At 55.2% G+C, this 461373-nt stretch carries 392 protein-coding genes, 11 tRNA genes, 1 other RNA gene and 3 pseudogenes (2 of these 407 cut by a window edge); 172 read left to right on the top strand and 235 right to left on the bottom strand.

Annotation, left to right across the window (positions count from 1 at the left end; translation table 11 throughout):
- The 3 genes from secD to EYR88_RS03160 form a co-directional block, all read left to right on the top strand.
- Nucleotides 1–240, top strand: the 3' portion of a protein-coding gene (secD, locus tag EYR88_RS03170; protein ID WP_131088281.1) for a protein translocase subunit SecD. 1494 nt of this gene lie to the left of the window's left edge; the window shows 240 of its 1734 coding nt (coding positions 1495–1734); its start codon lies beyond the left edge, outside the window; its stop codon occupies nt 238–240.
- Entirely contained in the window at nt 233–1201 is a 969-nt protein-coding gene (gene secF, locus EYR88_RS03165) for a protein translocase subunit SecF (protein WP_131088280.1), read from the top strand. The genes secD and secF overlap by 8 nt, the downstream gene beginning before the upstream one ends.
- 235 nt (nt 1202–1436) lie before the next feature.
- Entirely contained in the window at nt 1437–3704 is a 2268-nt protein-coding gene (locus tag EYR88_RS03160) for a bifunctional (p)ppGpp synthetase/guanosine-3',5'-bis(diphosphate) 3'-pyrophosphohydrolase (RefSeq protein WP_131088279.1), read from the top strand.
- Here the strand turns inward: EYR88_RS03160 and EYR88_RS03155 are convergent.
- Nucleotides 3701–4324 (bottom strand): hypothetical protein, encoded by a 624-nt coding sequence (locus tag EYR88_RS03155; RefSeq protein ID WP_131088278.1) that lies wholly within the window; start codon nt 4322–4324, stop codon nt 3701–3703. The genes EYR88_RS03160 and EYR88_RS03155 overlap by 4 nt on opposite strands.
- 60 nt (nt 4325–4384) lie before the next feature.
- Complete coding sequence (locus EYR88_RS03150) at nt 4385–5743, bottom strand: DUF349 domain-containing protein (protein WP_131088277.1); 1359 nt, start codon at nt 5741–5743, stop codon at nt 4385–4387.
- Between the two features lie 142 nt (nt 5744–5885).
- On the opposite strand from EYR88_RS03150, the gene hisS reads away from it, so the two are divergent.
- From hisS to EYR88_RS03130, 4 genes are all read left to right on the top strand, one after another.
- Nucleotides 5886–7208 carry a histidine--tRNA ligase gene (hisS, locus tag EYR88_RS03145; RefSeq protein ID WP_131088276.1) on the top strand — a complete coding sequence of 441 codons (1323 nt, stop codon included), beginning with the start codon at nt 5886–5888 and terminating at the stop codon, nt 7206–7208.
- Between the two features lie 91 nt (nt 7209–7299).
- A complete protein-coding gene (gene aspS, locus EYR88_RS03140; RefSeq protein ID WP_131088275.1) occupies nt 7300–9087 on the top strand; it encodes an aspartate--tRNA ligase in 1788 nt (595 codons plus the stop codon).
- Nucleotides 9088–9235: 148 nt separating this feature from the next.
- Nucleotides 9236–10354: a hypothetical protein gene (locus tag EYR88_RS03135; RefSeq protein WP_131088274.1), complete on the top strand. Its 1119-nt coding sequence runs from the start codon at nt 9236–9238 to the stop codon at nt 10352–10354.
- On the top strand, nt 10347–10676 hold the full coding sequence (locus EYR88_RS03130) for a PadR family transcriptional regulator (RefSeq protein WP_131088273.1): 330 nt from the start codon (nt 10347–10349) through the stop codon (nt 10674–10676). The genes EYR88_RS03135 and EYR88_RS03130 overlap by 8 nt, the downstream gene beginning before the upstream one ends.
- On the opposite strand, the gene dtd is transcribed toward EYR88_RS03130, so the two are convergent.
- Complete coding sequence (gene dtd, locus EYR88_RS03125) at nt 10673–11110, bottom strand: D-aminoacyl-tRNA deacylase (RefSeq protein ID WP_131089768.1); 438 nt, start codon at nt 11108–11110, stop codon at nt 10673–10675. The two genes, EYR88_RS03130 and dtd, sit on opposite strands and share 4 nt — an antisense overlap.
- A 110-nt stretch (nt 11111–11220) precedes the next feature.
- On the opposite strand from dtd, the gene EYR88_RS03120 reads away from it, so the two are divergent.
- The 27 genes from EYR88_RS03120 to EYR88_RS02990 all read left to right on the top strand — a co-directional run bounded on the left by EYR88_RS03120 (nt 11221) and on the right by EYR88_RS02990 (nt 39189).
- Nucleotides 11221–12606 carry a replication-associated recombination protein A gene (locus tag EYR88_RS03120; protein ID WP_242632533.1) on the top strand — a complete coding sequence of 462 codons (1386 nt, stop codon included), beginning with the start codon at nt 11221–11223 and terminating at the stop codon, nt 12604–12606.
- Nucleotides 12607–12794: 188 nt separating this feature from the next.
- Nucleotides 12795–13418 (top strand): 30S ribosomal protein S4, encoded by a 624-nt coding sequence (gene rpsD / locus EYR88_RS03115; RefSeq protein WP_131088271.1) that lies wholly within the window; start codon nt 12795–12797, stop codon nt 13416–13418.
- A gap of 124 nt (nt 13419–13542) precedes the next feature.
- Complete coding sequence (locus tag EYR88_RS03110; protein WP_131088270.1) at nt 13543–13914, top strand: DUF948 domain-containing protein; 372 nt, start codon at nt 13543–13545, stop codon at nt 13912–13914.
- Between the two features lie 78 nt (nt 13915–13992).
- On the top strand, nt 13993–14202 hold the full coding sequence (locus tag EYR88_RS03105; RefSeq protein ID WP_131088269.1) for a hypothetical protein: 210 nt from the start codon (nt 13993–13995) through the stop codon (nt 14200–14202).
- A 19-nt stretch (nt 14203–14221) separates the two neighbouring features.
- Nucleotides 14222–16912 (top strand): alanine--tRNA ligase, encoded by a 2691-nt coding sequence (gene alaS / locus EYR88_RS03100; protein ID WP_131088268.1) that lies wholly within the window; start codon nt 14222–14224, stop codon nt 16910–16912.
- The gene (ruvX, locus tag EYR88_RS03095; protein WP_131088267.1) at nt 16905–17378 is read left to right on the top strand and encodes a Holliday junction resolvase RuvX; all 474 of its coding nucleotides are present in this window, start codon (nt 16905–16907) and stop codon (nt 17376–17378) included. Before alaS ends, ruvX begins: the two co-directional genes overlap by 8 nt.
- Before the next feature lie 49 nt (nt 17379–17427).
- Nucleotides 17428–18825: an endolytic transglycosylase MltG gene (gene mltG, locus EYR88_RS03090; protein WP_131088266.1), complete on the top strand. Its 1398-nt coding sequence runs from the start codon at nt 17428–17430 to the stop codon at nt 18823–18825.
- A 42-nt stretch (nt 18826–18867) separates the two neighbouring features.
- Nucleotides 18868–19707, top strand: coding sequence for a shikimate dehydrogenase (locus EYR88_RS03085; RefSeq protein WP_131088265.1), 840 nt, complete (start codon nt 18868–18870; stop codon nt 19705–19707).
- A gap of 29 nt (nt 19708–19736) precedes the next feature.
- Complete coding sequence (aroC, locus tag EYR88_RS03080) at nt 19737–20936, top strand: chorismate synthase (RefSeq protein ID WP_131088264.1); 1200 nt, start codon at nt 19737–19739, stop codon at nt 20934–20936.
- A 13-nt stretch (nt 20937–20949) separates the two neighbouring features.
- Nucleotides 20950–21438 carry a shikimate kinase gene (locus EYR88_RS03075; RefSeq protein WP_131088263.1) on the top strand — a complete coding sequence of 163 codons (489 nt, stop codon included), beginning with the start codon at nt 20950–20952 and terminating at the stop codon, nt 21436–21438.
- Between the two features lie 78 nt (nt 21439–21516).
- Nucleotides 21517–22608 carry a 3-dehydroquinate synthase gene (gene aroB / locus EYR88_RS03070; protein WP_131088262.1) on the top strand — a complete coding sequence of 364 codons (1092 nt, stop codon included), beginning with the start codon at nt 21517–21519 and terminating at the stop codon, nt 22606–22608.
- A gap of 2 nt (nt 22609–22610) precedes the next feature.
- Entirely contained in the window at nt 22611–23141 is a 531-nt protein-coding gene (locus EYR88_RS03065; protein ID WP_131088261.1) for a tetratricopeptide repeat protein, read from the top strand.
- Between the two features lie 122 nt (nt 23142–23263).
- Nucleotides 23264–23824, top strand: a complete 561-nt coding sequence (efp, locus tag EYR88_RS03060) for an elongation factor P (protein ID WP_131088260.1) — start codon at nt 23264–23266, stop codon at nt 23822–23824.
- Nucleotides 23824–24234, top strand: a complete 411-nt coding sequence (gene nusB / locus EYR88_RS03055) for a transcription antitermination factor NusB (protein ID WP_131088259.1) — start codon at nt 23824–23826, stop codon at nt 24232–24234. The genes efp and nusB overlap by 1 nt, the downstream gene beginning before the upstream one ends.
- Nucleotides 24235–24626: 392 nt before the next feature.
- Nucleotides 24627–25196, top strand: a complete 570-nt coding sequence (gene pyrR, locus EYR88_RS03050) for a bifunctional pyr operon transcriptional regulator/uracil phosphoribosyltransferase PyrR (protein ID WP_131088258.1) — start codon at nt 24627–24629, stop codon at nt 25194–25196.
- A complete protein-coding gene (locus EYR88_RS03045; protein WP_131088257.1) occupies nt 25193–26155 on the top strand; it encodes an aspartate carbamoyltransferase catalytic subunit in 963 nt (320 codons plus the stop codon). The genes pyrR and EYR88_RS03045 overlap by 4 nt, the downstream gene beginning before the upstream one ends.
- 11 nt (nt 26156–26166) lie before the next feature.
- Complete coding sequence (locus EYR88_RS03040; protein ID WP_131088256.1) at nt 26167–27471, top strand: dihydroorotase; 1305 nt, start codon at nt 26167–26169, stop codon at nt 27469–27471.
- A complete protein-coding gene (locus EYR88_RS03035; RefSeq protein ID WP_242632439.1) occupies nt 27464–27970 on the top strand; it encodes a hypothetical protein in 507 nt (168 codons plus the stop codon). Before EYR88_RS03040 ends, EYR88_RS03035 begins: the two co-directional genes overlap by 8 nt.
- The gene (gene carA, locus EYR88_RS03030) at nt 27971–29140 is read left to right on the top strand and encodes a glutamine-hydrolyzing carbamoyl-phosphate synthase small subunit (protein WP_131088255.1); all 1170 of its coding nucleotides are present in this window, start codon (nt 27971–27973) and stop codon (nt 29138–29140) included.
- A complete protein-coding gene (carB, locus tag EYR88_RS03025; RefSeq protein ID WP_131088254.1) occupies nt 29140–32418 on the top strand; it encodes a carbamoyl-phosphate synthase large subunit in 3279 nt (1092 codons plus the stop codon). The genes carA and carB overlap by 1 nt, the downstream gene beginning before the upstream one ends.
- Nucleotides 32411–33253, top strand: coding sequence for an orotidine-5'-phosphate decarboxylase (gene pyrF / locus EYR88_RS03020; RefSeq protein WP_131088253.1), 843 nt, complete (start codon nt 32411–32413; stop codon nt 33251–33253). The genes carB and pyrF overlap by 8 nt, the downstream gene beginning before the upstream one ends.
- 145 nt (nt 33254–33398) lie before the next feature.
- Nucleotides 33399–33734 (top strand): integration host factor, actinobacterial type, encoded by a 336-nt coding sequence (gene mihF, locus EYR88_RS03015; RefSeq protein ID WP_131088252.1) that lies wholly within the window; start codon nt 33399–33401, stop codon nt 33732–33734.
- Between the two features lie 3 nt (nt 33735–33737).
- Nucleotides 33738–34301: a guanylate kinase gene (gmk, locus tag EYR88_RS03010; protein ID WP_131088251.1), complete on the top strand. Its 564-nt coding sequence runs from the start codon at nt 33738–33740 to the stop codon at nt 34299–34301.
- 11 nt (nt 34302–34312) lie between these two features.
- Nucleotides 34313–34573 carry a DNA-directed RNA polymerase subunit omega gene (gene rpoZ, locus EYR88_RS03005; protein ID WP_131088250.1) on the top strand — a complete coding sequence of 87 codons (261 nt, stop codon included), beginning with the start codon at nt 34313–34315 and terminating at the stop codon, nt 34571–34573.
- Between the two features lie 134 nt (nt 34574–34707).
- The gene (gene coaBC / locus EYR88_RS03000) at nt 34708–35931 is read left to right on the top strand and encodes a bifunctional phosphopantothenoylcysteine decarboxylase/phosphopantothenate--cysteine ligase CoaBC (protein ID WP_131088249.1); all 1224 of its coding nucleotides are present in this window, start codon (nt 34708–34710) and stop codon (nt 35929–35931) included.
- A gap of 80 nt (nt 35932–36011) precedes the next feature.
- On the top strand, nt 36012–37217 hold the full coding sequence (gene metK, locus EYR88_RS02995; protein ID WP_131088248.1) for a methionine adenosyltransferase: 1206 nt from the start codon (nt 36012–36014) through the stop codon (nt 37215–37217).
- Between the two features lie 10 nt (nt 37218–37227).
- Nucleotides 37228–39189 carry a primosomal protein PriA gene (locus EYR88_RS02990; protein WP_131088247.1) on the top strand — a complete coding sequence of 654 codons (1962 nt, stop codon included), beginning with the start codon at nt 37228–37230 and terminating at the stop codon, nt 39187–39189.
- On the opposite strand, the gene EYR88_RS02985 is transcribed toward EYR88_RS02990, so the two are convergent.
- Nucleotides 39186–40085, bottom strand: a complete 900-nt coding sequence (locus EYR88_RS02985; RefSeq protein WP_165477265.1) for an alpha/beta hydrolase — start codon at nt 40083–40085, stop codon at nt 39186–39188. The genes EYR88_RS02990 and EYR88_RS02985 overlap by 4 nt on opposite strands.
- Before the next feature lie 10 nt (nt 40086–40095).
- Nucleotides 40096–41049 carry a sugar-binding transcriptional regulator gene (locus EYR88_RS02980; protein WP_315973677.1) on the bottom strand — a complete coding sequence of 318 codons (954 nt, stop codon included), beginning with the start codon at nt 41047–41049 and terminating at the stop codon, nt 40096–40098.
- 159 nt (nt 41050–41208) lie between these two features.
- Between EYR88_RS02980 and EYR88_RS02975 the strand changes: the two genes are divergently transcribed.
- The 3 genes from EYR88_RS02975 to glpK are packed head-to-tail and all read left to right on the top strand — an operon-like array spanning nt 41209 to nt 45214.
- Nucleotides 41209–42888 carry a glycerol-3-phosphate dehydrogenase/oxidase gene (locus EYR88_RS02975; RefSeq protein WP_131088244.1) on the top strand — a complete coding sequence of 560 codons (1680 nt, stop codon included), beginning with the start codon at nt 41209–41211 and terminating at the stop codon, nt 42886–42888.
- Nucleotides 42889–42947: 59 nt separating this feature from the next.
- Nucleotides 42948–43676 carry an MIP/aquaporin family protein gene (locus EYR88_RS02970; RefSeq protein WP_131088243.1) on the top strand — a complete coding sequence of 243 codons (729 nt, stop codon included), beginning with the start codon at nt 42948–42950 and terminating at the stop codon, nt 43674–43676.
- Between the two features lie 17 nt (nt 43677–43693).
- Nucleotides 43694–45214, top strand: a complete 1521-nt coding sequence (gene glpK, locus EYR88_RS02965; protein ID WP_131088242.1) for a glycerol kinase GlpK — start codon at nt 43694–43696, stop codon at nt 45212–45214.
- A gap of 118 nt (nt 45215–45332) precedes the next feature.
- Here glpK and EYR88_RS02960 read toward each other — a convergent pair whose 3' ends face one another.
- Complete coding sequence (locus EYR88_RS02960) at nt 45333–47162, bottom strand: HNH endonuclease (RefSeq protein WP_131088241.1); 1830 nt, start codon at nt 47160–47162, stop codon at nt 45333–45335.
- A 289-nt stretch (nt 47163–47451) separates the two neighbouring features.
- Between EYR88_RS02960 and leuS the strand changes: the two genes are divergently transcribed.
- From leuS to holA, 5 genes are read left to right on the top strand one after another with little or no spacing between them, the layout of a single operon-like run.
- Entirely contained in the window at nt 47452–49941 is a 2490-nt protein-coding gene (gene leuS, locus EYR88_RS02955) for a leucine--tRNA ligase (RefSeq protein ID WP_207306457.1), read from the top strand.
- A 9-nt stretch (nt 49942–49950) separates the two neighbouring features.
- On the top strand, nt 49951–50889 hold the full coding sequence (locus EYR88_RS02950; RefSeq protein ID WP_131088240.1) for a DegV family protein: 939 nt from the start codon (nt 49951–49953) through the stop codon (nt 50887–50889).
- Nucleotides 50890–50904: 15 nt separating this feature from the next.
- Nucleotides 50905–51555: a ComEA family DNA-binding protein gene (locus EYR88_RS02945; RefSeq protein ID WP_131088239.1), complete on the top strand. Its 651-nt coding sequence runs from the start codon at nt 50905–50907 to the stop codon at nt 51553–51555.
- Nucleotides 51552–53819: a ComEC/Rec2 family competence protein gene (locus EYR88_RS02940; protein ID WP_131088238.1), complete on the top strand. Its 2268-nt coding sequence runs from the start codon at nt 51552–51554 to the stop codon at nt 53817–53819. Before EYR88_RS02945 ends, EYR88_RS02940 begins: the two co-directional genes overlap by 4 nt.
- 34 nt (nt 53820–53853) lie before the next feature.
- Entirely contained in the window at nt 53854–54846 is a 993-nt protein-coding gene (gene holA / locus EYR88_RS02935) for a DNA polymerase III subunit delta (RefSeq protein ID WP_131088237.1), read from the top strand.
- Between the two features lie 179 nt (nt 54847–55025).
- On the opposite strand, the gene rpsT is transcribed toward holA, so the two are convergent.
- Both rpsT and EYR88_RS02925 read right to left on the bottom strand, forming a co-directional pair.
- Nucleotides 55026–55286 carry a 30S ribosomal protein S20 gene (rpsT, locus tag EYR88_RS02930; protein WP_131088236.1) on the bottom strand — a complete coding sequence of 87 codons (261 nt, stop codon included), beginning with the start codon at nt 55284–55286 and terminating at the stop codon, nt 55026–55028.
- Between the two features lie 170 nt (nt 55287–55456).
- On the bottom strand, nt 55457–56017 hold the full coding sequence (locus EYR88_RS02925) for a type II toxin-antitoxin system PemK/MazF family toxin (protein WP_131088235.1): 561 nt from the start codon (nt 56015–56017) through the stop codon (nt 55457–55459).
- A 112-nt stretch (nt 56018–56129) separates the two neighbouring features.
- Here EYR88_RS02925 and lepA point away from each other — a divergent pair, with 112 nt between their 5' ends.
- Nucleotides 56130–57977 carry a translation elongation factor 4 gene (gene lepA / locus EYR88_RS02920; RefSeq protein WP_131088234.1) on the top strand — a complete coding sequence of 616 codons (1848 nt, stop codon included), beginning with the start codon at nt 56130–56132 and terminating at the stop codon, nt 57975–57977.
- Nucleotides 57978–59207, top strand: a complete 1230-nt coding sequence (hemW, locus tag EYR88_RS02915; RefSeq protein WP_131088233.1) for a radical SAM family heme chaperone HemW — start codon at nt 57978–57980, stop codon at nt 59205–59207. It abuts the gene before it with no gap.
- Nucleotides 59208–59219: 12 nt separating this feature from the next.
- On the opposite strand, the gene EYR88_RS02910 is transcribed toward hemW, so the two are convergent.
- Both EYR88_RS02910 and EYR88_RS02905 read right to left on the bottom strand, forming a co-directional pair.
- Nucleotides 59220–59621, bottom strand: a complete 402-nt coding sequence (locus tag EYR88_RS02910; RefSeq protein ID WP_131088232.1) for a DUF4870 domain-containing protein — start codon at nt 59619–59621, stop codon at nt 59220–59222.
- 90 nt (nt 59622–59711) lie between these two features.
- A complete protein-coding gene (locus EYR88_RS02905; RefSeq protein WP_131088231.1) occupies nt 59712–60581 on the bottom strand; it encodes a DUF3097 domain-containing protein in 870 nt (289 codons plus the stop codon).
- Between the two features lie 128 nt (nt 60582–60709).
- Between EYR88_RS02905 and hrcA the strand changes: the two genes are divergently transcribed.
- The 3 genes from hrcA to EYR88_RS02890 all read left to right on the top strand — a co-directional run bounded on the left by hrcA (nt 60710) and on the right by EYR88_RS02890 (nt 63693).
- Nucleotides 60710–61723 (top strand): heat-inducible transcriptional repressor HrcA, encoded by a 1014-nt coding sequence (hrcA, locus tag EYR88_RS02900; protein ID WP_131088230.1) that lies wholly within the window; start codon nt 60710–60712, stop codon nt 61721–61723.
- A 66-nt stretch (nt 61724–61789) separates the two neighbouring features.
- Complete coding sequence (dnaJ, locus tag EYR88_RS02895) at nt 61790–62917, top strand: molecular chaperone DnaJ (RefSeq protein ID WP_131088229.1); 1128 nt, start codon at nt 61790–61792, stop codon at nt 62915–62917.
- 2 nt (nt 62918–62919) lie between these two features.
- Complete coding sequence (locus EYR88_RS02890; RefSeq protein WP_131088228.1) at nt 62920–63693, top strand: 16S rRNA (uracil(1498)-N(3))-methyltransferase; 774 nt, start codon at nt 62920–62922, stop codon at nt 63691–63693.
- Nucleotides 63694–63779: 86 nt separating this feature from the next.
- Here EYR88_RS02890 and EYR88_RS02885 read toward each other — a convergent pair whose 3' ends face one another.
- Complete coding sequence (locus EYR88_RS02885; protein WP_131088227.1) at nt 63780–64745, bottom strand: GerMN domain-containing protein; 966 nt, start codon at nt 64743–64745, stop codon at nt 63780–63782.
- 257 nt (nt 64746–65002) lie between these two features.
- On the opposite strand from EYR88_RS02885, the gene EYR88_RS02880 reads away from it, so the two are divergent.
- From EYR88_RS02880 to EYR88_RS02850, 7 genes are all read left to right on the top strand, one after another.
- Nucleotides 65003–66031 carry a PhoH family protein gene (locus EYR88_RS02880; protein ID WP_131088226.1) on the top strand — a complete coding sequence of 343 codons (1029 nt, stop codon included), beginning with the start codon at nt 65003–65005 and terminating at the stop codon, nt 66029–66031.
- Nucleotides 66028–66501 (top strand): rRNA maturation RNase YbeY, encoded by a 474-nt coding sequence (gene ybeY / locus EYR88_RS02875; RefSeq protein ID WP_131088225.1) that lies wholly within the window; start codon nt 66028–66030, stop codon nt 66499–66501. Before EYR88_RS02880 ends, ybeY begins: the two co-directional genes overlap by 4 nt.
- A 4-nt stretch (nt 66502–66505) precedes the next feature.
- Nucleotides 66506–67801 (top strand): hemolysin family protein, encoded by a 1296-nt coding sequence (locus EYR88_RS02870; RefSeq protein WP_131088224.1) that lies wholly within the window; start codon nt 66506–66508, stop codon nt 67799–67801.
- Nucleotides 67785–68747 carry a GTPase Era gene (gene era, locus EYR88_RS02865; protein WP_131088223.1) on the top strand — a complete coding sequence of 321 codons (963 nt, stop codon included), beginning with the start codon at nt 67785–67787 and terminating at the stop codon, nt 68745–68747. Before EYR88_RS02870 ends, era begins: the two co-directional genes overlap by 17 nt.
- Nucleotides 68748–69052: 305 nt before the next feature.
- Nucleotides 69053–70792: a 2-isopropylmalate synthase gene (gene leuA, locus EYR88_RS02860; protein ID WP_131088222.1), complete on the top strand. Its 1740-nt coding sequence runs from the start codon at nt 69053–69055 to the stop codon at nt 70790–70792.
- A 135-nt stretch (nt 70793–70927) separates the two neighbouring features.
- Entirely contained in the window at nt 70928–71677 is a 750-nt protein-coding gene (gene recO, locus EYR88_RS02855) for a DNA repair protein RecO (RefSeq protein ID WP_131088221.1), read from the top strand.
- Nucleotides 71674–72480, top strand: a complete 807-nt coding sequence (locus EYR88_RS02850; protein WP_242632438.1) for an isoprenyl transferase — start codon at nt 71674–71676, stop codon at nt 72478–72480. The genes recO and EYR88_RS02850 overlap by 4 nt, the downstream gene beginning before the upstream one ends.
- 3 nt (nt 72481–72483) lie before the next feature.
- Here the strand turns inward: EYR88_RS02850 and EYR88_RS02845 are convergent, their stop codons facing one another.
- A complete protein-coding gene (locus tag EYR88_RS02845; protein WP_165477264.1) occupies nt 72484–73524 on the bottom strand; it encodes an alpha/beta hydrolase in 1041 nt (346 codons plus the stop codon).
- Between the two features lie 60 nt (nt 73525–73584).
- Here EYR88_RS02845 and EYR88_RS02840 point away from each other — a divergent pair, with 60 nt between their 5' ends.
- A complete protein-coding gene (locus tag EYR88_RS02840; protein WP_131088219.1) occupies nt 73585–74649 on the top strand; it encodes a quinone-dependent dihydroorotate dehydrogenase in 1065 nt (354 codons plus the stop codon).
- A 270-nt stretch (nt 74650–74919) separates the two neighbouring features.
- Here the strand turns inward: EYR88_RS02840 and EYR88_RS02835 are convergent, their stop codons facing one another.
- A complete protein-coding gene (locus tag EYR88_RS02835) occupies nt 74920–75513 on the bottom strand; it encodes a DUF3043 domain-containing protein (RefSeq protein ID WP_131088218.1) in 594 nt (197 codons plus the stop codon).
- 69 nt (nt 75514–75582) lie between these two features.
- Between EYR88_RS02835 and EYR88_RS02830 the strand changes: the two genes are divergently transcribed.
- The 6 genes from EYR88_RS02830 (at nt 75583) to EYR88_RS02805 (ending at nt 81616) form a co-directional block, all read left to right on the top strand.
- Complete coding sequence (locus tag EYR88_RS02830; RefSeq protein WP_131088217.1) at nt 75583–76992, top strand: dipeptidase; 1410 nt, start codon at nt 75583–75585, stop codon at nt 76990–76992.
- Nucleotides 76993–77125: 133 nt separating this feature from the next.
- Nucleotides 77126–77500 (top strand): iron-sulfur cluster assembly accessory protein, encoded by a 375-nt coding sequence (locus EYR88_RS02825; RefSeq protein WP_131088216.1) that lies wholly within the window; start codon nt 77126–77128, stop codon nt 77498–77500.
- A 214-nt stretch (nt 77501–77714) separates the two neighbouring features.
- A complete protein-coding gene (coxB, locus tag EYR88_RS02820; protein WP_131088215.1) occupies nt 77715–78596 on the top strand; it encodes a cytochrome c oxidase subunit II in 882 nt (293 codons plus the stop codon).
- Between the two features lie 5 nt (nt 78597–78601).
- Entirely contained in the window at nt 78602–80320 is a 1719-nt protein-coding gene (gene ctaD / locus EYR88_RS02815) for a cytochrome c oxidase subunit I (RefSeq protein WP_131088214.1), read from the top strand.
- Nucleotides 80321–80322: 2 nt separating this feature from the next.
- Nucleotides 80323–80724: a cytochrome c oxidase subunit 4 gene (locus tag EYR88_RS02810; RefSeq protein ID WP_131088213.1), complete on the top strand. Its 402-nt coding sequence runs from the start codon at nt 80323–80325 to the stop codon at nt 80722–80724.
- A 109-nt stretch (nt 80725–80833) separates the two neighbouring features.
- Nucleotides 80834–81616: a GntR family transcriptional regulator gene (locus EYR88_RS02805; protein ID WP_131088212.1), complete on the top strand. Its 783-nt coding sequence runs from the start codon at nt 80834–80836 to the stop codon at nt 81614–81616.
- 419 nt (nt 81617–82035) lie between these two features.
- Here EYR88_RS02805 and EYR88_RS02800 read toward each other — a convergent pair whose 3' ends face one another.
- The 4 genes from EYR88_RS02800 to EYR88_RS02785 all read right to left on the bottom strand — a co-directional run bounded on the left by EYR88_RS02800 (nt 82036) and on the right by EYR88_RS02785 (nt 86332).
- Nucleotides 82036–83706 (bottom strand): cytochrome b, encoded by a 1671-nt coding sequence (locus EYR88_RS02800; RefSeq protein WP_131088211.1) that lies wholly within the window; start codon nt 83704–83706, stop codon nt 82036–82038.
- Between the two features lie 2 nt (nt 83707–83708).
- Nucleotides 83709–84758 (bottom strand): Rieske 2Fe-2S domain-containing protein, encoded by a 1050-nt coding sequence (locus tag EYR88_RS02795; protein WP_131088210.1) that lies wholly within the window; start codon nt 84756–84758, stop codon nt 83709–83711.
- Nucleotides 84759–84822: 64 nt separating this feature from the next.
- Nucleotides 84823–85617, bottom strand: a complete 795-nt coding sequence (locus tag EYR88_RS02790) for a c-type cytochrome (protein WP_131088209.1) — start codon at nt 85615–85617, stop codon at nt 84823–84825.
- A 76-nt stretch (nt 85618–85693) separates the two neighbouring features.
- Nucleotides 85694–86332: a heme-copper oxidase subunit III gene (locus tag EYR88_RS02785; RefSeq protein ID WP_131088208.1), complete on the bottom strand. Its 639-nt coding sequence runs from the start codon at nt 86330–86332 to the stop codon at nt 85694–85696.
- Nucleotides 86333–86618: 286 nt separating this feature from the next.
- Between EYR88_RS02785 and trpD the strand changes: the two genes are divergently transcribed.
- Complete coding sequence (trpD, locus tag EYR88_RS02780) at nt 86619–87686, top strand: anthranilate phosphoribosyltransferase (protein WP_131088207.1); 1068 nt, start codon at nt 86619–86621, stop codon at nt 87684–87686.
- Nucleotides 87687–87764: 78 nt separating this feature from the next.
- Here trpD and EYR88_RS02775 read toward each other — a convergent pair whose 3' ends face one another.
- On the bottom strand, nt 87765–88046 hold the full coding sequence (locus tag EYR88_RS02775) for an Lrp/AsnC ligand binding domain-containing protein (RefSeq protein WP_131089764.1): 282 nt from the start codon (nt 88044–88046) through the stop codon (nt 87765–87767).
- Nucleotides 88047–88207: 161 nt separating this feature from the next.
- On the opposite strand from EYR88_RS02775, the gene EYR88_RS02770 reads away from it, so the two are divergent.
- Together EYR88_RS02770 and EYR88_RS02765 are read left to right on the top strand one after the other, a co-directional pair.
- Complete coding sequence (locus EYR88_RS02770; RefSeq protein ID WP_131088206.1) at nt 88208–88804, top strand: sigma factor-like helix-turn-helix DNA-binding protein; 597 nt, start codon at nt 88208–88210, stop codon at nt 88802–88804.
- A complete protein-coding gene (locus tag EYR88_RS02765; protein WP_131088205.1) occupies nt 88805–89347 on the top strand; it encodes a hypothetical protein in 543 nt (180 codons plus the stop codon).
- Here EYR88_RS02765 and EYR88_RS02760 read toward each other — a convergent pair.
- Nucleotides 89327–89710, bottom strand: a complete 384-nt coding sequence (locus EYR88_RS02760) for a DUF3054 domain-containing protein (RefSeq protein WP_131088204.1) — start codon at nt 89708–89710, stop codon at nt 89327–89329. The genes EYR88_RS02765 and EYR88_RS02760 overlap by 21 nt on opposite strands.
- Nucleotides 89711–89851: 141 nt before the next feature.
- On the opposite strand from EYR88_RS02760, the gene EYR88_RS02755 reads away from it, so the two are divergent.
- Nucleotides 89852–90811 carry a bile acid:sodium symporter gene (locus EYR88_RS02755; RefSeq protein ID WP_131088203.1) on the top strand — a complete coding sequence of 320 codons (960 nt, stop codon included), beginning with the start codon at nt 89852–89854 and terminating at the stop codon, nt 90809–90811.
- A 148-nt stretch (nt 90812–90959) separates the two neighbouring features.
- Here EYR88_RS02755 and EYR88_RS02750 read toward each other — a convergent pair whose 3' ends face one another.
- Together EYR88_RS02750 and EYR88_RS02745 are read right to left on the bottom strand one after the other, a co-directional pair.
- The gene (locus EYR88_RS02750; protein ID WP_131088202.1) at nt 90960–91421 is read right to left on the bottom strand and encodes a DUF3817 domain-containing protein; all 462 of its coding nucleotides are present in this window, start codon (nt 91419–91421) and stop codon (nt 90960–90962) included.
- Nucleotides 91422–92086: 665 nt separating this feature from the next.
- Nucleotides 92087–92437, bottom strand: coding sequence for a metalloregulator ArsR/SmtB family transcription factor (locus tag EYR88_RS02745; RefSeq protein ID WP_131088201.1), 351 nt, complete (start codon nt 92435–92437; stop codon nt 92087–92089).
- A 318-nt stretch (nt 92438–92755) separates the two neighbouring features.
- Here EYR88_RS02745 and zapE point away from each other — a divergent pair, with 318 nt between their 5' ends.
- The 6 genes from zapE to EYR88_RS02715 all read left to right on the top strand — a co-directional run bounded on the left by zapE (nt 92756) and on the right by EYR88_RS02715 (nt 97398).
- Nucleotides 92756–93808, top strand: a complete 1053-nt coding sequence (gene zapE, locus EYR88_RS02740) for a cell division protein ZapE (protein ID WP_131088200.1) — start codon at nt 92756–92758, stop codon at nt 93806–93808.
- Entirely contained in the window at nt 93805–94446 is a 642-nt protein-coding gene (gene def, locus EYR88_RS02735; RefSeq protein ID WP_131088199.1) for a peptide deformylase, read from the top strand. Before zapE ends, def (EYR88_RS02735) begins: the two co-directional genes overlap by 4 nt.
- The gene (locus tag EYR88_RS02730; protein WP_131088198.1) at nt 94446–95297 is read left to right on the top strand and encodes a putative RNA methyltransferase; all 852 of its coding nucleotides are present in this window, start codon (nt 94446–94448) and stop codon (nt 95295–95297) included. Before def (EYR88_RS02735) ends, EYR88_RS02730 begins: the two co-directional genes overlap by 1 nt.
- Nucleotides 95298–95400: 103 nt before the next feature.
- Nucleotides 95401–95877: an NfeD family protein gene (locus EYR88_RS02725; RefSeq protein WP_131088197.1), complete on the top strand. Its 477-nt coding sequence runs from the start codon at nt 95401–95403 to the stop codon at nt 95875–95877.
- Between the two features lie 58 nt (nt 95878–95935).
- Nucleotides 95936–96865, top strand: a complete 930-nt coding sequence (locus EYR88_RS02720; RefSeq protein WP_131089763.1) for an SPFH domain-containing protein — start codon at nt 95936–95938, stop codon at nt 96863–96865.
- 185 nt (nt 96866–97050) lie between these two features.
- Entirely contained in the window at nt 97051–97398 is a 348-nt protein-coding gene (locus EYR88_RS02715) for an RNA polymerase-binding protein RbpA (RefSeq protein ID WP_131088196.1), read from the top strand.
- A gap of 182 nt (nt 97399–97580) precedes the next feature.
- Here EYR88_RS02715 and EYR88_RS02710 read toward each other — a convergent pair whose 3' ends face one another.
- From EYR88_RS02710 to EYR88_RS02635, 16 genes are all read right to left on the bottom strand, one after another.
- On the bottom strand, nt 97581–98309 hold the full coding sequence (locus EYR88_RS02710; protein WP_131088195.1) for a polyprenol monophosphomannose synthase: 729 nt from the start codon (nt 98307–98309) through the stop codon (nt 97581–97583).
- Nucleotides 98310–98720: 411 nt separating this feature from the next.
- Complete coding sequence (locus EYR88_RS02705; RefSeq protein WP_131088194.1) at nt 98721–100319, bottom strand: amidohydrolase family protein; 1599 nt, start codon at nt 100317–100319, stop codon at nt 98721–98723.
- 63 nt (nt 100320–100382) lie between these two features.
- Entirely contained in the window at nt 100383–103166 is a 2784-nt protein-coding gene (locus EYR88_RS02700; RefSeq protein WP_131088193.1) for a DEAD/DEAH box helicase, read from the bottom strand.
- A 29-nt stretch (nt 103167–103195) separates the two neighbouring features.
- On the bottom strand, nt 103196–104062 hold the full coding sequence (tatC, locus tag EYR88_RS02695; RefSeq protein ID WP_131088192.1) for a twin-arginine translocase subunit TatC: 867 nt from the start codon (nt 104060–104062) through the stop codon (nt 103196–103198).
- A 9-nt stretch (nt 104063–104071) separates the two neighbouring features.
- Nucleotides 104072–104287, bottom strand: a complete 216-nt coding sequence (gene tatA, locus EYR88_RS02690; protein ID WP_131088191.1) for a Sec-independent protein translocase subunit TatA — start codon at nt 104285–104287, stop codon at nt 104072–104074.
- A 32-nt stretch (nt 104288–104319) separates the two neighbouring features.
- A complete protein-coding gene (locus EYR88_RS02685; protein WP_131088190.1) occupies nt 104320–104679 on the bottom strand; it encodes a hypothetical protein in 360 nt (119 codons plus the stop codon).
- Nucleotides 104680–104682: 3 nt separating this feature from the next.
- Nucleotides 104683–106680 carry a WYL domain-containing protein gene (locus EYR88_RS02680; RefSeq protein WP_131088189.1) on the bottom strand — a complete coding sequence of 666 codons (1998 nt, stop codon included), beginning with the start codon at nt 106678–106680 and terminating at the stop codon, nt 104683–104685.
- Between the two features lie 93 nt (nt 106681–106773).
- Nucleotides 106774–107169, bottom strand: a complete 396-nt coding sequence (locus EYR88_RS02675; protein ID WP_131088188.1) for an FKBP-type peptidyl-prolyl cis-trans isomerase — start codon at nt 107167–107169, stop codon at nt 106774–106776.
- 33 nt (nt 107170–107202) lie between these two features.
- Nucleotides 107203–108138 (bottom strand): FKBP-type peptidyl-prolyl cis-trans isomerase, encoded by a 936-nt coding sequence (locus tag EYR88_RS02670; RefSeq protein WP_131088187.1) that lies wholly within the window; start codon nt 108136–108138, stop codon nt 107203–107205.
- Between the two features lie 120 nt (nt 108139–108258).
- Complete coding sequence (pafA, locus tag EYR88_RS02665; RefSeq protein ID WP_131088186.1) at nt 108259–109632, bottom strand: Pup--protein ligase; 1374 nt, start codon at nt 109630–109632, stop codon at nt 108259–108261.
- A 77-nt stretch (nt 109633–109709) separates the two neighbouring features.
- On the bottom strand, nt 109710–109895 hold the full coding sequence (locus EYR88_RS02660) for a ubiquitin-like protein Pup (protein WP_131088185.1): 186 nt from the start codon (nt 109893–109895) through the stop codon (nt 109710–109712).
- A gap of 62 nt (nt 109896–109957) precedes the next feature.
- Entirely contained in the window at nt 109958–111574 is a 1617-nt protein-coding gene (gene dop, locus EYR88_RS02655) for a depupylase/deamidase Dop (protein WP_131088184.1), read from the bottom strand.
- Nucleotides 111571–113226, bottom strand: a complete 1656-nt coding sequence (gene arc, locus EYR88_RS02650; protein ID WP_131089762.1) for a proteasome ATPase — start codon at nt 113224–113226, stop codon at nt 111571–111573. The genes dop and arc overlap by 4 nt, the downstream gene beginning before the upstream one ends.
- 201 nt (nt 113227–113427) lie before the next feature.
- The gene (locus EYR88_RS02645; RefSeq protein ID WP_131088183.1) at nt 113428–114483 is read right to left on the bottom strand and encodes a tRNA (adenine-N1)-methyltransferase; all 1056 of its coding nucleotides are present in this window, start codon (nt 114481–114483) and stop codon (nt 113428–113430) included.
- Nucleotides 114484–114526: 43 nt separating this feature from the next.
- Entirely contained in the window at nt 114527–115654 is a 1128-nt protein-coding gene (locus tag EYR88_RS02640) for a site-2 protease family protein (RefSeq protein WP_131088182.1), read from the bottom strand.
- Nucleotides 115651–116364: an HAD family phosphatase gene (locus EYR88_RS02635; RefSeq protein WP_131088181.1), complete on the bottom strand. Its 714-nt coding sequence runs from the start codon at nt 116362–116364 to the stop codon at nt 115651–115653. Before EYR88_RS02635 ends, EYR88_RS02640 begins: the two co-directional genes overlap by 4 nt.
- Before the next feature lie 82 nt (nt 116365–116446).
- On the opposite strand from EYR88_RS02635, the gene EYR88_RS02630 reads away from it, so the two are divergent.
- Nucleotides 116447–117355 carry a PAC2 family protein gene (locus tag EYR88_RS02630; protein WP_131088180.1) on the top strand — a complete coding sequence of 303 codons (909 nt, stop codon included), beginning with the start codon at nt 116447–116449 and terminating at the stop codon, nt 117353–117355.
- A 49-nt stretch (nt 117356–117404) separates the two neighbouring features.
- On the opposite strand, the gene mshC is transcribed toward EYR88_RS02630, so the two are convergent.
- From mshC to EYR88_RS02615, 3 genes are all read right to left on the bottom strand, one after another.
- Nucleotides 117405–118667, bottom strand: a complete 1263-nt coding sequence (gene mshC / locus EYR88_RS02625) for a cysteine--1-D-myo-inosityl 2-amino-2-deoxy-alpha-D-glucopyranoside ligase (protein WP_131088179.1) — start codon at nt 118665–118667, stop codon at nt 117405–117407.
- 127 nt (nt 118668–118794) lie between these two features.
- Nucleotides 118795–119619, bottom strand: a complete 825-nt coding sequence (locus tag EYR88_RS02620) for an undecaprenyl-diphosphate phosphatase (RefSeq protein WP_131088178.1) — start codon at nt 119617–119619, stop codon at nt 118795–118797.
- A 78-nt stretch (nt 119620–119697) separates the two neighbouring features.
- Nucleotides 119698–119907: a hypothetical protein gene (locus EYR88_RS02615; RefSeq protein WP_131088177.1), complete on the bottom strand. Its 210-nt coding sequence runs from the start codon at nt 119905–119907 to the stop codon at nt 119698–119700.
- 44 nt (nt 119908–119951) lie between these two features.
- Between EYR88_RS02615 and EYR88_RS02610 the strand changes: the two genes are divergently transcribed.
- Nucleotides 119952–120191, top strand: a complete 240-nt coding sequence (locus EYR88_RS02610) for a DUF5703 family protein (RefSeq protein WP_131088176.1) — start codon at nt 119952–119954, stop codon at nt 120189–120191.
- Here EYR88_RS02610 and EYR88_RS02605 read toward each other — a convergent pair.
- From EYR88_RS02605 to EYR88_RS02585, 5 genes are all read right to left on the bottom strand, one after another.
- Complete coding sequence (locus EYR88_RS02605; protein ID WP_131088175.1) at nt 120188–121327, bottom strand: acyl-CoA dehydrogenase family protein; 1140 nt, start codon at nt 121325–121327, stop codon at nt 120188–120190. The two genes, EYR88_RS02610 and EYR88_RS02605, sit on opposite strands and share 4 nt — an antisense overlap.
- Nucleotides 121328–121370: 43 nt before the next feature.
- Entirely contained in the window at nt 121371–122687 is a 1317-nt protein-coding gene (locus EYR88_RS02600; RefSeq protein ID WP_131088174.1) for a M20/M25/M40 family metallo-hydrolase, read from the bottom strand.
- An 86-nt stretch (nt 122688–122773) separates the two neighbouring features.
- Entirely contained in the window at nt 122774–123748 is a 975-nt protein-coding gene (locus EYR88_RS02595) for a TAXI family TRAP transporter solute-binding subunit (RefSeq protein WP_131088173.1), read from the bottom strand.
- Nucleotides 123741–124991: a HAMP domain-containing sensor histidine kinase gene (locus tag EYR88_RS02590; protein WP_131088172.1), complete on the bottom strand. Its 1251-nt coding sequence runs from the start codon at nt 124989–124991 to the stop codon at nt 123741–123743. Before EYR88_RS02590 ends, EYR88_RS02595 begins: the two co-directional genes overlap by 8 nt.
- A 179-nt stretch (nt 124992–125170) precedes the next feature.
- Nucleotides 125171–125839 (bottom strand): response regulator transcription factor, encoded by a 669-nt coding sequence (locus tag EYR88_RS02585; RefSeq protein ID WP_131088171.1) that lies wholly within the window; start codon nt 125837–125839, stop codon nt 125171–125173.
- A gap of 242 nt (nt 125840–126081) precedes the next feature.
- Here EYR88_RS02585 and EYR88_RS02580 point away from each other — a divergent pair, with 242 nt between their 5' ends.
- The 5 genes from EYR88_RS02580 to EYR88_RS02560 all read left to right on the top strand — a co-directional run bounded on the left by EYR88_RS02580 (nt 126082) and on the right by EYR88_RS02560 (nt 130752).
- Nucleotides 126082–127365 carry an Nramp family divalent metal transporter gene (locus tag EYR88_RS02580; RefSeq protein ID WP_131088170.1) on the top strand — a complete coding sequence of 428 codons (1284 nt, stop codon included), beginning with the start codon at nt 126082–126084 and terminating at the stop codon, nt 127363–127365.
- Nucleotides 127366–127446: 81 nt separating this feature from the next.
- Nucleotides 127447–128094 (top strand): NAD(P)-binding domain-containing protein, encoded by a 648-nt coding sequence (locus EYR88_RS02575; protein WP_131088169.1) that lies wholly within the window; start codon nt 127447–127449, stop codon nt 128092–128094.
- Nucleotides 128095–128322: 228 nt separating this feature from the next.
- Nucleotides 128323–128406: transfer RNA gene (locus EYR88_RS02570), tRNA-Leu, on the top strand.
- Nucleotides 128407–128517: 111 nt separating this feature from the next.
- Nucleotides 128518–129495 (top strand): alpha/beta fold hydrolase, encoded by a 978-nt coding sequence (locus EYR88_RS02565; RefSeq protein ID WP_131088168.1) that lies wholly within the window; start codon nt 128518–128520, stop codon nt 129493–129495.
- Nucleotides 129496–129597: 102 nt separating this feature from the next.
- On the top strand, nt 129598–130752 hold the full coding sequence (locus tag EYR88_RS02560) for a glycosyltransferase (RefSeq protein WP_165477263.1): 1155 nt from the start codon (nt 129598–129600) through the stop codon (nt 130750–130752).
- 62 nt (nt 130753–130814) lie between these two features.
- On the opposite strand, the gene EYR88_RS02555 is transcribed toward EYR88_RS02560, so the two are convergent.
- From EYR88_RS02555 to EYR88_RS02545, 3 genes are read right to left on the bottom strand one after another with little or no spacing between them, the layout of a single operon-like run.
- Nucleotides 130815–131675: a MaoC/PaaZ C-terminal domain-containing protein gene (locus EYR88_RS02555; protein ID WP_131088166.1), complete on the bottom strand. Its 861-nt coding sequence runs from the start codon at nt 131673–131675 to the stop codon at nt 130815–130817.
- Between the two features lies 1 nt (nt 131676).
- A complete protein-coding gene (locus EYR88_RS02550; RefSeq protein WP_131088165.1) occupies nt 131677–133014 on the bottom strand; it encodes a 3-oxoacyl-ACP reductase in 1338 nt (445 codons plus the stop codon).
- On the bottom strand, nt 133014–134309 hold the full coding sequence (locus EYR88_RS02545; protein ID WP_131088164.1) for an acetyl-CoA C-acetyltransferase: 1296 nt from the start codon (nt 134307–134309) through the stop codon (nt 133014–133016). Before EYR88_RS02545 ends, EYR88_RS02550 begins: the two co-directional genes overlap by 1 nt.
- A gap of 73 nt (nt 134310–134382) precedes the next feature.
- On the opposite strand from EYR88_RS02545, the gene EYR88_RS02540 reads away from it, so the two are divergent.
- Both EYR88_RS02540 and EYR88_RS02535 read left to right on the top strand, forming a co-directional pair.
- Entirely contained in the window at nt 134383–135042 is a 660-nt protein-coding gene (locus EYR88_RS02540; protein ID WP_131088163.1) for a TetR/AcrR family transcriptional regulator, read from the top strand.
- A 49-nt stretch (nt 135043–135091) separates the two neighbouring features.
- Nucleotides 135092–137107, top strand: coding sequence for an acyl-CoA dehydrogenase (locus EYR88_RS02535; RefSeq protein WP_131088162.1), 2016 nt, complete (start codon nt 135092–135094; stop codon nt 137105–137107).
- 69 nt (nt 137108–137176) lie between these two features.
- On the opposite strand, the gene EYR88_RS02530 is transcribed toward EYR88_RS02535, so the two are convergent.
- The 3 genes from EYR88_RS02530 to EYR88_RS02520 form a co-directional block, all read right to left on the bottom strand.
- A complete protein-coding gene (locus tag EYR88_RS02530) occupies nt 137177–137620 on the bottom strand; it encodes a VOC family protein (RefSeq protein WP_131088161.1) in 444 nt (147 codons plus the stop codon).
- A 67-nt stretch (nt 137621–137687) separates the two neighbouring features.
- On the bottom strand, nt 137688–138581 hold the full coding sequence (locus EYR88_RS02525; protein ID WP_207306500.1) for a dihydrodipicolinate synthase family protein: 894 nt from the start codon (nt 138579–138581) through the stop codon (nt 137688–137690).
- Nucleotides 138582–138654: 73 nt separating this feature from the next.
- Complete coding sequence (locus EYR88_RS02520; RefSeq protein WP_131088159.1) at nt 138655–139602, bottom strand: DMT family transporter; 948 nt, start codon at nt 139600–139602, stop codon at nt 138655–138657.
- Here EYR88_RS02520 and EYR88_RS02515 point away from each other — a divergent pair.
- On the top strand, nt 139601–141013 hold the full coding sequence (locus EYR88_RS02515; RefSeq protein WP_131088158.1) for a PLP-dependent aminotransferase family protein: 1413 nt from the start codon (nt 139601–139603) through the stop codon (nt 141011–141013). The genes EYR88_RS02520 and EYR88_RS02515 overlap by 2 nt on opposite strands.
- On the opposite strand, the gene EYR88_RS02510 is transcribed toward EYR88_RS02515, so the two are convergent.
- The 9 genes and pseudogenes from EYR88_RS02510 to EYR88_RS16185 form a co-directional block, all read right to left on the bottom strand.
- Nucleotides 141010–141573 (bottom strand): hypothetical protein, encoded by a 564-nt coding sequence (locus tag EYR88_RS02510; RefSeq protein WP_131088157.1) that lies wholly within the window; start codon nt 141571–141573, stop codon nt 141010–141012. The two genes, EYR88_RS02515 and EYR88_RS02510, sit on opposite strands and share 4 nt — an antisense overlap.
- 90 nt (nt 141574–141663) lie before the next feature.
- A complete protein-coding gene (locus EYR88_RS02505) occupies nt 141664–142350 on the bottom strand; it encodes an N-acetylmannosamine-6-phosphate 2-epimerase (RefSeq protein WP_131088156.1) in 687 nt (228 codons plus the stop codon).
- A gap of 11 nt (nt 142351–142361) precedes the next feature.
- Nucleotides 142362–143297: an ROK family protein gene (locus EYR88_RS02500; protein WP_131088155.1), complete on the bottom strand. Its 936-nt coding sequence runs from the start codon at nt 143295–143297 to the stop codon at nt 142362–142364.
- Nucleotides 143298–143308: 11 nt separating this feature from the next.
- Nucleotides 143309–144256: a dihydrodipicolinate synthase family protein gene (locus tag EYR88_RS02495; RefSeq protein ID WP_131088154.1), complete on the bottom strand. Its 948-nt coding sequence runs from the start codon at nt 144254–144256 to the stop codon at nt 143309–143311.
- Between the two features lie 49 nt (nt 144257–144305).
- Nucleotides 144306–145100: pseudogene (locus EYR88_RS16130) on the bottom strand (dipeptide/oligopeptide/nickel ABC transporter ATP-binding protein); the annotation flags it as partial.
- A gap of 27 nt (nt 145101–145127) precedes the next feature.
- Nucleotides 145128–147077: pseudogene (locus tag EYR88_RS02490) on the bottom strand (dipeptide/oligopeptide/nickel ABC transporter permease/ATP-binding protein); the annotation flags it as partial.
- Between the two features lie 30 nt (nt 147078–147107).
- Complete coding sequence (locus tag EYR88_RS02485) at nt 147108–148064, bottom strand: ABC transporter permease (RefSeq protein ID WP_131088153.1); 957 nt, start codon at nt 148062–148064, stop codon at nt 147108–147110.
- Between the two features lie 100 nt (nt 148065–148164).
- Complete coding sequence (locus EYR88_RS02480) at nt 148165–149601, bottom strand: ABC transporter substrate-binding protein (protein WP_131088152.1); 1437 nt, start codon at nt 149599–149601, stop codon at nt 148165–148167.
- Between the two features lie 69 nt (nt 149602–149670).
- Nucleotides 149671–149772 (bottom strand): twin-arginine translocation signal domain-containing protein, encoded by a 102-nt coding sequence (locus tag EYR88_RS16185; protein ID WP_131088151.1) that lies wholly within the window; start codon nt 149770–149772, stop codon nt 149671–149673.
- Between the two features lie 141 nt (nt 149773–149913).
- Between EYR88_RS16185 and EYR88_RS02470 the strand changes: the two genes are divergently transcribed.
- A complete protein-coding gene (locus tag EYR88_RS02470) occupies nt 149914–150639 on the top strand; it encodes a FadR/GntR family transcriptional regulator (protein WP_131088150.1) in 726 nt (241 codons plus the stop codon).
- Between the two features lie 66 nt (nt 150640–150705).
- Nucleotides 150706–153351, top strand: a complete 2646-nt coding sequence (gene pepN / locus EYR88_RS02465; protein WP_131088149.1) for an aminopeptidase N — start codon at nt 150706–150708, stop codon at nt 153349–153351.
- A gap of 81 nt (nt 153352–153432) precedes the next feature.
- Here pepN and EYR88_RS02460 read toward each other — a convergent pair whose 3' ends face one another.
- The 5 genes from EYR88_RS02460 to EYR88_RS02440 all read right to left on the bottom strand — a co-directional run bounded on the left by EYR88_RS02460 (nt 153433) and on the right by EYR88_RS02440 (nt 157506).
- On the bottom strand, nt 153433–154488 hold the full coding sequence (locus EYR88_RS02460) for a biotin/lipoate A/B protein ligase family protein (protein WP_131088148.1): 1056 nt from the start codon (nt 154486–154488) through the stop codon (nt 153433–153435).
- 162 nt (nt 154489–154650) lie between these two features.
- A complete protein-coding gene (locus tag EYR88_RS02455) occupies nt 154651–154908 on the bottom strand; it encodes a type B 50S ribosomal protein L31 (protein ID WP_131088147.1) in 258 nt (85 codons plus the stop codon).
- A gap of 148 nt (nt 154909–155056) precedes the next feature.
- Nucleotides 155057–155890: an RNA methyltransferase gene (locus EYR88_RS02450; protein WP_131088146.1), complete on the bottom strand. Its 834-nt coding sequence runs from the start codon at nt 155888–155890 to the stop codon at nt 155057–155059.
- Nucleotides 155891–155894: 4 nt separating this feature from the next.
- Complete coding sequence (locus EYR88_RS02445; protein WP_131088145.1) at nt 155895–156692, bottom strand: sulfite exporter TauE/SafE family protein; 798 nt, start codon at nt 156690–156692, stop codon at nt 155895–155897.
- A gap of 28 nt (nt 156693–156720) precedes the next feature.
- On the bottom strand, nt 156721–157506 hold the full coding sequence (locus tag EYR88_RS02440; protein ID WP_131088144.1) for an ABC transporter ATP-binding protein: 786 nt from the start codon (nt 157504–157506) through the stop codon (nt 156721–156723).
- Between the two features lie 123 nt (nt 157507–157629).
- Between EYR88_RS02440 and serB the strand changes: the two genes are divergently transcribed.
- Both serB and EYR88_RS02430 read left to right on the top strand, forming a co-directional pair.
- A complete protein-coding gene (gene serB, locus EYR88_RS02435; protein ID WP_131088143.1) occupies nt 157630–158550 on the top strand; it encodes a phosphoserine phosphatase SerB in 921 nt (306 codons plus the stop codon).
- A gap of 162 nt (nt 158551–158712) precedes the next feature.
- On the top strand, nt 158713–160443 hold the full coding sequence (locus tag EYR88_RS02430) for a VanW family protein (RefSeq protein WP_131088142.1): 1731 nt from the start codon (nt 158713–158715) through the stop codon (nt 160441–160443).
- 162 nt (nt 160444–160605) lie between these two features.
- Here the strand turns inward: EYR88_RS02430 and EYR88_RS02425 are convergent, their stop codons facing one another.
- The gene (locus EYR88_RS02425) at nt 160606–161355 is read right to left on the bottom strand and encodes an SDR family oxidoreductase (RefSeq protein ID WP_131088141.1); all 750 of its coding nucleotides are present in this window, start codon (nt 161353–161355) and stop codon (nt 160606–160608) included.
- A gap of 65 nt (nt 161356–161420) precedes the next feature.
- Nucleotides 161421–162143, bottom strand: a complete 723-nt coding sequence (locus tag EYR88_RS02420) for a beta-ketoacyl-ACP reductase (RefSeq protein ID WP_131088140.1) — start codon at nt 162141–162143, stop codon at nt 161421–161423.
- Between the two features lie 215 nt (nt 162144–162358).
- Between EYR88_RS02420 and EYR88_RS02415 the strand changes: the two genes are divergently transcribed.
- From EYR88_RS02415 to EYR88_RS02405, 3 genes are read left to right on the top strand one after another with little or no spacing between them, the layout of a single operon-like run.
- On the top strand, nt 162359–162757 hold the full coding sequence (locus tag EYR88_RS02415) for a DUF3099 domain-containing protein (RefSeq protein ID WP_165477262.1): 399 nt from the start codon (nt 162359–162361) through the stop codon (nt 162755–162757).
- Nucleotides 162757–163002, top strand: a complete 246-nt coding sequence (locus EYR88_RS02410; RefSeq protein WP_131088138.1) for an acetone carboxylase — start codon at nt 162757–162759, stop codon at nt 163000–163002. Before EYR88_RS02415 ends, EYR88_RS02410 begins: the two co-directional genes overlap by 1 nt.
- Complete coding sequence (locus EYR88_RS02405) at nt 163003–163908, top strand: SURF1 family protein (RefSeq protein WP_131088137.1); 906 nt, start codon at nt 163003–163005, stop codon at nt 163906–163908.
- A 525-nt stretch (nt 163909–164433) separates the two neighbouring features.
- Here the strand turns inward: EYR88_RS02405 and EYR88_RS02400 are convergent.
- From EYR88_RS02400 to mptB (EYR88_RS02375), 6 genes are all read right to left on the bottom strand, one after another.
- Nucleotides 164434–166035 (bottom strand): ABC-F family ATP-binding cassette domain-containing protein, encoded by a 1602-nt coding sequence (locus EYR88_RS02400; protein WP_131088136.1) that lies wholly within the window; start codon nt 166033–166035, stop codon nt 164434–164436.
- Nucleotides 166036–166167: 132 nt separating this feature from the next.
- A complete protein-coding gene (locus tag EYR88_RS02395; protein WP_131088135.1) occupies nt 166168–167265 on the bottom strand; it encodes a (p)ppGpp synthetase in 1098 nt (365 codons plus the stop codon).
- Nucleotides 167266–167344: 79 nt separating this feature from the next.
- Nucleotides 167345–168160, bottom strand: coding sequence for a DUF2637 domain-containing protein (locus EYR88_RS02390; protein ID WP_131088134.1), 816 nt, complete (start codon nt 168158–168160; stop codon nt 167345–167347).
- Nucleotides 168161–168277: 117 nt separating this feature from the next.
- Complete coding sequence (locus tag EYR88_RS02385) at nt 168278–169396, bottom strand: VanZ family protein (RefSeq protein WP_131088133.1); 1119 nt, start codon at nt 169394–169396, stop codon at nt 168278–168280.
- Between the two features lie 61 nt (nt 169397–169457).
- Entirely contained in the window at nt 169458–170975 is a 1518-nt protein-coding gene (mptB, locus tag EYR88_RS02380) for a polyprenol phosphomannose-dependent alpha 1,6 mannosyltransferase MptB (protein ID WP_131088132.1), read from the bottom strand.
- The gene (gene mptB, locus EYR88_RS02375; protein ID WP_242632436.1) at nt 170975–172501 is read right to left on the bottom strand and encodes a polyprenol phosphomannose-dependent alpha 1,6 mannosyltransferase MptB; all 1527 of its coding nucleotides are present in this window, start codon (nt 172499–172501) and stop codon (nt 170975–170977) included. Before mptB (EYR88_RS02375) ends, mptB (EYR88_RS02380) begins: the two co-directional genes overlap by 1 nt.
- A gap of 212 nt (nt 172502–172713) precedes the next feature.
- Between mptB (EYR88_RS02375) and orn the strand changes: the two genes are divergently transcribed.
- From orn to def (EYR88_RS02350), 5 genes are all read left to right on the top strand, one after another.
- Nucleotides 172714–173268, top strand: coding sequence for an oligoribonuclease (orn, locus tag EYR88_RS02370; protein WP_131088131.1), 555 nt, complete (start codon nt 172714–172716; stop codon nt 173266–173268).
- Between the two features lie 216 nt (nt 173269–173484).
- A tRNA-His gene (locus EYR88_RS02365) sits at nt 173485–173560 on the top strand.
- Between the two features lie 334 nt (nt 173561–173894).
- Nucleotides 173895–173970, top strand: a tRNA-His gene (locus EYR88_RS02360).
- An 871-nt stretch (nt 173971–174841) separates the two neighbouring features.
- Nucleotides 174842–175990: an acyl-CoA dehydrogenase family protein gene (locus tag EYR88_RS02355; RefSeq protein WP_242632435.1), complete on the top strand. Its 1149-nt coding sequence runs from the start codon at nt 174842–174844 to the stop codon at nt 175988–175990.
- Between the two features lie 24 nt (nt 175991–176014).
- Nucleotides 176015–176587: a peptide deformylase gene (gene def / locus EYR88_RS02350; RefSeq protein WP_131088129.1), complete on the top strand. Its 573-nt coding sequence runs from the start codon at nt 176015–176017 to the stop codon at nt 176585–176587.
- 12 nt (nt 176588–176599) lie between these two features.
- On the opposite strand, the gene EYR88_RS02345 is transcribed toward def (EYR88_RS02350), so the two are convergent.
- The 3 genes from EYR88_RS02345 to rnpB form a co-directional block, all read right to left on the bottom strand.
- Nucleotides 176600–177646, bottom strand: coding sequence for a winged helix DNA-binding domain-containing protein (locus tag EYR88_RS02345; protein WP_131088128.1), 1047 nt, complete (start codon nt 177644–177646; stop codon nt 176600–176602).
- A gap of 129 nt (nt 177647–177775) precedes the next feature.
- Nucleotides 177776–179233, bottom strand: a complete 1458-nt coding sequence (locus EYR88_RS02340; protein WP_131088127.1) for a glyceraldehyde-3-phosphate dehydrogenase — start codon at nt 179231–179233, stop codon at nt 177776–177778.
- A gap of 203 nt (nt 179234–179436) precedes the next feature.
- An RNA gene (rnpB, locus tag EYR88_RS02335) (RNase P RNA component class A) lies at nt 179437–179791 on the bottom strand.
- Between the two features lie 188 nt (nt 179792–179979).
- Here rnpB and EYR88_RS02330 point away from each other — a divergent pair.
- The 3 genes from EYR88_RS02330 (at nt 179980) to EYR88_RS02320 (ending at nt 183160) form a co-directional block, all read left to right on the top strand.
- Nucleotides 179980–180759, top strand: a complete 780-nt coding sequence (locus tag EYR88_RS02330; protein ID WP_131088126.1) for a peroxide stress protein YaaA — start codon at nt 179980–179982, stop codon at nt 180757–180759.
- A 152-nt stretch (nt 180760–180911) separates the two neighbouring features.
- Nucleotides 180912–182048 (top strand): sialidase family protein, encoded by a 1137-nt coding sequence (locus tag EYR88_RS02325; RefSeq protein ID WP_131088125.1) that lies wholly within the window; start codon nt 180912–180914, stop codon nt 182046–182048.
- On the top strand, nt 182009–183160 hold the full coding sequence (locus tag EYR88_RS02320) for a hypothetical protein (RefSeq protein WP_131088124.1): 1152 nt from the start codon (nt 182009–182011) through the stop codon (nt 183158–183160). Before EYR88_RS02325 ends, EYR88_RS02320 begins: the two co-directional genes overlap by 40 nt.
- A gap of 128 nt (nt 183161–183288) precedes the next feature.
- Here the strand turns inward: EYR88_RS02320 and EYR88_RS02315 are convergent, their stop codons facing one another.
- A complete protein-coding gene (locus EYR88_RS02315; RefSeq protein WP_131088123.1) occupies nt 183289–183687 on the bottom strand; it encodes a VOC family protein in 399 nt (132 codons plus the stop codon).
- Nucleotides 183688–183699: 12 nt separating this feature from the next.
- A complete protein-coding gene (locus EYR88_RS02310; RefSeq protein ID WP_131088122.1) occupies nt 183700–184650 on the bottom strand; it encodes a Nif3-like dinuclear metal center hexameric protein in 951 nt (316 codons plus the stop codon).
- A gap of 132 nt (nt 184651–184782) precedes the next feature.
- On the opposite strand from EYR88_RS02310, the gene msrA reads away from it, so the two are divergent.
- From msrA to epsC, 3 genes are all read left to right on the top strand, one after another.
- Complete coding sequence (gene msrA, locus EYR88_RS02305) at nt 184783–185310, top strand: peptide-methionine (S)-S-oxide reductase MsrA (protein ID WP_131089760.1); 528 nt, start codon at nt 184783–184785, stop codon at nt 185308–185310.
- A 127-nt stretch (nt 185311–185437) separates the two neighbouring features.
- Nucleotides 185438–186373, top strand: a complete 936-nt coding sequence (gene cysK / locus EYR88_RS02300) for a cysteine synthase A (RefSeq protein WP_131088121.1) — start codon at nt 185438–185440, stop codon at nt 186371–186373.
- Between the two features lie 141 nt (nt 186374–186514).
- Complete coding sequence (gene epsC / locus EYR88_RS02295) at nt 186515–187099, top strand: serine O-acetyltransferase EpsC (RefSeq protein ID WP_131088120.1); 585 nt, start codon at nt 186515–186517, stop codon at nt 187097–187099.
- 71 nt (nt 187100–187170) lie between these two features.
- Here epsC and EYR88_RS02290 read toward each other — a convergent pair whose 3' ends face one another.
- A complete protein-coding gene (locus tag EYR88_RS02290) occupies nt 187171–188454 on the bottom strand; it encodes a dicarboxylate/amino acid:cation symporter (protein WP_131088119.1) in 1284 nt (427 codons plus the stop codon).
- A 431-nt stretch (nt 188455–188885) separates the two neighbouring features.
- Here EYR88_RS02290 and EYR88_RS02285 point away from each other — a divergent pair, with 431 nt between their 5' ends.
- The gene (locus tag EYR88_RS02285; RefSeq protein WP_131088118.1) at nt 188886–191153 is read left to right on the top strand and encodes an excinuclease ABC subunit UvrA; all 2268 of its coding nucleotides are present in this window, start codon (nt 188886–188888) and stop codon (nt 191151–191153) included.
- A complete protein-coding gene (locus EYR88_RS02280; RefSeq protein WP_131088117.1) occupies nt 191150–191659 on the top strand; it encodes a GNAT family N-acetyltransferase in 510 nt (169 codons plus the stop codon). The genes EYR88_RS02285 and EYR88_RS02280 overlap by 4 nt, the downstream gene beginning before the upstream one ends.
- 109 nt (nt 191660–191768) lie before the next feature.
- Here EYR88_RS02280 and EYR88_RS02275 read toward each other — a convergent pair whose 3' ends face one another.
- Complete coding sequence (locus EYR88_RS02275) at nt 191769–192779, bottom strand: NADP-dependent oxidoreductase (protein ID WP_131088116.1); 1011 nt, start codon at nt 192777–192779, stop codon at nt 191769–191771.
- A 46-nt stretch (nt 192780–192825) separates the two neighbouring features.
- Nucleotides 192826–193212 carry a DUF1304 domain-containing protein gene (locus EYR88_RS02270; protein ID WP_131088115.1) on the bottom strand — a complete coding sequence of 129 codons (387 nt, stop codon included), beginning with the start codon at nt 193210–193212 and terminating at the stop codon, nt 192826–192828.
- Nucleotides 193213–193310: 98 nt separating this feature from the next.
- Between EYR88_RS02270 and EYR88_RS02265 the strand changes: the two genes are divergently transcribed.
- Nucleotides 193311–193895 carry a TetR/AcrR family transcriptional regulator gene (locus EYR88_RS02265; RefSeq protein ID WP_131088114.1) on the top strand — a complete coding sequence of 195 codons (585 nt, stop codon included), beginning with the start codon at nt 193311–193313 and terminating at the stop codon, nt 193893–193895.
- Between the two features lie 102 nt (nt 193896–193997).
- Here EYR88_RS02265 and EYR88_RS02260 read toward each other — a convergent pair whose 3' ends face one another.
- From EYR88_RS02260 to gndA, 4 genes are all read right to left on the bottom strand, one after another.
- Nucleotides 193998–195620 carry a carbohydrate-binding domain-containing protein gene (locus tag EYR88_RS02260; protein ID WP_131088113.1) on the bottom strand — a complete coding sequence of 541 codons (1623 nt, stop codon included), beginning with the start codon at nt 195618–195620 and terminating at the stop codon, nt 193998–194000.
- A gap of 67 nt (nt 195621–195687) precedes the next feature.
- Nucleotides 195688–196785 (bottom strand): bifunctional glycosyltransferase family 2/GtrA family protein, encoded by a 1098-nt coding sequence (locus EYR88_RS02255; RefSeq protein ID WP_131088112.1) that lies wholly within the window; start codon nt 196783–196785, stop codon nt 195688–195690.
- Nucleotides 196786–196789: 4 nt separating this feature from the next.
- Nucleotides 196790–197785, bottom strand: a complete 996-nt coding sequence (locus EYR88_RS02250; protein ID WP_131088111.1) for a phosphodiester glycosidase family protein — start codon at nt 197783–197785, stop codon at nt 196790–196792.
- Between the two features lie 197 nt (nt 197786–197982).
- Nucleotides 197983–199422, bottom strand: a complete 1440-nt coding sequence (gene gndA, locus EYR88_RS02245) for an NADP-dependent phosphogluconate dehydrogenase (protein WP_131088110.1) — start codon at nt 199420–199422, stop codon at nt 197983–197985.
- Between the two features lie 206 nt (nt 199423–199628).
- Here gndA and EYR88_RS02240 point away from each other — a divergent pair, with 206 nt between their 5' ends.
- On the top strand, nt 199629–200363 hold the full coding sequence (locus EYR88_RS02240) for an FCD domain-containing protein (protein WP_131088109.1): 735 nt from the start codon (nt 199629–199631) through the stop codon (nt 200361–200363).
- Between the two features lie 97 nt (nt 200364–200460).
- Here the strand turns inward: EYR88_RS02240 and EYR88_RS02235 are convergent, their stop codons facing one another.
- Complete coding sequence (locus EYR88_RS02235) at nt 200461–201876, bottom strand: GntP family permease (protein ID WP_131088108.1); 1416 nt, start codon at nt 201874–201876, stop codon at nt 200461–200463.
- 47 nt (nt 201877–201923) lie between these two features.
- Nucleotides 201924–202445: a gluconokinase gene (locus EYR88_RS02230; protein WP_131088107.1), complete on the bottom strand. Its 522-nt coding sequence runs from the start codon at nt 202443–202445 to the stop codon at nt 201924–201926.
- Between the two features lie 319 nt (nt 202446–202764).
- Here EYR88_RS02230 and EYR88_RS02225 point away from each other — a divergent pair, with 319 nt between their 5' ends.
- Both EYR88_RS02225 and EYR88_RS02220 read left to right on the top strand, forming a co-directional pair.
- The gene (locus tag EYR88_RS02225; protein ID WP_131088106.1) at nt 202765–203025 is read left to right on the top strand and encodes a GlsB/YeaQ/YmgE family stress response membrane protein; all 261 of its coding nucleotides are present in this window, start codon (nt 202765–202767) and stop codon (nt 203023–203025) included.
- Between the two features lie 187 nt (nt 203026–203212).
- Nucleotides 203213–203902 (top strand): hemolysin III family protein, encoded by a 690-nt coding sequence (locus tag EYR88_RS02220; protein ID WP_131088105.1) that lies wholly within the window; start codon nt 203213–203215, stop codon nt 203900–203902.
- A gap of 80 nt (nt 203903–203982) precedes the next feature.
- On the opposite strand, the gene EYR88_RS02215 is transcribed toward EYR88_RS02220, so the two are convergent.
- The 3 genes from EYR88_RS02215 to EYR88_RS02205 all read right to left on the bottom strand — a co-directional run bounded on the left by EYR88_RS02215 (nt 203983) and on the right by EYR88_RS02205 (nt 207171).
- Entirely contained in the window at nt 203983–205257 is a 1275-nt protein-coding gene (locus EYR88_RS02215) for an MFS transporter (RefSeq protein WP_131088104.1), read from the bottom strand.
- Nucleotides 205254–206423, bottom strand: coding sequence for an acetylornithine deacetylase (gene argE, locus EYR88_RS02210; protein ID WP_242632434.1), 1170 nt, complete (start codon nt 206421–206423; stop codon nt 205254–205256). Before argE ends, EYR88_RS02215 begins: the two co-directional genes overlap by 4 nt.
- A gap of 94 nt (nt 206424–206517) precedes the next feature.
- Complete coding sequence (locus tag EYR88_RS02205) at nt 206518–207171, bottom strand: TetR/AcrR family transcriptional regulator C-terminal domain-containing protein (RefSeq protein ID WP_131088103.1); 654 nt, start codon at nt 207169–207171, stop codon at nt 206518–206520.
- A gap of 67 nt (nt 207172–207238) precedes the next feature.
- Here EYR88_RS02205 and EYR88_RS02200 point away from each other — a divergent pair, with 67 nt between their 5' ends.
- Nucleotides 207239–208450, top strand: coding sequence for a glycosyltransferase (locus EYR88_RS02200; RefSeq protein ID WP_131088102.1), 1212 nt, complete (start codon nt 207239–207241; stop codon nt 208448–208450).
- Nucleotides 208451–208545: 95 nt separating this feature from the next.
- Here the strand turns inward: EYR88_RS02200 and EYR88_RS02195 are convergent, their stop codons facing one another.
- Entirely contained in the window at nt 208546–208740 is a 195-nt protein-coding gene (locus tag EYR88_RS02195) for a CsbD family protein (RefSeq protein ID WP_061952239.1), read from the bottom strand.
- 202 nt (nt 208741–208942) lie between these two features.
- Here EYR88_RS02195 and EYR88_RS02190 point away from each other — a divergent pair, with 202 nt between their 5' ends.
- Nucleotides 208943–210178 carry a class I SAM-dependent methyltransferase gene (locus EYR88_RS02190; protein WP_131088101.1) on the top strand — a complete coding sequence of 412 codons (1236 nt, stop codon included), beginning with the start codon at nt 208943–208945 and terminating at the stop codon, nt 210176–210178.
- 49 nt (nt 210179–210227) lie between these two features.
- Here the strand turns inward: EYR88_RS02190 and EYR88_RS02185 are convergent, their stop codons facing one another.
- Together EYR88_RS02185 and EYR88_RS02180 are read right to left on the bottom strand one after the other, a co-directional pair.
- Nucleotides 210228–210836, bottom strand: a complete 609-nt coding sequence (locus EYR88_RS02185; protein WP_131088100.1) for a class I SAM-dependent methyltransferase — start codon at nt 210834–210836, stop codon at nt 210228–210230.
- Between the two features lie 91 nt (nt 210837–210927).
- Nucleotides 210928–211003, bottom strand: a tRNA-Val gene (locus tag EYR88_RS02180).
- Nucleotides 211004–211201: 198 nt separating this feature from the next.
- Between EYR88_RS02180 and EYR88_RS02175 the strand changes: the two genes are divergently transcribed.
- Nucleotides 211202–211672 carry a hypothetical protein gene (locus EYR88_RS02175; protein ID WP_131088099.1) on the top strand — a complete coding sequence of 157 codons (471 nt, stop codon included), beginning with the start codon at nt 211202–211204 and terminating at the stop codon, nt 211670–211672.
- Nucleotides 211673–211738: 66 nt separating this feature from the next.
- Here EYR88_RS02175 and EYR88_RS02170 read toward each other — a convergent pair.
- The 3 genes from EYR88_RS02170 to EYR88_RS02160 form a co-directional block, all read right to left on the bottom strand.
- Nucleotides 211739–211814, bottom strand: a tRNA-Val gene (locus EYR88_RS02170).
- Between the two features lie 119 nt (nt 211815–211933).
- Nucleotides 211934–212383, bottom strand: a complete 450-nt coding sequence (locus EYR88_RS02165) for a redoxin domain-containing protein (protein ID WP_131088098.1) — start codon at nt 212381–212383, stop codon at nt 211934–211936.
- Nucleotides 212383–212757, bottom strand: coding sequence for a DUF3052 domain-containing protein (locus EYR88_RS02160; RefSeq protein WP_131089758.1), 375 nt, complete (start codon nt 212755–212757; stop codon nt 212383–212385). The genes EYR88_RS02165 and EYR88_RS02160 overlap by 1 nt, the downstream gene beginning before the upstream one ends.
- A gap of 404 nt (nt 212758–213161) precedes the next feature.
- Between EYR88_RS02160 and aceE the strand changes: the two genes are divergently transcribed.
- The 6 genes from aceE (at nt 213162) to EYR88_RS02130 (ending at nt 220983) form a co-directional block, all read left to right on the top strand.
- Nucleotides 213162–215906, top strand: a complete 2745-nt coding sequence (gene aceE, locus EYR88_RS02155; RefSeq protein ID WP_131088097.1) for a pyruvate dehydrogenase (acetyl-transferring), homodimeric type — start codon at nt 213162–213164, stop codon at nt 215904–215906.
- A 159-nt stretch (nt 215907–216065) separates the two neighbouring features.
- On the top strand, nt 216066–217274 hold the full coding sequence (locus tag EYR88_RS02150; RefSeq protein ID WP_131088096.1) for a helix-turn-helix domain-containing protein: 1209 nt from the start codon (nt 216066–216068) through the stop codon (nt 217272–217274).
- Nucleotides 217275–217464: 190 nt separating this feature from the next.
- The gene (locus EYR88_RS02145) at nt 217465–218388 is read left to right on the top strand and encodes an ACP S-malonyltransferase (protein ID WP_131088095.1); all 924 of its coding nucleotides are present in this window, start codon (nt 217465–217467) and stop codon (nt 218386–218388) included.
- A gap of 208 nt (nt 218389–218596) precedes the next feature.
- Nucleotides 218597–218842, top strand: coding sequence for an acyl carrier protein (locus EYR88_RS02140; protein ID WP_131088094.1), 246 nt, complete (start codon nt 218597–218599; stop codon nt 218840–218842).
- Nucleotides 218843–218950: 108 nt separating this feature from the next.
- Nucleotides 218951–220198, top strand: a complete 1248-nt coding sequence (gene fabF, locus EYR88_RS02135) for a beta-ketoacyl-ACP synthase II (RefSeq protein WP_131088093.1) — start codon at nt 218951–218953, stop codon at nt 220196–220198.
- 209 nt (nt 220199–220407) lie between these two features.
- Nucleotides 220408–220983 (top strand): dihydrofolate reductase family protein, encoded by a 576-nt coding sequence (locus EYR88_RS02130; RefSeq protein WP_131088092.1) that lies wholly within the window; start codon nt 220408–220410, stop codon nt 220981–220983.
- Between the two features lie 154 nt (nt 220984–221137).
- On the opposite strand, the gene EYR88_RS02125 is transcribed toward EYR88_RS02130, so the two are convergent.
- From EYR88_RS02125 to EYR88_RS02045, 17 genes are all read right to left on the bottom strand, one after another.
- Nucleotides 221138–221641, bottom strand: a complete 504-nt coding sequence (locus EYR88_RS02125) for a DUF3145 domain-containing protein (protein ID WP_131088091.1) — start codon at nt 221639–221641, stop codon at nt 221138–221140.
- Nucleotides 221642–221783: 142 nt separating this feature from the next.
- The gene (locus tag EYR88_RS02120; protein WP_165477261.1) at nt 221784–222818 is read right to left on the bottom strand and encodes a tyrosine recombinase XerC; all 1035 of its coding nucleotides are present in this window, start codon (nt 222816–222818) and stop codon (nt 221784–221786) included.
- 25 nt (nt 222819–222843) lie between these two features.
- A complete protein-coding gene (gene dprA, locus EYR88_RS02115) occupies nt 222844–224088 on the bottom strand; it encodes a DNA-processing protein DprA (RefSeq protein ID WP_131088090.1) in 1245 nt (414 codons plus the stop codon).
- 10 nt (nt 224089–224098) lie between these two features.
- Nucleotides 224099–225658 (bottom strand): YifB family Mg chelatase-like AAA ATPase, encoded by a 1560-nt coding sequence (locus tag EYR88_RS02110; RefSeq protein ID WP_131088089.1) that lies wholly within the window; start codon nt 225656–225658, stop codon nt 224099–224101.
- Nucleotides 225655–226017: a YraN family protein gene (locus EYR88_RS02105; protein WP_131088088.1), complete on the bottom strand. Its 363-nt coding sequence runs from the start codon at nt 226015–226017 to the stop codon at nt 225655–225657. Before EYR88_RS02105 ends, EYR88_RS02110 begins: the two co-directional genes overlap by 4 nt.
- A gap of 120 nt (nt 226018–226137) precedes the next feature.
- Nucleotides 226138–226458 (bottom strand): DUF2469 domain-containing protein, encoded by a 321-nt coding sequence (locus EYR88_RS02100; RefSeq protein ID WP_131088087.1) that lies wholly within the window; start codon nt 226456–226458, stop codon nt 226138–226140.
- Nucleotides 226458–227195 carry a ribonuclease HII gene (locus EYR88_RS02095; RefSeq protein WP_242632433.1) on the bottom strand — a complete coding sequence of 246 codons (738 nt, stop codon included), beginning with the start codon at nt 227193–227195 and terminating at the stop codon, nt 226458–226460. Before EYR88_RS02095 ends, EYR88_RS02100 begins: the two co-directional genes overlap by 1 nt.
- Before the next feature lies 1 nt (nt 227196).
- Nucleotides 227197–227901, bottom strand: coding sequence for a signal peptidase I (gene lepB, locus EYR88_RS02090; RefSeq protein WP_242632432.1), 705 nt, complete (start codon nt 227899–227901; stop codon nt 227197–227199).
- Nucleotides 227902–228108: 207 nt separating this feature from the next.
- Nucleotides 228109–228684, bottom strand: coding sequence for a hypothetical protein (locus EYR88_RS02085; protein WP_131088084.1), 576 nt, complete (start codon nt 228682–228684; stop codon nt 228109–228111).
- A gap of 189 nt (nt 228685–228873) precedes the next feature.
- Nucleotides 228874–231186, bottom strand: a complete 2313-nt coding sequence (locus EYR88_RS16125) for a S1 family peptidase (protein ID WP_131088083.1) — start codon at nt 231184–231186, stop codon at nt 228874–228876.
- A 428-nt stretch (nt 231187–231614) separates the two neighbouring features.
- Complete coding sequence (lepB, locus tag EYR88_RS02075; protein ID WP_131088082.1) at nt 231615–232262, bottom strand: signal peptidase I; 648 nt, start codon at nt 232260–232262, stop codon at nt 231615–231617.
- A gap of 13 nt (nt 232263–232275) precedes the next feature.
- Nucleotides 232276–232635, bottom strand: a complete 360-nt coding sequence (gene rplS, locus EYR88_RS02070) for a 50S ribosomal protein L19 (RefSeq protein WP_131088081.1) — start codon at nt 232633–232635, stop codon at nt 232276–232278.
- Nucleotides 232636–232886: 251 nt separating this feature from the next.
- Nucleotides 232887–233744, bottom strand: a complete 858-nt coding sequence (gene trmD, locus EYR88_RS02065; RefSeq protein WP_131088080.1) for a tRNA (guanosine(37)-N1)-methyltransferase TrmD — start codon at nt 233742–233744, stop codon at nt 232887–232889.
- A 3-nt stretch (nt 233745–233747) separates the two neighbouring features.
- A complete protein-coding gene (gene rimM / locus EYR88_RS02060; protein WP_131088079.1) occupies nt 233748–234317 on the bottom strand; it encodes a ribosome maturation factor RimM in 570 nt (189 codons plus the stop codon).
- 147 nt (nt 234318–234464) lie between these two features.
- A complete protein-coding gene (locus EYR88_RS02055) occupies nt 234465–234707 on the bottom strand; it encodes an RNA-binding protein (RefSeq protein ID WP_022876627.1) in 243 nt (80 codons plus the stop codon).
- A 2-nt stretch (nt 234708–234709) separates the two neighbouring features.
- Nucleotides 234710–235120, bottom strand: coding sequence for a 30S ribosomal protein S16 (gene rpsP, locus EYR88_RS02050; RefSeq protein WP_131088078.1), 411 nt, complete (start codon nt 235118–235120; stop codon nt 234710–234712).
- Nucleotides 235121–235397: 277 nt separating this feature from the next.
- Nucleotides 235398–237107, bottom strand: coding sequence for an HNH endonuclease signature motif containing protein (locus EYR88_RS02045; protein WP_131088077.1), 1710 nt, complete (start codon nt 237105–237107; stop codon nt 235398–235400).
- Between the two features lie 216 nt (nt 237108–237323).
- Here EYR88_RS02045 and EYR88_RS02040 point away from each other — a divergent pair, with 216 nt between their 5' ends.
- Both EYR88_RS02040 and EYR88_RS02035 read left to right on the top strand, forming a co-directional pair.
- A complete protein-coding gene (locus EYR88_RS02040) occupies nt 237324–239156 on the top strand; it encodes a glycosyltransferase (protein ID WP_131088076.1) in 1833 nt (610 codons plus the stop codon).
- A gap of 64 nt (nt 239157–239220) precedes the next feature.
- Nucleotides 239221–240000 (top strand): CatB-related O-acetyltransferase, encoded by a 780-nt coding sequence (locus EYR88_RS02035; RefSeq protein ID WP_131088075.1) that lies wholly within the window; start codon nt 239221–239223, stop codon nt 239998–240000.
- Between the two features lie 14 nt (nt 240001–240014).
- Here the strand turns inward: EYR88_RS02035 and EYR88_RS02030 are convergent, their stop codons facing one another.
- Together EYR88_RS02030 and EYR88_RS02025 are read right to left on the bottom strand one after the other, a co-directional pair.
- Nucleotides 240015–240884: a VOC family protein gene (locus tag EYR88_RS02030; protein ID WP_131088074.1), complete on the bottom strand. Its 870-nt coding sequence runs from the start codon at nt 240882–240884 to the stop codon at nt 240015–240017.
- A 538-nt stretch (nt 240885–241422) separates the two neighbouring features.
- Complete coding sequence (locus tag EYR88_RS02025; protein WP_131088073.1) at nt 241423–242133, bottom strand: hypothetical protein; 711 nt, start codon at nt 242131–242133, stop codon at nt 241423–241425.
- Nucleotides 242134–242514: 381 nt separating this feature from the next.
- Here EYR88_RS02025 and EYR88_RS02020 point away from each other — a divergent pair, with 381 nt between their 5' ends.
- The 6 genes from EYR88_RS02020 (at nt 242515) to EYR88_RS01995 (ending at nt 249453) form a co-directional block, all read left to right on the top strand.
- Entirely contained in the window at nt 242515–243222 is a 708-nt protein-coding gene (locus EYR88_RS02020; RefSeq protein WP_131088072.1) for a thermonuclease family protein, read from the top strand.
- 5 nt (nt 243223–243227) lie between these two features.
- Complete coding sequence (locus EYR88_RS02015) at nt 243228–243662, top strand: hypothetical protein (RefSeq protein ID WP_165477260.1); 435 nt, start codon at nt 243228–243230, stop codon at nt 243660–243662.
- Nucleotides 243663–243915: 253 nt separating this feature from the next.
- Nucleotides 243916–245622 carry an AMP-binding protein gene (locus EYR88_RS02010; protein ID WP_131088070.1) on the top strand — a complete coding sequence of 569 codons (1707 nt, stop codon included), beginning with the start codon at nt 243916–243918 and terminating at the stop codon, nt 245620–245622.
- Nucleotides 245623–245814: 192 nt separating this feature from the next.
- Nucleotides 245815–247236: an SLC13 family permease gene (locus tag EYR88_RS02005; protein WP_131088069.1), complete on the top strand. Its 1422-nt coding sequence runs from the start codon at nt 245815–245817 to the stop codon at nt 247234–247236.
- A gap of 31 nt (nt 247237–247267) precedes the next feature.
- On the top strand, nt 247268–248515 hold the full coding sequence (locus EYR88_RS02000; protein ID WP_131088068.1) for a CaiB/BaiF CoA-transferase family protein: 1248 nt from the start codon (nt 247268–247270) through the stop codon (nt 248513–248515).
- A complete protein-coding gene (locus EYR88_RS01995) occupies nt 248512–249453 on the top strand; it encodes a hydroxymethylglutaryl-CoA lyase (RefSeq protein ID WP_131088067.1) in 942 nt (313 codons plus the stop codon). The genes EYR88_RS02000 and EYR88_RS01995 overlap by 4 nt, the downstream gene beginning before the upstream one ends.
- 16 nt (nt 249454–249469) lie before the next feature.
- Here EYR88_RS01995 and EYR88_RS01990 read toward each other — a convergent pair whose 3' ends face one another.
- Nucleotides 249470–250273, bottom strand: a complete 804-nt coding sequence (locus EYR88_RS01990; protein ID WP_131088066.1) for an IclR family transcriptional regulator — start codon at nt 250271–250273, stop codon at nt 249470–249472.
- A gap of 230 nt (nt 250274–250503) precedes the next feature.
- On the opposite strand from EYR88_RS01990, the gene EYR88_RS01985 reads away from it, so the two are divergent.
- Entirely contained in the window at nt 250504–252222 is a 1719-nt protein-coding gene (locus EYR88_RS01985; protein WP_131088065.1) for an AMP-binding protein, read from the top strand.
- A gap of 92 nt (nt 252223–252314) precedes the next feature.
- On the opposite strand, the gene EYR88_RS01980 is transcribed toward EYR88_RS01985, so the two are convergent.
- The 10 genes from EYR88_RS01980 to ftsY form a co-directional block, all read right to left on the bottom strand.
- The gene (locus EYR88_RS01980; RefSeq protein WP_131088064.1) at nt 252315–253508 is read right to left on the bottom strand and encodes a hypothetical protein; all 1194 of its coding nucleotides are present in this window, start codon (nt 253506–253508) and stop codon (nt 252315–252317) included.
- 285 nt (nt 253509–253793) lie between these two features.
- Nucleotides 253794–253922 (bottom strand): hypothetical protein, encoded by a 129-nt coding sequence (locus EYR88_RS16330; protein ID WP_262197871.1) that lies wholly within the window; start codon nt 253920–253922, stop codon nt 253794–253796.
- Between the two features lie 190 nt (nt 253923–254112).
- A complete protein-coding gene (ffh, locus tag EYR88_RS01975; protein ID WP_131088063.1) occupies nt 254113–255675 on the bottom strand; it encodes a signal recognition particle protein in 1563 nt (520 codons plus the stop codon).
- Between the two features lie 251 nt (nt 255676–255926).
- Entirely contained in the window at nt 255927–257147 is a 1221-nt protein-coding gene (locus EYR88_RS01970) for an ammonium transporter (RefSeq protein ID WP_131088062.1), read from the bottom strand.
- Nucleotides 257148–257443: 296 nt separating this feature from the next.
- Nucleotides 257444–258103: a hypothetical protein gene (locus EYR88_RS01965; RefSeq protein WP_131088061.1), complete on the bottom strand. Its 660-nt coding sequence runs from the start codon at nt 258101–258103 to the stop codon at nt 257444–257446.
- A 179-nt stretch (nt 258104–258282) separates the two neighbouring features.
- Complete coding sequence (locus EYR88_RS01960; RefSeq protein WP_131088060.1) at nt 258283–260391, bottom strand: acyltransferase family protein; 2109 nt, start codon at nt 260389–260391, stop codon at nt 258283–258285.
- A gap of 388 nt (nt 260392–260779) precedes the next feature.
- A complete protein-coding gene (locus EYR88_RS01955) occupies nt 260780–261460 on the bottom strand; it encodes a hypothetical protein (RefSeq protein ID WP_131088059.1) in 681 nt (226 codons plus the stop codon).
- Between the two features lie 16 nt (nt 261461–261476).
- Complete coding sequence (locus EYR88_RS01950; protein WP_131088058.1) at nt 261477–262076, bottom strand: gamma-glutamylcyclotransferase family protein; 600 nt, start codon at nt 262074–262076, stop codon at nt 261477–261479.
- Between the two features lie 48 nt (nt 262077–262124).
- Nucleotides 262125–263048, bottom strand: a complete 924-nt coding sequence (locus tag EYR88_RS01945) for an SH3 domain-containing protein (protein ID WP_165477259.1) — start codon at nt 263046–263048, stop codon at nt 262125–262127.
- Between the two features lie 454 nt (nt 263049–263502).
- Nucleotides 263503–264675, bottom strand: a complete 1173-nt coding sequence (ftsY, locus tag EYR88_RS01940) for a signal recognition particle-docking protein FtsY (RefSeq protein ID WP_131088056.1) — start codon at nt 264673–264675, stop codon at nt 263503–263505.
- Between the two features lie 172 nt (nt 264676–264847).
- On the opposite strand from ftsY, the gene EYR88_RS01935 reads away from it, so the two are divergent.
- Nucleotides 264848–266131, top strand: coding sequence for an MFS transporter (locus tag EYR88_RS01935; protein ID WP_131088055.1), 1284 nt, complete (start codon nt 264848–264850; stop codon nt 266129–266131).
- Between the two features lie 92 nt (nt 266132–266223).
- On the opposite strand, the gene EYR88_RS01930 is transcribed toward EYR88_RS01935, so the two are convergent.
- Nucleotides 266224–267732 carry a glycosyltransferase gene (locus tag EYR88_RS01930; RefSeq protein ID WP_131088054.1) on the bottom strand — a complete coding sequence of 503 codons (1509 nt, stop codon included), beginning with the start codon at nt 267730–267732 and terminating at the stop codon, nt 266224–266226.
- A gap of 491 nt (nt 267733–268223) precedes the next feature.
- Between EYR88_RS01930 and EYR88_RS01925 the strand changes: the two genes are divergently transcribed.
- The gene (locus EYR88_RS01925; protein WP_131088053.1) at nt 268224–269627 is read left to right on the top strand and encodes a tetratricopeptide repeat protein; all 1404 of its coding nucleotides are present in this window, start codon (nt 268224–268226) and stop codon (nt 269625–269627) included.
- Between the two features lie 51 nt (nt 269628–269678).
- On the opposite strand, the gene smc is transcribed toward EYR88_RS01925, so the two are convergent.
- On the bottom strand, nt 269679–273251 hold the full coding sequence (gene smc, locus EYR88_RS01920; protein ID WP_131088052.1) for a chromosome segregation protein SMC: 3573 nt from the start codon (nt 273249–273251) through the stop codon (nt 269679–269681).
- A gap of 149 nt (nt 273252–273400) precedes the next feature.
- Between smc and EYR88_RS01915 the strand changes: the two genes are divergently transcribed.
- Nucleotides 273401–274216 carry a serine hydrolase domain-containing protein gene (locus EYR88_RS01915; RefSeq protein ID WP_131088051.1) on the top strand — a complete coding sequence of 272 codons (816 nt, stop codon included), beginning with the start codon at nt 273401–273403 and terminating at the stop codon, nt 274214–274216.
- Between the two features lie 143 nt (nt 274217–274359).
- Here EYR88_RS01915 and EYR88_RS01910 read toward each other — a convergent pair whose 3' ends face one another.
- The 6 genes from EYR88_RS01910 to EYR88_RS01885 all read right to left on the bottom strand — a co-directional run bounded on the left by EYR88_RS01910 (nt 274360) and on the right by EYR88_RS01885 (nt 279308).
- Entirely contained in the window at nt 274360–275310 is a 951-nt protein-coding gene (locus EYR88_RS01910) for an aldo/keto reductase (protein ID WP_131088050.1), read from the bottom strand.
- Between the two features lie 47 nt (nt 275311–275357).
- Nucleotides 275358–276464, bottom strand: coding sequence for a PQQ-dependent sugar dehydrogenase (locus EYR88_RS01905; RefSeq protein WP_131088049.1), 1107 nt, complete (start codon nt 276462–276464; stop codon nt 275358–275360).
- 472 nt (nt 276465–276936) lie between these two features.
- Nucleotides 276937–277869: a bifunctional DNA-formamidopyrimidine glycosylase/DNA-(apurinic or apyrimidinic site) lyase gene (gene mutM, locus EYR88_RS01900; protein ID WP_131088048.1), complete on the bottom strand. Its 933-nt coding sequence runs from the start codon at nt 277867–277869 to the stop codon at nt 276937–276939.
- Between the two features lie 9 nt (nt 277870–277878).
- A complete protein-coding gene (gene rnc, locus EYR88_RS01895; RefSeq protein WP_242632431.1) occupies nt 277879–278556 on the bottom strand; it encodes a ribonuclease III in 678 nt (225 codons plus the stop codon).
- A 24-nt stretch (nt 278557–278580) separates the two neighbouring features.
- Nucleotides 278581–278784: a 50S ribosomal protein L32 gene (gene rpmF / locus EYR88_RS01890; protein ID WP_060701450.1), complete on the bottom strand. Its 204-nt coding sequence runs from the start codon at nt 278782–278784 to the stop codon at nt 278581–278583.
- 17 nt (nt 278785–278801) lie between these two features.
- Complete coding sequence (locus EYR88_RS01885; RefSeq protein ID WP_207306456.1) at nt 278802–279308, bottom strand: DUF177 domain-containing protein; 507 nt, start codon at nt 279306–279308, stop codon at nt 278802–278804.
- Nucleotides 279309–279746: 438 nt separating this feature from the next.
- On the opposite strand from EYR88_RS01885, the gene EYR88_RS01880 reads away from it, so the two are divergent.
- A complete protein-coding gene (locus EYR88_RS01880; RefSeq protein WP_131088046.1) occupies nt 279747–280982 on the top strand; it encodes a CDP-glycerol glycerophosphotransferase family protein in 1236 nt (411 codons plus the stop codon).
- Nucleotides 280983–281057: 75 nt separating this feature from the next.
- Here EYR88_RS01880 and EYR88_RS01875 read toward each other — a convergent pair whose 3' ends face one another.
- The 10 genes from EYR88_RS01875 to EYR88_RS01830 form a co-directional block, all read right to left on the bottom strand.
- A complete protein-coding gene (locus tag EYR88_RS01875; protein ID WP_131088045.1) occupies nt 281058–284930 on the bottom strand; it encodes a CDP-glycerol glycerophosphotransferase family protein in 3873 nt (1290 codons plus the stop codon).
- Nucleotides 284931–285080: 150 nt separating this feature from the next.
- Nucleotides 285081–286355 (bottom strand): CDP-glycerol glycerophosphotransferase family protein, encoded by a 1275-nt coding sequence (locus tag EYR88_RS01870; RefSeq protein WP_131088044.1) that lies wholly within the window; start codon nt 286353–286355, stop codon nt 285081–285083.
- Nucleotides 286356–286403: 48 nt separating this feature from the next.
- On the bottom strand, nt 286404–286865 hold the full coding sequence (locus EYR88_RS01865; RefSeq protein ID WP_131088043.1) for an adenylyltransferase/cytidyltransferase family protein: 462 nt from the start codon (nt 286863–286865) through the stop codon (nt 286404–286406).
- Between the two features lie 162 nt (nt 286866–287027).
- Nucleotides 287028–288398 (bottom strand): stealth conserved region 3 domain-containing protein, encoded by a 1371-nt coding sequence (locus tag EYR88_RS01860; RefSeq protein WP_131088042.1) that lies wholly within the window; start codon nt 288396–288398, stop codon nt 287028–287030.
- 209 nt (nt 288399–288607) lie between these two features.
- The gene (locus tag EYR88_RS01855; protein WP_131088041.1) at nt 288608–289498 is read right to left on the bottom strand and encodes a glycosyltransferase; all 891 of its coding nucleotides are present in this window, start codon (nt 289496–289498) and stop codon (nt 288608–288610) included.
- A gap of 44 nt (nt 289499–289542) precedes the next feature.
- Nucleotides 289543–290364 (bottom strand): CDP-alcohol phosphatidyltransferase family protein, encoded by an 822-nt coding sequence (locus EYR88_RS01850; RefSeq protein WP_131088040.1) that lies wholly within the window; start codon nt 290362–290364, stop codon nt 289543–289545.
- A complete protein-coding gene (locus tag EYR88_RS01845) occupies nt 290361–291398 on the bottom strand; it encodes a glycosyltransferase family 2 protein (protein WP_131088039.1) in 1038 nt (345 codons plus the stop codon). Before EYR88_RS01845 ends, EYR88_RS01850 begins: the two co-directional genes overlap by 4 nt.
- Nucleotides 291399–291405: 7 nt before the next feature.
- Complete coding sequence (locus tag EYR88_RS01840; RefSeq protein ID WP_131089755.1) at nt 291406–292125, bottom strand: ABC transporter ATP-binding protein; 720 nt, start codon at nt 292123–292125, stop codon at nt 291406–291408.
- Between the two features lie 148 nt (nt 292126–292273).
- Nucleotides 292274–293122: an ABC transporter permease gene (locus EYR88_RS01835; protein WP_131088038.1), complete on the bottom strand. Its 849-nt coding sequence runs from the start codon at nt 293120–293122 to the stop codon at nt 292274–292276.
- A gap of 134 nt (nt 293123–293256) precedes the next feature.
- Nucleotides 293257–294327, bottom strand: a complete 1071-nt coding sequence (locus EYR88_RS01830; protein ID WP_131088037.1) for an LCP family protein — start codon at nt 294325–294327, stop codon at nt 293257–293259.
- A gap of 461 nt (nt 294328–294788) precedes the next feature.
- On the opposite strand from EYR88_RS01830, the gene EYR88_RS01825 reads away from it, so the two are divergent.
- On the top strand, nt 294789–295502 hold the full coding sequence (locus EYR88_RS01825; protein WP_165477258.1) for an SGNH/GDSL hydrolase family protein: 714 nt from the start codon (nt 294789–294791) through the stop codon (nt 295500–295502).
- Between the two features lie 203 nt (nt 295503–295705).
- Here the strand turns inward: EYR88_RS01825 and galU are convergent, their stop codons facing one another.
- A complete protein-coding gene (galU, locus tag EYR88_RS01820) occupies nt 295706–296605 on the bottom strand; it encodes a UTP--glucose-1-phosphate uridylyltransferase GalU (protein WP_131088035.1) in 900 nt (299 codons plus the stop codon).
- A 92-nt stretch (nt 296606–296697) separates the two neighbouring features.
- The gene (gene coaD / locus EYR88_RS01815; RefSeq protein ID WP_131088034.1) at nt 296698–297165 is read right to left on the bottom strand and encodes a pantetheine-phosphate adenylyltransferase; all 468 of its coding nucleotides are present in this window, start codon (nt 297163–297165) and stop codon (nt 296698–296700) included.
- Between the two features lie 112 nt (nt 297166–297277).
- Here coaD and EYR88_RS01810 point away from each other — a divergent pair, with 112 nt between their 5' ends.
- Both EYR88_RS01810 and EYR88_RS01805 read left to right on the top strand, forming a co-directional pair.
- Entirely contained in the window at nt 297278–298489 is a 1212-nt protein-coding gene (locus EYR88_RS01810; RefSeq protein WP_131088033.1) for an aminotransferase class I/II-fold pyridoxal phosphate-dependent enzyme, read from the top strand.
- Nucleotides 298486–299265, top strand: a complete 780-nt coding sequence (locus tag EYR88_RS01805) for a fused MFS/spermidine synthase (protein ID WP_131088032.1) — start codon at nt 298486–298488, stop codon at nt 299263–299265. Before EYR88_RS01810 ends, EYR88_RS01805 begins: the two co-directional genes overlap by 4 nt.
- Here EYR88_RS01805 and rsmD read toward each other — a convergent pair.
- From rsmD to EYR88_RS01785, 4 genes are read right to left on the bottom strand one after another with little or no spacing between them, the layout of a single operon-like run.
- Nucleotides 299242–299826 (bottom strand): 16S rRNA (guanine(966)-N(2))-methyltransferase RsmD, encoded by a 585-nt coding sequence (gene rsmD, locus EYR88_RS01800; RefSeq protein WP_131088031.1) that lies wholly within the window; start codon nt 299824–299826, stop codon nt 299242–299244. The genes EYR88_RS01805 and rsmD overlap by 24 nt on opposite strands.
- Before the next feature lie 18 nt (nt 299827–299844).
- A complete protein-coding gene (locus tag EYR88_RS01795) occupies nt 299845–302031 on the bottom strand; it encodes an ATP-dependent DNA helicase RecG (protein ID WP_131088030.1) in 2187 nt (728 codons plus the stop codon).
- The gene (locus EYR88_RS01790) at nt 302024–302992 is read right to left on the bottom strand and encodes a DAK2 domain-containing protein (protein WP_131088029.1); all 969 of its coding nucleotides are present in this window, start codon (nt 302990–302992) and stop codon (nt 302024–302026) included. The genes EYR88_RS01795 and EYR88_RS01790 overlap by 8 nt, the downstream gene beginning before the upstream one ends.
- 22 nt (nt 302993–303014) lie before the next feature.
- Nucleotides 303015–304058: an LCP family protein gene (locus EYR88_RS01785; protein ID WP_131088028.1), complete on the bottom strand. Its 1044-nt coding sequence runs from the start codon at nt 304056–304058 to the stop codon at nt 303015–303017.
- A gap of 135 nt (nt 304059–304193) precedes the next feature.
- Between EYR88_RS01785 and EYR88_RS01780 the strand changes: the two genes are divergently transcribed.
- The gene (locus EYR88_RS01780) at nt 304194–304646 is read left to right on the top strand and encodes a DUF3515 family protein (RefSeq protein WP_131088027.1); all 453 of its coding nucleotides are present in this window, start codon (nt 304194–304196) and stop codon (nt 304644–304646) included.
- A 78-nt stretch (nt 304647–304724) separates the two neighbouring features.
- On the opposite strand, the gene EYR88_RS01775 is transcribed toward EYR88_RS01780, so the two are convergent.
- From EYR88_RS01775 to leuC, 6 genes are all read right to left on the bottom strand, one after another.
- The gene (locus EYR88_RS01775) at nt 304725–305837 is read right to left on the bottom strand and encodes a D-alanine--D-alanine ligase family protein (RefSeq protein ID WP_131088026.1); all 1113 of its coding nucleotides are present in this window, start codon (nt 305835–305837) and stop codon (nt 304725–304727) included.
- On the bottom strand, nt 305837–306871 hold the full coding sequence (locus tag EYR88_RS01770; protein WP_131088025.1) for an NAD(P)H-dependent glycerol-3-phosphate dehydrogenase: 1035 nt from the start codon (nt 306869–306871) through the stop codon (nt 305837–305839). Before EYR88_RS01770 ends, EYR88_RS01775 begins: the two co-directional genes overlap by 1 nt.
- Before the next feature lie 33 nt (nt 306872–306904).
- Complete coding sequence (locus EYR88_RS01765; protein WP_131088024.1) at nt 306905–307588, bottom strand: lysophospholipid acyltransferase family protein; 684 nt, start codon at nt 307586–307588, stop codon at nt 306905–306907.
- Between the two features lie 98 nt (nt 307589–307686).
- On the bottom strand, nt 307687–309006 hold the full coding sequence (murA, locus tag EYR88_RS01760; protein ID WP_131088023.1) for a UDP-N-acetylglucosamine 1-carboxyvinyltransferase: 1320 nt from the start codon (nt 309004–309006) through the stop codon (nt 307687–307689).
- A gap of 257 nt (nt 309007–309263) precedes the next feature.
- The gene (gene leuD / locus EYR88_RS01755) at nt 309264–309869 is read right to left on the bottom strand and encodes a 3-isopropylmalate dehydratase small subunit (RefSeq protein ID WP_131088022.1); all 606 of its coding nucleotides are present in this window, start codon (nt 309867–309869) and stop codon (nt 309264–309266) included.
- Between the two features lie 14 nt (nt 309870–309883).
- Nucleotides 309884–311323, bottom strand: a complete 1440-nt coding sequence (gene leuC, locus EYR88_RS01750) for a 3-isopropylmalate dehydratase large subunit (protein ID WP_131089754.1) — start codon at nt 311321–311323, stop codon at nt 309884–309886.
- Between the two features lie 122 nt (nt 311324–311445).
- Here leuC and EYR88_RS01745 point away from each other — a divergent pair, with 122 nt between their 5' ends.
- The gene (locus tag EYR88_RS01745) at nt 311446–312171 is read left to right on the top strand and encodes an IclR family transcriptional regulator (protein ID WP_131088021.1); all 726 of its coding nucleotides are present in this window, start codon (nt 311446–311448) and stop codon (nt 312169–312171) included.
- Nucleotides 312172–312208: 37 nt separating this feature from the next.
- On the opposite strand, the gene thiL is transcribed toward EYR88_RS01745, so the two are convergent.
- The 10 genes from thiL to EYR88_RS01695 form a co-directional block, all read right to left on the bottom strand.
- Nucleotides 312209–313219: a thiamine-phosphate kinase gene (thiL, locus tag EYR88_RS01740; protein WP_131088020.1), complete on the bottom strand. Its 1011-nt coding sequence runs from the start codon at nt 313217–313219 to the stop codon at nt 312209–312211.
- 6 nt (nt 313220–313225) lie between these two features.
- Nucleotides 313226–314869, bottom strand: coding sequence for a GTPase (locus EYR88_RS01735; protein ID WP_131088019.1), 1644 nt, complete (start codon nt 314867–314869; stop codon nt 313226–313228).
- Nucleotides 314866–316635 (bottom strand): dynamin family protein, encoded by a 1770-nt coding sequence (locus tag EYR88_RS01730; RefSeq protein ID WP_131088018.1) that lies wholly within the window; start codon nt 316633–316635, stop codon nt 314866–314868. The genes EYR88_RS01735 and EYR88_RS01730 overlap by 4 nt, the downstream gene beginning before the upstream one ends.
- A 97-nt stretch (nt 316636–316732) precedes the next feature.
- A tRNA-Glu gene (locus EYR88_RS01725) sits at nt 316733–316808 on the bottom strand.
- Between the two features lie 48 nt (nt 316809–316856).
- A tRNA-Gln gene (locus EYR88_RS01720) sits at nt 316857–316928 on the bottom strand.
- Nucleotides 316929–317296: 368 nt separating this feature from the next.
- Nucleotides 317297–318802 (bottom strand): glutamate--tRNA ligase, encoded by a 1506-nt coding sequence (gene gltX, locus EYR88_RS01715; protein WP_131088017.1) that lies wholly within the window; start codon nt 318800–318802, stop codon nt 317297–317299.
- Between the two features lie 158 nt (nt 318803–318960).
- A complete protein-coding gene (locus tag EYR88_RS01710; protein WP_131088016.1) occupies nt 318961–319725 on the bottom strand; it encodes a fumarylacetoacetate hydrolase family protein in 765 nt (254 codons plus the stop codon).
- Between the two features lie 17 nt (nt 319726–319742).
- Nucleotides 319743–320834 (bottom strand): UDP-glucose 4-epimerase GalE, encoded by a 1092-nt coding sequence (galE, locus tag EYR88_RS01705; protein WP_131088015.1) that lies wholly within the window; start codon nt 320832–320834, stop codon nt 319743–319745.
- A 74-nt stretch (nt 320835–320908) separates the two neighbouring features.
- Entirely contained in the window at nt 320909–322003 is a 1095-nt protein-coding gene (locus EYR88_RS01700) for a branched-chain amino acid aminotransferase (protein ID WP_131088014.1), read from the bottom strand.
- Nucleotides 322004–322120: 117 nt separating this feature from the next.
- A complete protein-coding gene (locus EYR88_RS01695) occupies nt 322121–323179 on the bottom strand; it encodes a 3-isopropylmalate dehydrogenase (protein ID WP_131088013.1) in 1059 nt (352 codons plus the stop codon).
- Nucleotides 323180–323472: 293 nt separating this feature from the next.
- Between EYR88_RS01695 and EYR88_RS01690 the strand changes: the two genes are divergently transcribed.
- The gene (locus tag EYR88_RS01690) at nt 323473–324594 is read left to right on the top strand and encodes a histidine kinase (protein WP_242632430.1); all 1122 of its coding nucleotides are present in this window, start codon (nt 323473–323475) and stop codon (nt 324592–324594) included.
- A 6-nt stretch (nt 324595–324600) separates the two neighbouring features.
- Nucleotides 324601–325293 carry a response regulator transcription factor gene (locus tag EYR88_RS01685; RefSeq protein WP_131088011.1) on the top strand — a complete coding sequence of 231 codons (693 nt, stop codon included), beginning with the start codon at nt 324601–324603 and terminating at the stop codon, nt 325291–325293.
- A gap of 79 nt (nt 325294–325372) precedes the next feature.
- Here the strand turns inward: EYR88_RS01685 and metG are convergent, their stop codons facing one another.
- The 7 genes from metG to EYR88_RS01650 form a co-directional block, all read right to left on the bottom strand.
- Entirely contained in the window at nt 325373–326923 is a 1551-nt protein-coding gene (metG, locus tag EYR88_RS01680) for a methionine--tRNA ligase (RefSeq protein WP_207306455.1), read from the bottom strand.
- Nucleotides 326924–326980: 57 nt separating this feature from the next.
- Nucleotides 326981–327988, bottom strand: coding sequence for an NYN domain-containing protein (locus EYR88_RS01675; RefSeq protein ID WP_131088009.1), 1008 nt, complete (start codon nt 327986–327988; stop codon nt 326981–326983).
- 727 nt (nt 327989–328715) lie between these two features.
- Complete coding sequence (locus tag EYR88_RS01670) at nt 328716–330533, bottom strand: glycosyltransferase (RefSeq protein WP_165477257.1); 1818 nt, start codon at nt 330531–330533, stop codon at nt 328716–328718.
- Between the two features lie 81 nt (nt 330534–330614).
- Nucleotides 330615–334040 (bottom strand): CDP-glycerol glycerophosphotransferase family protein, encoded by a 3426-nt coding sequence (locus EYR88_RS01665; protein ID WP_242632429.1) that lies wholly within the window; start codon nt 334038–334040, stop codon nt 330615–330617.
- Between the two features lie 209 nt (nt 334041–334249).
- The gene (locus EYR88_RS01660; protein ID WP_165477256.1) at nt 334250–334993 is read right to left on the bottom strand and encodes an acyltransferase; all 744 of its coding nucleotides are present in this window, start codon (nt 334991–334993) and stop codon (nt 334250–334252) included.
- Nucleotides 334994–336314: 1321 nt separating this feature from the next.
- Nucleotides 336315–338105, bottom strand: a complete 1791-nt coding sequence (locus tag EYR88_RS01655; RefSeq protein WP_131088006.1) for a hypothetical protein — start codon at nt 338103–338105, stop codon at nt 336315–336317.
- Between the two features lie 82 nt (nt 338106–338187).
- Entirely contained in the window at nt 338188–340791 is a 2604-nt protein-coding gene (locus tag EYR88_RS01650; RefSeq protein ID WP_207306454.1) for a polysaccharide pyruvyl transferase family protein, read from the bottom strand.
- 278 nt (nt 340792–341069) lie between these two features.
- On the opposite strand from EYR88_RS01650, the gene glf reads away from it, so the two are divergent.
- Entirely contained in the window at nt 341070–342242 is a 1173-nt protein-coding gene (glf, locus tag EYR88_RS01645) for a UDP-galactopyranose mutase (RefSeq protein ID WP_131088004.1), read from the top strand.
- Nucleotides 342243–342628: 386 nt separating this feature from the next.
- Here the strand turns inward: glf and EYR88_RS01640 are convergent, their stop codons facing one another.
- Both EYR88_RS01640 and serA read right to left on the bottom strand, forming a co-directional pair.
- Entirely contained in the window at nt 342629–343645 is a 1017-nt protein-coding gene (locus EYR88_RS01640; RefSeq protein WP_131088003.1) for a glycosyltransferase, read from the bottom strand.
- A 308-nt stretch (nt 343646–343953) separates the two neighbouring features.
- Nucleotides 343954–345549: a phosphoglycerate dehydrogenase gene (serA, locus tag EYR88_RS01635; protein ID WP_131088002.1), complete on the bottom strand. Its 1596-nt coding sequence runs from the start codon at nt 345547–345549 to the stop codon at nt 343954–343956.
- 341 nt (nt 345550–345890) lie between these two features.
- Here serA and lhgO point away from each other — a divergent pair, with 341 nt between their 5' ends.
- Both lhgO and EYR88_RS01625 read left to right on the top strand, forming a co-directional pair.
- A complete protein-coding gene (gene lhgO / locus EYR88_RS01630) occupies nt 345891–347093 on the top strand; it encodes an L-2-hydroxyglutarate oxidase (protein WP_131088001.1) in 1203 nt (400 codons plus the stop codon).
- Nucleotides 347094–347391: 298 nt separating this feature from the next.
- Complete coding sequence (locus EYR88_RS01625) at nt 347392–353208, top strand: DUF4082 domain-containing protein (RefSeq protein WP_165477255.1); 5817 nt, start codon at nt 347392–347394, stop codon at nt 353206–353208.
- Nucleotides 353209–353268: 60 nt separating this feature from the next.
- Here EYR88_RS01625 and EYR88_RS01620 read toward each other — a convergent pair whose 3' ends face one another.
- From EYR88_RS01620 to EYR88_RS01610, 3 genes are read right to left on the bottom strand one after another with little or no spacing between them, the layout of a single operon-like run.
- Nucleotides 353269–354300 carry a hypothetical protein gene (locus EYR88_RS01620; RefSeq protein ID WP_131087999.1) on the bottom strand — a complete coding sequence of 344 codons (1032 nt, stop codon included), beginning with the start codon at nt 354298–354300 and terminating at the stop codon, nt 353269–353271.
- Nucleotides 354297–355583, bottom strand: coding sequence for an MFS transporter (locus EYR88_RS01615; RefSeq protein WP_242632428.1), 1287 nt, complete (start codon nt 355581–355583; stop codon nt 354297–354299). Before EYR88_RS01615 ends, EYR88_RS01620 begins: the two co-directional genes overlap by 4 nt.
- 3 nt (nt 355584–355586) lie before the next feature.
- On the bottom strand, nt 355587–356324 hold the full coding sequence (locus tag EYR88_RS01610; protein ID WP_131087998.1) for a hypothetical protein: 738 nt from the start codon (nt 356322–356324) through the stop codon (nt 355587–355589).
- 273 nt (nt 356325–356597) lie between these two features.
- Here EYR88_RS01610 and EYR88_RS01605 point away from each other — a divergent pair, with 273 nt between their 5' ends.
- Nucleotides 356598–357185: an acyltransferase gene (locus tag EYR88_RS01605; RefSeq protein WP_131087997.1), complete on the top strand. Its 588-nt coding sequence runs from the start codon at nt 356598–356600 to the stop codon at nt 357183–357185.
- A gap of 96 nt (nt 357186–357281) precedes the next feature.
- On the top strand, nt 357282–359981 hold the full coding sequence (locus tag EYR88_RS01600) for a WecB/TagA/CpsF family glycosyltransferase (protein WP_131087996.1): 2700 nt from the start codon (nt 357282–357284) through the stop codon (nt 359979–359981).
- A 274-nt stretch (nt 359982–360255) separates the two neighbouring features.
- Here the strand turns inward: EYR88_RS01600 and EYR88_RS01595 are convergent, their stop codons facing one another.
- The 15 genes from EYR88_RS01595 to rfbB form a co-directional block, all read right to left on the bottom strand.
- Nucleotides 360256–361563, bottom strand: a complete 1308-nt coding sequence (locus EYR88_RS01595) for a hypothetical protein (protein ID WP_131087995.1) — start codon at nt 361561–361563, stop codon at nt 360256–360258.
- A complete protein-coding gene (locus EYR88_RS01590) occupies nt 361560–363503 on the bottom strand; it encodes an O-antigen ligase family protein (protein WP_131087994.1) in 1944 nt (647 codons plus the stop codon). Before EYR88_RS01590 ends, EYR88_RS01595 begins: the two co-directional genes overlap by 4 nt.
- Before the next feature lie 3 nt (nt 363504–363506).
- Entirely contained in the window at nt 363507–364238 is a 732-nt protein-coding gene (locus EYR88_RS01585) for a hypothetical protein (RefSeq protein ID WP_131087993.1), read from the bottom strand.
- A gap of 117 nt (nt 364239–364355) precedes the next feature.
- Nucleotides 364356–366740, bottom strand: coding sequence for a glycosyltransferase (locus EYR88_RS01580; protein ID WP_131087992.1), 2385 nt, complete (start codon nt 366738–366740; stop codon nt 364356–364358).
- Nucleotides 366737–368212 carry a lipopolysaccharide biosynthesis protein gene (locus tag EYR88_RS01575; RefSeq protein WP_131087991.1) on the bottom strand — a complete coding sequence of 492 codons (1476 nt, stop codon included), beginning with the start codon at nt 368210–368212 and terminating at the stop codon, nt 366737–366739. The genes EYR88_RS01580 and EYR88_RS01575 overlap by 4 nt, the downstream gene beginning before the upstream one ends.
- A gap of 4 nt (nt 368213–368216) precedes the next feature.
- Entirely contained in the window at nt 368217–369344 is a 1128-nt protein-coding gene (locus tag EYR88_RS01570) for a DegT/DnrJ/EryC1/StrS family aminotransferase (RefSeq protein WP_131087990.1), read from the bottom strand.
- Nucleotides 369341–369994, bottom strand: a complete 654-nt coding sequence (locus EYR88_RS01565) for a NeuD/PglB/VioB family sugar acetyltransferase (protein WP_131087989.1) — start codon at nt 369992–369994, stop codon at nt 369341–369343. Before EYR88_RS01565 ends, EYR88_RS01570 begins: the two co-directional genes overlap by 4 nt.
- Nucleotide 369995: 1 nt before the next feature.
- Entirely contained in the window at nt 369996–371150 is a 1155-nt protein-coding gene (locus EYR88_RS01560; protein ID WP_131087988.1) for a DegT/DnrJ/EryC1/StrS family aminotransferase, read from the bottom strand.
- 33 nt (nt 371151–371183) lie between these two features.
- Entirely contained in the window at nt 371184–372206 is a 1023-nt protein-coding gene (locus EYR88_RS01555) for an SDR family NAD(P)-dependent oxidoreductase (RefSeq protein ID WP_207306453.1), read from the bottom strand.
- A complete protein-coding gene (locus EYR88_RS01550) occupies nt 372203–373300 on the bottom strand; it encodes a Gfo/Idh/MocA family oxidoreductase (RefSeq protein ID WP_131087987.1) in 1098 nt (365 codons plus the stop codon). Before EYR88_RS01550 ends, EYR88_RS01555 begins: the two co-directional genes overlap by 4 nt.
- Nucleotides 373300–374829, bottom strand: coding sequence for a sugar transferase (locus EYR88_RS01545; RefSeq protein WP_165477254.1), 1530 nt, complete (start codon nt 374827–374829; stop codon nt 373300–373302). The genes EYR88_RS01550 and EYR88_RS01545 overlap by 1 nt, the downstream gene beginning before the upstream one ends.
- 568 nt (nt 374830–375397) lie before the next feature.
- Nucleotides 375398–378085 (bottom strand): LuxR C-terminal-related transcriptional regulator, encoded by a 2688-nt coding sequence (locus tag EYR88_RS01540; RefSeq protein ID WP_131087985.1) that lies wholly within the window; start codon nt 378083–378085, stop codon nt 375398–375400.
- Nucleotides 378082–380511: a helix-turn-helix transcriptional regulator gene (locus EYR88_RS01535; RefSeq protein WP_242632530.1), complete on the bottom strand. Its 2430-nt coding sequence runs from the start codon at nt 380509–380511 to the stop codon at nt 378082–378084. Before EYR88_RS01535 ends, EYR88_RS01540 begins: the two co-directional genes overlap by 4 nt.
- 542 nt (nt 380512–381053) lie before the next feature.
- A complete protein-coding gene (locus EYR88_RS01530) occupies nt 381054–382475 on the bottom strand; it encodes a bifunctional dTDP-4-dehydrorhamnose 3,5-epimerase family protein/NAD(P)-dependent oxidoreductase (protein WP_131087983.1) in 1422 nt (473 codons plus the stop codon).
- The gene (gene rfbB / locus EYR88_RS01525; RefSeq protein WP_131087982.1) at nt 382475–383491 is read right to left on the bottom strand and encodes a dTDP-glucose 4,6-dehydratase; all 1017 of its coding nucleotides are present in this window, start codon (nt 383489–383491) and stop codon (nt 382475–382477) included. The genes EYR88_RS01530 and rfbB overlap by 1 nt, the downstream gene beginning before the upstream one ends.
- Before the next feature lie 105 nt (nt 383492–383596).
- Between rfbB and rfbA the strand changes: the two genes are divergently transcribed.
- Nucleotides 383597–384514, top strand: coding sequence for a glucose-1-phosphate thymidylyltransferase RfbA (rfbA, locus tag EYR88_RS01520; protein ID WP_131087981.1), 918 nt, complete (start codon nt 383597–383599; stop codon nt 384512–384514).
- A gap of 56 nt (nt 384515–384570) precedes the next feature.
- On the opposite strand, the gene EYR88_RS01515 is transcribed toward rfbA, so the two are convergent.
- Nucleotides 384571–385275 (bottom strand): class I SAM-dependent methyltransferase, encoded by a 705-nt coding sequence (locus tag EYR88_RS01515; protein ID WP_131087980.1) that lies wholly within the window; start codon nt 385273–385275, stop codon nt 384571–384573.
- A gap of 164 nt (nt 385276–385439) precedes the next feature.
- On the opposite strand from EYR88_RS01515, the gene EYR88_RS01510 reads away from it, so the two are divergent.
- Nucleotides 385440–386096, top strand: a complete 657-nt coding sequence (locus EYR88_RS01510; RefSeq protein WP_131087979.1) for a hypothetical protein — start codon at nt 385440–385442, stop codon at nt 386094–386096.
- A gap of 136 nt (nt 386097–386232) precedes the next feature.
- Here the strand turns inward: EYR88_RS01510 and EYR88_RS01505 are convergent, their stop codons facing one another.
- The 6 genes from EYR88_RS01505 to ilvD (EYR88_RS01480) form a co-directional block, all read right to left on the bottom strand.
- Nucleotides 386233–387087, bottom strand: a complete 855-nt coding sequence (locus tag EYR88_RS01505) for a hypothetical protein (protein ID WP_131087978.1) — start codon at nt 387085–387087, stop codon at nt 386233–386235.
- Nucleotides 387088–387090: 3 nt separating this feature from the next.
- On the bottom strand, nt 387091–387498 hold the full coding sequence (locus EYR88_RS01500) for a hypothetical protein (protein ID WP_131087977.1): 408 nt from the start codon (nt 387496–387498) through the stop codon (nt 387091–387093).
- 273 nt (nt 387499–387771) lie between these two features.
- Nucleotides 387772–388803: a ketol-acid reductoisomerase gene (gene ilvC, locus EYR88_RS01495; RefSeq protein ID WP_131087976.1), complete on the bottom strand. Its 1032-nt coding sequence runs from the start codon at nt 388801–388803 to the stop codon at nt 387772–387774.
- Between the two features lie 102 nt (nt 388804–388905).
- Nucleotides 388906–389424 carry an acetolactate synthase small subunit gene (gene ilvN, locus EYR88_RS01490; protein ID WP_131087975.1) on the bottom strand — a complete coding sequence of 173 codons (519 nt, stop codon included), beginning with the start codon at nt 389422–389424 and terminating at the stop codon, nt 388906–388908.
- Nucleotides 389425–389427: 3 nt separating this feature from the next.
- A complete protein-coding gene (locus EYR88_RS01485; RefSeq protein ID WP_131087974.1) occupies nt 389428–391311 on the bottom strand; it encodes an acetolactate synthase large subunit in 1884 nt (627 codons plus the stop codon).
- 288 nt (nt 391312–391599) lie between these two features.
- Nucleotides 391600–393303: a dihydroxy-acid dehydratase gene (gene ilvD / locus EYR88_RS01480; protein ID WP_131087973.1), complete on the bottom strand. Its 1704-nt coding sequence runs from the start codon at nt 393301–393303 to the stop codon at nt 391600–391602.
- A 117-nt stretch (nt 393304–393420) separates the two neighbouring features.
- Here ilvD (EYR88_RS01480) and EYR88_RS01475 point away from each other — a divergent pair, with 117 nt between their 5' ends.
- Nucleotides 393421–393882: a hypothetical protein gene (locus EYR88_RS01475; protein WP_131087972.1), complete on the top strand. Its 462-nt coding sequence runs from the start codon at nt 393421–393423 to the stop codon at nt 393880–393882.
- A gap of 93 nt (nt 393883–393975) precedes the next feature.
- On the opposite strand, the gene idi (EYR88_RS01470) is transcribed toward EYR88_RS01475, so the two are convergent.
- The gene (gene idi / locus EYR88_RS01470; protein WP_131087971.1) at nt 393976–394494 is read right to left on the bottom strand and encodes an isopentenyl-diphosphate Delta-isomerase; all 519 of its coding nucleotides are present in this window, start codon (nt 394492–394494) and stop codon (nt 393976–393978) included.
- 110 nt (nt 394495–394604) lie between these two features.
- A complete protein-coding gene (locus EYR88_RS01465) occupies nt 394605–395759 on the bottom strand; it encodes a N(5)-(carboxyethyl)ornithine synthase (protein ID WP_131087970.1) in 1155 nt (384 codons plus the stop codon).
- A 244-nt stretch (nt 395760–396003) separates the two neighbouring features.
- Between EYR88_RS01465 and EYR88_RS01460 the strand changes: the two are divergent.
- A pseudogene (locus EYR88_RS01460) lies at nt 396004–397245 on the top strand (ISL3 family transposase).
- Between the two features lie 50 nt (nt 397246–397295).
- Here EYR88_RS01460 and idi (EYR88_RS01455) read toward each other — a convergent pair.
- Genes idi (EYR88_RS01455) through EYR88_RS01420 form a run of 8 tightly spaced genes read right to left on the bottom strand, consistent with a single transcriptional unit; the run spans nt 397296 to nt 403534 of the window.
- A complete protein-coding gene (idi, locus tag EYR88_RS01455) occupies nt 397296–397814 on the bottom strand; it encodes an isopentenyl-diphosphate Delta-isomerase (protein WP_131087969.1) in 519 nt (172 codons plus the stop codon).
- A gap of 25 nt (nt 397815–397839) precedes the next feature.
- Entirely contained in the window at nt 397840–398661 is an 822-nt protein-coding gene (locus EYR88_RS01450) for a prenyltransferase (RefSeq protein ID WP_347559251.1), read from the bottom strand.
- 44 nt (nt 398662–398705) lie between these two features.
- Entirely contained in the window at nt 398706–399062 is a 357-nt protein-coding gene (locus tag EYR88_RS01445; RefSeq protein WP_242632427.1) for a lycopene cyclase domain-containing protein, read from the bottom strand.
- Nucleotides 399059–399409, bottom strand: coding sequence for a lycopene cyclase domain-containing protein (locus EYR88_RS01440; RefSeq protein ID WP_131087967.1), 351 nt, complete (start codon nt 399407–399409; stop codon nt 399059–399061). The genes EYR88_RS01445 and EYR88_RS01440 overlap by 4 nt, the downstream gene beginning before the upstream one ends.
- Entirely contained in the window at nt 399406–400998 is a 1593-nt protein-coding gene (gene crtI, locus EYR88_RS01435; protein WP_131087966.1) for a phytoene desaturase family protein, read from the bottom strand. Before crtI ends, EYR88_RS01440 begins: the two co-directional genes overlap by 4 nt.
- Nucleotides 400999–401940, bottom strand: a complete 942-nt coding sequence (locus EYR88_RS01430) for a squalene/phytoene synthase family protein (protein ID WP_131087965.1) — start codon at nt 401938–401940, stop codon at nt 400999–401001. It lies immediately after the preceding gene.
- The gene (locus EYR88_RS01425) at nt 401937–403046 is read right to left on the bottom strand and encodes a polyprenyl synthetase family protein (RefSeq protein ID WP_131087964.1); all 1110 of its coding nucleotides are present in this window, start codon (nt 403044–403046) and stop codon (nt 401937–401939) included. The genes EYR88_RS01430 and EYR88_RS01425 overlap by 4 nt, the downstream gene beginning before the upstream one ends.
- On the bottom strand, nt 403043–403534 hold the full coding sequence (locus EYR88_RS01420; protein ID WP_131087963.1) for a MarR family transcriptional regulator: 492 nt from the start codon (nt 403532–403534) through the stop codon (nt 403043–403045). The genes EYR88_RS01425 and EYR88_RS01420 overlap by 4 nt, the downstream gene beginning before the upstream one ends.
- A gap of 127 nt (nt 403535–403661) precedes the next feature.
- Here EYR88_RS01420 and EYR88_RS01415 point away from each other — a divergent pair, with 127 nt between their 5' ends.
- Nucleotides 403662–404501 carry a tryptophan-rich sensory protein gene (locus EYR88_RS01415; protein ID WP_131087962.1) on the top strand — a complete coding sequence of 280 codons (840 nt, stop codon included), beginning with the start codon at nt 403662–403664 and terminating at the stop codon, nt 404499–404501.
- Nucleotides 404498–405970 (top strand): SDR family oxidoreductase, encoded by a 1473-nt coding sequence (locus EYR88_RS01410; RefSeq protein WP_131087961.1) that lies wholly within the window; start codon nt 404498–404500, stop codon nt 405968–405970. Before EYR88_RS01415 ends, EYR88_RS01410 begins: the two co-directional genes overlap by 4 nt.
- Nucleotides 405971–405976: 6 nt before the next feature.
- Here EYR88_RS01410 and EYR88_RS01405 read toward each other — a convergent pair whose 3' ends face one another.
- From EYR88_RS01405 to EYR88_RS01380, 6 genes are all read right to left on the bottom strand, one after another.
- A complete protein-coding gene (locus EYR88_RS01405; protein WP_131087960.1) occupies nt 405977–406534 on the bottom strand; it encodes a MarR family transcriptional regulator in 558 nt (185 codons plus the stop codon).
- A 142-nt stretch (nt 406535–406676) separates the two neighbouring features.
- Nucleotides 406677–406758, bottom strand: a tRNA-Leu gene (locus EYR88_RS01400).
- 91 nt (nt 406759–406849) lie between these two features.
- A complete protein-coding gene (gene bcp, locus EYR88_RS01395; protein WP_131087959.1) occupies nt 406850–407341 on the bottom strand; it encodes a thioredoxin-dependent thiol peroxidase in 492 nt (163 codons plus the stop codon).
- 65 nt (nt 407342–407406) lie between these two features.
- Nucleotides 407407–407479, bottom strand: a tRNA-Lys gene (locus EYR88_RS01390).
- Nucleotides 407480–407805: 326 nt separating this feature from the next.
- A tRNA-Lys gene (locus EYR88_RS01385) sits at nt 407806–407881 on the bottom strand.
- A gap of 47 nt (nt 407882–407928) precedes the next feature.
- Nucleotides 407929–408004: transfer RNA gene (locus tag EYR88_RS01380), tRNA-Lys, on the bottom strand.
- Between the two features lie 172 nt (nt 408005–408176).
- Between EYR88_RS01380 and EYR88_RS01375 the strand changes: the two genes are divergently transcribed.
- The 3 genes from EYR88_RS01375 to EYR88_RS01365 all read left to right on the top strand — a co-directional run bounded on the left by EYR88_RS01375 (nt 408177) and on the right by EYR88_RS01365 (nt 412671).
- Nucleotides 408177–409109, top strand: coding sequence for a 2-hydroxyacid dehydrogenase (locus tag EYR88_RS01375; RefSeq protein WP_131087958.1), 933 nt, complete (start codon nt 408177–408179; stop codon nt 409107–409109).
- 148 nt (nt 409110–409257) lie between these two features.
- Nucleotides 409258–411102: an ABC transporter substrate-binding protein gene (locus tag EYR88_RS01370; protein ID WP_131087957.1), complete on the top strand. Its 1845-nt coding sequence runs from the start codon at nt 409258–409260 to the stop codon at nt 411100–411102.
- Between the two features lie 78 nt (nt 411103–411180).
- Complete coding sequence (locus EYR88_RS01365) at nt 411181–412671, top strand: malate:quinone oxidoreductase (protein WP_207306452.1); 1491 nt, start codon at nt 411181–411183, stop codon at nt 412669–412671.
- Nucleotides 412672–412811: 140 nt separating this feature from the next.
- Here the strand turns inward: EYR88_RS01365 and EYR88_RS01360 are convergent, their stop codons facing one another.
- A complete protein-coding gene (locus EYR88_RS01360) occupies nt 412812–413648 on the bottom strand; it encodes an Ltp family lipoprotein (RefSeq protein WP_131087956.1) in 837 nt (278 codons plus the stop codon).
- A gap of 688 nt (nt 413649–414336) precedes the next feature.
- Here EYR88_RS01360 and mgrA point away from each other — a divergent pair.
- The 5 genes from mgrA to EYR88_RS01335 all read left to right on the top strand — a co-directional run bounded on the left by mgrA (nt 414337) and on the right by EYR88_RS01335 (nt 420406).
- A complete protein-coding gene (gene mgrA, locus EYR88_RS01355) occupies nt 414337–415368 on the top strand; it encodes an L-glyceraldehyde 3-phosphate reductase (RefSeq protein ID WP_131087955.1) in 1032 nt (343 codons plus the stop codon).
- A gap of 188 nt (nt 415369–415556) precedes the next feature.
- Complete coding sequence (locus EYR88_RS01350; RefSeq protein ID WP_131087954.1) at nt 415557–418913, top strand: efflux RND transporter permease subunit; 3357 nt, start codon at nt 415557–415559, stop codon at nt 418911–418913.
- Nucleotides 418914–419083: 170 nt separating this feature from the next.
- On the top strand, nt 419084–419527 hold the full coding sequence (locus EYR88_RS01345) for a MarR family transcriptional regulator (RefSeq protein ID WP_242632426.1): 444 nt from the start codon (nt 419084–419086) through the stop codon (nt 419525–419527).
- Nucleotides 419528–419571: 44 nt separating this feature from the next.
- Nucleotides 419572–419991 (top strand): organic hydroperoxide resistance protein, encoded by a 420-nt coding sequence (locus tag EYR88_RS01340; RefSeq protein WP_131087953.1) that lies wholly within the window; start codon nt 419572–419574, stop codon nt 419989–419991.
- A complete protein-coding gene (locus EYR88_RS01335; protein ID WP_131087952.1) occupies nt 419984–420406 on the top strand; it encodes a DoxX family membrane protein in 423 nt (140 codons plus the stop codon). Before EYR88_RS01340 ends, EYR88_RS01335 begins: the two co-directional genes overlap by 8 nt.
- Before the next feature lie 101 nt (nt 420407–420507).
- On the opposite strand, the gene EYR88_RS01330 is transcribed toward EYR88_RS01335, so the two are convergent.
- A complete protein-coding gene (locus tag EYR88_RS01330) occupies nt 420508–421122 on the bottom strand; it encodes a DUF305 domain-containing protein (protein ID WP_131087951.1) in 615 nt (204 codons plus the stop codon).
- 95 nt (nt 421123–421217) lie between these two features.
- A complete protein-coding gene (locus EYR88_RS01325; RefSeq protein WP_131087950.1) occupies nt 421218–421604 on the bottom strand; it encodes a DUF6153 family protein in 387 nt (128 codons plus the stop codon).
- A gap of 318 nt (nt 421605–421922) precedes the next feature.
- Between EYR88_RS01325 and EYR88_RS01320 the strand changes: the two genes are divergently transcribed.
- From EYR88_RS01320 to EYR88_RS01305, 4 genes are all read left to right on the top strand, one after another.
- Nucleotides 421923–423056 (top strand): CE1758 family FMN-dependent luciferase-like monooxygenase, encoded by a 1134-nt coding sequence (locus EYR88_RS01320; protein WP_131087949.1) that lies wholly within the window; start codon nt 421923–421925, stop codon nt 423054–423056.
- Nucleotides 423040–423498 (top strand): MarR family transcriptional regulator, encoded by a 459-nt coding sequence (locus EYR88_RS01315; RefSeq protein WP_131087948.1) that lies wholly within the window; start codon nt 423040–423042, stop codon nt 423496–423498. Before EYR88_RS01320 ends, EYR88_RS01315 begins: the two co-directional genes overlap by 17 nt.
- 113 nt (nt 423499–423611) lie before the next feature.
- On the top strand, nt 423612–424298 hold the full coding sequence (locus tag EYR88_RS01310) for a hypothetical protein (protein ID WP_242632425.1): 687 nt from the start codon (nt 423612–423614) through the stop codon (nt 424296–424298).
- Between the two features lie 108 nt (nt 424299–424406).
- Nucleotides 424407–425000, top strand: coding sequence for a dihydrofolate reductase family protein (locus EYR88_RS01305; protein WP_131087947.1), 594 nt, complete (start codon nt 424407–424409; stop codon nt 424998–425000).
- A gap of 11 nt (nt 425001–425011) precedes the next feature.
- On the opposite strand, the gene EYR88_RS01300 is transcribed toward EYR88_RS01305, so the two are convergent.
- Nucleotides 425012–425488, bottom strand: a complete 477-nt coding sequence (locus EYR88_RS01300; RefSeq protein ID WP_131087946.1) for an SRPBCC domain-containing protein — start codon at nt 425486–425488, stop codon at nt 425012–425014.
- Between the two features lie 67 nt (nt 425489–425555).
- Nucleotides 425556–426089: an N-acetyltransferase gene (locus EYR88_RS01295; RefSeq protein ID WP_131087945.1), complete on the bottom strand. Its 534-nt coding sequence runs from the start codon at nt 426087–426089 to the stop codon at nt 425556–425558.
- A 416-nt stretch (nt 426090–426505) separates the two neighbouring features.
- On the opposite strand from EYR88_RS01295, the gene EYR88_RS01290 reads away from it, so the two are divergent.
- Nucleotides 426506–427642 (top strand): D-alanyl-D-alanine carboxypeptidase family protein, encoded by a 1137-nt coding sequence (locus EYR88_RS01290; protein ID WP_207306451.1) that lies wholly within the window; start codon nt 426506–426508, stop codon nt 427640–427642.
- A gap of 47 nt (nt 427643–427689) precedes the next feature.
- Here the strand turns inward: EYR88_RS01290 and EYR88_RS01285 are convergent, their stop codons facing one another.
- From EYR88_RS01285 to EYR88_RS01265, 5 genes are all read right to left on the bottom strand, one after another.
- Nucleotides 427690–428556, bottom strand: a complete 867-nt coding sequence (locus EYR88_RS01285) for a carbohydrate kinase family protein (protein WP_131087943.1) — start codon at nt 428554–428556, stop codon at nt 427690–427692.
- Between the two features lie 308 nt (nt 428557–428864).
- Complete coding sequence (locus tag EYR88_RS01280; RefSeq protein ID WP_131087942.1) at nt 428865–430292, bottom strand: SH3 domain-containing protein; 1428 nt, start codon at nt 430290–430292, stop codon at nt 428865–428867.
- A 407-nt stretch (nt 430293–430699) separates the two neighbouring features.
- Entirely contained in the window at nt 430700–432178 is a 1479-nt protein-coding gene (locus EYR88_RS01275) for an MFS transporter (RefSeq protein WP_131087941.1), read from the bottom strand.
- Nucleotides 432179–432375: 197 nt separating this feature from the next.
- On the bottom strand, nt 432376–433194 hold the full coding sequence (locus EYR88_RS01270) for an IclR family transcriptional regulator (RefSeq protein ID WP_131087940.1): 819 nt from the start codon (nt 433192–433194) through the stop codon (nt 432376–432378).
- Nucleotides 433194–434255 (bottom strand): D-2-hydroxyacid dehydrogenase, encoded by a 1062-nt coding sequence (locus EYR88_RS01265; RefSeq protein WP_131087939.1) that lies wholly within the window; start codon nt 434253–434255, stop codon nt 433194–433196. The genes EYR88_RS01270 and EYR88_RS01265 overlap by 1 nt, the downstream gene beginning before the upstream one ends.
- A gap of 118 nt (nt 434256–434373) precedes the next feature.
- Between EYR88_RS01265 and EYR88_RS01260 the strand changes: the two genes are divergently transcribed.
- The gene (locus tag EYR88_RS01260) at nt 434374–435318 is read left to right on the top strand and encodes an NAD(P)-dependent oxidoreductase (RefSeq protein ID WP_131087938.1); all 945 of its coding nucleotides are present in this window, start codon (nt 434374–434376) and stop codon (nt 435316–435318) included.
- A gap of 27 nt (nt 435319–435345) precedes the next feature.
- Here EYR88_RS01260 and EYR88_RS01255 read toward each other — a convergent pair whose 3' ends face one another.
- From EYR88_RS01255 to EYR88_RS01235, 5 genes are read right to left on the bottom strand one after another with little or no spacing between them, the layout of a single operon-like run.
- Entirely contained in the window at nt 435346–436488 is a 1143-nt protein-coding gene (locus tag EYR88_RS01255) for a cysteine desulfurase family protein (RefSeq protein ID WP_131087937.1), read from the bottom strand.
- On the bottom strand, nt 436485–437351 hold the full coding sequence (gene nadC, locus EYR88_RS01250) for a carboxylating nicotinate-nucleotide diphosphorylase (protein WP_131087936.1): 867 nt from the start codon (nt 437349–437351) through the stop codon (nt 436485–436487). The genes EYR88_RS01255 and nadC overlap by 4 nt, the downstream gene beginning before the upstream one ends.
- The gene (locus EYR88_RS01245; protein ID WP_131087935.1) at nt 437348–438967 is read right to left on the bottom strand and encodes an FAD-binding protein; all 1620 of its coding nucleotides are present in this window, start codon (nt 438965–438967) and stop codon (nt 437348–437350) included. The genes nadC and EYR88_RS01245 overlap by 4 nt, the downstream gene beginning before the upstream one ends.
- On the bottom strand, nt 438964–440244 hold the full coding sequence (nadA, locus tag EYR88_RS01240; RefSeq protein ID WP_207306450.1) for a quinolinate synthase NadA: 1281 nt from the start codon (nt 440242–440244) through the stop codon (nt 438964–438966). Before nadA ends, EYR88_RS01245 begins: the two co-directional genes overlap by 4 nt.
- A 50-nt stretch (nt 440245–440294) precedes the next feature.
- On the bottom strand, nt 440295–441020 hold the full coding sequence (locus tag EYR88_RS01235; protein ID WP_131087933.1) for an NUDIX domain-containing protein: 726 nt from the start codon (nt 441018–441020) through the stop codon (nt 440295–440297).
- 113 nt (nt 441021–441133) lie between these two features.
- On the opposite strand from EYR88_RS01235, the gene EYR88_RS01230 reads away from it, so the two are divergent.
- Nucleotides 441134–441883 (top strand): alpha/beta hydrolase, encoded by a 750-nt coding sequence (locus EYR88_RS01230; RefSeq protein ID WP_165477252.1) that lies wholly within the window; start codon nt 441134–441136, stop codon nt 441881–441883.
- Nucleotides 441884–442201: 318 nt separating this feature from the next.
- Nucleotides 442202–442918 carry a hypothetical protein gene (locus tag EYR88_RS01225; RefSeq protein WP_131087931.1) on the top strand — a complete coding sequence of 239 codons (717 nt, stop codon included), beginning with the start codon at nt 442202–442204 and terminating at the stop codon, nt 442916–442918.
- A 55-nt stretch (nt 442919–442973) separates the two neighbouring features.
- Here EYR88_RS01225 and EYR88_RS01220 read toward each other — a convergent pair whose 3' ends face one another.
- On the bottom strand, nt 442974–444557 hold the full coding sequence (locus tag EYR88_RS01220; protein ID WP_131087930.1) for a Na+/H+ antiporter: 1584 nt from the start codon (nt 444555–444557) through the stop codon (nt 442974–442976).
- A gap of 203 nt (nt 444558–444760) precedes the next feature.
- The gene (locus EYR88_RS01215) at nt 444761–445540 is read right to left on the bottom strand and encodes a helix-turn-helix transcriptional regulator (protein ID WP_131087929.1); all 780 of its coding nucleotides are present in this window, start codon (nt 445538–445540) and stop codon (nt 444761–444763) included.
- A gap of 84 nt (nt 445541–445624) precedes the next feature.
- Between EYR88_RS01215 and ilvD (EYR88_RS01210) the strand changes: the two genes are divergently transcribed.
- Nucleotides 445625–447547 (top strand): dihydroxy-acid dehydratase, encoded by a 1923-nt coding sequence (ilvD, locus tag EYR88_RS01210; RefSeq protein WP_131087928.1) that lies wholly within the window; start codon nt 445625–445627, stop codon nt 447545–447547.
- A 136-nt stretch (nt 447548–447683) separates the two neighbouring features.
- On the opposite strand, the gene EYR88_RS01205 is transcribed toward ilvD (EYR88_RS01210), so the two are convergent.
- A complete protein-coding gene (locus tag EYR88_RS01205) occupies nt 447684–448349 on the bottom strand; it encodes a histidine phosphatase family protein (protein WP_131087927.1) in 666 nt (221 codons plus the stop codon).
- Nucleotides 448350–448525: 176 nt separating this feature from the next.
- On the opposite strand from EYR88_RS01205, the gene EYR88_RS01200 reads away from it, so the two are divergent.
- The 8 genes from EYR88_RS01200 to hpaD all read left to right on the top strand — a co-directional run bounded on the left by EYR88_RS01200 (nt 448526) and on the right by hpaD (nt 457740).
- A complete protein-coding gene (locus tag EYR88_RS01200; protein WP_131087926.1) occupies nt 448526–449296 on the top strand; it encodes a hypothetical protein in 771 nt (256 codons plus the stop codon).
- Between the two features lie 317 nt (nt 449297–449613).
- The gene (locus tag EYR88_RS01195; protein WP_131087925.1) at nt 449614–450693 is read left to right on the top strand and encodes a hypothetical protein; all 1080 of its coding nucleotides are present in this window, start codon (nt 449614–449616) and stop codon (nt 450691–450693) included.
- Complete coding sequence (locus EYR88_RS01190; protein WP_131087924.1) at nt 450693–451400, top strand: ABC transporter ATP-binding protein; 708 nt, start codon at nt 450693–450695, stop codon at nt 451398–451400. Before EYR88_RS01195 ends, EYR88_RS01190 begins: the two co-directional genes overlap by 1 nt.
- The gene (locus tag EYR88_RS01185; RefSeq protein WP_131087923.1) at nt 451397–452632 is read left to right on the top strand and encodes an ABC transporter permease; all 1236 of its coding nucleotides are present in this window, start codon (nt 451397–451399) and stop codon (nt 452630–452632) included. Before EYR88_RS01190 ends, EYR88_RS01185 begins: the two co-directional genes overlap by 4 nt.
- A 231-nt stretch (nt 452633–452863) precedes the next feature.
- Nucleotides 452864–454366, top strand: coding sequence for a fumarylacetoacetate hydrolase family protein (locus EYR88_RS01180; RefSeq protein WP_131087922.1), 1503 nt, complete (start codon nt 452864–452866; stop codon nt 454364–454366).
- The gene (locus EYR88_RS01175; protein ID WP_131087921.1) at nt 454366–455025 is read left to right on the top strand and encodes a GntR family transcriptional regulator; all 660 of its coding nucleotides are present in this window, start codon (nt 454366–454368) and stop codon (nt 455023–455025) included. Before EYR88_RS01180 ends, EYR88_RS01175 begins: the two co-directional genes overlap by 1 nt.
- A gap of 77 nt (nt 455026–455102) precedes the next feature.
- Entirely contained in the window at nt 455103–456596 is a 1494-nt protein-coding gene (gene hpaE / locus EYR88_RS01170) for a 5-carboxymethyl-2-hydroxymuconate semialdehyde dehydrogenase (RefSeq protein WP_131087920.1), read from the top strand.
- A gap of 34 nt (nt 456597–456630) precedes the next feature.
- A complete protein-coding gene (hpaD, locus tag EYR88_RS01165) occupies nt 456631–457740 on the top strand; it encodes a 3,4-dihydroxyphenylacetate 2,3-dioxygenase (protein WP_242632424.1) in 1110 nt (369 codons plus the stop codon).
- Nucleotides 457741–457898: 158 nt separating this feature from the next.
- Here hpaD and EYR88_RS01160 read toward each other — a convergent pair whose 3' ends face one another.
- Nucleotides 457899–458609: a FadR/GntR family transcriptional regulator gene (locus EYR88_RS01160; RefSeq protein ID WP_131087919.1), complete on the bottom strand. Its 711-nt coding sequence runs from the start codon at nt 458607–458609 to the stop codon at nt 457899–457901.
- Between the two features lie 153 nt (nt 458610–458762).
- Between EYR88_RS01160 and EYR88_RS01155 the strand changes: the two genes are divergently transcribed.
- Nucleotides 458763–460124, top strand: a complete 1362-nt coding sequence (locus tag EYR88_RS01155; protein ID WP_131087918.1) for an SLC13 family permease — start codon at nt 458763–458765, stop codon at nt 460122–460124.
- 44 nt (nt 460125–460168) lie between these two features.
- A protein-coding gene (locus EYR88_RS01150) for a CoA transferase (protein WP_131087917.1) crosses the window boundary here: on the top strand, nt 460169–461373 show its 5' portion. It continues 22 nt past the right edge of the window; only the first 1205 of its 1227 coding nucleotides appear in the window; it begins with the start codon at nt 460169–460171; its stop codon lies beyond the right edge, outside the window.

Genomic DNA, 461373 nt, shown 5'->3' with positions numbered 1-461373 from the left:
GGACACCGACTATCCGGTCTGGACCCTTCGTTGTTGGGCGTTGAGCCACTGTACAAGGGCGCCGGGCAGATCCGTCGATTCGGCGAAAATGCTGAGGCTAACCGTGGTAAGAAGAACGCGAAGGCCTCAGGCGAAGCAGCAAAGCGCATGACCATTGCCGAGCGTCGTCGCGCCGAGGCGCTACAGTCTTCACAGCCGGGCAAGCAGGAGTCCAAGGCGCAGGAGGAGAACAATGAATAAGCTAGTGACGTGGGGCAACGAGCTCTACACCGGCAAGCGTTCCTACCCGTTCACCTCCAAGCATCGCCTCTGGTTCGCCATTGCTGGCGCGTTGGTGATCCTTTCCATTCTGATTCCAGTGGTTAAGGGCGGCTTCAACCTCGGTATCGATTTCCGTGGCGGTTCAGAATTTACCGTTTCGGGCGTGCAGAACACTGACATCAAAATCGGTGAAGAAGCTGTTACCTCTGTGGCTTCGGGTTCTGAAGCGACAGTTACTAACATTGCGCAGAACACTATGCGTGTTCAGACCGAACGCCTAAGCGATGACGAGACCTTGGAAATTGCACGGGCCTTGGCTGACGGATACCAAGTCCAAGCTAAGGAAGTAACCAGTAACTTCATCGGTCCAACCTGGGGCCAAGACGTATCGCGTCAAGCCTTGGTAGGACTAGTTGCCTTCGTGGTGCTTGTCGGGTTGCTCATGGCTGTCTACTTCCGCACCTGGAAGATGTCGTTGGCTGCAATCGTTGGTTTGTTCGTTGTCATCATCGTGACCGCCGGAATCTACTCGATTTCCGGTTTTGAGATTACTCCAAGCGCGATCATCGGCTTCCTAACGATTCTGAGCTATTCACTGTATGACACGGTGGTGGTGTTCGATAAGGTTCGAGAGAACACCAAGGACTTCACCAAACAGTCACGCAGAAGCTTTGAACAGTTGGTGAACCTCGCGGTAAACCAGACGCTGGTTCGTTCCATCAACACCTCGGTTGTTGCTGTTCTTCCAGTTGCGTCGATTCTGTTCATCGGTTCCTACATGCTTGGTGCAGGTACGCTCAAGGATCTTTCGTTGGCCTTGTTCGTCGGCATTATCATTTCGGCACTGTCCACTCTGTTCGTTCAAGCGCCGTTGTACCAATGGCTGCGACGCAATGATGCAGATGTTGCTGAACATACAAAGTCGATCGCTCAGGCATAGTCCGCAGTAGCTTAAAAGAGGCACTTCCAGCACTCGCTGGAGGTGCCTCTTTGCAACTGCGTGAAGCGGTGTAATTAGTTGTCACCGGCCGAACGTGCTATAACAAATGAACCAAACAAGGTGTTTTTAAGTGCAAGGTCGTAGAGGTGTCTACGACCGAAAACTACCAGCACGCGACGCGCGGCAAGATCACAGCTGCCAGCGAAGTGTGGTGGCAATGGGGAAGGAGCGGGGCATGGCTAATACGCCTAACCTGAACAATTCGAAACGACGCTCAATCTCCCGTTTAGTGCGCTTTGCTGGACGCGGTAGTACTCCTGGCACCTCGCCGACGCTTGAGCCGTTGCTTCGCACGGTCAAATCCAAGCATCCACGGGCAGATCTGGACCTGCTGGTCCATGCTTACGAGGTAGCCGAAAAATACCACGAGGGGCAAAAACGTAAGAGTGGGGATCCCTACATCACCCATCCGGTGGCCGTAGCAACAATCCTTGCTGAGATGGGTATGACCGGAGCGATTCTCGCCGCCGCCCTATTGCACGACACCGTTGAAGATACCGAGTACTCACTCGAATCGGTCAAAAAAGAATTCTCTGAAGAGATCGCCATGCTTGTTGATGGCGTGACCAAGCTGGACAAGGTCACTTACGGTGAAGCTGCTCCAGCCGAAACCGTTCGCAAGATGGTTGTTGCCATGTCGCGCGACATCCGAGTATTGCTCATCAAATTGGCGGACCGCCTGCACAACGCCCGCACCTGGCGTTACGTTTCAGCAGAGTCTTCCTCACGTAAAGCCAAAGAAACTTTGGAGATCTTCGCTCCACTGGCTCACCGCCTAGGCATGAATACCGTTAAGTGGGAGTTGGAAGATCTTTCCTTCGCCGCTCTGCATCCTAAGGTGTATCAAGAAATCGTGCGCATGGTGGGGGACCGAACACCAGAACGCGAAAAGTATCTGACCGCTATCCGACAGACCTTGAACGGCGACTTGGGCAATGTAGAAATTCATGCCTCAGTTTCGGGCCGTCCGAAGCATTACTACTCGATCTATCAGAAGATGATTGTTCGAGGAAAAGACTTTGACGACATCCATGACTTGATGGGCGTTCGTATTCTGGTCGATACGGTCAAAGATTGTTATGGCGCACTCGGCGTGGTCCACTCTGAGTGGAACCCCCTGCCAAACCGCTTCAAAGACTACATCGCTATCCCTAAGCTGAACCTTTACCAGTCATTACACACCACGGTCATGGGTCCAGAAGGCAAGCCGGTTGAAATCCAGATCCGCACACACGACATGCATGTGCGTGCCGAATACGGTGTTGCCGCGCACTTCCAGTACAAGCACGGACAATCCGCTAACTCCATGCTCTCGCCTGAGCAGAACATGGACTGGCTGCGTTCCCTGATGGAGTGGCAGGCCGACACCACTGATTCAGAAGAGTTCCTTGACGGACTGCGCTACACCATCAGTTCGGCCGAGGTTTACGTTTATACGCCCAAGGGCGACATCATGTCTCTGCCTGTGGGTGCGACTCCCGTGGACTTTGCATACTCCATTCACACTGATGTTGGTCACCGCACGATTGGTAGCCGAGTCAACGGCAAGCTTGTACCGCTGCACACTGAACTTAAACAGGGCGATGTTGTTGAGGTCTTTACCTCGAAGGCTGAAAGCGCTGGCCCATCCCAGGACTGGCAAAACTTCGTTAAGTCGCCACGAGCCAAGGCTAAGATCCGTGGCTACTTCTCCAAGGAACGTCGAGAAGAAGCGATTGAAAAGGGCAAGGAGCTTCTGACCAAGGAGCTTCGTCGCAACCATCTGCCACTGCAGAAGTTGATGACCCATGACTTGCTCACCACCGTTGCCAACGAACTTCACCACACCGACATTTCTGCCCTGTACCAGTCGGTAGGCGACGGTCATACGAGTGCACAGAACGTTATTGAGCACCTGACGGCCCTCATTGGCCCTCCAGAGGCCGAACAGGTTGATGAGGAAGTCGTAGTTCGCCCGAACGCTCCAAGCGCGACTACGGGCAACGACGCAGGTGTGATTGTTGAAGGTGTCGGAGATGTGCTGGTTAAACTGGCACGTTGCTGCACGCCTGTGCCACCGGATGAGATCCAAGGCTTCGTAACTCGCGGGGCAGGTGTCTCGGTGCACCGCACAGACTGCCTGAACCTGGTACAGCTTTCGACCCAGCCTGACCGTCTGGTCAATGTCACGTGGGCCGCCAAGCACCACGGCGTGTTCCTCGTCGAGATTCAGGTTGAGGCGCTGGATAGAAAATCGTTGCTTTCTGATGTCACTCGAATCCTGTCCGAGAGCCATCTGAACATTTTGTCCGCCTCAGTGCAGACCAGCAAGGACCGTGTGGCACTGTCCCGCTTCTCCTTTGAAATGGGCGACCCTAAGTTCTTGAGCCACGTACTGAATCAGGTGCGTCGCATCGACGGTGTCTACGACGTGTACCGCACGACCGCAGGTTCACGACGTTAGGCCGCTTGCGCGACGTCATCGAAGGAATCAACCAGACGCAGGGCGCGTGAGCGTTCTGGGGATGGTTCGTAGCGTTGTAATGAATCCCTGATCGTTTCTAAGTTCAGGTACGGGTCGTGCAAGCTTATCGCGTTGCTCAGTACCCGACTTGCCACGGGTAGTGGGTCAAACTGCGCGCAGTCACAAACGCTTCTGAGCGCCGATGTCACTTTGACTCGACTGCGAAAAACCATCTGAGTATCGGGCACTCTGGTTTGCATAAATTGAACGTTGAGCCCGAAGCCCGGTTGAAACGGGCGATGATAACTGCGTGTATAGATACACAGCGTATAAACCTCGGGCAGTAAGCCGTGGATCCACGCGGCCGTTTGTCTGGCCAGCACAGTGCTGGAATTCAACTCTCGTCCGCAGACAAACGCGGCGATACGTGCTCTGAGTGAAGCCGTGATCCGAATATTGCTGGGCAGGAAGCAATCGCCCAATACTTCACGTAGTAGCCCATTAGAGGCCATAGCTTGTAGTTCATTGCGACTAAACATTTGGCCGGCGATCCAAAGATCCTCCGGAATGCGCAACGCGACGGCGCCTGATTCGGTAGCCTGGCAATTTCTAGATTCCATGTAGCTACTGAACCAGTAAGCGCCGTCGCGTTGACGGTGTACTGACGATCTGTGGATTACTTACTCAAAGTCGGCAGCCGACTTCTCCAAAGTGTTCAGCCACATACGACGAGCATCAAGAGCTTCTTGAGCCTTTTCGATCTGCTTTGCGTTGCCCTTAGCCTGAGCTGCAGCCAAGTCATCTTCCAATGCAGAGATGGTGTCCTGGAGCTGGGAAAGCATCGAGTTTGAACGAGCCTTGGTCTCTGGGTTGGACCGACGCCACTGCTCATCTTCGGCACCCTTGACGGCATCTTCAACCTGACGCAGAGCTGATTCAACGCGCTGTAGGTCGTTGCGTGGAACCTTGCCAGCAGCTTCCCAACGATCGCGAATCTTCTCAAGCTTGGTCTTGGTGGTAGCCAAATCCTTGATTGGCAAAAGCGCACGCGCTTCTTCCAACAGGGCTTCCTTCACTACCAGATTCTCTGAGTACTCAGCATCAATCTTGGCATTGGCCTCGGTACGAGCCTGGAAGAAAACATCCTGAGCGGCACGGAAGCGTCCCCAGAGCTGATCGTCGTCCTTGCGCGAAGCACGGCGCGACTTCTTCCACTCATCCATGAGCTTGCGGTACTCAGCTGCCGTAGCAGCCCAGTCCGTTGAGGTCTGCAAAGCTTCGGCGCGAGCAATTAACTCTTCCTTAACAGCCTTCGCAGAGGCGTTAGTGGAATCAAGCTGCGAGAAGTAGGCGCGGCGGTGACGATCAAATATCGTGCGAGCAGCGCGGAACCGCTTCCACAAAGCATCTTCGGTAGTCCGAGGCAAACGAACGGAAGAACGCTGGGAGGCTTTCCACGCTTCGAACAATTCGTTCATGGACGCCGAAGCGGTCTTCCACTGAATCTGCTCTGGACGCTTTTCAGCCATCGCTTCAGCCTGCTCAACAATGGCTTCACGAGCAGCCTGCTGTTCAGCACGAGCCTCATCGTGAGCCTTGCGCTGTTCGCCATTAAGACTCTCGACTGCAACACGAACGTTTTCAAGACGCGTTTCCAGCGCTGGGATATCGCCAACCATGTGGCGCTCAGCGACGGTGGCCGAGAGGGTGGAGACAGCCTTGCTCAGCTCACCGGCCGGAGCCTTAGCTACAACACGCTGCTCTAGGAGCATGAGCTGGGAAATCGCGTCGTCATATTTGCGCACGAAGTAGCTCAAAGCTTCCTCCTGCGTGGCGTCGGGATACTGACCCACTGGGAACTCGGCACCATCGATGATCACGAAGACGTGTCCATCTTCGGTAACGCGGGCAAACTTAGCCGCTTCGTCGAGGGGAGTGGTATGTGCGACGCTAGGCGCTACGACCGGCTTTGCTACAGGCTTCTGCGCCTGCGGCAATGGGGTCTTCTGGCTGTCGTCGGATTGCTGACTGGTGGTCACCGCTGAAACTCTTTCACTGTACGAGCACTTGCTGTAGCCAACTCTACCTGTGACCTCCGTTTCTTAGTAAGCCGACGTGCACAGGTTTCTTGCAAATCAGGCTTAAGATGTATTGGTAGCCCAATTTGCACTAAGGAGTTTCATGGCACGCAAGGCCTCACTATCAGGTTTCCCAGAATGGCTTCCAGCTGAACGGGCTGTTGAACAGCACGTGCTGGACACCTTGCGTCATGTTTTTGAACTGCATGGTTTCGCAAATATTGAAACCCGCGCCGTGGAAACCCGTGCGCAGCTGCTTCGCAAGGGCGAAATCGACAAGGAAGTTTACGGGCTGTCCCGTTTGGCTGCCGAAGACGATAAAAACGATCCCAACGCTTTGGCCCTGCACTTTGACCTCACCGTGCCTTTTGCACGCTATGTCGTGGAGAACGCCGGATACTTGGCTTTCCCATTCCGTCGTTACCAAATGCAGAAGGTCTGGCGTGGCGAGCGTCCACAGGACGGTCGCTTCCGCGAGTTCACCCAGGCTGATATCGACGTGGTTGGCGATGGCACCTTGCCATTTAGCTACGACGTGGAGCTCGCGCTGACCATCGCCGATGCGCTTTCTGCCCTGCCTATTGGCGACTTCCGCCTGCGAGTGAATAACCGCAAGCTAGCTGAAGGCTTCTACCGTGGACTGGGTCTTCAAGATCCGGATGCGGTATTGCGCGCCATCGACAAGCTGGAAAAGATCGGCGATGAAGCTGTCGCCAAGATTCTGGTTGAGGAAGTCGGCGCAACACGCGAGCAGGCTGATGCGGCACTGGCACTGGCAAAAATTCGCACCCTTGACACCTCATTCGTGGAACAAGTCCGAGCACTCGGGGTAAGCCACGAGTTGCTGGACACCGGTCTTGATGAGCTCTCCCAGGTGATCGATGCTGCTTCAAAGCGTGCGCCAGGCAAGGTGATGGCTGACCTTTCCATCGCCCGCGGCCTGGACTACTACACCGGCACCGTCTACGAAACCGTGTTGGTAGGCCACGAATCCTTGGGTTCGATCTGCTCCGGCGGACGCTACGAATCGCTGGCATCCAAGGGCAAGAAGAACTACCCAGGTGTGGGCCTGTCCATCGGCGTCACCCGGCTGATTTCACGCATCTTGGCCGAAGAAGTGGTCACCGCCAGCCGCAGCGTTCCATCAGTGGTATATGTCACCTTGGCCAACGATGACACCTGGCACGAAGCTCAGGATGTGGCCTCGAAGCTGCGTTCACGCGGAATCGCCTGCGAGGTAGCAGCCAGTGCCGAGAAATTTGGCAAGCAGATCAAATTTGCTGATCGACGCGGGATTCCGTTTGTCTGGTTCACCCAGAATGACGGCACCCACGAGGTTAAGGACATTCGCTCCGGTGAGCAGGTAACTGCCGATCCGCTCACCTGGATGCCGGCCGAGTCTGACCTAAAGATCGCCATCAGCTAATACTTGCGGCCAACTGGCCCGCACACGCACCTTGGCAAGGTGCACTAAACTTCATGGGGAGAAACTTTCCCAACCGACCGAAAGGATCGTAGTGCTACGCACTCATCAGCTGGGCGTCTTGAACGCTGAGCACATTGGACAGCAGGTTACCCTCACCGGTTGGGTCGCGCGTCGCCGTGACCACGGTGGTGTTGCCTTCTTGGATTTGCGTGATGCTTCGGGCGTAGCCCAGGTTGTTGTACGCGACGAAGAGGACTTCCACCCGCTGCGCAATGAGTTCGTGCTGCAGATCGTCGGCAACGTCGAGCGCCGCCCGGAGGGCAACGAAAACCCGAACCTGCCAACCGGCCAGATCGAGGTTATCGCTGATACCGTCACCGTGCTGAACACCGCAGCACCCCTGCCTTTCCAGGTTGACGAGCACGTTGAGGTTGGCGAAGAGGCGCGTCTGCGTCACCGCTACCTTGACCTGCGCCGCCCAACCCCGGCACGCAACATCCGTTTGCGCTCCGAGGCTAACCGTGTAGCACGTAACCTGTTGCACGATCAGGGCTACATCGAAATCGAAACCCCAACGCTGACCCGTTCCACCCCGGAAGGCGCTCGCGACTTTGTTGTTCCTGCACGCCTGACCCCGGGTGCCTGGTACGCGCTGCCTCAGTCCCCACAGCTGTTCAAGCAGTTGCTGCAGGTTGGTGGCTTTGAAAAGTACTACCAGATCGCTCGCTGCTACCGCGATGAGGACTTCCGTGCGGACCGTCAGCCAGAGTTCACCCAGCTGGATATCGAAGCTTCATTTGTTGAAGAAGACGACATCATCGAGCTCGGCGAAAAGCTGGTCTCGGAACTGTGGAGCCTGATCGACGTACAGGTCCCAACCCCGATCCGCCGTATGGCGTACTCGGAGGCTATGGCCAAGTACGGTTCAGACAAGCCAGATCTGCGCTTCGGCCTAGAGCTGACTGAAATGACCGAGTACTTCGAGAACACCTCGTTTAAGGTCTTCCAGTCCGAGTACGTTGGCGCAGTGGTTATGCCTGGTGGCGCATCCCAGCCACGTCGCACCCTGGATGCTTGGCAGGAATTTGCTAAGCAGCGCGGTGCCAAGGGCTTGGCATACGTTTTGATCAAGGAAGATGGCGAGCTAGCTGGCCCAGTGGCCAAGAACCTTTCGGACGAAGAGAAGGCCGGCCTGGCCGCTGTCACCGGCGCGACCGCCGGTGACTGCATCTTCTTCTCCGCTGGCAAGAAGAACGAAGCGCGCGCACTGCTCGGTTCGGTCCGTGTTGAAATCGGTCACCGCACCGGTTTGATCAAGGAAGGCGACTGGGCGTTTGTCTGGATCGTCGACGCACCAATGTTTGAAGCTGCCTCCGACGCTGTTGCCTCGGGCGACGTGGCTGTGGGCGCTGGCGCTTGGACCGCTGTGCACCACGCATTCACCAGCCCTAAGCCAGAGTTCATGGACACCTTCGACGCCGATCCTGCCTCGGCGCTGTCCTACGCTTACGACATCGTCTGCAACGGCAACGAAATTGGTGGCGGTTCGATCCGTATCCACCAGCGTGACGTTCAGGAACGTGTCTTTAAGCTCATGGGCGTGACCCAAGAGCAGGCCGACACCCAGTTCGGCTTCCTGCTTGAAGGCTTCAAGTACGGCGCCCCACCACATGGCGGCATCGCACTGGGTTGGGACCGCGTATTGCAGTTGCTGACCCACTCGGAGTCCATCCGCGACGTCATCGCCTTCCCGAAGACCGGTGGCGGATTCGATCCACTGACCCAGGCACCTGCGCCAATTACCCCGCAGCAGCGCAAGGAAGCTGGCATCGACTTCAAGCCTGAGAAGAAGAAGGCCGAAGAGGCCGAAGCCAAGTAGGCTTTCGCAGCTTCAAGTAGCCGAATTGAACGTATTCATGCGTTCGATCCGGCTACTTTTTTGCATGAAATAGGCTAAAAAGTAGATTAAAGCTGGTTTTAATACTAGGTTGGTTTTCAACCTAGACTTTTAGATCCCAGGAGAGCACTTGGCCTCGGCAGAACCCAATGACATCATCGAGCTCTACCCTGAAAGCGACCGACAATGGGCGCAGGACTTCAACATCGCGATGTGGTGGAAGGAGCTGAACGATTCCCAGTGCGCAGCGGAACTGGGCAAAGTGCTGGATGCGCTCCGCGACAGCGGTCAAAGCGCAGAAGAACTCTTTGGTGATCCCGCTGAATTCGGCGAAGCCCGGGCTTTCGCGCGCCTGGATCCGCAGCAGCTTGCGGATTCGGAGATGCCGATCAACAGCAGTTTGCTGCTCCTGGCTGGCATCGGGCTCGTTGTTGGCCTGCTGTGCACCGGTTTTGGCACGTGGGTCGGATTCCGCGACGGATGGACGTCGAACTCGTGGCACTTCTGGCAACTGGCGGCCCTGACTGCAGGCACGGGAATCGCCTTATCCGGGCACCTGTGGTGGTTCTACCGTTTGAAAGGCAAATTCGCGCGATCATGGGTGCTGGGGTTGTCCGGAATTGCGGTTTCCATCGCAGCAGCCGTACTGATCGCGGTATTCGGCGGTGGAGAGGTCATGCCGCTGCCCAATTGGCTGGCGCCGATTCTCGGCATCGCCCTGGCTGTCGGTGTGTTCTGGCTGCCATGGAATGATGAGTCTGAACCAGTACGCGGTGGCGCCTGCGCTTTCACGGATCCAGAAGCGTGGTTTGCCGAAACCACTCGTTTGCTGCGCGGGCGCTACGGAATGCGAAGCAGGGAAGCGGCGTCCGCTCTGGAACCTGCCCGCGAGCACTGGTCGAATATGAGCATGGAGGGCGGCGGGGCCAGCATTGCGCAAGAGTTCGGCACGCCGGGCGAATTCGCTATCGGCCTGTCAGTGAACACCGGCACAGCGCTGAAGCGACGCTGGTTACTACGCCGCCTGCTACCGCTAGCCGTAGTGGGCCTCTACAGCTTCAGCCTCGTGCCGGAGGCGATCGCCCCAGACCGCAGTGGATGGGATATCTTCTTCGCGGCGTGCCTTCTGATTTTTGTTGCGGTGACCCTCTACGAGTTGCGCCCGGCGAATCGCGCAGAATACGTAGAATCCAAGCTTGCTGAAAGGCGCGCCCAAGTCCGCGGTATGGAAGAAGGCCGCGATGAGTAAGGACTCGCCATTTCCTGGCAGCTGGCAACGCGCCATGCTCCCGATGCTCCTGCTGGCTGAGCTCTCCAACGGCCACGCTCACGGCTATGCCCTGTCCAAGTCCCTGCAAGAACGCGGTTTCGGCCCGCTCAAAGGCGCAACGCTGTACCCCGCATTGGCGAAGCTGGAAGCCGCGGGTCTCGTGGAAACCCGGTGGCAAGAAGGCCAAGGCGGGCCGGGGCGCAAGGTCTACGAACTAGCCGCCGCCGGTCGGGTAGAACTAGCCGAGCAACGAGCCAGCTTCGAGCAACTGACCAAACTGGTACAGAGCACCAGCCGCTAGGGGAGGTCTGCCGAGTCGACGATCATCGTGAACGGACCGGTATTGGTCAGCGAGACATTCATCATCGCGCCAAATGCGCCGGTCTGAACGCTCGCGCCCAGTTCCCGCAAGTAAGCCACGAAGTATTCGTACAACGGCTCGCTCACCGGCCCTGGTGCCGCATTGGACCACGAAGGCCGGCGCCCCTTGCGCACCGAGCCGTAGAGGGTGAACTGGCTGATCACCAAGAGCGGGGCATTTTTGCTGGCAGCGGAGGTTTCATCCTCCAAAATGCGCAGCTGCCAGATCTTCTGGGCGACCTTGCGCGCGGTGGCCTGATCGTCATCGTGAGTCACGCCCAGCAGGATCACCAGCCCGGGGGAGTCCAACCGGCCTGTGATCTCCCCGTCAACTTCGACGTGGGCGGTGCTGGCGACCTGGACGACGGCGCGCATGGAGCAAGTCCTTTCAAGAGGCAATAGGTGTCGGCGGTGGCGTGTTGGCATGCACCGCGCGACTCCCAGAATATCGGTAGGCTTAGCAGGTGAGCGATTTGTTCGATTCCCTGTCCGATGATCCGCGCGAAGCACGCGAGCCCCAAGTCAACCGGCCGCGTCCGCCTCTTGCGGTGCGCATGCGCCCCAAGTCGCTGGATGAACTGGTAGGCCAGCAGCACCTGCTCGGTCCCGGCTCGCCTTTGCGCCAGCTTGCCGAAAACCCGGAGACCGGCTTGGCCGGTCCGGCCAGCGTGATCCTCTACGGGCCTCCGGGCATCGGCAAAACGACCATCGCCCATGTGATCGCCCGCGCTACCGACCGCAAATTCGTCGAACTCTCGGCGATCACCGCCGGGGTGAAGGACGTACGCCGGGTCATCGAGCAGGCCAAGGACGACCGCGACCTGCGCGGGGTCACCACCGTTTTGTTCCTCGATGAGATCCACCGCTTCAACAAGGCCCAGCAAGATGCCTTGCTGCCCGGGGTGGAAAACCGCGTGGTGGTGCTGGTGGCTGCGACAACGGAAAATCCGTCCTTCTCGGTGATCTCCCCGCTGCTCTCGCGTTCGCTGCTACTGACCTTGCGTCCGCTGACCGACGGTGACCTGTCGACCCTGCTTGAACGCGCCGTATCTGACGAACGCGGCTTCAACGACCAGGTGATCCTCGAAGAGGAGCAGCGCGATGCCATCGTCCGGCTGGCCCAGGGCGATGCCCGCCGCTCGCTGACCGTGCTGGAAGCTGCCGGGGCAGTGGCCTGGAACGCCGCCGGAGCTGGCGTGGCCCCGCCGGTGCAGATCACCGCGGATCACGTCCAGCTGGCCATGGACCAAGCGGTCCAGCGCTACGACAGGGACGGCGACCAGCACTACGACATCATTTCCGCATTCATCAAGTCCATCCGCGGCTCCGACGTGGATGCCGCCCTGCACTATCTTGCACGTATGCTCTCCGCGGGGGAGGACCCCCGCTTCATTGCCCGGCGACTGATGATTTCAGCCAGTGAAGATATTGGCATGGCCGATCCCACCGCCCTTCCCCTGGCCGTCGCCGCGGCCCAATCGGTGCAACTGACCGGCATGCCCGAAGCGCGGATCATGCTGGGCCAAGCGACCGTGCATTTGGCGACCGCACCAAAATCCAATGCCTCCTACAACGCCACCAACGCCGCCTTAGCGGATGTAGCCGAAGGCAAGGGATCCTTGGTTCCAGATCATTTGCGCGACGCACACTATCCCGGTGCCAAACAACTGGGCCACGGCGTGGGCTACATCTACGCCCATGACGCGCCACATTCCATCGCCACCCAGCAGTATTTGCCCGATGATCTAGTCGGCACCAACTACTACACGCCGACAGTTAATGGGGCCGAAAAAACCATTGGCGCCAGGCTCACCCGGCTGCGTGAAATCATTCGCGGCAAGGACCCGGTACGAGGTAAAAAGCAGCGTTAATTGTGCGCTAGAACTCAGCGCCAGGCGTACTGGTTTCGTGTAGACTTGATCTTTGGCTGGCAAGCCATGCCCAGAATGCGAGCGATCGCGTACTGGAGCAGGGTTGCAGTGTAGCAGGGCCGCGACGCCCACACACTCTCCATCCTGGAGGCCAGTAGATACCGTCGCTGATCGAAAGGGACACATTAATGGCTAACGCCCGTGCCCGCCGCACCGTACGCCTTTCGCGTGCGCTCGGCCTTGCATTGACCCCTAAAGCTGAAAAGTACATGGAGCGCCGTCCATACGGTCCAGGCCAGCATGGCCGCGCCCGTAAGAAGCAGGACAGCGACTACGCAGTACGTCTGCGCGAAAAGCAGCGTTTGCGTGCCCAGTACGGCATCCGCGAAGTTCAGATGCTGAACGCATTCAAGGAAGCTAAGCGCCTCGGCGGCCAGACCGGTGACAACCTGTTGGCACTGCTCGAGTCCCGCTTGGATGCTTTGGTTCTGCGTGCAGGCTTCGCTCGCACCATCCAGCAGGCTCGCCAGCTGGTTGTGCACCGTCACATCCTGGTCAACGGCCAGCGTGTTGACCGTCCGTCCTTCAAGGTACAGCCGGGTCAGCTGATCCACGTACACGAGAAGAGCGAGAAGATGGTTCCTTTCCAGATGGCTGCAGCAGGTGAGCACGCAAAGGTGCTTCCAGCTGTTCCTAGCTACCTGGACGTAAAGCTGGAAGCCCTTCAGGCTACCTACCTGCGCGCTCCTGAGCGTGCAGAGATCCCAGTGACCTGCGAAGAGAACCTCGTGGTCGAGTACTACGCACGCTAAATCCGTGCGCTAGTTCCAAGCCCGCAACCGATTTCGGTTGCGGGCTTGTCGCTTAACTACCTGTTGGAGCTCAGACTTCGATAAGGTGGACTGGCACCAAAAACCAAAGCAGAAGAGGAAGCACATGTCGGGTTCGGATATTGCAGGGCTTATCGCCGCCGGCGCGTTTGTAGTACTGGTCGTACTGCTGGCAGTGCCGATCATTAAATTGGGCAAGGTGTTTGATGAGCTTCGCACCACGATCAAAGACGTGGCAGACGGAACCACCCCATTGCTAGGGGAGGTCGCCAACACGGTCGCCACCACCAATGACCAGCTCAAAAAGGTCGACACGATCACCAGTAACGTTTCTGATACCAGTGCCAATGTTTCCGCGCTGTCCTCGCTAGTTGCTGCCACCGTAGGCAAGCCGCTGATCAAGGTCGCCGCGTTCACCGAAGGCGTGAAGGTTGCAATGAACACCAAGCCAAGTGGCAAGGCACGTCGCAGCCGCTAAGTCAGAGCCTGTTCGATCGAACACGTATCGATGCTTGATCAGACCGTCGGCCAGCTGATGGCCGCCAAGGAGACTAGAATGAAAAAGCTCTTGTGGGTTTCTATTGGTGTGGGCGTAGGAATGCTCGCCACCAAGAAATACGCTGAAGTAAAGTCCGGGGCAGCGCTTAATCGCCAGGTCAGCAAATACACTGACCGCGTCGCGGAATATTTGGAAGCCTTCCATCAAGGAATGAGCTCCCGCGAAGAAGAATTACGTTCCGCCTTGGGCGTGGACGCCGCTAAGTGAAGGGATCATCCGTAACACGATGAAAACGCAGGAAATTGCCCGTCGGTGGGTCGACTTTTTCGTCTCGAAGGGCCACACCGCGGTGCCCAGCGCCTCGCTGGTATCAGCCGACCCTTCACTCTTGTTCACTGTGGCCGGTATGGTTCCTTTCATTCCGTACCTCACCGCCCGTGAAGAGGCTCCGTACAACCGTGCGACTTCGGTGCAGAAGTGCATCCGTACCGGCGACATCGAAGAAGTAGGTAAGACCGTACGTCACGGCACCTTCTTCCAGATGTGCGGTAACTTCTCCTTCGGTGACTACTTCAAGAATGAAGCCATTCACTACGCCTGGGAACTGCTGACCAACTCGCTCGAGGATGGTGGCTACGGTCTGGACAAGGAACGCCTTTGGGTCACCGTCTATGAAGACGGCGATGAGAAGGACGTTGAAGCACGACGGATCTGGGAAGAAGAGATCGGCATCCCGACCGAGCGCGTTGTAGGCACCGGTAAGGAAGATAACTACTGGAACACCGGCCAGCCCGGTCCCGGCGGTCCTTGCTCGGAGATCTACTACGATCGCGGTGCACAGTACGGTCAAGAAGGCGGCCCAGCTGTCGACGAGACCCGCTACATCGAAATCTGGAACCTCGTGTTCATGCAGTACCGCCTTTCGGCCGTACGCTCAAAGACCGATTTTGATGTTGCCGGCGAACTGCCAAAGCGCAATATCGACACCGGTCTAGGCCTTGAGCGCCTTGCGATGATCTTGCAGGGTGTGGAGAACATGTACGAGACCGATCAGGTCCGTCCGGTGCTCGACAAGGCTGCAGAACTCGCTGGCGTCACCTACACCTCCACCGAGGATCCAACTGACCCTAACCACGCCACCGACGTGCGCCTGCGCATGATCGCCGATCACATCCGCTCCTCGCTGATGCTGATCTCCGACCAGGTCACTCCGGGCAATGAAGGCCGCGGCTACGTGCTGCGCCGCCTGATTCGTCGTGCCGTGCGTGCCATGCGCCTGATGGGCGTGGATACCGAAGTACTCCCAGAGCTACTTCCAGTCTCGCGCGATGCCATGAAGGGTGTTTACCCAGAGGTAGCCAACGACTTCGAGCGTATTGCGCGCATTGCTTACGCTGAAGAGCGCGCATTCCGTCGCACCATCGCTTCGGGCACCACCCGTCTTGATGAAGCGCTGGGTCACGCTAAGGACGAGGGCAAGAACCTTTCAGGTGACGACGCTTTCACCCTGCACGACACCTTCGGTTTCCCGATCGACCTCACCCTAGAGATCGCAGCAGAAGCTGGTCTGTCCGTTGACGAGCCGCGCTTCCGCGAACTGATGAACGAACAGCGCACCCGCGCGCAGAAGGATGCTAAGGCCAAGAAGGCCGGCCACGCTGACCTTTCTGTCTACAGCCAGCTGGCTGAGGCCGGCAATGTGCACTTCACCGGTTATGACACCCTTCAGGGCGAGTCGTCGATCCGTGGCATTATCCGCGACGGCCAGGTTGTTCCTTACGCTGAGCAGGGTCAGGAAATTGACCTGGTGCTCAACGAGACCCCGTTCTACGCTGAGTCCGGCGGACAGGCTGGCGACAGCGGTCTGATCACCGGTGATGGCTTTGTTCTCGAGGTCACCGATGTGCAGGCTCCGGTTAAGGGTCTGAACGTACACAAGGTGATCGTGCGTGAGGGCGAGCTTCCAGCCGAGGCTTTGGTCCGCACCGAAGTTGACGCGGTACGCCGTCGCTCCGGCGAGCAGGCACACTCCGCCACTCACTTGGTGCACGCTGCACTGCGCGAGCTGCTTGGCCCAACGGCCACCCAGGCTGGTTCCTTCAACAAGGCAGGCTACCTGCGCTTCGACTTCTCGTGGGCAGAGGCGCTTTCGCCAGCAGCTCGCAGCGAAGTTGAAGAGGTTGTGAACCTCGCAATTGCTTCGAACTACCAGGTTGTCACCAACGAAATGGCTCTGGCAGAGGCGAAGAAGCTGGGCGCTATGAGCCTGTTCGGCGAAAAGTACTCCAACGACGTTCGCGTGGTTGAAATGAACGGTGCTTGGTCGCGCGAACTGTGTGGTGGTACCCACGTGGATAACACCGCCCGCATTGGTCAGCTGACCTTGCTCTCCGAAGCTTCGGTGGGCTCGGGCAACCGCCGTGTTGAGGCGCTGGTCGGTATGGAAGCATTCCGTCACGGCGCAGCTGAGCGTGCTTTGGTTTCTGAGCTTTCGGGCTTGTTCCGTGTGCCTTCTAACCAGGTCTCCGAGCGTGTTAACGACACCGTTGCCAAGCTCAAGGCGGCTGAAAAGCAGATCGCTGAACTCAAGAGCCGGGCAATGCTTGCACAGTCCGCATCGCTGTTGGAGAAGGTCGTCACCATCGGTTCGACCCGTCTGCTGGCACACAACGCCGGCCAGATCGATTCGGCTGATGCGCTACGCACCATGGCTTTGGATCTGCGCGGCAAGCTAGGCAGTGAAGCGGCGGTGATCGTCTTGATCGGCGAATCCAACGGCCGTCCACTGGTGCTAGCAGTGACCAACGATGACGCACGTGCCAATGGATTTAAGGCTGGGGCCTTGGTCCGTACCGCGACCGGTGTACTCGGCGGCGGTGGCGGCGGCAAGGACGATATGGCTCAGGGCGGCGGCCAGGATGCTTCGAAGATTGACGAAGCACTGGATGCTATCCGGGCGGCCCTAGCTAATGGCTAATGTTGCACTCGGCGTCGACGTGGGCCTAGCCCGCGTCGGCGTTGCCGCGTCTGACCCATCGGGCATTCTGGCGACCCCTGTGATGACCCTTCGACGCGATGTGAAGAAAAATTCGGACCGTCGAATGCTTTTGCGCATCATCACCGATCGAAATGCCACCGAGGTGTTCATCGGGGAGCCAAAATCGCTGGCCGGAAACACCACAGAATCCACCAAAATGGCTCGTGACTACGCTATTGCTTTGGCAGAAGAAGCTTCAGAGGCTAATATCGAGCTGTCGGTTTTTCTGGTTGACGAACGCTTGAGCACGGTTAATGCGCACCGCGCGTTGCATGCTTCGGGACGTAAGATGGAGGATCATCGCAAGGTTGTCGACCAAGTCGCAGCCACAGAAATCCTGCAGCAGGTGCTGGAAATGCGCCGGAACAACGTCCGCGTGCAGGCCAGCCGGATCGTACTGAAGTAAACCTAGCGATCCTAGGTTTAGTACGAACCGCCCCGAGAAACGAGAGTCAATGCGAGAAGAAGCCCGTCATGAGCGCCAACGCGATACACATCGCGCGCTATACGAAAGCTTCTCGGCGGGCCAACGTCCGCCGATCGCAGAACCTTCGGCTCCGGAACTAACCGGCCTGAATCACTACAGCGGTGGCGCTGCACAGCAAACCGCCGCTGCCTCGGCAAGCACGAGCGCACCAGAAAGCCAGGACGGGGAGAATACCAACACCCGGTTCCTCCCCGCCCTGGCCCCTGCGCAGGGCACCCAAACCACGGGAGAGCAAGCATCAGAAACGATGTTTGCCAGCTCTTTGACCGGCGAAATCCCTTCCGTGTCTAAGCGCGAACGACGCAAAAAAACCCGGCGCAAGCGCAACGTCGTCATGCTGGCCACCGTCATTATTTTTGCCCTGATCGTCGCAGGGTCGCTGTTCTTCGTTAAGGCTCTGGTTAAGCAATTTAATCCCGACGACTATCCGGGCCCAGGCGGATCCGCCGTGGAATTCACCGTCGAAGATGGCTGGGGCGTGGGAGTGATCTCGCGCAAGCTTGAAGAGATGGACGTGATTTCCAACGACAAGCTGCTCATTAAAGCAATTGAGGATTCCGAATCCACAAACAAGTTCATTCACCCCGGCACCTACCTGCTTAAGTCGCAGATGCCGGCAGCGGACGCGGCCAAGGTTTTGGTTAATAACAAGCCGGGCAAGGTCTTCTACATTGGGCTGAAAGCTAACCTCCGCCTTGACGCAGCACTGAGCGAGGTCGCTAAGAGCTCTGGGTTGAAACTAGCGGACCTGAAAAAGCTGGCCAATCAGCCAGAAAAGTTCGGGCTTCCCTCATCTGTGCCCAACCTTGAAGGTTGGCTGCACCCAGGGGAGTACCGCTTTGAGCTGGGCACCAACGCCAAAACCGTTCTCGCCAAGATGGTTAAGGGCACCAAAACAACGTTGAAAAACGCTGGAATCACCGATCTGAAACAGGGTTACCGGACCTTAACCGTTGCCTCCATCCTCCAAGCCGAGGCGCGCGAGAAGGACTACGCCACCGTAGCCGGAGCGATCGAAAATCGTTTGGACCCAGGCAATAAGGAAACCCACGGCTTATTGCAGGTGGACTCGGCGGTCATCTACGGTCTCAAGCGCTACAGCCTGCAGTTCAGTCCGTCGGAGAAAAAGGACAAGGCCAACAAGTACAACACCTATGTACATACCGGCCTAACTCCGACGCCGATCGGCTCTCCCGCAGATGCTGCGATCAAGGCGGCAGCTAATCCGGAAGATAACGGTTACTACTACTGGGTGACGGTCAATATCAGTACCGGCGAAACCAAATTTGCCTCCACCTATGCAGAACACCAGCAGAACCAGGCACAGTTCCGAACCTGGTGCTCAGAAAATCCCGGCGTCTGCTAGACACCACCCGCAGTAACTCCACAGCAGAAAGTGCAGGAAAAGATGAAGCAGGCTGCGGTTCTGGGCCACCCGGTGAGCCACTCGAAGTCACCAGTATTGCATCAGCGTGCCTACCAGCTTCTCGGGGCCGATCTGAGCTACGAGGCGATCGATCTGGAGCCTGGCCAAAGCGCTGCGCACATAGCTCGACTGCGTACTGAAGATTGGGCCGGCTGCTCGGTGACCATGCCGCTCAAGGACGTATTCCTGCCCTTCATGGACGAAGTTTCCACCCGAGTCCAACGCCTCGGTGCGCTGAACACCATTGTGGTGCGTGACGACGGAACACTGTTTGGGGAAAATACCGATGTTGACGGGCTTATCCGCGCGGTTCAGGATTTTTCCCAGGCTCCTTGCGGCCGAGCCATGATCCTCGGATCGGGCAATACCGCGTTGGCAGCCCTGCAGGCCTGCGCTGAGCTGAGCGTACAGCAAGTCTTTTTGGTGGTTCGCTCTCTTCGCAGCGCCTCCCGGGCCCTGAACCTAGCTAATGAACTGTCGCTCAACCCGGTCATCCACGAAATCTCAGGCATCACCGAAGAAGTTGGAGCTCAGCTCCGAGAACTGCCGCTGGTCTTTAGTACCCTGCCGCCACGCGCGGCCGATACTTGGGTCTCAACCCTTGGTCCGGGAACCGGCATCTTGCTAGACGTCGCCTACGATCCGTGGCCCTCGCAGTTGGCGAAAAACTGGGCTGGACCGGTGATTTCCGGGTTGCACATGTTGGTGCATCAAGCAGTGGAACAAGTCCGCCTCTTTGCGCACGAGGCATGGGATGAGCAGCGTCGTGTTGACGTCACAAATGCGATGTTTGACTCTCTGGGCCTGACTCGACACCAGTAAATACGTCATGTCATGGCAAAATAGAGGACATGTTGCGTTGGTTGACCGCGGGCGAATCGCATGGCCCGGCACTTGTTGGAATTCTCGAAGGACTACCTGCCGGAGTATCGGTAGATAGCGAAGTAGTACGCGAAGCGTTGGCGCGTCGCCGTCTAGGCTATGGCCGCGGTGCGCGTATGAAGTTTGAAAAGGACCAGGTTACTTTCCTTGGCGGAGTCCGCCACGGTAAGAGCCAGGGTGGCCCGGTGGCCATCGAAATCGGGAACACCGAATGGCCTAAGTGGGAACGCGTGATGAACGCTGACCCCGTTGATCTGGACGAGCTGGCATCCATGGCGCGCAACGCGCCACTGACTCGCCCCCGTCCAGGCCACGCCGACTTCACCGGCATGCAGAAGTACGGTTTTGAGGACGCTCGTCCGATTCTAGAACGTGCTAGCGCCCGTGAAACCGCGGCCCGTGTGGCCCTGGGTGCGGTCGCCTCACGATTCTTGAACGATCTTGGCATCGAACTGGTCTCGCACACCACCGCTGTTGGTGCTGTGTCGTCCCCAGAAGGTGCTCCGTTGCCTACCGCCGCCGATGTTGCCGCACTGGACGCCGATCCATTGCGTTGCTTTGACGCCGCGACCAGCGAAGCTATGGTTGCCGAAGTTGACGACGCGCACAAGGCAGGGGAGACCCTGGGTGGTGTGGTTGAGGTTTTGGCCTACAACCTGCCTCCGGGTATCGGCTCCTACGTACATTGGGATCGCCGACTAGATTCCCGTTTGGCCGCAGCCCTGATGGGCATCCAGGCCATCAAGGGTGTTGAAGTGGGCGACGGCTTTGCTACCGCAGCCCGACGTGGCAGCGCTGCCCATGACGAAATTGTTTACGCCGAAGATGGCAGCATCAAGCGCAACTCCAACCGCGCAGGCGGCATCGAAGGTGGCATGAGCATCGGTGAAGTACTGCGTGTACGCGCTGGTATGAAACCAATTGCGACCGTTCCACGTGCGTTGCGCACCATCGATACGGCCACCGGAGAAGAGACCACCGCCCACCACCAGCGTTCGGATGTCTGTGCGGTTCCAGCCGCCGGTGTTGTTGCCGAAGCTATGGTCGCGCTGGTTCTTGCACAGAGCCTGCTGGAGAAATTTGGCGGCGACTCGGTGACCGAAACCAAGCGCAATATCGACTCCTACCTAGCTAACATCCCGGATAATCTGGGATCGACCGGCGTCTAGGAAGCATTCGGTAATGATTTACCTCATTGGTCCGATGGCCAGTGGCAAGTCCACCGTGGGCAGGTCGCTGGCCACGGCCTTATCCACTAGTTTTGCCGACTCCGATGCTGCGGTGGTGTCTCATCACGGGACCATTCCGCAAATTTTTGCCGAACACGGTGAGCAGCACTTCCGCGACTTAGAGGTTCAGGCCCTGGCCCGATTACTCACCGGAGTGGTCGCTACCGGCGGCGGCGCGGTGTTGCGTGAAGAAAACCAGCAGCTACTTTCCCGAGGCACCGTGGTTTATCTCGAGCTTGGCCAAGAGGCCGCTTCGGAACGGATTCGCCAAGACTCCAACCGGCCTTTGCTGGCAGGTGACGAAGCACTCACCGTCTGGGCACAGGTCTACGAAAAGCGTCGCCCCATTTACGAAATGCTAGCTGACGTGCATGTTGTGGTGGACGGCAAGTCCGTTCTACAAATTGTCGAAGAGATTTTGCCGCAACTTGAGCAACTGTGATTAGGACCACGAGATGCAAGTTCTGCTCATTTGCACGCGTACGCTAGAAAAATCATCACCATCAGGAGGAATAGACTGATGCCATTGGCACCGACCACTCTTAAGGTCTCGGGAAACACCCCCGCCGAATCGTATCCAGTACTTGTTGGCAACGGACTTTTGTCTCACTTGCCAGAGCTACTTGGATCTTCGGTTAAAAAGGTTTTGGTTATTCACCCCCGCGCCTTGCGCACCACCGGCGACGTAGTTCGTGACGAATTGGCCAATGCTGGCCTTGAGGCACTAACCGCTGAAATCCCGGATGCCGAAGAGGGCAAGCACATCCAGGTTGCATCATTCTGCTGGGAGGTGCTGGGCAAGAACGATTTCACCCGCACCGACGCAGTGATCTCCGTAGGCGGTGGCGCGGTGACCGACCTCGCTGGCTTTGTTGCAGCCACCTGGCTTCGCGGCGTGAAGGTCATCCACATTCCTACCTCGCTGTTGGCGATGGTTGACGCAGCCGTGGGTGGCAAGACCGGAATCAATACAGCAGAAGGCAAAAACCTGGTTGGCGCCTTCCACCCACCTGCCGCCGTATTGGCTGACCTTGATGCTTTGGCGACGTTGCCTAAGAACGAACTGGTTACGGGCATGGCCGAAATCGTCAAAACCGGCTTCATCGCAGATGAACGCATTCTGGAATTGATCGAAGAAGACCCAGCCGAGGCTATCGAGCCAAGCAGCGCACGCCTTCGTGAACTGATCGAGCGCACCATCGCGGTCAAGGTTGACGTGGTCAGCCGGGATCTGAAGGAAGCTGGCGATCGTGAGTTCTTGAACTACGGTCACACCTTGGCCCACGCTATCGAACTTGCCGAGCGCTACCAGATGCGTCACGGCGCAGCCGTATCCATCGGTCTGTGCTTCGCTGCTGAACTGGGACGTTCGGTGGGGCACACCTCCGATGAGGTTGCCGATCGCCACGTGAACATCTTGAAGTCACTGGGGTTGCCAACGACCTACCGCAACGACCGTTGGGCAGCACTGCTTGATGGAATGAAGCGCGATAAGAAGGCCCGTGGCGACCAGCTGCGCTTTGTTGTTCTTGAAGCCATTGGCAAGCCACGGATTTACGAAGTACCGGATAATTCGCTGCTCTTTGCGGCCTACCAGGAAATCGGGGAATGAAAATGGGTGACTACACCGCATACGCCATTGACGTCGCATCGGTAAACCGTCAGGGCGTCGGAACTTCGGTCGAAGGCGTTTTGGTCGATCCTGAAACCCTCAAGCCCTATGTCGCCGACGAGCAGGCCGCCGAGCACCAGATGCAGGTTGGTTCGCCGACCGATCAGGTCATGATCCTGCTGGCCCGAGGCCACCTGGCTGAAGCCGGCGAGCTGATCGCCGAATCCCGCTTGATTGACCCAACCAACGCACACCTTCGTGTATTGGACACCGAGCTAACCCGCATGCAGGGTGATTTTGATCGTGCGATCAACCGCCTGCGCAAGCTGGCCGAAGAATTTGCTGGCACCGATTACGAGCCACTGATGCATCACCACTTGGGACTTTCGTTCTACGCCAAGGGCGACTACAAGGCTGCGGCGACTCGTTTCCGTAAGGCTATGGACCTTCGCCTCGAGCTCGGCGACGACGCCTACTTGGTGAATGCATCGAGCATTTGTTTGAACATTGCCGAAGAGCGCGTCGAGCAGTAAGCCAGGCAGTAACGAGCGCCACCGGGTCAAACCCTAACGCAGAAGCGGTCGGTAGGGTAAAGTTATAGATGGTTTTTTGATAATGCCAGTGCATGCTGGTGTAAATAGAGGATTGAGGAAACGTGGCGGATACAACTGACATCAAAAATGGTGTGGTGCTGAAGATTGAGGGCCAGCTTTGGACCATCATTGACTTCCAGCACGTCAAGCCAGGTAAGGGTGGCGCTTTCGTCCGTACCAAGATGCGTAACGTGATGACCGGCAAGGTAGTCGACAAGACTTACAACGCTGGTACCAAGATCGAGACCGCAACTGTTGACCGTCGCGACTACCAGTACCTCTACCAAGATGGCGATGACTACGTCTTCATGAACTTGGAAGACTACGACCAGATCACCGTTCCAGGCGAGACCGTAGGCGAGACCGCCGGTTTCATGCTGGAAAACCAGGAACTGACCATCGCCATGCACGACGGCAGCCCACTGTACCTGGAACTGCCAGCTTCGGTTGTTTTGGAAATCACCTACACCGAGCCAGGCCTGCAGGGCGACCGCTCCTCGGCTGGCACTAAGCCAGCTACCTTGGAAACCGGTAAGGAAATTCAGGTTCCACTGTTCGTAGAGCAGAACACCAAGGTCAAGGTTGATACCCGCACCGGCGATTACCTGGGTCGTGTCAACTAGTGAGAGCCCGCGCCAAAGCCCGTCGCCGAGCCCTGGAATTCCTGTTTGAAGCTGAAGCCCGTGACGTTGATCCAATGGGTGTCGCTATCTCTCGCCGGGAAAACTCGGACATCGTACTCAACGAGTACTCGCTGACGATCCTCGAAGGCGTCATGGCCCATCTGGACCGTATTGACGAAGTTCTAGAGAGCTACGTCAAGGACTGGACCATTGAGCGTATGCCTGCCGTTGACCGTTGCGCCCTGCGCATCGGTGTGTGGGAATTGCTCTACAACGACGATGTTCCCGACGCCGTAGCCGTGGCAGAAGCCGTGGTTAACGTTCGCGAGCTATCCACCGACGAGTCACCTGAATTCGTCAACGGCGTTTTGGGTCGAATCCAAAGCGTCAAGGACACCTTGGTTGACTAATACTTTGGTCAACTAACCGCGTTCCTCAGTTTTCTAGCCTGGGCCCGATCTCCATTGTGAGATCGGGCCCAGGCTTTTTTGCGCCCATTTCACGCTGCGATGGAGGAGCATCACACCGCTGCTTTATTACCCGCATGGAGCTTCTATTAATCTCTCGATCACGGTGTGCCAAGGCCAATACTGGCAGCCTCACTTAGCTGCTGCGGGGGCTAAGGTGCCTAATTCTCAGGGTGCGTGGGCGCAGAGCTATACATCGAGTGATGCATTTCACTGGCCATTCAGTGTCATGCATAGCTTTCCGCTAGGGAATCGGCCCCGGATCGTGATAATTTGAATTAGCAATATTCCTTTAAATGCCGTCCCGTGAGGCGGAGAAGGGAGAGGTGCACAGCATGAATGAAAATTCAGTGCCAGATGTGTCGCGCACGGTTCTGACCGGCGACGATATTGATCGTGTACTCACTCGTGTGGCTTTCGAAATTATCGAAGCCAACAAGGGCACAGATGACCTTGTGCTCCTGGGCATTCCCAGCCGTGGTTTCCCGCTGGCGCAGCGCTTAGCGCAACGCATCGCAGCTTCCGCGCCTGAACATTTGGACCCAGCAACTCTTGTAGGTCAGCTCGACATCACCATGTACCGTGACGATCTGCGCCACTCCACCACACGCACCCCGGCCCCAACCCGCCTTCCGACCGGTGGGATCGACGGAAAAGTTGTGGTCCTGGTCGACGACGTACTCTATTCAGGGCGCACCATTCGTGCAGCGCTGGATGCCCTCTCCGACTGGGGACGGCCGCGCATCGTGCGCCTTGCAGTCCTCGTTGATCGAGGCCACCGTGAACTACCCATCCGCGCTGACCATGTAGGCAAGAATCTGCCCACGGCCAAGAGCGAAAAGGTGCGTGTGCACCTTGCAGAAATTGATGGCAAGAACGAAGTGATTATCGAGGGCGCCGCATGAAACACCTGCTATCCACCGCGGATCTAACCCGCGAAGAAGCCATCTCAATCTTGGATATCGCCGAAGAAATGCGCGAATCCGGCACCCGAGCCATCAAAAAACTTCCCGCGCTACGCGGACGCACCGTGGTCAACCTCTTCTTTGAGGACTCCACCCGAACCCGCATCTCCTTTGAAGCTGCCGCCAAGCGATTGAGCGCTGACGTCATCAACTTCTCTGCGAAGGGTTCGAGCGTTTCCAAGGGCGAATCACTGAAGGATACCGCCCAAACCCTGCTGGCTATCGGTGCCGACGCAGTAGTCATCCGCCACCCAGATTCCGGTGCCCCGGCCAGACTTGCTGCCACCGACTGGATCGGCCTGCCGATCGTCAACGCTGGCGACGGAACCCACGAACACCCCACCCAGGCGCTGCTGGACGCATTCACCCTGCGCCGCCAGGTGGCACTACGCGAAGGTGTTAACCCGCTGGGCAAAGGCCTTGATGGTCTGAAGGTCGCGATCGTCGGGGATATTCTGCATTCCCGCGTGGCTCGATCCAACCTGTGGCTGCTGAACACCCTCGGCGCTGAGGTCACCATGGTGGCCCCGCCAACCCTGCTTCCAGTGGGCGCCCACGCTTGGCCGTGCACCATCAGCTACGGCCTCGACGCAGTGATCGCGTCCGGGATCGATGCACTGATGATGCTGCGCGTCCAAGGTGAGCGCATGAACGCTGCCTACTTCCCGAACCCACGCGAATATTCACGCTACTGGGGACTGGACGATGCCCGCCTGGCCACCCTTGACGCTTCGGGCGCCGAAACGTTGATCATGCACCCGGGCCCGATGAACCGTGGCCTGGAAATCTCCTCGGCTGCCGCCGATTCACCGCGCTCCACGGTGCTCGACCAAGTCACCAATGGTGTGGCCGTGCGCATGGCCAGCCTCTATATGCTCCTCTCCGGCGACCTGATCTGAAAGAAGACCCCATGAACTATTTGATCCAACAGGCCGCCGTACTCGGTGACACCGTGCAAGATGTGCTCATCGTTGACGGGAAGATCGCGCAGATCGGCAGCATCGAAGCCACCGAGAACGTACAGGTCATCAACGCGAAGAACCTGGTGCTCCTGCCAGGTCTGGTTGACACCCACACCCACCTGCGCGAACCAGGCCGCGAAGACGCTGAAACCGTGGAAACCGGTTCTCAAGCTGCTGCCCTTGGTGGTTACACCGCCGTGCACGCAATGGCCAACTCCACCCCGGTGGCGGACAACGCCGGCGTGGTTGAGCAAGTGTACGAACTGGGCCGTCAGGCCGGCTGGGTGGATGTCCGTCCGGTAGGTGCGGTCACCGTAGGCCTTGCCGGCAAGCAGCTGAGCGAAATCGGCGCCATGGCCGATTCGCGCGCTGCCGTGAAGATGTTCTCCGACGACGGGATCTGCGTCTGGGACCCACTGTTGATGCGCCGTGCACTGGAATATGTGAAGGCCTTCGACGGAGTGATCGCCCAGCACGCCCAGGAACCACGTCTGACCGAGGGTGCCCAGATGAACGAGGGCGAAGTTTCCTCCATCTTGGGCATGCCAGGCTGGCCAGCGGTCGCCGAAGAGTCGATCATCGCACGCGACGTACTACTTGCCGAGCATGTGGGTGCGCGCCTGCACATCTGCCACGTCTCCACCGCCGGCTCGGTAGAAATTATCCGCTGGGCCAAGGCTCGCGGAATTAACGTCACCGCCGAAGCCACCCCGCACCACCTGTTGCTGACCGACGAAAAGGTTCGCACCTACGATCCGGTGTACAAGGTCAACCCGCCATTGCGCCGCGAAGCCGACGTGCAGGCACTCCGTGCGGGCCTCGCCGATGGCACCATCGACGTGATCGGCACCGACCACGCCCCGCACCCTTCCGAATCCAAGGATTGTGAATGGGGAGCTGCGGCCATGGGCATGACCGGTCTGGAGACCGCGCTGTCCATCGTCCAGCACACGCTGGTGGATACCGGGTTGCTCTCCTGGGCCGATGTGGCCCGGATTACCTCCACCGTGCCTGCGCAGATCGGCCGTGTTGCCGATCAGGGCCGACCAATCGCGGTAGGGGAGCCAGCCAACCTGACTCTGGTTGATCCGGCTGCTACCTGGACGGTTGACCCGAGCGTTATGGCCACCAAGGGCCGGAACTCACCGTTTGCCGGAATGCAGCTACCGGGTTCGGTACGCGCCACCTTCCTGCACGGTCACGCCACGGTGCTCGACTCCAAGCTCGCTACCCCAAGGCCGGTCCATGCCTGAGGGAGCACTAGGCCCGATCATCATTACGGTGCTGATCATCGCAGCCGGCATCACCATGATTTTGCTGGGCTGGCGGAACCTCAAAGCCCGCCAATCGGACATCCCGGAGCCCTACGCTGAGTTTGCCGATACGCTCGAACACAGCTTCACCGGAATGTATGTGGCCACCACCAAGTTTGATGACTGGCTGGACCGCATTGCCGTGCATGATCTTGGCGTGCGAACCAATGCCACCTTGGAATTGGGAAGCCACGGCATTCACCTGATCCGATCCGGCAGCCGCGATCTGCACATCGGGTGGGAGCACTTCGAAAACGTTAAGCGGTCCAGCGGGATGATCGGCAAATTTGTCGAGAAGAACGGGCTGATCGTGATCACCTGGAATCGCGAAGGATTCACCTTCGACACCGGATTCCGTCCCCGCTATGCCGAGGACACCCCAAAGATTTATCAGTTGCTGGCGTCGCACACCGACGTAAGCCGAGCAGGAGACAAATAAGTGAATTCTCTGAGCAACCTACCAGCCGTGTTGGTACTCGAAGATGGCCGCATCTTCCGCGGGCGCAGCTATGGCGCCGTGGGCACAACCCTGGGTGAAGCAGTGTTCACCACCGGCATGACCGGCTACCAGGAAACCCTGACTGACCCTTCCTACGCACACCAGATCATCGTGCAGACCTTCCCACACGTGGGTAACACCGGCGTGAACTCGCAGGATCCGGAGTCCACCCGCATGTGGGCTGCCGGTTATGTAGTGCGCGATGCTGCTCGTCGACCAAGCAACTGGCGAAGCGAGCGCACCTTGGACGATGACCTAAAAGAATATGGCATCGTGGGCATCCGCGGTGTGGATACCCGTGCACTGACTCGCCACTTGCGTGAAGTTGGCGCGCTGAAGTCCGGCGTGTTCTCCGGCGATGCTGCGGCCAAGTCCGACGCCGAGCTTATCGAGATCGTCAAGGCACAGCCACCGATGGCCGGCCGAAACATCTCCGCTGAGGTCTCCGTCGCGCAGGCCTACATCGTTGAGCCAGCCGATCACGGCTACACCGGTGCCATCAAGCACACCGTGGCCGCGATCGACCTGGGCATGAAGTCGATGACCCCGCACCGCCTGGCCGAGCGTGGTTTGCGTGTGCACGTCTTGCCGCACGATGCCACCCTGGAAGATATCAAGGCCACCGGCGCCAACGGCGTGTTCTTCTCCAACGGACCTGGTGACCCAGCCACCGCCACCAAGCAGGTGGAGCTAGTTCGTTCGGTGCTCGACGCCGGACTGCCATACTTCGGAATCTGCTTCGGCAACCAGATGCTGGGCCGCGCGCTCGGCTTTGATACCTACAAGTTGCGCTTCGGCCACCGAGGCATCAACCAGCCGGTCATGGACAAGTCCACCGGTCGGGTAGAAATCACCAGCCAGAACCACGGCTTCGCCGTTGACGCGCCGATCGAGGGCTCACAGCTGGCCCCGGTTGAGCGTTTTGGCAAGGTCGAAGTTTCGCACTACTCCCTGAACGACCACGTGGTGGAAGGCCTGAACTGCTTGGACATTCCAGCCTTCTCAGTGCAGTACCACCCAGAAGCCGCATCTGGCCCCCACGATGCCGCCTACCTCTTTGACCGCTTCATCACCGCGTTGGATTCCGCCGCAGAAAAGGACAGCAAGTAATGCCTAAGCGCACCGATCTGAAATCAGTTCTCGTCATCGGTTCGGGCCCGATCGTTATCGGACAGGCCGCTGAATTCGACTACTCCGGCACCCAGGCACTTCGTGTGCTCAAGGAAGAGGGGCTGCGAGTTGTTCTGGTGAACTCCAACCCGGCCACCATCATGACCGACCCGGAATTCGCCGACGCCACCTACGTTGAGCCGATCACCCCAGAGGTCGTCGAAAAGATCATCGCCAAGGAACGCCCGGATGCGATCCTGCCAACCCTGGGCGGCCAGACCGCACTGAACACCGCCATCGCACTGGATAAGTCCGGCGCCCTGGAAAAGTACAACGTGGAGCTGATCGGCGCGAACATCGAAGCCATCGAGCTCGGTGAAGACCGCGAGAAGTTTAAGGGCGTGGTGGAGCGTTGCGGCGCCGAATCGGCCAAGTCGGTCATCGTACACACCCTGGACGAGGCTTTTGCTGCCGTCGAGGAACTGAACTACCCAGTTGTTGTCCGCCCATCGTTCACCATGGGTGGCTTGGGTTCGGGCATGGCCTACAACCCAGAAGACCTGCGCCGCATCTGCGGTGCCGGCCTGCAGTATTCGCCAACCACCGAGGTGCTCCTGGAGGAGTCCATCCTGGGTTGGAAGGAATACGAACTGGAGATGATGCGCGACAAGAACGACAACGTTGTAGTCGTCTGCTCCATCGAAAACTTCGATCCGGTCGGTGTACACACCGGCGACTCGATCACCGTCGCCCCAGCGATGACCCTGACCGACCGCGAATACCAGAACCTGCGCGACATTTCGATCGCCGTCATCCGCGAAGTTGGCGTGGACACCGGTGGCTGTAACATCCAGTTTGCTATTGAACCGGACACCGGCCGCGTAGTGGTTATCGAGATGAACCCCCGCGTTTCACGCTCCAGCGCACTAGCTTCCAAGGCCACCGGCTTTGCGATCGCCAAGATCGCCACCAAGCTGGCCGTGGGTTACACCTTGGATGAGATCCCGAACGACATCACCCAGAAGACCCCGGCCTCCTTCGAACCGGCTCTGGACTACGTTGTGGTCAAGGTCCCACGCTTTGCCTTCGAGAAGTTCCCGGCAGCGGATAAGACCCTGACGACCACCATGAAGTCGGTCGGCGAAGCGATGGCCCTGGGCCGTAACTTCACCGAGGCACTGCAAAAGGCCCTGCGCTCACTAGAGCAGAAGGGCTCGGAGCTGAGCTTCGAGACCATTGACGAATCCGAGCACGAAGCCGTACTGGCCTCCATCGTCAAGGGCTCCACCGAGCGCCTGTCGCTGGTCCAGCGCCTGCTCTACTCGGGTCTTTCGATCGAGCGCCTGTACGAAGTGACGTCGATCGACCCTTGGTACCTGGATCAGCTGGCGCTGATCAACGAGACCGCACAGCTGGTTGCCGCCAATAAGCACCTGCCTGAAGACATTTTGCGCGAAGCCAAGCACCACGGCTTCTCCGATGCTCAGCTGGCACAGCTGACCGGCAAGTCCGAGGCCGTGGTTCGCGGTATTCGCCACGCACTAGGTGTCCGCCCGGTGTTCAAGACCGTTGATACCTGCGCGGCCGAGTTTGAAGCCTTCACCCCGTACATGTACTCCACCTACGATCAAGAGACCGAGGTGGTGGCGCACGAGAAGAAGTCGGTCATCATCCTCGGCTCGGGTCCAAACCGCATCGGCCAGGGCATCGAGTTTGACTACTCCTGCGTGCACGCGGTGATGGCCTTGCGCGCCGAAGGCTACGAGACCGTGATGGTCAACTGCAACCCGGAAACCGTGTCCACCGACTACGACATTTCCGATCGCCTCTACTTCGAGCCATTGACCCTAGAGGACGTGCTGGAAGTAATTCACGCCGAAGAGCAGACCGGCGGTGTATTGGGCGTGTTTGTACAGCTGGGCGGCCAGACCCCACTGAAGCTTGCTGCTGAGCTGAAGGCTGCCGGAATTCCGATTCTTGGCACCTCGCCTGAGGCTATTGACTTGGCCGAACACCGTGGCGCTTTCCAGCGTGTACTGGATAACGCCGGGCTGATCGCACCAAAGAACGGCACCGCAGTATCCTTCTCCGATGCCAAGGCCATCGCCGACTCCATCGGTTACCCGGTCTTGGTTCGCCCTTCCTACGTGTTGGGCGGGCGCGGCATGGAGATTGTGTACGACGAGGCCAACCTCTCGCGCTACATCACCAACGCCACCGAAATCACCGTCGACCACCCGGTATTGGTTGACCGCTTCCTCGAAGACGCCATCGAGATCGACGTTGACGCACTTTACGACGGAACCGATCTGTACGTCGGCGGCATTATGGAGCACATCGAGGAAGCCGGTATTCACTCCGGCGACTCGGCCTGCACCTTGCCTCCGATCACCCTCGGCCCAGATGTGCGCGACCGCGTGAAGGCCGCCACCTTGGCTATCGCCCAGGGTGTTGGTGTGCGCGGACTGATCAACATCCAGTTTGCGCTCGCATCGGACATCTTGTACGTGATCGAAGCGAACCCACGTGCCTCGCGCACCGTGCCGTTCACCTCGAAGGCTACCGGCGTGCAGCTGGCCAAGATTGCAGCGTTGATCGGCGTGGGTAAGACCCTGGCCGAACTGCGTGGCAACTACTTGCCAGCGGTGGGCGACGGCGCACACCTGCCAGATTCGGCGCCGATCGCGGTCAAGGAAGCGGTTATGCCATTCGCTCGCTTCCGCACCCCAGAGGGCAAGGTAGTTGACTCCTTGCTCGGCCCAGAGATGCGCTCCACCGGTGAAGTGATGGGCATCGATAAGTACTTCGACACGGCCTTCGCCAAGAGCCAGGCCGCCGCGAACAACCCACTGCCAACCTCCGGCAAGGTCTTCGTTTCGGTGACCAACCGCGACAAGCGTTCGATCGTCCTTCCGGTCAAGCACCTGTCGGACAACGGATTTGAGATCATCTCCACCGGTGGCACCGCCGAGGTTCTGCGTCGCAACGGCATCCCAACCAAGGTTGTGGGCAAGTTGCATGAAGGTGGCGACTCGATCGTCGATCTGATCAACGCTGGCGAAATCGGACTCATCCTGAACACCCCTTCGGGTTCCGACGCCCGTGGCGACGGTTACGAGATCCGCGCTGCAGCTACCTCAGTGGGCACCCCGGTGATCACCACGGTGGCCGAATTTGGCGCCTCGGTTCAGGCGATTGACGCCCTGCGCGAATACGCGTGGGATGTCACCAGCTTGCAGGAGCACGAGGCTCACCTGAATGCGGCGCGCAATGCCTAGCCCGATCCTATTTGGTGACCGCCTGCGTTCTGCCATGCAGGCTTACGGCCCGCTGTGTGTGGGAATCGACCCGCATCCGGCGTTGCTGGAAGCCTGGGGGCTGGAAAATACGGCCGAAGGTGTGCGATCTTTCTCACTGACCGTGGTGGAAGCCATGGCCGGTGCCGCCGCGATCCTCAAGCCGCAGGTTGCCCTTTACGAGCGTTTCGGTTCGGCCGGTTTTGCTGCCCTCGAGGAAACTTTGGCTGCGGCCAAGGCTGCCGGGCTGCTCACCTTGGCCGATGCGAAACGTGGGGATATTGGTTCGACCATGGCCGCCTATGCGACCGCTTGGCTCGATGATGAATCTCCGCTGGCTTCCGATGCGGTAACTCTGAGCCCATACTTGGGTTACGAGTCCCTGCGTCCGGCGCTCGATCTGGCTGCCGCCACCGGCAGGGGAGTGTTTGTCCTCGGGCTGACCTCCAACCCAGAAGGCCCCTCGGTGCAGCACGTTGGTGGTGAAAACTCGGTTGCTAAATCAATTATCGACCAAGTCACCCGGGAAAATGCTGCTGCAGTAGATTTGGGTCACGTCGGTTTGGTAGTTGGCGCCACCATCGGGGACGCACCACAAAAACTGGGCATCGACCTGAGCGCCAGCAAAGCTCCGCTGCTCACTCCGGGCCTCGGGGCTCAGGGTGCGACCGCGAAAGATATCGCCAAGTCATTCGCCTCGAGCTACTCGCAGGTGCTGGGCACCAGCAGTCGAGACATTCTCAAAGTCGGGCCGAATGTAGCGGCCCTTCGCGAGAAAGCACGCAGCGTACGCGATGAATTGATCGCCGCGGGGTAGTTGAAAAATAGGTTCGTGACACAAACGCGTCGTGGCTACTAGAGTTTCTGGTAGCCACGACGCGTTTAGTCTTGCAAAAGCAGCGTTTGAAAGCTATGTTTCTCAACATAGCCTTAGTCAACTACACATTAAGGATGGCTGAACGATGGTACTGCGAGAACTCTCTGACGAAGATCGTATCCGGGCCCGCGCCAAAGCCCTTGCTGCCCGCACACGTCGTGCGGAAATCAAGGCTGAGTTCAGCGCCGGCAAAATTTCCATCACCGACGTACTAGACTTGGTATACGAAGATGAAGCCGTGGGACGCATGCGTGTCATGGACCTTCTGGAATCGGTGCCGGGCGTCGGCGAAGTACGCGCGGCAAACTTGTTGGAACGCCTTGGCATTTCCCCATCCCGCCGACTGCGTGGACTGGGGCGCAAGCAGCGCACCGCAATCACCGAGCACTTCAAGCAAAGCCCGCCAAAAACGAAAGTGTAGTCAATGACCGCTGCGTCGGTAACTGTTCTAGCCGGCCCCACGGCCGTAGGTAAGGGAACTGTCTCCACCTACATCCGTGACAACTACCCAGATGTCTGGCTCTCGGTGTCCGCAACGACACGAAACGCTCGACCAGGGGAACAGGACGGAGTTCACTACTTCTTTGTGGGCCCTGATCGTTTCCATGAGCTCGTCGAAGATGGGCAGATGCTGGAGTGGGCTGTAGTCCACGGCCAGAATAGCTACGGCACCATCCGATCGACGGTTGAAGATGCAGTGGCTGACGGCAAAAAAGTCCTGTTAGAGATTGATCTGCAGGGTGCACGTCAGGTGAAGGAGTCGATGCCGGAGGCAAAATTTGTCTTCCTGGCCCCGCCTTCGTGGGATGAATTGGTACGTCGCCTTGTGGGGCGTGGCACTGAATCGCCCGAAGAACAGCAACGTCGCCTAGAAACCGCTAAACTAGAACTTGCGGCGGAATCTGAATTCGACGTGACCATCGTTAATGACGATGTGGCACGTGCCGCCGAAGAGCTTGTAGCCCTCATGGGGCTTAAGAACGACTAATAGGGAGTCCTGTGTCCAACCTAGAGGGAATCATTAACCCATCGATCGACTCGTTGCTTGAGACCAACGACTCGAAGTACGCCATCGTGCTCAACTCGGCTAAGCGAGCACGCCAGATCAACGCTTACTACGCACAGCTGAATGAAGGCCTGTTCGAGTATGTTGGTCCATTGGTCGAGACCAAGCTGAACGAGAAGCCGCTGACCATCGCCTTGCGCGAACTGGATGAAACCTTACTCAAGGTCACTCCGGCAGAGGTCGTCGAGGACTAATTCAAAAGTTGGCGCCCTGATTAGGGCGCCTTCTTTTTGGTTAAGCACCTTTAAGCACAAGCCGTTGAGTCCCGTGGCAGTTTCTGCCAGCCGGCGGCTCGTCAATTAGCACCGACACTTCAAGGAAGTCCCTAGTGAAGCGAATCGTTCTAGGCGTCTCGGCAGGAATCGCTGCCTATAAGTCGGTCCTGCTCCTGCGTCTACTGCGCGAAGCCGGACACCACGTTGACGTGATCCCCACCAGCAACGTCGAAAACTTCGTCGGCGACGCCACCTGGGAAGCACTGTCGGGCAACCGCGTGACCTCCAACGTTTTTGACGGGGTTCAGGACGTGAACCATGTGCGACTAGGTCAGCTGGCCGATCTGGTCCTTGTTGTCCCAGCCACCGCAGACCTTATGGCTAAGGCCGCCGCCGGTTTGGCCAACGATCTGCTCACCGGCACTTTGCTGGCTACCCGCGCTCCGGTAGTGATGGCTCCGGCCATGCACACCGAGATGTGGCAGCACCCAGCCACGGTCGCCAACGTACAAACCCTGCGCGACAGGGGAGTGCGGATTATTAATCCGGCCACCGGGCGCCTCACGGGCAAGGATTCTGGCCCCGGACGCCTGCCTGAGCCCGAAGAAATTTTCGCTTCCGTTCAGGACCTACTCGGCGATGCGAGACTCGCCGGGACCAAGGTGCTGATTACCGCCGGCGGTACTCGTGAACCACTTGACCCGGTGCGGTTCTTGGGCAACCGTTCTTCGGGACGCCAAGGTGTGGCTCTGGCAGAAGCTGCAAGGGCAGCTGGCGCCGAAGTCACACTGATCGCCTGCCATTTGGAGGTGCCCGCCCCGCACGGGGTGACGCTGATCGAAGCCTCCAGCGCACAGGACTTGCATGAGGCGGTCTTCACCCATGCACCTGGTCAGGACGTGCTGATCATGAACGCCGCGGTCGCTGACTTCCGACCGGCAACGATCGAAAATTCGAAAATCAAGAAGCGCGATGAGTATTCCGCCCCCGTCGTCGAACTGGTGCGGAACCCAGATATTTTGGCCGAAGTGGTGGCGCAACGTGCCACCAACGCCCAGCTTCCGCCCTTCATCGTGGGATTCGCCGCTGAAACGGGCGATGAGCAGGGCACGGTTCTTGACTATGGACGCGCCAAACTCGCCCGTAAGGGATGCGAGATGCTGGTCGTGAATGAAGTTGGTGCCACGCTGACCTTTGGCCAGGACACCAACAGCATTCACGTGCTTTTTGCCGGCTCGAGCGACTCGGTCCATGCTGCCGGAAGCAAATTAGAGGTGGCCCGGGTCGTCATCGAACAGATTTCCCACGCAACAAAAGGACATGCTGCGCAAGAATAGTGAGCTGAGCCATGTGCGGCTTGGTCACGTATTGTCGCAACAACTGCTTAACGGTCCACCAGACCAGATAGAGTAACAAGGTGACTTCAACAACCCCTGAACTTCGTCTTTTCACCTCGGAATCCGTGACCGAGGGACACCCGGACAAGATTTGCGATCAGATTTCGGATGCGATCCTCGACGCCATGCTGGCGCAGGACCCCGATTCCAAGGTCGCCGTCGAGACCCTGACCACCACCGGACTGGTGCACGTGGCCGGTGAGGTGACCACCAACGGTTATGTCGAGATCCCTGAGATCGTCCGCAAAACCATTCTGGACATCGGCTACGACTCGTCGGCCAACGGTTTTGACGGCGCGCGTTGCGGTGTCTCCGTGTCGATCGGCCAGCAATCCCAAGAGATTCACGACGGCGTCTTCAACTCGCTGGAGTCGCGCGAAGGTACCGCTAAGGACCCGCGCGACCTGCAGGGCGCCGGGGACCAAGGCCTGATGTTTGGCTACGCTTCGGATGAAACCGACTCGCTGATGCCGACCCCGATCTTCCTCGCGCACCGTCTGTCCGAGCGTCTTACCCAGGTGCGAAAAAACGGTCGCATGCCGTTGCTGCGCCCGGACGGCAAGACCCAGGTGACCATCGGCTACGACGGTGATAAGCCGGTTTCGGTAGACACCGTGGTTGTCTCCAGCCAGCATGCCTCTGAGTACGAACTGGCCACCCTCAAGGCTGACCTGTATGAAGAGGTGGTCACCCCGATTCTGGAACGCTCAGGCCTGGACATGTCCAAGACCAATGTCATCTTGAACCCATCGGGTCCATTCATTATTGGTGGTCCGGTAGGAGACGCCGGTTTGACCGGGCGCAAGATCATCGTTGACACCTATGGCGGCTTCGCTCGCCACGGTGGTGGCGCCTTCTCCGGTAAGGACCCATCGAAGGTTGACCGCTCGGCCGCTTACGCCATGCGCTGGGTAGCTAAGAACGTGGTCGCTGCCGGCCTGGCACGTCGTGCCGAGGTCCAAGTTGCCTACGCTATCGGTGTGGCTCGCCCTGTCGGACTCTACGTCGAGACTTTCGGCACCGAAACCGTTGACCCAGCGAAGATCACCAAGGCCATCAACGAGGTCTTCGACCTGCGCCCACTGGGAATCATCGAAGATCTTGATCTGAAGCGCCCGATCTACCGCAAAACCGCTGCCCACGGCCACTTTGGCCGGGACGACAACGATTTTACCTGGGAGAAGCTGGACCGAGTGGACGCGTTGCGCAACTGGTTCAACGCCTAGGATCTACGCAGTGCAGCAAGACGCTCTGATCGCAGCACCCGAGCTGACCCGCCGTACGCGGGTTGCTCGGGTGCTGATTGATTCATCGGTTCCACATTTGGACCGGCTCTTCGACTACGAAATTCCCGACTCCATGGCCACCCAGGCCGTTGCGGGTATCCGGGTCAAGGTCCCTTTTGGGCACCAACAGCCCGCCGGGTTCATCGTCGAAATTCTCGAGGACCATGCAACGGCGATGAAGCTTAAGCCGCTGAGCAAAATCGTCAGCGAACAAGTCACGCTGTTCCCTGAAGTACTCCACGCAGCCGGCGAGGTGGCCACCCGCTATGCTGGAACTTTGTGGGATGTGGTGCGCTCGGCGGTTCCCGCGCGCGCCGCAAAGGTAGAAAAAGAGGAACTGGCCACCGTTAACCCGGAACTGCAGGAGACGCAGAACCAGATCGAGCGCTACGAAAATGGGCCTAGGGCGATCGAGGCGTGGTCAAGTGGGCAGCTGCTGCGAGCTGTGGCAACTTGGGTACCCAACATGCACGGTTTTTGGCCCGGGTTCTTGATGGACGCGGCCCGGCCTGTGCTTCAACGCGGCAAGCGGGTGTTGCTCATTGTGCCCGATGCGCGCGATGTAAAAATCCTCAGCCAGTACCTCGACGATCATTTTGGCCCGGAGTCCTATGCCCGGTTGCAAGCCGACGACGGGCCAACCCCGCGTTACCGGAACTTCCTGCGTGCCATCGGCGGACACGTGCAGATCGTCATCGGCACCCGTTCGGCGGCGCTCTGCCACGTGCCAGAGCTCGAATTGATGATTCTGTGGCAGGATGCGGACCAGTCGCACCGCGAACAGCGCGCCCCGTATCAGCACAGCCGCGAGGTGTTGCTACTGCGCAGCACCCAAGCCGGCATTTCTCTGCTGATCGCTAGTGCCTCCCGATCGGTTGAGGCACAGCGATTGGTCAGCACGGGCTGGGCGACCGAGCTGAAAATGCCGCGAGCAGCGCTGCGGGAACTCACCGCACGGGTCACGGCAACAACCAACGATTTTGAACTCGAGCGCGATCCGACCCTAGCCCGCGCCAGAATTCCGTCACTGGCCTGGCGGGAAGCAAGCAAGGCGCTAGAAACCGGTCCGGTTTTGGTGCAGGTAGCACGCACCGGCTTTGTCCCGGCCGTGGCCTGCCAGGACTGCCGCACACTAGCGCGCTGCACTCGGTGTCAGGGTCCGCTACACATCGCCGGCAAGGATTCTCATGTGGCCTGCCGCTGGTGTGGCGAGCAGTTCCACGACTACCGGTGCCAGAATTGTTCATCACCACGCATCCGAGCAGCCAGCATCGGGGCCGAGCGCACCGCCGACGAACTCGGGTTGGCCTTCCCGAAGGTCAGCGTTATTTCCTCCACCGGAGCAAAACCGGTCGAAAAAATACCTGATAAACCGGCGCTGGTGGTGGCCACACCAGGAGTAGAACCGTTGGTTGAAGGCGGCTACGCAGCGGTGTTATTGCTCGACGCCGACAAGATGCTCGCCCATGACTCCTTGCGAAACTCCGAAGAAGTTCTCGCCCGCTGGTTTACCGCCGCCTCCATGGCCCGAAGCGACGGCGTTGTAGTCCTCACCGGGCACCCCAGCCCTGCCGGGGCCTCGCTGGTACGTTATGACCCGGCCGGATTTGCCGATCGCGAATTGGCTGAACGCCGGGAGGTTGGTTTACCGCCAGCGGTGCGCAGTGCGATCATTTCCGGTCCTGGCGCGCAACGCCTGATCGCGGCCCTCGACGTTGAAACCCGTGCCCGGGTGCAAATTCATGGCCCGACGGTGATCGACGGTCCGCCAATTCAGCACCGCTACGTACTGTTCTTCTCCTACGCCGATGGACACGAGGTCACTGGCGCCCTGCGCCATCTGCGCTCGAGCATGTCTGCAGCGAAGGACCCGATCGTGACTATAACGATCGACCCCTACGACGTGCTCTAGGCGAGCGGTTCGCCGCTGGGCACGGAATCCGCTGTGGCCAACGCCGCTAGGAAACGCGCGATTTCGCTGGCGGTTTCTGGCGCCTTCTCGTAGTGGATCAGGTGCCCGACATTTTCCAGCATCACCAACGACGCGTTGGCAAAACTACGCCGCAGCTGTTCTTGAGTTGCCGGGGTACCCAGTTCGTCCTGCATCCCGCCCACCATAAGGGTCGGCAGTTTAAGCTCGGGGGAGTAGTCCCCAACAGTGGCGGTGATCGACGCACGATAGGACTGCGCCAGGATGCTGCGCGTTTGGAATCCACCAAAGTAGGCGCGGTGTTGATCGCGAACATAGGCGCGGATCGCCGGATCCTTGCTTTTGGTCATCACCAGGCTCATGGCGTCGCTGAAAAGCTTCGATCGTAGCGCAGGTTCTGCCACGGCGGCGGGCAGTTTGGCGCACACCTCGTAGTAAGCGCTGGTGAGCTTGGCCAGCAGCGCCTGCGAAGAATCCAGTGCGAGTTCGGAGATGGGATTAAGCAAAACCAGCGATGCAAATTCTCGCTGCGTAGCCAATTTTGCGGCGACGATCGAGCCAAAGGAATGCCCAAGTAAGTGCACCCGGCCATCAAGGTGCAATTGCGAAGCCAGCTCATTGAGTATCTGCGCATAGCCAGAAACATCGTGCTCAATGTCGCGCATTGAGGTGGACGCACCAAAACCGGGCAGATCGGGCACAATCACCGTGTAGTGCTCAAGGTGGGAGACGATGCGGGCCAGACCGTGGTGGTCCCCGCGGAAGCCATGTACCGCAAAAATTACGCCCTGTGCCGGTTTGCGCGCCGTGGTGATGAAGACCTTGAGCGTCGAACCATTAATCTGGTGCGTGGATATTAGCTGTTGTCGTTGGTGCATAAGTGAAATCCTACCCGTCGAGCAACGCCAACGCGGTGCCCTCATCGATGACCAAGTCAGTCATCAGCCCACCCTTTAGCGCTCCGCGCACCGCCTCGAGCTTGCCGCGACCGGCGACAACGCAGAAGCGTGTAGGGACTTTGCGTAGCGAGTCCAGGGTCGGGCCGGTGGAGCGGGAATTAAGCGAAATGTTCGAGCTGTTGCCGTCCTTGTCAAAAAACACCGTGGCCACGTCCCCCACGACACCCATGACGCGTAGCTCCTGAGTCTCATTTTTGGTCAGGTATCCGCCGCGATAAACCTGCGAGATCACCGCGGAGCCAGCCGAACCGAGTGAAAACACGGCCACGTTCATTTCCTGCTGCACTTTCAGCACGCGCTTGATGGAGGTTTCCTGCCACATCGCCTCGCGTGTCGAAGCGCGATCAAAAAAGGCCGGAACTGGGAACTGTTCGGTTCGGGCGGTAAACGCATGGCCGAAGCGGGTGAGAATATCGCTGGCGTAGCTCACGCCACTGGTCACCGGGTTTGCCGCCCCATTAAGTTGGACGATCTTGGTGTCATGTGTCGGGTGGGGAGCGAGCGCTGTGGACACTGCCTGCATTGTTGAACCCCAGGCCACCCCGACGGTCATCGACGAGGAAATGATGTCAGCCAAAAGGTATGCGGCATGAGCAGACACACGAGAGAGCAGCTCGGAGTCATCCATTGAGCCATCAGTTGGCACCACGTTGAAGTTGATGCCGTAATGCTCGCTGAGCTGATTGCCCAAAAGTGCGGACATATTTGCGCTGGGGGTGATGCTGATCGAAACCATGCCGGTTCGCTTGGCGTGGGTCAGCAATCTGGACACCGTCGAACGTGAGGTGCCCAGCTCCTTGGCGATGACCTCCATTTTCATATCCTGCAGGTAATACAGCTGGGCTGCTCGCAGCGCGTCCTTGGCTCGGGGAGTCGTGTGCACGGATGTGCCAGGCGCACCCCGTTTATAGGTTCCTCCGGACGGTGTTTTCATCATCAATCTGACCGTTTCTGCACATTTGTGCAATTTGTTTGACCGAATGGCCGTTCTGTTACAAGACTAGCCTCAGACTTATTCAATTGTTACTAAGGGGCACAAATCGTGATTCGTGAACAGCTATCCAAACTGCGCGAACGCCCGCAGGCGCGGGTATTGGTTGTTGGCGGTGGCATCAACGGCGTAGCGACCTTCCGCTACCTCGCGATGCAGGGCATCGATGTGGCGCTGATCGAGCGTGGTGACTACAGCCAAGGTGCTTCTGGGGCCAGCTCGCACATGATTCACGGCGGCATTCGCTACCTTGAAAACGGCGAATTCCGCCTGGTCCACGAATCCGTTCAGGAACGCAACTCGCTGCTGGAAATCGCACCACACTACGTGAAGCCGCTACAGACGACGATCCCGATCTTCTCCACCTTCTCCGGAATCCTCAGCGCGCCGACGCGCTTCCTCACCCACAAGTCCGGCAAGCCAACCGAGCGCGGCGCCGCACTCATCAAAGCCGGCTTGATCATGTACGACGTGTTCGCCGGCATTGGTGGACGCAACACCCCATGGCACACATTCAAGTCGGGCAAGGCCGCCCGCGCGGACCTGCCAAAGCTTCGCAACGACGTGAAGTACACCGCCACCTACTTCGACGCTTCGGTACACAACCCTGAGCGCCTGACCTTGGACGTCCTGCGTGAAGGTCTGGATGCTCACCAGAGCGCCCGTGCCAGCAACTACATCGAACTTACTGGTGTGGATGGTGGTACCGCGAAGTTGCGCGACGTACTCACGGGCGAAGAATTCGACTTCGACGCCGAGGTCATCATCAACGCCACCGGCGCCTGGGTCGACTTGACCAACAAGGAGCTGGGCCGAGAGACCAAGTGGACTGGTGGCACCAAGGGTTCGCACATCGTGCTCGATCACCCTGAGCTGCTTGAGGCTACCGGCGGGCGTGAGATCTTCTTCGAACACGAAGATGGCCGCGTTGTCTTGATCTACCCAATGCTCGGCCGTGTATTGGTTGGTACCACCGACCTCGAGCACGACATGAACGAGCCAGCGGTGTGCACCGACGAAGAAGTCCAGTACTTCTTCGACTTGATTCGCCACGTCTTCCCGACCATCAAGGTCAACGAGCAGGACATCGTCTACAAGTTCTCCGGAGTCCGCCCGCTGCCGAACCACGATGACACGGCGCCAGGATTTGTCTCCCGCGACTACCAGGTCAAGGAAACTCGCCTGACAGACCAGACCACGATGCTCTCGTTGATCGGCGGCAAGTGGACTACCTTCCGCGCGCTGAGCGAGAACCTTGGTAGCAAGGCGCTAGAGTTCTTGGGTGAACGCCAGGTGCAGTCCACCGCTGGAGTTGCCATCGGCGGCGGTAAGAACTTCCCGATGAACGATGGGGCTCTGTCGGCATGGTACGCAGCTCGCGAGTCAAAGGCTTCGCATGACCGCCTGCGCATTTTGTTTGAACGCTACGGTACCCGTGCTGATCAGGTGATGGCACAATTGGGTGACAATGAGCAACTGCTGGAAAACACCAACGAGCTCTCAGTTCAAGAAATCGCATACTTGGCTGAAAACGAGCAGGTCGGACGCCTGATTGACGTATTTATTCGCCGCACCAACCTGGCCTTCCGTGGCCTGGTGACAAAGGATTTGGTCAACGAGGTAGCACATTACCTAGCTGACCCAATGGGTTGGGATCAATCTCAACTACAAGCCGAAATCGACCATTCGCTCTCGGTTCTCGCAGAACGCCATGGAGTCATCCTGAGCTAATCTGCCACGTGGTCGGCGGCAAGGAGCCGCCGGCAGTCGAAATCACTAAGAGGTCAAAGATGTCCACTCACGTGTTTCTTGCCGAGCTTGTCGGCACATTTATTCTCCTGTTGATGGGTGGCGGCGTCTGCGCGAACGTTGCCCTCAAAGGAACCCTCGGTAGTGCCGCAGGCTGGGTCGCTATCAGCTTCGGCTGGGGCCTTGGCGTTTACTGTGGTGTCTGGATCGCGGGGATCTCCGGAGCCCACCTGAACCCGGCTGTTACCTTGGGTCTGTTGGTCAACCCCGATGTTGCAGAATACGCACCCGGCGTTGCCAAAACCTTGGCCAACACCTTGCTGTACTTCTTGGCGCAGTTCATCGGTGCCTTCCTTGGCGCCGTAGGCACTTGGCTTACCTACAAGAAGCACCTGGATGATCCACAGAACGCGGGCACCCAGCTGGGTGTCTTCGCTACCGGTCCAGCAATTCGTTCCTATGGCTGGAACATGGTCACCGAGATCTTTGGTACCTTCGTCTTGGTCTTTGTGATCGCCGGTCTGGGACACACTCCGCATGAGCTTGGCCCACTGGCAGTTGCGTTGTTGGTTGTAGCCATCGGCCTGTCTTTGGGTGGTGCCACCGGTTACGCCATCAACCCGTTCCGCGACCTTGGTCCACGCGTTGCCCACGCCATCTTGCCAATTCAGGGCAAGGGCTCCTCGGACTGGGCCTACTCGTGGGTTCCATTGGCCGGGCCAGCTGTCGGCGGTATTCTTGGCGGTCTTGTTGCCGCTCTAATGTTCTAGAAAGTGAGCAGTAAATCATGAGCGAAAAATTTGTGATCGCCATTGACCAGGGCACAACCAGCTCCCGCGCGATTGTCTTCAATCATGCAGGTGATGTGCACTCGGTTGGCCAGCTAGAGCACGAACAGATCTTCCCGGCAGCAGGTTGGGTTGAGCACGATCCCGCTGAAATCTGGAACAACGTGCGCGAAGTGATCGGCCAGGCACTGTCCAAGGCCAATCTGACCCGTCACGACATCGAGGTCGTCGGTATCACCAACCAGCGTGAGACCACCGTTGTGTGGGACAAGAACACCGGCGAAGCGGTTTACAACGCGATCGTTTGGCAGGATACGCGCACCCAGGACATCGTCGACGAGCTAGCTGCTGACGGTGGGCTGGACCGCTACAAGCAGACCGTGGGCCTGCCGCTGGCAACCTACTTCGCTGGCACCAAGATCAAGTGGATTCTTGATAATGTCGACGGTGCTCGTCAGCGGGCTGAAGCCGGCGACCTATTGTTCGGCACCACTGATAGCTGGGTTTTGTGGAACCTGACCGGTGGCACCGATGGCGGTGTGCACGTCACGGACGTGACCAACGCTTCGCGCACCCTGTTCATGGACCTGAAGACCCTGCAATGGGACGAGAAGATCCTCGCTGATTTTGGTGTTCCGGCCTCCATGATGCCCGAGATTCGTTCCTCCTCCGAGGTGTACGGCACCGTGCACACCAAGCAGTTGCTTCGTGAAGTGCCAGTTGCCGGCATTCTCGGTGACCAGCAGGCAGCAACCTTTGGGCAGGCAGCCTTTACCGCCGGTACCGCGAAGAACACCTACGGCACCGGTTGCTTCCTGATCTTCAACACCGGCACCGAAATCGTGAACTCAACCAATGGTCTACTGACCACCATGGCCTACAAGCTGGGTGATGAAGCTCCGGTGTACGCACTGGAAGGCTCGATTGCGGTGGCCGGCTCGTTGGTTCAGTGGTTGCGCGACAACATCGGCATGATCTCTTCGGCACCAGAAATTGAAGAGCTCGCAGCCAAGGTTGATGACAACGGTGGCGTGTACGTTGTCCCTGCCTTCTCGGGTTTGTTCGCCCCTTACTGGCGTTCGGACGCACGCGGTGCGATTGTGGGCCTAACTCGTTACGCCAACAAAAACCACATCGCTCGTGCAGCTTTGGAGTCCACCGCGTTCCAGACTCGCGAAGTACTCGATGCGGTGAACGCCGATGCCGAGGTGCCATTGACCGAACTCAAGGTTGATGGTGGGATGGTTGCCAACGAAGCGCTAATGCAGTTCCAGGCAGACATCTTGGGCGTGCCAGTGGTTCGCCCGAAGGTCACTGAAACCACGGCGCTGGGTGCAGCTTACGCAGCAGGTCTCGCAGTTGGGTTCTGGAAGGACCTCGGCGAGCTGGAGTCCAACTGGGCTGAGGACAAGCGCTGGGAGCCTGAAATGGATGAAAAAACCCGTGAACGTAATCTGCGCCTCTGGAAGAAAGCGGTAACCCGCACCTTCGATTGGGTAGACGAAGACACGAAGGCGTAATTCGCCAACGGTTGACCTTTACCGGAGCAGAACGACGACGCTCGAACCACATTTGCTGGTTCGAGCGTCGTACTTTTTATGCGCATTGCGCGCCCGAGCCAGGGTTCTGTGTCTGGCTTCAGGCATGGTGGTCGGGATGGTCTAGCTGGTCGGCAGGATCCGCTTGACGGCGCGGGGGAGACTCACCTGCTTGGCGGGCGCCCCAATAGGTGTTGCGACGTGGCTTCTGCTCGGGATCCTCATGCTCGGGCAGGATCACATGGGGAAGCCCCTCCACGTTGATGACTTTGATCTGCCCAGCGTGGCGCTTGTGGTGATCCCCGGTGCACATTCCGGCTCCGGACCAGACACTGGTTTCGCCGCCCTCGGACCATGGAATCTCGTAATGATCGGTCTCCACTTGATCAGGGGGCGCGGTGCAGTCGGGCACAATGCAGCCGCGATCGCGAGCCATGATCGCTTCACGAATCGGGCCCTTGTGGTAACGCATCTTGCGCCCCATATCTAAAGGTTGGCTATTGCCGCCGAGCACCAGCGGGATGATGTCCGCTTTGGCCAGCAACTGCCGCAGCTCGCCGGGCGGAATGTCCACCCCGTTGGCGGTCATGCCATGAGCATCGGCCAAATTCTGCAAATCTGCCAGCCAGAGGTAAACGACAAACTTAGGAACCACGACTTTTCGTTTTCCGCCCACGTAGGGTGCAGCGAGTAGGGACATGAGCGCGTTGAGTCGTCGCACATGAACGTCGGGACCGGTGGTTGCTGATTCCTGAGTCTCGGTGGAACCGGTTGAATCGGTATCAGCGGTATCAGCGGTGTCGGCCTCGGGGTCGGAACCGGCCCACGGTGGCATGGGTTCCTCGCTGCGCAGCCAATCTGGTGTGCCAAGGTCGTCGGCTGCGGGGTCTGGAACGTCGTGATTGGCATCAGACCCGTTTGCGCCGTCCTGGTTTTTCCCCGTCCGGTCCTGATCGGACTGGCGATCGGCTCGTCCAGCCTGGGTCCGCGGGTTGCCAGCGCGGGCTGCAATGGAACGGATCAGCTGTGCGTCACTCGCGTTGGTGCGTAGCGAAAAACAATGCACCCCATTGACGACCGAGCCAATAAACAGCCCAAGCTTTGGTGGTAGCTTCTTGCCATTGAGGTCTTTGTAGATCTTGATTTCGGCGTTGATCTGCTTGCGAGCTTCCAGCGGCGAAAGCCCGCTCAAGTGCTTGGCAGCGCACGCATCAAGCGTGTTGCCATCGGTACCTCGCGCCACGATTTCGCATTCGGTCCCTTCGAAGGTGGTGTCCGGTGGCTCCAAGCTGTTAAGTTGGCGAGCCACAGACACCACTGCTCGTCGGTTCGTTCTCCCTTGGCTGTAAAGCTGTGCTAGTTCAGGCAGGCGAGGAGCGCAAATAGTGCCCTCGGCGGTTCGTCGACCGATCAGCAGGTGGGCGTCGTCGATCCGTTGCTGCGCTTCAAAGTAACTAATACCCGTCCACGCCGCCAGAAGTTCGCCCGCGTTTTTGTAACAGGGACGGCCGGCAATAAAGTGCGGCTCGCCAGCAAAAATCTCGTCGTCGAAACATCCCTCGAAGTCACCCTCAAACACCCCATCCGGCGCGGTAGCCATCGGTGAAGTCGCCGGTGAATTAGGCGGCGCGGCGCGTCTTAGCGCAGCATAAGTTTCCAGGCTCAACGCATGGGCGCCGCTGACCTCGGCGTCCAGGGCGAACGTGAGCTGAGACAGGTGAATTTGCTGGGCGAAGCGCTCCACCAATTCGCCGTGGGCCAGGATCAAGCGCGGATCGCCGGTGCGATGCACCAGCGACCCTAACGCCGTGAACAACGCAAGCAGTAGGTAACCCACACGTAGCAACATCCCCGCGGTGAGCCCCGGCCCGAAAATGAGGCAGGAGCGACACGCGGTGCGTAGTGCGGCGATGAGTGCTGAGCTGTTCATGGGTCCATGATCGAACTCAGAAAACAGCGCGGCTGCGATCGGGCACCGGTTGTGGACAAGCAGTGCGGCCCAGAAAATTCAGCTGTGTTCAATCTTGCCCTTCACCGATGCACCCGGGACAGGGCCCAATGCGATAGAATCGCGGTATGAATTGCCAGCACAACCTAGCCTAAGCACGGCCAACAGGCCGTACCCCCGAGTGGAAATTTGGGGGCTTTTGTTATGTCTGGAACCAAAAACAAGTTTTTTCCTATCGGAAATTTTCTGCAAGGCGTGTGAGAAGAGCAGCGTGACATCATCGACGAACGAACCTAGGACCTACGACTTCAAGGACATCGAGTCCAAGTGGCTGCCGGTATGGGACGAGCTAGAAGTGTTCAAGCCCGCCGATGATGGCAGTCGGGAACGTCGCTACGTTTTGGACATGTTCCCTTACCCATCGGGGGACCTGCACATGGGCCACGCGGAAGCGTTTGCCATGGGCGATGTGGTCTCGCGCTACTGGCGCCTGCGCGGTTACGACGTGATGCACCCGATCGGCTGGGACTCCTTCGGCCTGCCAGCAGAAAATGCTGCGATCAAGCGCAACACCCACCCGGCAGAGTGGACCTACAAAAACATCGACACCCAGGCCGCTAGCTTTAAGCGCTATGCCATCTCGGCCGACTGGGATCGTCGAGTACATACTTCCGATCCTGAGTACTACCGCTGGACCCAGTGGCTGTTTAACAAGTTCTACGAAAAGGGCCTAGCCTACCGCAAGGATCACCCGGTGAACTGGTGCCCTAAGGACCAGACGGTGCTCGCCAACGAGCAGGTTGTTAATGGCGCCTGTGAGCGTTGTGGCACCGCGGTGACCAAAAAGAGCCTGAACCAGTGGTACTTCAAGATCACCGACTACGCCGATCGGCTGCTCAACGACATGGAACAGCTCAAAGGCCACTGGCCTGAGCGTGTGCTGTTGATGCAGAAGAACTGGATCGGCCGCTCTGAAGGCGCAGAAGTGACCTTCGAGATCGAAGCCACCGAAGCCAAGGCCGCGGTGAAGATTCCGGTATTCACCACCCGCCCGGACACCCTCTACGGTGCAACCTTCATGGTGGTCGCTGCGGATGCCGATCTGGCCAGTGAGCTGGTCACCGATGAGCACCGTGGCGCCCTGGAGGAATACCAGGAGCAGGTTAAGGCGCTGAGCGAAATTGAGCGCCAGTCCACCGAGCGTGAGAAGACCGGTGTGTTCACCGGCCGTTACGGCATCAACCCGCTCTCGGGCGAAAAGCTGCCAATCTGGGCTGCCGACTACGTGCTGGCCGACTACGGCACCGGAGCCATCATGGCGGTTCCTGCGCACGATCAGCGCGACCTGGACTTCGCTCGCACCTTCAACTTGCCAGTGCGTGTAGTTGTTGAAACCGGTTTGGACGATCCGAATGAAACCGGCATCGCCGCCACTGGCGAAGGCCAACTGATCAACTCGGGCGAGCTGTCCGGGCTGGGCAAGACCGAAGCCATCAGCAAGGCGATCGACATCGTGGAAGCTGCCGGTACCGGTAAGCACACGATCAACTTCCGCCTGCGTGACTGGCTGTTGAGCCGCCAGCGTTTCTGGGGTACGCCGATCCCGATCATCCACTGTGCTGATTGTGGCGAGGTTCCGGTTCCCGATGACCAGCTGCCGGTTCGCCTGCCAGATAATCTGCGCGGCGAGCAGTTGGCTCCTAAGGGCACCAGCCCGCTGGCTGCCGTTGAAGAGTGGGTCAACGTGGCCTGCCCTAAGTGTGGCGGCGCAGCCAAGCGCGACACCGACACCATGGATACCTTCGTGGACTCCTCGTGGTACTTCCTGCGCTTTGTCTCCCCGAACTACACCGAGGGACCCTTTGATCCGCAGGCCGTGCGTGACTGGATGCCAGTGGGACAGTACGTCGGTGGTGTTGAGCACGCAATTTTGCACCTGCTCTACTCGCGCTTCTTCACCAAGGTCGTCCATGATTTGGGTCTGATCGACGTCGACGAGCCTTTCAGCGCGCTGCTGAACCAGGGCCAGGTGCTCAACGGTGGCAAGGCGATGAGCAAGTCGCTGGGCAACGGCGTTGACTTGGGCGAACAGCTGGACAAGTTTGGCGTGGACGCAGTGCGTCTGACCATGGTCTTCGCTTCGCCGCCAGAGGACGACGTGGACTGGGCCGACGTATCCCCATCGGGTTCGCAGAAGTTCCTGGCTCGCGCTTGGCGCATCGCCCAGGACAGCACCAGCGAAGCCGGCGTGGACTACGCTTCGGGCGACAAGGCCCTGCGTCAGATCACCCACCGCACCGTGCACGAATCGGCGCAATTACTTGATTCGGGCAAGTTCAACGTGGTGATCGCCAAGACCATGGAACTGGTCAACGCAACGCGCAAAACCATCGACTCCGGTGCCGGGGCAGCGGATCCTGCAGTACGTGAAGCAGCCACCGTAGTTGCTCAGCTGCTGAGCATGTTCGCACCGTACACCGCCGAGGACATGTGGGAAGCCTTGGGTTACGCCCCAAGCGTTGTCACTAGCGCCTGGCCAACCGTTGATCAAAACCTGCTGGTAGATGACACCGTCACCGCCGTCGTGCAGATCAAGGGCAAGGTTCGTGCACGTCTTGAGGTATCGGTAGACATTAGCGAAGATGAACTGCGCGAGCAGGCGCTAGCCCATGAAGCAGTGGTGAAGATGCTTGATGGCAAGGCACCGCTGAAGGTCATTGTGCGTGCGCCGAAACTGGTGAACGTGGTTCCTGCACCGTAGGCTCGGTACATGAACGAACGACAGAAAAGCTCGCGCGCGGGTTGGCTGCCTAAATGGCTGGCCCCGCGCGGGCTTTCGCGTCCGCTGATCGGCATCGTCAGCGATTCTGCCTCCTGCCTTCCGCAGTCTTACCGCGATCGTGCCGGCCTAATTGAAGTCACCGTCCCGATCATCGTGGACAACCACCTGCAGGGTGATGACCCGCAGGCGCTGATGATGGGTCTGGCCATGGGCAAGAGTGTCAAAACCTCGCGCCCGGCACCTGGCGAATTTGCTCGCGCTTACCGCGCCCTGCTTGATGCCGGATGTCATCAAGTGCTCTCCATTCACTTTTCTGGCGCGTTATCCGGAACCGCCGACGCTGCCCGATTGGCCGCAGCAAGTTTTGGCTCTGCGGTGTGCGTGGTGGACTCACAAACCGTGGCCCTGCCGTTGGGATTTGCGTTGGCCGACGTACTCGACGCCAGGGATGCCGGCGCCCCGCTCGAGGTGCTAAAAACCATTGCCGAACAGTCAACCCTAAACACTGTGTACTTTGCCGTGCCCAGCTTGGAGCAATTGCGCCGCGGTGGCCGGATTAGCGCGCTGTCCTCGGTGCTTGGCAACCTGCTGAACGTCAAACCGATCCTGACCATTGATCAGGGCAGCATCACCGCGCTGGAAAAACCTCGGTCCTTTGCTCGTGCGCAGGCCCGCCTGGTTTCCTTGGCCTTACGCGATGCTCGCGAAGTGGGTAGCAACGCGCGGCTTGGGGTAATGCATTTTGGCGCCGAAGAACTAGCCACCGAAATCGCCACCGAGCTGGCCCCCTTTAGCTGCCAGCCAGTGGTGATCGAGTCCTTGCCCGCGGTCCTCGCCGCGCATACCGGCATGGGTGTGTTGGCTGTGGCCGTCGCAGCTCTTGATCCACAACCGGATAGTGAAGCTGCGGGGGACCGGACGCCCTAACCCATACTGTGGGGCATGGGCCGTCACGATTTTTTCAGCAAGTACGCGCCGCGTCCGGGCCGCCTGCGGTTTGCTGTGTCGCGCGTGGCGGTGCTTGCCCTGGTCATCGTGGTGCTTGGCTGGATCGCGATCTCGATCCTTCTGGCCCCGCCACCGGCTACGCATGAACTAGAGACCGTTCCACTTGAGGCCAACCCCACCGCCAGTGGCTCCACCACCTCGACCGCATCCTCAAGTCCTGCTGGTCCTAAAGTCACCGTGCATGTGGTCGGTGCGGTCAATAAGCCGGGGGTTTACGAGCTGCCTGGAGGCTCGAGGATCACCGATGCGGTGAAAAAAGCTGGCGGCCTGAGCCACAATGCTCAACCGGCGCTGGTGAATCTTGCTGCCAAGCTCGTCGACGGCCAGCAAATTATCATGCCCGGCACCGGTGGGGATTCCTCCGCTCAACAACTTCCTGCGCCATCCCAAGACGCCAAAGTTTCGATCAATAGTGCGGACTCCGAGGCGCTGCAAGAACTACCTGGCATCGGACCGGCCTTGGCGGAGCGAATTATTGAGTTCCGCACCAAAAACGGACCGTTTAATACCGTAGAAGAGCTGGATGCGGTGTCTGGGATTGGGCCGGCGATGCTCGAAAAGCTCACGGAATTGGTGGTGCCGTGAATACCGACTTTCGTGGGCTGTGGTTGTTGGCAGGCGCTTGGATGGCCGCCTCTTTCACGATGCCGCCAGCGTTGCTGGTCGCGTTGATCGTTGTCCTCGGTTTGCTGCTGGCTCTGTTGCTGCGCCGGCGACATGACGGTGCGCATTCCACTCCGTGGTTCACCGGACCAATCGTGCTGCTGCTCGGATTGCTCGCCGTAAGTTTTCTCGGTACCACCCGTAGCCCGTGCACACTTCCGAGCGGTTCCGAACAGCAACGTCGCGCCATTCTCAGCTTTGAAGATAGCTCGCCTAAACCCGTCGAAGGCGTGTTTAGAGGCAGCGCCAGCATCCAACGCTACTGGCGCGATGATGCGTGGGTGCAATGTGAAGTGCCGGTATACCTCACCGTTGAGTACCCGATGCCAGTGCAGACCGGAGAATTTGAAACCATCGTGAGCCTTCAGCCGGCCGACGCTGGAACCTTTGCCTGGTGGGCTCGAGCAACCAGCGAACCCAAGGTGATATCGCTAGCAAAACTAACTGCGGCAGACTACCTGAAGCAGCGATTCACACACTCGTTGCAAGATTTGCCCAGCAACGCTCGTGCCTTGCTTCCGGGCATGCTCTACGGAGACCGCTCGGGGCAAGACGAGGAATTGTCCACCGCGATGAAGACCAGTGGCCTGAGCCACCTGACGGCAGTAAGCGGGTCAAATATTGCATTGCTCGCTGCCATTGTCCTGTCACTGCTCCGGGTGTTCTCGATTGCTCGGATACCTAGCGCCGTACTGATGATTGGTGCGGTGGCGCTGTTCACCTGGTTTGTCGGCCCGGATCCAAGTGTGCTTCGAGCCAGCTTGATGGGCAGCATTGCGGTGCTTTCCTTGCTGGCCGGCAGGGGACAGGTTTCCTTGGGAATCCTTTCGCTCAGTGCAACGATCTTGTTGTTGGTTGACCCCGGGTTAGGCGTGGAACCAGCCTTTGCCCTGTCAGTGTTGGCGACGCTCGGTATCATCATGCTCTCGCCGGCCCTGACCGAAATATTTATTCAGTTCCTTCCGTCCTGGTTAGCCGAGCTCACCGCCATTTGTTGCGCAGCACAGTTCACTTGTCTGCCGGTGATCATCGCCCTGAACTCAAACTTCAGCCTGTATTCGCTACCTACAAACCTGGTGGTCGGTCCATTGCTGCCCTTGATCACTGCGGTTGGCATGGTGTGCCTCTTGCTGTGTACTCCATTGCCGTCCGTCGCACATATTTTGCTATGGGTTCCAGGGCTACCAGCTGAGCTAATTGGCAGAACTGCCCACTTCTCGGCCCAACTTCCTGGCGCAGCTCGGCCCTGGCCAACAGGCCTACCCGGAATCATTCTGGCAATATTCCTAGCCACGGTGCTGTGTATCCTGCTCATCACCGGTCGGGAGACTGAGCAGGTCAGGATCCGCCACGTTTCTTTGGGACTCGCGGGTGCACTGTTGGTCTTTGTCGCAGCCCTTGTTCTTCCTGCGACCCTGTTCTACCGCGTTCCCGTGGATTCCGACTGGAACATTGCCATGTGCGACGTTGGTCAGGGTGATGCCCTGGTGATCAATCTAGGCAATCACCAAGGCTGGTTAATAGACGCTGGCCCGCCAGACAGTGGAGTTGTTCAATGCTTGCGACGATTGAACATCAACGAACTACCAACAGTGTTTATCACGCATTCGCACGCTGATCATTTCGGGGGAGTCGTGCAATTGGAGTCATCTGGCATCAAGATCGGTCGCCGGGTGGTTTCGGCCGGATTCGATATTAACAAGTGGCCCGGAGCAGAAGTCATCGCGTCAGGATTCTCGCAGACCTACGGAAGCATCAGTTACCAGGTACTTGGCCCAGATTCCAGAGCGGCAAAAACGGCCGAGCCCAATGACACTTCGCTTGTTATGCGGTTCCATTTTCATCGGGCAACTGGGAACATAGATTTCTTCGCGGCCGGAGATATGGAGACGGAAGCAATGCATCAGCTGTTGCAGAAATTTCCACAGGGTCCGGCTGCAGTTCTTAAGGCGTCCCACCACGGGGCACGAAACGGTGGCACCGAGATCATTGAGGACATTTCTCCTGAGGTGCTACTCATCTCTGATGGCAAGGACAACTCCTATGGACACCCACATCCCGAAACCCTGAAGGCGGCCCAAGAAGTAGGCGCGAAAGTTTTTAGAACTGACCAGTCAGGTACCGTGCTTCTCACATTTGCGGAGCAAGGTGTTCTGAGTTCCTCCTTAGGTTCACCAGTTCGGTAGGATCAATATATCGACCGAAGTACGAAGGAGCTCGATGGCACGCGCCCAAGCAAACCCCGGAATCTCATGGCGAGATATCACGCCGCAACCGCTAATCTTACTTACCGGTTCCGAAGATTACCTCGCTGCGCGCGCCTTTGAATTGCTCCGCTCCCAAGCTGCACAGCGAGAGGATATTCAAGTCACTCGGCTCGACGCAGCAAAGTACGAGCCAGGCGAACTGCTACTGGCTACCAGCTCCTCGCTGTTCTCCAGCGCCAACTTGGTCGAAGTTCATGAACTGGCTCAGATGAACGAGTACTTCCTCAAGGATGCAACCAACTATCTTAAAGATCAGGCTCCAGAGAACGTACTGATCCTGCATTATTCAGGTGGCACACGCGGTAAGAAGCTCATCGATGCCATCAAGGCAGCAGGCGCGTTGATTGTGAACTGTCAGCCGGTTAAAAAAGACGCCGAGAAAATTGAGTTCGTCCAGTCAGAGTTCAAGGCAGCGAAGCGCAGAATCACCAATGATGCGGTTAAGGCCTTGGTCTCTGCGGTTGGTAACTCATTGGCAGAGCTTGGATCGAGCTGTTCTCAGCTGATTCAGGATACGACTGGCACCATTGACCAGGACATCGTGGATCGTTACTACGGCGGTCGTGTGGAAGCGACGGCGTTTAAAGTCGCCGATGCTGCGATCTCCGGTAATGCTCAAGCCGCACTGCGCACTCTGCGCCATTCGCTGGGCACGGGAACGGATCCGATCCCCATTGTGGCGACGCTGGCGATGAAGGTTCGCCAGCTGGCCAAAGTGCTCGGCGTGAATGAGCCTGCTGCGACCTTGGCCTCTGAGCTAGGTATGGCTCCTTGGCAGGTTCAACAGGCACAACAGCAAGCTCGTGGTTGGAAACGTAGCGATCTTGCCCTGTGCATTGAAGAAATCGCCAACACTGATCGAATGGTCAAGGGTGGAAGTCGCTCGCCGGGTTACGCGTTGGAACACGCCATTATGTTCATCGCAGGCAAAGCACCCAACCGCTAAAACGTAGAACTACCTATCTAACTTTCGCTTCATCTCTTGAGGCGCTCCCGGTAGGTTTGATGACTTTTCTGCGCCCGGTAGCGGACGTTAGGGGAGCGGTAGCTAAACAAGACAGGTTAAAAAGACTGGCCCCTCGAAACTCGGAAGTTTCGAGGGGCCAGCTGAAGTCTAAGCGTGGCTTAGAGGGCGCTAACCTTCTTGGCAATTGCCGACTTGCGGTTTGCAGCGTTGTTCTTGTGCAGAACACCCTTGCTAACAGCCTTGTCGAGCTTCTTGCCAGCCAGGCGCAATGCCTCGGTTGCCTTTTCCTTGTCACCGGAGACTACTGCCTCGTTGACGTTACGGATTACGGTCTTTACTTCCGAGCGGACAGCTACGTTACGCAGACGTGCCTTCTCGTTGGTAAGGATGCGCTTCTTCTGGGACTTGATGTTTGCCACTTTAATAAACTCTCTCGTTTATCGCGAAATACGGTCGGTAGAGGGTTCATCCTTCAGGCCATCGACTGAGCGGTGTGGGGCACCTATGGCGACCCGAAGGGGGCGTGTCGCCCAACCTGCGCGACACACAAGGATTAACTTTACCAGAAGTACAGCTTCACAACGAGTACTTAGCCACGTTCGTTTAGGGCGTTCACCACAATGGTGAATCGTTCCTTGTCCAAGATTGCGCCTTCGCGACGAATCGACTGATCCTTCAAACGAATGATGCGATCAAGCTTCACTTCACTTGGGCGCTGTTCACGATCCCAATCGCCGGTTCCGATGTCGAGGTAGTCAGGGTCCTGTCGGCCCGAGTTGTTCCTGTCTTTGCTGGTGAGCATCAGGCCTAAGAGCCATCCGCCATCGCGTCCGACGATCAGCACTGGGCGATCCTTACCTTGCGAGTAGTCCTCTTCATAAGGAACCCAACCCCACACGATCTCGCCTGGATCGGCGTTGCCGTCCATCGATGGCTGGTACTCGTAATTGATTGTGCCTCGGTAGTCACCGGGGTAACTGCCGGCAATTGCCGCGCCACCATTTTGGTTGCGTGGCGTTGTGGTGGTGTGGTTGCTGCGTGAGCCGGAATTCGAGTTGCTATTGCTTCCTGAGGTACGTGCGCGAGTCCTATTGATCTGCTTGATCACGCGCATTACAAGACGGAGTATTTTCTCTGGATTCAGTGCCATGAACGACAAACTACCAGCTGTGGAACGTCGAAATACGTGATGACTCGGAAATCATGACAGAATGGAAGCTAATCCAACTACGTCTTTTAGTCAGCTAGTGAGGTCTGTTTAGGTGTCTCCATTGGCCCGCGCCGCTCAGGTGCCTGCCGCGACCGATCCGTCGCTTATCCGCAACTTCTGCATCATCGCCCATATCGATCACGGTAAGTCGACCTTGGCCGACCGTATGTTGCAGTTGACCGGCGTTGTCTCGGCCCGCGACATGAAGGCCCAATATCTGGATCGTATGGATATTGAGCGCGAGCGCGGCATCACCATCAAGTCCCAGGCTGTTCGCATGCCATGGGAGTCCGAAGATGGGACCGCTTACGCGCTGAACATGATCGACACTCCAGGGCACGTTGACTTCACTTATGAAGTTTCGCGCTCCTTGGCTGCCTGCGAAGGTGCCATCCTGCTTGTTGACGCAGCTCAGGGTATCGAAGCCCAGACGCTGGCGAACTTGTACCTGGCCATCGAAGGCGACTTGGCGATCATTCCGGTGCTCAACAAGATCGATCTACCTAACGCGCAGCCTGAAAAGTACGCTGCCGAACTGGCCAACCTCATTGGTTGCGAGCCAGAGGACGTACTGAAGGTTTCTGGCAAGACCGGCGAAGGTGTCGAGGCATTGCTTGACGAAGTGATCAAGCAGCTTCCACCTCCTGTGGGCGATGCAAATGCTCCAGCTCGTGCCATGATTTTCGATTCCGTTTATGACACCTATCGTGGCGTGGTTACTTACGTCAGAGTGGTTGATGGCAACCTTTCTCCTCGCGAGAAAATCCAGATGATGTCCACCGGCACCACCCACGAGCTGTTGGAGATTGGTGTTTCTTCACCAAATCCCGAGCCAACCAAGGGTCTGGGCGTTGGTGAAGTAGGTTATCTGATCACCGGCGTGAAGGACGTTCGCTTGTCCAAGGTTGGCGATACCGTCACCAACTTCCACAAGCCGGCCGCGACTTCCCTCGGCGGTTATGACGAAGCCAAGCCAATGGTTTTCTCGGGCCTGTACCCAATGGACGGTACCGATTACCCGGTACTGCGCGACGCACTAGATAAGTTGCAGCTCAACGATGCTGCGCTGACCTACGAGCCAGAGACCTCCGTCGCGCTGGGCTTCGGCTTCCGCGTCGGCTTCTTGGGCCTGCTGCACTTGGAAATCACCCGCCAGCGACTTGAAAATGAATTCAATCTGGACCTGATCTCCACCGCACCCAACGTGGTGTACGAGGTCATGGGCGATGACAAGCAGCTGATCACCGTGACCAACCCTTCGGAATTCCCTGATGGAAAGATCTTGGAAGTCCGTGAGCCGATGGTCGCAGCGACTATTTTGGCACCCAGCGAGTTTATTGGTTCAGTTATGGAACTGTGCCAGTCTCGCCGTGGCACCATGCGCGGTATGGACTACCTTTCTGAAGACCGCGTTGAAATGCGCTACCACCTGCCCCTGGCAGAAATCGTGTTCGACTTCTTCGACCAGCTCAAGTCCAAGACCCGTGGCTACGCGTCACTGGACTGGAAGGCTGACGGAGAGCAGGTCGCCGATCTGGTGAAGGTCGATATCTTGTTGCAGGGCGATCAGGTGGATGCATTCTCCGCTATTACGCACCGCGACAAGGCCTACGCGTACGGCACCATGATGACTTCAAAACTGCGTGAGCTCATTCCTCGCCAGCAGTTCGAAGTACCGATCCAGGCCGCAATCGGTTCGCGCATTATTGCCCGTGAGAGCATCCGCGCTATTCGTAAGGACGTTCTGGCCAAGTGCTACGGCGGCGACATCAGCCGTAAGCGCAAGCTGCTCGAAAAGCAGAAGGAAGGCAAGAAGCGTATGAAGATGGTTGGCCGTGTGGAAGTTCCACAGGAAGCCTTCATCGCCGCTTTGTCCACCGACGAACCGAAAAAGAAGTAAATGCCTTCAGTTTTACCTGACGGCGATCCGGCTCCGGCCGATGGTCTGCTCCCCGCCTCATGTGCTCATGGGGCGCAGGAGCGGACCATGTCCTTTTACGTGCACATTCCGTTTTGCACGGTTCGTTGCGGATACTGCGACTTTAATACCTATACCGCCACCGAACTCGGTTCTGGCTCTAGCCAAGCAACCTACGCTGCGACCGTGGGCAAAGAAATCAGTTTTGCTCGTGAAGTGATGGACCGTTCCGGCCAGCCTCACCGCGAGATCGAAACGGTATTTTTTGGCGGCGGCACACCAACCTTGTTGCCAGCGAGCGATTTGGTTTCGGTACTCGCACAGATCCGCAACGATTTTGGTCTGAAGCCGGGCGCAGAAGTCACCACCGAAGCTAACCCAGACTCGGTGACGCGTGAAAGCCTGCAGGAGCTTGCCGACGGCGGCTTCACCCGCGTGTCCTTCGGCATGCAGTCCGCAGTTCCTCATGTACTCAAGGTCCTTGAACGCACCCACGACCCAAAGCGTGTGCCTCAAGCTGTTGCTTGGGCTCGTGAAGCCGGTCTAGATGTGAGTGTTGATCTGATCTATGGAACTCCGGGGGAGTCCTTGGAGGATTGGCGCACCAGCATCGAGGCAGCACTGAGCTACGAGCCAGATCATATTTCGGCTTATGCGCTGATCATCGAAGAAGGAACCAAACTTGCGGCGCAGATTCGTCGCGGGCAAGTACCTAATATTGACGACGATGACCACGCAGAGAAGTACCAAATGGCCGATGACATGTTCGCGGCCGCCGGTTTCTCTTGGTACGAGGTCAGTAACTGGGCTAAAACGCCAGCCAATGCATGCCAGCACAACATCGCCTATTGGACGGGCGGTGACTGGTGGGGAGCAGGCCCTGGCGCTCACTCCCATGTTGGCGGTCTGCGTTGGTGGAACGTGAAGCATCCTGCGGCCTATCAGCAGCGCATGGATGCAGGGATCTCTCCAGGCCACGGTCGAGAGTACCCTGATGCCGATGCAGTTCAGCTAGAACGCACCATGCTGCTGACGCGCCTGAGTTCCGGTATGCAGATCAGCGATCTAGATGAAGTTGGCCGCAAAAAGATTGCTGGCTTGATCGCGGACTCACTGATCGATCCTAAGGCTGCCTTTGGCGGAACTTTGGTGTTAACGCAAAGAGGCCGGCTATTAGCCGACCTCGCAGTGCGCGAACTTCTCGATTTCTAAATCTGCAAAGTTCTACTTCATCAAGCGCAAGTTGTACTTGTAACGGTAAGGGTTGCCCTTGTTGGCTTGGATTCCCGCAAGGGCACCCGAAACCGTCATGAATACCCAAAGCGCTACGGCCAGTACAGAGAAGACCCAGCCAACAATCGGCACGATGGTCAGCACGTTTAACACGATAGCCAGAACGGTCAGCGGCAAGGTGAAGTTGAATGCTTCCTTGGATTCCTGAGCGGTAAACGCACCACGATCCCGGAACACAGCGAAGATAATAGCAGCCGGGATGCAGCCAAGAACTGCGCCGAAGTGAGCCATCGTTGACCACAGACGATCCTCAGTGGGAGTCAATGGCTGCGCAGAAGTTTGAGAGCCCTCAAAGCGGGAGTCATCCGAAGACTGCGTCTGGCGTGAAGTCACTATTATTCCTTGCTGTGGGGTTGTTGGTCATACCAATCATAGCCGGGTCTGCGCCGCAGGCTGGGAGTTTACGACGTGCTAATCCAACTATTAGTTATTTGTAAGGTAACCGTAATCTTCGGTGGTGAGGAAATCGATTAGTTCTTCAATCCTGCCCAACAGTTGAGGCTCTAGCTGCCCATAGTGTGAAACCGTCGACAAGATCCGCTGCCAACCAATGCCGATGTCCTCGGCAGTTTCGTGAGGCCAGCCGAAGGCCTTGAGGATACCGGTCTTCCAATCGGTACCCTTCGGGATCACCGGCCACGCTTTGATCCCCAACGTGGCGGGTTTGATCGCTTGCCACACATCGATGTAGGGGTGGCCGAGAATCAAAACGTTATTTGCTGCGCCGGGAACTTTTAACGCTTCCGCCACAATGTGGGACTCTTTGGAACCGGCCACGAGGTGATCCACGAGGATACCAAGGCGACGTTCGGGGGATGGGGCGAAGTCACGGATCGCACCGGCTAGATCGTCCACACCATGCAGAGGCTCAACAACGATGCCTTCAACACGTAAGTCGTGGCCCCAAACCTTTTCAACCAGTTCCGCATCGTGTTTACCTTCAACCCAAATCCGACTGGCACGAGCCGCTCTTGCCTTGAGCCCGGACACGGCTCGGGAGCCAGAAGCGGAAACCAGGTTTTTAGGTGCGGGCACTTTTGCTACCGGGTCAATCATCTCCACGGGTTCGCCCTCAAGGAAAAAGCCAAACCCTGCTTGGAATGAGCGAGACTTGCCGTGGCGGTCCTCCAAAACAATGATTCGCATGCCACCAGATTTTTCGGTGCGTATGACTTCACCCACCCAGCCGGAAGAGACATCTTCGAGAATCATGCCCAGTTCAATGGGGACCTGGCGGAGTTTTTTGGGTGCTGGTGCACTCAGATCTTGCGGTCCCCAGGAGTAATTTGCCACGTACGGCCTTTCGCTGTGATCGAATACGCTCAAAAACCAATGCTAGCAACCGTTGAACGTATTAGACTTGGCACTTGACAGGTTAGAGTGCCAAACCCTTCACATGGGGATTGTTAGGAGGTGCTGTGGTGAGTGAGCTAAGGCGTTTGGATGTTCTGCGAGCAATCGTAGAAGACTACGTCCAATCCCGGGAGCCAGTTGGCTCCAAGGCGCTGCTCGACCGGCACAACCTCGGCGTCAGCGCAGCGACCATCAGAAATGACATGGCGTTGCTGGAAGAGGAGGGGCTGATTGCTGCCCCGCATACCTCTTCGGGACGCATCCCCACCGAAAAGGGCTACCGGCGTTTTGTGGACGAGATCGGCGAACTTAAACCGCTCTCTCGGGCTGAACGCGATGCGATCAACAAGATCCTCGATAGTTCCAATGACCTCGACGAGATGCTCAAGAGCACCGTTCGGTTATTGGCCCGGTTAACTAACCAGGTCGCGATGATCCAGGTGCCGCACTACGACATGGCTTCGCTGAAAAATCTTGAACTAGTTGCCTTGGGCAGTGCTCAGGTATTGATGGTCATGATCGCGTCCAATGGGACCGTGGATCAGCGAATGCTGGCTGTGTCGCGAGTGTACTCGGAGACTGAACTGGCCGATTTGAAGCTGTGGTTATTGAACAGCTTCGAGGGTGTGCAACTGGCAGAGTTGCGTGGAAAACTAACCCGTGCAGGGCTTAGCGCCCAGCAACAGTCGGATCCATTGGTGGACAGCGTTTTGCTTGCGTTGGAGGAAATGGCTCAAGCTGCCAATACTCAACGCATCATCATGTCGGGAACGGCAAATCTGGCCCGAGTGGAAGGCGACTTCCCGCTGAGCATCACCCCAGTGCTTGAAGCGCTGGAGGAACAAGTAGTGTTACTTAAATTGTTCTCTGAGCTAGAAGCCGATTCTCGTGGTCTGGCCGTAGCCATCGGCACCGAACACCACTATGGTCAGCTCTCTGAGGCCGCGGTTATTGCTACTACTTATGGTTCGGACGTGCGCAACAAGCTTGGAGTGCTCGGCCCAACCAGAATGAACTATCCGACCTCGATGGCCTCGGTGCGGGCTGTAGCCCGTTACCTGTCGAAGATTTTGGCGAACTAACAACGCTGGTATCACACCCAGCATTTTTTGAATTTTGCATTTTTAGGAAAGGACACGGCGAACAACGTGAGCTCGCATTACGAGACCTTGGGCGTTGCCAAGGACGCGACCCCGCAGGAAATCAAGAGTGCCTACCGCAAGCTGGCACGTAAGCTACACCCGGACGTGAACCCAAGCGCGGATGCCTCCGAGCAGTTTAAAGCTGTTACGCACGCCTACGAGGTCCTTTCTGACCAGACCAAGCGTTCGAACTACGATTCGACCGGAGATGAAAACGGTAATGGCCACCCAGGCTTTGGTGGTGGCGGCGGACAGGGCTTCGGCGGATTCGGCGACATCTTTGAACAGTTCTTCGGTGGCGGACAGGCCCAAGGCCCAGCATCGCGCACCCAGCCAGGCCGAGACGCACTGATCACCATCACCATCGATCTGGAAGATGCGGTCAAGGGCACCGTGTACCCATTGGAGATGGAAACCGCGGTCACCTGCAAGACCTGCAACGGCTCTTGCACCCGCGAGGGAACCAGCCCGGTCACCTGCGACATCTGCCATGGTGCCGGTCAGGTTCAGCGCCCAGTGCGTTCCTTCCTGGGCCAAATGATGACGGTGGAAACCTGTGCTGCTTGCCGCGGCTTCGGTACCACCATCCCGGACCCTTGCTTGGAGTGCAACGGCGAAGGTCGCGTTCGCGAACACGTTTCGAAGTCGCTGAACGTTCCTGCCGGCGTGGATTCGGGAACTCGTATCCAGCTGCGTGGACAGGGTGAAGCTGGCCCGGGCGGTGGCCCGAACGGCAACCTGTTTGTTGAGATCGATGTACGACGCCACAAGATCTTCGAGCGAGCACAGAGTGATCTTCACGCCAAGATCACCATGCCAATGACCGCGGCAGCACTCGGTTCAGAACTGAAGCTGGAAACCTTTGATGGCGAACAGCCGATCAATGTTGACTCCGGTGCACAAGACGGCGACACCATCACCCTTCCAGGTCTTGGTGTTCCTCGTCTACGCGGTGGCAAGCGCGGCGATATCATCGTCCACCTGCAGGTAGAAACGCCAACCAAGCTTGACGCTGCCCAGCGCGACTTGCTCGAACAGCTGGCAAAGCTGCGCGGTGAGGAAATGAGCGCAGGACGTGTTGAGCACTCCGGCGGCATGTTCTCGCGTCTGCGTGACAAGCTGAACCAGCGCTAAAGATGAGCAACCACAGCTTTGTCATCGACGCTGATCTGGCACAAAACGCGGTGCCCGGTGACACTTTGGAACTCACCGGACCCGAAGCCCACCATGCGGTGACCGTCAAGAGGGTCACCGCCGGTGAACAGCTGGACCTGCTTGACGGGCGCGGTCTGCGCTTAAGCGTAGAAGTCCAGACCACGGGTAAAGATTTCCTCAGCGCTACGGTAGTCAGCAGATCTCAAGAGGCCACCAGCGATCACCCGGTGACCCTGGTGCAGGCTCTGTCCAAGGGGGATCGTGACTTGCAGGCCGTTGAATCGGCCGTGGAGCTTGGTGTGCTGGCGGTTCGCCCGTGGCAAGCTGATCGATCCATCGTGCGGTGGAATGCGGCAAAGGCCGAGAAGGCCTTAGCTAAGTGGCAAGCCCAGGTCCGTTCGGCACAGAAGCAATCACGGCGCGCCTTCGAGCCTGAGGTCTTGTCGCTGGTTAGCTCTAAGGAGCTGGCTAAGAATATCGCTGTTGAAACCAGCGCTGGTGCTCTCGTGTTGGTTTTGCACGAACAGGCGGAGCAGTCGGTAGCAGTTCATGTGTCCAAGTGGCAGGAAACTGCGCAGCCAGGCCAAAAGGTGCTGATGATTGTCGGGCCAGAAGGTGGCATCTCGGACACCGAGTTGCAGGCCTTCGTGAAAGCTGGGGCCCACGCGGCTTTGCTGGGGCAGCACGTACTTCGTGCCTCCACAGCTGGGCCGGCAGCGTTGGTGCTTATTCGGCATTTACTCGGCGAAATCTAGGTCAAAAAAATTATCGCGAGTACCAACAGGTACTCGCGATATTTTTTTGCTAGGTCAAGTTATTTCAAGCCAAAGATGGTTCGGTCCTACTTGACGGTGAATTCGCTGGACACTTCGCCAACTTTGTCGTCCGAACCGGATTCCATGCCCCAGAAATTGAGTTTGTAAGAGCCAGCCGAAAGCCGTTCAACAATACTAAATGACCCATCCTTTTGGATCTTTCCGGCGATGACCTGCTTTTGCGCAGTGATCACGGTGAGCTTTGAGTCGGCGTCCTTTTTCTGAAGCGAATAGAACGTACCGATATCAAACTTTGTGGTGCGACCGTTGATCGTGACCTTTTCGTCTTCCAGACTGGTGCCGAACTGTGGGTCGATCACCCAGATTGGTGCCATGAATTTGGCATTGCGTTCATAAACGTCTTTGAGGCGATGTCCACCAAAAACGTTGGCGTTCGGCTTGCCATCAACAAGGATTTTCACCGTCGCCGGTGTTTCTCCTACGAGGAGTCCGGAGCTGGCCGCGGCCGCCGTTGCGGTAAAGACCAACTGCTGGATGGAGCGTTCAGACAAACCCTCGTCCAGGTGGGCGTTGAAGACCTTCGCCGGCAAATCTAAGGTGATGACATTGGTATTGCTGATCGATACACCGACCTCATCTGAGGGCTTCATCAGGGTGTATCGGTGGGGACCAGCGGGATCGGCCGAGAGCAAGGTCCAGATCGCATCACCGATCGGCTCGTTATGCCGAGTGTCATCCATGTACTCGCGGTACAAGAACACGCCGGACTTTGTATTTTCTAACCAGTAGACCGGTAAACGAGTCAGTACGTCCATCTGTTCACTGGCGTCGGTAGATACCGGCAGATTCAGTGAGTCCGAGCTCGCACTGGCAGGCATCTCAAAAGAACTCTCACGATTCGCCAGACCGCAACCAGCGGCGACGACGAGAGCTGCAGTGATTCCAAGAATGCCGATCCGGCGTGGAATCTTCTGCGTGAACTTTGACTGCACTACGTACCAATCCAGAAGAGAATATTGTCTATGGGGCACCAAAACATTTTGGAGCCGCTGTCATAGCTTGCCATAAGATTTGTCCAAAACGACCCAAAAAGTACCCTCCCTACTAATCCGTAACCAAATCTATATCTTCGCGACCTGCTCCGAATAGATTCATTCAAGGGTACTTTCAGGTCTCACACTTACGCTGAGACCTGAATTTTCACCCGAATTCTTGATGACTGGATAGAATGGTACCAAGGACAAAGTAGCACCACCGCCAAGCTCACAAAAGGGGCAGCAAGCACTGCATGCAGGTTGAACAGAATAAGACGCAAGCGGAAATCGATTCCGCATCGCTGACCATCAGTTTTGAAACAGCTGAACTCATGATCGCCACTTTGGGACCAAATGATGAGCTCTTGCGAATTCTCTCTGGTGCTTATCCTCAGGTTGGTTTCCGCCCCAATGGCCAGACTCTGGTTCTGGTTGGTGATCCTCAGCAAGTCCGCAAAGCTCAACGAGTAACAGAAGAAGCTCGTTCGCTGGCTACGCGTGGCTCACGTATGAGCGCCGAAACCATTGAGCAGATCATCAAGATGCTCGGCGCTGGCAATCCCGATGCACCTACCGATGTGTTAGGCCTAAAGATTCTTTCCGGACGCGGCCGAGCCATTCGACCAAAAACGGTCAATCAGAAAAGCTATGTCGATGCCATTGAAGACTCGACCATCACCTTTGGTATTGGTCCAGCCGGTACCGGCAAGACCTTCCTCGCCATGGCTATGGCAGTAGCTGCGCTGCAGGACAAGCAGGTAAGCCGCATCATCCTGACTCGTCCAGCCGTTGAGGCAGGGGAGAAGCTAGGCTTCTTGCCCGGTTCATTAACCGACAAGATCGACCCTTATCTTCGCCCGCTCTACGACGCGTTGCACGACATGGTGAATCCTGAAACGATTCCACAACTGTTGGAGGCGGGAACCATTGAGGTAGCTCCCTTGGCCTACATGCGTGGACGCACCTTGAACGACGCCTTCGTAATCCTCGACGAAGCGCAGAACACGACCAGCGAACAAATGAAGATGTTCCTCACCCGTCTGGGCTTCGGCTCCAAGATGGTAGTGACCGGAGACATCACCCAGGTAGATCTGCCTGGTAACACAGTCTCCGGTCTGCGCATGGCCAGCGAAGTACTTGAAGGCATCGGCGACATCAGCATGTGCCGTCTGGATGCATCAGATGTTGTCCGCCATCGCTTGATCGCAGACATTGTTTCTGCCTACGACAGTTGGGATGACACCCGACGCAAAGACCACAACCGAGGACGGCGCAGCAAATGAGCATTGAAGTAAATAACGAAACTGAGTACGACGTTGACCTGCAAGACGTATCCAACTTGGCGGACTCGGTGCTCAAGTCAATGTTCCTGCATCCTGAGACCGAAGTATCTGTCGTTTTTATCGACGAAGATGCCATGAGTGCTCTGCACGTGGAATGGATGGACCTTGAAGGTCCCACCGACGTGATGAGCTTCCCGATGGACGAGCTACGTCCAGGCACCGCGAAGGCACCGGGGGAGAACGGCATCCTCGGCGATATCGTCATCTGCCCTACCGTGGCCCAAGCGCAGGCTGAAGCCGGCGGGCACAGCACGCACGATGAGATCTTGCTGCTTACCACCCATGGTCTGTTGCACTTGATGGGCTTCGATCACATGGAGCCAGAAGAAAAAGAAGAGATGTTCACCTTGCAACGCAATTTGCTCGAGGCCTACACGGGACGCCCTGCACCGAAGGAAACGGTGGAATAACCCCGTGGAGATACTTTTGCTGATTCTCGCCCTGGTTTTTATGGCAAGCTCTGCCGTGCTGACCGCCGCGGATTCAGCCTTCTACGCATTATCTCGGCACGCAGCTGAACGGCTACGTTCCGAATCAAATTCCAAGGCCCTCTCGGCGATCTTGGATGACACCGAAACACACGCGCAAGCCATCAAGTTCTGGCGCATCTGGTTTGAAACAGCCTCAGCAGTTGCCGTGGCGTTGCTCGTTGCCCAATGGATCGACAGCGTCTGGCTCATCGGATTGCTTTCAACCATTGTTATGGCTGCGCTCGGGTTTGTGCTGGTCAGCGTTTCACCTCGACGCTACGGACGCTCTAACGCTCAAGGCGTGGTGCAAAATACCGCGCCGTTGGTGCGCTTGCTACGTATTGCTCTCGGCCCGGTAACCAACTGGCTGGCTTCAATCGCCAAAGCGCTAAGCCCCGGCGGTACCGATGAAGCAGGCTACCTTGGCAAAGAACGATTGCGGGACCTCGTGGATCGTGCCTCCGAAGGCGAAGACCTTGATGAGGAATCAGCCGAGCTGATTTCTTCGGTCATCGACCTGGAAGAAACCAGCGTGCGCTCGGTGATGGTCCCACGTACCGACATGGTGGTGTTCACCTCAGAACAGTCCTTGCATAGCGCGATCGACCTGTTCATCGCTTCGGGTTACTCACGCATTCCATTGATTGGTGAAGATACCGACGACATCCTGGGCATCATCTACCTCAAGGACCTGATCCGCGAGATCCACGGACTGCAACAAGCCCAAACGCTGAGCGATCTAGCCCGCAAGGTGCGGTTTGTTCCGGAGTCAAAATCGGCCGCTGAGCTACTTCAAGAACTTCAGCAAGAATCAATCCATCTTGCCGTGGTCATTGACGAGTACGGTGGAACGGCCGGACTGGTCACGCTCGAGGATCTGCTGGAAGAAATCGTCGGCGAGATCGACGACGAGTATGATCGATCGAGGGCCGAACTGATCGAAAACCCAGATGGGTCGTTGTTTGCTGTAGCTACCGCATCCATCGATGACATCGCCGATCACTTCGAAATGCACATTGACGAGGAAGACGTCGACACGGTCGGCGGTCTATTGTCCAAGGCGCTAGAATCGGTGCCGGTACTCGGCTCCACCGCCGATGTGCACGGTCTGCGGTTGACCGTAGTTGCCCTCGCCGGGCGACGAAACCGCATTGGCAAAATCCATGTAGAGCGTCTGGAGACGGACGCATCCGACCATAATGAGAACAACGAGGATTCCGCACATGAGCGAAAACCATAACCTGCTTTCCACCAGTGGGTGGCCCGAGAACTACCGTTCGGGCTTCACCTCCTTTGTGGGACGACCTAACGCCGGAAAATCGACGCTGACCAACGCGTTGGTTGGCCAGAAGGTTGCCATCACCTCGGCAAAACCACAGACCACTCGACACACCATTCGTGGCATTGTGCACCGCGAAGATGCCCAGTTGATCTTGGTTGATACCCCGGGCCTGCACCGTCCACGCACCCTGCTCGGGCAGCGCCTGAACGATCTGGTAGCAGATACCCTTTCCGAGGTTGACGCGATTGGCTTCTGCATCCCAGCCAACGAAAAAATTGGCCCCGGTGACCGTTACATCGCCACCCAGCTCGCGCAGTTGCAGCGCAAACCCATCGTCGCCCTGGTCACCAAGGCTGACTTGGTAGACCGCGAACAATTGGCGCAGCAACTTATTGCCGTAGCCGAAATGGGAACCCAAAACTTTGGGGAGAACGGCTTCTCGGCCATCGTCCCGGTCTCGGCAGTGAAGGAATTCCAGGTTCAGGAAGTCGCTGACGTACTTGTTGAGCAGCTGCCAAAGGGCCCACCACTGTACCCAGACGGCGAGCTGACCGATGAGCCTGAGGCCAAGATGGTCGCCGAACTGATCCGTGAGGCAGCACTCGAGGGCGTTCGTGACGAACTTCCACACTCGTTGGCAGTTGTTGTTGAGGAAATGATCCCTCGTGAAGGGCGTCCCGAGAACAACCCGCTGATCGATATTCACGTGTCTTTGTTTGTTGAGCGATCCAGCCAGAAGGCCATCGTTATTGGCCGTGGTGGCTCGCGTCTGCGCGAGGTTGGCTCCAACGCGCGCAAGGGCATCGAAAAGCTGCTTGGCACCAAGGTTTACCTCGACTTGCACGTCAAGGTGGCCAAGGACTGGCAGCGCGATCCTAAGCAGTTGGGACGTTTGGGCTTCTAGGCATAGCTAGAAATCTTCATCCTTACTCTCATCCCTGTCGGTCTTTGGACCGGCAGGGATGAAGTCTTTAAGCCCGGCAACCGGAGGCATCTTGTCCACAATGTGACACAAGTCCGACATAAGTTTGAACCCTGCCGAACGCTCGGTGTTATGCTCAAATCGTGCATTTCGAGCTTCTACTTCTACTGTGCCGCTGCGAGGATCCAAAGGACCGTTAGTGGTCTACAGGCCGACCCCTCGTCGCGGAGTAGCTCTTGTCTGGCCCCACAAACTAAGCACTATTTTTGTCTAGGGGACACACCGAAATGCAGAACATGCAGAAATCTTCGAACATGCCAATCCACAAGTATGTTCCTTTCCAGGACCAGATCGAAGTAAACCTTCCCGATCGCACCTGGCCCGATAAGTACATCATCAAGGCCCCGCGCTGGTGCGCCGTTGACTTACGTGATGGAAACCAAGCGCTGATCGACCCGATGAGTCCTGAGCGCAAGCACAAAATGTTCGACCTGCTCGTCCAGATGGGCTACAAGGAAATCGAGGTCGGCTTCCCGTCCGCCTCGCAGACCGACTTTGACTTTGTGCGTCAGCTGATCGAACGCGGCATCCCTGATGATGTCACCATCCAGGTTTTGACCCAGTCACGCGAGCACCTGATCGAGCGCACCTATGAAGCGCTGGAAGGCGCCAAGCAGGCCATCGTTCACCTGTACAACTCCACCTCGATCCTGCAGCGCGAAGTAGTCTTCCGTCAGGACGAGGACGGCATCGTGGACATCGCAGTTCAGGGCGCGCGTCTGTGCAAGAAGTACGAAGAGCAGCTGACCGGCACCAAGATCACCTACGAGTACTCGCCTGAGTCCTACACCGGTACCGAGCTGGCTTTTGCAAAGCGCATCTCCGAGGCGGTGGCCGAGGTACTGGAGGCCACTCCAGAAAACAAGATGATCCTGAACTTGCCAGCCACCGTGGAAATGGCCACCCCTAATGTGTATGCCGACTCCATTGAGTGGATGCACCGCAACCTGGCTAACCGCGATTCGATCATTCTTTCACTGCACCCACACAACGACCGTGGCACCGGTGTTGCCGCAGCTGAACTGGGCTACCTGGCCGGCGCAGACCGCATCGAAGGCTGCCTGTTTGGTAACGGTGAGCGCACCGGCAACGTGGACCTGGTGACCCTGGGCATGAACATGTTCGGTCAGGGTGTTGACCCAGAAATCGACTTCTCCGACATGGACCACATCCGTCGCACTGTTGAATACTGCAACCAGCTGCCAGTTCCAGAACGCAGCCCTTACGGTGGCGACCTGGTCTTCACCGCTTTCTCTGGATCACATCAGGATGCGATCAAGAAGGGTCTGGAGTCCATGGAAGCCAAGGCAAATGCCGCGGGCAAGGACATCAACGACTTGGTTTGGGCTGTACCGTACCTGCCGATCGACCCGAAGGACATTGGTCGTTCCTACGAAGCTGTGATTCGTGTGAACTCGCAGTCCGGTAAGGGTGGCGTCGCCTACCTGCTGAAGAACGACTACAACTTGGATCTGCCACGTCGTGCGCAGATCGAGTTCTCTGGTGTCATCCAGCGCACCACCGATACCGAAGGTGGCGAAATCTCCTCGGAGCGCATCTGGAACGTCTTCCAAGATGAGTACCTGCCAGTATCCAAGGATTCAGATTTGGATCCATGGGGCTACTACGAAATCGCTTCAGTCATTGCAACCTCGGCTGAAGACGGCAGCTTCCAGCTGGATACCAAGCTGGTTATCGACGGTGTAGCTCACGAGCGTAGTGCTCAGGGCAACGGTCCACTGTCCGCCCTGGTCAAGCTGCTCAACGAAGACGGCGTGGATCTGCGCGTCTTGGACTACACCGAGCACGCACTGAGTGAAGGTGGCAATGCTAGCGCAGCAGCCTTTGTTGAATGTGCTGTGGGAGATCGCATCCTGTGGGGCATTGGTATGGACACCAACACCAACATTGCTGCCCTGAAGGCAGTGGTTTCGGCAGTGAACCGCGCAATCCGCGACGCCGCCTAGCCACAAGCCTCTTCAGCGCACGGCTGGCACGAAGTCAAAAAACTTCGTGCCCGCCGTGCGCTGTTTTGATTGCCTGCGACACTCGCTCCCTTGCTGATTGCGCAGTTTGATCTGGGTAGTGGGAGAATATTCTTCGTGTCCAGATCAGGTTTTGCCTCTAAGAGCTACCACACTCGTGGTTTGGTCTTACGTACCCACAAACTGGGTGAAGCGGACCGAATTATCACCCTGCTCACGCCCAAAGGGATCGTGCGAGCAGTTGCCAAAGGCGTGCGCCGTACTTCCTCGCGACTCGGCGCAACACTCGAGCCTTTTATGGAGGTCGAGGCGCTGCTGGTGATGGGCAGAAACCTAGATATCGTTTCTCAGGCCCAGCTTCAAAACTCCTATGGGCACCTGCTGGTGGCTGACTATCCAAGTTATACGGTAGCTAATGCGATGGCCGAGATCGCTGAAAAACTTCTTGAGGCCGAAAGCGATAATATCGCCCAACAGTACCGGCTGTTCCATGGTGCCATTGCGTTGCTCTCCAAACAGCGGGTGGATTCTGGAGCAGTGCTCGATTCCTACATTTTGCGGGCGCTTTCAATTGCAGGTTGGGCACCGTCGTTCACCAATTGTGTCCGTTGTGGCAAGCCCGGGCCGCATGAAGCGGTACATGTGCAGCTAGGCGGGGTCGTTTGTACCGACTGCCGCCCGGCTGGTTCATTGTCCCCACATCCGGTGACCATCCAATACCTGCAAGCTCTGCTGACCGGCGATTGGGACACCGTTGCCCAAGCCGGACCTCGCGCACGCAAGCAGGCCGCGGACATCGTGGCAAACTATTTACAGTGGCACCTTGAGCGCGCAGTAACTTCCCTACGTCTCGTGGAGAGAAATTGAAAAAACTTCCCAAGATTACCGGCCGACCAGGCCCCGTCGCACCCTATGCACACCCTGCGAACCCGGTCATGCCAACGGTTCCACGTGAGCTGATTCCTGAACACGTTGCCATCGTGATGGACGGTAACGGACGTTGGGCCAATGAACGTGGACTGCCTCGTACCGAGGGACACCGCGCTGGCGAAGCTGCCCTGCTGGACGTTATTGCTGGTGCCGTGGAAATGGGCATCAAGTACGTTTCTGTCTACGCTTTCTCCACCGAAAACTGGAAGCGTAGTCCCGAAGAGGTGCGCTTCCTCATGGGCTTCTCCCGCGATGTGCTTCGTCGCCAACGCGACACCCTGAATTCGTGGGGCGTACGAATCCGTTGGTCCGGTCGCGAACCTAGACTGTGGAAATCAGTGATCAATGAACTGCGCGTTGCCGAGCAAGCGACCGAAGCAAACCTAGGTTGCCAGCTGACCATGTGCGTGAACTACGGCGGACGCGCCGAAATCGGCGACGCGATGAGCGAAATCGCCAAGGATGTTGCTGACGGAAAGCTTCGTGCCAGCGCTGTCAGCGAAAAGACTATCGCCAAGTACCTGTATGCCCCTGAATTACCTGACGTGGACTTGTTCCTACGCACCAGCGGAGAGCAGCGAACCAGTAACTTCTTGCTGTGGCAATCCGCGTACGCCGAGATGGTGTTCCTGGATCAGCTCTGGCCTGATGTTGATCGCCGCACCCTCTTTACCGCGGTAGAGCAATACGCCCAACGCGATCGTCGTTATGGCGGCGCAGTGGACAAGCCTCAGAGCTAGGTTTTATGCCCGAGCGGTACCAACCATTCGAAGCCACAGACCAAGGTCTTGGTAGGCACAAGCTCGTGCAGGCTCGGCCGAGGTAAAGACGTCGTGCATGGCACCGGGAACTTCACATAGGGTGACAAAGCTACCTAGCTTTGCCGCCCGGAGTCTTGTCTGTTGAACATCGAGTACTGAATCGGAATGTTGCATCTCGGGGGAGTAACTAGTGCCGATGCGCGTCCGGTCCGATGTCATGACCAAGATGGGCAGCTTTAGCCCCAGCCCCTTGGCGACCATGGCGTGGCCTTCAAATATGGTCTTGAGCCATCCGGCCGTATTGGGAAAAGCGAGCCGAGGTCGCCATAGCCGGTGAACGTCCCATTGCCCTTGCGCCTGGGTGCTCAGCGACTGCCAGTAGTGATCAAATTCTGGGCCCATCAGTTTTCGACGTGGATTTGTTCTGGTGAGCGCTTCCATCAGCCCATGAATAGGAATGCGCAAAAAGGCGGTTCCCTGAAATTCGAGCCAGGGTGAATTCAGTACAAGTGCCTTGATCTTTGGATTGGTTCGAGCGATCCACAAACTCAGGATCAGGCCGCCGGTTGAGTGGCCCTGGGCTACCACCGGAAGGCCGTGATGCTCGGTACTCATTAGGTCTAGGGCCGCTTCGATGTCTTGGTCGAAGATCGAAAGATCATCCACGTACCCCGGCAGTTGATGTTCAGACCTCAGGCTGCGGCCGTGCCGTCGTAGGTCCAACGCGTAAAAGTGGTAACCATGAGCGTGCCAAAAAGTTGCCAGCTCTCGATTGTAAAAGTAGTCGCTCCACCCGTGGATGCTAAGCACAATGCCTTGGGCTTTCCTGCCGAGCTTATGTCGCCGCCCTGGCGGAACGTAGCGAACCAGAGTTGCAACAGCCGGACCTTCGTCATCAACACCAAAATCTAAAGTGAGCTGCTCAAAGTCTTCTCCCATAAGATCTGCGGTCCATTGGCCCGAAAGTGTTGAGGAAAGATAATCGGGCCACGATTCGCTCGAGGGACTCGTCGGCAACTTCATATCTTGAATACTACCCATCTCGAGTTGGCTGTTTGAGGTTCTTCACGGGAAAATGATTTTATGCGCATTTACCCTCTGGTCTTCAAACATGTGTTCACCAAAATGGATCCTGAACAGGCACACCATTTTGCATTCAACGCCATCAAGATTGCGCAACGCGCAGGGCTCACCAAAGTGACGCGTAAATTCTTCGCGCCGGCACCTAAGCTGAAGCGAACCGTCATGGGCATTGACTTCCCGTCACCGTTTGGACTCGCGGCTGGTTTTGATAAGGGCGCTACCGGGATCGTTGCGCTCAGCGACATTGGTTTTGGACACGTCGAGATCGGTACGGTTACCGGTCAGGCGCAGCCAGGTAACCCGCAGCCGAGACTCTTCCGTCTGGTTGAAGACCGTGCGGTGATCAACCGTATGGGATTTAATAACGAAGGCGCCGAACGCGTTGCAGCGAGAGTATCCAATGCTCGTCAAGCACTGAAAAGTGATTACGACGCTACCCGTCCGGTGATCGGCGTGAACATCGGCAAGACTAAAGTTGTCGAACTTGAAGATGCAGTGGGGGATTACCTCGCGTCAACACGTCAGCTGGCCATCCACGCGGACTACCTCGTGGTTAATGTGTCCAGCCCAAATACTCCGGGTCTACGCTTGCTACAAAGTGTGGAGTCGTTGCGACCACTGCTCAGTGAAGTTGGACAGCTGGCAGATAACGTAGCCGGTCGTCATATTCCGTTGCTGGTCAAGATTGCACCGGATCTGAGTGACGAAGACGTTTCTGAAGTTGCCCAGTTGGCAGTGGAACTTGAGCTCGACGGAATTATCGCCACCAATACAACCATTGGACGCGATGGGCTAAAGAGCGATTCTGCGAAGGTTCAGGAAATTGGCGCCGGCGGCTTATCAGGTGCTCCTTTGAAGCAGCGTTCCCTCGAAGTACTTCGCCAGCTGCGTTCCTTGGTTCCTGAACAGATGGCACTGATCGCTGTGGGCGGTGTTGAGAATGCCCAAGACGTTAAGGATCGACTGGACGCAGGCGCAAACCTCGTTCAGGGTTACACCGCGTTCCTTTACGAAGGACCGTTCTGGGCGCGCTCGATCAACAAGAGCCTAGAGCGCATTCTGTAATCAGCTGCGCTGGAAAAAGCATGATTTGGTAAAGCAGTGGAGAACGAGTTTGAACTTGTTCTCCACTGCTTTTTTGTATCCGCGACTACAAGTCGATAAGGAATGCGTCTGCTCGGGGGAGTACAAGGTTTTTAGGGCCAGGCCACTAACCCTTAGTAAAACCTTGTAAAAATATATACACACTTTAAACATTGTAACTGGCAGCTAAAGGATATTAGAATAGGGACAAGCTCTTTTGAGCTTGTCCCTTAGTGGCTGGTACAGCCGAAATTAGTCGATTTTGGCGCCTCGGGCGACCTGTGGCTTCGGCAAACGAAGCTTACGGAACTGCATTCCACGCATCGCTGCGTACATGCGGATACCGCGTTCCATATGGCCAAACTTTGCCACTAGGCGACGCTTGAGCACGATTGAAGTGAAGATCGCTTCAAGGATGATCAAGGCGATAACAACCCAGAGGGCGATCTGAACGATCATCTGAACCGGCAGATTCCGTTGGAATACCAGCGAGATCACCAAGAAGGCCAGGATGATAAACATCATGAACTCGCCGAACATCCAACGAGCATCAATGAAGTTGCGAGTGTAGCGCTTCTGTTCACCCTGATCACGTGGCATCAGGTAGCGCTCTTCACCGGTCTCATTGGCCAAGCGAAGGCGGTTCTGAGCTTCGATGCGTCGCTGACGCTCTGCTTCTTTGGCTTCCTTGCGGTCAGTAGGCACCAAGGGGCGCTGACGGTTTGCCTGCTGCGCACTGCGCTTGGGCGTTGGTCCCGCTTTACGGCCATCCGTTGAATCCGGAGCCTGCTCTGCGGGCTGTACATTTACGGGGGATTGAGGATCATCCTTTTTACGTCCAAACACCCCACCATCTTAGCCGGAAATAGTTAGCCACGTGACATTCGATACGCGAGGAATTGCTAGGCTGAAGACATGAGCACAAATTCAACCTTCGACGCCGCAACGAATGGCGTCGATATTCAGTCACTCAAGAACCACATTGATTCAAACTTCGAGCAGATCCTCGAAGAGCTCAAGACTTTGGTTTCTATCCCGAGCATCGCTTGGGAGTCCTTTGATCCGCAGAACTTAGAGAAGTCCGCACAAGCGGTCGCCGAGTTAGCTAAGAACGCAGGCATGGAATCGGTAGAGATTCTGCGCGAACCAGCTGACGATGGCACGATGGGCGCTCCTGCAGTTGTCGCTCAACGCAAGGCAGCTCCCGGCAAGCCAACCGTTCTGCTTTATGCCCACCATGACGTGCAGCCTCCAGGCAACGACGCGGATTGGAACACGCCGGTATTCGAAGCCACCAAGGTAGGGGACCGCCTCTTTGGCCGCGGCGCTGCCGACGACAAAGCCGGCATCATGGTTCACATCGCCGCATTGCGCGCGGTGCTTGATCTGGTCAGCGATTTTGGTGTTGGCGTTACCTACTTCTTCGAAGGTGAGGAAGAAGCTGGATCGCCGTCCTTCCGCAACTTCCTCGAAGCACACCAGGACAAGCTGGCAGCCGACGTGATCGTTGTTGCCGACTCCAGTAACTGGGCCGTGGGTACCCCGGCGTTGACCAGTTCATTGCGCGGTATGTGTGCAGCAGAGATTACCGTTCGTTCGCTGAAGCACGCCGTTCATTCGGGCATGTTTGGCGGTCCAGTGCTGGACTCGCCGTTACTCGCTGCAAAGCTCATCTCCACCTTCCACAATGAAGATGGTTCGGTCGCCGTTCAGGGCTTGGTGTCCAATGAAACTGCGGACGTCGACTTCGACGAGCAGCAGTTCCGCAATGACTCGGGCGTCCTGGATTCGTTCGAATTGGCCGGTACCGGGAAGATCACCGATCGCCTGTGGAATAAACCAGCGCTGAGCGTCATTGGAATGGATATGCCTAGCGTTGATCAGTCGTCGAATACCCTCATTGCGCAAACTCGTTTTAAGGTTTCGATGCGATTGGCTCCGGGACAAGATCCAGCAAAGGCTCTGTCCGCCCTAGAAGAGCACGTAATGGGTGTCGATCTTCGCGGTGCACAGGTGGACTTCAAGGCAACCGAAGCCGGAAATGCTTATAAGGCTGATCTTGATGCTTCGGCTAATGACACCGCCCGATGGGCGTTGGAACAAGCTTGGGGTGTTGTACCGGTAAATATGGGCTTAGGTGGCTCAATCCCATTCATCGCTGATTTGCTCGAAGTCTTCCCGAAGGCGCAGATTCTTGTGACCGGTGTTGAGGACCCTGATTCAAGGGCGCACTCCGCGAACGAGTCACTGCACATCGGAGACTTCCAGCACGCTATCGAGGCCGAAGCGCTTCTACTGGCAAGGATCAACGTCGAAGGGCTATGAGGCGCGTCATACGAAGTGACACAGGGGGAGAAATCTTAGCTGTTGCGACGTAGGATAGAACCAAGAGCAGAGGCTGAACTTTGAGGGCAATCCTTGAAGCTGAAGCCATAACTAGCAGTAATGGGAGGAAATCATGACTGTAACTGTTGACCAGACCAAGGGTGACCCAACCGAGTTGCCAACCCATGAGGTAAACATTTCCGATGTGGCCGCAGACAAGGTGCGCTCATTGTTGGAGCAGGAAGGCCGCGACGATTTGCGTTTGCGCATCGCCGTTCAGCCAGGCGGCTGCTCGGGCCTGATCTACCAGCTCTACTTTGATGAGCGCATGCTCGATGGTGACGCTGTGCGTAACTTCGATGGCGTAGAAGTCATCGTAGACAAGATGAGCGTCCCATACCTTGCTGGTGCATCCATTGACTTCGAGGACACTATCTCGAAGCAGGGCTTCACCATCGATAACCCTACGGCTTCCGGCTCTTGCGCCTGTGGAGACTCCTTCCACTAGGTCATAGGGAACTAACGCCGCTGTTCAAACGTTGAAGAAATTTCTCGTTAGAACAGCGGCGTTTTTCGGCATTCTGACCCCTGAGAGGGTAAGCTCTACGTTAAGTAGTAAAACTATGTTTCCTCTTCGTGAGCCACCTCACTGTGCAACTCGTTTAACCACGAGGTGACTTATGAAGACCACATTCTGCACCAACAAAGAGGAAGGGCCGTCTGTGAGTTCGCAAGACCGAACCGGCAGTCGCGGGTCTGCTAAAGCCAAAGTTTTGGCTTTAGTCGGCACTGGCGCACTGCTTTTGACGGGATGTTCAGCGGAGGCAAAACGCGGTTGGCTCCCCAACGTGGAGCGCGACACCACCAACCACACCGGTGCAATCCAGGATTTCTGGGTTCACTCGTGGATCGCCGTGGTAGTCATCGGTGTTTTGACCTGGGGATTGATGCTCTGGTGCATCGTCGCCTACCGCCGCCGTAAGACTGACACGGGTTACCCACGTCAGCTGAGCTACAACATGCCACTGGAGATCTTCTACACGGCCATTCCTTTGGTCCTTGTTCTAGTCTTCTTTAGCTTCAACAACACCCTTGAGAAGAGCATCAACAAGCCGGTTGATTCTCAGCTCGTCGTAGACGTTCGTGCCAAGCAGTGGTCTTGGGACTTCAACTACACCTACCAGGGATCTGAAAAGCACTTCACCGGCACTCAGGCTCACCTGCACACCGACGGTTCAGAAGGTGCTCGTGAAGAGCTGCCAACCTTGTACTTGCCAGCTGGCAAGTCGGTACAGCTAGATCTGAACAGCCGCGACGTCATCCACTCGTTCTGGGTACCAGCCTTCTTGCAGAAGCTGGATATGATCCCGGGCAAGACGAACCATATTTACCTCACCCCACAGGTTGAAGGTAACTATGACGGTAAGTGCGCCGAGCTCTGCGGTGAGTACCACTCCGAAATGCTGTTCAACGTCAAGGTTGTAAGCGAGTCCGAATTCAAGGCTCAGCTTGCAAAGATGGACGATGGACACATCGGTGAAGAGTACGACCGTCAGCCTGACGCAGTAAACGGCAAAGTTGTAGAGCACGGGGAAGGAGAGTAATCGCTATGTCAACATTTGAATACGCTTCTGACGACTTCAAGTCGGTTACCTCGGCCGTGGTTCCAAAGTCGAAGGGTCGCATCTTCGTCGACTACATTACTTCGACTGACCACAAGAAGATCGGGTACATGTACCTGATCAGCTCGTTCATTCTGTTCTGTGTAGGTGGCGTTATGGCGCTGCTGATTCGTGCAGAGTTGTTCCAGCCAGGTATGCAGATCCTGCAGACCAAGGAACAATACAACCAGCTGTTCACCATGCACGGCACCGTCATGCTCCTGATGTTCGCAACCCCGCTGTTTGCTGGTTTTGCTAACGTCATGATGCCACTGCAGATCGGTTCCCCAGATGTGGCCTTCCCACGTCTGAACGCTTTGGCTTTCTGGTTCTTCGCTATGGGCTCGGCAATCGCGCTGGCCGGCTACCTCACCCCACAGGGTGCAGCAAGCTTCGGTTGGTTCGCTTACGCTCCACTGTCGAACACCACCTTCTCGCCAGGCGTTGGCGGAGACCTTTGGGTCTTCGGTCTAGCACTGTCGGGCTTCGGTACCATCTTGGGTGCCGTCAACTTCATCACCACGATCATCTGCCTTCGTGCACCTGGAATGACCATGTGGCGCATGTCGATCTTCTCGTGGAACACCTTGATCACTTCATTGCTGGTCCTGATGGCCTTCCCACCGCTGGCAGCTGCGCTGTTCGCTTTAGGTGCTGATCGTCGCTTTGGTGCTCACATCTTTGATCCTGATAATGGCGGTGCAGTCCTATGGCAGCACCTGTTCTGGTTCTTCGGACACCCAGAGGTTTACATCATTGCGCTGCCGTTCTTCGGTATCGTCTCTGAGATCTTCCCGGTCTTCAGCCGCAAGCCGATCTTCGGTTACAAGGGTCTGGTCTTCGCGACCATCTCGATCGCTGCATTGTCGGTTTCCGTTTGGGCACACCACATGTACGTCACTGGCTCGGTAATGCTTCCGTTCTTCGGTTTCATGACCATGCTGATCGCTGTACCAACCGGTGTGAAGTTCTTCAACTGGATCGGTACCCTGTGGCGCGGTTCGATTACTTTCGAAACGCCAATGCTGTGGAGCATCGGCTTCATGATCACCTTCTTGTTCGGTGGTTTGACCGGTATTATCCTTTCGGCACCTGCGCTGGACTTCCACGTTTCTGACTCGTACTTCGTGGTGGCACACTTCCACTACGTGGTCTTCGGTACCGTTGTCTTCGCAATGTTCGCTGGCTTCTACTTCTGGTGGCCAAAGTGGACCGGCAAGATGCTCAACGAGCGTCTTGGCAAGATTCACTTCTGGATGCTGTTCATCGGCTTCCACGGAACCTTCCTGATCCAGCACTGGTTGGGTGTAATGGGTATGCCACGTCGTTACGCCGACTACATGCCTGAAGATGGTTTCACCACCATGAACCAGGTTTCGACCGTATTTGCATTCATTCTTGGTGCCTCCATGATTCCGTTCTTCTGGAACGTATGGACCACCTTCCGCAATGGTGCAAAGATCGACGTAGACGATCCATGGGGCTTTGGTGCTTCGCTGGAGTGGGCAACTTCTTGCCCACCACCACGTCACAACTTCCACTCGATTCCACGCATCCGTTCAGAGCGTCCAGCTCTGGACCTGCACCACCCGGAACTGAGCGGTCGAGTTACACCTGAATCGCCGGCTGCAAAGATCTTTGGCCCTGCTGACCAGAAGGATCTGTAACGATGAAAGTTGAATCCTGGATTTTCCTAGGTGGCGTTTTCTTCTTCGCCCCTATTGCAGTCGTTTACGGCTACATGACCAACTGGAGCGAATGGGTTGGGTTCATGGCATTGCTAATGCTCGTGGGCCTGTCCGCCATGGTTGGTTGGTACCTGATGTTCACCGCCAAGCGCGTCGGGCTTCGTCCCGAAGACCGCGTTGATGGTGAGATCCACGAGAACGCCGGTGACATCGGAATGTTCTCGCCATGGAGCTGGTGGCCACTGGTACTTGCCGGTTCCGCAGCGATCGCCTTCTTGGGCATCGCCGTTGGCTGGTGGGTCTTCTTCATCGGCGCAGGTTTGTCGATTGTAGGTTTGACCGGCTGGGTTTACGAATACAGCCGTGGAGACCACGCACACTAAGCAGTACTCCTAATGGGGTGACAAGCAATTGCTTGTCACCCCATTAGTCTTTTAACATCAGTAGGGTCGACACCACAGTCTCGGCTTAGCTCGAATAGAAGGGTCAAGCATGCGCCATGCACCACAGCCGAAAGTTGAGGCTCACCTTGATCCGCAGAGCAAGCAGAGCAAATACCGGCAGATCAGAGAAATCCTGCGGACCCACGCGCGCGAAGCCTGCAAGCCAGGGTACAAGCTACCGCCCGAGAGAGAACTCGGTGAACACTTTTCGGTGGCCCGTAAGACCATCAGGCAAGCTATTGATGCCCTAGTTGATGAACAGGTGCTCAAGCGTGTAGTTGGCATTGGAACATTTGTTGTGCCAGAGAAACTGGATTTACGGGTCAGGCTGCATTCCTACTCCGAAGACATGATGCGCCGTGGCATGGTCCCGGATGCTCACGTTCTCGCATTCGCGGAGATCAAGTCCAGCCCGAACCTTGCCCTGCAACTCATGGTTGAGGAGGGGGCACCCGTGGTGCAGTTTAAGCGCCTGCTGTTGGCCGACGGTACTCCCATGAGTTTGGACGAAAACTATATGCCGGCGGATCTAGTTCCAGGCTTTGTCGACGGCGAACCGCCATCAAAGTTGTATCAGGCGCTGCACGAGCGCTACGGCATCCTTTTGGAGTGGGGTGAGGATCAGGTCGAAAGTACAGCAGCAAGCAAGTCACAGGCGCATTTGCTGGGCGTAGAGCCAGGCTTCCCACTGTTGCAGATCACCCGCTATGCGTATATTGGCGAGCGACTGGCCGACTACTCGGTCTCGCTCTACCGTTCGGACCGTTACAAGCTCTTTGTACCGCTACAGCGTGTTGGAACCCGTACGCCGCGTTACACCGAGGCGTACTGACACCACTGCTCTAAAACTTTCCCGTCTCGTAGCTAGAAGGCTGTGGGCTGCTTTTGATGAATCAGCTGGGGGAGTCACGCTGAGAGAACTGCCTGGCTCAGCTGCCTGCTCCCGGGCTCACCCTAGACTAACTACGGACGAGTTGGTCATCACGTCCAATCGGGACTGTTGCCCTGGTCCAGACTTGCTCGCTGCCTGAAATTAGCATCCGTGTCGCGTTGAGGCAGGTGGGTCAGCCTTCACCAGTTCATCAGACGCCCCTGGTCCGCTTCACGAGCCTGCGCAGACACCGAAGCACCCGGTGGCTCATGCATCCCCGTTACCGGCGCGCAGGGGGGACGCTGTGGCTTTGGGAGTTAAATAAATGAGGGACACACCATTTGGTGTGTCCCTCATTTAGTGACTAACGCGAGTCGGAATTACTTCTCGATCGAGTCTGCTTTGTTGCCCTCAACCTCATGGTGACCGTGAGCAGCATGTGCTGCTTCCAGTTCCGATGGGGTAACAGGAGCAACACGATCTTCGAAGAAGAACTTCGAGATCATTGCGCGGCGCTTCTCCGAACCGGAGACGTGGCCAGCGGCGTCAGGCTCTGCCGGGATGTACTGGCGATCCACGAAGTTGGTCAAGAGGTAACGCTTGTACACGTCAACCTCTTCGTGCTTCTCAGTGAATGCACCTTCAGGGGACATCTGGATGATGCCAGCTTCACGGCCGTGCAATACGATCTCACGATCCTTGCGCTGCAGCGAGAGGCAGATACGACGGGTCAACCAGAAGGCGAAGATTGGGCCTAGGAAGAACAGTGTACGCAACCAGTAGGTCACATCGTTCAGTGACACATGGAAGTGCGTTGCGATCAAGTCAGAGGATGCAGCTGCCCACATCACGCTGTACAAGGTCACACCGGCCATACCCATGGCGGTACGGAACGGAGCGTTACGCGGACGATCCAGCAAGTGGTGCTCGCGGTTGTCCTTGGTTACCCAACGCTCAATCCAAGGCCATGCGAACATCACCATGAAGATTGCGCCAGCAGGAACCAGTGCAGGCAACAGAACCGAAAGAACCAGAGTGTTGGTACCCCATGGGAATGGGATGTTCCACTCGAAGCTGAAGTTTCCAAGAACACCTGGCATCAAGCGCAGGGCGCCGTCAACAAAACCGATGTACCAGTCAGGCTGGGTACCAGCCGAAACAGGGGATGGGTCGTATGGTCCGTAGTTCCAAATCGGGTTGATCTGGAACAGGCCAGCGATCAGGGCAACGATGCCGAAGACGATGAAGAAGAATCCACCGGCCTTTGCAGCGTAAACCGGACCAACTGGGAAGCCAACAACGTTGTCGTTGGTGCGACCTGGGCCTGGGTACTGAGTGTGCTTGTGAGTCACAACCATGAACAGGTGGATGACGATCAGCAAGATGATCACTGCAGGCACAATCATGATGTGCAGTGAGTAAAGACGCTGGATGACATGCTCGCCTGGGAACTCGCCGCCGAAGAAGAACATCGACAGGTAAGTACCAACGATTGGCAGTGCCTTCATAACGCCATCGATAATGCGCAGACCGTTACCGGAAAGCAGATCATCGGGAAGGGAGTAACCGGTGAAACCAGCGGCCATACCCATAATCAGCAGAACGCCACCAACAACCCAGTTCAATTCACGTGGGCGACGGAATGCACCGGTGAAGAACACGCGGAGCATGTGCACGGACAGCGAAGCTACGAAGAGCAATGCCGACCAGTGGTGTACCTGACGCATGAACAAGCCACCGCGAACATCGAAGGAGATGTCCATAGTGGATGCCATAGCCGTGGACATTCCAAGGCCCTTCATTGGCACGTACGAACCTTCGTAGACAACGTGGGCCATCGATGGATCGAAGAAGAAGGTGAGGAAGGTACCCGAGAGCAGCAACAGTACGAAGGTGTACATTGCCACTTCACCGAACATGAATGACCAGTGATCTGGGAAGATCTTGCGACCGAATTCCTTGACGATGCCTGAGGCACCAACGCGGGAATCAACAAAATTCGCAATACGACCGGTGGTGGTCGCTGGGGTGTATTCGTTAGATGCACTCATGATTAGCCACGCTCCCAGTAGGCTGGGCCAACAGGCTCGTGGAAGTCACTCTGTGCAACCAGGTAGCCGTCAGCGTCAACAGTGATTGGCAGCTGAGGTAGAGCGTGTCCAGCCGGTCCGAAGACAACCTTGCATTCCTGAGTCAGGTCGAAGGTCGACTGGTGGCAAGGGCACAGCAGGTGGTGCGTGTGCTGCTCGTACAGTGCGATTGGGCAACCAACGTGGGTGCAAATCTTGGAGTACGCAACGATACCGTCAACGTTCCAGTCTTCACGGCCCTCGGAGATCTGCATTTCAGCTGGATCCATACGCATCAGCAGTACAACGGCCTTAGCCTTCTCATTGAGAGGGTTCTCGGTCTCGTTGATGCCTTCAGGTACAACGTGGAATGCCGAACCGATCTGAACATCCGATGCCTTGATCGGGGTGCCCGATGGATCGCGGGTCAGACGAATGCCGGTGTCCCACATGGTGTGGCGCATCTGGTCAATCATCTGGTGAGCGGTCTTACCGGTACGGTCCAGGTCGCGGAACATGAACACGGCTGGAATTGGAGCCAAAGCGATGGCGCCAATCAGGGTGTTGCGGATCAGCGGACGACGCTTGATACCGGATTCTTCGATGATGGTGTCTACGATCTCAACGGCATCTTGGCGGTCAGCCTCAGAGGTGATCTCGTGGCGCATTTCCATGAGCTCGTGATCTGGCATCAGGGTCTTTGCCCAGTGGACAATACCCACACCGATGCCGAGCATCGCGAAGCCAGTGCCGAGGCCCAAAGCAGCGTTCTGCACACGCAGTTCAGCGAAGGACATCTCGCCTAGGCGGCCCAGGACGAAGTAGGCCACGAAGAAGAAGAGCGTGCCGATGATGGAGATGGTAAATAGGAGCGCTACTTGACGCTCGTGTCGCTTGGCTGCGCGCGGATCGCGATCTGCGAGACGCGGACGATGGGGTGGTAAGCCTGGATCTGGGAAACGATCCTGAGCTACATCGTCAGCCTTAGCAACGGTGCCCGAGTTTTCGGGACTGCCGTGACTATGGTCGCCCATGTTTCTCTCTCATCCTTTTGTTAGGAATTTATGTACGTAGTGATGTTGCGGCTTGCGCCGCGCTTTAGGAAGGACGCGAGGTCAACCAAATGGTGAAGGCGATGATGATACCCAGACCAGCGGTCCAGGTGAACAGGCCTTCAGCAACCGGGCCCAAGGAACCCAACGCAGCGCCGCCAGCCGAACCATTAGCTTCAATGGTCTTCAGGAAGGTGATTACGTCACGCTTCTCGTCTGGGGTGATGTTGGAGTCGTTGAACACTGGCATGTTCTGTGGGCCGGTAGCCATCGCTTCGTAGATGTGCTTCTCGGTTACGCCCGTCAAAGTCGGAGCGAACTTACCACGGGTCAGTGCACCACCGGCTGCAGCAGCGTTGTGGCACATTGCGCAGTTCACGCGGAATACCGTTCCACCGTGAGCGGCGTCGCCCTCGGTGGTGTCTAGGTACTCTTCATCCGGGACAGACGGACCTGCACCCAAGCTGGCAACATAGGCTGCCAACTGAGAGATCTGCTTGTCGTCGAACTGAGCTGGCTTGGCCTGAGCCTGTGGGCCCTGCATCTGCATTGGCATACGGCCGGTGCCGACCTGGAAGTCAACAGCCGCCGCGCCTACGCCGATCAGCGAAGGACCGGAGTCAGAACCTTCGGCATGCATGCCGTGGCAGGTAGCACAGTTGGCGGCGAAAAGCTTTTGACCAGAGTCAACATCGGACTGCGATGCTGCGGTGGTCTCCGCGGCCTTCGCTTCGCTAATGTTTCCTGCTGCGGTGTAGAGACTGCCGGTAATCAGCAATCCAAACAGAAGCAGGGCCACAGCGGCGAGCGGGTGGCGGCGCTTTTTCGAAAGAGCCTTCACTTGCTGGTTCCTCACTTAGTTTCTTAGGTGTGATGTTGCCGTACTTCTTGTTGAGGCAACCTATTACTAAAAGCTGCTACTTCAAGAAGTAGATGATCGCGAATAGCGCGACCCAAACAACGTCAACGAAGTGCCAGTAGTAAGACACGACGATGGAACCCGTTGCTTCAAAGTGACCAAACTTCTTAGCCAACATTGCACGACCAATGATCAGCAAGAAAGCAATCAGGCCACCGGTCACGTGAATGCCGTGGAATCCGGTGGTCATGTAGAAGGCCGAAGCGTAGGAGTTCGAGTTTAGTGCTACACCCTCGTGAACGAGGGTGACGTATTCAAAAGCCTGAACCGAGACGAAGATGGAACCAAGGATGAAGGTAAGAATGAACCATTCAATCATTCCCCATTCCTTGAAGCTAAACAGTCCGCCGGAACGACGAGGCTTGAATTCTTCGGCACGGAACACACCAAGCTGGCACGAGAATGAGCTGGACACCAGAATCAAGGTGTTAACCAGCGCAAACGGCACGTTGAGTTTGGCAGTTTCATTCGCCCAGAGTTCGGGCGCGGCAGCCCGGAGGCTGAAGTACATGGCGAAGAGGGCGGCGAAGAACATGAGCTCGCTGGAGAGCCACACCATCGTTCCCACCGACACCATGTTTGGGCGGTTCGGCGCATGTGGCGCCGTCGTATTTGGGGCATGAGTCGCAGTTGTCACACTGACATTATGTCTCTAAATGCCCCTCAGATACCAATGCAAAAAGGCGTTGCCGGAGGTTTTTTGCGCCACATAGGGACAACATCCGCGGAAACACGCGGAAGTATCAAGAAAACTCTTTCTACAATTCGTAGAGCTTGAACCGGCGAGTCTGGCGAAACAATCGCTTAAGCAACAGATGCGTGTCCTATTTATCCCTGATCCCTCTAGGGATTTAGCGACTTACGCCACACCATCTGGCTTCACGAATTGGGCTACTACCGGCTAGCTAGATAGGCTTTCATTTGTGTCAACGAGCCTTGAATACGAAAAGTTCCCAACGTGGCCAGATCTTCTGGCTACCCTGATCAGCGGTGGCGATCTCAGTCGCGAACAGGCCGCTTGGGCCATGAATGAGATCATGAGCGGCGAAGCCAGCGATGTTCAAATCGCCGGCTTCCTCGTTGCGTTGCGTTCAAAAGGCGAAACCGTTGCCGAATTGACCGGTTTGGTCGACTCAATGGTGGCCAATGCACGGCCATTAAATATTGACGAACAAACTCTGGACATTGTTGGAACCGGCGGGGATCGTCAGAACACCGTAAATATCTCCACCATGGCCACCCTGGTGTGCGCCGGTGCCGGTATCAACATAGTTAAACACGGCAATCGCGCCTCTTCTTCTTCCTCAGGATCCGCTGATGTTTTGGAAGCTCTAGGCGTTCGCCTCGACGTACCAATCGAGCGCCTTGTAGAGGTGTACGACAAGGTTGGAATTGCGTTCTGCTTTGCCAACGTATTCCACCCCTCGATGCGTCACGTGGCCGGGGCCCGTCGACAATTGCGCATCCCTACCGCGTTTAACTTCATGGGTCCGCTCACCAATCCAGCACTACCTTCAGCTTCTGCGGTCGGCTGTTCGGACCTCGTCATGGCGCCGATCATGGCCGGTGTTCTAGCCAGCCGAGGTTCACGTGGCCTGGTATTCCGCGGAGAGGATGGACTCGACGAGCTGACCACAACATCAGCTAACCAGGTCTGGGAAATACGCGATGGAAAGGTCACCCAGTTTGCCTTTGACGCTGCAGACCTAGGGATCGACCGGGTTACTATCGAGCAGCTACGCGGCGGCGACGCTGTACACAATGCACAGGTTGTAAAGGACATTGTCTCTGGTTCCACTGGTCCAGCGCGCGATGCAGTATTGCTTAATGCAGCAGCCGGCATGGTTGCCTACGACAGCTCTAGCGAGGGCAGCTTCCTTGAACGGATGCGAACTGCCATGGACCGGGCAGCCAATTCTATCGATTCAGGCGCAGCCAAGGCCGTGCTGGAATCATGGTCAAAAACTACTCAGGAGATCGTAGGGGAGTAACCACACCTTCTACACACAAGGACGCCCCTTAGTTGTTTGGTTTACAAACAACTAAGGGGCGTCCATTGTGCGTTGTGATTAGTCGTCAAGACCCAGGGAGAACGCCGCTTCAAGGTCGTGATCCGAGTAGGCGCGGAAGGCAATATGCGTTTGGGTGCCTCGAATGCCGGGAATCTTGGAGAGCTTATTGGCGATTACTTCAGCCAAATCTTCATGCTTGTGCACCCGAGCCACCGCGATCAGATCCCAGTCACCAGCGACTGAATAAACTTCACTGATCCCGGGAATGGAGGAGATCTGCTGTGCACACTCTGGGATGCTGTCAGTTGCCGTCTGAATCATGACGAATGCGGTGACCATTGCTGCGCCTTTCACTACGTGGTCTCCATCGTGAAGACCCATTACTTAGTTTCAACTCTAGTCGAAAATGAATAATCAGCGAGCCTGCACCGACTCGAATCGAAAGCTCTTTACAGGCTTATAAATTGGTATATCCACTTACAAAGTTATATGATTGTTGCATGATTGTACTTACCATTGACCAGCGGCGTTCCAGATCCTCCGAGGACAAGGTTCAAACACTCATCGAGCAGGCGAACGCCACCGTTGCGGTTGTCCGCCAATTCGAGCGTACCGCTGGTGATGAAGTTCAGGCTGTATTGGATGACGCGTCCGAAGCAATCAGGCTGGCAGTCATGATGGCAGCTTCGGGGGACTGGAGTGTCGGACTAGGTTTCGGCCAAGTGGAGACCCCGCTTCCTAAGGAAACTCGCGCCGGCCGCGGACCTGCCTTTGAATTCGCCCGCGTCGCCGTGGAGCGAGCAAAAAATACCAACGCTCACGTAGCGGTACATGGCCCGTCCCACGAAGCCACTCGACTTGAAGCAGAGCTTCAGCTAACTGCCTGCATCGTTTCCAAGCGACGAGCGACCGCTTGGGAGGCCGGTACTTTGGCTGACGAAGGTCTAACCCAACAGCAAATAGCAAAGGAACTGGGCATCACCCAGCAAGCGGTCTCATCTCGTCTGTCTGCCGCGTTATGGTTTGAAGCTAACCGCATGATGGATGAAGCGGCCAAGTCGCTAACAAGGCAACTGAAAATGCTGGGGGAGTCTTAGATGTTTTGGATCGCGTGGAGCAGCCTTGGACTGGCCACCATTCTTTCCTGCTTGGCTGCCTACTTTGGATCATCTATCGGCAAACGCGCGGGCACGCGAGAATTTCTGGTCGTCGCGGCCGGAATCCTAGCAATCGTTTCCGCTGTCGTTGCGGCCGTAACCGACTCAGTGGCACAGGCCTCAAACGTTCCGGCGTTCTACGTCATCGTCCTGTCCTCAATATTTGCTATCAGCTTCGGTGGACCCTTTACGGAGCTCGTGTTCCGCCTAGCAGCCAAGAATGACTCAACACTTGTTAAAGACGAATCCGACCCATCACCACTACGAGGTGGTTTATGGATCGGACTCTTAGAACGCGCCGCAATTGTTAGTACCCTATGGGCTAGCTGGCCTGAAGGCATCGCTATCGTCATGGCGATCAAGGGGCTGGGACGATTCTCAGAATTGAAGGATCACCGAGCCGCCGAGCAATTCATCCTGGGTACATTTGCCAGCGGGCTGATCGCAGCGGGTTCTTACGGGCTAGGCCTTTTGTTGTTGTGATCGCTTAGCGATCCATGACGTTACCGCGCGACGCCCAATCAAGAAGACCCCGAGGACAATCAGGGTCACAATGACGAACGAGAACGCCGCAGTTTTGCCCATCATGATCCGTACGACCATACCTATGGCTACCGTTCCCAGCCACACGAGAATTCCCGAGGGCCAGAGCTTGTTGATGGTCAGCCAAGGCTTGGACACAAGCGTCATGATGACGTAAGCAATCAGGAACGGCAACGCAGTCAGCAGGATCCCGCCGAGGCCCAAGCCATGTTCATGCTCACGGCGCCCAAGCGTCGCGAAAAGAATAATGAGAACAACGTCAATGACGGCCAGCATCGGCCATTTGCTGAGATTTTGCTTCATACACTCATCTTAGAGTCGTAGCCACTTCGCTAAGAAAGCCATGGCGAAGACTTGCCTGTTGACTCAGACACACGAGACGCGGATTCATTGCGGCTGACTACGGCGCCATACCCGAACCCCACGTCAACTAGCATTAGTAGCATGAAGGCATGGCCGGGCAGCGCGTGGATACAGCAGCATCAGATTGCGCTCTATCTCATTGCTATCCTCGCCGGATGTCTCATTGGGGAAGTAGCACCAAGCTCAGCGTCAGCCTTTTCCTTAGCCGTCAATCCGCTTCTTGGCATCCTAATGTTTTCAACGTTTCTGGGCATTCCATTGCTTGGCCTGCTTGATGGTCTTCGAGACATCAAGTTCATTGGTTCGCTGTTATTGGTGAACTTTGTACTCGTTCCCTGCCTTGTGCTGCTGGTGACCCGGATTATTCATATCGAGACTGCTGTGCTCATCGGTGTTGTGCTGGTGCTGCTGGCTCCTTGTGTTGATTACGTCATCGTCTTTTCTGGCATTGCCGGGGGAGATAACCACAAGCTGCTGGCCGCCGCACCATTGCTGCTCGTGCTTCAGATGCTTTTGATACCTATCTACATGTATCTGATCGTTGGGAAAACGTCGTTGACCGTTTTCACACCGGGTCCATTTCTCCACGCGCTCGTCACGCTAATCCTGCTACCGCTAGCCCTCGCCTGTGCCATGCAACTATTAGCTTCACGATTCAGCTGGGCCGGCCGCGTCGCACCACTTGCCGATTACCTCATGGCGCCAATCATGATGATGACATTACTGGCTGTTATTGCTTCACAATTTCATTCGATTTCATCCCAGCTCGGGGAGTTGCTGACACCGATCTTCGTCTTCGCCTTATTCGCCCTTGTAGCCGGGATCCTCTCAGTACTGACTGGCAAAGCGTTCGGTCTGACTACCCGTTCGCTACGCGCGCTGACATTCAGTGGGGTTACTCGAAACTCTCTCGTTGTGCTCCCGATTGCCCTAGCGTTGCCCGCTGAATTCGCATTGACTTCTTCTGTTGTAGTCACACAGACGCTCGTAGAGCTGATGGCCATGCTGCTGATGATCAAAATAGTTCCTCGAATGATCTAGATGAACGCTTTCATGAACAAATAACTAGCGTTAAACAGGAAGTGACCTGCCTGAACGTCATAACGGCGTTCAGACAGGTCACTTCCTATTTATCTAGAGGCAATGAGGGCACATTTCATAAATTGTGCGCCATAGTGTCAACTGATGATTAGCTGCGTCCGCCAGGAGGCCCCATGACCAGCATGGAGGAAAACACCCCAACGATGACTACGAACAAGATGACGGCGGTGAGAACTGGACGGGCCACTAACCACCTCATGAGCGAGTCCATCCAGGACTTATCGCCCGGGTGATCCGTGGCGGTAGTGCGCCACTGACCGTCCAATTTACCGTTGCGTTCAAGCCATTTGTCGAAGGGGATAGTTAGGAACGGAACGATGGACGTTGCGGCGGCGCCAAGAATAAGGCGCTTCCTCCAACGTTGGTTCATACCAACAAGAACTGCAGTGGCGATGTAGGACAGGAAGACAAATCCATGAATGAACCCGGCAATTGATACCGGCCAATCACCGACTTTGATTCCGTATTTGAGAATCATGGCCAGAATTAACAGAGTCCAAGTGATCGCTTCTGCACGCGCGACAGTTCTGTATAGAGCGCTAGGTGACATGGTCTGGCGTCAGTCCTTGAAAGATAGGGGAGTACTACTCGAGTTTGAGTTCTCAACAACCTTATCGCGTGAACTCCTCGCCTTTGAATGAGACAAATTTTTTGAATCAAACGACTGTGAGAGATCCCGTCACATAGCTGCCTAGCAACCAACACCTCGAGGCTGAGGTAAGTTCCGGACTGTCTTGGTTATGAGTTCTCAGATTCTCAATCTCGTGCACGTCATTGCAAGTGCAATTAACGTGGACCCGCGAACACATACCCATACGTCGCCGGATCGGTGTTGTCGAGCGTTCGACTCCCAGATTGTGAACTGGCAAGGATCTAGGGTTTCAGTCGCTGGTTCAGCGTTTCGTTTACTGGCGGGCACACACCACTGTCGTAACCGATGAGCTGCCGCACGAATCAAGCGCAGCAAGACCTGCGTTCGTTGGACATGTGCGTATCTAGGTTCACCAACACGTCAGGCAGTCGCGAGGAAGGTATTGAGTGATCGGTGTTTAGATGCTTTATCAACGTTTGAACGCCTAGATGACCCTCAATGGGGAACAGCCAGTTTTCCACTACTTTACATAATGTAGATTATCGGCTTATTGATAACCTGCGCAGAAGTACGTGATCACCCGCCCAGATACATGGATACGACGCTTCGTGAGCAACAAGTTTTTACGCTTCGGAATCCTGTAGTGCGAGCCGATGTCCAGCAAAGTCCACGGTCTGATAAATGAACTGGCGGGTTCGTTCGTCATGCATTGAATAGATTGTGTGTCGACCAACCTTTGACGTTTGCAGAACGTCAGCAGCACGAAGCTTCGTCAAGAACTGACCTGCGACCGTTGGACTCACACCAATTTGCTGAGCCAGTTCTGGTAACGACATGTCACCTCGACACAACACCCACAGCATTTGAAGCCGCAACGGATCAGCCATGGTCTTGAGCACGAGAACACTCATTTCCAATAGATCCCTCGGGATCATTCCTTCTTGTGTCTCCAGGACACCAAAGTCACTGGTCATCGATCTCACCCCTTAGATTCATTCCTTAGGATCATCACCGTTGAGCCGTGGGTGGTAGTCCTTTCGAGTCCGTCCATTATGGTCACGCGCGCCGATAAAGCGATAGGTCTTGCCGAAATTCGCCTAGAGTCTCCGCTCACCCCACTAAACTCGCCAGCACTCCCCTGCATAAATCAACCTGTATGACATAACATAAAGGTAAGTTGACTAGAGATTTTACAGACCCACTGACTTGGTCACGCGCTTTTCACCGATTGGATCGCCACCGTCCGAACCTGCGAAATTGGATGCTAAGCGCGAGGGTGGCAAAATTTAGCTATGCCCGATTCGTTGCCTGATGTTCCCGTGACCGAACTCGGCGTCACCCGTATCCTCCATGCCCTCAACGCTCAAGGAATTGACCTTGACCAAGCGCAACGCGAACTCGTTGGAATCTTGGGACGATTCATTCACGCTGATACCAGCAATGATCGACAGGGCGTATATATCTACGGGCCACCAGGCCGCGGCAAGACACTAATCACCAACACATTTGTCGCGCTTCAATCGTCCAGAACCACCAAGCGATTTCACTTCCATGAGTTCTTTCAGAAACTGAATTCCCCGGTCAATCGAGTCCCGGGTCAGCCGATGGGAGCCATCTTCTCACAAGGACTCGAGCGAGAATTAGCTGGCGTCGAGTTGCTCGTTTTTGACGAATTTCACTGCACCGAACCAGGCGACGCCATGCTCATGGGCAAACTCGTCAAGTATTGCCGTGAGCACGGCATCCGACTGGTCACCACCTCAAACTACGAACCCGAGAAGTTGTTGGATGATGACACCTTCCACCATCTAGTTAAACCAATTATCGAGAACATCCGCTTGAACTTCGAGGTCTTTGAACTCGATAATTCATTGGACTATAGGCTCGTGGACAACGGCCACTCAGGTGAGCGCACCGGATTCCGAGCCGGCTCACTGACCTTACTCCCCCAGGAAATTCTTGCCTCTGAACAGGCCACATGGGTTGAGATTGGTTATGACCGTATCCAAGCCACTGGAGTCGAGGACGACACGATATGGATCAGTTTTGATCAAATGTGCCGCACCCGTCGAAACACCGCTGACTATCTAGAACTCGCCAATAGATACTCGCATTGGCACATCAGTGAGATTCCATCGAGCGACACTATGGCAATGGATGAGGAACGCAGGCTCGCTAACCTCATAGACGTCTTCTACGACAAGGATGTCGAAGTACATCTGTACGCTGAAGATGATTTATCCGGGCTTGGCCACATGCTTCACGACACCGAAAAGGCCCGACTGACTTCCCGTCTAACCCAACTCAAACGCAGCGAACACGAACGGACAAGCGCTTCTCGATGAACACCGACTACACAGCTCAGGAAATCCAAGACCTCGTTAGCGAAGTACTTGAGACAGCGGATGAAAACGGCGTACTGCCGATTGTTCAGCTGGGACATCCAGTTCTTCGACAACGCGCTACCGCCTACAACGGTCAACTTCCAACGCAAATGCTTGAAGAACTTCTCGAGGCGATGCGCCAGACAATGTATGACGCGCCTGGCGTAGGGCTAGCCGCGCCACAGGTTGGAATCCCTCTGCAGATTGCTGTGTTGGAAGATCTTTATCCAATTCCAGAATCCAGCGCGCTAGAACGTGAGCGGGAACCGTTGGAGTACTTTGAAATCTTCAACCCGAGCTTCGTAGCTACCTCTGACCGCCAAGCTGAATTCTTTGAAGGCTGCCTATCCTTCGACGGATTCCAGGGAGTCGTAACCAGGCCGGCAGACATCACTGCCAGCTTCGAAGATCGTGAGGGGAAAGAACAGTCGAGATCCTTTAGCGGATGGCAGGCACGTATCGTTCAGCACGAAACTGACCACCTCTTTGGCACGGTCTATGTAGACAAAGTCGAAACTCGTTCGCTCATCAATGAGAGCGAGCTTTGGCACCATGATGATCTAGATGTCGCTACTGCCCGACGGGTACTAAATTTCTAATGACCAACACCTCAACCACCGCAACCTGTCCTGTCTGCGAGCTAGAGCTGGTCTTCAGTGGCAAACAGCGTAAGACGTTGATCTGTTCAAACGGTCATCGATTTGATGCGGCCAAGCAAGGGTATTTCAACTTCCTTACCGGGAAGGGGACGAACTTCCTTGAAGACACTTCCCCAATGGTTCAGGCACGCGATGCCTTCCAGTCCAAGGGACACTATGCTCCGCTAGCGCAACGACTAGCAGCGCTGATCAACGAGCATCATCACAGCGACGTACTGGAAATCCTCGATGCCGGTGCCGGAACCGGCTACTACTTAGCTGAAATCCTCAAAGCCTCGCCAAGCACTCATCAGGATGCTCTTGCCCTGGATATCTCGCGATACGCGATGCGTCGTGCGGCGAAGGTGCCTGCTACTTTGGCGATGGTTTGGGACGTTTGGCGTAAGCTCCCAACGGCCGACGCATCACGCGATGTCGTGCTTAATTGCTTCGCCCCGCACAATCCTGCTGAGTTCCGCCGGGTATTACGGGCCAATGGATTGTGCCTAGTAGTTACCGGAGAGCCTGGACATCTCCAAGAAGTCATTGAGCCGCTAGGCATGCTTTCTGTTGCCGAGGGAAAGCAAGAATCCCTGACTGAAAAGTTCGGCTCCGAACAGCTGCGCCATATCGCATCCGAAAATCTGAGCTACACGATGAGCTTGGATTCTTCAGACCTATTCAACCTGGCCTTCATGGGACCGGCAGGCCACCATCTGTCCCCCGATACGTTGCGAGACAAAGCTGAAGCGTTGGGCACTCAAGAAGTCACCGCATCCTTTGGAGTACACATTTTCGCTCCGAGCGCCTAGAAGATACCCCAAAATGACTACTCATTTATGGGAGCGTGTACGGCAGAATATAAGAAAGGCCAAAGCTTCTGGTCCTTGTCTTATGAGAAATTAGGTGGATTCCATGACTACAGCGGAATGGATCATAAGTAACGCGTGGGTCATTTGGCTCGCGCTGTTCTTGCTGCTGGCCATCATCGAGATGCTCTCTCTAGATCTCTACTTCATCATGCTTGGCGTCGGAGCCCTCGGCGGTGTCACTGTTGCACTGCTTAGTGGCCCGTTGTGGTTGCAGGTAGTTGTTTTCTGCCTTGTTTCTCTCCTCATGATTTTGCTCGTTCGCCCCATCGCGATGAAACACATAAAAAAGTCACCTGTCGGTTATCGAACCAACATCGAACGACTTATCGGTGCGGACGCTCTCATCCTTGAACCAACTTCGCGCCTGTCAGGTTCGGCAAAAATTCAAGGTGAAACCTGGACGGCACGGGCAGAACCAAGTGTGCCGACAATGTCGCCTGGTACCTATGCCGTAGTTTCACGTATTGACGGAGCAACCGCCTTCCTGACGTCGAAGCCCGCTGATCAAGCGGACGTCTAGAGCTAGCTCAACTGCTATTTACCACTCATCACCCAGCACAATGAAAGTGAGTATGACCATGAATAACAATGGTTTTGGCTTGTCTGTTGTGCTTGTCGTTTTGGCAATCTTCGTGATTGTCGTTCTATTGCGCAGCGTACGAATCGTGCCTCAGGCACGAGCTGGCATTGTGGAACGTCTCGGCAAGTACAACCGCACTTTGAACCCCGGCTTGACGATTCTGATCCCATTTGTGGATCGCCTCTTGCCCCTGCTGGACCTGCGCGAGCAGGTTGTTTCGTTCCCACCACAGCCGGTGATCACCGAAGATAACCTGGTTGTCTCCATTGATACCGTGGTCTACTTCCAGATCACCGAGGCACGTGCAGCTACGTACGAAATCGCCAACTACATCCAGGCTGTCGAGCAGCTTACGACCACAACGTTGCGTAACGTGGTCGGCGGCTTGAACTTGGAACAGGCGCTAACCAGCCGAGACCAGATCAATGGTCAGCTTCGCGGCGTGTTGGATGAAGCTACCGGCAAGTGGGGCATCCGTGTTTCCCGCGTTGAGCTGAAGGCTATCGATCCTCCCCTGTCGATCCAGGACTCCATGGAAAAGCAGATGCGTGCAGAGCGTGACCGCCGTGCTGCGATTTTGACCGCTGAAGGTACCAAGCAGTCCTCGATCCTTACCGCCGAAGGTCAGCGTCAGGCTGAGATCCTCCGAGCCGAAGGTGACGCGCAGTCCTCCATCCTTCGTGCTGATGGTGAAGCTCAGGCTATTCAGAAGGTCTTCGACGCAATCCACGCGGGCCGTCCGGATCAAGAGTTGCTGGCTTACCAGTACCTGCAGACCCTGCCCAAGCTTGCCGAAGGTACCTCAAACACCTTGTGGGTTATCCCAAGTGAGCTCACCGAGGCCTTGAAGGGCATCGGCGGAGCTTTAGGTGGAAACGGTGCTGCTTCAGCTCCGACTCCCCCAGCTGCCCCACGCACTGACGTGTAGTAGTAACAGCTTAAATAACTAGATCGCGCTCTGCGGCGAGGTGCATGCTTTGCGCCTCGCCGCAGACGCGTATAATGGGTGTTTTGGTACTTAGTGAAAGTCAGCTGCTTGTCGGCTGGAATTATTTCCGGATATCAAACGTTGGTACGTGTAGCGAATTCTTTAAACATCGCGGAGGAAAAAACATGAGCGATCGCAGCCTACGAGGCATGCGCCTGGGTGCACAGAGCATGGAATCTGAGGCAGGTGTGGAGCCGGCTGCCCGTCAGCGCGTGGAATACCGTACCGAGGACGGCGAGACCGTCTTCGTTGTCTTTGCAGCAGAAGCTGAAATTCCAGCCGTTTGGCACACCAAAACGGGCAAGGAAGCCAAGCTTGTCCACGGCGAAGCTAGGGCAGAAGAAGCTAGCAACGAAAAGCCAGTTCGTACCCACTGGGACATGCTCCTCGAGCGTCGCAGTGAAGAAGAGCTGGAAAAGACTCTGGCAGACCGCCTGACGCAGCTTCGCGCTGCTCGCGGGGAATCAGCCTAACTTCTCCCCCAGCAACGGACACCGTCGAGTACAGCGTCCGTTTCAGAATCGTTTGAGGGGCCGGTGCCGCAACTAATAGTTGCAGCACCGGCCCCTCAGATGTTTCTAGCACTCACAATGCGCTGTGCTTAAAAGAAAATGGTGCGCACCCGTTATCCGGGCGCGCACCAACTTCTACAAATTTACTTCTTTGAGGTGAGCTTCTTCCAGCGTGCACCCATGCCCCAGCGAGTCACGTTCCACATTGCTTCAAAAACAATGTTGCCGCTCATCTTCGAAGCGCCAAGTTCACGCTCAACGAAGGTTACTGGAACCTCAACGATTCTCTTGCGCAGCATGGCTACGCGGAAAGTCATATCAACCTGGAAGCCGTAGCCACGTGATTCGACGGCGTCAAAGTCAATGGCTTCAAGCGTCTCACGCTTGAAGGCTCGGTAGCCTGCGGTAATGTCACGCAGTGGCAAACCAAGCATGGTGCGGGAGTAGAAGCTACCACCACGGGAAATGATCTTACGCAGCAGTGGCCAGTTCACAACCTCTCCACCCTTGACCCAACGCGAACCGATCACTAGGTCTGCGCCAGCGGCGCTTGCTTCGAGCAGGCGCGGAAGTTGCTCAGGCATGTGCGAGCCGTCAGCATCCATCTCGACAAAAACGTCGTAGTCGCGAGCCAAGGCCCATTCGAAACCAGCGATGTAGGCAGCGCCCAAACCGTCCTTGCCCGTACGGTGCAGCACATGGATGTTTGCGTCATCAGTTGACATCTTGTCGGCTAGTTCACCGGTGCCATCAGGTGAATTGTCGTCGACGATCAATACATCCGAATCCGGAACGGCGGACCGCAACCGTCCTACTGTTAGCGGGAGCGACTCCAGCTCGTTATAGGTCGGGATGATGGTAATGACGCGCACTCGGCGGCACCTTTCTGGGTATGCAACAAGAATGTTCTCCCTGCCCGGCAGCTGAGACAAAACATTGTCAGATATTGCTACGGATAGAGATAGTCCAAACTCAAAGTATAGTCATCAATTGCTCGTGAAGCCGGCGTAGACACTGGATTAAACAGCGATCCTCAGTGACTTCGGCCCTATCTCGCTCGCCATAGGCACGCAAAATGTTATCTAAGGTCACTGAGGATCGTTGTTCAACTTGCGTCGTTTCGAACGCAATGCTTGTGCATCACGAAGAGGCGCTTAGTTCAGCCTAGTGGTTACCCCACCCACACTGTCAACCGTCTAATGACTTCAGTCTTTATCTAGACGACTCAAGTCAACGTAGGTTTCCTAAAAATGTTAAGGCTGAAGTCAAAGTTTTACTTTAAGCTAATTTTGAGTTTCGAGGTTGTCAAAAATCGTCACGCCGGCACGCACCGTACGCAGGCACTCAGGGATTTCCTCGTCCACTACCGGCAGCATAGGCGTACCAGCGCGGGCATCTGTGCTCCACGAACTAATGCGAACGTCCGGGGTCTGCACGGCCAGTTCTGATGCGGTCCACACGGCGAAGGTTGCTTGCGCGCCAATGGCTAGTTGTCCGGCCAACGGGTTCATCTCCCCCATCGCACGATACGTGGATCGAGTCTGGGCAAGGAATGCTGCACGAGCCGAAACCCGTCCCTGGGTGTTAGACATATTCATGGCCGCGCGCACCACCTGCCAACCGTCAACCTCGGTGACTGGTGCATCAGAGCCAAGGACCATGGGAACGCCGGCAGAAAGCATTGCCGAGAGGTTATTCATGGACTCGGCGCGCTGCCCCAGCCTCTGAGCGTACATGCCGTTCGAACCACCCCAAGCGTGATCGAAAACTGGCTGCATGGACACGGTGATCGCATACTGCAGCAGTCGCTGACGCGTAACATCATCAACCATTTCGACGTGCTCCAGGCGGTGCCGGGCCATCTGGAGTTTAGGAACACCGATTTCTTGTGCGGCCAGATCAAATCCGTCCAGCACCTCATCCAGTGCACCATCACCAATAACGTGGAAGGAAGCCTGGATACCTCGGCTGCTACAAGCCACAAGGTGAGCGGCGATTTCTTCCTTGTTTAGGTACAGCGTGCCGCGTTCCCCGGCCTTGTCGCTGTAGTCTTCGCGCAGGTAGGCGGTGTGGCTACCTAGTGAGCCATCAACTTTCAGGTCCCCACCAATACCTAGCAAACGTCCCTTTGGGAACGAGCTGAAGAGCTCGTCTGCGGTGTCTGCGTCACTAACAGCTTCGCCCCAGAAGCCATAAACCTGCGGAAGCTTTGGCTGGTTATCGGCCAGTAGCTGATCTAGGGCAGCGCGACCCTCAAGGTGCGGGGCAGCCATCTCCACGACGGTGGCAAAACCACGCGATGCATAGTGTGCCAGTGCCAAACGCTGGAATTCATGATCCGCTTTTTGTGCCTTGGCAATCGCCAAACGTACGTCGTCGTGATCAGCTCCGGCTACCACGCCAGGCTTCAGGTGACCCAGCCCAAGGAAATCAAGCAGTTCCCGGTTGACCAAGGCACTGTGAACATCACGGCGCGAAAGATAGTAGGCACGACCGTCGGCGGCGCTGGTGAGGTCGTTAGCCTCTGGCAGAGTTTGGTCTTCCCAATCGGAATTGTCCCAACCCTGCGCAAGAACTACCTTGCTGGATTTCTGACCCTGAACGGCAACCAAGGACAGCAAAGAGCTTGCCGAAGTTGCTGAACTTAAGTCAGCACCCGAAAGAGTGCGTCCTAAGGCGGCCAGGTGGGTGTGGGACTCAACGAAGGCCGGAGTCACCAATGCGCCTCGCAGATCGATGACCTCATCGACATTCTCGGCGTGGCGGTCTGCTGCGTCCTCACCGCCAAGCCATGAAATAGTATCGCCATCTACAACAATGGCGGTCGCAAACGGATCCGCGGCTGAATAAACTGCCCCGTTTCGGTACAGTGTTTTTGCCATCAGTGTGCTCCCTTTTCTCGTGCACCGATTAGTTAGTTTTGATTCACCTAAACCGTGTAGGTGTTAGGCCAAGACATTTGAGTAGGCCACAACTCCGCGCTTGACCTGGTCGACAGCCTTATAGGCATTGCGCACAAGCATTGGAGGCAGCTCAGGGTTCTTGGCAAACTGATCCAGGGTGTCGATGACCTGTTTTGCCCAGCGTACAAAGTCCCCGGGCGCCATATCTGTGCCACGCAATGCGCTGTTCAAGCTTGCTCCTCTGGCCCACTTGTACATTGGCCAGATCAAGCCCGACTCAGGTGGCGCAGTTGGATCAAGGCTTAATGTTTCCTCTGCGTCAGAGAGCTCGCCCCAAATCTTGATCGTGCTATTCCAGATGTCCGCGATCTTGTCGGTAGGCATCTTTGGATCTGCACGGTCCCCGTCACGACGTGCCTGATAGACCAAGCTGGCTACCACTGCGCACAATTCGTCAGAGTTGAGCTTGGTGAGCTTGCCGGTTTCTAGGATCTGGCTGGTTAGCAAGTCTCGATCGCCGTAGATCCTTCGCAAACGCCGGCCGGAATCAGTCAGCGTGAAACCTTCATCATCTTCATGAGGAGTAAGGTATTCGAACTGCTCCAGAACCTTGCAGACCTTGTCGAATTCCGTAGCAATGGTATTGGTCCGTCCGCGGATCGCTCGACGGGCTTTCTCAGTATCCTTTTTCAGCTTCCAATACCGGTCAGCCCAACGCATGTGCTGGTCTTTCTCGGAGCACGAATGGCAAGGATGATCTTTGAGCTGTAGACGCAGCTCATTGATTTCGCGCTCGGTTGAGTCCGCACCTTCGTAATTGAACCCCTGCGCATCCAGACGCGGTGGACGTTCCTCATAGACAGCATTGTGCAGGGAGGCCGTTAGATCGCGACGCTCCTTGGGCGTACGTCCGCTGAAACCTTTAGGGATGCGAATCCGAGAAATGATCTCTACCGGACCGGTCAGGTCATCAACGGACAAACGTCGAAGCTGACCTTCTTCGGTGAGAACGGTGTGGCGCGGGTTGTACATGGCGGTATCAAGTTCGATCACCACGGCTCGGCCGAATCGACGGCCACCTGGCAGATCTACCACATCACCGCGCATTACTGCCTGCAAGGAGCGTTCGGCAGCTGAGCGTCGCTCGGTGCGCCTGCTCTTTGCGGCGTTCTTTTCCATGGTGGCTAAATTGCGCTGTAACTTCAGATATTCCGTGAAGTCGCCCAAATGGCATTCCATGGACTTGGCGTAGCCGGCCAGAGACTCTTCCTTGGAGCGGACCTGTCGTGCCATGCCAACCACCGAACGGTCGGCTTGGTACTGTGCAAAGGACGATTCCAAGATTTGTCGTGTTTGTTCGCGTCCAAACTGCGCCAGCAGGTTGGTGGACATGTTGTAGGTCGGGCGGAACGAGGAATTCAGTGGATAAGTACGCTTTGAGGCCAGACCTGCGAGGGATTCTGGTTCAAGCTCCGGATTCCATACAACGATGGAGTGGCCTTCTACGTCGATACCGCGACGTCCTGCACGCCCGGTGAGCTGGGTGTATTCGCCGGAAGAAATTTGTACGTGGGATTCACCGTTGAACTTGACTAGCTTTTCCAAGACCACTGAACGGGCTGGCATGTTCACGCCTAGCGCCAAGGTTTCGGTAGCGAATACAACCTTGATGAGGTTTCGTGCAAAGAGGTCTTCCACGATCTCTTTGAAGATCGGCAGTAGTCCGGCGTGGTGTGAAGCGAAGCCTCGAACCAGACCATCTCGCCAAGCCCAAAATTCGAGAACGTCGAGGTCCTCGCTCGGAATCCGATACGAGACTTCTTCGAGCGCCTGCCTAATTTCTGCTGCTTCTTCATTAGTCGTCAGGCGAAGGTCGGCCATGGCGCACTGTTGCACAGCCATATCGCAGCCCTTGCGAGAGAAAATGAAGAAGATCGCTGGAAGCAATGATGCACGGTCTAGTTTGCCAATAACCGAGGGACGGTTGACTCGTTGGCCGAAGCCAGAACCACGCTGCGGTCCTCGACTGCCTTTTCCGCGGCCGCGCTGAACGCGTCCACCGGAATTGTGGGTACGGACCAATTTGCGCAGTTCAGGGTTAACGCTGGCCTTCGCTTCGCCTTCTGCCACCTTGTCGAAGGAAACGTCTTCGGCAAATAGGTCAACTACGTTGGAGCCCACCATGACGTGTTGGAACAGCGGAACAGGTCGGTGCTCCGAAACGATAATGTCGGTCTGTCCACGCACGGTATCTAGCCATCCACCAAATTCTTCGGCGTTGGAGACAGTGGCTGACAGGGAGATGATTTGCACGTTCGACGGAAGGTGAATGATCACTTCTTCCCACACCGCGCCACGGAATTTATCCGCTAGGTAATGGACTTCGTCCATGATGACGTAGCCGAGACCGTCCAGTGTCTGAGAGTCGGCGTAAAGCATGTTACGCAAGACTTCAGTGGTCATGACGACAATCTGAGCTTCAGAATTGATTGAGGTATCACCGGTGAGCAGGCCAACGCTTTGCGCACCATAACGATTGACCAGTTCCGAATATTTCTGGTTGCTCAGGGCTTTGATCGGGGTGGTGTAAAAGGCTTTACGGTTTTCCCGCAATGCCTGGAAGATGGCAAATTCACCGACTACGGTTTTGCCGGCACCGGTTGGCGCAGCAACAAGAACGCTGTGCCCCTCGGTGACCTTTTGGCAGGATTCGGCTTGGAATAGATCCAATTCGAAAGAGATGCTGGCACGAAAATCAGGTAATGCAGTGCCCTGCTCGACCTGCCGTGTCTTGGAAATCGCGTATCGTTCCGCGGGTGAAGTCACTTGTGGCCGTTCTCTTTCTCGCCGATGAATTACAGCTGTGAGTTGGGTTCGTCGAGAGGACTAGGTTCTTGGATGTTCGAGGAATTTCCCTGCGCCATCCGCTCGTTTTCAGCGTCTAACGCCGCTTGCTTCTTGGCACGCTTCTTATCGTTGAAGTGACAGAAGACCGTAGCTGCTGCAAAGGTCAAGAAGAGCGGACCGGCCAAAGCGAACATCGTAATCGCGTCGCCACCAGGAGCAGCCATTGCGGCGACCAAGGCAATCAGGAAGACAGTGATACGCCAGTTCTTCAGAATGACCTTGGCCGGCAGCACGCCTACCAAGTTCAGTCCAACCATCAGCACGGGCACAAGCATTGCGCAACCGAAAGCGAGCAGAAGCCGAATAATGAACGGCAAATACTCGTTGATGTTGATCAGGTTAAGCGAGTTCTCCGGAGCCAGGCTGATGAAGAAGTGCAGTGCGAATGGCAGCACAAAATAAGCCATCGCAACGCCGCCGATAAATAGCGGAACCGAGACTGCGACGAAGCTGTAACTGAGGCGTCGCTCGTTCTTTTTTAGACCTGGAACGATAAACGCCCAGAGCTGATAGAGCCAGACCGGCGATGAGATCAGAATTCCGACGAACAGGGCAACCTTGATCATGATGTCGAATGGCGACATCACGGCCGTGAAGTTCACTGACCCGCCAGCGGCCTCAACCGGAGCGATAATCAGCTCAAGAAGCCAGTCGTAAAGGAAGAATCCTGCGACAGTGCCCAGCGTCAATGCGATGAGCGATATAAAAAGGCGGTTCCGGGCTTCAATCAGATGCTCTTTAAGAGACATCCGCCCTTCTTCGTCCTTGACCCGCTTTTTCTTAGTGCGCGGTGTCTTGTCTTTATCTATTGCCACTGAGGAAGTCTACGAGTTGTTCTTTTCGTTTGGATTCTGTTCGTTGACGGTGCCGTCAACAGTCTCAGATTTGGGATCGTCGTCCTTCATCTGGCGCACCTCAGACTTGAAGATGCGAAGCGACTGACCCATCGAGCGAGCCAAACCTGGAAGCTTTGGAGCTCCGAAAAGAAGCAGTGCCAAAACGATAATGACGACTAAGTGCCATCCCTGTAAACCACCCATGTGATTTCCCTTCTCTCAAACTAAAGTCTACGTCAGAACAGGCGAAGATCGCGCATGTTCTGAGCTTGGCCACGTTCTGCACGACGGGTGACCCGACGTACCCGGCGGGCCTCGATCCGTTCGACCTTACCTATGCTGCGCTGGGCACGAATCTCCTCTGGATCACCGTGCGTGGCGTCGGTGCCGTGAGGATAGCGTCGCGTGTTCTCGGTGTACGCAACGACCGTGCCAGGCTGGCTCAGCCCAGCACTAACATGATCTGCAGCTGCGCCTAAGGCGTCGACTACTGACATGCCGCGTTTGAACAGCCTGAAGCCTGCGAGCACAGCAAGTAGCAATGTCGCCAAAGCTAGGACAGTCCACAATAGGACCCAAAACCACCAAGGAAGCATCTATCAATCCTCATACATTCCGATGGCCTCGTCCAGCCACAGCACAACTTGTTCGCGCGTAGCGTCAGGAGAGACCACAGCCAGTTTACCGCCATGGCGAGCGATCAATGGCGCTGCGACCTGATGATCTGAGAACCGGACGGTGGCCAGATAGCCATTCTCGACCTTACCGGTGGACCATGAAACTGGATGGAACGCCTCAATCACCGGCAGAATATCAGCATCAACATAGAGAATTACCTCTAGATCTTCGGCCTGTGACTGATAGTGAAGCTGCACATCTTGTTGATCATCGTGTCGCGGCGTGACGTCGAACTGTTCATCCAGCGTTTCTGCGCTTAATACTCGATCGACACGGAAAGTTAGCATGCTTTCACGAGTTCGGCACCACGCCCGCAGGTATTGAACTGACCCATCTTCGATCATTCGTACAGGTTCCACGTCGCGCAGTTGGTGAGTTCGAGAACTAGCGGAGTAGTAATCAATGCGAACTACGTTTTGCTTCTTGACGGCCTGAACCAGTTGTTGCGGGATGTCATTCTCACGAGCCTTGGACAGAGCGAAGCCCAACGCGCCGTTCCACCCCTCAAAACGGGCCACCGCCGAATTAACCTTGCCCAGGGCAGAAGCCAGAACATCTTGATGCTCAAACTCTGGGATGCTCGCCAGTGCGTTCAAACCGCCAAGCACGGCAACTGCTTCCATGGGCGCAAGTTTTTGTGGCTCAGCCAGCAGCGCCGCATTGGAAATAGTGACTGTGTCAGACTCTAAATCCCCGTCGTTGACGTTGATCAACTCGTCGTGCTGTCCGTTCGGGACACCACACATCATGATCATGGCCAATTCTTCGCGGATCTTGGCAACGCTCATGGAGTAGCGTGTTGCCAGTTCTTCGATTCCTACCGCACCATGGGCCGCGACATACTGAATCATGTCGATATTTCTCATGACTTGGGTGGTGGTAGTTCCACGCCCGGTTGCCCTGTTGGGGCGGAACTTCGCCTGCGAGTAGCTATCAATCCCCTGCTGTGCGACCTGGGTGGCCCGAGCCGCGCTCAAGCACAGCTGAACCTGCTCCGCTAGGTGCGCCGGTGAGAGGACTTGGACGGCCGGCCCATAAGCGGCAAGTTCTGCGGCAAATGATTGTGGGTCCGAATAACCAATCTGAAGTTGCGGGTTATCACTGTTCCCGTTCAGCGACTGTGCACGTAGTGGGATCGCCTCATCGCTGTGCAGCTTGATGGTGGCAATATGTCCCGGGTGCTTCAAATCAAAATCTTGCAGCACCTGATTCATCGAAAATTCAACGGGCCGCTGATGATATTCGCTCGTCGTTCCGCTATGCCGGGAATTTGTGAATTTTCCTTGCACTCGTGACAGGCGGAAAACACGGACGTCCTCACGACTGTGATCAAATCCGGTGAAGTACCAGTTACCGTAGCGCTGCCCGATCCCCCAAACATCCACGTTGCGTTCGGTCTGAGTGCCTTGCGAAGAAACGTAAGAGAACTTCAGGGTCTTGCGGTTAAACACCGCCAGCGCACATTCTTTGAAATTTGGTTCGTCCATGGACAAGCGTGGCACCAGCGAGCCCGCGAGCGGAGAAACCGGTGGCGTCGATTCAAGATGTCCGGTGACTCGTGCCGCCGCGTTCAGACCCAGAGCCTGTAGCTTGGTGTCTTTCCATAGGCTCGCAGCCAGGGCAATCATGCCGGCCTCTGCAGGGCTGAATTTCACTGGGGGTAAGAACCAGTCAGTTGTATCTAGGCTGTAGTACGGCACGCCGTCAATAGACTCTTTGTTCAGCTGCAGACCAAAGTCATTGCGAATCTCGTCTTTGAGTCGGTCTAAGGCCTTCTCGCGGGTATCGGCTGAGCCGTCTGGCACGAGGTACTCGCCGATTAGATCGGCGTTGAACTTCCGGGACTTGGTAGCCAGGGCATAGATCAGGCTGGTTAGGCGTTCTGCCTTGCTTGGTCCGCTGGATTGCTTTGTGCTCACGTGCTTAGACTAACCAACTTTCTACCTTACTGAGAGCTTTTAAGACAGCTATGGCCCCGATTGTTATATCGGGGCCATAACAACGTCGTCGAATTACTTGGTTCCGACGAGATCCACTACGAAGATCAATGCTTCATTAGGACCGATGGCACCTGGGGCGCCACGCTCACCGTAGGCAAGGTTGGACGGAATATCCAGGCGGCGACGACCGCCAACCTTCATACCCAGCAGGCCCTGATCCCAACCCTGGATGACCATACCGACTCCAACTGGGAAGTCCAAGGTCTCGCCACGGTTCCATGAGGAATCAAATTCCTCGCCGGTGGACCAGGCAACACCAACATAGTGTGCCTGAACGGTGGTGCCAGGAGTAACTTCAGCGCCGGTTCCCTCGACCAGGTCGGTGATGACCAGTTCTTCAGGAGCGTCGGTGCCTGGGAAGTCGATTTCCGGCTTGGTGCGGTCGTAGTTGCGTTCTCCGAACGACATAGTCACGGCCTTTCTCAGTCGTGGTTAAGACGATTACTTGCTGTCAGCAGCAGTAACTGATTCCAATTCTACGTAAAATACCAGTGGTCCGGTTGGCGAACCGTTGCTCGAGGTATTTCCATAAGCCTTATCGGCTGGGATGGTCAGCAGAACCTTAGAACCGGCCTTCAGACCAGTCATGCCCTCGGTCCAGCCCTTGATCACCTGATCAAGTGAGAATTCGGTGGAATCCTTGCCGAAGTTGCCGTCGAATTCCTTACCGTCTGCCCAGGTAACACCCGAGTACTTGGCCTTGACCTTAGAGGTAGCGGTGGCTGCTTCGCCCTTACCCTCTTCAAGGACGTCTACTGCCAAATCTTTAGGAGCTTCAGTGTCCTTAGGAATGGTGATGGTCGGCTTGTCGTCGGTGACCTTGACGGTAGGAAGCTTGCCTTCCTTCTTCTGCTTGGCGACGTCATCCTTGCTCATGGTGCCGCTGGCAGTGGTGCTGTCTTCAACATGCAAGACGATGATGCGTTCAGCCTTGGCGCCTTCTGCAGGTTCTGCGACCGAACCATCAGCCTGCTGAGTGCCTTCAACGGTGGAGTAAGCGATCCAGTCGCCTACCTTAGAGTCTGACAAACGCTCGTAGAGCTCCGGCATCTGCTCCTTCATCGTGTCATCAACCGTCATGTCGGTCGCTGCACCAGTGAAGTTTTCGCCAGCGGACAACCCGTCAATCGCCTTGTACAGGCCCGACTTGATTGAAACAGTATCGCCAGGGTTAACGTCAGCGCCGTCGCCCTTCTTGATATTTACTGCCTCGTCCTTGTCCGTGACAAATGGAGTATCGAAGGAAACCTCAGGTGCCGTCTTGTCGTCGGCTGCTGGCTTGACCGAAATCTTGGACAAATCTGAAGAGGAACCTGAACCGCAAGCTGCTAAGGCTAGAACCGAAGCGGTTGCGCACAATGCCAATACTTTTCGCACGAATCTACTTTCGTTGAAATCAAAAAATGAAAATTTACTCAGATACTCGCTCTGCAAGTATCAAACTCACTGCCTACCACCCTAGGTAGGGTAGCTGTGAAAAGTCTTTCCGCCCGCTGGTTACGCTCGCTGACTCATCAAGTCAATAAGCCTATCCACTTCAGGGTCGTTGACCGCAAATGGATCCTTACACAGCACTATTCCCCCGGGTTCATCCTCATATTTCATGTGAACCCAGTCGGCGCTGTAACGGCGTCCGTTGGCACGTGCTGCGCGAATGAATTTGCTCCGAATCGCAGCGCGTGTCGTTGCAGGTGGGTTCTCCACTGCCTGACGAATCTCGGCATCACTAACCACACTATTGGCCAGTCCCCGGCGTTTAAGCAGGTGGAAAAGACCGCGTGCAGGGTCAATATCGTGATAGGTCAGATTCAGCTGAGCTAGTCGCGAGGATGAAAGCTCCAGAGAGTTCTTCTGAGCATACCCCGTCAAGAGTTTGTGCTTGATGGCCCAATCAATGTCTTTGTCGATCAATGAATAATTCTGAGTCTCAATGGCGGTCAGTGTCCGCTCCCAGAGCTCAAGAACTGTATCCACTTGATCATGGTGGGCGCCGTGGCGTGCCACAAATTCTTTGACTGACTCAAAAAGGATCCACTGAATTTGCAGTGCAGTCGGCTCGTCGCCACCCATCAGCCTGACGACGGTTTTTCCGTCAAAATCATGGGAAATCTGACGGATCGAACGAATCGGATTTTCAAGGCGAAGGTCATGATAAATTTCGCCAGATTCAATGAGCCGAAGCACAAGATCGGTGGCACCAATCTTAAGCAACTGCGTTGTCTCACTCATGCTTGAATCGCCCACGATGACGTGCAAGCGACGATGGTACTCAGCATCGGCATGTGGCTCGTCACGGGTATTAATGATGGGGCGAGAACGGGTGGTCGCTGAGGACACACCTTCCCACATGTGATCGGCACGTTGAGAGAAGACAAACTTTGTCTGATCGTCTTCGGTGATCAGGTGACCTGCACCGCAGAGCAACTGCCTAGTAACCAAGAACGGAATGAGCATGTCGGCTAGGCGCTTAAACTCGATCTTCCGAGGAATCAGATAGTTCTCATGGCAACCGTAAGAATTACCAGCCGAGTCAACGTTGTTCTTGAACATGTAGATCCGGCCTTCGTGGCCTTCTTCTAGCAGCTGGTCCTCGGCCTGATCTACCAAATCAAGCATGAACGCTTCGCCGGCACGGTCATGGGCAATTAGCTGCTTGAGCTGATCGCATTCGGCCGTGGCATATTCAGGGTGTGAGCCGACATCCAGATACAGTCGTGACCCGTTTTCGAGAAAAACGTTCGAGCTTCTCCCCCAGTTCACCACTGGCTTAAATAAGTGCCTGGCGGCATCTTCTGGGGTCAGCCGACGTCCGTCCGATGGGACATAGGTCAGTCCGAATTCGGTTTCAAGACCGAAAATTCTGCGATCCACGCGTGGTTACTTCCCCTCGACTGCACAGTTACTTGGAGTTGATGACAGATGAGCTATGCCCCATGGGCATTAAGGCTCTACTGACCACCCTTTTGCACAAAACCGCGAACAAATTCTTCGGCGTTAGATTCAAGAACCGAGTCAATCTCATCAAGCAGGTCATCGACCCCAGCGGACTGAGCGTTGGTATTTACCTGAATCTGTTCAGTTTCCTGCGACTGATTCTGAGTTGAACGGCGAGCTGAGAAGCTTTCCTGAGTCATTACTATCTCCTAAAATCTTGAATCTCGACTAAGACCTGAGACTCATGTCTATTCTGCGCTGTTTAGCGACGACGAGCTAATTCATCAATAAAATCTGAAATCTGCAACTGCGCATCAAACAAGTCGCCCACGCTCTCTCGCGTTCCGTACAGCGGCTCAGCCATATGGAAACGACTAATCTGCCGAGCGCCTGGAACTGCGAAAGACAATGCATCCCAGTTCGCGGCAATCACATACGGGGCATACCGTTGCAGGGCCATTCCACGCAGATATGCGCGGGTGTCTTCCGGCGGGTTGGTTACTGCTTGATTGATTTGTTCTTGGCTAAACAGGGTTTGCATCGCGCCTCTGGCTGCCATTCGGTAATACAGACCCTTGTCGGTGCGCAAGTCAGCCCACTGTAGATCCATCATTGCGACTCTAGGGTCAGCCAATGACAACTGGTGACGTTGGGTAAACCCGTTGATGAGCTTGTACTTGGCAATCCAATCGACCTGATCCGCGGCTAAAAATGGATCACGCTCAAGGAGCTCAAGAATATTTTCCCAGCGCTCCAAGATTTCGGCAGTGTCTGGATCGTCGATTCCACGCTCGGTGCAATACCTTTGACTGGCTTCTAGATAGAGCCGCTGAATCTCAATGGCGGTGAGTTCACGTCCACCTCGGAGCCTGACCTTTGCCTTCAGGCTAGGGTCGTGGCTAATTTGCTGAAGTGCGTCAACTGGTTCGGCCAGTTCAAGATCCGGAGCCATATTTGCTTCAATCAGCGAGAGCACCAGATTGGTTGTTCCAACTCGAAGCAACGTCGAAATTTGGCCGAGGTTCGCGTCACCAATGATCACATGCAGTCGACGATATTTGTCCCAGTTTGCATGGGGCTCATCGCGGGTATTGATAATTGGACGGTTGATGGTCGTTTCTAGACCGACTTCAGCTTCAAAGAAGTCGGCACGTTGCGAGATCTGAAAGGCTGGTTTTTGCCCAAGCATGCCCTGCCCTACTCGTCCGGAACCGCAGAAGATTTGTCGGCTGGCGAAGAACGGGGTCAGACCTTTGACAATGGAGGAGAATTCGACCTCGCGAGGAACGAGATAGTTCTCGTGCGAGCCGTAGGAAACGGACTTGTTATCAGTGTTGTTCTTGTAGAGCAACAGTTCACCGCCACCTAAGCGTTGCGCCGTCACTGCCGCGCGTCGCATCACCTCATCGCCGGCTTGATCCCACAAGACTGCCGCACGTGGAGTTAAGGATTCAGGGCTGGAGTACTCGGGGTGCGCGTGGTCCACATAGAGCCTTGCTCCATTGCCAAGAACCATGTTCATGACAACTTCGGTGGAATCTTTCTCTTGGTACAGAGTTGACCCTACGCGCGCATCATTTCCATCTAAAGCGATGGACTCGGCAGTCCAGATCCCAGCCTCGTCCAAACCCGGTTCAGCGTCGGTGAGCTGGCTTGGATGTGCCTGATCTCGGTCCATGGCAAAACCACGGGCATCCTGCAATGGGGATTCGTCGGCATAGTCCCAACGGGCTGCTGTGGCACTTGTGCTCTGCTCGGCAACTAACTGCGCATAGGCATCAACAATCTGCGCCGAAAGCACCGTGGCATTGGCCTTGGGCATCTGCGGGCGAATAATGCCGTATTCGGTTTCTAGCCCTACTAGGCGGCGTGCACTCATGAGGCGGCCTGGTGGTTAACCAAAGAGCGAATGTTGCTAATTCGCTCCCCCTTGCGTCCTGAAATTCTGGCCCAGTCATCCGGGTTGGTGGTGTTTGGCATGTCCTCGTGTTCAGCAAATTCTTCGCGAACCGCACGCAACAGGTACTCCATTTTCAGACCGCGTTCGCCCGAGGTTATCAGTGCCTTGATGGCATGCTTTTTTGCTCGGTCAACGATGTTGTGAATCACTGCGCCCGAGGCAAAGTCCTTGAAGTAAAGAATCTCGCTGTCGCCGGTCACGTAGGTGACCTCTAGGAATTCGTTGATCCGCTCCGTTGAATACATCGCGGACACCGTTGAATCAATCATCCGGCGGATGGTCGCTGATGCATCGCCTGAGTCAGCTGACAGTTCGGTCTGATGCAATGGAAGCTTGGTGGTTAGATACTTGCTGAAGATCTCTGTCGCACCAGCTGCATCGGGGCGCCGAATCTTGATCTTCACGTCCAATCTACCTGGACGCAAAATGGCTGGGTCGATCATGTCTTCACGGTTCGAGGCACCGATGACAATGACGTTATCCAGGCGTTCAACACCGTCAATTTCTGCCAGCAGCTGCGGAACAATAGTGGTCTCGACATCCGAAGAGACACCTGTACCGCGGGTACGGAACAACGCTTCCATTTCGTCAAAGAAGACAACAACTGGATCGCCATGCAGAGCCTTTTCACGGGCCCTGGCGAAGATCAACCGGATATGACGCTCGGTCTCGCCCACGTACTTATCTAGAAGCTCTGGCCCCTTGATGTTCAAGAAGTAACTGCGGGTACTGTTGCCCTCTTTACGCTCCAACACACGCTGGGACAGCGAGTGTGCCACAGCCTTGGCAATCAGCGTCTTACCGCAACCTGGAGGCCCGTATAGCAGGATTCCCTTAGGCGCGCTCAACCCGTGTTCGCGGTACAGCTCTGGGTGAGTGAAGGGCAATTCGACCGAGTCTTTGATGGCCTCGATTTGCGAGTTAAGACCACCGATATCGGAGTAGGCGATCTCCGGAACTTCTTCAAGAACCAGTGACTGCATGTCGGTCAGCTGCACGCGACTAACCGCCATGCCACTGCGTGAGTCAACGGTGAGCTGGTCACCAACCCGCAAATGCGTTTTGCGCAACGGGTCCGCTAGTTCGATAACGCGTTGGTCATCGGCTCGTGCCATGACCACGGCCAGATTATCGTCCAACAGTTCCTTGACGGTGACCAGTTCGCCGGTTTCTTCAAAACCTAAGGCAGCTACAACAACCAGCGCTTCGTTAAGCAAAACTTGCTGGCCGATAAGCACTGAGTCGAAGTCCATCAAGGGACTAACGGCGACTCGCATTTTGCGTCCAGAATAGACAACGTCAACGCCTTGGGCACCCGTTGACTCAATTCCTTGACCTGCTTCGGGGTGTTTACGTGGGTGCTTGGCTACGACCGTGCCATAGCTGAACGGGGTGTCCCCATCTCTTTCCAACGCGGACTTCAGGGTAATGATCTGCTCACGCGTAGTCTCCAGCAGTGCAACCAGTCGCTGGTTATTGCCGCTAAGCCCGGAAAGTTGCTTGTCGAGATTGCGATTCTTATCGCGCAGTACATTAACTTGGCGTTCGGTCATTTGCAGACGCTCGGCCATTTGTTCTGTCTCGTGATGTTCGTTCACGTTCCAACTCCCAACTTGCAACGTCGCTGGCTATCAAAGCAACAGCGAGGCTTTCCGGTGCTTGGCGCACCGTCTTGTATCTATCCTAAGAACTTCGGGCCCCGAGTGCAGAACACTCAGGGCCCGAAGTCACATACTGAGACGCATTGTCTCAGTATGTGAAAGTATTGCTAGTTAGTCGTCTGCTGATTCTTCTGAATTCAGGGATTCACGCACACGAACAGCCTGATGGGCATCCCGATTGGCACGACGCAACTTCTTATCGGAGATTCCACGCTCGCCTAGTGCCTCAGCACTCCACTGCTGCTCATCATGATCTCGAGTCCAAGCGCTCAAATCTTCAGAAGAGTACGAGTGCTCCTTGATGCGCTTAGCCTTTGGAATCGCATCAGTGGAATCTGCTAATCGGCGGCAGGTGATCAAGAATGCCGTGTGTGCCACCATGCGGTGATCCGGACGAACAGCCAGACCATCAACGTGCCATCCGCGGACCAGGGTTTCGAAGCACTCAGGCTCAGTGAACTGCCCGGAAGAACGAATAGCCTCAACCACACGCGACATCTGAGTCACCGAAGAAACATAGTTGGTCCATACGCCACCAGGAGCAAGAACAGTGGCCACAGCTTCAAGGCATTCCCAGGGGCTGAGCATATCCAGCACCACACGATCAACGCTGGCTGGCTCTTCAAGTTCAACTACTTTGTCTTGGAAATCGCCGATGGAGATTTTCCACGAAGGGTGGTCCCCGCCAAAAACGGTCGAGACGTTACCGCGAGCAATATCTGCAAATTCTTCGCGTCGTTCAAAAGAGTGCAGGTAACCATCATCGCCCACCGCGCGCAGTAGCGAAATGGACAGTGCGCCAGATCCTACGCCGGCCTCCACCACGCGTGCACCCGGGAAGATGTCACCAAACTGGACAATTTGAGCAGCATCCTTGGGGTAAACCACCGTGGCGCCGCGTGGCATGGAGAGCACAAAATCCTTGGCCAGTGGGCGTAGCGCCTGGTATCGAAAACCATCGATGTTCTCAATAACCGAGCCCTCGGGCAAGCCGATAATGGCCTCATGCGGGAGCATACCCTTATGCGTATGGAACTCACCACCGGTTTGCAAGGTGATGGTGTTGATTCGACGCTTCTCGTCGGTCAACTGCACGCGGTCGCCTACGCGGAATGGTCCACGTCGGGCTGCCGCACCATGGGGTGCCGGGCTGATGGCTTCGCTCACTGGAGTGATCCTTTTCTTAATGCTCTATACAGTCTTTAAAAGTTTACTTGCGTCGGCCGGTAACGGCTTTGACGATATCGCGCTGGTGCAGCAGTCCTACAACCTGCCCCTGGGCGTTGATGACCGCGTACTCTGCAGAGTCAACGCTTGCTAGGTAGTCGATCAATGCTCGGCCATCCGACTCCTCGGACACGATGGCTCCTTGGCCCAGGGCCCTGGAAACCGCCAGAGCGGGGACCGTCGTAGCGTTCGCTGGGTCAACACGCGAAAGAGCTTGAATATCCACGACTCCCACCGGCATGCCTTTGGCATCAACAAGGATAATGGAGCCTTCGCGTTGATTCTGCCGCGTCAGTACGTCGGAGACCATGGCCTGGGAGACCATGGCCGAGGCCGGGCTCATAAGATCTGAGGCGATCACGGTGGGAAGGTTCAGCATCATCTTGGAGTGGGCAATCAACGAAGTTGTGGCCTGCCACATGAAGATTGCCACCATCAGCCCAACCACCGCGGTGATGATTTGAACTTCTTGTCCGCGAAGGTACGGATAAACCACGAAGAAGAAGACCACGCCGATCGCAATCACACGACCTACCCAGCTTGAAGCGATAGTGCCTTTGAACTGGGACCCGGTGGCTTTCCAAACAATCGACTCAACAAGCCGTCCACCATCGAGTGGAAGGCCTGGCAAAGCGTTAAAGGCACCAAGCAACAGGTTGGCGTAGACAAAGAAGTCCAAAAGAAGTTTGGCGTAGACGTTCAATTCGAGATTCTCAAGAACCAACCAGCCGATGCCAGCTAGGACAAAGTTCGAGACAGGTCCCGATAGTGCTACCCAGAGGGAGGCGCCAGGCTTAGCCTTGAACGAACCAAATTGGGTGTGACCGCCCATCAGGGTGAGCACAATATGGGCATCTGGCCATTTGAAGGCCCGCGCCGTCATGGCGTGGGCGACCTCATGGATCAATACCGCAAGGGCGATGACCACAGCGCACGCAAAACCCATCAGGTAGGCGTTCAGGGCCGGGATCCATTGGCTCCGAGACAGCTGCAGTCCCACCGAAATGGTGATCACAGCGGTGATAATGAACCACGAGCTCGAAAGATATACCGGAACCCCGCCAATACGGCCGAGTTTAATTCCGGGAGCTTGTTCTGAAGATTCGCTCACGCGCTAACTTGCACCAACCATCGAGTCATTTCTGCTACGTCTACGTTTTCTAGGCTATCTACACGGCGCCAGTTGCCGTCGCCTGGATCAATGGCGTTAGGGATCAGTACAGCATGCAGCCCTGCAGCCGAAGCCGAAGCGATACCGGGTACTGAATCCTCAAATCCGATGCACTTTTCAGCGTCAAGGCTTTGGTCCAGTGCTTCACCAAGGAGTTCAAGTCCACGAAGGTAGGGTTCCGGATTGGGTTTGCCCTTGCTGACTTCTTCGCCAGTTACGGAGGTAAGAAAAGTGTCTTTTGGCAGTTGTTCCAATAGCTCGTTGACAATGCTGCGCTCAGACATGGTGACCAAAGCTTGCGGAATTCCCGCTTGATTGCAGGCCGTCAGCAATTCGCGGGCCCCGGGGCGCCAAGGAATTTCACGCTTGAGGCCGGCGATCACCTGGGCACTGAGCAGATCGATAATCTGACGTACATCAAGTTTCACGCCAGCTTCTTGGAGAACTCGAGCCGAGTTAGGAAGCGCGCTGCCAACTAACGACAAGCCCTGTTCTTCACTCCATTGCCCACCATGTGCGGCCACCAGTTCTTCCTCGGCAGCGATCCAATAAGGTTCGGTGTCAATCAAGGTGCCGTCCATATCCCAGAGGACCGCTTGCGGTGTTCTGGGGTGTGAGCCGGAATTAAAGTCAAAACTGGTGCTTGGCATGAGTCCATTCTAGATGGAAGAGTGGGGCTAAGCCGCTTCGGCAAGCAACGCCGTGGGCTAGAACGCTGGATAGGAGTTTGCATTGACCAAGGATTTCCACACCCCAACGCTGAATACTTATGTTGCCCAGAGTGAGCATGAGATTCGCCCCACTATCGTCGTGGCGGCCTTTGAAGGATGGAATGATGCCGGTTCAGCTGCCAGCGATGCGGTGCGCTTATTACTCGAAGAGAACACTTTTGAGCTGATCGCCACCATCGGTGAAGACGACTTTTACGACTACCAGTTCTCCCGTCCCAAGACTCGACGCACCGATCAAGGTGCAGTGGTGGAATGGCCACGCACTGAAATATTTAAGGTAGCGCTTCCGCAAGCTGCCGCAGACCTATTGGTCGTAATAGGCGTGGAACCTACTTTTAAGTGGAAAAACTTCTGTGCACAAATCGTAGACATAGCTCAAGAACATAATGCGCAGGCGATTTTGACGCTTGGAGCATTATTGGCTGATGTTCCGCATACTCGCCCGGTCCCGACGTCCCTGAGCAGCGACGATGTCCGGTTCCAGGAGTATTTCAAAGTAGATCCTTCGGATTATGAAGGTCCCACCGGAATACCTTCTATCTTGGGTATTGAATTTCAGCGTCGCCAGATCCCTTGTCTCTCCCTCTGGGCCCAGCTCTCGCACTATGTGGCCCAGTCCCCTAGCCCTCGGGTGCAGCTGGCATTCATTGAAATACTCGAAGAGTTGCTGCCCATCACCGTGGCAGATCAACAACTACGCGAAGATGCCCTGGCGTGGAAGCATGGCGTTGATGAGCTGGCCGCGGCGGATCCCGATGTGGCCAAGTACGTGAAGCAGCTCGAAGAGGCTACCGATACCAGCAATCTTCCTGAAGCTAGCGGTGAATCAATCGCTCGAGAGTTCGAACGCTACTTGCGCCGACGAGGAAAGTACCGTCCAGATGGATCAGGGACCGACTTCGAATTCTGAAGTCGATCCCTGCAATGATCATCCGATCATCTACGTACTGCGTTGTGGCCTAAAGCTTGAGGCCTAGCAGCGCGTCGATACCCTCGCGCAACAGCTGAGCGCCGTCGTTGGAAGTACCGGCAGGCTGTGCAGCCCACTGATCGATAGCATCCAATGCGCCAGGAGCGTCGAGGTCGTTCGCCATGTGGGAACGAATGCTGTCCAGCAGCGTTGTAGCTTCGTGCTGCGAAGTGGTTTCCAGACGCTCGCGCCAGGAAGCCACACGCTCTTGAGCGGTAGCGAGCAGGTCATCGGTCCAGAACCAATCGGTACGGTAGTGCTGTGAGAGCAGTACCGCACGAATTGCCACTGGCTCAACGCCAGCTGCACGGAGCTTTGAAACGAGGACTAGGTTGCCCAGAGACTTGCTCATTTTTTCTCCGTCCAAGCCAACCATGCCGGTGTGAACGTAGGTTTGAGCTAGCTCGTGGTGGTCGCCGGCGGCAGCGTGAGCGGCAGAGAATTCGTGGTGAGGGAAGATCAAATCTGATCCGCCACCCTGAACAGTGAATGGTGCTGGCAAGGTCTTGCGAGCAATCACCGAACACTCAATGTGCCATCCCGGGCGCCCGGTACCTAGCTTTGCGCCGTCCCACGACGGCTCACCTTCGCGAGCCGCGCGCCACAGCAGTGGATCCAGCGAATCGCGCTTACCAACACGCTGCGGGTCGCCACCTCGTTCGGCGAAGAAGCCAAGCATAGTTTCGCGGTCGTAGTTGGAAACCGAACCTAACTTCCAGGCGTCGTTCTGTGCAGCATAGGTGTCGAAGTAGATGTCGCCTTCAACACCGTCCGGGCCCGCTGGCACCTTGTAGGCCAGATCCGACTCAAGCAGCTGCTCAACTACAGGTACCAACCAGCTGATTGATTCCACGGCGCCAATGTAATTCTGCGGAGGAATGACGTTGAGGGCTTCCATGTCATCGCGGAAGAGCTGAACTTGTTCCTCGGCTAGATCGCGCCAGTCAACGCCAGTAGCTTCTGCGCGTTCTAGCAGTGGATCGTCAACGTCGGTGATGTTCTGCGAGTAGGCAACGCTACGACCGCTATCGAGCCAGGTGCGGTGCACCAGGTCGAAGGTGACATAGGTGGAAGCATGGCCCATATGGGTCGCGTCATACGGGGTGATCCCGCAGACGTACATGCTTGCATCGGCCTTGGCAGCGTCCGCGGATGCGGTGGCCTGCAGGTTACCGGTGGCGGTGTTAAAAAGTTCCAGTATTGGTGCTGAACCAACCACCTGAGGTACCTCAGGGTTTTTCCACGCGTGCACTGATGTACGTCCTTTCGCAGATGCGACGATTTTGTTCCTTTAAGTCCAAGTGAAGCAGGACTAGGTTTATTCCCGTTAACGCAGAGATGTCCGTGAAGCGTTCCACGGACATCTCCAATTATGCAGATTATGCGTTGATCAGGCCGAAGCCCAAAGCAACAAAGAGTACTAGACCCAGCAAGATGCGGTACCAGACGAAGAACCGGTACGAGTGGGTGGAGACAAACTTCAAGAACCAACCGACAATGAAGAAACCAACAACGAAGGCAATGGCCGTAGCCAAGCCCGTCTGGCCAAGGCTATAAACGCCTGGCTCATCGAAGGTCTTCACCAATTTGTATAGACCAGAGGCATAGACCGCTGGGATGGCCAAGAGGAATGAGTAGCGCGCTGCCGCTTCACGGGTGTATCCCATGAGCAAACCTGCGGTGATCGTTCCGCCAGAGCGCGAGACGCCTGGGATCAGCGCCATAGCCTGGGCAAGACCGTAAAGGATGCCGTGCTTGACGGTGAGATCCTCCAAGCCCTGCTTCTGCTTGCCGTAGTGGTCGGCGATTGCCAAGAAGAGACCAAAGACCACCAGCGTGGTCGCTACAATCCACAGCGAACGGAAGTTCGAATCGATGTAGCCTTCGAGCAAGATTCCCAAAACTGCAATGGGGATGGAGCCGACAATAATCAGCCAGCCCATTTTGGCGTCGGGATCCGAATGCGGAACCTTACCGACCAGTGCCTTGCACCAGGCACCGATGATGCGCACAATGTCTCGCCAGAAGAACAAGATCACTGCGGTTTCGGTACCAAGCTGGGTGATCGCCGTAAAGGCTGCACCGGGGTCTTGGGCGTTGGGTAGGAGTTCACCTACGATGCGGAGGTGCGCTGAGGACGAGATCGGGAGGAACTCGGTCAGGCCCTGGATCAATCCGAGGAATGCTGCTTCAAACCAATTCACCCCTTGACATTACTTCACTGCCAACGAGGATCGTGTCTAAAAAACACGATTGGGGCGAAATTCACCCCGTGGTCGTACTCACTGTTCGTCTGAAGGTATGGTGAAAGGCAAAAGTTCGGAATACTGGTCATAGAGAGCGTCTTCGTAGTCTTCGAAGGCATCCGCGAGTACACCAAATGCAGCATCAACGGAAGACTCGGCGGCGCCACGACTCTGCGAGACAACAGCCAGATGCTGCTCAAGCCGGGCAATCAATGATTGCAGTGCAAAACTGGGATCAGTGCTCATGGCATTACGCTACAACGCAAAGGGTTCTTTAGATAGGGGGCAAGGTGCTTCAAGAAATAATTAAGCCATCGCTACATCATTCCGATGAACAGCGCTTCGAATATTTGGTGATCACGTCGTTCCCCACCGAACCAGTGCACCTAGCCCGCGCGGCGCTACGCGAGCATGCTGACAACGGCAAATGGGAGCTCATGCGCACATGCCGTTACGAGGGCGGGGCGTACAAGTATTGGCTACGCCGCAGGGTTATGCGCATTCGAAGTACCCTGCCACCCATGAACTAGCTCTCTAGCGGGCCAACGAGCCAAGAAGCAACTGTGTTGGCAGCGGAGGCAGCATTAGAGGGGTGATACCAGCTGGCTTGAACGTCGCGGTACAGTCTTTCGAATTCTGATCCTCGGAAATATCCCCCGCCACCAACGAGCTGTCCAAGGACCTGAACATTCTCCCGCGCACTCGCACCAGCAATAGTGCGTAACGTGACCAGCTTCGGGAACCATTCTTCGCGGTGGTCCACCTTAGAATCCAAATCGCCAGCCACTGAGCGCTGTAGCGCGTCTAAGGAAATTAGGCGCATGGCCGCATCAGCTAGTAGCCCGCGAGATCGAACGTCCTGTGAGTACTTTGTTCCGTCGTGACGAACTTTTTTGTTCAGCGTTTCTCGCGCCATGCTGACTGCCCGGTCAGCGATACCCACATAAACGCTTGCGGTCAGCGTCAGGAATGAGGCGAAAATTCCAAAGACGAGCAAGTCTGAGTTGGGACCGATGGGAAGTCGGCTGTGAACCCATTCTTCAGGTGCCACGGCATCGCGCAGTTTAGTTGTGTGTGATTGACTCGCTCGCATACCTAGGGTGTTCCAATCCCCCAGGGATTCAACGCCTTGGCCCTTAGCTACGAAGCCATGCACCAATTCATTGTTCGCTTCATCCTTGCCGAATACGCCTAGGCGGGTAAATGCCGGTGAGAGTGAAGTGAAAATCTTGATTCCATTAAAGGTCACCGATCCGTCTGCTTCACTGACGGCGCTGGTCTTGGAATCAAAAAGCACCGAGTCGTTGCCTGTCTCCGAAATTCCGAAGGCCATCACCTCGCCTTGAGCAATCCAGTTAGTCACCATCTGTAGGCGCGTATCGCCTCGTGCCGAAAGAAGATAGGCAACACCAGCCCAAACCTGGTGCATGTTAATGGCCAAGGCGGTTGCTGGTGCGGCGGTGGCAAGCCGGCGTTGTGCTAGGGCAAGCTGCTCAAAATTCCATCCCAGTCCCCCATCTTGAACTGGGATCAATGCCTTGAGATATCCCAGGGAAACTAACTCTTCAAAGTCCTCGGTGCAGAACGTATTCTCTGCATCGTATTTTGTGGCGCGTTCCCGGAATCGTTCGAGCAACTGCTCCGATAGGACTGACTCAATTGACAACTAACTTCTCCTGAAACTTATTGATGAGTGAGGCGCGAAAGCATTAGTAGCTACGCAAGAGGTTCTCCAGAACCCGGACGCCAAACTTGATCGAATCTACTGGGACTCGTTCGTCTACGCCGTGGAACATTCCCGTGAAGTCCAGTTCCGGTGGAAGTTGTAGCGGCGCAAAACCGTATCCGGTAATGCCTAGGGTCGCCAGCCATTTGTTGTCGGTTCCTCCCGAGAGCATGTACGGCAGAACGATAGCTTCAGGATCTTCATCCAACAAAGACTTCACCATGCTGTCCACGAGGTTTCCGGCAAACGGTACTTCTAAGGAATCTTGTTCATGCACCATGGACAGCTCAACCCGGTCTCCTGCCAGCTCGCGCAAGGTAGCCAATGTTGCTTCATGTTCTTCCGGTAACGTGCGGCAATCGATGAGAGCTTCAGCTTGTCCGGGGATGACATTGTGTTTGTATCCTGCTTGCAAGGCTGATGGGTTGGCCGTGTTTTGCAACGTTGCGCCGACAAACCGGGAGACGTTTCCCATGGCTTCAAGCAGTGGCTGCGGGTTGGCGGGATCAAATTCCAAACCGGTCAGTTCAGCGACTTGTTCCATCAACGACGTGGTGGTCTTCGTATAGGACAACGGCCATTGATACTCGCCAATACGATGAACCGCTGCGGCCAAGCTGGTCACCGCATTGTCAGCGTTAATCTGCGATCCGTGACCTGCCATTCCTTGTGCAGTGAGCTTGAGCCACGCGATGCCCTTTTCTGCTGTTTGCAGCATGTAGGCTCGGCGACCATTGATGTCTACAGAGAATCCGCCAACCTCACTAATCGCTTCTTCGGCGCCGGCAAACAGGTCCGGATGATTTTTTACCATCCAACCCGCACCGTAGTCTCCGCCAGCTTCTTCGTCAGCAAAGAAAGCGATAATGAGGTCTCGACGTGGAGTGAGATTTTCACGGTGTAGATGAAGGATTGCAGCAATGATCATGGCATCCATGTTTTTCATGTCCACTGCCCCGCGGCCCCAAATCATTGAGTCAATGATCTCGGCCCCAAATGGGTCAACGCTCCAGTCTTCAGCAATGGCTGGAACAACGTCGAGGTGCCCATGAACAATCAGTGCTGGCAGCGTTGAATCGGTTCCAGGGATACGCAGAACTACGTTGGCCCTGCCCGGCACTGACTCGTAAATCTTTGCTTCTAGTCCTACAGCTTCGAAACGCCGCACTACGTATTGGGCGGCTTCAAGTTCTCCGGCGCCTTTATTGCCACCAAAGTTGGTTGTATCAATTCTGATCAGATCTCGACAGATGTCTATAGCTTCTTGTTCCATACGTTCAATGGCAGTAGCAGTAGTCATCGGGCAAGTACCTTTCGCAGCTGTTATTTTAGTAACCACCCTAGTGCGCAGAACTCAATTCGTCGCTGGTAGAGCGAATGAAACACTTATCCGTGTAATTGTTCGTAGGCTTCGCGGGCGCCGGGGTGTAATCGTTGGCCCGCGGTGCTAATTAAGGTCTCAGCGGTCAGGTTTTGAATTCCTGCGCTGCCTGACGGGATGAGCATAGTTGACCGTGTGGCAAGCATCTTGACGATTGCTGAAGCAGTCTTGTTGGGTAGATCCGTACGGGTCATCAGTAGGTTGCTCACACCAATGGTGTTGACCTCTGCAACGCCTGGATAGGTGTTTTTAGGAATCAGCACTTGGTCGTACAGGCCCGGGTCGGCCTCACGTAATTTAGGTAGAACTGCTGAAACGTCGAGGAGTCTTAGCTTCCGCTCGCTGGCTAATTTTGTCAGTGCCGTCACTGGCATTCCTCCGAAGAGGAACAGTGCGTCAATCTTTCCTTGGCCTAGCGCGTGAATCCCAGCGCTATATCCAAGCTTGGTTTCCACGGGCGGTTGATCAACGTCTTTGAGACCCGATGCCTTCAAAATTCGTTGTCCGGTTACCCATGTTCCGGACCCTGGTGCCCCTGTCCCGATTCTCTTGTCGGCCAGTTCTGCAAGCGTGTTGATCCTGCTATCTGCGTTCACGATGCAATGGAAATAATTTTGATAGATCCTGCCGAGCGCCAATAACTGCTGGTCGACTTCTCTCGCGTTATTAAACTGCGCAACGGTGTCAGCTAGACCCAGTGCAAGTTGAGCTTTACCGTCGGCAAGAAGCTGTAGATTCTGGGCTGTTGCCTGCGTCCTGAGAACTTGTGCATCTTCAGCAAGGCCAGCGTCCTCGATGGCCGTGGACAAGAGCTGCGCAAATTCGTAGTACATGCCTCCTTCTTCTCCGGAGGCAATAACCAAGTTTGATGTTGGCCTCGGTGAGCTGCAGGCGCTAAGTACTATCGGTGTGCTCGCCAGCGGAAGACCCAACAGACTCCGAAGAAGCGTGCGTCGCTTTATCCCGTTATTTTCACTCACGCCGGCCCTCCTCCGATGTCGATACGCGCGGTAGGGTTATGGCCGCACGTAGTCCCGAGTCGTGATCCGACGTTAGCTTCAGCTCTCCGAAATTGGCCCTTGCCAAGCGATCGACAATGGCGATACCGAGCCCAGTGCCTGGACTCGTCGTGTCGTTGTTTCCTCGCCAGAACCGTTCGCCAGCGTGTGCGAGGTCGGCTTCACTCATTCCGTTGCCGTGGTCTTCAATGACGATTTCTACAGCGGTAGGAAGTGAATTAACACACAGCGTAATCAGGGTTGCTGGCGCGTATTTAAAGGCGTTGGATAGCAACTCAGCCAACATTTGTTGCAACTCGAAGCTGTTGCACCACACCATCAGCTCTCCTGCAGGACCTTCCGGAACAGCGGTAGAGAGTTGATTGCCTGATTCGACGGCAGCCAATGATTGCCGTTCGGTTTCTTCAACAACTATTTGCCACACGTTGATCTGTTCGGGTTGTCGCTGAACCTCTGGCAGTGGCCCTTCGGCTCCTTGTTCATTAAGCCGATGTTCTGCCGTAGCGAGTCGAAGCACCCCATCCAATAAGGCCTCCACTCGCGAAAGCTCCAACTCGACTAGTTTCAAACCCGCAATATCTTCGTCTTTAGATAGACGTAGGTTCAGCAGATCTACGCGAAGTCGCAAGGCTGCTACGGGGTTGCGCAGTTGATGCGAAGTTTCTGCAATCAGTTCTCGTTGTTGTTGCAAACTTGTCGCCATGGTTTGTGCCATCAGGCTGACCGAACGGGACAACTTGCGTAGTTCCGGTGGCCCTTCTTCTTCCATGGTGACCGGACGTTGAGTCTTGGATAGTAGTTGAACGGCATCATCAAGGTGGTGAACAGGACGCAATACCCAAGTGGTGAGACGGTCGGCCACAAGCAGGAATCCGGCACCGATGCTCAGTGTAATCAGCACAAGAACTGTCGATATATGCAGAACCCGCAATCGTGCGTGTTCAAGGTTCACCTGCATCGTCACTGATCCCAGCACCTGCGCTGAATTTCCAAAGGGTCGCGTGATCAACGTCTGAGTTTTAGAGAAGAGGCTAATCTCGGAAATTTTGCTTTGTTCTAAGTTGAGTCCGGCGGCGTAAACAGTTTCTTGAACTTGGGAATTGTTCGGGTCTATACCTCCAGAAACAAGTCGTTTCCCATCCCGAATGATCAGCAGGCCTTCGCCATAAAGTTCGCAGTAGGTGTCCATTTCAATCTGCAACATGTTCAATTCGTCGTTGCTTTGCGCTTGGGATGAAAGCTGGACGAACCGGTTGAGCGACGCCAACCTGTTAACTTGGACATCTGCAGTCACATCTCGACTAGCGCTTTGCACAAGCACTACGCAAAGCAGCACCACAATTACACTAATGAGCGCTCCGAACACTCCGAGTACCCTGAACCTCACGAGTTAGGTACTTCAAGGCGATAACCAACACCACGCACATTGATGATCATCCCCGGGCTCGCCAATTTTGACCGCAGTCCCGTTAGATGCACATCCAACGAGCGTGAAACGGCTAAGAACGCATCACCCCAGAGCTGATCAAGGATCTGTTCGCGAGTCACCACAGAACCAGTATGCTGTGCCAGCAGATGCAAGAGGTCAAACTCCTTGGCAGTCAGGCCAAGGCTGCGCCCCAAGAGCGTGGCCTCATGCTTATCTAGGTCGATCAGTAGCGGTCCGGCAACTATGCGCTGTGACGAGATTCCCTGGCTCGCCTTGGAGCGACGAGCTACCGCTTCAATTCTCGCCAAGAGAACGCTGAGCCCTACAGGTTTGATGAGAAAGTCATCAGCGCCTTGCCGTAGTCCACGAACCACACTTCGTTCATCATCTTGGGCGGTAAGAATGATGACCGGCACGTCGCTCACCAGTCGGAGTTTGCGCAGGACTTCGAGCCCATGAATATCAGGCAGACCAAGGTCTAGGAGAATCAGCTCAGCTTGTTGGTGCCGCAAGAGTGCGTCGGCCCCATTTGCCACATGATTGGCTTGATGCCCAGAAGCTGTGACTGCGTCGGTGAGCGCGTTCGCTAGGGCTTGGTCGTCTTCGACGATCAATAGCTGCACGGCACCACCCTTGGCGTTCAGAGACGAGGATTGAATCCTCCATGACCTGTCAATTCTAGCAAGCTGACGGGCTCAAATCCTTTTTGAGCTCCCCAAATCCTAAGAAAGTGTAAGTAGTTGCGCTTCAGTTTGCGAGTAACGTAAATCACTACCAGTATGGATAACGATCTCCTGCGCTTGTGGCACGCATCACTGTCGATGGAAGCCGAAGCGACTCGCACTGTGACCAAAGGAAAGACTTCATGAGCGAAAGCACCCAGGCGCCCGGCGCCTCATTAGAAAGCGACGGACCTCCGCGCTGGAAGATTATTGGCCCCGGACTGGTTGTTGCCGCCACGGGCGTTGGCGCAGCCGACATGGTCGCCACCCTTGTTGCCGGTAGCCAATACGGCTACGCATTACTTTGGGCGGTCATCCTCGGTGTCATCTTAAAGATTGTCTTGGTTGAAGGCGCAGGGCGTTACACCCTAGCGACCGGCAAGACCATCTTTGAAGGATGGAAGACCCTGGGCAAATGGACTACCTGGTACTTCGGCCCGTACATCATCATTTGGGGATTTGTATACGGTGCTACCGCCATGAGTTCGGCAGCACTACCGTTGGCAGCGCTCATGCCTGCTATCGATTTGAAGATCTGGGCCGTACTGATGGGCCTGCTCGGTTTTGTGATGGTCTGGTTCGGCCGCTATCAGTTCTTCGAAAAAATTACCGCGGTGCTCGTGGGCATCATGTTTGTGACCGTTGTTGGTCTTGCGGTCATCGCCGTACCGAACGTGCCCAATATGCTCAAGGGCCTCATTCCGATGATCCCTGCTGGTGGCGTGGTCTACACCTTGGCCCTGGCCGGCGGCGTCGGCGGAACGATCACCCTGGCAGCATACGGCTACTGGCTGCGCGAAAAGGGCTGGTACTCCCCTAGATGGATGCGCGTGATGCGCATTGATAATTCAATGGCCTACGTGATGACCGGTATCTTCGTGATTGCCATGTTGATCGTTGGCGCCGAAGTAGTTCAGTCCGCGGGCGTAGCGATCACCGGTGGCGATGAAGGGCTGCTGGATCTATCAGAAGTTCTACGCCAGAAGTACGGCGTTCTGGTAGGCAACGGATTCCTCGTTGGATTCTGGGCTGCTTCCTTCTCCTCGATCATCGGCGTGTGGAACGGCGTATCGCTGATGTTCGCTGACTTCTGGGGCCACATGCGTAAGCGTCCGGCCAATCACCCAGACACGATGACCGGCGGCAAGTACTTCAAGTTCTACGTCCTCTGGCTTACGTTCCCACCAATGGTGCTATTCCTTTTGGACAAGCCGATTGCACTGATCCTTGCTTACGGTGTCCTGGGCGCATTGTTCATGCCATTCCTGGCCGTGACGCTTCTGGGATTGCTTAATGGCAAGCGAATTCCCAAGCAGTGGGCCAACCGTTGGCACACTAATACCGCTCTGGCTATCACTGCCGCGTTGTTCATCATTCTCGGCATTCAGCAGCTTTATAAGTCACTGTCTCCATTGTGGGCCGGATAAACTTTTCAACTATTTCGCTAAGCCGTCGATTCATGCGCAACATTGGCATGGGCCGACGGCTTAGGCCCTTAAGCTGAGGTAATGAGCATCAAAAAAATCGGAATCCTTGGGGCAGGCCGCGCCGGCACAGCATTAGCCAGAGCAGCGGCCTCCAGCGGAATTGATGTGAACATTGCCGGGTCTCGTCCTCCACGGATGATGAAATACCATTTGGCGCAGTATGCCCCTAAGGCCGTTGCAGTTTCGGCCGAAGACGTCGCTAACGACGTGGAATTGGTTGTACTCATGGTGCCCCAAGAAGAACTGGACGAGGTGGACCCCGATATCCTTTCAGGCTCCCTGCTCGTAGATGCAACCAACCGCTGGCAAGATGAGCCACTACCGCAATGGTTCGAAGACTCACTATCGCGGGGCCTGTCCAGCTCTGAAGCAGTGGCAGAGCGCTTCGCGCAGGCACGCCTCGTCAAAGCGCTGAATCACATTAGCCATTGGGATTTGGATGCAGACACCGTGGCAAAAGCGACTTCTCAGCGCGCCCTTGGCACGGCTTCCAACAATGCTCAAGACGCTAAAGTCGTTGCCAGCCTCATTGAGCAGCTCGGGTTCTTTCCGGTAATCCTTTCAAGCCTAGCTGAAGGCAAGCACCTAGAGCCCGGCGGAGAGATTTTTAATGAAGTTCTGGGCGTGGATGAGCTAACGCGCAGACTCACCGGAAAAATTGGCCGTTGAGGCGACAAAAACCCCACTTCACTAGGTCAGCAATGCAAATATCATGTGACGCTTGACACTGAAATGCTAGAAATTCTCCTTAACGGACTACTCAGCCCATGATTTTCCGCGAGTTCACGGGAATTTTCAGCACATTTGGCGCAGAGTTGCCCGATTGGAAAACATCGGCAGGGGATGGTAATGTTTTACTTCGTTGCCAGCGATAACAACGCGAACAACGAATAACCTGCGCGGGTGGCGGAATAGGTAGACGCGCTAGCTTGAGGTGCTAGTCCTCGAAAGAGGGTAGGGGTTCAAGTCCCCTTTCGCGCACAGGTAGAAATCCCGGTTGACTAAGGTCAATCGGGATTTCTTTTTTTGTTTCATGGTTCTGAGGATCCAGGGTTATCCACCAAGCAGGCGCTGCTGGCCTATGATTTGAACGTGTCTTCTACCGCTGAATCAGCCGCACCGTCCGACCACGGCTTCCTCACCGTCAATGACGGTCATCGCTTGTATTGGGAAGAATTCGGCGCCCCTGATGGAATACCAGCGTTGCACCTACACGGCGGGCCGGGCGTCACATTAGGCTCTTCGGGTTATCGTCATCGATGGGATCTGAGCCGCACACGTCTGGTGGGTTTTGAGCAACGTGGTTGTGGGCGTTCCACGCCGTCCGCCTCAAATCCGCATGTCCTTGCTGATGATTTCACCACCCAGAAGTTCATCGACGACATTGAAGCGCTTCGTATATATCTGGGTATTGAGCAGTGGATCATCAACGGCGTTTCTTGGGGCTCCACACTGGCTTTAGCCTATGCTCTGGCCCATCCGAATCGAGTTCGTGGTCTCGTACTGTTCGCGGTGACAACCACCAGCCAAAGCGAAATCCAATGGATCACCGAAGGGGTCGGTTCGATCTTCCCTGAAGCGTGGGATCGGCTCTCAACGTTCGCCGGGGCGCATGTGCCGCACTACCGATCAGGAACAATCAGCTTAGTGGAGGCGTATGCTGCGATGCTTTGGTCAGCGGACACAGATCTTCGTGATCAGGCATCCGATGAATGGGCGCTGTGGGAAGATACCCATATCTCGCTGGGCCACAAAGAAGTCACGCGCGATCCCCGATGGAATGATTCAGAATTCAGACACACGATGACCCGGCTAACCACGCATTTCTGGGCCAACGATGGGTTCTGCCATCCTCCGATCTTGGAAAACTTGGGCCGCATCCAACATATTCCAGCAGTCTTCATCCATGGTCGATACGACGTCTCAAGCCCAGTGAGCACTGCATGGAAACTGCATCAAGGTTGGGCTCATTCGGAACTGATAATCGCCGAAAGGGATGCACACGGAGGCGAAGAAATGGTGCAGCTCTGGACTGCTGCCAATCTGAAAATGATCAATAGCGCTTCTTGATAGCATCAAGACGGATCTTTGACGGAAAATTTCGGTCACTCCCCTACTCTTCTGGAGCCACAAACTATGCGTATAGCCATGCTGTCCTTGCATACTTCGCCGATGCAACAACCTGGCTCAGGCGATGCCGGTGGCATGAACGTCTATATTCAGAATCTCTCCTTCGCATTAGGCGCCTTGGGTCATGAGGTGCACATGATCACGCGCACCGCGGGCGAATCTGAATCCGTTCAGGTTGGTGAAGGTGTCTGGATGCATCAAATTCAAATCGCTGCCGGGCAGGAGTTGTCCAAAGAAGACCTGCCCTCGATTATTGATCCGTCGATTAGCGCCATCACAGAACATCTGCACGGGCTGAAGATCAACATTGTTCACGCGCATTACTGGCTATCGGGCATGGTGGGCCTGCGCCTGGCAAAACAATGGTCTGTTCCACTCGTAGTTTCGATGCACACCTCAGCTGCAGCCAAGGAACATGAATCAGGAATAGCGGAACCTGAAAATCGAAAAATTGCCGAAGAACAGTTGCTGCTAGAGTGCTCACGCATTATTGCCAATACCCCTGTTGAGGCGAATCAGCTAGAGCGATTCTATTCAGTCGATTCCCACAAACTCGACGTAGTTCTGCCCGGCGTTAACCACCGCGTCTTCCACCCAAACCAAGACAAGCTGCGTCGACCGCTGGGTGAAGACGACCTGCATCTAGTTTATGCAGGGCGCATGCAACGGCTGAAGGGTGCCCACCTCTTACTTCAGGCAATTGGTGAGGCCAAACGACAAGCTCCAAACCTGCGTATCACCGCTTCGCTCTTCGGCTCCCTATCCGGATCCTCAGACTACGATTTGAAATCGATAGTGAGCACTGAAGGCCTACAAGACGTGGTCCGTTTTTATGATCCGTTGGAGCCAAACAAACTCGCTCTCGCCTTTGCCAACGCTGATGTTGTTGCTGTGCCCTCCCTCTCGGAGACTTTTGGTCTGGTGGCGGCGGAGGCTCAAGCATGCGGAACACCAGTGATAGCTAACGCCGTGGGAGGGTTGGCCTATGCGGTCAACAACAACGTCTCTGGATGGCTTATGGCCGAACCTGAGGTAGAGCTTTGGGCGCAAAAGCTTATAGAACTTGCCGGAAACCCAGAGCTAATCACCCTTGCCGGCCACGGCGCTCTGGAACATTCCGGATTGTTCACCTGGGAACGAGCAGGTGTTGCCACGCTGGCCAGTTACCGGCAGGCGCAATCACAATTTCAGCGATAAACAGTAAAAAGCTCTGGTCTCCAACTCACGTATTGGTGAGTCAGAGACCAGAGCTTTTCTCATCAGTGACCAGTCGTCGCTAGTTCCAGTTCGAAGTGCGGCTTACCCTTTCGAGCATGCCAAGCATTAACCACATATCCCGTTGAATTTCGTTCAAAAGCCAGGTCTACCGTTGCAGGTAGAACCACCGGAGTTTTGAACTCAATGTTCCACGAATAGTCGCCAGAGCTGGGTTCAATCCCACCTAAGGCACGAGCGGCCAGATAGATTCCATGAGCGATGGCACTTGGCATTCCCAAGGCCTTCGCGCTCAACGCGGAAAGGTGAATTGGGTTGTAGTCCCCCGCCACCTTCGCCCAGCGCCTACCGGTGCCACTATCAAGTTTCCATTGAGCAGTACGCACTGGGGCAACGAACTCTGGATGCTCTGTTGCCACCGGTTGAGATTCAGGGAGTTTAACTCCCTTAGCTAAGAACGTGCTGCGCAAGAGCATGCGGTCTTGGCCTTCAACAACAATTCGAATCACCAAATCGCAAGTGGCCCCCTTGGCATGAGCGGTGAGATTCTCACTGTGCACCTCAATATCAAAGGCTTCCTCTTCGCCCAGAGGCTGGTTAACCCTGACCTGATTGCTCAGGTGGATCATCCCTAACAGCGGCAATGGAAAGTCGTTACGCAGCATCAAGGACATGGCTAGCGGGAATGCCAACGAATGCACATAGAGGCTGGGCAGAACCGTGTTCATTGGTGCATTCACCGCCTTGCGGAACTCGGTGAGCTTCGCCGGATCCGCCTTGGCACCTTGATACACCAACACGGTCTGCGGGAGTTGAGGGTTTTTTGGCTTACGTCCCAAAGTTTTCACGGCTTTGGTATACACCGAAGCCATCGAAGGAATCTCAGAAACGATCAATGCACTCACCTTAGGCACCCACCAGCGATTGACCACAAACGCGCAGTACCTGACCGTTGAGTCCAGCAGCAGAATCTGAACCCAAGAAACTGATCGCCTCGGCCACGTCCTGAGGCAAACCACCCTGCATCAGGGATGGAAGCACCATTCGTGCCACGGTGCGCGTACCAAGAGGAATCTTCGAAGTCATGTCCGTTTCGATGAAACCCGGTGCAACGGCTGCAATGGAGCCGCCGTTGGCTTCGAATAGTTTGGCGCTGGAACGCACCATGCCAATAACTCCGCCCTTAGATGCAGCGTAGTTGGACTGCCCACGATTTCCAGCAATGCCAGAAGTCGACGCCAACGAAACGATACGAAGGTTTGGCAACCCAGCGGCCAGGAACGCCTCATTCATACGCAACTGAGACGCGATGTTCACAGCGATGACCGAATCCCAACGCGCTGCGTCCATGTTGGCCAGCAGCTTGTCACGAGTGATGCCGGCGTTGTGGATCACCAGGTCCAATGAGCCGTGACGGCCGATGGCATGATCCATAATCTGCTGTGCAGCATCAGCGGCGGTGACATCAAGTTGAAGGGTAGTCGCTCCGATGGAGTTCGCCACCTTGGCCAAGGAATCCCCTGCTTGTGGCATATCAACCACTACAACCTGTGCACCGTCGCGGGCCAAGGTGCTAGCAATAGCCGCACCAATACCGCGTGCTGCACCGGTAACAACTGCGACCTTGCCGGCTAATGGCTTGGCGAAGTCTTCTGGAAGAACACCCTGTTCATTACGCACGGTCAGGAACTGACCATCCACGTAGGCGCTACGACCCGAGAGGAAGAAGCGAAGTGCTGCCAGCGCACTGGGGCTAACGATGCTGGTGGAATTTTCCAGCACAATACCGTTGGCGGTTGCTCCTGCACGCACTTCACGGCCAACCGAACGCATGGCACCGTCGATGCCCTGACGTACTGCGGCGAGAGCCGGTTCATCTTCTGCAAGCGCTGGACGGGAGAATGAGACAACACGTGCGCCGGGCAGCAGCTGGCGTAGGGCGCGACCTGCGGCAAGCATGTTTGGTGAAAGTTCTTCTGGATGCGCTGCCTCATCAAGCAACAACAACAGACCACCAAGTTTGGCGTCCCCTGCATCATGGCGACGCACATCAAGTCCCCAAGAGATCAGAACATCGCTGAGCTCTTGAGCACGAGCACTGGTACCCAGCACCAACAATGGGCCTGGTAGCAGTGGGCTATCAACGCTGTATCGGCGTAGGCGCGGTGGTCGTGGGAGGCCAAGGAGCTTGGCCAGCTTTTTGGTGGCTCCCGTGTTTACGAGTTCCATGTACTTATCAGCCATTAGCTACGTGCCTCCAAAATTGCTACTACGCCCTGTCCGCCTGCGGCACAGACAGAAATCAGTGCGCGTCCGGAACCCTTTTCGTGCAGCATCTTTGCGGTGCTGGAGATGATGCGACCGCCGGTAGCGGCAAATGGGTGTCCTGCTGCCAGCGATGAACCGTTAACGTTGAGCTTCGTTCGGTCGATAGCGCCCAGTGGCGCGTCTAGTCCGAGCTTCTCGCGGCAGAATTCTTCGTCTTCCCAGGCCTTGAGGGTCGAAAGGACGGTGCCCGCGAACGCCTCATGGATCTCGTAGAAATCGAAGTCCTGCAAGGTGAGGTTGTTGCGCTTGAGCATCCGAGCGGTGGCGTACGCAGGTGCCATCAGTAGACCTTCGGCGCCATGAACGAAGTCCACAGCAGCTGCTTCAAAGTCCACAAAGTTGGCAAGCATCGGTAGGTCATGGCTCAGCGCGTAGTCCTCGCTGCCAAGAAGAACAGCCGATGCACCATCGGTGAGCGGGGTTGAGTTGCCGGCGGTCATGGTTGCTTCGTCGCCAAGATTCTTGCCGAAGGCTGGCTTGAGCTTACCCAACTTTTCCATGCTGGAATCGGCGCGCATGTTGTTGTCTTTGGCAAGGCCGTTAAATGGCGTGACCAGGTCGTTGAAGAATCCGCGGTCGTAGGCGGCGGCCAGATTCTTGTGGCTGGCCAAAGCTAGTTCATCCTGAGCTTCGCGGGTGATGCCCCAGGCCTTGGTGGTCTGTGCCTGGTGATCGCCCATAGACAGTCCGGTACGCGGTTCGCCGGTACCTGGTGCGTTAGGTGCCAAGTGTGCAGGGCGAATTTTTGCAAGGGCAGCAAGCTTTGCCTTGGTGCTGCGTGCACGGGATAGCTCTAGCAGAATGCCACGCAGGGCTTCCGATACAGCAATTGGTGCGTCGGAAGTTGTGTCTACGCCACCACCAATTGCGGATTCAAGCTGACCAAGTTTGATCTTGTTTGCCAGGGAACCGATTGCTTCCATGCCGGTCGCGCAAGCCATCTGCACGTCGTAGGCAGGAGTTGCGTGGTCCAGGGAGGATCCGAGTACAGATTCGCGGATCAGGTTGAAGTCCTTGGAATGCTTTAGTACTGCGCCACCGCTCACGGCGCCGATGCGTTCACCCTGCAGTCCGAAGCGTGCAATCAGCCCTTCGAGTGCGGCGGTGAACATGTCTTGGTTTGATGCATTGACGTAGGCGGTGTTGGAACGGGCGAATGGGATACGGTTGCCACCGATGATCACGGCGTTGCGCGCAGACTGCTGGCTCATGTTCAAAAAGCTCCTACAAAGATTGTTGTGACACGTATTACTGTAACCAAGAGTACATGATACTCTGAGTTACGTGAACAAGATCACTGAAGTATTAGAAGGTGAAACAGACGGCCGGGCCGTCCGCTGGCAGGCGCATCGCACCGCTCGCCATGAGGAACTGCTTAAGTTAGCTCGTAAGGCCGTGCACAAGCTCGGCCCACAAGTTTCCATGGAAGACATTGCTAGCCACGCAAAGACCTCCAAGCCTGTCTATTACCGATACTTCGGTGACAAGGAAGGGCTACGCCAAGCGCTCAGCGCCAAGGTCATTAACGACTTCCGCGAAAGGGTTATCGCCGCAGCCCTGGCCAAGGACAAAGAACTCAGCTCCTTACACGCCATGGTTACTGCCTACCTTGAGCTGGCCACGAACAGCCCAAATCTGTATTACTTCGTCACAGGCGCACAGCGATCAGCGGATGATGAATCAGCCGGAGCACTCAACGACTTTTTCGATGAAGCCTCCTCTCTCATTAGCATTCGCCTGTTAAAGCTCTATGACGAAAAAGCCACCCCCGCTGCCTTGAGCCTTTGGCCCCGAGCAGCCTTGGGAATGGTTCGTGCAGCTGGAGAACAATGGCTTCGCCTACCCGCATCCGATTCAAAGCCGAGTCTCGAAGCGATGGCGCTCGAACTAACCAACTGGCTTGCCTACGGAATCACCTCAACTTCGGTAGAGATCAATGCCTAAAGATCGTAAAAACGAATTCACTGAATCATCAAGGAATGAAAGGTACGTCATGAGCGAGAACCGCATCAACGTCACTGCCCTGGCCGAACAGTTGCTTGGCCCCTACGCGGAAGTTCGCAAGGCTTCTCGCGCACGCGCCGCACGTCCAGATCTGCAGCGCGACCCATCATTGGCGATGGATGAGCACCGCGAACGCGTTCTGGGACAGTTGAGCTTGCTGGTTGAAGAAGAAGCTGTCCAGCGTGCCTTCCCGAAGAAGTTCGGTGGTTACGACGATCATGGTGGATCCATCGCTTCTTTCGAGGAGCTCGTGGCCGCAGACCCATCACTGCAGATCAAAGCCGGCGTCCAGTGGGGTCTTTTTGCTGGTGCCATACTTCACCTTGGTACCGAAGAGCACCACGCTAAGTGGCTCCCGGATGCAATGAACCTGCAGACGCCAGGCGCTTTCGCAATGACTGAAATTGGTCACGGCTCAGACGTGGCTGCAGTGGCCACCACCGCCACCTACGACGAAGCCACCGACGAATTTGTCATTCACACTCCGTTCAAGGCGGCGTGGAAAGAGTACCTTGGCAACGCAGCTTTGCATGGCAAGTCCGCAACCGTTTTCGCCCAATTGATCACCAAGGGCGTCAACCATGGCGTGCACTGCTTCTACGTTCCAATTCGCGACGAGCAGGGCAACTTCATGCCCGGCATTGGCGGCGAAGACGATGGACTCAAGGGCGGCTTGAACGGTATCGACAACGGACGCCTGCACTTCAGCAACGTACGAGTCCCCCGCACCAACCTGCTCAACCGGTACGGCAATGTCGACGCAGATGGAACCTACTCCTCCTCGATCTCTTCGCCGGGCCGCCGATTCTTCACCATGCTCGGCACCCTGGTCCAGGGCCGTGTTTCATTGGACGGCGCAGCGACCAGCGCATCGAAGATTGCTCTGCAGATCGCTGTCACCTACGGCAACCAGCGCCGTCAGTTCAATTCGACCTCTGATACCGAAGAGACCACGTTGCTTGATTATCAGCGTCATCAGCGCCGATTGATTACTCGCATCGCACGAACCTACGCCTCATCCTTTGCTCACGATGGTCTGTTGGACAAGTTTGATGCTGTCTTCTCCGGCCGCGCAGACAGCGATGATGATCGCCAAGATCTAGAAACGTTGGCGGCAGCGCTGAAGCCATTGAGCACTTGGGACGCGCTGGATACGCTTCAAGAGAGCCGCGAAGCTTGCGGTGGCGCAGGCTTTATCGCAAAGAACCGTTTCACCCAGCTCTACCAAGACCTAGACGTCTACGTCACTTTTGAAGGTGACAACAACGTGTTGCTTCAGTTGGTTGGCAAGCGTCTGCTGACGGACTACGCTTCGGAGTTCCGCAAGCTTGATAACGGTGCCATGGCGTTGTTCGCTGCTCGACAGGTTGGTACTACCGCACTGTACCGTTCTGGTCTACGCAAGGTTGGCCAAGCATTTGCGGATGCCTCTGACGAGCGTAAGAGCGCTAACTTCTTCAAGGATGCTGACAACCAGCGTGCGCTACTCACCGAACGCATCAATGCCAAGGTTGCTGAAGTAGCTAATGCGTTGCGTGCGGCTGGTAAGGACAAGGCCAAGGGTGCAGCAGCATTCAACGAGAATCAGGATCTGCTCATTTCTGCGGCACGAGATCACGGTGAGCTCTTGCGTTGGGAAGCATTCACAGCTGCACTGGCAAAGATCGAGGATCCAGCAACCCTAGAGGTCGTGACCTGGTTGCGCGATGTATTTGCGCTGACCTTGATCGAAGAGGATTTGGGCTGGTATTTGGCCAACGGACACCTGTCGATGCAGCGTGCACGCACCCTTCCCGGCTACCTCAACCGGTTGCTCGCCCGCCTACGTCCACACGCTCAGGACTTGGTGGATGCTTTCGGCTACACCCAAGACCACCTGCGTGCCGACATCTCCTCCGGTGGAGAAGCGCAGCGTCAAGACGAGGCGATGGAGTACTTCCGAGCTTTACGCGCCAGCGACAATGCTCCGATCAGTGAGAAGTCGCTAAAGAAGGCTTCTGTCTAAAGACAATAATGTGGCGTCCACACTCAAAATGAGTGTGGACGCCACATTTGTTTAAGCGATCTTCGCTGTTTAGGAAAGCCGTTGGGCCAGGGCAACAATTAGCCCCTCGGGTCCCCTGATGTAGGCCATCTTCCAGACACCCTCATATTCACCGAGACCGCCAATCAATGTATAGTCTTGTGCATCTAGCTCGGATATCACGGCCACGATGTCATCAACTTCAAAGGCAAGAGATCTCAGGCCTAGTTCATTAGCCATAGCGTACGGTTGTCCCGGGCCATGCTCCGGTTTCTCGAAGCTGGAAAGCTCAATACCTACCTCGCTGTCGGGGGCCTTGAGCATCAAGATATTCGTACGCGAATTGGGCACTCCGCTGACGGTTTCAAGAAATTCGCCTTCCAGTCCATCGGCTCGTCCTTCAATGCTCAGGCCTAGGCTCACAAAGAACTTAGCGACTTCATCGATATCCGCGACGGTGATACCAATGTGATCAAACCTCACGATGCGTGCCACGATAGAAAACCTTCCAATGCTCTGATTGCTAACAGCTGCTCATCTGGCTCCAGGCTAGAGGTAAAGGCTATCTAGCGGGAAGCTCCTTAAGAACCTGAGCTACTCTTTCTCGTTGTTCAGAGTTTAGCCCTTGAACTGGTAGCGGAAGGCAATTGTGGTTCACCAGTTTGAGGTGTTCGGCGATGGCTGCAGTTACCCTCAGGCTGCCACCGAATTCAGCAAACAGTTCCCATATTGGATTCAGCTGACCCGAAAGTTGCAGGGCCACTTCATCATCCTGAGATTGCGCTGCTCGTGTAATGGCAAGCGCCGGTTCCGGAAGCGTTCCGCCTATGACGCAGTACCACGCGTCGCAGCCAGCAATCAGCCCAGCAGCTCCAAATCCATCACCGGAGACTCCGATGCTCACGTGCTCCGGAATCACCTTTCGGACCGCAGACACATGGGCTTTCGCAGCGACAGGGTCGGTGGGCACCCCTGGAATCTTGATTGATGCGATCCCCGGTAGTGCAGCTATGCGCGCATAGAGTTCGATACTGAACTCGAAGTGAGTTGTGCCGGGATTGTCGTAAACAACCACAGGTAACTCACTGTGCTCCGTGGCAGCTCGGAACAGGTCAAATACCTCATCGTCACTCAGCTTTTGATAGCCCACTGGCGCCAAAAGTACGCCGGCGGCACCAGCGGCTTTTGCGTCATCGATGTGTTCAAGTACGTGGGCCGTCCGTATCGCACCGACGCCTACAAGCACAGGAACGTTGCCGGCATGTTCGACTGCTAAGCGCGCTACGCGAGCGCGTTCTTCACGGCTCAGATACATATAGGATCCGGTGGATCCTAGCGCGGTAATCGAGTCAACGCCGGCCTTGTTCAATCGTTGAATCAGCTTCGTGAATGATCCTTCATCCACTCGTTCATCCTTCATCGGGGTAAGTGGGAATGCGCTCAGACCGGTGAACAGTTTCAATGTGACTCCAATAGTTGGCTAGTGAATTTATCATGACAGACGAAGGTGCAAAATACGTCTAACGCACCTAGCGTCGAAGGAACGTAGATTTAGGATCAGAGTTTCTGGTGCGGACTGCCAGCAACGCGCACGCAATGACTGCGAGTCCTCCGGAGAGGGTTTTCCAACCGATATGTTCGCCCAGTAATAGAGCAGCCCAGCCCATCGTCATGACTGGTTGAGCCAATTGAACCTGGCTGACCGTCGACATTGGCCCAATAGCCAGACCGCGGTACCAGGCCACAAATCCGAGGAACATGCTTACAATGCCCAGATAGGCAAAGGAACCCCAACTCGAAATTCCACCGGCAGGAATACTGTTGCTCAAACTGATGGCGGTCAGGGTAACCATCATGGGGCAGGCGAGCACCAAGGCCCACGAAATTGTTTGCCATGATCCTAGTTCTCTGGAGAGCAGTCCGCCTTCTGCGTAGCCGATGGCACAAACGATCACCGCGATAATGAGCAGAATATCTGCGCTTTGTAGGCCGGCTATTCCTCCTCCATTAATGGCGGCGAACACGACTGCAACGACGGCACCAAGTCCCGCGGCCAGCCAGAAAGGCAATCTAGGTCGTTCCTTGGTTCGCAGTACCGATGCAACAGCTGTTGCTGCTGGGAGAATTGCGGTGACAACAGCACCATGGCTGGCCGGGACCGAGGTTAATGCAAACGACGTCAACAGAGGAAAACCTGCGACTACGCCCAGGGCTACAACACTCAGTCTGGCCCACTGTGTGCGGTTCGGAGGCCTTTGCCCAGTGAGTAAAAGTGCCGCCGTGGCCAAAATTGCGGCAATAACAGCTCGGCCAGATCCGACAAACAAGGGATCCATGCCTCCGTCCGAAACAGCGATTCGGGTGAATGGGACGGTGAGCGAGAAGGCGCAGACGCCAGCTATGCCCCAGATCAAACCCGCTGAGGTCCCCAGTAGCGGTTGAGGCGTTTTCAGAGTAGCGGTACTATTGTCTTTCATGATTAACAGTAGCAGTGAACGGCTTGTCTCGAAACTGCGTGAGTGGATTTCCACTGCACCAACCGGCGCCCAGCTTCCCTCCACCCGCCAACTTGTTGCGGACTACGAGCTAAGCCCGGTGACGGTTCAAAAAGCCTTACGCACTCTCATCACTCAAGGGCTGATTGAGTCACGCCCGGGTATTGGAACCTTCGTGCGCTCTATCCCGGTACCCCGACCAAACGACTACGGATGGCAGACCGCAGCATTGGGCGCTACGCGCAATCATTTGCCTCAGGTACATCCGAGCCAACGGGTGTTGCCCAATGATGTCATCGCTCTTCACTCGGGTTATCCAGACCGTGAATTGTTGCCCCAGAGATTAGTGAAGTCGGCCTTCGCGCGAGTAGCACGCACCGAGTCGGTACTGCTGCGTACCGAGCCGGCAGGTCTTCCCGAGCTACAAGCATGGTTCGCTTCCGAACTAAACGAACACCTGCTTCCCGGACTGAGCGCGCCCACTGCCAGAGATGTTGTCATTTTGCCTGGAAGCCAAAGCGGACTGGGCTCGATCTTCCGTGCGTTGGTCGGTGAGGGCGAACCAATGCTCATCGAATCCCCCACCTACTGGGGCGCCATTATGGCTGCAGCACAAGTCGGTGTGAGCTTGGTGCCGGTCCCAACTGGGCCTAACGGGCCAGACACCGACGAACTGGATCGTGCCTTGGAGCGCACTGGGGCACGGGCTTTTTACGCTCACCCGAATTTTGCAAACCCCACAGGGGCACAGTGGTCCCCTTTGGTGTCCGAACGTGTTTTAGAGATTGTTAAAGCTCGTGGCGCTTTTCTGATCGAAGATGATTGGGCCAAGGACTTCGGGATTTCCACCGAGTCTTCGCCCATGGCCGCCCGCGATGACACGGGGCACGTGGTTTATCTGCGTTCTCTGACCAAGAGTGTCTCCCCGGCGGTGCGCGTGGCCGGGCTGATCGCTCGCGGTCCGGCACGTGATCGGATTTTGGCAGATAACCAGGCACAGTCAATGTACGTCAGTGGCCCGTTGCAGGCGGTGGCCTTGGATGTTGTTACCCAGCCGGGGTGGGGCACGCACCTGCGTTCATTGCGCCAGCAGTTGACCAATAGACGAGATCAACTGATCAACGCGCTCCACCGGCACGTCCCCGAAGCTCACCTGCAGTCCGTTCCGCCTGGCGGATTAAACCTTTGGGTGCAGTTACCCGATGGCACCAACTTGCGGCAGTTGGAACAAGACTGCGAAACGCGCAAGTTGGCCATTGCTGCGGGTGGAAGCTGGTTCCCTGCCGAAGAATCTGGACAATTTTTGCGTCTCAACTATTCGGGGCCAAATCCTGGCGCCTTTGATGAAGGCGCCAGAATTCTCGGCGAAGCCCTGCGTAGTCAGTACGGCTAAGCCAGCCCGTCGACCTCAACCAGCCCGCGACGGGTAGGCACCGGAGCCACGTGGGTGCCGTTGGCGGCCACGCGCTGCACCGAGAGCAAACGCAAGCCCTGGCCTTGGGCGGTCTGCAAGATCCACGGGCCAACCATCAAGTACTCGTGATCGTTCTGCGCTTCAGTAACGACGCCGGTGACAACAAAATCGCCATAAGGGTTCTGGCTGAAGGAGGCAACAACCAAGTCTCCGTGGGAAAGCTGGGCGACCTCGATATCTTCTGGCGCAAAGTCGCCTTCAAAAATGGCGGGGAAAGCGCGAACGTCCTTATCTGGCTGACGCTGCATCACTTCTGCACCGTCAGTGTCCTTGGCTTTTTTCTTGGCAGCGGCAGCGTTGAGCCCGCCTACCATCACGTCGTCAAGAACCGTTGCGTGCGCGGCACCTGTAATCAGGAAGTTGCCGAATCGAGTGGTTTTGTAGAGTACGGAAAGGACGTCGCCGGCCTCAACGTCACCAAACGCGGCTTTCATACCGGCTACATCGCGCTTGCTTGGGCCCTTGATGAAAGCGTCCACTGGTTTTCTCCGATCGTGCAGGAATAAGGTTCTGCGCTTAAGCCTAGGTCAGTTCCTAGTCTGCACGAAACGAGAGACACCAAATTGGAACTAGCCTCGCATCGCTTGATCAAACCAGCCGGTGATGCTGGCCGGATGGGTGATAGCAGTGCCGACAACCACCGCAAAAGCACCGGCATCAAGTGCTGATTTAGCTTGTGCTGGAGTGTGGATCCGTCCCTCAGCGATCAGTGGACGGCCCAATTGCGCCCCGGCGATCTGCGCCAACAGTTCTAGATCTGGGCCTTCGGTCTTTTCTCGTTCGCCGGTGTAGCCGGCCAGTGTGGTTCCGATCAGATCGGCCCCGGCCTCGGCCGCCGCCAATGCATCATTTAGTGAGCCGCAGTCAGCCATCACCAAGGCACCGGTACGTTCATGCACCGCGGTAATCGTTTCAGTAAGTGATTTTCCGTCCGGACGCTCACGCGACGTGCCATCCAAGGCAACAATATGCGCTCCTGCGTTTGCCACAGCCAATGCGTGGTGGATGGTGGGAGTGATAAATACGCCTTCGTGTCCATCCTTGAACAGACCAATCACCGGGACTTCAACGGCTGAGCGGGTGAACTGAATATCAGCTATGCCTTGAACTCGCACCGCCGCGGCACCACCGATGACCGCTGAGGCAGCCACCTGCGCCATGATCTGTGGATTACGCGTCGGCTCCCCCGGATATGCCTGAGCCGAGACGATCAATGATCCACGTAGTTTTTCTAGGTCCGTCGCTGATAACAACAACTTTTACTCCTCTAACTTTCTGTCCAGAACAGGCTTGCTGCTCCGATAAGTGCTGCGTCAGTTCCGAGTTTGGCGACGCTCAGTTCGGTGCCGCTGACAAGATTGATGGCGCTAGCCGCGAAGCCTGCGCGCAGCCCATCCCACCAGATGTCGCCGGCTCCGGCCATGCCACCGGCAATGATGATCCTTTGCGGATCAAGAACGTTGGCCAGAGAACCAGTGGCGCTTCCGGCCGCTAATTCCCCGATGTACAAGGCTTTATGTGCCTGTTGATCTCCGGAGTTGGCCAGCGTGGTCACTGCTTTAGTGTCACCAACGTCAGGGTTGTTGGCCAAGCGCTGATAGTGCCGATAGATTCCTGGTCCTGCAGCGATTGCTTCAACATGGCCAAACCGACCACAAGAACATTCAAGTCCCGCGGCGTAGGGCGAATCGATATGACCCATGTGGCCAGCTACGTGATGGAATCCGCTGACTAATTGCCCTGAGGTGAAAAACGCACCACCGATGCCGGTGCCAACGGCCAGCAGCATGACCGAGTCGGCTCCTTGGCCTGCGCCGAATCGAGCTTCGCCTAAACCGTGCGCATGGACGTCGTTGACGGCGCGCACTTCTAGCCCGGTAGCGTCACCCAGAGCGGCCGACAGATCTGTTCCAGCCCAGCCTAGAATCGTATCGGTTGCCGAAACCACCTTCGCAGTGTGTGGATCGATGACCCCGGCGGATCCAATACCTAGTCCAACAGGCACGCTGTCACAGTGCGACTGCCGTTGAGCAACTACTGAATCCATGGCCTCAATTATTGCCGTAGATCCAGCTTGCGCTGGGGTGGGAAGTTGGGCACGAAAGCCAGTACTGCCATCGGGGTGGACTACGGCACCGGCGATTTTTGTGCCGCCTACATCTAAGGCCAGCACTGCGCCGGTGCCGCTGTGTTTTTCTTGCACTGGTTTTGAACCTACTTGACAGCCACGGCCAGCAGGCCGGTTTCGGCAAGGATCTCGCGGATCTTCGCCGCTTCACTTTCGTCCAGGTTCACCATTGGTGCGCTCATCGCATTGGAGGAGATGACACCCAGTTCTACCAATGCGGTCTTGAACGCGCCCAGCCCGGCTGCGCCAGGAGAGACTCGTGATGCATCCGGGGTGTAAACGATGTCAAAGACTCGTGCGAGGCGATCCTGTTCGGCGGCAGCTTCAGCCCACGAACCCGCCTGGGCAAGATCAAAGAGGCGACGGTAACCGGCCGGGTCGACGTTTCCAAGGCCAGGGGCAACGCCGTGTGCCCCACCTAAGAGTGCGCCATCCACAACAACTTCGTGTCCGGTGAAGACCGAGAACCCCTGGACATGCTTGGTGGCCAGGATCAGCTGGCGGAAGGATACGTCGTCGCCTGAGGAGTCCTTAACACCAACGATGGCACCGGATTCAGCAAGACGAATTGCCACATCCAATGGCAGCTTGTGGTGCGTACGAACTGGCACGTCGTAGGCGAAGATAACGACCTTCAGCGCTTCGTGAATTGCGGTGAAGTGAGCTTCGATTTCTGAACCGTTAGCGATGGCGTAGAACGGTGTGGTCACTACCAAGGCGTCGGCGCCCAAAGCGATGAGTCGGGAGCCTTCGTCGATTACGCGAGCGGTGGTCTGTTCGCTGGCACCAACCAGTACCGGAATTCGTCCTGCATTGGTGGCAACGATCTGGCGCAATACGCTATCGCGTTCACTCTTGGTCAGGTATGGGACTTCGCCCGAGGAGCCAAGCACAAACAGCCCGCTGACTCCACCCTTGATGAGGTGCTCAACTACGGCGTCCAGGCCAACAGTGTCAATGCTTCCGTCGGCAGTGCGTGGGGTAACTACCGGTGGGATGACGCCGGTGTATTTTGGATTATTCTGATAAGCCACGGAAATCGGATCTTTCTTCTGAAGCCTGCGTTAGGCAGGCTATGGATTTTTAGTGTTCCAGCAGGGCCGGAGCGGCACCCAGCAAAGTGCGGGTGTAGTCATTGGTTGGTGAATCGAAAACTTGCGCAGCGTCGCCGCGTTCAACGATTTCTCCGGAATTCATCACGCAAATTACGTCGGAGACGTAGCGGACAGTTTGAATGTCGTGAGAAATGAAAACCATGGCCAAGTTCAGCTGGGTTTTCAGATCTGTTAGCAAATTCAGTACCTGAGCACGCACCGAAACATCTAGTGCGCTGGTAGGTTCGTCAGCCACGATAACGTCCGGTTCCAAGGCCAAGGCTCGTGCGATAGCTACACGTTGGCGCTGGCCTCCAGAGACCTGACTAGGTAGCGCAGAGGCAGCCGAGGCAGGCAGGCCTACCACGTTCAGCAGCTCCAACGCCTTGGCTTGGCGGGATTTGTCATTGCCGATTCCATGTACGCGCAGTGGATCGGTGAGCGTATCCATAATGGACATGCGCGGATTCAACGCGGTGGCGGGATCTTGGAAGACCACGCCTACCGAACGGCCAAAGGCCTTTCGTCCGGCCGCGTTGCGCTTTGCCACCACTTCACCGTTGAACAGCACCTTGCCCCTGGTTGGTTCTTGCAGCCCAACTAGTACGGAGGCCAAAGTGGACTTCCCACAGCCGGATTCGCCCACGATGCCCACGGTCTGTCCGCGGTGCACCGTAAAGTTCACACCGTTCACGGCCTTCACCAAACGCGGGCTGAAAAGTTTTCCGCCACGAATCTTGTGGTGCACGTGAATGTCTTGCAGTTCGATGACTGGAACTTGACTCATTTCGCTGCTCCTACTTCTTTCACTATGGCTCGCCCATCGGTGTTCGCTTCCCGCAGCCACCGGCACAAAGGACAAGTGACGGGATGGATCCGCGTCTTCACGTAGGGATCGCTCCGCAAAGCGGTCGCCGTCAGCAAAGTCGTACGGGCTTGGCACGGTCCCAGGAATCTGGTGCAGGCGCTCGGACTGCGATTCAATGGACAGTACCGCTCCAAGCAAACCGCGAGTGTATTCGTGGTGCGGGTCTTTGAGTACATCGCTAATCGGACCGGATTCAACTACCTGTCCGGCGTACATGACAGTCACGCGGTGCGCCAGCGAAGCGACGAGGGCCAAGTCGTGTGAAACGAAGACCATAGCGAAGCCCAATTGCTCACGTAGCTCGTTGAGCAGTTCCACAACCTGCTTCTGAACGGTGACGTCCAGTGCGGTGGTCGGTTCGTCGCATACCACCAGTTTCGGGCTGCGCGAGAGTGCCATAGCGATCAAGACGCGCTGACGCTGACCGCCGGAGAGCTCGTGAGGGTAGGAACGCAGGGTGCGCTTGGCATCAAGCTTGACCAGGTTCAGCAGTTCTTCTGGGCTCTTGCGTCCGCCACGCTTGGTCAGCTGTCGCAGCTGGTCACCAACAAGCATGGATGGGTTCAAGCTAGAGAGGGCATCTTGGTAGACCATGGCGATTTGTTCACCACGAAGGCCCTTGTAGACCTTGTCATCGCCAGCCAGGGTCCCACCATCGATGGTGGCGGGAAGCAGTTCTTTGCCGTCGAAGGTGATTGAACCGCTCAGCTTTGCACTCTTACCGAGCAGACCCATGATAGCCAGCGAGGTAATGGACTTGCCACAGCCTGATTCGCCAACCAACGCCATGGTTTCGCCTTCGCGTACCGAGAAGGAGACGTTCTGCACGATTGGTGTATCCCCATAACGTTCGGGGAAGCGAATGGACAGATTCGAAACTTCCAAGATGGTGCGTGGGACCCCGTTGGAGGTGTCTAGAACCAAACGATCATTGCGCTTGGCTTCGGCTACCGAGAGCAGATCCAATTCAGTCCGCAGGCGTTCGCTGGCAGCACCGTCCATGGTTGGGCGGGCTTTTTGAACTGCCGGTTGATCCGACTTCGGCTTTGCCCCTGAACGCTTGGAGTTCACCAGAGCATCGGTCATGCCTTCAGCCAGAATGTTCAGCGCCAAAACCGTCAACAAGATCACCAGACCGGCAAAGGTGGTAGCCCACCAGGCACCGTTGAGTACCAGGTTGCGACCCTAAGAGATCACATTGCCCCAGCTTGGTGCCGGGTCCTAGATGCCCGCGCCAAGGAAGGACAGCGAAGCTTCCAGGATGATCGCGTCGGCAACCATCACGGTGGCAAAAACAAGTACCGGTGCCGCACAGTTACGCAATACGTGCTTGCCGAGGATGAAGAATCGTCCAGCACCAATCACTCGTTCTGCGCGAACATAGTCTTCGCCCCATTGGGCCAATACGTTCGCTCGAACAACACGGGCGATCTGTGGGGTGTAAATGATGGCGATAGACAAGATGATCACCGGCAGAGTATTTCCCAGTGATGCCAGCAGTGCAGCGGCACGGGCGATGCCCGGGAATGCCATGACCATGTCCATGATGCGCATGATGGTTTCATTAGCCCACTTAGCGCTTGTTGCAGCCAGCGCTCCGAGCAGTCCACCAAGGACCAGAGCCAAGGCCACGGAGCCCAAGCCGACAATCAAGGATGCTTGGGCACCGTAGAGCAAGCGCGAGTATATATCTCGGCCGAGTCGGTCGGTTCCGAAGGAGTGTTCTGCACCCGGCTTTTGGGCTGGAATGCCGGTATCTAGCGGATCATGCGGAGCAATCAGCGGTGCAAAGACCGCCAAGACTGCAATGATCAGCAAGAAGGCCAGAGCTATTTTTGAGCCAATTGGCAGCGCTTTGAAGCGTGCGCCGCCGCTGGAGAGTCGAGTGACCAGGTTGTTGCGTGGAGCCCATGATGGTCATCGCTACACCGTCCTAATACGTGGGTTGATCAGCAAGTAGAGCAGGTCAACGATGGTGTTGACCAGAACGAAGGTCAGCGCAATGGTCAGGGTGACTCCCTGAACTAGGCTGGTGTCCTTGTTGGTAATGCCGTTCATGATCAGCTGCCCCATACCCGGAAGCGAGAAGATCATTTCAATGACTACTGCACCGCCCAGCAGGTAGCCGATTCGCAGGCCTAGAACGGTTACCGGGGTGACCAATGCATTGCGTAGCACGCTGCAGGAGATCACTTCACCCCGAGGCACACCGTTACCAATGGCGGTTCGCACATAATCGCGGTCAAGTTCTTCGACCATCGAGGTACGAACCACGCGGGTCAGGGATGCGGAAACGGGGATTGCCAAGGCCAAGGCCGGCAGGATCATGTGCATGAACCAGGTGCCCAAACCGGAGCCGGCGGCAGCCGCACCACCGGATGGAAGCAGCGGGTTTTTACCCAGTGCGAACCACTGGATTAACAGGATGCCAAGCCAGAATGATGGGGTGGCGATGGCTGCAATGGAGAAAATTCGGACTACTTGATCCGGCCAGCGGTCACGGTATAGAGCTCCGAGCAAACCGAATGCCAGCGAGATAATCACGGCAATGATCACACCGAGAAAAGTTAGCTGCAAGGTCAGCGGGAAGGCCTTTGCGATCATTGCTGATACGGACTGGGCCGGCGGCGTGGTGACACCAAAATCAAAACGGATCAGTTGTCCGATGAATTTGAAATACTGGATGATCAACGAGTCATTCAGGCCCCGCTCTTCGCGGTAGGCCTCTTTGGCCGCCTCTGATGCGCTGTCGCCCAAGGCGTTGGTGGCTTCATCGCCTGGGGCAAGCTTCATGATGATGAAGACCAAGGCTGAGATGCCTAGGATCATCACCGGCAGTGCAGCAAGGCGACGTAATAGCAGGTTGAGGAAATTCCCCATGAAATAACTCCGTTGGTTATCGAAGCGTGCAGTTCAATGTGCCAGTAGTTTCCGGTCCGCACCACGATGATTCGGGGTGCGGACCGGAGCTATGGGCCAGCTAGGCTTTTCGGTTGACGCCGACGAACGAGATGCCGGTCGTAGGCAATGGTTGGAAGCCTTCCAGCGCATTTTCGTCCCAAGCCGAAGGCAACTGACGGTGAAGGATTGGGTACAGGGGAACCTGATCGGCAACAATATTGATTGCCTTGCCCCACGCTTCCATGGCCTTATTGTTGTCTTCGGTCTTGATAGCCGCGTCAAGCTGCTTTTGCAGTTCCTTGTACTCCGCGGTGTCGCTCCAGCGGAAGCGAGCCTTTGGCCAGACTTCGCCTCGGTAGAACCAGCTCAACAAGAGGTCCAGGTCGTTGCCGAAGACCGAAGGGTCACCAGGGGCCGCGACAACACTGAACTTTCCGCTATCAACGTTGTCGGTATACAACGCACCGGACTGCAGGTTTTTCATCGTGACCTTGACGCCCGGAATCTTGTTCCAAGATTCGAGGATCAGCGGGGCAATGTCTTTGACCCACGAGGTGTCGGTGGTGAGTAGCTCAAATTCGAGCTTGTCCACACCAGCTTCCTTAAGCAGTTTGGCTGCTTTTTCTGCATCATGGGAGTACACGGTGGAAGCCTTGATGTACCGTGGGTGGCTTTCTTGCATGTATGAACTTGCCGGCTTCGCTTTGCCCAACAATGCGGTGTTAATGATTGACTCGGTGTCCAAGGCGTAGTGCAGTGCCTGGCGTACCTTCGGATCGTTGAACGGCTTCTTGGAGCAGTTGAACATCAAGAACAAGAGGCCGAAGGAATCCGCGGTCTTCACAGTGACCTTGGAAGCCAGACGGTCCATATCTAGGTATGGAACATCTTCAATAGCCTGGACACGGCCAGATTCCATTGCGGTGACGCGAGCGGCAGCATCCGAGAGCAGGTACCAGGTCATGCCACTAGCGGTAGCTGCGTACTTGCCGTTGTAACCGTCAAACTTCTCAAAGACAATCTTGTCGTCTTTGGTGGCCGAGACGAACTTGTACGGACCACTGCCCACAGGCGCAGCATCGAAGGCTGCCTGATCCTTAGAAGCAACAGACTTAGGAACAACCTTGACCACCGAGATGCGCGTGGCAAAGAGTGGGAAGGCATAGTTCAGCTTGAACGTCACTGCCGTCTTGCCCTTAGCCTTGACCGACTTGATGAAAGGGATGAACTGAGCAAAGAGCGACGCGTTCTTGGTATCCAGCACGCGTTCGAATGAGTAGACAACGTCTTCAATGGTGACCGGGTCACCATTATGGAACTTCGCACCCTCGCGCAGTTCCACTTCCCAAGTAGTGTCGTCAACTTGCTTTGGGCCGGCTGCAGCCAAGGCGAGGAATGGCTCGCGAGTGGCCGGGTGAAGATCAACTAGACCCTCAAAGATGTGCATGTTGGCCGCAAATGGAGTTGCGCCCGAAGATGTCATCGGATCAAAGCCGGTGGAAAGTGCGTACGACATGCCGGCTTCAATAGTTCCGGTGCCGGCGCCAGTGCCGCCTCCGGTACTAGTGGAAACCGAGGAACAAGCCTACAAGCTGGCAGAAAATGCTGCCGCAGCGCCGACCATTCCGGTGAATCGCAAAAAATCTCGACGTGCAAAGGGCTTATTGGCTACTTCTTTTAGCGCCATCGGTGCCAACTCCAAGGTCAAAAGTGCATGTTGTAGGACGTAGGATGTCCCATCTATGGTTTAGACTGTAGTGCGAGACACACCCTATGGTCAACTACTTCACAATTTTTAAATTAGCACCCAAGGACAACGGAGGATCCATTGAGCACTCCACCTGTACGCCGGCCAGATGCACGCGCCCGACTACGCACCCTGACCAACGACATCACAACTCTGATCCTTGATCGCGGCTTGTTGCCCGGCGACCCGATGCCGACAGAACAAGAACTGATGGCTGAGCTTGGCGTAGGACGCAACTCGCTGCGCGAGGCGGTCAAGGTTCTCCAAGCACTAGGCATTGTTGATACCCGCCATGGGTTTGGCATGTTTGTAGCCAAGGAAAACCTCAACGCATTGCAGGAGTCCCTAGCCTTCCGTGGACAGCTTTCTCTCCGGCATCACGGGCACGAAGCCAACGAACTGGTGGACGTGCGCCAAGCACTAGAAACGGGACTGATCGGATTGGCCATTCAGTCGGTGACCAAAGAGCATTTGCAGGCACTAGAGCAGGTAGTCACCGAGATGGAAGCTCACGCCGAACGCGATGAGACCTTTGTTGAACAAGACAAGGCTTTTCACCGCATCCTCTTTGAACCGCTAGAAAATCAGCTTTTGACCAATCTCCTCGGAGTGTTTTGGGACGTCTATCGGACCATCTACGATGCCATCGATACCGACACGGAAATCACCCAGCCAGCCAAGACGGCACAGGATCACCGAGATATCCTCGACGCCGTTCGCAGCCGTGACGTGGGTACTGCCCGGTCATTGATTTCAGAACACTTCAACGGGATCCGCGCCTTGCTGGCCAAACGCGCCTCTGAGTAAGAAGACCAAGCGAATTAGTAAACTCCGCAAGGTCTCAAACATTCATTTCACAGCTAAGCTGGGATGGTGGACACACTAGAACGCTACGCACCCAATGAAAATCTAAGACGCGACGAGGCGGCTTGGCGCGCTGAAAACATCACTTGGCACTTCGCTGAAGTTCAACTGGACTTAGGCAACGCGAGTGATCCTTCCGCGCTCAGTTTCACCTCGATTACTACCTTAAACTTCTCCTCAAAACGAGCCGATACCTTCCTCGACTTCATTCACGAGTCCGTTCAAGAAGTCCTGGTTAATGGAACGGCTATTGATCTTTCCAGCGCGGTACTCGATGCTCGTATCTACCTGGATACCTTGCGCACCGATGCGCCCAACACCGTGAGGATTACCGGTCAGGCACTGTACTCTCGCTCCGGCGAAGGATTACACCGCTTTGTTGATCCCCAAGACGGGGAAACCTACCTCTATACCCAATTTGAGCCTTCGGAGGCTCGGCGGGTTTTCGCCTGCTTCGAACAGCCAGATCTGAAAACCAGTTTCCGCTTCACCCTCACCGGCCCCTCGGCATGGCATTTGGCTAGCAATCAGCCAATCGTTGACGAAGTGTTTAACGACGACGGCACCAAAACAGTGGCATGCTCCCCCACTCCACCGATCTCCAGCTACATCACTGCAGTGCTGGCTGGTCCGTACCATGTGGAACGTGCGGAGCATGTCCAAGAATTGCCCGACGGAGAAGAATTGGTTATCGAAATGGCAGCTACCTGCCGTGCCTCGTTAGCCGAACACTTTGATGGCCAAGAGATTCTAGAGCTGACCAGCCGCGGACTGGATTACTATCATGAGCTGTTTGCTTACCCTTACCCGTGGGGCAAGTACGACTCGGCGTTCGTGCCTGAATACAACCTCGGCGCCATGGAGAACCCTGGCTTGGTGACGTTCACTGAAAGCTACGTTTTCACTTCGCACGCTACCGAGGCTCAATACGAGCAGCGCGGCAACACCATCATGCATGAGATGGCGCATATGTGGTTTGGCGACCTGGTCACCATGAAGTGGTGGGACGACTTGTGGCTCAAGGAGTCATTTGCTGATTACATTGGCACCCTGGCCAATGACGAAGCCACCGACTTCACCACCGCTTGGACCACCTTCGCGGCCCGCCGCAAGGCGTGGGCCTACGTGGCCGATCAGATGCCAACGACGCACCCAATCGTTGCGGACATCCCTGACCTTCTGGCTGCCGACCAGAACTTCGATGGCATTACTTATGCCAAGGGAGCCAGCGTCCTCAAACAGCTCGCGGCCTTTGTCGGCGCAGAAGCTTTCCGCGATGCAGCACGTTCCTACTTCCGTAAGCATGCCTACGCAAATACTTCGCTTGAAGATTTCCTTCAGGCCCTTGAATCTGCCAGTGGTCGCGATATGCGCCAGTGGGCCGACGCATGGTTAAAGACCAGCGGAGTACCAAAGCTCAAGATCAGTTACAGCACCGATGAGCAAGGCTTCATTTCAGCGGCTCAGTTAGAGCAATTTGGCACAGATCCCATTTCCGGTCAGCGGATCATCCGTCCGCATGTGCTCAGCGTTGGCGCGTACGAACTTCGTGAAGGCAAACTGGTACGTACCGATTCTGTCCCGGTAGAACTCACAGGCCAGGCCGTGGCCCTTGATTTCCTGGTGGGCCGAAAAGTTCCTGATCTGCTATTGCCCAACGATGGTGACGAGACCTACGCGCTCATCGAATTTGATGCTGCTTCTCGTTCCACTTTGCTCAATAACCTTTCGGGCCTGACCGACTCGCTTCCGCGAGCAACCTGCTGGGCTTCACTATGGGACGCAGTGCGCTCGGCGACCTTGGACGCACAGAGCTACGCCAAGGCCATTTTGGCTCACGCACATACGGTTACCGATGCCGGTGTATTCACCGTGCTGACCAACCAGTTGGTTGATTCCATCAGCAAGTACGTTGCTCCTGAATTGCGCGTCGAGCTTCGAAGTGAAGCCGTTGAGGTACTCACTGGTTGGCTCGCCATCTTTGAACCGGGCAGCGATCAGCAGACGACCACCGCGCGAATCTTGACCCGGCTCGCGCGATCCGGAGTTGCCAACGAGGTTATTGATGCGTTCCTGGGCGAACAGCCTAACCGTCTGCAGGTAACTGTCGATGAGCAGCTGCTCTGGAACTCGTACGTTGCTCTGGCAGCATCGGGTCGGCTGGATGCATCAGCTGAAGCCCAAATGCATGCCGTGGCCAAAGCGAACCCAACAAGTATTGCGCACAACGCGGTACGTACGGCACTAGCTGCGCGACCAGACGCACAGGTGAAGGAATCTGCCTTCGATACCGTACTCATGGCTCGCGACGAGAAGTCAGAACTGTCCAATGACGCTCTCTCCGCCACAGCCTTGGGATTCTCGCTGGGTTCGGCTTCTCTGCTGGCCCCATTCGAGTCTCGTTTCTGGGCAGCTATCTTGCCCGTCTTTGAAACGATGAGCATGGAATTCGCAACCCGAGTGATCGAGGGCCTGTTCCCTGGACATCAGGACTTGGATGGCTCGGTAGAACAGAATCAGGCATTAGCCTGCGCCACAAAATGGCTAGAAGATAATGCTCAAGCTCCTACAGCACTGAAGCGAATCCTTTTGGAAGAGCGTGCTGAGTTGGAACGCTCGCTGAATGCTCAGGCGTTCAGTCGCACCAGCCGGTAGGTCCACAACACAGGAGCCCGGACTCTTGGATGATTATTTCATCCGAGGGTCCGGGCTCCTTGTCTGCCTGTACCAATACGGTTATGGAACGCGGGCAGTCCACTGCTCGGTATCAAATTTGGTCTCGGCCAGCTTCTTGGCTGCAGCGCGAGTTTCCTCGTCAAGTTGCGCAGGCTTGGCACCAGTTCGCTTTGCGAAGGTATCCATCATGACCTTGATGATTTCCAAACGGTCCAGCTCTGTTTGGGACTTCAAGGGATCTACTCGCTTTACCGCTGACGTAATCCCCTTGTCCGAAATTTTCTCACGGCCAATGCGCAGCACCTGAGTCATCTTTTCAGCATCAATGTCATAGCTCATCGTGACGTGATGCAGCATAGCGCCGTTGGCCAATCGCTTTTGAGCGGCACCGCCGATTTTCCCGGTCTGGGTGGCAATGTCATTCAGAGGCTTGTAGTGAGCTTTAAGTCCAATGCTCTCCAACGCTTCCATCACCCAAGCATCCAGGTACGGGTATGAATCGGCAAAGCTCATGCCGTCAACTAGGGACTCTGGGGCGTAAAGCGAGTAGGTGATGCAGTTGCCCGCTTCCATGAACATCGCACCGCCACCGGAAATGCGGCGCACAACCTTGATGCCATAGTTTTGTGCTTGTTCCATATCCACTTCGTTTTTCAGTGACTGGAAGGAGCCGATAACTACTGCGCCTTCGTTCCAGTCCCAGAAGCGAATGGTTGGTTTACGCACACCTTGAGCGATTTGCCGGGTGAGGACTTCGTCGAGAGCTACTTGTTCAGCAATCGGGATGATCTCTGGACCCAGCACTTCCCACTGGTGGTCTTCCCATTTGGTTGCGTGGCCGAGAGCTCGACGAACCACTCGCGCCACAGCATCTGCATCAAATCCGAACATGACTGCGCCGGTCCGCAGGTTCTTGGTGACTGCATCCCTAATGGTGCTGTGGCTGGCGTCTGTTGGCAGGCCCAGCACCGCTGCATTGAGGTCTTCTAACGCTTCATCAGGTTCTAAGAAGAAGTCACCGTTGAGTGAAACGTCGGTGATCTTTCCATCTTTGCTATCGAGATCTACAACGACTAATTTGCCACCGACAACCTTGTATTCACCATGATGCATCATGCCACTAGTCTATCCCTGACCACCGCTTTCCACAGCGCACGAGCGTGCAGATCACAGAATCAGCGAATCCTGAATTAAGGGCTGAAAATCGTCGCGTTAAAGCAAAACGACGTGCTTCCAAAAATGGAAGCACGTCGCATAAAGCTTGCGAGGGGCGAAGTATTACTTCTTGCCGCCGAAGCCCTTGAAGCGGGCGTTGAAGCGCTCGACACGACCAGCGGTGTCCATGATGCGCTGCTTACCGGTGTAGAACGGGTGCGAAGCAGCCGAGATTTCAACGTCAATCACTGGGTAAGTGTTGCCGTCTTCCCACTCGATGGTCTTGTCCGAAGTTGCGGTCGAACGGGTCAAGATCTTTTCGCCGGATGCCAGGTCGTTGAAAACCACAGCGGCGTACTTTGGATGGATATCAGCCTTCATAGCTATACACCTTTATGTTAATTGGCCACTGGATTTTGCCAGCAGCTACCTACTCGGAAATTTAGTCATATGCAGCAGAGATCATTGAAGAACTCGAAACACACAGACATTACATCCTATCGCACTATTTCACCTATGGAGAACCCTGTTAGCGTGGTGCGGAGCACAGATGCCAGAACGCAATAGCGCTAGCCGCACCCACGTTCAACGAATCAACTTCGCGATGCATCGGAATGATGACTGTGCGGTCAGCCAAAGCTAACGCTTCTTGCGTCACTCCCCTGCCTTCATTGCCCAAGATCATCGCAATTTTTTCGCCCGGTTTAATACGGACATCATTCAGTGCCACGGCATCATCGGTCAGTTCCATCGCAAGTAGTTCGTAGTCATGAGACTTGAGCTTTTGAATATCGGTGGGCCAGTTGTCCAACCGAACCCACGGAAGATCAAATACGGTGCCCATAGAAACGCGTGCGCTTCGGCGATACCAAGGATCAACACATTTAGGTGTCAGCAGCACAGCATCGATACCGAGTCCGGACGCGGACCGAATGATCGCGCCCAAGTTGGTGTGGTCTGCGATGTCTTCAAGAATCGCGATTCGCGAACTTGATTCGAGAACCTGATCCAAGTCGAGCGGTTCAGGGCGATTCATTGATGCCATTGCACCGCGATGCAGATGGAATCCAACCAGGTCTTCTAGTTGCTTGTCATGTCCGATGAAGATCGGGGCGGACGGGAACTTATTAAACTCTTCGGTCAACTGGCCCAAATGCTTTTCGGCCAACAGGAAGCTACGTGGAACATGGCCAGCATTAATAGCGCGCTGAACTACCTTGGTGCTTTCAGCTATATACAGTCCATTTTCAACGTCCGTTCGCATCCTCAGATGCGCTTCGGAGAGTCTCAAATATTCATCTAAACGGGGATCTTCTAGATCTGCAACGTGCAAGATGCGTTCAGGATTCACAATCTCGTTCATGGCTCTACAGCAACTTAATGATCATGTTGGTCAGGGCCATCAATCCCAGAACCACGATGAGTCCGCGTAGCCAACCAGGCGAAAGCTTGCGTCCAATCTTGGCGCCGATAAAGCCACCGATCAGTGATCCGACCGCAATCAACAAGACGATGAGCCAGTTGATGCGCTCGGGGGCGATCAGCAGATACATCACGGCGGCCATGAGGTTAACGATCAGCGAAAGAATTACCTTGATCGCGTTGGACTGTTGCAACGATGCGTGCAGGAATACCCCAAAGACCGCCATCAGCAGAACGCCCTGTGCCGCCGTGAAGTAGCCACCGTAAACGCCGATAACGAAGACCAAGATATACAAGATCATCGGTATTTTGGCACGGTCTGCCGCATCAGGATCCGAGCCACCTCGGGCCGCTTGGCGGGACTTGGCCCACGTAGCCAGTCGAGGCTGGAAGATCACCAAGACCAGTGCACAAATGAGCAGCACCGGAGCGACGACCCCGAAAACGCTTTCAGGAAGGTTGAGCAGAAGTAACGAACCGATCAGACCACCAACAAGTGAGACGGGAATCAGCTTGAGCAGTGTTTTCTTGACGCTTGCCGCTTCTCGGCGGTAGCCCCAAGCTCCGGAGAACCCTCCGGCGACTAGACCCATTGCGTTGGATACAACCGCATTGACCGGCGCAGTACCCAAGGCAACAAGAATAGGGAAAGTAACCAGAGTGCCGGAACCAACAACGGTATTGATGGTTCCGGCCCAGAGACCACCTATAAAGATCAGGGCTTCACGCCAAAATTCAACCACGCGGAGTGATCCCCTTTAGATAGTTCTCTTAGATCTTGGCAAAAGCCGAGAATCGTCCACCTTCGCGGCGAAGGGACAGCTTGAGACCGTACGTCGCTTCAAGGTTTTCTTCGGTAAGGGTGGACTCAAGTTCGCCAGCGGCAACAACTTCGCCTTCACGCATCATCATGATGTGCGTAAATCCGGCAGGAACTTCTTCAAGGTGGTGGGTCACGAGAACCAACGCAGGTGCGTCTTCGTCGGCTGCCAATTCGGCCATTTGCGCGACGAGTTCTTCTCGTCCTGCAAGGTCCAGTCCAGCTGCAGGCTCATCCAGAATCATCAGTTCCGGGTCAGTCATCAATGCGCGAGCAATCAATACACGCTTACGCTCACCCTCGGAGAGTTTGCCAAAAGGCTGATTCATGAAAGTGGACATACCCCACTGGTGTAGCAACTGGAAAGCACGACGCTCATCAAGCTTTTCGTACTGTTCACGCCAACGCCCGGTAGTACCGTAGGCAGCAGTCACCACAACGTTCAGTGCAGTCTCACTGGCTGGAATAGAATTCGCCACCAAGGCAGAGCTCAAGCCGATCAGGGGGCGCAGATCAAATACTGAAACCCGGCCTAGTCGTTCGCCGAGAATGTCGGCAGTTCCACGGGTAGGGTGCAACCGAGCGGCCGCAATATTCATGAGGGTCGATTTGCCGGCGCCGTTAGCACCGAGCACGATCCATCGTTGTCCTTCTTTAACTTCCCAGGACACGTCCTTGAGCAGTTCTTTTCGCCCGCGTACTACGCTGACATCTTTGAAAGTTAGCACTTCGCTCATGGTATTCAAGACTAGACTTTTCGGTGCTAATTCACTAATTGAATCACCGTCAAATCACCGCTTATCTCCCGGTCAGCACCGTCATGTTTGGTCGTAATCACAGAATCGACGAAAATTGGTTGCATGGCTTCTTCACTGGTTTTTGTCTCTCGCCCTTCTCTGCCCCGCACGCGGTTCCTTAATCTTTTGGAACTTGCTGTAGCTGCACACCTCATTCCGGAGGTTAGCGAGGAATCGATCAAGACCAGCCAAGATCGATTAGTTACCAAGTTGCATCTGCCTGATTCTGAGCGTAGCGAACTTCAAGACGATGCCAGTTCATTCCTCGATTCACAGGTGAGCGCTGGAAACATCAGTTATTCCGATGTATGCCTTGCTGTTGTTCCAGATGAGATCAGTGACGCGAAGCAGCTACTGCTTCTCATGGACGTTGATTCGACGTTGATTAAGCAGGAAGTTATTGAACTGCTCGCAGCGCACGCTGGGCGCGAAGCGGAAGTCGCTTCAGTCACCGAGGCCGCGATGCGTGGAGAACTGGACTTCGCACAGTCATTGATTCAACGGGTGGCCACACTAAAAAATCTTCCCGATTCTGTGCTTCAGGAAGTCGGTCAGCGCATCATCTTCTCAGATGGCGCACCATCGCTGGTCAAACGATTCCACGAAGCCGGCCACAAGGTCGCAGTGGTTTCGGGCGGGTTCCAGCAGATCCTCGACCCACTCGCGGCGACGCTAGGTTTGGACCATGCCCTTGCTAACACGTTGGGTATCACTGACGGAATCCTGGACGGAACCGTCCACGGCGAGATTGTTGACCGCACGATGAAGGAAACGAAACTTCGTCAATGGTCTGAGGAACACCAGATTCCACTGACTGCCACTATCGCTGCCGGGGATGGTGCCAATGATCTGTCTATGGTTTCAGCCTCAGGATTGGGTATCGCTTTTAATGCGAAGCCAGCGCTGCGTGATCAAGCCGATGTGCGTCTAGATTTTGGTCGTCTGGATGTTATTGCTGATCTTGTACTTGATGATCTTAGCTAGTTGTTTCCCGACAACTAGATAACAATTCGGTACATGCGGGCCTTTAGGCACGTTGTTCAGTTGCTCCAGCGGTTAGTATTTTGACTGACGCATTAATGGCCTGTGGTAGATACCTCGACCGAGCGGCATCAACATTACGCTTTCGAAAGAACTCTAATACCAGTGCAGACCACACCTCAGGACACTAACCCCGCAACGCCTTCTAACAAGAAGAAGTCGAAGAGCAAGGCTAAGCCTTGGATCATCGGCGGATCGTGCGCGGTAGCCCTTACTGCGGCATACTTCGGCGCTGCCGCAGTGATCAGCTCGCAGGTTCCGGCCAACGCTTCGGTGGCCGGTGTAACTATCGGTTCCATGAGCAAGGATGAGGCTCAGGCGGAACTTGCCAAAGTCGCAACTCCGCTGGCCGAAAAGCCTGTCGCGCTCAAGGTTAACGGCAAGGACTACGAGCTAGATCCAGCTAAGGCTGGCTTGAGCCTGAATGTCGCTGACACGGTCGAAGACCTTACCTCCTACGAGGTCAATCCGGTCAAGCTCTATGAACGACTCACCAACGACTACAACGTCACTCCTGACCTTGATGTTGACGAGGACAAGCTCAAGACCCAGGTAGAGGCTCTGGCTAAGAAGGCCAATGCCGAAGCTTCTGAGGGAAACATTGAGTTCGCTGACGGACAAGCCAAACTGACCAAGCCGGTTGATGGTGTCGCTTTGAACACCGACGACGCCGTCGAGAAAATCAGTGATGAATGGTCCATCGACGGTTCCGCTATCGAGTTGCCCGCAGAGGTGAAGAAACCACAGATCGCTGAAAAGGATCTGCAGACCTTCTACGATGATCAGGTCAAGGCGTTGCTCAAGGATGACGTAACCCTTGATTCGGGCGATAAGAAGGCCACCGTTTCGGCTTCAGACATCGCAAGCGCAGCTTCGTACGCACCTAAGGATGGCAAGCCTGCCATTGTTTTGGATGACAAGAAGTTGTACAAGTCAGCGACCAAGGGCACGGATCTTTCCAGCACCGCCAAGGATGCAAAGATCACTTTGAAGGACGGTAAGCCTTCGATCACCGAGTCAGCCAACGGCATTTCTCTGGAAACCGATGGTTTGGGCGCAAAGGTGCTAGCGGCGACCACCGCTGCTAACCGCACTGCAACCGTGAAGATGACCGAAACTGAACCGGACTTCACTACCGCGGATGCCAAGGAGTTGGGCATCAAGGAACCGATCGTTGACTTCTCGACTCCGTATCCTGCCTCAGATAAGGTCCGCACCAAGAACCTGAAGGCCGGATCCGCACGAGTCACCGGTGTCATTGTTAAGCCTGGCGAACAATTCTCATTGTTAGATACCCTGGGCCCAATCACCGAGGCTAACGGTTACTTCACTTCAGGTGTTGTTGAAAACGGCTTCAGCTCGGAAGCAGTTGGTGGCGGCCTGTCGCAGATTTCCACTCAGATGTACAACGTCGGCTTCCTGGCCGGCTACGACGACATCACCCACAAGCCTCACTCCCGCTGGTTTGACCGCTACCCTGCTGGTCGTGAAGCTACCTTGTGGGAAGGCCAGGTCGATATGATCTGGAAGAACAACACTAAGTATGGCGTGATGGTTCAGGCTTGGGTTGACGACGATGCGGTTCATACCCGCCTGTGGTCCACCAAGTACTGGAAGGTCACCCAGAAGACCTCGGATAAGTACAACAAGACCAATCCTGAAACCAAGTACAACAGCGCTGAAAAGTGTGTTTCAGAATCTGGCGGACAAAAGGGCTTCACCATCGATGTCACTCGCTACCGTGAGTCCATTGACGGTTCCGCTAAGCTCCCAGCCGATAAGAAGACATGGACTTACAGCCCATGGAACAAGATCATTTGTGGCGAAAAGCCATAACAGAATCCATTAGTTGACTATCGCCGGATGCCTTTTCAAACAAAGGCATCCGGCGATTTTTTTAGAATCCTACCGATGATCCAAGGGTGCAAAACAAAGGCTGGTGTCCAACATCCGTGAGAGATGCTGAACACCAGCCTTTGGTGTTGCTAAAGCTGCAGGTTACTTACCGGCCTGCTCCAGGAAGTCTCCTGCGCCGCCAACCAGTTCGGTGTGTCCGGTTTCAACGTCAGCAAAGACCATCTTGGCAACTTCAGCGCCGAACTCTTCAACGGAGTACAGCTTGCCAGCGGCCTCGCGGCGAGCATCAATTGCACCTGGCTCCATGCGGTTAAGCAGGGTTGCGGTGATGGTGCCCTCGATCATGTCACCCGAGACAACTACAAAGCTGATGTTCTTTTCGCTCAGCTGTGGAATCAGCTCGCGCAGTGCGTCTTCGCCGGCACGCTTGGACTTGGCCACTTCGTCGTAAGCGCCCATGGTGGAAACTTCATTGATGAAGTGTGCCTGGTGGCTGGTGACGAATACAACTCGGCCACCTTCGCTCATCTTTGGCAATGCTGCGGTGAGCATGGCTACCTGTGCGTCGCGGTTCAAACGCAGCGCGTAGTTCTCACCGAGGGAAGTTTCCATGCCACCCGAAGCGTTCAGTACCAGTACGTCTAGGGAGCCGAAGTTCTCAACTGCGGCGTCAACCAAAGCCTGTGGGCCCTCAACGGTGGTCAGGTCCGAGCCAACAGCTACGGCCTTGCCACCCTTTGCTTCGATCGCTGCAACGATCTTGTTTGCGCGTGGGGCCTTTGCGCGGTAGTTCACTACAACGCCAATGCCCTGCTCTGCCAACAGCTGTGCGGTAACCGCACCAATGCCGCGGGAGGAACCGGTAACTACTGCACCTTTGTATTCGCTCATTTTGATTGTTCTCCTTAGGTCTTCGGGAAAATTGATTGTGCCCTTACTTAGGGCAATGAAAACTTCTAGTGGCCCATGCCTAGGCCGCCGTCAACGGGAATCACGGCGCCGGAGATGTAAGCAGCCTCGTCACTGGCGATCCAGCGAACAACGTTGGCTACTTCTTCTGGCTCGGCGAAACGGTTGGCTGGAATATTAGCCAGGTAACCCTTTTGGGTTTCTTCTGGCAGCACAGAGGTCATTTCGGTGTTGATGAAGCCAGGTGCAACAACGTTTGCGGTGATGCCACGGGAGCCAAGCTCGCGGGTCAACGAACGAGCGATGCCTACCAAGCCGGACTTGGATGCTGCGTAGTTGATCTGTCCTGGCGAACCGTAGAGACCGACTACCGAGGAGATCAGGACAACACGGCCCTTCCTCAGGCGCATCATGCCCTTGCTTGCGCGCTTAATAACGCGGAAGGCGCCGGTGAGGTTGGTGTCGATTACCGAGCTGAAGTCATCTTCACTCATACGCAAGAGCAGGGTGTCCTTGGTGACGCCCGCATTAGCAACAAGTACTTCTACTGGACCGTGCGTTGCTTCAACTTCTTTGAACGCCTCATCGATCGATGCGCTGTCGGTGACATCAGCTTTGACACCCAACAGGCCGGCGGGAACCTCGCCGCTGCGGTAGGTGATAGCTACCTTGTCGCCGTTAGCCTCAAAGGCACGAGCGATCGCAAGGCCGATGCCGCGGTTGCCGCCGGTCACGAGGACGCTGCGGCCAGTGGTTGGTTCCGTAGTCAATGTATTTCTCCATTCATGCGCCTACTCAAGCGTGTCCGAATCATGTGATCGGGGCCTCGTCTGACGCACTTTGCCTAGTTAAGTAGCTTCTCCGTGATCAATCCTATTAGTTACTGGCTGGTTTTACCGCTTCGACAGCGCGTAGAAATTACGCTCTTCGCGCCACAAGTGAGACAATGGAAGCAGTTTCCGCACAGCAAAGTGAAGTCTTTTACATGTCATCTCAGCCCACGAATCATGATTCTGGTGAGCCGGGCGTTCACCGCATCACCGAAGCGCGTGAATCCCACAGCTCCGAGCGCGATAGCCGTGTGCGCAAGTACACGATATCGATGTCCGTGCGTATGGTTTGTTTCATCTTGGCATTTTTCTTTGATAACTGGCTGCGTTGGTTCTTCATTGCTGGCGCAGTGATCCTGCCCTATATCGCCGTGGTCATTGCCAACGGCGGTGCCGATCTAACCAAGCGCGAACCGGCTCCTGAGTTCTACAAAGCACCAGAGCCACAGCAGATTCCTGCAGCTGCCTCCACGCAAGAAACTAACTTTGATAACGATGACGTGATTGACGGAACTTTTGTTGATCAGCCCAGCAGCACCGACAAGGAGGACTAGTGGATTTATTAGGTTCACTGGGACAGCCTCAGTCCCCCGCCGAAGTTCAGTGCTCGCGTAAAGGATGCCGAAACCACGCGGAGTATCAACTGCTGTGGAACAATCCGAAAATCCACACTCCCGAGCGCCGTAAGATTTGGCTGGCCTGCCCGGAACATTTGCAGTGGCTGGAAACCTACCTCAAAGAGCGCCTTCTTCATCGCGAGACGTTGCCACTGTCCAGCACCTCAGGAGACACTGCGTAGATGTATCGATTTCTAGCAAGCACCCGCTGGGTTGGCTGGTTGGTACTGGTGGCGATCTTCGCCGCAGCGTGCATTAGCTTGGGCAATTGGCAAGCAAACCGTCGAGACCAAGTTCTTACCGGTATTGAACGAGTGAACCGCAATTACTTTGCTGACCCGGCTACCGGAGAAGAGGCGTTAGCCAAGTTCAAACAGCTTCCAGAAGAAAAGACCTGGATGACTGTCTCACTCACCGGTAGCTACATCGCTGATGACACCTACATTGTTCGAAACCGCATCAAAGCGGGCCGCCCTGGTTATGAAGTCCTCGTACCTTTTAAGACCAGCAACGGCGAAGTAGTGATTATTGACCGCGGGTATTTGCCTATTGGCGACAAGGAAAGTGGTCATCCCGACGCGGTGCCAGCACCACCTTCTGGAAAAGTCACCATCAACGCTCGGCTGAAGCCTTCTGAAGTTCGTCTTGACCGCGGTGCTCCTGAGGGACAGATCGCTTCAATTCAGTTGCAAGATTATGCCCAGCACCTGAACTACGACATCGCTCAGGGTGCCTACGGCATCATGTATCAAGAAGATCCTGCCCCGGCTTCGGCTCCCCTGCCGTTGGATGCACCGGACATGGATGAGGGCCCACACCTATCCTACGAATTCCAGTGGTATGCCTTTGGTGTGCTCGCCTTTGTCGGTTTCTGGTACGCGGCACGACAGCAGAAGAGGCTCAACGCTGAAGATGCAGCTGAAATAGCTGAAGCTAAGGCACTGGGTTTTGACGAACCTATTCACAAGGTTCGCAAGGTCCGCTCGGCTGAAGACAAAAAATTTAGGCGCGACGGTTCGCTAACCGATGAGGCCACCGAAGACGCGATGCTGGATCAGCCAGTGAGTTCTTCCCCAGATCAGAAGTAACTAGCCCACTAGCCATTCGGCTCAAGGTGTCCAGCGAACGGCATCAGATTGGCAACTTTCTGTTGCGCTATCCTGCTCGCTGTTTTGGGCACAGGATGCATCAACGAGTCTGCGTTGGCCCAACGGTTCATCAAGCGTGAGGGTATAGGGCACGGCCTCATTTGATTGGCAGGTTTGCGCGTTGCCCTTCAGCGGTTCAACTACTAAACCAACTAAGACATCCTCGTTGGAGTAGCTCACCTGCGTTACGGTAATCTCTCCGGTCACCCCAGAGCCACAAGCAATTCGAGTCACCTTCAAATCAAGGTGGGTGCTCTGTGCGGTCAGAGCCGCGGGGTCTGCTAGTTCCCATTATGCGTTGATCTGATCCGGTGTGTTCTTGGCACAGCCACTTAGTGACATAGTGGCCACGATCAGGCCAACACAAGCATTTCGGAAAAGCTCTGTAGATAAACGCATGGCTTGGCACATCCCATCTAGTGGTGTTGTGCCAAGCCTACGAGATTCGAGCTTTGCGGTAAACGCTTAGGTCAGCGAGACCAATTCTAGGTAGTCCTCGTTGAACAAGTCTTCGTCGCCGTCAGGCAAGATAACTACACGTTCTGGCTTCAAGGACATGACTGCGCCCTCATCGTGGCTGACCATAACTACTGCACCTGGGAAGGTGGACAGTGCGCCCAAAACCTCGGCGCGGGACGCTGGGTCCAAGTTGTTAGTCGGCTCATCAAGAAGCAGTACGTTTGCGCTGGAAGCCACAATGGTTGCCAGAGCAAGACGAGTCTTCTCACCGCCGGAAAGTACACCGGCAGGCTTGGACACGTCATCACCAACAAACAGGAATGAACCTAGGATCGAACGCACATCGGCGTCATTGAGGTGATCAGGTGCGTTACGACGCATGTTATCCAGTACCGAAGCTTCTGGATCCAGGGTGTCGTGTTCCTGTGCGAAGTAGCCGATCTTCAGGCCGTGGCCTGGAATGATCGAGCCGCTATCCGGTTCGGCCACACCTGCGAGCATACGCAGCAAGGTGGTCTTACCAGCACCGTTCAGTCCCAAGATCACGACCTTTGAGCCGCGGTCAATAGCCAGCGACACGTCGTTGAAGATCTCCAAAGAGCCGTAAGCCTTGGACAGGCCCTCGGCCATCAATGGGGTCTTGCCACATGGTGCTGGATCCGGGAAGCGCAATGCTGCGACCTTGTCGGAAGAGCGTTCTTCCTGAAGGCCGGAGAGCATACGATCCACACGCTTAAGCATGGACTGTGCTGCCGAAGCGCCCGAGGCACGTGCCTTCATCTTGTTGGCCTGAGCCTGCAAGACCGAAGCCTTCTTCTCGATGTTGGTACGCTCGCGCTTACGAGCGCGCTCATCGGTTTCGCGCTGGATTTTGTAGCGCTTCCAGTTCATGTTGTAGACATCGACTACACCACGGTTGGCGTCAAGGTTCAGCACCTTGTTAACGGTTTCTTCCATCAAGCCGGTGTCGTGGCTGATCATCAGCACGCCGCCAGCGTAGTTCTTGATGAAATCGCGTAGCCACATGATCGAGTCAACGTCCAAGTGGTTAGTTGGCTCATCGAGCAGCAGAGTTTCGGCATCCGAGTAAAGGATTCGGGCCAATTCCACACGACGACGCTGACCACCGGAAAGGGTGCGCAACGGCTGATCCAAGATACGGTCCGGCAAGTCCAAGTTGGCGCAAATTGCTGCAGCTTCAGACTCAGCGGCGTAACCACCGGCAGCGATGAATTCAGCTTCTAGGCGGTCATAACGACGCATGGCCTTTTCGGAGACGGCTTGGTCTTCGCTTGCCATCTCGTCACGGTTCTTGGCCAACTTGCCAAGGACAACGTCTAGTCCACGGGCGCCAAGAATGCGGTCACGAGCCAGTTGCTCCATGTCCGGAGTTTTAGGGTCCTGCGGCAAGTAGCCGATGGATCCCTTGTAAGTTACTTCGCCCGACGCAGGCTGGGTTTCGCCGGCGAGGACCTTGGTCATGGTCGTCTTTCCGGCACCGTTTCGGCCCACCAGTCCGATCTTGTCGCCCTTGTCGATGCGGAAGTTTACTTCGTCCATCAGCAAGCGGGCGCCGACGCGTAGCTCAAGGTTGGCTACGGAAATCATATGGTGTGGCCCTTTCACGCGGGAAAAAATATTATGGCCCGTTAATGGGCAACTTAACTAGTCTACTAGCCAAGAGCTAAACCACTGGTGGAAAGTGCATAAACTAACAATCCGCAGTGGTTCACCTCTTGGCTAACTACCCAGCTGGGAGCGGTAATCCTTCATCTGAATTAGACGACGGCGCAACGAGCCTTCACGGCGAAGGTCTCCGCCGCTGGTTTTATCGATATGTTCCTTGCCAAATCTCCACAGCAATACATCATCAAGCAGACGGTCCGGCCCTGGAGAATAACGGTGATCAAGTGCGGCACGCACGTCGGTCACCACATTGGCATCAAGTAGCTGAGCGAGTTGCCACGTCTGGTTAATCTCGTGGGCATCAAGTAATTCTGCGGCCCACGACCAGTCGTCATCACGCTTACGGTCAACGTGCGGCAACAGGGTTTGCCAGATCTCACCAATTTTTTCACTGGTCAGCGGCTCAGCACCGGCACCTTGTTGGTCGTGATAACCATTAAGTCGGTGATAGAGCTCGTCAATGTCGGTGAAGTAATCTTCCACGGTTTCCAGCATGGCTGCAGTGGCGGTGAAATGCCGGTCAATCTGTGGATTCCAAGCTGCCTCGCCCGGGTGCTTAAAGCGGATGTCGTGTTCCATCTCGCTCCACGCGTGCTGGAGCACGGTGCGGATCTGCACTTCAAAAACAAAGTTTCCGCTGGCTACTACAGGCTTGCCCAACGCTTCTTGGAATTTGCGTACGGTAGGTTCGCTACGGGTTTTTAGCAGCAGGTGTCGTGAGGAGTATCCGTAGGTTCCGGATTCAACCGAGCCAATATCCTTCTCCCGGTCGCTTCGGCAATCGAAAGAATCCCGGTGCGATTTGATCAGGCTAGCCACCTGTTGGATCTCGTGAGGCAGCATGACGATGATTCGGATACCGACCATGTCATGGATTTCGCGCAACGGATTCGGAAATTCCAGTACCGGTGCGCTCTCGGAGGTTTCTTGCAGCCGACGCGAGGCCTTGGCAGTAAATGACGCAGCAGATTTAACCCGACCAGTGATGAACAACGGCTGGACTTCACTTTGAGCAAATAGCCTACGGATCTTGGCCTTCATGGCCGACATAACCGTATTCAGTTCGCCGGTTACAGATTTGTACTGTTCAACGGCGGTCGCAATGTTCTCAGAGAACTCGTCGTCCTTCTGTTCATGCTGTGGAACCGTCATTGCTGCCTCCTAGGTGCTGATCTGCTCGTTGCTTTAGTCCTTATACTTGCTCTCGCCGGCCGGGATTCTCTATGTGAAATTACGGACGGGAAAGACGCTTGGCCATGTCGTCAAACAACGGGGCCTTATCTTCTACAGGCTTGCCTGGCTTAGCCTTTGGCGCTGCAGCGGTCTGCGGATTCTGGGCGGTCTGGGTGTTTGCCTTGGCGCTGGCGGTTTTTGCATCAGCGCGTGCGCTGGCGGTTTTTGCATCAGCGCGTGCGCTGGCAATACCTTCGGCGCGAGCACGAGCCAGAGCGTCTTGATGCTGCTGTTCCAGTTCAGTCAAACGCTCGGACTCAGCAGTCTGCGCATCGGTCAACGCTGCACTGTATCCATCATCGTAAGCAACACCGTATTTCTCGGCGTTGGCCTGCTCTTCGTCGTATTCCAATTCAGCGCGAAGCTTCGAGGCTTCTGACTTCTTCTGGTACATGTGCACGGTCAAGTGAGTGATGGCCAAAAGAACGATTGGAGGCATGGCTGCCACAAGCGCCGAAACAACCGCTGGCACACCGTTTTCGATGGAATCAACGGTAAGAATCGCGTGGGTTGAGTTTGCGGCCGTGGATACCACTGCGCCGAAGAACAATAGTGACCATGGGTAGACCATGGCCTTGCGGCTAAAGCCGTTCAAGGCGACGATGGCCACGGTTGCGGCAACGATCATACCGTCAATGATGATTGGCCAGATCCAGGCTAGGCGGGGGCTAATTCCTGAACGTTCGGCGAGGTCGGTCAGTGCGGCGAACGACAAAACGAATGCGCCAATGGCGATCAGAACCGTTGCGCCGACAGCGGTACCTAGGACTGCCTTGTGCGGTTCATTCGGGATGTCGAGCTTATTTTCTTCCATGCTGCAGGGCAGACCTAACTTCTCAATATTCGGATATGTCGTCGAAAGCGAGTTTGATAGCCCCAAGTTACTGGTCAAAAAGCCATCAGTTCTTATTTTAGCCCCACATGATCAGTGCTATTGCGCCGGAGGTCTTATTGCTCGACGATCAATAAATCCGGTGCCACTAACCATGGCCGCCAGTCCCCGCAATTGTGAATCTGCAAGGAAGAATACCGTGCTAATTACCATGTACGCGGTGAGCACCATATTCAGTACTGGGTAGGGACTTAGATCGGTGATACTGGTGGAAATTTGGAAAAGGAAGGTAACCCCGCCGAAGCCAAGAACGCTTCGCAGTACCGCTCGCCAGGCCGGCGCCGGGCCACCGTTTTCTCCGGTAACCATGAGCCAGGCGCAACGCTGTCCGAGCGATGCGCGCCCTGGGGTGAGGTTGGGCAGCAAGAAGACGAAGAAGACAACCACTACTGGGATCCACAGATTCATCAGCTTTTCGTTGGTCACCGGCCCGCCTAGTTTTTCTACCAGTGAGCGTGCGCCTGAGATAACAAAAACGGCGCCGGTAGTGATCGCTAGATCAAAAACGTTGGCCAGTACTCGGCGTGCACGACTAACCCTGCGTGGAGCTGCGAATCGCGCGTCCCCTTCCCTTGGACCAGTCAGGAAGCTGAACACGGGCAAGTAGGCAAAGACTGCGCCAGCTAGTGTCCCGGCGGTATTCATGATTATGTCATCAACATCAGCTACGCGGTAGGCGCAGTCGTACAGTCCCCAGATGCCGGTGTACTGGGTCAACTCAATTGAAAGCGACGCTGCAAAGCCAAGCACGATGGCGGTGAAGATATTTCCTCTGAGCCAGCGCACGGCCAGAAGTCCTAAGGGCATGAACAAAATGACGTTGAAGATCACTTGCCACAGGGTAAAACTGGTCGCAAAACCCCGCATCCCTTGCTCGGCGATAGTTAGTTGAAAGTCGTTAACAAAGTGCCCCGGGTTTAGCTGCGGAAGACCGCGCCCCGGAACGCAGGCCGCACTACGCGAGCTAGGCAGTGGCAACATGGTGTAACTGAATAAACCGAAGCAATACACCGCTGCCGCAGCAGTGGTAATGGTCCTACGCCAAGACAGTCGACCATGCCGACGGTACTGAAGTGCCAATAGGAAAATGCCTGCAGCGCCCAAGAAGAGGGCACCACCAAGCATGGCTATGGTCGCTGGCCAGAACATCGTTTGCATAGTTCAATCTAAGCCGATGCTCCACAGTAAGCCCTGTGCCCGGATGTGTGATCTTGACTATCTAGGATTTTTTGTTGCGGTGTTCCGCGCTGTCCAAGGGCCCGAACGGACCATCAAGAACCCGACGCGTAGTCGAATCAAAGCGGAAGAGCCCGACAAACAGCAATACAGTCAGCACACCAGCAAAAGTCTTCATCGTCCATGCTGTGTGCCATTGCTCTATGGAAAGCTGGTCAACAAAAACGGCAACCAGAATGAGGCTGGAAGCATAGATCATCAATTTTTCGGAGGTCCAAGACACCCGGTGCGAGATGGCGAAAAATGCCATGAGCCAAAGAATGTACCAAGGCTGAATGATGGGTGCCAGCAGGACCACTGCAGACAGGGACCAAGCTGTGAGGCGTACCGGATTTGAGATGTTCTTGGCCAACGCAAGACGAGCCACAATGGCCAGGGCAAATAGTTGGAACAGCTGAACGACAATGCTGTTCACTAGTAACGCGTTGCCACCAAGCAGTCCGGCCAGTTTGCTAAGGCTCCAACCGACCAGGCCCACCGGTGCATAGGGGAAGGCCGCATCGCCGGCGCTGAACATCGCAGGGATCCAACCGAACCAGAGGTTTGTCACCGCACCAATGATGGTCAACCAGATCAATGACAGGACAGAGACTTTGGCCCAGACCATCCAACGAGCACGTTTGGATGGATTTTTGTTCAGGAGAATCAAGCCGATAAATGGCAGTGCCAGAAGCACGATCGGTTTAACCGAAACTGCCATCGCCAAGGCCATCGTTGAGGCAACAGGGCGCCGATCATAGGCATAGGCCAACGCGCTGAAGACACCGGCAATCATTAGTGCGTCGTTATGCACGCCGCCAATCATGGTCAGCAAGAACAGTGGGTTACCTACAATTGCCCAATTGGCCCAGTTAGGATTCTGTCCCATCTTCTTGGCCAACTTTGCGGTGAAGTGATAACAGCCAAGTACACCCAGGGCCGCAACAATGCGAAGCAGGCCCACTCCGATTTCCGGAATGCCATTCGAGGCAAAAAAGATGATGCGGGCCAAAACCAAGAAGAAGGGACCGTAGGGCGACGGAGACTGCGCCCAGAGGCCGTCTGATCCTCCATCGAACCAGCCGGGTAGGGCTGAAATCCCTTCAGCGTAGGGAGACTTGTCGGCATGCAACATTCGTCCCTGAGCAAGGTAGGAATATACGTCACGGCTCAGAATGGGGAAACTCAACATGAGCGGTGCTGACCACATCGTGATGAGCTTGCCCAATTGTCCTGAAGTAATGTCAGTTGACTTCTGAACCCGTGGACGGGTGACAACCCACGTTCGGGTCAGCCAGACCATGCCCAAGGCCATGAGCACAATGCAGGTAATGACGCCGCTCGACTCGGTACGAAATTCGATGAAGAATCCACTCCGAGCTATCGGCGAGAGCTGATTGCGCGGAAACCAGCCAATCCCCCAGGACGCGACGGTGATCATCACCGACGCTGCAAAGCCCTGCCATCCAAGCGATCGCAGACTTTCCCCCTGTAATTTCCGGCGAATTTCCAGCACTGTCACTAGGCCTTCTTTTCCTTTGTCAGCCAATTAGTTGAGCTCAAGAGGTCAGGGACAATTGACTTGGTTTTCCGATCAAAGAAGACAAGATAGACGGCGCAAGCGATGGAGGTTCCCCAAGAAATCATTTGTACGCGAGGCACCAGGGATTCTTGCAAGAATTGCCAGACGAAAATTTGGTCGGCAGCTTGGTAGGCCAAGAAGAAAATAGTGGTCAAGTGTAGCCACAGCATCTGCCAGTCATCGCGAAGTCCGGTGACCGCGAAGAACGGCAGAAGCCACAAGAGGTACCAAGGCTGAATGACTGGGGACAAAACCACAATGGCCGAATAGGCAATGGCCATGCGCTGAACCAAATGTGAGTACTTTCCACGGAACATCAACACCATGGCTACGCCAACACCGAGCAGACGACCAATGGTGCTGATGGTTGGGAGCACTCCGGTTGATTCAAGCCCAAACGAGTGGAAGATGCTCGTCATTGCGACGGTCATCAAACCCAGCGGGGCAAAGATTGAGAATCCAGAACCGGTGTAGTGAAGCATGACATCTAGCCAACCGAACCAGTAGCCGTTCAACCAGCCAACGAAGGTCATCAGTGCCAGGAAGATCAGACCTGAATAGACCCAATACAAGATACGGCGTGGCCATTTGGCCTCGGGCCCGGCCCAAAGCAGACCGATAAATGGCAATAGAACCAACGTGATCGGCTTGACTCCGATGGAAGCGGCCAACACAACGATGGCCCAGAAACCGTGACGCTTGCACGCTAGGTAAACGGCCCATACGGACAGTCCAGTCATCAAAGCATCGTTGTGCGCGCTGGCCACAAAGTTCACCAGGAACAACGGGTTTGCCACAGTCATCCAGGTAGCTTTTGCCCCCGATACCCCGTGAAGTTCAGCAAGCTTTGGCACAAAATGCAAGCAAAGAAGAACACCGATAAACGCGATAGCGCGGAACGCGAGGATGGCGGCGTCGGTAGAGCCACCAACCAGTTTGGCTACCAAGTATTCAATGGAAAGAAAGAGTGGCCCATACGGGGTCCCATCTTGAGCCCACATGGTGTCGGTCCCCAGCTGGAACCAATTGTTCAAACTTGAGATGCCATCAACATATGGGTCCTGACCGGCTACCACCAGTCGCCCCTGGCCAAGGTAGGCAAAAGCATCGCGGCTCATGATTGGCAGGGCCACAAACATGGGAATGCTCCACAGCCAGACCGCCCGGCGAACAATCTTCAGTGATCCTTCGCCCCAGTCGCGAAGCTTCTGCCCTAGGCGCCACCAGGAGCGAAAGAGCAACCAGCAACCAAGCGCCAAGAGAATCACGCAGAGGATCACGCCCGAAGATTCGGTGCGCAGCATAATGAAAAACGGATCCCGATTCAGCGGGGAAACGCTAGCTAGCCAGCCAGTGCCGAAAGAGCCAAAAAGTATCAGCGAAGCGCCAATGACGCCACTGAGCAGCGTCTTGTTCACTCCAGCGTTTGGCTGGGATCGCACTGCTTCTAAGTTGCTGGCTGACACACTGACACCTCGTGCTGTAGCGGACCAAAATTCGTGAATTTCAAGGCCTACGTCGTATCAAAAGCTCCCCTGACAGAGGGTCTTTTGGTAGCCAGAATTCTCTGCCGATTTTAGCATTGTCTCTCCGCTTAGCTTGGGCAGGACACTGCTTGCACTCGTGCTTTCACCGCGTGCGCTCTCCCACAGGCGCGGTGCAAGTGTAGATTGGTTACGTGGCTAGTAACTCAGAAAAAATTGTATGGATCGACTGCGAGATGACCGGACTGGATCTGGTCAACGACGCACTGATCGAAGTAGCGGTACTGATCACCGATTCCGAATTGGAAATCGTTGATGAAGGAATTCAGGTTGTCATCAAGCCTGAAGATGCTGCTTTGGCACAGATGAACGACTTTGTGCGCAACATGCACACCGTCAGTGGCTTGCTCCCAGAGCTGGAACAGGGTTTGAGCATGGATGAAGCCCAGCGCATCGTGGTGGAGTACATCAAGAAGCATGTTCCTGAAGCCAATAAAGCGCTGCTCGGTGGCAACTCGGTAGGGACAGACAAGAACTTCTTGGCTCGGGATATGCCTGAAGTGATTGAGCACCTGCACTACCGGATCATCGATGTTTCCACGCTGAAGGAACTGAGCCGTCGCTGGTACCCGAAGGCGCACTATGCGGCCCCTGCCAAGACCGGCAACCACCGTGCCCTAGGCGACATTCAAGATTCGATTGATGAGCTTCGGTACTACCGAGAGACCATCATGGTTCCAGCTCCCTGACCAAGCACTGACGAGGCCAAAGCTGTAGCAGCTCAAATCGTTACCAGCGACGACCAGTAGTCGCGCCGGAACCCTTGGGGCGCAGAGTGATGCACTGCATAGCGCCCCTGGGGTTCCCGATTGGCTAATAGGTGAGAAATATGTGTATAGTATTTCTCGTTGCCAGATACGAAATCAGTTTTCAAATGCATTCTGACTAGTAATAAAGCAAACATGGTGGGTATAGCTCAGTTGGTAGAGCGTCTGGTTGTGGTCCAGAAGGTCGCGGGTTCAAACCCCGTTACTCACCCCATATCAAAAGGCTTGATTCGAAACTTAGGTTTCAAATCAAGCCTTTTCTTCGTTCACCCTCTTGCGAGCATCCGGTAATCGGCTGGCGACACCATTGCCCACGCTAGGCTTCCGCTTCTTTTGCGCGCAAGATTTGCCCACAAGGCTCGGATGAATGGCACACTTGCAAAGACGCCCGGTCGGCATTTCGACTCGAAAATGAGCCTCTGGTCACAAACCAACGGCTCACGCTTTCCTGATTAGTATTGAACGGCAAACTACGTGTATAGTATTTCTCGTTGCCCGATACTTAGTCACCAGCTCTAGAGCGTCTGACTAGTATTGAAGTGAACATGGTGGGTATAGCTCAGTTGGTAGAGCGTCTGGTTGTGGTCCAGAAGGTCGCGGGTTCAAACCCCGTTACTCACCCCATATCAAAAGACTCGATTCAGAACTTAGGTTCCGAATCGAGTCTTTTGCATTCTCAGTCCTATTGACGCAGCTCTGGTCCGCGTACTTACATCCATTCAGGGTTCAACAAACGCAACCCAAGAACCGCAGATGCGCAGTTTGCCTCACTTTGAATCAAAAGCAGTGGGCACTGACGCGGAACCTACGGCGAGCGCGTTCCTGATCACCCAGACCGCTCAATGCGGCGCACAAACCGTTGCTCGGTCCCCCACTCAACATGCTTTCGACAATGGGCACAGTATGTAACGTGAATGATTTGACGCCCGTACCTTTCGGAGCAATACCAGTTGGATGCACAGGTCCACGTGGTGCAGAGGAGATTTAGTCCAACCAACTAGCATCGAGGCCTCGCATTACCCTTAGGCCCGCTCAACGCTTGTCTACTCATGCGCATCGAAATACGGATCACCTGACTCGCGCACAATTGGTCGTTACCAGGGGCACCCCATAGAACAGCTGAACTAACCTACTCAGGCCCCTACGTTGCATCAACCGACCGACTCAGGAGGTTTTACCGCAGCTTCGGACTTCCGCACTTTGCGCTGAGTCTGGCTGGGGTTCGGCGAGCGCATGACGTTCCGCTCCAACACTTGTTGCCTTCTTGTCACATTTCAGCAAATTCAACACCATATTCGAAACTATGTTCGAATCTGTTGATTTTTGGGGTCTATCCCCCTGTTTTTCGAGACTTCTAGCGTTATTTTGCGACTTGATGCAAAGTTTTACAGCTCAAATAGGCGCGAGTTGGCTCGACCACCCATAATGGATGTTGTACTTTGGCAGGCCTCTGTGCTTTTTGCCTGCGTCCAATCCACCGAAAGGTACTCCCCCTGTGAAACGCGCACTTCTTGAAGAGGACCACGAGCAGTTCCGTGAATTGGCAACGGAGTTCAATACTCGTGAAGTCTCCGGAAAATACGCCCAGTGGGAGAAGGACCACCAGATTCCACGTGAGGTTTGGCAGTCAGCCGGTGAGAACGGCTTGCTTGGGCTTGCTGTTCCTGAAGAGTTTGGCGGAATGGGAATCGATGACTACCGATTCCGTGTCGTTCTTGATGAAGAGTTCGTCCGTGCCGGGCACCTAGCCCTTGCCTTGGCCTTCCATCTGCACGATGATCTGGTTCTGCCGTACTTGATCAATTACGGTACCGATGAACTGAAGGCCAAGTGGCTTCCTCGCATGGTGGATGGTTCTACGATCACTTCTTGCGCCTTCACTGAGCCCGGAGCTGGTTCGGACCTACGCGCTGTGCGCACCAAGGCCGTACGTGATGGTGAGAGTTGGCTGCTCAGCGGTCAGAAGACCTTTATTGGTAATGGTGCATTCGGAGATGCCGCTTTAGTGCTTGCCCGTACTGACGGTGGAAGCGGTCGCGCCACGGCGCAGTCGTTCTCGTTGTTCATGGTTGAGCGTTCCGAGGGCTACAGCAACGGCACTCCCTTCGACAAGATGGGACTGCGTGCCTCTGACACCGCGGAGCTGTTCTTCGATGAGGTCAAGGTTTCTGATGCTGATCGCATTGGTGAGATCGGGCAGGGACTAACCTACGTCAAGGAACAGTTGCCTCAGGCACGCTTGGCTATTGCGGTAGCAGCATCTGCCATCGCCAGCGCATCATTTGAGCAAGCACTGGAGCACGCCTCCAATCGTTCAACCTTCGGGCAGGCCCTCACCGAGTACCAGAACACCCGCTTTGAACTGGCTAACCTGAAAACTGAGGCGCATGTCACCCAGACCTTTGTTGATCAGGCGGTTGTTGCGTTTAACGAGGGCGAACTTAGTGCTGAGGAAGCTGCCGAAGTGAAGCTTTGGGCTAGTGAGAGCGCGAAAAAGCTTTCGGACAAGGCGTTGCAGATCCATGGTGGTTATGGCTACATCATGGAGTACCCAATTGCTCAATCCTTCACCGCGGCTCGTTTGTTGACCATCTTTGGTGGCACAAGTGAGATCATGCGTGAAACTATTGGACGAGCACTTTAAGCACTTTTGAAAGGACCTGATCACGTGCCAATCCGGCAGATCACAGTTTATGGAGAACCTGTTCTTCATCGTCGCGCAGTAGAAGTCACCGAGTTTGATGATGAGCTACGCCAGCTTGTTGCAGATATGCACGTGACCATGGACGAAGCCCACGGCGTGGGACTGGCTGCTCCGCAGGTTGGTATCGGTCTACGTCTATTCACCTATGTCTACGCAGACCAGGACACCGCTCCTGAGCGTGGTGTCATCATCAACCCGAAGCTAACCCTGTCCAAGGTGTCGCAAGCTCCGGCAGACGTTGATGACGAGTCCGAGGGTTGCTTGTCGGTCCCTGGACTAAACTACCCGCTCAAGCGTGCGGACTATGCCAAGGTTGAAGGTTTTGATGAGTTCGGAAATCCGATCTCCTTCGAGGCTCACGACTGGTTCGCCCGGGTGATGCAGCACGAATACGATCACCTTGATGGTTTCCTCTACGTAGATAAGCTCCAACCTCGCTGGGATAAGCGTTGGAACAAAGCCAAGAAGTCTTTGGGCTGGGGCGTACCTGGCATTACCTGGTTGCCTGGCACCGACGAGGACCCTTTTGGTCACTAACGCTTTGGCTGCCTAGTTTGCAGTCTTGAAGTCAAGATATCGCTGATGTAGCGCCGCACCGAGTGTATCGGTCGGCGCTACATTTGTATTCCACACTTGCGTGGCTCGCCCTTGTTCAATCCAGAATGCATTAAACATGCCGTTGGTAGCTGGCATGATCGCTTTCTGCATGGGTGCATCGGCGATCAGGTGCCGATCCGCGGTGGACAGGTAGTACTCGTCGAACGGGCCTAACAACCGCTTGGGTAGTTCCACCTCGCCAGAGCTCTCAAGCTCTTGATGCGTGGCAGAGCCGGCAACTACGAGGTAATCCTCACCCCGCTCGTCTTGCCCTACTGCCACAAGCTGATCGGCCACCTCATTGGCCGCCTTGCGCATCGTTGTCAGGGTTTGTCCCGTGTACCAAGCGGCACCACGCAAAGTCGCAGGTGCATGGGAGCCTAGGTAGCGAAGCAGCAATTCGTGCATCGGATCTGTAGGCACACGGTGATCACTGATCCAGCGATCTACCAGCACATAGTCTTGGGCGATCAGTTTGGCCTGCGCAGGAATCGGTCCCAAGCAGATCAGCCCGTTTTGTACCAGCACCAAGAGCACATGAAGTCCGCGCTGATTTTTAGTCTGTATCCCGTGACTCTCTAGCTCGGCAAAGATTGTGGCCCTACTGGCTCTTTGGCAGTCAATGAGCAGGTTGGTCACGATGGTAGAGGCGCGGTCAATGGTTTGCGAATCTATCTGCAAAGCGCGCAAATTAGTCGCAGCTGTTTTCAGGGTACGCTCTCTGGCCGCCTGCACCATCCACTTGGCGTCCTGTGACCTACAGATATGCAGGGTGCCACGCATGGTCCACGAACGAACGAGCTGGCCATCATTGAACAGCTCATTAACCTGTGCTCGGTTCGGTTCGGACGCTACCCGCTGAGCCAAGGCATAACGTCCGGCGGTGAAGTCTTGAGCTTGAATCGCCAACATATGCTCGGCTGCACCCAGCAAGCTTTGTGCAGGCTCACGTAATTTCTGACTGCGCATCCGTGCGGCCAACAACCGCTCTCGTTCCACGTCTTTGCCCTATCTCTCGCACCTAGAGCCGAGCGTAGCAGGAACGGGCTGAGGCTTAAACGACTTTCGGGACCGTACCTCACGCATCATGCGCGAAGTATGGTCCCGAAAAGTCGTACAACTCTAGTTCTAGACGCTGACGGCTTCAGCCTTCACATCTGGAACAGCTACCGGGTGGGTGCCAGCGATCGATTCGATCACGCGCACTACCTGGCAGGAGTAACCGAACTCGTTGTCGTACCAAACGTAGACAACAGCGTTTTTGCCCGAAACGATGGTGGCCAGGCCATCAACGATGCCGGCACGACGTGAGCCAACAAAGTCGGTGGAAACCACTTCTGGGGAATCGATGTAGTCGATCTGCTTGTGCAGGTTCGAGGTCAGCGAGGTTTCACGCAGGTAAGCGTTCAACTCTTCCTTGCTGGTTTCGTTCTCCAGGGTCAGGTTCAAGATGGCCATGGAGACATCTGGGGTTGGTACGCGAATTGCGTTACCGGTCAGCTTGCCTTCGAACTCTGGCAGTGCCTTAGCAACAGCCTTGGCAGCACCGGTCTCGGTGATCACCATGTTCAGTGCAGCTGCGCGTCCGCGACGTTCGCCCTTGTGGAAATTGTCGATCAGGTTCTGGTCGTTGGTGAACGAGTGAACGGTCTCAACGTGTCCGTGGTTAACGCCGAACTTGTCGTTCAGCGCCTTGAGCACTGGGGTGATGGCGTTGGTGGTGCACGATGCTGCGGTGACAATCTTGTCTTCTGCAGTAATCCACGAATCGTTGATGCCGTGAACGATGTTCTTCAAGTCGCCCTTACCTGGAGCGGTAAGTAGAACGCGAGCAACACCCTTAGCTTCAAGGTGCTGGGACAGGCCAGCTTCATCGCGCCAGCGTCCGGTATTGTCTACAACAATCGCGTTGTTGATTCCGTATTCGGTGTAATCAACGGTTGCTGGATCATTCGAGTAGATGACCTTGATCAGTGTTCCATTGGCGAGGATGGTGTTGTTTTCCTCGTCGACGGTGATCGAACCTTCAAAGCGGCCATGCACCGAGTCGCGGCGAAGCAACGAAGCGCGCTTGACGATGTCATCATCCGAGCCCTTGCGCACAACGATTGCCCGCAGACGCAAGCCGTAACCGCCACGCTCAATCAGGATACGAGCGAGCAAGCGACCAATGCGACCAAATCCGTAGAGTACTACGTCCTTTGGTTCTGCGTCGGTAGCGCCGGCCTTGCCGACCTTTTCGCCCAGTTCGTTGCTGATAAATGAGTTCAGGTCAACGGAGCCAGATTCTTTGAACTTCTTGTTCAAGCGGCCAAGATCAACGGCGACCGAGCCAACATTGAGTGTCTCGATTTCATCGAGAATTGCTTTGGTTGCCTTCAGGCTTAGCTCTTCGCCATCGATGCGGCGCACAACGCGGTGTGCTTTGATGATGTCGATTGAGGACTGATTGATCAGCTTGCGGCCATATACGGAGGGCACCACATTGTTCTTGCGGTACAAACGTCCGATCAGTGGAATCATGGCCTCGGCGAGCTCTTCGCGCCCGCTCCATTCTTGCTGGGCGACGACAGACTGCTGGGTCAAAGGAAAATCCTTCCAATTCAGCCGACTTGCAGATCCATAAAGTCGGTTGGCACCGTGGGAAGCACCATTGCTTTTGCGGTGGTACGAGGTCACAGGATCATCCTCGTAAGTACTAAGTACATTTTCCATTCTAAACTGCGCAGAAATTTTCCGGGCACCAAGATCTGTGAATCATCTCACTTGAGAAGTGAGGAAAAATATGGTGAATGGGATGGCCGATACGCCGGGTTTTGTCGCGCCGAAGCGGGACGGTCATCTATCTACGACTGCCGTTGCCGACAGCCTCTAGCGGTCCACCCGACTGCATGGGGCGAACAGCCCTCATAACGCAGTCTGTCTGACCTTGCTCCGAGTGGGGTTTACCAAGCCATCCCGGTCACCCGGGACGCTGGTGGTCTCTTACACCACCGTTTCACCCTTACCAGGAAACCTGGCGGTCTATTTTCTGTGGCACTAGCCTGCGGGTTACCCCGAGTGGGCGTTACCCACCACCCTGTTCTGTGGAGCCCGGACGTTCCTCGGGACAATTGCTTGCCACGCGACCGTCTGGCCATCCCATTCGTTAACCATTCTAGCCCCGGGACTTTGCCTGCCGTAACGCGCTGAGCGAGGTGTCCGACACGGAGATTCTCCAAAAATACCTAACCACGAACGATTTGATACGCACTGGATGCACGCGTAGCTCAAAGCATCAGCAAGTCTTCATCGACAAAGGTTGAGTGTTGAATTCCGATAGGCTGGAAGGCGTGCTTATTTTGTTGCCGCCTTCTGAAGGCAAGACAGCCCATACTCAAGGTGCTCCGTTTGAATTGGAAACACTCTCGTTTCCGGAACTAAATGATGATCGTCACCAAGTCATCGATTCTCTTGCGCAAGTTTCTGCTCGCGAAGACGCCATGGAAGTCTTAGGCGTTGGAGCTTCACTAGCTAACGAAGTAGCTCGCAATATCTCACTGCACACTGAACCGGCAGCCAGGGCACACGATATTTATTCAGGTGTGCTTTTTGAGGCTTTGAACTACGCGTCGTTGGATAAGCCAGCAAAGCTGCGGGCAGATCAAAGCATTCTGGTCATTTCTGCGTTGTGGGGCGCCGTCAGATTTGATGACCGGATCCCACCGTACCGACTTTCTATGTCCACCAAGCTTGAACCACTGGGCAGGCTCGGGAGCTGGTGGAAGAAACGATTAACTCCAGTATTGGACGAGATGGCCGGGAACCAGCTCATCATCGACGCACGCTCAAGTACCTACACGGCAGCCTACAAGCCAAGCAACGGAAATAGCGTGGCCGTCAATGTTTTTCAGTTACGCAACGGTGTTCCGAAGGTCGTATCGCACTTCGCCAAACACACTCGCGGCGAAGTTGCCCGGTTCTTGGTTCAGCAAGAAGTCGAGCCCAAGACGGCGACGGAATTGCTTGAACTGATTCAATCTAAGTGGGAGGCCACCCTGGTGGACGACAAAAAGGGTCAAGCACTAAATATTCTGCTCCCCGAAGACCATCAGTTCACCACCACAAAGTAGTAAGAATCAGCCTCTCGTCTTGGCGCACACGACAAAAGAACAAACTTTCCCTCTTCCGCTTGTGATTCAATTCACATATGCTTCACGTATGACGTCCTACGTCATACGTCCTTCCAATTTTCAGGAACCATACCCCTGCGAGGAACCAGCCCATGCGAAGCCATTTTCGATACGAGCACCGTAGAATCCTGACCGCTGCACTGGCAGTCAGCCTGACCATTCCCCTTTTCAGCGCAAACGGGGCCCTAGCGGCCACCACATTAGAGGAAGCGGACCCTGCGGTGCCGCCGGGAACCTTCAAAGAAATAAATCTCGGAACCGACCGCACCGAAAACAACTTCTTCTATCGCATCCCCGCTCTCGCTCACTTGGGCGACGGGGTAGTTCTCGCCGCGTGGGACGGCCGTCCGGGAAACGCCTCAGATGCACCGAACCCCAATAGCATCGTGCAGCGCAAAAGCACCGATAACGGTGCAACGTGGGGGCCAGTAACCACTGTCGTGGCAGGCTTCACCGGCTCCCCCGAACAAGGAAAGCACGGCTATTCTGACCCCAGTTATGTGGTGGATGACGAAAGCGGAAAGACCTTCGCCTTCTTTGTCTACTCCAAGGATCGAGGCTTCGTAGGGAGCATTTGGGGCCATGACGATGCCAACCGGCAAGTGCTCAGCGCAGCTGTTGTCGAATCCACCGATGACCGAGCCACGTGGAGCAAGCCTCGACTGATTACCGATGTCGTCAAACCAGGAGACAGCGCGGTCCCCGGCACTGTACGTTCGACCTTCGCCACGTCCGGTCAAGGCATCCAGATAACCCGCGGCCAATACGCCGGGCGACTCGTTCAGCAATACGCCGGAGATGTCATGCAGGCCGATGGCACCCGAGCGATTCAAGCCTTCTCGATGTATTCCGATGACCACGGAGCGACGTGGAAACATGGAGAATTCACCGGACAGGCCATGGACGAGAACAAAGTGGTTGAACTTTCCGACGGGCGGCTTATGCTCAATTCCCGTGACAACGCCGGCGGTGGCTATCGAAAGGTAGCTATTTCTAATGATGGTGGCCACAGCTACTCGGAGGTCACCCAGGATAAGAACCTCCCCGATCCCACAAATAACGCACACATCACCCAGATGTTCCCGGATGCGCAGGCCAAAAAGTTGCTGTATACCGGAGCCAATTCACAAACTTCGCGCTCCAACGTTTCAGCTCGAGTTTCTTGCGATGACGGAAAACGTGGCCAGGTTTGCGCACCATTCGTCGTGGTTTCTCCGGGTACTCGGTAGCCGATGTCTTGGACAATGGAAAATTTGGCGTGTTTTACGAAGCTAACTACACCGACGCCATGCAGCTTGCTACGTTCGATGAAGAATGGTTGAACTACGTCTGTGCTCCGATGCAGGCAGAAGCGTTCACCGCCAGCTCAGGATCCACTCTTGACGTTCCAGTGACCATCACGAACCAGGAAGACGAGGAGCTCTCGGGCGCCATCGCGGTGGGCGCCTCAACGCAATTCAGCGCCACAGCAAAATCGGTCACCAATCTTGCCGCAGGCGCCAGCACCACCATCAACCTTCCAGTCACTGTCGCGTCCACCGCGCTTGGAAACCAGAGTCTACCGTTGCAGTTCACGAGTAGTACTGGAAAAACTTCGCAGGTATCTGTGTCCGCTCAGATCACCGGCGAAGAAACCACTGGACTTAACATTTCGGGTCAACGCACCGATATGAGTCGAGACTTGGCCGTGGACCCATATGCGGTCGGTGAAAAAGTTCCGTACAGCTTCCGTGTGAATAGCATTGGAAACATCGCTCAATGGGTCGTACCAACTGCGGGTAACTTCTCACCGTTTTCCGCCAGCCCAATTGGACAGCCCAGCCCGGCGGGCACTTGCCGCTACTCGAACCTGCCCGCGGGTGCTGGCTACACCTGCGCCACTCCACGCCATGAGGTAACCAGCAATGAGCTAGCCAACGGATTCTTTATTCCTCAAACGCACTGGACTTCTGGCCGGGTCGGCAGCAACGCCATCGTGGATGAATACACAATCACGGATCAAGAAGTCGACCTCGTCGATCGCCAACCTAGCTTTACCGTCGAGGCCTCACAGCAAGTTGCCGCTGAGCCTGCTTTGAATTCGTCGCCTAAAGCCGGTGACTGGATTAGCTATGAAGTCACGGTTACAAATACCGGAAACGTTCGACTCAGCGCCCTAGAAGGTTCGGAATTCAGCATTAAGGAGCTTGACGCAGGCGAATCGAAGAGCGCAACCATCACACGCCTTCGCACTAGCGCTGATGCCTCAAGCCGAAGCGCACAGGAAAAATCAAAAATTGCTACCGCTCGCAACGGCGATATCAAGATCCAGGCTGAGATTTCTCAATCCATCGCCCCGTAGGTTGAAAGTGCAAAACCTGACAATGCACTGAAGCAAAAGAAGACTGCCGTGGGCAAGACTTGGGAATTACTATTCCCGAATCCCACCCATGGCAGTCTTCTTTGTTGGTTGAACTTTTGTTGGTTGAACTAACTGCCACCTTGCCCATCAGCGGCGACGAGTTCAATTTCAAAGCCCTCGCCATTTTCCAGATACGCAGCGTAGTGCTGTTCTCCACCAGCGTGTGGATGCTGATCCGAGAACATCAAGGTAAATCCGTGGTCACTAGCCTCGCGTGAAATTTGCTCAACTAGTTCTTTGGACTCAACAGTAAAAGCCAAGTGGTTCAATCCTGGATTCAAGCGTTCGTGGCGTCCATGGCGCACATCAGGCCCGGACTCAAGAACGATATAAAAGTTTGAATGGGCGTAGCTGATCCCATTACTCCACTCAGAATCAATCCGGTAACCCAGACGCGTCAGCAACCATCCCAACGTTGCTTTACTGGCTGATAAGTCATCAACCCAGATTTCCAAATGATGCAGCATGCGGTACCCTGCCTATGGGGTCAGGACAAAGTCCCAAGGATCCGAATTAATTTGCGATATTTCAATCTCTACCGAATGTCCCAGATCGTTGAGCACATTCTGCAAAGCGCGAGCGCCGGCTGAAAGCCAGACCCACTCGGAGGCAAAATGGGAAACATCAATCAAGTAAGGGAAGCCACCGTTGGCTGCTTCGCGTGCTTCACTGGCCGGGTGATGGCGTAGATCTGCGGTGACGTAGACATCGGCTTGGTGTGAGCGCACCGCATCAAATAACGAGTCACCGGCCCCACCGCATAGGGCGACCTTGCGGATGATCCCGGTGCGGTCACCTGCAACACGTACGCCACCGGCCACGGCAGGGAGCACGGTGTAAACGCGTTCAGCAAAATCTTCAAGCTTCATTGGCTTGTCCAGGAAGCCGACTCGGCCTAGTCCTTCTTCTGGCAATCCGTCCTTGGAATGCACCAGAGGCACACAATCCTTGAGGCCAAACGCGTCGGACAGGGCGTCGTTGACTCCCCCAATGGCGTTGTCAGCATTGGTGTGTGCCGTGAGCAAAGCGGTTCCGGTCTCAATGAGCCGGTGAATCGCTTCGCCCTTAAAGCTGGTTCCTGCTACTTGGGTGACACCACGAAGTAACAGTGGATGATGAGTGATGAGCAAGTCAGCTCCACGCGCGATGGCATCTTCGATCACCACAAGGGTCGGGTCTACAGCCATTACAACCTTGGTGATCTGCTGGGCGCTACGTCCGGTCACTAGACCAACGGCGTCCCAGTCCTCCGCCAAGGATTTTGGCCAAAGCTCTTCTACTGCCTCAAGCACATCGCCCAAAGTAGTTGCAGCCGGTTCCCCATCAACTGGCTGCTTTACTTCTTCGTCGGTCACTGGCTTGAGCGAAGCGGCGTCCGTAACTGACGGCTTCTTATCAGGTTCTTGCGAGTTATTTGCCTTGCTCTGCATGTCACCAACCCTACGCGTTGGGTACATCGATGGAACAGAATGCAACGCCGCATCGTTGTGAACTGTGTGAGTACTCTCAGCCTTCAATCACCGCATCAATTCAGCCCTACAATCGAGCTTCAGGGGGCCAAGCTGGCAACCTTCGTGTTGGCAGGTGGCTGCTTCTGGTGCTTGGACGCCATCTACCAGCAAACCCGTGGCGTGCACGCCGTGATCTCCGGATACATCGGTGGGCACACCAGTGACCCGGACTATTATCAGGTCTGCTCCGGAACCACCGGGCACGCTGAAGGTGTTGCAGTCATCTTTGATCCAGAAGTTGTTCCAGCCGAGATCATCTTGGACATGTTCTTCACCGTTCATGATCCAACGTCGCTCAATCGCCAGGGTTATGACGTAGGCACCCAATACCGCTCGGCCATGTTCCCGCTGGATGAAGAGCAGCGGACGCTTTTCGCTGGGGCCATCGCAAAATTTGCGCCTTTATACCCTAATCGGATTGTCACCACAATAGAAGAGTCGAAAGATTTCTATCCTGCGGAGCAAATTCATCAAGATTACTACGCAGCTAACCAAGATGTCGGATATTGCCGAGTGATCATCGACCCGAAGATCGCAAAAGTCAGGAAATATTACGCACAATGGCTAAATGAAGCCTAGCTTGACGGCATGCCTACTAGGGTTAGAAATGAACCTCGAGATGTCCGAGCCATTTAGCCGGTCATCTGCAAGTAACTCGCCGCCAGCAATCGCGGCCGCAATGAGTCACGTAAGGACTGCATAAAACATGGGCAAGATTTACAACAACGTCACCGAAGTTATCGGCCGCACCCCATTGGTAAAGCTGAACCGACTTGACGAAGGCCTAGCCGGCAACGTCGCTGTGAAGCTGGAATTCTACAACCCAGCAAACTCCGTCAAGGACCGCATCGGTGTAGCAATCGTCGACGCTGCAGAAAAGTCGGGCGCGCTGAAGCCAGGTGGCACCATTGTTGAAGGTACCTCGGGTAACACCGGTATCGCTCTGGCCATGGTCGGCGCAGCACGTGGTTACAAGGTCATCCTGACCATGCCTGAAACCATGTCCACCGAGCGCCGCGTTATGCTGCGCGCTTACGGTGCTGAAATCGTACTGACCCCAGGTGCCGATGGCATGCGCGGTGCAGTAGAAAAGGCTAAGGAAATCGTTGCGACTTCTGAGAACGCCGTCTGGGCTCAGCAGTTCGCTAACTCCGCTAACCCTCAGATTCACGCGGACACCACCGGCCCAGAAATCTGGGATGACACCGAGGGCCAGGTAGACATCCTTGTTGCTGGTATCGGTACCGGTGGCACCATCACCGGTGCAGGTCGCTTCCTGAAGGAAAAGAACCCAAACCTGAAGATCGTTGCTGTTGAACCAAAGGATTCGCCGATCCTCAACGGTGGCAAGCCAGGCCCACACAAGATTCAGGGCCTTGGTGCTAACTTCATCCCTGAGGTTCTGGACACTGAACTGTACGACGAAGTTCTGGATGCCAGCATCGAAGATTCGGTTGCTACCGCACGCGCATTGGGCGTCAAGGAAGGTATCCTCGGCGGTATCTCCGCTGGTGCAGCCGTTTGGGGTGCACTGCAGATCGCTGCTCGCGAAGAAAACGCTGGCAAGCGCATCGTGACTATCATCCCTGACTTCGGTGAGCGTTACATCTCCACCCTGCTCTTTGATGACATCCGCGGCTAAATCAGTTTCGGAAAGTTAGAATAAATCGGCGCGAGCCACCGTTGGTCTAATAGAGACCTTGATCGGTGCAGCTCGCGCCGATTTGCTGTGCGACGTCTTCGGATTCCTGCACAGCGAACCGCAACCCCTAAGGTAGTATTCATGAGTTTTTTCTCCCGCCTGCGTGAAGACCTAGCCACAGCTCGACAGCACGATCCTGCGGCACGCAGCGATACCGAAAACTTTTTCGTGTATTCCGGGTTGCACGCTATTTGGCTACACCGCGCAGCTCACAAGTTGTGGCAGAACCCTTCCACCAAGGGAGCCGCACGACTGATCTCGCAGGCTGCACGTGCGCTGACCGGCATTGAGATTCACCCTGGCGCCACCATCGGCCGTCGCTTCTTCATCGACCACGGCATGGGCATCGTCATTGGTGAAACTGCTGAAATCGGCGAAGACGTCATGCTGTACCACGGTGTAACTCTGGGCGGTCGTTCCCTAGCTAAGGTCAAGCGTCACCCAACCATTGGTGATCGTGTGGTCATTGGCGCCGGAGCCAAGGTCCTCGGTCCGATCCTCATTGGCGCGGATTCCGCCATCGGTGCTAACGCTGTAGTGGTCAAGAATGCACCAGAAGGCTCGATCGTTACCGGCATTCCTGCACAGAATCGCCCACGTAGCCCAGAAGAGCGCAAGCCTGCTGTTGACCCAGCTGAGTACATCGATCCTGCGATGTGGATCTAGCTGCACGTAGTTCTTAAACTGATCGGGTCCGCACCATTTGGTGCGGACCCGATCAGTTTAAGTAAGAACGCTTACTCAGCGACTTGATGAGTTTCGGTGCGGCTGCCGTCAGCCAGCTCAACGATCTCATCGTCCTGGCTTTGCGGTGCGGTGCCCAGCTTGCCGTTGGTCAGTTTCTGCATGATCATCGCCATGGCTCCGTCACCGGTCACGTTGGTCGCGGTGCCGAAGCTATCAAGTGCGATGTAAGCGGCGAACATGAGGCCAACTTCAACATCACCGAAGCCGAGCATCTGGCCAAGCAGACCAGCTGCTGCTGCGATGGCGCCACCTGGAACACCAGGAGCGGCAATCATCATGACTCCGAGCATCAAGATGAATGGGAAGTAAGCACCGAAGGTGACTTCTCCGCCAGTGAGCAAAAGGACTGCGATCGAGAAGCAGGTAATTTTCACCATTGAACCGGAGAGGTGAATGGTCGCACACAGTGGAACAACAAAGCCGGCCACAGCGTCCGAAACACCATTTTTCTTCGTTGAAGCCAGCGTCACTGGAATCGTGGCTGCCGAGGACGAGGTGCCCAGTGCGGTGAAGTAGGCATCGCGCATACCCCAGAGAGCCTTCAGTGGGTTGCGCTTGTTCATGGCTCCAGCGATCGAGTACTGGGCCAGCAGAACAACGAGGGTCAGTGCGAAGGAAACCACAGCGACCAACAAGAACTTGGTCACCACAGTGATTGCGTTTCCGCTGGCGGAGAGATCCAAGAAGATGCCGAAGATGAAGACCGGCAAGGCAGGGACGACAACACGACGAATGACCATCTCAATGATGGTGCGGAATTCGACAACACCGCGGAAAAGTACCGTGGAGCGGAAAGCAGTCATGCCCAACCCGATGATGAACGCAAGGACCAGTGCAGTCATCACGTCCAAAGCTGGTGGCAGGACGATCTCGGTGGCCGAGTCCCCCGCACTACTAACCAAGGAAACGACGGGCTTAAATCCTGAGCCTTCACCTTCACCGATGGCTTCAAGTCCACCACCGGACAATGACTGGGTAAATAGCCAGCGGCTGACAAAGTACGCAAGTAGCCCTGCAGCCAAAGTTGATCCGTAGGCGAGCAGCGCAGTGATGCCCAACCATTTGCCTGCACCCTTGCCAAGTTCAGCAATAGCTGGCGAAACCAAACCAAAAATAATCAGTGGCACAACGAAGTTCAGGAAGCCCGAGAAGATCGAGTTATAGGTCAGGAATACGCTTCCTAGCCATACCGGCATTACTGGGCCAAGCAAAACGCCTAAGACGATTGCTATGAGCACCCAGCCAAGCAGTGGGATTGATTTCAACAGCTTCATGAAGGTCCTTCATTGGTTCGGGATCATAGCGACGCTTAAACAGCCATCGATGTGTCGCAGCACACGTCTCGACAATGATAGTTGGGCACATGGCAACCCGAAAACATTGTGAATCGCTCAGGGATTCCCACAGTACCGACAAATTTCGAACGTTTAGCTTCGCAGGACAAGTTTTCTTCGAGAAAATTCGAAATCGATCACGCGTACACCAGACGAGTGGAAGATCTGAGAGATCCGCATCGCGGGAAATCCTCTGCTGAATTAAGTGGCGCAACGTGACGACTGACAAGATCGGTTGTGGGTGCTCTCGGCGAGCGCCTGAGCATGTTCGGCCCACCGCTTGAACATGACCCTGACTTAACGTCCCTGATTTGTTGAAGCTTAGAGGAGCCTAGTACCCGATCTGGATACCTCTTAGTAATGTTGGGCCTATGAATGCGCATCCTGCCGATACCCACAATATGATCCGAGTCCGTCAAGCCCGAGAGAACAACCTCAAGGGTATTGATGTCGACATCCCCAAACGACGCATTACGGTTTTCACTGGGGTTTCCGGCTCAGGTAAGTCTTCACTCGTCTTCGGAACGATCGCTGCCGAATCACAGCGATTGATCAATGAAACGTATACCTCTTTTGTTCAGTCGTTCATGCCCTCGATGCCTCGGCCCGACGTTGAGGTTCTAGAGAACTTGTCGGCAGCCATCGTTGTTGATCAGGAGCGCATGGGATCCAATTCCCGCTCAACGGTTGGTACCGCCACCGATGCCTACTCATTGCTTCGTGTTCTTTACTCACGCTACTCAACTCCAAGTGCCGGTGGCGCGGGCGCATATTCTTTCAACCTCGGACAAGGAGCTTGCCCGGCCTGTGAGGGATTTGGTACGGAAGCAAGTATCGACCTTGACGAGTTATTGGATTGGGATAAGACCCTGAACGAGGGCGCCATCAAGGCACCAAACTTTGCTCCTGGCGCGTGGCTCTGGCAAACATTGACTGCAGGCACCGAACCAGATCTTGATATCAAGCTCAAAGATATGCCCAAGGACATGCTTGATCGCATGCTTCATGCCGAAGATGGCAAGGTCAAGCTCAACGGGGCGAACATGAGCTACTCGGGGCTCATCACCCGCATCAAGTCCAACTACATTCTTTCTGGTCGCGAAATCAAGCAAGCGCACATTCGTGAATGGATCGACCGGATCTCAACCACGGCACCGTGCACGGTGTGCGCCGGTTCCCGACTGAGTGAAGCTGCTAGAGCCTCAAAGATGAATTCACTGGGCATCGCCGATATGACGGCCATGCAGGTTTCTGAGCTTTCCGCGGAACTAGACAAACTTCAGATCCCGGACGCCGCTCCCCTGATCAAGAACTTGATTGCGATTCTTGAGTCGATGGTCGAGTTGGGCTTGGGATATCTCTCGCTAGATCGACCCGCTGGAACACTTTCGGGCGGTGAAGCCCAGCGCGTGAAAATGATTCGTCATCTAGGTAGCGCACTCTCGGATGTCACCTACGTCTTTGATGAACCAACCGTGGGGCTTCACCCGCACGATATTCAACGCATGAATGGGCTGTTGGCGGATCTGCGAGATAAGGGCAATACCGTACTGGTCGTTGAGCATAAGCCTGAAGTTATCAAGATCGCTGATCACGTGATTGATCTTGGTCCGGGTGCTGGAACGCACGGTGGAACGCTGAGTTACAGCGGAGATGTTTCTGGCCTGTTGGCCAGCGATTCACTGACCGGTCAACATTTTTCTACGCGTGTTCCGCTGAAGCCCGCTACCAGGTCACCGGGTACTCCCCTAGAAGTTCGTGGCGCTTCCACACATAACCTCAAAGACGTGAACGTAGATATCCCTACCGGTGTACTGTGTGCCATCACCGGTGTTGCCGGGTCCGGTAAGTCCACGCTCATTCACTCAACGATTTCCAAGCGTGAAGATGTGGCCGTGGTGGATCAACGAGCGATCCGAGGCTCGCGCCGTTCAAATCCTGCCACCTACACCGGAATCATGGATCCGATTCGAGCCGCCTTTGCCAAGGCCAACTCGGTCAAGCCGGCCTTATTCAGCGCAAATTCCGAAGGAGCCTGCCCAAACTGCAAGGGCGTCGGATTCACCTATACCGATTTGGCCTCGATGGCCGGAGTGGCTCTGCCCTGTGAAGTATGTGAAGGTACGCGCTTTACCGCTGAAGTCTTGAACTACACCTTGGACGGTTTGAATATCGGTGAAGTGTTGGACTTGAGCATGGAGCAAGCCTTAGAACAACTCAAGATCCCTAAAGCCAAAGCCATGCTGACCCGGCTGAACCAAGTAGGACTGGGGTATCTCAAGCTCGGGCAGCGCCTCAGTACGCTCTCGGGCGGTGAGCGCCAGCGCATCAAGCTTGCCATCAACTTAGGCAAGGGTTCTGGCACCTACGTACTGGATGAACCAACCACTGGTCTGCATATGGCCGATGTCCAAAACTTGCTGGGTCTACTCGACGAAATGGTTGACGAAGGAAACACCGTCATTGTCATTGAGCACCATCTAGCGGTAGTTGCCCATGCTGATTGGGTGATTGACCTTGGACCAGGGGCCGGGCATGAGGGCGGTCAGATTGTCTTTGAAGGAACGCCAGCAGAACTTAGTCAATCTGGCACGCTCACCGGAATTCACTTGAATGAATACGTCGGCGGCAGTCAATGAGCTTCACTTTGCGCAAACCCGTAGCTGATGACGCCGTTGAGCTGGCCGCTTTGCATGTTGAATGCTGGAAGCAGACCTACACGGAACTGTTGCCCGAGGGATTTTTTAGCACAGAGCATGCTGAGCATCGTCTCAACCTGTGGCAACGGATTTTAGCTGACCCGAACCCTGCGTTCTCTCTAGCTGTGGCATGCAATGAGCAGGAAGACTTGATTGGTTTCTCGTTTGCTGCACCGTGCACCAAGGACTCGGTCGATGTTCCGGCGGGAATTGACCGGCAACTATACAACTTGTATCTGCTCAACGATCAGCACGGCTCCGGTGCGGGCCAGGCCTTGCTGGATGCTGCACTTGGGGATCAACCGGCCCTCTTATGGGTGGCCGAACAGAATCCTCGGGCGATAGCCTTCTATCAGCGCAACGGATTCTCCTTTGATGGTCAAGTGCTTGATGACCCCACCGCACCGCTGATCACTGATCTGCGCATGGTGCGCTTGCCTGTCTGAGAATGATTCGCTGCGTCATCGCGACAGGTCATCATTAACGCATAACGGGTCCGAGCGGAAAATTTTCCGGTCGGACCCGTTAGTTGTTACCTGCTTAGTGCAAGATCAATTAGATGCGAACAAGCATCTTGCCGGTGTTTGCTCCGGCCATCATGTCCAAGAAGGCCTGAACGGTGTTCTCTACACCGTCAACGATGGTCTCATCGTAGGAAACCTTGCCTTCAGCGAACCACTGGCCCATGCGCTGGGAGAACTCTTCGCCGTAGTTCAGGTAGCTCGACAGGGTGAAGCCCTGAAGCTTCAGGCCACGAGTGATCAGGTTGGCCATGTTCAGTGGGCCTGGGGTTGGCTCGGTGGTGTTGTAGCTTGCGATAGCACCACACAGGGCTGCACGGCCACCGTCATTGAAAGCTGCCAGTGCTGCTTCGAGGTGATCGCCACCAACGTTGTCGAAGAAGACGTCGATGCCCTCAGGGGCAGCAGCGGCTAGCTGTCCACGAACGTCGCCGTCCTTGTAGTTGAAGGCTGCGTCGTAGCCGTACTTGCTGGTGAGCAGTTCGACCTTTTCAGCACTACCTGCGGAACCGATAACGCGCTTAGCTCCCATGAGCTTGGCGATCTGTCCGGCTGCGGTACCAACGGCACCGGCCGCACCGGAGATGAAGACGGTTTCGCCTTCAGCCAAGCCGGCGATTGCGTTCAAACCTACGTAGGCGGTCAGCCCGGTCATGCCCAAGATGTGCAGGCGCAGCGAGCTTGGAACACCTGGAAGGTCAGGGATTTCCTTGAAGCTAGCTGCTGGACCCTGAGCCAAGTCCGACCAGCCGAGCTGGTGAAGAACCAGGGTGTCTACTGGCAGGGAGCTGTCATTTGAAGCGATGACGCGTCCTACTGCACCGCCGGCGATCTGCTCGCCGATTTGGAATGGCTTGACGTAGGAGCGGGTGTCGTTCATGCGTCCGCGCATGTAAGGGTCAACCGAGATGAATTCGTTGCGAACCCGAACTTCGCCGTCCTTCAATTCTGCAAGTTCAACGTGCTCAACGGTGAAGTTTTCGTTCGTTGGCCATCCGGTTGGGCGGCTGGCGAGGTGGATCTGGGTGCTGGTGGTTTCGCTCATTATGTTGAGTACCTTTCCTTTTTCGAATTTTTTCGGGTTTGAAAATTTAGAGTGCTACGCCGATGATCAGTGCGATCACCGTCAGTAATGGGAAGATGCCTTGCTTGATTGCTGCCGAAGCCTTGGATGGGCTGGAAATGATTAGGACCAGTGCGGCCAGCAACATGGAGCCGGTTCCGGTGAAGATCAGGGTCGAGCCGATGGTTGCTTCTCCAGCCATGTGGAAGACGACGCCTGCCAGGGTGGCGATGGCCAGAAACAGGTTGTAGAAGCCTTGGTTGAAGGCCATCTCCTTGGTTGCTTCCGCATCTTCAGGCGTCGAGCCAAAGGTTGCTCGAACTTTGTCAGTGGTCCACCATAGGGACTCCATGAAGAAGATGTACACGTGAAGCAATGCAGCAAGGGTGGCCAGCACGAGTGCGGTGATGATCATGATTAACAGCTCCTGAAAGTTTTAGCAGAACAAGCATTCTGTAACGTCCATTTCAATATATACTGTAATGGTCGTTTCCGAAAGTAGAAAGGTATGTGATGGCAAGAACACTAGCCTTTGACAGTACCGCTGTCATCAAAAAAGCTCGCTCCCTATTCTGGTCTAGGGGCTTTGAAGCAGCGTCCATCCCAGAACTTGAATCAGCCACCGGCCTGAGCAGATCCAGCATCTACAACTCCTTTGGCTCCAAAAGAGGTTTGTTTGACGCAGCCGTGCAGAGCTACCTCGATGAGATTGTTCGCCCGCGCCTAGAACCACTGATATCTGATGACGTTAGCCCGCAAGCACTCACTGAGTACCTTGATGGTTTGATCTCCGTATTTGGTCAGCCCAAGGCGCTGCCAACCAGCAATGGTTGCTTGCTGATCAACACCGCCAATTCACCCCTATCAGCCGACTCCCACGTGTCGCAAGTGGTCCAGGCCTACAGAGAAGAGCTAGAAACTGCGTTTGGTCGCGGGATTAGCGCTGCCCGAAGCGATCTCGACCCAACCGTCCAACAACGATTGGCCTCAACGGTGACAGGTCTTGTTGTTGCCGCTTTTGCGCTGGTGCGAATCGCTCCAGCACAGGCCCGGACCCTGCTTGAAGATGCCAAGACGCTAGTTATCTGCGAGCACTAAGCCAACAGGTTCTTTCCGGAAACGACACTGAACCCCGCTGCCCCAGCTCATGAATGGGACAGCGGGGTTCATTAGTATGACAACCCTTTAGTTTATTTAGTTTTACTGACCGTCTGGGCCTCTGCCCATGCCGCCACCCATGCCGCCCATTCCGGATTCAAACTCCCCGGCGATTGCGGTGATAACCTCGGTTGCGTCGGTGATGCTACCGGTACCTAGACCCGCATCAACATCTACGGTACCTCCGGTGTAGAAGCTGTAGCTATCGCCGTCAACAATCTCGGAGCTGGAGTACACGACATTGGCGGTGGCCTTTGAGGTGACAAAACTAGCGACTACTTTTCCGCTCGAATCAACGATGTGGATAGCGGTTCCTGCTTCAACCGTGGTGCCAAGGGAAGCCTGAACGCCGGACTGCTTGGAAGTATCGCTTAGACCTTCAGCCATGCCGTCACTGCCAGCCGCGATAAGTACACCACCGTCAACCGAAATATCCCCATTAGAGTCGAGTGAGCCATTACCGCCGTTGGTTGGACCGTTGACTACGGTCGTACCACCGGTAACTGAGATGTCGCCATTGGAATCCAACCCGTCACCCTCCGAAGTGACCGTGACCTTGCCACCGGAAATGTTCAGGTGGGCATCCTGCGCGGCATCCATGCCTCCTCCTGCGCCACCTTGCGTTGTAGTCTCGCTGCTACCAGCGGTAGCGTTCACTCCGTCATCGGTAGCGTTCACGTTGACCGTCGCTCCGGCTAGGTTGATGGTCGGCGATTCCAGTCCCTCGTTAGACTTGCTGACCGTCGCGGTTCCACCGCTGAGCGTCAAAATCTGCTCCGCCTTGATTCCGTCGTCTCCTGCGTCAATTTTCAACGTGCCGCCGTACTGGTGTAGCCAGCCGCGATCAGCGTCAGTGTCATTGGTTGACTTGATGCCATCTTCGGCTGCAGTAATCTTCACATCGCCACCGAGTAGGGCTACGTAATCCTTACCCTTAATTCCGTCGTCGCTCGCGGTGACAGTGACGTCACCGGAGGCAAGAACTAGACCATCCTTACTAACGATGCCGTCCTGGTAATTTCCCTTCACGTCCAAGGAACCCTCACCTGCGATAGTTAGGTCAGCCATCGAGTAGATTGCCGCATTGGCAGCATCTTCGGCGGTATCAGCGTAGGTGCTCGCATCGGATACAGAATTGCTGGTGCCCTTTTCTAGATAAAGAAGGGTTTCATTGGATTCATCAACCTGGATTGCGGAACCGGTTGAACTGGTGATGGAGGCATCATCCATGATGACTCGAACAACGTCTTCCTCGCCGGCGGCGACGACAACCTTGCCGTCACTGAGCGAGCCAGACAGGCGGTAAGTACCAGCACCGGTGATGGTGACGGTATCCCCATCTACCGAGACCTTGTCAGCGTCAGTTCCTGAAGCTTTGGTGCCACCATCGGCCAGGTCCACAGTTGTTTCTTTGTCAGCGTCCCACTGCAGATCATCCTCATCAAAGTGCGTGTCTTCCGAAATGTCGGTTGCTGAGGCAGTTGAGGTGTTGCCCGAAGAGCTGCTGCTCTCTGCCACCGTGGATGCGCTACTTGCGTTGCTGGTTGCGTTGATGACATCGGAGACCGTTGTCCCGCCAGAGCCTGTCGCACACCCAACCATGGTCAGCGCCAGCGATAAAGCGGCAACTGAACTCAGTGCCTTGTTTCGAAATGAGCGTTTCATGAGCATTCTCTCTGAATTCATAATAGGATTGTCGGCAATTTATTTTTGCCTATCTGAGGGTATATGACTATCTTTCAATAGTTCCCTGTGGTGACTCTGTATTCACCAAATGCCGCGCTTGTGAATGTTGAAATGGGGATGACTTGCTCGACTTTTTCCGGAACAAGAACCGCTTTTGAACGGAAAAGCTCACCAAGAAGAGCACGATCTCTGTAATGATTTTTCCGAGTAATAACGGAATCCCGGACGAGGAAAGCAATGTGAGCAACTCGTAATTCAGGGCCAGTAGGACAATGGCCAGTAATGCATAACGACTTACTGTTGCGCGCAATGGAAGCGTACGACCTTCGGTAAACACCAGCTGTCGGTTGATCCAAAAGTTCACGGCGGCGCTGCCTAGACGAGCTAGGACCACAGCAGGTAGTAATTGGTGGAACGTCGCGGTGAAGATCAGGAGCAACACCGTGTCCACCGCGAATCCTGCCAATGACGAAGCGGAGAACTTCAAGAGTGGGGCGTAGATTCTTATCGAATCCCTGATGGGCCGGAAGTGTGAGCTTTCGTTGTCGTTCAGGTAAATGGTTTGAATCTTCACCCGCTGGAGCTCTATATTGTTCCGTCGTGCATCCAGCAGCATGTTCAGTTCGTACTCGTAGCGCTCGCCGGGCACCTTGCCTAGCCATGGAAGTATCTCTGCGGGGAATCCGCGTAGCCCGGTTTGGGTGTCGTTGAGCCATGTGCCTGTGGAGAGTGCGAAGAATAACGCGGTGGCCTTATTGCCCAACTTGCTGCGTAGCGGTACCTTGCCGGAGAACTCACGTTCTCCAAGAACAATGCTTTTCTTCTGACCCACTTCCCTGGCCACAGCGTAGATGTCTTCAGCAGCGTGCTGACCATCGCAGTCCGCGGTGACAACATCGTGGCCAGGGAAGTTTTCAGCGATAAAGCTGAATCCTGTCTTGAGTGCGGCCCCTTTACCCAAATTGACCGGGTGTTGAACGAGGATTGCTCCCTGACGCTGGGCATAAGCGAAGATTTCTGCTGACGTAGGTCCGCTGCCGTCATCAACAACGACCAGGACCGTTTCATTGCTCGTCAGCTGCAGGGACTCAATAAGGGTATTGAGCTTTTCATCTGGTTCAAACGCGGGAATCAGGAGAATCATGGTCTTACCCCTGTCCTGCGATGAACAGAATGTCGGAGGTTCCACGTTCTTGGTTGCGGCCCAGCGGATTATTGACCAGCTTGCCGTTGAAGTACATGGTCGAAGAACCGCCACCGTCAATGTTGTAGGCGGTTTTGCAGCCAAGATCCAGCATGATTTGGGCGAGCTCCGGCATGGTCACCCCGACGCTATATCCTTCTGAGCGACCATCGACCACAACAAAGACGTAGTGATTATCATCGATGATGCCGATCGCGGTGCGCGGTTGCTGGCCCTGGATGGAGTGGTTACCAAAATTGGTATCGACCTCAACGTCGTCGATGCCGTCAACCTGCTTGGAGTTTTTCACTACCGTCGGCCCGAACGACACTGTTTGCCATACGCCTTCTGAAACTAGGGTGTCTGCATCGGTGCTGGTCTCGTCGTACGCCTTGACGCTGCCGTCCTTGTAGAACGCCAGTCCCTCACGGGCCCCCTTGTCACGGTAGGCGACTCCGTTGCGGATGATGATGCCGGTGTCCCTGAAACCGTAATAGTCGCCGTTGATTGCAAAGATTGCGGAGTTGTTCTCGGCTATGGCGCTGGTGGTTTCGGTGATGTTTTCGCCGAAGCTGTCTTTTGCAAAAGCGGAGGCCAGTACGGTGCCGTCTTTGAGATTCAGATCGGCTGCGAAGTAGGTGACTTGGCTGTTGCCGCTGCCCGTGACGGTCTTAGCGATATTGATTTTGGCAAGATCTGAGGTGTAGCTGGTATCGGTAATTTTGGCTGCCGTGTCAGAGGCGGTGCTGGCAGTCGCCGCTGCGGCACTAGTAACCCCTGTTTGCTCGACGTGCTCAACAACGAAGCGGTCCAATGCCCAGCCGGCTCCGCCACCTGCGCCAGCTAGAACGGCGAGCGAGCCAATAAGCACCGTCCGACGTGATGGCTTTTTACTCTTGGATGCTTTTTCGGTGGCTAACTGCTGGGATCTGGTGTTTTGCGTTTCAGGTGAATTCGTCATGTGAAAATTTATATAGACGCTACCTGTCAGCAGATCTCGATCTACTTAGGTGTTTTCCATGAATGAGAATTCATGCCAGATAAATCCCGATAAATTCGGGCAAAAAGAACTTCTGTGACGCGGCTCCTATTAAGAAAAAACCGGCCTTCTTCCTAAGGAATTCCTTAGAAAGAAGGCCGGTTTTAGCTGTGAAAACTCTAGTGAGTGTCCTCAGCTGCGATCTCGGAACGGTCACCGCTCCACAAGGTGTGGAAGGTGCCTTCCTTGTCGGTACGGCGGTAGGTGTGTGCACCGAAGAAGTCGCGCAGACCCTGGGTCAGGGCTGCTGGCAGACGCTCGCTGCGCAGACCATCGTAGTAAGCCAACGACGAGGAGAAGAGCGGTGCTGGGATACCCAGCTGAACTGCAACAGCTACAACACGACGCCAAGCTGGAACAGCCTTGGTGATCGCTTCAGCGAATGCAGGTGCGAACAAGAGGTTCGCAGGCTTCTCATCGGCTGCGTAGGCAGCGGTGATGTCCTTGAGCAGGGCTGCACGGATGATGCAACCTTCGCGCCACAGGCCAGCGATCTCGTCCAGCTTCAGCGTCCAGTTGTATTCGCCGGCAGCCGAGGTGAGCATATCGATGCCCTGTGCGTAGGAAACCAGCTTCGAAGCGAACAGTGCCTGACGCACGTCCTCAACGAAGTTCTCAGGCAGGGTAACCTCAGAGGTTGCTGCGCCCAGAACCTTCTGGCCCACGGCGCGGATATCGCGCTGGGAAGATAGTGAACGAGCGAAGACCGACTCGGCGATAGCCGAAACTGGCGATCCCATGTCCAGGCCGGACTGTACGGTCCAACGACCGGTGCCCTTCTGGCCAGCGGAGTCCTGGATGACGTCGATCAGTGGCTTGCCGGTGGAAGCATCGGTGTGACCCAAAACTTCTGCGGTGATTTCAATGAGGAAGCTAGAGAGTTCGCCCTGGTTCCACTCGTTGAAGATTTCGGCCTGCTTTGCTGGCTCGATACCTGCAGCGTTGCGCAGTAGGTCGTAAGCTTCGCCGATAACCTGCATGTCGGCGTACTCGATGCCGTTGTGCACCATCTTGACGAAGTGACCAGCACCGTCAGTGGAGATCCATGCGCAGCAAGGAGTGCCATCGTCAGCCTTAGCGGCGATCTTTTCTAGCATTGGGCCCAGAGCCTTGTAGGACTCTTCGGAACCACCTGGCATGATCGATGGGCCGAGCAGTGCGCCCTCTTCGCCACCGGAAACGCCAACGCCTACAAAGTGCAGGCCTTTCTCGTTCAACGCAGCTTCGCGGCGACGAGTGTCGGAGTAGTGCGAGTTACCAGCGTCAATGACGATGTCACCCTCATCAAGCAAAGGAACAAGCTGGTCGATGACCGAGTCTACTGGGCCGCCAGCCTTGACCATGATCAAGACGCGACGCGGGGTTTCGAGGTTCGCAACCAGTTCTTCTAGGCTCTCGGTGCGGATGAAGTCACCTTCATCGCCGTGCGCCTCAAGCAGTGCATCGGTCTTACCGACCGAGCGGTTGTGCAGGGCTACAGTGTATCCGTTGCGGGCGAAGTTACGGGCAAGGTTCGCGCCCATAACGGCCAGACCTGTGACACCAATCTGTGCAGGCATAAAAATAAGTCTCCATCAATTACGGGGAGGTGTGCCGTAAACAGAGACCAATTAAAGTGGCCCCTGAATCACGACCACGTGACCTCTATATCCTACTCGCCAATACCCTACGTTTCACAGCTCATAGCGGATGTTAAAACATATTTATCCCACCGAACTACAGCGCGTATCAAGGTATGAGACTAGTCCTTGGCTAAACTAACGGTATGTCAACTAGTCTGCACGCTCATGTGGTCGAGCACCTCGGCTCGCGCATCGTGGGCGGACAAATCCCCCGCGGATCGATTCTGCTGGCCGCTGAACTCGAGGAAAAACTCCAAGTCTCCCGATCGGTGATTCGTGAGGCCATTCGTGTACTAGCTCAATCGGGCTTAGTGACCAGCACCAAACGAGTCGGCATTCGTGTTCTGGGCGCTGAATTCTGGAATCCGTACGACTCCCATGTCATCCGCTGGCGTTTAGCGAGCGATCAAAAAGGTACACAACTTCGCTCATTGACCGAGCTTCGCATCTCAGTAGAGCCCATGGCCGCCGAACTGGCTGCCGAGGTTGCCCCCGAGGCAATGCGCAAAGAGCTCATGATGGTTTCAGCCCAGATGAGTCACTACGGTCGCCAAGGTGACCTGCACAAATTCTTGGAACTGGATATCCGGTTCCACTCCCTAGTCCTTGCAGCCTCCGGCAATGAGATGTTTGCCAACCTTGCCACCCCTATTGGTGCAATCCTGCGCGGTCGCACAGAGCTTGGGCTCATGCCCGAACGCCCGCACGAAGAAGCGCTGCTCTGGCACCAATCGGTATCTGATGCCATCTCCAACTCTGACTCCGCCAGTGCACGCAAGAATATGGAAAGCATTATGCGTCGTACACATAACGAGATCTGCAGCTTATGGGAGGGCCAAGCGCGCATATTCGTTGATCCACCCAAGGAAACACGCTAAGCACGAGCTCCAAAATCTTGTTTTAGATAGTAAAAAATCCTTCCTCTCTAACGATTGTTAGAGAGGAAGGATTTTTTGTGGTTACTAGTAACAGTAACTACGCCACTGCGGTAGCAATACCGTAAAGCACCATCACGAAGACGAAACCAACCACGGAAACCAGTGCCTGGCCAACGGTCCAAACACGCAGGGTGGTGGATACGTCCATGTTCAAGAAGCGCGAGACCAACCAGAAGCCCGAGTCGTTGACGTGTCCGGCGAAGACCGAACCGGCAGCCAGAGCCAGAACCATGGTGGCGATCTGGAAGGCGCTCAACGAGCTATCTGCCAACACTGCTGGCTGAACGATGGCAGCGGCGGTGGTCAGTGCCACGGTGGCCGAACCCTGAGCCAGTCGAACGATGGCAGCGATCAGGAAGCCCGCGATGATCAGTGGCAGACCAATAGCCTGCAACGAATTGGCGATAGCGTTACCAATACCGCTGGCACGCAGTACGCCACCGAACATGCCACCGGCACCGGTGATCAAGATGATCGAGCATACTGGGCCCAATGCGGAGTCGACCACGGTTTCGATAAGGGTCTTGTCCTTGCCCTTGCGGAAGCCAAGCAGAACCATGCCCAACAGCACGGTGATCAGCAGAGCTACTGGGGTTTCACCGAACAGACGCAACCAGGTAACCCATGAAGCCTTTGGATCAACAACGCCGGCGCTGCCGAGCATGTTCAATCCGGTGTTCAAGAAGATCAGGATCAGTGGAAGTAGCAGAAGGCTAAAGACGGTGCCTACTGAAGGCGAGGACTTGAAAGCATCCTTGTTTGAGCCATTGCCCAGAGCGGCATCCAAGATATTTGGAACAGGAATGTCGAACTTCTTGCCAACGAACTTACCGAACAGGTGACCGGCGAAGAACCAGGTAGGAACCGCAACAAGCAGACCCAAGACCAAAACGAGTCCTACATTTGCTTCAAGCAGACCCGAGGCCGCCACCGGACCTGGGTGTGGTGGTACGAAGACGTGCATCACCGAGAAGGCGGTAGCTGCAGGGATCGCGTAGTACAGTACCGAGCCGCCAAGGCGACGTGCGACGGTGAAGATAATTGGCAGCATGACCACAAGGCCAGCATCAAAGAAGATTGGGAAACCGAAGAGCAGTGAAGCTACGGACAACGCCAGTGGCGCCCGCTTCTCACCGAACTTGGAGATCAACCAGTTGGTCATCACCTCTGCGCCGCCACTGGTTTCCAGCATGCGACCGAGCATTGCGCCAAGGCCAACCAGCAAGGCCACGCTGGCCAAGGTTGAACCAAAACCGCCGGTTAGTGTGGTGATGACTGAGCCTGCTGGAATACCAGCTGCAATGGCTGTAATAAGGCTTGTTAGCACCAGAGCCACAAATGCGTGGACTCTAAAGCGGATAATAAGCACCAGCAGCAGGGCTACTGCAGCCACCGCCAGTGCAAGGAGGCCGGTGGTACCCAGCGTCCAATTCATTTCGAGCTCAGTTGTCATTGTCGTCCTTGATCAATGGTTATCCATGCCAGCATCTGGCAGATGGATTAGGCGTGGTTGACTACGGCGAGGTCAGCGACGAGCTGACGCACGATGTCTTCGGGAGAGTTAGAGATGTTTGCAGTGAGCACAGCTTCATCTGCCTCTGGCTGTTCCAGAGTGGCCAGCTGACTGTCGAGCAGCGAAGTTGGCATGTATTCGTGGGAGCGTGCGTTCATTCGATCACGAATCAGATTAGGAACGCCTGCAAGGTGCACAAACAGAGTTGCTGGTTCAAGACTACGGATCAAATCGCGGTAGTCGCGCTTGAGCGCGGAGCATGCGATGACCAGAGGTTCGCCCTGTGCAGTACCGTCGGCAAGTTTCTGCCCGATAACTCGCAACCATGGCTCGCGGTCTTGGTCATTTAGTGCTTGACCTGCCGCCATTTTTTGCCTGTTGGCATCTGGGTGCAAGCTGTCGCCGTCAATAAACTCGCGGTGCAATGCATCCGCCAGCATCTGACCAATGGTCGACTTGCCGCTACCCGAAACACCCATAACAACAATGGGCGGGACCAGTTCACTCATGTTTTCACTCCGTTGTGTGCAAACCTAATATCAGACTTAAGGAATATTTGGTTGGATAAAATCTGATTTAACAAGACTAAGAGCGCAATCGGGTGCTGTCAACCACTTCAAGTGCGCGAAGTAACATTTTCCTTTAAAGAACAGGTCAGATGTTGTTTAGGTGATGAAACCTTCACGACCTTCAACCACTAGTCGAAACTCCTGTGTGAAAAGTATGAATTTCATCGTGGCAACTCTGGAAGCCCAGCTCAATGCCATGTATTGTCGCGAATGAGTGGTCAAACCCGGCCGCTGCAAGTTCTGACCATTGGAGCGAATCATGGGATTCATTGGATGGATAGTTTTGGGCTTGATTGCAGGCGCTATCGCAAAGGCAATCCTGCCAGGCAAGCAAGGTGGCGGCTGGATCGCAACCCTGCTGCTAGGTGTCGTCGGCGCACTACTCGGCGGTTGGATCGGCAGTGCCCTCTTCGATAAGGGTGTCGGCGGATTCTTCTCCCTGTGGAGCTGGATCCTAGCCATTGGTGGCGCCTTGATCGTATTGGTCATTTGGGGATTCATCACCAAGAGGCGAGCATAGCTCGTATCATCGGGTTTTAGTCCCTCGCACTAAGCAACAAGCCCGCCGGCTGCCGCTAATTTTACAGTGGCAACCGGCGGGCTTTTGTATGTCCTGCGTTCGCTTCTCAGCACAGGTTCACAACAGATATTTGTCGTAGACTTCAAGAACTGGGGATTACTCCCCGAGCACGACGTTAAGGACGCCCATGGCCATTGATCCCATGACCCCAGAGGCAGAAGTTCGAGCACCAAAGAAATTTCTGTCTATCGGTACCGAAAGAACTCGTTGGCGCGGCCTGATTCATGCATGGTCAACACCAGGAATCATCATCATGAACCTGGTTCTGATCGTGCTTGCCGACAGCGACCTCGCCGAGTGGACCAGCGCAGTATTTGCCCTGTGCTCCATCCTGCTCTTTGGCACTTCAGCGCTCTATCACCGTGGCAACTGGACCGATAAGGTAATGGGTCTGTTCCGCCGAGCCGACCACGCAAACATTTTCTTGCTGATCGCCGGTACCTACACACCTGTCGCCGCGCTTGTGCTGCCAGCCAAACAAGCAATCATTGTTCTGTCCATCATTTGGGGCGGCGCCTTGGCAGGTATCGTCATCAAGACCGTATGGCCTACCGCCCCGCGCTGGGTCGGCGTCAGCCTCTACATCTTGCTTGGCTGGGGCGCACTGATGCAGCTACCTACCTTCTGGGCCACAAATCCGGCAGTCATGATATTGATTCTTGCCGGTGGCCTGGCCTACACCGTCGGTGCGGTGTTCTACGCAACCAAACGGCCTAATCCCCTGCCAACAATCTTCGGTTTCCACGAACTCTTCCACGCATGCACCATCGTCGCGTTCCTCTGCCATTGGACCGCAGTGCTTTTGGTAGCCATCTAGAAATCAGCAACACACACACAAAAAAGCGCAGTGGCCGCCAGCTTTCTCAAGCTGGCGGCCACTGCGCTTTCTCGGCTGATCTAGCGCTGTCCGTAACGGCGACGAACCACAAACAGTCCCACCAAAGAAATCACGGCAATCGCCATGTAGTAAAGACTCGGTGCATCCAACGATCCAGTGATCTTCAACAACCAGGTCAACACCAGCGGAGCAATTCCGCCGAGTAGCGTGACACCCACGTTGTAGGCCACCGAAAGGCCCGAGCCACGGATGGCCGCAGGGAATAGGTTGGAGAGCAACGCTGGCAGCGGTCCGAAGTAGAAGGACATGATCACGCCGAGCAGCGCGATCACCAACACCATTACCGGAACGCTCGGCTTAGAAGTCATGAGCTTGAACATCGGATACGCCAGGACAAAGGCGGCGATGGCCGCATAGGTCATCACGTGTGCCGGACCAATTCGATCCGCCAGGTGACCTACCAGCGGCACCCCGCACAGGGTAATAACGCCCGCGGCGATCCCACCTAAGAACGCCGCGTCTCCCGGAATCCCAAGGTTATTCACGGCAAAAGTAGGCATAAACAGGATCAGGTAGACGGAGATTGTCGCTACGCCAATCACCCCAACGCCGGCCAGCAAACGACCGTAGTGCTGCTTGAACAGCGTACCCAGCGGGAACTTCTCCTTGATGGAGGAAGTGAATTCTTCGGTCTCCTCCAGACGAGCGCGAATGTACAAGCCCACTGGACCGATGAGCAAACCGACAAAGAACGGCACGCGCCAGCCCCAGGATTCCAAGGCTTCTGCGCTCAATCCCGTGGTCAGGAAATAGCCGAAGGCCGAGGCCAGCATCATGGATGCACCCTGGCTGGCTACCTGCCACGAGGAATAGTACGCCTTCTTATGCGGCGCAGTTTCAATCAAGAATGCGGTCGCCGTGCCAAATTCACCACCGGCGGAGAACCCCTGAATCAGTCGCGAAAGCAAAATGATCAAGGCACCGGCGACACCTACCGATTCATAGGGCGGGGCCACCGCCATGATCAGCGTGCCCACCATCATCATGGCCAGGGTCAGGGTGAGCGCCTTTTTCCTACCCCTACGATCGGCGTAGCTGCCCAGCACCATTCCGCCCAGTGGCCTGATCACATAGGAAATCGCGAACGTGGCAAAGGTAAGAATCAGCGCGAAGGTCGGATCCGAATCCGGGTAAAAGACTTTCGCGATGGTTGTCGCGAAGGTGGCATAAACGATGATGTCGAACCATTCAAGCGCCGCTCCAATGGAACTGGAGATCACGGCCCTGCGGGCCATCGCTACCTGTTGGGCAGTAACCTGCGTCCCGGCACTCATCGGCTCAGCTGTGCAATCAAGGAGTCGACGAAGTCCTCACACTCCACGAGCTGATCAAGCAACACGTACTCATCTGGTGCGTGCGCTTGAGCGATATCGCCAGGGCCACACACCACGGTAGGAATCCCGGCGGCTTGGAATAGTCCCGCCTCGGTGCCGTAGGTAACCTTCTCGTCGGTGGCGTGCGCGCCACAAGCTGCAGCAAAAGCGACGATGTCCTCATCTAGTTCGGTATTCAGCCCGGGCGCCCCGGCCTGCTGTTCCAGGCTCACCGAGCATGCAGGGTTTTTCTTCTGCATCTGCGCTTCAAGCTTTGTGGCTTCCTCACGGAAACGATTGGTCAACGCTTCACGATCAACCACTGCCAGCGAACGGTACTCGAAAAACACCACTGCCTGGGATGGAATGGTATTCACGGCAATACCGGCATCAAACTTGTTGACGTTCATGGTGGTGGTCGGTTCGATGAACGCATCATCACTCGGCCCGCTGGTGCGCAGCTCAGCGGAAACTTGCTCCACAAAGTTCGCAAAGCGAAGCGCATAGGAAATGGCGTTAACGCCTTCCGATGGCAAGGACGAGTGAGCCGCCACGCCATTAAACTGCACCTTGAAGACGTTCATTGACTTGTGCCCGCGAATAGCCCGCATGCTTGATGGCTCCCCCACAAAGCATCCACGCGGCGCCAACTTGTCAGCGACGATCTTTTCAACCAGGCTCACCGCACCAACACAGCCAACCTCTTCGTCGTAAGAGAGGGCAAGGTGGATTGGTTCGGCTAGTTTCGCTTCGGTCAGCTTGTCCAGTTTGGCTAGGATCACCCCGAGGAAGCCCTTCATGTCGCAGGTCCCGCGACCATACAGCTTATCTCCGCGAACTTCTGCGTTAAATGGTTCGCTGCTCCACTTCTGCCCGTCCACCGGAACAACGTCGGTGTGCCCGGAGAGCACGATGCCGCCGGTACGCGTTCCATCATGGGCCGGGATGGTCGCCAGCAGATTGGCCTTGGTACCCTCGCTGTTATGGATCAGCGAGGATTCAACTCCGTAGGCTTGAAGTTTTTCCACTACGTTTTCGATCAGCGGCAAGTTTGTGTCGCGACTGGTGGTGTCCACGGCAATCAGCTCGCGGATTTCTTTCATGCTTGCTTCGGACGGTGCAGCCACAACAACTCCTAAGTACTTGGCATAATTACACTGGTTTCATGCTGTCATACCAAGTCACCTATGCATAGAAGATTTCATTCTAAGGCTATGCGGGTTAATATTTCCCGACCCCGACCCCGATGCCGTGCAGGTAGGTGCGGATTCCCTGCTCAAAGGCATCGTCCCGATCAAGGGGCTGCTTCAGCTCGCTCAGTGTTCTCAGCAACTGCGGGTAGGCCCCCGTCTGCAATGCTTCGTTCACGGCCGAGGCTTCCTGTTGCTCATCTTGTTTCTGATCGTTAAGCGCAAACGCGGCGGTCAGCGAGTTCAGCATCGCGATGGTGTGCAGCTTAACGGCGGCGCTCAGTTCCGTATCCGCTAAGGCCAGCAATCCTCGCTCGAGGTATGCCATGGAGTTGTGGGTCATCACCTGTTTTTGTAGGACGATCAATGGCACCCATGGATGGCGCCGCATGATTCCCCGACCCTGGTGAGCGATGTTCACCAGCTGCTCAATTGCAGATCCAGTGCAGGCATCAAAGTCATACTCGGCGCTGATCCGATCAACCATTAGTTCGGTGAGCTGATCGTAGGACTTCACATATCGGTAGAGGGAGGCGGGACCCGTGCCGAGACTCGATGCTACCGCCCTGAGCGAAACGGCCTCAATTCCCTGTGCGTCGGCAAGATCAACGGCAAGCTCAACAATTTTTTCGCGCGAGTATCGGGGCTTGGGACCGGTGGTTTTCTGCGGTGATTTTTTGGCCATGGCGCGAACTCCTGAGGCTGTATAGTTAAACGCGAACACTGTTCGCAATTAACTTTACAGGAGAACCATGCGCGTACTGATGATCACCCCAGGCACCCGTGGCGATGTTGCTCCGATGGCAGGTCTAGGTCAGGCACTGACCGCGCAAGGTTTAGATGTATCGATCGCTGCTAACCCTGCCTACCAAGAACTTGTGAGCTCAGCGGGCTGCACCTTCCGCGAGCTGCCAGGTGACATGAGCGCGCTGGTCAACCCTGCGCCTCCTGGTACAAAGACCAGTCCCAAAGACCTGCGGAAATACCTCGCAGAATTGGGCGCATACTTCGAACAAGCCGCTGCCGGAACATTAAAGGCAGCCGAGCACGGGTCCGAGGTGATCCTAGCCAATTCGGTAGCGCCCTTCGCTTTTGATGTCGCCGAGGCACTGGGCATCCCGGCGATCAGCGCCCATTTGCAACCGTCCGAGCCCAGCGGGGACTACTCCCCTATGGTGCTAGGTACGGCCCGCAGTTTCGGAAAGCTAGGAAACAAAGCGCTGCATCAACTGATTTCCGCGTCCAAGGCACCCTACGATGCACCGACCGCACGCATTCGCGCAAAATTGGGATTGCCCAAGCGAAGCCGTGCTGCCTCGGAACGTCTGCGCCGAAAGGTTAGCAGTCCAGTTCTTAATGGTTTCAGTTCAACCGTGGTGCCGCGCCCCGCTGATTGGCACCAAAACATTATCAATTGCGGCTACTGGTGGCCGGCGGCCGATCCATCGTGGAGCGCAGCTGCCTCACTGCGTGATTTCCTCAGCGCAGGTGAGCCACCGGTGTTCCTAGGTTTTGGAAGCACACAGGCACTCGAAGCTGACTTCCTTATCGACGTTGCCCGCCGTACCGGGCGACGAACCATCATCCAAGGCGCGGGAGAATTTTCCGAGTCAAACGTTCTGGGTGTCGGCGCAGTCCCGCATCATTGGTTATTCCCCCAGGTAGCTGCCGTAGTGCACCATGCTGGGGCCGGCACCACTGCCGCCGGTTTGCGCGCCGGTGTTCCAGCGGTGCCGGTACCCATCTTCACGGACCAGCCGTTTTGGGCTTCTCGGCTTCACCGTCTGGGCGCAGGTGTTGCCCCTATCGCCTATAAAAATTTGACCGTTAATTCCTTGGCCCAGGCCATCGATGAAGCCGAGAGCAACGAGAACTATGCTCAGGGTGCCAGATTGATCTCAACGAAACTAGCAGCTGAAGAGGACAGTGCGCTGAAGGTCGCAAGGTTCTTGGAGCGCTACTGATCACGAAGTTCAACGCATCAGAAGCTGTACGCAACAGCAACTTAACGCAACAAGGGCACCCACCAAAATGGTGAGTGCCCTTATTGAACTACTTGCTACTTATTGAAGTCGTCGCGGACGTCTTTAGCTGCGTCCTTGACAGCTTCACCTGCCTGCTTCGTCTTGGCTGCGGCCTGATCCTTCACGCCTTCAGCCTGCAAATCCTCATTGTTGGTTGCATCGCCGACAGATTCTTTGACCTTGCCGGATGCTTCCTGAGCCTTGTTCTTGAACTTATCGCCTAAACCCATAAGTCGTACTCCTTTTGCAGTCGATCGAACAACGAACAAAACCCACGTTACATGCCAATTTCGGTAGCCAGCTGGTCAGCAACTTGAGGCCAGCTGAAAGATCTCGCAAATCCTGCTGAATCCACCAATGAAGTGTATGATCCTCGCGCACCGCACCCTGATCAATCCTCGGTAGACTTATTAACACCGGCCCACGCAACACATGGCTCATGCGCGGTCTCCAACGGGTGAGCACCGCGAAACGACAGGGCGTTCGGCCATCTGTACTGCACCCAGTGCTCTTGAACCATCTATTTCGTGGGACCACGAGGGGGAAAGTTTCAGCGCCACATGGTTCTCGGCCAACGATAGACCGGCACCCAAAAAGGTAGTCCTCGTTGATGATCGACTGACCGCCGACGCCGCGATGCGTTACGCTTCGCGTGGAATCGCGATGTTGTGGCAGGGCGACTATCACAATGCCAAGCAACTGATCTCGGCCATGGACCGCCGGCTCAGCGCTACCCAAACCAGCAAGTCCTCCAAGAAGGAACAAGATGCTGGTCAAAAGTTCTACGCCATCCGTCAAGCTCGTGCACACCGCTCCCGGATGCTCTCCTTGGTCCTGGTGTCCCTGACATTCGAGAATTCAGAGCATGCCGCACAACTACGTTTGGCGCGCTCCCCACAGGTAGCCGAAGCAATCACCTTCACCTACGAACAAGCCAAAGATTTTGCTGGCACGCAAGCCGTGGTGAGCCTGCAAGAACTCTCCGGGGTGCTCAGCGCGCATCAATGGTTCCTCAACGGTGTCAACGTGCCCGCGTTGGGGGCCACCATCCATCCGCGCTACGGCACCTTTATGCCTACCCGGCAAGAATACGTTCAGCTCGTAGCCCAGGCTCCGCTTAACGGTGCGCAGCTCGCCTTCGACATCGGCACCGGGACAGGAGTGCTGGCTGCCCTGTTGGTCTCACGGGGAGTGAAGACCGTGAAGGCCACGGATATCCATCAGCGAGCCGTTGATTGTGCCAATCAAAACTTCGCCCGCTTGGGTATGCAGGATGACGCACACGCCGAATTAACCAGCATGTTCCCCGCCGGGCAGGCTGAGCTGATCATCTGCAATCCCCCGTGGTTACCGGGCAGCGCTCCGAGCACACTCGACGCTGCCATCTACGATCCGGGCGGCAAGATGCTATTGCAGTTCCTTCGCGGGTTACCTAAGCACCTGACCGAGGACGGTGAAGGCTGGCTCATCATCTCCGACCTCGCCGAGCTGCTTGGTCTGCGCACCCGCGAACTACTCTTAGCCGCTATCGACGACGCTGGCCTGAGGGTTGTCGAGAAGATTGATGGACGTCCCACACACGGCCGCGCCCATGATCAGTCTGATCCCCTGCACGCAGCTCGTTCGAAGGAGATCACCACCTTGTGGCGCCTGAAGGTCAAGGTCTAAGCGCAGTCAATCCCCGGTATAGCAAGATCTTAGGCTCGCCAACCTAGCGTTACTTTGCGCCAAGTACAGCCACGAGGAAATCATCGGCCGGCGCGTGAAAGTTCCACGTTGAGTAGCGTTGCTGAATCAGAAGATCGGCCCGCTGTGCGTCAGCTTCAAATTGCTCAAAGTCGTACCCCCTGTTGGCTCCGAATCCCACAATCAAGCGTCCGTCGGGAGCAAGAAATTGACCCAGGCGTTTTAAGGCGGGCAAGCGTTCGGCTTCGGACAGGAACGTCAGAACGTTTCCTGCACAAACGATGACATCAAAATCAACCGGACCTGAGGTAATGTCTTTGGGACTAAAACTCGCCAGATTACCCAGATACCACGTGGCGTTGGGATAGTCCTGACGGGCTACCTCGATCAGATCGGGGTCAAGGTCCACACCAACGACGTTATGCCCTTGTTCGGCGAGCCAACCGGCGATCCGACCGGTTCCACACCCAGCATCAAGAATTCGACTGCCGCGTTGTGCCAACGCATCAACGGCGCGGGCTTCGCCAAAAATGTCTTTTCCTTCGGCCACTAAGTTTCGCCAGCGCTGCGCATAGTTTTTCGCGTGATCTGGATTGGCGCGACGGGTCGCAAGCCAAAGATTTTCTTCCGGGGCACTCATGCCTCCAGTTTGCCACGAGTGAGCACCAGTCACGGCATACGAAAAAACCCGTTGTTTTCGATCTTGACGATCAAAAACAACGGGTTTTCGTTGGTGGGCCCTACCGGGATCGAACCGATGACATTCACGGTGTAAACGTGACGCTCTACCAGCTGAGCTAAAGGCCCTCCTACAGTGAAGAACCAAGCAAATTTCTTTGCTTCATTCGTTCTCTGTAACAAGAAATAATTTAGTACATGCCGAACTGACTTGGCAAATTGAGAACGGTATTTTTCGCAAAGAGTGCCGAGCGTCACTCTCCGGAAGCTGCCTTGGCTACTAACGGCGGACCCTAAACTGTCGGCACCTTCGGCGATACTTTCCCTATGAAAAGATCACTGGCAGTTGCCTCTCTCGCCCTATGTTTTGCACTGTCCGCTTGTGGCGGCCAGGCGCCGGCCTCCACACCAAGTGCAACAAGTGCAACAACTACATCCAGCACCGCGCAGCAAGGTCAGCAGGCAGAGCCTGTAGACCTCAGCGGAAAGTGGAAACAGAAAAATTCCATGGACGAAGACGCCTACCAACTGGCCACCATCAAAGGGGACGTCATCAGCATTGACTGGGTGACGAACAACGGAGACACAAAGTCAATTTACTGGGTTGGCACGTTTAAGGCTCCGAAGGCTGGCGCCGAATCATTTACCTGGACTTCTCAGCGTGATCAAAAGGCGACGGATAGCGCAATTATGGCCTCGGGCGACGACAGCAAGAAGTTCACGTTTATCAACGGCGAGATTTCCTATGAGGCCGGGATCATGGGCACAACAACTACGATGCGCCTGAGCAAGCAGTAGCCACTAGCTGAACAATCTGCGTGGAAACAAAAAATCCTCGATCCATGTGGATCGAGGATTTTTATTTGGTGGGCCCTACCGGGATCGAACCGATGACATTCACGGTGTAAACGTGACGCTCTACCAGCTGAGCTAAAGGCCCTAACCATGTTCGCTTTTGCAAGCCAACGAGGAATAACTTTACATAGATATTTCGGTTCTCGCAAATCGAGAGACCGGTATTTCTTGTGAACTGGCACACACTATGCAATTTCCCCTGAGTTACCGGGCCTCAATAGCGGATTGGTAGTCATCCATACTTCGAGGTGCAGTCATCGAACTGCTGAAAACTTCTTGCACAATCCCGTCAACTACCCACAGTGAGACCCTAGTGGCAACGCCAACATTTTCGTCGAAGGCGCCCGCTTTCAACGCCACCTGACCGTGAGGCCAAAAGTCAGCAAGCAGATCAAACTGGATGCCAAGGGATTCAGCGTAGTTGCGCAGCGTGAATTTATGGTCGACCGAAATGCCAACCACCCGCACCTGGTGATCGGTGAAGTATTGCTGTTCTTCTTGAAGTGCCGCCAGCTCTGAACCGCAGACTCGCGAAAATGCCCAAGGATAAAAGACAACCAGCACACGACCCTTTGACAGATCGGTGCTGGTAATCGTCTCACCATATTGATTTGATAGCGAGAAATCGAACAGGCGCGAACCTGTTTGAATCATTAGTTCTTCTTACGTGGGGCGAGGCGAACTGCAGACCAGTCCTCCGAAACACCTTCACTGGTAGTCACATGCAGGCCAGCGCTAGGCGCCTCCTGCTGAATTAGTGCTGGGGACACATGTCCGTCGCGGCCCTGCTTAGGTGTCAGCAACCAAACGATGCCGGTTTCGTCCAAGCAGTTGAGCGCGTCCATCAATGCGTCAACTAGATCTCCGTCGCCATCGCGCCACCAGAAGATAACTGCGTCGACAACGTCATGATCCTCTTCGGTGAGCAGTTCTGAACCAATCAGTTCCTCGATCGAGTCACGCAGATCGTAATCTACGTCATCGTCGTAACCCAGTTCCTGAATAAGGTTGTCATTTACGAAGCCCATCTTTTTAGCGGACTCCAAGTTTGCCGATACGGCGTCGCTCACTTCATTCCTCCTGCTGGTGCAAAGCGTTACTACCAACGAAACACGGTTTTCTCGTTCCATTCAAGCGCTAAGGCAATAACACGCCGAACAAATATAACCCACGATCCGGTGGTCCACATCATACCGACAGGGTCATTGGAGCAATAGCACCTATACGATATTGCTCAAGTCACTTTAAAAGTCATACTTAAGCGGATTTTCGCTCGTAATCATGACCCCACGCACCGGCAATTGACACTAGAGTTGCATATGAACCGACAGTGCACATCACTCCAGTGTTACTGCACCCGTTGTCCCAATACCGTTGCATCGCAGTGCAAAACTGCAACGTAGCGGAGCCGCAATTCAATCAAGGAGCTTCCGTGGCTGTAGAGGAACACATCTCCCAGATCCGTAGCGGGTTGACTTACCAGCTTTCAGATCAGGATCCTGAGGAAACTCAGGAATGGATGGACTCATTTGACTCTCTCGTAGAGTCCCAGGGCACCGAGCGTGCTCAGTTCATTATCCGCTCGCTGCTGCAGCGTGCAGGTGCCAAGTCCGTGGGCGTGCCCCATGTGACCACCACCGACTACGTGAACACTATTCCTGTAGATCAGGAACCAGAATTCCCGGGCGACGAAGCCATCGAACGCCGCTACCGCGCATTTATGCGTTGGAATGCCGCCATCATGGTGCACCGCGCTCAGAACCCAGCAATCGGCGTTGGCGGACACATCTCCACCTACGCTGGTGCAGCCACCCTGTACGAAGTGGGCTTCAACCACTTCTTCCGCGGCAAGAACCACCCAGGTGGCGGCGATCAGGTGTTCTTCCAGGGCCACGCTTCCCCAGGTATGTACGCTCGTGCCTTCGTCGAAGGCCGCTTGTCCGAAGAAGACATGGACGGCTTCCGTCAGGAACACTCCAAGGAAGGCCACGCGCTACCTTCCTACCCACACCCACGCTCGCTTCCAGACTTCTGGGAATTCCCGACCGTGTCCATGGGTATTGGCCCAGCTAACGCGATCTACCAGGCACAGCTGAACCGCTACCTGCAGAACCGTGGCATCAAGGACACCTCAGACCAGCAGGTCTGGGCCTTCCTTGGCGACGGCGAAATGGACGAGCCAGAATCCCGCGGTTTCCTTCAGCTTGCAGCCAACGAAAAGTTGGACAACCTGAACTTCGTCATTAACTGCAACTTGCAACGCCTTGACGGCCCGGTTCGCGGTAACGGCAAGATCATGCAGGAACTTGAAGCCTTCTTCCGCGGTGCCGGCTGGAACGTCATCAAGGTAACTTGGGGCCGCGAGTGGGATGCACTGCTCGAAGCCGACAAGTCCAACGCCTTGGTCGACATCATGAACCAGACCCCAGATGGCGACTACCAGACCTACAAGGCTGAGTCCGGCGCCTTCGTGCGTGAGCACTTCTTCGGTCAGCGTCCGGAAACCAAGGAATTGGTTGCCGACATGAGTGACGATGAGATCTGGAACCTCAAGCGCGGTGGCCACGACTACCACAAGGTCTACGCCGCCTATAAGGCAGCCGTAGAGTTCAAGGGCAAGCCAACTGTGATCCTGGCCAAGACGGTCAAGGGCTACGGTCTGGGTTCGCACTTCGAGGCTCGCAACGCGACCCACCAGATGAAGAAGCTGACCATGGAAGACCTCAAGGGCTTCCGCGATCACCTGCGCATCCCAATCACCGACGAGCAGCTCGAAGCCGACCTGTACTCGCCACCGTACTACCGCCCATCCGAGGACTCGGATGAGTACAAGTACCTGATGGAGCGTCGTTCGGCTCTGGGCGGTGCGGTACCAAGCCGCCGCAAGGAGACCTCGGTTAAGCTTCCACTGCCAGGCGACAAGGCTTACGCCATCGCCAAGCGTGGCTCGGGCAAGCAGCAGGCAGCCACCACCATGGCCTTTGTTCGTTTGCTCAAGGACCTGATGCGCGACAAGGAATTTGGTCACCGCATTGTGCCGATCGTCCCCGACGAATCGCGCACCTTCGGTATGGACTCGTTCTTCCCGACCGCAAAGATCTACAACCCAGCAGGTCAGAACTACCTATCCGTAGACCGCGACCTCGTCTTGGCCTACAAGGAGTCCCCTCAGGGCCAGCTGATCCACCCGGGCATCAACGAGGCCGGCGCCGTCGCAGCATTCACCGCTGCCGGTACCAGCTACTCGACCCACGACGAACCGCTGATCCCGATCTACGTGTTCTACTCGATGTTCGGCTTCCAGCGCACCGGTGACCAGTTCTGGGCTGCCGGCGACCAGATGACCCGTGGTTTCATCATCGGCGCTACCGCCGGCCGCACCACCCTGACCGGTGAAGGCCTGCAGCACGCCGATGGCCACTCGCCAATCCTGGCCTCGACCAACCCAGCAGTGATCACCTACGATCCTGCCTACGGTTACGAGATCGGGCACATCATGCGCTCCGGCCTGGATCGTATGTATGGCGGAACCCACCAGGATCCAAACGTGATGTACTACCTGACCGTGTACAACGAGCCAATCAGCCAGCCAGCTGAGCCGGAAAACGTTGACACCGAGGGCATCATCAAGGGTATCCACTTGCTCAAGGAAGCTACCACCGACGGCCCACGCGCACAGCTGCTGGCCTCCGGCGTGGCCGTGCCTTGGGCCCTGGAAGCTCAGCAGATCCTGGCCGACGAGTGGGGTGTATCTGCCGATGTTTGGTCGGTCACCTCGTGGAACGAGCTGGCTCGCGACGGCATGAACGCCGACGCCGAGGTACTCATCGATCCTTCCAAGGCTCGCCGTACCCCGTACGTGACCAGCAAGCTGGAGTCCACCCCGGGCCCAGTCATCGCGACCACCGACTACATGCGCGCAGTGCCTGAGCAGATCCGCCCGTACGTCCCAGGTGAATTCCACACCTTAGGCGCCGACGGATTCGGTTTCTCAGACACCCGTGCAGCAGCTCGTCGCTTCTTCAAGATCGACGCTCACTCGCTGGTCGTCCAGACCTTGCAGTCGCTGGTTGAGCGTGGCGAAATCCCTGCGGACACCGCAGTGAAGGCGCACGCCAAGTACGATCTGAACAACCCAAATGCCGGCAAGTCCGGCAATGCAGGTGGCGACGCGTAAGTCTCGCACTTGTGGCACCTAGTGCCCGGGTTTCTCCCAGCCCCGCTACGATTTTCTTCGTAGCGGGGCTGGCCGCTTTAACATCCCGGGGTTAAGCACCTCAGCCAAAAATCCGCCGCCACATTCACATCCCTGTACAAAAGTCACTAAGCTTAAAGTATGAGTCCCGAACTCGATGCCGCCGCGTCGAAAAACCGAAGCAGCCACCAGCAGCCTCCCAGCGCCCAAACGCTGAAACGGCTCCAAAGCCACATCGGGGTTCTGTCCACCACGGCGCTGAAATATCTGGATCAGCAGCTACCGTGGTATCGCTCGCTGGAGCCCAACGAACGCGCCGCGCTGGGGCTGATCGCCCAAAAAGGAATCTCCACCTTTGTCTCTTGGTATGAGGATCCCACGTCCTCGCCGGCCTGGGTGGTCACCGACGTTTTTGGTGCCGCCCCCACTGAACTGACCCGTTCGATCTCGCTGCAAAAAGCACTGGGTCTACTGCGCACCATCGTGGACGTGGTCGAATCCCAGGTTCCAGATATTGCCACCGAGGCCGAACAAGGGGCGCTGCGTGAAGCGGTGCTGCGCTACTCGCGAGAGGTCGCCTTTGCCGCTGCGGAAGTTTACGCGCGGGCAGCCGAAACCCGTGGTGCCTGGGACTCCCGGCTGGAAGCGCACGTGGTTGACGCGGTGCTGCACGGTGAACCCCATGACTCGCTGGCCTCGCGCATTGCCGCCATCGGCTGGAAGTCACAAAAAAACATTCGCATTTTGGTGGGCACCACCCCGTCCTCCAACTCAGCAACTTTCGTCGCCACCCTGCGCCGGGTGGCCACCCGCTACTCGCGGGACTCATTAATCGGGGTGCTCGGGGATCGCTCGGTATTAATGCTCTCCGACACCAATTTTGAGGACGTCGATCTCTCCCGCTTCACCCGCTTTTTTGGCCACGGCCCACTGGTCTACTCCCCCTTGGCCCCGGCAGTCAAAGAGATGCACCATGCCGCGGTGGCCGCGGTGGCCGGATATGCCGCAGCCCGCGCCTGGCCGCAGGCACCCAACCCGGTGAGCACCGACGATTTGTGGCCAGAACGCGCAGCCAATGGCGACGAGCTGGCCCGCACCGCGCTGATCGAACAGGTCTACCAGCCCTTGCAGCAGGCCTCCAATGGGTTGCTCGAAACGCTCTCCAGCTATCTGGCCCTGGGCCACTCCTTGGAAGGCACCGCTCGCGAACTTTTTGTACACGCCAATACGGTGCGCTACCGGCTCAAGCGTGTCACCGAAGTCACCGGCTGGGACCCATTGGTCCCTCGCGATGCCTTTGTGCTGCAATCGGCCCTGCTCTACGGCCGACTTCACGAAGTTAACTTGTAGGCGTCAACTTGTAGGCTTCACCCAAAGAACCTACGAGACGCAGAACACTAGTTTCTGCGCGTATGGCGCATTACTTGGGAACTTTGCTCGACCATAAGATAAGCTTTTGTAGAGTTCCTACAAACACTTCCCATGAGCTTGGTGTGCAAATGAAGCGCCAAAAGCTCCTAAAATTTGGAAAGCTGTAAGAGTGTTAGCAATCGTTTGCCCCGGACAGGGCTCCCAGACCCCAGGTTTCCTCGCCGAATGGCTCGAAGTTGAAGGCGTAGCCGATCACTTGGCTACCCTGAGTCAGATCACCGAGCGCGACCTCACCGCCCACGGCACCGTCTCCGACGAAGAGACCATCAAGGACACCGCCGTCGCGCAGCCGCTGATTGTGGCCGCCGGCTTGGTGACCGCTCGTGCACTGTTTGGCGACAGCCTGCCAGCGGGCGTGATTGTTGCCGGTCACTCGGTTGGCGAGATCACCGCTTCGGCTCTGGCCGGTGCGCTTGATGAGGCCGACGCGATGAACTTTGTGAAGGTTCGCGCCAACGCCATGGCGCAGGCTGCTGCGGCTACCCCGACCGGCATGGCCGCCGTGCTTGGCGGAGATCCAGACGAGGTCCTGGCCGCACTGGAGAGCTTTGGGCTCACCCCGGCTAATGCCAATGGTGGCGGACAGATCGTGGCCGCTGGCACGCTAGAGCAGCTGGCAGCACTGGGCGAAAACCCACCAGTCAAGGCTCGCGTGATCCCACTCAAGGTTGCCGGCGCATTCCACACCGCGCACATGCAACCAGCGGTAGGCACCTTGGCAGAACTGGCCGGGACCATCACCCCAAAGGATCCAGCCTCCACGTTGCTCTCCAACTTCGACGGGCAGCCGGTCGCCGATGGATCGGCCAACTTGGATTCTTTGGTCGCCCAGGTTTCGCGCCCGGTTCGTTGGGATTTGTGCATGGAGACCCTGGCAGCAGCTGGCGTGACCGGCGTGCTGGAATTAGCCCCTGCAGGTACCTTGGTGGGCTTGGCCCGCCGTGGCCTGAAGGGTGTAAAGACTCTCGCGGTGAAGACCCCGGCTGATCTAGAGGCCGCCCAAGCCTTCATCGCCGAGCACACCAGCAACTAGCTACGCGAACTCAAAGATTTGTGCGCCTTACCCGCAATGATGCGGCAGGCAGGCTCATCTCTGACCTAAGCTTTAAAGCGATGAAACTGCGGAGCATTTGATGCACCACGGTTTTAGCAAACCGGCTCGTGAAGCATCCTGGTAACAGGAGCGGATCGGCCACTACGAACACCGGAGCCCTCCGGTCACTGAAGAAAAGGAGCCATCCATGGCTAGCAACGAAGAAATCCTGGCGGGCCTCGCCGAAATCGTCAACTCCGAGACCGGCCTGGACGAAGCAGACGTCCAGCTGGACAAGTCCTTCACCGAGGACCTGGACATCGACTCGATCTCGATGATGACCATCGTCGTAGAGGCCGAAGAGAAGTTCGACGTTAAGATTCCGGACGAAGAAGTTAAGAACCTGAAGACCGTAGGCGACGCAGTTAGCTTCATCGCCGGCGCACAGGCCTAAGCCTTCGGCGTTTATCGCCACCACCGTTGCATGGGTACGCCGTGCACATCGGCCGGTACGTAAAGCCGGCCCCCTAAATTTCTTAATCGCACAGTAGAGAGTTTGATGATGGCGCGCAAAGTAGTGATCACCGGTCTCGGAGCCACCACCCCAATCGGCGGGGACGTCCCCACCCTCTGGGAGAATGCTTTGAAGGGCGTCTCCGGCGCCGCAACCCTAGAGGATGATTGGGTGAAGGAATACGACCTGCCGGTCACCTTCGCAGCGCGTGCTTCCGTACAGCCAGCCGAGGTCCTCAGCCGCCCCGAAACCAAGCGCATGGACCCTTCGACCCAGTTCGCTGTCATCGCCTCGCGTGAAGCATGGGCCGACTCTGGCCTGAACAAGGAAGAGATCGATCAGAACAAGCTGGCCGTGGCATTTGCTACCGGCATCGGCGGCGTCTGGACCTTGCTCAACGCTTGGGACACCCTGCGCGAAAAGGGCCCGCGTCGTGTGCTGCCGATGACCGTACCAATGCTGATGCCTAACGGCCCAGCCGCAGCGGTCTCGCTGGATCTGGGCGCCGCTGGTGGAGCTCACACCCCCGTGTCGGCTTGCGCTTCGGGTACCGAGGCTATGCACGTTGGCCTGGAACTGATCCGCTCCGGCAAGGCTGATGTTGTAATGGTTGGTGGCGCTGAAGCTGCCATCCACCCAATGCCAATGGCTGCTTTTGCCTCCATGCACGCACTTTCGCGCCGCAACGACGATCCAACCAAGGCTTCGCGTCCGTACGACGTGGACCGTGACGGCTTTGTGATGGGTGAAGGCGCCGGCGCACTGGTGCTCGAATCCGAAGAGCACGCCCTGGCTCGTGGCGCACGCATCTACGCCGAGCTTGCCGGTTCCTCGGTCACCTCGGACGCGCACCACATCACCGCACCGGATCCAGAGGGTTCCGGTGCAACTCGTGCGCTGAAGGCAGCGATGTACGACGGCCGCATTCAGCCAGAGGACGTGGTGCACGTAAACGCACACGCCACCTCCACTCCGGTGGGCGACGCTCCAGAGTACACCGCCTTGAAGAATGCATTGGGCGATCAGCTCGAAAACGTTTGGGTTTCGGCAACCAAGTCCCAGATGGGTCACCTGCTCGGTGCTTCCGGTGCAGTGGAGTCCGTGCTCTGCGCACTGGCCGTGTACCACCGCACCACCCCGGTGACGATCAACTTGGACAACCAGGATCCAGCGATCCCGCTGAAGGTTGTGACCGGCGCTCCTCAGGCTCTTCGGGCCGAGGGCACCATCGTCGCACTGAACAACTCCTTCGGGTTCGGTGGCCACAACGCCGTTGTAGCAATCCGTAGCGTCTAGTAGTTCTCTCCGGCTAAACACATTTGGGCTGGCTCCAGGAATTTATTTCCGGAGCCAGCCCATTTTTTGCTCTCTTGTCCCGGCTCACCCCGATATTTCAGGTGCTAACCTTTGCCTAACCCTGATTTCTCTTCGTTCGCGACCGCGCAACTAACCTGCAGGTCATTTTGCGCGTCGCGACACTGACTACCAGCCAAGGAGCAACCGTTATGCGTCAGCTGATCGCCACTTCATTCATTTCCCTCGACGGTGTTGTTGAAGCCCCTGGCGGTGAAGCTGACTACCGCAATACGGGCTGGAGCATGAATAGTGTTGAGTTCGATCCCGCCGCCTACGAGCTCAAGGGTGCCGAACAGGGCGAGGCAACCGCCATGCTGCTCGGTCGAGTCAGCTACCAGGCATTTGCTCCGGTGTGGCCGAGCATGGACGACCAATTTCCGCTGTACAACGCGATGCCCAAGTACGTACTTTCCACCACGCTTGATGACAAGGATCTTATACAGAACTGGGGTGAGACCACCATCTTGCGATCGGTGGCTGATGTTGCACGTTTGCGTGCCGGTGAGGGCGGGCCGATTAGCATTCACGGTTCAGCCACGCTGGTCCGTTCGCTTCAGGAGCATCACCTGATCGACCGGTACAACCTTTTGGTGTTCCCGGTGCTCTTGGGCGAAGGCAAGCGGCTCTTTAGCCAGGAATCTTTGGACGCACAGAAGCTGAAGCTGGTTGACTCGCAGGCTTACCCCAACGGGGTCCAGAAAAACGTATTTGATGTTGTTCGGTAGGAGCTGCGGGAGTTAGCGCGAGCAAATTTAGCGCAAAAGCCAGAAGTAGGACCCAATTTAGTATTGGGTCCTACTTCTTTTGGTAACAACCCCGCACCACCCGGGCTTAACTGGATGCAGTCGAAAACTCACCCAGAGACTAATTAACCAGTTGTTATACCACCTGGTTGAGCCATCGAACTGGAGCTTCGTCCCCAGCATGGCGGAATGGTTCGAGTTCTTCGTCCCAGGCTTCGCCTAGGGCCACGGACATCTCTTGGTAGAAGATCGAAGGGTTGCCTTCGCCCTTTTCATAGGCCCAACGGATGCGCTCTTCGCTGACCATGATGTTGCCTGCAACATCGATAGTGGCATGGAAGATTCCCAGATCCGGGGTGACTGACCAACGGCTGCCATCGGCGCCGGGGCTCGGGTCTTCGGTGATTTCAAAGCGTAGGTGCTGCCAACCATGCATTTCGCTGGTGAGCAGAGCGCCGGTACCTTGAGGGCCTACCCACTGGATTTCGGCGCGACAAAAACCGGGTGCTACCTGCTGTTCCGTCCAGTCCATCTTGACTGGCGTCCCAAGCACAGACCCAATTGCCCATTCCAGATGTGGGCACAGCGCTGCAGGGGCGGAATGTACAAAAATCACGCCTCTGGTCATCGGTGCAGACATGCCATCCTCCGTTGCGGTGTTGATCGTCTTCCCCTACGTCAACATCGAACAGGTGCTTTTGCCGCCGATACTTCTATTTTGCCCGATGAAGGGCACTTTTCGCCACCCGGTACGTCACTTTTCCCAGATAACTAGCAAATAATCATGCCCGAGGGTGTGCTTGGCGGTAACTTTGCCGCAATCGTTCCACTGAAACATGGGTATAGAGCTGGGTGGTGGCCAAGGATGCGTGACCAAGGAACTCCTGAACTGCGCGCAAATCAGCACCGCCGTCCAATAGATGTGTGGCCACAGTATGTCGCAGGGCGTGCGGCCCACTAGCCGAGGTGTCCCCCAACGACCGAAGGGCGGTAGCTATCACTTCACGAGCTTGGCGCACGTTGAGCCGGGACCCACGGACTCCCACCAGGAGCGCATCCTCGGCCTGTTCGACGGCTAAAACCCGACGGTGAGACCTGATCCAGTCAATCATGACCCGCTCTGCTGGCTTGCCAAAAGGAACCATCCGCTCCTTGTTACCCTTACCGAGAACCTTCAGGGTTCGACGTTCAAAATCAATGTCGGCAACATTCAACGCAACAAGCTCACTAATGCGTAGCCCTGAGGCGTAGAGCAATTCAGCAATCACCTTGTCCCGGGATTTGACCGCCCTCGCTTTGGCATCATCAGGTTTTGTCTCGACTTTTGCCTCGGCACTTGTTTCGGAATCACCGGATGGTGGTTCGGCCTGCGCGGCGGTCGCAGAGAGATCGGAAGGCTCGGAAGACAGCAGTCGATCGATCTGGCTTGGCTGAAGCACATGCGGTAAGCGACGTTCCTTTTTCGGAGCGGCCAAACGCAGCGCCGGATCGGTATCAACGAGGTCATGTTTGAGCGCCCAAGCGAAGAAGTTTTTCACCGCGGAGATACGCCGTGCCAAAGTGGTGCGCGAAATCTGCGACTCGTGGAGCAACGCGAGCCAATCGCGCAGCATCTCAACCGAAATCTGTTTCAGGCCCGGATCTTGCGCGCGGTCCTTGAGGAACTGCCCCAAGTTTCGCAGGTCAACGTCGTAGGCGCGCAGGGTATTCTCGCTGCGTCCTCGTTCGTGTTGCAGATATTCCAAATAATCGGCCACAGGCTCGGCAAATTTCGCAGACAGGCCCGTTGGTGCGGTGGTGGAAGGATCATGCTTCATCACCACCGAGCTTACCTGAGTCTGCTCAGGCGGCCGGGCGAACCAACTTCCACGTCCTACCATCGGTGCTCGCCATGCCCAGTGCTTCAAGCTGGCCCACCGCTTGCAAGGTTTGAATCAGCGGGACTCCGCTTCGTGCCGAGATCTCGTCGATGACAAGGCCGCGGGCGAAGGACATGCAGTCGTAAACCATGCCTTCATCCCTACCCAGCCGATCCGTGGGACCTTCGATGTTCAACTGCTCCTGCACCGGTTGTGCGACACTTTCCGCACCAACAAGCCGCAGGGCATCCTGCGGACTAGTGAGCAACAGGGCGCTGCCTTCAGAAATCAGCCGATGGCAGCCAGCCGAATTTGGTGCAAAAACGCTACCGGGGACGGCTGCCACATCGCGACTGAGCTCTACCGCATGGCTTGCCGTGTTCAGTGCTCCGGAGCGATGCCTGGCTTCGGTGACAATCACGAGTCGACTCAGTGCCGCGATCAAACGGTTACGGTTCAGGAACCTGAATCGAGCCGAGGTGGTTCCCGGAGGCACCTCTGAAAGCAGGACTCCACGAGCGATCACCTGGTTGAGTAGGTTGCTGTTTCCCGAGGGATAGAGCCGGTCGATCCCTCCTGCCATCACCGAAATGGTCGCAGGGTTGGGGTGCTCCCATTGATCCACACTCAGCGCTGCGCGATGCGCGCTGGCATCGATGCCATAGGCGCCGCCTGAAACCACGGTGTAACCGCGCAGCGCTAGGGTGCGTCCCAGATCAAAAGTTACCTGGTCGCCATAGTCACTGGCATCGCGTGAGCCGACAATTGCGACGTTGCGCGACAGCTGTTGGCCGCTCAGCAACTCGGGATTGTTCGCTCGCCACCACAGGCACAGTGGTCTACCGAGGTTCAGCTCATCAACCTGCCTAGGCCAGCCGGGATCGGTGTTCAGTAGGAGTCCTCCGCCATGGCGCGCCGCCATGTCTAGGACCGCCTGCGGGTTACTCAGGGAAAGTCGCTTGCGCCAACGAGTCAGGGCAACTTTGAGATCTTGGGCCATATTCGAGGAAGGTTTAAACCCGAGGATCTGATCTACCTGGGCTTTGAGTCCCTGCGGCACAAAGTCCTGACGCTGAATCAGCGTGAGTAGTTCGGACGGCGACATTAGCTCCAGTAATGCGGTGGCGGTGAAGTCGTTGGGTTCGATGAGCTGGTTGAGGTGGGCGATGACCAGCCGCTGCGCGCTGGTATTGGTGGTGAGAAGTTCGACGTTCTGGTTGCGTTGCATCGGGTGGTTCCTAACTGTTTTCTAGGCTTTGGCGCAGATGCGCGGCAATGGCTAAGTCGTCTTGGGTGGGTGCGTCATGCTGTTGCTGATCGGCAACCGTCCACGCCACGCGCAGTAGGCGATGGATGCCGCGGGCCGATAAACCACGCCGGGTGGCCAGCTGTTCGAGGGCCACTTGGGTTTTCGCCGGGTAGCGCAATTCTTGGCGCAGTACCCGAGTGGGGATTTGCGCGTTGCAACTCACGCCAAAGGTTTTCAGCCTGCCTTGGCTACGCTCGCGGGTGGCCAGCACTCGATCGCGCACTTTTTCACTGGACTCGTTCGGGGCGTTTTGCAGTAGCTGAGCTTGGGGCACCGGGTTAACCCGCACTTGTAGGTCTACGCGGTCAAGGATCGGCCCGGAAAGACGGGCGAAGTATCGGCGGCGAGCCATCGGAGTGCAGGTACAACCGGTGCCGGTGCCAAAGTTGCGTCCACAGGGGCACGGATTGGAAGCGAGCAACAGCTGGAAGCGGGCAGGCAGTCGTTGGTGCCCTTTAGCGCGCGCAAGGTTGATGTAGCCCTCCTCGATGGGTTGGCGCAACGCGTCGAGCACACCAGAATTAAACTGGGCGGCTTCGTCGAGAAACAGCACACCTTGATGCGCCCGAGAGATGGCGCCGGGAATCAATTGGGAGGTTCCACCGCCGATCAATGCGGATAACGAGGCGGTGTGGTGCGGGGCGATAAACGGCGGGGTGCGTTGCAGTTGGGTCATTTCGCTCAACGCACCGTGCGTGATCGAGTGGACGGCGGTGGCCTCTAGGGCTTGCTGATCGTCAAGGGGCGCCATGATGGTTGGCAGGCACTTGGCGAGCATCGTTTTGCCGGCACCGGCGGGCCCCACCATGATCAGGTGATGTCCCCCGGCCGCCGCTAGTTCTAAGGCCAGCCTGGCTTCGTGCTGCCCGTTGACTAGTTGCAGATCCGCCTCTTCACTGGCCGCCGGTGTGATGGCGTTCTGTGTTCCGGCAGTTACTTGATCCGCGCGTGGATGGTGCAGATAGGTGCTCAGTAGTTCTCGCGGTGCCCCACAGTATTCAAGAACCTGGCCGAGGTGGTGGGCGGAAAAGATTTCCATGCCCGCAACGAGCCTGGCTTCGTGGGCGTTGGCTTCAGCCACAATCACCCGGCCGAGTCCATGTTCTTTGGCCAGTTGTACCGCCGGCAGCACCCCGGGCACCGGGCGCAACGTGCCATCCAGACCCAGCTCGGCGAGGTAGAGCGTGTTGGGGCTGGTGACTAGCTGTTGATCCGCGGCCAACGCAGCGGTAAGGATCGCTAAGTCAAAACCGGAACCATATTTGGGCAGGGTGGCCGGGGTGAGGTTCACCGTGAGTTTTCGGTTAGCCAGAGGGATCCCGGTATTGCGGGCTGCGGCCTTGATGCGTTCGCGTGCCTCGTTGAGCGAGGCGTCAGGCAGGCCGAGGATGATGAACCCGGGGATGCCGTTGCCAAGATCGGCCTCCACCTCGATCAACGACACGTTGACCCCGTGGATGGCCACCGCGGTAGTTCGGGCGGTACTCATGGTTGCACCGATTGGTGCAGGTCAAAGAGGTATTGGTCGCCCGAGGGATAGACTTCAACGATGTCGATGCGCGGTTGGGCGATGAACATTGCGTGCGCTTGGGCCCAGAGGATCAGTAATTTGTGCAGCCGGCGATACTTTTGCGCGTTGATCGCGTCAAAGCCGGTGCCGAAGCGCTGGCTGGAGCGAGTTTTGACCTCGATGGCCACGATCTGCCCGTTTCCGGCTCGGGCTACCGCGTCAAGCTCACCGGCCGAGCATCGCCAGTTGCGGTCGAGAATCTCATAGTCGTTGTGGCTTAGGTACTCGGCGGCGGCTTGTTCCCCGGCCGCCCCCAAGCGCTGTGCAGCAGTGCACATGATCGCTCCTGGATGTTCAAACTATCTGTAAGGAACATCCTGGGCTTGATCAGCACGCCATGGTGCGGTGTTGTGGCCGGTTGTGGATTACTGCGGTGGGGAATAAAGCGCAGCGAGTGGTTAGGAGTCGATGCCCTCTTTGGGGATCTGCAGTTCGTCGCGGTTCAGTTCCTCGACGTTGACGTCCTTAAAGGTCAGTACCTTCACGGCTTTAACAAAGCGGCCCTGCCGATAGATGTCCCAGACCCAGGCGTCGATGAGGTTCAGCTCGAAGTAGACCTCGCCGGCATTGCTCAGCGTTTTCACGTCAACCTGATTGGCCAGGTAAAAACGCCGTTCGGTTTCAACCACATAATTAAAGAGCCCCACCACGGTTTTGTACTCGCGGTACAGCTGTAGTTCCATATCGGACTCGTAATTTTCCAGGTCGTCGCCAGCCATCACTTTGCTTTCTTTGTTGTGGCTTCACCTTGGGCTGTGTTGGCCCCTGAAGTCAAGTTCCAGCTTTTGCGGTGGTAGTCGCACGGGCCCTGATCCACGATCGCCGCACGATGCGCAGCCGTGGCGTAGCCCTTATTAATTTCCCAGCCGAAGCTCGGGTAGCTTGAGGCCAGGTCGACCATGATCGCATCTCGTTCAACCTTGGCCAGAATGGAAGCCCCGGCGATCGCTTGGCAGGTCATATCGCCCTTGATGATGGTTCGCACCGGCAGGTGTAAACCCACCGGTTCTCGATCATCGGCCAATAGGTCAAAGAGGTCCGGCTCCGGGGCGGTCAACCAGTCGTAACTACCATCAAGCAAGATCGCCTCGGGTGCGACACAGCACTGCGCCGCGGCGCGGGAGCCGGCAAGACGCAGGGCTGCGGTGACACCAAGCTCATCAATTTCTTGGGCCGAGCTGTGCCCCACACCGTAGGCCACCGCCCATTGACGAACCTGCGGCACCAAATCAACCCTGGTTTCGGGACGCAAAAGTTTGGAGTCGCGTAGTTGTGGGAACTCGCTGACCGACTGAATGTCGATCACGGTCATGCCCACGGTGATGGGACCGGCCAAGGCCCCACGACCCACCTCATCCACCGCGCCAATGAAGCGCACCTGCTGCGTCGCGGCTAAGGCACGTTCATGATCGAGGGTGGTGGGCTGGTTTTTGGCCGAAATTTTAGTTGCTGGCACGTTAGTTGGCTGCCGGCTCGGGAACGTTGGAGAAGACCTCATCGTGGGAATCCACGGTGCCCCATCGCGAGGCTGGCCAGGAAATGATCGACGCGCGACCCTGCACGGAGTTTAGGTCCACAAATCCGCCCTGGATGTCGGTGTGGAAGCGTGAATCGGCGCTGGCTGCACGGTGATCGCCCATGACCCAGATCTTGCCTTGTGGCACGGTGACCGAGAATTCCATATCTGAGGGCTTGTTGCCCTGGTACACATATGGCTCGTCGATTTCTTCGCCGTTGATCTTCAATTTGCCGTCACTCTGCGAGTAGGAGACGGTGTCCCCCGGCATGCCGATGATGCGCTTGACCAGGTACTGCTCGTCGGCTGCGGGCAGGATTCCGACAAAGGAGAGCACGTTTTCAAAGGCGGTGGGCGATTGCTCTAGGGGCGGCAGCCAGCCCAGATCATCACGGAAGACGACCACGTCGCCGCGGTTCAGCTCAAAGGGACCGGGAACCATCAAGTTGGCGAAGATTCGGTCGTTGATTTCCAAGGTGCTTTCCATGGATCCCGAAGGAATGTAGTACGCGCGGAAGAAGAAGGTCTTGATCGCGAAGGAGAGCACCAACGCGATGACAACGATGATGACGATCTCGCGAACAAAGCGCCATATTTTGTATAGCGGTCCCGATTCGTGGGAATTTTCAGCTGGGGCGGCGCTCACAGTTCGATTTGTACCTTCCATTATCGCGTAACACCCCCATCTTACGTGCCCCAAGTTGTTCAATCGGTCATTGGGTGGTGCGGATCCTTGGGATGCGCCTGGCGACCGGTTAATTACCCGCCGCTGGGCGCGCTAATGGCCGGCCCGAATTTTCGGACCAGCCACTGTGCGCACCCTGACGGGATGGTGGTAGTTGGTTGGTGGTGGTTAGTTGCTCGCCGGTGAGCCGATGCCGCCGCTAGGTTCTAAGTCCACCGGAATCTCGCCGATCGGCTTCTCGGTCTTGATCAGTGTTTGAAGCGCGTCGATCTGGTTGCTATCCACTGAGAGCGTGAGGCCGCCGGTTTCCGGGTTCAGCGAGTAGGCGTGGATCGAGGAACTGATCGGGGTCTCCTGCTTGGATTGCCAGCTCATGATCTTGCCGATGGCCGCACGTAGCTCTTTGTTGCTGAACTTCACTACATGACCGATCGCCCCAGCATCTTCAATGATGCTGGTCTTCGATTCATTGGTGGTAGACACGTGCAGCTTGCCGTCCTTGATCCAGCCCTGCACGTAGTCCTCGCCCAATTCCTTCGAGAGCTTCTCGTTGGTGTCCAATAGTGCAGTTTGGTCCACGGTGTTCTCGCTCGATTCTTCGGAAGGGTGGGCTGAGTGCGTGCTTGCTGACTCTTTGGTGCCCGGTTCCGCTTCTTGGCCACAGCCCGACAGCAGCAGGCTGGCCATGAGCGCCGTCGACGCCAGAGCTAATGGGGTGCGGGATGTTTTGGCGTTGAAATTCATTATTTCCACCTCAGTATTTTTTGCGTTGCCACAGCCTACCTAGAATTCAGGCTAACGCGCCTTTCGTAAAGCATTCGGTGAAGCACATGTGTGCCTACTAAAAATGTCCCGCTACCAATGATGAAGTAGCGGGACATTTTTAGCGGTTGCTAGAACCTCTTAGCGGTTCATTGCTGGACCGTGTGTTGCTTAGCCGTGACGACGGTTGCCGCGACGGAACAGCAGGAACATTGCGCCGACCAGAGCCAGTGCGCCACCTGCAGCGATCAAAGGAGCGCTAGCCGAACCGGTGTCTGCCAAAGGATCGTCGTTCTTAGGAGTTTCCTTTGGAGTAGCCGAGTTGGTTGGCTCATCGGAGGTCTCATCCTGTGGAGCTTCGCTCGACTCTTCAGTTGGAGTCTCGGAAGGCTCCTCAGTAGGGGTCTCGGAAGGCTCCTCAGTTGGAGTTTCCGATGGTTCCTCAGTAGGAGTCTCGGAAGGCTCCTCAGTAGGGGTCTCGGAAGGCTCCTCAGTTGGAGTCTCGGAAGGCTCCTCAGTTGGAGTTTCCGATGGTTCCTCAGTTGGAGTCTCGGAAGGCTCCTCAGTAGGGGTCTCCGAAGGCTCCTCGGTAGGGGTCTCCGAAGGCTCCTCGGTAGGGGTCTCCGAAGGCTCCTCAGTTGGAGTCTCGGAAGGCTCCTCGGTAGGGGTCTCGGAAGGCTCCTCAGTAGGAGTTGGGGTTGGAGTCGGGGTAGGCGTTGGGGTTGGAGTAGGCGTTGGAGCTACAACAACTACTACGCTGCCCTTGGTGGTTGCCGACTTGTCGAACCCATTGCGTGCCTGCAAAGTGAAGGCGTAAGCGCCAGCCTTATCCGGTGCGGTGAACTTGAAGTTGCCATTGCCATCAACGGTTGAGGTCTCCACAACCTTGCCGTCGACGATAACGTCAACCTTGGTACCGGAGCCTGCACCCTCTACGTTGCCGGAAATCGAATCTCCAGCGTCAACCTCTGAACCATTCTTGGTGGTCAGGGTTGGTGCGTTGATGAATTTCTTGACGGTGTAACCCTTGACTCCACTAATGCGGTTCAGTGCATCAGTCAGCCCGGTGTACATAGCGATGTCATCACTGGTGTTTTCCACACCGTCGGTTCCGGCACCATTGGCAGAGTTGATGCCGATAGCCTTAGTGCCAATCAGCACGGCTCCACCCGAGTCACCCTGGTCCAAAACACGCTGGCCTGGGTTCTTTGCGGTGTAGCCCCAAACGTCACGCAAGGTTCCGTCTTTGCCCTGCACGAAGAAGATGCCTTCGCCGGTAATTTCCGAACAGCCCCAACCGGTAGTTGAACCCGAGGAACAAGCGTTGGCGCCAACGGCACCGGAAGCGGCACCGGTAATGTTGATGACCTTATCGCGCTCGTCTCCACCTGCTGGCCACTGCGAAACAGCGGGCTTCAGGTTCAGATCTGCGTTGATACCCTCGATAACCGAGATATCAGTGCCTGGGTTTTCAGTGTCTACGTCATCCCAGGTTGCATCCGTTGGGTAACCCGAGTTGCCGGGTCCACCAAACTGAGCGAAACCAAAATTACCAAGTTCCGCAAAGTATCCGAGGAACTGGTTTGGAGCTTCTGCTTCAATTACATAGGTGTCGGTCATGGAGCCATCTTCAGTACAGTGACCTGCGCTGAGGATTGCGTCCTTACCAGTCGAGTCCCACGCGTTGAAACCGATCGAGCAACGAGCGCCTGGTTCCTGTCCGCCCTGACCGATGGCGTAGCCCATACCACCGTAAATATCTTCGGTAGCGCCCTGCTTCGCAGCTCCACTGCCATCTTTCTTAGATGGCGCGAAGACAACGTCAGAAGCGGCTGCATGTTCGGCAAATTCTTCCAAGGAAAGCTCGCCGGCAGCGGCCTTCTTCTTGGTGACAGTCTTACGCTTGGTTCCCTCAATGGAGCCAGGACCCGAAGCAATGATCTTCACGACGTTCTTGCCCTTGACGGTCGTATTGACGATCGCGGTCAGTCGGCTTAGCTGCGAGTTATCGACGTTGTCAACGATTTCCTCGTAAACGCCTTCAACGGTTGACAGGTTGTTCTTGTTGATTTCAAGAGACACAGCCGCAGGGGAAACCTCGACAATTTTCTTGGCCTCGGTCGCGTCCTTCTTACTGACCTCAACCTTTGCCTTGCCGTCCTTGACGGACGTGCGGGACTCGATACCCTTGGCCTTCAGCTGCTTTGCAAGGGCTGCGGCGGTTTCGCTGGTCTTCGATTCTTCGAGGTATTCCTCGACGGTTTTGCCTAGGTCGCGTTCGATAGCTTCAGGCAGTCCGGTCGTGTCCACTGCACTTTGGCTAGGCGTCGCGCTAGGGGTTGCCGAGCTGCTCGAAGGGGCCGACGGCGAGCTAGTCGCCTCCGGGGCCGCAACGGCTGGCATGAAGCTACTGCCAACTACCAGAGCGGTAGCGGCTGCAGCAACGAGACCTCGTTGCGCAGTTTTTTTATTTGGATTTGGCATTAATGCTTCTCCCACATTTTTGGTGCGAGTGCTAGCGCGGCCCATACCTCCGGGCACACCTCAGCACAGGTGTTGTTACCAAAATGAAACAATAGCGGGTGCAATGTATGGTTTCAAGTAAGGAATCCAACGAAAATATAAACATCAAAACGCAAACCGCCTAGTCAGTGCGCGCTGTCGAATTTCGACTAGGTCACATCTCGCACCGTTACTCAATTGGTTTAAGATTGGAGTACTCTTTCTAGCGCCTAGTCAGCTTATTGAAACCTGTGTACTGTCGCAGAAATTCCATACTAAACACACAGATTCCCGGTCGAGTCTGGGAACTTGCGAAAAAATACACGAGAAACGAAAAATAGCGTCAGATGTCGAGGATTTCGTCATCTGACGCTACTTTGCAGCCGTTGTGGCAGTTGCGCACGGGCCATTTATTGGATCTGGGATTTCTGGTCCAGCGGCCACACGATGTTGGTTGCTTTGCCGGTTACACGCTCAACGCTGATCATGCCACCACCGCTGGCACCAAGCAGGGAGCGCGAGTCTTTGGAGGCGGAGCGGTGATCGCCCATCACCCAGAGCCGGCCCTCAGGAACCTTCACCGAGAATGATTGCTCGCTTGGTGCATCGCCGTCAAAAACGTAGGGCTCTTCTAGGGGCTGACCGTTGACGGTGAGCTGGCAGGGTGTGCCTTTGCACTCGATAGTATCGCCGCCAATACCAATGACGCGCTTGACGTACTTGCTGCCGGTGCCCGTCAGGCTCAGTGCTCCGAGCAGATCGTCGGCAAAACTCGCCTTGGCATAGGGCAGGAATGAGCCGCGGCCGTCAAAAACGATCACGTCCCCGCGCTGCGGATCGGTGTCTTTGTAAGCTCGGCGGTCAACGGCGATGCTTTGGCCAGGGTTCAGGGTGGACTGCATCGAGTTGGAGTCGATATGAAACAGGTCAATCACGCTCGCGCGGAAGATAATGGTAGAGAGCAGGCCGAGAATGATGGCGAGTACAGCGAAGCGCCAGACCCATGAAAAGGCCCGGCGCTTCAAAGTTGCTCGCTCGGAGCGGGCAGTCTGGTTCATCGAAGAACGCAGATTACTTCTTTGCGTTGAAGTCACGCTTCTCGCGGATGCGAGCAGCCTTACCGTGACGATCGCGCATGTAGTACAGCTTGGCACGACGTACGTCGCCCTTGGTTACAACCTCAATCTTGTCGATGATTGGGGAGTGAACTGGGAAGGTACGCTCAACACCGGTACCGAAGGATACCTTGCGAACGGTGAAGGTTTCGCGAATGCCGTCGCCGTGACGACCTACAACGTAGCCCTGGAATACCTGGACACGCGAGTTCTTACCTTCGATGATGTTGACGTGTACCTTCAAGGTATCGCCGGCACCGAAAGCTGGAATGTCTGAACGCAGCGAAGCTGAATCAACAGAGTCAAGTAAATGCATGTTGCATCTCCTAGGATCAATGCCGCAGGTCACCGAATCCTCGTAGCGGGGCTCTTCGCTAGCCATCGGCTTTGCGAACTCCCCGGAACGTATACCACCGATTGGCTCTAGCAATCGGTGCGGTGGTTCTTTCATATCCAGTCGTCCCCCTGCGGCAGGAGCCGGACAAAAACACACCAAGAAACAATTATGCCGTATCTAACTAGCGGACGCGAGTCTGCCAGAAATTAAGCCGTCGTGATGTTGACCTCTTAGCTGGCCGATTCCGGATCTGGTGCGGTTGCCGGACTGGTTTCGGCGCCGGCGCCGGTGGCCCACTCCAGCTGCGACTTAGGGGTGATCGTCCCTTCAACTACGGCAAAGCCGTTGTGCCAGAGGGCATCACGGTCGCGACGGTTCAGCGATTGCACGTCGAGCTGCTCGATCAAGTCCGGGCGACGGGCGGCGGTGCGCTTAATCTGTTCGTCGCGACGGAATCGACCCACACGCTGGTGATTGCCACCGAGCAGAACCTCGGGGACCTCTCGGCCACGCCATGAGGACGGCTTGGTGTAGACCGGGTATTCCAGCAGCACATCGGAGTGGGATTCTTCGACCAGCGACTCAGGGTTGCCGATCACGCCCGGGATCAGGCGGGCGATGGCCTCAACCATCACCATGACCGCTACTTCTCCCCCATTAAGCACGTAGTCGCCGATGGAAACCGGGATGACATTAAAATTCTCGTGCGCGTAGTCGATGACACGTTCGTCGATGCCTTCATAACGGCCGCAGGCGAAGACCAGGTGCTCTTCTTCGGCCAGATCGTAGGCCATCTGCTGGTTGAAGACCGCGCCGGCAGGCGAAGGAACAATCAGCGTTGGCTTGGGGCCTTGCGCGTTAGCAGAGCGTACCGAATCAAGGGCCTGGCCCCATGGCTCGGGCATCATGACCATGCCAGCGCCACCACCGTAGGGAGTGTCGTCCACCTTGCGGTGCTTATCCTCGGTGAAGTCACGCAGGTTGGTGAGATTCAGGTCCAGAATTCCGTCTTGGGCGGCGCGGCCGATCAGCGACAGTGAAAGCGGCTGCAGGTACTCCGGGAAGATCGAGATGACATCAAGACGCATGGCTTAGCGCTCTTCCTGATCGCTGGAGTTCTCGTTGTCGAGCTGCGCTTCGTCGTCCGCGTCGTCGCTATTGAGGGTGAGCAGGCCCGCTGGTGGGGTGATGACGACGATGCCGGCTTCCGGATCGACATCCGGGACAAACTCGTCGACGAAGGGCAGGTAGATTTCCTGTCCGTCGTTGTCCTCAAAGACCAAAAGGTCTTGGGCAGGGTTGGTGCGTAGTCCGGTGATCACGCCAACCTGCTGGCCATCGAGCATGACCTTCAGGTCCAGCAGCTCGTGCTCGTACCACTCGTCGGAGTCATCCTCTGGCACGTCGGAGACTTCAATTTCCAGTCGTGCGCCGCGCAGGGTTTCAGCCTGGTTGCGGTCGGAGATCTCCTGGAAGGAGAGCAGCAAAATGGTCTTGTTCCAGCGCGCGTTTTTCACCGTGAGGGTTTTGACCGGGCCATCGACCACGATGATCTCCACCCCAGGGGTGAATCGCTCTTCGGGGTTGTCGGTCTGGACCTGGGCGGTGACTTCGCCACGGATACCGTGGGGCTTACCAATACGGGCAACCTGCAATCGCATAGTCTGCTGCTCTTTCTGCGTGGTGATCCGGGGATACGCCGGGAGGTGGGGTGCAATATCTGGGTGAAACACGAAAGGAGTTCCCGTCACTTGTAGGACGGAAACTCCTTTCGAAATGAAGCCAACTAGAAGTTGAGCTGCAGTTGCTTAGCCGCGGCGACGGTCGGTGTCGATAACATCAACACGAACCGATTCCTTGGCCAGCGCTGCCATGACGGTACGCAGTGCTCGTGCGGTGCGTCCCTGACGTCCGATCACACGACCGAGATCTTCAGGGTTGACCCGTACTTCGAGCAGATCGCCGCGGCGGGTGGACTTCAAGGCAACCTTGACGTCTTCCGGTTCCTCAACGATTCCGCGAACCATATGGTCGAGCGCATCAACGAGCACTGTTACTCAGCCTCGGTAGCTTCGGCCTCTGCCTCTTCAGCAGCTGGCTTTTCAGCCTTCTTGGTGATTGCCTCTGGGAGGATCACTGAGCCCTTGTCAGGTGCAACGAATGCTGGCTTAGGCTCGGCAACCTTGTAGGTGCCTTCCTGGCCATCGATGCCCTTGAACTTCTGCCAGTCACCGGTGATGTTCAGCAACTTGTGAACCTGCTCCGATGGCTGAGCGCCAACGGACAGCCAGTACTGAGCACGCTCAGAATCGATCTCGATGATCGATGGGTTCTCGGTTGGGTGGTACTTACCGATCTCCTCGATGGCACGGCCATCGCGCTTAGCGCGGGAGTCCATGACAACAACGCGGTAGAAAGGTGCGCGCATCTTACCGAAGCGCTTCAGACGAATTTTAACGGCCACTGTAGTGGTCACTCCTGTTTCTCAACATGGTCGAGCCCAATTTTTAGCACCTGTGGGGCAGGCCTTACTGATCGGACTCTAAAAGGGACAGGATTCGAAGCGGAGAGAGGGGCCGAATCAAATCGAGTACCCTGCAATTATGCCAGAGAGCGAGCATGCTGGCCAACTCTATTTTGGTCGCGCGTGGCGCTGATGTCATGAGGTTGATCACTCGCATAGTTATCGCGTTGTTAACCGGTAGCTCTACTTTAGCTCGGGGTTTGGCTCGGGGGTCAGGTTAGGGCACCGAGTGGATCCGGTTTCGGGCCGGGATCTGGAGCGGATCAAGATGTTTGGGCAGCGTGATGTACGCCAGTCCCCCGATGGTGCTCAGCGTTAACAATCCGGCATGGATCGCATGGTGATGGGCGCGGCACAGGCAACTGCCATTGGCGCTCGAGGTGCAGCCGCCGTTTTCCCACCAATTGTTGTGGTGGTATTCGAGCATTTCCACCGGCGCGGTGCAGCCCGGAACGATGCAGCCTTTATCGCGAGCATAAATGGCGCGCTTCATCGCCTCGGTGAAGAAGCGTTGAGATCGACCTACGTCGAGCGGTTGAGAATTGGGGCCAAAAATTACCCGATAGATGTCGCCTTGGCAGATTAGTTGGCCCGTATCTGCCGGCCCGAGTTTTAGTCCGTGTTCGGTGATAGAGGTGAGCTTGTCCAGATTTTTTAGATCCGCCAATGCGTCGAGCTTGATGTGGATGGCGATCTTTGGGGTGACGGTTTTGGCGGTGTTGCTCGGATCCGAATTTTTCATGGCCGCGAGCAGGGCGTTCAGGCGTCGTTGAGCGACCGAGATATTACCGTCGCCGGGAACCTGCGCGCTGGGATTAACAAAACCTGTGTTTTGTTCTCCCTCCTTTAACAAGGGCTGCGTTTCGGGCGTGGGGTCTTGGGCCCACGGTGGCATGGGGTCGTTGCTGTTAAAGAGGGCATCGCTGTTCAAGGGTGCATCGCTGTTCAGGGGTGCATCGCTGTTCAGGGGTCCGTCGTCTGCCGGGTGGTCTTGATCTTTTGACGCCTGCGTTTCATCAGGTGAGCCGGACTGGTCAGCGCGGGCAGATTTGCCGGCATCGGTGCGCGGGTTATCACTCTGGGCGGCGTGGGAGCGCATTTCCTCGCGCTGATCGCCGGCGACAACTAGCTTCCAGATGTCGCGGTCCCCCACCTGGCTCTGTAAAAACAGTCCGCATTCGGGAGCTGTGGTTTCTTTGCGCGCTTTGCGTTCGGCGGAGATGAAGTTGTTCAGTAGGCTTTCGCGGGTGTTGCGTTCGGGTTCAGCCAGAAGCTGCACTGCGTGATCTTCAAGTAGCTGGCCGTCGGAGTGGAGGGCGATGGGCGCGAGGGGTAGCCCTTCAAAACAAGTGTCGGTTGGCTCAAAGGAGTCCAGCGCGCGGGCAGCGCGGGCCACCATACGGGGGTCAAGATCGGCCGAAGAAGTGTAGAGGTCGGCTAATTTGGTCAGGCGCGGAGGCATGGTGCTGCCGTCGATGGCGCGGCGGGCGATTAGTAGGTGTGCGTCGTTCACCCGGCGCATCGCCTCGTGGGCGTTGAGGTCCAGAAATTTGGCGGCGAAGTCGGCGGTGTTCAGGTAGTGCGCGCGGCCTGAATGCTGATGGGCGGGGGTGGAAAAGTCGGTGGTGCCGGTGCGGACGGCGGCCAGGTCCTCATCGGTGAGCAGGTGCGCGCCGGTGGATTCCAGCGCGATGATGCTGTGCAGCTGTTCGCGCAGGGTGTAGCGGTGCAGGGTTTCAATCAGTTGGGCGTGGGCGGCGGCGATGCGCGGGTCGGTGCTGGTGCGCAGCGTGTGGGAAAGGCGGAGCAAGAGCGTGCAGCAGGCGGCCATGATTTCCAGCAGCAGTGCGGTGGCGCCACGGGGGAAATTTCCGGTGAGGCTGATGCGCAGTGCTGCCAGGGTGGCGGCCAACTGATGAATGCTCATGGGGACATCATGGTGCGGCGGCGGGAGGATCGGGCACAAAAAATACCGGCTGTGGGTAAGTGTGATGCTGTATAGGCGCTGTTCGACTCGTGCCAAGTTGCTGATCCACTGCGCACAATGAGCTAGGCGACTGTAGGGTAAAAGTTGGATGCGCTGGCGCTTAGATGTCGGCCGGTTGCGTTCGACGTTTTTGAGATCGACCGAAGGAATACCCCCGTGGCTTTGCGCAGCGAAGAACGCAGCGAAGAACTTGACGCCTACATGGTGACGTGGAAGCTCGAACGCGAATTTGGTGGCATGACTACGGTGTGCACCCAACGCGCTGGGCTTTTTGCGCAACGTTATGGCCGCTCGTTTATCGTCACCTTTAATCGCGACCCGAAGCTGTCGCAGACCGTTGAGGATCTGGTGGCGCGCGGTAAGTTGGATCCCAAGGTGCAGGTGCTGAACATCTACTCGTTCTTGGCACAACACGATATCACCGCGCAGGATAGGATTCCGGAGCGCAAGGCGCAGCCGGAACATCAGGATTTTGAACTGCAACATACGGTGTACTACGGCGATGAGCCACAGCTTGCCTTTAGCCAGAGCAGTTCGGCCGGGCCGGACGCGGCCACCACGCAGTTACGTTTTTTGCGCAAGGACGGCAGCACCTTCCTACTTGATACCCGATTTACCGATACTACCGGGAAAAACCGTCGCATCGTCGAGGTGCTTGATCGTGCCGGTAATATCACCGCGCGTTTCCCGAGCGCAGCCTCCTTGTACCGGCATTGGTTAAGCCAGTTGGCCGATCGCGACAATACCTTGGTGGTGGTGGACAGCAAGTACACCGCCTCGATGCTCGGGAGCTGGGAAACCAAGATCGTGCCTAAGTTGTACGCCTTCCACAGTGTGCACGTGACCAAGGGCGAAAGCCTGCTCACCGGTGAGCTGTCCGATCCACATTCCCCGGTGATCGCCCAACGAAAATTGTGGGACGGTTTTGTGTTCCTCACCGAGGGGCAACGCGCCATTTATAACCGCCGTTTTGGTGATGCCGATACTACGTTTGTGATCCCCAATCCGCTCAAATCCAGCGCGGTCACCCCGGTAGTCGAGGGCCAGGATGCACCGGAACGAAAGCCAACGCAATTGATCGCCGCCGGATCGCTGACCACCAATAAAAACGTGGCGGCAGCCATTAAAGTGGTGGCCGAATTGGTGCGCCGCGGACATGCTCCGGTCTTGCATGTGGTCGGCCAGGGATCCCAACGGGAAAAACTTGAGCAGCTGTGCGCCAAGCTCGGCGTTGAAGATGCGGTGATTTTCCACGGCTTCTCCGATAAGTTGCCAACCTTCTTTGCCACCTGCACAGCGCAGTTGTTTACCTCTAGCAATGAGGGCCAGGCTTTGGTGTTGCTTGAAGCTCAGGCCCAGGGCTGTGTGCCGATATCCTTCGACATCAACTTTGGCCCGGCCGATAGCATCCAAGATTCGGTCAACGGCTTCTTGGTTCCGGCCGGTGACATTACCCGGATGGCTGATCGCGCTGAACAGTTAATGACCGATCCACAATTGGCGGCGCAGCTTTCGGCCAACGCTCGAAAATTTGCTCAAGAGTATGCTTCGCGGGACCTGGTCTCGCTCTGGGAGGAAACCATGTCCATCGCGTCCAAGATCAAGCAGCTCGGTGCCCGGCAAGAAGTTCCAGAATTTTCCGCACGGCTAAAATCGGTGGAGTTTTTGGAGCGCGGTGCCCTGAAAATCAGCGTGGCGCATAAGGCAAAATTGCCGCGTGACACCGGTTTTGAATTTGTCATCGTGCAGCGCGACAATGAGGCTGAGGTGAAGGTCTATGCAGCCAGCGAATTTGATGAGCAACAGGCCGTGTTCACCATCGACGTCGCCGGGGTAAAGGAAGCGCGCACCCAAGAGAAGCCCACCGACGTGTTTTTGCGTATGCGGGTAGGTTCCAGCATGTTGATGAAGCGCTTGGGTGTTGAAAATTCGCGGGTGCTACCGTACTTCACGAGCCACAATAATCTGTCCTTTAAACCAGAGAAGTAGGCTTCCAGCGCGCATCGGCCTCGCACTTATCGCTCGCCCAGAAACACGAACTAGAGTTGAAGCTATGAAAATTGCGATGTCTGACCTGCAGCCACTGCTCAGCCACCACCGAATCCTGCTCGCAGGCCAAGGCGTGGACACGATGGAAAAGTCCGGGGACTCATACGCTGCGAACACGCAGGTTACTTTTGAGGCAGACCTAGAGCTACACCCTTACACGACGTTTTATGGCACCGCAGGCACCGCCTTGCCACGGATGGGTGCGTTTTCCTACACGATTTCAAAGCTGCATAAGTCGGTGAGCGTTGGTCGTTACACCTCGATCGCCAAGGGTATGAGCGTGATGGGTGCCCGACACCCTCTGGAGTGGGCCTCAACCAGTCCGGTCTTTTACAACCAGCGCGTGATGGCCCAAGCCTATTCTCAAGATCGTGGTGTCAGCCTTGAATCGACCAATTTTGACTATGCCCAGGGCCAAATCGTCATCGGCAACGACGTGTGGATCGGCGAAAAGGTGTCGCTGGGCCATGGAGTGAAGATCGGCGACGGTGCAGTCATCGCCTCAAATTCGGTGGTGACCAAAGATGTCGACCCGTATACCGTGGTCGGCGGGGTGCCAGCTCGTGTATTGCGTGAACGTTTTGCCCCCGGGATCGTGCACGCACTGCAAGCCTCAGAATGGTGGGAGTTTGCACCGGAGGATCTGACCCGTTTTGATGTCAGCAATCCCGAGGAGTTTGCCCACCAGGTGATGCGCGGCCGCGAGGATGGCAGTTTAGTTCCGCTGGTGACCCAACCACTGACCGCGCCAATGATCAAAGAGCACCTGGACACCTTGAAGTAGCTGGCACGAACCGATTAGCCCAGAGTGACGCGCAAATTGTTGTTCCATGGGTCATTAAAGCGTAGTTCCGATCCGGTGTGATGGTGCGTTACCTTCGCGAAGCTTAGGCGTTCGGCCAATTTGCCGATTTCTTCTTCGCTAGGCACATTGATCAGTACTTCACCCAGGCCCAGGGTGTCTTTGCGCGGACCGGCGCCGCGGGAGTTCCAGACGTTCATCGCCATGTGGTGGTGGTAGCCGCCGGCGGAGACAAACAAGGCCTGCTCGCCCAATGCGGTGGTCTCATCAAAGCCGAGGGTGTTCACGTAGAACTGGCGCGCGGTGGCAACATCGCCAACCTGCAGGTGTACGTGGCCGATATCGGCTGCGGCCTTGCGCTGGGTTGCGACAGCCTGTTCGCTCAAGTGCGAGTTGAGATATTCGTTGGGGTCCAGGTAGATGGTGTCCATCGATACCTCACCGTTTTTCCACGTCCAGCCGTCGCGCGGGCGGTCGAAGTAGAGCTCGATGCCGTTACCTTCGGGATCTGTGAAGTAGAACGCTTCGGAGACTAGGTGGTCTGAGCTTCCCACAAATTTGCTCTGATCAAATTGTGCAGCCGAGAGTACGGTGGCTGCCAGATCCGCCTGAGTGTCAAAGAGCAGTGCGGTGTGGAACAGTCCAGCTTCATTGCGCGAGGCCAGCTGTAGACCCGGAGCGTTGCGCAGGTTGACCAGCTCTTGAGTCCCGCGACCCAGCGTGGTGCCTTCGGCCGATTCAACAAGTACCTCTAACCCAAGTGCCTTTTGGTAGTACTCGCTCATGGTCTTCATATCGCCGACCTTGAGCTGTACGGCGTTCATATGAGTTTCGGCGGCGAGCTTATCTTCTTTGAGCGTAGTCATGACCTGTCCCCTGTTTTCTGTTCACTTGTTCCTATTGATACCTACCGTACTCCGATTTAGTTGATGCTTCAAGTAATTTTCGAAGCTCTGTGCATCACAGTGAATTTACGACGTCGCCAAGAGACTCTTGCTCGCCCTTGCGCGAAGGTGCGCAGCGCTTGCCAAAATGAGCTCCGGAGAGCCATGTGCCAGGGCCACTTCCATCAGGTTTCAACCAAGCTCGACCCCCTAACCTGCGGGTGAATAAGCAAATTCTCCGAAAGTGCAGCTGGCATGCTCCAGCATCAAGGAAGGCGTCAAGGTTCAATAGGAAAAAGAATGTGGCAGCCCGGTTATCCGAACTGCCACTGCAGACTCCTGAACTAAGAAATGCTACTGATCCGCCTCAGAACTGTCGTCATCCTGCTTGTTGTACGGCTTCGAATTGTTTCTCCGGAGAGCGGCGAACAAGAAAACCGCAAGCCCTACTGTTACCAATAGTGGAATTATGATGAAAAATACCAATTCAAATGCGTTGGGCACTAGTGGATTCATAGTTCTATGCCACCCACTTACAGGACTGTGTGATACCAAAGCTGTTAGTAATAAACTGGATAGTTGCCGCCCTTCCGGTGGTAGCCCAGCCGATTGTCCTGTTTGAAGTTGCGTCAATTTCCATATGGGCACGGTTATTGCTCTTCCACGCTTTGTCCCCACTGAATGCGATCTTGAGGGTCGGGTCGTACACAGTGGTGATGCGGGCAGTAGGGTTCTCCACGCGGACTAGCGTCGCCCCGAAGTTCTTAGCCCAAACACCGCCAGACACCTTGACTCGTGCGACCACAAGCCCTCCTAGAGACACACCACGCAGATAGCAGGCAACTGGCTGACGGCTTGTTGTGGATTTGGCAGCTGGAGTTGCGAACGGAATTTGAGTGGCCACTTGCGGCTCATCTTCGGCGAATTCCACTTCTCCAGTGAGAATAGAAGCCGCTTCGTCCAACTGTTCCGCACGAGACAAGCTGTCCAATTTCCGAAGGGATTCGATAGCTGCCTCGTCGCCCTGTTCAGCACCTTGCTTGTAGCTGAATTCCAACGCGTCAATTAGCTTCAGTTTTTGAGATTTTGATGGGACAGAACTCTCTTCGCCAACGACCGCAAATGCTTCAACGGATGGCCCCAAAGACTGCGCTTGAGCAGGCAATGCCAACCCGCTGGCCAGGAGTGTGGCAGCAAGGGAACTGAGCGCTATTTTTATTTTGATCTTCACGGTTACCCTTAGACGGTAGACTTACAAAAAATAGCCTAGTCGCAGCTCGTCTAGCGTGCAATCATACTTAAGTAGTAGTTGGGTGCGCCGACCCACCGCACACCCAGTATGAAGATATCCACTCAAATTCGTAGCGAACAATGGTTCCCCAAACAGTTCCGTTTCGCGAAGAAACTGAAGGCTGACGGAATCAGGCCATCTTTGCGTCTTGAAACCTGAAGCGGGAGTAGTCCTTCTAAACCCTCGTCAATTATGACCTCGTTTCTGCCATAAAAAACGCGTCATTTGAAAGTTCAATAAAACTAGCTATTCTGATGAAATCACTCGATTTTCTGCCAGGGAGCAGAGAATTAGCACTCGCACATCAAGGAACGAACACAATTGAAGAAAACGACTATCTGGGTCTCCGCGCTCTTAGCCGGAACCCTCGCGACCGGTGGCGTGGTCTACGCAAGCACCCACGAGCCTGACTCACGAGGAACCGTGACCCGCGTTATCGACGGCGATACCATGGATATGGAAATTGCAGGCCAGGAAACCAGGGTGCGACTTCTAAACATTGACACGCCAGAAACCGTAGATCCCAACAAGCCCGTCGAATGCATGGGCCCAGAGGCATCAGAGAACCTCAAGTCGCTGCTCAAATCGGGCGACAAGGTTGATTTAAAGTACGACGTTGAGCGTGAAGATCGCTACGGCAGAACACTGGCGGCGGTATACAAAGACGGTGAGTTCATTAATCGCTCGATCGCGGCGAACGGCCTGGGGGTCGCCGTAAAGTTTGAACCCAACGTCAAGTACTACCAACAGATTCTCGACGCGCAGCAAGAAGCGGAACAAGATGATGCTGGTCTTTTCAGCGCCGACATCTCATGCACAAATCCAGCTCAGGTAACCAAGGCACTTGATGAACTGGGACAAGTGCCGAGCGAAACAGCCAGCAGTGTCGAGCAAGCGCAGTCAGCGGCCCAAGAAGCTGCAGCTGCCGTGGCTACCGGACTGGCTACAGGCAAAGCTTTGGCGGCAATCACTCCTGACACCCACCCGGTCACGGCCATCTTGCTAGCGACATCGTTCAAAAATCCGTGACAACGATGAACGAAGTTACCGCGCAGACCCAAAAGCTGGAACAAAAGCACACGCAGCAGCACGATGATCTTGTCGCTGAGGATAAGAAGCGCAAAGAGGAAGAAGCTAAGGCCAAGGCAAAACAAAAGGCCGAGGAACAAGCCAAGCGCGAAGCTGAGAAGCAAGCAGCCGCCGAAAAGGAAGCTGCGCAATTAGCCGCCAAAAAGAAAGCGGAACAAGACATGGCCGCTGAACAGCAACGAAACGCTGCTCCTAAATACGTTGCACCCAAGTATGTTGCGCCTAAGAATGTTGCACCCAAGAAGACCCCACCAACCTACAAGGCACCAAAATCGGTGGCTCCTAAGGTGAAGACGCCACCAAAGTCATCGGTGCCAGAAAAATACACCGGACCACGATGCTATGCACCCGGTGGCAAATCCTGGAAGCCGTGTGGCTAGCAGCGGAAGCACAGACGCGTAATAGCAGTTTGATGCTCATTAGATTCCCGTATGGCTTCGGCCGTGCGGGAATCGGTCTTTTGTGGCGGCATCACCCCTTCAATCCGAGAGGTCGATTCTGCAGAACACGGCACGCAGCTAGAAGGTCTTTCAATTACTAGGACTTCAAAGTAGATTATCTAGTGAGCCACCTCACATCGTCGTTTGTGTCGCTGTAGAGGTGTAAATCTTTCCAGCGACAGAAGGTTTGATTGTGAGCGTTACCGAAGAATTCAGAGCTGCCCGTGACCGACTCCTAGAATTACGCACCGATTACACCAAAGCGCGTGCCGAATTCAGCTGGCCAGAATTTACCGAATTCAACTTCGGCTACGACTGGTTTGATCAGGTAGCCAAGGATCCGGCCCGTGCGCAGACTCCGGCGCTGATTATCACCGAACGAGATGGAGCCTCCACCCGGCGTACGTGGGCCGAACTATCCGAACGCTCCACGCAGCTAGCGCGTTGGCTCAGTGATCAGGGTGTGGCGCGCGGCGAGACAATCGCGGTGATGCTCGGTAACCAGGTAGAACTATGGGAATCCATGCTCGCCGGAATTAAGCTCGGCGCGGTACTGATCCCCTGTACCACCCAGCTGACCCCGACAGATCTGGCGGACCGGATCGAACGCGGACATATCAATTGGGTGATCACCAACGAGTCCGAGATGCCCAAGTTTGAAACCGTGCCGGGTGACTACACGCTGATTCAGATCGGCGGCACCCCGGCGGATGGAATTCTGGACTTCGCACAATCGCATACGGCGGAAGCATCTTTTGAACTGGACTCACCGACCCGCTCCGATGAAACTTTGCTGCGCTATTTCACTTCGGGAACCACTTCCAAGGCAAAGCTTGTAGAGCACACACATACCTCTTACCCTGTCGGGCACCTGAGCACGATGTTCTGGATCGGGCTGGAGCCAGGGGACGTGCACCTGAACGTTGCCTCTCCGGGCTGGGCCAAACATGCGTGGTCCAATCTTTTCGCTCCATGGATCGCCGAGGCTACGGTCTTCCTCTATAACTACGACCGCTTTGATCCGATCGCCCTGATGAATCAGATGGATAAGGAAAAGGTCACCAGCTTCTGCGCTCCGCCTACGGTCTGGCGTCTGCTGATTCAAGCAGACTTGAGCGCGCTGAAGACGGCTCCGCAAAAGTTGGTTTCGGCCGGCGAACCGCTGAACGCTGAAGTTATCGATCAGGTTCACAAATCTTGGGGCCAAGTGATCCGCGACGGCTTCGGGCAGACCGAGACCACAGTACAAATCGCCAACCCACCGGGAGAACCGGTCAAGATTGGTGCCATGGGCAAAGCGATGCCGGGCTACGAGGTGGTACTCATCGATCCGGCCACCGGCGAGGTGGGTGATCTGGGGGAAATTTGCTTGGTTACCGAGCAGCGACCGCTGGGTTTGATGAAGGGGTACTTCGAGAACGCGGAGAAGACTAACGAGGTGTTCCGCGACGGCGTCTATCACACCGGTGACATTGCCGAACGTGATGAGCGTGGAATCCTGACCTATGTGGGCCGCGCCGATGATGTGTTCAAATCAAGCGACTACAAGATTAGCCCCTTCGAACTGGAATCGGTGCTGATCGAACATCCCGGGGTCGCAGAGGCTGCCGTGGTGCCAGCTCCCGATGAGCTGCGCCTGAGTGTACCTAAGGCGTATATCGTTCCGACTGCCGATCATGAACCAGGAGCAGAACTGGCCGAATCCATTTTGGCGCATTGCCGCGAGCATCTTTCGGCCTTTAAGCGGGTGCGGCGTATTGAGTTTGCGCAGTTACCTAAAACCATCTCGGGAAAGATTCGACGGGTGGAATTGCGTCAAGCCGAAGAACAGCGCTTCGCCGGTGGCGAGGTTGCGGGAACCGAATACCGGGACATCGACTTCCCGAATCTAAAGCCATAACTGAATCCATAACTGACATTCACCATTGGGGCCTGTAGTTCAACTACGGGCCCCAATGCTTTATGTAGTGACAGTGGCAGATGACCAAGTTGAGACACGAAGTTTACATCGTGGGTTACAGCTCATACTATGAGTCGAAGATCAGTGACCTAGCTCACTAAGACCCACACCCCTTTGTAGATCGGACCGACCATGTCAGATACCGCGATTCTGATTAATACCGCTGTGGCAGTACTCGCCACGGTGCTATTGATCGTGAAATTTAAGGTCAATCCAGTCATCGGACTGGTTCTTGGATCCCTCTACCTGGGGCTCAGCACCGGGCTGGGCATCACCAAAACCGTTGAGACCATCACCCAGGGCTTTGGCGACATCATGGTGGAAGTCGGGTTGCTGATTGCCTTTGGTGTGCTGATGGGCGCCATCCTGAACGAAGTCGGAGCCATTCGACGACTAGTTGAACGGCTGCTTAGCGTATTTGGGCCGAAGTTCTTGCCGTACTCCATGGCGGTGGCCATGAGTACCGTCCTGCAGTCGATCTTTGTTGACGTACTGCTGGTCATCTCCGCCCCGTTGGCCCGGCGCATGGCTCCCAAAATCGGTCCTCTGGGCACTGCGCGACTGGCTACCGCCATGGCCATTTCGCTGGAATGCGGCATCATCTTCATGGTTCCGGGCGTCGGAGCACTAGCCTTGGCTGGCGTGCTAGAAGTCCCCCTGGGAACCATGCTGATCTGCGGTCTGATCGTGGTGGTACCAACGGTATTGCTGGCAATCATGATCATGTCCTTCCTGTTCCGTCGCGGCTTCTGGAAGCCCGAACGCGATGAACAAAATATCTTTGACGAAGAAGATTATCCCCAAGCAAGTCTGCGCAACACAGCTGGCACCAAAACGCAGAATGATGCGGATGAGGCACGCAGCGAACCGGGCGCAGTTAAGCTCGCGGTTGACCCGCAAGCCAAACGCGAAGCACCACTGTGGGTACTCTTTGCTCCCCTACTACTGTCACTGATCCTGATTGCCGTTGGTGCTGTCACTGAAATTGCCAAGATCCATAACGGTGTTCTTGAGCTGCTCGGCAACCCGGTAGTTGCACTGCTGATCGGCCTGATCGGCACCACCATCGTGGGACGGCGCACCCTGGGTCAGAAGGGTTTGGATGAGGCCATCACCATCGGCTTTAAGGACAGCGGACAGATCCTGCTACTGACCGGCGCCGGCGGATCATTGGCAGCCACCGTGGCAGCTGCAGGTCTAGGCGATATCCTCGGCGGCTTCTTTAGCGCCAGCGCCGTAGCACCACTGGTAGTTGTCTGGGTGATCGCCGCCGTTCTGCACATCGCCGTCGGCTCGGTAACCCTCTCGGCCATTACCGCTGCAGGCATGCTTGCCCCAATAGCCCCAGCGCTAGGCCTGGACCCAGTACTGATCGCCTTGGCCGCTGGTGCAGGATCGCTGTTCATGATTCACGTAACCTCCAATACCTTCTGGCTGTTGCAATCCTTGTTGGGCCAAACCGTGCGTGGTGCCCTGAAGTCGGTCAGCGTGGGAGTTTCGGTGGCTTCGGTGATTGCACTAGGCATGGTGCTGACCTTGAGCATCTTCATCTAGTGCGCAACCGATCAACCCAAGGAGTTAACTCATGAACGAACAAGCAACGATCGCACCATTATCCTCAATCCGCGTCCTAGAACTAGGCAACTACATTGCCGCTCCCACTGCTGGTCGACTACTTGCCGACTTCGGTGCAGAAGTCATCAAGGTAGAACGCCCGGCCACCGGGGATGAACTACGCAATTGGCGGCTAAAAAAGGGCAGTGTCTCGATGCTGTATCGAACGATCAACCGCAACAAAAAATCCGTTGTCCTTGATCTGCGTAGCGACGCCGGACGGGCCGCAGTACTCGAGCTAGTCCGTGAATGCGACGTGTTATTGGAAAACTTCCGACCCGGCACCCTAGAAAAGTGGGGTCTGGGACCCGAGGTACTCAGTGAAGCCAACCCGGATCTGGTCATCACCCGCATCTCCGCCTTTGGCCAAACCGGACCACTCTCCCAGCGCCCAGGCTTCGCCGCAGTCGCCGAAGCCTTCAGCGGCTTCCGCAACCTGGTGGGAGATCCCGACCGGGCCCCGGTACGCGTGGGTGTCTCTATTGGAGATTCCATCGCCGGACTCTATGCAGCCTTCGGCGTGGTCATGGCCTTGTTTGAGCGCGATAAAAATCGTCCCGAGACAAAGTCCTTGCCACTAGATCACCGAGTAATCGACGTGGCACTGCACGAAGCGATGTTCTCCATGATGGAATCGTTGATCCCGGATCACGGCGCCTACGGAGAAACGCGCAGTCGTACCGGTGGACGCATGGAAGGCATAGCGCCATCCAACGCCTATCGCTGCGCCGATGGGGCCAGCATCGTGGTGGCCGGCAACGGGGATGGAATCTACAAACGCTATATGCAAGCCATCGGTAGGCCGGATCTGGCAGATGACCCCACCCTGCAATCCAACCAGCAGCGCTGGGAACAACGAGAGCTGCTCGACGCCGCCATCGGTCAATGGAGCGCCACACTAGACTCGGCGCAAGCATTGGACATCCTTGATACCGCAGGGGTTCCTGCAGGCCCGATCTACACCGCGGCCGACATTGAAAACGAACCACAGTATCAAGCCCGCAATATGATCCAGCACCTCGACGTCTCCACCGGCGAAGAAACCCTGAAAAACGTCGGCTTCCCCGGCATTGTTCCGGTCATGGGAGGAACTTCCCTACCCATCCGCAACCTCGGACCAGACCTCGGCGAACATACCGACTGGGTACTTGGTGAGTTACTGGGCTACGACCAAGACCAGATCCACGACGCCAGCGCCAGCGAAAAGAGCCAAGCATGAGCTACAATTTCACCCCAGCAGCCACCCTTCGCGACGTCACCTTGCGCGACGGACTACAGCTGACCGGCAAACTGTTAAGCACGGAAGAAAAGATCGCCACCGTCAGACAACTACTACACCTTGGCGTCCAAGAGATTGAACTGGGCTCCATGGCCCGAGCAGATTTGGTCCCACCCATGGCCAATACCCTTGAGGTGGCTCAAGCGCTCACCGCAGAAGAACTGGCGCACTGTTGGATCTGGGTGGCCACCCCGGGCCATGTAGCCAAGGCAGCCAAAGCCGGCATCACCAACTTTCAGTACTGCCTCTCCGTCTCCGATGCGCACAACCAGGCGAATATCTCGCGCAGCACCGAGGCAAGCCTTGAAGCACTACCCGAAGCCATCAAGTATGCACAGGCCGTCAACGGGCGCATCCAGTTATGCTTGGCCACCTCATTTACCTGCCCCTTTGAGGGTCAGGTGCCAGAAGCACGAGTACTAGAAATAGCCAACGACCCACGTGCCAAAGGCACCTGCGACATCGTCATCTGCGACACCCTGGGCCAAGCCGTCCCCGCTCAAGTGGCCTCACTGATCAGCAACGTTAAGGAAAACTCCCCGCAACGAAGAATCGTCTTCCACGGCCACGACACCTGGGGACTGGGAGTTGCCAATACCTTGGCAGCCATCAGCGCCGGTGCCGAAGTTGTAGACGGAGCCCTAGGCGGCTTGGGTGGATGTCCCTTCGCTCCGGGAGCCAGTGGCAACACCTCCAGCGAAGATATTCTCTTCGCCACCCGCCCAGCATGGCTGAGCCCAGAACGCTTCGGCTCTCTGGTGCAGCTCTCCGAGCATCTGCTCAACAAACTGGGTGAACCCAACCGATCAAAGTCAGCCCAAGGGGCAAGGTCTAAAGCCAAAGCGTTCGAATGGGTCATCCCCAGCGAAGAAAGCTAAAGCCGAGCAGGAACGACTAGCCTGCAGGGCGGTGGGTCTCACCGGGGAAACGTCCACCAATGAGTCGAGTCATTCGCTCTGCGGTCTCCAAGAGCGGTTCAACCCACGACTCGCAGACCTCTTGCGACATGCGTAGGGATGGACCACTGATTGTTACCGCAGCGACCAACCCGGCTGAAGAATCAAAAATTGGTGCCGACAATCCTGAAGCTCCACTTTCGCGCTCGCCGGTGGTAATGGCAAAACCATCGGCAAGTGTGGTGTCCACTGCGCTTTGTAATTCATCCAGACCGGTAATGGTGGAGGCGGTCAAGGGTTCCAAGGAACCTTCAACAAGCCGTTGCATCAGTTCTGGCTTCCAGGCCAGAAGTACTCGTCCTGCGGATCCAGCGTGCAGTGGAGCCAGTTCCCCCAGATGCATTTCGCGACGCAAAACGTGGCGGGTTTCGGCAATACCTACGCACACCCGGTAGGACTGTTCGGCACGGAAGATGCAGGCGGTCTCCCCTGTAACATCACGCAGTTCGCCAAGCAGTGGGCTGATCACATCGAGGACTTCTTTGCCTCGGGTAGCCGGAGCAGCCCAATAGGCCATCTTCATGCCGATGCGGTAACCGTCTCCGTCCCGATCTAAGAAGCCCTGCTCCACGAGGTTTGATACTAACCGCTGCACGGTAGAGGAAGGCAGGGACGTGGCCTCACGAAGATCCGTCAAGGTAAGGACCGGCTGGCGTAAGGAAAAAGCATCAAGGATGGAGCTGATTTTTCCCAGCACAAGAAGCTGATTCTGATTCTTTGCCGGAGCTTGATCCTTTGACATATTTCAGACGCTAGACCATCGGACCATCACCGTCCAATTGCTCACTATTTTTGACTCAGACATCACAATGACAGATCGAGGGGTCAATCATTGGACAAATACTGAACTGCAAATCAAAAACACCACGCACAATGACGCAACAATTCGTCTGCACTGATCATTATCGTATATTTGGGTTAGAGCAACGATCAGATTCAGGGGCATTGGCGCCCGACAAATGAAGGACTGCGATGAACAATACCGAGAAGTTCCGAGCCGCCCGCGACCTCCTGTTGGCAGCTCGGGATGACTACGAGCGAGCACGGGCAGAGTTCACTTGGCCCCAATTCACCGACTTCAACTTTGCCTACGACTGGTTTGACGCCGTCGCAGCAGATCCGCAGCGTGCCAATGAACCCGCACTGATCTTGACCGAACCTGATGGAAGTTCTGCCCGGTACTCCTGGGCCGAACTTTCACACCGTTCCACCCAAGTAGCGCGCTGGCTCAGCGACGAAGGACTGGAGCGTGGAGACACCATCGTCTTGATGCTGGGCAATGAAGTGGCCCTCTGGGAGACGATGTTAGCCGGTATGAAGCTCGGCGCGGCGATCATCCCGACCACTACACAGGTCACTTCCGAAGATTTGGTTGACCGCATTAATCGCGGCAAGGCCAACTGGGTCATCACCAGTGATGACCAACTGGAGAAGCTACAAGAAGTTCCCGGGACCTACGCCATCGTTCAGGTTGGTGGTCAAGCGCTACCCGGCACCCTGCATTATGCAGATTCTTACCAAGCACCAGCACAATTCTCACTTGAGACTCCAACCCGTGCAGATGAAAACCTGCTGCTGTATTTCACTTCGGGAACAACCTCGCAGCCTAAGTTGGTGCAGCACACGCACACGTCCTATCCGGTGGGGCACCTGGCAACGATGTTCTGGATCGGCGTGGAGCCAGGCGATGTGCACCTGAACGTCGCGTCGCCTGGCTGGGGCAAGCACGCGTGGTCAAACTTCTTTGGTCCTTGGATTGCCGAAGCCACGGTATTTGTCTTCAACTACAAGCGCTTTGACCCCGAAGCGCTGATGAATCAGATGGATAAGGAAAACGTCACCAGCTTCTGCGCCCCACCGACCGTGTGGCGCTATCTAATCCAGGCCGACTTGAGCACCTTGAAGAATCCGCCGCACAAACTGATCTCTGCCGGCGAGCCACTGAACGCTGAAGTGATTGACCAGGTGCGTAATGCGTGGGGTCAGGTGATTCGTGACGGCTACGGACAGACCGAAACTACGGTGCAGATTGCCAATTCTCCAGGTTCCCCGGTGAAGGTAGGCGCCATGGGTCGACCGATGCCTGGTTATGAGATTGAACTTCGCAACCCAACCACCGGCCAGTTGGCTGAGGTTGGCGAGATCTGCCTGCGAATTGATCCTCGCCCGGTTGGGTTGATGAAGGGTTACTTTGATGACCCGGAGAAAACCGACGAGGTTCTACGAGACGGTTTTTACCACACTGGTGACATTGCGGAAATCGATGAGTCTGGTGTTCTCACTTACGTTGGTCGTGCCGATGATGTGTTCAAATCAAGTGACTACAAGCTCAGCCCTTTTGAGCTTGAATCCGTGGTGTTGGAACATCCCGCTGTGGCTGAAGTTGCGGTGGTGCCCTCGCCAGATCCGCTTAAGCTCTCGGTGCCTAAGGCTTTCGTGATACTTGCCGCTGGATACGAACCTAACGCGCAGACGGCCGAGGACATTCTTGGGTTCTGCCGCGAGCACTTGGCTCCCTACAAACGCATCCGTCGTTTAGAGTTCTCAGATCTTCCAAAGACCATCTCGGGCAAGATCCGTCGAGTTGAGCTACGCCTTGCCGAGGCGGAACAACATGCTGCGGGCACAACTCCAGCTGGAGAATTCCGTGACACCGATTTCCCCGATCTCAAGAAACTGAGCTCAGCCTAATTTAGGGGCAGTCCCCCGCAAAAAACGACGGTTGGTCGGAAGCGACTTCGATAGAGCTTCCGACCAACCGCTAAACAAAGAGAGAATGCAGCTTAGAATTTGTTCTTTTCTTTGACCGCGTCAACGACTCCCTTGCCCAGGTAGAACGCGCCGTCGGCATACCAAGCGGACATCAATAGTTGACGTGCGGGCTTGGGTAGCCAAGCAAATTTCTGACTATTGGCCATAACCGCGTGTGCAGCGGCGCCCGAGGCAAGAACCAAGGCGCCGGAGGCCATCAGTGCTTTGGGGTTACATCCACCGCGGAAAAGTACCCGTGAAATACCGGTGGCTTCGCGCTCTTGCTCGCTCAGTGCAGCGCGCAGGCTTCTGAACGGACCGCCAGTGGCAATAATCCGACGGTCTTCAGGGATGGGACGGCCGGTGAGGTAGTCCACGCTGCGCGGGTCGAACCCGAACAGGGCCACAAAGCGCTTGAGGCTAGCCACGTCCGTGGGGTTGCGCAGCAGTGTTAATGCTTCCTGACGCTGGGCGTCATCACTGAGCAACTGGTCAATCAACTCAATAACTTCGTCGTCGATACCACGCAACAACGCATCTAATTCTGCCAACCGGGTTGCAGCCGGCGACTCAGCACCTGGATCAAGAATCACCTGTCGTTCCAGGTCCAGCACCATGGTTAAGGCTGGAGCAAAAAGATCCTTGCGCGCACGTTTGGCTTCTATGGTGGCCATGATGACGTTACCGGTGCGCGTCAGCGACAAGAACGGACGGTTGCTTCGAGAGATACCAGGAGCAAAGACTGGATACGTAGGCATGGCCATGAGCCCGGCTTCACTGTTCCATACGGTGATCTGGTTATCCTCAAACCCGGCAGCCAAAACTAGTTCCGAAGCCTTGAGGGTGGCACCATGAAGCAACTCGTTGGTGGAGCCAAGTTCACCGAGAATGTCTTCATCCGGAGTGGGACCATCAATTTCTTCACCATCAACCAAAACGTAGTTTGCACCGGTGGAGTTCTTCAGCTCATGGACAAGCTTGGTCACTCGGGAACCCTCACGCAGTTTGCCATTGGCATCAATGCGGTAGAGGACCGCGTCGCGTGCTTCGCTGACGGTGGCAACCTCAGCCAATACTTCGGTGGCTTTCTCTCGCTCGATAGCTCCGCCAATGAATCCGAGCAGACGACGGTCGGCCAAAACGCTGCGCACAGCCTGAACGGCATCCGGCTTATCACCCATAAAAATGAACTCAAGGTTGAGGTAGTTGAACTCTGAAGAATCCACGAAGTCTGATCCCTTTCATCTGTGCAATGGTTAGCTACTGTCAATTCTAGTTACCTCGCTGAAGAACAGCTCCAAGACTTCTGCCTATCAGCCAGCCGAAGCCCTTGCGCTCCGCCACTTGACGTGGAATTCGAAAAGTTAGGTTCTCTTCGGAAGGCAACCTGGTCGGCCTGAATACAGCAAGAGCCCTTGCATCGATGGTCATTGACCGATGATGCTTGGGCTCTTGGCTGTCAGATCGCTAGACCATACTCAGCGCATGGTGGAAACGCGGAAAGTTGTATTTTATTTAGCAGTCTTACGTACCGGGTCGCTGATCGAATCAGTACCCTTCAGCCGCTTCTCGGCGCGCTTTTCCTTGATGGATTTGGTGGGCTTCTTCGCTTCGCCCTTGCGTGGTGACTTGTCGGACATGATGTGCCGCCTTGCCGGAAGCATTAATCGCTTCCAAAATATGGGGAGAGTACCCCATGGCCTCATCCTACGGTGCATTCGGTACAACCGATACCAACTGGCTGAAAGGACTCGCTGGCATGAGATGAGAAAGGACCTGCACCAATCGTCTACTGACGATCGGCGCAGGTCCATTTCTACGCGCTAGTGCTTACTTACCCAAGTACTTCTCGAAGCCTGCAGGCAGGTTCAAGCTTGATGGGTCGAAGTCCGCATTGGCGTTCTGACCAAACGCGGCACCCGAAGGTGCTGCTGGCTTCTTGTTCTGAGCTTCCAACTCGGCCTGTGCAGCCTTGGCGGGGTTACCGAACTTCTGCTGCTTTTTGCCCTTGCCCTTGGCCTTTGCCTTGCGAGCTGCGCCCTTACCGGCACCTGGCATACCAGGAATACCGCCACCGGCGGCCATCTTCTTCATCATCTTCTGGGCTTCGGTGAAGCGTTCAAGCATCTGGTTCACCTCGGACACCGTAACGCCGGAACCCTTAGCAATACGGGCACGGCGTGAACCATTGATGATCTTTGGAGCCACACGTTCGTGCTGGGTCATCGAACGAACGATGGCTTCGACACGGTCGATCTGGCGCTCATCAAACTGTTCAAGCTGCTGACGAGAAATCTGTGCACCGGGCATCATGCCCAGCAGCTTCTTCATCGAGCCCATCTTCTTGATCTGGGCCATCTGAAGAAGGAAGTCATCCAGGGTGAAGTCTTCCTGGTCGGCGAACTTCTTCGCCATACGCTCGGCTTCGCCCTTGTCCCAGTTCTTCTCAGCCTGTTCGATGAGCGTCATGACGTCGCCCATGTCCAGAATGCGTGAAGCCATACGATCTGGGTGGAAGATCTCGAAGTCGTCCAGGTTTTCACCGGTGGATGCGAACATCACTGGCTTACCGGTCACCGATGCTACCGACAGTGCGGCACCACCACGGGCATCGCCATCCAGCTTGGAAAGAACGACACCAGTGAAGTCGACGCCTTCATGGAAGGCCTGCGCGGTGTTGACCGCGTCTTGACCGATCATCGCATCGATAACAAAGAGGACTTCGTCCGGGTTGATGGCAGCGCGAATGTTCGCAGCCTGGGCCATCATTTCGGTGTCAACACCCAAACGGCCGGCGGTATCCACGATGACTACGTCGTGCAGCTTAGCCTTGGCTTCAGCGATACCGTCGCGGGCTACTACTACCGGGTCACCGGTTGGAGTATCAAATTCCGAGGAGACACCCGGGTGCGGTGCATAAACAGGTACCCCGGCACGTTCACCGTTGATCTGTAGCTGCTTTACAGCGTTTGGACGCTGAAGGTCACAGGCCACCAGCATCGGGGTGTGGCCCTCAGACTTCAGGTGCTTAGCCAACTTACCGGCCAAGGTGGTCTTACCAGCACCTTGTAGACCGGCGAGCATGATCACCGTTGGAGGGTTCTTGGCCAAGTTCAGACGGCGGGTTTCGCCACCGAGGATGCCAACAAGTTCTTCGTTGACGATCTTGACGACCTGCTGGCCTGGGTTCAGAGATTCGGAGACCTCGATGCCCAGTGCACGTTCTTTCACCTGGGCCACAAAGGCGCGGACCACCGAGACGGCAACGTCAGCGTCGAGCAGGGCGCGACGGATTTCGCGGACGGTACCGTCAATGTCTGCTTCGGTCAGGCGGCCCTTGCCGCGCAGGTTTTTGAAGGTTGCTGTCAGGCGATCGGAAAGTGAATTAAACACGTGCCGGGCACTTCTTTCGATAGGTCTTGTGGTGCGTATAAAAAACGCACAGGACTCGACTTATAAGAATATCAAGAATCGAGGCTGCATCTAACCAGCTCCACACCAATACTGGTTGTGCGTTTGCTTGCTGCGCTCCAGGGTAAAAGAAAACCGCCGGTGGCTGCATGGCCCACCGGCGGTTTCCCGGACACCGTAACCGATGTCCTACCCCTTGATTTTGTTCATGTTATTTTTCAGATTCCACCTCGTTACTTGGAAGCCAGCTGGTATCCAGCGTCGTTGTGTTCTGCGGCGTCGATACCGGCGATTTCAATATCTGCCGATACTCGCCATGGGCTGAACTTTCCAATGACTGTTGCGATGATCCAGGTCATCACTGCTGAGAAGATCATGACTACGGCCAGGGTTACGAACTGTGCAACCAGCTGCGATAGTCCGCCACCGTAGAACAGGCCACCAGCACTTTCCTCGGTTGGCAGTGCGAAGAAGCCAAGGAATAAGGTGCCGATGATACCGGAGACCAGGTGAACGCCGACCACGTCGAGTGAGTCATCATAGCCAAGCTTCCATTTGAGGTTTACTGCCCAAGCCGAACCGGCACCTGCCACTAGGCCAAGAACCAATGCAGCCCATGGGGCCAGGTCTGCACACGAAGGAGTGATGGCTACCAAACCAGCGACCAGACCGGAAGCGACGCCTACCGAGCTTGCACGTTCTCCGCGCAGCTTCTCGATGAGGACCCAACCTAGAACTGCTGCACCAGGGGCAGCGAAAGTATTGATCCAGATCAAACCAGCCTGCTCAACGGTGGTGGCTGCACCAGCGTTGAAGCCGAACCAACCGAACCACAGTAGGCCAGCGCCGAGCATGACCAGTGGGGTGTTGTGTGGCTGTGGACGATCGTGGAAGTTGTGACGCTGGCCGAGCTTCAGTGCGAGTACAAGAGCTGCGATACCTGCGTTGGTGTGAACTACTGCGCCACCGGCGAAGTCAATTGCTTCACCGAAGATCTTGCCCAGTGCGCCATCAGCGGAGAGAAGACCGCCACCCCATACCCAGAAGGCCACCGGTGCGTAAACCAGGGTGACCCACAGTGGGATGAAGAAGAGCCATGGTGCAAAGCGAGCGCGGTCGGCGATTGCGCCGGAAATAATGGCCACCGAAATCATGGCGAAGGTGCCGGAGAAACCGGCAGCAAGCAGATCCGCTTCTGCGGTGTTGTGCATGGCGAAATCACTGATTGGATTTCCCACGATGCCTGCGATGGTTGGCTCACCTGCGGAGAACGAGTACCCCCAAAGTACCCAAACTACTGCGGTGATCGCTGCTGCAGAAAAGCTCATCAGCATCATGTTCACGACGCCGGTAGAGCGAGTCATACCGCCGTAGAAAATTCCAAGTGCTGGTGTCATCATCAGTACAAGTGCGGCTGCTATCAGGATCCATAAGCTGGCAACGTCCAACTCCATCTGGATCACATCCCCTCAAGGTGTATCGGTGTATCGGTGGCGAGTCGGGCCCTACTGCAGGAATACGGTGTCCTTGGCCCGGTGTTGACTTCATTCTTCGCCACTGATGTTTCGATATACTCGCGGATTCGTTTCGCGTGTGTATCAAGTCACCCCTTTAAGTAACGTTTAGTTCTCTGCTATGTTTCGAGCCTGTTTCCCCTCTTTCACCACGAGGTTAAATGCGGGCGAAAAAGGTTCGGGCCAGCGTCTCTGAATCGAGGACTGACCCGAACCTTTATGAATTCACACCGTCTTTAGGAGCGCTTAATCTTCACTACCTGGAACTTCGGCACGGTAGTGGAGCCGCCAATAGTGGTGTCATAGGTCAGTGAACCGGTCACCGTGGCGGTGACCTTCACCAGATCCTCAGCCACATAATCATCTAGCTCGGCGCACTCGGAGACTCCATCACCAGCGGCGAACAACGCGTTGTGTTCGTAGTCGTATTTGCCCACCAAAACGTTGCTCAGCTCTGCACGGAACATGCACGGTCCGGTACCGGAATCGAACTGGGTGATCCGCGCGTAGAAGATGACGTTTTCACCGATGTGAGAATCTGGATTCTTCACAATCTGATCAAGTTCACGCTTGCTGATCTTTTTTGCCTTGTTCTCTTGCTCCTTCTGAGCTTTCTCGGCAGCTTCTTTGGCTTCTTTTTCTTCGGCTTTGCGAGATGCTTCAGCCTCTTGCTCTGCGACGCGTTCTTCCTCAGCGGTGCGCAAGGTGTCCGCTTCGTCTTGAACCGTTGCCAAGGTGGTCTTGGTATCAGCAAGTTCAGCTTCCAGTGCTTGCTTCTGTGAGTCCAAGGACGCAGCGGATGCCTGGGCAGCTTCAAAGTCTTCTTTTGAAACTCCACAAGCGCTCAAGGAAAAAACGACAGCGACAGCGACCGCTGCCAATGAGAACCTCTTCATGGTCCTACTCCATTTCGTGGGTGCGAGTTCCCGGATCCCCCAATTGCATCCAGGTACTGCTGATCATGACAGTGGGTAGGGACACTTTGGCTTTATCGGATGTCTCCGCACAGACAAAGCTGCCACCGGTCCGGGACCGGTGGCAACTTTGATTATTCAGTTAAGTTGTTGTTGCGTTCCTAGGACGTTGGAAACAGCTTGGAAGATCCCACAGCCTTTTGTAGACGCGAATCCAAAGTCCCCGAAAGCGACGCGGCGTAGGTAGCACTGAGATGGGAATGATCCCAATAGGCCAAAATTCCGCCGATGACGGTGTAGCACTTCTCGTCCTTGCACAGCTGATCGTTCATGTCGACCTCGCCGATGTTTGGATCCTTCAGCGCCTTAGCGGCATCAGCCTGTGGATCCATCGGGATCCAGTCTTCGGCCTTGCCGTTGCATTCATCAAGATCGTCAGAGTTTTCGGCAACACAGTCAGGCGCATTTTCTAGCGTGGCTCCAGGCCACGCAGTGTCACGGATGACCGCTACTTCAGCCCCGGTGTCGGACCATTGGCTCAGGATCTTCTCATAGGCCTCTGTGGCGGGGGCTTCAGAACTTTCCATCGTATGTCCTGCAAGAGGCTCGGACTGGCGGTTGGAAGAGATGACTAGGTCATAGTCTTTCTTCTTGATCTGACCGGTGACCCAGTCCCCTAGATCTTCGCAACCTTGCACGCTGGCTTCATCATCGAATCGCTGACCTTCGCCCATGATGGCGCAACGGTTGGCTACGTAGGTATCAACTTGCCAGCCGTGCTCTTTGGCAATGCGGTTGATTGCTGGATACCACTGGCCGGCATGCGAGTTACCAACCAAGGCAACTTTGATCTTGCCCTTACCGTAGCTGCAGACCGGGCGCTCTTTGAAGTCGGTGACTTGGCTGGCGAAGCAATCGTCCTTGTACAGCACAGGCTTGTCGGTTTTTGCGGCTACGGGCGCAGGGGCGATCTCTTGGTCTGGCGTTTGCGCGGCATTAGGCAACGAGCATTTATCGCTCAGTGCTGATGCGCCGAGGCAATCTTCACCGACTGTTTTCTCAACTTGTGCCTTTGCTTTATTGATGTCCTGGGCCTCATCTGCAACATTGACGCTGTTCATGTAGAAGGCGCCAGCAAATAGGGCAAGGACCAGGCTGCTTGCGGCGAGGAAGCGTGGAGCGGTGAGAAGTGCAGAAGTCTCAATGAACTTTTTGAAGCGAACTTCAACGAGCTTCTGAGTCAAGACCGACAGGATTAAAGTCAGCGCAAGGGCAGCAAACTTTTGAGGCCATTTGAAGTCGTCAACCACAAACGGCAGTAGGACCAGCAACGGCCAATGCCAGAGGTAGATGGCGTAGGAATTATCGCCGAAGAACTGAAAGAGCTTAGTGCTCAAGAAGATATTTGGGGAATACTTGTGCGTTGAATTGCACAGCAAGACTAATGCAGTACCGAACACCGGAATGGCTGCGATGTAGCCCGGGAATGGCATGTCACCGGTAAAGGCAAAAGCGCTAAAGGCGATTGCGAGGATTCCGCCCCATGATCCGATCAAGCTAGCTAGATCATTCTTGGCGGCGTGAGCCTTTGCCCCGAGTGCGGCGACCAATGCTCCGGCTGCGAATTCCCAAACTCGGGTGAAGGTTGAGAAGTAGGCAGCGCCCGGGTCTGTTGCCGTGGCGTAGAGCGAATAGGCGATGGACAGAACGAATACTAGGCCAACGCCTGCCAGAACAATGTACTTGATCTGCTTCTTGTACTTCAATGCTGTGAAAACTAGCAGGCCGATGAGTACCGGCCAGACAAAGTAGAACTGCTCTTCAGCGGAGAGTGACCAGAAGTGCTGAAAGGGGCTTGGCGCGTCACCTTCAGCAAGGTAATCAACTTTGGTTAATGCCAGGAACCAGTTCTGGAAGTAGAACGTCGCTGCAAGTGCTTGCAGACCCCAGTCCTGCCAGACCGTTTGCGGGGCGAAGATCCAAATACCCAGCACGCTAAAGAAAATGACTAGGAACGAGGCCGGGAGCAGTCGCTTGACGCGCCGCATCCAGAATCGACCGACATCAACAATGTTCTTTGGTGGCTTGGCGATCAGGTGGGAGGTGATCAGGAACCCTGAGATGACGAAGAAGACGTCTACACCAACAAAACCACCTGGGAGGTAGTGACTCCAGAAGTGATAGAGCACCACAATGCCTACGGCAATGGCACGTAACCCCTGGATATCAGAGCGAAATCCCGCGGGTTTAGGATCCTTTTTTAAAGGCATGGGCAAGTCTTGATTTGACGACACGTCGTGGTGGATCCTTTACCGGCTGGTTTAGCTTACGGAGCAGGCATCCATGGAGTTGAAACGCCATTGCTCGCATTCAATAATTACCGGAAATTCTGGTTGATTTCTGAAAATCCCTTCGCTGCTTCGCTTCTAGGGTCGGTTCACATTTCGCTCAGTTCTTGTTTACCTGACGTTTGACTTGGGATATTTCTCAACTGCCCACGAACTGACGCGCTGATTCGCGTAGACCTCGTCCCTGTCGGGCTTTGGGCGTGTCGCAATACGTCTACAAGCAAGAAACCAAAACACTGCCGTAGAGCGCACAAGGCGCCTAACTTCCACGACAGTGGAAGCCAAGCGCCTTGATTGTTTTGAAATGACCTCAGTAGCTCCAGGTCCATCCGCCGGTCTTGTCTGGGTCGTAAACAACCTCACCGGTTGCGTAGGGAGAGTCGAGGATGACCTTGCCTCGAATTTCATCCCCTGCTCCGACTGCGATATCTAAGGCATCATCCACATCACAAGAGAATGCCGCAACGGTATTCAGATCATAAACAACAGTGCGGTTCTCCCCCGGTGAGACGCCGAAAGCCGAGGCGTCCAATGGCATCAGCGCAATGTCTTCCTTGACTACCTTTTCGGCTGATTCCGCGAGCTTGGCGCTGACATCCAACAACAGGAACTTCTTGTGCTCTGGTGCGATCTTTTCACCGAAGCCACGCAGTGTGCAGGTATCCAAGACCTTCACGCTGTGCACGGTCACCTCAAAAGACGGTTTGGTTGCCCCATCCATCGTGAGCTTTCCTGCCTGACCCAAGTTTTTGATGACTTGGGCTTGGGTGTCAACGTGGACGTCGTCTCCAGTTTCCGCGTCGGTCTTTGCTACGTCTGCCATCTCGTCCTGCAACTTCTGGGACGTTGGCCCTGCCTGGGCAGAATAGTAGTTGGTGCCCATAATGAGCCCTACCGAGACTGCAGCCACCGCGATAGTGGAACCTACAGCCAGCGCGACTTTGCGCTTTGGGCTGTTGGACGGATTCTTCTGTTCATTGAGTGTGTTCATTGTCCAGTCCCCTTTTCTATGAACGCTTCAGGAAGTCGCCGGAGGAAATGTAGCGGCCCGAATTCTTGACCACTGGCTCCGAGAACGATGTTGTTTTGTACGTCCACGACTCAGATCCGTCGGTGAGCGGAACATTTTGTCTGGTGTACATCGGCCTGCCTTGGTACGTCAGCTGGCCTTCGTAGATATCCAGCTTCCTCAGCATGCCCGGTCCGGCCGAATCCGAGTATTGGAATTGCTCGGCCACAACGGTTTTTGGACCATTGGTGAGGAAGGTCCAATTCCTATTCCACAATTGGTACAGGGACGAGTTGGCTAAGCGCTGGTCCTTGACCTTTTGCTGGAAACCGCTCATGACGTTGTAAGCTGATTGTCCGGTACGCAAGGTGCCGTAGACGGCTACAGAATATGGTCCGTGCTTTCGCAGGTTTCCCGATTCTTTGATCCAGCCAGAGTTGGATCCAGCATTAATATGCACCCGTCCACCTTCGGCCTTGTGCGTGACGACAACTTTCCAGCCCTTTTTGATGCTGCCAACGGACGCAGAGCCGGAAATCGGATTCTTTCGCAAGGTCAGCCCAATGGTGCTGAAACGGGCGTAGTTCTTTACGTCCACGGCGGGAGGAATGATTGGGGCCGGCTTGTTGCGGTCGGTAACCGAGGATCAGACCCATTTGCCATGGAGATTGATTTCGTCACGGCGATTAGCAGAGTCCCAAGCGCCCCAACGAACACGGGTGCCTCTGGTAATGGTGCCTACCACTTTCGAATTGGTCTTTGATGCGGCGCTGTAGACCGATCCGTTGCGCTGTGCGTACCGGTATTGCGGGGTCACATAGTCGCGATTGGTGGTGCTGGTCCAGACCCAGCGACCGTTGACGTAGATCTCATCACGTCGGTTTGCTGCATCCCAACGACGGTACTCATACTTTTCAGCATGGTGAATCCGGCCCAGATAGGCATCGGTTTTTGGATTCATTGTCGAGTAGATGCTGCCACTTTTTTGAACGTATCGATACTGCTTTGCCGGACGGGTGCGAACCACATTCTTGGAATCGACCCAACCGTGATAGTACGCAGTCTTGATATGAGAACTGGTTCCGCTAACCTCCAGCAGACTTACCTCAGTGCGAAGGTTCACCGAACCAATTCGCTTGGTACGCGCTGCGGTGGAGTAGATACCTGAGTACCTAGTCATGTACCGGACCGAGTCATCCTTCAAGTAAGTTCGTGTGCTCAGATACTGGGTTGCCGACCAACCGGTCTTGGATCCCCAGGTAAGTTGGCTCCAGGTGCCAGATTTCTGACCGGTCAGTTTAACGATGGTCCCTTTAGGCATGACACCAAGGGATGCTGCACTGGTTGAGGGAGACTTCCTGAGATTCAGATTTTCCGTTGTCTTCGTCTCGGTGACTTTCTTGATGTACTTTGACGGCGGAGCGTTCTCAGGATCGTAGGGGCTTAGTGATACCTGGACTGTCTGAGATGGAACTGACGAGTTGGCGCCCACGGCCACTAAAGGCGTGACAAAGAGTGACATGATTCCAAGGGTTGCGACAAGCACATACCGAAGTTTGAGTTGTGCCATGTGCATCGGACCTTGACCTCATCTTCTATTCGAAAGATGCGACTGATGGTTCCGGGCAAGGAATGCCCGGGAGGTTACCTCAATTGAAGAATAGAGCCCAAGAGGTGGCGCCACAAGCGTTTTATCAACTCTTTATATTTTAAGTTCCCACGTGCTCTATGAAACTCGTTATATTTTAAGTTCCCACGTGCTCTATGAAACTCGAATGCACCAAAGGTTGTCCATGCAATGAAGTGCCTCGCGCCACTCAAGTAATAACTTGAACCACTTGCAGGTATTCACGACGTGTTTATTATTTATTGACACGTTCTCCCCGTAACCATCGCGCCACGGTGCCTGGCGCACGGAGCGCTGAGACGTAATTGTTATCTTTGAGATGCCTTGGACGGTCAGCGCAGACAACTGTGGCCCCGCCAAAAGGCGGGGCCACAGTTGTACAGATTTTTTGGTTCGCTTAGCCTTCGAGCAGCGCGTCCACAAAATCTTCTGGGTTGAATGGAGCAAGGTCATCCGGGCCTTCGCCCAGACCAACTAGCTTCACTGGAACACCAAGCTGACGCTGGATAGCAACGACGATTCCACCCTTGGCGGTACCGTCGAGCTTGGTCAGTACGATGCCGGTAACGTTGACAACTTCCGAGAACACCTTGGCCTGTTGGAGACCGTTCTGTCCGGTGGTTGCATCGAGTACTAGCAGGACTTCGTCAATGGTGGCTTTCTTTTCAACCACGCGCTTGATCTTGCCCAGCTCGTCCATCAGGCCGACCTTGTTCTGCAAGCGACCGGCGGTATCGATCATGACAATATCGACTTCTTGATCGATACCGGCACTAACGGCTTCAAAAGCAACCGACGCTGGGTCAGCACCATCAATATCGGCACGTACCGTGGGAACACCTACGCGGTCACCCCAGGTAGCCAGCTGTTCAGCAGCTGCTGCACGGAAGGTATCGGCAGCACCGAGCAACACGTCTTTGTCGTCTGCAACAAATACGCGGGCCATCTTGCCGATGGTGGTGGTTTTGCCGACGCCGTTGACGCCTACAACCATAATGATGCTTGGGCGGTCAGCATGAGGTTCAGGCAGGTAGCTGCGATCCAGGCTTGGATCTACTAACTTGAGTAGCTCCTCGCGAAGCATCGCCTTGACCCGAACAGGATCCTTGCTGCCCTCGATCTTCACTCGTTCACGCAATGCGTCAACAAGCTCCATGGCTGGTTCGGTTCCGAGGTCTGCCATGAGCAGGTTCTCTTCGATCTCGTCCCAGACATCCTCATCGATGGTGTCTTGGCTGAGCAGGGCCAAAAGACCCTTAGAGAACATGTTGTTGGACTTGGTCAGTCGAGCACGCAACCGCGCAAGACGACCCTGAACTGGCTCGGGTACATCAAGCTTTGGCGCTGCTGGGAAAACTGGTTCCTCAACAGCAATGGCAGTATCGGTGGCACCTTCCGTCGTAACGGTGGAGCCATCCTCGCCTTGACCAGCTGAACTGTCGTCAGCATCGCGCTCGGAAGTATATGGAGTCTTCGGCTTGCGACCCTTGGTGACAAAGGCGATAATGCCAATGGCCACCACGGCAACAACCGCGACAATGATGATGGTTAATGTAAGCGAATCAGACACAGGTTAAATCGTCTCACACCTTCTGTGAGTTACCACGCCTTGTGATGTCGCAGAAAGCACTCTTATAGCGATGTCTTATGCAAGGTGGAGAACATAGACTTAGTCAGTTACTGACCCAACTCACTGCTCCGCAGAAAGGCTGGCAGGTCTGAGCTGACTCAGACCATCGGCAATGAATAAGTTTTTCACTCGCAATACCAAGGCACGTGCCCCGATCCCCCGGGAAATCGGAGTCCTTCTGGTGGCGGCCTTTATCATCGCGCTGGGCTTTGGCCTGATCGCACCGATCCTGCCGCAGTACGCAGTTAGTTTTGATGTGGGCGCAGCGGCAGCCAGTGTCATTGTGAGCATTTTTGCCTTCACTCGACTGATCTTCGCACCCGTGGCTGGTGCCTTGGTAGGCAAGCTTGGTGAACCGCGCATTTATGTCACCGGCGTGCTCTTGGTTGCGCTCTCGACACTGCTGTGTGGATTTGTGCAGAACTACACTCAGCTGTTGATTGCCCGCGGACTGGGTGGCTTTGGCTCGACCATGTTCACCATTTCAGCCATGGCCCTCATCGCTCGACTCTCCCCCGAGGCATCTCGCGGTCGAATCTCAGGTTTGTACGCAGGAGCGTTCCTGCTGGGCAACGTCGCCGGACCGGTGCTCGGTAGCGTGCTGGCACCTCTGGGTATGCGGGTGCCCTTCTTCATTTACGGCACCGCGCTGGTTGCCGCTGCAGCCGTGGTGTACTTCGCGTTGGGACGTCGCCGAGATCTGGATCGTGACGCCGAAGATCCGAAGAAGACCCGTGCAGCCATCGAGGTGGTCACCACCCGTGAGGCGTTGATTTCACCTGCGTACCGTGCGGCCCTCTTCTCTGGCTTCAGCTATGGATGGTTAGCCTTCGGTATTCGCAACAGCATGATCCCGCTGTTTGCTTTAGCAGTATTTGGTCAAGGCTTAGGAACCACCGTTGCTGGTTTCTCGATGGCTTTGTTCGCTATCGGCAATGGCCTCGCGCTTCTTTTCTCCGGAAAACTCACAGACGTGGTGGGGCGCAAGATACCTGTCATGGTTGGCCTAACTTTGTTGCTGGTGTCCATCGGCTCGATGGGTGTATTCACCAGTGCCGCTGGATTTATCATCTGCTCAATCTTCGCCGGGTTTGGCGGTGGCATTCTTGGCCCAGCTCAGCAGGCATCAATCTCCGACGTGATTGGAACCGGCCGTAACGGCGGTAAGGCACTGGCCGGCTTCCAGATGAGTCAGGATCTGGGTGCCATTATCGGCCCACTGCTCGCAGGTTTCCTCGCCGATGCGTTCAACTATGAAATCGCATTCGGGGTCTCTGCCCTGGTCGCTCTGGTTGGTCTGATCGGCTGGTCCTTTGTTCCCCGGACCATCCGGCCGGTGGCCATTAGCGATGAAACAGACTCCATTGGTTCTCAGAACACCGACACCACAAAATAAGAGCCAGGCGATAATCGGGCTGCGTTAAATCAGTAATGGCGCCACTACCATAATTGGGTAGTGGCGCCATTATTTTGCTCTAACGAGGCTGTTTACGCCCACTTGGCTTTACGCAGGTCAATGCTCAACGCACCATTGACAGTTCGGTAGACCCGAACACCTGCAAAGCTAGTTTCCTTGACGTTGGCGGGAACCCGCACTCGACGGGTCTCCGCATGGTCATACTTCACGTGAACATCGGTGATGGCCAGGGACTGCGCCGAAAGTGCTGCGTATGGAAGCAGAGCAACATACTTTCCAGCACCCTGTTCGGTGACCGGGAATTCCAAGCGACGATCGGTTTCTCGTTCGTCAACGTACACAGCGCGCGGCGTAGGCCCAAGAGTCGGAACCACAAACTGCAGTTCAAAGTGATCACTCTTGCTCGCAGACTTGGTCAGTTCTGGGCGAACTGCGACCTGTTCATCCAAAGCGGCCAGACGCTTGAGCTCATCGTGATCCCCAGCGATGATCGCATTTGCCTTAGCAGTGTCCTGGTCATTGAGCACTTCGTTGGTGCGTTCGGACAGGAATTCCTGCACATAGGGGCCAAAGGCCGTCATCCACAACTTGGCACGTGCATCGCGGTACTTCAAGAAGCGTTCTCCAACGAAGAACTTCAGGCCCTTGCGCTTGAACAACCCGGCGATCAATCGACGACCCAGTTCGGGATCATCCTTGGTGTTATCGCGAATGGTATTGCTGATGTGAGTCATGGACTGCACGTAGCCATGTGGCTCAAATGGCTGGGCGCTGATGTTGTTTCCGTCGCCACGTTCACGAATGTAGTAGTACTCGTAGTCGGCAAGAACGCTTACACGTTTTGCGTGCAGGTAGCAGCCGGCTAGAACCATGCCGTCTTCAAGGCGGACCTTCTCTTCAGCGAAGCGCAGATCATTATCGAGGATCATCTGACGACGGATCAGCTTCTGTGGCATCAAGGTCGCAAAGATGGACTCCAGTGGCACGTCAACCTGGGTCGAAGCGAACAGTGAGGTCCGAATGACGCGGCCGCCTACTGGAACCAGCTTGGGCGCAAGCACATCAACGTCATGCTCCAGCGCGAAGTCGCGCATGCGGCGCAATGCTTCGGTACCCAACGTATCGTCGGAGTCAGCGTAGAAGACATACTCGCCCTTAGCCAAGGCAGTTCCAACGTTGCGGGGCTTGCCTGGCCAGCCGCTGTTCTCCTGATGGACCACGGTGAAGTTCTCATTGCGCTTGGCGTAGACGTCCAAGATTTCTCCACCAAAATCGGTGGAACCATCGTTGACGGCAATAACCTCGTACAGGCTCTTGTCCAGATCCTGAAGCTCTAGAGAATTGAGCAGCTCGGTCAAATATGGCATCGAGTTGTAAACAGGGATGACGACGCTGACAAAAATACCCTCAGGCTTTGCGGGCTCAATGTTTTCGTCCGGCGCTACCGTCGCTTCGGCCGCTGGTGCCTGCGGCTCGGGAGTAACAGTCTTTTGCGGCTCCGAGATCGTCGGCTCTGGGGCTACGGCCTCCTGAAGAGCTTTGTCACCAGTAGTTTTGCTACGTTTTCTAAACAGCGCCATCAAATTCCCAAATTTCAGAACCCGATTAGGTTCAGTGTATGTCTACCCTAATTATATACAGATACACACGAGTTGCGAGGTGGACTCACTGGATAATAAATCCGGTCTGATCAGTACGGTTACGATTTGGTAACGGTAAGCCAGATTGGCCATATCCATCACTTCGTCGACTACCTAAAGGTAACTAGGGACACATCTTGCACGAACTGAGAAAAATAGTTCTGGGTACATCCTACGCCCCTCCAATCCCCTTAATATGTTGAACGATTCAGCGCCGCACAGCTAAGGTTTTATCTGTGCAAAAGAATGCTATTAATCATGAAAAACTATTTGTCGGCGAAGACCTTGCGGTGGACTACCACGACGGGGGTTTTCCCATATCAATCGTCACTTTTGAGGCAAGAAACAAATACATCAGTGCGGTTGAGCCAAGCCCGTTTGAAAACGGATATGGTCGCGGTATATTTGCGCAACTAGGTTTAAATGAATTTTTGGTTAAGCGTAGTAGAAATCATTGGTATCAGACCGATGAAATCGAAGAAGTCATCAGGCTCATCAAGGATCGCGCCAAAGGAACCACCGTAATCACCTACGGCGGAAGCATGGGAGGTATGGCGGCGATTAGTCTTGCACCTAAACTCGGCGCCAAATACTTCATTGCCCTCTCCCCTCTGTACGACATTGCTGAGGGTGGCGAAGTCGATGACGACAGGTGGGGCGACGAAGGACAGATCCTTGACTTCACGCACAACTACATCCGGACTGGCGAATGTAAGGATTCCAAAGGCTACGTTTTCTACTGCCCAGACACCATCGATGTGGAACACGCACGCTGCATTGAACGAATGACCGCCGGAACAATGGTTCCCCTCGAATATGGCGGACACCCCGTGTCGTTTTTCCTCAACGACACCTACAAACTGAAACGACTCGTCAGCGAAATTGCTCACGAGGAATTCAACGTGGACCAGTTCCGTGAAGTCGTGAAGACCCAGACTGCGCTCACGCACTATCCGTATGAGTCTCAGGCTGCCGTACTCAATCGCGAAGGCTATCTAACTGAAGCGATCTATAGCTTACGAACCGCGGTCACGCTGAATACAAAACTTGCACGACTCCCCTATAAGCTCGGTGAGTTATTGTTCAAGGCCGAAAACTACGATGAGGCCAAGACAGCCTTCGAACAGGCATTAAGCAGAGAACCAGCGTTGGCCAAGGCGCACGTTCGGCTCAGTCAGATTTTTGAGAACCAGGGCCGCATATCGGACGCCATCAGGGCCATTCGACGAGCCATCAAGATTTCCCCTTCCAAAGCCGACTTCCACCTGCGTTTGGGTGTACTGCTGCTACAAGCCGACAGAGCCAAGGAAGCTCAGGCCTCGATCAGTAGGGCAATCAAGATTGATCCGAAAGTCTCAGCTGCTTATGTTCGATTGAGCTATGCCTACGCCGCTCAGGAACATTGGGTGGACGCTATCGATGCAATGAAACAGGCGCTCGTTATTGCACCTGACCGGGCTGAGTATCACCTGCGTTTAGGCGAGTGGCAGCTGCAAGCTGAAGACTTTGTTGGTGCAGAAAAGTCGGTGCAACAAGCCATCACGCTTGCGCCGGATAATTCCCACTATCTGGTTCGGCTCAGCTACGTCTTCGCCGCACAAGACGACTATGAACGTTCGGCGAGCGCAATGGAGCGAGCGGTTGAGCTTGCGCCTAAGACTTCCGCATTTCATCTGAGATTGGGCGAATGTCTGGTGAAGGCCGGAAATTTGGACGCCGCCCAGACATCCATGCGTGAGGCAGTGCGCTTAGCACCTAAACATCAACGTTCGAAGAAGCGCCTTGTGGCAGTACAAGCGGCCGTGGCCAAAAAGAAGCTAGCGGTCACGAGCTGATTGTTGATCTAGCTTGTACACGGCATCCAGACAGAACACGAGATTTACCCGCTACGAAGAAACAGCGCGGTCCATCTTCTGACTGATCACGGTAGTGACGCCATCGCCTCTCATGGTCACGCCATACAAAGCGTCAGCGATTTCCATGGTCTTCTTCTGGTGAGTGATCACGATGAGCTGAGAAGATTCACGCAACTCTTCAAAGATGGTGATCAGGCGTCCCAGGTTCATATCGTCAAGGGCAGCTTCCACCTCGTCCATGACATAGAACGGCGAAGGGCGAGCCTTGAAGATCGCTACCAACAGAGCCACCGCAGTCAGTGAGCGCTCACCGCCCGAAAGCAAGGACAGCCGTTTGATCTTCTTACCGGCAGGACGTGCTTCTACTTCAATACCGGTGGTGAGCATGTGCTCAGGGTCGGTGAGAACTAGTTGTCCTTCTCCCCCGGGGAAGAGTCGCTCAAAGATACGTTTGAACTGGACGGCAGTATCGTTGTACGCCTCGGTAAAGACGAGCTCTACGTGCGCGTCAACGTCAGCGATGATCTGTTCTAGGTCTCCACGTGACTTCTTGAGATCTTCTAGCTGTCCAGAAAGGAAGTTGTGACGTTCTTCGAGCGCTGCGAACTCTTCAAGCGCTAACGGGTTAACCTTTCCCAGTGCGGAGAGATCTCGTTCAGCTTTTTTCAAACGCTTCTCTTGCTCAACGCGATCAAAAGGTTTGGTGCCGATTGGATTACCATCTTCATCGACGTTTTGACGCAGTGAGCCCCATTTGTCGTCTTCATCGATAGCTTCTGGGATCAACTGATCTGGACCAAAATGAGCAATGAGGTGGTCCGGGGTGAACCCTAGCTCTTCTAATGCCTTGGTCTCTAGATTCTCAATGCGCAACCGCAACTCAGCACGGGCCATCTCGTCTCGATGCACTGCGTCTGCTAGACGCGCTAGGTCGGTGGAGAGCTGTTCAGCTTCGGTGCGCTGACTGCTAAGCAATTCATCAAGTTCGGCCTTCTTCGCGGAAAGTTCCTCGCGTTCTTGTCCGGCCATGGAAACCGAGACTTCAATAAAACGCAGAACTCGTTCAGCGGCTTTTTCAATACGTGCCGCATTTGCAGCCTGTGCCTGACGTTGTTCGGCCCGGCGCGCAGCAACTTCGCGGTGGTTTCTTTCAGCTGCAGCGGTACGGCGTAGTCCCTCAATGCGTGAGCGTAGCGCGGTGACGTGCTCTTCACTGCTTCGAAGCGCAAGGCGAGCTTCGAGTTCCTGCTGTCGAGCGGACGCAGCAGCATCGGCTAATGCCGCGCGTGCTGCATCATCGATGGTTTCTTCCTCTTGGTCAGTAGAGGCAAGTTCCATGCGCTCGGTGATCTCTTCAAGAGATTCCTGCTCAATTTCAAGCTTTTCTCGTGAGGCTTCAAGGTGTTCAACGAGCTTTTGCTTGTCTTCTTGTGCACTACGCAGCTTCTGGCCCAGACGGGCAAGGTACGAACTGAGCTCATCAATGGTGGCATCCGATTCACCCAGTGCTCCCAGTGCGTCTTCTCGGCCCTGTTGTGCAACGGAGAGGTTTGGGGAGCGTTCAGCGATTTGTTCTTCAACTCGTGCCAGTTCTTCTTGGCATTCGGTGAGTTCGGTTTCAGTCTGTTCCACCATGGCCTGCTGGGCAATCAGCGAAGCACCTGAAGAGTCACCGACCGAACTGCGTAGTGCGGAGAGTGTTGCCCCCTCTAGGGTGGTCAGTTGAGCCGTTGGGTTCTCTTTCAATATCTCAGCAGCTTGGCTCAGCTCTTCAATCACATAATGACCGGCGAACAAGTTATCTAGCAGGGCGGTCAGATTTTCTGGACCGCCCACTACTTCGCGGGCACTGATAGCACTGGCAATCTTTGGTGTTGTCTTAGCTGCTTCAGGATTAACTGCATGCAGGAATACTGCGCTAGCCTCATCCGCCTGCAACTGTTCAATCAGCTGCTGTGCACTGTGAATATCCGTTGCTACCAAGGACTCCGCGTTATCGCGTAAGATTGCAGCGACGGCCTGCTCGTAGCCGGCGTTCACGGTCATCAGCTCACCGAGGCGTCCAAGCAAGATTTCAGAGGAATCACGCAGTAACCGGGAGGACTGATCATCCGGTTTGGTATTGAGCTTCAGCGCTTCGAGGCGCGAGCGCAGACCAGAGACGCGAACCGAAAACTCACGTTCTCGATGCGCATCTGAAAGTTGTGCTTGCGATAGTTCTGAATACTCATGATCCGCGGTTTCAAAGGCATCGTTTAGTTCAGCTTCGCCGGCTAGCTGCACATTGAGGTCCACGGAGACTTCATCATGGGACCGCTGATCAAGTTCAAGGTCAGAGTCAAAGGACTGAATACTTTCCTGAAGTCGCACAATCTCTGCTCGGGTGACGTCCACACGGCTACGAGCGGAGGCTACCTGAGAAGCAAGACGAGAGATTCCTTCGCGACGGTCCGCGGCGGCGCGAAGCATTGCAGCCATGCGCTGCTGTTCCGCGCGCGATTCTTCTTCAGCCTGTTCCTTGGCTTCGACCGCTTCGGCAAGAATCTCGTGGCGGTCTTCTACGGCTTCTTCTAGCTCTTCGAGTTCTTCGCTCACCCGTTGGGCTTGAGCTTCTAAGCGTTCTGGGTCTCGGCTTGAATCAAAATGAGTCTCGTTGCTTTCCAGCAGCTTGCTTCGTTCCCGTGCCAGGGCAGCTAGCGAACGATAACGTTCAGCCTGGGTACTCAGAGCCACCCACGTGTCTTGAATTTTCCCTAGGCGTGGGGCAACATCTTCAAGCTCGGTGCTCAACTCGTTGATGTGCTTCTTGACGCGTTCAAGGCGTGAAGCTGCTTCTTGCTGCTGAGCCTGAATCTGCGACTCATCATCAATGTCTTGAGCTAGCTTATTGTTCAGCGATACCAAGTCATCAGCGAGCAGACGCGATTTTGCATCACGCACATCATGCTGGACGGTTTGTGCACGGCGAGCAATCTTAGCTTGGCGCCCCAATGGCGCCAACTGACGGCGGACTTCCGCGTTGAGATCTTCTAGACGGTCAAGATTTCCCTGCATCGCCTGAAGCTTACGAAGGGTTTTTTCTTTCCTGCGACGGTGCTTGAGTACACCGGCAGCTTCTTCAATGAAGCCACGGCGATCCTCGGCCGTTGCATGCAGAATCTTGTCCAGCTGGCCCTGTCCAACGATGACGTGCATCTCTCGGCCTAGGCCGGAGTCGGAGAGGAGTTCTTGTATATCAAGCAGGCGGCAGGAATTTCCGTTGATGGCGTACTCTGAGCCACCGGCACGGAAGAGCGTACGAGAGATGGTGACTTCTGCATAGTCGATTGGTAGCTGGCCATCTGAGTTATCGATGGTCAAAGACACGTGGGCTCGACCCAACGGGGCCCGCCCGGTAGTGCCCGCAAAGATGACGTCTTCCATCTTGCCGCCACGCAGTGTCTTGGCGCCCTGCTCACCCATAACCCAAGCAAGTGCGTCCACCACGTTGGACTTACCTGAACCGTTGGGACCAACCACCGCGGTAACACCTGGCTCAAAGTCAAAGGTTGTTGCCGACGCAAAAGACTTAAAGCCGCGAACGGTGAGAGTCTTTAGATGCACGGCGTTAAGTTCCTATGTTTGGGTCAGATCGCTATGGTTGGTTTGGGTAGTAACACTCAATCCTTCACGCAATTCTAGCGAAGCGTGCTTGGGTTTTTCTGATTCTGCTCGCATATACCGTCAAGAAATATCGAGGGATAGATCATTTCATGAGCATTCTGAGCCAGATCGAGCAATGGCCATCCGATAACGCCGTATCCGTTGTTATCAACGGCGAAGGATCCATCGTTGACCAGCACGGCGATACGGGCCGGGTATACCCATTGGCTTCAGTGACGAAGCTGCTCAGTGCCTACACCTTCTTGATAGCTCTGGAAGAAGAAGCCATCAGTCTTGGTGAACACGCCGGGCCTGAAGGTTCCACCGTTCATCACCTACTGGCGCACACCGCCGGTTACGACTTCGATTCAGAAACCATTCGCTTTGCTGTTGGTACCAAGCGCGGTTACTCGAATACTGGTTTTGAGAAGCTTGCCGAACATCTAGAGGCGCAAACTGGGATCAGTATGGCCGACTACGCTCGTGAGGCTGTTTTTGAGCCTTTGGGCATGAGCCAAACTACGATCGCTGGTAGCTGCGCCAAAGACGGACGATCCACCGCAGCAGACTTAGCGAAGTTTGCCGCTGAACTGCTGAACCCAACCCTCATTGCTCTGCAGACTTTGAACGATGCAACGCGCGTTCATTTTGAGAATCTGGCTGGGATCCTGCCTGGGTATGGACGTCAGAATCCTAACGATTGGGGTCTAGGTTTCGAGATTCGTTCCACCAAGAAGCCACATTGGACCGGAGCTAATCATCCTGCTACGACCTTTGGCCATTTTGGTCAGTCCGGGACTTTCCTGTGGGTGGATCCAGAACACCGGCTAGCTTGCGTGACCTTGACCGATAAGAACTTTGGCCAGTGGGCCGTTGATGCGTGGACTCCGTTTAATGAGCAGTTACTCGCTGAACTCACTAGCTAAGACCAGCCAACTAACTTCATGCTGTACTCACCGGTCTCGCGCTATTTAGTACTCGAACCGGATGCGCTGCACGTTCGGTGGCCACATCGTGGAATGTGCGCTTCTGGCAATAGCGGGTCGTGAAGTCTCTTCAAATGAGGTGCTTAAGGCAGGTTGTGCCCGGCAGCTTTATATAGGGTGTACCAATCGCTGCGGGTCAACTCAACATCTGAACCTTTGGCTGCATCCAGGATGCGCTGTGGTTTGGTACTACCCAAAACAACCTGAATTCCAGCAGGATGCCGAGTTATCCATGCCACTGCGATAGCCATTGGATCCACTTGATAAACGTCAGCTAGCCGATCCAGCTCTGTATTGAGCTCCTGGAAATCTGAGGAGCCTAGGAAGACTCCGTCTGAAATGCCTTTCTGGAACGGTGACCACGCTTGGAGCGTGATCTTGTTGATCCGGCAGTAGTCCAAGAGCGCACCGCCATCTCGGGCGATCGAGTCATCATGACCGGCAATATTAGTTGACAGACCCTGAGTGATAATCGGGGCGTGGGTGATGGACAGTTGAACCTGGTTGGCCACGATCGGTTGGGTGACCGCGGTCTTCAGCAGGTCAATCTGGCGTGCTGTGTGGTTGGAGACGCCGAAGGCCTTCACTTTTCCGCTAGCGCGCAGATGATCAAATGCCCTGGCTACTTCTTCTGGTTCCACTAGCGCGTCGGGGCGGTGCAGCATCAGAACGTCTAGATAGTCGGTATCCAAGGCTTTGAGAGATTCTTCTGCTGAGCCAACAATATGTTCATAAGATTGGTCGTAACCGGATGGGTTAACCAAGATGCCGGTTTTAGTCTGCAAGATAATCTCTTCACGCTGTGAGGAAGTTAGCTGTAGCGCTTGAGCAAAGCGACGCTCACAGTGGTGGTATCCACCACCTGGATGGTTGAAGCCATACAGATCTGCATGATCAAAGAAGTTAATCCCCGCTTGGCGCGCAGTGTCGTACAAGTTTCGGATCTGCTCATCGGTGTCCCCCGCGATTCGCATCATGCCGGCGATTATCGTGGATACCTGAATGTCGGTGCGACCAAGGGGAAGTGTCTTCATTGATTAGCTCCAGTGCGCGAAAGCGATGTTGGCTCTTAGCCTAACCCTCAGCCAAGCTCCATGCGCAGTAGGCGATCATCTTCATTATTCGCAGTTCCCCGCCCATCGGTGTTATTTGTCAGGATCAGTAGGGATCCGTCCGGTGCGGTGGCAACATCGCGCAAGCGGCCGTACTCGCCTGCCAGATGCTCTATGGACGTTGAAGTGTCTTGAAGCGGAACTTCCCGAAGTAGTTCACCGCGAAGGTTGGCTATCCAAATCGAGTCCCCGGCAATAGTCATGCCACTAGGACTAGCCTGGGCTGGATCCCATTGTTGTATCGGATCAACATACTGATCATCCGAGGCGATTCCTTCAACTTTTGGCCAACCGTAGTTCCCGCCGGGTTTAATAATGTTCAGTTCGTCCGAGGTATTCTGCCCGAACTCAGAGGCATAGAGGATCCCCTTGGCGTCCCAGACAATCCCTTGAGGATTACGATGCCCGTAGCTGTAGACGGGCGAGTTTTCAAAGGGGTTATCTTCAGGAACTTTGCCCTCAGGGGTGAGTCGTAGAATTTTGCCGGACAGTGAGCTTTTCTCTTGCGCCACCGAGCTATCCCCAGCATCCCCCACTGTCGCGTAGAGCATGCCATCGGGGCCAAAGGCTATCCGTCCACCGTTGTGGTAACTCGCCGAGGGGATACCTTCCAGAATCGTCTGGGGCTCTCCTAACTCCAGCGCCCCTGGCGCACCGGTGAGCGTGAAGCGTTCGATACGGTTTTCCTCACCTGCAGTGAAGTAGGCATAGAGGTACCGTTCGTGAACGGCAATTCCTAATAGCCCGCCTTCTCCGACACCGGAGACTGCTGAAATATTGCCCGCTTCTCTTTGATTTCCGTTGGCGTCAATTTCAAGTATCCTGCCGGAGTCCCGTTCACTAAGCAACGTGGTTTCACCGTGAAAAGCAATAGACCACGGCGCATCAAGCTCAGTGGTTAATGCCGAGATTTCCGAGGCTTCCGAGGCTTCCGCAGCTCCCGGGCTGGATATCGGGTGCTTGGCATCAGCGGAGCAGCCGGTCAGAAGGGAGAAACTGAGCAGTGGCAATATCAAAGTCACCGCTCGGCGCCGAGCCAAACGGTCATTTGCGGTGTAAACAATACGGATACTCATCAGACATCTTTTCTCGTGGGCTCGGTGGTCACTAACCCTAGCGATTTGTTCATCGCTCTGGCAGTCCCTGTTTGTACCCCTACACAACGAATCGAACCAGGTCTAGGTCCATGGGGTACAAAGAATGGCTCCCTTGAGCTCGGTTTTCGTTATCCCGACATAGACATGGGTAAAAAGTCAGAGGTGCGAGAATTCTTGATTTCTTGCCGCGAGAAGGTGGAATCACCTCTGGTGGGCCTGCCCACTGGCCAAAACCGGCGAGTCCCCTGGTTGCGACGCATCGAGGTGGCCAACCCGAAGCCGGCGACGCCCGCGCGGCCGGCGGATCTATTCGGGACCATGAGGAATGGCTGCGCATTCGACGTGTATCTCCGGCACTATCCTGAGCCTGATCATTATCTGACTGGGCGCGGAAGCGCACGGCCTTATACAGGCCAACGAAAGCTCTCAGCCCGAGACCAGCGAAGTGCGTTTACCGACCCCGCGCAGCACGTGGCCGCGGCTGACAGACCGGGCAACTATACGAAGAGCGACCCATAAACGGGTCACGGCGAATCAATGATTCCCTGCCCTGTTCGACGCACCGAAGGCATGTTTTCCCCTCGCGGCCGTAGGCGTTCAGTGAGCGCGCAAAGTAACCGCTAGCGCCATTTACGTTGACGTACAAGGAATCAAAACTAGTCCCACCGGCAGCGAGCGCGCGAGTCATGACGTCTTTCAAAGCATCATTAAGTCGTTGAACTTCGTTGCGCCGTATCGTTGCAGTTTTACGCAGCCCAGAGAGTTGTGCCAACCAGAGGGCTTCATCCGCGTAGATGTTGCCAACACCAGAGATGACTCCCTGATCCAAGATGGCACGCTTCAGGTCTGTACTGCGTTTGCGCAGGGATACGTAAAGGTCTTCTGCACTGCGGTATGGATCTAGCACGTCTCTAGCGATGTGCGCGGCGGCTAGCGGAATAGCGGCCTGGTCGCTTCCGTCTCCCCCAGGGAAACCGTCACTAGTTGGAACGAGCGGTGAGATAAACATTCCACCAAAGATGCGCTGATCTATGAATCTGAGCTCACTGGGATAATCCAAGTGATCACTGAGCGTTAGCCGGACTTTAAGATGTTTTTCGTCGGGTGCATCAGTTTGCTCAACCAGCAGCTGCCCGCTCATGCCCAGATGTGCCATCAGGACGGCAGGAGTAGCAAGCCCGTCAAGGCCCATCCAAAGAAATTTGCCTCTACGGGCAACAGAAGAAATGGTGCAACCGGTCAAGGTTTGCTCAAAGTCGATAACACCATCAAGGTGTCTTCTGACAGAACGTGGGTCCAACACCTGAGCGGTTTGAACTGTACGGGTGCGAACCCACTTCTCTAGCCCACGTCGGACTACTTCAACTTCGGGAAGTTCAGGCATGCGCAGTACCTAACGCTTAGGAACTTGCTCGCCAGGATTAAATTGCAGCCACGTTTGGTGGGCAGCTTCTTGCTCGGCCTCTTTTTTGGATGGACCGTGGCCTTCGCCGTAGCCCTTTTCAGCGATGCGCAAGGTGGCTACGTAAGTGCGGGCGTGATCTGGCCCGGAACCGGCAACGTCGTAGCGAAGTTCGCCCATTTTCTGCGAGGCAACAACTTCTTGGATGACAGTCTTCCAGTCGGTAGTCGCACCCACCAGACGAGGGTCTTCAAGCAACGGGGTAACAAAACGCAGGACAAATGCACGCGCGGCGTCCATCCCCTGCACTAGGTACGTTGCGCCCAAAATTGCTTCCACGGTGTCAGCCAGGATGGAGGACTTGTTTGCTCCGTTGGATTGGGCTTCGCCACGTCCGAGAAGCAGGTGTTCGCCTACTTGGAGGTCACGGGCAATGATGGCCAATGCGCGGGTGCTGACGATTGCAGCTCGACGTTTCGCTAGATCGCCTTCAGGCAGATCAGGGAAAGTAGCGTACAAGTATTCAGCTACGCAGAAGCCAAGGATTGAGTCGCCGAGGAATTCAAGGCGCTCGTTCGTTGGAATGCCACCGTTCTCGTATGAATACGAGCGATGGGTAAATGCAAGACGAAACGTCTCGGAATCAATATCGATTCCGAGACGCTTCATTAGTTCTTCTTTAGAAGACATGTCTTAGACGTCTGCGACCTTGCGACCCTTGTACTCAAGGAACAATTCGGTACCAGCCGAGTCAGTCACAACCTTTGCCTGGTGAGGCAGGCTGTAGGTTACGCGACCGTTTTCAACGGTCTTAACCAAGCTCGGTGCGGTAGCCTTCCACTGAGAACGGCGGGCACGAGTATTCGCACGGGACATCTTCCGCTTTGGAACAGCCACGACTACTTCTCTTCTCTCTAGTCTAACGTTTTGTTTTGTGCCACATCTTCTGTGGCGTTGTCGGACAGCTGCGCTAGCGCTGCCCAACGTGGATCAAGAACCTCATGGTGATGCTCAGGTTCATCGTTGAGGTTGATTCCGCATTCGTTGCAGAGCCCCAAGCAATCTTCCCGGCAAACCGGCTGGAACGGCAGGGCGGTAACCACTGCGCTCCGCAATACCGGATCGATGTCAATCAAGTCACCGACTACCCAATACTGATCCACATCATCATCGTCTTCGAATTCTTCGCTCTCTTCATAGTAGAAGAGCTCTTGAATATCAGCCTCGTAGTCGTACTCGATAGGATCAAGGCATCGTCCACATTCCCCAGCAATTTGCGCTGTAGCGGTACCCGATACCAAAATTCCCTCATGTACGGCTTCAAGGCGAAGATCTAAGTCAAGCTCAGATCCTCCACGAATACCGATGAGTGCATTTCCCACATCAGTGGGTGCCGGAACCTGCTCGTTTAGAGTCTCCATAGAGCCCGGCGAACGGCCGAGATCCCTGGTTGAAAAAACCAGAGGCGAGTTGCGATCGAGTGCGTCATGTGACGATCGATCAGAACGCTTTTCGCTAATGATGACTCCTACTAAAACATAGTCCGACATTTCATCTTAGCTTGCCGCGACCCAAGTTCCCAAACTGAAACCAGCCAAAGAACCCGGATGTTGGTGTTGCACTCACCACAGCCTATCGCAGTCTCCAGTAAAAGACAGAACACTACACAGCCAAACCAAGCCAAGGGCTCAACTATCGCAATTTATAAACCGCCTTGCACGTTACCTGAGCAAATTTAGGTCATAAGCTCAAAATTCCCTATGTACATAGGCGTTTCAAGGCATGTCAACAGTCCTCAGCTAGATCTTGACCTTATGCTTATGAGAACAGGCAGTTACTAGCGGCAAAAAGGATTTGAGATGAAGGTGTTCAACACCCTGAACAGGGCGGCAAACTATGCCGGCCAACGCCTTGCTGCTAGGCAGCAACGACAGTTCATCACTCGTCATGCCACAGAGCTATTCCACACTCCTGTTGGTGACGCCCGTTATAAAGTCGCCCTGTACTTCGCAGATGAGATGGTCAACGCCTATCAGATTCGCCAATGGTACGAACCGATGAAACGCCTGGCTGAATTCCTGCCAGTTGTTGTCATCACCCGTCGCCCGGATTCTGCCTTGGCTTTACGTGAAGAATGCCCACTGCCTGTTCACTACGCGCCAACCATTGAAGATGTTGAGCGCTTAGTTGATTCCCAAGATTTGCGTCTGGTCTTCTACGTAAACCAGAACATCCGTAATTTCCAGATGATGCGCTTCAATGAACCCAACCACGTCTTCATCAGCCATGGTGAAAGCGAAAAGGCCTACATGTGGTCCAACCAGCTGAAGGCCTATGACTATGTCTTCTCCGCTGGCCAGGCCGCCCGCGATCGCCTGGAACTGCACTTACGTAACTATGATGCCCAAGAACGAACTCGTCTGATCGGCCGTCCTCAGATTGACGTTTCCTACTTGGCCCCCTACTCGCTGAACCCGTCTCTGCCAACGGTGCTCTACGCGCCAACGTGGGAGGGTGACCGTCCGTCAATGAATTATGGATCAGTTGTTTCGCACGGCGAGCAACTGGTTGATGCCCTCATTAAAGACGGTGGCTTCAACTTGATCTTCCGTCCGCACCCACGCTCCGGAATGAATTCCGCAGCCTACGGGCAAATGGTGGAAAAGATTCGCCACAAGCTCGCAGCAGCCAATGCAACGTCGAGTGCTCGGTTACTCTTTGACGACACCGCGCATTGGGGGTGGCAATGGGCCGAATCAGATTTGTGCATCACCGACATCTCCGCAGTTGCCTATGACTTCTTGGCCACCGGTAAGCCGATGTTTGTTACCAAGCCAGTATCTAAGGAAGCCACGGTTACCGATTCGCCCGCATTGGCCAAGGTACCGTCGCTCAGCGCTGACGCTTCTCACGATGCGGCCTCGCTGATTCGTGCCGCTTTAGCTGAAGAGAACGCCAGCTTCCGAGAAGTTGTTGACTACTACTTTGGTGACGTGACGGCGGGAGCCAGCATGCATCGCTTCATTACCGAGTCACTCAAGCTTGTTGTTGGCGAAGTTCAGACCCAACAGTTGCCGATAAAAAAGGCAGCCTAAGGTCACCAGCTAAAAGAACGTTAACGAAATAGTGGAGTGCGAAGAAATTCGCACTCCACTATTTGCGTCTGTACCCTAAACCTTGACTGGGTCGACTAGCCGTTCAAATTGGCTCAGCGCACTTGCCTGATATTCTGCCGGATTAAAGGTCTTTTCAGACTGGAACCCGTTCAGGTGCTTGATCATGCCTTCAGCCAAACCGTCCGCTGAATTCTCTACGAGTAACCCGAAGCCACCCTCAAGCACACTGCGCGAACCCACAACGTCAGTTGATATAGCTGGCATTCCAAGCATCATTGCCTCGATCATGGCCAGCCCTTGACCTTCATAGTCTGAAGAGAAAACGAAGCAATCCGCAGTTTTCAAGGTAGGGAATGGGTTAGCAAGAAGTCCAGTCACCACTACATGTCCGGTCAGCCCTCGCGCCTTGATCTCATTTTCAAGGTCACTTCGCAGTGGGCCATCACCGATGAGCAACAAACGAGTATCTGGGTTCTGCTCATGAACCTGCGCAAAAGCCTGAAGCAGTTTCATCTGCCCCTTTTCAGGTGACAGGCGTGCCATGTTGGCGAAGACTGTCAGGCCAACACCATCAAATACATGAACTGGCTCTTCTAGAGTTGACCAAACTATCGGCTTTTCTAGATCCAAGAGGTTCTCAGAGACGGTGAACTTCTCTGGCTCTATACCGAAGAGTGTTGAGAGTTCCTTTTCATTCTGCTCCCCCACACTTTGAGTCACCGAGACCAATTGATCATAGTGGCGGTAGGTAGCAAACAACCCTGGCATTGTTCCGAAGCGGAGCTTCCACTCGCCCACCATGTCGTTGTGCAGGTAGATGTAGTTGCGTTCTGCGTTATTCCGAGCGGCAGCAAAAAGGCTGGCCCAGAAGCGAGAGTACCCTTCAAAGTTGATGGCGGCGTCAAACTTGGCATCGCCAAAGGAGCGTTGCATCTCTCGGGTCATGGTTTGCATGTGTACATTCTCAGCACCCGGCGAATCAAATCCACGATGTGCATGATAGCCATCAGAGACGTGACGTTCCTCCGCTGACATGATCGTTGCCCCAGCGCGCGGCAAGATCTTCACGTGTTCAGGCAATGAAGACAGGATCTCCATTGAGTCTGCGTTTTTGCTTACCGCGCCCATGTCTACCGCAACAGATACAAGGTACTTTTCTGGGTCCAAGGATCCAATGAGATTGGTAAACGCCGTGGCAATGCCGTTGGGCTTAAACGGTCCTTGGAAGAACAGTAGCTTTGTGCGTTCATCTATTGCAGGGGTAAGAACATGACTCTGGTCAGCAAAGAAGAAGAACTCGATGACACGTTGGACAGCGTGCCCGTCTTCCATGGAAGCGAAGGTTTCCAGATTCGTCTCAAAATTCGGGTGCAGTAGTGCATCAGCACCGGCTAATTGGCGCTGCAGTTCTGTTGCTACATCCTGGATTGAGTCGAGCACTTCTCCAGGCCACGTGGAGCGCTCAAAGTAGAGTCCACGCTCTGCCTCATATGCTTCAAAGTCAGGGGTATAGAAGATCACTGGCTTTTTCGCTGGCAAGAAGTCATAGAAGATCGACGAGTAATCGGTGATCAATACGTCAATGACAGCAAGTAGTTCATTGGTGTCAATTGAAGAAGGGACTACGGTCGCGTCCAGCTCTGCGTCACCAATGAGTTTCTCGGCAAATCGGTGCGCGCGGAAGAGCATGTGGTGCTCCCCTTGGGCGAGTGTGGCTAGGTCCTCGACCAGGCCACTGACATCGTAGGACTGGTCTTTGAGCTGGCCACGCCAGGTGGGAGCAAACAGAACAATCTTCTGATGGTTATTAGGATCAATCCCCAATTCGGTCAGGATTTCATTCCGTCGCTGCGCGGTCGTATTGACCATCTGGTCAATTCGAGGGCTTCCGGTCAGCGCAACCTGGGCTGGGAACAAGCCATCAAGATCGTGGTCCGTGCTCAGGGTCTTGAGCGTGTGGGCGTTCGGGACCATCATGTGTGTGGTCTGCAGGAAGTTGCGCTGCACGTTACGGTGCTCCGCCACTCCATCCTTCACGAGCTTACCCATGAACTTCAGCGGAGTACCGTGCCAGGTGTTTAATACCTGCTGGCCTTCACGGCGCGCGAAGTACGTTGGGAACGTGGCATTGTTGATCAAATATTTTGCCGTGCCCAGCAACCGGATGTATTTGTCAGAATGTTGCTTGATCACTGCAACATCAGGATCATTGGCCAGCTGTGCTGGAACCTCGGAGTATTCGTTGTACACCCAGGCGTAGCGGAAGTTTGCGAAGCGAGGATCCTGACGCATGCCGCGGTAGATCGCGTACGGATGGCAGTGAACATTCTTGCCATGTGAAGATTCGAAGAGCACCAGGTGCTCATCCAGCTCTTCAACTTCGCGGGCATGAATGGCTAGAGCACCACGACGACGGCCCACGCCCTTAAGCGCATCACCTAGTCCTGCTACTGAGATCTCAGTGAAAAGAATCATGCCAACAAAGTACTGGCACGCCTTCTCAAATTCGCCTAGCTTGGCATAGGCCTGTCCGGCCCTAGCTTGCCACTGACGTTCTGTGGAGGATGCATGCCACAGTGCGGAGGAATACGACTGGGCAGCGACTGACCAGTCACCGGTGGCCGCAGCGATGGCAGCGCGTTGACGATGTTCATTGGCACGTAAGCCAGCTGCCTTGGAACCCTTGAACGAGGTACCGAGGTAGCCCCAATCGGAAGCTGCCTGCAAATAACGTTCACTTGCTTCAGCGAATCGGCCAAGCTGGTGGAGGCTATGGGCATAACGGAAGAGCGCAACTGAACTTTCAATGTGCTTCTGCTCCGGCAACAAGTCAACAAACTGGGAAAAGCTTTGTTCTGCGGCTTCAAAATCGCCTGCACGAGAGAGAACTCGTCCTTGGGCGTAGCCGGCAAGCACTCGTTCTTGAACAGTGTCGGCTAAATTCTGCGCGCGCTGGTAGTAATCCGCTGCCTGGCGGAATTCAAACAGACGGGTAGCCGCTTCGCCGGCCCGGTAGTTCAGAAGGTAAAGATTATTGTTTTCTTCAGTGAGCGAAAGCTGAGTTTCATAGGCATCTAAGGCCTTATTCCAGTCATCCTCACGTTCGTGAATCTTGCCGATGCCAATACTTTGAACAGTCTTATCACGCGAGCGAAGTACAGCATTTGAATACGCTGCCTCAGCTTCGTCCTGCTTGCCTTGTTCTTCGAGGCTACGTCCCAAGCCGTACCAATAATTCACATGGCTATCATCAAGTTCTAAGGCTTTACGATAATACTTTTCTGCCTGCTCGAACCTGGACATGTACGTTGCGGCTTGCGCAGTAAGGAAGAACCACTTCGGATCATCGGCATGCTGGTTTTCATGTTGCACGCGAACATCTAGTTCACGCCAGCGCTGGCTGTTATTCAGTAGGAACGTGGCAATCGCCGAAGACGCCTTGGGATCATCCGGGAAATCTGAGACCAGCCCATCGAGGACCGATGATGCTAGGTCACCTTTTCTGGCCACGCGGGCACAACGGGCCCAGCGGATACGCCACGTCATCTTGCTCGGGTCACCCTGGCATGCCGCTTCAAAAAGCTCTAGGGCGCGCTCATACTTCTTTAGACGCTGCATGGTTAGAGCAAGTGTTTGAATCCAACCGTATCGATGGGGCTGACGAGCGATAGCCGCTTCAATTTGGTGCATGGCCTTGGTGTACTGCTTGCACTTGTATAAGCTGAATCCGTAGCGGAATTGAATCTCAGATGATTGCGAAATCCCGGTGGACAACGTCCGCTCGTAGTACATTGCAGCAATCTTGTAGCGTCCGAGGCGCTCAATACGACGCCCTAGGCCCAGAGCAACACGAGTACGAATTACATCCACCAGATTATTTCCTTCAAACATGGTCTTACTCTTGAGCACCAACCAACGAGTACTCACATAACTACCGATTCTGCCTTAATCTATTCGTGATTTACCCGATTGCGATGAGAGTGTTGGACTCGCGTCGGACAAAACTAGTGGCGGACCAAAAACACCCCAAGTCAACCGAAGGAAGACTTGGGGTGTTGATGAAAGACTATTTCAGATTTAGCTGTGCCATCCGCGGAAATTAACCAAGCTGGCTTCACGCTCAACAATCAGTTCCTGCACAAACTCTTGGAACTTCTTAGTTGAATCACCACGGCGCAAGTCACCGAAGTAGAACTGACGCATCTCTAGACGCTGTGCACGGTGACTATCTTCAGTCAATGCATCCTCTAGCAACGCAGGAAGTTCTTCAGAAGATTTCTTGTCAACAACGTGGCAAGCCTGAGCGATCGGCGCATCACGATGCAGGTTTTCACGGTTGTTCCGACGGTCCGAAATCACCAAAGGCTTTTCCGGATGCAGGTACAGGTAATCCAACCCAACGCTGGATACGTCGGTAATCAAGGCATCGGTGGACTCGAACATAGCAAGGATATTTCCCTGCTCGGAGATCACATGCTCGTTGCCTTTTTCAATGGCAATCTGGAGCAGTTCCTTGATCTGGCGGTGCGCTTGAGCCACGCCTGGAGTCTTGCTTGACTGCACTCGAGGATGAGGCTTGTAGATGATCCGCAAATCCGGCTTCTCCAGCAGAGCTTCAATAATTGCCACACCGTACTGGTCCAACGAGGTGTAATTATTGTCCTCGTTTTCACCTTCCCACGTTGGCGCATACATGACGTCAAACTTTTCGCTTGGTGCAAGTTCAGGTTTGAAGTCAATGTCCAGCTGTGGGCGTCCAGTGACCAGCAATTTGTTGAAGTCAAAGTCAATCAGCATAGCCTCATGACGCTTGATAGCTGCGGGGCCAGCAACAAAGACCTTGTCATAAGCTTTGGCTTTGTTTGAAACCATCGAAAGCTTGTCGCTCTCACCGTGGTTAACGTGAACATGGACCAGACGAGGATGATCCAAAGACTGGAAGTTACTACGTGAGTTGTTTACGTAGATGACCAGCTTGAGATCATTGTCGTCGTAAGCGTCCATAAGATCTGAGAAACGGCGCACAAAAATCTTAGGAAGATCCGTCACCTTACTTGCTGCATTAAAAGCACTGAGGGTGCGAAAGACCAACAGAACTTGTTCTTTCTCATGCAACTCTTCAAGCACAGGCAACCACTGATTCACCTGGTAGATCTTGTCTGCGCCGTCGCCAAAGTACACGGCAACGGAACCAGGCAACGGCACGTTGGATACACCAACATTGGCGCCAGCCGGCTTATTAACAAAGCCCATGGCCCGAGTCAGACGCTTACCCTCAGGCCGGCGTCCAACCTTGCGTAGTGCGACTTTAACGCGGGACTTGATAGAGCTCTTGATATTCAAGCTAGACATAGAATCTTTCAATAAAAGGCTTCAGCAATACGGTGGTTAGAACTACGTTTAGCTCAGTTCTTTAACGATCTGGCTCAATGTATCCAGAGTACTCTTCAATGAAGCCACGTGACGCTCGTCGAATTCACTCAGAACGCGCTTTAGCTCAGTGGTTGAGATTCCATCGGTACGTGGCAAGTAGACAACTTCAACCTCGTCACCGAGGTCATCAAACTTGCCCTTCCAGTCTTCACCGATTCCAAAGACCTTTGCGTCGTACTTGGCGATATCCAGGCGCTTCTGCTCCCAGTTATCTTCGGGAATAGCCAAATCAACGTACTCAATAGCCTGTACGATTTCACGACGCTGATCAAAAGGAACCACTGGCTTCTTGCCCTTGATTGCGTTGAACTCATCGGTCGATACACCGACGATCAAGCGATCCCCCTTAGCCTTAAGGCGCTTCAGGATGTTAAGGTGCCCAACGTGGAAAAGGTCAAAAGTGCCGTAAGTAAGAACCGTTTTGGTCATTAGTATTCTCCTGCGATAGTGAGCAAAACACCTCTATTTCGAGGTCTGCGGCGTAGGTTAGATTCGACCTGAACTGCAGTTGCTCTTCTGTTTGATTATATGGTGTTTGAAAGCTTCAAAAATCATGTCATGTTGAACTGAGCGAAGACTGAATACAGCGCGTCACTTCTCGTATGAAGACTTAAACGGGAACAGCGCGTCAAGCACCCTCTTCGCCAATTGACCGCGTTTTTCCTTCTCACTTACGCTGGCAACTTCGTTCAGGCAAAACATTTGCATGCCACGGCCTCGAACAAGCCGATAGAGCTTCATAGGTAAATGATCGCCGCCTAAATCAACGTACGAATATTCAATATCGGCGGGCACCCCAAGCCCTTCGGCGGCAGCAACATAGTGCGCCAGCGAAGACGGTACCGAAATATCCTCAACGTGCCTGAACTTATGTCTTGCCGTGGCTTTCACTTCATCAGGAAAAGTTTCCCTAATTAATTTGTGGATACTGCGAAGTTGCGGATGAGCAACGTGCTTAAACTTCAGCGAAGTTGTCTTCCCGTATTTTGACTCAATCAATCCAGCATTCAATTTAGCCGCAAGGTTTACAGCAAGGCGGGGGTTGGCGGCTTCAGCGTAGTGGGCCTTGGCTAGTGAATACTTCACCGAACCACTTCCGGTGAAGAACACGTTTGGGGACATTGGCCGTCCGAAGAAGATATCGTCATTGACGTAGATGAAGTGCTCTGAGAGACCCTCGATATTCGCAAGTTGCGTTTCAATCGCGTGCGAGTTAAATGTCGGGAGACATTCTTCAGGAGTATCAAAGATCTCAGCATGGCTAACCAACTTGATCTTTGTGTTTTCGGTATTCAACCAACTAGGCACTTGGCCCGCTGTGACCAGATAGATATTCCGGATCCACGGCATGTTCATTTCCAGAGACCGCAAAGAATACTTAAGTTCATCCCGCGATGTATAACGACCTAGATCACGGCTTGTGGGATGCGCTTCCCCAGCGGGAACCGACTGTTTGAATTCGCGATACGCGGTTTGCCACTCAGGATCAGCAGAATCTACCCAGGTATAAACGGCATCTATAGGCGAGGTAAAGTCCTGGACGTCCGGTGCCAATGTCTTACCGTCAGAATAGACCGCCCACAATGCACCAACCCCAGACTGTCGTCTGCGGGTGATGCCTGGCGTGGAATTAGAACTTTGGACGGACCATACTTGCAAGACGCCGAAACTAGCAGCAACAGAATCAGCGCGAGTGAGCCTAAACCCAGCCGCAAAGAAGCCTTCGACGAGCAAAGCCCAATCGGTTTTTGAAACAGTGGTAATGCCAAGCCAGGGATCTTGCGAAAATTCTACGCCGAGATGCATCGCCACGGAACGTGAACTGGCAATATTCGCATCACGAACATCAGTGATGCTAAGCGAGCTATCAGTGGGGTTGCTGGTCGACCATGCAAGAACCTTTTCCCAGAACGGATCAGGGAGACTGCGGCTTAGCTGCCCTCTCCACCCGTGGATTCCCAAATTTCACACCGTCCAACAGTCGTAAGTAGCACGCATGACAAAGAATTCCATGCTTCGTTCAAAAACATCTTACCGCTTGTTCATCTAAAGTTTGAACAGCGCAGTGAGAAACATCGTACCAACAGGATAGAATTCGACTTCGTTTCTTTACGGTAGTTAAGAGTGACACTCTAGCGCCATGATGTCTTGATTCCAGCCGCTAAGTCGTGTTAGATAATCGGCGGTCGCCCAGAAAGGGTCATCCTCAGCAAAGTAATCCAGCGAAGCTTTGCACGCGGTTCCTTGTACCAAGGGCTGCCTTTCCAGCCGGCCTTCCAGCCAGCCAGATACTGCTTGACTGCGTTTGGTTTGTCTCGCATGCGAAGGCATTCGATCAGCATCCATGTGGTCGGATAGATAAAGCTGAACGGAGCTGGCAGGTTTCGGCGAGCAAGCCACACCCGGTTACGCGCATTAAGACGGTAGAACTCTTCGTGCCTTCGTGGGTCAACTACTGGATGGGCGATACGCATATCGCCTGCGTACCATACGTAGGTTCCGGTATCCCAAATACGCCATGCCAGTTCAATGCCTTCGTGGGCGTACCAGAATCCTCCGGCCCACCCGCCGGTGAGGTCGAATAGCTCGCGAGTCGTCACCAAGCAAGTTTCGCCAACGTGGAATACTCGGCTCGGTTCTTCAGCAGTGCGCTTCTTTAGACGTGGAATCCAACGGGTTGGATCTTGATCGCTGTGCTCCGGATCAGTAATTCGTGGCTGAAGAAGACCCATGCGTGGATACTTTTTGAATCGCTGCACAGCAGCAATCAGAAAATCATCATCTAAGAACCAGGAGTCATCGTCCAGGAAGCAAAGATACTCGCCCTCAACTTGTCCTACTCCTGCGTTCCTGCCGGCAGGAATTCCCAAGTTCTCCGGTAAGAAGTGAGTCTTGATGCCTGCAGGTATATCGGTCGGGTCCCAACCGTTTCCCACGACTACGGCATCGATGGTGACGTCTGACTGCGACAACAATGAGTCTAGAGCCCGACCTAGCTCGACCGGACGGTTGCCCATGGTCAGTACGACAACACCGATTGTTGGAGCCAATCGCTTTTCCATGCACTCCCCTTTCCGTTTATTCGAATTGATACTGCGTCAAAGCTCTAGGCCTTCAAACGCGACGACACCATGTTTGATAGGAAATGGCCAATATTCACCAGCACACATGCCGGTAGCAGGATCCAAATCATCCACTTTTCAGCTAGACCCGGAGCTCCAGCTAGGGCGGAAATAATGGAGCAAACCAGAATGAGCAAGCTTAGCTCCACAGCATGCAATAGGCGGTGGAACGGAAGGAAACGTGCAAGCGAGCGCAGGCGGCCAATCAAAGTGGTCGTTGAAACTGCTCGTGCTTCGGCAGTATCTGGCAATTTAGTTAGACCCGCCATGCCACGCGCAGCATGAACCATAAGCGACTGCGAACGGTTCAGGACCAGCAAGACCGACAGGCAAGCCCCCATAAACAAGGTCGGCCAGGCTTGTTCAGTGAGCATGCCATCAGCGGACAGCTCCATGAACACTCGATAACCCAAGGCAATGGGAATCAATGCCTCGGTGGTGTGGTGACCCACCATGTCGATGAAGATTCCACGTGGAGATTGTGAAGCGCGCCAGCGGGCTACCTCACCATCTGAACAGTCAAAGTACAACTGCACTTGGGACAGCACTACAGCAAGTACGGGTCCCCAGATGCCTGGGATCAGCAGTGCCAAAGACATGCACCAACCAGCCAGAATCATCAGACCGGTCACGCCGTTGGCTGTGATTCGAGTTCTTACCAAAACTGCGGTCAGATAAATTGAGATGTGTCGCAAATACAGTTCAGCAGTCCAGTGTTCCGCGTTTTTCCTTGCTTTGACCTCCGGCGGCTGGCAAACAGCGCGGAGTTGCTCAAGCGTTGGATTTTTTGGGCGTTGAACGCTCACTTAACACGACCCTTGTCCAAGGTACCTGCGGCACCAAAAATACGGCCCTTCAGATAACCAGCAGCCCACGGAAGGTGAATAGATTGGAAAGCCGCAGCAGTCAGAAGTTTCTCTTTTAGGTTCTCACCCTTGGATGCTAATCCAGCTGCAACCGTGGCGGCGGCATAAACCAGAGGCGCAGAGGCAGCAAGGTTAACGAGCGATTGCACCGGTAGCGACACACGTCCGCGCGTCAACGGCGCAAGGATCAACGCAACAGATCCAATGCCCACACCGGCCAATAGCAATGGCGGGATGTCATGTCGCAATGATTTCCCTTCCGGGAATCTGCGCGCAATCTCTCCACGCCAAGTTCCTGAGGCAAAGGACTGACGCGCTAGCGCCACGAAGTTATCTCGTGGGTAATATCCAACTTTGAGTTCCGGATCAAACCAAACCTTGTGTCCCGCCTGGCGGATACGCAAGCACAGTTCCCAGTCCTGAGCTCGCCACATGTTTTCGTCGTAGAAACCAACTTCATCAAATACTTCGCGTCGGAAGATTCCCAAGTAAGCAGACTCGGCTTCACCCTCAGGCGCACCGGAATGGTATGCCGGTCCCCCAAAACCAAATTTGGAGTGGTACGCTGCCGCAATAGCTCGCTGAACAGGAGTTTTTCCTCGCGCGTCCATCAGGCCGCCAACATCGTGGGCGCCTACGCGATAAAGCGTCTCCACACCCCGACTCGTGTAATTGGCAGGGAGTTCACTGTGCGCGTCAACGCGCATAATGATCGGATGAGATGACTTTCTGATAGCTAAGTTCAGAGCAATCGGCGTACGTCCAAGAGGATTATCGACCAAGATCAGCCGAGGATCCGAGGCCGCTAATCGCTGAGCAACTTCATCGGTATCATCGGTGCTTGGACCCAGAGCAATAATCAGCTCTTTATCACCGTCATAATCCTGGGTCAGAATTGAACTGACTGCTTCTTCTAGGTAATCAGCTTCATTCAACACTGGCATGACGTACGATACGCCGGGAAGTTCAGTCATTCGTCTCTTACTTCTTATGTTGCTGGTAGGCCTTGATCACGGTGTCCGGGTCGCCATCCATCTTCTGGACGCCTTTTTCAATCCAGATGCAGCGGTTGCAAGTTTCTTTAATGGAGTTCATCGAGTGAGACACCAAGAACACGGTTCCGGCATTCTCGCGGATTTCACGAATCTTAGCTTCGCTTCGCTTCCGGAACTTCGCATCGCCAACGGCCAGGGCCTCGTCAACGATGAGAATGTCGTGCTCTTTGGACGCAGCGATTGCAAACTTCAGACGAGCGGCCATACCTGAGGAATACGTTCGCATTGGAAGATCAATAAACTCTTCCAGCTCTGCAAACTTAGTGATTTCCTCACGCATTTGCTCAACCTGCTCACGGTTGTAGCCCAATGCCAATCCACCCAAAGTGATGTTCTTGTCTCCGGAAAGATCCGGGATTAGTGCTGCTCCAACGCCAAGCAGACTTGGACGAGAGCGAGCATAAACAGAACCTTCGGCAGGCGGAGTTAGCCCAGTGATGGCACGTAGAAGCGTTGACTTACCGGAACCGTTAGAACCGATAATTCCGATGGACTCGTTTTCATAAGCAACGAAAGAAATACCCTTCAATGCATGTACGGTCCTAACTCCACGCATCTTCGGCTGAAGGAGCTTACGAGCGCCAGCGTTGCCCACGGCTTTACCGCTGGAAAACACTTGGTACTTCACGTGAAGGTTATCGACCATCACGACCGGCTTACGCGATTCATCGACCGTCAGAGTAGAACGCTTAATATCCTCTGGTCTCACGACGTCTATGAAAGATGTGTCATCCGAAAAAATTGGGGCAGGCTCATACTCTGGATGCAGTCCAGGGTTGATGAGATCATCAAAACTAATTGGCACGACCGTAACGCTCCTCAGCCTTCCAGAAGTAAACAAGTCCAACAGCCAGTACTGCAACCGCCCAAACGCTGACAATAACCCAGCTCATCGGATTGTATTCAGAATCGTTCATGATCATTGCTCTAGCAAGATGCAGGGTCTGATACAACGGGTGGAATTCAAAAACGGTTACCAACCACGGCCAGCTGCTAAGGAGTCGGTCAACGTCAAAAAGAACGCCGGAGGTGTAGAACAGCATGCGGGAGATTAGCGGGAGAATTTGGGTGAAGTCTCTAACGTGAACCGTGATTCGAGCACACATCAGTGCAATGCCCATGTTAAACACTGAGAAAATGGCGATAAGTGGAATGACCCCAAACCAAGACCACTTGGGTGTAGTTCCGAGAATCATTGAGTAGATGAACATGACCAAAACCATGGGCATCAGCGTAAGTAGGTTTTGCGTTACCTGAGCTACCGGCAGGCTCAATCTGGGGAAGGAAAGGGACTGCACTAAGGCCGAGTTTCCCGTGATTGACTTGGCGCCACCGTTCATCGAGCTGGTGAAGAATTCAAAGAGAAAAACGCCAATAACTACGAAGACTGGGAAGTCTGGCCCCTTCTTGTCCCCCTGCAAAACACCGAAAATAACGCCATACATGATGGCGTTCATGGTCGGTTTCAGAACAACCCAAATCATTCCAAGGCGGTTCTGCTGGTTCTGTTTCTGAACTCGAGCCTTCGCTAACTCATAAATGAATTCGCGGCGCTCCCAAGTTTGCCTCAGATAGTCGCCCAGTGAAGGACGCGCACCTACTCGGTGCAGGCCGAATTTATCGGCCTCCTCTGCAACTGTCATCCCCAAAAGTCCTCATTCTCGAAGCTAACTGTGGCTCGGTTCGTAAGCACAGATGTTCAAAGTCTAGTAGATCGGACCATCGATCTTCGTGATTCAGTCTGATTATCAGTCGTTTTGTCACGCCCATCACAAGATTATTCACTTTCAGGTGGATTTACCTTGAGGTACTCCGCCATGGTGTCCGTACGCAATGCCTCGCCAATTCGGGCAACGGCTTGCTCACTGGCAAGCTCTATCGATTGACCTTGGGCATCGACCGAACTTCCCGCGGTAGGCATTGTAAACATAGCCATATTCCTTGTATCCACGTTCTTTAGCTGCATTCCAAGGCCAACCAAGGTTGCTGCATCAAAATCTTCATCAAAGGTTAGGTAAGGCGAAACGGTGTCCACAATGTCGTAAAGCTTGACTGGATTCGTCAGCGTATCCGAAGACAAGAGCTTGTTGGCGGCCGAGGCAATGAATTTTCGCTGGTTGACTACGCGCTGATAATCACCGTTTGAGAATGACTTACGTTCTCTAACAAACCGAAGGGCCCTGTCCCCTTCTAGGGCAACTGTGCCCTTTGGATAGAAGTAGTCTGTGTCATTTGCGGTAAAAGGAATGTCGTTTTCCACGCTCACTCCCCCGAGTGCGGTCGAGAGTTCTTTGAAACCTTCAAAATCGACCATGGCGACATGGTCGATTTTTGTATCAAACATACCTTCGACAGTCTGCATTAGAAGCGGAACACCACCCAATGAAACTGCGGCATTGAGCTTATTCTGGCCATGCCCGGGAATATCCACATACATGTCTCGAACCATGGACATGACGTAAATCTGCGAACGGTCTTCCGGAATATGCACAAGCATCATTGAGTCACTACGCTGCTCGACAGCACCGCTCAAAGCAGCTGATCCGTCACTGTCATCATCTGCATGATCCACGCCAAGCATCAAGACGTTCATCGACTTATCTTCAGGATCCTTCACAGGGCGAGCCTGCTGGTCTGCATCCGAAAAAGCCAATGACAGCGAATTAGATTTTGAGTTGAACTGTCGCTGAAGGTCGAAGACGTAGTAACCGGCTCCGAGCACACAAACCAACATCACTGCAACGACAGCGACGAAGACACTTCTAGTTCGTTTCTTCTTTTTCCGTTCAACCGCTTTGCGCGTACTACGTGACGCAAAACCCGACGACTCAGGAACTTCTTTTTTCAAACCAACTCCACGGGGATGACACACACCGAAGCAAACCAACGATCCGCGAGACTTCGCGCAAGCAAACACAATACCGACGCTAGTTGTGTTTACCCTGAGCAGAATCAGCCGATTCGCTAGTGATAATTACCACGATTAATCCACGAAATCATAGAATTAGCCGACCAATATTGCTTTCATACGTCATTGATCTATCGAATTAATCAAGAACTGAAGTTATTGAAACGAAAGTCCAATATGGATGTTTGGGGTGAGTCAACAAGAACAAACCTGCAGTATCAGACTCCCATGGAGCGAATCCGAGACTTCTCAAAGTGCGATGTAGGTCACTAGCTTCCCCGGCTGCCCGACACCCGGTATTCACACTCCACCGATAAACTAAGTCCTGCCGTCAAGAAGTAAGAGAATCGTCTTTGTGGGAGTGCCGAGTGCCTGACCACCCCAGCACCGATAGGAAATCCGTGGGTCGCAAGCTATCAATCGGACTAATCATATTAATCGTTCTTGCCGTAGGAGCAATTCCGGTAATTCGAAGCGTCACCACCTCTTCAGATCAGGCCAATGAGCCACTGCCAAGTACCGATCCGCAACAGACCACCACGATCAACACTTACGACCGTGTGCTGTTTGCGGGCGATTCCATCACCGTCGGTCGTGATGCTCGGGAACTGCCCAAGAGCTTTCGTGAACTTGTTGAGAAAAAGCTCAGCAGCGGAGGAACGAATTCAATCACGACCATTGCCAAGTCCGGTGCGAAGTTAAAGTACATCGCCGAGCGCAAGGGATTGCCCTCAAATGTCGACCTGGCGATCGTTGAGCTGGGGACCAACGACATAAGGGGACGCACACCGGCCCAAGTGTTCAAGCGTGAATATCAGGCCTACTTGAAAAAGATCAAAGCCAGCTCGCCAAAGGTAAAACTGGTTTGTCTAGGCGTGTGGCATGATTCAAAATCAAAGAATACTCAAGCTCTAGATCGCATCATTCGCGAATCATGCCTGCAAAACGGTGGCACTTATATTCAAATCTCAGACATCTTTGATCAGCCAGCCAATCGTGGGCCTGCCGGCGCCGTCACCTGGAAAGGGAAGTCAGACGCATTCCATCCAAATAATTTGGGTCATCAGGCCATCGCAAAAAGGCTTAGCCGCGAACTGGGGCTGCAGGCCAAATAAGTTTTGGGTTTAGGCGACCCATTCCGTTCTGGTATCTCTAGTGGCAATTCAGCTTCACGACGGACACATTTCAGCACCAGATCAGTTGAACCTTTGGATTCCACGAAGTTAGAACCTGAACCCTCAAAATAGAAGTGGCGACCTAGATTTTTCTAGGTCGCCACTTCTATAGCGTCTATGCCATCCGGAACAGGCCGGGAGCTCTAGTCGTCGAGTCCTGCTACAAAGTCCTTCAGCCAGGTCTTGAGTCCTGCGCCGAGATCTTCGTGGTCTACTGCCAGAGTGATATTTGCCTGAAGGTAGCTCAGCTTGTCGCCAGTGTCGTAACGGCGTCCACGGAACACAACAGCGTGCACACCAGCGCCCTCTCCTTCTGCAGCAGCAAGAACTTGAAGAGCGTCAGTCAGCTGAATCTCGTTGCCTCGTCCTGGAGCGGTGTGCTCAAGTACTTCAAACACACGTGGGTGAAGAAGATAACGTCCAATAATCGCCAAGTTGCTTGGTGCTTCGTCCACTGCCGGCTTTTCAACAAGCCCGTTGACCTTGACGTATTCTTCGCCTTCAACGACTGATACGTCGGCGCAACCGTATGCGCTAATCTGCTCTGGCTCAACTTCCATCAAAGCAATCACAGAACCACCGGTTTTTTGCTGAACTTCAGCCATCACCGACAGCAACTCGTCACGTTCATCGATCAGGTCATCGCCAAGCAAGACAGCGAATGGTTCATTACCGACGTGCTGCTTAGCGCACAAGACTGCATGGCCGAGCCCCTTTGGGTCACCCTGACGGACATAGTGAATGTCGCCCAAGTGAGTTGCTTCGTGAATTGCAGCCAGTTTTTTCTTGTCGCCCTTAGCCTCTAGCGAGTACTCCAACGATGGAACTCGGTCAAAGTGATCCTCAAGAGCCCGCTTACTACGGCCGGTGACCATTAAAAGGTCGGTGAAGCCAGCCTTTACAGCTTCCGAGACAACGTACTGGATAGCTGGCTTATCGACAACTGGCAGCATCTCCTTTGGCATTGCCTTGGTTGCTGGCAAGAAGCGAGTACCCAAACCTGCGGCTGGGATTACTGCTTTAGTGATGACTCGTGGATTCATTTTAGAAATACCGTCCGAAAAAGTGAGAGTGATCTTTCAAGACCCTAATCTTATATCTACCCTGTGTAATTACCAATTGCGTTAAGCATCAGCTATTCAAGGAGCCGTTTTTTGACTGAACGGGGGAAGTACTCGTCAACGTCTCCACCCAGTGCTTGAACTTCCTTCAACAGTGAAGAAGACAGATGAGTGAAGCGAGTATCTGCCTGTAGGAACACCGTCTCGACGCCAGTTAGGTGTCGATTCATGGTCGCCATGGGAATTTCATATGCGTAATCCACAGTGCTACGAAGTCCTTTGACTATGGCCTCGGCGCCGTTCTCCTTGCAGAAATCAGCCAGGAGCCCCTGCCCCATCGGGACAGCAGTTACGCCGCGCAACCCCCCGACGGTCTCTTCAACCATTGCTACGCGCTCGTCTTCACTAAACCGATATTTCTTGGAATAGTTCGTAGACACAGCAACGATCACCTCGTCAAAAAGGCTTGCCGCACGCGCAATGATTTCAACGTGACCATTGTGGATTGGGTCAAAGGATCCGGGGCATACTGCTCTTCGCATGAACTGAATCTATCAAGAACTCAGCTCAATTGTTGGTTCTAAGGTAAATGTCATGCAACCATTTGTTGACTAAATTGCCAACAAACCATTGCAAGGCACTCATAATGAACCTATGGGTATTTCAATGACTCCTTGGCAACGTACAGCGCACGGGGCGAATCTTCTGGACTCTGCCGGTCAACCCGGAGTGACGATCTTTGAAGAGATCACCGCACTCGCCAACAAACATAATGCAATCAACTTAGGTCAAGGTTTCCCGGATACTGAAGGTCCGGAGGAAGTCCGCCAAATTGCTATAGATTCCATAATGGGCGGGGCCAATCAGTATGCGCCGGGATCCGGAACCCTGCAGCTCAGAGAGGCAATATCAGAGCATCAGAACCGCTTCTACTCGTTAAAGATCGATCCACTATCTGAGGTAGTTGTAACGACTGGTGCAACTGAGGCCATCGCCGCGGCGCTACTGGCTTTCATAGAACCAAGCGACGAGGTAGTGACTTTCGAGCCGTTTTATGACTCTTATGCGGCCATGATCGGCTTAACGAATGCACAGCATAAGGTAGTTCCACTGCGAGCTCCCGCGTTTGAACCCGACCTAGATGACCTTCGCAGTGCTGTTACGGACCAAACTCGAGTCATTCTCATCAATAACCCGCACAATCCCACTGGTGCGGTATTTTCACTTACTGTTCTCAATGAGATCATAGCCTTGGCTCATCAGCACAACTGCATCATTGTCTCCGATGAAGTCTATGAACATCTCACCTTTGGTACGAAGCATGTTCCGATTGCAAGCCTGCCTGGCGGTTTTGAACGAACGCTCACGATCTCGTCTTCCGGTAAATCATTTTCTTTCACGGGTTGGAAAGTCGGCTGGGCCACAGGTCCTAAAGAACTGATCACGGCGCTTCGAACAGTCAAGCAGTTCCTCACCTACTCCTCAGGCCCAGCCTTTCAGCCAGCAATTGCCCAAGCTCTACAGCTACCAGGTCCATTCTTTGAAAGATTCGCCGCGACACTAGAGGAAAGCGCAATAGCGTTGTCCCGTGGGCTGGAGGCGGCTGGCATCCCTGTCATCAGGCCCAAGGGCACATATTTCCTTGTGGCAGACATTAATCAATTTAAGCGCAAGGATGCCGTGGAGGTAGCACGATTGATGCCTGAACAAGTTGGGGTCGCTGCGATACCGTTGTCAGTGTTTGCGCGCCCCGAAAACATGAAGCACTATCAAGGCTTCTTACGATTCGCTTTCTGCAAACAACCCCAGGTGATCGCCGCTGCAGTAGAAAAGCTCCAGCACCTACCAGAGGTATTAAACCGATGAGCAAAACAGCAAAACGTTGGCTTGGATTCGTCCAAGAGCACGCAACAATTTATGATGACGATTTGATCCCAGGATCAAAAATTCTGGCCATCGGTGATGCTCCGCAGTCACATGTGAACTTGGCGCACCCTGAAGAGGTCTTCTACGAATATCTTGCCCGCGTTGCTAATCATTTGCGGGTGCTGCGCACCCCGGATAAACCGCTCAAAATGCTCCATCTGGGTGCAGGAGCTCTAACGCTGGCCCGGTGGGCCAGCGTTGTCTACCCTTCTAGCACCCATGTTGCAGTCGATATTGAACGTGAACTACTGGACTTTGTCCTAACTCAATTGCCGCTACCTGCTCAATGCCAACTACGACCAATTGTCGCCGATGCAAGATCGGTCTTGAGCGATCAACTAGCAAACGAAAAATTTGATGTCATAGTTTTGGATATCTTCTGTGGTCCGGAAGCTCCCGGACACCTGACTACAGCTGACTACTACTCAGAACTTCTAAATTCATTGTCTGAGGGCGGACTACTGTTCGTTAACATTGGCGATGATCCCCCGTTGAACTTTGCGAGGTCTCAAGTCGTTGCAGCTCAGTCAGTCTTTAAATTCGTAATGCTCAGTTCAAGCCCCGAAATGTTTACACAACGCTATCCGGGAAACTTGATCCTCACCGCCATGCACAGCCCATTACCCGAAGACATGGTTGAGCGATGCCAAGCAGCCGGGCCATATCCTTCAGAGGTGCGGCACTCACTGGACCTAGACCGGTTCAGCAAACCATAGGTGCGTTTCTCCGTATTTTTTATCTGAGAAATTCTCTAGGCCCTCGGGCCAGGTTGGTTCGGGTGAACGAGCCGAGCGTTCGATAACAACTGTCGCGTCATCAGCCAGAATCTTGGATATCTTGCCCAAAGTAACCATTAGCTCTTCTTCGGTCAGCGGGTAAGGAGGATCTAAAACGACAAGGTCGAATGTTCGGTTCGGCAGACCCGTACTGCTTGACACGAAACTGTCTAGAACTGAATCAACAGAACCGCGTTGCACAGCAACCACCGATGCCTTGAGCGCCTTGTTAACCATGGACGCATTTTGCTGGCAAACACTCGCTGCCTTAGACGCTTTTTCAACAAGCACAACTTGGCGTGCGCCCCGGCTTGCCGATTCAATACCAAGAGCGCCTGACCCTGCAAATAGGTCCAGAACACGTGCACCAGAAAGCACGTCCCAGCTCTCTAAGCGGGAAAACAGTGCTTCCTTGACTCGATCCGTAGTTGGTCGCGTCGCATCTCCGGGTACTGACTTCAACGGATTTCCGCCCGCTGCACCGGCAATAATACGGCTCATTCCAGCCTCAATCTTTAGTTAGTTCTTATTCAAAAATTCTTGAGATGACTCGTCCACCCAGGAACCAGCCATCTTCAGCAGTTCTGGGTATTTGTTTTGCCACTCGGATACATTCATCAGCGCCTCAACATTGGCCCTGGCCTGTTCAATGAGCTTACGGTCCTTGATAATGCTTAGCTCTTTCAAGGCTGACCTACTTCCGGACTGCTGCGCACCGAGAATATTGCCTTCCCGACGTTCAGCCAAGTCCGCTTCAGCCAATTCAAATCCATCCATGGTGGACTCGATTGTTTTCAGTCGCCCCACCGAAGGATGATCAGCATCCAGCCATGTAGTCATCAGGCACGTTCCCTGCAAGCCGCCACGACCAACACGTCCGCGAAGCTGGTGTAGCTGTGAGATTCCGAATCGTTCAGCGTCCATGATCACCATGAGAGTCGCGTTGTGGACGTCAACGCCAACCTCGATGACCGTCGTGGAAACTAAAACATCGATGTTGCCCCCTGCGAATGAGTCCATAACGTCTTGCTTGTCCTCTGAGTCCAATTGCGAGTGCAATGCTTCGACCCGTACGTTAGCGAAACTTGGCATGCCGGCCAGTAGCTCCATCATGGCTTCAACGCTCATGGTTTGGCCCGACGATTCTTCATACGTCGATAGAAGTACACCTTGTTCTGCAGCGGTGTCAGTGATCCTAGGGCACACAACATACACTTGGTGCCCCTGACTCACTTCTTCCGTAATTTTCGAGAACAACCGTTCCCGGAAACTGGTCAGTTGCATTGGCACAATATGCGTTTGAATGGGCGCACGTCCAGCTGGCAAACGCTTGATGGTAGAGGTGTCTAGATCCCCAAATACTGTCATCGCGACGGTACGTGGAATTGGAGTGGCCGTCATGACCAAAGTGTGTGGAACCGCGTCACCAGACTTGGCTCGCAACGCATCGCGTTGCTCAACGCCAAATCTGTGTTGCTCGTCAACAACGACAAGCCCGAGTTCGGCAAACTGCACCTGGTCGCTAAGCAAGGCATGGGTACCGATAATCAAACCGATCTCGCCACTGGCGATGCCCAACAGGGCTTGTCGTCGTTGTGCCGTTTTTGCAGAACCGGTCAGAAGAGCTACGCCAGCCCCCTCGCCTTCACCGAATAGTCCTGGGTCTGCAAGCCCGCCCAACATCTTAGTAATGGACGCAAAGTGCTGAGCGGCCAAAACTTCCGTTGGCGCTAAGAGGGCGGCTTGTCCCCCACCATCAATGACTTGGAGAATTGCCCTCAATGCGACGATCGTTTTACCGGAGCCCACTTCACCCTGTAAAAGACGGTGCATTGGATGTGGTTGGGAAAGATCAGACGCAAGCTGATCCCCTACTTGTAGCTGGTCTTCGGTCAAGGTAAAAGGCAATTGCGCTTCAAACTTGTCAGCCAGCTTCCCGGACTGACGCGGACGCGCAACGGCGTGCTGGGCACCGAGCTGACGACTACGTTCAGCGAGGGTCAGCTGCAATACAAATGCTTCTTCATAGGCAAAACGTTGACGGGCAACGTACGCGTGCTTCACCTCGCGTGGCGCATGTCGCTGCAGGTACGCCTGGAAACGCTGGGGGTAATGATTTGATCCAAGAAGGTCACTAGGGAGAAATTCAGGAAGGTTCTCTTCGGTGACGTGTGGGAGAAGCAGCCCTATCAAATCTCGTATCCGTTTATTGGGCATCTTTGCCGATGCCGGATAGATAGGAATTGGTCGAGGGTCCGCTTGGGAGGCTTCGTCCAATACTGCGTAGTCTGGTTGGCTGAGTTGTAAGTGGTCTTGATACCAACCAACTTTTCCACTGAACATCGCGATAGTACCGACAGTCAGATCCGTGCGCGCTTGATAACCATTAAAGAAAGTCATCTTCAGTTCTTGTCCGCCAGAGCTCAGCTCATCACTAACCGTAACCTCATAGATGAAGCCTCGGCGTGAGTGCATCTGACGTTGGCTAACGTTGACAACCTGAGCGACCACGGTGACGTGTTCATCAAATGGCAACTCAGCGATAGGGGTCAGCTCACCGACTTCAACATATCGACGCGGAAAGTGCCACAGCAATTCCCCTACTGTTGTATATCCAAAAGCCTTTTCCAGTGCCGTGGCGTTCTTGTCGCCAAGGTAGGTGGAAAGTCCTGAAGCCTCAAATGAAACCAGGGTCTGTTCAGTCATCATTCGTGCACAAGTCGGTGACGCTGACATTTACGGGATCGCCGTATTTCCCAATTAGTTCTATGGCTGGCTCTGCTTCAGGAACATGGACATGGACTCGCCAACGATAGGTATCTTCTTCCAATTGGTTCACCGGCGACATGATCACCGAATTGCCCATGGCGTCTAGCTGACCACGCAACGTGGCCGCACCCAAGGCATCTAAGGAAACGGTGCACATGACTTCAACCCCGGACTCGGTTTCTCGATTCAGGTGAACATGCGGATCCTGCACCCTGTAGCCATGGAATGATTCATAAGATTCAAAATCAGTGACGTCATTACGGATCGCTGCACAGAGCTCATCAATGATGATCAGCATGCCCACTGCTCCGGCATCAACAACTCCGGCCTCAAGCAGTGGTTCCAATTCCGTTTCCGTACCCTTGACCGCTAGCTGCGCCGCCTGAGTCATTTGGGTCAACAGTGCGTCTAATGCAGCACGGCTTTCGAGATCAGTCTTGATGTGCGAAAGAGTCGATCCGGCAGCTAGAGCTATCGCATTAATTACCGAAAGCATGGTGCCTTCAACCGGTTCACTCAATGCCGACCACGAGCGTACCTTTGCCCGCTCCAATCCCAGAGCGAGCAGAGGTGCGGTCAGCCGTTCGTGGCCAATCCATGGCTCACTGAGGCCGCTGAGAAAGACGGCAAAAAGGGTTCCTGAGTTACCGCGGGCGGACTCCATGGACGCGCGCGCAGCAACTTCAAGAAAACCACCGATATCGTCACTTTTCAGTTCACTAACTGCATCGTGCCCAGCGCGTGCGGTGAGGTAGAGATTGCTCCCGGTATCCCCGTCTGCGACTGGAAAGACGTTGATGGCATTAAGTCGATCAGAGTGGTTCCCGAGACTCTTGACGCTCCGCGCAAGCCATTCATGAATTGCGCGCACGGAGGTATCGAGCTTTTGGGGAGTCATGGATTCCTAGTCCTTAATTGAACTATTTAGATAGATCAGTGGTGTTCACGAACTCAGAAACTTTATCGTCCTGAAGCGCTTGACCAAACTTATCAATGGCTGCCATGTCTGGAACCACGATTGACTGACCATCTGCGGATCGACCGGTGCCACTATTTGGAAGGGTGAAGAATTCCATGTCGCTCTGACGGATGTTGAGCATAGATGATGCATATGAAGCTACCTGAGCAGAATCAAGCGAATCATCAACAGCAATGTATGGGGCAATCTGTCCCACAGCGTCTGACACCTTTGCAGGGTTAGTCAGGGTGTCTTTAGACATGATCTGACCAAGCAGGGCCTTGACGAACAGCTGCTGGTTCTTGACGCGCTGGTAGTCGCTTTCGGGGAACGCGTGGCGTTCACGAACGAACGCTAATGCTTGATCACCGTTGAGGGTCTGAACACCTTCAGGGAAATTGTTGCCCTTGAAAGATGTTGAATTGAATGCACGTGGATTGTTGATGGTCACGCCACCAACGGCATCAGTGAGTCCCTTGAATCCTTCAAAGTCAATTGACGCAACGTGATTGATGCGAACACCGAATAGACCTTCGAGGGTTTCAACTGCTTTGGAGACACCACCATGGGCGAAGGCCGCATTAACCTTTGCTTCACCTACACCTGGGATGTTCAACCAGGTATCACGCATGATGGAGGTGACGAAAATATTCTTGTGATCCGAAGGGATATGAACCAACATCATCGTGTCGGAACGACCGCCATTTGGCAGTGTGCCAAAGTCTTCGCTGTCTTCCGACGCATCTCGCGTGGCCCGAGTGTCTGTACCTAGCAGAAGAATATTGACTGCATCCTTGGACTCGTCCTTAACTTCAGGACGGGTGTCCTCGTTAGGGAAGGCATCAGCAATCTTGCCGCTTTCGGAGTCGAATGTTCGCCCCAGATTCCAAAGGTAGCCGGCGGCTACAAGCGCCGCAATTGCGACCAAAACAAGAATACTCAGTACTATCGCGCGGCCAGTATGTTTTTTCTTTACTGGCTGACTCGCATGTGCATCGAAGGACATATGCTACCTTTCACAGTTTCATCTGAATACATCTTATCTGTCAGCGTAGGGATGTAGGCTTATGAAGTGTCTAAACTCAGTGTGAATTCCGAAGTGTCGCCGAAATGTTATGCAAATATAAAAAAGATTGCGGCCATGGCGGCAAGCGTAGTTGCACTTGCTTCTCTCACTGCTTGTTCATCTGTCGCCGCCGTTGATGCTGCACCTGACGCGGCCAATCCTGCCTGCGCAGAGATGATGGTGGCGTTACCTGATTTGATCGGGGACGCACAACGACGGTCCACAACTTCTCAAGCTACCTCAGCTTGGGGCGATCCTTCGCAAGTAGTACTGCGTTGCGGCGTGCAAGTTCCTACGCCTACTTCAGATCCGTGCGTATCAGTCAATGATGTTGATTGGGTTGCTCACGAAGATGAAAAGACAAAGATCTGGACATTGACCACCTACGGACGCACCCCTGCGACAGAAGTGGTGCTTGATCCGAACGTCATACCTTCCAGCACGGTGCTCGCTTCCCTTTCTGACGCGGCGGCCAAGATTCCAGCCCAAAAGGCGTGTGTTAGCGTCGATAAGGCAGAAAAGCTGTAGCCAAGAAGCACTGAGCAATAACAAAGCGAGGAGACGAATCGTCTCCTCGCTTTGTTATTTGCAAATGCAGTATGTCGTTTAGCGCAGACCTACGTTTCGTTCAGTCGCCAAAGCTATGAGCTCATTGATGAGCTCTGGATATTCAATGCCAGTCTTGTCCCACATTTGTGGGTACATGCTTGACGGCGTAAAGCCCGGCATGGTGTTGATTTCATTGATGATCCACTCGCCCTCGGGCGTGTAGAAGAAATCAACGCGGGATAGACCTTCTGCGTCCAAAGAGTCAAAGGCTTTGACTGCAAGCTCGCGGATTTCTGCGGTGGCTTCTTCACTCAGTTCAGCGGGGCAACTGAGCTGGGCTGCGGTGCCATCCACATATTTCGCTTCAAAATCGTAGAAGGTGTGTCCGTTCGCTGCCACGGCAACTTCACCGGGCAACGAAGCTCGTGCGGCTGAACTACCGCGGCCTTCCAATACGCCACACTCAATTTCGCGACCAACGATGCCTTGCTCAACGATCACCTTTGGGTCTTCGGCCCGAGCGACATCGATTGCGGCGCGAAGTTCCGATGGGACATCCACCTTGGTGATACCCACAGAGGAACCTGCACGGGCAGGCTTTACGAACAGTGGGTACTGAAGATTCTGGCAACGTTCTAGAGCAGCTTCGCTATCGCGCAGCCACTCCTTATTGGTGATGACCTCGTAAGGTCCAACGTTGAATCCGGCGCCTTCGAAAACGACCTTCATGAAGTGCTTATCCATGCCCATGGCACTGGCGGCAATTCCGGAGCCGACGTAAGGAACGCCTGCAGTTTCCAGCATTCCCTGGATCGATCCATCTTCACCGAAAGGACCGTGAAGCAGTGGGAAGACCACATCGACTTCAGCAACCTCAGAAATGGTCGCACCAGTCAATGACTGCAGAGATGTTGTATTAGTTTCAGGAGACAACTGCACCGGGTGGTCAACGGAGGAGATCTCCGGCAGCTGGCCGGAGTCCAAAGCCCAGCCCTCTGGGTCTTTGTCCAGCAAGGTCCAGCCACCGTCACGAGTAATTCCAACTGGAAGCACGTCAAAACGTTCACGATCAATGGCATGCATGACACCGGCTGCCGTTACACAAGATACGGAGTGCTCAGATGAACGACCGCCGAAAAGGAGCAGGACTCGGAGTTTACGATCAACCATTAGTGCTGTTCTCCTTCAGACTTCAATTCACGCGAAAGTAGACGTGCTGCCATGTTTTCAACACTTAGCTTACCTTCAAGAACCATGACTACTGCTTCAGTAATTGGCATTTCGACCTTGTGAGTCTGCGCCAGATCAAATACTGCACGTGCAGACTTGATGCCTTCAGCAGTCTGAGACATGCGGTCATTGACCTCTTCCAGGAAAAGTCCCTGCCCCAGCAAACGGCCCGCGGTGTTATTACGCGACAATGATGAGGAGCACGTTGCCACCAAGTCACCCAGGCCGGAGAGCCCTGCCAAAGTATCTAGTCGGCCACCGAGTGCGAGAACTAGACGAGTGGTTTCTGCCAAGCCGCGGGTGATGACAGTTGATTTTGTATTATCGCCCATGCCCATGCCGTCACACATACCAACAGCGAGGGCAATGATGTTTTTGACGATTCCGCCAAGCTCCACGCCCAACACATCATCATTGGTGTAAGGACGGAAATATGGTGCTGAACAAAGTTCTGCAATCCACTCAGCAGTTTCTGAATCTGTGCAAGCTACAACCGAGGCAGTTGGCTGCTCACGGGCAATCTCCATTGCAAGGTTTGGACCTGAAAGCACGGCTACTTGTTCGGCTGGCAATCCAGTCACTTCCGAAATGACTTCGCTCATGCGTAGATCGGTGCCGCGTTCCAGACCCTTCATCAGCGAAAGCAAAACCACGCCAGGCGCAAAGTGTTCTTTGAACGCCGCCAGTTCCTGTCGCAACGACTGGGACGGGATGGCAAGAACCACCAAATCCGCATCCGTTAGCACTTCACGCTGATCTGAGGAAGCCGAGATGTTCGCCGGAAGCTTCGTTTCACGCAGATAGCGCGAATTGGTGTGGCGATCATTAATTTCTGCAGCTGCGTCATCACGGCGAGCCCAGATTTGCACCGGAGTCCCTTTGTCCACAACGGAATCGGCAAGCACTTTGGCGAAGGTGGTTCCCCAGCTACCGGCACCCATGACGGCAATTTTACGTGGAAGCGGCTTAGTCATTATCTGTCCTCTAGAAAGTGATGATGAAGTCGATTAGTTTTCTGGCTTTTCGAAACTACGGCCGGTCTGAGTTTGGCCGTGGTCACTGGGATCCCAGCGAGTCGCCGGAGCTTCTTCTTGACGAAGTTCAGCCTGCAAACCGGTAATTGCATCCATGATACGGTCAGTGGCTTCTTGAAGAACGGTGCGAGTACGAGGGCCATCACGCAAATCATCAAGATTTACCGGCGCTCCAACAGCGACGGTTACGTGTTTGCGAGGGAACAAATACATCTTTTTGGAATACCTAGGCAGTAGCTCTTGGTCTCCCCAGTGGGCCATAGGCACGACCGGCGCACCGGTCTGCAGCGCAAGACGCGCAGCACCAGTGCGACCGACCATTGGCCATAAATTTGGATCTCGGGTAAGGGTACCTTCTGGGTAGATCACAATGACTCCCCCAGCGTCCAGAACTTCTTGCGCTGATTTCAGAGATTCACCAGCACTAGCTGAACTACGTGTCACCGGAACCTGACCGGTCTTCTTAAGGAACCACCCAAGCACAGGAACCTTAAACAAAGATTCCTTTGCCAGCCACCGTGGGAGCCTGCCGTTGCTATAGATTGCGTGGCCAACCACCAACGGATCAATTTCCGTCAAGTGATTAGGGCACACAATGTAGCCACCCTTTGGAAGAGAATCAAAGCCCTTCCATGACTTGCCTGTCATCACGTTCATGCCTGAACGGACTATTCCTGCCAAGACAGAAAACACAAGTTTGGTGCTAGCAGACTCTCCGGGAGCCAGGATCTTTACCACGTACGAGATCCCCTTAGTTAGTTGCTCAGCTCGACGTTTGCGCCCAGACCCTGAAGCTTGTCCATGAAGTGCTCGTAACCGCGGTTGATGATTTCAATCCCGGTCACACGGCTGGTACCTTCAGCTGCCAAAGCAGCGATCAGGTGCGAGAAGCCACCACGCAAGTCTGGAACGTCAATGTCTGCGCCGCTGAGTTTTGCAGGACCGACAACAACTGCAGAGTGCTTGAAGTTTCGCTGGCCAAACCGGCAAGGAGTGGAACCAAGGCAGTCAGTGTGCACCTGAACCGTAGAACCCATGCGCACCAATGCGTCGGTGAAACCGAAACGGTTTTCATAGACCGTCTCGTGAATTACCGAGACACCCTTAGCCTGGGTCAAAGCAACAACCAACGGCTGCTGCCAGTCGGTCATGAAGCCGGGGTGAACGTCGGTTTCGAGGATCAACGGATTCAGATCTCCACCTGGGTGGTAGAAACGAATGCCGTTGGACTTGACCTCGAACTCGCCACCAATCTGGCGGTATACGTGCAGGAATGCGGTCAGGTCACGCTGCTGCGCGTCCTGAACGAAAATATCACCCTTGGTCACCAGCGCTGCCGAAGCCCATGAAGCTGCCTCGTTGCGGTCTGGCAGGGAGGTGTGGTCAAAGCCGCTGAGCTTATCTACACCCTGAATACGGATCACACGGTCACGGTGTACAGAGATGATTGCGCCCATCTTCTGCAACAGCGAGATCAAATCTAGGATTTCTGGCTCAATAGCTGCGTTACTGACCTCGGTAACACCCTTAGCGCGAACCGCCGAAAGCAGTACCTGCTCGGTGGTACCAACGCTTGGGTACTGGAGGTTCAGCTTGGCGCCGGTGAGACCGTTTGGAGCCGAGATACGAATGCCATCAGGAGCCTTGTCTACGACTGCACCGAATTCGCGAAGAACTTCTAGGTGGAAATCGATTGGACGGTCACCAATGCGGCAACCACCAAGGTCTGGAATGAAGGCTTCACCCAGTGCGTGGATCAGTGGGCCACAGAAAAGAATAGGAATACGTGAATCACCAGCGTGCGCATCAATTGCTTGATTCGACGCGGTCTTCACATTGGTTGGATCCAGCGAGAGGTCACCGGTGGTTGGGTCCTGATCAACCTTGACTCCGTGGATTTCAAGCAAGCTGCGTACTACAACGACATCTTTAATCTCCGGTACGTTTCGCAAAACCGAAGGAGTGTCACCGAGCAGAGCTGCAACCATGGCTTTTGGCACTAGGTTCTTAGCTCCACCGACTCGTACGGTGCCCTTAAGTGGGACACCACCATGGATCGTCAAGATCTTACCCATGTATGAATTACCTCATCGCGTAGTCGTTATCGCCCGCCGAAGCTTTTGAGCTTTCGAACTGGCAGGACTTAGCAAGCATACCGCTTATCAAGCTGTTGATACGTTCAGGTCATCGTGTGGCGCACACATTGTGAGCATGCTTTCAGCCACGTCAGCCTTCTCGCACGGTATGTGCGTCCTTAAAGAAAGGTAGGTCCGTTCTTCACCTATTTGAACAGATGAGAACGGACCTATTATTCCGCAATAGCGCGTGAGAATTACCCGGCGGTTTTAGCAGGCAGGGTTTTTGGCTTGTATAACGGGCGCGTGGCTTCATACGCCGTGATGGCGTCTTCCTGCTGTAAGGTCAGCCCGATGTCATCCAAACCTTCCATCAGGCGCCAGCGTGTGTAATCATCAATCTGGAACGGAGCAGAAATCGATCCACACTGAACCGTGCGTGACTCAAGATCAACGCTCACGGTAGTCCCTGGATTATTTTCCAGTTCCTTCCAGATCAGCTCAATATCACTTTGAGCAACCTCGGCAGCAACCAATCCCTGCTTGCCAGAGTTCCCACGGAAGATATCAGCAAACCGAGCTGAGATTACAGCTTTGAAGCCGTAGTCCTTCAGCGCCCATACTGCGTGCTCACGAGAAGAACCGGTACCAAAGTCTGGGCCCGCTACCAACACAGAACCTGCGTTGAAAGGTTCCTTGTTCAGGATGAAGTTCTCGTCGCGGCGCCAGCCAGCAAACAAGGCATCCTCAAACCCAGTACGGGTAATACGCTTCAGATAAACGGCAGGGATGATCTGGTCCGTGTCCACGTTGCTCTGACGCAGTGGGACACCAATGCCGGTATGAGTAAGAATCTTTTCCATGATGGTAATCCTTTCTAGACTGCGGCCGGAGTATTGGCCAGGTCGCTAGGTGAAGACAGGGTTCCGCGCACTGCGGTTGCAGCTGCAACCAGTGGTGAGACCAAGTGGGTACGCCCACCCTTGCCCTGACGTCCTTCAAAGTTTCGGTTGGAGGTCGAAGCGCAACGCTCTCCTTCATCCAACTGGTCTGGATTCATTCCCAGGCACATTGAGCAACCGGCGAAACGCCATTCTGCTCCAAAGTCTTTGAATATCTGATCCAAGCCTTCTGCTTCGGCTTCCAAGCGAACGCGAGCCGAACCAGGAACGACAATCATCCGCACGTTTGGATCTTTAACCTTGCCCTTGACTACTTCTGCAGCCGCTCGCAGATCTTCCATGCGGGAGTTTGTGCATGAACCTAAGAAGACCGTGTCTACTCGGATGTCCTTCATTGGCGTGCCGCCAGTCAGGCCCATATAGGTCAATGCGCGTTCGCAAGCCTTACGGTCATTCTCGTCTTCATAATCTTCCGGAGAAGGAACACTCTGCGAGAGCGAAACGCCTTGACCAGGGTTAGTACCCCAGGTGACAAACGACTCAAGTTCATCAGCATTCAGGAAGACTTCTGCGTCAAAGCTCGCGCCTTCATCAGAATGCAAGGTGTTCCAGTTGGCAACTGCTGCGTCCCAGTCTTCGCCTTGTGGCGCGTGTGGACGTCCCTTGACGTATTCAAAAGTCGTTTCATCCGGAGCAATCATGCCTGCGCGAGCGCCAGCTTCAATTGACATGTTACAGATGGTCATACGTGCGTCCATGGACAGCGAGCGAATTGCTGAACCGCGGTATTCAAGTACGTAACCTTGACCGCCACCGGTACCGATCTTGGCAATAACAGCCAAGATAATATCCTTCGCGGTAACTGCGGGTTTCAGTGTGCCTTCAACGTTGATGGCCATCGTCTTGAATGGCTTTAGGCTCAGCGACTGAGTAGCCATGACGTGTTCAACTTCGGAAGTTCCGATACCAAATGCCAAAGCGCCGAAGGCACCGTGGGTTGAGGTGTGAGAGTCTCCGCAAACAACAGTCATGCCAGGCTGGGTCAGCCCCAGCTGGGGGCCGACAACGTGAACGATTCCCTGTTCCTTGTCACCCAGCGAGTGCAGACGCACGCCGAACTCTTTACAGTTCTCGCGCAAGGTTTCAATCTGCGTACGGCTGGTGAGATCAGCAATAGGCTTATCGATTTCAAGCGTTGGAGTGTTGTGATCTTCTGTCGCAATGGTCAGATCTGGACGACGAAGTTGACGTCCCGCTAAGCGCAAACCTTCAAAGGCCTGCGGGGAGGTCACCTCGTGTAATAGGTGGAGATCAATGTAGATCAAATCAGGCTGACGGGCTTCGCCGTTGCCTTCTCCATGGCGCACAACGTGTGCGTTCCAAACTTTTTCTGCCAATGTCTGGGGCGACTGCATGACGGACATGCGACACACTCCTCAAGCTACGTAATTGTGGTAGTTCAACTTTGACACTTCACAGAGAGTCTTTTCCAGTATGCGGACTTGAATCTCAAATAATGAGACGTGATACTGACTGTATGACTATTGGTAGCGGTGTAGGCGTACTCGACAAAGCAGCGGCTATTCTCAACGCGCTTGAGAATGGACCCACTTCCCTTTCTCAGCTTGTGGACCTGACCGATATTTCACGTCCCACAGTGCATCGCATTGCTCAATCCTTGGTGCATCACGGACTCGTTGGACGAGACATGCATGGACGTTTTGAGCTGGGCAACCGGTTAGTAGAGCTGGCTAGCGCCGCCGGCGAAGACCGTCTTGTGAGCGCCGCTGGATCGATTCTGATTAAGCTTCGAGATATCACCGGTGAGAGTACTCAGATTTTCCGCAAGCAGGGTGACTTCCGTGTGTGCATTGCCAGCGCAGAACGACCTATCGGCTTACGAGACACCATTCCGGTAGGAACACAGCTATCCATGAAGGCAGGCTCCGCCGCCCAGATCCTGCTTGCGTGGGAAGACAATGAACGCATGGTTGATGGGCTTCACCATGCCCGCTTCACTCCAACAATCCTCGCCGGCGTGCGCAGACGTGGTTGGGCTCAATCACTGGGCGAACGTGAACCTGGCGTCGCTTCCGTGTCAGCTCCAGTCCGCGGACAGTCTGGAAGAGTCATCGCCGCGTTATCGCTGTCAGGACCGATTGAACGTCTAACCCGACAGCCCGGCAAGATACACCATGAAGCGGTGACCAGCGCGGCCCACGAACTTTCCGAACTACTGCGCGTTCAGAACGACCACATCTAAGCGCTGAGTTGCACTACGCTGTGGTCGCTAGGCTGAATTAGCTGAAGTGATCAAAGCCCGCGCCTTCAACGACGGGGTTGCCACCCACAGTCACTACAGACCGACGGCCACTGCGGGCAGTGACTTTGCCAATGACAGTGAACTCTTCTGGCACGTCCGAAGCCTTCGGGAAAGCAGCCAGGAGTCCAAAATCCTCGCCTCCGTGCAAAACCCACTTCATCGGCTCTTGCTTGGTCAACGCGGCAGCCGGCTTTAACCGTTCAGCAAATTTCTTGAGAACCTCAAGATCAAAATCAACGCTCACACCGCTGGCTTTAGCCATCCGGGTGCTGTCACGAATCAGCCCATCCGAAATATCCATTAGTGCATGAACACCAGCTTCTGCGGCGCGAGGTCCAGAGCCCAGTGGAGGCACAGGCCTACACTGTCCAGCGACTAACCGGCGCACAGCTCTGTTCCAGGCTGCTGAGTCGCTTTGATGCTCCAGTACTTCTAGACCAGCACCAGCATCACCCAAATGGCCAGCCACAGCTAAAAGGTCACCCGGCTTGGCACCGCTACGCAGAATTTTTCCATGCTCAGATTCACCGAGCACCGTGGTAGTCACCGAAATTTCTGATGCCTTTCCAAGATCACCGCCGAGGATAGTCAGTTCCTCTGCTCCGAGATACTTGATTGCATCCGTAACGCCCTGCGCAAAATCCTTGGCCCACTCCAATGGCGTGTTTCCAGGAAGGGATAGCGAGATAACAGCCCCCGTGGAGTTGCCACCCATTGCGTTGATATCAGAGACGTTTTGGGCAATTGACTTCCACCCAATGTCATAAGCCTTGTGTTCTTGACCGCTGGGCCAGACCAATCTGAAGTCTTGATTTTCAACTAGCGTGTCAACCGAAACGAGAACTTCTCCCCCGGCCACGCGCAACGCACCCGCGTCGTCACCGGGACCCAAGCTCGCTTTGCTTGAATCAAGAAGCGGCAAGATGGCGTCAAGTATTCCTTGCTCGCCAAGGTCACCAACCGTAGCTTCGGATTGAAAATTAGTCACGGAGTTCTATTCGGCTTTCTTTGCTGCCGAGCTGATGAGTTCGGCATAACTGTTGTAAATGTTCAGGTACTGATCAACCGGATCAACGATTGCCGTCCGGACCAAACCCGACACAGAACGTTGAATATTCTTCAACGCTTTTCTACGTTTAACTTTAGCCACTATTCGATTGACGAACGAGCAACCTATACCCAGCACCACGCCAAGCAACACACCAATGACAAGAACCAACGTTGGTACGGCTATGCCCTCTATGCGCGGTGCTTCTGGCAGGTCAAATTGGAAGTATCCGGCCACCGGGTAGGCCGCGAGCCAAAGAGCCCCTGCCAGTGCAGCGAGCAGTGCCACCCACTGAACAAACTTGATCACTGGCCACCACCAAGAAGAACGTTCCACCCCAAGTGGTGTTGCGGCGATGGCTGAGTCTACTGCGCTGTCCAACGAAGTAACGTTTGCGCTGACATCATCTCTAATCGGTTCATGCCAGCTCTCCGGCAATTGACTTGTAGCCTCTGCTACGTACTTGTCGATCCCATGATCAATAGCCGCGGATTCTGCTACCGAACGCTCGGGACGCGAAGTAATGGACAAATCAGAAGTTTGCCTACTACGACCCAAATTCATTCTCTGCAACGGGTCATTTCGCAGTCGGATCAACCACGTGGTCAGTGGCCAGCCGGTGCGTTGCGCGCCACGAAGCTTGTACGAAGTTTCAACAGCATCAGCGATGTACTTTGCTCCATGCGCATTGGCAATTGTCTGTTCAAGCTCTGCTTGATGCATTTGCCCCGGCAAACGCACCTTTTCGGTACTCAAATCACCGTTGAGCTTATGGATAACTTGATCTACGTCAGAACGTAAACGCCGAGTAGACAAAGCCTTGTTCTTAGCGACAGTTGCAATCTGCTTCTGAACCTCGTCCAGACCCTCGCCAGTCACTGCAGAAGCACAAACTACCGGCAACCGTTCAAGACCAGATTGCGCGAGGATCTCGCGCAGTGAATGCACGACGTTCTTGCGGTCTGATTCTGTAACCTTGTCGATTTGGTTCAGGACAATCACAATATTTCCCTGCTGACTGCGCAAGGAATTCAGATATCCATGATGAATCGACGCGTCGGCGTACTTCTGGGGATCTAACACCCAGACTAAGAAGTCCACTTGACCAACCAGCCGGGTGGCAATTTCGTGGTGTTCTACTCTTGTAGAGTCCATATCGGGCAGATCCAAGAGCATCAGGCCTGAGTCTAGGGACTTCTTGGTTACCCTTCTTTTCCCTTCCGCAGACTTCTCAATGACGTGGCGGTCAGTGACTTCTAGCCAATCAAGAAGTTCGTTGGCACCTTCGGTCTCCCAAATGGCTGCGACGGTCTTTGTTGTTGTAGGACGAATGACCCCTGTGGTTGCTAGCTTCTGGCCAACGAGTGCGTTAAAGAGTGTGGATTTTCCGCTTCCGGTAGCCCCGAATAACCCAACTACTACGTGGTCAGCTGATAGTTGACGACGTGATTCAGCTTTGTTGATGACTGCAGCGGCTAAATCTATACTCTCCGCGTCCAGGTATGGTTCAGCAAGTTGCATCGCTTGGACGACGCTGTTGATCTGCTGATCAAGACCATTGGCTGCGCGGACTACTTTGCGTTCCGTCATTTGCGGGCCCCCTTGCTGTTCAGGCTCTCCGTTGCACGGTTCAATGCCTCTACAACCTCAGGCTGCGAGTGTCCGTCTATTTCATTTGTGTAGATCTCAGATGTATTTGCTATGAGTGCTTTTGCTCGCGTATCAAGCATTTTTCGTGCTCGTGAAGCCATGCGACGCACAGCGTCCTCACCAAAAATCGCTTCCAAAAGCTTCTGGCCAACTACCGCAGAGCCACCGGCAATACCGATCTCTAGCCCGGTGAGCCCAGCGGTAGAGGCAAAGACCACCACCATCAAGATCACCGCGACTCCATTAACACCAAATGCAGCCATGCGGGCTGTCTTGCGTTTGCCCGCACCTTCTTCACGGATCATCTCAAGAATGTCTTTTTGCCATAGCCGAATACTGTCGGCAGCTTGCTCATTAAAGTCAGCGGCGGGCCGAGGCGAACTGAGTTCGCCTCGAAGCACTTGCCCCAGAGGTGTGTTTTTCCAAGCTCTGTCTATGTCGTGGCAGGCATTGGTAATTTCTGCAATGAAAACTGTATGGAGTCCAGATTCAATCGCCTGTTCCACTTTATGAGTCGCGGCTGGCCGACCAGAGAAGAACGAACTCACGCGATCGCGCATGCGGCCAACAGCACCTTCAATCCCGCGAAGTAGCTCACCTGCGCCAACGAAGTCTTGCCACCGGGACAAGATTTCGCCTCGAAGAAGCGAACCGTCGTCTAACCCTTCATTAATTCTCGCCAGCGCTTGATCGAACCTGTCGGAAGTTAGTTTGCGAAGTTCAGCAAGTTGGCTCTCCTGATCTTGCACTTCAGCCAACAGCTCACCTGCATCAGCTGTGGTTCTGCGCATTGCTCCCTCAAGCGTCTGGGCGGCTAGTTGCTGTCGCCTGGTCGCATCCGCAGCCAGCTCGTTAAGCCACTGGGATAGTGGAGCTACATGGTCTGCCGGAATTAGCTTGTCCCCGCTTAGCTGCGTCTCGTTCAGGACGTGAAGCAGCGCAGGATCAAGATTCTTTTCCGTTAGCAGTCGTCGTAGATCAGGGACGATATCTTTCTCAGCGCCCAGAGGTACGCGATTGAGTACGACGCACACAGTAATGTTTCGAACGCCGGCGTCGGTGAGCAGATCCCACGGTAGGGCATCGGCATACCGGTTAGCTGTGGTGACAAAAATCCACAAATCAGCGGCGTTCAAAAGCTGTCCCGCAAGCGCTCGATTATCGTCAGATACCGAGTCAATATCCGGCGCGTCCAAAATTGCTAGACCTTGCGGAACGCGTTCGTGTGGAGTCATGAGCAGCGCATCACTTCGAGATGAGTCCCCGCCAACAGCGAAGCCCTGCCCGGTTACTCGGATGAGTTCCGGTAATACGCGTTCCGAATCGAAAAATGTTTGGTCTGCAGGATTAAATGCAAGGACGGGAGTGCGAGTGGTTGGCCTCACGGCACCGGAAACGCTGACTTGCTCCCCCAGCAGTGAATTCACCAAAGTTGATTTTCCTGAACCGGTAGACCCGCCAACCACGGCGAGCAACGGCGCTCCCAAGTTTGATACGCGAGGCAGTAGGTAATCAGCAATCTGGTGCAAGGTTTTGGCACGCAGCTCTTCGCTTTGGGACACAGCTTCTGAAGGGCCGTGAACAAAGACTAATTCGGCGAGTATGTCTCGTAGTTCAGTCAGGTTCTGGGTGGCGACGCTGCTGAATCCTCTACCACTGGCAACATTACTTGCTGCGTTTTCGCTCTGATCTGAATTCGACTCCATGTGCACCATCTTGCCTTATGACAACGGTGATTATGGAGAGCCCAACGCAGAATTTTGGGCAAAAGAAAAAACCACGGATTTCTCCGTGGTTTTAATATGGTGACCCCAACGGGATTCGAACCCGTGTTGCCGCCGTGAGAGGGCGGAGTACTAGGCCGCTATACGATGGGGCCGTATGCTGAAGACGGATCTTCAACTCACCAAATTGCTTTGGTGAAGCGCTGGGATACCAGGACTCGAACCTAGAACGACAGAACCAGAAACTGCTGTGTTGCCAATTACACCATATCCCAATGTGACTTGGAGGTTTAGGGAATTCAGATACTTCTGATTTCCGGTCACTCCCGCAGCACGAGATAAAACTATACAGCTCTACGATTAGCAACACAAATCGTGAACTGTGCTCGTTTCTAAGGAGATATTGCGCGACATGGTGCGGAAAAGCTCAGTTCAGTTCACCTTCACCAAGTGCAGAACCCAGTGTTTAGTATCTGTGAATTAACGCACTCTTCCTACGACTAGCCAAGAACGAAACAGAGAGTTCTGCGTCGCAGGTGGACCAACGCGTCCGTGACACAAAAACGTCGCCCCGAGGGCTACAACAAAAATGCTGCGGCGCCTCGGAGCGACGGTTCAAAGCAAGAAAACCTTCAGTGGCTATCTATCGGCTTTCACCGAATGCACGCAAGCGGTCCAGGCTCGATTCGCGTCCCAGGATTTCCATTGACTCGAAAAGCGGAGGAGAAACTCGCTTGCCTGAGATGGCAACACGAGCTGGACCAAATGCCTGACGAGGCTTCAATTCCAGTTCGTCAACGAGCTTTGCACGCAGGGCAACCTGAATCTGTTCAGCATTCCATTCGCTGACAGTTTCCAAAGCGGCTACTGATGCATCAACGACCTCGACCAAGTTAGCTGGCATGCCCTTAAGCGCATTGTCAGCGATAACGATCTGATCATCTGATTTGAAGAGGAACTCAAGCATGTCTGTAGCTTCGCCGAGCAAGGCAATGCGTTCCTGCACCAGTGGAGCAGCCTGATCCAAGATCTCGTTTTCGCGCGCGGTAAGTTCTTCACCAACAAGCTGAGCAGCCTGAAGGTAAGGAACCAAACGGTCACGGAAATCTTGTGGCTCAAGCATGCGCACGTGAGTACCGTTGATAGCTTCGGCCTTCTTCACGTCAAAGCGTGCTGGGTTAGACAGCACGTCCGTCACGTCAAAGGCTTCAATAAGCTGATCACGCGAGAAGATATCTTCATCAGCGCTCAGGGACCAACCAAGAAGAGCCAAGTAGTTCAGCAGGCCTTCTGGGATGAAGCCGTTGTCACGGTGCAAGAACAAGCTTGATTCTGGATCACGCTTGGAAAGCTTCTTGTTGCCCTGTCCCATAACGTATGGCAGGTGACCAAAGCGTGGCATGTACTGTGCAACACCAATGTCGTAGAGCAGTGCGTACAGGACAACCTGACGTGGAGTTGAAGACAGCAAGTCTTCGCCACGAAGCACGTGAGTGATACCCATCAACGCGTCATCGATAGGGTTGACCAGCGTGTAAAGCGGCTGTCCGTTGGCGCGGACTACAACGTAGTCCGGAACAGTGCCTGGTTTGAAGGTGATCTCTCCTCGAACAAGGTCGTTGAAGGTCACATCGTGATCCGGCATGCGAACGCGCAAGACTGGCTCGCGGCCTTCTGCCTTGAACACCGCTTTCTGCTCATCGGTGAGTTCACGGTCAAAGTTGTCGTAGCCCAGCTTAGGGTCACGACCAGCAGCCTTGTGGCGCTCCTCTACTTCTTCTGGGGTGGAGTAGGACTCGTATACGTGTCCAGCTGCACGAAGCTTTGCAATGACATCTTGGTAGATCTCGCCTCGCTGTGACTGACGGTATGGCTCGTGTGGTCCGCCAACATTGACGCCTTCGTCCCAGTCGATGCCCAACCAGCCCAATGCTTCAAGCACTTGGTTGTAGCTTTCTTCCGAGTCGCGCTTTGTGTCGGTGTCTTCGATGCGGAAAATCATCTTTCCACCGGTATGACGAGCGTAGGCCCAGTTGAACAGGGCCGTGCGGATCAAGCCAACGTGTGGCGTACCTGTGGGTGATGGGCAAAAGCGAACGCGTACTGGGGTGTCTTCGGTTACTTCAGGAATCAGCGATAGATCAGTCATGATGTCTACATTCTATGCCTTTGAAGCTGAAAGTTGCAGTTAAACCGCAAGGCTCCCGATCACATAAATGATCGAGAGCCAGTGCGGTTCCACCAAATTGATGATGGCAAGTTGGTGGTGATTATTATTCTAGCCAGACAATGGTTAGTTGAACGAGCTTAGCGCCTGAAAACAGTCCGCAAGGAGCCGATGCCTTCAACTTCAATTTCAACTACGTCTCCAGCTTCAACCAAACCAACACCCGCTGGAGTGCCCGTCATAATGACGTCACCTGGCAGAAGGGTGAATGCCTCGGAGGCGCGAGCCACAAGTTCGTTCACTGGCCAGATCATCTCGTTAGTAGATCCGTCCTGACGGACTTCACCGTTAACGCGAGTCACAATGCCAACGTCGTCTGGGTCTGCGAGTTCAGTTTCGATCCAAGGACCCAGTGGGCAAGATCCGTCGAACCCCTTGGCGCGTGCCCACTGCGGATCTGACCGTTGTGCGTCCCGTGCGGTCAAATCATTTGCCACCGTGTAGCCAAAGATAACGTCCTGGGCTTTGTCAGCTGGAACATCCTTGCAGATGCGGCCAATGACCACAGCAAGTTCACCCTCGAAAGAAACTTCTTCAGAGAATGCTGGCAGAGTAACTGGGTCGCCGTGACCAACCACCGACGTGTTGGGCTTCAGGAACATAATCGGTTCCTTTGGAACCTCATTACCTAGTTCCTTAGCATGTTCGCGATAGGTGCGGCCGAATCCGACAACCTTGGAACGAGGAATGATCGGTGCGACGAGCCGAACGTCATCCAAGCTATGAGTCGCACCAGTTGTCTTTATTCCTTGGAAGAACGGGTCTCCCGCGAGAACGTGAATATCATTTCCATCAACTACGCCGTACAGCGGGTCACCGTCTACTACAAACCTTGCTATCTTCATTCGATTACTTCTCTTATCTAATCTTGTTTTGCCAGCGAAGTTCGTTCGCCTCGAATAAACTCGTTCATCTCTTCTTCAGAAATATCATCGAGGGAAAAATCTGGGTACCCGGCTGGGTTCTTGGACTGCCACTGCCACATGTCGCGGGCCATTTCCTCGACACCACGCTCTGCCTTCCAGCCTAGCTCCAAGCGAGCGGTAGTTGGGTCGCCATAGTACTCAGCAATATCGCCTGGCCGGCGGTCAACAAGCTTGTAGGGAAGCTGCCGTCCACAAGCGCGTGAGAACGCACCGATAACGTCCAAGACGCTCGTGCCGCTTCCTGTGCCAAGGTTCCAAACATATTGTCCACTATGTTCATTGAGGAAGTCCAAGGCATCCAGATGGCCTTGGGCTAGATCCATGACGTGGATGTAGTCTCGAACGCCAGTTCCGTCATAGGTTGGGTAATCATTGCCGAAGACTTGAACTTCACTGCGTCGTCCGACCGCAACCTGAGCGATGAATGGCATCAGGTTGTTCGGAATGCCCTGTGGATCTTCACCAATATTGCCGGACGGATGCGCACCAACAGGGTTGAAGTAACGCAAAGTCGCAATGGACCAGGATGAATCAGAGACAGCCAAATCTTCAAGGATCTGTTCAATGTGGAGCTTGGTACGACCATACGGGTTGGATGCGTCTCGTTGAGCACCTTCAACCAACGGCAATTCGGTTGATTCCGCATATACGGTGGCCGAAGAACTAAAGACCAAGCGTTTCACGCCTGCCTTTTCCATTGCGGAAACCAAATTCAGGGTGCCAACCACGTTGTTCTGATAATAAGTAATTGGCTTTTCTACTGACTCGCCAACGGCCTTCAGACCACCGAAATGGATCACAGCATCAGGCTTGGTTTCTAGAAGAACAGACTCAAGACGGTCGCTGTCCAGCAGGTCACCGGTAAACAATTGCGGTGCTGAGCCAGACATCTCACGTACTCGCTTGAGCGACTCAGGCGAAGAATTGCTCAAGTTATCAAAGACGGATACTTTGTGTCCCGCTTCTAACAACAAGAGCACAGCGTGTGATCCGATGTAGCCAGCACCACCAGTTACCAGAACGTGCATAATAATCCTTTTCAAATAAAACGATGGTCTCGGGAAATAATCCCCGAGACCATCGTAGTCCTTTGTTATGGCCTCTAAGCCAAGCGCTCAAGCCAACCGTGTCGATCTTCAACGGTACCCAGCTGGATGCCCAAGAGTTCTTCACGGATAGACATGGTCACTTCACCTGCTGGAGCACTTTCGTTTCCGATAAGTTCATCTCCATTTTTGAGCACACCAATCGGAGTAATGACTGCGGCAGTGCCGCAAGCGAATGCTTCGGTGATTTCGCCTGAACCGATTCCGTCACGCCATTCGTCAAGGGTAATCTTGCGCTCTTCAACCTCCATGCCACGATCCTTGGCAAGCTGAATGACCGACGAACGGGTGACACCTTCAAGGATTGTCCCGGTCAGTGCAGGAGTAATGAGCTTCTGATCCTTTGTTACAAAGAAAACGTTCATGCCGCCAAGTTCTTCAACAGCATTGTCATTAAACGAATCCAAGAATAGGACCTGCTTGCAGCCGTGTTCTTCCGCTTCCAGCTGGGCAATTAGGGAAGCAGCATAATTGCCTCCACACTTAGCAGAGCCAGTACCACCGCGCCCGGCACGGGCGTAGTCTTTGGAAACCCAGATGGCCACAGGCTTGAGCTCTCCCCCGAAGTAATTACCGGCTGGAGAGGCAATGACGCGGTAAGAAACTTCTCGCGCAGCGCGCACTCCAAGGAATGCTTCAGTGGCAATCATGAACGGGCGCAGGTACAGGGCTTCACCTTCACCAGTTGGAACCCACTCGACATCGGTAGCAACAAGCTTCTTCAAGGAATCCACAAACACGTCCTCGTCCAGCTGTGGCAGAGCCAACCGCTGTGCCGACTTGTTCAAGCGCGCAGCATTAGCCCGCGGACGGAAGCTCCAAACCGAGCCGTCCTCGTGACGGTATGCCTTCAGGCCCTCAAAGATCTCCTGACCGTAGTGAAGCACCGATGCCGCCGGATCCATGGCGATTGGACCGTAAGGCTCAATTCGAGCGTCATGCCACTGACCATCGCGGCCACCTTCATTGGAGGTCCAATCGACGACTGCAGTGTGGTCAGTGAAGAAATCTCCAAAGCCTGGGTTAGCCAAAACGCTGGCGCGCTCCTGGGCGCTCTTGCGACTTGTTGAAAGATTTTCGGTGAATTCCATCTACCCTTGGACTTCCTAGCTCAATAATCAAAAGAACGGATGCCCCACGTTTACGCGGAACATCCGTTCGTGGAATTGCCACCGGTTAGGAACTAACCGGAAACGTCTGTTTTTAGCTTATGCCAGTAGAGCGACAATTGCATCGCCGATTTCACTTGTGGTGCGATTATCGGTCAATTCCTGACGCGAAGTGATCTCTTTTTCAACAGCTTGCTCAACAGTGCGTGCTTCTTCTGACAATCCGAGATGATCAAGCATCAAAGCCACAGACAGAATGGCAGCCGTTGGATCAGCCTTTTGCTGGCCAGCAATATCAGGAGCGGATCCATGTACCGGCTCAAACATTGAAGGGTAGGTGCGCTCCATGTTGATATTGCCGCTGGCAGCTAGTCCGATACCGCCAGTTATGGCTCCGGCCTGGTCAGTCAAGATGTCACCAAACAGGTTGTCAGTAACGATGACATCAAAACGGGATGGGTCCGTGGTCAAGAAAATCGTGGCCGCGTCAACGTGCAGATAGTCATGAGTAACTTCAGGGAATTCCTCAGCAACTGCTTCTACGGTTCGCTTCCACAAGTGGCCTGCGTGCACCAAGACGTTGTGCTTGTGAACCAAAGTCACGTGCTTACGTTCGCGTTCTGAAGCGCGGCGGAATGCATCACGAACCACTCGCTCAACACCGTAGGCAGTGTTCACCGAAACCTCGGTGGCGATTTCGTGCGCGGTTCCGGTGCGCACCGAACCACCGTTGCCGACGTATGGTCCTTCGGTACCTTCACGAACAACCACAAAGTCAATGTTGCCGGGGTTAGCCAGCGGGCTTTCAATGCCTGCATAAAGCTTGGATGGGCGCAGGTTCACAAAGTGATCCAAAGAGAAGCGAAGCTTCAACAGCAATTCACGTTCAATGATTCCTGAAGGAATACGAGTATCACCAGGAGCTGCGCCTACGGCACCAAAAAGAATGGCGTCGTGCTGCTTGATCGCAGTCAGCGACTCATCTGGGAGAGTCTCACCAGTTTCAAGCCAGTGTTCTGCGCCAAGTTTGTAGTAAGTGAGCTTGACGTCTTGCTTGCCACCATTAGTGACGAACTTTAGAACCTTGACCGCTTCAGTTATAACTTCTGGGCCAATCCCGTCACCTGGAATGACCGCAATATCAATTTCATTTGCCATGGTTCAATTCTAGCGACCATAGTCCAACATGTGAGAGTGTGTCTCATATTATGAGAACCCTGCGACTCTCAGCTGCAGACTTCAAACCTGAGCATGACGTGCGCTGTCTCAACGACTCGATATCCTAGATCTATCGGACTCCGCTGTATCGGTTTCACCTGTCCGCAACTGACACCACTGAATTGAAGAAAGCATTGTTTCTTGCTAATCCCCACCGTCGCATTGACGGTTGGATCCGCGCGAATCCCCGACGCGTAGATTTCATCACCGGGCTTGTTTACACACTTTTCTGCGTGCCCGGCACCATCGGTCTAACCGGCTCCATGTCAGGCTCTGCAATGTTGTCCATTTTTGCGATTGCCCTTTTGCAATCGGCTCCAATGATGGTCCGCAGACGATTCCCATGGGCAGTGACTCTGGTTATTGCCGTGGGGCACCTGCTGCAGCTGGCCTTTGATGGCCTGATTCTTCCGTCTCAGATTTCAGTGCCGATAATGATCTACACCATGGCCGTGTACGGGAAACGCTGGCAGTCATTCGGTACGCTTGCTCTCGGGTTTCTAGGCGCCATTCTCGCGACCTTCACGCTTTTCAGCCCATCTCAGTACAGTCCAGAAGTCTCAACTGGGTTCACCGCTGACATGATCTTTTCCTTCGTGGGCTTGGCGCTGCTCGTTACCCTGTCGTGGACCTTTGGTGACCTGGCGCGGACGCGCAGACTAGCTATGAAATCTTTGAAGGATCACGCAGACAGACTGGAAAACGAACGAATTATGGAACGGGCATTGGCTGCCTCAGACGAGCGAAACCATATTGCCCGAGAAATGCACGATATCGTTGCTCACTCACTCTCTGTAATCATTACCCAAGCCAATGGCGCACGCTATGCAGCGGTCAAAGATCCGCAAATAGCAATCGACACTTTGAAGACTGTCTCTGATACTGGTCGTGCCTCACTCAAAGAAATGCGCCGGCTCTTGGGCGTGCTGCGCAAGGATGAAGAACTCCAAAATCGTCCGTTGCCTTCCTTAACTGATGTTGATGACCTGGTTGAAATAGCTAGGAACTCCGGACTCGAAGTGAAGCTGGAAACAGCAGGAACACCACGTAAGGACCTACCCGCCGGAGCAGAGCTCACCGCATATCGGTGTATTCAAGAATCCTTGACCAACGTTTTGAAACATGCCGGCACCAACGTAGTTGCTGAAGTGTTACTCACGTGGACCTACCGTGGCCTTGATCTTCGCATTACAGACAACGGGCGCGGTGCCGGGGCCATCAAATTAGAGGGCAATGGACAAGGGCTACTCGGAATGAGAGAACGAGTAGCCTTGTACGACGGTACCTGTACTTCCGGCGCACAACCATCCGGCGGATACGCCGTAGCAGTATTCATCCCATACTCTGAGGACTAAACACACATGGAAAATATCAATGCAATCAAAGTCGCATTGGTTGATGATCAGCTACTGGTTCGTAGCGGATTTCGGATGCTGATCGATTCACAAGATGACATGCAAGTCATTGCTGAAGCAGGTAACGGTCGAGAAGCGATAGCTTCTCCCCTGACCTCGCAAGCAGATGTCATCCTTATGGACGTTCGGATGCCTGAGATGGACGGCATCGAAGCCACCCAGCGTTTGCTTGACCCATCAAAGCCAGCAGCAGACGGACCAAAGGTCATTGTTCTAACCACCTTCGACATGGATGAATACGCCTTCAGTGCCATCCAGGCCGGCGCCAGTGGATTCCTTCTCAAAGACGCCCCTCCTGAAGAACTTCTGGAGTCAATTCGGACGGTCAACCGCGGAGATGCAGTCATTGCGCCTTCAACAACGCGACGACTACTGGATCATATGGCGCCATTGATGAAAAAGGCTTCGGCTCCTTGCAATGAACAGTTAGCGGGTCTGGTCAATTCACTGACCCGCCGTGAGCGAGAAGTCTTTGGCCTGATTGCACTGGGTCGCTCAAATCCAGAAATCGCTCAAGAATTGTTCCTATCTGAGGCTACTGTCAAAACACATGTCGGCCACATTCTCTCAAAGCTTGAAGCCCGCGACCGTGTGCAGGCCGTTGTCATCGCTTACCAAACCGGAGTAGTTAGCCCGTAGGTATGACGAATGCCGGCCTTGCAAGGAAATCAATTGACTGAAGTCCTGCAAGACCGGCATTCTCTGTCAGAAGCTAAATTTACTTTTCTTCTTCGTAGCGCGGGAAGACAGGCTTAGGAGCTGGCAATTCCGTACCAGGAACCAAAGCAGTGTCGAAGTATTCGAAGGTGCGAGCCGAACCCTCGCCAACTGCCAGCGAATTAAGCATGGCAGTCATGGTCTGAGGCAAGACTGGCTGCAAGAGCAAAGCCACCTTACGGACTACCTCGATGGTTACGTACAAGACAGTGGCCATGCGCTCAGGATCTGTCTTCTTAAGCTTCCATGGCTCTTGCTCTGCGAAGTACGCGTTGGTATCGCCAAGCACGTGCCAAACAGCTTCAAGCGCCTTGCTAAACTCTTGGCGCGAGTAGGCATCTCGACTAATGTCCAACAGTTTGCCCGCAGCATCAAGAATTTCCTGATCCTCGGCAACAAACTCTGCAGGAGTCGGAACGACTCCCCCGCAGTTCTTAGCCACCATGGACAATGAACGCTGAGCCAAATTGCCAAAGTTATTGGCAAGGTCGCCATTGATGCGAGCGACAATGGTTTCGTGGTTATAACTTCCGTCAGCACCGAAAGGTACCTCGCGGAGGAAGAAGTAACGCACCTGATCTAGTCCATAACGATTCACAAAATCGTCAGGTGAAACAGTATTGCCCAAGGACTTCGACATCTTCACACCGTTGTTGTGCAAGAAGCCGTGAATCATCACGCGCTTAGGCAACGGCAACTTGGCGGACATCAGGAATGCTGGCCAGTAGATTGCGTGGAAACGAGAAATGTCCTTGCCAATAACGTGTACGTCAGCTGGCCAGTACTTTTGGAACGAAGCGGAGTCAACGTCTGGGAATCCAACACCGGTGAGGTAATTGGTCAGTGCGTCAACCCACACGTACATCACGTGCTTTTCGTTACCCGGAACCGGGATTCCCCAATCGAAGGTTGTTCGTGAAATCGAAAGATCGGTCAGACCACCTTCAACAAAGCGCACTACCTCATTAAATCGAGTACGGGGTGCTCCAAATTCAGAATTGTTTTGGTAGTAGTCCAGCAACTTGTCCTGATACTTGGACAGACGGAAGAAGTAGGATTCTTCTTCAGTCCACGTAACCTCGGTATCGGTTTCAGTGGCGTAGCGAATTCCGTCTTCACGGACTTCAGTTTGCTCTTCGGTGTAAAACGCTTCATCGCGTACGGAATACCAGCCAGCATACTTGTCTAGATAGATGTCATCATTGGCTTCCATCCGACGCCACAGCTCCTGAGCTGCAGCATGGTGATCCGCGTCAGTAGTGCGGATAAAGCGGTCGTAGCTTGTTCCCAGATCATCATTCATCGTCTGGAATGCATCCGAATTGCGCTGGGCAAGTTGCCCCGGCGTGATTCCCAGCTTTTCAGCCGTCTGCATCATCTTCTGACCATGCTCATCAGTGCCGGTCAAGAAGAATACGTCGTGGCCGTCAAGTCGTTTGAATCGGGCCATCACGTCGGTGGCCACAACCTCGTAAGCGTGGCCGATGTGCGGAGTGCCGTTCGGGTAGGAAATGGCAGTGGTGATGTAAAAAGGTTTCTGCTGAGAAGTCACGATACAAATTTACCTTAGCTTGCGTGCTTTAGAGTTCTTCAAGTCGTTGCTTGCTTGTCACATGATCTTGTCTAGGTACTCCCAGAAGGCACTTCTTAAGGTTCTGCGGACAGTCTGCTGATCAGTCTTCCACTCCCCCAACACCTGCGCACAGTCTTTGAGTAGCGTCCTATCAATCTCCGGTGGCAACTGTGGCTTATCAGCCATTAGTTCCACTACTTCAGACTGCGTGGTAAAGGCAAGCCATGACTCGGCGACCTTTGCACCAATCTCTTCGGCTACCTTAAGTTCCTGTTGCTCATAGGCAGCATTGCCCTTGTATCCAGGACGTTCGCCACCGCTGGAATACACAAATTCCAGGCCTGGTTCCGATTGAACGGACGATTGAGCCACAGGTTTTTGAGCCATCATCGCCGGTGTTGGAATAGCTGGCTTTGGCGCGGAAGGAACTGCTGGAGCCGTTGGAGCACCCGCAATTGCCGAGGTCTTCTCCGAATGGTGCTGATCCCATTCCAGTACTTTGGTAAACGCACTATCCAATAACTGGTTAGGGATGGTTTCCATGTAATCCGCCGTTAGTGCCAAGTGTTCGGCCACCGAGGCCACGCCTAACCTGCTATCGGACTTAGCGATGCCAAGAAGTACCACTTTCATCCCGAGGTCTTGAGCCTCTTCTACGGCTTCAGCAAGATCATCATCGCCGGAGACAAGGTAGGCAATGGAAGCTGAGCGATTTCGAGCAACACCAACTAAGTCCAAAGCAAGACGCAAGTCCACGCCTTTTTGCTCACCGTTGAAAGAAATTCGACCCAGGCGAACCTTCACTCCAGGTATAAGTCCAATTCGTTTGTGCTGTTCAGTAAAGAGTCCATCCTTGGACGCGTCGTACCAATAGACGCGGAGATTATTCAGCCCGGTATTCTTCTTTACCGTCTGGACGATTCCCCGGACTAACGATTCGTAGTGAGTCGTAAAAGCTGATCTTAGGGTTGTTCCTGCGGCACGGTGACCCCCAAGTGAAAGTAGGAATCCAGCGTCAACAAATATCGCAGTTTGGTTCATCATGACTATAGCCTAACGCTAGACGCTTTGCTCTTTTCGAGATCTTTCATCGTAATGCTGGCTACGGCTAACTGGTCGCATCAGTCCGCGCAGTTAGCACCAACCTCTCGGCTGTTGAGACACGCCCGTGGGGATTAATGAACTACTGACGACTGGCATCAATCAAAACCTTGCAAGCGATCCGTTCGACTTCCCATATCCCGCACGAAAATCGGCCATCGACAATACTCCCGAGTCAGACCGATTCCCCATATAGAGTTCAAGCGAACAATCACTGTTGAGAATAGGTTCGGATTTTCCTCGAATAATTAAAGCTAAAGGCTCGTTCATTTCACGGCCGCCTCCGGGTACCATCTGACACCAGTGATACCAAAATAGCCAAAATGCTGGTACTGGATAGTTAGAGCCAGTACCAGCAAATGCCATTTATCAATTATTGCAATTGGAATAGTGCAAATCTATTTCCAAAAGAGAAATCAAATAATTAGCATGAAGCAAACGCTAACAACCTTTGAAACCGGGCATTACTCACCGAGAAAAGAATGAATCGTACAAGACGTCATGAATTCGAGACTATTTTCCGAAATGAACCAATTATCAAATAGTAAACAATCTGCCGAGACACAGTTTTCCATGCTCATTAGAGTATTTGCAACAAAGCAATGGCTAGTATTCGATTTTATCACTTACTACTCATGAATTTGCGGCGAACCGTAACTGTAACCGCGTGTCACTTTAGGTCAATACTGAATCCGTTGTGCTTCGTTTCATAGACCTTAGTAACAAATGATTTTTTCGACCGGGTATCAATATTCATTTTAAGTCGGATTTTTTCCGACCATCCCGCTAAAGAAGGTGAAACATAAAAGTCCAATATTGACTTGTCTGCGGTTGGGAGCTTGTTGAGATCGACAGACGTGCTGAAAGTCAATTCACTTGATGATTTGTCCACCAAGTCTATCGATGACTTAACGAAAGACGAACCGTCACGTGTAGCCGTAATCAGACAGAGCTCCGGCAAATACTCATCGTTGTCGACTCTAATAACACCGGAAATATGAACGAGAGAACCCTCCAATTTCGTCGCGTTGGCAAACGCAACCCCATCAAATGAAGAAGAAATCTCAGAACTTTCTTCTTCCTCCCACAAAGTCTCAAACATGTCGGCCCAACGACGCATGTTTTCAGCTGGATAGAATTTTCTCACTGATTCGGTTGCCGCCTGACGCATACTGACCTTGGTTGCCTCCGGCAAAGAAACGAAGTGTCGTATCGTTCGTCCAAGTGCATCGATGTCCCCGGAAGGAACCAAAAAACCGTTTACGCCATCAACAATAAGATCGGAGGGGCCGTATCGAATATCGTAAGCGATTGGGATGCAGCCCTGCGACATTGCTTCAAGAAGAACCAACGACTGACCTTCAGAAGTACTTGTCATCAATAAGAACGAATAATCAGACAGTAATGAAGCAGCGTCTTTAACGTGGCCTTTGAGCGATACTGATTCAACAGACTTGTCCCCGAGCGTCATACGCAGCTGTTCTATATCACCCTTTGTTGGACCGTCGCCGAATACGTCGAGAGAAATATCTAGTACATTCGCATACTCTGCTGAGGCGGTCACAGCCTTGACTGCGTGATCAACACGCTTCAACGGAGTCAGTTTTCCAACGATGGCGCCCTTTCCATCGGGCCGTTTTACTCGCTCACCCTTGCTAAGATCACGCGGCGCAGTAGCGTTCGGCAGAACAGATACGTTTTGCATGTCGACACCGAGGTTGGAAATGTCGTCATACTGTCGACGGGTCAACACTGTAACTCGATCAAACTTAGTCAAATTCTTGACTGTATTGGTTCGCAATTTCAACAACGGACCGTAGGGTGCCAGGTTCCTATTTGCCAAATGAGTCCCATGAATGACCTGAATAATCTTGGTATTCGGACATGAATACCGGTGTAGGAACTCACCAATGCGCTTGTCTTCATTGATAAGGACGCCAAGGTCCTTTCCCATGACGAACTGCAACCAGGACAGATACAAGTCAGATCCCGCTCGCCAAGTTTTTAGCGGAATGCCGTCATTACTGAAAAGCGTCATTCGACGCCCTTCCGGAAGGCTTAGCTCGTCGGTAAGTAGCAGAGAACCGTCAGCTCGAAGATGTTGCCGTCGGACCACAGCATCAGACGCATCCTTGCTAACACGCATGTAAGGACGTTCTTCCACGCCCTCGACATCGATGGCCGCAGTCGTACTAGAATCCGGACTTTCACCAACCAAATTTACAAGCACATTGCTTTCAAGGGTCCGCAAGTCGTGCCATATGTTGCGCACGTTCACGTTGTCGGAGATACCCCATCGCGCACGGAGTGTTTTTCCCGTTTTGTCCACGTCGAGACCAGCGGCCAGCGTCAGAATTGTAATATCTTTGCCGAGCCCAAATCTTTCAAACTGTTCTGTACGGTACAACATGGCAGAAGTCATGCCACCATAATTTTCTGGAATGTTCCAAGTCAACTCGAATATATTAAATTTTTGTACCGAATCCATGAATGCTCCTTCGCCCATCACGTAAGTTTTTTTAGAGAGCCAACATAGGATCAGCCTCTGAACTAACCATCATTCTTCTGTCTAGTCAGTCAATAATTGGTCAACCACTCGCGAGGCAGCGAAGCCATCATCGAATGATGCATACAATTCTATAAATTCAGCAGGAACGTTTCCGCTTGACTTTGGACTTTGAACTTGTCTTTGGATTTCGTCAAAGAGATCTTCCGATTCTTCGAATATTGGACCTGGCAGATCTTTCTCATAATCCAAGTAAAATCCTCTCAGCGAGTCTCGATAATTCTCGAGATCGTATGCGAAAAATAGCACGGGCCGATCCAAAATCGCATAATCGAAGAAAGATGAAGAATAGTCCGTGATGAGCATATCGCTCGCCAAGAATAGTTCCTGAATATCTGGATACTGAGATACGTCAATTACATTGCTGGCTATCTCGTCGGGAATACGCACCTTATTACTGACTAAATTGTGAGTGCGAACCAAAAGTACAACGTCATCGCCTAATGCCTCGTGGAATGAGGAAGGTGTAAACGGCCAATCAAAAGCAAATCGTCCACGTTTAGTTGGTTTGTCATCGCGGAATGTAGGTGCATAAAGAACGACGTACTTATCTTTGCTGATTCCAAGACGCTGTCGGATACCGTCGGCGATGACGTCGCGGTCAGGGCTCGACAGCACGTCATTTCTCGGATAACCGAGTTCAAAGATTTCTCCTTTGTACCCATACGAGGATCGCATTGATTTACTCGTGTGCGCGTTGGGGGAAACCAATCTATTCCACTGTGCAGCCATTTTTGTTACACGCGAAACGTAGCCTGGATCTCGTCCAAAGAAATTCGCTTGGTCCAAAAACATCTTCTTCAGCGGAGTTCCATGCCAAGTCTGCACATACACCCCACCTCGCCTACGCGTGATGTAATGAGGGAAATTCTGGTCATTGACCCAATACTTGGCTGTGGCCAAATACCAGAGGAAAGCAAACGAGTGTCGCTTAACTACAATGGTGTTTTCGTCTCGAACTCGCACATGTCGATTCGAAACGACCACTTTGAGCCTCGCATCGCCACGTCGAACCAGTTCATCGTAGATAGCTTTAGGATTTCCTCCAAAGCTACGTGCCAAGGTGCTCTCAAAAACAATTACATTCTCGTTGAGTGGCGCTGTTACCCTAATCAACCGATAGAAAGCCTGAGAAATCCGGGAATAAGAGCGATGGCGCTTAAAGTACCTTTTCGAAGTCTCAGCGAGATCATGGTTCATTTTGAACTTATTTAATGATGCTGGTGCGAATTCTTTGATTGCACGATAGATTCTCGCGGAACTATTCCTATCGCGATTCGCAATAAAACGGTCCGCGCGGTTCATGTATTCCGAAGTCATTACCCCGCCGGCTGAATACGTCTCACGTATTCTCTCAATTACCTCACGCTCAGTGGTTACAACAGGACCTGGCAATTCCGATAAAGGATCTGCATGCGGGACGGGGAAACGTTCCGCGTCGAACTGGTAATACACAACAGGTTTGTGCAAGAAAGCGAAATCCAGTGCGGCGCTTGAATAATCGGTGAGCATGATGCCACTCTGTTTGATTAAATCTTGAACATTCACGTCACCCTGGAAAACAACGCGGGCACCACTTCCTTTGAAGAGGTGAGTGTACTGCTGCATATTAGGGTGAAGACAGAATATAACTTCCAGACCGAATTCATTCACGAGGGCGCTTAGACGATCACCTGCCAGCAGCGACATCCACCGCATGAAGTAGTCAGACTCTTCGAATGTGGATGGATCCTGTAGCCAAGGTCGCCAGGTAGGCATTACGAACATTTGATTCTTGCGTTCAATAACGTCTTCGGCAAACAAATTATCGAATCTCGCAAATCCGGTAACTGCTACTTCTTCGCTCTTATATCCAAGATCATGAACGAAGAACTCTTTTTCTCGTTCAGAACACACCATGACCAAGTCAGCATCGAAGTCATTGGCATTCTTTCCGAAAACTGGGGCGATCCATTTTCCAGCAGTCACACCATGCTGTAAAAACACTTTTGTAGCAGCAACACGTCTAACAAAATCTGGATTTTTTGTTGGATAAAGTTGAGATGGAGCGTGCGTGCTAATAATCTTTTCTGCACGCAAAGTAATATCGATGTGTTCGACGGAACGGTAATCAATGACGTTCTTGTATCCGTCAAGGTTTTGACGCTCAGGGGAATCACTTGAGATTACATAATAAGATTCAATCTCCGGGTGGTTATCCTGCATGTATTTAAAGAAAGTCAGCCCATTATCCTGAGCCTTATATGGCATTTCACCAATGAGCCAAATTGGTTTTACGTTCTTTGGTTTAATCCAACGATATTTGGCCTCCTTCGCCAGATGAACGAATGACTTTCTGTCAAACACCTCGACCTGGATCGATGGGTTCTTAGCTTGATAGGTGAAATACGGTACGAAAGAAATAACTTTCTCTTCAGATTCGAGCTGGAACGCGTCGTTATTCCGACGTTCCAAGAATCTAGTTTTTCCAAAACGTCTTCGAACCGTTTGCTCTTCGCCAGGAATATCCATTTCTAGATAAAAATCTAGGATATCATTCTTGAGAACTTCAATATCAGATTCTAGATCGTATTCAGATTCGACAATGAAGTGGTAGTGTCCGAAATCCCTTTCGGTTTGTTGCTTGAGATATCCCAGTTTGGTATCCATCTCCGCTACATAACCGCTGGTCCGACCGACTAGAAGGACCTTTGCTTTAACTACCTTGCTGTGCCTGGAGTCGATTCTGCCTTTTAGCTTCAATGAACCATCGACAAATCTAATTCCATCATTCATGACCGCTGCGAAGGGTTCAACACGATCGTTAAAGGACAGCGATAGGAACCCTGACTTGTTAATATAAGGCGTTAGTTCTCCCACAGAAGAGTCGATGCTATGTAGTCCGTTGATTAGGGTTTTTCTGGCCTTGCCTACTGGGTATCTAAAACTGAAGCCTTCAGCCGTAGCTTCGATCTCTCTTCCAGCTAAAGGTGGGCGACGAGCATTAGACGTTGCTTGGACATGCAGATGAAAACGAATTCCAGCATCATCATCGTGCTGGATCATATCGGCGTAACGAGATTTCTCGTCGATTGCTTGAGCGACAGAATCTAGGTAGACCCTCGTAGTATAAGTGCGTATCTTCTGTGCGCCGTCTGAAACCGCTTGCAACTCAAATTGTCCAACGGACAACCATTCATCGTGGTATCTCGCCCATAGGGTTGTGAGCTCGAGGTCGTCGAATACCCTGAGAGTAACATCGAGAGCTCGGATCTTTCCATCCGTCTGCACGATTTCGCTTGAAAGCAACGTGCGCATCGGCTTTAAAAGTTCGCCCTGCGGCCCGTAGTAAACGATCCCTTCCCTGCTAAAAGCACCCCGTTTCTCGATTAAATTCGAAGCAGGGGACATCGAATTTGCTTTTAACGGATTACGGAATAGTGGTGCCATTACTACCTTATTTGCAGAGTTCGGATGCGCGGATGATTCAGCTGAAGACTAATCGACCCACTTGATTATATCTCATTGCCTTGTTTGGCAACCTCGATGCACCTAGGACTGGTGCCTACTGACTTCTCGGGCCGGATCGAAAGTGAGGACCAGGGCTGTGAAGATCACGTCATTTTGACTTCGAACCTCGGCCCTGCAGCCCCCAACGACTAGGAAGAGAAAAACATTTTTAGGTTCGCAAGCCACCTAGGGGCATTTTTAGATCTTGACGAAACCGCGAGTGCCTCTTCCTCAAAAATTGGATCTATCGAATCTGGAATGTCTGTATGAAGCTGCAGATGCTTACGGACCCAGACGATATTTTTCCGTACAACTTTGGCAGGAGAACCTACGGCGAGCGAGTTGGCAGGAATTGATCGCGATTTCGTAACAATCGCACGCGCTCCGACGACGCTACCTTCCCCAACAAGGCTTCCGGGCATAAGGAATACTTCTTGACCTACCCACACATGTTTTCCGATGGTTATGGATGCGGACTTATTTATACGTTTGCCCGTGATGCCGTCGAAAATCGGATGTGAATCGTCGGCGCGGAATCGACAATCATTTGCAATTAGCACATCTTCACCGATGTCAACGCTGCAAGACTCAGCTGTCGTTATCTGTAGATTGGAGCCACTGTAAACTCCTTTCCCTAACCGAATCGTACTATTAGCGCCGAGCGAGGACCTCCCCCGCAATAATGACCCATCACCTACTATGACTTGCGAGTCTTCTCTCAGAAAGAATATTGAGCCATTGAATTTTGCGCCTTTAGAAAATTCGACTTTACAACCCTCGGATCTAAACTCGATGGTCGAATTTGGTGATACTTGAGCCGATCCGATAATCCGGTTCCCGTATTCATCGGCGTATCCGTCTATGATCTGCTTGCCTTTTAGCAAAATGCGCACGAGTACTCCTTGGATCAGTTTTTCATTTAGACGCTGTGGAGATAGTACCAGTCTGATCTTCAATGAGGTTGTCGCGTTACAGCACCGGACGATCGGCCTGATCTGTGTCCTGTGGAACATAGATGAACCAGTGAGACATGCAGAATGACCTATGAAGGTACTTCTTTTTTGGACCTCTTTTTTGTAAAGCGCGTTCGCTGTGACAACGATCAGGTAGTACCGGTTTACTCCGATGATCAAGCTAGTCACGGGTCTTATCAATGAGAATCATCTGTTGATTCCAGCGCTTGTCTTCTTCCCGAAGGGAATCCTTCCAACCCGAATCCCAGGGCAATTCGTAGGTACATGTCCACTTTTACGTTTTAACGCAAGCAATCACGTCGTTCATGTTTTCCCGCCTGCAAATATCGGCCGGCGAGTGCCACTTCGTGCTTCGTAGTTTTTCACATCGTGAATCCATGTTGCCGATCGTTACCGGTTTATAAACGGAGCTAGTGTCCAGGGCCACGGTGTTCGAAGTAAGTGCTATCAGGAATCGATTGACCACACGGGGTGACGGATTTCACGCTAGATGCGTTGGACACCCACTTGACAGCTTACGGATGACGATCGGAGGTCCACGATCTTCTCGAAGTGTCTTGGAAAGCTTCGAAATTCTCAGGTTGTTGATCGTCCCCGGAACCGAATAGCTCAATATGATTTTCTGGGTACTCGAGCTCTGAGGCCTAGAACGATGTATGCCCGCGGTTACGGTAGCAAATATCCGAAATCACGGTACCCGCGTGCATGTCGGGTAGAGGTACGAGCCCGCCATTACAGAAGTATCGTTTCGCTCTATTAGCCAGTAGGGAATCTGAGCGGATCGTTGGTCTGCTCGAAGAAACGATATTCTGAATCAGTTTCACGGCGGGTCCGCCATCGTTTCCCCAGGCTGAGCCACCCTTGACTCGGCGCATAGGTCTGGCTGGATTCCTGCGGCGATTACCCCGCAACCGTGGCAGGCAGCTTCGGTCTTTTACAGGTCAATGAGGACGTGTCGTCCGGCCGTTCTCGCGTTCCATCGATGACGCAGTAGCCAATTAGGCGCAGAAGAATAATTGCAAGGTCACTTCCGAAGGTGTGTTACAAAACCGATCTTAGTTCTCCAGGCGTGAATTTGGTTGATCCGTATCCGTTTGCACAGCGAAACGGCAAACCTCATCTTTTCGGTTTCAGCGCGCTAGAATTCGAAGAACTTGTTAAAGTCGAAAACCGACCCAAGGAATCCTAGTACAATTCTGGGCCGGTTTTTGATGGCTGATCGACTTTCTAGACTGGAGAACTATTTCATCAGTCTGGACGGATTTAGATTCAACTTTTCTGTCCAGTAAGCGTCAGAAGTCAACTGGTCGTATCCGTCGCGCCATAGTCGAAGGTTCTCTTCGTAGGTCGCCCTCAACCGCATGGTGTTTCGCACCAGTCGTGCGGTTTCGCGCCAGAACTTTTTCTGGCTGCGACGAACTACATAGGCTGAAGACTGATCTCCATTGAGGTAAGTGATCTGTTTTGCACCATAGACCTTGTGGTAGTCATCCCTAAATGGCGAAGACAACGTCAAATCAGCGTCAGCCTCCTTGCCCATTGGCAACAAGTGTCCATTCAACGATGCTAAGAGTAGAGCTCTAGCAAGACGCGACTTTTCACCGTGAAGTTCTTCCGGTCGCTCAACGACTGGCTTCCAGGCTTCCTGCTTCGTCAAAGCCTTCAGATCCGAACGCCGTCTTGCCATATCCGCGTGCTTATCGAAGAACTTTGGTCCTCGGAGCACATCTTCAAAGGCAAGGTTGATTGCCGAAAGAGTGTCGTAGTGGAACCGCATGACGTTGCGTTGGTAGAAGCTCAGCACCATCTGCTGCAGTTCAATCCATGATCGTTGCTTTTCTGGTAGCGACAGGTGGTGTACCAGGTGGCTTCTGAAATCTAGGTACCAGGTCATTGGCGAAGCCTTGTCAGTGAAATTCTCTTGAACAGACGCAACGCCAGGAAGCGAAACGATGTCAAAGTCATTGACCAATGAGAAGCTCACGTCGTCTCCACGAACAAAGAATGGGAACGGCAAGTGTTCCACCTTGTCCAACGGGAACGCGAAGAACCACCAACCGGCGTAAAGATCTTCCGGAGCTGGAATAGTCGTCTCATATTCCATGTCGAAGACTGCATCTCGCGAACGCAGATCTAATCCGTGATATCTAGGCTTACATCCCAGATCAAACTCCGCACCATTTTCCCAGATCTGCCAACGGTGTGAAGCGTTGATCATTGCGCCGGCAACGGCAGTACGTGAATCTCGGGCGTAGGCCAATAGCCACCATGTTCGGGATAAGGCTTCCGTCTGGATCGATGCGTCGTCATCCATGAACAGGCAATGTGTTGCACCGATTTCTCGTGCGCGCAAAAGACCGCGCGTAAATCCGCCAGCACCGCCCAGATTTTCATTAGCAATGATTTCAACGCCGCCACCGTCTTCAACATTGAGCGAATTGCCGTTATCCACCACCGTCATGCTGATGTGTTCTTTGATTGCCGAATCGGCAAGGAATTCACGGAATCGGGAAATCGTGTCTTCTACTTCAGTTTCCCGCTTGAAGGTAGTTACCGAGAGCATCAGATCCGGGGTGCGCACTGGCTTGGCTGTAGTGGCCCACGCAAAATCTTCCAACTCGCCATCTTGCAATGCCATCAAGTCAAAGAAGAGCAACGACTCATCCGGTGTGTCCTCGTCTACTACGACTGGATGGCGATACAAGCCATCTAAGGTCACCACTTCGCTAACCAACTTGTGCCACGACTTGTGACGGTCGGCTTGGAAGACTGTTAGTTGGAAGCGTCCGCTGCCTTTAAGCTGAAGTTCTAGTGGAATATTTCCACAGATCCTCTTCCACTTTCCGTAATTGAACACGTTGTAGTAAGTGCCAGTAGAGAGTAGGCCACCAGGCGCAAATTCTGCCACTCCACGGCTCAGCGAAATACCAACGGGACCATAGACATGGAAATGTGCTTCTTGTTCCGTGGAAATACCGGCCTGAAGCCAAATTCCAGGCTGTACAGGGTACGCGGTAGTGGAATCAGCCATGTCAGGTCCTTCAGTCTGTCCCAATTCAAATGTTGCTGGCAACGTCATGCTTGTGTCACCCTCCTTACCGATGAGTTGTTGATTAGCCATGTCGCTTCAGGATGCTGTCGGCTTCTACGCGCTTTGAGCGTGGAACCAGGACACTTTGGTCAAAGTTACCGACAGCAACAAAGGCGATGAAGACTTCATTCTCAGGAAGATCAACAATGTTGCGAATCTTCTGTTCCTTCTCGACTCCCATGGCTGTGTTCAGCAGGCATGATCCCAATTCCATTTGGGTTAGACCCAGCAACAACGACATCATGAACAGCCCGCCATCGACGAAGGGCTGATTGCGTTCCGGTGCGAAGAGGAAAGCATCTAGATCTGCAGTGACCAAGAGCAGGCGTGGCGGCGCATTGAATCCAAAGAATCCACCCTGAACTTCAAGTAGCTGCTTGATGATCTCTGGATCATCAAACTGGTGAACACGTGCTCCCTGACGGCTACAAACCGATGGTGACTGCATGGCAATCTGAACTGCGGAAGCAATCGCTGAATCATCAACAGGAGTGTCGTTGAATTCGCGTACGCTGCGACGCCCGTAAACGACCTCCATGAATGCACGGTCATCATTAGGCGTTTCAACCGGGTCTTCGCGGTGCTTCGAAGCTGGGAACGCTCCGCCCTCCCCCAGCTGACCCTTTGCGATTACTTCTTGCGACTCCACCGAAAACAAGTTTCGGAAATGAGAGACATCCGTATTGGTCTCCTCGTTGCGGGCGAAGTAGGCCTTCATCACCGAAGCTGAGCTTTGAACGATGGTGTCGTCCGTGCCCAAACCACGCGATAGCCAAGCATTCATCTCTTTTGCAAGACCTGGGATGGCAATTCGTCCGAAGCCCGGACGGAAGTTGCTATGGGTCAGTCCCTTTTCAATTGCGTGCGCATGAAAGAACATCCGCGCGCGGATCCCAGTTACAGAGTCTGCTGACCTTCCGCGAGTAAAGGAACGAACTTGCTGCTCAAAGTCATGGTTGGCCAGCCGGCGTGCCTGCTTGGAGAAACCTTCCACAATTTCGTCTGACTTCTTGGCCGCTGGAGCGCTGGGTGCCGGTACTTTGCCCTTTGCATCAGAAATCGAAATTTCGTGTACCTGCGCTCCGGCCTTAGGACCGGTGAAGTGCAGTGCTCCAAGCATGATCTGGCTTAGCCCTGGCTCCGCTACCGAGAACTCGAACTCATCGGTGCGCAAGCCCCCCGAACCGGCAGCTACTGCCGCCTTGCCGATCACTCGGAAAGTTCCGGATTCAGGGTTACGTAAGTGCACATTGATGCTCTTAGTCTGCGTGGTTGGTGTCCACTGAATCTTGATGCGCTTTTTTGAACCTGGAGTAAGTGGCTCTGGAAGATTGGTCCAAACGTGCTTTCCACGAAGTTCTTTGTCTTTTACGACGCTCAGTGAAACGCCCTCTGCGCCCTTGTCGATGGACCAGACGTCGCTGTTGGCGGAGAAGTCTAGGTCCAGGGTGTGGCTGTTCTTGCTGGCTGCCGCGGCTGCTGTAACGGCCTTGCCGTTTTCGAGTGCGGCTGTCGACTTTACCGTGGGGTCTAAAGCTGCCTTGAGCCACTCAAGCGACGTCTTGCGCCCCTTGGTGATGTAGGTGCGAGCCTTGGTGAAATCGATGGTCCGAGTTACGTTTGGATTTTCATTCACGGTCTCAGTGGTATCACTTTCATAGACGCGGCGAGTGTCACCAAATCCGAGTGAGGCAAGCAAATTCTTGAATCGGTCCGCACCACGCTTGTTGTTGTAGATCGATGAGAATGGCTTCTCAAAGATTACCGAGAACGCTGTGCCGTGGAAGCTATCGGTGACTACGTAGCTGGCATCTTTGTAAGCACGAAGGAAGTTTTCTGGTGAGTCGGCTGCAATGATCTCTGCACGAGGTTCATCAGACCAAATCTCTTCTGCTACCGAGCGTCCCTCATCGGGGTTGCAAATCACGAGGATCTTATCCAAGCCTGTTTTTTCAAGGATGGCTACTGCCGTCGACTTCTTTTCCTCTGTTGGGTCCAGAAGGAACACTGCCAAGTATTCACCCTCAGGTGAGATCGACGCCTTAGAAGCCAGCTTGCTGTAGTGTTCCTGGTCCAGAAGGAATACCGGATCAACTACGAGGTCTGCTTTGACGCCAAAGATGTCGCTAGCCGTCTTCACTGCATAGTTCTCACGTACAGAGATAGCTTTGAACTTTTGAAGATTCTGCGAGTGCTTTTCAACGAAGTCCGGCTTGAACTTATCAGTTCCTCGATTACCGAAAGACGTGCCGTAGGCAACTCGGTTTCGGTCCGGTGCGACAAAGTCCAAGAACAGATCATCGTTGACGCGCCCGATAAGCGGGTTCCACAGCTGGTCACTGCCAACGACAAACGTTTCAGCGAGCTCATTTAGCTGATCCAGATCTGAGTAATGGAGCTGATCCGTGTATTCGTATCCGGTGCGGCGCGCAAAATCCATTGACAGGATCTCGTTTGGCCATTGCACACGGAAACCGTTGTAGCCGACAGGTTCATGCACCATGAGAACCGAATGGCCGAGGTTTTCGATGGCACGGTTCAAACCGTAGTAGGTCAGAATTGATCCGTAATTCTTGCCGTACCACCAGCCGAGGACGGCCACATCATACTTATTCTTCGGATCCACCAAGGGGAAATTCCTCATTCCTTGTCTTACGCATCATGCATGAACTAACGCATTGCCACGTCGTACTTCTGTAGGCCCGGATGCCATTTGTCAGCGAATTCTCTTATGCTGGAGCGATCCGAAACGGACTTTCCGTTGGCCGCAAAAAACCACATTATCAATAAACCAATTCCTTCACCTTTGAAATTGACCCACCGGCAAATTTGTTTATATTAAGTACACCTCCCGTTAACCTTCAATACGACAGCTCGTTACTGCCGAATGAATAAATTGCATGTATGGATACAGACTTATTAGTTGTCGGATCAGGATTCTTCGGTCTCACCATTGCCGAGCGCGCCGCAGAAGCTGGCCTCAAAGTTACGGTAATTGACCGGAGGTCACACATCGGCGGAAACGCCTACAGCGAAGCAGAACCTGAAACGGGCATTGAAGTGCACCGTTACGGGGCTCACCTGTTCCACACATCAAACGAGCGTGTGTGGGAGTATGTGAATCGCTTTACCAGTTTCACCGACTACGTTCACCGTGTGTACTCCACCCACAATGAACAGACTTTCTCATTGCCAGTAAATTTGCACACGATCAATCAGTTCTTTAATGCCGCATATACCCCAGATGAAGCACGTTCTTTGGTTAAAGAACAAGCTGGGGAGTTTGACGTTGATACCGCAAAGAATTTCTACGAAAAGGGTATCGCCCTTGTAGGACGCCCACTGTTTGAAGCATTTTTCGCTCACTACACAGCCAAGCAATGGCAGACTTCTCCGGAAAAGCTTTCAGGCGATATTGTCAGCCGCCTTCCTGTTCGCTACAACTACGACAACCGCTACTTCAACGACAAGTACGAAGGTCTACCAACGGATGGGTACACGGCTTGGATTGAGCGCATGGCGGATCACCCGAACATCACGGTTCACCTGAACACTGATTTCTTTGATTCAAGCCAACCGTTCAACAAGGACGACCTAGCCGGCCAGATTCCGATTGTTTACACCGGACCCATTGATCGTTACTTCGACTACAGCGAAGGTGAGCTCTCATGGCGAACCCTGGACTTTGAGGAAGAAGTTGTAAATGTCGGCGATTACCAGGGAACACCGGTGATGAATTATCCAGATGCTGACGTGAATTTTACTCGCATCCACGAGTTCAAGCACTTCCACCCTGAACGCAAAGACAGCTACCCAACTGACAAAACTGTCATCATGCGGGAGTTCTCACGCTTCGCTACAAAGGAAGATGAACCGTACTACCCGGTCAATACTCCAGAAGATCGTTCCGGATTGCTCGCCTATCGTGACCTCGCGAAGCAGGAACAGAATGTGTTCTTCGGCGGCCGTCTTGGCACCTACCAGTACTTGGACATGCACATGGCAATCGGCTCTGCGCTTTCCATGTGGGACAACCAGATCTCCGCACTTGCTGAGGAGCAAAAAGTCTCTCAGTAATATGAGCTAAGCATTAAGCCTTCGGGGTGTGTTCGCGATTCAAGCGCGAACACACCCCGTTTTTTGTCATCGCACCAGAAAGAGACTGCGTGTACGCAAACGGCTAGTTATCTTTGGCGTCTTGCTGCGAATGCGGCTGACAATGACGACCGTGCATCGAAGGCCGCACCAATCACAAGGCGTTTTCCTGATACTGGTTGTCCTGGTCTCCCGGTCCCCTTTACGGGGCATGGAAAACCTTGTCAGCGCTTGTTCACTGCGAACCTAGCAATGACGACTAGCACCGAGCTCAGGATCATCCACCGGGAGAAACAATTTCAGCCATTAAACCAACAGCCGAGCACCCCATACCAAAGGGCGCCCGACTCTTTTGCAAGTCCGTCTGTCTAATGATTCTTTAGCTGATTACTGTTGTCAGTTGATGCCAAGGGAGCCATCGGTTTCCATGCCCTATCGATTTCTATCTTTCGCCCGTCGCGCAGCCCCCTGAAGAGGTTGGAAGTCCCGCGGATAGTCTTCTCAACGAGTACTAATCGCAAGATTTCCTTCGCGAAGGTCAGCACTGTTCCCAAGGCGAAGTGAGCGGGGAATAACACGCCGTGAGCGCGATAATACTGTTTGAGAATCGCCCGGTTGCGCATGATGTAGTACCGGTATCCGTTGCTTGACGCGTTAAAGTGCCTGATACCGAGGTCGAGTTGCCTAATGTCTCGGGTACGCCTGAGAACAAACTCATTGACAATAACAGAAGTGGTGATCTTCGAAGCTAACCAACCGTAGAGCTGGTCGTCCCAATATATGAAGAACCGTGGGTCTGGAAGCCCAATACGACGGACCACTTCCCTGTGGATGAACATGCCTTCGAAGCACCCGGAGTTCATCTCTCGATATCCAGTGATATCAAAGTCGCTCGGCGCAAACGGAATCGGGATGGCAAGACGGTCAGAGATCCGATATTGCCAATAGAACTCACTACCGTCGTAGTCGTACCGGCGTCCCTGAATAACCTGGAACCGCGCCGCCCACTTGCCTAATTTGCCAAGAGAATCAGGAATGACCTCTACGTCATCGTCCATCATCCAGATCCATGAGGCGCCCAGTTCATATGCGGTTTTCACGCCGTGATGGAAACCGCCTGAACCACCGGTGTTCGTAGCGAGTTTTTGATAGATAACCGTTGGAGCCAGCTCGCTCGTGTGCTTGGCAACAATCTCATGCGTGTCATCCGCTGAGTCGTTATCAATAATTACTACGTGACCTGGCGACGGATTCATCACTTGGATACTGGAGAGAAGACGATCAAGCAGGTGTGACCGGTTGTAAGTAACGATCACGATCGCCGTATCCGACGGCGAGAAACTCGTCTTGTCGATCTCTACTTTGTCTTTTGGTTCAGGCTTCATATCAAATCAATTTTATCCCAACAAAAAGATGTCAGCTAATTATGAAACGACTTCTCATTAAGAATAACCTAAATTCAATCACAAATTCATCTTCCGTTTACCTAGAACTCCCCAAAGGTTTGCATTATGAATTGTTCGGCGAAAGTCATCATCATGCAACCACGGCTACCGTCCCGCTGGCGACGGAGGTGAGCCGGTCCTGATCGAGCCTGTCTAGACTTCATCCTGGGCACAGTCTCCCCACAAACGAAAGGACCCGCCCGCCGAACAAATTGTTCAGCGAGCGGGTTGCCTCAGGTTAGTGATACTTAGTCGGCGAGGTTGATCTCTCGTGCAACGCTGGCACCAATCGCAGCGCCAACTACGTCTAGAACGCCAGCAGGCAACGCAGAGTCGATGCTGATTACGGCCAGGGCCTCAGACTTCTTCTCATCGCGAGCAACCTGCATGCCAGCGATGTTGACACTCTGCTCCCCCAAAACGTTGCCTAAGGAACCTACAACACCTGGGCGGTCAGCGTAGCGAACTACAATCATGTGATCAGAAATTGGGATTTCAATTTCGTGACCATTGATGCCAACCAGCTTTTCAATCTGCTTAGGACCGGTAAGGGTACCGGACACCGCAAGTTGCGTGCCCTCATTGGTTGAACCCTTGATGGTCAGCTGATTGCGGTACTCAGGCGAGTCAGCGGTGGTGATCAAACGAGTGGCTACGCCACGCTGTTCCGCAAGCACTGGAGCGTTCACGTAGGAGACCTGCTCCGAAACGACATCCATGAAGACACCCTTGAGTGCCGAAAGCTCAAGCGCCTTGACATCTAGTGAGGCGATTTCGCCAGCAACTTCAACGTCAATGCTGGTCAACGAACCAGCGGTCAGTGCGTTGAAGATACGACCAAGCTTTTCGATCAACGGGATGCCTGGGCGTACGTTCTCATCAATGACGCCACCGGCAACGTTGACTGCGTCCGGAACCAGCTCGCCAGCAAGTGCTAGACGAACCGACTTAGCCACAGATACGCCGGCCTTTTCCTGAGCCTCATCAGTGGAAGCGCCCAGGTGTGGGGTGACGGTGACGTTCTCAAACTCAAAGAATGGAAGGTCGGTGCTTGGCTCCTTGACGAACACGTCAATGCCAGCGCCAGCAATTTCTTCATTCTTCAATGCTTCGTATAGTGCATCTTCGTCGACCAAGCCACCGCGAGCTACGTTGACTACGTAGGCAGTGTTCTTCATCTTCGAGAAAGCATCCCTGCCCAGCATGCCCAGGGTCTCTGGCGTCTTAGGCATGTGGATGGTAATGAAGTCAGCCTGTTCCAGCAGTTCATCCAGAGTCACCAAGGTTACGCCTAGCTGGGCTGCGCGTGCTGGAGTGATGTATGGGTCAAAAGCAATAATTTCCATACCGAAGCCCTGCAGGCGAGCTGCGACCAAAGCGCCGATACGACCAAGGCCGATAATGCCGGCCTTCTTCTCAAACAGCTCAACACCGGTGTAGGAGCTACGCTTCCAAGCACCACTTTTCAGCGAGGCGTTGGCAGCTGGGATTCGACGAGCCAATGACACGATGTGGCCAACGGTCAATTCAGCAGCCGAGATGATGTTGGAGGTTGGAGCGTTCACAACCATGACACCGGCCTGCGTAGCAGCCTTGATGTCCACGTTGTCCAGGCCAACACCTGCACGAGCGATAACCTTTAGGTTCTTTGCTGCGGCGATGGCTTCTGCGTCTACCTGAGTAGCGGAACGAACCAGAATTGCATCTACATCAGCGATAGCTTCAAGAAGCTGGGAGCGGTCCGCACCGTCCGTCTGACGAATTTCAAAGTCGGGACCGAGAGCAGCAACGGTTGCAGGAGAGAGTTGCTCGGCCAAAAGTACGATGGGCTTAATGTCAGACACGGGTGTGGCACCTTTGCGATTTCATTGGGCTGATGCTTGCAAGACGGTAGCTTCTAACGACTACCTTCGAATCAAGCGTAACCCTATGTATCCCGCGTTTTGGTGCGAAATCACGCATGTTACGCAGAGAAAACCCTACTTTGTGAAAACTTTCACTTATTACATAAAATGTGACAGGCCTTGCGTAACCATTAGCTCCGTCAGCATTTAGGGCTGCCCTGACTGAGGTTCCTTCTCATGTACGCCCACCCCATAGACCTCGTCTCGTATGGCCGGTACGATCGCTCTTGAAGCCAACGCGAGTACGCGGGACGTTAGCTTGAAGTTCTAATTGGGGATTCATGGAACAACATATCGGCATCATTGGTGGCGGAATTTTAGGAATAGCCATTGCACGCGCAATCACGCTGCAGACCGGGTACCGGGTTAGCGTGCTAGAAAAGGAAAGCCTCCTAGCAAGCCATCAAACTGGCCGAAATTCCGGAGTGGTCCACGCAGGCCTCTATTACCAGCCCGGTTCACTCAAAGCTCAGCTGTGTGCACGTGGCAAAGCACTAACCCGCGAATACTGTCAGGAACATGCACTGCCATACCGGGCGTTGGGAAAACTAGTTGTCGCTTTGGGAGATGACCAGCTTGGACGACTTGCCGACATGGAGCAACGGGCCATAGCGAATCAGGTACCGGGCTTGGCGCGGCTAAGTCGCGATGAACTAGTGCAAATTGAACCCCACGTCAGCGGAGTAGCCGCCCTGCATTCACCTCAAACCGCGGCAGTGGACTATGGTGCCATAACGCGCAGTATGGCGACAGAGATCGAGGCAGCAGGAGGGCAGATCTTACTAAACTCCAAAGTCACTGCAGTCAAGGTCTCAGACCAGATTTGTTTAGTTTCTACCAAGGAGAGCACTTACCGCTTTGATCAGTTGATCGTCTGTGCTGGATTGCAGTCAGATGTCATCGCTCGAATGGTCGGCGCTGATCCCTCACCTAAGATCCTCCCCTTCCGCGGAGAATATTGGGTGTTGAGCAAAAGTTCGGCATCAATGGTCAATGGCATGATCTATCCGGTCCCCGACCCACGCTTTCCCTTCCTTGGTGTGCACTTCACTCGTGGCGTGGATGACAAGGTGCATGTAGGACCGAACGCCGTACCGGCGTTGGCTCGGGAAGGCTACGACTGGAAAACATTTTCTTTCAAAGACACTATGGAGTCGCTACGTTGGCCAGGCGCATCATCTCTAGTCAAAAAATACTGGAAGATGGGTGCCACCGAAATCGGTGCCTCGTTGGTTAAACCCCTGTATCTGAAACAGTCCAAGGCTTACCTTCCAGAGCTCGCATCAACAGATCTCGTCGCAAAAGGTCAAGCAGGCGTACGCGCTCAAGCATGGAGCAAAGACGGTTCACTGCTTGACGACTTCGCAGTGGACCAGGTTGGCCCTGTGACCTTGCTACGCAATGCACCTTCACCAGCGGCCACGTCAGCGATGGCCATTGCCGACTATGTGCTGGAGCATTACCCGGTAGGCCGAGCGCGATAAATTGCGGTCCTAGACGTTGATTGAGCTCGTATTTTCAAGGCCGCTGTTGCTCGCCTCAAGAGCCTCAAGATGCCCCTCCGGACTTTGAGAACTGCACACCCAAGATACTCTGGTTTTACACCTATTCCCTGTCTTCCGCTCGTTGACCTACATAGTCTGGGTACGGGTATGTCCTAGCTAAGTTCATGCTCGAAAACGTCTCCCCTGTGCGGGAGCTTCCTTGGGGGATGTAATGAGCGTGGCGCAATTTACAAGTAGTGAAGCCAGAGAACACCGTGCTGCGGAAAAATCTCGATTCTTGACAGCATTCGCTGCTCTTACAGGACTAATACTCTCCCTACTTATAGCCGCACCGGCACGAGCCGCCGAAGAGTGCGGTCCAGAAGACAACGCTATTGTCTGCGAAAATTCAAAACCAGGTTCTCCATGGACCGAATGGGATATCGACGGGGCCGGTGATGACTCAATCCAAGGATTTGCCGCCGATATCAGTGTCAATGTCGGAGAACCTATCGATTTTAAGATTGATACTGATGCCTCCGCATATTCCATCGATATTTACCGTACCGGCTGGTATAACGGGCTCGGCGCACGAAAAATCACCTCTATATCACCTAGCGCACAGCTTCCGCAGATCCAGCCCGAATGTTTGACGGATGTCGCCACCGAACTGACCGACTGCGGCACATGGGATATCTCGGCAACCTGGGAGGTCCCCAGCGATGCAGTATCAGGTGTGTACTTAGCAAAGCTCACCCGCACCGACACCGGGGGTTCAAGCCACATCACCTTTATCGTGCGCAATGAATCCAGCACCTCGCAGGTACTCTTCCAAACCTCTGACCCCACATGGCACGCATATAACCTCTACGGTGGTTCAGATTTCTATTCCGGAGCAGACAACGGCCGCGCCTTTAAGATCAGCTACAACAGACCTTTCGCGACGCGTGACGGCGTTGAAGCCAGAGATTTCTATTTTGGGGCCGAATACCCACTAGTCCGTTTCCTAGAACGCAACGGATACGACGTCAGCTACTTCTCCGGCGTTGACACCGACAGGCACGGTGACCTGCTCACCAACCATAATGTCTTCCTTTCCGTGGGCCATGACGAATACTGGTCGGGCGCCCAACGAAGCAATGTAGAAGCCGCCCGTGACGCAGGCGTGAACTTGCAATTCCTCTCCGGTAACGAGGTGTACTGGCGTACCCGTTATGAGCCTTCTACCACCGGTGGAAATAATTACCGGACGTTGGTTAGCTACAAGGAAACCTGGTCCAATTCCAAGATTGATCCTTCCTCCCAGTGGACGGGCACCTGGCGTGATCCGCGTTTTGCATCTCAAGAACAAGGTGGTGGTCTTCCCGAAAACGGGTTTACTGGCACAGCCTACGTGGTGAACAGTGGAGATCTTCCGGTCACGGTGAACTCGGAAGAAGGAAAAATGCGTCTCTGGCGCGATACTTCTTTGGACAGCCAAACAGCGGGCAGCAAAACAGAACTTGCTCCGCATACCGTAGGTTATGAATCTAATGAAGACTTGCCCAACGGTTTCAGACCTCCAGGGCTCATCCATTTGTCCACTACCACCGGGGACATTCCAGAATATTTGCAAGACTTCGGCAATCAAGTCGCACCGGGGTCAACCACGCACCACACCACTTTATATATGGCATCAAGTGGAGCTTCGGTCTTCTCCGCCGGTAGTGTGCAATGGACTTGGGGACTTGATCAATGGCACGACGGTGATGGCGCGCCTGAAGATCCACGGATGCAACAGGCTCAGGTGAATCTGCTGGCGGACATGGACGCCTTGCCTGCAACGCTCATGAGCAACTTAGAGTATCCGGACGCTCCCAAAGATCTTCAAGCTCCATCGGTTCAGGTAACCTCGGCACCGGCGAGCGCGGTTTCCTTTGGCGAAATGGTCAGTGTGGAAGGCACCGCCAGTGACGCGCAAGGCCTGGTCTCTGCGGTTGAATATTCCTTTGACTCAGGACTTTCCTGGCAACTGGCCGAAGGCACCACGCAATGGTCAATCAACACTGTTCAACTCGGAACCGGTGAAAATGATCTGCTCGTCCGGGCTGTTGACGATTCTGCAAACTACTCAACAGAGCCAACCCCCGTACCTTTTGAGGTCAAGGGCCCCTATAGCGCCTTCGGCCAGCAAGAGCCTCAGATTAAGGATTCGGGCGATGATTCCTCGGTGGAGCTGGGGTTGCGGTTTACTGCCGCATCCGAGGGCTATATCACTGCGGTCAGGTACTACAAGAGCGCTGCAAATACCGGCAATCATACCGGTACGTTGTGGAGCCTGAACGGCACAGAGTTGGCGACAACCACTTTTAGCAACGAAAGCAGCACCGGCTGGCAAACCGCGTTATTCAGTGAACCTGTAGAGGCGCACGCAGGTGATGAATTTGTCGTCTCCTATTACGCACCTAACGGACACTACGCTGTGGCAATCCAAGATTTTGCCTACCGTGGAGTTGATTGGTCTGCCGTGAAGGTAGCCGGCGGTTTTGGCACACCTTCAGCGGGTCTCTACAACAGTTCTGCGGGATTCCCCACCACTGCGTGGGACCGCAGCAACTATTATGTGGATGCGGTCTTTGAAACCGGAGCGTCCATAGAACTCAGTGCTTATGCGCAGTCGCCTATCCCAACGGCCAACAGCGTCCCTGTGGCCACGTCTATAGGCGCCACGCTGTCCAAACAAAGTGATCCATCCTCGGTCAGCTTCAAGGTGCAGGATTCTTCCGGACAGGACGTTTCCGGAACCACCAGCTACGATGCGATCACTCGGCGGGCCACCTTCCAGCCGGAGGCACCACTAAGTGACGGTGGCAGCTACACGGTCACCCTGAGCGCCACAGACCTAACCGGCAATCCGGTGAACCGTGGCAATACGTGGACTTTCAACACCGTACTGCCAATACCCGCAGACCCAGCGGCTTGCCCATGCAGCCTGTACAACGACCAAGATATCCCCGCAGAACCTGTAGTGAATGACGGGAAGCCGGTGACCCTGAGTACACGGTTCTCCGCGGACACTGATGGCGTGCTCAACGGCTTAAAGTTCTATCGCTCCCCCGGAGAAACTGGAGCACATACCGGATGGCTTTATTCGTCCAATGGCGACACCATTGCCCAGGTGCAGTTTCCGGATGACTCGGCCGCCGGTTGGCAGTACGCCGCTTTTGACTCGCCGGTCAGCATTCAGGCCAATACTGAATATGTGGCGGCCTACCGAAGTAATGGTATCTATCCAGTAACTCCGGGTGGGCTTGGTCAACCGTTACAGGTTGGACCACTACATACTACGAGCAATGCCGGGCACTACAGCTACGCTGAAGAATTCCCTGGATCTATGGTCTCAGCAAGCTATCTCGTAGATGTCAGTTTCACTGCTGCGGGTAGCCCTGTCAGTATCACCGAACAAACACCTGCCACGGGTGCTAATGATGTGGCGGTTGATACCGAAATTTCAGCAACCTTCAGCGAATCATTGGAACCGGGTGGTGCCTTGGAAATCAGTACTTCCCAAGGAACTATTTCTGGTAGCTCCGCCCTGGACGCATCCGGAACAACACTGATTTTCACCCCTGACGCTGACCTGCCCGAAGCCACCGTAGTGAGCGTCAAGCCCACCGGTATCGTGGGTACAGAATCTGGCGAAGCATCATTGCCTTTGTGGACGTTTAGGACGGCGGGGCAAGGCCCAGCCTTGACCACCTTCCTTGAAGATCAGCAGCCGGATCAACTGGATCCTTCCGATGACGCTCCCGTGGAGCTTGGACTAAAATTCAGTGCGCAAAAAGATATTCAGGTACACGCGCTGCGCTATTACCAGGGACCCTCTGGGTTCGGTGAGCATACTGGTTCCATCTGGGATTCCACCGGGACTAAACTGGCCACGGCCACGTTTGCACAAACCTCACAGCAAGGATGGCAAACCGCCTATCTGGACAGCCCAGTGGCAATAACGCAAGGCAGTGAATTCACCATTTCCTATCAGGCCCCGTCGGGAGGCTACGTTTTTACCTCTGCAGACTTCGCCAATGGAAAGTCGAATGCTGAGCTCTCACTGACTGGTTCGAATGGGCTTTATACCTACGGCTCGGGCAGCGTCCCCGTCAGTTCATGGAATAACAGTAACTACTTCGTGGACTTGGCCTATACGGTGAGCACTCCAACGGAAACTGCCGAGCCTACGGAGTCGGCTATTCCAACCGAGTCGGCTACTCCTACCGGGCCCACCATTGCTCCTACAGATCCTGCGCAACCACTTCAGGTGACCGGATTGGTGCCGTCCGCCGAATCTTCAGGGGTCGGGACTGCTGCTGAAATTTCTGTGAGCTTCAATCAACCCATCGATGCTTCGGCAACGCTTTCGGTAGCGACGGGTGAGACCACGATTGCCGGCACCACCGCAATCAGCCCCGGTGGCACTACTTTGACATTCACCGCTACCGAGCCACTGCCCGCAGATTCGATCATCACCGTGACGCCGGCTCACATTAGCTCCCCGGGGTCACCGGTACTCGACGTCGCTGAATGGTCTTTCCGCACCGCAGCCTTGGCACCTGATGATCCTTCGGCCTGCCCCTGTGGTTTATTCAGCAATACCGATACCCCAACCGTGGCTGCAATAAACGATGGAGTGCCTGTCACGTTGGGCACTCGGTTCTCCACGGACACTGCTGGAGAAATCCTTGGATTGGAGTTCTACCGTAGCGTCGGCGAAACCGGTGCGCACAACGGTTGGCTCTACTCCACCACCGGTGAAGTGATTGCCGAGTTGGTCTTCCCAGATGTTCCAGTGTCCGGATGGCAGTATGCTGCTTTTGATGCGCCAGTACCCTTGGATCCCAACAACGAGTATGTTGCTGCCTACCGGAGTAACGGCGTCTACCCCGCTTCACCGGGCGTGCTTGGAAGTGGGTTACAGGTTGGTCCTTTGAAGACTACCGACTCCGCCGGTCACTATGGTTATAACGATGGTTTCCCTGCTTCCATGGTTTCCACCAGTTATCTCGTGGACGTGCGGTTCAAACCAGCGGCAGAACCACTACAACTCACCGACAGGTCACCGAGTGCCGGTGCCAGTGATGTCGCCGTAGACAGTGAAATCACGCTGATCTTCAATCAAGCCGTCAGTAGCGAGGCAACAATCGAAGTGAAAGTTGGTGCCACTACGGTTGACGGCACCACCACGATCTCCAACGAGAATAAGACACTGACTTTCAGTCCCTCGTCTCCACTTCCCGAAGCTAGCGTGATCACCGTGGATACAGTCAATCTCTTGGGTGTGGGCAGCACCCAAGAAGTTCTTGCTCCATGGACGTTCTCCACCGTGGGTCTCGCTACGCCCACGGTCTCATTCCTAGGGCTGGATGAAACGCCGACTGTACTGGATCCTGGAGATACCGCGGCGGTTGAATTAGGTATGCGCATGGTGGCGGAAAAAGACTTACGTCTCCACGCTCTCCGCTACTACCAAGGGCCCGGCGGCATTGGTTCGCACACCAGTACTGTGTGGGACTCCCCAGGTGCTCAGTTGGCTACGGCCAGCTTTGCATCTACCAGTGAACAAGGATGGCATACCGCCTATCTGAGCACCCCCGTGGAGGTCACGGAAGGCATGGAGTTCACCGTTTCCTACCATGCACCAAACGGTGGTTACGTACATACTCCTGCACAGTTCGCGGATGGAAAATCTAATGATGACCTGCGACTCGAAGGGGCAAATGGCGTCTTCCGCTATGGGAATAGTAGCCAACCCGGCAGGTCTTGGAACAGTACCAATTACTTTGTGGACGTACTCTACGAAGTTTCAGATGCTGACCCAACATCCGGTCTAACACCTGAACAAAGTCCGTCAGTTCAGTCGCCCAGCACAGCTGAATCCGAAGCCACTGAATCCTTACAAACAACCGACACTGGTCCTGTAGCTACAGAACCGGTGGCCACTCCTACTGAATCATCGGCCAGTCAGACAGCACCAAGCACTGGGGTTACGAGTCAAGAGCCAGACACAACGGTTGCGAGTGTAGAACCGAGCACGGGGTCTGCGAGTGAAGGGCCAGGGACGGTGGCACCGACTCCCTGATCACTGATTCGCAACCAGCAGATAGTTCCGCAAGCACACTTGGTCAAAAAAGGTGTGCGGTTATTTGACGATACGTACTACCGACGGTGACCACGCATCTTTGATGAATAGTTGTGGTTGGGCGTTGGTGGTGGCCTTGATGCTGTAGACATCGCTATCGCCCACGCTGTCGGTGCGCGGCATTCCAAAGAGCAGTGTCTGCGAATCCAGCCATTCCAGCTGATCATCAAATCCTTGCTCCAGCGGGAGGAGAGTCTCTTTCTGCGTTTTTAGGTCCAGGACGGCAATATCCCAGTGCGCTAGTCCACCCTGGGCCCGGCGCTTTTTGTAAGCCACCTTGGATTGATCTGGCGCAACTGAGGGGCACTCAGCATTCTCGATGATGGAGTTCATCCGGCGCTCTTCTAAGTTCCCTTCAACCATCCATGTCTTGCCTGCGGAAGCCACAGTGGCGTAGAACTTGTTCTCAGTGGCAAAAGTTACGCCCCAGACATTGCGGTCAATGGCAGTCAGTTCCTGACCATCAATAAAAATCGAGTAGTTCTCAAGGTTTCCGAAGTCCTGCCCCTGCACAGATCTAATGACAGTCTCCGTAGAGAAACTGTCGGTGGCATAGGAATGCCCAGTGACAAATGCGGTGGTTGCTACCAAGCCTGCCTCGGAAATTCGAGTTCGGCTGGGAACACCAGACAACGGCCATTCATCGATGCTATTGGCTTGCGCATCGAGGATTCTCGTTTCAAAAGTTGTCGGGATTCCGCGCTGAGTGCGCATACAGGAAATGTATTGGGCCGTCGCATCAACCCGATCACAAACTGTCTGGAACAGTTCCCTAGGACCGGCAGGATCCGCGATAGCGACCGAGGCGATCTGCCCATATCCTTGACCCATGGCTGTGTTGCGAAAGACTATCCGATTACCGTCAACCAATTTGTCGGTAACTTGCGCTGCAGAGGCCCCCGTCGTCCGTGCTTGATACCGACCGAAGGCTTGCACCGCATAGACAGTGACAGAGCCGAGTGCTAGCACTGCAATAATTGCCAGGATGAGCCACCTGATTTGAGCCGACATTCCGGCTGCCTGCCTAGTCATGAAGTCAGCGCACTTTCAGGGGCCTTGTCTTTGGATAGCAGGAGACGCCACGCCACCGGCACCAGCAGGACTAGCAGCGCCGCGACAATCAGCATGGCGGTGGTACTGCCAAGAAAAATCCACAGCACTCCAAATCCGGTAGAGGCAAACAGCCTGGCTACGGCCACCACCGTCTGTGCAGCACCGATGGCTGTAGAAGTTGTTCCATGAGGTGCCAGTTGGCCTGCCAGCGCAGCCAAAACACCATCCGTAGCTGCATAAAAAGTACCCAGAAGAGCCAGAGCACAGATGTGGAAGGGCAAGGAGTCTCCGGCCCCGGCACAAATGTATGCCAGGGCCAAGGCTAGATGACCAAGGATAAAAACTCCGGCACGGGATGTCTTATCTGCAATTCTTCCTAAGGGAACAGCAAAGCTAAGGAAGAACAGGTTGGCTCCCACAAAAAGCAGCGGGAACCACGAAGCCTCCAGCTGTCCATGTTCCATCAACGCCAGATAAACGAATCCATCACCAATGGTCAGCAATCCAAGAAAGCCGGCAACTAGCAGAAGCTTTCCCAATGGTCCACGTACCAATTCACGGAACTTCGGCCTCGGGACACCACTGGTTTTTTCTTCACTGTTCTCTTCGGCGTCTTCTTGCTGGATAAGCTTCCGGTTGGGCACCAACAGTGCCAAGACCGCGACGCCTGATACGGCGGCGGCCAACGACACCACGAAGACCATCCGGTAGTCCCCCGGTACCAGCATGAGTACCGCGAAAGCTAGGAGCGGACCGATGGTGGCACCCACCGTATCTAACAGCCTGTGGACCCCGAATGACCGTGCTAAATGCTCAGGTTGCGAAGCTTGATGAATCATTGCGTCACGCGGTGCTGTACGGATCCCCTTACCAATGCGGTCTAGGCCAATGACCGCAAGGATGCCACCAAATCCTGTGGCAAATAACAATCCGATTCGAGCTGCCATAGACAGCCCGTACCCTGCTACGGCAATCGGTTTCGGTTTGTTGCTTCGATCAGCCGCATACCCTGCTCCAATGCGCACCAGCGAACTGATTGACTGATTCATTCCCTCAAAGAATCCATAGGCCACCATGGATAGACCTAGCGCACCAGTTATATAAAGTGGCAAGACTGCAGCCACCGACTCTGAGGAAATATCGGTCAGCATACTGACTATTCCCAGAGCAATAACCGTCGGTGAGGCTATGAACGCTACCGTTTTTGCACGGTCGGCACCGGAGGCTTTGCGCGAGGTCCAGTCCGAGAGGCTCAGATACACTCGCTACTCCTGAATTTCAAAAACTCCGGCAGCAACGATTGATGTTGCCCCGGTAGGTAGTTGGCGAATCGTCACCGTGGTGGAGTCCTCCCCGAAGGATCCCAGCAACTGGGTGACGCCCTCGGCCGGTTCACTCTGGGCTGTCAGCCACTGTTGCTGCTCGAAGTGCTCAGAATAGAAGGAAAGAACTTCTTCTACACTCGCATTGCTACGCCCTTCAACGCCGACAAAAACCAGTTTTTCTTGCTTCTCTACCGAAGACTGAACGATAGTCGTCGATTTTGGCACCGGTACCGCGTCTTTTGGAAATTCTTTGGTCAGCTTGCCGGTGGCCACACCAGTTTGTGGGACCTTCGTCAGTACCGGCTCACGTTTCGGTGTATCAGGCAGCTTAAACTGCGAGGCCTCGGGCTGTTCAGGTACTTCTAGCCGTGATTCCGAGGCACTAGGTTTCGGGTCCCAACTTGGACGGGTCGCTTCGGCTGTGGGTTCGGATGACGTTTTCTCTTCTTCAGTCGTTTGTTTCTTCTGCTCAGAATCCTTGCCCGTTTCAGACGGGCTCGACGAGGATTTCGCAGACGTGGCTGAAGAAGCCGAGGGGGACGTGGCCATGGGACTTTGTGCAGTTTCCGCGGACAAGTCAGCGCTAGGAGTCCGCCCGCCAAAATCTAGGGCGAGCGCGACTACCAGCACTACTGCGGCGGCACCGAGCACTATGGACACAAGTATCTTGGTTTTCATATTTTCCCCCTTAGTTATCTTGTTCCCCCAAGAACACGAGATAACCCGCTCATTAGGCTATACCTCGGCCCCTTGAGATATAAGCGAAAATAGCCCAGCGACGTACTCGGTATTTACTTGGCATGGTTAGGGTCAGCAGAGAGTTGCGCTCTTCTTCTTCCTTGATCAACTTTTCTCGCTGGACACAGAACTATGCTCGGAAGAAGAGGCATACGGCATTGGGGTCCGTAGGCTCAACGGTTCGTGGTGAACCGAATTTTTTGGGGGAAATTCATGACTCACATCGAGCAAAGCGCCGATGTGTCGCCTTTGGCGACCATTGGCAATGAGAGCAGCATTTGGCACCTGGCACAGGTTCGCGAAGGAGCTGTTCTCGGAAAAAACTGCAACATTGGACGAGGCGCTTACATTGGTCCCGATGTTGTGTTGGGTGATAACTGCAAGGTGCAAAATTATGCGTTGGTCTATGAGCCCGCATCGCTAGCAGATGGGGTGTTCATCGGACCCGCCGCGGTACTGACCAATGATCTCTTTCCACGCGCCATTAATCCCGATGGGACTCGCAAGGGAAATGATGACTGGGAGGCAGTTGCAGTCACCATAGGCCAGGGCGCGTCCATCGGAGCGCGTGCAGTGTGCATCGCACCGCTGCATATCGGAGCGTGGGCCATGGTGGCCGCCGGCGCCGTAGTCAACCGTGATGTCCCGGCGCATGCGCTGGTAGTAGGCGTTCCGGCACGGCAGATTGGCTGGGTAGGCACCGCCGGACACCGGTTGCAATTCACTGATGGTGCGTGGCAGTGTCCTGCCACCGGTGAACGTTATGACCAGCTCGGCTCCGAATTCTCGGTTCCGGTCTAACTGACCGCAGTTATCACTCGTACTTTCCACCATTCTCGGACCAGTCGTGTCATCGACTGGGCTTGATGGTGCTGATCACTTCGTTGAAGGAAAATCATGTCTGCCACAATCCAACGCGTGGAGCTGGCCGGAATAACGGTGGATCTGCTCACCCAAACGGACGCCATCGACAAAATCATCGGGCACGCACGCCAAGCCAAGCAATCGCCGGAGTCCAAGCTGCCACCGTTATCGGTAGTTTCAGCAAATCTGGACCATCTCGTGCAGTTTGGCCATGGAAGCCGGTGGCAAGGAGTCTTGGGCGACTCCCTACATCCCAGCCGGCCGCTACGCGATTTACCGGAGGCACCCTCTGCCTTTGATGCACCACCAATGTCATGGCTGAATCTCATCGATGGGGCGCCATTGGTCTTGCGCGCCAGACAATTGACTGGAAAGCTGTGGCCCAGGCTCGCTGGAAGCGATTTGATTGGCCCCATCTTGGACGATGCCGAAATTCATGGACTGCGTGTGGGATTCCTCGGCGGCCAGCCTAAAATTCAAGCCGAGCTTGCCACACAGCTAGCAGAGCAACGGCCCAATCTGCACGTCTCCGGATTCTGGGCGCCGGAACGCAACGAGATTGAAAACGAAGCTCTCTCGATGCAATTAGCTAGCGCCATTCGTGAAAGCAACACCGACATTCTAGTAGTCGGACTGGGCAAGCCACGCCAAGAACTATGGATGGCATCTTACGGATCATTGACCGGGGCTAGCGTGCTTCTAGCTTTTGGCGCGGTGGTAGATTTCCTGGCCGGAACCGTGCAACGTGCGCCGCAATGGGTGGCTACTACCGGACTTGAATGGGCATGGAGACTTAGCCTTGAGCCTCGCCGACTAGCACAGCGCTACCTCGTGGATGACCCTCCGGGATTGCTGACACTACAGCGAGAAAGCCGGGTCATCTCCAATACCCAGACCAGTCCCCTAGTGCAAAAACCTGCACGCAAGTTCCCGAAATTGCTGCCTCCTAGTGACGGAAGATTTGTAACTGGGAAAACCCCGGTAGATGTTTCCGTCATCGTCGTCACCTACAACAATGCCGACTCGGTTGAGAAGCTGATTTCCTCGCTACGTGCTGAGGCCTCAGAACTACGTCTGCGGGTCATAATGGCAGATAACGGTTCAGTGGACACTACGGTACAACAGCTGGAAAAGCACAAGGATGTCATCGTGCTTCCTACCGGATCCAACCTTGGGTATGCCGGCGGTATCAACGCCGCGAGGCCATATACCGGCGACTGCGAAGCGGTGCTGATCCTCAATCCAGATCTTTTTGTTGGTCCAGGATCCATCCAACGACTGCTCAACAGAATGTGGATCTCTGAGGCAGGGATTGTTGTCCCACGGCTCCTCGAAGAAGACGGAACCACCTACACGTCCTTGCGTCGTGAGCCCACGGTGCTCCGTGCCGCTGGGGACGCGCTTTTCGGCGAGCGCGTCTCGCGACGCCCCGGATGGGGTTCTGAAATTGAATACAATCTGGAAAGCTACGCCCATCCGCATCAAATTGATTGGGCCACCGGAGCGGCACTGCTCATCAACTCAGCACTGGCCCAAGAACTTGGTCCCTGGGACGAGCAGTTCTTCCTCTACTCGGAAGAAACTGACTACTTTAAGCGGGCCAGGCAGGCCGGAGCCTCAATCTGGTATGAGCCAGAGTCATCGATGACTCATCAGATGGGAGGATCCGGGGCGTCGGTGCAGCTGGAGACCCTCATGGCGGTGAACCGCATCAGGTATGCCCGTAAGCAGCTGCCAGCGCGCACCGCCACGATATTCCAGAGCGCCGTCATTGGACACGAAGTCTTGCGCTCTTGGAAGCCACAACGCGGTGGCGTGTGGCGTGCTGTAGCCGTTGAAAGCTCATGGTCAACCCTGCCCGCGGCCACCCACGGCCCTCAACCTCATGATGGTTTTCCCTTCGGTGCGGTCATTATCCCTGCGCATAATGAGGCAGCGGTCATTGCTCAGACCTTGACTCCCCTACAGTCACTTGCTGAGCGAGGACTGGTCCAGGTCATTGTCTCGTGCAATGGGTGTACCGATGACACAACACAGATTGCTCGGAGCTTTTCCGGGATACAAGTCATTGAGACAACTACGCCGTCAAAGGTGGCGGCATTAAATGCCGCGGAAGAAATAGCCAAAGGATATCCAAGACTGTATTTGGATGCGGATATCATCATCACGGCATCAGCTCTAAGAATGGTCTTTGAGTACCTCAGCCAACCCGGCGTGCTGTCGGCAAGGCCAGCATTTACCTATAACACTTCCGGAGCTTCTAACACCGTGAGGGCTTTCTACCGTGCACGGCGCCGTTTACCAGGTACTAACAACGCACTGTGGGGTGCCGGGGCCTACGGCCTAAGCCGAACTGGACGTGCACGATTCATACAGTTCCCCGCGGTAGTCGCCGATGATCTCTTTATTGATCAGCTGTTCGGGGATGATGAGAAAACGGTGCTCCCCACCATTCCTGTGCAGGTCAAAACCCCGCGTACTCTCGGTTCACTGCTTGCCATACTGCGCAGGAACTACCGGGGACAGCAAGAACTTTTGCGCCAAGACCAAGCGACGTCTACCACGCGGTCAACATTTGGACAGTTGACGAGGTCAATTTCGGGGCCAGTCTCTGCCTGGGATGCGCTGGTATATACCGGGATGGTTACCTTGGCCCGAGGTAGAAAGAACTCTATCGCCACTAGCGTGGGTACTGTCTGGGAACGAGACGATTCAAGCCGTCAGGCGGCATAGTCGCTTGGAAAAGCTGACTGTGTGATCCACACATAACTGGCTTCGCTTGAATCGTCCGCTGACAATGCAACGCTGGAAATAAGATCCGCTACTGGTAAATATAGTTTGCGAACTCCGGCATCCGCGGGTTGTCCCAACCTATATTTCGTTACATCCCGTTGTAGTACTCGGCACTAGTTCATCTCTTCGGATTCTGCGTGGCACATCGTCGTAGAGTTAAGCCTCCCGAAGCAATGAATCCTCGATCCGAGTCCGGTTGTAAGTATCCGGCTCATTATTTGGCAGCACAGTTGGTGATGGGCATCTTGTAGACATGGATGGCGTTTCCGTCGGCAAAGTCGTCGGCGAAGGCTCCCTCTGTTGCGTGAAGGGTTCTGTTTTCATTGAGCACTTCTACGTCAGTTGAACCCACACATTGCAGGTTGAATGATGCAGTCTGCTTAGTGGCTTGCGCTGACCCGGCAAGTACGTAAAAGTGATTCTCATAGACTTTCACTCTAACGTTGACGGCGCCCTCGGCGCTGAGTATCCCCTCGGCGGTATCCGAATTCAGTACCGGAGCCAAAAGTGAAACTTGGTTGTTAATCCGTGCAACGGCGGTGCTACTTTCCTCGTCGCAGTCACGCAGGACGTGTTGCGAGGCGCACTGTCCAGAAAAACTGTGGTTGAAATAGACGATGCCACGTGCCCCCGCGATGAGGCTCTGCCACACTGCTGCGCGGATTTGTGTTGGGGTTACCGTCGGTAGTTTCTCGTCGCTAAAGGGTCGACCCAACTCTACAAACCCCCAAACAGGTTTACTGCCCGCAGGCTGAATGTAATCGCGGATTTGTTTCACCGTATGTCCATAATTAGCCGCTAGCCGGCATTCGGACTCAGTCAAATCACGAGGTTCTTCAAAGCGTGTTCCGCCCTCGGTTTTGTCACAAATATTGGGATCGGTATACCAGTAGTTATCAGCAGATACCACGTCAGCATAAGTACTGGTGAAGTGAGTTCCTACCTCGTCATCACCCCAGAAAGTCACGCCTTTACCAAAGTTCGCGTAGACCATTGCCCCTGCTGGAGCTTTCGCTAAAGTTTCCTCCAGCACCGTGTAACCGCACCGGCTCTCTTCTGGCTCGCAGATGGGAGCCTCTCCTGGCCATGCTCCTGTCCATACTCCCTCTCCGGATTTCCCCCACATGTCTACTTCGTCGGGAAGAACGAAACCGTTGAGGCTACTTTGAGGCGTGCTGCTCAGTACATATGATCCGGCGTCATGGGCAAACGTCGGATTGGATTCAGTGGTTAGTTCAACATAGGTGTTGATGCCAAAGGAGCGATCAGTCACCGCATCTTGTGCGTCCATAAGGCTTTCATGCCACACCGCAACCGGAAAATAATTCGGGTCATCTGGTAAGGGGTTCGCAAATTGAGCATAGTAAGCGGACCCACCATCATTAGCGGTGGTCTCGAAAGTTTGTTCTGTGACTCCCACTGCATTCGTGCATCCTGCCAAAAGAGAGCCGGCCACAATGATGGTACCTAGCTTGCCTGCTGGACGTAGTTCTAAGTCCACTTTGTGCAATGTCTTCGTCATGACTGGCCTGTCTTTCGGAGAACTAATTCGTGTGCTGTCGCGGCGGCCATAATGGTCAGGAACCCCAATAAAAGAAGTGCCCATTTGGCGCGTGACTGTATCTGAACGGGAACCACTTCTTCGGGGTAAACATCGGTAATAATATGTGCGCTACGTTTCACGTTCATTTGTTGTTGCGGTTCTTGGGCGAGAGCGGTCAGTTCTGTCATCGTTTGCTCCATGGTTGATGACACCTCTTGAGCTGAAGAGCCAAGCACCTCAACGGTGATCGTTGCTTCTCTCTGATACGTCTGCCACTGCCCCCCAGCGTTAGGTACACGCACCAGTTCCCCACTGTGCACGCCCGTACCGTAAATGGGAGCAGAGACTGGTTCGATAGTCGATGGCCCATGTATTCCGGTGTACGTTTCTTTCACCAAAGCGGCAAAAGGAATCAGATCCCGGGCATCGGTGCGAAGGGAATTTCCTCCTACCGCGCTGGATGGCGGCAGGAACACCAAATCCTGTTGCGTCCAATAAGTGCTAGGTGCTTGCCTGATTACTTGGGCAATGGGCAGTGCGAGTAGTACCACTAGCACGGCAACAGAGGCAGCGAGTATCCGCGATTTTTTATTGCCAATGCTAGGAACCGAAATCTTCGGATTCAGGCGTTCAGAATCCTTGGACAATCTCCAATATGCCGCGCTCATCCCCAACACGAGGAAAAGAACGCCTGGCGCCTGCGGGAATGAGAAACTGTCGAAGAATGCCATGAGTGTGGCGCTGGAAATTATCGACGCGGCCAGTCCCACACCCAAATGACTATCTAACGAATCCTCACCGGCGGTTCTACCTGCAATGGCGCAATAGACTCCTGTAACCAGCAGCGCCAAAAACGCCAGCGTTCCGACGATGCCTATTTCCAAAACCAGTAACAGCAACTGGTTATCGAGTATCCGGTAGCTAGGCAAGAAGGTACCAAAACCACGTCCGAAGAGTCGATTAGTAGCAAATACTTGAAAAGCGAAGTCCCAGCTTCCGGTCCTAGAATCCACACTGGAATCCCCGCCCTCAAACATTTCCATGATGGCACGTAAGACCGAAGGAAGCGCGGTCATCACCGCGCCGGCTCCTGCAATACCTAGCGCCACGACTCTGCGGCGCAAACGCGCATCCCAGAAGGGCATCATCGCTAGTATCCCCAACACCGAGCCGACGAGCGCGGAGCGCGTCAAGGAAATAAATGAAACGCCCACGAGTGCAGCCACCGGAACAAACCGTCGGAGGAAACCCCACTTCCGATCCCCAATGCATAAGGCAATAGCCAATGGCACCATGCTGCTGACAACTGCCGCGAACTCGAGGGCATGCCGTGCAGTTCCCCGGGGGCGCATGAATCCGCTACGCATATCGATGCCAGCGTCAACGCTTGCCAAACCAGGCGTTGGGAATCGATCGATGAGTACCGAGCCGCTAAGGAATTGGTACAAGCCCAGTGCCGCCACCACAGCACCTAGCAGAACAAGACGTCTGCATAATACGGCCAATCTTTCCTTGGACTGAATTCCGTCGGCGGCAACGAAGAAGGCGCCGGCAAACCCGGCCAAGCGCAAGATGCCCATATCTGCAGCATTCTGGTCTGGCTGTGGCAGATGGGAAGAGGCAGCGACGACCTCGCTGATCATCACGGCCGCGGCAAATGCTAAAAAGGTGAGGTACACCGGATTTGAGAACTTGACTCGATTTGCAAGGCGGGTTCGATACCAGAGCCACCAGACCATTAACGCTATTGACAGCAGGACGGCCGGTGTTCCGGCACCGCCTAACTGCGCGATAGTTCTGTCGCTGGGGACGAGTAGCAACACCACGGCGTAGACCGTCAGCCCGGTCACTGCATCTGCTTGGGCTGGTGCCCGTTGTGGCAACGGTACCAATCTACGATGTTCCGAGGACTTGAGCATTTCTCAAGTTCCGTTAGCGAATCGTACAGGCTGAACGGTCAGCCTAGCTTCGGTGGGTTCAAGACGTGCAGCTACGTCGGGTAGAGACTGATTCGGCTCCGCGGAGCCATTGCCATCGTGTTTGTCATCCGATTTCCGGCGCTTGTTTTTCGGCTTCCGTTTAGCTAAAAACTTGTCCAGTGCGGCAACAAATAAAACCGTGGCAACAGACCCGCCGCCAGCGGCTACCGCCATAAGTTGCAGCTGGCGCTTGTTCTCGGTTTCGGCTTCGTGCGTCTGAGCCAGAGTCATTGTGCCGATCTTGGCGTCCGCTGGTACCTTCAGTTCGTCCTGCAACGCATTCAAGGTAATGGGAACTTGAGAAGTCACCTTTTCTACCAGAGTTATTGCTTGGCTATCTGTGGGCGCTGCCACTGATATTTGGATAATTGGCCCGGTTGAAGTGGCATCTTGTTCAAGAGTGAATGATTGATCAGGATTAGATCCAATAACTTCCTCTTGTGAAGCCGCCGAATTCATTGTTATAACTAAGACATTGAGTGCTTGGCCAAGTCCCCCAAGGTACAGGTACGGATTATCGCCATCCTTGACCGACTTTTCCGGTGGCAATAACACCACCGTTGATGTTGCGCTGTAGGTCACCGGCGTGACGGTGTAAGCTCCGTACACTCCGGCCGCTGTCAAAATAGCTCCGAGCACGACGATGTACCACCGGCGCAAAAGACTTCGAAGCATGTCGCTTAAAACCATTTTTCCCCCAAAAAAATGTCACAAAAGTGACTCCCCCAGTGATGCCACGACTATTGCGTACCAAGTCCCCCTTAGTTCGCCATAAGGACAACAATCCTCATGTTACGTGATTGGCATCTCCTTTAGAGTTGATAATTCGATTAAATCTATGGCTCGTTGCTCCCACGAGTGTCTGGCGGCAAAAGCTCGGCGTTCTGAGATCTCCGAATCCAACGTGGGATGGGCGATACGCTGCCGGAGTATGTCGATGACCTCGCCATTTGTGTTTCCTATCGCCACATGTTCGGTGTCCAGCCAGTGTGAGGAAGGGAGATTTGTCGATACCACAAATAGCCCTGCCGCCAAGTAGTCCAGGGTCTTCAATGGGAAGCTAGCTTTGTTAAATTTCGAATCTGTATAGGGTGTAAGACCGATCCGGCACCCAGCCAAAAATTCCGGAACTCGCGTGGGCGGAATTTCACCTACCCACTGCACACCGGGAGATTCCAGGAATTTCCGCATACGCGTAGCCCACTGCGCGTTGTTACTTTTCAGCGGTCCAGCAACCCGAAGCTTCAATCCTTGATCTCGAATCTCTTCAAGCAGCCCAACGTCTAGGCGTTCGTTGAGCTGTCCCAACACCGCGATCACCGGTTGGCGGTCGCCAGCACTCAGTTCGGAGATCTTACAGCCGTTTGGCAGCAATTGAGTTACGTGCTTCGATTGCTGTTGGTCAATTAGGGTAGCCAGATGCGGTGAGACGGCAAAAACTTTGTCGGCAACGGCCAGGTTCTCGGTCAAGCGTTTGGAAACACTGCCAGCGGGCAGCCCCATAAGCTGCTCGCCAGCAACCCAATCATCGGTCACGTAGAGGTATTTCGTACCTGATATCTCGGCAGGGAAGCTTGCACTGGCAGACGAGTGAATGATCAGACGCGCTCCCGATGGGATGGTACTTGCACCCCTCAGTAGGGTGCGTATGGTGAGTTTGTCGTAGATTTTACGCAGTTGCGGATAGCGCACGCCGAACGGAACGAAAGTCTGAATCCGAGTTATTTTTCCTGTGACCTGGTCGCGGGAAGTTCCGAGAAGTTTCGCTGGTCTAGGGCCATCCGCGGTAAGGGATGATTTCAGCGTTCGCGGCGGATCCACCCAAATCACTTCAGTCTGGGCGGACAAAGCCGTCGCCAACATGTGATCGGTGCCCTTGACATCGTCCCAATAGGTGCCGGCAAGGTACATCACTTGCTGGATTGCATTGCCCGGGCGGCGAGGGCCAAATCTTGCATTCACGGTATTGCTGTTAAAGTCGTCAATCACGGTTTTGCGCCACAGTTTCTGGCGTAAGCGAGCCAGTTTGTATTTTGTGAATTCCCAGGCAGCAAGACTCCAACTACCTAGTTCATTCCCCGTCCGAATGTGATGCGAAAGCTCAGCCAGGTAGAGCTCATCCAGCGTTCGGGACAAACTCCCCAAGGAATATCTAGCGTCCACCAGTTCCCGACCAAAATCTCCGAGTATGCTCTGTCGATCTCTGGAGTCAAGTAGTGGCAACAAAATCGATTTGAGACGTTCGGCACCGCCGTGGTCATCAGAACCAACTCCGTACCACCCTTGCCAGAAAAATTCATCCACCGAATCAGGCTCCAGCAGCTTCCAATAACCTTTCTCCCCCTGAACAATCAGTGGCTTAGCGAAGGCCATAGCACGCAGTGCAGAGCCACCCATACCCAAGGCAACGTCAGCGGCAGCGTAGGCACCGCGCGGATCTGCCATTTTCCCGGTAAGCACAATACTCCCGGGGTATCTCAGGTTGACTTGTTCGGCACGTTCACGAACGGTCCCCGCGGACGAGCCACCGCCAACTATTGCTAAACAGATAGGACGCTCGTCAGCAATTAGTGCAGTTGTATCGATGGCCGAAAGAATTCCCTCAAGTTTCAGCTCAGGTACGAGCCGTGAAACCACGACGACTAATGGCACGTCAGGGTTGATCGAATATTGGGTGCGGAATTCTTGCCCTAGTTGTTGGTTCACATTGTTCTTGTGAACGTCCACCGGCGGCTCTAAGAGCGAAACACGGTTGAAGCCACGCGTTTTCCGCTCGGCCTGAATTTGCTCGGTACCTACCGTCAGTGGAACAGTTCGAGGGATGAAATCAGCCACGGCCATCGACATGACGGTGGCGATGCTTTTTGCCTGTTTCAGGCCAAGAGCCGCCAGGGCGCACTCTAATGCAGGAGGCCATTCAAATCCATGCAGAATGTCAATCTGACGCTCGAGAACTAGCCGTCGTAAATCTGCAACGATAGCAGGAGTCGGCCTAAAACGTGGTCTTGGTGACTGAATAAATTCAAGGCCCAGCTCAAGCACTTTTTGTACCAATTCCCCCTTCCAGCCGTAAACGATGACTTCATGGCCACGCTCACGCAACGCGCCGGCTAGTTCAATGGCGTTGAGCTGGCTGCCTCCCATGGACAGATCGTGGGGGTAAATCAGGATCCTCATATGCTCGTTTCCAAACTCTCAGTACGTGAAATTTTGCGGATCTGCCCGACTTCATTGCGGCAGTTCACTAGCAGCAATGCCATGATCAGCAAGCTCCACATGCCGGCAATAGACAATGCAAGGAGCGGCAACGTGATGAAGTTGGTAGCCAGAGAACATCCGGCCCATACGAAACCGCCAGCTAGAAGCGGAAGGTACAGTTGTCGCAGTATTGTGCCAATCCCTACCCCTCCACCGCGCAGCTGCCACAGGTATACCGGCAAGAGGATCACCACGGACACTACCGCGTAGGCGCAAGCTACTCCGACCATGCCTGCAAGCATCGCACCAATCCATAGCGCAGGAATCAGCACACCGAGTCCTACTAGCTGAATGATCAGAACATTTTTGGTTCGTCCCACCACCACCAGATAGTCATAGACCAGCTCGTTATAGACCTTGGACAGGGCCGCGATGACCAGCCAGCTCAGGATTTGCGCGGCTGGAATCCACGGTTCGCCGTAGACAAATATGATCAACGGGTGCGCAACCGCTGATATCGCAAGAAAAGCGGGGATGGTTGCGCTGGCTAAAACCTTAGACAAACTGGTGATGGCTTGCCGCAGTCGTACCTGATCATGTTGTATGGCAGAAAATGCCGCGGGTGCCACTCGGCGTAGTGGTTGCGAAATGATGTTCAGAGGCCAGCTCGAAAGATTAAACGCCAGGACATAAAAACCTAATGCGACACTTCCCAGCGTCGCACCTACGACTAGTTGATCCGCATATCCGACGGCAAAAACGATGACGCTAGATCCGGCTAGGGGCAAGCCGAATTTAATCAATTCCAGGGCATGGTTCCGATTCCAGCCAAATCGGTATTTCAGCGGTGAGGTTTTCAAAAACATTACCGCCGAAATCAGACCACCCGCTAACCGTCCTATGGCCAAAGCCATTGCGCCTAAGCCCACAAGTGCCAATACGACCGAGAGGATTGCCCCAACCCACACGTTGACTTGATCAATGACCATGCGCGTACGTTCTTCAAACGCACGTTGAAGCAAGGCGGCGGGACCTGCCACAAGTCCATTGAGCAGCACGGAAAGGATCAGAATTCTAACTACACCCGTCGCTTCAGGCTCTCCCATGAGTTCGGTGAAGCGCGGTGCTGCAAACCATGAGATCGTGCAGAATACTGCGCTGCCAACAACGGAGAGCGTATTGACTGTCGAAGCAATAAGTGCCGGATCCGAAGGCCACCGGACTATAGCAAGGCTGACGCCGAGCTCATTAAAACTAAGTACCGCCATGAGTGCGACAAGCGCAATAGCAAAAGTACCAAATTGCTCTGGACCCAATACTCTAGCTAGGACAATACCGATGCCAAGAGTTCCGAGCCTTGAAACTAGGGTATTGGCCAGGCTCCAGCTAAAGGCATTACCGGCGGAATTCGAAGCGCCCGTCGACCTTGTCCGCTTCCCGAGAATGCGCATTGGATCACAGCACCGAAATCAGCACATCTGCGACTCGCCGTTGTTGCTCTTCGGTGATGTGCGGGTACAGCGGTAGGGATAGGATTCTGCCGGCAGCGCGCTCGGCGACAGGAAAATCTCCTGCCTTGTATCCCAGGTGTGCGAAGGCTTGGGTCAGGTGGACTGGATGCGGGTAATGGATTCCGGCACCAATACCTGCAGCGTTGAGTTCCGCCACCACGCGGTCGCGGTCTAGAACTTGTACAACGTACAGGTGCCACACGTCGTGGTTCCCCATGGCCTGTTGTGGCAGGATGACTCCCTCAACCCCGGCCAGGAGTTCATTATACCGAGCAGCTGCTTGGCGGCGCAGTTCATTCCAACGGGCTAAGTGTTCCAGCTTGGCGCTGAGCACCACCGCTTGCACCGCATCCATCCGCGAGTTGCGTCCCACGATCTCGTGTACGTATTTAGTGCGGCTGCCGTGAGCCGAGAGCAACCTTACCCGGGTTGCCAGTTGTTCATTACTAGTCAGCACTGCTCCGGCATCCCCTGCAGCACCCAGATTTTTGCCCGGGTAGAAGCTGGTTCCGGCAATGTCCCCCAAGGTCCCGGCGTTACGTCCGTGGCGGGTGGCGCCCTGTGCTTGGGCCGCATCTTCAATGATCACCGCGCCGCACGCGCGGGCAATGGGCGATAATTCTTCAATAAATGCGGTTTGTCCGTAAAGATGCACGGGCATGATGGCTTTGGTCTTTTCGGTAACAGCTTCTGCTACCGCCAACGGATCAATCAGCAGGTATTCGGGATCAACATCCACCAAGACAACAGTCGCGCCGGTCAGGCTGACCGCTTCAGCGGTGGCAATGAAGGTATTCGCTGGAAGAATCACTTCATCACCCGGCCCAATCCCGCTGGCGCGAAGCGCCAACTCCAAGGCATCGGTGCCGTTCCCCACCCCAACGCAGTGTCCAGAGCCCAAGAAACTTGCATAACTTTGCTCAAAGTCGGTGACCGCTGCTCCCCCAATGAAGGCGGTATTCTCAAAGATTTGTGCCAGTGATTCATTAACCTGCTGCTGCACTTCAAGTTGCTGCGCTCGCAGGTCCACCAGCGGAATCTGCGTCTGGGTACTCATAGTCTTGTTACTCATGCTCTAGGCCCTGTCGATTCAAGATTTGATGAAGAAATGATCTGTCGGGCGGGGTTTCCTGCCCAGGTCTGCTCCGCTGGGACATCGTGCAGCAATGCTGATCCCATGCCGATGACCGCACCGGCACCAATCTGCACGTCTTCACGCACCGCCGCATTAGTTCCGAGGTAGGCCCGATGACCCACCGTGACCCGGCCTGCCAGTTTTGCGCCGGCCGCCAGCGTGCAAAAGTCCTCAAGCACGTTGTCATGTGTCAGCACTACCTGGGGCATGAGCACCGTGTGCCGTCCCACCCAGATATCGCAGGTCGCCACGCAGTCGGCGAGGATGATACTTCCGCATCCCACGCTCACCGAACTTCCAAGTAGTGCCGTGCTGTGGATGTGCGTTGCATAGCGAGAATCATCCAGGCCCAGCCGGCTCACAATAGCTGCCCGACTGCTTCCCTTCCCTGCACAGATCAATAGCTTTTCGCTACGCTCTTTGGCTATTTCCAGTCCCCCAAGAACTCGAACCTTGCCAATGAGCGTTCCGTGCAATGCAGTGTTGTCATCAAGCAGTCCAATGACCTCATGGTCACCGGTCTGCTCAATGGATGCGATGGTTTCTCGGGCCAATCCGCTGGCCGCCACAAGCAGTATTTTCGACATTTCACTCACCGCCGGTGGCGGCAAGCACGTTGGCCAGCACACTGGTGATCACACGATCCTGCTCATGCTCTTCCAATTGGTGGTAAAGCGGCAGAATCAACGTGTTTGCCGTCAGATGTTCGGTTGCAGGCAGGGCAGCGACAATTCCAGAATGACCTGCATAGGCCGATTGCAGATGCGAGGCCATAATGCCACGTCGGGCCGAAATATCGTCTTCGGCAAGCCGCTCAAGTAGTGCCTCACGGTCCGCCCCAAATTCTGGTCCAATCTCAATCCAGAATGATTGGAAGTTTGAGGTTCCATGCTCAGGATCTGCAACGCACCGCAGTCCCGGCACATTGGCAAACGCTCGCTGGTACCGGGATGCCAAGTACCGGCGGCGAGCCACCATGGTGTCCAGCTTCTCCAACTGAACTAGGCCAAGGGCAGCCTGCAAATCCGTCATGCGGAAGTTGTAGCCAATTTCCTTGTAACTTTCAGCTGGTGCCAGTGTGGAGTTGTGACGATCGGCAGCAGAGACATCCATTGAATGTTCACGTAACTGACGCGCACGTTGGGCCCACTGCAGGTTGTTGGTGGTGAGCATGCCACCTTCGCCAGTGGTCAAGAGCTTGCGTGGATGGAACGACCACGCGGACACGTCCGCGCCGGCTCCTACCGCAGCTCCACGATAAGTTGACCCTGCGCCGCAGGCGGCGTCTTCAATGAGGACCAGATCCAACTCATCACAAAGCTCACGCAACGGCTGAAGATCCAGCGGCATACCGCCCTGGTCCACCACAATGATGGCAGTAGTTTTCTCAGTCAGTACCGCACGGACTGTCTGCGCTGTGACGTTCCCGGTCAATTCCTCAACATCCGCGAACACCGGACGGGCACCAACATAAGTCGGTGCGTTAGCGGTGGCCACGAAGGAAAACGAAGGCACGATGACATCATCTCCAGCTCCCACCCCGGCAACCAACAAGGCCAAGTGCAAAGCGGTGGTGCAACTGGACGTTGCCACCGCGTAATCCACCTGTTGATGCGCGGCGAAAGCTTCTTCAAAAGCTGCGGTCCGCGGCCCCTGCGCTACCCATCCTGAGGCAATTACCTCGGCGACCGCGTCGGTCTCGGCTTGTCCCAGCCAAGGTTTCATCACACTAATGCGATTCATGATTCTTTTCCCCCCAAAAAAATCAGTATCTGCTTATTTGTTTGCGCCGATGGGCGTGGCTAAGGCACGTCCGGCGGCAACTTCTTCACGCAATGGTTTCCACCACTCAACGAGTGTGCGCAGTCCTTCTTCTAACCCGATACTGGCCTCGAACCCCAGGTCTTTACGCGCTGCGCTGGTGTCAGCCAGGCGCCGCACCACTGAGTTCACGGATCGTTCTGGCCCGTATTCGATACTCAAATTCGAATCCATGACGCGCAATAGGCTGTGAGCCAACTCTTTGAGACTGGTTTCGGTGCCACTGGCGATGTTGTAGACCCCTTCGGTGACCGGGCTACTGGCTGCCAAGAGATTCGCCCGGGCGATGTCTTGTGACACCACGAAGTCCATGGTTTGTGAACCATCACCAAAAATCAGTGGCGGCAGGCCATCGGCGATGCGTTCCATCCAGCGCACCAGCACCTCGGTATAGGCGCCGTGAACATCCATTCGCGGGCCATAAACATTGAAGTAGCGCAGCATCACGTAGTCCAGGCCATACATGGCGCGGAAGGACTTAAACAGTCCCTCGTTGAAAGTCTTCGCAGCTCCGTACAGGGTGTCGTTGTTATAGGGATGGTGGCGTTCAGTGGTGGGAAATTCCTCGGCCATGCCGTACACCGAGGCGCTGGAGGCGGCCACAATCTTGGGCACCCCGGCTTCCACCGCTGCTTCGAGCACATTGAAGGTGCCGTTGACCATGACATCCAAGGCCAGCCGCGGTTCCTCGGCGCACTGGGTGATGCGGATGGCCGCCTGGTGGAAGACTATGTCCTTGCCCGCCATCACTTCGCGGACCATCGCCCGGTCGGTGATGTCCCCGACGTACAGGGTGACCCGTCCGGTGGCCAGGGCATCAGCGAGGTTGCTGCGCCGGCCGCGGACCAGGTTGTCCAGCACGTCCACATGGGCTGCTCCCGCGGCCAGCAGCTGGTCGACGATTTCCGAGCCGATGGTGCCCGCACCACCGGTGACCAGGAATCGTCCGCCTGCGAGGTTCTTGATATTTTCGTTCATCGTGCATTCTCCATTGCTGCTGTGCTGTGGTCGGTGGACAGGGTGGCCGCCGCGGCGGCCCGGCTGCGATCGGCGTGCTCAAGGACCTTGAGCACCCGCAGGGCCGAGGGCCCATCTGTGGGTGCCGGGCGTGCGCCGCGAATGCTGGCCGCGAATTCGGAAACCATCAGGCCCAGCGGCTCGAATTCGGAGAGGGCCGGAGACCATGTATCGCCTAGGCGATAGGAAATCGTGGCCCCCTTGCGGTCTTCTGCATCGGCGCGCATCATTTCCTGGCGTTCCAGATCGACTCCGCGGTCGAAAATGGTCAGCCGCTGCTGCGGGTTCAGGTCATCCCAGACCAGCGTCTTGCGGCTGCCTCCGATAACCATCCGGCGGATCTTGGTCGGCGATAGCCAGTTCACGTTGATGTGCGCCAGGATGCCGGATTCCAGTTCCATGCTCAGGTAGCCGACGCACGACTTTCCGGCGTGCAAGGGATCTGATCCCAACGCCGTGACGGTGCGGGCGGACAATCCGCCGGGCAGCACGAAGTCCAAGATGGACAAATCATGCGGGGCCAGATCCCAGAACACGTCGACGTCGGGCTGGACCAGCCCGAGATTGATCCGGGTGGAATCGATGTAGAGGATCTCCCCCAGTTCGTTATCAGCAAGCAGATCACGAATCTTGAGCACCGCCGGGGTGTAGCAGTACGTGTGGTCGGCCATCAAGATGGTGCCCGCCGCAGCCGCGGCTTCAACCATCTGGGCGCCATGCACGCTGTTGTCCGCCAGCGGCTTTTCCACCACGACGTGCTTGCCAGCGGCGATCGCCTGCATGGCGATCTGGTGGTGTGTCCGTGCCGGCGTGGCAATGGCCACGGCATCAATCTGGTGGCGGGCCAGCAGCTCGTCAAGCGAGCTGACCACAGCCGGGTTGCCAGTCTTGCGGGCCAGGGCTTCGGCTCGGTCAAGATCCATGTCGCAGATGGCGACTAATTCCCAGTCGGTGCTCATGGCAAAGTTCCGGGCAAGGTTCGGGCCCCAGTAGCCGGCGCCGATCACGGCGACGCGCAGGGCCGGGTGGACCAGGGTCTCGGGTGCAACACTCATCAGTAAGCTCCATCGGGTTTGATCATGACGCGGAAGGTTCGCCAGATGATGCGCAAATCGCTGAGCACCGTCCAGTTCTCCGCGTAGTAGAGGTCCAGTCGTATGCTTTCGTCCCACTCCAGGTTTGAACGGCCGCTGACCTGCCACAGGCCGGTCACTCCGGGCTTGAGCAGCAGCCGGCGGTGGGTGTGCCCGCGATAGGTTTCGACCTCGGTGAACAGTGGCGGGCGGGGCCCGACTACGGACATTTCGCCGCGCAGGACGTTGAGGAACTGCGGAAGCTCATCGAGCGAATGCTTGCGCAGCAAATGGCCAACGCGGGTGATCCGCGGGTCGTCCTTGAGCTTGAATAGGGGCCCAGCTCCTTCATTCAGCTCTAGCAACGCGGCCAATTGCGCTTCTGCATCGTTGACCATTGTGCGGAATTTGAACATCTTGAAGGGACGGCCATCCTGGCCAGCCCGTTCTTGCAGGAAGAAGATCTTCCCTGGGCCATCACGCCTGATCAGCAAGGCGATCAGGAGAAAAACCGGCGACAGGGCCAGCAAGGCGAGCAGCGAAAAGACGATGTCGAAGGCACGCTTGAAGAAGTATCGCGTCCCAGTGAATTTCGCCAGTTCCACATGCAACAGGGGCATCCCATCCATTGGGCTGGTGCGCACGCGGCGGCTGGCTACTCCGATCAGCGAGGAGGCCACAATGAGCCTGGTTCCGGTGCCTTCAAGACGCCAGCCCAACTGCTGCAAAGCTTCGTTCCCACCTGGCAGAGGTCCGGCGACAACCACGGAATCGGCGTGCAAGCGCTGAATTTCCTGTTCGATCGAGCCGGTGTCATATAGCAGCGGAAGTACCGGATCAACCTTGCGGATATCGTGTTCGGCTTCCGGATCCGCCGCACCGTCCATCAGCACCCCAACAACGCGGTAGGCAGGTCCTGACTTCTTGGAAATCTGGCGGATTGCGAACGGGGCGTCAGCGGGCTGGCCGTAGACCAGCACATTGCTCAGAGCATAGCCGCTTCTGCTGCGCAGCCCCAGCCACTGGCGCCAGGTCCACCTGCTGGCCAGCAAGGCGGAGAGTCCCAACGGCAAGGAAAGAACGAGAAAGATCTTCAGGCTCTCTTGGCCGGTGAGCACGATAAGTACTCCGACGAAGCCCGAGAGCATCAACCCCGAATAGACCATGATCTTGTATTCCTGCATGCCCACGGCAACGCTGCCCAAGCGATGGGCTTTAAAGGATTGCAAGCTGGTCATCCAGGCGATGGTCAACAGAAGGCCGGCCAACGCATAGTAATGCGTGCTGCCTGGCAGCAATCGAGATATCTGCGAGTTTTGGGCTTGCACGATTGCCGGCAAGGAGCTCACCAGGGAAATGACCAGCAGATCAGTACCGTATAGCCGGCGCAGATAGGCGCGTCCTTGGGCACCAATGGTGCCGGTTTCCCTTTTGATTGCTGGACGCGGCAGCGTCCAGGTTCCGAGCGAAGACACATGATCTTCGCCTAGTTTGCTGCTAATTTGCGACATGGCTTGTTCCCACCCTGGCGAGCGATTCAACGCTGCAAGGGTGGTCGCTGGTCGGCAACACAAAGTCAAGCATCTGTATTCCCCCAAGAAATAAGCGAGTTCCCCAATAAACATGGCAATCGAGCTGTCCCACCAGCCCGGTTGCCGTTCTTTACCTTGAGCCTAGGATGCGAAAGCATCCGATGCACGAGTGGAGGAACACTCCAAAGATTGCCTGCATTACCCGCAAATACTCACATGGCACTTGGTTCCTACTCGATCACTACTTGGAATGGACCGGCAGTGCATAGAAAAACCCTGCACCGGCGCAGAGGGGTTGCCGGCACAGGGTTTATTCGTGAAGGAGCCGGCGGCCGCGCTGGGGGGCAATCCTCGCGGATTCGCTGGCCACCGGCCCCGTTTCTGGGAAGAGCTTCGCCGCAAAACACCAAGCGCGCGCCAGACCGACGGGCACTCGTTCGCAAAAGATCGCTTGCGTAATTCGCCAGCTCCCGCAAATCACATTACTCACCTGTGCCGGGCCGGGCACGGGTGGTACCTACCCCAAGTTTGCGCAAACCGGCACGTGCTACCTGCCGGTTGTACCCGCTTCAAGCCCTGCGTGATCCAATTCCGCGCGCTCGGTAATCCCCAACTTCGAAAATACCCGGTAGAGATGCCCCTCCACCGTGCGCTGCGAGACCGTCAAGGTCCGGGCAATCTGCGCGTTATTCAATCCCTGCCGGGCCAGGCTGACGATTTCTGTTTCCCGCGCGGTCAGTTCTGTCATGGCCAGGACACGGGCGATGTACTTTCCCGGGTCCATCCCCTGTTGGTCGATCAGTTGGGCGGCCCGGCGCAGCAAGGCGCCGCAGCGCCGCTGGTCTCCGGACTGGGCGTAGCGTTCGGCCGCCCGGGCCCAGGCCTCGATCACCACCAGGTATTCTTTCTTGGCCAGGGCGTCCTGGGCCAGCTGCTCCAGCGGCTCGCCAAGCTCTGAGCCTCGCAAGTCCATCAGGCGCGCCAAAAACGCCGCTCGCGATCCCTGCTGCCCCGCCGCCAAGGCGCGCAGTCTTTCACCCAGTTGGGAGTCGGCCAGCTCCTGGTCCCCCAGCTGCCGTGTCATGCTGAAAACGAATTCGCGTTCCACCAGCGGGAAGCACTCCAGCGACTCACCCGGATACGGATAACCCAGTCCCGCAGCGAAGGCCCGTGCAAGTATCCGCTGCTTCGACGACTCCTCGCCCAGCTGTCCGTTCAGCGAAATCGTCCCGCTGGAACTGGAGGACCCGGGCCCGATCACCAGGGATTCAGGCACCGGAAAGCCCAACCGGGCCAGCAGCAGCCGGTACAGTTTATTGGCCAAGGCCAGCAGTTGAGTGATGTCCGCAATCTGCAGCTCCGTCACGGCCTCGGCCATTTTGGCCATGGCGAGCTGGACTCTGCCTTGCAGCAGGTGGCTGACGCCATCGAGCAGCGAGATGGCCCCCTGGTAGTACTGGATGGAACGGAGCCGGGCATGGCGATAGGAGTCGATGAATGCCGCGGCGCGCTCGTATTGTCCCAAGAACAGCAGGTTCCAGCCGATGCGGAAGAACACCCGGACCTCGTACATGGCCTGCGGGACCGGGTACTCCTTGAGGTCCTGCAAAGCCGGTTCCATCAGATCCAAGGCCTGCTGGCACCGGCCGGCGGAAGCGTGCAGGTCGCTGAGCATGATCATGCCGATGAAGCGCACCTGCGCGGGCAGCAGCCGGTCTTCCAGGAATTCTTGCAGCTCGGAAACCCTGGGCAGCGGACCGCGGGCGGTATTGACCCTGAGCCAGAAATCCAGGACTCTGGCCCCCGCACTATGCAGGGCCAAGAAGCTGGATACCTCTTCTGCGTCCGCGTGCCCCCGGGCACGATGCTTCCAATCGTCCAGGATCCGCTCCAATTCGGCGCCATCAGTTCCGATATTCGTGGTGACCTCCAGCAGGTAGGCGTAGGCCTGCCCCAGCAGCGCCAGATCCGTCAGCTGATCGATCAGGCGCAGCAGCAGCGCGCGTGCGGCATGGTGCCGCCCCATGCTCAGCAGCATCCGCGCTTCGAGCAGCGCTCCCTGCCCATGATGCCGGGCGAGCTTACCCAAGACGCATAGGCGCAGGGCCAACCCGAAATTCAGTTCCCGAGCGGCCTGCTCGGCCAAATCCAGGACCAGCTTCGTGGGCACCTGCTTACCGGTTTCCAAGGACCACAGCACCTCGCGGGCATTTGGCTCTTTTCCCAGCGAGACCGCCGCGGTAACCCACAGGTCATGCAACTGTGCGATGTCCTGCTCGGTGGCCAAGGCGCGGACGCTCCGCTGCATGAGCTTGGACTTCAAGGCCATCGCCGGGCCTTGCCGCATCAGCTCGCCGATTTTCAGCAGCCGCCGGTAGGGCAATCCGCACTGCTCAAGCACTTCTGGAGGCTGCGGTCCGGCCAAAGCCAGCAACAACAGCGACTGCTGCTCCTGAACGGACAGGGACCGGGTGATTTCCCGGCCCAGCGTCAACATTGGCGTATCGATTTCCGGAAGTGCGCGGGCCACGATCCATACCGGCTCGTGGAGCCCGGGGCCCTGCGGCAGCCTGTCATCGTGGAAAAGCGTGCCTTGTTCCAGGCAGGATGCAGCATAGGCTTCAACGAAGCTGGGGTTACCGCCGGTGACCACATCGATCAGGCTCACCGTGCCCTCGGCGAGCTTGCGCCCGATCACTCCTTCGGCCACCGCGCGCACCCCTTTGCGGTCCAGGCGTTGCAGGGCCATGGTGGTGAAGGATCCCAGCTCGGCCAGCGCGCCCAGCGGGCTATCCGCTTCTAGCGACCCGCTGCCCAGGGCCAGCACCTTCACGTCGGCGTTTTCCACCAGCAGAGAGAGGATGAAGCAGGACTGCGGGTCCAGGAACTGCGCGTCTTCGACCACAACGATATGCGGTTCAACCTGCCCGCGGCTGGAAAGCAGGCTCCGATTCAGCTCGCGCAGCACGCTCACCGGCTCGTCGATGCTCTCCAGGGCCCCCAGATATGGCGACAAGGCACCATGGGCAATAGTGCTCAAGGACGGCGTGCAATACAGCGTCATGACCGGCTCGCCCATGCCCGGGGAAGCCAGCACTGCCTCCACGAGGCTGGTCTTGCCCACGCCCTGCTCGCCCAGCAGCAAGACGCCGGCAGGACCTGGCCCTTGCAGGATCTGCAGCAGCTGGTTGTATTCAGTTGTCCTGGTCTTGGCAATCAGTTGATGCTGTTTCATCGCAGCCCTGCGGTACGGCGGCTGGTGCGGTCAAGCGCAGTGAGCTCCTGGCGATTTCGGACCTGGAGCTTGGAATATACCTGGTAAAGATGCCCCTCCACGGTGCGAATCGAGACGCCATTGAATTTGGCAATTTCCGAATTCGTTTTGCCAGTTATGGCCATCTTGGCGATCTGGGCCTCACGCTTGGTCAGCTCGCGCATCCAGCCCGGCTGCTGTTCGATGGCTTCAAACTGCAGCTCGTCGTGCTGCTGGATCTGCGGAGCCGAGGCCCGCTTGCGGCCGTTGACTGTCCGGGAAAGCTTGCGCTGGTCCCTGGTTTCCATTGATGCGACGAACTCGTTGTTCGATGGCACGGACATGAGCAAGTGCCCGGCCTCGACCATGCTGTCCAGAGCCGCTGCCAAGCGCGGCGAGTCCTTGGCCGACGCCGCGTCTGCGAGCGCCTCCAGGTTCTGTCCGACAAGGCCCTCGCAGCGTCTGGCGGCGCTGCGCAGCTGCGGCAGCACCAGCTGGTCTCCCAGCCGTGCGGCGAACCCCAAGGTCAGCGCTTCGAGCAGGGTGTGCTGGCCGCCGCGGGCACGCTGGGCGAAGGTTGCCAGCCGCAGCCTTGCAGCCTGCGGCGAGCCGAGTTCGGCCAACGCAAGGCAGGAGAAGACTTCTGCCGCCCAGGAGTAGAAGTTCAGCGGCATCTGCATTGCTCCGGGGGTCCCGTATTCAGGGCATACCAGTGCGGCTGCCTCCACCCGCCTCCCGGAGCAAGCCAGCGCATAGGCAATGACCGACCCAATTAGTGCTTCGGTTCCCCGGTCTCCGGCCACTTGCATCTGGTGCAGGTTCGGTTCCAGCAGGCGCAAGGCAGCGTCGTACTCATTGCCCAGTCCCAGCAGGATCCCCCGCATGATGTCCCCGTAGGAAATGAGCAAGGGACTGATGTACTGCCCTTCGGCCAGGCGCTGGGCGCGGGCTGATGCCGCGTTCCAGACTCCGGAGAGCAATTCGGCCTGGAGCAGCTGGAACTCTATGTCTGCTGCGTCCTCGGAATGGAAATTCGAGATCGTCGGGCCGTTGAAGCGGATATTGCGCAGTTCCCCGTCCACGTAACGGACCAGCTTCATGGCATCGGCCTGTCGCGACTGCGCCGCCCAGCTGGCAGCTTGCAACGACAGGGACCGCAGGTGCAATGACTCGCTCATCCAGCCTGACGAAGACAGCAGTGACTCGCTGCTGCCGGCGATGCTCGTTTCTTTGGTCATCTCGGTGCTGAATAAGGTCGCGAACGTGCTGAGCAGTTCCAGTTCCTGGAATGCGATATCCAGGGATTCGCGCGGGCCGGATTCCCTGATGGCCTGGGCCAGTCCCGCCCTGGCCAGGTCGATTGCTTCGAGTCCGTGGGACAACTGGCCGAGCATGGCCAGCGCGCGCACGTGCATTTCCACGATGCCCACCAGGGTGCGCGGGTCAGTTGGCCAGCGTTCGGCGTGATAGCCCTGCTGCTGGAAGTCTTCAGCCACCCTGAGCTGCGATTCGTAGTCGCCAAGGTCGTTCAGGGATTTCAGTTGCGCAAGGATCCGGGCAGCCAATGGGTTCTTGTGCAACTTGGCCAGCAGTTCCGCACCGTGAGGGTGAGCCTGATTGCTGGATTCGGCGCGCACGAGCAGGGACAGCAGCGGATTGGATATGCCTACCTTGTAGGCGGCGCCGGTCAGGTACTTGGCCTGGCCACGGTTCAGCAAGCCGTCAAGCTCGCAGGTCAGGCCCGAACGCCGGATGCGGTTGAGTTCCACCGGCCCGCCCAGTGCCAGGGCCCCGAGCAGTTCGCGTTCACCGTCATCGAGCCCATGGGTCAGCGAAACGTGCAGGGCCTGCATCGCAGGCCCGGAATCGAGCGCGTTTATCCGCAAGGCCCAGGTACCGTTGTGCTGCAGCAGATGGCCGTCTTCGCGCCAGCTGTGCATCAACTTGAGCATCAGCGAGCGGTTGCCCCCGGCCAAGTAGCACAGGGTTGCCGAGGCGTAGGCGGAGACCCGCCCTTCCAATTCCTGCTGGACGAAAGCGTGCGTTTCCATGCTGCCCATGCGCTCGACGCGCTGGTGCGCCAGCCGGCCCGAACGGTACAAGGCGAACAGGTCCCCAGGAAGATCCTGCACGTGTTCGCAGATCACGAAAAGCTTGATCTTGCCCATCGTGGCCAGCTGGGCGAGCAAGGAGCTGGATTGCTCGTCGATCAATTCAGGCCGCCCGAGCACCACCATTGACGGGCGCTGGTCGGTGCACAGCACCCGGCCCAGCTGGTGGATCAGCTCATGACGGCTCGAAGCTCCGGCCACGTCGACTTGGGCAAGCAGGAATGAAAGCACACCGAAAGGCACTTTCGTGCCGAAGTTGCTTCCGTTCAGCCGGATCAGCTTCGGCGGCTCGGCCATCTGGCCCAAGTCGGTTTCCAGCTGCGCCCTTCGACCGCTGCCCACTGGTCCGGAGACCACAGCTCCGGCGCAATGCGGGTCGTTCAGGACTCTGCCCAAAATGCCTTGCGAAATCCGCGAGAGTTTCGAAGTTGTCTTACTATCTCCCCGCTGCGCTTGAGCATTGCGAGTGCCCGCCAGCGAGAGAATTCGTGAATATTCCATCATTCAAACCGCCCCAATCGGTTCGTTCCCCCAAATTAACCGCTTATCCGCGAAAGAATCCGCCTGGACTCTTCCTCGTATTTCCCCATCCTATGACTTAAAGGCAGCGAGATCACTGGGTTCGGCAGGATAAATGAAGCTCAGTCACTTTTTCTTCTTTTCCCAGTGAATGCACAGCACTTCGCCATCACTCGGCAACAACGAATTCGTCCCCGCAAATTCTGAAATTGACTTGGAACAACTCTCACCGTGCGCAGGATGGTCGAACCTGACTGAGGGTTTCTTTCCGTTCACCTGCCCTCCACTTGGACCACACCCGATTTTTACCTACCCGGTTTTTATGACGTCACACGATTCTGGCCAAGGAACTGGTCCAGCAAGTCGGATAACGGCTTCGGCGCAAAGCCGGTCGCTTGCAATTTTGCGGTGTCCAGCGTGCTGTTTACCGGCCGGGGTGCCAGATGGGGCCGGTCCAAGGCATACTCCCGGGTGGAAACCGGCTGCACGGCATCCGGGTCATGGCCGCACAAGGCGAAGACCTCGCGGGCAACCTGGTACCAGCTGGCGGGTTCGCCGCCGCCCTGCAGGTGATAGATCCCCGGGGCGCTGCCGGTATCCAGCAAGTGCATGATGCCGCGGGCCAACTCGCTGGCGAAGGTCAGTCGTCCAACTTGGTCATCGACCACCCTGGGCGCGATTCCCTGCTCGGCCAGTCGGCGCATGGTGGACACGAAATTGTTGCCCTGCCCGATAACCCAGCTGGTGCGCACCACATAGTTGCCGGTGTGAGCCAGCACAGCCTGCTCGCCAGCGGCCTTGCTTTGGCCGTAGACTCCGAGCGGCGCGATCGGATGCAGCTCATCGACCTCGCGTTGCGCGCCATCGAACACATAGTCGGTGGAAACATGCACCAGCGGCACCCCCAGCTCACCGCATCGTGCCGCCAGCTGGCGCACGGCCACGGCATTGACTTGCCACGCTTCGGCACTGCCCGCAGGGGTTTGGGCCCGGTCCACTGAGGTCATCGCCGCCGCGTTGACCACGTGGCTGCAATTGGCAAGGTCCAGCGATGCCGCGAAGCCCGGGGACTGCAAGTCGGTCTGGGCGCGGGTATACAAAGCGATCCGTTCATCTGACTTCGCCAGTTGAGCGAAGGCACGTCCGAGCTGACCGTTCCCGCCGAGCACCGCAATTTTCTTGGGCTGCACTGGTTTCGCCTGCGCCAGCGGTGGGTGCTCCTTGTCCGCCTGTGAAACTATGGCCTCATCCAAGCTGATGGGCCAGGGGATGTCCAAATCCGGGTCGGCCAGATTGACGTAGCTGTATTCCAACCGGGCTGCCTCTGTCCAGTGCTCGGTGACCAGGTAGGAGTACACGGTGTTCGAGGCCAAGGTCTGGAAGGCATTGGCCACCCCGCGTGGCACGAAGACCGCTTGGCCTTCGCCCATCTTCGCGGTGAACAGGCTGCCGAAACCGTGCCCGGGACGCAGATCCACCCAGACGCCGAAGATCTCTCCAGACAGCACCGAAATGTATTTGTCCCATGGCTCGGCGTGCAATCCGCGAGTGGTCCCGCGCGGGCCATTGAAGGAGACATTGTTCTGCACCGGGCGGAAGTCCGGCAAACCCGCAGCCACCATTTTCTCCCGCTGCCAGTTCTCCTTGAACCAGCCGCGCTCATCGCGGTGCACCGGTAGGCTGACCACCTCGAGTCCTTGAATCGGGCTGCCCTCCACCCGTAGCTGCGCCGCGCCGCCCATCAGCTGGCAACCTTGAACGCATCGGCTTGCTGCGCGTAGCGCTGCTCGGTCTGTGCCTTGGCCGGCTCCCACCAGGAGCGGTGCTGACGGTACCAGCCAATGGCTTGCTCCAGGCCCTGCACCAGGTCGGTGTACCGCGGCTGCCAGCCAAGCTCGGTGCGCAGCACCGTGGAATCAATGGCATAGCGCAGGTCATGGCCGGCCCGGTCGGCCACCGCATCGAAGTCATCGGCTTTCCTGCCCATCAGCTCCAGAATCAGTGCGAGCACTTCGCGGTTGCTCTTCTCTCCGTCCGCACCAATCAAATAGGTGCGCCCGGCCTGGCCCACTTCCAGAATGAGCTGCACCGCCGAGGAGTGGTCGCTGGCATGGATCCAATCGCGCACATTTGCCCCATTGCCGTAGAGCTTGGGCCGCAATCCCCCAAGGACATTAGTGATCTGCCGCGGGATGAACTTCTCCACATGCTGGTACGGCCCGTAGTTGTTCGAGCAGTTGGACAGCGTCGCCTCGATCCCGAAGGAACGGACCCAGGCCTTGACCAGCAGGTCGCTGGAGGCTTTGGTAGCCGAATACGGGCTGGACGGCTTGTAGGGCGTGGTTTCGGTGAAGCGCTGCGGATCATCGAGTTCCAGGTCCCCATAGACCTCGTCGGTGGAGATATGGTGCAGGCGCACGCCGTGGTTGCGCACAGCTTCCAGGAGTTCAAATGTTCCCAAGACATTTGAATTCACGAAGCTGCGCGGGTCGTGCAAGGAATTATCGTTGTGCGTCTCGGCCGCGAAGTGGACCACAGCATCATGCTGCGGCACCAGTTCGTTGACCAACACGTAGTCGCAGATGTCGCCAACAACAAGGTTGACGCGTTTGCTGTCCAAGCCTTCCAGCGACTGCCGGTTGGCGGCGTAGGTCATCTTATCCAATACGGTGATTTCACTGTCGGAATGCGTAATCATATGGTGCACGAAATTTGCCCCAATGAATCCTGCTCCCCCAGTTACAAGGATTCTTTTCATCTCACCAATGTAGCCAGTGGGCACCGCGGCCAAGCAGCTTCCTAGCAATTCTCGAGTATGACTACTCTGACAAGATCGCTGCCCGCTTCATTAGGCTCGATAGCCATGAGGGGAATAATTCTAGCTGGGGGAACCGGGTCTCGTTTGCACCCGATCACGCGAGGCATCTCAAAGCAATTGGTGCCTGTCTTCGACAAGCCGATGATCTACTATCCGCTGACCACGCTCATGCTCGCTGGAATCAGGGACATCCTGGTCATCACGACGCCGCAGGATGAGGGGCAGTTCAAGTCCTTGCTCGGCGATGGCTCGCAGTTCGGCATCAATCTGTCCTATGCCGTGCAAGCCCGGCCTGAAGGCCTGGCCCAAGCGTTCATACTTGGCGCCGAGCACATCGGAGGGGAATCCGTGGCGCTGGTGCTGGGTGACAACATCTTCCATGGACCGGGGTTCGGCACCCAGTTGGGAAGCTACGCCGACCAGACCGGCGCGACGATCTTCGGCTACTGGGTCAAGGATCCCAGGTCCTACGGCGTCGTCGAGTTCGATAGCTCCGGAAGGGCCGTATCGCTGGAAGAGAAGCCGCTGGACCCGAAAAGCCACTACGCTGTTCCGGGATTGTACTTCTACGACAATTCCGTGGTTGGCAAAGCCCGGACATTGCAGCCTTCGGCCCGTGGAGAGCTTGAGATCACCGACATCAACCGCTTGTACCTCGAAGAGGGCAACCTCAACGTCACGGTGCTGGCCCGCGGAACTGCGTGGCTTGATACCGGAACCTTCGATTCGCTCAACGACGCCTCCAACTTCGTGCGCACTGTCGAAGCGCGGCAGGGTTTGAAGATCGGTTCTCCCGAGGAAGTTGCATGGCGCCAGGGGTTCATCTGCGATGACCAGTTGCGCACTTTGGGCCGGGAGTTGGGCAAGAGCGGGTATGGCGCTTACTTGCTTCAGCTGGCAGAAAACAGTTTCGTCGATCCCCATCATTCAACGCGTCCTGCCGCTATGCCGGCTATCAGCTGACATTCGAGGGCTTCGCGGCTTCCGGACGCCGTTGGCACCTGGAAGCAGTGCGCTGGCTAGCGCGTCGAGCGCAGCGAGAAGAACAGGAAGCTCAAGAACGCGTCGCGTTCACGCAAGGCTTCTGGAATCACGCCTTCGGGCGCATCCTTGGCATACGGCGGCTCCCAAACACGCTCCACCGCGAACCCTGCGGAGATCAGTGCCTTCATGGTTTCATGCAAAGGCCGATGCCAATAGGTCAGTTCGGCAGGCTTCCCCTTGAAAGTCACTTCGTCGGTGTACTGGGTGAGCTGGAAGTAGTCCTTGCCTCGGTGGTTGAACGGGTAGAGAATCGGATGGTTCACCGACATGATGAGCCGGCCGCCGGGCTTGAGGACCCGGCGGACTTCCTCCAGTGCGTAGTCCCAGTCCGGCAAATAGTGGAACACCAAGGAAGCAATGGCATCGTCAAAACTGTTGTCGGCATACGGGAGCTTCTCCCCCAATGTCGCCACTTTCAGGTCGGCATCTTCGCCCAGCCGCTGGCGTGCCAGGTCCACCATTGCCCGGCTGGTGTCGAAGCCCGAGACGCTCGCTCCACGGCTCATGAGCTGTTCCGACAGCGGACCGGCGCCGCAGCCGATATCCAGGATGTTCCGGCCGGCAACCTCTCCTGCCAGTTCCAAGGTGGCCGGCCGCTCATAGTAGGCGTTCAGCATGCTGAATTCGTTCTCGTCAGCGTAGTCCTGGGCGAAATCGTCGTAGTTGCTTTCCTGTGGCATGGGCGCCCTCCTTTGCATGGTTTTGCCCGAGCCTAGCAAAGGCTTCAACTAATCATTGGGAAAACACTCGACTGCTCGGGTAACGCTTTGACGGCAATAGCCGCAATCGATCACAATCGCGTCCAGCCATAGTTTCTATTCCCAGTCCAGATTAGAATCAGCACATGGGACCGATCAGTGCCCATGCTCGCTCGACTTTCTATGGGGAGAAATTGAATAAATTAGTTCAGCGTTCACTCGCTGTCATCGCTTCGGGAGCACTTGTATTCTCCGGTGTCTCCGCGGCCTCGGCCGCTCCGTTGCCCACCAGCATTTCATCTGCCAGCATCGTTGCTGCGAAGAAAAAGGCTCCTGCGGTAACGATCAAGAAAATTGGCACGAAGACTGTCAAGGGTTCAGCCAAGGCAACCATCAAGCCTAGCTATTCCAAGGCAAAGAACGTGAAGATCAAGTCGGCGTTGCTGAAGGTGGTCAAGGGCAAGAAGACCGTCGCCAGCAAGAAGAAGTCCGTCAAGCTCGCAGCGGGCACCTACAAGGTCACCACCACGGTCAAGTACCAGCTCAAGGGCAAGACCTCGACCATTCAGAAGACGCAGACCTTGCTGGTGAAGAAGGCGGCCGCCAAGCGTTCCGTGAAGATGAGCGGCAAGGCAAAGAACTGCCCTGCAGGCTACCCGGTGAAGGGCAACCGCACCGGCAGCCAGAAGGAGTGGAAGTACCACGTCAAGGGACAGCGCTTCTACAACATCACGAAGCCAGAAGAATGCTTCAAGACTGCAGCTGATGCGCGCAAGGCCGGCTACCGGGCTTCGAAGCTCTAAGCCTGCCTGGCTGGTATCCGACCCAGCAGACTAAAAAATCGACCTCGGTTACTTCCCATATCGGAAGTAACCGAGGTCGATTTATTTGAAATGCAATGGAGCCAAGTGCGAGGGAAGAATCTAGCTCCGCCAGCTCCTACTTCTCAATGGCTTCTGGAGAATCCTTCGCGGACTCCCCACTGCGGCTTTTCTTGATATTCTCGGCAAATGAAGTTGCTACGTCCTCGGCTTTGTCCAGGGCACGGTTCTTCGTCTCGTCCCCAAACTGCTTGATTGCGCTCAAGCCATCAGCGCCTGCATCAGTCACCTTGTCCCGAACCTCGGAGACAGCCTTGAGCCACTTCTTTGACTCCAGTGCCCCGTAGGCGCTCTCGATTCCCAATCGGCTTTGGAATTCCACTAGATCATTCGAGACGGCATTCGTCGCCTTCACGACTTCGCTCGATGACTTCGGATGCAGCAGCACCTTTGAATTCGCCAGTCCGGCGACGACAGCGATTCGCTCAAGAAGCTGCTCGGTCACCTTCGTAATGTGTGCGATTCTGCGTTCGCGCGCGATCTGCAGCGCGATTCGATGATTCTCCAGTTCGTCAGGAGACCCGTTGAGCACACGGTCCAGTTCCAGAACAGACATGCCGTCTTCGAGTTGGAAGCAACGTGCCAATACTGCCAACCACTGGGTGGCCTTTGATTCGATCTCGCGGGTGATCTTGGCCAGTTCACCCATCTTCGTTTTGTTTTCCAGCTTTTCAGCTAATCCTGCCAAGGCCCGCAGCGCATAGGACTGGGTCGTTGCGATGGTCTTGGCATTCGAATTAACCTTTGACCATGTCGTCTCGCCGATATGCCCCACTTGGTCGCGCACGACCATGGCATCATCGATGAGCATTCCAACACCATCAAGATCCGCTAGGACCGCGTCATTCTGCGCACGGAGGATATCGTCAATTTTCTCGTCGATCACCTTCAAGTAATCGGTGATCTCATCCATGCTCTACTGCATCGCGTATTGGGCTATAATTCCACCCACGCCTGCCAGAACAGCCGGGTTTGAAAGCATCGCCGTTGGGCTGGTGACGATTTCAAGCAAATTGCTGATCTTGCCATCTTTCATGACGACTGCACGCGCCAGGCCGTTCTCCGATCCAGCCATCAGGTTCTTGGCATTGAAGATCCGTGCTGAGTCTTCCGAGAGCTTGATCCAGCGTCCGGACGTCTGCGCAATCCCGCTACCGGCTTGCATCGCGGTTGCACTGTGGCCAGCTGCTTTGCTTACGCGTTCCAAGGGCAGTTCCTTGGAAATCAAGCCGACGGATTCCACGAATTTGTCAACGGCGCTGCGTTCGCCAAGGACTGCCACGCCATTTCCATCAGAAACGATCTCAATATCTTCGCTAGCCACTTTTGCTCCTTGAACTATCAGCTATTGAACAGCGGCGGCGGCATTGTTCGTTCTGCTCTCGCCCGGAACAATTCTTACACTAAAAGATTGAATACTAAAGTTCCTTCAGGCCGCGGCACTTCAGCACACAGCAGGAGTGCAGCTCCCTTTTCGATGCGCTCATCGCAGAATGGACGCAACATGCATTTAAACGAAAACCGCTGGCTCTAAACGATATTCCTATCGTTCAGAGCCAGCTGCTTTCAGATAATAAAGCTAGTTCTCAGCTCGCGATTAGCGGGCTACGGAACCATCTACGTAGTCATCCGAGGATGCGTCCGAGATCCAGGAGAACAGCGAGCGCAGTTCGCGACCGGTGGTCTCGATTGGGTGGGACTCACCCTTGGCACGCAATTCCTTGAATTCAGGAGCGCCAGCCTTCTGGTCTTCCATGAAGCGCTTAGCGAAAGCGCCGGACTGGATATCGCCCAGTACAGCCTTCATGTTTTCCTTCACCTCTGGGGTGATAACGCGTGGACCGGAGACGTAGTCGCCGTACTCAGCGGTGTCAGAGATGGACCAACGCTGCTTGGCGATGCCACCTTCCCACATCAGGTCAACGATCAGCTTCAGCTCGTGCAGAACCTCGAAGTAGGCGATCTCTGGCTTGTAGCCAGCTTCGGTCAGAACTTCGAAGCCGTACTGAACCAGCTGCGAGGTACCACCACAAAGAACAGCCTGCTCACCGAACAGGTCGGTTTCGGTCTCTTCGGTGAAGGTGGTTTCGATAACACCAGCGCGGGTGCCACCGATGCCTGCTGCGTAAGCCAGTGCCAGTTCCTTGGCGCCACCGGTGAAGTTCTGCTCCACGGCGATCAGGTCAGGGATACCACGGCCAGCTTCGAATTCGCGGCGTACGGTGTGACCTGGAGCCTTCGGTGCAACTAGGGCAACGTCAACGTTGGCTGGTGGCTGGATGAAGCCGAAGCGGATGTTGAAGCCGTGGCCGAAGAACAGTGCATTGCCTTCTTCAAGGTGCTCTGCGATGGACTCGGAGTACACCTGAGCCTGAACCTGGTCTGGGGTCAGGATCATGATGACGTCGGCCCAAGCAGCTGCTTCAGCTACGTTGGAGACCTTCAGGCCTTCAGCTTCAGCCTTGGCGCGGGACTTGGAGCCCTCAGCCAGACCAACAACAACCTCAACACCCGAATCGCGCAGGCTCAGTGCGTGTGCGTGACCCTGGGAACCGTAACCAATGATGGCTACTTTCTTGCCCTGGATGATCGAGAGGTCTGCGTCGTCTTCGTAATACAGATCAGCCACTGTAGTTCTCCTTATTTGTGCTCTGGCGTTTAGCTCAATCTCTAAGCTAGGTGCCAAGTATCTAAAATTTGTAGTTCGTGTCCGTTGATGTCTTCGCCAGTCTTAGGCAGAGAGGGACTTTAGTGCGCGGTCGCTCATTGATTTGGCGCCACGTCCCACCGCGAGGGTGCCGGACTGAACAATCTCTCGAATGCCAAAAGGCTCAAGGATCGCCAAGAGCGCTTCAATCTTTGCCGCGTTGCCGGTAGCTTCCACTACCAGCGAGTCGGTAGACACATCGATCACCGAGGCACGGAAGAGTTCCGCAGCCTGGGTCACCTGCAGGCGGGTTGCCGCGTCGGCACGCACCTTGACCATGATGTGGTCGCGCTGCACCGAGGTTTCCGGCAGCAGTTCGACAATTTTGATGACGTTGATCAGCTTGTTCAGCTGCTTGGTCACCTGTTCTAGGGAATCGCCCTCGGCGTCAACCACTACGGTCATGCGGCTAATGCCGTCAATTTCCGTGGGGCCTACAGCCAATGAGTGAATGTTGAAGGCACGGCGGGCGAAGAGGCTAGCTACTCGGGTGAGTACACCAGGTACGTCTTCTACCAGTACCGAAAGCGTGTGCTTTGCCATGTTTTAGTCCTCCTCTTCCCATTCAGGGGTCATGCCCTTAGCAATCTGAATTTGGTCGTTGCTGACTCCCGAAGGAACCATTGGCCACACCATCGAATCAGCCGAGACAACAAAATCGATCACCACTGGGCGGTCATTGATTTCCAAAGCCTGCTTGATGGTGGCGTCAATGTCTTCATCACGTTCACAACGCAGTCCCACACAACCGTAGGCATCTGCCAACTTCACAAAGTCGGGAATGCGTGCAGTGCCGTGACCGGTGTTCAGATCGGTGTTGGAGTAACGGCCGTCGTAGAACAGGGTCTGCCACTGACGAACCATACCCAGTGAAGAGTTGTTGATGATGGCAACCTTGATGGGGATCTTGTTGATCACGCAGGTGGCCAACTCTTGGTTGGTCATCTGGAAACAACCGTCTCCATCAATAGCCCAGACCACACGCTCAGGCTGGGCCACCTTGGCACCCATTGCTGCAGGTACCGAGAAGCCCATGGTGCCAAGACCGGCCGAGTTCAGCCAGGAGCGTGGACGCTCATACTTAACAAACTGGGCTGCCCACATCTGGTGCTGGCCTACACCGGCTACGTAAACGCCGTCAGGACCGGTGAGTTCACCGATACGCTGGATCACGTTCTGTGGCGCGGAGAGTCCATCCTGGGTTTGTGTGTAACCGATTGGATAGGTTTCACGCAGACGGTTCAGCAGTCCCCACCAACCGGTCAGATCGGCCTGAGGCTCGTTTTCAAAGCGGGTAGCGCAGGCTTCTTGCAGCTGCGGGATGATCTCATCCAGCGAGCCCACAATTGGCACATCTGCTACACGATTCTTGGAGATTTCCGCTGGGTCGATATCGGCGTGGATCACCTTCGCGTTAGGAGCGAAGGATGAGAGCACACCGGTGACACGGTCATCAAAGCGAGCACCCAGGGTGATCAGCAAGTCTGACTGCTGCAGTGCAGTCACCGCGGATACTGCACCGTGCATGCCAGGCATGCCCACGTGCTGTACATGGGAGTCAGGGAACGCACCGCGTGCGGTCAGGGTGGTGACCACTGGCGCGTTGATGAATTCCGCAAATTCCTTCAGCTCTTCGTGAGCGTTGGCCTTGATGACGCCGCCGCCTACGTAGAGCACCGGACGAGTTGCGCCGGCGATCAGCTTGGCTGCTTCGCGTAGCTGCTTGTTGTGACCACGAGTCACCACACGGTATCCAGGCAATTCCACCTTTGGTGGCCACGAGAAGGTCATATCCGCCTGTTGGGCATCCTTGGTGATATCTACCAGCACCGGACCGGGACGACCGGTCTGAGCTAGGTAGAAGGCACTGGCCAAGGTCTTGGGAATGTCTTCTGCTTTGGTGACCAAAAAAGCGTGCTTAGTGATCGGCATCGTGATGCCGACAATGTCTGCTTCCTGGAATGCGTCAGAGCCAATAAATGCGCTGTGCACCTGACCGGTAATTGCCACCATTGGGACCGAGTCCATATTGGCATCGGCCAGTGCGGTGACGAGGTTGGTTGCGCCGGGGCCGGAGGTAGCGATACAAACGCCTACCTCACCGCTAGCCATGGCGAAACCCTGTGCGGCATGGCCGGCACCCTGTTCGTGGCGGACCAAGACGTGGTTGATCTTGGTCGAATCCATCAGTGGATCATAGGTGGGAAGGATGGCCCCACCTGGCAATCCGAAGACGTCTTTGACGCCTAGTTCTTCCAGCGAGCGGACGATGGCTTGTGAGCCCGTCATCTGTGTGGGAGCAACGATAGTATTCGGACCCTGTACCGGGTTCGAAGCTTCCACAACGGAAGAGACAGCGGCGGTGGCATCCTTGGTTCGATTGATTGAATTCGCAACCGACGCCGGGTTGGCGGGTGTTGAGTTGCTCATCGGGATCCTTTCCATTTCTATCTCTTCGTTTGCGCATAAAAAACGCCCCGCGGCCGTCGCTACTGACGAAAGGGGGCTTGCGCGTTACCGATGTTCTGTCCGCTTAGTGCGACAGCGTCTCAGGCTCCGCGCCTGATAACTAGTAGAACATCGAAGTTTGTTTGCATGCCTCTAGTTTTCTCTACCCGAGGGTAAAGAGCAAATAGACGCCCCGTTCATCTCAGTATATGAGATGAATGTCCATGGTGTGGACGCTTCGTCTCACCCACACCATGAATTTTCTGCTGCTTAGCCGCAATACGCGCCTGTCGAAGCAGAATTGACTAGCTTTGCGTACTTGGCCAGCACACCCGTGGTGAACTTCGCTGGCAAGGGCTTCCACCCAATCTTGCGAGCTTCCAATTTTTCGGGATCAACCAAGAGGTCAAAACTCCGTGCCGAAATATCCACACGGATCTTATCTCCGTCGCTCACAAAGGCAATGGGCCCCCCATCAACGGCTTCAGGTGCCACGTGTCCAATACACAATCCGGTGGTTCCACCGGAGAAGCGTCCATCGGTAAGTAGCAAGACATCCTTACCTAGACCGGCGCCCTTGATGGCTCCGGTAATGGCCAACATCTCTCGCATACCCGGTCCACCCTTGGGTCCTTCATAACGAATGACCACCACATCTCCGGCGTGAATCTTTCCTGCATCCAGTGCTTCAAGTGCGCCTTGTTCACGTTCAAAGACGCGAGCGGTACCTTCAAAGACATCAGCATCAAAGCCGGCGGACTTCACCACTGCACCTTCGGGAGCCAGCGAACCATGCAACACGGTCACCCCACCGGTCTTGTGGATCGGGTTGTCCATGGCACGAAGGATCTTGCCGTCCGGATCTGGTGGAGCGATGTGCGCGAGGTTTTCAGCAACCGTCTTGCCGGTGACCGTCAGGCAGTCGCCGTGGATCAATCCTGCGTCTAGCAACGCCTTCATCACTACGGGGACACCGCCAATGCGGTCTAAGTCGTTCATCACGTAACGGCCAAATGGTTTCAGGTCCGCTAGGTGCGGAACCTTATCTCCAATGCGGTTGAAGTCGCTCAGCGACAGTTCAACTTCGGCTTCCTTAGCAATGGCCAATAGGTGCAACACTGCATTGGTTGAACCGCCGAAGGCCATCATGACGGCAATAGCGTTTTCAAAGGCTTCTTTGGTCATAATGTCGCGGGCGCGAATTCCCTTGCGCAACATTTCAATCACGGCTTCACCGGAGCGGTGCGCAAACATGTCGCGGCGTCGATCGGCTGACGGTGGAGCGGCGGAACCCGGAAGGCTCATGCCCAGGGCCTCACCGATTGATGCCATGGTGTTGGCCGTGTACATGCCACCACAGGCACCTTCGCCTGGACAGATGGCACGTTCAATAGAATCTAAATCTTTTTCGCTCATTCGCCCGGCCGCGCAAGCACCTACAGCTTCAAAGGCGTCAATCAAGGTGACGTCTTTTTCGGTACCGTCTTCTAGCTTGACCCAGCCCGGCATGATGGAACCGGCATAGAGGAACACTGATGAGAGGTTCAGTCGGGCAGCTGCCATGAGCATTCCCGGCAGCGACTTGTCACAGCCGGCCAGCAGCACTGAGCCGTCAAGCCGTTCGGCCATCATCACTGTTTCTACCGAGTCGGCAATGACCTCTCGTGAAACCAGTGAGAAGTGCATTCCTTCATGGCCCATAGAAATGCCGTCAGATACGGAGATGGTTCCGAACTGCATGGGGAAACCGCCGCCTGCGTGAACGCCTTCTTTGGCGCCTTGGGCTAGACGATTAAGCGAAAGGTTACATGGAGTGATTTCGTTCCATGAACTGGCAATACCAATTTGAGGTTTTGCGAAGTCATCATCGCCCATGCCGACGGCACGCAACATACCGCGCGCCGGAGCGGCGTGGATACCATCGGTGACCACACGGGAACGTGGTTTGATATCTGGCGTAGCATCCTGGCTCATAAATTTCATTCTAGTCGTCAATATGACCAATTGAGCAACCCATGACGTAACCATGACATGTTTCAATAAATGTTATGACTGATCAAATTGTCCAAAGATATCGGTAGAGTAGGAGACATGGACAACCGCCCAGACGAAAATCCAGCCGAGCAGGTCAAAGCGCGTCTTCACGACGCGTTCGATTCGCAGATCCCTAATTTCGCCAGCTACAACCTTGTAGCTGGAACTGGTATTGCCGGTTCCGGAGGACTTAAGGTCATCGGCTATCGGCGTCAGCCAGCAGAACTGATCATCGCTCCGGTGAATTCCAGTGACTTGCGGGCCTCCGAAGACGCCATCAATATCAATAACACCAATGTGAACCAGCTTGCCCAGCTTGTAGACGGCGGCTATGAAGTCGCCACCTCCACTGGACGAGTCTTCCGCTTCACCATCCCGGTTAAGCCGAGCATTGATTTTTATATCGATGACGCGGTGAGCGTTGGTGCCGTTATTGATCAAGAGTCAGATGCTCAGGACTTTGCTGAGTTCATGGATCACTTCATGAACACCGTTGAAGGAACTGAAAACTTCGTATAGGTCAACGTCGACCTCCGAACAAGACAAGGAAGCCTCCCAAACTCTTTTGAGTTTGGGAGGCTTCCTTGTTATTAGTTTCAGTTTCGATTCAACTCAGGCACGCTGATATAAATCCATCTGTTCCGCTTGCCAAACTACCCATGGGCTAAATGCCCAAGGGGTCAGACGAAGGGAGTCCCCCAGCTGATTCAGGTCAACCCAGCGGTGATCCATCACTTCGCTCGGGTTAGCCGAAATCTCGCTATCAATCACCGCAGTGAACACCGGGCAGATTTCATTCTCAACAATGCCGCTGGCATCTACCGCTCGATAACGGAAGTCAGGCAGCGCCAGTTCAACTGACTTGATGGACAGACCTAGTTCGTGTTGGGCATGGCGCTTGATAGCATCTTCCATCACTTCATCCGGTTGCGGATGTCCGCAAAATGAATTCGTCCAGACTCCAGGCCAGGTGAGCTTATTCAGTGAACGGCGAGTAACCAGAACCTGTCCGTCTGCATTAAGCACGTGGCAGGAGAATGCTTGGTGCAGTGCGGTGTCGGTGGTGTGCACCAGTTCTTTGGCACAAGTGCCAATTGGTTGGCCATCCTCCGACAGCAAAACTACATCCATGAAGATTCTTGTTTCCTGTTCTGATTGGCGCTCACCGGTAAAACCTTTGGGAACTAAGCGTATCGGAACCTGCCGCCTAGCTACCAACGGAGAATCTCAAGAAAGTATTGCTACTTGGCGGAGAGTTGATGAGGGTAGTGCGCTCCCCTGCCTTGGAACTCAAGAATCGCAGGATTGAGAACAACACCGTCCTGGATTTCAATGGCCCGTGAAATAGTTTTGTTTTCTTTCCAGGCCTCGGCTCCGGCCAGCACGGTATTGAGGAATGGTAACAAGCCTTCGCTAATCTCCCAGCTGGCCGAGTTCCACAGATACGAAGGGGAATGGTCCACCGCGTAGTAGTTGATGTTCGGACCAATGCTCGACATTGGTTCGGCAAAGGTGCTCGGCTTGGCCCATTCGAATCCCATCCCTTCATCACAAGACACGTCCACGATGATGCTCCCCGGGCTGAAAGCACTTAATTCTGCGGTTCGTAAGTACATCAACGGAGCATTGGGGTCTTGGAGAGTGCAGTTCACGACAATGTCGCTTTCGGCCAGGAACGGCGCCAATGGCAATTTGCCCTCGTCGGTGATGACTTCGCTTAGGTTCGGACCACCCTCATGTTCAAACTGGACCATCTGTACGGCGTGAATTGGGGAAGCTACGGCAGCTACCGATCGGCTAGTTAGCACCCGAACATCGTTAATGCCGTGGGCGCGCAGCGCGGTGACAGCGCCGCGAGCTGTAGCACCAAAGCCAATGACAGTCGCGGTCAGCCGGCGACCATAGTCTCCGGTGACCCCGCAAAGTTGCAGGGCATGAAGTACCGAGGCGTAGCCGGCGAGTTCATTGTTTTTGTGGAACACGTGCAGCCCAAAGCTACCGTCCGCACCCCAGTGATTCATGGCTTCAAAGGCAATCAGCGTGAGCTTTTTGTCGATGGCAAGCTGCGTCAGCTTTGCGTCCTGGACGCAGTGAGGCCAACCCCAAAGTGTCTGCCCTTCACGCATTTCTTCCAGGTCGGCGAATTGCGGTTTGGGAAGCAGCACAATGTCTGCGCTGGCGATGATTTCACTTCGTGAGGCGATTTTTCCGACAAATGGTGCCAGTTCTTCATCGCTCATGCCACAGGGAATGCCGTATCCGGATTCGATCATGATGCTCTGGCGGGAGTTTTCTTCGATGCGTTCAAAATGCATCGGGTGAATTGGTAGTCGCTTTTCGTCAGTCTTTTGCGAAGTTGCAATGACACCTAGCGAAAGGTTTTTTGTCGAGCCCATACGTGTTGCTCTCTTCCTGTGTGGAACAGGTCAAAATGACCGGCCCATACTCCTCACGGTACAGGGCTCCACCAAACGGAATTTTGAGAAATCTTTAAATGGCTCTTCAAGTTTTAGCGTGGTGGCCCCAAAATAAGTAGGGCTCGCAGTCCCTTTTGAGAAAATGGATGTCGTCTAGACAAACCATTACGCAAGGAACTACGAGCCGTGTTCCACGGATACCGGTGGAAGCGACCCTGCGTCGATTCTTAAGAACCTCACTGACTACCATGTCATCAACGCAACCCACGATACTGATGGACAACAAGTCCTCATCGAGCCCAAAGCCCTCGAAGCTGCCGGCCCTCGTGTGGGGTGGTCACCACTCGCATCCACGCCAGGCCAATCCACCGAGTCAAAGACATCCCAACCGGCGGAAACGACCTCCAGATCCTGGTACGCAAACGCCGTATGGCCTGCCAAGAAACAGCCTGTGCACGCCGTGCCTTCGTGCAAACCACCGCCCCAGCTGCCCTCCCCTTGCACGGATCACCAGCCCGCTCTCCAGCGTCTGGTCGATGAGATGAGCTGCGAATTGCGGGCAGTGTCTCGGGTCGCCGCAGCGCACGGAGAGTCGTGGCCTACGGTCATGGCGCGGCTGAATGTTGAAGGTCCGGTTGTCGGGGATGTGGACCGGATGTTTATTCGCCGCCTCGGTATCGATGAGCACCGTTTCCGTAAGGTTCGTTATGCCCGGGGTAGGACGGGAAGAGTCGTGCGGATTGAGCTGTGGTCCATTGTGTTCACTGAGCTTGATACGGGGAAAATCTTGGATATCGTGGACGCACGCCGCGGTGCGGCGGTGAAGAAATGGTTGAAGGCCCGGCCGCGGTATCGGCGTCAAAGTGTTGAGCATGTGGCGATTGATGTGTCTTCAGAGTTCCGTAAAGCGGTGCGGGAGAACTTACTGAAAGCGAAGATCAGTGTTGATCATTTTCATGTGATTCAGCGGGCGAATCATATGATCATCCAGGTTCGTCGACGCCGGTCCGATGAGGTCTTTGAACGTCGAGGTAGGGTGACTGACCCGGCGCATAAGTATCGGAAACTGTTGACCTGTAACTTGGAGAACCTTTCCCATCTTCAGATTGAACGACTGCAAGAGATCCTGTAATCAGATACTGAACTCGCGGTGGTTTATGGGATTAAAGAGCATATGAGAACGCTGTTGCAGGCTACGGACGTTCATGAGTGTCATTCCCGGTGGTCGGTGTTGGAGAAGTCTGTTCAAGCATCGAAAATGGTGGAGGCGCAGTCTTTGTTCCGGACGTTGGTTGCCTGGCGGTGCGAGTTGTTGGTGTTTGTGAGTACCCGGTTCACTAACGCTAAGGGTGAGTCAGTGAATTTGACGGCGAAGAACTTGAAACGGATTGGTCGGGGGTATCGGAATCAGGGTCATTACCGGGGTCGGATATTGTTGTATACGGTGGGCTTACTACCGTGCTGAGCATCCTCACCACGCTTGGCTTTTAAGAGCCGCTAATCTGGCCGGGCTCGCTACTGAGTGCGATACTGGGGCATTTCGCTGGCCTGCATGACCAGCCATGGGCTGAAGGCCCATGGAGCGGCTCGGACCGCTACCGCAAATTCCACGGGATCAACCCAGCGGTAATCCATGACTTCCTCCGGATTCATGGTGATTTCTCCATCGATCACGGCGGTAAATACCGGACAGATCTCGTTCTCAACAACCCCGGAGGCATCGACCGCGCGATAGCGGAACTCCGGTAGGGCCACCTGGATATCGCGGATCGCCATGCCCAATTCACCGCCAGCATGCCGGCGGATCGCGGTTTCCATCTGCTCCCCCGGCTGGGGGTGGCCACAGAAGGAATTAGTCCATACCCCGGGCCATGTCGACTTTGACAGCGCCCTGCGTGTCATCAGAACCTGGCCCAGGGAATTCTTGACGTGACAGGAGAACGCTTGGTGCAAAGGTGTATCCCTGGTATGCACTGTTTCCTTGGGCATGACGCCAACTGGCTGGCCGTCCTCGGAAAGCAGGATGACATCCATCAAATCCTCGACTTCTCTTTGGTGATTAGCGGGTGAATACAGCTGTGTAAATCAACAACATCGTCAGCATGAAACCACATAGGTAGTTGATCCACAGAAATCTCTTCCAGGCACGGTTAACCGTACCGGACGTGGAATCCTGCACCCCAAGATGCGGAAGCACATTAAGAATGTAGGCGATGGCGAGCAAGCCAGCTAACGAGCCGACTCCGCGAACCCCGAGCAGAAGCAACAGCCCAGCGAATACATACGCGCCCGCCACCAAGAAAATCGTCGTCCGCGCACCGAATGCTACCGCGATCGAACCAAGCTTTGCTTCACGGTCGGGAAGGATGTCCTGAATGGCACCCAGCGCATGGCTGGCCATGCCCCAGAGGAGGAATGCAGTGAACACCAGCCCTTGGGTGGGGTGCACCGGCGCTCCCGCCAGCACCCAGCCGAAGATCGCCGGTGAGACAAAATGGACCGCACTGGTCAGGGAATCCAGCCCAGCGCGTTCCTTGAACCGCAGGACCGGAACGCTATAGGCAAGCAACGCAGCAACCGACCCCGCCAGTACAGCCGTGGAGATGCCGCTACCGGCGAGGGCCAAGACGATCAGGAAGGGCACGGCGGTGATCGCGCTCGCCAGCAAAATCATCCGATGGCTGTGGCGGGCCAGTAGCGCGCCTTCTATGCCGCCCTTTCTCGGGTTGCGTAGATCCGATTCATAGTCGAAGACGTCGTTGACCCCGTACATCACCAGGTTGTAGGGAAACAAGAAGAAGATGGTACCCACGACGAATTTCCAATCCACTGAGCCACCAGCCAAGAGGTAGGCGGCGGCAAAGGGGTAGGCGGTGTTCACCCAAGACACCGGCCGCGAAGTTGTGATAATTCCATGAAGCATATTCAAGCCTTGTCGTGGTCAAGAGTGGAATGGCCGCTGCCCTTGCGCCTTGACTCCTGGCCTTCGAAGAGCCACCAGAGGCCGGGTGCCAAGAGCACGGCGCAGGCGGAGTAGAAGAAGTCCTCAATGGGCGCCAACCCGATGCGCAGACCGGAAAGCGTGTGCGTTCCATAGTCGAAGAGTCCCGCAAAGATCATCAGGTTGTCGAAGATCGCCGTGAGCAGCAGCATCAGCGCCATTGCGGCCAGCAACGGCAGCGCTATAGCGGCAGGCCTTTTCCGGCTGGCCAGGACGCCCAGGAGGAACACGCTGCCTGCTGCAGCGAGAAACCATAAGCTCATCTCAAGAAACAAGGTCATCGCCTTCCCCTTAGCTCTGAGCTTGCACGGCATCGCCGCGCCCGGACCTGGTTCAGCGCTTGCGCTCCGGTGACTAAAATCATCGCGCAATAGCACAGGAAGACCAGGAAAAAGACTTCTTCCAACGGAAACTGCTCGCCGACCATGATCCCGGTCATCAGCTTCGATGGCTCATGCAGGAAGATCCCTTGCCCGATGGCAAGGACATCCCAGAACACAAAAAATCCCGTCCCCAAGGCTAGGACCGCGAGCCCGCGCAGCGGGTGGCGGAAGACAAAGAGCTTCCATTTGGCATCCAATAGCGCCATGCACCCGAGCAGTCCGAGAAGAATACCCAGATAGATCATTGTCCCGCTTCCCATCTGTTGGCGCTTCGTCGCTCATCGGGCAAGGGGCCAGGGGCAGTGATGCCCAGAACTGCCTTGGCGGCCAGCTCGCCGCTGATCAAGCACATCGGAACGCCAATCCCGGGGCGCACCGTACTTCCGGCATAATGCAGTCCCTGCACCTTCTTGCTGTGGTTGCCGGGCCGGAGCATGGCGCTTTGGCCCAGGGTATGTGCCAGGCCCAACGCCCCTCCCCGGTAGGCGCCATACTGCTGTTCGAAATCCGCCGGCCCGATGCTCTGGCGCACCACGATCCGCTGGCGCAGATCCGAGATTCCCGCCCAGCTCGACAGCTGGTCGATGGCGGCGTCCGCGATCTGCTCGACCATGGCATCCCCGAGACCATCCGGGCCTCCTTTCCCCCATTCTGGCAGGGCCGGAGCAGGCACAAGAATGAACAGATTCTCGCAATCAGCGGGCGCGACGGAAGGGTCGGTGGCGCTGGGCTTGCAGACGTAAATGCTGGTTTCCGGCTGCAATTCGCGGCCGTCGCGGATGCGCGCGAAATTATCTTTCCAGTCCGTGCTGAAAAGCAGGTTGTGATGTTCCAGTTCTGGCAGTTTCCCGGTGATGCCCAGGCACACCAGAATGGCGCTCGGGCCTGGATCCCGGCGCGCAAAACTCTTGGTCGTATGAGTTTGGAGGTGCCCTGGCAGCAGGCTTCCGTCGATATGGCGCACATCGGCTGCCCCGATCACTGCCTGGGCCGCGGTGTGTTGCCGCTTCCCCGTGGCATCGGTCCAGTGAACCGCCGCCACCCGCGGGTGCTTGCCCGGCGTGGTTTCGATCGCGGTGGCGGTGGCTCCTACTGTGATGCTGGCTCCATGCTGGATTGCCACCTTTGCCATAGCCTCGGCCACCGCAGCGAAGCCGCCCATCGGGTACTTGACGCCATCTGTCAGGTCCAGGTGGCTCATCAGCTGATAGAGCGCAGGGGTGCGCTCCGGGCTGGAGCCCAAGAATACGGCAGGATAGCCAAGCAACTGGCGAATTTCATTGCTCTGGAAACGCTTGGCTAGGTAGCTTTCCAGGCTAGAGCCCAACAAGGCGGCCAGCTGTGGGAGCAGACGCAGCAGCTGAGGGTCCAGCAGTGACCGGGGCGAGCTGAAATCATCGTAGAGGAAGTGCTGCAGGGCCAGTTCGTAACCTGTGCGAGCGGTGCGCAGGTAATCCTCAAGCGCTGGAGTGCTTCCCGGTTCTAGGGATTCGAAGAGCGCGCGGATGCCCGGTGCGGTGCCCACGTCCACCGGAGATTGGCGGCCCTGGAAGAACGTGCGGTATCCGATTTCCAGTTCGCGCACCTCCAGCTGCGCGCTGACACTGGTTCCCATGAGCTCGAACCAATGCTCGAATACCTCTGGCATGAGATACCAGGAGGGCCCGGTATCGAAGCGGAATCCCGCGCGCTCAATACGGCCGGACCGGCCGCCCACCGTGGCGTGCTGTTCCAGCAAGGTGACATTGCACCCGCGCGCGGCCAGCAGACCGGCGCTGGCCAAGCCCGAGAATCCCCCTCCGATGACTACCACGTCCCGAATTTCTCTGGCCATCTAGTGCCGCCTTTCCATGATGTGACTGGTTTGCGTCTTTCCCGGCCTGCCCAGCAGCACCCGCACCGCGATCATCGCCTTGCGCCCGGGGGAAACCGAGATTCTGGTGCGCAGCAGCATTTTTGCCGGAGCCTTGTCCAGCTGCCTGTTCAACTCCCTGAACAGGTCGTGGGCCAGGCGCACCGCACGCGCCGCGGCGGGCGCCAGCAGTGGCAGCCCAGCACGCGCCGTTTCCAGATCCTGCTCGATCTGCGCCACCAGGCGCTGCTTTTCCTGCTCGCTAAATGCTGCGGGGTTGATGCCGGGGAAATAGGCACGTCCCAGCTCCTGGCTGTCCTGCATCAAATCGCGCAGGAAATTGACCTTCTGGAAGGCCGCGCCCAGGCTTCGGGCCGCCCGTTTGGCCTGGTCCGCTTGCTCCGCGTCCAGCGGCACGGCCCCGGGCATCGCCAGGAACACCTGAAGACACATCAGCCCGATCACCTCGGCGGAGCCGTAGATATAATCTTCGAGGCTGCGCGCATCGTGCTGCCCGGTGGTCAGGTCCGCCCGCATCGAGGCGAAGAACGGGGCAGTCAGCGCCTGCGTGATGCTGGTGGAACGAGCGGTGAGCGCAAAGGCATGCACCACCAGATTGGTGCTGTAGCCGCGTTCCATGGCACGTTCCGTTTCCGCTTCCAGGTCATCGAGGCACGCGGCGATCGCGCGCGGCTCGAGCCCGGCTTGGAAGGCCACGCCGTCGACGATTTCATCGGCGAGGCGCACCAGGGCGTAGATATTGGCGATATGGGTGGCGCTAGCTGTGTCGAGCATCCGGCAGGCCAGCGAGAAGGAGGTGGAGTACTGGCGAAGCAGCACCTGCGCGCTGCGTTGTGCCGTGCGGGAATACAAGTGCAGGGCAGGGGTGCGCGGGTTGAGCTCCCGCGGTTTTATGGCGTTCATCGGCGTCGCTCCAGGATGAGGTGGCTGCAGGTGCGCAGCAGCTGCTGGGCCTCCTCGGGCAAGTCGCGGAATGCCGTCGATCCAGTGGCGCGGCTGCACAGTGCTTGGGCCAGATGCCGGGCGAATTGCTCCGTCCCCTGGTCGACCAGCTCTTGGCGGATCTGCCCGACTGACACGTGACCGGAGCGGAGGCCATTGAGCATCTGGGCAAATTCAGGCTGTTCGGCGGCCAGGGCCAGCAGGATCGTGCTCTTGAATTCGCGCAGGTCGGACTCCACGGATTTGCCGGTGCACGAAGGATCCCCGAAGGTTCCAAGCACATCGTCGATGACCTGGTACGCCACCCCCAGCTGGCAGCCGACGGTGCCGATGTTTTCAGCTTGGCCCATGGTTGCACCTGCCAAGAGCGCCCCCGCTTGCAGCGGCAACTGGAAGGAGTACGATGCGGTTTTTAGCTGCTCCATGCGCAGCACTTCGCTGGTGGTCGCCGGGGCCGATCCCAGGGAGTAGAGCAGATCCTCCAGTTCCCCTGCTCCGGCCTGCTCGATTGCCTGGAAGAAGGCCTGCTCCACGACGGACTCGCTGTCGGTGCCAGCGGCGGCCCGTGCGGCGAGCTTGATCGCCTCGCTGATCAGCAGGTCACCGGCGATGATCCCCACCGAATTCCCGGCATGCTCCGCTTCGGCCTGGCTGCGCCCGACGGTTAGAGCTTGATCGCGGTACAGCGCCGAGATGGTTGGCTCTGCGCGGCGCACGAAGTCCTTGTCCACCACATCGTCGTGGATCAGCAGCGCACTGTGTAGCAGCTCGAAAGCGCAGCCCAAATCGATGGCACGGACCTCATTGCAGCCCGAGAAGGCGCGGTAGCCGAGCATGACCAAGGCCGGGCGCATCAGCTTGCCTGTGGACAGGCGGGCGGTGATCTGCGACCACAGCACGGCGGCCTGCGCGGAATACGCCGCGCTGCGCTGCTGAGCCTGCAACCCGATCTGCTCGAGGCGATCGCTGATGGCCGCCCGGGTGACTTCGTCGATGAACCCCTTCTCGCCGGTCATCGTGCGCGGGCCGGCCGGCGAAGATTGATCGGTACTGGCATGCGTTGTCATAGTTCACTGCTCCGGTGATCTGGTGGGGTGGAATTATCGTCTTGCCCAGTGCTGGCGGCCTGCAGCGATAGGAGGATTTCCGCGAGCAGCGTGCGCAGCGCTTGTCGGGAGGGAGCATCGAGCTGCGCACAGAACCTGTGCAGGCTGCGCAGGATCGCCAGCGCCTCGCCGGTTGCCTCGGGAAAGGCAGGGCCTGCATGGATCACAGTGCGCCTCCGGTCCGTGGGGTGTTCCCGGCGCGCGATCACTTGGCGTACCTCGAGCCGATCTAACACCGCGGTGATGCCGGCCGTAGAAACGCCCAGCTCCTTAGCCAGCTCGCCGGGTCCGGGTGCGCTCAAGCTGCGGATGAGGTTCAGCGCTTTGAGATCCGTGTCGTTCAGATTCAGGCCAGCGCGTAATCGAACTTCGCGCAGTGCATGCGCTCGCTGAAGTGAGATCAGAGAGCGGAAAAGTTCCGAAGTACGGAAGGGAGGTGCACTTGCCATGATTTTTTATCTCGCTATGTTGATATTTAGCTTATCTAGATACATGATGTTTTAATAATATAGTTTTGTAGAGATAGGTTTGTCCAGCCGCATCCGCAAAAAGATTCCACGATCCTAGGAGCAACGCATGAGACCCTCACACCAACCCGCACTGCAGCCGGGCGTCAGCCCTGTTGCCGAACCGCGATGGACCTGGTCGGTGGTCACGGCAATCTCGCTGGCCACGGCCATCGTCGTATCCTTCATCGGCAGCGGAGCACTGGGCGGCACTCCGGTCCAGCAGGTGGCCGGAGGCTACCTCAGCGCTGATGCGACACTGCTGGCGCCGGCAGGACCGGCATTTTCGATCTGGAGCGTGATCTACGCCGGATTGGCGGTCTACGGCATTTTCCAGCTCACTGCATCGGGCCGGCGCTCTTCCTGGGCAGCGACCCTGCGAACTCCGGCCGTGCTCTCGGCATTGCTCAATGCGGCTTGGATCAGCGTGGTGCAACTTGGCTGGTTGGGACTCAGTGTTGCCATTATTTTCGGCCTCGTCGCCGTCCTGGCGTGGATGATGGCAATCATGCGTGCCGGCACGCCATCATCGGGGCTGGAATACTGGATCATGTGGCTGACCTTCGGCCTCTACCTGGGATGGGTAAGCGTTGCCAGCATAGCCAATACCGCGGCATGGCTGTTGTCGCTGGGCTTCGGCGTCGATGCTGCGTGGGCTCCCAAGCTGGCCGTCGCGCTTTTGATTGTTGCCGTCCTGATTGCTCTGACCATCAGCTTCTATGCGCGCAACATCTTTGCTCCAGCAGCTATCTGCTGGGGTCTGCTATGGATCGGCGTTGGGCGCCTGGGCGGGGCCAACGCATCGAATCTGGTTGGCATCACCGCACTCGGCTGCGCGGCAGCAGTCCTGATTGGAGCCAGCGCAATCGCCTGGCACCGCACATCGAGTTCAAAGGAGGGCTCCCGATGAGCATGATCGCCGTCACCGGTGCCACCGGATACATCGGAGGCCGGCTGGTCCCGCGGCTGCTGCGCCAAGGGCACCAGGTCAAGGTCTTCACCCGCGATGCCCAGCGTTTGCGCGACGTTCCCTGGCATGCCGAGGTGGACATCATCGAAGGAGACCTCGCGGACCTTGAGGCCGTTTCCCAGCTCTGCTCCGGTGCCGACGTCGTCTATTACCTGGTGCATTCCATGTCCGGAAGCCGCAATTTCGCCGAACAGGAGAAAAATTGCGCTTTTGTCATGGCCCAGGCGGCACTGCAGCAAGGTGTTGGCCAAGTCGTCTACCTTTCCGGGCTGCACCCTTCGGGAGAACTCAGCGAGCACTTGGAATCCCGTGTTGCCGTAGGAGAGATCCTGTCCGCTTCGGTGAACACGCTGATCCTGCAGGCCGGACTGGTGATCGGCTCGGGATCCGCCAGTTTCGAGATGATCCGGCACCTGAGCGATGTACTGCCGGTGATGCCGGCACCACGGTGGGTGCGCAACAAGGTCCAGCCCATAGCCATTCGCGATGCCCTGCATTATCTCGTGGCCGCAGCCGAACTGGGAGCGCCCGTCCAAGGCGCCTACGACATCGGTGGACCGCGAGCCTACAGCTACGCCCAGCTGATGCAAATCTATGCCCGCGTGGCCGGGCTACGCGAACCGAGGATCTGGGCGCTTCCGCTGCTGACCCCGCGGTTGGCCTCGCATTGGGTCAATCTGGTCACGCCCCTGCCCCGCACTTTGGCTACCGCGCTCGTCCAGTCCTTGCAGCACGACTGCGTTATGCAATCGCGAAAAATTGACGATCTCATTGCGCCGCCTGCGCAGGGCTTGTGCGACTACCCCAAATCGGTGCACTTGGCCTTGGAAAAGATTCATGCGGACGCGGTGGAAACCACCTGGGCGACAGCCCATCCGATTTCAGCTCCGGCCGAGCCGCTGCCCTCGGATCCACAATGGGCTGGGCGCAAAAGCTATACCGATACGCGCAGGATCAGCACGGCAGCCACCCCGCAGGCACTCTTCCAGGTGGTGCAGCGACTCGGCGGTGATTCGCCATACTTCGCATTCCCAAGTCTCTGGAGGCTGCGCGGCCTGATGGATAAACTAGCCGGCGGCGTGGGGTCACGTCGAGGCCGGCGCTCGCACAGCACCCTGGCCCTAGGCGATGTAGTTGACTGGTGGCGGGTCGAGGCGCTGGAGAAGGACCGCCTGTTGCGCTTACGAGCGGAAATGCGCGTTCCGGGACAGGCCTGGCTTGAATACTCCATCGGCCAGCAAGCCAACGGAAACTCTGAGCTCATCCAGCGTGCGGTCTTCTTTCCCCGCGGCCTCTGGGGACGCTGCTACTGGTGGGCGGTCTACCCGTTTCACGGGGTCATTTTCCCGGCGACAATCGCCAACATCGCGAAGGACGCAGAACAGGCACCGCGCGGTTTCCGGGACTAGGCGCGACTAGGAACGCGTGGGGTTTGACTGCTCCAGGCTGCTGTCCAGGGCATCGGAGGTCTCGGCCAGGAAACGGATCACGACCTCGCGTTCTTCAGGGGTCAGAGAATAGGCCACCTCAAAGCGCTTGGCATGATGCCGCCCCATCTGCTCGCGCGCAGCCAGATGTGCCTGCTCGGTGACTTCGATGCACTGCGACCGGCGGTCCGTCGGATGCTGGCTGCGCCGAACATGCCCATGGGCTTCAAGCCGGTCGATCATTTTCGTCACGGACGCGCTGGAGATCCCGAGATAAGCGCGCAAATCAGTGGGTGTAGTAACCCTGCCCACATTCTTTGCGGCGATCAATTGCCGAAGCGCACGCATGTCGGTCTCATTCAATTGCATATAGCGCTGCGAGCTGCGCATGATCTTGCGCTCAACCTGCCGCATTCGGCCCATCTCGGCCATGATCCGCTCGATCTGCGCCAGATCAGAAGGGGAAATGCCCCGCCGGTCAATCAATAACTGTTCTGGATCCGATTCTACAAGCCCATAGGTTGTGGGCAACCGCTCTACTGCCATAACACCCTCCCCTACGCCCTTGCCCGGCCCAGCAGCACGATTATTCGCTGCCTATGATCCTTTGATACTACGCTTCACTGGCTTGCCATGAAGCAGACAAAAAACCCTGCGGTCCGATTGCTCAGACCGCAGGGTTATCAGGTGCGAGTAGAGAGACTTGAACTCTCACGTCCGAAGACACTGGAACCTAAATCCAGCGCGTCTACCAATTCCGCCATACTCGCTAGCGCTACACCGAGAATCGAAATCCTCGAAGGCGACCTCAATCAGTGTAGCGGAAGTTTTCACCGATACGAAATCGGCGGGTCACGCGGCCTACTTTGGGTCAATCCCCAAGTCACGACGGAGCTTAGCAACGTGACCTGCAGCACGCACGTTGTACTGCGCGAGTGCCACATTGCCCTCTTCATCCACAACGATGGTTGAGCGAATCAGCCCCTCGTAGACACGTCCGTAGTTCTTCTTTTCACCCCACGCGCCGTAGGCCTCGGCCACCGCGTGATCCTCATCAGAGAGTGTTGGGAAGTTTAGGGATTCGTTTGCGACGAACTTTTCCAGCTTTGAAACCTTGTCCGGAGAGATACCCAGAACTTGGTAGCCCAGAGACTTCAAAGACTCAATCGAGTCACGGAAGTCGCAGGCCTGCTTAGTGCAGCCTGGAGTGGAAGCTGCCGGGTAGAAATATACGATGGTTTTCTTACCGCGGTAATCAGATAAGGACAACGAGTTACCCGCTGCGTCAGTCAGGGTAAATTCTGGAGCCTTATCGCCAACGGCAAGGCGTGCGGTTGTTTCGGAAGTGCTCATTACTGGACCTCTTTTCTTCGCGGTATACAAAAAATCCGACCTGATGAATCAGATCGGATTTACTGTGCGCCCCTCGGGACTTGAACCCGAAACCTAATGATTAAGAGTCATTTGCTCTACCAATTGAGCTAGAGGCGCATATCGCTCTGACTAGTTCTTTTGAAGAAGTTGTCTTTGCAACGTAGATAATCATAAGCAGTAACCGACCAAAAAACAAAACCCGGTCAATCTGCCGCTAATGAGCGCGTAGCTACTAGTCAACCCCTGATTTACGATAGGCCAACTGAGCACCAAGTAACTCACGCCACACCATATTGTCTATGCAGCGCCTCACATTACCTTCCGTGCCTTGTGGTTGCCACGTAGAACACGGGCCTACAGGCAGAAGGAACGCAATTTGAATTTAGGTCCCGAGAATCCGGGAAAACAAAAATAGGCCAGACCGAAGTCTGACCTATTTTCTTTGGTGCGCCCCTCGGGACTTGAACCCGAAACCTAATGATTAAGAGTCATTTGCTCTGCCAATTGAGCTAGAGGCGCGTTTTATTCTTTTGTGAACATATTGCTCATCGAAACGATCAATATGTTGGTGCGCCCCTCGGGACTTGAACCCGAAACCTAATGATTAAGAGTCATTTGCTCTGCCAATTGAGCTAGAGGCGCCCGCTGCGATGTTCTAGAAGCTTTTGGGCTCCGCGCTTTCGCAACGAGATAAAACTTTACCAGCTTTATCCCCCAGCGCAAATTCGATACCCACCGCGGACCGGTGACCTTCATTACAGGATATGACTAGGCGTTACTTCCATAGGATCGCTTCGGTTTGTACAGTGAATCCATGAGTGGACAACAAACAATTTCTTTCCCTTCCCAAGATTTGATTGATGCGGTGGGCTCATTCCCCGAGAATCTCAAACCAGTGCTGTGGGATCTGGTCAACGACCCGCAGACTCCCCTAGACGAGATTGAAATTGCGGTCATGCCTTATATGGCTAACCCAGCGGCCCTGAACAACATCCGCAAGGCACCTAACTTGAAGATTGTTCAGACCCAGACCACCGGCTTTGACGGCTTAGTGGATCTGATTGGAGACCGGGCAAACATCAACACAGCAGCCGGAGTCCACGCAGCATCAACTGCAGAGATGGCCATCGGTCTGGCTATTGCGTCCCTGCGTGGATTCCCGCAGGCAGTTCGAGACCAGCAGGACGGCCGCTGGAACCCGCAGCAGTGGCCTGGTCTGGCTGATCGAACCGTAGGACTGGTAGGTGTTGGCGGAATCGGTGAAGAAATTCGCAAGCGTCTGGAACCTTTTGAGGTAAACCTGCTGCGCTTTGGTTCAACAGCTCGTGCAGATGAGCACGGCGAAATCCTTTCCACCAACGAACTTTCCCAGCACGCTGCAGATATAGAAGTACTAATCTTGATTGTGCCGCTCACCGATTCCACCCATCATCTTGTTGACGCTGAGCTCTTGGCGCAGCTGCCCGACGGCGCAACGATCGTGAATGTTGCTCGCGGACCGGTGGTTGATACCGATGCTTTGGTTAAAGAAGTCGCCTCTGGACGCCTCAACGTTGCCTCGGATGTGTTCGACCCGGAGCCACTGCCTAAAGATCACCCCTTGTGGCAGCATCCCAACGCGCTGATCATTCCCCACAACGGCGGAAATACTGCAGCCTTCTTCCCGCGTATGGTCAAGCTCCTCAAGCGACAGCTAGTTCAATGGTCCGAGGGAGATCTTGGCGAGAATGTTGTGCACCGCAGCTAACAATTAGGTGACACTTATCCGCCCCGGGAGTTTTAGCCCCGGGGCTATAGCGATGGTGCGCTATCTTTGATAAATACCGTTAGTCCACCATTGTTATTGGTGCGTGCGGCATAGAACGTTGCTTGCTAAAGGAAGATGAGCCATCCCAGTGCCCGATTTGCCACTAAGTCTCGTATCTCGACGCGCAATGCTGACCGGTACTTTGGCGACAACCGCTCTGGCATTGGCCGCCTGCACTGGAAAATCTGGCACTCAAGCCGATCCGTCTTCCAATGCTTCTGCCTCAAGCACCCCGATTCCCCGGACCCTACGCCTGTCCGCCTCGGCTCCGCCGATCAAGTTAGATCCAGCCGTGGTTGCCGACAATGAGTCGTTCCGCGTCACTCGTCAGGTGTACGAGACGCTCGTTAATATTGATCTGGATACCGGTGGCGCAATTCCAGGACTGGCAGAGTCTTGGAGTGAAAGTACAGACGGACTAACCTACGTCTTCAAATTGCGTGAAGGTGTGCTCTTTCACGACGGCACCGAGCTGATTGCAGCCGGCGTTATTGCCAACTTCAAACGTTGGGAATCCCTGTCCAGCTCCCAAACCGCCTCGTCGACGCAGGGTTTCTTTGACGTTTTCCACTACGACTGTGACATTCCCAAGCTCCCTAAGGCCGACGATCTTGAGCCGGAGGTCAAGGACGGCGAATCCGCTTCGGCAGAACAACTGGCCACACAGCAAGAACGTGTTCAACAGCTAACGGAGCTGCAAAAGCAATTCACCACCAACCTCTTTACTGGTAAGTCAAAGGGTGGGAGCGCAAGCTACTTCAGGTCGGTGGAAGCCACCGACAAATACGAAGTCACTCTACGTTTGCGCCGCCGCCTGCCAGATCTTATTGAGGCATTCACTCTTCCAGGAATGGCCATTGCTGCACCTAGCGGCCTGACCGGTGGACCAGAAGATAACCCTGCCGAATCTTTGGCTACCGCACCGGTCGGCACCGGTCCCTATAAGTTTGTTTCTTTGGACAAGGTTGTTGTTCGTCTCGAGATCTTTGCTGACTACTGGAATCAGAAGCGGCTCACAGACAATAAGCAACACCCAGAAGTAGTTCTCATTTCTTCCATACCTTCCCCGTATAACCGGGAGGGCGCCTTGCTGGCCGAAGAAGTTGATGGATTCGATATGGTCTCCGTTGACACCATGCGCACCTTGGTACGCAATGCAAAGGTAGTTGTTCAGCGTGACCCATTCTCCGTGCTGTACCTCGGCATGGATCAGCGCAACAAGTGGCTAGCAAAGCCTGAGTTCCGCAAGGCCATTGCCCATGCAACTAACAGGACTTCACTGGCTGACAAACTATTCATTCAGGGATCAAAGTACGCGGCCACCATTTTGCCGCCAGCGCTGAACATTCCCAGTCCAGAAAATACGCCGAGTCATGATGAGTCCAAGGCCAAGGCACTTCTGGATGAGATCAACTACAAGGGAGAAGAAATTGAGTTTGCCTACCCACTACGGGTATCGCGCAACTATCTCCCACTTCCTGAACGTACCTTTGCTCAGATCTCAGAGGACCTAGCCAAGGTAGGCATTCGTATCAAGCCTCGTCCTATCGCGTGGACCGATGGCTATGTGAAAACCGTGCAATCAAGTGAATTTAACGGGCTACACCTACTCGGGTTCTCCGGAGGCTACCGCTCAGCAGATGACTTCTTCTCCGGAATATTGGCAAATAAAGCTAATGAGTTCGGATACAAGTCAGCGTTACTTGACTCACAAATCTTGCTTGCTCGTTCCATTCCTTCGGGAGAAGAACGCACTAATGCCTACGCAAGCATTCTGAAGACATTGGATGAGGATCTACCGTTGTTGCCACTGGTCTTCCCAATCTCAGCCTTGGCATTCAACGGAAACGTCACCTTCTATCCCCCATCGCCGATGCTCAACGAATGCTACGCCGATGTGCAGATGACTAATTCACCAGCCCTAAAGAGTTAATCAGCATTAACCCAGTTAACGATTTCTAACCCAAGGGTGGTTAGGTCTACTCTGGGATAGAGCAAAGTATCACTGTCGATGGAGATCCTCGTGCCTTCTGAAACGTCAACCGAATCTTTTGACGTAGTACTAATCGGTGCCGGCATCATGAGTGCCACTCTTGGCACCATGATCAACCAGCTGGAACCAACCTGGTCTATTGGTCTCTTTGAGAACCTAGACAAGGCGGGGTTGGAGTCATCCTCCCCTTGGAACAACGCTGGTACCGGCCACTCGGCCCTGTGCGAGTTGAACTACACCGCAGCTTCTGCTGACGGTTCGGTTGATCCAGCCAAGGCTATTGGCATCAACGAACAGTTCCAGATGTCCCGCCAGTTCTTCTCCTGGGCCGTGGACAACAAGCGCGTTGCTGACAACAGCTTCATCAACCCGCTTCCTCATATGTCGTTTGTTATCGGCGAGGACCACTCCAAGTACCTGCAGACCCGTTACGAGGCACTGAAGCCCAACGCTCTGTTTGAGGAACTGGAAATCACCAACGACCTAGACACCATCAATCAGTGGACTCCACTCGTTGCTCAGGGTCGCGACGCTTCGCAGAAGGTTGCAGCTTCACGCGTAACCTCGGGTACCGACGTTGACTTCGGTCGCCTCACCGCAGATTTGACCAACTCGCTGAGCGCCGCTGGTGCTTCGGTGAACTACGGTCACAAGGTTCAGAACCTCAAGCGCTCCGGTGCTGGTTGGGAACTGACCGTCAAGGACAAGGCCTCCGGCACAGTAAAGAACGTCAAGGCAAAGTTCGTCTTTGTTGGCGCAGGTGGCGGCGCACTGCCACTGCTGCAGAAGTCAGGCATTGATGAAATCAAGGGCTTCGGTGGCTTCCCAGTCTCCGGTCAGTTCTTGCGTTGCACCGATGAGACCATCGTGAACCAGCACAATGCTAAGGTTTACGGCCAGGCTTCGGTTGGCGCTCCTCCAATGTCGGTTCCACACTTGGACACCCGCTTTGTTGATGGCAAGCGCTCGCTGATGTTCGGCCCTTACGCTGGATTCTCGATGAACTTCTTGAAGTCCACCAGCCAGCTTGATCTTCCACTGTCGCTGCGCCCACACAACCTCATTCCGATGTTGGCTGTTGGCAAGGACAACCTAGATCTGACTACTTACCTGATCAAGGAAGTTCTCAAGTCCCGCGCTAAGAAGGACGAGGCGCTGACCGAGTACTTCCCTGGTGCCGATGGTTCCAAGTGGGAATTGATCACCGCCGGTCAGCGTGTACAGGTCATCAAGAAGGATGCCAAGAAGGGCGGTGTACTTCAGTTCGGAACCGAGGTCATCACTTCTTCGGACGGCTCCATTTCCGGTCTGCTCGGCGCTTCGCCTGGTGCTTCGACCGCAACCCCAATCATGGTTGGCCTGCTCTCGCGCTGCTTCCCTAAGCAGTTCGCCGGCTGGGAGTCGAAGCTCAATGACATGATTCCTTCTTACGGTCAGAAGCTGAATGAAAACCCAGCGCTCTACGCTGAGGTTAAGGCTGCTACCGATAAGGCTCTGGGACTAATCTAGTTCTACGTTCAAAGGTCCGTCCACCAATTGGTGGACGGACCTTTTTACGTTAACCACACCATGAGCAACTAGACACCAGCAACAAAGCTCGAGACTTGCCTCTCAGCCATCACAAAAATGATAGTCACTCAGCATCGTAGCTACAGACCCGTTGTGCTTACCCCATATGCCGCCTGCTTCTGGGTGAAGCCTTCAAATTCCAGCTGTTTGACCAGCCCTGACTTTGAGAATGACGTATATTCCAAGTAACTGGCAGCTTTCAACGCGGCCTGTTCGTTCCAATCAACAGTGACGCGTTCAACCGCCCAAGCAGCTTCGGATTTTGAAAAACCCTCAAATTCAAGCTGTCCAGCGAGACCAGTCTTTGAAAAAGCGGTATATTCCAAATAATCAGCAGCTTTATTCAGCGCATTTTGCTGGCTAAGTGTCCCAGCTTCTTCTTCCGCTTCCGCCGAAGCTTCCGCTTCCTCCTTAGCCTTGGCGCTAGCTTCAGCTTTCTTTTCTTCCTCAGCCTTTGCTTTTTCTTCCGCCGCGGCCTTTTCTTTCTCTTCGGCAGCGGCCGCTGAACTTGCCGCAGCTTTTTCTTCCTTGGCCTGTTCCTCCGCCGCTTCTTTAGAGCTTTCGTCAGCTTCAGAAAAAGCAGAGGCACTTGCCAACGGTTCCTCGGCCAGCGCGATATTCGAGGCGCTTGCAGCAACATTGGCGCTTGGACTTGCAACTACCGGGTCACCACCCCCGTCTTCGCCCCCATCACTAAGCGCAGCGATGACAACAATGGCAACGATTCCCCCTAGAACGCCGAGGCCAATTTTCTTTCCTCGCCCAAGGCGCTTCTTGGCGGAAGACACAGGCAACCCAAGCGGCGAGGAATCAAGTGAAGCGCTATTTGTTGCTCCCCAATCCGGCACTACAGACATGAACAGGAACGGGTTCTGCGAATACTCGATCGGCGGTTCAGCAGCAGCTCCGGTATTCATGTCAACCCACAGAGGCCATCCGGCTGGCGGAGCGCCCCAAGAAGGCTCTGGGGTCCATTGGACACCAGGGACAAAATCGTGCGGAAGGTAAGGCCGCCAGGCTGGCGGTGGATTAAAACGAGTGGACAACTTGTCCTCCTAGGAACTGATTTGAGAGTGAACTTGATGGCCCCAATCAATCCCCACCAAGTAGCCCCAAGCGTACGTCCAGCTTCCGACATTTTAGAGAAATTCAGACAAATAAGTTTACGGCTCTAATTGTTACTGAACAGAAACTTCATTAGAACGTTGACGTAAAGCAGGCATAATACTTTTCCTAGAAATCTTGCAACCACCAGAAAGTACCAAATTTTCATAAAAGCGACTCTTTGGGCTGAAGCTATTCATTCCCTAACCACGGCACGGTATAGATCTAGATACCAAGAATCGTCAGGTAACTCATTCGGTACCGAAAAGACTCGACCTGGCGGTCTGCCAACCCGAAACGCTCGTCTATGACCGACATTGGAAGCCTCCCTCATTCCATAGAACTTCTTGCTCCGAACAATTTAATTCCACACGGGCCACACCAAGAACCACAGATCACAATTCCTGTATCCTCAAAAAGGTTGTCTACTTCACACTAACTGTTTTTAGTCTCAAAATTTCCTGCGCCGGCCAACCCCGCGCGGAATGCTGAAAGGTACCAATGACCTATACCGCAGCGGGAAACCGTTACGACTCCATGCCCTACCGCCGCGTTGGACGTAGCGGTCTGAAGCTTCCCGTTATTTCGTTGGGACTGTGGCATAACTTTGGCGATGACAAACGCTTTGACGAGCAGGGCGCAATCCTGCGCCGTGCCTTTGATCTAGGTGTCACACACTTTGATCTGGCCAATAACTACGGTCCACCGGATGGTACCGCTGAAAAGAACTTCGGTCGCCACCTGGCCCAAGACTTCAAGCCTTACCGCGACGAATTGGTCATCTCTTCCAAGGCCGGTCACCGCATGTGGCCTGGCCCCTACGGTGATGGCGGCTCCCGCAAGTATTTGCTGTCCAGCCTTGACCAGTCCCTCGAACGCATGGGCCTAGACTACGTAGATATTTTCTACAGCCACCGCCCAGATCCTGAGACACCTATGGAAGAAACCATGGGCGCACTGGATCAAGCAGTCCGTTCAGGCAAGGCACTGTACGCAGGTATCTCCTCGTACTCCCCTGCCCAGACACTGGAGGCAGCACGAATCCTCAAGGAACTTGGCACTCCACTACTCATTCATCAGCCAAGCTACTCAATGTTTAACCGCTGGACCGAAGCAGAGAACCCTAACGTCTTCCAAGCCTTGGAGCAGGTAGGTGCTGGGTCTATTGCCTTCTCGCCATTGGCCCAGGGTTTGCTGACCAACCGGTACCTGAATGGAATCCCGGAAAACTCGCGCGCCACCAAGGGACGATTCCTCTCCGAGTCGGCAATCACCGACGAGATCCTGGACCGTATCCGCGGGCTCAACGATATTGCTGCCAAGCGCGGGCAGTCGTTGGCCCAGATGGCTATCGCGTGGTTGCTGCGCGACCAGCCACTTGGCACGCCAGTGACCTCCGCCTTGGTTGGTGCATCGAGCGTGAAGCAGTTGGAAGACTCGTTGGCTGCGGTCAATAATCTTGAGTTCTCCACCGAAGAATTGGAAATAATCGACAAATTTGCGGCCGTTTCTGGTGGCAACGTCCGTGCCTAACCCGCGCACTTGAAGAACTTACAAACCCCTTGCGGACAACAGTCCGCGAGGGGTTTGTTTGTGCCACTACTCCTCACGGATGATCTTTACCGTTTTAACTCTTTAGTGGACAGTTGCGCATGCACAACAAACTAGAATTGGTTCCAAGCACTTCATCCGTACTGCGACCTAGCTAGGACTACACCCGCATGCAACGCTTGGCCACCTTGTCATTGAAGAACCGAGCGCTCATTGCGCTAATTACGGTCTTCGCCGCCATCTTTGGTGTGATCTCCATGGGATCACTAAAACAGGAACTAATCCCCTCCATGGAGTTCCCGCAGATCTCCGTCATGGCTACCCAAACAGGTTCAAGTCCTGATGTCATCGATGAGCAGGTTGCCGCTCCGCTTGAAACGGCGTTGCAGGCTGTTGAGGGTCTTGAATCTTCCAGCGCTACCTCGCAGGCCGGATTCACCCGCATTGCGTTAACCTTTGCGTACGGCACCGATATGGATCGTGCCCGTTCTCAAGTAGACCGCGCGATCTCTAACGCCAAGTCCCAATTACCTGATGACGTTGAGCCAACAGCGCTGGCCGGCTCCATCGCAGATCTTCCGGTACTGATGCTTGCTGTCTCCTCGGATGAGTCCTTGGAGTCGCTCAATGACGACGTTAAGCGAATTGCACTTCCCAAGCTACAGAAGATTGACGGAGTCCGTGAAGCCTCAGTTTCTGGTGGTGCGACCCAGCACATTGCGGTGAAACCGAAAAACGCTGAGATGTCCCGTGCCGGGCTGACCGTCTCCGATTTGAAGGACGGCATCGAGAACGCCGGCTCACCAATTCCGGTGGGCAATATGAACGTGGACGGTCTCCAGTTGCCCGTTATTGCCGGCTCAACCCCGGATAATTTGGATGCTATCAAGAACATCCCGATCGTTACGGATAATGGACCAGCCCTGCTCAAGGACGTTGCAGATGTTTCGGTCAAGGCCGATGAAGCAACCAGCATCACCCGCACCAACGGTGCAGAAACTCTTTCCATCTCGGTGACCAAAACCCCAGATGGCGATACCGTTGCCATCTCCCACGCGGTTGCTGACATGGTTGAGGACCTTCAGTCCGAGCTGGGCCACAAGGCCACTATGACCACGATCTTTGATCAGGCACCATTTATTGAAGACTCGATCAGCCACTTGGCTATCGAAGGTGCGCTGGGCCTTGGTTTTGCGGTCATCATTATCTTGATCTTCCTGTTCTCAGTGCGTTCCACCTTGGTCACCGCAATCTCGATTCCACTGTCGCTGATGATGACCTTCATTGGAATGAACGTCTTTGGCTACACCCTGAACATGCTCACCTTGGGCGCACTGACCATCTCCATTGGCCGTGTGGTTGATGACTCGATTGTGGTCATTGAAAACATCAAACGACACCTTGCCTTTGGTGAATCCAAGGCTCAGTCCATCTTGCTAGCGGTCAAGGAAGTTGCCGGTGCTATCACGGCTGCAACGCTGACCACGGTGGCAGTCTTCCTACCTATCGCAATGGTTGGCGGTATGGCTGGTGAACTGTTCAGCCCGTTCGCGCTAACCATGACCATCGCACTGCTCGCTTCACTTCTGGTCTCTTTGACTATCGTTCCGGTTTTGGCCTACTGGTTCTTACCGCACCGTCCAGGGACCACCAAGGCGCACACGGTTCACGTTGCTGAAGATAAGTCGTGGATGCAGCGGGCTTATCAGCCAGTGCTGAAATCTACCCAGAAGCACCCGGTCATCACCTTGTTGGCCTCAGTGCTGATCTTGGCTGGCACCGTAGCCATGACCCCGTTGCTGAACACCAACCTGCTGGGTTCTACCGGCGAAAACTCCATCACGGTCAAGGCCACTATGCCTTCGGGTACCGCGTTGAATACAACCACTAATGAAGCCAAGAAGATTGAGTCTAAGCTTGGCGACATTGATGGTGTAGAAGACGTTCAGATGACCGTCGGTACCGCCAGCGGCATGGCGGCCATGTTTGCTTCCGGTTCAGACACCGCAAGCTTTACCGTCATTACCGATAAGGACGCAGATCAGGAAAAGCTGACCGATACGATCCACGAGCAAGTTGATTCCCTTGATCTGTCCAAGGACATGACCGTCACCTACGGTTCCAATTCTTCGGCTATGACCTCAAGTGACGTCACCGTGGAGATCAAAGCTCCTAATGAAGACAGCTTGCGGGAAGCCACAGCGACTATGCGTGAGGCGCTTGAGGACACCGCGTATGTCTCCGGTATTACCGACAACCTCTCGGCTGAACGTGAGCAGGTATCCATCGACATCGATGCAGATAAGGCCGCAGCAGCGGGTCTGACCGAATCCCAGCTGGCCGGAATGGTCGCTGGCCAGGTCTCCCCTGTTCCAGCCGGCAAGCTTCGCCTTGATTACACCGACCTGACGGTACAGATTGGTGAGGGGCTCAAGCTCGATAGCGTACAGAAGCTCCGCGACCTGCAGATCCCTACTGCAACTGGTCCGAAGAAGCTGCAGGATCTGGCCAAGGTTGATCGCACCAAGGTAGTCCAGCAGGTCACCACCTCTAACGGTGAGCGCATCGCTACGGTGACGCTGACCCCGGATGAAAACATGCTGGGTAAGGTTTCCAAGGAAGTCACGACCAAGCTTGATTCGGTCGATCTTCCAGAAGGTGCCAGCGCAGAAATTGGTGGCGCTGCCACCGAGCAGGCAGACTCGTTCAACCAGCTCTACCTCGCATTGCTGGCTGCTGTAGCCATCGTTTACGTCATCATGGTGGCCACCTTTAAGTCATTGATTCAGCCACTGGTGCTTCTGGTATCCATTCCATTTGCTGCCACCGGCGCCGTCGGTCTACTGCTGATCTCGGGCATCCCGCTGGGTCTGCCGTCGCTGATTGGTATGTTGATGCTGGTGGGCATTGTGGTCACTAACGCGATTGTGCTGATCGACTTGATCAACCAATATCGTCAGCCTTCCGCTGAGCGTGCGGCCATGAGCCTAGAAGACGCCATCACCCATGGTGCGCGTCAACGTTTGCGTCCGATTCTGATGACCGCATTGGCCACCATTTTTGCGCTGATTCCAATGGGTCTTGGACTGACCGGACAGTCAGGCTTCATCTCACAGCCTCTGGCTGTCGTGGTGATCGGTGGCCTGGTGACCTCTACCTTGCTGACCTTGATCCTGGTCCCCGTACTCTACCGATTGGTTGAGTCCCGTAAGGAAAAGCGTGCGGCACGTCGTGCCAATCGCAAGCACTCCTCACAACAACAGACCGATTCCGCTGATCTTGCTCTGGCGATGAATTCGGCCACCGCAAAGATCACTGCCCCGGCCAGTGAGTCGACGGTTCAAGGCGAGAAGCCTGAAAAGTCAGAAACCGACCTAACTGACAAAGTCGAAAGTAAGACTTCTAAGGCTCCTGTCTCGAATGATCCAGTGGTTCATCCCATGACCGGCCAGATCCCGAGCACACGTCGCGAACGACGGACGATTGAAGAGATGATCAATAAGTCCCCTAAGGCTTCTGAAGATTAATCTCGGCCTCGACTAGGCGGCGGACCAGACACCAAACTAACGGTGTCTGGTCCGCCGTTTTTCATCTTCAGAGTCTCCGCCAATTGCTCAGCGTGGACATCATGACCGCGTGAAGCACTTCACCACAAATTTAAGTTGCGCACAATCTAATTACGTGCAATGATTAATGCATGGCGATAGTTGATGAAATGGTTTGTTTCTCCCTGTACTCGGCAACCCGAGCTACCACCAGGGCCTACACCGAGCTGCTAGCTCCGTGGAAACTGACCTACACCCAGTACCTGGTCCTAGTGATCCTCTGGAATGAAGGATCGCAGCCGGTACGAGAAATCGGTGAGATGCTCCAGCTGGATTCCGGAACGCTCTCCCCGCTGTTACGCCGACTGGAAAGCAAAGAATTCATCAAGCGTCAACGCAGCGAGACAGACACTCGCGTAGTCAACGTTCTACTCACCGAGCAGGGCAACAATCTACGCAATGAACTAGCGCATATCCCAGAACAAATCGCTTGCGGCACGGGCCTACCCGACATCGCCAGCGCCAAAGCTTTGGTGAACTCATTGCATCGGCTTACCGAATCAATGCAAGAGATCCCAACTATGGACAGCAAATAATTTACTGCCCACCAGCACGTATTCCCCCTAAGAAAGGCAGAACCATGGAAACCTTGTACACCGCAGAAGCATTGTCCACCGGCCAGGGCCGCGAAGGTCGCGCACAGACCCCGGATGGCCGTCTTGATCTGGTTTTGACTGCCCCTAAGGAATTGGGTGGAACCGGAATTGGCACCAACCCAGAGCAGCTCTTTGCTGCCGGCTACTCGGCTTGCTTCCACTCCGCACTAAACACCGTGGCTCGTGCACGCAAGATCAAGGTTGAGGACTCCAGCGTTGGTGGCCGAGTGAACCTGCACCGCGATGGCGATGCCTACAAGCTGTCGGTAGAGCTGGAAGTTATCATCCCCGGAATGGATCACGACGCTGCTCAGGAACTTGCTGATGCAGCTCACGCCGTGTGCCCATACTCGAACGCCACCCGTGGCAACATCGACGTGACCGTCACCGTTTCTGATGACTAATCAACTCAGCAAGCCAAGGCATACAGCACGTCTGGTGCTCGGCGCATTCCTGACCTACGCGGGCGTTAGCCACCTGAGCTTTGGACGCCAAGAATTCCAGGCGCAAGTTCCACAGAGCCTTCCGTTGGATCCTGACTTAGTGGTTATATTGTCCGGCGTGGCAGAAGTGGGTCTAGGTCTATCGCTACTGACCCTGCTCAAGAAGCGTGTTCACGTCGGTTGGATAGTGGCACTGTTTTTTGTCGCAGTATTCCCCGGCAATATCGCACAGCTACTGGATCACCGCGATGCCTTCGGTTTAGATACCGATGGCAAGCGATTGGCTCGGCTGTTCTTCCAGCCGGCGCTGGTTGCACTGGCACTCTGGGGAACCGGAGCTTGGCGTGACCGCGATCAGTTGCGTTCAAAGAGCTGAATACCTCATAAGTTCAACTAAACGGTGAGTGCCATGCGGCACTCACCGTTTAGTTTTATCTAATGCTCACTGCCCCAAAGGCAAGCAGCACAGCGTCGAGGTTAGAGTCCGCTAAGCAGCTCTTTCATCTCTTGAATTTCACGATTTTGATCTTCAATGATGTTTTTTGAAAGCTTGATCGCTTCAGCATCTGACCCTTGATCCACTTCAGTCTTGGCCATGTCGACCGCGCCTTCGTGATGCGTAATCATCTGCTGCAGAAAGAGCCTTGCAGCGCTAGTTCCTTCGGCCTTTTTCAGGGCCGCAATGTCTTCATCTGAAATCATGCCGTCACCGTGGTTCATTTGACCGTGATCCATGCCTTGAGGCATTTTCCAATCGGCTAGCCAACTGTTCATGAGTTCAATTTCCGGGCCCTGAGCCGACTTGATCTTTTCGGCCAGCTCCCGAACCTCTTGTGGAATATCTTCCTTGCTCAGCAGGTCCTCGGACATGTCCAGAGCTTGTTGATGGTGGGCCTTCATTCCGCTGGCGAAACTCATATCCGCCGAATTGGCGGCACCCGATTCCGTGGCTGGCGCCGAGGAAGCGTGATGTCCGCTGTCGTGAACCGAGGAACTTGGTTCGGCCACCTGCCCGGATTCGGCTGCGCAAGCGGTGAATGCAAACAGGGTGCTTAGCGCCAGGGCGCTGAAATATAGATTTTTGTCCTTCAAGAAAAACTCCTACGGTGGGTGAAAGATGTCGTGTGCCGGCTTAGCCTTGGCACAAAAGAGCGAAACGGCAGGTCAAGATAGCGCCTGCCAATATTTCACGTTCGACAAATCCCCAACGCGGTCAAATCTGGCCTCGTCGCCCATACTCGTGAGGTGGCATTCACTGGTCGATAGACACTTTCCACCACAGCGGAAATACCTAGAACCCTCGGAGGGCGCACAAGTAGCAATAGCGCCAGCAAGGCGAGAACGCAGCCTACTGCTGCCAAGTCATGGTCCATCGGACAGTCAGCACAACCGTGCGATCTTTCTGGAACGCTCTTGGCATCGGCAGAGGCGCGAGCCCCATGATGGGCAACTATCTGTTCATGGCTCGTTGCTGGAACTGGCTGAGGTTGTGTGGCCGGTGCCAGCAGCACATGCATGGAAAGCAGGCCGATAAAAACTGAACCAACGAGCAACGCCATGCGTACTAAGGTCATCGGAGGAATCCTCCGCTGACCGAGGCGCACAACGCTACTAGATTGATTCATCTTCACTACGATAACCAATCATCACCGGTGTCGCGAAACCCGGCGAGATTGATCACTACTCATGGTCAGCACCCGTCACCGAGCCCCATCCAGCATCGCTGTGCACGATGCCTTGTTTAGCTGGTACCGCTTCTTGCGCCATCGGAACTGACGGCGAGTTTTCTAAGCCTCAGGGAATATTTGACGCTTCAACTTGTTATTACATGCATACGCATATAAATTTGAGGTAAGCGCACATCGCAACAGCCCATAGATTCAGGAGTGGAAATGCAGTTCGGAGTATTCTCAGTCAGCGACATCACCCGCGACCCAACCACCGGCCGTATCCCGACCGAAAAGGAGCGCATCGACGCTTCGGTAGCTATCGCTAAAAAGGTAGAAGAAATTGGTATGGATGTGTACGCCATCGGCGAGCACCACAACCGTCCATTCTTCTCTTCCTCGCCGACAACTACCCTGGCTTACATCGCTGCGCAAACTGAGCGAATTATTCTTTCAACCACCACCACGCTGATCACCACCAATGACCCGGTGAAAATCGCAGAAGACTTTGCCATGCTTCAGCACCTTTCCAATGGTCGTGTGGACTTGGTCTTGGGCCGCGGTAACACCGGACCGGTGTACCCATGGTTTGGCAAAAACATGCAGGACTCAGTGAACCTGACCGTTGAGAACTACAACCTACTGCGCCGACTGTGGGATGAGGATGTGGTGAGCTGGGAAGGGAAGTTCCGTACTCCCCTACAGAACTTCACCTCCACCCCGCGTCCGCTTGATGATGTTGCACCGTTCGTCTGGCACGGCTCAATCCGTACCCCACAGGTAGCTGAAATCGCTGCCTACTATGGTGACGGTTTCTTCGCCAACAACATCTTCTGGCCAAAGGAGCACTACCAGCAGCTGATCAACCTGTACCGTGAGCGTTACGAGCACTACGGTCACGGCAAAGCACATCAGGCAGTGGTTGGTCTTGGCGGCCAGTTCTACATGGCCAAGGACTCGCAGCAGGCGGTGAAAGAATTCCGTCCATACTTCGATAATGCGCCGGTTTATGGCCATGGTCCGTCGTTGGAAGATTTCACCGCACAAACTCCGCTCACCGTTGGTTCCCCACAGCAGGTCATCGAAAAGACCCTGGCTTTCCAGGAATACTTTGGCGCCTACCAGCGCCAGCTCTACTTGGTGGACCATGCAGGTCTCCCACTGAAGACCGTGCTGAATCAGTTGGACATGTTTGGTGAGTACGTCTTGCCAGAACTGCGCAAAGAAATGGAGTCACGTGCTCCAAACGACCTGACTCCAGCTCCAACCCATGAACGCTTGGTTGTAGCTCGCCGGGCTAAAATGGAAGCTGACTTAGCAAATACCAAGGAGCCAGTAGCAAGTGACCGAGACCAGTAAACCGGTAGCCTCGCTCAAGAGCACCACCGATGCTTGGGAGTCACTCTTCCGAGCACAGGTGGCGGTCATGCGTCACATCAATTCGATGTCCGAGTTCGGCAAGCTCTCCATGCGCGAATACGACGTATTGTTCAATTTGCGCAACTGCCCCGAAGGCAAAAGCCGCATGGTTGATCTGAACAAACATCTGCTCATTACCCAACCAAGTTTGAGTCGAATGATCACTCGCTTAGAAGAGCGAGGCTTGGTAGTCCGTGAAGCAGATCCAGATGACCAACGGGCCTCACGGCTCTCGCTGACCGATCAAGGTCTCAAAGTTCAGCAGGAAATCGGCCGTGAGCATGTTAAACATCTTCATGAGCTTTTGGGTTCAGCACTGAGCGAAGAAGAATTTCACGAATTAGAACGGTTGAGCACGAAGTTGCACCGCGCCATTGACTAGTTCATCATCACAGACCCGGTAGGTCAGGCTCGCGCCCCGCCTACCGGGTTTTCTGGCACCATTGAACTAGGCAACAAAATAGTCGGACCTAGACCAGCACCGAAGGAAGATCATTGTTAGAAGATGAGCAGCTACTTTCGTTAGACGTAGCAGCTAGCCAGCTTGGCGTTCCTACCAAGGATCTAAGAACTTACCTTCAAAAGCAGCGCCCCAAGGGCGGTGTCCAAATCCCGAATAAGCCCGGCGGCAACTGGCACCTGCAACCCGCGTTGCTCACCCAGCTCGGATTCGCTGGCGCCCCGGGACTAAACGCACCGTTGGTACCTATCAGCGACGAAACCCTAGATTCGCTGGACTGGTCCGAATGGATCCCCTTTGCTCAGGCAGCCAACGAAGCACCTGCGCTTCCTGGCGTTTACGTGTTTCGCCAGCAAGGCAGCGACTCAAATCCACCGCTGTATATCGGAGCTGCCGGCGAACGAAACGGCAAGGGTGTGCGCGGTCGGTTAAGAATCTATTCTTCCGGCAAGGGCGCAACCTCCGGTCTAGGCAAACATGCCATGGATCGGGCACTGGCAGATCCCGCCTGGGTGAAAGAACTACTCCAACAGGCCGAAGCTGGAACCGCAGACAAAGTTGAGTCTGTAGCAAGGCGCGCCATTGACCGCCTGGACGGTGAGATCAGATGGGTGACTTGTGTGCACCGCAAGGCCGCCATAGTTTTGGAATCTGCACTACTAAAGAAGCACGCCGCCACGGTGTGGAATGTTGTTGGTGTTCCTAAGGACGCTGATTCCTAAGCTTCGACGCGTTCCGTGCGTGATTTGCTTGCATCTACTCTCTGACCGGTTCACTGTAGGAGTACCAATACTCAAAGCGTTTCTCCGATGATGAATTGAGGTCTAGTGATGGGGCTAGTTACTTGCGATGTTACGGTTTCCTCTGATGGTTTCTGCGCCGGACCGAATCAATGCTTAGAAACTCCGCTAGGCGAAGGCGGAGAGAAACTGCATCGGTGGCAACTTGAGCGCACCGAGGAAAATACCGCCGAGATAGCGGCCATTACCGAAGCCTCAGCGTTCATCATGGGCCTGAATATGTTTGGCCCACCAGAACAAGCCCTTGAGTCCGACTGGAGCGGTTGGTGGGGCGATAATCCTCCGTACCACGCACCGGTTTTTGTACTAAGCCACCACCCTCGACCCACACTTCGCCTTGATGGTGGCACAAGTTTTCAGTTTGTCACCCGCGGAATTCAGGAGGCGCTCTCCGAAGCCAAGGAAGCTGCCGGCGAAGGGCAGGTAGCCATCGCTGGCGGCGCCAACACGATCGTGCAGTTCTTGAACGAGGGACTCATTGATGAACTGCGCCTACATATCGCGCCGATTCAGCTCGGCAAGGGCGAAGCGATCACCGTAGAAACAATCGAGTCGCATATGGACCGTTACTCACGACGAGAAACTTCGCTAGCCACCCACGTGTACTACCGACGTCGCCGCTAGATTCGTCGAGATTACTTGTAGAAGCCCTCACGCAGGTTGATGCCGTACTCCAGCCAAGCTTTCATCGCGGCCATCATCCCGGTCCATCCCATGCAATTGCCAAAGGCCGCTTTGGCGCCATCAGTGGTGGCTTGCCACGAGGTTTCGGTGATATCGACTTTAGTTCGTGTGTCATTATCAACGGAAGTGAAATCGAAGGTCACGGTGTTCATCGCGTTATCTGAGGTGGTGTGCTCAGCGCCCCATTGAATCACGATTTTCTTTGGGGACTGCGCCTCAATGACTTTGACCGGGAAAGCGCCAGGGAAATCATGAAAATCCCAGGTGAGCGTTTCCCCGGTTTCAGCACGGCCCTTAGCCCCACCAGTGGTGAAGTAGCTAGAGAGTTTTTCGGGATCAGCAACGGCTTCGTAAACCTCGGAAATCTCTTTGGAGATAAATCCTGAGACGGTGAAGGACAGTTGCTCTAAATTTTGATCTAATGCCATGTTTCATGTCTACGCGTAGCGGTAGGCTCAGGCAACACTTCGCTACTTTTTTACCGAGAATTCTGAGTCAAACACCGAAGGGCTTGGCATACTGGTAATGACCGGTGGGCAGCTTCCGCTCATCAAAGACCCGGACCATAAAATGATCGCCCCAGGTGCTGTCGCTCGGGTTGATTCCTCGCGCGAGTGCCGGCTCATATCCAAATCGGCGGTAATAGCCCGGAGCACCCAAGAGGACGATTCCACCAAGAGCTTCTGCTTCGGCCTGATCATGGATGCTCTGCATCAAGATCGATCCGACGCCGCGGTGCTGGTATTCCGGGGCTACCGCTAGTGGGCCTAACCCGAGAGTCGGTACGCCAGCGATGTTCCCCCACGTGGCAATCACGTGGCCAATGACAGCGGTGCCATCCAAAGCGACCAAGGAAAACCTGGAGTCATACTCGTCGCAGTCGAACAGTTCTTGCAAAAGTGAGACCTCTTCAGGTTCCACCATCGGGTCTATTCCGGCGAAGGCTGCATGCGTAACTGCATACACCGCAGCACGGTCATCAAAGACTTCTGGACGGATATGCATGATCGCAAACTTATCAAAACTCACCGAGCAAGAAAAATTCTCCTCTCGGATTGATCAACCCGTTCGGGGCGTCAGGTCCGATCAATATGCTCGCCGACCACCTCATTCAAAAGCGTTTGTGCATGCCAGCTCATAACTACCGGTATCGCTTCCACCGCTGGCTGAACACATCGTAATAATTGAACTCGCAGCCGCAGGCACAAGATGACGTATCCACCTGTCTCTGACCGGGACATTCACCTTTTGACACCAATGAAGACTGGCGTCGATAAACCGCAGGCAAGTAGAACATTCATCTTCAAGCAATTGCAGAAACCTTGAATCAGAGGGCGATTAGTGATGAAATGAGCAGCACATCACTCGAGATCCGATTGGACGCACGCGTGAAATCGCCACGCATGCTTAGACTTTCTCTGGCCATGACGCTAAGTGTTGCGTTAATGGCAACATTGATGCCGCTAGCTCCAGCCTCTGCCACTTCGAGCATTGCTGCGCCGAGCGAAATCAGCACCCAAGCACTCTCGGTAGACTCGGCGGTACACATAGCTGCACGCAAGATCCAGCGTGATCCGAGCCGGACCGACGTATTTGTGAACAAGAGCTACCCGTTGAGCCCCAAAAAATACGCGCCTAAGACAGTTGCAGTACCAGGCACTAACGTTCGCCTGAAATCTTCGGCATCATCTGCTTACACCACGATGGTCAAGGCAGCAGCCAAAGACGGAGTCAAGATTCGTGCGGTCAGCGGCTACCGTTCCTACGCCCGTCAGGCGGAGCTCTACAACTACTACACACGAATCTACGGTCAGAGCTACGCATCTAAGATTTCGGCCGTCCCGGGAACCAGCGAGCATCAAACGGGCCTGGCCATCGATGTTGGAAACAACAACAGCGCTTGCGGCCTGCAAGCCTGCTTTGCCGATACTCCTGTTGGCCGTTGGGTTGCAAAGAATGCACATAAGTACGGCTTCATCCTTCGTTATCCGAAGGGCCAAGAATCGGTCACGGGATACTCGTACGAGCCATGGCACTTCCGCTACTTGGGAACGTCACTGGCCAAGAGCTACAAGAACTCAGGCGCGAAAACTCTTGAGGCCTACTACGGTGTTGCCGGAAGCAAGTCCACCACTCCTCCTTCCAAGAGCGCCAAGGGAACGGCAAAAACAAGCGCAAATTTGAATATGCGTAGCGGCGCTGGCACCGGCAACCGAATTTTGCTGACCATTCCTAACGGCAAAACCGTCAAGCTCACCGGTTCCAAGAATTCGGGTTGGTACCAGGTTCAGTACAGTTCAAAGACCAGTTGGGTTTCTGGCAAGTACCTAAAGAACATCTCCATGCCATCGAATACGTCCAAGGACACTCCAAAAAAGGATGACTCCAAGACCATCAAGGCAAAGTCGGCTAAGACGACTGAAAACCTGAACATGCGATCCGGTAACGGAACCAACCACCGAATCATCTTGACAATCCCCAAGGGTAAAAAGGTGAGCGTCACCGGTTCCAAAAAATCGGGGTGGTACCCAGTGAAGTACGCCGGTAAAAACGGTTGGGCCTCTGGCAAGTACTTGCGTTAAATCATCACAATAAAATGCCGCAGCCCTTGGACATAGTCAGCTAGCTGCTAATCAATCGGCTGCCAGAGCTCGGCGAGCACCGGATGCAAGTGCCTGGTTTTTAGAGCTTCTGTAGCTTGGTGCGCGGCCGCGCTTAACGCTTCCTGGACGTCGTTACCGTTCAGAGTTGCAGCGAGGAACCCTGCCATGAACGCATCGCCTGCACCGTTGGTGTCAACTATTGTTGCCGGTGCGGCTGCAACCTGGTGCCGGGTGCCGTCAGCTTCCAAGGCGATCGCACCTTTGGCACCCAAGGTGCACACCGCCAGCTGCGGGCCACGTTCAAGACAGGACTTCATGAGCGTCCAGGGATCATCAGTTCCGTCGTCATTCATGAAGACTGTGCTGGCCCGGCTCAGAAATGGTTCGTGGAAGGTCGAGGACCCGTCATAGTCATGTAGATCCATCCACAGTGGCGGGTGCTCAACAGGTAACAAATCCAAGAGGTGCTGGCCCACGACGCTGAGGTCGATGACCGCAACACGTGCGCCCATTACTGCCTCACAAAGGGCTGCTACCGACGCGGCTGTTGGTGCAGAGACCGTAGAGACATAGATGGAAACTCGGCTTCCACCAGCCATGAGGTTAACGTGCCGTTCGGTGTCCTTGCTTGGGATGACCTGAACGTGGACTCCGGCGGTTTCGAGCAGGCTTTTTACCCGAGTGCCATCTGTGTCCTCATCCAAACTGGTCCATAGCTCAACATCCGCTGCCAGCCCGGCCAGATGCAGTGCTTTACCCGCGCTTGTTCCGCCTACCGTGTGCCAGGCTGACTGTGCGAACTGCGTGTGAGGTACCGGTTCTGGTAGGTGATCCATCTTGATCAGATGATTCCATGTGGCCGGACCGGCAATGACAATGCGGGATGAGGCCATCAATGGTTCTCCTGAGATATCTGAAACGTCTGCGGGGCGGAGCCCAAGGTTCGGTGAAGCACATATCAAATGCGGGGTCAGGTCCTTCCCCGCAGACAGCGTTCACAACACGCCCAACCTATAACACGCTGTAGCCAGGCGCCAGAGTCTTGGAGCTGAAGGGCGAAAGCTCTGTCAGGTTTCATTGGCCCGCTGCCCTTCAGGCCCCGGCTGCGGTGCGACGAGCCAGCACTCCGGCTGCCGAGGCCTATTAAAGCAGTAGACGCTTGAACACAATGTTCAAGCGTCTACTGCTTTGTGCGTTGCTTTTAGCCGTTCAGCATGCGGTAGTTTAGTGCCCCACCGGTTGCAGAATCACCAAAGGTCTCCACATGGATATGGTTCATGTGTCGGGTGTTGTCAGTCCAGTTGTTTGTGAACTGAGTGCCGTACTTACCTGAAGTAGAGTATGGCTCCCATCCCTTGCTCTCACCCAACCAGATCTTGTCCTGCCAAATCAGGTAGCTGATGCCCAGCTGCTGACGGTTATCCAGAAGGAACTGAGCGATGCGGTCACCGGCCTGAACGCCTGAGGCGCTCTGGTAATTGCGGATCATCACGTCTACTGCTCGTCCTGAGCTATGGCCTACAGAGCCTGAACGCAGAGTGCCCAGTGAGGTGAAATCGCCGGCGAACAGTCTGCTGACCGTGTTCATGACCAGTCGGGTATCGCTGCGCACCCCGCTGGTTGACGAGCCAGTTGCCGAAGTGCTCAGGTAGCTAGAGGCGACATAGCCGACACCAACACTGCCGGAAACCTTTGACCAGCCGGCCTCGGCACTGAGTACCTGAACCTTGGAACTAGCCGGAACAACTCCCTTGACCTGGTAGTTAGTTCCCGGACCGGAACGAAGGTTCACGCTGGAAGTGGCGTAGGCAGTCTTGGTAGGAGTCTGCTCTGGTTTAGGCGCTGGTTGTGGCTTCTGCGGCGTAGCGGCATTGCCGAGGTACGACTTGCTGACCCAGCCTGTTCCCTTGGAAGTTGAAACCTGAGCCCAGTTGCCCGAGGAGCGATAGACCTTGACCTTTTCGCCCTTGGGGATCACACCCCGTGAACGGTAGCTGAGTCCAGCACCGGTACGCAGATTCAGGTTAGCTGTGGTGTAACGAGAAGTGCTCGTTGTTTCCGGGGTGGACTTCTCTGGGGTCGAGGAAACGCCCGAGGACTTGAGGTAGCTGGCCTTGGACCAGCCGGTGCCCTTGGAAGAAGAAACCTTGGCCCAGCCGCCAGAAGTTTTCAGGACGGTGACACGCTCACCCTTAGGGATCACACCTAGCGAGCGATAGTTAGTTCCACCGCCACTGCGAAGGTTCAGATTGGCAATGGTGTAGCGCACGGCGCCACCGTTGTTTTGCGACGCGGAGACGGTGGCTAGGTAGGAGTTGGAAGACCAACCGGTCTTGCCAGCGTATCGAACCTTGCTCCATGATCCGCTGGTGCCCAAAATGGTGAGTTTGGTTCCCTTGGGAATGACCGCCAAGGTGGCCGAAGATGTGCTGCCCTTGGCACGCAAGCGCAGATTCGCCGTGGTGCGCTTGGTGACTGTGGACTTTGCAGCTGCGACGTTGAGCTTAGTCGAAGGCAATGATTTGGGAACTTCAGGGGTGGCTGCGGTTGCAACCGCTGCCTGTGCACCTGTTCCGATGGTCATGGTTACGGCCAGCGCTAAGGCGGCACTACGTCCAGGAATCCTCATAGGGTCCTTCTGTTTGTGGCTCAGTGCAGTCGCTTGCCACCTGATGTGCGTGGTCTAGCGCTACCCGAACTAATGATGCGAGTTGACTTTAGTTTTGGCCTCAGCCACGAGACTGCGCCGGTGCCGCGCCCTATTATGGACTGCGCCCAGTGTAACTTTGCCACATCGCGGCGCTCTGCGCACCTAAATTCAGCCATCTCAGCGCCAAAACTTACGCCGAGTAACAAGTTTTTCGTCATTTTACTACTTCTGGGTAGTCCAGACCACTAAACCAGTCCCCCAGTAGCAGGGTTCACAAAATTAGTGTTTTGCCCAGAACAAAGCGAACCTCCAAGCAACCCAGTTGCTTGGAGGTTCGCGTTTTGAGTTTTGGTTATCTACCCACGGTCATTTGTGGCCGTTGGGATCTACCGTTCGTCCATCGAGACCGGCTCCCGGTCTACGGTGAAGGAGGTGCGAGCAGAAACTGCCGAGGCACCCATACCTTGACTGCCGGAGAGCCAGACATCGTCGCCTGCTTCTACCGAGGAAATCTTGACTGCATCGTCGGTGCGGGTCAAATCTCGACGCAGGGTTTCAGGAACCAAGAAGGTCGAAGCTACGGTGATGGCCGAAAGCACTGCCATATACAGTCCCAAGACCAACCAGCTGCCATCGGTGATGGCAATCAGGTAGGCACCGAGCACACCGGCCAAACCACCGGCGAGCACTGCAGAGATTTCGCGGGCCATAGCCACACCCAAGTAACGGTGACGACTGCCAAAGAGTTCAGGAAGCATGGCGCACTGTGGGCCAAGCATCGTGGCAACACCAAAGCCGATGCCCACTGCGATCACGGCAATGGCCAAGGCGTGGCTGCCCAGGGTCAAGGCCCACCATGCTGGCAGTGAGTACACCAGCATGAAGACCGCGCCGGCACGATAAATGATTCGACGTCCGAAACGATCAGAGAGTGCTCCGGCAAACGGTACCGAGAAGACACCGATCAACGAACCAATGGTCACACCCCAGGTAAGCAAGCCCTTGTCGGCTTCCGGTCCAACAATGGTGACGAAGAAGCTCAGTGCCAGGCCCTGGAACATGTAGGAGCCACCGTTTTCCGCCATGCGCAGACCGATACCTACCAGCACGCCGGGGAAACCGTTGCGGAATAGCTCGCGCAGTGGGTGCTCGGAGACCTGTTCGCGCTTTTCCATCTCAACAAAGGTTGGGGTTTCTTCCAACTTTGAACGGATAAGCACAGCCAGGATGATCAGTAAGAATGATGCCAGGAACGGTACACGCCAGCCCCAGGTCATCAAGGCTTCTTCAGGCAGCATGGTTAGCAGCGAGAACACCACCGCGGCCAGCAAAGTTCCGGCCTGAATACCGATAAATGGTAGGGCCGAGAAGAATCCGCGTCGTGCAGTTGGTGAGTACTCTGCCATCAGCACGGTAGCGCCGGCTTGTTCGGCACCTGCGCCGAAGCCCTGCAAAAGGCGCAGGAGCACCAGCAGAATTGGGGACCAGATGCCAGCCATCTGATAGGTAGGCAATACACCAATCAAGGTTGATGCGCCGCCCATCAGCATGATGGTGATGATCAGGACAATCTTTCGCCCCAACCGGTCACCGAGCATTCCGAAGAACAGGCCACCAAAAGGCCGAGCAATAAATCCAACACCAAAGGTGGCGAATGCTGCCACCGTGGCCATGGCCGGATCGCCTTGTGGGAAGAAGAGCACATTGAAAATCAGCGCCGTGGCCAAGCCGTACAGAGCGAAGTCGAAATACTCCAGTGCACTACCAATACTCGAGGCCAAGGTGGCCCGTTGCAGGTTTTTAGCGTAGTTCGCATCAAGTGCTGAACCGCCGGAGCCGGTGGCTCCCGTTGGCGTTGAATTCATGGTGGTCTCCTTTGACGAGTGAAGCACATCACTTCTACCTGAATTGAAGATACCAGCATAGCGAACGCTGTACAACATATTGGACGCATTATTTTTGGTTGATATTTCTTGGAAAACAAAAGCGCCACCTCGCACGCCCTTCACAAGGGGAAACGAGGTGACGCTCTAAAACACTATTTAGTTTTCGCTAGAGACAATTAGTCTCGTGCGGCGCGGGCTCTCCAAGGATTTTCAAGACGCGCAGCCACTTCGCGTAGTGCAGTACCTACAGCAGCCACACGTAACGGGTCAGCCTGATCCATCGGAATAGCAGTTCCAAGAGCCAATGGCGGATCACCTGGCGACCAGGCAGCCAACGGTACGGCTACGCCGGTAACGCCACTGGTTGAATGCCCTTCATCCACCGCAAATCCACGCTCACGCGCCAGCGTCAAACGTTGACGAAGTTCCTTCGGCGTCACTTCCAGACCATCAATCCCACTGCGCAATGGCAGATTCTGGTCGATATGTTCGGTCAGCTGATCTTCGGTGAGCGACATTAGCAGCGCATTACCCGCCGCACTAAAGACGGCCGGTAGCCGCGAACCCAGAGGAGCACCAAAGCGGTAAGGCATACGCCCCTCATGACGAGCTAGGTACAGCGCGTCCGCGCCATCAAGCATGGCAATCTGCACCAGCTCACCACGCAGGGTGGGTGAGGATGAGATGAGCCCGAAGAATTCGCGCACCTGATTGAACTGCAGCGAGTACGCTCCGCCAAGTTCGGCATTGCGTCGACCCAGTCCAAATCCGTCACTGGTGCGCCGTATCATTTCGCCGTCTTCCAATGCTTGGCAAAGGTTGGCGCAGGAGGATTTGGCAATGCCCAAGGTTCGTGCGAGCTCACTAAGTGAGAGCGCACGACCATCGGCTTCAGCAAGCAGACCTAGAATTCCCAAGGCTCGGGTCACCGCCGGCGCAGGGTCTCTATTACCCCGTTCGCCGATGCCTTCAGTAACCTCAATTTCGCTTGTCATTAGTAGAATTCTACGGTGTCGACCTTGTTGCGCAAGTCCTGACCATCCAGGAAGCACGTTGCATTATGAGCGAAGAGACGAGCGATTCGCGTAGTCTCTTGGCTGCTCAGCGCAGCTGTATGCGGACTGATCAAAACATTCGGGTGATCCCACAAAACGCTGTTCGGATCCAACGGTTCCTGAGCCACCACATCAAGGGCAGCAAATCCGATTCGACCCGCCTGCAATGCAGGGATGAGCGCAGATTCATCAACCACAGTTCCACGTCCCACGTTCACAAAGATGGTTCCTTCGCGGACCGCTTCAAAGACGTCAGCACCCAGCAGTCCTTCGGTACTCTTGGTGCCTGGAAGCGTGGCGACAATGGCATCTACCTGACCAGCCACTTCGGCCAGCTTGGAAGGATCAATCAGTCGATCTACACCCGTAACTGGTTGGCCGCTACGCGAGGTTCCCCAAACGGTAGATCCGCAGGCCTTAAAGCGTTCCGCTACTGCGGTACCAATGCCGCCGAGGCCAACAACAAGAATGGTCATCTCATCTAGATGGCGCATACCCCAGCGTTCCGAGGGCCAAAACTTATTGGCTTGGTCAGCTTCAAGCTTGCGCAGATTCTTTGCACCGGCCAGAACACCAAAGAGGGCAAATTCCGCCAGAGTTGAACCGTGGACTCCGGCACTGGTGGAGAAGGCGACGCGCTCCAGTTCTTCCGTGGTCAGCCCTGCGGCTTTAACTTGCGCGCCACCACCGGCAGCAGTGGTGTGCACCCAGCGAAGTTCCGAGTTTTCGCCCACGGTCTTCTTCAGAAGTCCTGGGTTTACGTCCGGAATTCCAAAGAGTGCCTGTGATGAAGTGATGATCTCTTGATAGCGTTCAGCTTGTTCGGCCGTGCGCGTGAACTGCGGATCACCCTCCCAGTCACCTTGCCAGCGCTGGGGCCGGTAAAGCCCCGGTTCATAAATGAAATCCAAGCGGGGTTCGAGTTCTTGCATGAGTTCAATATCTGCTGCGGGTACATCTACGGCGATTCCCACGCGCAGGCGTTGTGTTGTAGGCGTCATTGCTCTGTTTTCCTTCCGTCTGGTGACAGCATAGCGTCTTGGACAGTATATTGAACAGAGTTCTCTATATTGACCACCCTTTTTTACGTCGTTCCACTTCACAACAAAGGAGTTGCTGATGAATTCACCAGTACAAAAGAACACACCTCTTGTAGGCGTGATCGGTCTTGGAGCCATGGGACGTCCTATGGCCAGACTGCTAGCCGAGGGCCACGGAGTGGTTACCGTGACTTCCAGCCGACCGGAAGACCAGGTGCTCACCGACCTACGATCAGAGTTGGAAGACGGCACAAACCCAGAAAACATTCGGTGGGCATCCAATGCGGCACAACTAGCGGCCGAATGCGATGAAGTTCTACTTATGCTTCCGGACCTTCCACAGATCAGCGAAACCCTGGAAGGCCCTCAAGGACTCTTGGCCGGGCTGGAACAGCGATCCGAAACAGCCCCACCACTACTGCTTCTTATTGGCTCCACGTGCTCGGCCCCCGGGGTACGCAAACTAGCTGAAGACCTCACCGCACGTTTCGGCGAGCGCATTTACGTCGTCGACGCACCGGTCTCAGGCGGTGAGGATGGTGCCAAAGCAGGCACGCTTTCCATCATGCTTGGCGGATCACAAGCTCTTTGTGAACGAGCATCTGAGGCATTGGCACCTTGTGGCACGTCGGTGCGTCTAGGCGAACTCGGGTCCGGTCAGGTTGCTAAGGCGTGTAATCAATTGGTTGTCAGCGCCACCATCTTTGCCTTGGGTGAAGCGTCGGTGTTGGCTGAGCGTTCCGGGCTAGATCTGGAAGCCATGTGGGACCTATTGGGTCACGGGTACGCGTCGTCGCGCCTACTTGATAGCCGTAAAGATCGGCTGGTCTCAGGTGATGATTCACCTTCTGGTGCTATCAAGTACATGCGTAAAGATCTTCACGGTGCCAACGAGATCGCCGAAGCCACCGAGACCAATGTGGTGTTACTGCCCCAGCTACGTGCGGCCATTGAGGAAGTCATTGATGCGGGCCTTGGCGACCGAGACATCTCCGTCACCAAGCGTTTTGTCGCTGAGCGGTAAGCTGCTGACCGCTAAGCCTCTGGCTGCTTAGCTCACCAGAGATTTGATGGTGGCGACCACCGCGCTGGCTACCTGACTGATCTCGTTTTCCTTGGTGCTGCGGGTGAAGGATAAACGTACGGCGGTATGTGCGAGTTCCTCCTCGTACCCCATGGCCGTGAGCACAGCTGAGGGTTCGGTGCTTCCGGCCGAGCAGGCCGAACCAGAAGAGCACAGCACTCCTCGACGTTCTAACTCGATGAGTACTGTTTCGCCCGCGGTGCGTGGGAAGACGAAGGAAACGATGCCGCCGATTCGTTGTTCAGGATCCCCGGTGAGTTCTACTAGGCCTGGCGCGATTGCGTTCACCTCCTTGGTGATGCGCTCAATGAGGTACTTCGAGTAGCTATCACCGACTGATGCTTCACGCTGCTCGGCGCCGAGTTGCAGGGCTCGTGCGATTCCTACTGCAGCTGCTGGGTTCTCAGTGCCTGAGCGTACACCGCCTTGTTGTCCCCCACCGTGCAGTAAAGGGACCAGGCGATGACGGTTGCTGAAGTACAGGACTCCGCTTCCTTTTAATGCGCCAATCTTGTGCCCAGAAATGCTCAGTGCATCAACGTGGGTGGCGAGCAGCGCAACGTCCAGCCATCCAGCGGCCTGTACCGCATCGGTATGCATCAAGGCACCGGCTGCGTGTGCAAGTGAAGCTAGTTCCTTGATGGGTTGGATGGTTCCAACTTCATTGTTCACCGCCATCACCGATAGCACTGCGACGTGCTCATCAATGAGGTCATTGGCTGCGTCCATGTCCACGATTCCGTTACGCCCTACCGGGATCATGCGGTGGGTGAAGCCATGGAACTGCACCAGATAGGCGCAGGCCTCTAGTACAGCCGGGTGCTCAATGGAACTGGTCACGACAACTTTTCCACGCGGATTGGCCAAGGCTGCACCGATCACTGCAGTGTTATCGGCTTCGGTGCCACCAGAGGTGAAGTAAATTTCGCTTTCGTCTACCCCGAGGTGATCGGCAACTTGAGCGCGGGCCCAGTCGCTGGCGCGCTTAGCTTGGTGGCCCAATTCGTGTAGGGACGCCGGGTTGCCGTAGTTGCTAGTAAGTAGCGGGGTGACGAGGTCAAGAACCTCTTGTCTCGGCGGTGCGGTGGAGGCGGCGTCCATGTAGATCATGCAATAACCATATCCAAACCGAGGTCAATGGCTCGCACCGAGTGGGTGATGGCTCCGCTGGAGATGATGTCCACGCCCGTTTCAGCGATAGGTCCGACAGTTTGAGCGCTAACCGTGCCGCTGGCTTCGATGATGGCCTGCCCATCAATGAGCTTTATAGCTGCGGGGATGTCTGCAAGATCAAAGTTATCCAGCATGATCACATCTACGCCGGCTGCCAGAACTGCGGGGATCTGCTCGATTCGATCCACTTCAACTTCCATGGCGGTGGTGTGTCCCAACCGGGCGCGAACCGCTACCAGCGCTTTAGTGAGCTCTTCACCCTCACCGAGCAATGCCAGATGGTTATCTTTGGCCATGAATGCGTCGGAGAGATTATCTCTGTGATTCACTCCCCCACCACAACGCACTGCATACCGTTCAAGTACCCGTAGGCCCGGTGTGGTTTTTCGGGTATCGGCAATGCGAGCTTTGGTGTGCGCAACGAGGTCTACCAGCTGCGCTGCAGCTGTGGCGATAGCGCTCATACGCTGCAATAGGTTCAGTGCTACCCGCTCTGCGGTCAATACCGAGGCTGCTGGTCCGTGAACTTTGAGCAGTTGCGCTCCAACCTCAAATTTTTCTCCGTCCTGGATCAGCGCAGTGACCTCAATCTGAGCATTGATCATTTTCATGGCCCGGGTAAAGACTTCGGCTCCGGCAAGTACTCCAGGTTCACGTGCGCTGACTACTGCGGTAGCCACCGCGCCCACCGGGACGATGGAATCTGCAGTGAGATCTCCCCGTGGATTGTCTTCAGCAAAAGCGATGTCCAAGATGCGATCAATAGCTTGGGCCGGTACTGGACGGATGGGCTGGTTCATGCGTGGACTTCCTTGCTTTCAGACTGATTGATTATTGGCTTCGCGGTATCTAGGACCCAACCGAAACGCTGTCTGTTGTTATCACTGCCAGCTGGCGCATCAAGTCGGTGATGCGCTCCGAGACTTTGTTTACGGGTCAGCGCGGAGTAGGCAATGATTCGTGCGCTGGTGAACAGGTTGTTGAGTTCAATTTGGGCACGTTGCTCTTGAGCTACCGGGACGCTGGCATCCAGTACGGAAATTAGCTGTTCAAGTCCATGCCCGCTGCGGTGTACCCCGAGGTGCTCACTAGCCAATGCTTGTAGCTGAGCTAGGTCCAATGGCGCTTTGGTCCACACCGGTGGCAACTGGGTAACTTGTAGGTCGCTGAGCTCGCAGACTCGTGTCGGCGCATCGGTACTCATGACGTAGATGGCTTTGCGGGCAAAGACCATCGCTTCCAGTAACGAGTTGCTGGCCAAACGATTGGCCCCGTGCACAGTGGTATTGGCACATTCCCCGGCTGCATAGAGCCCTGGCACACTGGTACGTCCATGGGTGTCGGTGTGGATTCCACCCATGACATAGTGCTGGGCTGCCACCACAGGTACTGGGGCCACTGCAAGATCCAGTCCGCACGCTTTCAGCCGCGCGCTAATGGAAGGGAAACGGCTGGCGAGGAACCCTTCACCTCTCTGGCTCTCTATTTCGCGGGCGTCGATAAAGACTTGATGGCCTGCTTGGTATTGGGCGTGGATCGCTCGGGCCACCACGTCTCGTGGTGCAAGCTCTGCCAGCTCATCAATCTCCAGCATGAAGCGCTGTCCGAGTTCATTGACCAAGACGGCACCTTCGCCACGTACCGCTTCGCTGATCATGCCGGCATTCGGGTGAAGTGCTGGGTCAACCAAGGTGGGGTGGAATTGAATAAATTCCAGATCACTAATCACCGCTCCAGCACGGGCAGCTAACGCAATTCCGTCAGCGGTTGCACCTTGCGGGTTGGTGCTCGCTTGGTACAGGGAGCCGATACCACCGGTAGCGATGAGCACCGAATCAGCATTGAAAGACTGTTGCTGATTTCCCTTTAGATAGTTCACCGTGCGCTGTCCATCATCACCGGAAACGATCTCGGTGACCAGAGCATGCTCTAAAAGCTCTATCTTGCCTTCCTGCACAGCGGTTCGAACGGCCTGTGTCAGCGCAGCGACTAATCCTGCGCCCGTAGCGTCTCCGCCTGCATGCAGAATCCGGTTAGCACTGTGCGCGGCTTCCAGCCCAAGTTCATAGTTGCCTGCCGTATCGGTATCAAAGTGGACCTGATACTTTTCCAGCGTGCTGACCAGCTCGGCAGCTGCACCGCATAGTTCCTGAACCGCATTTTGACCGCCGTACCAGGCACCAGCGCGCAAGGTGTCAGCTACGTGGCTAGCCACGCTATCTCCTACTGCCTCACCTTGAGCTGTCACCGCCGAAAGTCCACCTTGAGCGCAGGCACTGTTTCCGGCACCTAGTTGCTCTTTGGTCACCATGACTACTGGCAGTTCTAACCGAGCGGCCTCCAATGCTGCGCAGAGTCCAGCCACACCGGAGCCGATAATCACCAGCTTCCGGTCTTCCTTTAATGCCTTGTTCATGGCTTTGCTGCCAGCATGCGCTCTAGGGCAATTTTTGCGTCACCCTGCTGTTCTTTTGGCACAGTGATCTGGTTGACTACGCGTCCTTCTACCAGTTCCTCTAGTACCCAAGCGAGATAGCCGGGGTGGATCCGGTACATGGTGGAACAGGGGCAGATCACTGGGTCAAGGCAGAAGATCGTGTGCTGTGGGTACTGCGCAGCCAAACGGTTGACCATGTTGATCTCGGTACCAATGGCGAAGATGGTTGGTTCGGTGGCGGCGGCGATAGCTTTTTGGATGAAGTCGGTGGAGCCGGCAGAGTCTGCTGCGTCGACAACTTCCATTGGGCACTCGGGGTGCACGATGACCTGTACACCTGGGAAGTCTTCACGTGCCTTGGCAATTTGGGCCGGGGTGAAGCGCTTGTGCACGGAGCAAAAACCGTGCCACAAGATGACCTTGGCGTCGAGTACAGTCTGGGACTCATTACCGCCCAATTCCTTACGCGGTGTCCACATTGGCATCTGCTCTAGTGGCACGCCCATAGCCTTGGCGGTATTACGACCTAGGTGCTGATCAGGGAAGAACAGTACCCGGCGTCCGCGTTCAAAGGCCCATTCCAAGACGGTCGCTGCGTTGGATGAGGTGCAGACCAATCCCCCGTTGCGACCCACAAAAGCCTTGAGTTCAGCGGAGCAGTTCATGTAGGTCACCGGGATGACTGGCATCCGTCCGTCATCTTCTTCATCTGCGTAAAGTGCCGTGAGTTCCTCCCAGCACTTTTGCACGCTGGGACCGTCGGCCATATCGGCCATGGAGCAGCCTGCAGCCAGATTTGGCAGGATCACCGCTTGGTCATCATGGGAAAGAATGTCGGCGGTTTCAGCCATGAAGTGCACACCGCAGAAGATGATCGCCTCAGCCTTGTCTCGGCTCAAGGCTGCGTTGGCCAGTTGGAAAGAGTCACCAACAAAGTCCGCGTATTTCACCACTTCATCGCGCTGATAAAAGTGTCCGAGGATAACTGCTTTCTCCCCCAGCTTTTCTTTGGCCGCCACGATCCGAGCATCTAGTTCAGCATCGCTGGCTTTCAAGTACTCTTCGGGGATGGAGCCCTGCACCGGGTACCCGGAAGGAATCTTGTCTTCTTGGGAAGCACCAGGACCATAACCGGCCGGGGTATCCCACGGGTTTGCGGCCAAGTCGGTGGAGCAGGTGGAATCTGGAGCCAAGAGGTTCAGCCGGGTGATGTTCTGGGCGACAGATCCAAAGTTGTCAGTTAGTTCGGTGCTCATGGGGTTGTCCATTTCTTGCGAATCAAAAAAGATAAAGCTGGTGAAAAGTTCTAGGCCTGCGTGGGATCAACTTCCAGCGGGTCAGGTCCGTGGCCTACATAGCGGTAAAGCCGTGGAGGTCGGTGTTGTCCGCCAGCGAGGTACTCGTCGGTGGCCTCAATGGTCGCGGTGTTCTTCAGCGTGCGGCGGAAGTTCGCTGGATCAAGCCTTCGTCCTAAGATGGCTTCATATACTCCGCGTAGTGCTGCCAGGGTGAAGCGTTCGCCGAGCAGTCGGTGGGCAATCTGCCCGTACTCGGTCTTATTACGCAGGCGCCATAACGCGTAGTCAACAATCTTGCGGTGATCAAAGGCCAGCTGCGCGATTGCCGGATCATCGATATCAAACCAAGCCACGTTGTCGTCTTGGACTGTTGTGCCGACTTGGTTGGCATTGAGTAAGGCGAAGTAGGCGATGGTGACCAGGCGGTGCGTTGGAGATCTATCGATATCACCGAAGGTATAGAGCTGTTCAAGATAGTTAGGGCGCAGTCCGGTGGTCTCGGCCAGGTTGCGTCCCGCGGCTTGGCCCAAGGATTCTTGTGCGTCAACGGGTCCACCGGGCAGGGCCCACAGTCCCTGGTGTGGTTCTCGGATTCTGCGCACCAGTGGCAGGCAGAGTTTATCCGGGCCACCGTCTTGTCCTTCTCGGATGCCAAGGATCACCGTGGAGACCGCCAAGGCCGGCGGCAGGTTGCGCCGTTCGTTGACGTTGGCCCATCCCGGAACCGATGACATGATGTTGCCTCATTTTCACTACGTAGATTTCGTTAGAGTCATTCTGACATTAAGTCTCGATTGACGCTAACCTCTGTCCTGAATTCAGGACACAATAGCCTATGATCAATGGCATGACACTGGATCTAAATCTTCGAGTGATTCGCACAAACACTGAGGTGAGTGACCCATCCGTGCTATTCATCCACGGCTTCGCCTCATCTGGTGAATTGAATTGGGAGCGTTCGCGTTGGCTGAAATATTTCACTGATGCTGGGCGCAATGTGCTGCTTGTCGATCTGCCCGGGCACGGCAAGGACCCACGTCGCAACGAGGGAAATTGGGCACCTAGCCAGATTCGCCAGTCGCTGGCCGCGATAGTCATGGAGTTAGACGAAGGACCAGTCGATGTCATCGGCTACTCGCTCGGCTCCCGCCTCGCATGGGAGTTTGCGGCGTTTAATCCGGACTTGGTGGAGCACCTGATAATGGGTGGCCCAGGAGCCGGCGATCCGTTGGCCGCTTTTAATCTTGTGCAAGCTCAGGCCAACGTCACTTCCGGTGAACCGATCAACGATGACTACACGGCAACCATCATGAAGATTGCTTCTGCCGAACCTAGCAATGACCTCACGGCCCTTTTTGAGCTGATCGAAGCCATCAAGTCAGAGCCATACGATCCCGCAGCGAAGATCCCTTCGGTCCCCACGCTTCTAGTCGCTGGCGACCAAGACGATCTAGCAACCACCATGCCTCGATTACGCCGACTACTGCGAGAAGCGGGCACTGCAAACGAGGTGCTGTGGCTGGCCGGACGCAATCACGCCAATGCGGTCACCAGTCGCGAGTTCAAGGAGAAAGCACTGGATTTCTTAGGCCACTAGCGCTTGAGCGTGAGGAGCAGTTAGGACCATCAGGACAAGTCATGTCCTGATGGTTCACCATGCCAGTCTTCACCCAGATTTCACCTTCAAACTATCGACAGTCCTCGATTGATCTCTTTCAGCAATTATCTTGACTAAAATGCTTGCCCGGCCGATTCGCTAAATGTTAGCGTCTTGTTCTAAGAGCGGTTCAAACGTATAGCTACATGCTGTTAATTACTCAGGCAATTGTTCAGCTGGTCAAAACGCAATGAGCACCATCGACTGCACGATCGTCATCTTTGTTGATACATCCACAACAGACTTCGAGGTTTTCTGATGAAATCAAAGCTCCCGCTACTCATTGGACTCAGCGCCGTTCTTCTGGCCACGTCCTGCTCCGCAACGTCCCCAACCAGCGAAGAATCCGGCACTTCGGCGGAGCCAGTTTCTGCAACTAGCCAGTCGCAGAACGGGGATAAATCATCCTCCACACCATCAGCCTCGGCATCTAGGTCATCGGCATCCGTCGGCGCGAAAGACATCATTCCCACGTTGGCCAAGCCGCAGACGGACGAGGACCGACCGTCTCAGAAGTTCAACGATTCATCCATCAAGAAGTCCAGTTTCCGGGCCCTGGCACCGTTGTCCTACGCCCAAGAATTTGCTGCAACCAATAAAGAGGGCGACCTATGCTTGGTTGCCTGGGCGCAAAGCGGAGACGGTGACGGCAGTGCAACTATTAACGGTCCCGAAACTGAATGCGACGCTCCCGCTGAGGTACAGAAGGACGGCTTGACGCTGAACATCGATGGCAGCGACAAAAAGCCCGGCGTTGTTCTGGCAATGCTTCCACCAGATGTGGCAGAGAAAGACGTCCGTACCGTCTTGCTGAAGATTCCGGGCAATCACGAAGATCTACGTCCACCGGTGGAGTTCAAAGCTACCGACTTTGGGATTGTCTCGGTAGCAATGGAACCGGCAACGGCGAAAGAGCTGGGAACCATCACCATTCCGCGCAAGGATGGTTCTGATTTCACGCTGGACCTTGACTAGATTTTGTATCAATCCGCTCGTCTAAGTTCCCACGCGGCAAAATGGGATCCGAGCTTTAATAGAATCGCTCGGGTCCTAGCCGCAGCTCTTCGGCATCCATGTCGTTGTGGATCAGCCGTAGGACAGTGTCATCGATGTGCCCCTCATTGCGCAGACGAATCACGGTCTCACGCCTACGCTCCAACATGTGCAAGCGCAGTGCCCGGTATTGCCGGTCTCGACGTACCTCGTCGTCGACTTCCCCGTCCGTGGCTCCGGCGTTGATGATACGCAGATGGGTTTCGAAGTCCTCGCGTAGCTTCTGGCTCACGGCTTTGTCCGCGCCTAGGACGGTGGCGGCTTCGTCCAGTTCAACAAGGGCCGCCTCGGTTGCCGTTCTTTCGGCCAAGTAGCGTTCCTCGTCGATGGCAGTATCCCTCGTCATTTGGGCCCATCGGACCACCACCGGCAGTAGCAAACCCTGGACAAGTATGCTCACTCCGATGACGCCTGAAGTGACAAAGATAATTAATTCCCTTTCCGGGAACGGATCACCGGAGGCCACCAGCAATGGCACGCCAAGTGCTGCGGCTAGAGACACCGCTCCGCGGAATCCCGCCATGCCATTAACGATGCGTGTTTTGTGGCTGACTCGGCGAAGACGCTGCGCCGGGCGCCGGTCTATCCAGCGAATAATGTAGGTCACCGAGAAGAGGTGACCAATGCGCACTAGGACCAAGGCCAGTGAAATGACAACCAGCAGCACCGAGCCCCGTGCAATGAGACTGGAGTCCAGTGACCTCATGGCCGCTTGCATTTCAAGCCCAACCAGCACAAAGAGTGAAGCGTTCAGTAAGAACGTGGACAGGCTCCAAAAGCCATGGGACTGACGCCTGGATGCGGCACGTGACTTGCGCGGCTTGGCTTGGCTCATGATGAGCCCGGCAGTCACTACGGCCAGCACCCCTGATGCTTCGATGGTCTCTGCGATGAAGTATGCAAGAAATGGCGTCAAGAAGGTCAGTACCGTTTCTTGGGTTGGGCTATCCATCGCAGCGCGCAATCGCAGTATGGTCCATGCGAGGGCCGCCCCGATCAGCATCCCGCCGGCATAAGCCAGAAGCACTAACCATGAGACATGAGCAATAGTGATCTTTTCGGTTCCTACCGTAGCTCCGACGACGATGCCATAGATGACCAAAGCTGTGCCGTCGTTGATCAAACTTTCGGCTTTCAAAATTGTCACGTCTCGGCGTGTGAAGGTGCGGGTCAGTGCACCAACGGCCGTGGCATCAGTGGGCGCCAGTGCCGCGCCAAGCACCCAGGCTGGGCCCCAAGCCATGCCGAATACATGCGCAATGCTAGCCACGACTCCAGCGGTAACCAGCACAAGTAAGGTGCTGGCAAGAATGATTCCGCGAAGATTAGCTCGAATCTCGCGCAGCGAGGTAGTCAGGCTCTCCCAGAAGAGCAACGCTGGAAGGAATAAGAACAGCACCACTTCAGGTGGCAGGGAGACTTCGCGAAGTGCTGGCAGAAAACCCAACAGAAGACCGCCAAGCAACAGAAGCACCGGGGGTGCGATATGCAGCCGGCTGGCCAACCCGGTACACACAACGATGGTGATTCCCAATATGACAACTAGCTCGAGCCCAAACATTATCTGCCCCTTCGTGCAAGGGGCGCCGCTGCCCGGTTCAACGTGGGAGACTCAACGGTTGCCTGCCGATCTCCGCGATCCCCACCAAACTATGTGGTGCTTCCAGTGTGGCAGGGGAAGATTTCGTAGGTATTTCCAGCGATGAACATTGATGTTGACCGCCTCGTTGCTCTTCGAGAACAACAGGATGCTGAGAGATTCCTTTACAGTGGCGTATACATCAACAGGGTAAGGTCTGGGGCTTCAGCTGGCGTCAGGTTGTGCTGTTCATATTTGGTTAGCCCTTTGGCTGGATGGCGGAAGACCCGCTCCCCTGTTTGGAATCCTGCAACATCTCGCTCATTCCAAATCGCAGCAAATTCAGCCGAAGCCGCCGAGACTCGTGCGACGATTCCAGTCTCTCCCGACGGGCTGAGCCAGCCTCTGGTTTCAGCACGGAAGCTTCCCACAAAACCACGACTCTGCTTTTCCCAGTCTGGAAGCATCTCGCGCAATTGAGCGTCGGTGAACACGAGCCACAACAAGTTCCGGTCTTCAACGTCCACAGAAGTAATTCTCGGATAGAGCTGCGCATACTCGGCGTTCCAGCCAATGATGGCCCAGTCTGCAGACAGCAAGAAGGCCGGGAAATTCATGACGTCTAAGAGTCTTTGTAATGCGTCAGTCATTGGGCTGGATTCTTCCGGCGCCAATTCACCGTGGCCGGCTAAGGACAAGAGGTAGCTGGTTTCTACTGCACTTAGGCGGAAGAGACGCGCAAGAGACTGCATCACCTGACGTGAGGGATTGATGTCTCTAGCTTGCTCCAACCAGGTGTACCAGGTGGCAGATACCCCAGCGAGGGTGGCCACTTCTTCACGGCGCAATCCACGCACTCGACTGCGTCCCACTTCGGGCAAACCATGCGAAGCCCTGTCGGCGCGAGCTCTTCGGTCTTTGAGGAAGGCCGCCAATTCTTCGCGGCGACGCTGACCTGCGTTCATATCCCGATCCTCATATCATGGTAGTAGTACTACTAGTATCGTCACCGTCTGGGTTTCGGAACAAATCTATGGTGAGATTTTAAAATGACCACACTTCGTTCACACACCGTTACCCATGGCCGCAATATGGCCGGCGCCCGCGCACTGTTCCGCGCAGCCGGCGTGAATGGCGCAGATCTTGGCCGCAAGCCGATCATCGCCGTGGCCAACAGCTTCACCGAGTTCGTCCCCGGACACACCCACCTACAGCCAGTAGGTCGCATCGTTTCCGAAGCCATTGAGGCTGCCGGCGGTATCCCCCGAGAATTTAATACCATCGCTGTTGATGATGGAATCGCTATGGGCCACAGCGGCATGCTCTACTCGTTGCCTTCGCGCGATTTGATCGCTGACTCCGTGGAATACATGGTCAATGCACACTGTGCTGACGCACTGATTTGTATCTCCAACTGTGACAAGATCACCCCGGGTATGCTCATGGCCGCACTGCGCCTGAACATCCCTACCGTCTTTGTCTCCGGTGGACCCATGGAATCCGGACGCGCCACCTTGGTCGATGGCACCGTACGTACCCTGGACCTCGTGGATGCCATCTCGGACGCAGTGAACGAAAACATCTCGGACGCTGACCTCTTGCGTATCGAAGAGGCCGCATGCCCTACCTGCGGTTCCTGCTCTGGTATGTTCACCGCCAACTCGATGAACTGCCTGACCGAAGCCATGGGTCTGTCACTGCCAGGTAACGGTTCAACCCTTGCCACCCACACCGCCCGCAAGGACCTGTACCAAAACGCCGGCAAGCTGGTAGTAGACATCGCTAACCGCTACTACACCGACAACGATGAGACGGTCTTGCCTCGCAATATCGCCACCGTCGAAGCCTTTGGCAACGCCATGGCCTTGGATATCGCCATGGGCGGTTCCACCAACACCATCCTGCACCTGCTCGCCGCCGCCCACGAAGCTGGCGTGGAGTTTGGTTTGGATGAAATCGATGCAGTGTCCCGCCGTGTACCGTGCTTGGCTAAGGTTGCACCAAACGCTGCAGGCGCTGGCAAGATCTACTACATGGAAGATGTTCACCGTGCCGGTGGCATCCCTGCCATCCTTGGCGAACTGCGTCGAGGCGGATTGCTAGATGAAACCGTCCACACCGTTCACGCCACCACCTTGGGTGAATGGCTTGATGACTGGGATATCCGTGGCGGCAAAGCCACCGAGGAATCCTTCGCCCTGTGGCATGCAGGCCCAGGTGGCGTACGCTCGTCCACCGCTTTCTCGCAGTCGGCTCAGTGGGAAGAACTGGACACCGACGCAGAAGCAGGTTGCATCCACTCGGTAGAGCACGCCTACTCCAAGGATGGCGGCCTGGCCGTGCTTCGCGGCAACATCGCCGTAGACGGTGCAGTGGTCAAGACCGCTGGTGTTGACCCATCGATCTGGACCTTCTCCGGCCCAGCCGTGGTTTGCGAATCCCAGGATGAAGCCGTAGAAAAGATCTTGAACAAGCAGGTCAAGGAAGGCGACGTTGTTGTTATCCGTTATGAGGGTCCTAAGGGTGGACCGGGTATGCAGGAAATGCTTTACCCAACTTCCTTCCTCAAGGGTCGCGGTCTGGGCAAGTCTTGCGCACTGATCACCGACGGTCGCTTCTCCGGTGGTACCTCGGGTCTGTCCATCGGACACGTTTCCCCAGAAGCTGCTTCCGGTGGCATGATCGCATTGGTTGAAGACGGAGATACCATCTCCATCGACATCCCGACTCGTGAGCTGACCTTGAACGTTTCCGAGGAAGTACTGGCCGAACGCCGCGAACGTTTGATCTCCACCACCGGTTACCGTCCAGCAACCCGCGAACGTGTGGTCTCCCCTGCGCTGCGTGCTTATGCAGCCATGGCTCTGTCCGCCGATAAGGGTGCGGTCCGCGACGTTGATCGTGTGGAGCGTGCACTGCGCGAAGCCGACGAGCGTGAAGCCGCCGCGGCACGCGAAGGTGCTCGGGCATAACTAACGCTGACCCAAAATCTAAAGCAAGCCGCGCAAGCCGGTCCTGCCTTCGGGCAGGACCGGCTTGCGTCGTTTAGTCCGCAAACACTTTGGATGCTAGATCGAGGATAGCTTCCGGCTCAACTAGTGTTGATTTCTAATTGCCATCAGGCGTTTCGGCGGCCGGCCCGTCTGATTCAGGAGACTGAACTTCAGGACCACCAATTGGCTGCTCTTGCCATTGGACAACACGCCATTGCCCGTCGGTTTCTTCCACGACAACCACACCGGTATTCAACACCGGAGTTTGCGCAACAAAACCAGGCTCAATATTGACGCACCGCGATCCAACCCAGCTACGGATGATCGCACCATGTGAGACAAACACCGCGCTGTCCACCCCTGAAGTCCGCGCTTCATCAACTACACGGTCGAACTTTCGAAGAACATCGCCTCCGTTTTCCCCGACACCGGGAATCATCGCCCGCTCTGAACCGTCAGCCCATTCCATGACGATTTTGAGATAAGTCTGAATTGAGTTTTCGTCGTTGGCCATTTCTAGGTCACCGGCGGAAATCTCGCGTATTCCAGAACGGGTCTGCACACTGATCCCGCGCGCTGTGGCTAATGGTTGAGCCGTTTGTTGTGTTCGCAAAAGTGGGGATGCGTAAATGGCGTCGATTTTCTCGTTTTCCAAAGTACGAGGCAACAAGTTGGCTTGTTCATGACCCAACTCGGTTAGGGGCGCCCCGGGCTCACCGGTATCAAGATGACGTCCAATGTTTGATGATGTCTGACCGTGACGGATCAAAATAATACGCATGAAACCTATTGTGTCAGTGCAATTCCAAAGACCAAGGACTTGGCGAAAAATGTATCAATAATAGTAGTGAACGCATGGTCTTTGTGAATTCAAGATTGATTGCAATGTCATGATTTATCGTCAAAGCTAAATTGTCTCCCCCGTCACTTACTCTTAGTTCATTCAAGGAATCCACCTTGGATAATCACTCGCACTCTTATGGGGAGTACATCATGAAAGTTTCCACGATTCGCCGTGTTCGCAACGCTGCCGTGGGCCTGGTCATCACCGGGGCGCTGGCGTTGGGCACCATGCCAGCACAGGCAAGCGAACGTCCAATTGACATCACCGGTTATTCGGTGTCGTCCTTCACCGTGGCAGATACAAATTGCCGCAACGTCACCATCAAGGCTTCCACCAAGGTGAAGTCGGACTACGAAGACGCTTATGCGTTTATCGACGTAACCAAGAATGGCGGAGTCGTTTCTTGGGTTTCGCTAGAAAACCGCAAGATTTCAGAGCGCGCGATGATCTGCCCAGGCCTCTACGGTCTCGGCGCCTATAAGGTTGGCCCCGCCGATGTCTCGGCAACATCCAGCTACTGGGACTACGACTACGACATGATGTGGTCCGATTACTCGGACTACACGGACCGAACCAGCAAGACCTTCTACGCTCGTGGCAAGGCAAAGAGCTCAGTAACGGCCGCTCGTCGGGGCAGCAAGGTCACTCTGACCGCCAAGGCTCAGGTCTACGCTCCGGATCGCTACGGCTACATCAAGTACAACGCCAAGAACGCCAAGTTCCAGGTTAAGTCAGGCACCTCGTGGAAGACGCTGAAGACTGTGAAGCTCACCAAGGGTACGGCCAAGCTGACTGTTACTCAGTCAAAGAAGAAGACCTACCGTCTGTCGATTCCGACAGCCAGTTGGGCTGCTTCCACCAACAGCAAGTCCGTGTCCAAGTAAGGCGCATCAGGTTCATGCTGCACCAGCATTAATGAACAACTAAACATCTTGAAGCCCGAATCGCCCTTGATTCGGGCTTCAAGTTTGTGAGCCTACAATTTGCGCTACAGATGTCTCTAACTGCAGTTCAGCAGCCATATCGACGCGAACTCTTTCCGAGGTCCATGACCGTAGGCTAGTTCACTTACCGATCAATTGCATCTTGACCTGAGACTTAAAAGTCTAGAATGCTAAATAACAATATGGATACAATCTGCATATTACCTTGGTATTACCTGAGTGTTTCGATAAAAAGATAGGATGAACAGAGAAGTAGTATGAGCCAGCGGCGCGTCTTCAAGCGCATTGTCCTCCCCTGTGCATGGCTAATCATCGGAGCTCTGATTGCTGTCAGCTTGGTCAAACTAGCTTTCAGCGGAAGCTCGCCCCAGGCCGACGATCAGCTTTATCCAACAGGTGAAATCCCAGCGGAAACAGTAGTCGCCCAAAAAGACACGATCAAGAACACTCTTTCAGTTCCTGGAACCATCGAGCTTGTCGATTCCCTGCCCTTCACTTCCCCGTCCACTGGCGTCGTCAATTGGACCTTTGTGCAGGTTGGCACCAATGTCAGCCAAGGCGACAGGATTTTCCAGATTCGTGTCGAAAGTTCTCCGGAGCCGACAACCACGGAAGATTCATCTGCCGAAGATCAACAACCCTCAGATGTAAGCGGAGAACCAGAAACAACCTCGCCGGAAACGACCGTCTCCTATCACGATGTTTATGCACCAGCTGCTGGCAAAATCGCAGCGATGGATTTCAAGATCGGGGACGACGTCGAAAAGGGCGCAAATCTGGGGACCGTCCAGCCGCAAGGCTTCCACGCCGTTGGCACGATCAAGGCATTAGATCGCTACCGGATCATGAACGAAACCCTTGAAGCTACCGTCAGCATCACAGGCGGCCCTGAACCCTTCACCTGCGGCAACCTGAATATCGGTGACTCCGCGTCAAAGAACGCAGCTCCCGAGTCAACTGAAGAAGACGCGGAAACGAACATACCTTCAGATGACTCACAAAGCGAACCAAACTCAGGCAGTGAGATCTCCTGCGATATCCCCGAGGACGTGGTGGTACTTGATGGCTTGGACATGACTATGGAAATCGACGCTGGTTCCGCAGAAAACGTACTCACCGTTCCGGTGACTTCGGTACGTGGACTTGTCGGCAAGGGTGCCGTCTGGCGTCTTAATGACGAAGGTAAGGAAGTTCGTACAGAAGTTGAACTTGGCGTCACCGATGGCAAGGTCGTTGAGGTACGTTCCGGGCTCAAGGCCGACGCTGAAGTTCTACGCTACGTGCCAGGCTCTGCCCCCGCTCCTGAAGTGGAGCCGGGTATGGAGATTTATCCCTAATGAGTGGTGCTCAGCTACTGAAGCTCGAGAATGTCACTCGTAGTGTGTTGATGCCCGATGACAGTGAGCTCCACATTTTGAACGGCATCAGTCTGTCCGTCTCCGAAGGTGATCACATCGCCATTGTAGGACGCTCAGGCACCGGCAAATCGACCCTGCTCAATATCCTCGGCCTATTGGACCGACCCACCTCGGGCAATCTGGCATGGCGTGGTCAAGATGCAACCAGACTCAGTGCTCGACGTGCAGCACATGCCCGCGGCCGAGACCTCGGTTTTGTATTCCAGCAGTTCAATCTGTTGCCCGGACGTACCGCCTTGGAGAATGTCATGGCGCCATTGATGTACGCCACCGGCCGAGATTTCTGGCGCAGGAGAACCCTCGCCACCGAGGCCTTGGAGAAGGTGGGCCTGGGCGCCCGATTGGATTCAATGCCGCAAACACTCTCCGGCGGTGAACAACAACGTGTAGCCATTGCTCGTGCACTGGTGCGCAAACCCCGGGTTGTGTTGGCCGATGAACCGACCGGCGCATTGGACGTCACGACCGGTCGAGCAGTTATGGAATTACTCGATGCTGCCACGCTTGAGTCTGGGGCAGCCCTCATCACCATCACGCACGACATCAACGTAGCCGCCCTGGCCCGTGAGCAATTCCGGCTAGAAGACGGTGTGCTGAAGGGATTAGCTGCGGAGGTGGCGCAGTGAATTCCCTAGGCAGGATCTTCACCGGTTTTGTTGCTGCCTTGCTAGAGGCTTGGCAGGAACTACGCATCCATAAATTGCGTGTGTTGCTCTCGCTTATTGGAGTCACCATTGCCGTGGCATCCTTAACGACGGCCGTTGCCGCAGCCGGGATGGCACAACAGCTGATGACTGAACAGTTGGAACGTAATGGACGACCAGCACTAATCACCACCTACGCCATGAACGAGCGCGGCGAACAAGTTCCTTCGGTCAGCCCTCAGGTCACCGAGGCTTTCGCCAAAACCGCTGAACGTTTTAACGTCGAGTACGCTTCCATGGTTTCCCGATCATTTGGCTACCAGGTCTCCGCCCAAGGGGCCACCCTCGATTCTGAGGTGATGATCGTGGATCCTGACTATGCACCGATTCACCGGATCTTTGCTCAGCACGGCCGTTGGCTTGAAGCTGAGGACGCGCAGAATTTGGCTCCAGCCGTCGTCGTTGATCGAACTTTGTATCAGGGACTGGGATTAGATCAAGGATCATTTCCGGCTTCTGTTGAAATGAACGCCGGAAACCAGAAAATTACCGTCACGGTCATTGGAGCAACCTCAACGAAGGAAGGCGGACTCGGAGGCCAGCTGTGGATGCTCCCGCAAACCTATGATCATTGGTTTGCGGCCTCTGCACCGCTGACTGATGCTAGCTACGAAATGTGGGTGCCCATCGAGGGTTCCGAAGTACTAGCAGCACATTTCGGCTCCCAGATGCAGACCGAGCTTCCTGGCTACTCCGTGCAATCCATGCGCTCTGATTACTTATCTTGGGGCGCAGATGAAAGCCTCAAACAGCTGGCTTTGGCAGCTGGCGGCATTGCTGGGGTCATCCTCCTGCTTGGATCCCTGAGTCTGTTAAATGTGGCTATGGTGACGATGAAGCAGCGCATCCGCGAAGTGGGTATCCGGCGCAGCTTTGGCGCAACAACCGGCAGGGTCTTCTTCTCGGTCATGATGGAAAGCATTGTGGCTACCGCGGTTGCCGGTGGCCTCGGCGTGCTGATCTCAGTAGCGGTGGTAACTAACCCGAAGGTGATTAGTTTGGTGCTTGGACAAGGCATCGACCAGATGCCAGGCTTCCCTGTTGGAGCAGCGCTGACCGGCATCGGTGTGTCGATCGCAGTCGGTGCACTCACCGGTGTTCTTCCCGCGCTGGTGGCAGCAAGGGTGCGGATCGTCGATGCGATTCGCGTCTAATCCGGCCGTGGTTTGAAGCCGAACAGAGAATCATTTAAAGGCGCCGTTCAATGAAATTTTCATTGAACGGCGCCTTTACTTTTGGCTTCACGCCGCGGGATCTTCGGCCCTAGCAGCCAATCTTTTTGTTGCTTTAATTAACGCGCTTGACAGTCATTGAGATTCAGCGCACACTGATCGTATACGATTTGATGTACGACATGATCCATGACGAAAGTAGGACGATCAACGGTGACCACTACTGTTCCAGTAACCGATCAGACCTTCGCTCAGGCAGGTAAAGTTCTGGCTGTTCACCTGAGCTACTCCTCGCGTGCAGCCCAGCGCGGGCGCACCCCGAAGTTCCCTAGTTACTTCATGAAAGCGTCAAGCTCCTTAGCTGCCACCAACGGAAGTGTTGAGCGACCTGCCGGCACCGAGCTCTTGGCCTTTGAAGGCGAAATCGCACTGATCATCGGCACCGCTGCCCGCCGTGTTTCGGTTCAGGACGCATGGAGCCACGTTGGTTGGGTTACTGCTTCTAACGACCTCGGTGTCCATGACATGAAGTACGCCGACAAGGGATCCAATATCCGTTCTAAGTCCGGTGACGGATACACACCAGTTGGTCCCAGCCTGTTGGAAGCGGCCTCACTGGATCCGGCTAAGCTACGCGTTCAAACCTGGGTTAACGGTCAGCTCGCGCAGGACGCCTCCACCTCAGAACTGCTCTTCTCCTTTGCACAAATCATCGCTGATCTCTCCCAACAGATGACCCTGCGGCCAGGAGACATCATCCTCACTGGCACCCCTGCCGGCTCTACCGTCTTCTTCCCAGGCGATGTGGTCGAGGTTGAGGTCACTGATCTGATCACCGGCACCACCACCGGAAAGCTTAAGACCACGGCTACCGAGGGAACTTCAGCTTTTGCGCCTTTCGGAAACCAGCCAAAGCTCACCGAACAAGACAAGGAAGACGCGTACGGTGACCGTGCTTCGGCCGGCCTGCCACCAGTGATCAGCGGCAAAGACGTGCTCACCGACTCGGTGCGCGAACAACTCGCCTCGGTTGCTACCGCCACTTTGTCCGCCACTTTGCGCAAGCGCGGACTGAACAACGTGAACATCGAAGTACCAGGTGCCACCAAGGGCATGCAACGCGTGATCGGCACCGCCCGCACCCTGCGTTATATCCCCAACCGTGAAGATCTCTTCAAAGCTCACGGTGCCGGCTACAACATTCAGAAGCAGTCCATTGACTCACTGAATAACGGCGAAATTCTTGTGATGGAAGCCCGCGGGGAGACTGGTTCGGCCACCTTGGGCGATATTTTGGCCCTGCGCTCTCAGCAGCTTGGTGCAGCCGGCATCATCTCCGATGGTGGTGTGCGTGACCTTGACGCGGTATCCAACCTAGATATCCCGGTCTTCTACAACGGCGCCCACCCAGCAGTGTTGGGGCGCAAACATGTGGCTTGGGACAAAGACATCACCGTGGCCTGCGGTGGCGTATCAGTCCAGCCAGGCGATGTGATCGTTGCAGACTCAGACGGCATTGTGGTCATCCCACCAGCAATGGTTCAAGAAGTTGCCGCAGAAGCGGTAGTCACCGAGTCCAATGATGAATTCATTTTCGCCATGGTCAAACGTGGCTACGGCATTGAAGGCCTGTTCCCAATGAATGCTGAGTGGAAAGCCAAGTACAACGCTTGGCAAGAAGCAGGATGCCCGGAGCTAGATTCATGGTCACTCTAATGACTGCTTCGAAGTCCGAGGTCGCTTACCAACTGGTTTCAGAGCGAATCAACACCGGCGCCTACTCCCCCGGGTACCGTCTGGTGCTTGGCACTATTGCCGAAGAACTTGGCTGCTCGGTAGTACCGGTACGCGAAGCAATTCGCCGGCTAGAAGCTGAAGGGCTAGTTCACTTCACTCGAAATGTCGGAGCCACGGTGGCCCAGGTTGATTCCACCCTCTACCTGCACACCATGCAGACGCTGATGATTATTGAGCCTGCGGCAACCGCGCTAGCCGCCGATGCCATGGACGCCGCGTGGCTGTCCAAGGCCCGAGCGCTGAACGAAAAAATGCGTCAATGCTTGGAAGATTTTGATCCGGTAGCTTTCACCCGCATGAACACCGAGTTCCACCAGCTGCTCTACGGCCAGTGCCCCAACCCGCACATTCTTGATCTAGTGCAGCGCGGATGGCGCCGACTTGCAGCGATGCGTGCCAGCAGCTTCACACACATCCCGTACCGTGCCCGCGAATCGGTCAAGGAACACGACGCGCTACTGGATTTGATTGAAGGCCATGCAACCCCTGCTCAGATCGAAGCTGCCTGCCGTGAGCACCGAGCCCACACGCTGAACAGTTATTTGAAGGCCGCGGGCATGGAGCCCAGCGCCATCTGATCCTCACAAGAAATTCTTCTGACACACCGGCACTAACGCCGGAATCACCATCATCACCGAGCACGAAAGGAATTGCCATGAGCAAGCACTTCGTACCAGAACACCTGCCAACTCACCTGCAGCACTACATTGACGGCGTATTTGTTGACTCCAAAGGCGGAGCAACCTTCGACGTTCAAGAACCGGTCACCAATCAGAATTACGCCACCGCAGCTTCTGCTCAGCCAGAAGACGTGGATCTGGCAGTCGCTGCCGCCAAGAAGGCCTTCAAGGAAGGACCTTGGTCCAAGATGCTTCCGCGCGAACGTTCGCGGGTACTGCATAAGATCGCTGACATCGTTGAGTCCCGCGATGACGAGTTGGCTCTGCTTGAGTCCTACGACTCCGGTCTGCCTATCACCCAGGCCAAGGGTCAGGCCCGCCGGGCGGCAGAGAACTTCCGCTTCTTCGCTGACCTGATCGTGGCTCAGGTAGATAATTCCTTCCGCGTGCCAGGGCGCCAGATGAACTATGTGAACCGCAAGCCAATTGGCGTGGCCGCACTGATCACCCCATGGAACGTTCCGTTCATGCAGGAATCTTGGAAGCTCGCTCCGGCCATCGCTACCGGCAACTCCGTGGTGATGAAGCCTGCCAGCTACACGCCACTTTCTGCTGGCCTGTGGCCTGGGATCTTCCGCGAAGCAGGCCTGCCTGAAGGCGTTTTTAACCTGATCTTCGGCTCCGGCTCTGTGGCCGGAGACTACCTGGTCAAGCACCCAGATGTGCCACTGGTTTCCTTCACCGGAGATTCCTCCACCGGCGCCACCATCTCCACCGCGGCTGCCCCGTTCTTCAAGGGCCTGTCCCTGGAGCTAGGCGGCAAGTCCCCGGCAGTGGTCTTCGCCGACGCTGATTTGGATGCGGCCCTGGATGCCACCGTCTTCGGCGTGTTCTCGCTGAACGGCGAGCGCTGCACCGCCGGCTCCCGCGTGCTGGTCCAGCGCGATATCTATGATGATTTTGTTGCCAAGTTCGCAGAACGCGCCAAAAACATCCGTGTGGGCCTGCCAAGCGATCCGAAGACCGAGGTCGGCTCGCTGGTGCACCCTAAGCATTTCGAGAAGGTCATGAGCTACATCGAAATCGGCAAGAAGGAAGGCCGCCTGCTGGCCGGTGGCGGCCGTGCCGAAGGCTTCGAAGAGGGCAATTACGTTGCCCCTACCGTTTTCGCCGATGTCGCCCCTGATGCACAGATCTTCCAGGAAGAAATCTTCGGCCCAGTGGTAGCCATTACCCCGTTCGACACCGACGAGGAAGCGCTGGAGCTGGCCAACAACACCAAGTACGGCCTGGCCGCCTACGTATGGACTTCCAATTTGAAGCGCGCGCACAACTTCGCGCACCAGATCGAGTCCGGCATGGTGTGGCTGAACTCGAACAACGTCCGCGACCTGCGCACCCCATTCGGCGGTGTGAAGGCTTCGGGTCTGGGACGCGAAGGTGGCTACCGTTCGGTGGACTTCTACACCACTCAACAGTCCATCCAGATCACCCTGAACGAAGCCCACTCCCCTAAGTTCGGCGTCTAACTCGTACTTTGATTGTTTGCAAAGGAGCAACAACATGAGCAAAGAGATTTCTAACCCAATCCCTACCCCTTCTCTTCCAGCGCCGGATATTCTGCGCTGCGCCTACGCCGAACTGGTGGTCACCGACCTGGCCGCCTCGCGCAAGTTCTACGTGGACGTACTAGGCCTTCATGTTTCTTATGAAGATGAGAACCAGATCTACCTGCGTTCCTTCGAGGAATTCATTCACCACAACTTGGTACTCACCAAGGGGCCGGTGGCAGCGCTCAAAGCGATGGCATTCCGTGTACGCTCCACCGAAGAAGTGGATAAGGCCGAGGCTTACTACAAGGAACTGGGCTGTCGCACCGAACGCCGCAAAGAAGGCTTCGTCAAGGGCATCGGCGACGCCGTGCGTGTGGAAGATCCACTGGGCTTCCCTTACGAGTTCTTCTTCGAAACCACCCACGTTGAGCGCCTACACATGCGTTACGACCTGTACTCGGCTGGAGAATTGGTTCGTCTGGACCACTTCAACCAGGTCACCCCAGATGTGCCCCGCGGACGTAAGTACCTGGAAAACTTGGGCTTCACCGTCACCGAGGACATTCAGGACCAAGAAGGCACCACCTACGCGGCCTGGATGCAGCGTAAGGGTACCGTGCATGACACCGCGCTCACCGGTGGTGATGGACCACGTCTGCACCACGTAGCTTTCTCCACTCACGAAAAGCACAACATCATTCAGATCTGCGACAAGATGGGTGCACTGCGCATCTCGGATCGCATCGAGCGCGGCCCAGGCCGTCACGGTGTCTCCAATGCGTTCTACCTGTACATCTTGGATCCAGATGATCACCGCATCGAGATTTACACGCAGGACTACTACACCGGCGATCCAGACAACCCGGTCATCACCTGGGATGTGCACGATAACCAGCGCCGCGACTGGTGGGGCAACCCGGTTGTACCGTCCTGGTACACCGAAGCTTCCAAAGTCTTGGATCTGGACGGCAACGTTCAGGAAGTCATCGCCCGCACCGATGACTCGGAGATGGCGGTGACCGTCGGCGCCGACGGCTTCTCCTACACTCGCGAAAAAGATGAAGACGGCACCTACCGAGGTGAGCCGTCGAAGGGCTTCAAGCTGGGCAACCAGGTATAGGCCACAACATTGAAAAGACTCCTGTGAGACAACGTCATCTCGTTATCCCACGGGAGTCTTCGCGTTTGAAGCACGTGGAGCTGTAGCCCGCGCGCTAAATCCGAATCAGGTGACCGTCTGGATCTGCGCCGGCATTAGATACTCAACAACCCGCTGACCTAGGAAAGATCCTTAAGCAACGCAACGTCGGAAACCATCTCGATGTGCTCTTGCATCGCAACCGCAGCACCCTGAGAATCACCATCTCGGATTGCCTCAGCAATTTTCCGATGCGACTCCAAAGACCGCTCCGGACGCCCGGGCTGACCCAGAGATTCCAGACGCGTTTCTAGCACCATCTCGGAAATAAAAGTCATCAGCTTCTGTAGAACCGCAGACTTTGCGGCCCTCGTAATTGCCTCGTGGAAAAGTTCGTCACCCTTCTCACCTCGGCCGCCATTAGCAATTTCTTCACCCATGACATCCAGGGCTTGGTTGATGCTTTTGAGGTCCTCTTCGGTACGTCGTTCGGCCGCCAGCGATGCCAACTTCACTTCGAGGGTGCTTCGGGCTTCGACAATTTCGGGAAGCCTATTTTCGTGTTCGCGTAGCTCCCGCAACACTGTGGCCACACTCGGTCGATACACCAAGACGGCACCGGTTCCGTGCTTTACGTCAATGACGCCCAAGACCTCCAACGCCACAAGCGCTTGAGCCAACGTTGCTCGGGAAACCCCAAGCTGGTCTGCTAATTCTCGCTCAGCTGGCAGGTGGTCACCGGCCCCGAGTTGCTCTTGTTCCACAAAGGCCAGGATCTGCTGCATGAGCTGTTCATAAAGCCTAGGGCGCTGCACTTTGGCAAAGCCCTTAGGCTTCTGGATCTCAGCCATGTTCACTCCTTTTTGATGTTTCTTAGCACCAACCTACACCGAAAATTGACTTGACAAGACACTCAGAGTCTAGGAGGCTAGGCCAGTGAGCCAGTGACGCTCGTCACATACAAACTACCTCGCTTTGCGGCCACCACGAAAAGGATATTCCACATGTCTGTCGCATTAGTTTCCATCATCATTCTGGCGGTGATGTTCATCGTCGCCACAATGTTCCCCATCAATATGGGGGCCCTGGCCTTCGTCGGAGCATTCCTGCTCGGCACTCTTTTCCTTGGCATGGATTCCAAAGAAATTCTCGCCAGTTTCCCTGGCGGTCTGTTCTTAACGTTGGTAGGCGTTACCTACCTCTTTGCCATAGCCCAAAATAACGGCACCATCGATATCTTGGTGGACAGAGCCGTGAAACTGGTGGACAGCCGCATTGCGCTGATTCCTTGGGTCATGTTTGTCATCACCGCAGCCATCACCGCCATTGGCGCCTTGGGCCCAGCGGCGGTTGCGATCATCGCACCTATCGCTTTGAACTTCGCGCAGCGCTACAAGATCAACCCACTGATGATGGGCATGCTCGTTGTACACGGCGCCCAGGCCGGCGGCTTCTCCCCTATCGCCGTCTACGGCGTCATCGTCAACGGCCTGATCGACAAGGCCGGTTTTGAATTCAGCCCGACCGCTTTGTTCCTGACCAGCTTTATTTTCAACCTGGCCATCGCCATTGTCCTCTTCCTCGTTTTGGGTGGACGTAAGCTTGCCGGCCAGCGCGCTGGTGCAATTGCTGAACGTGTTGCCGAAGCACGCTTAAGCGTTTCTGCCGGTGCCCATGCGGCAGACGTTGACTTCAAGGCCAGTGGCTCGGGAACCTACGGACCACGCGACCCAGCTGGCGACGGTGCCGCTCCGCATGCTCCGGGCCAGCGTTTTGGCCAGATGATGACCATCATCGGATTGATCGCCCTGGCAGTAATCGCTCTGGGCTTCAAGGTTGATGTTGGATTTGTTTCGATCACCATCGCTGTCTTCCTCGCACTGGTCAACCCGGCTGCACAAAAGGGTGCCGTCAACAAGATCAGCTGGTCTACCGTCTTGCTCATCTGCGGCATGCTCACCTTTGTTGGTGTCCTGGAAGAAGCCGGAACCATCAAGTACGTTTCTGACGGTGTGGCCAACCTTGGGGCACCATTGCTCGCCGGGCTACTGATTTGCTACATCGGCGCTGTGGTCTCCGCCTTCGCGTCCTCCACCGCCATCTTGGCAGCATTGATTCCACTGGCCATTCCATTCCTTGACAGCGGATCAATCAGCGCTACCGGATTGATCTGCGCGTTGGCCATCGCTTCGACCGTTGTTGACGTCTCGCCCTTCTCTACCAACGGTGCGCTGGTTCTTGCCAATGCTCCGGAAGGCACCGACAAGGACCGGTTCTACAAGCAGGTGCTTGGCTACGGCGGCATCATCGTTGTTGCAGGACCAATCTTGGCTTGGGCGCTGCTGGTACTTCCCGGTTGGCTCTAAACACTAATTCTCATTACTTACCTGCCATCTAAAGGAGGCTCCTCATGAGTTCAACTACGCAAACAGCTGCCACTTCGAGCCAAGGTGCCACCGGACCACTGAGCGGCTACGTTGTTCTGGACCTAACCCGTGCCTTGGCCGGCCCCCACGCCGGCATGATGATGGGCGACCTTGGCGCCAAGGTCATCAAGATCGAGACCGTCGGTACCGGAGATGACACCAGAAGTTGGGGTCCGCCCTTTGTTGGACCAGAAGATAACCGTCAGGCCACCTACTTCCTGTCGTGCAATCGCAATAAGCTCTCGCTGTCACTAAATCTGAAAGATGAAGAGCACAAAGCCAAGCTGGTTCAGTTGATCAAAAACAGCGATGTTCTGATGGAAAATTTCCGCACGGGCGTGCTGGACCGACTCGGCTTCAGCGTTGAGGTTCTTCACGAACTGAACCCGCGCTTGGTCATCTTGTCGATTACCGGTTTTGGCCACGACGGACCAGAAGCTCACCGCAGCGGTTACGATCAGATCCTTCAAGGTGAAGCTGGGCTCATGTCGATCACCGGTTCAGGCCCGGAAGATCCACAGAAGGTCGGTGTTCCCATCGCGGATCTGCTCTCCGGGATGTACGGAGCCTACGGCGCATTGGCCGCGCTACTTGAACGAGAAAAGACCGGACGCGGACAGGTAGTTCGCACCTCCCTGCTGGCCTCAATCATCGGTGTGCATGCGTTCCAAGGAACCCGTGCCACCGTGGCCGGACAAAATCCGAAGGCCATCGGTAATCACCACCCCTCGATCGCCCCGTACGGTTTGTACGCCTGTAAGGACTCGAAGGTTCAGATCAGCATCGGCAGCCAGAAGCTGTGGCAGAACTTCGCCAACTCTTTCGGTCTTCCTCCTGATGATCCACGCTTTGCCGATAACTCGGCCCGCGTGGAAAACCGTCCGGAACTGAACGTTTTGATCGAAGAAGCATTCGCTAGCTACACCGCGCAGGATCTGCTAGTCGCACTCGATGAAGCCGGGATTCCTTCGGGCAAGGTACGCAGCATCGAAGAAGTGTATGAGTGGGAACAGGTCAAGTCGCAAGGTCTGATCGTCGAAGTTGAGCATGAGGTCCTTGGCAAGATCAACCTTCCTGGCCCCCCGCTGCGTTTCTTTGACCCGGCCACGAATCAGGAAACCACACGCACCAAGCACAGCGCACCTCCAGTACTCAACGGTGACGCCGAAGAAATTGAGCAATGGCTACA

The sequence above is a fragment of the Arthrobacter sp. S41 genome, assembly GCF_004320535.1.
Lineage (GTDB): Bacteria > Actinomycetota > Actinomycetes > Actinomycetales > Micrococcaceae > Glutamicibacter.
Note: the sequence above shows the minus strand (reverse complement) of the source record. Positions and strands in the feature narration are given on the sequence as shown.

Excerpts from the sequence above, each read along its gene's own strand:
- EYR88_RS01955 (WP_131088059.1), bottom strand. The coding sequence starts at position 261,460 with ATGAACACACTCAATGAACAGAAGAATCCGTCCAACAGCCCAAAGCGC.
- EYR88_RS01425 (WP_131087964.1), bottom strand. The coding sequence starts at position 403,046 with ATGACAACGCATGCCAGTACCGATCAATCTTCGCCGGCCGGCCCGCGC.
- EYR88_RS01430 (WP_131087965.1), bottom strand. The coding sequence starts at position 401,940 with ATGAACGCCATAAAACCGCGGGAGCTCAACCCGCGCACCCCTGCCCTG.
- EYR88_RS01220 (WP_131087930.1), bottom strand. The coding sequence starts at position 444,557 with ATGTTTGGGCTCGAGCTAGTTGTCATATTGGGAATCACCATCGTTGTG.
- EYR88_RS02315 (WP_131088123.1), bottom strand. The coding sequence starts at position 183,687 with ATGCTGCATCATTTGGAAATCTGGGTTGATGACTTATCAGCCAGTAAA.
- EYR88_RS02250 (WP_131088111.1), bottom strand. The coding sequence starts at position 197,785 with ATGACGAATTCACCTGAAACGCAAAACACCAGATCCCAGCAGTTAGCC.
- EYR88_RS02035 (WP_131088075.1), top strand. The coding sequence starts at position 239,221 with ATGAAAATTGCGATGTCTGACCTGCAGCCACTGCTCAGCCACCACCGA.
- aroB (WP_131088262.1), top strand. The coding sequence starts at position 21,517 with ATGCCATTGGCACCGACCACTCTTAAGGTCTCGGGAAACACCCCCGCC.
- EYR88_RS01775 (WP_131088026.1), bottom strand. The coding sequence starts at position 305,837 with ATGGTTGATCGTAAACTCCGAGTCCTGCTCCTTTTCGGCGGTCGTTCA.
- EYR88_RS02760 (WP_131088204.1), bottom strand. The coding sequence starts at position 89,710 with ATGAAGCAAAATCTCAGCAAATGGCCGATGCTGGCCGTCATTGACGTT.
- EYR88_RS01510 (WP_131087979.1), top strand. The coding sequence starts at position 385,440 with ATGGGACCGATCAGTGCCCATGCTCGCTCGACTTTCTATGGGGAGAAA.
- EYR88_RS01440 (WP_131087967.1), bottom strand. The coding sequence starts at position 399,409 with ATGATCTATCTGGGTATTCTTCTCGGACTGCTCGGGTGCATGGCGCTA.
- EYR88_RS02185 (WP_131088100.1), bottom strand. The coding sequence starts at position 210,836 with ATGAGTGCCCCGGAAGAAAATCTTTGGCTTGCGACCCGTCGCGCCAAT.
- EYR88_RS02290 (WP_131088119.1), bottom strand. The coding sequence starts at position 188,454 with ATGAAGCTGTTGAAATCAATCCCACTGCTTGGCTGGGTGCTCATAGCA.
- EYR88_RS02265 (WP_131088114.1), top strand. The coding sequence starts at position 193,311 with ATGGCAAGAACACTAGCCTTTGACAGTACCGCTGTCATCAAAAAAGCT.
- EYR88_RS01990 (WP_131088066.1), bottom strand. The coding sequence starts at position 250,273 with ATGTCAAAGGATCAAGCTCCGGCAAAGAATCAGAATCAGCTTCTTGTG.
- dtd (WP_131089768.1), bottom strand. The coding sequence starts at position 11,110 with ATGCGCGCCGTCGTCCAGGTCGCCAGCACCGCCCACGTCGAAGTTGAC.
- EYR88_RS01345 (WP_242632426.1), top strand. The coding sequence starts at position 419,084 with ATGGCGATAGTTGATGAAATGGTTTGTTTCTCCCTGTACTCGGCAACC.
- EYR88_RS02225 (WP_131088106.1), top strand. The coding sequence starts at position 202,765 with ATGGGATTCATTGGATGGATAGTTTTGGGCTTGATTGCAGGCGCTATC.
- alaS (WP_131088268.1), top strand. The coding sequence starts at position 14,222 with ATGAAAACGCAGGAAATTGCCCGTCGGTGGGTCGACTTTTTCGTCTCG.
- EYR88_RS03040 (WP_131088256.1), top strand. The coding sequence starts at position 26,167 with ATGAACTATTTGATCCAACAGGCCGCCGTACTCGGTGACACCGTGCAA.
- EYR88_RS16185 (WP_131088151.1), bottom strand. The coding sequence starts at position 149,772 with ATGGCGCTAAAAGAAGTAGCCAATAAGCCCTTTGCACGTCGAGATTTT.
- EYR88_RS02230 (WP_131088107.1), bottom strand. The coding sequence starts at position 202,445 with ATGAGTGAACTGGTCCCGCCCATTGTTGTTATGGGTGTTTCGGGTAGC.
- EYR88_RS01545 (WP_165477254.1), bottom strand. The coding sequence starts at position 374,829 with ATGTCGCAAATTAGCAGCAAACTAGGCGAAGATCATGTGTCTTCGCTC.
- EYR88_RS02405 (WP_131088137.1), top strand. The coding sequence starts at position 163,003 with ATGTATCGATTTCTAGCAAGCACCCGCTGGGTTGGCTGGTTGGTACTG.
- EYR88_RS01265 (WP_131087939.1), bottom strand. The coding sequence starts at position 434,255 with ATGACGCCTACAACACAACGCCTGCGCGTGGGAATCGCCGTAGATGTA.
- EYR88_RS01260 (WP_131087938.1), top strand. The coding sequence starts at position 434,374 with ATGAATTCACCAGTACAAAAGAACACACCTCTTGTAGGCGTGATCGGT.
- EYR88_RS02745 (WP_131088201.1), bottom strand. The coding sequence starts at position 92,437 with ATGACCAGTGACTTTGGTGTCCTGGAGACACAAGAAGGAATGATCCCG.
- EYR88_RS01325 (WP_131087950.1), bottom strand. The coding sequence starts at position 421,604 with ATGACCTTAGTACGCATGGCGTTGCTCGTTGGTTCAGTTTTTATCGGC.
- nadA (WP_207306450.1), bottom strand. The coding sequence starts at position 440,244 with ATGAGCACCGAACTAACTGACAACTTTGGATCTGTCGCCCAGAACATC.
- EYR88_RS02795 (WP_131088210.1), bottom strand. The coding sequence starts at position 84,758 with ATGGGCGACCATAGTCACGGCAGTCCCGAAAACTCGGGCACCGTTGCT.
- EYR88_RS03155 (WP_131088278.1), bottom strand. The coding sequence starts at position 4,324 with ATGGAATCTAGAAATTGCCAGGCTACCGAATCAGGCGCCGTCGCGTTG.
- galU (WP_131088035.1), bottom strand. The coding sequence starts at position 296,605 with ATGAATCCACGAGTCATCACTAAAGCAGTAATCCCAGCCGCAGGTTTG.
- EYR88_RS02535 (WP_131088162.1), top strand. The coding sequence starts at position 135,092 with ATGAGCGAGAACCGCATCAACGTCACTGCCCTGGCCGAACAGTTGCTT.
- bcp (WP_131087959.1), bottom strand. The coding sequence starts at position 407,341 with ATGAGCACTTCCGAAACAACCGCACGCCTTGCCGTTGGCGATAAGGCT.
- EYR88_RS02635 (WP_131088181.1), bottom strand. The coding sequence starts at position 116,364 with ATGCCAAGCACCAGTTTTGACTTTAATTCCGGCTCACACCCCAGAACA.
- EYR88_RS02255 (WP_131088112.1), bottom strand. The coding sequence starts at position 196,785 with ATGATTCTCCTGATTCCCGCGTTTGAACCAGATGAAAAGCTCAATACC.
- EYR88_RS02220 (WP_131088105.1), top strand. The coding sequence starts at position 203,213 with ATGGCCATTGATCCCATGACCCCAGAGGCAGAAGTTCGAGCACCAAAG.
- EYR88_RS03065 (WP_131088261.1), top strand. The coding sequence starts at position 22,611 with ATGGGTGACTACACCGCATACGCCATTGACGTCGCATCGGTAAACCGT.
- leuA (WP_131088222.1), top strand. The coding sequence starts at position 69,053 with ATGCAGAACATGCAGAAATCTTCGAACATGCCAATCCACAAGTATGTT.
- EYR88_RS01710 (WP_131088016.1), bottom strand. The coding sequence starts at position 319,725 with ATGAAGATAGCAAGGTTTGTAGTAGACGGTGACCCGCTGTACGGCGTA.
- idi (WP_131087969.1), bottom strand. The coding sequence starts at position 397,814 with ATGGATGTCATCCTGCTTTCCGAGGACGGCCAGCCAGTTGGCGTCATG.
- rnc (WP_242632431.1), bottom strand. The coding sequence starts at position 278,556 with ATGAAGCGTCTCGGAATCGATATTGATTCCGAGACGTTTCGTCTTGCA.
- EYR88_RS01245 (WP_131087935.1), bottom strand. The coding sequence starts at position 438,967 with ATGAACAAGGCATTAAAGGAAGACCGGAAGCTGGTGATTATCGGCTCC.
- EYR88_RS02685 (WP_131088190.1), bottom strand. The coding sequence starts at position 104,679 with ATGCTTCCTTGGTGGTTTTGGGTCCTATTGTGGACTGTCCTAGCTTTG.
- EYR88_RS01475 (WP_131087972.1), top strand. The coding sequence starts at position 393,421 with ATGGACAACCGCCCAGACGAAAATCCAGCCGAGCAGGTCAAAGCGCGT.
- epsC (WP_131088120.1), top strand. The coding sequence starts at position 186,515 with ATGAGTTTTTTCTCCCGCCTGCGTGAAGACCTAGCCACAGCTCGACAG.
- EYR88_RS01670 (WP_165477257.1), bottom strand. The coding sequence starts at position 330,533 with ATGGATTCGGTACAAAAATTTAATATATTCGAGTTGACTTGGAACATT.
- EYR88_RS01270 (WP_131087940.1), bottom strand. The coding sequence starts at position 433,194 with ATGACAAGCGAAATTGAGGTTACTGAAGGCATCGGCGAACGGGGTAAT.
- EYR88_RS01420 (WP_131087963.1), bottom strand. The coding sequence starts at position 403,534 with ATGGCAAGTGCACCTCCCTTCCGTACTTCGGAACTTTTCCGCTCTCTG.
- EYR88_RS01805 (WP_131088032.1), top strand. The coding sequence starts at position 298,486 with ATGAGCAAAACAGCAAAACGTTGGCTTGGATTCGTCCAAGAGCACGCA.
- EYR88_RS03105 (WP_131088269.1), top strand. The coding sequence starts at position 13,993 with ATGAAAAAGCTCTTGTGGGTTTCTATTGGTGTGGGCGTAGGAATGCTC.
- EYR88_RS01445 (WP_242632427.1), bottom strand. The coding sequence starts at position 399,062 with ATGACCTTGTTTCTTGAGATGAGCTTATGGTTTCTCGCTGCAGCAGGC.
- EYR88_RS02515 (WP_131088158.1), top strand. The coding sequence starts at position 139,601 with ATGATTAACAGTAGCAGTGAACGGCTTGTCTCGAAACTGCGTGAGTGG.
- EYR88_RS02750 (WP_131088202.1), bottom strand. The coding sequence starts at position 91,421 with ATGTCACCTAGCGCTCTATACAGAACTGTCGCGCGTGCAGAAGCGATC.
- EYR88_RS01405 (WP_131087960.1), bottom strand. The coding sequence starts at position 406,534 with ATGGCAGTAGAGCGGTTGCCCACAACCTATGGGCTTGTAGAATCGGAT.
- EYR88_RS02840 (WP_131088219.1), top strand. The coding sequence starts at position 73,585 with ATGCGCATTTACCCTCTGGTCTTCAAACATGTGTTCACCAAAATGGAT.
- mltG (WP_131088266.1), top strand. The coding sequence starts at position 17,428 with ATGCGAGAAGAAGCCCGTCATGAGCGCCAACGCGATACACATCGCGCG.
- rplS (WP_131088081.1), bottom strand. The coding sequence starts at position 232,635 with ATGCATTTACTTGACTCTGTTGATTCAGCTTCGCTGCGTTCAGACATT.
- EYR88_RS02810 (WP_131088213.1), top strand. The coding sequence starts at position 80,323 with ATGAAAGTTGAATCCTGGATTTTCCTAGGTGGCGTTTTCTTCTTCGCC.
- hpaE (WP_131087920.1), top strand. The coding sequence starts at position 455,103 with ATGAGCAAGCACTTCGTACCAGAACACCTGCCAACTCACCTGCAGCAC.
- nadC (WP_131087936.1), bottom strand. The coding sequence starts at position 437,351 with ATGAACCAGCCCATCCGTCCAGTACCGGCCCAAGCTATTGATCGCATC.
- EYR88_RS02755 (WP_131088203.1), top strand. The coding sequence starts at position 89,852 with ATGAAGGCATGGCCGGGCAGCGCGTGGATACAGCAGCATCAGATTGCG.
- EYR88_RS01685 (WP_131088011.1), top strand. The coding sequence starts at position 324,601 with ATGGAAAATATCAATGCAATCAAAGTCGCATTGGTTGATGATCAGCTA.
- fabF (WP_131088093.1), top strand. The coding sequence starts at position 218,951 with ATGGCGCGCAAAGTAGTGATCACCGGTCTCGGAGCCACCACCCCAATC.
- EYR88_RS02765 (WP_131088205.1), top strand. The coding sequence starts at position 88,805 with ATGTTTTGGATCGCGTGGAGCAGCCTTGGACTGGCCACCATTCTTTCC.
- EYR88_RS02830 (WP_131088217.1), top strand. The coding sequence starts at position 75,583 with ATGAGCACAAATTCAACCTTCGACGCCGCAACGAATGGCGTCGATATT.
- EYR88_RS02845 (WP_165477264.1), bottom strand. The coding sequence starts at position 73,524 with ATGAAGTTGCCGACGAGTCCCTCGAGCGAATCGTGGCCCGATTATCTT.
- EYR88_RS01580 (WP_131087992.1), bottom strand. The coding sequence starts at position 366,740 with ATGAGGATCCTGATTTACCCCCACGATCTGTCCATGGGAGGCAGCCAG.
- EYR88_RS02390 (WP_131088134.1), bottom strand. The coding sequence starts at position 168,160 with ATGGAAGAAAATAAGCTCGACATCCCGAATGAACCGCACAAGGCAGTC.
- EYR88_RS01410 (WP_131087961.1), top strand. The coding sequence starts at position 404,498 with ATGAGCATGATCGCCGTCACCGGTGCCACCGGATACATCGGAGGCCGG.
- EYR88_RS01605 (WP_131087997.1), top strand. The coding sequence starts at position 356,598 with ATGACTCACATCGAGCAAAGCGCCGATGTGTCGCCTTTGGCGACCATT.
- ctaD (WP_131088214.1), top strand. The coding sequence starts at position 78,602 with ATGTCAACATTTGAATACGCTTCTGACGACTTCAAGTCGGTTACCTCG.
- EYR88_RS02725 (WP_131088197.1), top strand. The coding sequence starts at position 95,401 with ATGACTACAGCGGAATGGATCATAAGTAACGCGTGGGTCATTTGGCTC.
- dprA (WP_131088090.1), bottom strand. The coding sequence starts at position 224,088 with ATGCAACGCAACCAGAACGTCGAACTTCTCACCACCAATACCAGCGCG.
- EYR88_RS02280 (WP_131088117.1), top strand. The coding sequence starts at position 191,150 with ATGAGCTTCACTTTGCGCAAACCCGTAGCTGATGACGCCGTTGAGCTG.
- EYR88_RS01745 (WP_131088021.1), top strand. The coding sequence starts at position 311,446 with ATGACTATTGGTAGCGGTGTAGGCGTACTCGACAAAGCAGCGGCTATT.
- arc (WP_131089762.1), bottom strand. The coding sequence starts at position 113,226 with ATGGCCGAGCGTCTGCAAATGACCGAACGCCAAGTTAATGTACTGCGC.
- mutM (WP_131088048.1), bottom strand. The coding sequence starts at position 277,869 with ATGCCTGAACTTCCCGAAGTTGAAGTAGTCCGACGTGGGCTAGAGAAG.
- EYR88_RS01600 (WP_131087996.1), top strand. The coding sequence starts at position 357,282 with ATGTCTGCCACAATCCAACGCGTGGAGCTGGCCGGAATAACGGTGGAT.
- EYR88_RS01785 (WP_131088028.1), bottom strand. The coding sequence starts at position 304,058 with ATGTCCTTCGATGCACATGCGAGTCAGCCAGTAAAGAAAAAACATACT.
- EYR88_RS03110 (WP_131088270.1), top strand. The coding sequence starts at position 13,543 with ATGTCGGGTTCGGATATTGCAGGGCTTATCGCCGCCGGCGCGTTTGTA.
- EYR88_RS02085 (WP_131088084.1), bottom strand. The coding sequence starts at position 228,684 with ATGAATTTCAACGCCAAAACATCCCGCACCCCATTAGCTCTGGCGTCG.
- EYR88_RS02310 (WP_131088122.1), bottom strand. The coding sequence starts at position 184,650 with ATGCAGAGCAAGGCAAATAACTCGCAAGAACCTGATAAGAAGCCGTCA.
- EYR88_RS02045 (WP_131088077.1), bottom strand. The coding sequence starts at position 237,107 with ATGAGCATTCATCAGTTGGCCGCCACCCTGGCAGCACTGCGCATCAGC.
- EYR88_RS01845 (WP_131088039.1), bottom strand. The coding sequence starts at position 291,398 with ATGACTGAACTTCCCGGCGTATCGTACGTCATGCCAGTGTTGAATGAA.
- EYR88_RS01415 (WP_131087962.1), top strand. The coding sequence starts at position 403,662 with ATGAGACCCTCACACCAACCCGCACTGCAGCCGGGCGTCAGCCCTGTT.
- rpsD (WP_131088271.1), top strand. The coding sequence starts at position 12,795 with ATGGCTAACGCCCGTGCCCGCCGCACCGTACGCCTTTCGCGTGCGCTC.
- EYR88_RS02000 (WP_131088068.1), top strand. The coding sequence starts at position 247,268 with ATGAACGAACAAGCAACGATCGCACCATTATCCTCAATCCGCGTCCTA.
- EYR88_RS01565 (WP_131087989.1), bottom strand. The coding sequence starts at position 369,994 with ATGTCGAAAATACTGCTTGTGGCGGCCAGCGGATTGGCCCGAGAAACC.
- EYR88_RS02705 (WP_131088194.1), bottom strand. The coding sequence starts at position 100,319 with ATGGCAAAAACACTGTACCGAAACGGGGCAGTTTATTCAGCCGCGGAT.
- EYR88_RS02270 (WP_131088115.1), bottom strand. The coding sequence starts at position 193,212 with ATGATCATCACCGCACTCGTGCTGGCCACCCTTGCTGCATTGCTTCAC.
- EYR88_RS01620 (WP_131087999.1), bottom strand. The coding sequence starts at position 354,300 with ATGACTAGGCAGGCAGCCGGAATGTCGGCTCAAATCAGGTGGCTCATC.
- EYR88_RS03085 (WP_131088265.1), top strand. The coding sequence starts at position 18,868 with ATGAAGCAGGCTGCGGTTCTGGGCCACCCGGTGAGCCACTCGAAGTCA.
- EYR88_RS01835 (WP_131088038.1), bottom strand. The coding sequence starts at position 293,122 with ATGACAGTTGCAGAGGAGGCCGATAAATTCGGCCTGCACCGAGTAGGT.
- dop (WP_131088184.1), bottom strand. The coding sequence starts at position 111,574 with ATGAGTGCACGCCGCCTAGTAGGGCTAGAAACCGAATACGGCATTATT.
- EYR88_RS01915 (WP_131088051.1), top strand. The coding sequence starts at position 273,401 with ATGAGCATTCTGAGCCAGATCGAGCAATGGCCATCCGATAACGCCGTA.
- EYR88_RS02960 (WP_131088241.1), bottom strand. The coding sequence starts at position 47,162 with ATGAACAGCTCAGCACTCATCGCCGCACTACGCACCGCGTGTCGCTCC.
- EYR88_RS02590 (WP_131088172.1), bottom strand. The coding sequence starts at position 124,991 with ATGTTGCAGATTGAAATGGACACCTACTGCGAACTTTATGGCGAAGGC.
- EYR88_RS01935 (WP_131088055.1), top strand. The coding sequence starts at position 264,848 with ATGAATAAGTTTTTCACTCGCAATACCAAGGCACGTGCCCCGATCCCC.
- EYR88_RS02825 (WP_131088216.1), top strand. The coding sequence starts at position 77,126 with ATGACTGTAACTGTTGACCAGACCAAGGGTGACCCAACCGAGTTGCCA.
- mgrA (WP_131087955.1), top strand. The coding sequence starts at position 414,337 with ATGACCTATACCGCAGCGGGAAACCGTTACGACTCCATGCCCTACCGC.
- EYR88_RS02805 (WP_131088212.1), top strand. The coding sequence starts at position 80,834 with ATGCGCCATGCACCACAGCCGAAAGTTGAGGCTCACCTTGATCCGCAG.
- secF (WP_131088280.1), top strand. The coding sequence starts at position 233 with ATGAATAAGCTAGTGACGTGGGGCAACGAGCTCTACACCGGCAAGCGT.
- EYR88_RS02235 (WP_131088108.1), bottom strand. The coding sequence starts at position 201,876 with ATGACAACTGAGCTCGAAATGAATTGGACGCTGGGTACCACCGGCCTC.
- rfbB (WP_131087982.1), bottom strand. The coding sequence starts at position 383,491 with ATGAAAAGAATCCTTGTAACTGGGGGAGCAGGATTCATTGGGGCAAAT.
- EYR88_RS01790 (WP_131088029.1), bottom strand. The coding sequence starts at position 302,992 with ATGACTCCCCAAAAGCTCGATACCTCCGTGCGCGCAATTCATGAATGG.
- EYR88_RS01885 (WP_207306456.1), bottom strand. The coding sequence starts at position 279,308 with ATGGAGACTCTAAACGAGCAGGTTCCGGCACCCACTGATGTGGGAAAT.
- gmk (WP_131088251.1), top strand. The coding sequence starts at position 33,738 with ATGACCGCTGCGTCGGTAACTGTTCTAGCCGGCCCCACGGCCGTAGGT.
- EYR88_RS01550 (WP_131087987.1), bottom strand. The coding sequence starts at position 373,300 with ATGAGTGTTGCACCCGAGACCCTGGTCCACCCGGCCCTGCGCGTCGCC.
- EYR88_RS02425 (WP_131088141.1), bottom strand. The coding sequence starts at position 161,355 with ATGAGCGAATACAAAGGTGCAGTAGTTACCGGTTCCTCCCGCGGCATT.
- EYR88_RS01795 (WP_131088030.1), bottom strand. The coding sequence starts at position 302,031 with ATGACTGAACAGACCCTGGTTTCATTTGAGGCTTCAGGACTTTCCACC.
- EYR88_RS02720 (WP_131089763.1), top strand. The coding sequence starts at position 95,936 with ATGAATAACAATGGTTTTGGCTTGTCTGTTGTGCTTGTCGTTTTGGCA.
- pyrR (WP_131088258.1), top strand. The coding sequence starts at position 24,627 with ATGAATGAAAATTCAGTGCCAGATGTGTCGCGCACGGTTCTGACCGGC.
- EYR88_RS01505 (WP_131087978.1), bottom strand. The coding sequence starts at position 387,087 with ATGGATGAGATCACCGATTACTTGAAGGTGATCGACGAGAAAATTGAC.
- leuC (WP_131089754.1), bottom strand. The coding sequence starts at position 311,323 with ATGCAGTCGCCCCAGACATTGGCAGAAAAAGTTTGGAACGCACACGTT.
- EYR88_RS01855 (WP_131088041.1), bottom strand. The coding sequence starts at position 289,498 with ATGGAAAAGCGATTGGCTCCAACAATCGGTGTTGTCGTACTGACCATG.
- EYR88_RS02200 (WP_131088102.1), top strand. The coding sequence starts at position 207,239 with ATGCGCGTACTGATGATCACCCCAGGCACCCGTGGCGATGTTGCTCCG.
- EYR88_RS01960 (WP_131088060.1), bottom strand. The coding sequence starts at position 260,391 with ATGCCTTTAAAAAAGGATCCTAAACCCGCGGGATTTCGCTCTGATATC.
- EYR88_RS01305 (WP_131087947.1), top strand. The coding sequence starts at position 424,407 with ATGGGGCTAGTTACTTGCGATGTTACGGTTTCCTCTGATGGTTTCTGC.
- EYR88_RS02275 (WP_131088116.1), bottom strand. The coding sequence starts at position 192,779 with ATGAGCGAAACCACCAGCACCCAGATCCACCTCGCCAGCCGCCCAACC.
- EYR88_RS02260 (WP_131088113.1), bottom strand. The coding sequence starts at position 195,620 with ATGAAACGCTCATTTCGAAACAAGGCACTGAGTTCAGTTGCCGCTTTA.
- EYR88_RS02775 (WP_131089764.1), bottom strand. The coding sequence starts at position 88,046 with ATGGTCACCGCATTCGTCATGATTCAGACGGCAACTGACAGCATCCCA.
- EYR88_RS01175 (WP_131087921.1), top strand. The coding sequence starts at position 454,366 with ATGACTGCTTCGAAGTCCGAGGTCGCTTACCAACTGGTTTCAGAGCGA.
- EYR88_RS02560 (WP_165477263.1), top strand. The coding sequence starts at position 129,598 with ATGCAACAACCTGGCTCAGGCGATGCCGGTGGCATGAACGTCTATATT.
- idi (WP_131087971.1), bottom strand. The coding sequence starts at position 394,494 with ATGGATGTAGTTTTGCTGTCGGAGGATGGCCAACCAATTGGCACTTGT.
- EYR88_RS02545 (WP_131088164.1), bottom strand. The coding sequence starts at position 134,309 with ATGAGCCAGCAGTCTGCGCGCAACGCCGTGATCATCGGTGGCAACCGT.
- EYR88_RS03035 (WP_242632439.1), top strand. The coding sequence starts at position 27,464 with ATGCCTGAGGGAGCACTAGGCCCGATCATCATTACGGTGCTGATCATC.
- EYR88_RS02205 (WP_131088103.1), bottom strand. The coding sequence starts at position 207,171 with ATGGCCAAAAAATCACCGCAGAAAACCACCGGTCCCAAGCCCCGATAC.
- EYR88_RS16330 (WP_262197871.1), bottom strand. The coding sequence starts at position 253,922 with ATGTCCGACAAGTCACCACGCAAGGGCGAAGCGAAGAAGCCCACCAAA.
- EYR88_RS01340 (WP_131087953.1), top strand. The coding sequence starts at position 419,572 with ATGGAAACCTTGTACACCGCAGAAGCATTGTCCACCGGCCAGGGCCGC.
- EYR88_RS01780 (WP_131088027.1), top strand. The coding sequence starts at position 304,194 with ATGGCGGCAAGCGTAGTTGCACTTGCTTCTCTCACTGCTTGTTCATCT.
- EYR88_RS02970 (WP_131088243.1), top strand. The coding sequence starts at position 42,948 with ATGTCCACTCACGTGTTTCTTGCCGAGCTTGTCGGCACATTTATTCTC.
- EYR88_RS02150 (WP_131088096.1), top strand. The coding sequence starts at position 216,066 with ATGAGTCCCGAACTCGATGCCGCCGCGTCGAAAAACCGAAGCAGCCAC.
- EYR88_RS01840 (WP_131089755.1), bottom strand. The coding sequence starts at position 292,125 with ATGGTCGATAACCTTCACGTGAAGTACCAAGTGTTTTCCAGCGGTAAA.
- def (WP_131088199.1), top strand. The coding sequence starts at position 93,805 with ATGAACACCGACTACACAGCTCAGGAAATCCAAGACCTCGTTAGCGAA.
- EYR88_RS01255 (WP_131087937.1), bottom strand. The coding sequence starts at position 436,488 with ATGATCTACATGGACGCCGCCTCCACCGCACCGCCGAGACAAGAGGTT.
- EYR88_RS01970 (WP_131088062.1), bottom strand. The coding sequence starts at position 257,147 with ATGGAGTTGGACGTTGCCAGCTTATGGATCCTGATAGCAGCCGCACTT.
- zapE (WP_131088200.1), top strand. The coding sequence starts at position 92,756 with ATGCCCGATTCGTTGCCTGATGTTCCCGTGACCGAACTCGGCGTCACC.
- EYR88_RS01965 (WP_131088061.1), bottom strand. The coding sequence starts at position 258,103 with ATGAAGAGGTTCTCATTGGCAGCGGTCGCTGTCGCTGTCGTTTTTTCC.
- EYR88_RS02925 (WP_131088235.1), bottom strand. The coding sequence starts at position 56,017 with ATGGCACTGAATCCAGAGAAAATACTCCGTCTTGTAATGCGCGTGATC.
- EYR88_RS02215 (WP_131088104.1), bottom strand. The coding sequence starts at position 205,257 with ATGAGTGCCGGGACGCAGGTTACTGCCCAACAGGTAGCGATGGCCCGC.
- EYR88_RS01465 (WP_131087970.1), bottom strand. The coding sequence starts at position 395,759 with ATGGGCTCGACAAAAAACCTTTCGCTAGGTGTCATTGCAACTTCGCAA.
- EYR88_RS02550 (WP_131088165.1), bottom strand. The coding sequence starts at position 133,014 with ATGGCTGATAAGTACATGGAACTCGTAAACACGGGAGCCACCAAAAAG.
- EYR88_RS02175 (WP_131088099.1), top strand. The coding sequence starts at position 211,202 with ATGAAAAGATCACTGGCAGTTGCCTCTCTCGCCCTATGTTTTGCACTG.
- EYR88_RS01350 (WP_131087954.1), top strand. The coding sequence starts at position 415,557 with ATGCAACGCTTGGCCACCTTGTCATTGAAGAACCGAGCGCTCATTGCG.
- leuD (WP_131088022.1), bottom strand. The coding sequence starts at position 309,869 with ATGGAAAAGATTCTTACTCATACCGGCATTGGTGTCCCACTGCGTCAG.
- EYR88_RS02325 (WP_131088125.1), top strand. The coding sequence starts at position 180,912 with ATGCGAAGCCATTTTCGATACGAGCACCGTAGAATCCTGACCGCTGCA.
- EYR88_RS01930 (WP_131088054.1), bottom strand. The coding sequence starts at position 267,732 with ATGGCGCTGTTTAGAAAACGTAGCAAAACTACTGGTGACAAAGCTCTT.
- EYR88_RS02120 (WP_165477261.1), bottom strand. The coding sequence starts at position 222,818 with ATGAAGCATGATCCTTCCACCACCGCACCAACGGGCCTGTCTGCGAAA.
- EYR88_RS03160 (WP_131088279.1), top strand. The coding sequence starts at position 1,437 with ATGGCTAATACGCCTAACCTGAACAATTCGAAACGACGCTCAATCTCC.
- EYR88_RS01585 (WP_131087993.1), bottom strand. The coding sequence starts at position 364,238 with ATGCTTCGAAGTCTTTTGCGCCGGTGGTACATCGTCGTGCTCGGAGCT.
- EYR88_RS01360 (WP_131087956.1), bottom strand. The coding sequence starts at position 413,648 with ATGAATACCGGAGCTGCTGCTGAACCGCCGATCGAGTATTCGCAGAAC.
- EYR88_RS01375 (WP_131087958.1), top strand. The coding sequence starts at position 408,177 with ATGAGTGGACAACAAACAATTTCTTTCCCTTCCCAAGATTTGATTGAT.
- EYR88_RS01280 (WP_131087942.1), bottom strand. The coding sequence starts at position 430,292 with ATGAGGATTCCTGGACGTAGTGCCGCCTTAGCGCTGGCCGTAACCATG.
- EYR88_RS01335 (WP_131087952.1), top strand. The coding sequence starts at position 419,984 with ATGACTAATCAACTCAGCAAGCCAAGGCATACAGCACGTCTGGTGCTC.
- EYR88_RS02140 (WP_131088094.1), top strand. The coding sequence starts at position 218,597 with ATGGCTAGCAACGAAGAAATCCTGGCGGGCCTCGCCGAAATCGTCAAC.
- EYR88_RS01275 (WP_131087941.1), bottom strand. The coding sequence starts at position 432,178 with ATGAATTCAACGCCAACGGGAGCCACCGGCTCCGGCGGTTCAGCACTT.
- carB (WP_131088254.1), top strand. The coding sequence starts at position 29,140 with ATGCCTAAGCGCACCGATCTGAAATCAGTTCTCGTCATCGGTTCGGGC.
- EYR88_RS01195 (WP_131087925.1), top strand. The coding sequence starts at position 449,614 with ATGAGCCAGCGGCGCGTCTTCAAGCGCATTGTCCTCCCCTGTGCATGG.
- EYR88_RS01570 (WP_131087990.1), bottom strand. The coding sequence starts at position 369,344 with ATGAGTAACAAGACTATGAGTACCCAGACGCAGATTCCGCTGGTGGAC.
- lhgO (WP_131088001.1), top strand. The coding sequence starts at position 345,891 with ATGGAACAACATATCGGCATCATTGGTGGCGGAATTTTAGGAATAGCC.
- EYR88_RS02950 (WP_131088240.1), top strand. The coding sequence starts at position 49,951 with ATGAACGAACGACAGAAAAGCTCGCGCGCGGGTTGGCTGCCTAAATGG.
- EYR88_RS02450 (WP_131088146.1), bottom strand. The coding sequence starts at position 155,890 with ATGAACGAGATTGTGAATCCTGAACGCATCTTGCACGTTGCAGATCTA.
- EYR88_RS01995 (WP_131088067.1), top strand. The coding sequence starts at position 248,512 with ATGAGCTACAATTTCACCCCAGCAGCCACCCTTCGCGACGTCACCTTG.
- EYR88_RS02385 (WP_131088133.1), bottom strand. The coding sequence starts at position 169,396 with ATGCAAACGATGTTCTGGCCAGCGACCATAGCCATGCTTGGTGGTGCC.
- EYR88_RS02660 (WP_131088185.1), bottom strand. The coding sequence starts at position 109,895 with ATGACTCAGGAAAGCTTCTCAGCTCGCCGTTCAACTCAGAATCAGTCG.
- EYR88_RS02715 (WP_131088196.1), top strand. The coding sequence starts at position 97,051 with ATGAGCGATCGCAGCCTACGAGGCATGCGCCTGGGTGCACAGAGCATG.
- glpK (WP_131088242.1), top strand. The coding sequence starts at position 43,694 with ATGAGCGAAAAATTTGTGATCGCCATTGACCAGGGCACAACCAGCTCC.
- EYR88_RS01365 (WP_207306452.1), top strand. The coding sequence starts at position 411,181 with ATGGAGATCCTCGTGCCTTCTGAAACGTCAACCGAATCTTTTGACGTA.
- aroC (WP_131088264.1), top strand. The coding sequence starts at position 19,737 with ATGTTGCGTTGGTTGACCGCGGGCGAATCGCATGGCCCGGCACTTGTT.
- EYR88_RS01215 (WP_131087929.1), bottom strand. The coding sequence starts at position 445,540 with ATGAACGCAGGTCAGCGTCGCCGCGAAGAATTGGCGGCCTTCCTCAAA.
- EYR88_RS03075 (WP_131088263.1), top strand. The coding sequence starts at position 20,950 with ATGATTTACCTCATTGGTCCGATGGCCAGTGGCAAGTCCACCGTGGGC.
- ilvD (WP_131087973.1), bottom strand. The coding sequence starts at position 393,303 with ATGAGCCAGGATGCTACGCCAGATATCAAACCACGTTCCCGTGTGGTC.
- EYR88_RS01880 (WP_131088046.1), top strand. The coding sequence starts at position 279,747 with ATGAAGGTGTTCAACACCCTGAACAGGGCGGCAAACTATGCCGGCCAA.
- EYR88_RS02100 (WP_131088087.1), bottom strand. The coding sequence starts at position 226,458 with ATGGCTGGCGACGACCTGGAAAATTACGAGTCCGATATGGAACTACAG.
- ybeY (WP_131088225.1), top strand. The coding sequence starts at position 66,028 with ATGAGCATTGAAGTAAATAACGAAACTGAGTACGACGTTGACCTGCAA.
- EYR88_RS01945 (WP_165477259.1), bottom strand. The coding sequence starts at position 263,048 with ATGGCACAACTCAAACTTCGGTATGTGCTTGTCGCAACCCTTGGAATC.
- EYR88_RS01160 (WP_131087919.1), bottom strand. The coding sequence starts at position 458,609 with ATGGCTGAGATCCAGAAGCCTAAGGGCTTTGCCAAAGTGCAGCGCCCT.
- EYR88_RS02160 (WP_131089758.1), bottom strand. The coding sequence starts at position 212,757 with ATGGGCTTCGTAAATGACAACCTTATTCAGGAACTGGGTTACGACGAT.
- ruvX (WP_131088267.1), top strand. The coding sequence starts at position 16,905 with ATGGCTAATGTTGCACTCGGCGTCGACGTGGGCCTAGCCCGCGTCGGC.
- pyrF (WP_131088253.1), top strand. The coding sequence starts at position 32,411 with ATGCCTAGCCCGATCCTATTTGGTGACCGCCTGCGTTCTGCCATGCAG.
- EYR88_RS01575 (WP_131087991.1), bottom strand. The coding sequence starts at position 368,212 with ATGCGCATTCTCGGGAAGCGGACAAGGTCGACGGGCGCTTCGAATTCC.
- EYR88_RS02110 (WP_131088089.1), bottom strand. The coding sequence starts at position 225,658 with ATGAGTACCGCCCGAACTACCGCGGTGGCCATCCACGGGGTCAACGTG.
- EYR88_RS02945 (WP_131088239.1), top strand. The coding sequence starts at position 50,905 with ATGGGCCGTCACGATTTTTTCAGCAAGTACGCGCCGCGTCCGGGCCGC.
- lepB (WP_131088082.1), bottom strand. The coding sequence starts at position 232,262 with ATGAACCAGACTGCCCGCTCCGAGCGAGCAACTTTGAAGCGCCGGGCC.
- EYR88_RS01235 (WP_131087933.1), bottom strand. The coding sequence starts at position 441,020 with ATGTCATCGGTTCCGGGATGGGCCAACGTCAACGAACGGCGCAACCTG.
- holA (WP_131088237.1), top strand. The coding sequence starts at position 53,854 with ATGGCACGCGCCCAAGCAAACCCCGGAATCTCATGGCGAGATATCACG.
- EYR88_RS01700 (WP_131088014.1), bottom strand. The coding sequence starts at position 322,003 with ATGGAATTCACCGAAAATCTTTCAACAAGTCGCAAGAGCGCCCAGGAG.
- rsmD (WP_131088031.1), bottom strand. The coding sequence starts at position 299,826 with ATGAGCCGTATTATTGCCGGTGCAGCGGGCGGAAATCCGTTGAAGTCA.
- EYR88_RS02615 (WP_131088177.1), bottom strand. The coding sequence starts at position 119,907 with ATGAGCACTGATCCCAGTTTTGCACTGCAATCATTGATTGCCCGGCTT.
- EYR88_RS01865 (WP_131088043.1), bottom strand. The coding sequence starts at position 286,865 with ATGACCAAAACGGTTCTTACTTACGGCACTTTTGACCTTTTCCACGTT.
- EYR88_RS02015 (WP_165477260.1), top strand. The coding sequence starts at position 243,228 with ATGAACGAAGTTACCGCGCAGACCCAAAAGCTGGAACAAAAGCACACG.
- EYR88_RS01225 (WP_131087931.1), top strand. The coding sequence starts at position 442,202 with ATGAAATCAAAGCTCCCGCTACTCATTGGACTCAGCGCCGTTCTTCTG.
- EYR88_RS01535 (WP_242632530.1), bottom strand. The coding sequence starts at position 380,511 with ATGGCCGAGCCGCCGAAGCTGATCCGGCTGAACGGAAGCAACTTCGGC.
- EYR88_RS02005 (WP_131088069.1), top strand. The coding sequence starts at position 245,815 with ATGTCAGATACCGCGATTCTGATTAATACCGCTGTGGCAGTACTCGCC.
- EYR88_RS01640 (WP_131088003.1), bottom strand. The coding sequence starts at position 343,645 with ATGAAGCCTGAACCAAAAGACAAAGTAGAGATCGACAAGACGAGTTTC.
- EYR88_RS01560 (WP_131087988.1), bottom strand. The coding sequence starts at position 371,150 with ATGAATCGCATTAGTGTGATGAAACCTTGGCTGGGACAAGCCGAGACC.
- EYR88_RS01695 (WP_131088013.1), bottom strand. The coding sequence starts at position 323,179 with ATGGCAAATGAAATTGATATTGCGGTCATTCCAGGTGACGGGATTGGC.
- EYR88_RS16125 (WP_131088083.1), bottom strand. The coding sequence starts at position 231,186 with ATGCCAAATCCAAATAAAAAAACTGCGCAACGAGGTCTCGTTGCTGCA.
- EYR88_RS01910 (WP_131088050.1), bottom strand. The coding sequence starts at position 275,310 with ATGAAGACACTTCCCCTTGGTCGCACCGACATTCAGGTATCCACGATA.
- EYR88_RS03045 (WP_131088257.1), top strand. The coding sequence starts at position 25,193 with ATGAAACACCTGCTATCCACCGCGGATCTAACCCGCGAAGAAGCCATC.
- hisS (WP_131088276.1), top strand. The coding sequence starts at position 5,886 with ATGGCACGCAAGGCCTCACTATCAGGTTTCCCAGAATGGCTTCCAGCT.
- EYR88_RS01730 (WP_131088018.1), bottom strand. The coding sequence starts at position 316,635 with ATGGAGTCGAATTCAGATCAGAGCGAAAACGCAGCAAGTAATGTTGCC.
- EYR88_RS02520 (WP_131088159.1), bottom strand. The coding sequence starts at position 139,602 with ATGAAAGACAATAGTACCGCTACTCTGAAAACGCCTCAACCGCTACTG.
- EYR88_RS01555 (WP_207306453.1), bottom strand. The coding sequence starts at position 372,206 with ATGAACGAAAATATCAAGAACCTCGCAGGCGGACGATTCCTGGTCACC.
- EYR88_RS02105 (WP_131088088.1), bottom strand. The coding sequence starts at position 226,017 with ATGTGCACTGCTGCACAGCGCTTGGGGGCGGCCGGGGAACAAGCCGCC.
- EYR88_RS02480 (WP_131088152.1), bottom strand. The coding sequence starts at position 149,601 with ATGTCGTACGCACTTTCCACCGGCTTTGATCCGATGACATCTTCGGGC.
- EYR88_RS01155 (WP_131087918.1), top strand. The coding sequence starts at position 458,763 with ATGTCTGTCGCATTAGTTTCCATCATCATTCTGGCGGTGATGTTCATC.
- hpaD (WP_242632424.1), top strand. The coding sequence starts at position 456,631 with ATGAGCAAAGAGATTTCTAACCCAATCCCTACCCCTTCTCTTCCAGCG.
- gltX (WP_131088017.1), bottom strand. The coding sequence starts at position 318,802 with ATGACTGATCTATCGCTGATTCCTGAAGTAACCGAAGACACCCCAGTA.
- EYR88_RS01320 (WP_131087949.1), top strand. The coding sequence starts at position 421,923 with ATGCAGTTCGGAGTATTCTCAGTCAGCGACATCACCCGCGACCCAACC.
- EYR88_RS01665 (WP_242632429.1), bottom strand. The coding sequence starts at position 334,040 with ATGGCACCACTATTCCGTAATCCGTTAAAAGCAAATTCGATGTCCCCT.
- EYR88_RS01610 (WP_131087998.1), bottom strand. The coding sequence starts at position 356,324 with ATGAAAACCAAGATACTTGTGTCCATAGTGCTCGGTGCCGCCGCAGTA.
- EYR88_RS02130 (WP_131088092.1), top strand. The coding sequence starts at position 220,408 with ATGCGTCAGCTGATCGCCACTTCATTCATTTCCCTCGACGGTGTTGTT.
- EYR88_RS02030 (WP_131088074.1), bottom strand. The coding sequence starts at position 240,884 with ATGACTACGCTCAAAGAAGATAAGCTCGCCGCCGAAACTCATATGAAC.
- EYR88_RS01870 (WP_131088044.1), bottom strand. The coding sequence starts at position 286,355 with ATGTCTAGCTTGAATATCAAGAGCTCTATCAAGTCCCGCGTTAAAGTC.
- cysK (WP_131088121.1), top strand. The coding sequence starts at position 185,438 with ATGGGCAAGATTTACAACAACGTCACCGAAGTTATCGGCCGCACCCCA.
- EYR88_RS02580 (WP_131088170.1), top strand. The coding sequence starts at position 126,082 with ATGAGCGAAAGCACCCAGGCGCCCGGCGCCTCATTAGAAAGCGACGGA.
- rimM (WP_131088079.1), bottom strand. The coding sequence starts at position 234,317 with ATGCGATTGCAGGTTGCCCGTATTGGTAAGCCCCACGGTATCCGTGGC.
- EYR88_RS01300 (WP_131087946.1), bottom strand. The coding sequence starts at position 425,488 with ATGGCATTAGATCAAAATTTAGAGCAACTGTCCTTCACCGTCTCAGGA.
- EYR88_RS03130 (WP_131088273.1), top strand. The coding sequence starts at position 10,347 with ATGAGTAAGGACTCGCCATTTCCTGGCAGCTGGCAACGCGCCATGCTC.
- coaD (WP_131088034.1), bottom strand. The coding sequence starts at position 297,165 with ATGCGAAGAGCAGTATGCCCCGGATCCTTTGACCCAATCCACAATGGT.
- EYR88_RS02460 (WP_131088148.1), bottom strand. The coding sequence starts at position 154,488 with ATGATGCATCATGGTGAATACAAGGTTGTCGGTGGCAAATTAGTCGTT.
- murA (WP_131088023.1), bottom strand. The coding sequence starts at position 309,006 with ATGGGTAAGATCTTGACGATCCATGGTGGTGTCCCACTTAAGGGCACC.
- EYR88_RS01735 (WP_131088019.1), bottom strand. The coding sequence starts at position 314,869 with ATGACGGAACGCAAAGTAGTCCGCGCAGCCAATGGTCTTGATCAGCAG.
- rfbA (WP_131087981.1), top strand. The coding sequence starts at position 383,597 with ATGAGGGGAATAATTCTAGCTGGGGGAACCGGGTCTCGTTTGCACCCG.
- EYR88_RS02125 (WP_131088091.1), bottom strand. The coding sequence starts at position 221,641 with ATGTCTGCACCGATGACCAGAGGCGTGATTTTTGTACATTCCGCCCCT.
- EYR88_RS01765 (WP_131088024.1), bottom strand. The coding sequence starts at position 307,588 with ATGAACGTGATGACAGGCAAGTCATGGAAGGGCTTTGATTCTCTTCCA.
- EYR88_RS02485 (WP_131088153.1), bottom strand. The coding sequence starts at position 148,064 with ATGGGGAATTTCCTCAACCTGCTATTACGTCGCCTTGCTGCACTGCCG.
- EYR88_RS01590 (WP_131087994.1), bottom strand. The coding sequence starts at position 363,503 with ATGCTCAAGTCCTCGGAACATCGTAGATTGGTACCGTTGCCACAACGG.
- EYR88_RS01905 (WP_131088049.1), bottom strand. The coding sequence starts at position 276,464 with ATGAGTATCCGTATTGTTTACACCGCAAATGACCGTTTGGCTCGGCGC.
- EYR88_RS01530 (WP_131087983.1), bottom strand. The coding sequence starts at position 382,475 with ATGGGCGGCGCGGCGCAGCTACGGGTGGAGGGCAGCCCGATTCAAGGA.
- EYR88_RS02195 (WP_061952239.1), bottom strand. The coding sequence starts at position 208,740 with ATGGGTTTAGGCGATAAGTTCAAGAACAAGGCTCAGGAAGCATCCGGC.
- EYR88_RS02770 (WP_131088206.1), top strand. The coding sequence starts at position 88,208 with ATGATTGTACTTACCATTGACCAGCGGCGTTCCAGATCCTCCGAGGAC.
- EYR88_RS02440 (WP_131088144.1), bottom strand. The coding sequence starts at position 157,506 with ATGAGCGAAGTGCTAACTTTCAAAGATGTCAGCGTAGTACGCGGGCGA.
- trmD (WP_131088080.1), bottom strand. The coding sequence starts at position 233,744 with ATGCGTCTTGATGTCATCTCGATCTTCCCGGAGTACCTGCAGCCGCTT.
- EYR88_RS01285 (WP_131087943.1), bottom strand. The coding sequence starts at position 428,556 with ATGGCCTCATCCCGCATTGTCATTGCCGGTCCGGCCACATGGAATCAT.
- EYR88_RS02240 (WP_131088109.1), top strand. The coding sequence starts at position 199,629 with ATGTCAACTAGTCTGCACGCTCATGTGGTCGAGCACCTCGGCTCGCGC.
- EYR88_RS02400 (WP_131088136.1), bottom strand. The coding sequence starts at position 166,035 with ATGATTTCCGTAGCCAACCTTGAGCTACGCGTCGGCGCCCGCTTGCTG.
- serB (WP_131088143.1), top strand. The coding sequence starts at position 157,630 with ATGGCTTCTTCACTGGTTTTTGTCTCTCGCCCTTCTCTGCCCCGCACG.
- gndA (WP_131088110.1), bottom strand. The coding sequence starts at position 199,422 with ATGCCTGCACAGATTGGTGTCACAGGTCTGGCCGTTATGGGCGCGAAC.
- EYR88_RS01595 (WP_131087995.1), bottom strand. The coding sequence starts at position 361,563 with ATGACGAAGACATTGCACAAAGTGGACTTAGAACTACGTCCAGCAGGC.
- EYR88_RS02575 (WP_131088169.1), top strand. The coding sequence starts at position 127,447 with ATGAGCATCAAAAAAATCGGAATCCTTGGGGCAGGCCGCGCCGGCACA.
- EYR88_RS01290 (WP_207306451.1), top strand. The coding sequence starts at position 426,506 with ATGGCAACATTGATGCCGCTAGCTCCAGCCTCTGCCACTTCGAGCATT.
- EYR88_RS01675 (WP_131088009.1), bottom strand. The coding sequence starts at position 327,988 with ATGATGAACCAAACTGCGATATTTGTTGACGCTGGATTCCTACTTTCA.
- era (WP_131088223.1), top strand. The coding sequence starts at position 67,785 with ATGAGCGAAAACCATAACCTGCTTTCCACCAGTGGGTGGCCCGAGAAC.
- EYR88_RS02190 (WP_131088101.1), top strand. The coding sequence starts at position 208,943 with ATGGCTCATGCGCGGTCTCCAACGGGTGAGCACCGCGAAACGACAGGG.
- EYR88_RS01485 (WP_131087974.1), bottom strand. The coding sequence starts at position 391,311 with ATGAGCAACTCAACACCCGCCAACCCGGCGTCGGTTGCGAATTCAATC.
- EYR88_RS02800 (WP_131088211.1), bottom strand. The coding sequence starts at position 83,706 with ATGAGTGCATCTAACGAATACACCCCAGCGACCACCACCGGTCGTATT.
- EYR88_RS01190 (WP_131087924.1), top strand. The coding sequence starts at position 450,693 with ATGAGTGGTGCTCAGCTACTGAAGCTCGAGAATGTCACTCGTAGTGTG.
- EYR88_RS02600 (WP_131088174.1), bottom strand. The coding sequence starts at position 122,687 with ATGACTACTGCTACTGCCATTGAACGTATGGAACAAGAAGCTATAGAC.
- EYR88_RS01810 (WP_131088033.1), top strand. The coding sequence starts at position 297,278 with ATGGGTATTTCAATGACTCCTTGGCAACGTACAGCGCACGGGGCGAAT.
- tatA (WP_131088191.1), bottom strand. The coding sequence starts at position 104,287 with ATGGGTGGTTTACAGGGATGGCACTTAGTCGTCATTATCGTTTTGGCA.
- EYR88_RS02880 (WP_131088226.1), top strand. The coding sequence starts at position 65,003 with ATGCAGGTTGAACAGAATAAGACGCAAGCGGAAATCGATTCCGCATCG.
- EYR88_RS02675 (WP_131088188.1), bottom strand. The coding sequence starts at position 107,169 with ATGTCGTTCGGAGAACGCAACTACGACCGCACCAAGCCGGAAATCGAC.
- EYR88_RS02890 (WP_131088228.1), top strand. The coding sequence starts at position 62,920 with ATGAGCAACCACAGCTTTGTCATCGACGCTGATCTGGCACAAAACGCG.
- EYR88_RS02285 (WP_131088118.1), top strand. The coding sequence starts at position 188,886 with ATGAATGCGCATCCTGCCGATACCCACAATATGATCCGAGTCCGTCAA.
- EYR88_RS02165 (WP_131088098.1), bottom strand. The coding sequence starts at position 212,383 with ATGATTCAAACAGGTTCGCGCCTGTTCGATTTCTCGCTATCAAATCAA.
- crtI (WP_131087966.1), bottom strand. The coding sequence starts at position 400,998 with ATGGCCAGAGAAATTCGGGACGTGGTAGTCATCGGAGGGGGATTCTCG.
- EYR88_RS01230 (WP_165477252.1), top strand. The coding sequence starts at position 441,134 with ATGACACTGGATCTAAATCTTCGAGTGATTCGCACAAACACTGAGGTG.
- ilvN (WP_131087975.1), bottom strand. The coding sequence starts at position 389,424 with ATGGCAAAGCACACGCTTTCGGTACTGGTAGAAGACGTACCTGGTGTA.
- EYR88_RS01515 (WP_131087980.1), bottom strand. The coding sequence starts at position 385,275 with ATGCCACAGGAAAGCAACTACGACGATTTCGCCCAGGACTACGCTGAC.
- EYR88_RS02985 (WP_165477265.1), bottom strand. The coding sequence starts at position 40,085 with ATGCACCAACGACAACAGCTAATATCCACGCACCAGATTAATGGTTCG.
- hemW (WP_131088233.1), top strand. The coding sequence starts at position 57,978 with ATGCCTTCAGTTTTACCTGACGGCGATCCGGCTCCGGCCGATGGTCTG.
- EYR88_RS02395 (WP_131088135.1), bottom strand. The coding sequence starts at position 167,265 with ATGACGGTTCCACAGCATGAACAGAAGGACGACGAGTTCTCTGAGAAC.
- EYR88_RS02455 (WP_131088147.1), bottom strand. The coding sequence starts at position 154,908 with ATGAAGGCTGATATCCATCCAAAGTACGCCGCTGTGGTTTTCAACGAC.
- EYR88_RS02730 (WP_131088198.1), top strand. The coding sequence starts at position 94,446 with ATGACCAACACCTCAACCACCGCAACCTGTCCTGTCTGCGAGCTAGAG.
- EYR88_RS01540 (WP_131087985.1), bottom strand. The coding sequence starts at position 378,085 with ATGAAACAGCATCAACTGATTGCCAAGACCAGGACAACTGAATACAAC.
- EYR88_RS01655 (WP_131088006.1), bottom strand. The coding sequence starts at position 338,105 with ATGGCTGATTCCACTACCGCGTACCCTGTACAGCCTGGAATTTGGCTT.
- EYR88_RS01770 (WP_131088025.1), bottom strand. The coding sequence starts at position 306,871 with ATGACTAAGCCGCTTCCACGTAAAATTGCCGTCATGGGTGCCGGTAGC.
- EYR88_RS01985 (WP_131088065.1), top strand. The coding sequence starts at position 250,504 with ATGAACAATACCGAGAAGTTCCGAGCCGCCCGCGACCTCCTGTTGGCA.
- ilvD (WP_131087928.1), top strand. The coding sequence starts at position 445,625 with ATGACCACACTTCGTTCACACACCGTTACCCATGGCCGCAATATGGCC.
- galE (WP_131088015.1), bottom strand. The coding sequence starts at position 320,834 with ATGCACGTTCTGGTAACTGGTGGTGCTGGCTACATCGGATCACACGCT.
- EYR88_RS01205 (WP_131087927.1), bottom strand. The coding sequence starts at position 448,349 with ATGCGTATTATTTTGATCCGTCACGGTCAGACATCATCAAACATTGGA.
- EYR88_RS02415 (WP_165477262.1), top strand. The coding sequence starts at position 162,359 with ATGTCATCTCAGCCCACGAATCATGATTCTGGTGAGCCGGGCGTTCAC.
- mihF (WP_131088252.1), top strand. The coding sequence starts at position 33,399 with ATGGTACTGCGAGAACTCTCTGACGAAGATCGTATCCGGGCCCGCGCC.
- glf (WP_131088004.1), top strand. The coding sequence starts at position 341,070 with ATGGATACAGACTTATTAGTTGTCGGATCAGGATTCTTCGGTCTCACC.